Origin of the sequence: Stutzerimonas sp. VN223-3, assembly GCF_045999685.1 — a bacterium.
Classification (GTDB): domain Bacteria; phylum Pseudomonadota; class Gammaproteobacteria; order Pseudomonadales; family Pseudomonadaceae; genus Stutzerimonas; species Stutzerimonas stutzeri_AR.
In genome coordinates this window covers 227,483-682,393 of the sequence record NZ_RBEC01000003.1, presented here as the reverse complement: position 1 = coordinate 682,393, position 454,911 = coordinate 227,483, and the positions used below count along the sequence as shown (strand labels likewise).

Below are 454,911 nucleotides of genomic sequence, written 5' to 3'. Positions count from 1 at the left end.
TGATTGATGTTGAGCGAAAACCCCGCGCCGCCGCCGCGACTCGGGGTTTTTCATTGTGCCGACGAGTGCAAGATCAAACGCTGACGTTCAGGCGCACTTCGATATTCCCGCGAGTGGCATTGGAATAAGGACATACCTTGTGTGCGGCTTCGGTGAGCTGTTCGGCGGTTGCCTGGTCCAGGCCAGGCAGACTGACATTCAGCTCAACTTCGAGCCCAAACCCACCGGGAATCTGGCCGATGCCAACCTTGCCGTTGACCGCAGTATCGGCGGGCAACTGTTGCTTCAGCTGGCTGGCGGTGAACTTGAGCGCGCCGATAAAGCATGCCGAATATCCCGCGGCAAACAGTTGCTCAGGATTGGTGCCATCGCCGCCCTGGCCGCCCAGTTCACGAGGGGTTGAAAGCTTTACGTCTAGCAGCCCGTCGGAAGATACAGCACGTCCGTCACGGCCTCCGGTAGCAGTTGCAGTAGCGGTATAAAGAGCCTCGATGGTTTGCATGGTTCACTTCCTTCATTGAGTATTGGGCAATTAACTTATCGCGATAATATTTATCGCGCAAGTTAAATCCAAGGCCGCATGACAAATGCCATTTGCCTTCTGAGAAACGTGCAGGTTGTGGACGCTGTCCGCTCGCGATCAGGTTGTTTTTAGCAAGGCGCTGCGAAGGGAGACGAGCTGGTTGCGCAGGGCCAGAAGCGCTTCGGGCGATTGGCCGGTGCACTCAACCATGCAGGAAGGAAAATCTTTGGCGCGCTGCTTGAGGGCACGCCCGGCATCGGTAAGGTGAAGTTCGACCACGCGTTCATCAGTATTGCTGCGGGTCCGGCTGATCAGTCCTTCAGCTTCCAGGCGCTTAAGCAGCGGCGTCAGCGAGCCGGGCTCGGTCAGCAAGCGGGCGCTGATTTCACTGACGGTCAGGCCATCGCGCTCCCACAATACGAGCATCGCCAGATACTGCGGATACGTCAGGCCGATGCTCTGCAGCAACGGTTTGTAGGTCTTGGTCATTTGCAGCGAGGCGGAATAGAGCGCAAAGCACAGCTGATTATCCAGCTGCAATTGCTCATCGGAGAAAGTCGTCGTCATGGCTGACCGAGTGGTAGAAAGTGGGTTCACGTTAACGCGTGTCTTTGCTTCCTGCCAAGCTCGGTTTACTGGCTAGTGGCCTGTGCGGTTAGTTGGTAGTCGATTGACTAATTGGCACTAGGGCCGAATCTCAATCAAAGTACCGTCCTGTACCAGATTCCAGATCTCGCGCATGTCGTCGTTCTTCAGTGCGATGCAGCCTTCGGTCCAGTCGAGGGTATGGAAGAACCATTCCGGATACTCTTCATCGAGGGGGGTGCCGTGGAGCATGATCATGCTGCCTGGTCGTAAGCCTTCACTGCTGGCTCGGGTGAGATCTTTAGCGTTCGGGTAGGAGATGTGCATCGCCAGGTTGTATTTGTCCGAGCTCTTGCGCCAATCGATCCAATAGAGCCCCTCGGGCGTGCGTTGATCGCCTTCGCGCTGCTTGGGCCCCGGCTGCTTACCCAGCGAGACGCGATAGCTCTTCATCGTGACGCCTCGGCTGATCAGGTGCAGCTTGCGCTCGGATTTGACTACCAGAACCTTGTCGATGAAGGACTCATCGAACGTTGGCGCTGAGGTGGCATGGGATAGGGCGGCAAATGTGAAGCAGAAAATCGCTAACAGCCAGCGCATTGGAGCTTTCCTGAATCCTTACAGCATCAAACCTGTTTACGCGCCACCCGCATTGCTTCGATGGCTTCGTTGCGCACCGGGAAGGTCTGCTGCACCCGGTCGGCGAAGAAGTATTCTAGGGTACGGCCTACGGTCGGAAAAGCGAGTGCCGACCAAGGGATTTCGGTCTGCCGAAAAAGCTTGACCTCAAGGCTCTCGATGCCGGCGCAGAATTGCTCATCGACCAGCTCGGCGCGAAAGAACATGTAGACCTGGTTGATATACGGCAGATCGAACACGGTATAGAGCTGCAGGTCCGTGACCTTGGCGCAGGCTTCTTCCAGCGTCTCTCGCTCCGCTGCTTGTTGTACGGTCTCGCCGTTTTCCATGAAGCCAGCCGGCAATGTCCAGTATCCGCGTCGTGGCTCGATTGCGCGTCGGCAGAGCAGCACATGGTCTTCCCAGACGGGCAAGCAACCGGCGACGATCCGCGGATTTTGGTAGTGGATCGTATTGCATGATTCACAGACAAAACGGGCTCTGTTGTCGCCTTCGGGGATCAATTCCAGTATCGAGCCACCGCATTGGCTGCAGAATTTCATCGCGATTCCTTCGTATGATGGGCCGATCGCTCTACCTGCATTTTGACCCGATGACAGGTTAGTGCTGAGAGCGACGTCGGGACAAAAAGTTTTCCATGGCGGGCGATGGCTGATACAGGCGCGGGCCGTCTCCGTTGAAGATGCATGCGCCGGGTTTTAGCTTTGCCCGTCTTGGGCGCCTCGGCGATTCATGCCATGATGCCAGTCAAAGACAGAAAGAGAAGTTTCATGCTGGACAAGATTCTCCAACGGGTGCGCGACTACTCCCCGCATCTTCTGGAGCCGGAAGCCCGGATGCCCGAGGCGGCGGTATTGATGCCGATTACCCGTGGTGACTCGCCGGAGCTGGTGTTGACTCTTCGTGCCAGTGGTTTATCCACACACGGCGGGGAGGTGGCGTTTCCGGGCGGTCGCCGTGATCCGGAAGACCGCGACCTGATCGACACAGCCCTGCGCGAGGCTGAGGAGGAGGTTGGTCTGGCACCGGGGATCGTGGAAATCATCGGGCCTCTCAGTAGCCTTGTGTCCCGCCATGGCATTCATGTCACCCCTTACGTCGGGATCGTGCCGGACTACGTCGAGTATCGTGCGAATGATGCCGAAATAGCCTCGGTCTTTTCCGTACCCTTGGATTTCTTCTGTCAGGGGCAGCGCGAGGTCACCCACCGAATTGATTATCAGGGCGGCGCCTGGTACGTCCCGTCTTACCGTTATGGCGAATACAAAATCTGGGGGCTGACGGCCATCATGATCGTCGAGCTGGTAAACCTGGTGTACGACGCCGGAATCGAGCTGCGCCAACCTCCCGCTTCCTTTGTCGATCTTAGCCAGAAGAGGTCATGACCGTGAAATATCGTCTGGGTGATTCCCGCGTTGAAGCCCATTCACAAAGCTGGGTGGCCCCGAACGCCACATTGGTCGGCAAGATTCGCCTGGATGCCGGTGCCAGCGTCTGGTTTGGCGCCGTGCTGCGTGGCGACAATGAGCTGATCCATATCGGTGAGAACAGCAATGTGCAGGACGGGAGCGTCATGCATACCGATATGGGTCACCCGCTAACGCTCGGCACTGGCGTTACTGTTGGTCATAACGCGATGCTGCACGGTTGCACCGTAGGCGACTACAGCCTTGTCGGTATCAATGCGGTGATTCTCAACGGGGCGAAGATCGGCAAGTACTGCATCATCGGCGCAAACGCGCTGATCGCCGAAGGCAAGGAAATCCCTGATGGCTCACTGGTTGTAGGCTCGCCGGGCAAGGTGGTTCGCGAGCTGACCGAGCAGCAGAAGAAGATGCTCGAAGCCAGCGCTGCGCATTACGTGCACAACGCCCAGCGTTACGCCCGTGATCTGTCGGAACAAGACGATTGAGCGCTCAGGAAAAGCCTGTCGCCTCTCCTTGCGTAAGTATCTGCGCATTGGATGAAGATGATATCTGCACCGGCTGCCAGCGCAGTGTAGACGAGATCCTCCGCTGGAGTCGCATGGACAATGCCGAGCGGCGCGACGTGCTGCAGCGCTGCCACGAGCGAGCGCGGGCGAGTGGTCTGCTGCTCTAACGCCGATGCGCAACGCATCGTCTGCGGCTTTGAATACGGTCAAATAACGAGGAATACCATGCCCCGAATAGGCACTCCGCTGTCTGCCAGCGCTACTCGCGTGCTGCTCTGTGGTTCCGGTGAGCTTGGCAAAGAGCTGGTCATCGAGCTTCAACGTCTAGGCGTCGAAGTCATTGCGGTGGACCGTTACGCCAATGCACCAGCCATGCAGGTCGCCCACCGTCATCATGTGATCGACATGCTCGATGGCGCGGCGCTGCGGACGATCATCGAGCAGGAACGGCCGCATTTCATCGTGCCGGAAATCGAAGCGATTGCTACCGCGACGCTGGTCGAATTGGAGGGCGAAGGTTATACGGTAATCCCGACCGCAAGGGCCGCACAGCTGACCATGAATCGTGAAGGCATACGCCGGCTGGCTGCCGAAGAGCTTGGGCTTCCCACATCGCCTTATCGTTTCGCGGACTCGCTGGACGAATGTCTTGCGGCCGTTTCAGTCCTTGGCTTTCCGTGCCTGATCAAGCCCGTCATGAGTTCATCCGGCAAGGGCCAGTCGGTTCTTCGCAGCGAAGCCGATATTGCACGCGCCTGGGAGTACGCCCAAGCTGGAGGCCGCGCTGGGAAGGGGCGAGTGATCGTCGAGGGGTTCATCGATTTCGATTATGAAATCACTCTGCTGACCGTCCGTCATGCGGGCGGAACCACGTTCTGCCAGCCCGTCGGGCATCGTCAGGAGAAAGGTGATTATCAGGAGTCCTGGCAGCCGCAGCCGATGACTTCCGGCGCGATGGCCGAGGCCGAGCGGATTGCTCTGGCCGTAACCGGTGCTCTGGACGGACGCGGCATCTTCGGTGTCGAACTGTTCGTTAAAGATGATCAGGTGTGGTTCTGCGAGGTTTCGCCACGGCCACACGATACCGGTCTAGTGACGCTGATCTCTCAGGATCTGTCCGAGTTCGCCTTGCATGCGCGGGCGATTCTCGGTTTGCCAATCCCGGCAATTCGGCAGTTCGGCCCGTCCGCTTCGGCCGTGGTACTGGTGGAAGGCGAATCCGCACAAGTGAGCTTCGGTAATCTGGCAGCGGCCATGGCCGAGCCGGATACCTCGTTGCGGCTGTTCGGCAAGCCGGGTGTCAGTGGGCAGCGGCGAATGGGTGTCGCCTTGGCCCGTGATGAGTCGATTGAGGCGGCGCGCGCCAAGGCGCTGCGAGCCGCGTCGGCGATCGATACGCAATTTTAGATATAAGCGGGTCTGAGTGGCGCGGCTATTGCGCGTCGTTCGATGGTGCTGGGGTGCTCTCGATGACCCAGGCGCGCACGCTTTTTACGCGGTTGTCGGCCGCCTGCAGAATCTCCAGGCGGTACTGGTTGATCTGCAGGCAAATACCGCTGTCTGGAATGTGCTCCAGTGCCTCTGTTATCAATCCATTGAGGGTCTTGGGGCCGTCGCAGGGCAGCTGCCAGCCGAGTGCGCGGTTCACTTCACGCAGGTAGGCGGCGCCATCGATCACCTGGGTACCGTCCTCCTGCGGGTGTATGTCTGGACTGCGCAAGGCGTCCTGATTGCTGAACTCGCCGACGATCTCTTCAAGTATGTCTTCCAGTGTGACGATACCGAGCACATCGCCGTATTCGTCGACGACGATGCCGATGCGGCGTTTCTGCTTCTGGAAATTCAGCAGTTGTGTCGACAAAGGCGTGCTTTCGGGTACGAAGTAAGGCTCGTTGCAGGCTTCCAGCAGGTTTTCCCGTGTCAATTGATCGTGGCTGAGCAGGCGCGCTATTTGGCGCATGTGCACGATGCCTTCGATCTGGTTGATATCCTTGCGAAACACCGGAAGGCGGGTATGCGGCGTAGTGCGCAACTGGGTCACTATGGTTTCCAGGTCGTCCTCGAGATCGATGCCGGTGACCTCATTGCGCGGGATCATGATGTCGTCGACGGTCACCCGCTCCAGATCGAGAATGCCGAGCAGCATGCTCTGTCGATTCAGCGGCAGATCGCTGCCGGATTCGCGAACCACGCTGCGCAACTCTTCGGTGGACAAGCTGTCGGTGCCCTTCTTTGACGGATCCACGCCGAGCAGCTTGAGTAGCCCGTTACTAATCCAGCCGAGCAGTGCGACCAGCGGGTACATCACCTTCTGCAGCACCAGTAACGGCAGGCTGACCGGATAGGCGATCGCCTCGGGGCGCAGTGCCGCCAGCGTCTTGGGTGTTATCTCACCGAAGATTAGCAAGATGATCGTCAGGCCAATCGTAGCAATGGCGATCCCTGCCTCGCCCCAAAGCTGCATCGCCAGGACCGTCGCGATCGACGAGGCGAGAATATTGACGAAATTGTTACCTACCAGAATGGTGCCGAGCAGGCGATCAGGCCTGGAAAGCAGGTCGATGGCTCGTTTGGCTCCGCGGTGACCTTCTTTGGCCTGGTGGCGAAGACGGTAGCGGTTGAGGCTGAGCATTCCGGTTTCGGAGCTGGAGAAGAACGCCGAGCACAGAAGCAGGAAGACCAGCAAACCGACCAAAAAGCCGGGGTGTAGATTTTCCACTTGGTTGCCTTAGATATGCAGGATGAATTCGCGGACCAGCTTGCTGCCGAAGTAGGCCAGCATCAGCAGGCAGAAGCCCGCAAGCGTCCAGCGGATGGCCTTGTAGCCGCGCCAGCCAAGCTGGTGGCGCCCCCACAGCAGCAGGCCGAAGACTACCCAGGCAATGACCGATAGCAACGTCTTGTGCACCAGATGCTGGGCGAACAGGTTGTCGAGAAACAGCCAGCCGGAGATCAGCGAGGCCGAAAGCAGCAGCCAGCCGGCCAGCAGGAAGCCGAACAGCAGGCTTTCCATGGTCTGCAAAGGCGGGAAATTCTTGATCAGGCCGGACGGGTGCTTGTGCCTGAGATGGTGGTCCTGCAATAAAAGAAGCAGCGATTGAAATACCGCAATCGTGAGCATCCCATAGGCAAGGATGGAAAACAGGATGTGAGCCAGAATTCCCGGCTGCTCGCTGATGGCGGGCACAGTGCCGGACGGGGCGAACTGGGCGAAAAGTACTGTCAGGCAGCCCAGTGGGAAAAGCAATAGCAGCAGATTCTCGACCGGCATTCGATACAGCGCGAGCAGGATCAAAAGGATCACTGCCGCGGCTATCAGGCTCGATGCAGTAAAGAAATCCAGATGCAGGCCGCTCGGCGAGAGCAGTTGAATAAACAGACTCACTCCGTGCGCAATCAGCGCCAGTGCGCCTAATGCGAGAAGCAGACGTTTATCCGGCACGGTACGTTGTGCCAGGCGCAGGCCTTGATATCCGGTGACGCCAGCGTAAAGACAGGCAGCAGCCAGGCTCGGTAGCAAAGGGTGCATAGGTCCGTTAACAGGCTTGAAAGGCGCTGAGTGTGGCACAAACACCTGGCGTGCAAAAGCGTGCGAATGCAGGGGTTGGCTGCCGTTGTTTATTGATTGTTGTTGCCGGATCGGTAGGGCTCCTTGCGTGTCGCCGACGCCTTGCGGTGCATTTAACCGGAGTTGGTTCGGCAGTCACGATCAAAAGCATTGATGCGGGGTACCGGCATAGGGGTCGCAGCTTCTATAATCGGTGCCTTAACCACATCCAGCGTGGAAACGGCACATGTTTGAAAACCTAACCGATCGCCTCTCGCAAACGCTTCGCCACGTCACAGGCAAGGCCAAGCTGACCGAAGACAACGTCAAAGACACCCTGCGTGAAGTGCGCATGGCGCTGCTCGAAGCGGACGTCGCGCTGCCAGTGGTCAAGGATTTCGTCGCCAAGGTCAAGGATCGGGCCGTCGGTACGGAGGTTTCCAAGAGCCTGACACCTGGTCAGGCTTTCGTGAAAATCGTTCGCGCCGAGCTGGAAGAGCTAATGGGCGCGGCAAACGAAGACCTTGCCTTGAGCGTGGTGCCGCCGGCCGTGGTATTGATGGCCGGCCTGCAGGGTGCGGGCAAGACCACAACGGTTGGAAAGCTGGCGCGCTTCCTTAGGGAGCGCAAGAAGAAATCGGTGTTGGTGGTTTCTGCGGACGTTTATCGCCCGGCGGCAATCAAACAGCTGGAAACGCTGGCTGCGGAAGTGGGAGTGACCTTCTTCCCCTCGGATATCAGCCAGAAACCGGTCGAGATCGCTCAGGCGGCAATTCGCGAAGCCAAACTCAAATATATAGATGTGGTACTGGTCGATACCGCCGGGCGCCTGGCCATTGATGCCGAGATGATGGCGGAGATCCAGGCCGTTCACGCGGCGATCAATCCGGCCGAGACACTGTTCGTGGTTGATGCCATGACTGGTCAGGACGCCGCCAACACCGCGAAAGCTTTCGGGGAGGCGCTGCCGCTGACTGGCGTGGTGCTTACCAAGGTTGACGGTGATGCGCGCGGTGGTGCGGCCTTGTCAGTGCGGCATATTACCGGCAAGCCGATCAAGTTCCTCGGCATGGGCGAAAAGAGCGACGCGCTCGAACCCTTCCACCCGGATCGGATTGCCTCGCGCATTCTTGGCATGGGCGACGTCCTCAGCTTGATCGAGCAGGCCGAGCAAACCCTGGACCGGGAAAAAGCTGAGAAGCTCACCAAGAAACTAAAAAAGGGTAAAGGCTTCGATCTCGAGGACTTCCGCGATCAGCTTCAGCAAATGAAGAACATGGGCGGTCTTGGTGGGTTGATGGACAAGCTGCCTGCGATCGGAGGCATGAATCTGTCGCAGATGGGCAGCGCGCAAGGAGCAGCTGAGAAACAGTTCAAACAGATGGAAGCGATCATCAACTCGATGACGCCCGTCGAGCGGCGCAATCCGGACATCATCAGCGGTTCCCGCAAGCGTCGCATAGCCATGGGGTCTGGCACACAGGTGCAGGATATCGGCCGGCTTATCAAGCAACATAAACAGATGCAGAAGATGATGAAAAAGGTCAGCGGCAAAGGCGGCATGGCGAAGATGATGCGCGGCATGGGCGGCATGCTCCCGGGTGGCGGCGGGATGCCCAAATTCTGATTCCTCGCGTTGCGGGCGGCTCTTCGCCAAGCGCCCGCCGAAGTGGAATAGGCCTGCTGCCAAGGCCTGTGGTTGTTTTTGAAAAAGCCATTTGCAAAAGTCCGGATAATCCTTAGAATATGCGGCCTTTCGGGCCTTGGGCCCTGCATTCAGATTTGCTGTACCGACTACAGGAACGATGTTCACATGGTAACTATTCGTCTCGCCCGTGGCGGCTCCAAGAAGCGCCCTTTCTACCACCTGACCGTGACCAACAGCCGCAACCCGCGCGATGGTCGCTTCGTTGAGCGTATCGGTTTCTTCAATCCGGTCGCCTCGGGTGCGGAAGTGAAGCTCTCTGTAAATCAGGAGCGTGCCACTTATTGGCTGAGCCAGGGCGCACAGCCGTCTGAGCGCGTTGCTCAGCTGCTGAAGGAAGCTGCCAAGGCTGCTGCCTGAAACACATGAACGCAACGTCAGACCCGGCCGAAGACCTGATCGTCATCGGCAAGATCGTTTCGGTGCATGGCGTGCGTGGTGACGTAAAGGTCTATTCCTTTACCGATCCGATCGATAATCTGCTGGACTATCGTCGCTGGACGCTGAGGCGAGGCGAGGAGGTCAAGCAGGTTGAGCTGGTCAAGGGCCGCCTGCAGGGCAAGATCCTGGTGGCTACGCTGAAAGGGTTGAGTGATCGCGAAGAGGCACGTACTTACGCCGATTTCGACATCTGCATACCCCGAAGCGGACTCCCTGCCTTGACCGGTGACGAGTATTACTGGTTCCAACTTCAGGGCCTGACGGTCATCAACCAGCTCGGGCAAGTGCTCGGTAGGGTAGACCATCTGCTGGAGACAGGGGCCAACGATGTCCTGGTGGTCAAACCGTTCGACGGTAGCCTGGATGATCGTGAACGTCTGTTGCCTTATACCGACCCCTGTGTCTTGAAGGTCGATCTGGGGGCAGGCGAGATGCATGTTGAATGGGATGCGGATTTCTGACCGACATGCCCAGTCTTCGTGTCGAAGTGATCAGTCTGTTTCCGGACATGTTCGCTGCTATCCGTGACTACGGTATTACCAGTCGCGCGGTGAAGCAGGGGTTGCTCCGGCTACAGTGTTGGAATCCGCGAGCTTATACCGAAGATCGCCACCAGACGGTGGATGATCGACCTTTCGGTGGAGGTCCCGGCATGGTGATGAAGATCAAGCCGCTGGAAGCTGCTCTTGCTGATGCCAGAGAAGCTGCAGGCGACAAGGCGAAAGTTATCTATCTCTCGCCACAGGGGCGCCAGCTTAAACAGGCTGATGTCCGCGACCTGGCGAAAGAGGAGGCACTCATCCTCATCGCGGGTCGTTACGAAGGTATCGACGAGCGCTTTATTGAAGCGCATGTCGACGAGGAATGGTCGATCGGCGACTACGTATTGTCCGGTGGTGAGTTGCCGGCGATGGTGCTGATCGATGCAGTGACCCGGTTGCTCCCTGGAGCCCTGGGCCATGCTGATTCTGCCGAGGAGGATTCGTTTACCGACGGCCTACTCGACTGCCCGCACTACACGCGACCGGAAGTGTATGCGGATAAACGTGTTCCTGAGGTGTTGCTCAGCGGCAATCATGAACACATCCGGCGCTGGCGCTTGCAGCAGTCCCTCGGGAGGACCTGGGAGCGCCGCGCTGATCTTCTGGATAGCCGCTCGCTTTCTGGGGAAGAACAAAAGCTGCTGAAGGAATACATCCATCAGCGGGACGATAGTTAACGTATCGATGGCACGCCAGACGGCTTGTCTCAGGAGCACACAGCATGACCAACAAGATTATCCAGGCGCTCGAAGCCGAGCAGATGACCAAAGAATTGCCTCCGTTCGCCCCCGGTGACACCGTTGTCGTCCAGGTGAAGGTAAAGGAAGGTGAGCGTGAGCGTCTGCAGGCCTTCGAAGGCGTCGTTATCGGTAAGCGTAACCGCGGCCTGAACAGCGCATTCACCGTTCGTAAGATTTCTAACGGCGTTGGCGTTGAGCGTACCTTCCAGTACTACAGCCCGATGGTCGACAGCCTCAGCGTCAAGCGCCGTGGTGATGTTCGCAAAGCCAAGCTGTACTACCTCCGCGCGCTTTCCGGCAAGGCAGCCCGCATCAAGGAAAAGCTTTCCTGAGGAAGGCTTTCTTGTGGAAAAAGCAGCCTACGGGCTGCTTTTTTTTGCGCTCAGTTTCGGCTGAATGCAATGCATCGCAACTTAATGATTGCTGCCGGTGTGGCGGCGTGAAAACAAACAGGCTCATAGCACGGCAGTGGTCGATTCCTGCGGGTTCGATCGTCGAACTGGCCGTCGCGTGGTTCGCGTCGGTAATACCAGTCTCAAGGTGGATGTCAAAGCCTGTGTGGCGGCCGCGAGCTCGCTATCAGGCCCGCTTCAGCTTCGTTGCAGGGGTGACGATAATCGACCCGTGCACAGTTGCCGCACGTTGATGATTGATTCTGGCGGAACTGACGCGGCCTATGGAACACTAGCGCGCTTCCATCTGCCGACAATCCATCATGCCCGCACTTGACGACCCGGTAATCGACCGCTTCCTCGATGCCCTTTGGCTCGAGAAGGGATTATCGGATAACACGCGCGAGGCCTATCGCAGCGACCTGGCATTGTTTAACGGCTGGCTCGACGCGCGCGGCTTACGCTTGGTCGATGCAGGGCGCGAGATGATCCTGGACCATCTCGCCTGGCGTCTGGCTAGCAACTACAAGGCCCGCTCTACTGCGCGGCTGCTTTCTGGGTTGCGTGGCTTCTACCGGTTCCTCCTGCGCGAAGGTTCGATCTCGGTTGACCCTACGCTACGGGTCGATCTGCCGCAGCTCGGGCGTCCGCTGCCCAAGGCGTTGTCCGAGGCCGATGTCGAGGCCCTGTTGGCCGCTCCTGATATCGGCGAGTCGCTGGGAATGCGCGATCGCGCGATGCTGGAAGTTCTTTATGCGTCTGGCCTGCGTGTGACTGAGCTGGTCAGTCTCAGCCTGGAGCAGATCAATCCTCGCCAGGGTGTGCTGCGTACCTTCGGCAAGGGCAATAAAGAGCGTTTGGTGCCGCTGGGCGAGGAGGCTATGCACTGGCTGACGCGCTATCTGCGCGATGCTCGCGGGAACCTCCTTGCCGGTAAGGTCAGCGATGTGGTCTTTCCCAGCCAGCGTGGCGACCAGATGACGCGCCAGACGTTCTGGCATCGAATCAAACTGCACGCCAAGGTCGCTGGGATAGCGGTATCGATCTCACCGCATACGCTGCGTCATGCGTTCGCCACGCATCTGCTCAACCACGGCGCTGATCTTCGCACCGTGCAGATGCTGCTCGGCCATAGTGATTTATCCACCACCCAGATATACACACACATCGCTCGCGCGCGCCTGCAGGACCTGCATGCGCAGCACCACCCGCGTGGCTGAGCGATGAGCGCTGGTAAGGTGCGTCGCAGGCCGCAAGTCAGCGAGCGAAGCCCTGGCGTCGTGCGCCGGATGGCAGTGCCTATGTTAATCTGCGCCTCTTTCCTCGATCGAAGTCGCCAGGAGATTCCATGCGCGTGATTCGTTTTTTTGCTGCCGCGACCATCGGTCTGGCCAGCTCCGTTGTCCTGGCTGCGGACGCCGACAAGGCGATCCGTGACTCGCTGCATTCCATTCAGCCTGACATGCCGATCGAAGCGATTTCCGAAAGCCCCATGGACGGCGTTTACCAGGTGCAGCTTAAGGGCGGGCGTCAACTCTACGCCAGCGCTGACGGGCAGTTTCTGATCCAGGGTTACATGTTCCAATTCAAGGACGGTCAGGCGATCAACCTGACCGAGCAGGCCCAGAGTCGTTCGGTTGCCAAGACGATCGAGGCCATTCCTACCAGCGAGATGGTGGTATTCGCCCCCGAGAAACCGAAGACACATATCACGGTATTTACCGATACCGATTGCGGCTATTGCCAGAAGCTGCACAGTGAAGTGCCTGAGCTGAATCGTTTGGGTGTCGAGGTTCGCTATATGGCTTTTCCAAGGCAGGGTATGGGTAGCCACGGCGCCAATACGCTGGCTAGCGTTTGGTGCGCCAAGGATCGTCAGGCTGCGATGAACAAGGCCAAGGCGCGCGAGGAAGTGTCTACCGCCAGCTGCGACAATCCCGTGGCCGAGCAGTACGAGCTGGGTCAGTTGCTCGGTGTTCAAGGCACCCCGGCAATCATTCTCGCTGACGGTCAGATCATCCCCGGTTACCAGCCTGCACCACAGCTTGCTGCGCTCGCGCTGAAGGCGAAGTGATCCTGGGGAGGGCGCCTTCAGTCTGAAAGACGCCCTCCTGTTTGACGCTGCCTGAACTGTTCCGCCCCTCGCGTTCAAAGCCTGAAGGCATACCAAGGAGGCGCGAAGATGAAGCTCGAAGGTTCCTGTCACTGCAAGGCCGTGCGTTTTTCGCTCGAGTCGGCCGAACCTTATCCATTCATGCGGTGCTATTGCACCATCTGCCGCAAGACGGCTGGGGCGGGCGGCTATGCGATCAATTTGGGTGGTGATCATCGAACGTTGACCGTCGAAGGGCGCGAGCATCTGAGCATCTATCAGGCGAAAATGGTTGATGCGCAAACGGGCGCAACCACCACCAGCGATGGCCAGCGTCATTTCTGCAAGCATTGTGGCAGTGCGCTCTGGTTGTGGGATCCGAACTGGCCGGATCTGGTTCACCCTCACGCATCCGCTATCGATACAGATTTGCCGAGTCCTCCTGAGTCGACCCATCTGATGCTGGCTTCGAAAGCCTCATGGGTCGAACCGCAGATTGGCCCTGACGATCGCTGTTTCGATGAGTACCCGGACGAGTCGCTCGCACAATGGCATCAGCGCCTGGGACTGCGAGACCATTCCGGGTAGCGGCGAGGCGCGGCCGCATCCCGCCGATTTGACTAAATCCCGCGCGCTTCGTAATGTGCGACTCTTTTGTTCGGCCGCTGTACTCGGCCGTTCGCTGGCAATGGGGAGTGCAGCTTGAAACCGGTCAAAGTTGGCATCTGTGGGCTGGGAACCGTCGGTAGCGGTACCTTCAATGTGCTTGAGCGCAACGCTGCCGAGATTGCTCGCCGGGCCGGACGTGGAATCGAGGTTGCGCAGATTGCTGCACGCCGCCCGAACCCCAAATGCGACACCGGTGACACCCCGATTACCGCTGATATTTTCGACGTGGCAAACAACCCCGAAATCGACATCGTCGTCGAGCTGATCGGCGGTTACACCCTGGCCCGTGAGTTGGTCCTCAAGGCCATCGAAAACGGCAAACATGTAGTTACCGCGAACAAGGCTTTGATCGCGGTGCACGGTAACGAAATCTTCGCCAGGGCTCGTGAGAAAGGTGTCATCGTCGCGTTCGAAGCCTCGGTTGCCGGCGGCATCCCGGTGATCAAGGCGATTCGTGAAGGCTTGGCGGGTAATCAGATCAACTGGCTGGCCGGCATCATCAACGGGACCGGTAACTTCATCCTCACCGAAATGCGCGAGAAGGGCCGCACCTTCGAAGACGTGCTCGCAGAAGCGCAGGAGCTGGGTTACGCCGAGGCCGATCCGACCTTCGACGTCGAGGGCATCGACGCCGCCCATAAGCTGACCATCCTCGCTTCTATCGCCTTTGGCGTGCCCCTGCAATTCGAAAAGGCTTACACCGAAGGCATATCGCGCTTGACCACCGCCGACGTCAATTACGCCGAGGCCCTGGGTTATCGCATCAAGCATTTAGGAGTTGCGCGCAGCACAGCCTGTGGAATCGAATTGCGCGTGCACCCGACGCTCATTCCGGCCGATCGCTTGATTGCTAACGTCAACGGCGTCATGAATGCGGTAATGGTCAATGGCGACGCCGTCGGCTCCACGTTGTACTACGGCGCCGGCGCCGGTATGGAGCCGACCGCTTCGGCCGTAGTGGCTGACCTGGTCGACGTGGCTCGCGCGCTCACCACCGACCCGAACAATCGCGTCCCGCATCTGGCGTTCCAGCCCGACTCGCTCTCGGCACACCCGATCCTTCCGATCAGCGCCTGCGAAAGTGCCTATTATTTGCGCATTCAGGCCAAGGATCATCCTGGCGTTCTGGCTCAAGTCGCGACCATTCTTTCCGAGCGCGGGATCAACATCGAGTCGATCATGCAGAAGGAAGCCGAGGAACACGATGGCTTGGTGCCGATGATTCTGGTTACCCACCGGGTTCTGGAAAAGCGCATCGACGACGCTATTGCGGCCCTAGAGCAGCTCGAAGGAGTCAGTGGCGACGTTGTGCGGATTCGTGTGGAACAGCTGAATTAATTGGAGCTGGAAGCCGGAAGCTGAAAGCCAAAGTAAATCTTAGGCTTCAAGCTTCGGGCTTCAGGCTCAAACCTAAGGTTAAAAAAATGCGCTACATCAGTACCCGTGGCCAGGCGCCCGCCCTGAATTTTGAAGACGTGCTGCTCGCCGGGCTGGCCAGCGACGGCGGCCTCTACGTACCGGAAAACCTGCCACGCTTCACTGTCGAGGAAATCGCATCGTGGTCGGGTCTGTCGTATCACGAACTGGCATTCAAGGTGATGCGGCCGTTCGTGACCGGCAGTATCCCGGACGCCGATTTCAAGCAGATTCTCGAAGAGACCTACGGTGTTTTCGCGCATAACGCAGTCGCGCCCCTGCGTCAGCTGAACGGCAACGAGTGGGTCCTGGAGCTGTTTCATGGCCCGACCCTGGCGTTCAAGGATTTCGCCCTGCAGTTGCTCGGCCGCCTGCTCGATTACGTGCTGGCGAAGCGTGGCGAGCGCGTGGTCATCATTGGTGCGACCTCAGGCGATACCGGCTCGGCGGCGATCGAAGGCTGTCGCCGCTGCGACAACGTCGATATCTTCATTCTTCACCCGCACAACCGTGTTTCTGAAGTGCAGCGTCGTCAGATGACGACTATTTTCGGCGACAACATCCATAACATCGCAATCGAAGGCAACTTCGATGATTGCCAAGAGATGGTCAAGGATAGCTTCGCCGACCAGGGCTTCCTCAAAGGCACTCGTCTGGTAGCAGTGAACTCGATCAACTGGGCACGGATCATGGCCCAGATCGTTTACTACTTCCATGCGGCGCTGCAGCTAGGTGGTCCGGCACGCTCAGTGGCGTTCTCTGTTCCGACAGGTAATTTCGGCGACATCTTTGCCGGTTATCTGGCGCGCAATATGGGGCTGCCGATCAGTCAACTGGTGGTCGCGACCAACCGCAACGACATCCTGCATCGTTTCATGAGTGGCAACCGCTACGACAAGGACACCCTGCATCCTTCGCTGTCGCCCTCCATGGATATCATGGTGTCGTCCAACTTCGAGCGCCTGCTGTTCGATCTGCACGGTCGCAACGGCGCGGCGGTGGGCGAGCTGATGAGTTTCTTCAAGGCTACCGGCAAGCTGTCGGTCGAAGAGGAACGCTGGACCGAGGCCCGCAAGCTGTTCGATTCGCTGGCCGTGGACGACGAACAGACTTGCAAGACCATCGCCCAGGTATTCGATACGACCGGCGAGCTGCTCGATCCACATACCGCCATCGGTGTCTACGCCGCGCGCGAATGCCGCCGCAGCCTGTCAACGCCGATGGTGACACTGGGCACCGCACATCCGGTGAAATTCCCCGATGCGGTCGAGAAGGCTGGTGTTGGCAAAGCGCTTGAGCTTCCGAGCCATCTTGCCGATTTGTTCGAGCGGCCGGAGCGCTGTACGGTGCTGGCGAACGATCTCAAGACCATGCAAGCCTTTGTCGGCGAGCACGGCAATCGCGGCAAGCCGCTGTAACTTGCCGCTAACCAATCCGGATGGAATGCGCTTGGTGTCGGTGATGAGCTAAGCGCAAGCCGGTCGGCTCTTATCGAAAACGCTGTGCTTCACCGGAGTGTCGTCGCTTGCCTTGCTCGGCTGCCCTCTTCCAACGGCGAAGCGATGGTCTGACGTTACAACGCCTGAGCTCAGAAACTCCACAGCGACCATCAGTCCGCGACGATTACTCCCGCTAGATTGACCGCTTCCAGCTTGTGGCTGAGGTGTCCTCTGAGGATGCTGCCCAAGCGCATCCCGTCACGATCCCGTAGTGCATCGATCATTTCCTCGTGGTCGTTCACCGCTTTGCGCCAAAAGTCTTCGTTCATTTCCATCGTGTAGCGGATCCTCTTCACCCGCTGGCTGAGGTTGTTGTACATCTCCAGCAGGATCGGGTTTCCAGAAGCCAGCAAAATCCTTTCATGTATCTGCTGGTTGGCTTGGAAATATGCCTGCAGGTCCTTGCGCTCGTAGTAGTCGATCATTTTTTGGTGAAGCTCGCAGAGGGCTGCCAGCTCTTCGTCGTTCAGGCGACAGCAGGCGGCTTCGCCGGCCAGCCCTTCCAAGGCCGCCATGACATCGTAGGTATGTTTCACATCGCTCAGAGACAGGCGGCTCACGCGCGCTCCCCGATTCGGCAGAATTTCTACCAATCCTTCTGAGGTAAGAACCTTCAGTGCCTCGCGAAGCGGCGTTCTGGAAATGCCGAACGTCTCGCAAAGCTGTTTCTCTGAAATCTTTTCGCCTGCTACCAGCGAGCCGTGCTCAATTAATTCACGAATTCGGTTTGCAGCTTCCTGATACAGAATCTTGTGTTGGATTTTTTCCAAGGGAGCTTATTCCTGATAAGGCACACCGTTAGCTGCATCACGTCCATTGTTGATATCAGTGAAAGGTCTGCTAGCGTTTTGAATTAAGAATACAAAATAGGCGAAAAGTGCGACAGAAGATAAAAGTGGAACACAAAAGGTAGCGTGCATATGCCAGGTCAGAACTTGGCTCCGTGCCGTTGCCTCAGTACTCGTTTTGATCAGTTCGCCTGGCTCTGCCGGGCCCATCAAAGGAAATAACATGGCTGGCAAGGTTTATCGTTCGAGCGTAGTCATATCACGAGCAAAAGCCCGGCAAATCATCGATGCTGCGTTCGCGGAGGCTAGAGCCAAGGAGATGGAACCGCTGACCCTATTCGTTATGGATGCGGGCGGCAACCTCATCGCGGCCGAACGCGAAGATGGCTGTGCCCCGTTGCGCTTTCCGGTTGCCAGGGGCAAAGCCTTCGCCGCGCTGGGTAACGGCGTATCCAGCCGCACGGTCGGCGAGCGAAACGAATCGCGTCCGGCTTTTCTGGCCTCTGTGGCAGCGGCGTCAGGCGGGCACTTCGTGCCCGTACCGGGCGGCGTACTGATTCTCTCGAACAATGACGAAGTGATCGGCGCCGTCGGGGCTAGCGGCGCATCCTCCGATGAGGACGAGCAAGTAGCCATCCTGGGTATAGAAGCGGCGGGGTTACGGGCCGGTATCGTTCCAGCCTGACGCCCATCTCCAGCGCTAATGGCGGCCGGCGCTGCTGGTCGCCTCTCAATGCTCCGGCTCTTCATGACCATGATCGCTTTCGGCTGGTCAGGTATGGGCGCTCAATTCATTTGCGGCCCGTTATGTTCTAACGTCTGCGCCGCTAATAATTCTTCCTGAACCAATCCTAGCCAGGACCGACGAGCCCTTTGCCGACTTCCTGCGCTCCGCCTTGTCCGGCGTAAGGGATGCTCATGGCTGTTTTTCTTACCTCATTTCTGGCGTACCGCAAAAAGCTGGTCTAACGTCTGAATCGGGTTATGAATAATGAATTCATTTTTGTTCCCAGCGTGCGTAGCCGGTTTAGCCGCCGCCGGCCTTGCAGTTAGAGCGATGGGTCCGTCCTGACTGTAAAGATGGTTCTGCGGTACGCCTCAATAAAAACAAGAGTGGAGGTCAGCATGAAAATATTGAAAACAGCTTTGATTGCATCCCTGTTCGGTCTAGCCACATCAGCAGTCCAGGCCGCCGAACTCCAGATCAAATTCGGCCACGTGGGCGGACCGGGATCCCTGTTCGAAATCACAGCCAATAAATTCGCCGAGACCGTTAACGAAAAGCTCAAGGGCAAGGCCAAGGTCGTGACCTACGGCTCCAGCCAGCTGGGCAGCGATTCTCAGATGCTCAACAAGCTCAAGCTGGGTTCGCTGGATCTGGCTCTGCCATCGACGGTGATGAGCAGCGTGGCGCCGGAGTTCTCCTTGTTCGAAATGCCGTACCTGATCACCGATCGCGAGCATATGAAGCGTGTTCGAGACGAGCTGGTGCGCGACGTGATGTACAAGACCGCCGAAGACAAGGGGTACCGGATCATTGGCGTGTGGGAAAACGGCTTCCGGCAAATCACCAACAACACCCGGCCAATCGTCGTGCCGGAGGATCTCGAAGGGCTCAAGCTGCGCACTCCCAACGGCATATGGCGTGTCGAGATGTTCAAGAGCTACGGCGCCAGCCCGGCTCCGATGGCGCTCTCCGAAGCCTTTGTCGCGCTGCAGACTGGCGCCATGGACGGTCAGGAAAACCCCTTGGTGCAGATTTATTCCCAGCGCTTTCACGAGGTGCAGAAATACCTCTCCATGTCCAACCACGTCTATACCCCTGCGTTCGTTCTCGCTGGTGCCAGTTGGAAGCGTTTTCCAGAGGATGTGAGGAAGGTGCTGAGCGACGCTGCTGTAGAAGCAGAGGCCTATGCGCTGGAACAAGGGGCGCAGCTCGATGAAAGCCTCGTCAAGAAAATGGAGGAGGCAGGCATGGAAGTGAACAAGGTTGATCAACAAGCCTTCATCGACGGATCCAAGGCCATCTACGCGAAATTCGCTGAAGAAGTCGAAGGTGGGCAGGAAATGCTCGACGAGGTTGAACAGCTTCGCCAGATGTAACCGACTTCGTGGCTGCAGACCGCATTCTGACTTACGCCTGAGCACGCGGTGCTCAGGTCGACCGGAGAGAGCTGATGGATTCCTTTACCGCTTTCAGAAAGGGTTTTTCCAAACTTCTGGAAATCATCGTAGTGGCCAACGTAGTTGCTTTGACGTTGGTCGTTACAGTCGGCTTCGCATCGCGGCTGGCCGGTTCGCCGTTCAGCTGGTACGACGAGGTGGCGTCCGTCGGCCTGGCCTGGCTCACCTATTACGGCGCGGCGTTGGCCGCGGCGAAGGGCGCCCACATCGGTTGCCCTAGCGTAATCAATTACTTCTCTCCAGCGCTGCGCTTGCCAATCGCTCTGGTCGCGGAGGCGATCACGATCGGCTTCTTCGTGCTGCTGGCCTATACCGGCATGCAGGTCGTGCTCATCCTGGAAGGCTCCTCACTGGTCAGCCTCACCAACGTCTCGCTGCAGTTGACGCAATCGGTGCTGCCGATCGGATCGGTACTTTTCATCATCGCCGAGATCTTGCGATTGCCTGAGGTGATCAAGAGCGCGAAAGGCGATGGGTTCGTCGATCACGAACTGGAAGAAGTGGGCGTCAAGCCGGTGAAGGCATGACCGGGACATTTCAGAGCGAGCGCTTGCTACGGCCGCTCGGGAGAATAACAAGATGATAATCCTTTACATGTTTCTGGGGCTGATAGCCCTCATCCTGATCAATGTCCCTGTCGCCATATCGCTAGGCATCGTCGGTGCGGTTGCAATCTTTTCCAGCTATGGGGCGCTGGCCCTTCCCAACATCGGAATGGTGATGTACGACGGGACGACCAGCTTTCCGCTTATTGCCATCCCGCTTTTCATTCTCGCTGGCGCGATCATGAATGCCTCGAGCATTTCCCGGCGGCTGATCGATCTGGCCTCGGCGATGCTCGGGTTCATCAAGGGTGGGTTGTCGATGGTGACCATCGGTGCCTCGATCTTCTTCGCGGAGATTTCCGGTTCGGCGGTGGCGGGCGTATCGGCTATCGGCAGCATCATGATCCCGGCGATGACCCAGAAGGGGTATTCCAAGGAATTCGCGGCGGCATTGTCATCCTCGGCAGCCAGCCTGGCGATCATCCTGCCACCATCGATTCCGATGATTCTCTACGCCGTGATGTCTGGAGAGTCGGTGGTGAAGATGTTCGTCGCCGGCATCTTTCCAGGCTTGCTCGGTGCCATGGGGCTGGCTGGTATGTGCTATTACCTGGCCAGGAAGAACAACTTTCCATCCGAAGGGGCCTTCCAGACCAAGCGGTTGTGGGAAGCGTTCAAGGGAGCAATCTGGGCGCTGTCGATTCCGGTGATCATCCTTGGCGGGATCTTTGGCGGAATCGTCACGGCGACCGAAGGAGCGGCGCTAGCGGTGGTGGTGGCGATCTTCATCAGTGCCTTTGTCTATCGCGAGTTCACGCTGCGCACGTTCTACAAGGCGTGCCTCGATGCCGGCGTGCAGACTGCGGTAGTGATGCTGCTGGTGGCGAGCTCCGCCGTGGTTGGCCTCTACCTGACTGAAACGCAACTGCCGCAGCAGCTCGCCAGCTCCATCAGCGAGTGGACCAGCAACAAGTACGTGATCCTGGCGCTGCTTAACATCATCTTCCTGATTCTCGGCGTCTTCCTGCATTCGGCGGCCGCGATCATCTTGGTCGTTCCAATCGTTCTGCCGCTGGTGCTAGCGGTAGGCATCGATCCGATTCATTTCGGTCTGATCGTCACGCTCAACCTGGCCATTGGTCAGCAAACTCCGCCGGTTGCCAGCGTGCTGATCGCGTCCTGTTCGATCGCCAAGTCCGATATCTGGGCCACCACCCGTACCAATCTGTGGTTCCTTGGGGTGCTCTTCGCGATTCTGCTGATCAACACCTACATCCCGGCCATTGCCATGGTTCTGGTGAATTTCGTTTACGGCGCGTGAGCGGCATCGAGCAAGAGGAGACGAAGATGAGTGATATGTCTCAAGGGCAGGTCGACTGTCGCATCGAGCAGGGCGTCGCCTGGGTTGGCTTCAACCGGCCGGATAGCCGCAATGCGATGACCTGGACCATGTACGACTCGCTGGAGCGCTTGTGCAGCGAGCTGGAGGCCGATCCCGCGGTCGTAGCGGTGGTGTTTCACGGTTGTGGTGGCAAGGCCTTCGTTGCTGGCACTGACATCAAGCAATTCGCTGATTTCGAAGGCGGTGAAGCGGGCGTGAACTATGAGCGGCGCATCGACAGCGTGATAGCGGGGCTGGAAAACCTGCACAAGCCGACCATCGCGATGCTCGAGGGATTCTGTGTCGGTGGCGGCGCGGCCATCGCGCTGGCCTGCGACTTCCGCTATTGCACGCCGTCGTTGAAGTTTGGCGTGCCGATCGCCGAGACACTTGGCAACTGCCTCTCGGTGACAAACGTGTCCCGCCTCATGGATCTGCTCGGCGTACCGCGGACGAAGGAAGTACTGATGGCAGCAAAACTGATCGAGGCGCCCGAGGCTCTATCGGCAGGCCTGGTCAGCGCAGTGTTCGAGCCCAGCGCTATCCGTCAGGAGGTCAGTCGCAAAGCGCAGGCGTTTGCCGGTCGAGCGCCGCTGACCGTGCTAGCCACCAAAGAGGTAATCAACCGGGTGCTGGAGCACCGTCGTACTTCTGCAGACGCCAGCGATGACTGGATACGGACCTGTTATGGCAGCCGCGATTTCAAGGCCGCCGTCGACAAGTTCGTCAGCAAGACCTCGTTCGAATGGACCGGTGAGTAACGTCTCGCCGATCCCAGTGCTGGAGAGCCAAGCATGCTTCCGCTAAGCAACGTAAAAATTCTGGATATCTCGCAAATCATGGCGGGCCCTTACTGCACAATGGTGCTGGGCGACCTCGGAGCCGAGGTCATCAAGGTGGAAAAATCCAATGGTGGTGATGACAGCCGGCAAATGGGTCCCTATGTAAACGGCGAGTCCACATGTTTTTTCCAGATCAACCGAAACAAGAAGAGCATTTCGCTGAATCTGAAGGATCAACGGGCCAGGGATATTTTCTATCGACTGGCCGCTGATGCCGACGTCATCGTCGAGAATTACCGGCCGGGCGTGACGCAATCGCTGGAGATCGACTACGAGACGATCCGTGCAATCAATCCAGGGATTATCTATTGCTCGATCTCCGGCTATGGCCAGACCGGCCCTTACAGCAATAAGGGTGGCTTCGACCTCGTCGCCCAAGGCATGAGCGGCCTGATGTCGATGACTGGCGAACCCGGCAAGCGTCCGCTGAAGACCGGCATCGCCGTCTACGACATCGGGGCTGGGCTCACCGCGATCTATTCGATTCTCGCCGCTTACATCCACAAGCAAAACACCGGGGAAGGGCAGCACATCGATATCGCCATCACCGAGTGCGGGCTGCCGTGGTTCGCCTGGGAAGCGGCGGCGTATTTCGCCAACGGTACCGTGCCGCAGCCCACGGGATCGCGTCACCGTATCTCGGCGCCGTATCAGGCCGTCAGGACTCAGGACGGCTACCTGATGCTCGGCTGCGCCAATCAGCGAACCTGGGAGCGTCTCTGTCGCGACGTGATTGCGCGTGAGGATCTGCTTGGCGACGAGCGCTTCGTCACTAACAGCGACCGTGCTCGCAACGTCGAAACGCTCGAAAACATCCTCGAAGAGATTCTGTCCCAGCAGCCCATGAAGCACTGGCTCGATCTGTGCGACACGGCCGGGGTACCGGCAGGGCCGATCAACGACTTCGCCCAGGCCATGCACGACGAACACTATTTGGCGCGCGGCATGGTTCAGGAAGTCAGACATCCGGTGATAGGCAGCATGAAGACGATCGGCTTTCCCGCCAAGTTCTCCCGAACGCCTTTGGAAATCCGTCGACCGGCTCCGTTGTTCGCCGAGCACACCGATGAGGTGCTGCACGGAATCGGCATGACCGATGAGGATATCGGCAGTCTGCGAAGTGAGGGCTGCATCCGCTGATAGAAAATCTATTTTTCGTTAGTTATGAATTCAAAACTCAAAATACAAAAATAAGATTTGGAGAATCGCCATGTTGAAGCTCGATTTTCATCCGTCCGGCCGTCATTTTCTGCAGATCCCCGGACCTTCGCCGGTTCCGGACCGCATCTTGCGGGCTATGAGCCTGCCCACTATTGATCATCGTGGACCGGAGTTCGGTGCCCTGGGTCGCGAGCTGCTGAGCAAGATCCGTCAGGTGTTCCAGACCCAGCAGCCCGTGGTGATCTACCCCGCATCCGGTACCGGGGCGTGGGAGGCGGCGTTGGTCAATACGCTGTCGGCTGGCGACCGAGTATTGATGTTCGAAACCGGTCACTTCGCCACGCTGTGGGAAAAGATGGCCCGGCGTCTGGGGTTGGAACCTGAGTTCCTCGGGCTACCGGGTTACGAAGGCTGGCGCCGTGGCGTGCAGGCCGACATGATCGAGCGGCGCCTGAAAGAGGACAGCAGCCACACCATCAAGGCTGTCTGCGTGGTGCACAACGAGACGTCCACCGGCGTTACCAGCGACATCGCGGCAGTGCGTCGTGCCATCGATGCGGCCAAGCATCCGGCGCTGTTGCTGGTAGATACCATTTCCGGCCTGGCCTGCGCTGATTATCAGCACGACGCCTGGGGCGTGGACGTCACTATCTCCGGCTCGCAGAAGGGCCTGATGCTGCCGCCTGGCATCAGCTTCAACGCGGTATCTGAGAAGGCAATCGAGGTCAGCCGCAGCGCGCAGCTGCCGAAGAGCTTCTGGGCCTGGGACGAAATACTCGAACTAAACCGCAGCGGCTACTGGCCATACACACCCAACACCAACCTGTTGTACGGGCTGAACGAAGCGCTCGACATGCTGCTGCAAGAGGGGCTCGATCATGTCTTTGCACGCCACCAGCGTTGGGCTGCCGGCGTGCGTACGGCCGTCGCGTGCTGGGGGCTGGAGGTGCAGTGTCAAGATGCGAGCGTCTTCTCACCGGTGCTGACCGGTGTGGTAATGCCGGAAGGCATCGATGCCGACGAGGTTCGCAGCCTGATCTACCGCCGTTTCGACCTTTCGTTGGGCACCGGGCTGGGCAAGGCGAGGGGCAAGATGTTCCGCATCGGGCACCTGGGTGATTGCAACGATCTCACCCTGATCGCCACCCTCGGCGGTTGCGAGGCCGGCCTCAAGATGTCCGGTGTTTCGCTCAAGGGGAGCGGTGTACTTGCCGCACTGGATTACTTCGCAGCGAACCCGCTGGACTACGCGCGTTGACATCCCCCTTTGACGGCAGACATGGGAGGTCCTGATGACTTCGTTTACCGAACCCAGAATACCGGCGAGCAAGGTGTCGTCAGAACGTGCTTCGGCGCTGGCAGCGCGGCTACAGCGCGAAATTGCCGGCGAGGTAATGTTCGATTCGGCGTCACGTGGCCGCTACGCAACTGACGCTTCGATCTATCAGATCACGCCGGTCGGTGTGGTAATCCCGCGTCACCAGCATGACCTGCAGGTAGCACTGGATATCGCCCGAGATGCCAAGGTTCCGCTGCTGGCGCGCGGTGGCGGCACCAGCCAGTGCGGCCAGACCGTGGGTGACGCGCTGATCGTCGATACCAGCCGCTGGCTGAATCAGATCGTCGAGTTCGACCCAGACAACCTGACGGTAGTGGTCGAGCCGGGCGTAGTGCTCGATGACCTGAACCGCTGGCTCAAGCCGCACGGGCTGTGGTTTCCGGTGGACGTGTCGACGTCTGCCCAGTGCACCCTGGGTGGTATGGCAGGCAACAATTCCTGCGGCTCGCGTTCAATTCGCTACGGCAACATGGTGCACAACGTCTTGGGCATCGATGCGTTGCTGGCCGATGGCAGCGAAGCGCGCTTCGGTCTGCTCCATGAGCTGGCACCGGGTGACCGGGTACGCCAGATCGCCCGCGAGGTGCAGCGTATCGCCGAGCGCGAACATGCCAATATCCGTGAGCACTACCCGAAGGTGCTGCGCCGCGTGGGCGGCTACAACCTCGACCTGTTCGATTGCCAGAACCCGCTCCCCTACGACTCGGGCGGCCAAGTCAACCTGGCCCACCTGCTGATCGGTTCGGAAGGTACGCTCGCGGTCACCCGGCGGATCAAGCTCAAGCTGGCGCCGCTGCCCCAGCACAAGGTGCTGGCGGTGGTGAATTTCCCGACCTTCTATCAGGCCATGGACCTGACCCAGCACATCGTCACGCTCGACCCGACGGCGGTCGAACTGGTCGACCGCACGATGATCGATCTGTCGATGGAGAATCCGTCCTTCAAGCCGGTGATCGAGAAGGCGCTGATTGGCTATCCCGAGGCATTGCTGCTGGTCGAGTTCGCGGGCGAGGAAGTCGCCGCCCTGCATGAGCAACTCGACAGGCTGAGCGAGCTGATGGCCGATCTCGGCCTGCCCGGTAGCGTGGTCAAGATGACCGAGTCTGCAGAGCAGACAGCACTGTGGAACGTACGCAAGGCCGGCCTGAACATCATGATGAGCATGAAAGGCGACGGCAAACCGGTGTCCTTCATCGAAGACTGCGCGGTGCCGCTGGAGCATCTGGCCGAATACACCGCCAAGCTCACCGAGGTGTTTCACAAGCACGGCACTGAAGGCACCTGGTATGCCCACGCCAGCGTTGGCACCCTGCACGTACGGCCGATTCTCGACATGCGCCGTGATGGCGCGCAAAAGATGCGCGCCATCGCCGAAGAGGCGTCCGCGCTAGTCCGTGCTTACAAGGGGGCGTTTTCTGGCGAGCATGGGGATGGCCTGTGCCGCGGAGAGTGGGTGGCATGGCAGTTCGGCCCGCAACTCAATGCGGCATTCAAGGAGATCAAGCAGCTATTCGATCCGGAAAACCTGCTCAATCCGGGCAAGATCGTCGATACCCCGCGCATGGACGATCACAGCTACTTCCGTTTCCCCAAGACCTATCAGCCGATTCCGGTAACGCCGGTGCTGGATTGGTCGGAATGGAACGTGTTGCGCGATCCGTTGACCGGCAAGCAGAGCGCGCCCGGCAGTGGCGCCGATCCCACCGGCGGGCTGATCGGCGCCGTCGAGATGTGCAACAACAATGGCCACTGTCGCAAGTTCGATGCCGGCACCATGTGCCCCAGCTTCCGGGCGACGCGCGACGAGCAGCACCTGACCCGCGGCCGTGCCAACACGCTACGGCTGGCACTATCCGGGCAGCTAGGCCCCGATGGATTGGGCAGCGAAGACGTCAAGGCCGCGCTCGACCTGTGTGTCTCCTGCAAGGGTTGCAAGCGGGAATGCCCGACTGGCGTCGACATGGCAAAGATGAAAATCGAGGCGCGTGCGGCCTGGGCGAAAAATCATCCGATGCCGCTACGTGAGCGGATGGTGGCGGAGATGCCGCGCTACGCGCCATATGCGCGCCATCTGGCCGGTGTGACAGGCCTCGTCGAGCGCGTGCCGCTGCTGTCGCAATGGGTCAAGCGCACATTGGGACTGGCCGGGCAGCGTGCGCTGCCGCGCTTCGCAGGCAACTTTCTGGCGACCGCGCCAGCAAGCCGTTCGACACATACGCGGGAGGTCCTGCTGTTCGTCGACACCTTCAACAACTACATGGAACCGGAGAATGCGCGAGCGGCCTGTCGCGTACTCGAGGCGGCCGGGTATCGGGTCCATTTCAATCAGGCGCCATCAGAGCGACCGTTGTGCTGCGGGCGCACTTACCTGGCATCGGGTCAGGTCGACAAGGCCAAGGCGGAAGCCCGGCGGACGCTCGACCACCTGCTGCCGTTCGTCGAGCGCGGCGTGAGCATCGTCGGGCTTGAGCCTTCGTGTTTGCTGACCATGCGCGACGAGTTTCTGCGCTACGGTTACGGCGAGCAGGCCAAGGCGTTGTCGAAGGCGTCCTTCCTGTTCGAGGAGTTTCTGGTCAGGGAGCAGGCTGCAGGCAATCTGCAGCTCAAGCTCAGGGCGCTGGAAGCACCACGGGCGCTATTGCACGGTCATTGTCATCAAAAGGCATTCGACGCGCTGCGGCCGGTGGAACAGGTGCTGCGCTGGATACCCGATCTAGAGGTCAGAACGGTCGAAACCTCATGCTGTGGCATGGCTGGAAGCTTCGGCTACGAGCGCGAACACTACGATGCTTCGATGCAGATAGCCGAGCTAGCGCTGCTACCTGCGGTGCGTAAAGCCGAAGCCGAAGATCTGGTGGTCGCCGACGGTACCAGTTGCCGCCACCAGATCCACGATGGGGCTCAGCGTGAGGCTTTGCACGTGGCCAGGGTTCTGGAGCGGGCTTTGGCCTGATGTGTCGAGGCCGGCGATCCCACGCGAAAACGACGCGGGTTCGCTGGCGCCGCCGCTGTGGGCCGGCCGATTGTCGCCTGGGCGATCATCGAATGGTCCGGCGGCTCACTCGTCGAACTCTTCCCAGCCGCCCATTTCCTTCCAGCGATTGACGATGCCGCAAAACAGTTCGGCCGTCTTCTCGGTGTCGTAGCGGGCTGAATGCGCTTCGCGTCCGTCGAAATCAATACCCGCCGCCTGGCAGGCCTTGGCCAGAACGGTCTGGCCGTAGGCGAGGCCGGCGAGGGTAGCGGTGTCGAAGCTGGAAAAAGGATGGAAGGGGTTGCGCTTGATGTCGCAGCGCGCCATGGCCGCGTTGAGGAAACCGAGATCGAAGCTGCTGTTGTGGCCGACCAGAATGGCGCGCTTGCAGCCTGCCGACTTAACCGCTTTGCGCACACTGCGGATAATCTCGTTCAGCGCCTGCGACTCGGGGACGGCCATACGCAGCGGGTGGTCCAGCTTGATGCCGGTGAATTCCAGCGCCGCTGCCTCGATATTGGCGCCCGCGAAGGGTTCCACCCGGAAGAACAGCGTTTCCTGTGGATAGAGCAGACCCTGTTCATCCATGCCGATGGTCACAGCGGCGATTTCAAGCAGCGCGTCGGTGGCACAGTTGAAGCCGCCACATTCGACGTCCACGACCACCGGTAAAAAGCCACGGAAGCGCCTTGCCATGGGCGATCGCGGCTTGCCGGCGAGATTGCCTTCGAGCTCATCGTCGAACTGCTCGTCGCTCATGCGCTTGTCTCCAGCCGCCATTGCAGGGTTTCGCCCGCGCGCAGGGGCACCACGTTATGCTCGCCGAACGGCAGGTTGGCCGGCACGTTCCAGGGTTCGCGTACCAGCGTGATTTGCTCGGTGTTGCGTGGCAGACCATAAAAGTCGGCACCGAAGTGGCTGGCGAAGGCTTCCAGGCGATCCAGCGCATTGCGCTGTTCGAAGGCCTCGGCATACAGCTCTATCGCCGCGTACGCGGTGTAACAACCGGCGCAGCCACAGGCGTTCTCCTTGGCGTGCTGGGCATGGGGTGCCGAGTCGGTGCCGAGGAAGAACTTCCGGTTACCGCTGGTCGCTGCATCGAGCAGGGCTTCCTGGTGGGTGTTGCGCTTGAGGATCGGCAAGCAGAAGAAGTGCGGACGAATGCCGCCAACCAGCATGTGATTGCGGTTGTAAAGCAGATGGTGGGCCGTGATCGTCGCACCGACGTTGCTGCTGGCCGCCTCGACGAACTGCACTGCATCGCGAGTGGTGATGTGCTCGAACACCACCTTGAGGGTTGGGAAACGCTCGGTCACTCGGCTCAGTTGCTCGTCGATGAAGTACTTCTCGCGATCGAAGATATCGATCTCCGAACGGGTCACTTCACCGTGCACCAGTAGCGGAAGACCGACTTCGGCCATGGTTTCCAGTACCGGAAAAATATTGTCGATGCGGGTCACGCCAGATGCGGAATTGGTGGTTGCACCGGCCGGATAGAGCTTGGCCGCGTAAACATAACCGCTGGCCTTGGCTGCGCGTATGTCGTCGGGCTGCGTGCCATCGGTGAGATAGAGCACCATCAGCGGCTCGAAGCTGTTCGCGTCCGGCCTGGCGGAGAGAATGCGCTGACGGTAAGCGTCTGCCTCTGCGGCGTTGCGTACCGGCGGGACCAGGTTCGGCATGATGATCGCGCGGGCGAACTGGCGAGCAGCATCCGCCACGGTATGCGGCAGCGCTGCGCCGTCGCGCAGATGAATGTGCCAATCGTCGGGGCGCAGTAGAGTCAGTCGGTCGAACATGCAGGTTTCCAGGCGGGTAAAACGTGCACGAATGCTACCGTAAACGGGGGAAAAAATCGCCGCAGACGGGACGTCAGGGTCCGAAAGAGCCTCTCCGAGGGGCGACCAGGCGTGCTAAACGGATGGCGCGCCTGTTCAAGTTTCCGCTGCCAGCACCGATACCCCGGTTGAATGTTGTTTACCGTGGAGCCTTACGTGCGCCTGCGCCTCTTTGTTCTTGCTTGTCTACTGACTTCGCCGGCCGATGCCATCACGTTCCAGACACGTCTGGAACGGGTGCAGTGGCAGGTCGATGGCGACCAGTTCGAATGCCGGCTGGTACAACCGGTGGCCGGCTTCGGCAGGGGCGAGTTCGTTCGGCGCGCTGGTGAGCAGGCCATCTTTCGCTTGCAGTCGCCTGATCGCTGGCTGGGCAATGGCTCGGCGACTCTGCTGGCAGCGGCTGCGCCTTGGCAGCCGGAGCGTAGCGATATCAACTTGGGCATGGTCTCGGTAGTCGGTGGCGATATCCCGTTCAATAGCTCGCAATTACAGGCCGGGCGGCTGCTGAGCGGTCTGCTCGACGGGCGCAGCCCCGTGGTGCGTCATCACACGTTGCACGGTGGTGAAGCGCTCGAAGTGCGTCTGCTGCCGGCGCGCTTTGGCAAGGCGTACGAGGAGTTTCGCGCCTGCACGGCGAAGCTGCTGCCAGTGAATTTCGATCAAATTCGCCAGTCCCAGATCGGCTTTCCCAGCAGTGATGTGACGCTCGATGCGCTGGGCCAAGCCAAACTCGATATCATCGTGCAATTTCTCAAGGCCGACCCGAGCGTCAATCACATCCAGCTCGACGGCCATTCCGACAATAGCGGCAACCGACTCACCAATCGCGACCTGTCCCGCCGCCGCGCGCTGGCGGTGGAAGAGTATCTAGTCGCCAACGGCGTGCCAAAGGAGCAAATCACGCTGCGCTTTCATGGCGAGCGCTATCCACTGGTCCCGAATAACGGCGAAACCAATCGAGCAAAGAATCGCCGGGTCACCCTGCGTCTCGATCGTGCCCCTGCGAGCACCACAGCCGCCGCCGGGAATGTCGCCCCGTCGTCTTGAGGCCGAGCGATGCTTACGCCCCTGTAAAACAAACGTCGCGACCAGTAGAATCCCCGCTTTCCTTACAATCCCGGGAGTGGATGGCAATGGCCGACGTAAAGAAGGTAGTCCTGGCGTATTCCGGTGGCCTGGACACCTCGGTGATCCTCAAGTGGCTACAAGACACCTATAACTGCGAAGTGGTGACCTTCACCGCCGACCTCGGTCAGGGTGAAGAAGTCGAGCCAGCACGCGCCAAGGCCAAGGCCATGGGTGTCGAGGAAATTTACATCGACGACCTGCGCGAAGAATTCGTCCGCGATTTCGTCTTCCCGATGTTCCGCGCCAACACCGTTTACGAAGGCGAATACCTGCTGGGTACTTCCATCGCCCGCCCGCTGATCGCCAAGCGCCTGATCGAGATTGCCAACGAGACCGGTGCCGACGCCATCTCCCACGGCGCGACCGGCAAAGGCAACGATCAGGTCCGTTTCGAGCTGGGTGCCTATGCGTTGAAGCCGGGCGTCAAGGTCATTGCGCCCTGGCGTGAATGGGATCTGCTGTCGCGCGAGAAGCTGATGGACTACGCCGAGAAGCACGCCATCCCGATCGAGCGCCACGGCAAGAAGAAGTCGCCGTATTCCATGGATGCCAACCTGCTGCACATCTCCTATGAAGGCGGCGTGCTGGAAGACACCTGGACCGAGCATGAAGAAGACATGTGGCGCTGGACGAAGTCACCGGAAGCCGCACCGGACACCCCGACCTATATCGAGCTGACCTACCGCAAGGGCGATATCGTCGCCATCGACGGCAAGGACATGACGCCCGCTGAAGTGCTGACCTACCTGAACAAGATTGGCGGCGAGAACGGTATCGGTCGTCTGGATATCGTCGAGAACCGCTACGTCGGCATGAAGTCGCGCGGCTGCTACGAAACCCCCGGCGGCACCATCATGCTCAAGGGCCATCGCGCCATCGAGTCGATCACCCTGGACCGTGAAGTCGCGCATCTGAAAGACGAGCTGATGCCCAAGTACGCCAGCCTGATCTACAACGGCTACTGGTGGAGTCCTGAGCGCAGCATGCTGCAGCAAATGATCGATGCCTCGCAGGTCAATGTGAACGGTGTGGTACGTCTGAAGCTCTATAAAGGCAATGTCATCGTTACCGGCCGTAAGTCCGACGATTCGTTGTTCGATGCCAATATCGCTACATTCGAAGACGATGCCGGCGCCTACGATCAGGCTGACGCGGGCGGCTTCATCAAGCTCAACGCACTGCGCATGCGCATTGCCGCGAACAAGGGCCGGACGCAGTTCTAAAACAACAGCTGCGCCGCGTCCGACCATAACCCCGGCCATGTGTCGGGGTTATGCTTTCTGCACAGACACGAGCCTGGCCGAATGAGGAGAAACACACCATGAGACTGCTGCATACCATGCTGCGCGTAGGCGATATGGATAGATCCATTGCCTTCTATACCGAAGTGCTGGGCATGACGCTGCTACGCCGCAAGGATTATCCGGAAGGCAAGTTCACCTTAGCGTTTGTCGGCTACGGCGACGAAGCGCATAACAGCGTGCTGGAGCTGACCCATAACTGGGGCGTCGAGAAGTATGATCTGGGCGATGGCTACGGCCATATCGCGCTGGAGGTGGAAGATGTCTACAAGGCCTGCGAAGACATTCGCAGCCGTGGCGGCAAGATCACCCGCGAGCCAGGACCAATGAAGCACGGCACCAGCATCCTGGCGTTCATTGAGGACCCGGACGGATACAAGGTTGAATTGCTGTCACCGTCACGTCGGGACTGAAGGTCCGAGCGCAAAAAAGCCCCATTTACGGGGCTTTTTCAGTCAGAGGTCAAAGTCGAACTCGTTGAGTTGCTTCTGCAAACGACGCTCTTCAAGCAAATTGTCGATAATGCGGCGCTTGGTCAGGTTGGTTTTGGCCACTTCAACCGGAGCTTCTGCAGTATCGTCTTCGTCCTCGGCGACGAAGTCATCTTCAATCTGGATATCTTCTTTCTCGGACACTTATCTACTCCACGGCTAAGGCGCGCTGTTGGCGCACCTTATAGCGACAAAAGAGAAAGTCGTAAAAAAGATTTTTTCAATCAGCCGATAGGTTTTTGCTCCGGTCAATCAATCGTCGGAAGTCTTGTGCTTGTACTCGCAGAGGTCCTCGATCCGACAGCTGCCACATTGAGGCTTACGCGCCTTGCAGACGTAGCGGCCATGCAGGATCAGCCAGTGATGGGCGTCGAGCAGGTAATCCTTCGGGACGAACTTGATCAGTCGTCGCTCGACCTCCAGCACGTTCTTGCCTGGCGCGATATTGGTGCGGTTGGCGACCCGGAATATATGCGTGTCGACTGCCATGGTGAACTGCCGAAAGGCCGTGTTCAGTACGACATTGGCGGTCTTGCGGCCTACGCCTGGCAGGGCTTCGAGATCTTCGCGGTTGTCCGGTACCTGGCTGCCGTGCTTCTCGATCAGGATGCGGCAGGTTTCGAGCACGTTCTTGGCCTTGCTCGGGTAGAGACCGATGGCCTTGATGTAGCTGCACAGGCCGTCGTAGCCGAGTGCATAGATGGCTGCCGGTGTATTGGCGACCGGGTAGAGCTTGGCGGTTGCCTTGTTGACGCCAACATCTGTGGCCTGGGCGGACAGGATCACTGCGATCAACAGCTCGAACGGCGTGCTGTATGCCAGCTCGGTCTTCGGTTCGGGATTGTCTTCGTGGAAACGGCGAAAGATTTCCAGTCGTTTTGCAGCATTCATTACAGCGTTCCATCCAGCATCATTCGATCACTCCGGTGACGCGAACGCGACGGCTTTGTACCGGCGCGTCCGGCTGTATCGCCTTGGCGCGCTCTGCGAGGTTCTCGTCGATACGGTTTTTCAGCGCAATCAACAGGCCGAGTACGATGAATGCACCGGGCGGCAGGATTGCCAGCAGAAACCCCTTGTAGTCGCTGAACAGGGTCAGCTGCCAGTCCGCGGCGACTGGGCCGAACAGCAGATGCATATTGGCGAACAGTGCGCCGGTGCCGACCAGTTCGCGGACGCCACCCAGCACCACAAGCACCAGCGCGAAACCCAGCCCCATCAGCAGGCCATCGAAGCCTGCAATCAGCGGGTTGTGCTTGGCGGCAAAGCCATCGGCACGGCCAAGGATCACGCAATTGGTGGTGATCAGCGGGATAAAGATGCCGAGAATCTGATACAGCTCATAGGTGTAGGCCTGCATCAGCAGCTCGATGCAGGTCGTCAGCGCGGCGATGATCATCACAAAAGCCGGCAGGCGCACGGCGGTGTTGACCACGCCGCGCACCAGCGACACGCCGATGTTCGAGCAGATCAGGACCAGCGCGGTGGCCAGACCGAGACCGAGGGCGTTGACCGCCGAGTTGCTGACCCCGAGCAGCGGGCAGAGCCCTAGCAACTGGACCAGTGCCGGGTTGTTTTTCCACAGGCCGTTGATGCTCAGTTCTCGGTAGCTGGGATTGCTCATGGTGTATTGCCTTTCTGCTCGGGCTGCGGGTCGGTGACCTGCAACTCGTCACGGGTCGCGGCGGCGCCTGCGCGCGAATGGGTTGTCGTTTCGGCAGGCTCCGCTGCGTTTTCCAGCGCATCTTCGGGCGCTATCGGTCTAGTTGACGCGCCGAGCAGCTCGGCCTTATGCGCGTCGAAATATTTCAGGGCTCGGTGCACCGCGCCGACAACGGCGCGGGGAGTGATGGTGGCGCCAGCGAACTGGTCGAAGTCACCGCCATCCTTCTTCACTGCCCAGTCGGACTCGTCGGGATTGCCGAGTGACCGGTTCTCGAAGCTGCGAATCCACGAACTCTTCGCCAGCTCGATTTTGTCGCCAAGCCCGGGTGTCTCGCGATGACCCACTACACGCACGCCGGCAACTCGTCCGTCCGTATGTACGCCGACGAGCAAATGTATCGCGCCGCTGTATCCATCCGGCGCGATGGCTTGGAGAATCACTGCGCTGGGCTTGCCATTCTTGATCGCGACATAAGCGGGCAACGGTCCCTTGGTCCCCAGCAGGGGATCATGCACAGCGACGCTGTTGTCGAGGAGCTGGTTGTCGTAGCTGTCTCTGGGCAGGATTTCGTTCAGGGCACGCAGCTGTGCTGCGCGTTCCGACGCCTGGATGCGTTCGGCGGTGAATTGCTGCAGTAGCGTCACCGCGCCCACGGTCACCACGGCGAACAGACCTAACACCAGGCTGTTCTTGAGCATTGAGCGGCTGAGTTCAGGAAGGATCATGTCATTCGCCCAGCTTGAAGCCGCGCTCGGCCTTGCGATGGCCGTAGGTGCGCGGGCGGGTGTAGTAGTCGATGGTCGGCGCGCACAGGTTCATCAACAGCACGGCGAACGCGACGGCGTCCGGATAGCCGCCCCAAGCGCGAATCACATAGACCAGAATGCCGACGCCGGCTCCGAAGATCAGGCGCCCCTGGTTGCTGGTTGCGCCGCTCACCGGGTCGGTGACGATGAAAAACGCGCCAAGCATGGTTGCGCCGCTAAGCAAATGAAACAAGGGAGAGCCGTGGCTATCGGAGCCAGAACCGTTCCAGAACAACAGGCTCATCAGGGCCAGCGCCGCGAGCATGCTCACCGGTGCGTGCCAGCTGAACAGCCGCTTGTGCAATAGAAACAGGCCGCCGGCAAGGAACGCCAGATTGACCACTTCTGAACCGATGCCACCGAAGTGACCAAAGGCCGGGCTGGCCCAGAGCTCGTCGATCGTCAGGCTCTTGTTCACTTTGAGTACATCGAGTGCGGTGGCCTGTGACCAGCCGTCTGGTAGCGAGGCGATGCCAAGGATGTGCTGCAGACCGTCGACCAGCCCGACGCTGTGCGGGATTGGCCAGGTTGTCATCTCGATCGGGAACGAAACCAGCACCACCACGTAACCGATCATCGCTGGGTTGAAAGGATTCTGCCCAAGACCGCCATAGAGCTGCTTGCCAAAAACGATGGCGCTGCCGGTGGCAATCAGCGTCAGCCACCAGGGTGAATAAGGAGGGAGCGCCAGCGCCAGCAGCACGGCGGTAACCAGCGCGCTGCCGTCACGCAGGAAGAACTGCACGGGGCGTTGACGCAGCTTCAAGACCAGCGCCTCGCAGCCGAGCGCCACGACAGTGGCCCAGATCAGGTTGATTAGAGTGCCTGCACCGTATAGCCAGATCAGTGCGAGCACGCCCGGCAGGGTAGCGGCCAATACCAGCAGCATGACCCGCTGGGTGCGGTTGCTGCCTTTGGTATGCGGTGAGGTGATGCGGGGCAGGGCCATTGGCTCTCCGGTCAAATGCTGTGCGGGGGACGGTGTAGCGTCTGTCGCCCTCGGATAGCTACGCTGACGGCGCAGCTATTTACGAATCAGTGTGTTCTTGCAGCTTGCGCTCGGCTTCGCTCAGGCGTGTCCGCGCGGCCTCGATGGCGCTGGTTTCGCTGTCTGTATCGCGTTCAAGCTTACGCAAATCGGCGCGGGCGAAGGCGACGTCGGTTTTGAGCGTGCGGGTCAGGTCATTCACAGGGCGCTTGTCGTTGCGAATCAGCTCAGGAAGGGGTTTGCCGGAATTCGCCTCTGCGTCATGCAATGCTTGCTCGGCGCTGGCCAGGCCATCACGCAGTTTGCTCAGCTCGGCTTCTTCGGCACCAGCCTTCTCGGCTTTTTTGAGTTCGGCGCGCTTCATAGCCAGTTCGATCTTGGCTTTCTTCAGGGCCTCATCGCCGGCTGTCTTGGTGGCAGGCGCCGAAGTGTTTGCGGTTGTCAAAGCAAGCGCTTTTTCAGCCTCGGCCAGCTGCGACTGAAGGCGGCTCAGCTCGGAATTTTGTTCTGCATCGCGGTTTTCGAGCTTCTCAAGCTTGCGAGCCTGGACGCGAAGCATGGCGGCTTCGATCTTCGCTTTTTTCGCGGCGTCGTTGGTGGCCAGGGTGGGTGCTGTAGCAGTTTCGGCCGGCGGCGCGGCTGCATTGGCGTCATCCAACGCCTTCTGTGCGCTCATAGCAACGATGCGCAACTCGGCGACCTGTGCCTCCAGCTCCGCGGTCGCATGCACGGCGAGCTGCTTTTCGGCTTTCTTCAGTGCGACCTGCGCCATGCTGGCTTCGATCTTGAGTTTCTTTTGCTGCTCGGACAGGCCGGCTTTCTGTGCCTGAACGCGGGCGACCGGGTCGTCCTGGCTGGGCACAGAACTGGTTTCCGCTTGAGCCGCCTTGGCGCGTGCAGCGCGCTCGGCGCGGGCTTTGCGATCGGCTTCCTTTTGCTCTTCGGCCCGCCGCAAGCGCTCCTGGCGCAGTTCGAACCGTTGTTTGGAGTGCTCGGCCTTTTGCTGCTTCTGCTCCAGCGCACGAATCTCGCCCTTGGCCGAGCGGTAATACTGCACCAGCGGAATGCTCGACGGGCAGACATAGGCGCAGGCGCCGCACTCGATGCAATCGAACAGGTTATAAGCCCTGAGTTGTTCATGCTCCTGCCCCAAGGCGAAGAAATGCAGTTGCTGGGGCAGCAGGTTCGCCGGACAGACCTCGGCGCACTCGCCACAGCGAATGCATGGCAGGGCGGGCGGCGGTGGCGGCAGCTCGGTCAGGGTGCTAGCAAGCAGGCAATTGGTGGTCTTGACCAGCGGCACGTCTGTCGATGGCAGGGTGAAGCCCATCATCGGACCGCCCATGATCAGGCGATTGAGCTTGCTGCTGTCCAGTTCCGCGAAGGCCAATAGCTCGGCCACCGGCGTACCGATCAGAGCCTCTACGTTCATCGGCCGCCCCAGCGCTTCGCCGGTCAGGGTGGTAATTCGGGAAATCAAGGGTTTGCCGAGCAGGACTGCGTCATGAATGGCGACACAGGTCCCGACGTTCTGGCAGAGCATGCCTATATCGGCAGGCAGACCGCCGCTGGGGACCTCCTCGCCGGTAAGTATCTGAATGAGCTGCTTCTCACCGCCGGATGGGTACTTGGTCGGGAAAGATTTCACCAAGTAAGGACGCCCGCCGACCGCCGCCTGCACGGCAGCGATGGCCTCGGGCTTGTTGTCTTCGATGCCGATCAGCACCTGCTCCGGCTGGATCAGATGCGCAAGGATTTCGATACCGGCCACCAGCTCGGCGGCCTTTTCGCGCATCAGCAAGTCATCGGCAGTGATGTAGGGCTCGCATTCGGTGCCGTTGATGATGAGTGTGCGGATCTTCTGGCTCGACGGGGCACTCAGCTTGACCGCTGCGGGGAGGCCCGCGCCGCCCAAGCCGCTAATACCGGCCTGGCGGATGATTTCCAGCAGTTCGGCAGGCGGCAGTTGAGCGTATTCGGCATGCGGTTGCCGCTCGACCCATTCGTCCTGACCATCGCTGTCGATGACGATGGCGGCACTCAGCATCCCCGATACATGCGGGTAGGGTTGCGGCCCGATGAAACTGACTGTGCCGGAGGTTGGTGCGTGAACCGGCGCGCTAACGAATCCATTGGCCTCTGCGATTCGCTGCCCCTTGAGTACACGCTCACCGAGCATCACGCACGGCTCGGCCGGCGTACCCAAGTGCTGGGCGAGTGGTACGACCAACTGTGCGGGCAATGGCATCTGTTGAATCGGCGTGCGGTTGGACAGAGCCTTGCGCTCAGGCGGATGAATGCCGCCGTGAATGTCCCAGACGTTCAATGAGGTCATGCAGCCTGCTCCCGGTCGCTGGCAATCAGTTGGCCTGGTGTCAGCGGTTGGTCCCACTTCCAGCTCTGCAGGTTGCCTCCAACCTCGATCATGTCGATGCAATCCACCGGGCAGGGCTCGACGCATAGGTCGCAACCGGTGCATTCGGAGACGATGACTGTGTGCATCTGCTTCGCCGCCCCGACGATCGCATCGACCGGGCAGGCCTGAATACACTTGGTGCAGCCAATGCACTCGGCCTCACGGATATAAGCGACGCGGGGCGGGACTTCACCTTCGACGGCATCGAGCGGCTCGGGCTCGACGTCGAGCAGGTCGGCCAGCGCCTGGATCGTCGACTCGCCGCCCGGTGGGCATTTGTTGATCTTGTCGCCGCCGGCAATCGCTTCGGCGTAAGGCTTACAGCCCGGATAGCCACACTGCCCGCACTGGGTCTGTGGTAACAAAGCGTTGATCTGTTCAGCAATCGGATCGCCCTCGACACGAAAGCGCACGGCGGCAAAGCCGAGAATCGCGCCGCATACCAGGCACAGCGCGAGCAAGGCGAGCACCGCAATCATGACCAGGCTCATAGCTTGATCAACCCAGAGAAGCCCATGAACGCCAGCGACATCAAACCGGCGGTGATCATGCCAATCGCCGCGCCCTGAAAGGATTTGGGCACGTCGGCAATCGCGATGCGCTCACGCATGGCGGCGAAAAGCACCAGCACCAGGGAAAAACCGACACCTGCGGCGAAGCCGTTCGCCGTGGCGGTAAGGAAGGTAAATTCCGACTTGTTGGCGTTAAGCAGGGCGACGCCCAAGACGATGCAGTTGGTAGTAATCAATGGCAGAAAAATGCCGAGCACGCGGTACAGCAGCGGGCTGGTCTTGTTCACTACCATTTCGGTGAACTGCACCACGACGGCAATTACTAGAATGAAGCTGATGGTGCGCAGAAATTCGAGATCCAGCGGCTTGAGCACGTATTGCTGAACCAGGTAACTGCACATCGCTGCGAGGGTCAAGACGAAGGTCGTCGCCAGCGACAGGCCGATAGCGGTCTCGATCTTCTTCGATACGCCCATGAATGGGCACAGACCGAGAAACTGCACCAGCACGAAGTTGTTGACCAGAATGGCGCTAACCATGATCAGGGCGAGTTCGGTCATCGCGAGGTTCCTGAGGTGCTCTGCATGAGCCCGAGCTAAAAGGCCGCTATTATCGGGAAGCGACGGTGGCCATACAAGCCGCGGGTGCCTGAGGTATGCCGCACGGGACGAGGCGGGGCGCTGACATATGTGGAAATGCACCGACTGTCCGCTCGATCGTCAGGTGGCTATTTGCTGTGGTCTTATGGGGTGAGGTCGCAGCTTTCAGGCAGAGCGGCTGTTGGAGGTGCTCGATGAAGATTCGAATCTTGGTTTTGTTGCTTGGCCTAGGGCTGGGCACCCAGACGTACGCCGACTCGCGCGGCGGCGTATGGTTCTACCAACCGGATGGCGGTAGTTATCGCGTCGACAGTCGTTCGTATCAGTACGACCCGCGAAGCCCATATCCGCAGCATCGGCAATATCAACAAAACCTGCCACCGCGCTATCAGGGTCAGTTGCCACCGCAGTATTACGACCGGCACCGTGGATCTGACCGGCAACGCTGGGACAATGACCGCCGCCGAGCGATTAATCAGCTACAGGGCTCGAACAACGGCCGGCGTTCGGGGTTCGATCGTCCTCATCGTTGGAATCACGATGATCGGAATTTCGGGCGGCCGCCGCTGGTTCGTGACGGCCGCGATTACCGGATGCATCAGCATCGCGACTTCAATAACCGAGGCTATCGTCATTAAGATCGGCAGCGTCATTCTGAGCGAAACGTGATCTACCGGTTTCTCCAACGCGGGTCGCGCTTTTCCAGAAATGCATTGACGCCTTCGAGCGTGTCGTCAGCCTCGAATAGATCGACGAAGGCTTCGCGTTCTTTCGCAGCAAGGGTGGCTGGGCCGCGGGTGTGCATCGAGTCGATGAGCGGTTTGATCGCGCGCACCGCGACCGGACTCTGACGAGCCACACGCGAGGCTAACAACAATGCATGTCCGCGGGCTTCGCCGGGCTCTACGATCTGTTCTATCAAACCGATACGTAACGCAGTATCTGCAGTAATTCGCTCGCCGCAGAGGATTATCCGCTTGGCCCAACCCTCGCCCACCAGCCAGGCGAGCGCCTGGGTGCCGCCCGCGCATGGCAGCAGGCCGACCGACGCTTCAGGCAGGCCCATTTGTGCCTGTTGTTCGGCGATGCGGATATCGCAGGCCAACGCACACTCGAGCCCGCCGCCGAGCGCGAAGCCGTTGATAGCCGCTATCGATACGCCGCGAAACTCACGCAGTGCTTCGAACGCTTCGCCGAAGCGCCTCGCCATCTCCTGCGCGCGGGTGCGGTCGCCATCGGCGAAGAGTTTGAGGTCGGCCCCCGCGCTGAAGAATTTTTCGCCCTGGCCGCTGATTACTAACGCGTAAACCTCGTCATCATGGTTCAGATGATCGACGACTTGCTTGAGACCAATGAGCGACTCACGGTCCCAGGTGTTGGCGGGCGGATGGTTGATCGTGATTAGCGCGGTATGTCCGTGCTTTTCCACTGTCAGCTTATGGGTCAGGTCGAAGACCCCGGACTTGTAAGGTTCAACTGCAGTAGTGCTCATGGTCATCTTCCTCGTCGGGGGTCAAATGCGTACTTGTCTGCATCAGATTCGCGAATGGCCTGTGCGTTTCAGGCGCTCATGGCATCTGCGCGATACGCTAGTTCAGTGGCGGTGCCTTGGCTGGTATGCGAATGCGGCGTTGGGCGGGGGAGGAGGCGATTGGCGCGGTGATATGGATGCTTCCATATTCCGCGTGCAGGGGAGTCGGACCGGCGAAACGTTAGGGTGGCACTGGGTTGTCCAGTGCCACCCTGTCTGCGGCTTATTGCAGTGCCAGTGTCTGGCCGGCTGTACGGCGCTCGGCCTGCCATTCGGCATGGGTCGGCGCGGCTTGCTCACCGGTCAGTCGATGGACGATTTCGAAGTAGTCCTGCTTGAAGCGGTCCTTGAGCACTTCCTCACGTGGCTTGACCTTGACGGCGTATACCGTCTGCACGTTCTGGTGGTCGAAGGCGCGCCATTCCTGTTCGTCTTTAAGCAGGCTGTAGCGATGGCCTTCGAGCGCCGCGATGATCTGTTCGCTATCCAGACTGCGGGCGCGGGTCGCTGCATCGGCCCACTGATAGACGATGCTGTACGCCGATGCAGCCGAGCTGGACGGGTGAGTTTGGTAGCGTTCGTCGTAATTCTCGACGAACTTCTGCCCGGCAGCCGAGCCTTCCAGCTCCGGTACCCGCCAAGTCCACGGTTCGGTGCCCAGCACGCCGCGCATAATGTCTGGGCCTGCGGTTTCGACCATGCTCAACGTCAGATTGGGTACAGCGATCTGCATCCTCTTGTTTAAGCCCAGGTCATCGGCGATCCGCATCGCTCGTACCAAGTCTTCGCCGAACAGTACCAGCGCTAAAACTTCGGCATCGCTATTGGCCGCCTGGGTCAACGCTTCGCGGTAATCCGAGAGACGTGCTCCGGGAAATGCTGTTTTGAGGCCAGGATGCTTGCTCTTGTCCTGTGTACCGGTTGCCTGGCGCAGCGAGCTTTCGCTGGTATGGCCCCAGGTGTAATCGGAGGTGATATAGAAATAGCGCTTGTTCGGCAGGTTCTTGTTCAAATACTGGCCCAGCACCTGCGCGCTCATCCAGGCATTGTTGCATTCGCGAAACATGTAACGATGACCGTCCTTGCCGGTCGTGTCGTTGGAATAGGTAAGGGTGCCGAAGTAAAGCAAGCCGCGCTCTTTGGCACGTTTGCCGGCCGCGATGGCGACCGCGCTCGAGACGCCGCCAAACAGCATAGCGGCCCCTTCGTCAGCCAGCTTGTCGACGTTGGCCACGGCCTTCTCCGGTCGCGATGCAGAGTTGCGGCTGGAAAGTTTCAATGGCCGGCCCAGCACGCCGCCTTTAGCGTTGATTTCGTCGATGGCCAGCAATGCGCCGCGCATCTGCGAAAGGCCTTCTTCCTTGTAACTGCCGGTACGGGGATAGTTGAGACCGAGGGTAATCGGGTCGGCAGCTTCAGCAGCAAGACAGAAACCCAACCCCAGAGCTAAGAGGGTAGTCCGTTTCATCGCAGGATCCTTGTTGTATTTTTTTGTTGGCGAGACGCTTTTTTACCGTGCCCTGCGGCTATTCGTCACCCGTTAATTAGTCGTAGGCAAAGGCCTTATGTACAGGCGTGCGGCGTACGACATTTTTGAGAGAATTGTCGGCTGCAGTTGGGACAAGAAGCAGAGGGTTGCGTGGGGCCACGCATTGACTCGTCGGTTTCCTTTCCTTAGGGTCGGCGACTCGGCGGACCAGGAAAGCGCTATGACACAAGATGACCGCGTCAAACTCGAAGCCAGCTGGAAGGCGGCCTTGCAAGAAGAGTTCGAGCAGCCATACATGAAGGAGTTGGGCGCATTTCTGCGGCGCGAGAAAGCGGCAGGGAAAGTCATCTATCCGCCGGGGCCGCTGATTTTCAATGCGCTGAATTCGACACCGCTGGAGCAGGTCCGGGTGGTCATTCTCGGGCAAGACCCCTATCACGGCCCCGGGCAGGCGCACGGGTTATGCTTTTCGGTGCAGCCGGGTGTGGCGCCACCGCCGTCGCTACAAAACATCTTCAAGGAGCTAAAACGCGACCTGAATCTGGCTATTCCTCGCCATGGCTATCTGCAGCATTGGGCAGATCAGGGCGTGCTGATGCTCAATACGTCGCTCACTGTGGAACAAGGGGCGGCGGGATCACATGCGAAGATGGGCTGGCAACGCCTGACCGACAGAATCATCGAAGTGGTGAGCGAGCAACGGCCAAACGTGGTGTTCATGCTCTGGGGCGCGCATGCGCAGAGTAAGGCCAAACTGATCGATCCGACCAGGCATCTACTGCTTAAATCGGTACATCCGTCGCCTCTGTCGGCGCATAGAGGTTTTATTGGTAATGGTCATTTCAGTCGGGCTAATCAGTTTTTGAAGCAGCAAGGCCTGGCACCGATCGGCTGGGAGTTGCCGGCCGAAGTTTGACACCTGGCGCCAGGTGCCGCCGCCTTATTGCTGTTTCCCGCCGTGCTTGGAAGCAAGCTCTTTGGCATGCTGCAGATGCTGCTCAAGCTCCTGCAAAGTCGATTCGGCAAACTGCTTGAGCTCGGCATTCTCGCCATTCTGCGCATATTCGCGATACAGCTCGATAGTCTGCTCGTGAGCGACAACCTGGTTATTAGCATAGGCTTCGTCGAAATTCTCGCCGTCACGCAGCTTTAGAATCATGGCCTTGGCCTTGTCCATCAACATGGCTTCGTCAGACATCTCAAGATCGTCATGCTGCCCGGCCAGTTCGGCAAGTTTCTGATTCGACTTGGTGTGGTCATCGATCATTTTCTGGGCGAATGTCTTGACGTCCTCGGAGGTGCCTTTATCCAGCGCAAGCTTGGCAGTTTCGATTTCCGCCATGCCCTTCGCGGAGGCCTCGTCAACGAAGTTCTCACCTTCGGCTGCCAGCGCAAAGTTCGCGGCTACACCAAATAACAATGCAGCGGTACCCGATAAAAATGCTTTGGTTGTGCGAGTCATCTTGTTCTCCTTCATCTAACCGGCAAGCTTGTGCGGCGCCGAAGGCATGGCCCTGGGTGCACTAGCGAGATGCGGCAGGAACGCCGTCTATTTTTTTGTGACTGGAGCGCGCAATAGCGGTTCCATGCACCCGGCGAGCGGTCGAGAAGGGGGGAGGCGAGCGGGTGCTGAGCGGGCACCCGCGAAGGGTTTATTGCAGCATGCTCATGGCCGCGTCCATGGCCGCCGACAGGTCTTCGTCTTCCTGCATTAGGGAGTTCGGATCGATCCCTAGTTTGGCGAACGCGGGAATCTGATTCCAATCCAGCTGCGTATAGGGGTGCGATGTACCGCTGTAGCTCTGCAGGGTCGCCACTTGGACGATATCCACGTAGTCGGCCTTGTCCGACACGCGAGAAAAATTAAGGTGCTGGCCAGGAACCGTGGCGATCGGGTCTGGAAATTCCCAGGTACGCAAAATTTTCTCGCCGATGACTGGATGGATCCGGTCGATCACATGGTTGAGGCTGATTGAATCGCTTAGCAACGCACTGTGTTCTTCGGCGTAGGTCAGGATCGGCAGTATACCGATTTGATGCACGAGCCCGGCCAGTGTCGCCTGATCAGCGGGAAGGCGCGTGAAGTTGCGGCAAAGAACATGGCTGATAGCGGCAATCTCGGTGCTTTTGTTCCAAACTTCACGCATTTTACGGTCCACCACGTCGGTGGTGGCCTGGAACATCTGCTCCATGGCGAGGCCGGTTGCCAGGTTCGAGGTGTAGTTGATGCCAAGACGGCTGATCGCCATCTGCAGATCGTTGATTTCCCGATTGGTACGCAGTAAAGGGCTGTTGACGACCTTGATGATGCGAGCGGTAAGGGCGGTGTCGTTGCCGATCACCTTGGCTAGCATCGGAATGCTCACGTCTGGATCTTCCGCTGCCTCGCGGACACGTAGTGCTACTTCCGGAAGTGTCGGCAAAACCAGTTCGTCGTTTTCGATTGCCTGCATCAATTCATGCTGGACTTTATCGGCAAGGGTGCTCATGTCTTTCCTTATTAATGATTCTGTGTTGGGCGTGGCTAGCGCTGGATTTCTTGGGCCGCGTCTAGCATGTATGGCAGGTCGAGCAAGGTCAGCGGCAGACCATCCGGTGAGCCGAGGAATATACGACCGTCGGCCGCGGCGTCCTCCTGCAGCACGGCAAGCAGTTCCAATGCGCCGTCGACGCTTGCCGCGAGGACCACTTCGCCCACGCTGGAGCCGTGAACGGGTGAATACAGCTCTAGCCCTGGAGCGGGCAATTCCGCCTCGGCATTTTCAGCGGCAAGGCGATGCAGGCGGCGCTTCAGTTTGCCGAGATACTGCATCCGCGCAACGATTTCCTGGCCGGTATAGCAGCCTTTTTTGAAGCTGACGCCACCCAGCGCCTGAAGGTTGATCATCTGCGGAATGAACAGGTCCCGGGTACCGGTGACGACCTGTCCGATCCCCGCGCGAATCTGTGCCATTAGCCAATGTTCAAGCGGTGCTTCGGGAAGCTGAGCGCTGAGCCGCAAGCGGATGGTTTCGGCGTCTACTGCACGGACCCAGAGCTCGGCACGACCATCCGGAAGGCGGATGGCGATCAGTCCGTGCGCGGTGACCATCCTGTCGGCTTCTGGCGGAAGATCCAGGCCGAGGTTGACCAGAACGCCATCGCCTGCATTGAGCCCGAAGCGGACCCATTCGGTGCTCTCGTCATACAGTTTGGATTTTGAAAATGCCGCATATTTGGTCAGGTCCGCGAGTTGCGTTTGCACCAGTTCGCGTTCCATCGCCAACAGATAACCGTCGGCTTCCGGCAGGATACGGAAGCTCGACTGCATACGCCCTTTGGGGGTGCAACGTGCACCGAGGCTCGAATGCTGAGCGTCGAGGTAATTGAGGTTGCAGGTCAGTTGTCCCTGCAGGAACTTGCTGGCGTCCGGGCCGCGTACGGCCAGAACGCCCTCATGCGACAGGACGCAGAAAAAAGCAGTGTCGGTCATGACTGGTCGCCGTGAAAATTCCGGACAGGCATCATAGCAGGGCGTTGGCAAAACACAGCGTGCGCCAAGTGCCACTCTGCTCTGGCTTGCTGACAGACGTGCCGGCCCGCTGCGCCACCGTTATAATGTCGGGCTTCAACTCAGGAGCATGTCATGGTCGAACAATCCGAACTCAATCGCCTGTTCTGGCAAAGCCGCCGTGGCATGCTCGAGCTGGACGTCTTGTTGGTGCCCTTCGTTAAAGAGGTGTACCCGCAACTGGATGAAGAAGACCAGCGCCGCTACCGCAAGTTGTTGAGCTGCGAGGACCAGGACATGTTTGGCTGGTTCATGGAGCGCTCCGAGCCCGATGACGAAGATCTGCGCTACATCGTTCGGATGATTCTCGATCGTGTCCAGCCCAAGTAACCAGACATTCGAATGCCGCTGGCAGGCTTCGAGCCTGTTGTTGGCACTCTATGTGACGGTGCTGCTAGTGGCCATCGTTACCCTGTTGGCGCTGCCAATCCCGTTCTGGTTTCAATCTCTCAGTTTGCTGCTTTGCCTGCTGCATGCTGGCTGGGCGATACCTTCTCGCATCCTGCTTTCCCGCGATTCGTCCTGGCTCGGCTTGCGCCAGGATCAGCAGGGTTGGTCGCTATGGAGTCGGCGTGCTGGCTGGCAACCCGTCCAGCTGCGCCCTGACAGTCTCGCGTTGCCGCTGGCTGTAGTGCTGCGCTTCAAGGTGCCAGGCGAATGGCTCGTTCGTGGGATCTGCATTCCCAGAGGCTCGATGCCGCCCGAACAGCATCGGCGCCTACGGGTCAGGTTGAAGTTCAGTCGACGTAGGTGGGCGGCACCAGAATAGTATCCACCGCGTCGGGCAACTGCTCAGGGTAATCCAGGGTGTAGTGCAGCCCTCGGCTTTCCTTGCGCTGCATCGCTGAACGGATCATCAGCTCCGCTACCATGGCTAGATTCCGCAGCTCGATCAGGTCGCGGCTGACTTTGTAATTGCTATAGAACTCGTCGATCTCACCAAGCAGCAAGCGCACCCGATGCTGTGCGCGCATGAGTCGCTTGTTGGTTCGGACGATGCCGACGTAATCCCACATGAACCGTCGCAGCTCATCCCAGTTATGAGCAATGATCACGTCCTCGTCCGAATCGGTGACCTGACTGGCGTCCCAGGTCGGCAGGTTGCCTGGCGCTTCTATATCCGGCAGCTCGCTGAGCATATGTTGGGCGGCTGATTGGGCATAGACGAAGCATTCCAGCAGCGAGTTGCTGGCCATGCGGTTGGCGCCGTGCAACCCGGTAAAACTGGTTTCGCCAATTGCGTAGAGCCCTGGTATATCGGTCCTTCCGGACTGATCGACGACAACGCCGCCACAGGTGTAGTGAGCTGCGGGTACTACTGGAATCGGCTCGCGTGTGATGTCGATGCCGAACTCCAGGCATCGCTCGTAGACCGTGGGAAAATGGCTCTTGATGAATTCCGTAGGCTTGTGGCTGATGTCCAGATAAACGCAATCGACACCTAGTCGCTTCATCTCATGGTCTATCGCTCTGGCAACGATATCTCGCGGAGCCAGCTCAGCACGAGCATCGAAGCGCGGCATGAAACGTTCGCCATCAGGCAACTTGAGCAAGGCGCCTTCGCCGCGTAATGCCTCGGTGATAAGGAAGCTCTTTGCCTTAGGGTGGTAAAGGCAGGTGGGGTGGAACTGGTTGAACTCCAGATTGCCGACCCGGCAGCCCGCGCGCCAGGCAATGGCGATGCCGTCGCCGCACGCGCCGTCCGGGTTACTAGTGTAGAGATACACCTTGGCGGCTCCGCCGGTCGCTAGAACGACGAATTTCGCTTGAAATGTATCCACTTCGCCAGTGCCTCGGTTCAGCACGTAAGCGCCAAGGCAGCGCTTGCCGCTCAAGCCTAGCTTGCGCTCGGTGATCAGATCGACGGCGACGCGCTGGTGCAACAGATCGATATTACGTCGGTCCTGAGCGCGTGCAAGCAGCGTATTGAAGATCGCTGCGCCGGTGGCATCGGCTGCGTGGATGATGCGGCGGTGGCTATGCCCGCCTTCACGTGTCAGGTGATACTCGAAGCTGCCATCCTCCCGATCCGCTTCATCCTTGGTGAAGGGAACGCCTTGTTCGATCAACCATTGAATGGCTTCGCGACTGTGTTCGACCGTGAAGCGCACGGCTTCTTCCTTGCACAGCCCGCCGCCCGCGATGAGTGTGTCGACGACATGGGATTCAACCGTGTCGGTGGTGTCCAGCACTGCAGCGACGCCGCCTTGAGCCCAGTACGTCGATCCGTTGGCCAGGTCACCTTTGCTCAGTACCGCGACGCGGAGGTCGGTCGGTAGGTTGAGTGCCAGCGTCAAGCCCGCGGCGCCACTGCCGATGACAAGAACGTCGTACTGATAATGTTGGCTCATTTCGGATCTCGCGTTGAAGATGACCCTAGTATATAGAGTGCTTCCCCCTGCAAAATAGCAGCCCATGTCTTATGTGGCTGATGCCTTGGAACTTTTTTTGCAAGTCCGTCTCTATACACAGTTGTGGATGCAAGCCGGCTGGCCATCAATGCGTGGGCGGCTGGTTTTTGCTGTGGATACCAGTAGAACGTTGTCGAAACGATCTGTTTTGCGGCGTTGCTTGCCAGTGCCGTCAGGTGTGTTGCAGGAAAGCTTGCTTGGAGGGGGAGAACTTTTGTGTAAAGCCCGGGTCTATTCTGGCAGGTCAGCTCGCTGGCGAGCGCAGCACTCCTTCCAGGTCATGGAGGAGTGTTTATGCTAACCCAGGAGCAGGACCAGCAACTGGTCGAACGAGTTCAGCGGGGAGACAAAAGGGCTTTTGATCTGTTGGTACTAAAGTATCAGCATAAGATTCTTGGGTTGATCGTACGCTTCGTACATGATTCTCACGAAGCTCAGGATGTTGCGCAGGAGGCCTTTATCAAAGCCTATCGTGCGCTGGCGAATTTTCGCGGGGACAGCGCCTTCTATACCTGGCTGTACCGCATCGCCATCAACACGGCGAAAAATCATTTGGTGGCCCGAGGACGGCGGCCGCCTGACAGCGATGTCAGTTCCGAAGATGCGGAGTTCTATGAAGGTGATCACGCCCTCAAGGACATCGAGTCGCCGGAGCGCGCGCTTCTAAGGGACGAAATAGAAGACACAGTTCATAGAACTATCCAGCAACTACCAGAAGATTTGCGTACGGCTCTAACACTGCGTGAATTTGATGGTCTTAGTTATGAAGACATTGCAAACGTCATGCAGTGTCCGGTGGGTACGGTCCGCTCACGGATATTCCGGGCGCGGGAAGCCATCGATAAAGCATTGCAACCCTTGTTGCATGAATCCTGAGACAGCGGCGACAGCCAAGAGAGGAACCGCCATGAGTCGTGAAGCCCTGCATGAATCGCTGTCCGCGGTGATGGATAACGAAGCGGACGAGTTGGAATTACGTCGAGTGCTTGCTGCAGACGGCGACACCGAAATGCGATCGACTTGGTCGCGTTATCAAATTGCTCGTGCCGCAATGCACAAGGAGTTGGTCGAGCCTCGTCTGGATATTGCTTCGGCGGTGTCGGCTGCCTTGGCTGACGAGCCTGTCATTACTGCGATTAAGCCACAGCGTTTTGCTTGGCGTAACATGGGGCGTCTGGCCGTTGCAGCTTCGGTTACCGTAGCGGTGCTAGCTGGTGTGCGCCTGTACAATCAGAGCGAAGTCGCTGGTCCGCAGGTAGCGCAGCAGGCCGCTCAGCCTAGCATTGCGGTGCCGCAGGCCAATCAAGGGCCAGCTGTGTTGGCTGGCTATAGTGAAAATGCTGGTGCGCCGGAAGCTCAGACGGCGAGTGCCCAGGTGCCCGTCGAAGGGTGGCATGAACAGCGTTTGCCGGCGTACGTCCGCCAGCACGCACAGCAGGCCGCTTTCGGTAGTGGCTCTGAAAGCGCGCTGCCTTATGCTCGTGCTGCCAGCATGGAAGATCGTTAAGGAACAACATGCGTGTAATACCGCTGTGTGTGGTACTCGGAGGCTGGCTATCAATGCCGGCCTTTGCTGCTGATGCTGAAGACTGGATGCAACGTCTTGCGGCGGCTGAAAAAAAACAGAGCTACCTCGGCACCTTCGTGTATGAGCGCAACGGTAGTTTTTCCAGCCATGCCGTCTGGCAGTTTGTAGATGATCAGAAGCTGCGCGAGCGTTTGCTGCAACTGGACGGTCCGCCAGCAGAGGTTTCGTTGGTTGATGGCAAGGTTCAGTGCGCGAGTGAGGATTTAGCATCTCAAGTCCGAGATGCCCAGTCTCGGCGTCACCAGCAGTTCGATCCGAACGTACTTTCCAAGTGGTACGACTTTCAGGTCATTGGTGAGTCGCGAGTTGCCGGGCGACCCACCGTAGCACTGGCTATTCGGCCGAAGGATCAGCACCGTTACGGTTTCGAACTGCACTTAGATCGCGAAACGGCATTGCCGCTCAAGTCCCTGCTGCTCGATGAGAACGGCCAACTGCTCGAGCGCTTCCAGTTCACCCATTTCTCTCCAGATTCAGTTCAGCTCACCGATGTCCAGGCTGGGTCGGCATGCAAGCCTGTTTCATTGAATGCGGAGCGTGAATCGAAAGTACCGAAATGGCACTCTGACTGGCTTCCGATGGGTTTCCAGTTGCTCGACTCGAACGTTCGCCCCAGTCCAGCTTCCGACGAGTCGGTGGCTTGGCTCTCTTATGGTGACGGACTCGCTCGTTTTTCGGTGTTCCTGGAGCCGCTACGCGGGGCTGTAGTTGAAGATGCACGCAGCCAGATGGGACCAACGGTGGCGGTGTCCAAGCGCATTTCCACAGCCGGCGGTGATGTCATGGTGACGGTCGTTGGCGAGATTCCACTGGGTACCGCTGAGCGAGTCGCGCTGTCGATGCGGTCCGGGGCCGAACAGGCGTCGCGATGATTGAAGAGCCTGGGCGCGTGATCGCTGTAGAGCCTGGGGCTGTTTGGGTTGAGACGCAACGTAACAGTACCTGTTCAGGCTGTTCCGCCAAGAACGGTTGTGGCCAAGGGCTGATGGACCGTCTTGGCGTTCGCGAGCGACGCGAGCTGATATGCGCGGTATCCAATCTTCAGCTTCGTGTGGGTGATTTGGTCGTCATCGGTATCCGTGAGGACGTGTTGCTGCGTGGCGCCATTCTTGTTTATCTCTTCCCGCTGGTTGTGCTGTTTACTTCGGCGCTTATTGCTACGAAGCTTTCGGTAGCAGAGCCATACGTGATACTTGCCGGGCTTGGGGGATTCCTGTTTTCGTGGCTGGTCGTGCGTAAGCGCAGCCAGCAAACTGCAGGCGATCCAAATTTGCAGCCAGTTGTGTTGCGCGCATTGCCGGTGGGCTCTGCGGCAGGTGGCCGGGTGGGTTTGTTTTCATCAAGGGAGAATGATTTTGAAGGTTCAACGGAATAGCTGCTTTGCTCTTGTCGCTGCACTGTATTTTCTAGGGCAGGTCGCGGTGGCTAATGCGCAGTTACCCGATTTCACGCCCCTGGTTGAAAGCGCCTCGCCTGCAGTAGTCAATATCAGCACCAAGCAAAAAGTGCAGACTCGTGCTGCCAGCCCGCACATGCCGGATCTCGAAGGACTGCCCCCAATCTTTCGAGAGTTCTTTGAACATGGCATTCCGGAAATGCCGGGCCAGGATCAGCGGCGCGAGGCGCAGTCGCTAGGCTCCGGCTTTATCATTTCGGCCGATGGTTATGTGTTGACCAATAACCATGTTGTTGCCGATGCAGACGAAATAATTGTTCGATTGCCGGATCGCAGTGAACTGGAAGCAACACTGGTCGGTGCTGATCCTCGTACCGACGTGGCATTGCTAAAAATCGAAGCTACCGGTTTGCCGACGGTTAGGCTGGGAACGTCCAGTGCATTGAAGGTCGGTGAGTGGGTACTGGCAATTGGTTCGCCGTTCGGCTTCGACCACACCGTAACGGCGGGTATTGTCAGTGCGACCGGGCGCAACCTTCCAAACGAAAGTTATGTTCCCTTCATTCAAACCGATGTCGCGATCAATCCCGGTAATTCGGGCGGGCCGCTGTTTAATCTGCAGGGCGAAGTGATCGGCATCAACTCGCAGATATTTACACGGTCGGGCGGTTTTATGGGCCTGTCGTTTGCTATTCCAATCGATGTCGCCTTAGACGTTTCAGATCAGTTACGAACTGACGGCAAAGTGAGTCGTGGCTGGCTGGGTGTGGTCATCCAGGAGGTCAATCGGGACTTGGCCGAATCGTTCGGGCTTGAGCGCCCGGCGGGCGCTCTGGTCGCTCAAGTGATGGACGGTGGCCCCGCAGCTCAGGGCGGTTTGCGCGTGGGCGACGTGATCCTCAGTGTCAATGACAATGCCATTGATATGTCTGCCGACTTGCCGCATTTGATCGGTACGATCAAGCCGAACACCAAGGCTAAGCTTGGCATCGTTCGCGATGGCGACCGCGAGACGTTGACCGTCACGATCGGCGCATTGCCGGAAGAGGGCGAGGAATTAGCGGCAACAGGCGATCGCGCAGAAAAAAGCAGCAATCGGCTGGGCGTCAAGGTGTCGGAATTAACTGCCGAGCAAAAGCGCAGCCTGGACTTGCCTGGTGGCGTGGTAATCACCGAGGTATTGAGTGGTCCGGCCGCGATGATCGGTCTGCGTCCGGGTGATGTAATTACACATTTAAACAATCAGGCTATCGATTCTGCTTCGACCTTTGGCCGCGTTGCGGAGCAGCTGCCGAAGAATCGGTCGGTTTCCATGCGGGTACTGCGTCAAGGGCGAGCGAGCTTCATCACGTTCAAGCTTGCGGAGTAAATGATTGGGTAAAGAGAAGAGGCCTCCGGGCCTCTTTTTTTGTTCTGAAGGATTGTTTTCGCTGGCTTGGTTCACGGACCTGCTGGGTTGGGTTCTGAGGCGGCGTGGCGCTGAATAGACCGATCAGGTACACTCTGCGGCTATTTTCGGCGGGCAGTCAGCTCGCGGCATATTCGAGTGTTTAGCTGTGAGCGACCTGAGTCATATCCGCAATTTCTCCATCATCGCGCACATCGATCATGGCAAGTCGACCCTGGCTGACCGTTTCATCCAGATGTGTGGTGGTCTGACCGAGCGTGAAATGAACGCGCAGGTGCTGGATTCGATGGATCTCGAGCGTGAAAGAGGCATCACCATCAAGGCGCATAGCGTCACGCTGTACTACAAAGCTAGGGACGGCAAAACCTACCAGCTAAATTTCATTGACACCCCGGGGCACGTGGATTTCACCTATGAGGTGAGCCGTTCGTTGGCGGCCTGTGAAGGTGCGCTGTTGGTCGTCGATGCAGGTCAGGGAGTCGAAGCTCAATCGGTTGCCAACTGCTATACGGCGATCGAACAGGGCCTGGAAGTGATGCCTGTCTTGAACAAGATGGACTTGCCCCAGGCCGACCCCGACAAAGTAAAGGACGAAATCGAGCACATCATTGGTATAGATGCTACCGATGCCGTCGCTTGCAGTGCCAAGAGCGGCATGGGTGTGGACGATGTCTTGGAGCGCCTGGTGGAAGTCATTCCGCCGCCAACGGGCGAAATTGATGCGCCGTTGCAGGCGCTGATCATCGATTCCTGGTTCGACAATTATCTGGGCGTTGTCTCGCTCGTGCGGGTCCGTCATGGTCGGATCAAGAAGGGCGACAAGGTTCTGGTCAAGTCCACCGGGAAGATGCATCAGGTCGACAGCGTCGGCGTATTCAACCCGAAACACACCAGTACGGCCGATCTCAAGGCTGGCGAAGTAGGCTTCATCATCGCTGGCATAAAAGACATCCATGGTGCGCCGGTGGGTGACACGCTGACGCTCTCCAATACACCGGACGTCGAGATGCTGCCCGGCTTCAAGCGGGTCAAGCCGCAGGTCTATGCCGGCTTGTTTCCGGTCAGCTCCGACGACTTCGAAGATTTCCGTGAAGCGCTGCAGAAGCTCACGCTAAACGATGCCGCCCTGCAATACGAGCCTGAAAGCTCCGACGCGCTGGGCTTCGGTTTCCGCATCGGTTTCCTTGGCATGCTGCACATGGAAATCATCCAGGAACGGCTCGAGCGGGAATACGATCTCGACTTGATAACGACCGCGCCAACGGTGGTCTATGAGCTTGCGCTGAAGAATGGCGACACGCTGTACGTTGACAGTCCGTCCAAGCTTCCCGACTTGTCCTCTATCGAAGATATGCGAGAGCCCATTGTGCGGGCCAACATTCTGGTGCCGCAGGAGCACCTAGGCAGCGTTATCACGCTGTGTATCGAGAAGCGTGGCGTGCAGAGGGATTTGCAGTTTCTAGGAACACAGGTGCAGGTGCGTTATGACTTGCCCATGAGCGAAGTGGTTCTGGATTTCTTTGATCGGCTGAAATCGGTTAGCCGTGGTTACGCCTCTCTGGATTACAGCTTCGAATGCTTCCAATCGGCCAACCTGACCCGCCTGGACATTCTGATCAACGGCGACAAGGTCGATGCGCTGGCGCTTATCGTGCATCGCGACAATGCGCATTACAAAGGCCGCATGCTGGTCGAGAAAATGAAGGAGCTCATTCCCCGGCAGATGTTCGACGTGGCGATCCAGGCGGCCATTGGTGGCCAGATCGTTGCGCGAAGTACTGTAAAGGCGTTGCGCAAGAATGTCCTGGCCAAGTGTTACGGCGGTGACGTAAGCCGCAAGCGCAAGTTGTTGGAAAAGCAAAAGGCCGGCAAGAAGCGCATGAAGCAGGTCGGCAACGTTGAAATCCCGCAAGAAGCTTTCCTCGCGGTGCTGAAGGTAGATAGCTGATATGTCGATCAATTTCCCGCTGTTGCTGGTAATTGCCGTTGCGGTATGCGGTTTTCTAACGCTTATCGATATGGTGTTTTTCGCACCTCGCCGCCGGGCTGCAATAGCCAACTATGAAGGCCGCACTGGCGGCGAGCCTGATCAATCGACGCTAGATGCGCTGAACAAAGAACCGGTTCTGATCGAGTACGGCAAATCTTTCTTTCCTGTGCTGGCTATCGTGCTGGTGTTGCGCTCGTTTCTTATCGAGCCGTTTCAGATTCCGTCCGGTTCGATGATCCCGACACTCGAGGTGGGTGATTTTATCCTGGTCAATAAGTTCGCCTATGGCATCCGTCTGCCGGTAGTCGATATGAAGATCATCGACGTCAGCGATCCGCAGCGCGGCGATGTAATGGTGTTTCGTTATCCGAGCGACCCGAATATCAATTACATCAAGCGCGTCATTGGCCTTCCGGGTGATGTGATTCGCTATAGCAGCAATAAGCGTCTGAGCATAAATGGCAAGCCGGTTCCCGAAATGCTCATTGGCGAGGAGCCGGGCAGCTTGGGTAGTGCCAAGCTGTATCAGGAAAAGCTGGGCGAAGTGGAGCACCTGATTCGCAAGGAAATGGGCCGTTATCGAGTCGAACCTGACCGCGAGTGGCGCGTCCCGGAAGGTCACTACTTCATGATGGGCGACAACCGCGATAACTCCAATGACAGTCGCTACTGGCACGATGCGGCGATTCCCGCCGACCTGGCTGGCATGGTTCCGGACCGCAACATCGTCGGCAAAGCGTTTGCCATATGGATGAGCTGGCCAGATCCGAAATTCAGCAACCTGCCAAACTTTTCGCGAGTCGGGCTGATTCACTGAGTCTGTGAATCAGGGCCCGGTTCTCCTGGCCCGGCTCGCTATATTTAAGCAACCCGATCGGTGGGTAACGTACGACATAGAGGTCGACATGAGTTTTGCTCGTTCGCAAAAAGGGCTGTCCATGCTGAGCTGGATCATGGTGCTTGCGCTGGTGGCGTTCTTTGCCAGTACTGCATTCAAGATGCTGCCGCACTACTTTGATTATATGTCCATGGACAAGATCATCAGCGCAGTGGAAAGTGACCAGGCCACGGAGGTCCGCACGGTGCGTGACTTCTATAGCCATGTGCGCAAGGGAATGGATGTGAATGGCATTCGCGACCTTGATCTCGAAGAGGCGATGAAGGTCGTGATTGAAAACAATGAGTTCAAGGTCAACCTGAACTACGAAAAACGCGAGCCCCTGATCCGAAACCTCGATCTGGTGGCGAACTTCGATAAAGAATATCGCCTAAGGATGCCGTGAGCACTTCGTTAGCCCGTCTCGAGCGCAAGCTCGGATATCAATTCAAGGATCAGGAGCTGATGCTTCTGGCCCTGACGCATCGCAGCTATGCCGGACGCAACAATGAGCGTTTGGAGTTTCTCGGTGATGCCATTCTCAACTTCATCGCCGGCGAGGCGCTGTTCACCCACTTTCCGCAAGCCAAGGAAGGGCAGCTGTCCCGTCTGCGTTCACGCCTGGTCAAGGGCGAGACCCTGGCGGTGCTCGCTCGCGGTTTTGAGCTCGGCGAATACTTGCGCCTCGGCTCGGGTGAGCTGAAGAGCGGCGGTTTCCGTCGCGAATCCATTCTCGCCGACACACTTGAGGCACTGATCGGCGCCATTTATCTGGACGCTGGCATGGAGGCCGCACGCGACCGCGTGCTCGCCTGGCTCGCCAACGAACTGGAAGGACTGACGCTGGTCGACACCAATAAGGATCCGAAAACCCGTTTGCAGGAATTTCTCCAATCGCGTGCCTGCGAGCTGCCGAAATATGAAGTGGTCGCCATTCAGGGGGATCCGCACTGCCGAACGTTCTTCGTTGAGTGCCAGGTGTCGCTGCTCAACGAGAAAACGCAAGGGCAGGGTGCCAGCCGGCGTATTGCCGAACAGGTTGCCGCTGCCTCGGCACTGATCGCCTTGGGCGTGGAGAATGGTAATGACTGATGTGCGTATGGAAGACGATGCCGTAAGCCGCTGTGGTTATGTGGCAATTGTCGGCCGTCCCAATGTTGGCAAGTCGACGTTGCTCAACCACGTCCTCGGACAGAAGCTCGCGATTACATCACGCAAGCCTCAGACCACGCGCCACAACATGCTTGGGATAAAGACCGAAGGTGCCGTCCAGGCCGTCTACGTCGATACGCCCGGTCTGCACAAGAACGGCGAGACCGCCCTCAATCGCTATATGAACCGCACCGCGTCCTCGGCATTGAAGGATGTCGATGTGGTGATTTTCGTTGTCGATCGCACGCGCTGGACCGATGAGGACCAATTAGTGCTCGAACGCGTGCAATACGTTGAAGGCCCGGTGATCGTCGCGGTGAACAAGACCGATCGCGTCGAGGACAAGGGTGAGCTATTGCCGCATTTCGAGTGGCTGGCGCAGCAATTGCCAAAAGCCGAGATCGTGCCGATATCAGCCCAACACGGGCAGAATCTCGATGTATTCGAGAAACTAGTGGCCTCGCATCTGCCCGAAGGCGAGCATTTCTTCCCGGAAGATCAGATCACTGATCGCAGCAGCCGCTTCTTGGCAGCCGAGCTGGTACGGGAAAAGATCATGCGGCAGCTCGGTGCCGAAGTGCCCTACCAAATCACGGTCGAGATCGAGGATTTCAAGCAGCAAGGGCATGTGCTGCATATCCACGCGTTGATCTTGGTCGAGCGCGACGGGCAGAAAAAAATCATCATCGGCGACAAGGGTGAGCGCATTAAGCGCATCGGTCAGGAAGCGCGCAAAGACATGGAAGTGTTGTTCGATTCCAAGGTCATGCTCAACCTTTGGGTGAAGGTGAAGAGCGGCTGGTCCGACGACGAGCGTGCTTTGCACTCGCTGGGATACAGCTGAATAAAGCAGCGACAAGCTCCAAGAAGCTCAAGCTCAAGCTCAAGCTCAAGCTGAGCGAAGCTTTAAGCTTTGACATCCAGTCTCCAGTCTGAATCCCATGACCAGCCAAACCGCTTTCGTCCTGCACAGTCGCCCCTATCGCGAGAGCAGCGCCCTGGTGGATTTCTTTACACCGCAGGGGCGGCTGCGGGCGGTGTTGCGCGGTGCGCGAGGCAAGGCGGGTACTCTGGCTCGGCCTTTCGTACCGCTCGAGGTTGAGTTTCGTGGGCGTGGCGAGCTGAAGAGTGTGGGGCGGTTGGAAAGTGCCGGCCTGGCTTTCTGGCTCGACGGCAACGCGCTGTTCAGCGGCATGTATCTAAACGAACTACTGATCCGCCTGCTTCCTGCTGAAGATGCCCATCCCGCCATGTTCGAACACTACGCCGCGACTTTGCCGGCGCTGGCGGCCAAGCGCCCGCTGGAGCCAATTCTGCGCTCGTTCGAGTGGCGACTGTTGACTGAGCTCGGCTATGGTTTCGCCTTGGATAAGGATATCGCTGGCCAGCCGATTGCCAGCGATGGGCTCTATCGCCTGTTGCCCGATGCCGGGTTGGAACCGGTGGGTCAGTTTCAGCCGGGGCTGTTCAACGGCGCGGAACTGCTTGCAATGGCCGAAGTTGACTGGAGCTTGCCAGGGGCGCTGGCGGCAGCGAAACGATTGATGCGCCAGGCGCTGGCGCCACACCTAGGTGGCCGACCGTTGGTCAGCCGCGAACTGTTCATGAACATGAAGGAGGCCCCACGTGACTGAAGCCAATCGAATCCTGCTCGGCGTCAACGTCGATCACGTCGCCACCCTGCGCCAGGCGCGCGGCACGCGCTATCCCGACCCGGTCAAAGCCGCGCTGGATGCCGAAGAGGCGGGTGCAGACGGCATCACAGTCCACCTGCGTGAAGATCGCCGGCATATTCAGGAACGCGATGTGCTGATGATGAAAGACGCCCTGCAGACGAGGATGAACTTCGAGATGGGCGTCACTGAGGCGATGTTGACTTTCGCCGAGCAATTACGCCCGGAGCATGTTTGCCTTGTGCCAGAGACGCGTCAGGAGCTCACTACCGAAGGCGGACTCGACGTGGCTGGTCAGGAGTCTCGTATTCGGGATGCGGTCGATCGGCTGGCCGCCTGTGGCGCAGAAGTTTCGTTGTTCATCGACGCCGATCCGCGCCAGATCGAAGCTGCCGCACGTATCGGCGCTCCGGCCATCGAGTTGCATACCGGGCGCTATGCCGATGCGCATAGCGTGGCCGAACGTGCCAGTGAGCTGGCGCGGATTCGTGAAGGCGTCGAGTCAGGCCTTGGCCACGGGTTGATTGTCAATGCAGGCCATGGGCTGCATTACCACAATGCCGAGGCGATCGCCGCGATCCGTGGGGTCAACGAGCTGAACATCGGGCACGCCATCGTCGCCCACGCGCTGTTTGTTGGCTTCAAGCAGGCCGTCAAGGAAATGAAGCACCTCATTCTGGCCGCGGCAGCTCGCGGCTGACAAGCGTGGCGATCTGTTCACGGCGGGTCGCCTAGCTAGCGTCTGAACAGGTTCAACAGAATCGTCAACACCACGCTCAGGATCACCATCGAGCTGATCGGAATGAAGGTCCTACTGCGTTCCGATTCGATGCGGATATCGCCCGGCAGCTTGCCGAACCAACTCAGTAGCCCCGGCGCGTAGTGAAGGGCAACGCCGAGTAGGAGTAGTACCACACCTGCATATATCAGCCATTTCGCCATTCCGCCTCCCGATCAATTCATCTCAGGCCTCGCCATCCGGCTCGTCAGTGGTAGGCGGCAAAGGCTGCCACGACATGTCGTGAAAGCACCTCTACCGGCTCGCTGCGCTCCGCGGCGCATAGCAGCTTGATCTGATACTCGCCGAGTGATGGCAGGCTGGCGCCTTCCTCCAGCCGCTTCAGCGGAGGCCTGACCAGGCTCAGCGGATACGGCGCAACTGCAAGATCGGCGATCATCGCCGCTTCCTGACCGGCACACTGCTCGCTGGAGTAGGCGATGCGATACGAGCGATCAGCTCGGTCGAGCGCGTCCAGCGCCTGGCGCCGCCAAGCGCAATCAGCACTGGCCAGAGCCAGCGGCAATGGGTTGCGCTCCACCGCGACACCGCCCGTCCTACCGGCCCAGACCAGCGGCTCGCTGTGAATGACCTCACCGCGTGAATCGTCCTGGCCGAGATTGCCGACGCTCACCAGAGCCACATCCAGCTCGCCAGTGTCGATGCGCTGGATCATATCGATGCTACGTCCCACCGATACATTCACTTCGACTCCCGGATGAGTCCGTGCGAATAGTGATAGCAGGCCAGGCAGGATGTGCGTGCCGATGTCTGCCGGCGTGCCAAAGCGAACCCGCCCATTCAGTCGCGGCGCGATGAATGCGCTGACCGTTTCCTCATTAAGTTTGAGCAGCCTGCGCGCATAGCCCAGCAATCGTTCGCCTTCTGCAGTAAGGGCGATGCGTCGGGCCTCCCTGATGAATAGCGTGCAGCCGAGCATGGTTTCCAGGCGTTTGATTTGCATGCTGACGGCTGAGGTAGTGCGAAATATCTGCCCGGCCGCGCGCGTGAAGCTGCCGCTTTCGGCGATGGAAACGAATGTTCGCAGTACGTCGATTTCCAGCAAAGGCATGGCGGACTGAGGAAATTCTTCGGGCATACCGGGCATGGGTTCGCCTTCAATTTTTCTGAATCGAGAGTTCTATTGTAGTCGTTTGTCTGAATCGTCAAGGGCGCTCAACCTGATGCTGTCGACACGCGAGTTGCAGTCGACAGGCATCGGGTGCGCCTGTGCACCCTCTGAATAGTAGGAGGTTGCGATGCGAAATTCCGAACGGCGGCAGCAATGCCGCGTGGCTGCGGATCGGCGTGGGCCGGCCATGCCGGACGTGTATCTACCGGCGATGTGGCCGGTAGGGCTCCAGCAGATCATCGCCGACTGGTACAAGGCGTGGCGCAAGCGATGCTTGTATCGGCAACTGCTGGCCCTGAGTGATCGTCAGCTTCGCAGTCGCGATCTGAGCAGGCCGAGGCTTCGCGAAAGGGCTGCGCTGCCGTTGCGGCAGATTGTCGCTGAGCAGCGCAGGCGGCGCTGTCATGAACGGGTAGCTTAGGGCTTGCGAGCGATCAGCACGGCGCGCATCGGTGCTGGCATTCCTTCGACGGTTTTGCTGTGGTCCAGCGGATCGAGGAAGTCAGGTAGCGACTGATAACGCATCCACTCAGTGCTGCGCTGCTCTTCGACGCTGGTAACGCTGACGTCGGCGCAATGCACGTCGACGAAGCCCGCGCGGCGCAGCCAGCACTCCAAGGCGGCGACCGAGGGCAGGAACCAGACGTTGCGCATCTGCGCGTAGCGGTCTTCCGGGACCAGCGCGGTGTGCTCGTTGCCTTCGACCACCAGGGTTTCCAGCACCAGCTCGCCGCCCTTGATCAGGCAGTCCTTCAGGTCTAGCAGATGGTCGATGGGCGAACGCCGGTGGTAGAGCACACCCATGGAAAACACCGTGTCGAAGCCTTCAAGTTTCTCCGGCAGCTCCTCCAGCGCCATCGGCAGGTGCCAGACCGGCAGTTCTTCGAGGTAGCGCTTCATCGCATGGAACTGGCAGAAAAACAGCCAGTTCGGGTCGACGCCCACCACCGAGTCAGCGCCAGCGCCGAACATGCGCCACATGTAGTAGCCGTTGCCGCAGCCGACATCGAGGATGCGCTTGCCGGCAAGATCAAGATGCGGCGCGACGCGATCCCACTTCCAGTCCGAACGCCACTCGGTATCGACGTGAACACCGAACACGTCGAATGGCCCCTTGCGCCAGGGCGACAGGCCAAACAGCGCGTCATGGGTAACGGCACGCGTGGCCTCATCGCAATTCGCCTCAAGACGGAAGGCATCGCGCAGCTCGACGACACTAGGCTGGATATTCGGCAGCGCATCGACTGCACGACGCCAGCGCGGCAAATCCCCGTGACCGATGGCGAGCTTGGCGTCGAGTTGCTGTTGCAGGCCATTGGCCCAAGCGGCCAGCGGGGTACCGGCCAGACGCCAGGCGAGAGAAGTCAGATCAAGGTTCATGGCAGGGCGATCAAGGAGGCGAAATTCAGGCATTGGAACCAGGGCACAACCTTGGAAAAACCGGCGCCCAGCAAGCGCTGGCGGTGGGTTTCAAGGCTGTCGGGCTTCATCACGTTTTCGATGGCGCTGCGTTTCTGGGCGATTTCCAGTTCGCTGTAGCCATTGGCGCGCTTGAAGGCAATATGCAGGTCAGTGAGCAATTCCTGCTCCTGTTCGTCCTCGAAGCGCAGTTTCTCCGACAGGATCAACGCGCCTCCCGGCACCAGCGCCTGGCGGATCTTGCCGAGCAGGACTGGCCGCTGTTCGCGCGGAATGAACTGCAAGGTAAAGTTAAGCGCAACCAGAGAGGACGGCTGGAAGTCGAGCGCGAGGACATCCGCCTCGATCACCTCGGCCGGCAACAACTCCTGAAACATCGAGTCCTGCGCATGTAGATATTCGCGACAACGCTCGACCATCGCGGCGGAATTATCTACGGCGATCACCTGGCAGTTATCGGTTTTAACGTGCCGACGCAGCGCCTGGGTCACTGCACCCAGCGAACAGCCCAGATCATAGAGGCGAGTATTCGACTGAGCGAATTGCGCAGCCAACACGCCGATGTTCTCGACGATGGCGGGGTAGCCCGGTACCGAGCGCTTGATCATGTCGGGAAACACCCGCACCACGTCTTCGTTGAACGCAAAGTCCTGGGGTTGGGCGAGAGGATGAGCAAAAAGGCGGTCTGGATCGTGGGTCACGGCGGCGTCTGGGCAGGCTGAAAAACAGGGGCTGCATTGTAGCGGAAAGCCGCTCGGATAGCCGTTCGCAAGCGGACGGTCGGCGCAGGCGCTTTGTATTCGCGATTACTGGACTTCGATACGGCAGTCGAACAGACCGGTCGGCTCCGCGTCGGTTTCCCACGGGCGCTGATAGGTGAGAAATAGACGGCCGCTACCGGTATCGGCCGCCTCGAATCGCCATGTCGAGACACCGTCGCCGCCGATCATGCCGTTCTCCGGCGAAGTGAACACTTCCGGGCCGAGGCTCTCTAGTTGCTCGGCTGAGGCGTCGCGAAGATTCCAGCGATAACCGGTAGCCGGATTGCTGGGCAGGCTAAGGATCAACGTCTGGCCGGGCTGCAATGACAGCGGGCAGGCAGCATCGTCGTTCAGCGCGACGCTACTGGGCGGGGTGTTGGCGCAGCCGGCAACCAGGAGCAGGGAAGCGAACGGCAGCAGGCGGGGCAGAACAGAGTGCATGGGGCGACCGGCTCAAGAAGGAAAAGAAATGCTCGGGTGTTGGGGTAAAACCTTAAGACCCTGGCAGCCGATCGTAAAGGCATCAGTATGATTGTCAGGGTTGTTCGTGCTGCTATCGGGTTCTGCACGTAAACGAGCGGGCCGCGCTACGCAAGTCGCGGCCCGTTGAGTTCACCGGATCAGAACAGCACCTTCACCACATCGCTGAAGCGCTTGGCGAAATGCATCGTCAGGCCTTCTTTCAAGTAGTCCGGCAGCTCCTCGAAGTCACCCCGGTTCAGCTCGGGGATGATCAGTTCGTAGAGCTTCAGGCGCCGGGCCGCGATCACCTTTTCACGCAGGCCACCGATGGGCAGGACCAGGCCGGTCAGGGTCAGCTCGCCGGTCATCGCCACGCCTTTCTTCGGTGCCTGGTTGCGTGCCAGCGATAGCAGCGCGCTGGCCATGCTGATGCCAGCGCTGGGACCGTCTTTCGGCGTCGCGCCTTCCGGCACATGCATATGCACGAAGGCTTGATCGAAGAATTTCGGGTCGCCTTTGAATTCTTTCAGATGCGCGTTCACGTAGCTGAAGGCGATTTCGGCCGACTCCTTCATCACCTCGCCCAGCTTGCCGGTGAGTTTGAAGCCGCGGTTGAGCGTATGGATGCGCGTCGCCTCGATCGGCAGGGTGGCGCCGCCCATGCTGTTCCACGCGAGCCCGGTAACCACGCCGACGCCGTTGAGCAATTGCTCTGGATGCCAGAACGCCATGCCCAGGTAGCTCTCGATGTCCTTCGGGCCGATCTTGATCTTGCTATCGGGTTCGACCAGCAACTTGACCACGGCCTTGCGTACCAGCTTGCCGAGCTGCTTATCCAGCTGCCGCACCCCGGCTTCCCGTGCATAACCCTCGATCAAGCCGCGCAACGCGCTGTCGCTGATCGACAGGCGATTCTTCGGTACACCGGCCCGCTCCAGCTGCCGCGGCCATAGGTGGCGCTTGGCGATGGCGAGCTTCTCTTCGGTGATGTAACCGGATAGGCGAATGATCTCCATACGATCGAGCAGCGGCCCGGGGATCGAATAAAGGCTGTTAGCCGTGCAGACGAACAGCACTTTGGAAAGGTCGAGGCGCAAATCAAGGTAGTGATCCAGGAAGCCAACGTTCTGCTCCGGGTCGAGGGTTTCCAGTAGCGCCGAGGCCGGATCGCCCTGATGGCTGTTGCCCAGTTTGTCGACCTCGTCGAGCATGATCACCGGGTTCATCACCTCGACTTCCTTCAAGGCTTGCACCACTTTGCCGGGCAACGCGCCGATGTAGGTGCGCCGATGGCCCTTGATCTCCGCCTCGTCACGCATGCCGCCGACGCTGAATCGGTAGAACGGACGTCCCAGGGATTCCGCGATAGATTTGCCGATACTGGTTTTGCCCACGCCTGGCGGGCCGACCAGCAACACGATGGAACCGGCGATCTCGCCGCGAAACGCGCCTACCGCGAGAAACTCGATGATGCGGCTCTTGATGTCGTCGAGCCCGGCGTGATGCTCGTTGAGTATCTTTCGCGCCCGTGCGAGGTCCAGCTTGTCCTCGCTGTACAGGCCCCAAGGCATCGAAGTGGCCCAATCCAGATAGTTGCGGGTCACCGCGTATTCCGGCGAGCCGGTTTCCAGCACCGAGAGCTTCTGCAGTTCGTCGTCGATACGTTTTTGTGCCGCGGGCGGTACCACCTTGCCCTCCAGGCGCGAGCGGAACTCATCGGCGTCGGCGCTGCGGTCGTCCTTGGTGATGCCCAGCTCCTGCTGGATGATCTTCAATTGTTCCTTTAGGAAGAACTCACGCTGGCGTTCGCCAATCTTGCGATTAACCTCGCCGGTGAGCTCCTTTTGCAGCTTCGCGACTTCGACTTCCTTGCGCAGCAGCGGTAGGACTTTCTCCATACGCTTGAGCACTGGAACTGTGTCCAGCACTTCCTGCAATTCCAGGCCTGGCGCGGTGGTCAGGGCGGCGGCAAAGTCGGTCAGCGGCGACGGTGCGTTCGGGCTGAAGCGATTGAGGTAGTTCTTCAACTCTTCGCTGTATAGCGGATTGAGCGGCAGCAGCTCCTTGATCGCATTGATCAGCGCCATGCCGTAGGCCTTCACCTCGTCGCGCGGATCTTCGTCGCTCTGCGGGTAATCCACCTCCACCAGATACGGCGGCTTACGTCGTAACCAGCCACGGACCCGCACGCGCGCCATGCCTTGGGCGACGAACTGCAACTTGCCGCCCTCCTTGGATGCGTGATGCACGCGAACCATGGTGCCGTGTTCGGGCAGGCTGTCGGGATCGAAACTGGCTGCATCCTGTACCGGCGTGTCCATATAGAACAGCGCAAGGCGCTGGTGCGGTGTCTTCGATACCCGCTCCAGGGTTTCGGCCCAAGGCTCCTCGTTGACGATAACCGGCAGCACCTGAGCGGGAAAGAAAGGCCGGTTGTGCACCGGGATGACGTAAAGCTTGTCCGGCAGTTCCTGATCCGGCAGCACCAGGCCGGTAGAAGAAATGTCCTGCTCGAATTCCTGATTGCTGTCGTCGTTCATGCGGCACCTGTTTCGATTACATGTTCCTTAGATGGGTCTCGGGCAAATGATTTCAATCCAATCGATCCCGGTGCCGTTTCCGCGCCTGTAAAAACTACGCCCGCTCCGGTAGAGTGCCGCGACACGTTAGGTACCCCGCCATGCTCAACGCCCGTCTCCTTCGCCTCGATGATCAGGCCCACGAACATGCCCACGACTACCATCAATTGGTGCTGTCGCTGGCCGGCAGCGCGGAATTCGAAGTGGACGGCTCGGGCGGGGAGGTCTGTCGCATGCGTGCTTGTCTGGTGCCGGGCCATGCCGAGCATGAGTTTGCTGGCAAGGGCGACAACCGCATGCTGATCATCGATCTCGACGAGCAAGACGTGAGTAATGATGATCCGCGCTTATTGGCCCAGTTGTTCGAGACGCCACGCTATCCCGCACTGGATGCCGATTTTCATAATCTGCTCAATTACGCTGGCGCCGAGCTTGCGCGCTACGGTAGCGATCCGCTGCTGGCGCGTGCGCTGGGTGGCGTGCTGCTGCGGGCGCTGCATTTGCGTGTATTCGGAGAGTCAACGCGGCGGCCGACCGGTGCGCTGGATATCTCCCGTCTCGATGCTCACATCGAAAGCAATCTGGCGCGACGGATCACCGTTGCCGAGCTGGCACAGGTGGTCTGTCTGAGCCCCAGCCACTTCCACGCGCAGTTCAAGGACAGCGTCGGCCTCACACCCCATCAATACTTGCTTAAAAGCCGCCTTGATCGAGCCAGCCGTTTATTACGGGAAAGTCCGTTGCCGCTGGTAAGAATTGCCGAAGAGTGTGGCTTTTCCAGCCAGAGTGCATTGACCACCGCCACACGACGTTATCTCGGACTGACGCCCAAAAGATTGCGCAGCAGCGACGAAACGACTGAGCCGAAAGCGCACCGATAAGGTGCGTTTGTCGTTATTAAGTCATTAGTTCGCATCGGCCTAGCGAACTTTCATGACGGCGTCTGACAGTCCGAAAACCCCGTAGCTTTCTGCAAAACTTCCATAGTTTTGCGCAACAACGCAAAACCCTCCCGCCGTAGATTCGCCTACCCGTTCGGCGAGCCGCTGCGCAAATTCGCGCGCGAGCATCCGCCAAACCAGATCCAGGCACAACAACACTCCATGAGAGGAGCGGCGCGATGTTCAAAGCCGGTCAAGTCTTGCAGGGCGATTTCGCCAACCTGAAAGCCGCCGAATTCTTCCCCGCCATCAGCGCCAACTACAGCGTTGACGAGGCGGCCTATCTGAATGAACTGCTGCAACTGGCCGATCCCGGCGAAGCGGGCATCGACGCCATTCGCCGTGAAGCCCGCAGCCTGATCGAAGCCGTGCGCGGTCGTGATAACGCCGTCGATACGCTCGATGCGCTGCTGCGTCAGTACAGCCTGGATACCCACGAAGGGCTGATGCTGATGTGCCTGGCCGAAGCGCTGTTGCGCGTGCCGGATTCGGCCACCGCCGACGCGCTGATCCGCGACAAGCTCAACGCCGCCGAGTGGGAACGCCACCTTGGCCAGAGCGACAACGTGCTGGTCAACTTCGCTGCCTGGGGCCTGGTAATGACCGGCAAGGTGGTCGACCCGGAAAACGCCGATGGCCGCCCGAAGAATGTCATCGGCCGTCTGGTCAAACGCTCCGGTGAGCCGGTGATCCGCGCCGCGATGAACCAAGCGATGAAGCTGATGGGCAAGCAGTTCGTGCTGGGTCGCACCATTTCCGAAGCGTTGAAAAACGGCCGTCCGGAACGCGAGAAGGGCTACACCTATTCCTTCGACATGCTCGGCGAAGCGGCACTGACCGTCGAGGATGCGCGCAAATACATGGCTGACTACCGTCAGGCCGTGGAAACCGTCGGGGCCGAGCCGCAGGTCGGTCCGGGCCCGCGCCCGTCGGTGTCGATCAAGCTGTCCGCGCTGCACCCACGCTATGAAGTTGCCCAGCGTGAGCGCGTGCTTACCGAGCTGTTCGCCAGCGTCCGCGAACTGGCGATCCTGGCGCGCAAACTCAATGTCGGCATTACCATCGACGCTGAAGAGGCCGATCGTCTCGAGCTGTCGTTGGAGCTCTATGAAAAGCTGATGCGCGACCCGGCCATCGCCGGCTGGGGCGAGTTCGGTCTGGTGATCCAGGCTTATTCCAAGCGCTGCCTGCCGGTGCTGGTCTGGCTGACGCTGCTCGGCAAGGAACTGGGCGCACGGATTCCGCTGCGTCTGGTCAAGGGCGCCTACTGGGACAGCGAGATCAAGCAGTGCCAGGTTCAGGGGCTGGACGGCTATCCGGTCTACACCCGCAAGGAAGGCACGGACACTTCCTACCTGGCTTGCGCCCGCTATCTGCTGTCCGAGCACACGCGCGGCGTGATCTACCCGCAGTTCGCCAGCCACAACGCGCACACCGTCAGCTGCATCCTAGCGATGGTCGGCGAGTTGAAGACGCCGCGTGAGTTCGAATTCCAGCGCCTGCACGGCATGGGCGACGCGCTCTACGACACAGTGATCGAGAAGTACCGCAAGAACGTGCGCATCTACGCGCCTGTCGGTGCTCACAAGGACCTGCTGCCTTACCTGGTGCGTCGTCTGCTGGAAAACGGCGCCAACTCGTCGTTCGTCCACCAACTGGTCGACCCGCGTGTGCCGGTGGAGACGCTGATCGACCACCCGGTGACCCAGCTGCGCCAGTTCAAGACCCTCGGCAACCATCGCATCCCGCTTCCGCCGGCGCTGTACGGCAACCGGACCAACTCGCAAGGCATCAACATGAACATCCAGACTCAGTGGAACGAACTGTCCAGCGCCTACCAGACCTTCCTCGACTGCCAGTGGCAGGCTGCGCCCGTCATCGCTGGCCATAAGCTGACTGGCGCGCCGCACAAGGTGCATTGCCCGTACGAACTCAGCCAGGAAGTGGGCACCGCCCAGTTCGCCACCGTCGACCAGGCCAAGCAGGCCATCGATGGGCTGGCCGCTTTCTGGCCGCGCTGGAACGCTACGCCGATCGAGCAGCGCGCACAGATTCTTGAACGCCTGGGCGACCTGCTTGAAGCCAACCGCGCCGAACTGATGGCCATGTGCACGCTGGAAGCCGGCAAGACTCTGCAGGACGGCATCGACGAAGTCCGCGAAGCCGTCGACTTCTGCCGTTACTACGCGCTGCAGGCTCGCCTGAAGCTTGGCCGCGAAGAGCTCAAGGGCCCGACCGGCGAGCGCAACGAACTGTTCCACGAAGGCCGTGGTGTGTTCGTCTGCATCAGCCCCTGGAACTTCCCGTTGGCGATCTACCTCGGGCAGATCACTGCCGCTCTGGTCGCCGGCAACACCGTACTGGCCAAACCGGCCGAGCAGACCAGCCTGATCGCTGCCCGTGCACTGGAACTGATGTTCGAAGCCGGCCTGCCGAAGGAGGCCATCGCCTTCCTGCCAGGCGACGGAGCCACGTTGGGCGGCGTGTTCTGTCGTGATCCGCGTGTGGTGGGCGTGTGCTTCACCGGTTCCACCGACACGGCGCGCATCATCAACCGCCAGCTGGCCGAGAAGGAGGGCGCTATCGCCACCCTGATCGCCGAAACCGGTGGCCAGAACGCGATGATCGTCGATTCCACCGCGCTGCCCGAGCAGGTGGTCAAGGATGCCGTCGGTTCGGCCTTCACCAGTGCCGGCCAGCGTTGCTCGGCCCTGCGCGTGCTCTACGTGCAGCGCGACATCGCCGACCGCGTGATCGAGCTGATCAAAGGCGCCATGGCCGAGCTGAAAGTAGGCCCGACCTACTTGCGCGAGAACGATCTGGGTCCAGTGATCGATGCCGAAGCCCGTGACGGTCTGCTGGCCCACATTCAGCAGCTCAAGGCGGAGGGCAAGTTGATTGCCGAAGCCAAGCTGCCAGGCAGCCTCAACGGTCACTTCATAGCGCCGGTCGCGTTCGAGATCGGTGGGATCCACGAGCTGAAGAAGGAGCAGTTCGGTCCCGTGCTGCACGTGGTCCGTTTCGATGCGGCGGATCTGGAAAAGGTCGTCGCCGACATCAATGCCACCGGCTACGGCCTGACCCTCGGCGTGCACAGCCGTAACGAGGAAACCGCGGCGCGCATCGAAGCCCTGGCGCGGGTCGGCAACCTCTACGTCAACCGTAATCAGGTTGGTGCAGTGGTCGGCGTGCAGCCATTCGGTGGATGTGGGCTGTCCGGTACTGGCCCGAAAGCGGGCGGCCCGAGCTACCTGCTGCGCTTCGTCAACGAGCGCACCACTTCAACTAACACCACAGCCGTCGGCGGTAACGCGTCCCTGCTTTCGCTGGTCGACGACTGATCCTCGACTTGGCAAAACCAGCCGGCGGTCCTGTTCAGGGACCGTCGGTGAAGTAGAACAACCAGAACAGTTGGCGGGTCGCTCTTCCGCCACTGACGGGCCCGATTGGGTCCGTCGCCGGTGATGGCACGAACCGCCATCGCCCTCTGCCAGGTGGGATCGGGAATACCCTCGCGCCCATCAGCAACAACTAACGAGGGAAAAAGATGAGCATCAGTACACCCACTCTGATCACGTTCGTGATCTACATCGGCGCCATGCTGTTGATTGGCTTCGTCGCCTATCGCGCCACAAAGAACTTCGACGACTACATCCTGGGGGGACGTAGTCTGGGCAGTTTCGTCACCGCATTGTCGGCAGGCGCTTCGGATATGAGCGGCTGGCTGTTGATGGGCTTGCCGGGCGCGATTTTCGTCGCAGGCCTGTCGGAAAGCTGGATTGCCATCGGACTCATTGCCGGCGCGTGGCTCAACTGGCTCTTCGTTGCTGGCCGTCTTCGCGTACACACCGAACGCAACAAGAATGCGCTAACGCTACCCGACTACTTCTCACACCGCTTCGAAGACGAAAGTCGTCTGCTGCGCATCTTCTCGGCGCTGGTTGTCCTGGTGTTCTTCACTATCTACTGCGCCTCCGGTGTGGTCGCTGGCGCGCGCCTGTTCGAGAGCAGCTTCGGCGTGCCGTACGATCTGGCGCTGTGGATCGGCGCTGCAGCAACCATCCTCTACGTGTTCATTGGTGGCTTCCTGGCGGTCAGCTGGACTGACACCGTGCAGGCCACGCTGATGATCTTCGCACTGCTGATCACGCCGGTGTTCGTCATCCTCGCGTTAGGCGACATGGGTGCGGCGATGGACACCATCGCCACGCAGAACCCAGCCGCCTTCGACATGTTCAGCGGGCTGTCCTTCGTCGCCATCATTTCGTTGCTGGCGTGGGGCCTGGGCTACTTCGGCCAGCCGCACATTCTGGTGCGCTTCATGGCGGCCGATTCGGTGAAGACCATCCCCAACGCCCGCCGCATCGGCATGGCCTGGATGATTCTGACCCTTGCGGGTGCCGTGGCGGTGGGCTTCTTCGGTATCGCCTATTTCGCCGGGCATCCGGAACTGGCCGGCCCGGTCAGCGAGAACGGCGAGCGTGTGTTCATGGAGCTGGTGATGATTCTGTTCAACCCCTGGGTTGCCGGCGTCATCCTCTCCGGCGTACTGGCCGCAGTGATGAGTACCCTCAGCGCGCAGCTACTTGTCAGCTCCAGCGCCCTGACGCAGGACTTCTACAAGGCCATGCTGCGCAAGAACGCTTCGCAGACCGAGCTGGTCTGGGTCGGCCGCGCGATGGTGCTGCTGATCGCCTTCATCGCCCTGGGCATCGCCTCCAACCCGGACAGCAAGGTGCTGGGCCTGGTGTCCTACGCCTGGGCCGGCTTCGGTGCTGCTTTCGGTCCGGTGGTGTTGATCTCGCTGCTATGGAAGCACATGACCCGCAACGGCGCGCTGGCCGGCATGGTCGTGGGCGCCGTCACCGTAGTGGTGTGGAAGGAGTTCATCGGCATGGGGTTGTACGAGATCATCCCGGGCTTCATCCTCGCCAGCATCGCTATCGTGGTCTTCAGCAAGATCGGCCAAGGCGCCTCGCCCAGCATGATCAAGCGTTTTGAAGACGCAGAAAACGAATACCACGGCCGCTGATTAACCGGCTGCCGTAACAAAGGAACCCCGCTGTCGATTACTCCGGCAGCGGGGTTTCTTTTTTCTATGAACTGCCGAGCGTTGGTCGGCTTCGGTTCAGTTCGTTCAGTCGTCGGCAATTAGATTCTCGCGATCATCCTTGGCACCTGCGGCAATCAGATGCTCGGCCTGGTCTTCAGGAACGTGCACGCTGGCGCTGTCGATATGTGCAACCGACATGCGCGCCGCCGGATCGGTGCTGACGCGAACATCCATGACCGCGCTGCGGTAGGTAGTGCCCTGGACGGTGGTGGAGCAGGTGCCGGTAGCGGTATCGATGCTGACGGTCATGGCAGACCTCCTGGTTTCGCTGTCAATGGAGCCCGTGCTGCGGATGCGGGCGGCTGTTACTTGTCAGACCGCCGCTGGAGCGATCGGTTTGCGCGGGGGTAGCGCAATGGTCGGTTTGAGAAGTAAAAAAATCGCTGATCAGGCAGTGGCAATAGGCTGGCCTGATCCTTCAACGCGCTGGTTGAGAATCTGCAGGATGCGGTGGTCGCCGAGGCTGTGCCGCTCGCCTGCTGGTGCGCCTTGCGTCCATGCGTGGGCAGGTGATCGATCGCTAGCGATTGCTCGCTGTGCCATCGGTCCTCAGGGCTGATCACCCAGCGAGTTGTACTTCTTCTGATGAGAACTGTCTGGTCACGAGCGAAGAGGACGTCGAGACGCTATGCTTTCCTACTGACTCGACCATCCATTGCCAGCGCTGCGCCACAAGCGTTCGCGTTTCGCCAGTGGCGGCGGAGCAATGCCTGCGCAGCACAAGGAAAAATTCAAATGAATGTGAGCACCCCGACTCTGATCACTTTCGTGATCTACATCGCGGCCATGATTCTCATCGGCTTCACCGCCTACCGCGCCACCAAGAACTTCGATGACTATATCCTCGGCGGGCGCAGCCTCGGCAGCTTCGTCACGGCGTTGTCGGCGGGCGCTTCGGACATGAGTGGCTGGCTGCTGATGGGCTTGCCGGGCGCGATCTTCGTAGCAGGCTTGTCGGAGAGCTGGATCGCCATCGGACTGATTGCCGGCGCCTGGCTCAACTGGATCTTCGTTGCTGGCCGTCTGCGTGTGCACACCGAGCACAACCACAACGCGCTGACACTGCCGGACTACTTCTCGCATCGCTTCGAGGATACCAGCCGGCTGCTTCGGATCTTCTCGGCGCTGGTGATTCTGGTGTTCTTCACCATCTATTGCGCCTCCGGCGTGGTGGCTGGGGCCCGCCTGTTCGAATCGACCTTCGGCATGGAATACAGCACCGCGCTTTGGGTTGGCGCAGCGGCGACCATCCTTTATGTCTTCATCGGCGGCTTCCTGGCGGTGAGCTGGACTGACACCGTACAGGCCACGCTGATGATCTTCGCGCTGCTAATCACGCCGCTATTCGTCATTCTGTCCCTCGGTGACATGGGCGCGGCGATGGACACCATCGCCGCGCAAGATCCTTCGAATTTCGACATGTTCAAGGGCCTGTCCTTCATCGCGATCATTTCACTGCTCGGCTGGGGCCTGGGCTACTTCGGCCAACCGCACATCTTGGTGCGCTTCATGGCCGCCGATTCGGTGAAGACCATCCCAAATGCGCGCCGCATCGGCATGGCCTGGATGATTCTGACGCTGGCCGGCGCAGTGGCGGTGGGTTTTCTCGGCATAGCCTACTTTGCGAATAACCCCGGCCAAGCCGGCCCCGTAACCGAGAACGGTGAGCGGGTGTTCATGGAGCTGGTTAAGATCCTGTTCAATCCCTGGGTGGCTGGGATCATCCTTTCCGGCGTCTTGGCGGCGGTGATGAGCACTCTCAGCGCACAGCTGCTGGTCAGCTCCAGTGCCTTGACGCAGGATTTCTACAAGGCGTTCTTGCGCAAAGGCGCTTCGCAGACCGAGCTGGTCTGGGTCGGCCGCGGCATGGTTCTGCTGATCGCCCTGATCGCCATCGGCATCGCATCCAACCCGGACAGCAAGGTACTTGGATTGGTGTCCTATGCCTGGGCCGGCTTCGGTGCCGCCTTTGGCCCGGTGGTACTGATTTCGCTGGTATGGAAGCGCATGACCCGCAACGGCGCGCTGGTGGGCATGCTGGTCGGTGCGATTACCGTGGTGGTATGGAAAGAGTTCATCGGCCTCGGGCTGTACGAAATCATTCCAGGCTTCATCCTTGCGAGCCTCGCCATCTATATCGTGAGCTTAATGGGCAAGGAGCCGGCACCGTCCATTCAGCAACGTTTCGAGATTGCCGATGCGGAGTATCGCGCGGGTTAGGTGATACGTGTCACGGCGTCACTGTGCTATGCGACCGATAGCACCTGCGAGCAGGGCGGGCGCGATTGTGGCAAGCGGCCCGTGCCAGGCGATCCTCTCTGACAATCTGCCGCGGAGTCCCAACCAGTGCCGTTTCGTCGATAAAAACCCCGTCAGGCGAAGCGGGCACGGTTGACAAACATGTGCATCGAAACGGTTTTTCTTGGCGATAAAAAACGCCCGACTGACGCATCGCTCAGGTCAGGTAGAACGCGTGCAAGGTTGTTTTACTCGCAATCGCTCTTCCCTTATGCTCCGTTGCGCTAACGAGACCGCACAGTCGGGCCCGAATGTGATTCATTCTTGTCGGCCCGCTTAGTTTCTCACGTTCGCCTCGTTGCCCTGGAGGGGGCCGCGATCGTTTTGTCGGGTGCCCGTATTGCCTTGGACGTATGCTGGCTGATGCCCCCTCAAAGTCCCGAAATTGCGGAGTAATGGAATGCCGGATCCGTTGCAGGTTCTCATTCTCGAGGATAGCCCGATCGATGCGGAGCTGGAGCTTCATGAGCTTCGCCGCGCGGGCTTCGAGCCTACCTGGACGCGGGTGCAGACAGAGGCTGAATTCATCGCCCAGCTCAGGCCCGATCTGGATCTGATCATTGCCGATTATCAGCTGCCTCAATTTACTGGCGTTCGAGCGCTGGCCTGCTTGCGCAAGGCGCAACTCAGCGTGCCGTTCATCATCGTGTCGGGTGCGATCGGCGAAGAGCTGGCGGTTGAACTGATGCGCGAGGGCGCCACCGATTATCTGCTCAAGGATCGCCTCGCTCGTCTTGGCGCCGCCGTGCGGCGGGCGCTTGATCAACGTCGCGATCGGCAGATCCGGGCGGAGGCTGAACGCGAGCGGGAGCGCTTGGCCGAAAAAGTTATCTATCAGGCTCGGACCTTCGATACGCTCCTTTCCGCCGTCCCCGATCTGCTCATTCTGATCAATGCGGATCGCCGTCTGAGCTACGCCAATCGGGCCGCACTGGATGCCTGGGGCGTGACTTTAGAAGGCATCGTCGGTAAGCGCATCGAAGAGTTGGAATTATGCGCCGACGCCACTGCGCGGCTGAGTGCCGCATTGGATGAAGCGTTGCTCGGCAGGACGGTGCGTAATGAGGGTGCTTTTTTGCCGCCTAGCGAAGCCGCCTTGCTCTACGAATACATCGTCAGCCCCGTGACCGACGGCGAGGGCATCGTGATCGCGGTTGCCTGCGCCGGGCGCGACATGACCGAGCGCGCTGCGGCTGAAGCGCGGATTCGCGGCGAACGTGAAATGCGCGAGCTGTTCATCTCAACGCTTTCGCACGACATGCGCACGCCCATGACGGCGGTGAAACTGAGCGCCGAACTGCTGATGCGCAAGAACCAAGGCGATGAAACCAGCGCAAAGTTGCACAGCCGCATCATCGAGAATATTGATCGAGTCGATGACATGATCCAGACCCTGCTTGATGCCGATCTGGTGCGAGCGGGTGGGCGCCTGTCGTTGAACATGCAGACATGCGGTTTGCGTCGCACTGCGCAAATAGTGATCGAGGAGCTGTCCGCCCTGTATGGCGATCGCTACCGGCTGTTCGCTCCGGCCGAGGTGGAGGGCCTTTGGGATTGCCGCCTGGTTCGCCGCATCCTCGAGAACTTGCTCAGCAATGCCGTGAAGCACGGCGACCCAGCCGCGCCCGTCTCGCTCAATATCCAGACCGAAGGCTGCGACGCGATTCTCAGTGTGCACAATCAAGGTGCGCCGATTCCGTCGGAAGATCATGCCATTCTCTTCGAACCGTTCCGCCGGGCCTCGTCCGAGCGCAACAGCAACCTCGCCGGTTGGGGACTAGGGCTGTCCATGGTGAGAGCAGGTGCCGAGGCGCATGGCGGTAGCGTGAGCGTTTCAAGCAGCCGCGCGGAAGGCACCACTTTCTCGGTCCGCCTGCCAACGTCCGTCTGATGCGCTGGCGATCGTCATTCAATCAACGGGCAGCCCTGCTCGTATTCGTCCAAAGGAAGGCCCCCGTTGCGTAGTTCAGGCAATCCAGCATTATTGATCATGACCATGATCGCACCGTTCGCGCTTTGGGCAGCGCATGCTGACGCTGCCCAAAGCGCGCGCCTGCCAGATCTTTCCATCGAGGCTTTGGCGGAGATGGACGTGACCTCGGCCTCGAGACGGCCGGAGCCGCTATCCGGTACCGCCGCCGCGATCTTCGTAATCACCGTCGAGGACATCCGGCGTTCCGGCGCCACCAGCATCCCTGAAGCCTTGCGGCTGGTTCCAGGGTTGCACGTGGCGCGCATCGACAGTCGTCGCTGGGCCATTAGCAGTCGCGGCTTCAATGGCGAGTTTGCCAACAAGCTGTTGGTCATGATTGATGGCCGTAGCGTCTACACACCGGTGCATGCAGGGGTTAACTGGGATTCACAGGATGTGCTCCTGGCCGATATCGAGCGTATCGAAGTGATCCGCGGGCCTGGCGCTGCCCAGTGGGGTGCCAATGCCGTTAACGGCGTTATCAATATCATCACCAAGTCCTCTCACGATACTCATGGCGGTATTGCGTCGCTGACGATGGGCAACGAGCTACAAACCAGCGCCGTGCGCTGGGGCGATGCGTTGGGCGAGACCGGCAGTTACCGCGCCTATGCCAAACAGCTCCGCCGCGATGATTCGCCACGGGCCACTGGCGATGCGGGCGATGAGTGGAGCCAGGAACGAGTGGGCTTCAGAAGTGACTGGGCACCACAGGCCAACGCGTTCACGCTGCAAGGCGACCTCTATCAGGGTGAAGTGGGGCGGCTGTTTCCGGCGGTGTCGTCGCCGACTCCGCCTTATAACCAGCCTAAGCTCATTGAGAGCGACACCCGGGGTGGCAACGTGCTGGGGCGCTGGACGAATACCCAATCGGCTGACAGTGAAACCTCGCTGCAAACCTATTTTGACTGGTACCAGGCGCGGCCATTGCAGATCGAGGAGGAGGTGTACACCTTCGATCTGGATTTTCAGCATCACCTGCGCCTGAACGATACGCACCAGCTCGTGTGGGGCGGAGGCTACCGGCACATTCGCGATTCATTCGCGCGGAGCTACACCATCTCGTTCGATCCGGACAGGCAGACCAGTGACATTTTCAGCGCCTTCGCGCAGGACACCATGGCGCTGACCGATACGCTGGCGTTTACGCTCGGGACGAAGGTCGAGCACAACGATTACACGGGCTTCGAGTTTCAACCCTCGGCTCAGCTGAGCTGGACGCCGAACGAGCAGAACACCCTGTGGGGCTCGGTGTCCCGGGCGGTTCACACCCCCAGCCGGGCGGACAACGATGTCCGTGTGCAGGTCATTAGTCCGACCGCTCCGATTCGGGTGGTGATCTCTGGTAGCGACTCGGTCGACGCTGAGGAGGTGACAGCCTACGAGCTCGGCTACCGCGTATCGCCGACGGCCGGTTTGTTTTTCGATCTCACGCTGTTCGTCAACGATTACCGAGAGTTGCTGGGTACCCGCACTGGCATGCCCTATGTGGGAGACGATGGCCGTCTGGTGGTTCCGGCGAGCTTCGCCAATGGCGTGGATGGCCGGGCCTGGGGGACGGAGCTGGCGGCGCGTTGGCAAGTGTTGCCGGCCTGGCGCCTCGACCTTGCCTACAGCTCGCTGAAGATCGATCTCGACGCTGCGCCCGAAGTAGCGGGCTCGGATGCATCGGAGAATGCTGCACCGCAGCAGCAGTTCAGCCTTTTCTCCCGCTACGACCTGGGCGAGCACTGGAACCTGGACGCTGTCGTTCGGCATGTCGACCGGCTTGAGGCGTCAGGCCTCCCGGCTTATACCGAGCTCGACGCCCATGTCGCTTGGTCACCCGTGCCGGAATGGAGCCTCAGCCTGGTCGGACAGAACCTGCTGGACGCGCAGCACCCGGAGTTTGTCGACATCGGTGCCGAAGTGGAGCGCGCCCTGTACGTGCGCGCGACTCACAGGTTCTAGTCGCATGCCTTGTTCATTCTTTCAGCGTGATCGTAATCCATCGCTACGGGCTCGCCCGTTCGCGCTGGGTGCCCTGGCTGTGTTGATGTGGGCGTCGCTCAATGGCTTGGCGTTTGCGGCTGCAGACGAGTACGACATCAAGGCCGCGTTTCTGCTGAATTTTGCCGACTACGTCGAATGGCCGGCTGGTTCAGGCCCCAGGTCCGACGCGCCGGTACGCATCTGCCTGGTGGGTGTCGATCCCTTTGGCGCTCGGATCGATCGATTGCTGGCGGCGCGCTCTACGGCCAAGCGGGCGCTGATCCTGCACCGCATCGATCTGCCTACAGCGGCACAGGGCTGTCATATCGCTTTCGTCAATCCGCCCCAACCGAGCATGGCCAAGGGCTACCTGCAAAGGCTTCCCGCTGGGGCAATACTGACGGTCGGCGAGGGTGCGGCGTTTGCCGATGACGGCATGATTGCGCTTCACATGGTGCAGGGGCGGGTCCGGCTGATCATCAATCTTGCCCAAGCGCGGCGCGAGCAGATTCAGCTTAGTTCGCGCTTGCTTTCTCTCGCTCAGGTGAGGGAATGATCATGGCTGGTTTTTTGCGCAACCTGCCGATCGGCACGAAGATCATCGCGGCGATTCTGCTCGCCAGTACCCTGTCGCTGATGGGGGCCGCGGTGGTCATCATTGGCTACGAAGCCAATACCGCGCGTGATCGCATGTCGGCTGAACTCCTCGGCCTGGCCAGGCTGTTGGCGGTCAATACAGAGGCCGCGTTGCGTTTTAACGACGAGGCGGCGGCGGCCGAAAACCTTAACTCGCTGGTGGCGCAGCCGCATATCGTCAGCGCGGCGGTTTATTCAAGCGACGGCTCGCTGTTTGCCGAATACCGTGCTTCGCCTCTCTTCGAGGTTCCTGAGCAGGCGCCGACACCCGGTGAGCGTTTCAGTAGCCAACAGCTCGAGTTGGTTTATCCCATCGGGCCACAAGACGACCCTGCGGGTGTCGTTTACCTGAAGACCGATCTGGCGCCACTGACTGCATTCATCAAACGGTACGCGTTAATCGTCGTCGGCATGTTCGGCGCAGTCTGGCTCTGCGCTGCGCTGTTGGCAGCTTTATTACAACGGGTCATTACCGCGCCGATTCTGCGCATCGTCGAGGTGGCGCGGGCAGTCACCGATCGCTCCGATTACAGCCTGCGTGCCGACAAGCAAGGCACCGATGAGATTGGCGACCTGTCTGACGCGCTGAACCAAATGCTGGCGCAGATCCAGACGCAGCATCAGCAGTTGGAAAAGACCTATTCGGACCTGGGCGTCAAGCACGACAGCTTGCTCAGCGAGATGAGCGAACGGCGCAAGGCCGACGAGGCTCTGCGTGCACTCAACGCCGAACTTGAATCGCGCGTGGCCGCACGCACGGCTCAGCTCGAGGAGAGTAACCATGAGCTGGAGAGCTTCAGCTACTCCGTCTCGCACGACCTGCGTGCGCCGTTGCGCGGTATGGATGGTTTCAGCCGGATCTTACTTGAGGAATACGGGCCCCGACTCGATGCGGAGGGGCTGCGGCTGATCGGGGTGATCCGCCAGAATTGCGCAAGCATGGGCCGGCTGATCGACGACCTGCTCGCTTTCTCGCGGCTGGGACGCAAACAGCTGAGCAAAACGAAGGTCGATATGGAAGACCTCGTCGCCGACGTGATTGCCCAGCTGGCCGCAGTGCCAGGCGAAGACTTGCCATCGATCGAACGGGGGCCATTGCCTACCGTCGCCTGTGACCCATCGCTGGTTCGACAGGTTTGGACCAATCTCATCGCTAATGCCGTTAAATTCAGCAAAGGCCGGAACACTCCGCAAATCCGGATATGGGCTGAACAGCGGGGCCGCGAGCAAGTTTTTGTCGTTGCTGACAACGGCGTGGGCTTTGATATGGATTACTACGAAAAACTGTTTGCCGTGTTCCAACGCCTCCATGGCAACGATGAATTCCCCGGCACAGGCGTGGGTCTGGCAACGGTCAAGCGGATCGTTGTCCGCCACGGCGGCCAAGTTTGGGCTCAGGCCAAGCCCGACCAAGGGGCGACTTTCTATTTCAGCCTGCCAGAAGGGAACGATGATGGCCATGTCTAACGACATTCGGATACTGTTGATCGAAGACAGTGCCACCGATGGGGAACTGACCATTCGCGCGCTCGGCAAGCACGGCCTGGCCGAGCGCGTCACCTGGCTCCGCGACGGCGCGCAGGCGTTGGACTATCTGTACAGGGCCGGCGCTTATGCCGAACGCGCCGAAATCCCGCGCCTGCTGATTCTGCTCGATCTCAAACTACCGAAGGTCGGAGGCCTGCGCTTGCTCGAACGCCTCAAGGCCGACCCGGACAAGGCGAGCATTCCTATCATCGTACTCACCTCGTCTGCCGAAGATCGCGACCTCCAAGAGGCCTACAGGTTGGGCGTCAATAGCTACCTGGTCAAACCATTGGAATATCAGGCATTTATGGATGTGGTGAGTCACGCCGGCTGGTATTGGGTTCTGAACAACCGGTTACCCTAGCGGCGGTTACAACACCGACTGTGCTGGTCATGCGGTTTTTAAAACTGCGCATGACTGCTGCGCTTTTGGTCTATGTGCAAATATCGTTGGTTGATTCTTGCATCGTTGCAGGAATCTGTAGGGGCGAGCTTGCTCGCTAATTCCTGGCTAGCGCGGTGTCAGGCAAGACACCATTGACTGCGTCGGTGGTAGCAACCACGGTCGGCTAACGTCAGCCCGTCGCACTTTGCTGCCTGGCATCAGCTACGTGCGTTAGCCAAATCTTTCGAACAGCTCAGCTATCTCACCACCCAAGGCGCTAGCCTGCCGGCAGGCTGCGTTCGAAGCTGGCCCGCGGGGTAAAATTTCCGACGAAAGGCTGCTACTGGAAAGAAACAAGCCATACCTCGACATAGAGCGGGCGCGACGGTGTCGTGGGACACGGAGCCGCTCGCCGGACTTCCTGCGCCGCGTTGCACCCCGGTCGGCTTGCGAACATTCGTCTAGCCTGGCAAGTCGTAGGCAGTTGCCACGCTGATATGAGTGACATGTAGCGTCTTCGCTCAGCAATCTGGCGCAAAGCTCGCATCGCTAGAACAAAAACAATAATTCAGGAGACTTCCCATGCTTCCAAGCAAGTTGGCTTCAGCCTGTGCACGTGCCGTTGTCGGCGTAATGCTAGTTGGTACGATCGGAATTGCCGCTGATGTTCAGGCTCGGTCAAAACCCATCAAACCACCGGTATCGCACAGCGAATCACGTGAGCAGGATTCGCGCATCTTTGTTCCGATCGTATCGCCGCTGGCGGCATTTCCGGGGCTGCCAAGTGAGCGTTGGACCGGCATCTATCAAGGCTCGTCCTACCAAATAGAAGTTCCGCCGAACTGGAACGGCATGCTGATCATGTACGCGCACGGCTACCGAGGCACAGGACCGGAACTCACCGTCGGGCCACCACCGATCCGTCCATGGCTGTTACAACAGGGCTACGCCTGGGCCGCTTCCAGTTACAGCAAGAATTATTACGATGTGCGCGCCGGCGTCGAAGATACCAATGCCCTGGCGCTGGCCTTCAGCAGCCTGACCGGCAAGCCGCAGCCGTCCAAGACCTATATCACCGGACATTCAATGGGCGGCCACGTCGCGGCAGCGGCAGTAGAGGCCGAGACATACGCTACCGCCAACAACCCGATGCGCTACAGCGGCTCGGTGCCCATGTGCGGTGTCACTGGCGATGTCTATGAGTTCGAGTACCTGATGAATTTCACCCTGGCCGCGCAGCACCTGGCTGGACTGGGGCCAACCACGTTTCCGGCGACCGATTTCCAGGCAAAGCTGCCGCAGATCATCGGCGCCCTCTGGAATACTTACCCGACCGTGCCGTCGGCTCAAGGGCTCAAGCTCGAAGGCATCGTGCGCGAACTCAGCGGCGGCGAGCGCCCCATCTTCGCCGAAGGCTTCCGCACAAGCCTGCAGAGTGTGGTGCTCGGTACAGGCGGTCGAGATGGTTCGGTTGACGGGATACTCGCCGACTCGCTCACCGGCAATCTCGCCACGCGCTACCAGTTCGATACGCGCAAGGCGATGTCCCGTGAAGAGCGCGAGTTCAACGATTCGATTATCCGTGTGATCGGCCATCCGCCAGCCAACAGCATCCGCCCGGACGGCCTGCGCTGGATTCCAGTAGTAAACGGCCAGTTCAACGTCCCGGTGGTCAGCATCCACACGCTCGGTGACCTCTATGTGCCGTTCATCCATGAGCAGATCTACCGCCGCAACGCTGTAGCCAACGGCAACGGCGACCTGCTGGTACAACGTGCCATCCGCGCTCCCAGCCACTGCGACTTCAGCTACCAGGAACAGGTCGAAGCGATGGCAGCGATGCTGCAATGGGAACAGCAGGGCATCAAACCGGCCGGCGACGACGTCATAAACCCACGTGTCGTCGCAGATCCCGCCTATGGTTGCCGGTTCACGCGTAACGAAGGTGTTCCAACGCGTGCATTGCTGCCGGCTTGTCCTGAGAGTTGATGCAATAGCGTCTTGAACGAAAAAAGCCCTGCTTGTGCAGGGCTTTTTATATCTGAAATCTTTCTCAGGCGTTCCCCTGCGACGATCCACCGTGCAGGCTCGAGTTGCCCCAGCTCCGGAGAGCATTCTGCTTGATGCTCGATATTTTCCAATCGCCCTGTATGTCATCGAAGAGGAATTCATAACTTCCACACGAGTGGAAGAAATCCTCGCCTGAGCCGGCAGAGTCAAAACGAAGAATCAGATAGTTGCATCGCGCACTGACAGTACGCTCATCTGCACGCGCGATAAGAAGGTTGGAAAAGCTATGGTGCTTGGCCAACTTATCAATCGCATTCTGCCGGCGGCTAACGAAGTCTTGGCCACTCATCGTCGTGGGCTGCTCCCGACCCGAGGACGAGTAATCAATCGCCACCTGAGGCGCAAGGCATTCGACCATGGCAGGCCAGTCCCGTTGATCAAAGGAAAGGAAAAACTGACAGAGCAGGTCATTGATCTGCAAGAAGATGGTCGTATCTATGGCTTTCAAAAATATGCTCCGGTGGATAGCTAATATTCAATAACTCAGCACTGCACAGCTAGTGCGGGGACAATGAACGGATAAGCGAGTCAGCTCGGTCTGTCACGTTATTTGACCTATGCCGCTCCAGCGAGAGCTGCGGGCGCAGCAACTCATGTGCAAGCGTATATGTGAGCATCCGCACCGGCATGTTCAAACCGGACGAATCCAAGTTCGCCAAAGGTGTCGTCTGTGAACTGCCGTACCGACAACACCCGCTACATCACTCGCGCTGCTATCGCCGGGCTGGAGTTTATCTAATGAAGGCTTTCCTTCAGCGAGGTTGTATTGCTGATGGGCCTGTGCCAGCGCGGGGTCATGGGAGATCAGCGCCCAGTGGGTACGCAATGCCCTCAGGCTGGGCCGCGTACCCACTGGGGTATACAGCTTCGACTCATTGCGGATCGTTTTACTGTTGGAGAACGCTGGTTATGTTGCCGCTACCGTTCTGAACGACGCTCGCTGAATTACTGCCAAGCGATTGAGCTTGCGTCAGGAAAGCCTGGTTGCCGTGACCCGTTTGGCTGATGAGCGCTTCATGGGCGTGAAATTCTTGGCGGGCTTCTATCTGGTTATAAGACCCAACCTGAACGATTTCCAGGCTGTTGTTGTTTCCAGCCTGCGAAGTTACCACCGTGTTGTAATCGCCTTCTGAGTATCCGGTTAAGCTACTGTTCTGCCCGGCCAGGTAGGCGTCAAGCTCGTTTCCTGTGCCGCGTTGTATATAGTCCAGCGAGCTGTAGCCGTCACCAGCTTCGATCTGCGCGATGTTGGCGATACCAATCTGCTGTAGAAATACATCGGCGGCAGGGTAGCGTCCGGAGAACTGCTGTATGTTCGCCTGGTTGGCGATGCCGTTCTGTTCGACCACAGCGAAACCACCACCAATGCCGGTGCTTACCTGTTCCAGCTGCACTAGGTTAGCCGTACCGGTCTGCTGAATTTCTGCAGTGCTGAAGCCGGACTGGTCCACTTGGACGATGTTGCCTTGACCGATCGACACCACGTCAAGCTGGTTGCCTACCCAGGACTGCCTGGCATTGAGTTGGTTGCCAGTACCCTCCTGATGGATAGTCGCAGTAACGGCAAGCTCGTCACGAGACTCATGCTGTTCGAGCGTGGCGCTATTTGCATTCCCTGTCTGATAGATATACGCGCTTGCCATCCCGGGCCGGCTTCCATTCACCTGATAAATTTCGGCGGTATTCAGCGCTCCTACTTGCTCGATGCTTGCCTGACCACCCTCGCTGCTGGTGCCAGATTGGTTAGTGAGTGCGCCGTTCTCCGTGCCGTTCTGCAGGATGAAGGACCGCTGCATGACGCCGCTCTGCGTCTGTTCTGCGCTGTTATCAATGCCGTTCTGTTCTACCTCAGCCACATGTTCGTTGGCTAATACGCTGCCGCTTACCGCGAATAAAAGCGCTGCAGTTAAAGGAGTGATTTTAGACATTGGAATCTCCTGTTCGCATTGGATTAGCTCCGTACATCACAGGCGAAGCAAGGAGAGTGTTGTCGGTCCGTTCAGGTTGCGGTATAGGTCAAAAGAGCCAAACGGTGGCTGACGGGGATTAGCTCCTTTCCTCGTGCATGCCGGCCTTTTTTGCAGTGATCATGTATTTGCCACAGTTCCCAGCTGCGGTTTCGTCTATGGCATGTAGTTGTTGGCAGCCGCGCATGCGGGCTGGTATCGGCTGCCCGTCTGCTTGAAGACGACCTCGGCAATTTTCGGCGTTCGCGGTAGATCAGGGCCACGTTTGTAGTTTTGGCACACTCTGTTGAAGTCGATCTGGTCGTTTACGACTGCCCACTTGAACTGTCCGCCGACGCGCTGCTTGTTATAGCTCGCTCTCCTAGCCCCAATTGCTTAGGTGGGTCTGACGGCTTACGGAGCGCGTCTGCCTACTGCTGGATGAATTCGCAGCGTAGTAGCGAGCCGGGGGATGGCTGCATTTTGTTTACGGTGGGGCGGGGCGTGCAGTTGTCGTCGCTGGGAACAATACCGACGCGAACTCACGGGGCCTGCCAAAGCGATGGTATCTGGAGCGGGCGAAGGGAATCGAACCCTCGTCATGAGCTTGGGAAGCTCAGGTAATGCCATTATACGACGCCCGCGCAGGCAGCCTTTGTACCAGAAGGGCGGGGCGAGTTGAAGCTTATGAAGTGGTTTTCCCCGTTGTTTCAGATCTGCTCGATTTCCTCTGGAGTCAGGCTGCGGTATTGGCCGGGGGCGAGGGTGGGATCGAGCTGCAGTGGGCCCATGCGTTCGCGGTGCAGGCTGGTGACCTTGTTATTGAAGTGGCCGAACATGCGTTTGACCTGATGGTAGCGGCCTTCATGTAGGGTCAGGCGTGCCTGATGCGAGCCGAGCGGTTCGAGCTCGGCGGGCAGGGTGGTGAGGTTCTCGAAGCGAAAGTAGAGGCCTTGGGCGAAGCGGTCGATGCAAATCGGGTCAATCGGATCTTCGGTTTCTACCCGGTAGGTCTTGCCGAGCAGGCTTTCGGGTTGGGTCAGACGGCGCGACCAGAGGCCGTCGTTGGTGATGATCATCAGCCCGGTGGTGTTGAAGTCCAGCCTCCCGGCGATGTGCAGCTCGTCCTTATCGGGCTCGTTTAGCAGATCCAGCACCGTGGGGTGTTGCGGATCGGCGGTGGCGCTGACGCAGCCGGCCGGTTTGTTCAGCATAAAGAAGCGAGCGGGCTTGCCTGCCTGCAACACGCAGCCGTCCAGCTCGATACGGTCGAAGATGCGGACGTCATGGGTGCCGTTACAGACCGTCTTTCCATTTACCGAGGCACGGCCCGAGGCCAGCAGCAGGCGCGCCTGGCGATGGCTGCAGTGGGGTAGGTTGGCGAGAAAGCGATCGAGGCGCATCAGGGTTTTGCGGGCAACTCGCCGCGAGCGCAGCGCGGGCAGATGCAGGCTTTATTCAGCGCGTCGTCCGGTATCCGTTCACGGACCTCGGGGGCTATCTCGGCGCTAAAGCACCAGCACGGCTGAGTTGCGGTAGCCGGGTTGGACAGGCTGCATTGATTCGATTGGCCGCAAACTGGGCATTTACTGGGATCGGGTGTCTGATTCATTACCGCCTCCGGGGAATGTCAGCAGCTCGCTGTGGTGAGACGGTCAGTGGGGAATCGAAGCGGGAGCCCTGCGTTGCGCCGGGCTCCCGTGCTGTTACGTCGTTACTTAACGCGCTGACCAGGTTTAGCGCCGCTGTCGGGGCTGAGCAGGTAGATCTCTTCACCGCCAGGGCCGGCGGCCAGCACCATGCCTTCGGAAATGCCGAACTTCATCTTGCGCGCGGCCAGGTTAGCGACGTACAGGGTCAGGCGGCCTTCGAGCTTGCTCGGGTCTGGGTAGGCGCTCTTGATGCCGGAAAAAACGTTGCGCTTGGCGTCGCCGATATCCAGGGTCAGGCGCAGCAGCTTGTCGGCACCTTCGACGAACTCGCATTTCTCGATCAGCGCGATGCGCAGGTCAACCGCGGCAAAGGCGTCGAAGGCGATTTCGGCGGCGATCGGCTCCTTGGTCAGTTCGCCATTGCCTTGGGCTGGCGTAGCGGTTTCAGCAGAGGCGAGGTCTTCCTTGGATGATTCAATCATGGCTTCGATTTTGGCAGGCTCGATACGGGTCAATAGCGGGGTGAAGGCGTTTAGCTGATGGTTGCTTAGCAGCGTCTGAAGGTCAGTCCAGCCCAGCGGCTCGACGTTCAGGAAGCGCTCGGCGTCGGCGGCCAGGTTTGGCAGCACTGGCTTAAGGAAGATCACCAGCTGGCGGAACAGGTTGATGCCGGTGGCGCAGATTGCCTGGACTTCATCCTGCATGCCGTCCTGCTTGTTCAGTGCCCAGGGCGCCTTGTCGGCGATCCAGGCATTGGCGCGGTCGGCCAGCGCCATGATCTCGCGCATGGCGCGGGCGAAATCACGGTTCTCGTAGGCGTCAGCTATAGAAGGTGCAGCGGTTTGGAAGGCGTCGGTCAGTTCCGGCGCGGCGTTGCGGTCGACCATCAAGCCGCCGTTGCCCTTGTGGATAAACCCGGCGCAACGGCTGGCGATGTTGACCACTTTGCCGACGAGGTCGGAGTTGACCTTTTGCACGAAATCTTCGAGGTTCAGGTCCAGGTCGTCCACGCCGCGGCCCAGTTTGGCCGCGTAGTAGTAGCGCAGGTATTCCGGGTTCAGGTGATCGAGGTAGGTGCGCGCCTTGATAAAGGTGCCGCGCGACTTGGACATCTTCTGCCCGTTCACCGTCAGGTAGCCGTGCACGGCGACGGCGGTGGGCTTGCGGTAGCCGGCGCCTTCGAGCATGGCAGGCCAGAACAGGGTGTGGAAGTTGATGATGTCCTTGCCGATGAAGTGGTATAGCTCGGCGCTGGAATCCGTTTTCCAGAACGTGTCGAAGTCCAGTTCCGGGCGGCGCGAGCAGAGGTTCTTGAAACTGGCCATGTAGCCGATGGGCGCATCCAGCCAGACGTAGAAATACTTGCCGGGCTCGTCGGGGATTTCGAAGCCGAAGTAGGGCGCGTCACGGGAGATGTCCCATTCGTGCAGGCCGCCGTCGAGCCATTCGGCGATTTTATTGGCGACCGAGTCCTGCAGACTGCCGCTGCGGGTCCACTGTTTGAGCATCGCCTCGAAGTCGGGCAGCTTGAAGAAGAAGTGCTTGGAGTCGCGCAGCACCGGCGTGGCGCCGGAGATGGCCGAGCGTGGATTCTTGAGTTCGGTGGGCTCGTAGGTGGCGCCGCACTTTTCGCAGTTGTCGCCGTACTGGTCCTCGGCCGCGCACTTCGGGCAGGTGCCCTTGATGAAGCGGTCGGCGAGGAACATACCCTTTTCGGGGTCGAAATATTGGGTGACCGAGCGCGTGGCGATGTGGCCTGCGTCGCGCAGCTTGGTGTAGATCAGGCTCGAAAGCTCGCGGTTTTCTTCCGAGTGGGTCGAGTGAAAATTGTCGAAGTCGACCAGGAAGTCGGCGAAGTCGGCGCTGTGTTCGGCCTGCACATTGGCGATCAGCTGCTCGGGCGTGATGCCTTCCTTTTCGGCGCGCAGCATGATGGCCGAGCCATGGGCGTCGTCGGCGCAGACATAGATGCACTGGTTGCCGCGCAGCTTCTGAAACCGCACCCACATGTCCGTCTGGATGTACTCGAGCATGTGGCCAAGGTGAATCGAACCGTTGGCGTAGGGCAGGGCACTGGTAACGAGGATCTGACGGGCTTCGGACATGGGGGAAATCTGCAGTCGGGGTTGCGAAGTGAGTCGGTCACTATAAAGGTGCGAGGTTTTTTTTTCACCCGCACTGGCGCGGCTGGTGCCGGTCGAATACCGAGTGCCGCGCCATGTTGACGCGGTTGATGGGCCCATACGGCACCACGGGGTAAGATGCCCGTCTGTTTTACTAGGTTTTCTTGGGAGTAGTCATGACCGTCACACGCGAAGCTGTCGAAGCCGTACTGCGTCAATACACCGACCCGAACCTGAACCAAGACCCGGTGAGTGCCGGTTGTGTACGTTCCATCGAAGTTCAGGGCGATCGCGTCGGCGTGCAGCTCGAGCTGGGTTATGCCGCCGGGCTGTTTCGCAGCGGTTGGGCGCAAATGCTCGCGATGGCGATCGAGCAGCTCGAAGGCGTGACGCGTGCTGACGTCCAGGTCGACTGCGTAATCAAGCCACACAAGGCGCAGGACCAGGTGCCAGCGCTGGCCAATGTGAAGAACATCATCGCGGTGGCCTCCGGCAAGGGCGGTGTTGGCAAGTCCACCACGGCGGCCAATCTGGCGCTGGCGCTGGCGCGCGAAGGGGCGCGTGTAGGTGTGCTGGATGCGGACATTTACGGGCCGAGCCAGGGCATCATGTTCGGCATCGTTGAGGGCACGCGCCCGCAGATACGGGACGGCAAAGCCTTCATCCCGCTGGAAGCGCACGGCGTGCAGATCATGTCGATGGCGTTTCTGGCCGACGACAAGACTCCGATGGTCTGGCGCGGCCCGATGGTTTCCGGAGCCTTGCTGCAGCTGATCACCCAGACGGCGTGGAACGATCTCGACTATCTCGTGGTGGACATGCCACCGGGCACCGGTGACATCCAGCTGACCCTGGCGCAGAAAGTGCCGGTGGTGGGCGCGGTAATTGTCACTACGCCGCAGGACCTGGCGCTGCTGGATGCCAAGAAGGGCGTCGAGATGTTTCGCAAGGTGAACATTCCGGTGCTTGGAGTGGTGGAAAACATGGCCATCCACATTTGCTCGAACTGCGGCCATGCCGAGCATCTGTTCGGTGAAGGCGGCGGTGAGAAGCTGGCAGAGCAGTACAACGTCGAGCTGCTGGCCTCGTTGCCGCTGTCGATGGCAATCCGCAGTCAGGCCGATGCCGGCAAGCCAACCACTATCGCCGATCCGGAAAGCCAGATCGCCATGATCTATCAGCAGATGGCGCGTAGCGTTGGGGCGCGGATTTCCCAGAGTCGCCAGATCATCGCGCAGTCGATGCCGAATATCGTTATCTCTGACGACTAATCAACCGAGCGGGCCGCGCTTGTGCGCCGCCCGCTGCCGGACAGCTGGATGCAGTAAATCGCAGGCATAAAAAAGCCCCGCCGAAGCGGGGCTTTTTTAGAGAAACTTCAGGTTAGATAACCTGAACTTCCTCAGCTTGCATGCCCTTCTGGCCGCGGGTAGCGACGAAGGAAACTTGCTGGCCTTCTTTCAGGCTCTTGAAACCGTCGCCCTGGATGGCGCGGAAGTGTACGAAAAGGTCGTCACCGGATTGCGGAGTGATGAAGCCGAAGCCTTTCTCATCGTTGAACCACTTAACGGTACCGGTTTGGCGATTGGACATTTGAAATGTCTCCTTGAACAAGGTGTAGAGATAATTTGAACGGGCAAATACCCCGAACGGTGACTGTGTGCAAGGAGTTAGGAGTCGTAGCAATGATCGGATCGAAATCTAAACATGTAGCGATTCACGGTGACACATGCAGCAGCAGCCAATGAAAGATACTCCATTTCTGTCGCAATGCGAGCATTATTTTCATATTCCGCCAAAGCGTCAGAGATGCGGCACATCGTACTGACTCAGGGGCTTTGAACCGGCTTCGTGGGCTCGGTAAGATGCACGCCTTTCTTTGACAACTACCAGCCAAATCAGGACGCCCGCCATGAGCATCAAATCGGACAAGTGGATTCGCCGGATGGCCCAGGAGCACGGCATGATCGAGCCCTACGTCGAGCGTCAGGTGCGTGGCGAGGGCAGCGAGCGCCTGATTTCCTATGGCGTGTCCAGTTATGGCTACGACGTGCGCTGTGCCGATGAATTCAAGGTGTTCACCAACATCAATTCGGCCACGGTCGACCCGAAGAATTTCGACGAGAAGAGCTTCGTCGACATCAAGAGCGATGTTTGCATCATCCCGCCGAACTCCTTCGCTCTGGCCCGCACCGTCGAGTACTTCCGCATCCCGCGCAACGTTTTGACCATTTGCCTGGGCAAGAGCACTTATGCCCGCTGCGGCATCATCGTCAACGTGACGCCGCTAGAACCCGAGTGGGAAGGGCACGTGACGCTGGAATTCTCCAACACCACCACACTGCCGGCGAAAATCTACGCCAACGAAGGTGTGGCTCAGATGTTGTTCCTGGAGTCGGACGAAGAGTGCGAGACGTCCTACCGTGATCGTGGTGGCAAATATCAAGGGCAACGCGGCGTAACGCTGCCAAAGGCGTAAGCAGCGTCTTCGGCTGCCAGGGTCGTGCATAGCGCGACTGGCTGGGTCTACCGGTGCGGGTGGTGACGAGGTTGCCACCCGCATCTTCGTTTTGAAGGCCAGCAGACCGGTTCGCTGCTTCACCAGGGCAGTTGCTCGCCCTGATAGTCGATGAATCGATGCCCACCCTGTCCGGCTGCGCGCTTCACCTGCTCGACCATGCCGCGACAGCTGGTTTCGATATCAAGTGGCGCCTCTTCACCGCCCATGTCGGTTCTGACCCAGCCCGGATGCATCGAAAGCACCGTGAGGCTTGTACCTTCGCCAAGTTCTGCGACGAAGCTTCGAGTCAGATGATTCAGGGCTGCCTTGCTTGCGCCGTACAGCGGCATGCCCATTCCCGGTCCGGTTTCCACGCTGCCCATGATCGAACTCATGAAGGTGATGACGCCAGTCTGCGGATCGACCAGGGGCAACATGTGCTTGGCCAGGCGCACAGGTGCGACAGCGTTGGTCATGAATAGCTTGCTGACATCCTCGGCAGTAGCGTTGATGGCCGAAAGCTGGCGCGAGCCGGAAATGCCGGCGTTGATAAAGAGCAGATCCAGCATGGTGCCGGATAACCGCTGGGCGAGCGCCTCGACACAGTCACCGTCATTGATATCCAGCGCATCGATGCGGACGCCCGCGATGGTTTTCAGCTCGTCGGCGCGCTGTGGATCACGAACGGTAGCGATTACTTGCCATCCTTCGCTGGCGAGCTGCTTCGCCAGCCCTAGACCGAGGCCGCGTGACGCGCCGATGATGAGTGCGGTTTTGGGCATGGGAGAGCTCCTGGATAAGTGAGCTGTTGAGGATAGCCGATACTGCGCGGCCATCTACCTGGCGAGGCGCGTCGGTGCCTGATGTTTTCACCACAACGGCGAAACGGTATCGCTGAAACGAAAAATGCCCGCATCACTGGGATGCGGGCATTTTTGTGCAGGCTTCACGGGAGCGGAAGGCCGCTCGCCGTATTGCAAGCCAGGCGACTCAGCCAGCGAAGTTCTTCGCTACGAAGTCCCAGTTGACCACGTTCCAGAATGCTTCGACGAACTTCGGACGCGCATTGCGGTAGTCGATGTAGTAGGCGTGTTCCCAGACGTCGCAGGTCAGCAGCGGCTTGTCGCCAGCGGTCATTGGGTTGCCGGCACCGATAGTGCTCGCCAGGCCGACGCTGCCGTCGGACTTCTTCACCAGCCAGGCCCAGCCGGAGCCGAAGGTGCCGATGGCGGTCTTGGTGAACTCTTCCTTGAACTTGTCGAAGGAACCGAAGGAGGCGTTGATGGCGTCAGCCAGGGCGCCAGTCGGCTGGCCACCGGCGTTCGGTGCCATGCAGTTCCAGAAGAAGGTGTGGTTCCAGACCTGAGCGGCATTGTTGAAGATGCCACCGGACGAAGTCTTGATGATGGTTTCCAGATCCTTGCCTTCGAACTCTGTGCCCGGGATCAGGTTGTTCAGGTTGGTTACGTAAGCCTGGTGGTGCTTGCCGTGGTGGTATTCGAAAGTCTCGGCGGAAATGTGTGGCTCGAGGGCGTTCTTTTCAAACGGAAGCGGCGGCAATTCGAAAGCCATGGTGTATCTCCTGCTCAGGTGTCGAGAATAGATGCGGCCAGCATGAAAGGAGGCAGTCTGCGCTGGTGACCAGCGCCTCGCGGAACGGAGAAAACTACTGCACCGATGTTCGTCCGTTTACGCCTGTCTTTCCCTTCGCTCGCTACATGCGTGCGCAATCTTTCGGCCGTTCACGGGCGGCCGTAATGGCGGGTTGAAGCGTTCCACTCCATACCCGCGAACCAGGGATCATAGCACCCGTCCTGCGGCAAAACCACGCGACAACTGTGTGGAAAAGCCGAGGCCAGAGCCTTGTTGCTTAGCTCGCGCTGGGGCTGGCGGTGCATGAAGCCCTCTGCGTGGACCTCCGGCTGGACCAGGCGTTCCTCAGGCGAGGATAACCAGCTGCGCGGCGATGGCGAACATCATTCCCGCCACGCCCAGATCGATCAGTCGCCAGGTCAGCGGTCGCGCGAGCCACGGCGCAAGCCAGGCACCGCCAAGGGCGAGAACCAGAAACCACAATGTCGATGCACTTGCGGCGCCCAGCGTGTAGGCACCCGGCTCGGGCTGCTGGGCGCCGAGCGAGCCGATCAGCAACACCGTGTCGAGATAGACGTGCGGATTGAGCAGGGTGACCGCCAGCGCGGCGAGCAGCACGCTCTGCAAGGAGCGCGGGCCGCGTTGCGCGTCTTCCAGCAGGGCTTGTGGGCGTGCCGCGCGGCGCAAGGCGATGACGCCGTAGTACAGCAGAAACATCACGCCACCCCAGCGCGTGATCTGCAGCAGCAGCGGGTTTTCCGCCAGTATCGCAGCGAGACCGAAGACCCCAGCGCTGACCAACAGAATGTCACAAAGGATGCAGAGGGCGGCGACGGGCAGATGGTGTTCTCGGCGCAGGCTCTGTGCCAGGACGAAGGCGTTTTGGGCACCGATGGCTATGATCAGCCCTGCCGTCACCAGTAAACCGTTGAAATAGCTCTGCCACATAGTCGCTCTGCCTGTTCGCATTCGAATGAATGCTCGCAGTCTCGGTGGCTCTGTCGTATAAGAAAAACGAAATATCGTAATGCTATATAAGGAAATGTGATGTTCGATTACAAGCTGTTGGTCGCTCTGGCGGCTGTGGTCGAGCAGTCTGGATTCGATCGCGCCGCCCAAGCGCTGGGGCTGTCGCAATCGGCAGTGTCCCAGCGCATCAAGTTGCTGGAGGCCCGGCTCGGGCAGCCAGTGCTATTGCGCGCTGCACCGCCTCAGCCGACTGAAGTGGGTCGGCGTCTGCTCAATCACGTGCAACAGGTGCGTTTGCTGGAGCGCGATCTACAGGGGCAAGTGCCGGAACTGGATGAGAGCCGCCTGCCGGAAAGGCTGCGTATCGCCCTCAATGCCGACAGCCTCTCGACCTGGTGGGCCGAGGCGGTCGCGCCGTTCTGCACGGCGCATGGGGTGGTGCTCGATCATGTGCTGGAAGATCAGGCGGTGGGCCTCAAACGCATGCGGGCGGGGGAAGTGGCGGCCTGCGTGTGCGCGGTGGAGCGTCCGCTGGCTGGCGCGCGCAGTCAGTTTCTTGGGGCCATGCGCTATCGCGCCCTGGCCAGTCCGGCCTTCATCGCCCGCCATCTGAGCGGCGATCCGCCGACGGAGGCTCTATTGCGGGCGCCAGCGATAGTGTTCGGTCCTGATGATCAATTGCAACATCGCTATCTGGCCTCGCTGGGTCTCAGCGGTGCCTTCAGTCATCACCTGTGCCCGTCGTCCGAGGGCTTCGTTCGCTTGCTGCAGAGCGATCTTGGCTGGGGTCTGGTACCTGAGCTTCAGGTACGCGGTGAGCTGGCTAGTGGGGCGCTAGTCGATGTGTTTCGCGGCAACCCGATCGATGTGCCGCTCTATTGGCATCACTGGCGCAATGGCGGCGAGTTGCTCGCCGAACTTACCCAGCAACTCACGCGCTCGGTCAGGCAATGGCTGGTCGATTGAGCGGTTCAGGCCATGATTCGCTGGCCGCGATAGATGCGCACCGATGGTGTGTAACCATTGCTGCTTGCGGAAGGAGAAGGTTTCGCCAAAACGGGCGGCGGCATATCGCTGTAGGCGGCCAGTTGTCTGCCAAGGTCACGGGTAGTTTCGTCACTGGAGCCTAGGCATGCCGTCAGCATCGCGGTGATGGCGTCGGGTTGGCTCAGGTGGATATCCAGCTGTTGTTCTTCGCGTAACCGGCGGCGAAGAGTCTGCATGCAATCGAGTACAGCCTTGTTGAACTCCATGATGATTCGCTCCTCTTGGTTCCGCCTCAGCCGTCCAATCTCTAGGCCCGACATCCTTAGGCCCGACATCCTTGTCGGCGAATGCTATCCACTGGCATGACTACCAAAGCAACAGGCGTACCAAGCTTCGGTTTTCGGCGTATTTCGCATCAGAAATTTTCTTCAAGCCCGGCGCGGCTGGCTTGGGTATGTATAGGATTTTCTGTTTAAAGAGCGAACCGGGGCTGTTGCCTATTAACCGCTGCGGCTCGTTGCACGTCCTTGAATCGTGGTAACGCGTGCACGCTTGCCAATGGTGCGTCTATCCATCCTCTAGTCGCTGAAGTGACGCCGCTGAATCGTTATACTGCGCGTTGTCTCTCGCTTCGCGCCATCAAAGGTACCCCATGCGCAACGATGCTCACGACGAACTGGACCATGTACCCAGCCTGACCGCTGGCCGTGACCGCGATCCCTATCCCGCGCCGGACTTTGAGCCGATCAGCAAGCCCGTGGAAAGCCGTTCGGATGATGGGCGATCACGGCAGAAGCGCCGCGGCGTCAACACCGCACCGCTATGGGTGATGATTGCGGCGCTATTCGCCGCATTGGCGGCGCTGGGGTGGTGGAGCATGCAACAGATTTCCCGGCTCGAGGCGCAAGTGGTCGCCACTCAGGAAAGCTTCGCGCGGATCAGCGAAGACGCGGCAGGCAGGCTGCAGGATATCTCCGGAAAGATGGTAGCGACGGAATCCAGCGTCACAACAGAAGGCGAAGCGTTGAAACTGCGCATCAAGCAGCTTGAGAAGCAGGCGCTCGATCTGGCGGAGCAACAGCGCGCCATTACTACTCAGCAGCAGAGCCTGACGGGCAAACAGGGTAATCAGGATCAACGCCTGGACGAACAAGCTAAACGGGTCGAAGCGGTAGCGACAGACGTACGTAGTCAGCAGGGTACAACCGCGACTCTTGCCGAGGGCCTGAAAGGGCTGACCAGCGAGCAGGCGGCGCTGAATTCCACGGTGAACGAACTGAAGGGCTCATCCGACAGCATCGATAAACTTTCCGCTCGATTGGATGGGATGAGCAAAGACATCGCTGCGCTGAAGCAGCGAGGTGATTCCAATCCGGCAGTCAGCCGCCTCGAACAGGAGGTGCTGATTCTGCGCAGCGAGCTGGACAATCGACCGGCCGCCACGCCGGGTGTGAATATCGGTGAGTTCGATGCATTCCGCGCACAGATGACGCGCAACCTCAGCACCCTGCGAGGGCAGATCGCCAACCTGCAGGAGCAAATCGATCGCCGCTAGGCTTCGGCGCTGGTTCGCGATGAATCATAAAAAAAAGCCGCGGCGCAATGAACGCAGCGGCTGAGCCAGAGCAAGCCAAACGAGAAGATGTATTACAGATCCAGCGCCAGGGATAGGCCGATACCATGGTTACGGTTGTCGTTGCCCTGGTAGTTGTAGTTGGCTCGAACGCTGAGTCCCGCTGCGAGCTGATGCGCGACACCAACGCTGAAGCGTGTCTGATCGCCGGTGGGAGTGGCGCCGGGCAGCTCGAAGCTATTGTTCGGTACGCTGTTCAGCGACATACGCAGATCGTCACGTTCGTCATCCTTGCGTTCGACCTCGCGTGCGACTTCACCAAAAAGGCGAGTGCGCTCGGTCAGCGCATAGCCGCCAAATAGACCGAGCGACAATCGCAGCGAGTCCAACTCTTGGTCTTCATAGGTCAGTGCGGTAGCGCTGGCGCCTTTTTCGCTATAACCATCGACTTCGATTTTCTGATAGCTGGCGCCGATGAACGGACCGAACTGAAGGCGTTCGCCCTGTTGCATCAGGTTGAAGCCGGTTTTGCCCGAAACGCCCCAAAGCATTCCTTCAGTGCTGCCCTTCTCGGAGCGCTCGGCGACGCCGAGGGCGAAGGTGCGTTCGAGGTTATCGTAGTCCAGGTAACCGGCACTCACGCTGAAGTCAGCGAACAGGCGCTCTTGCTGAAAGCTGGCGAATGCCGTGGCTAGGTAGCTGCGCATGTCGTAATCCGAGTTTCCCTCGCCCAAGGTCAGCGAGTTCTGTGCCAGCCCCAAGCTGAGCCCTGCCAGCCAATTGTCGCTGACTCTGTTGGTCGCACCGATCGCAAGCGTTGGGTTGTCCCCATCGCCACCGCCGAAGCCGTCATATTCCGGACTGTTGTAGCCACCCTGTACGAAGGTGCTCCAGGCACCGATCGATTGCCAATTGCCGCGCTGCACGGTCAGCTCGTTGTCAAGCATCTGCAGGTGATTGCGCAAGGCCGAGCGGCCCATTTCAGGCAAACGCGAAACCTCAGCCGGCGCGGAAAGTATTGAATAGATGTAGTCGGCACTGATCTGATGAACTGCCGTGGTGGGGTGCACCTGGTCATTGAATAGCAGGCGGCTCGGATCGGCGTTGGCGGTGCCCAGACCGTAGGTGGGGTCGAGCGGGCAGTTGCCTCCGTCAAAGCACACCGCGGTCTGATCGATGGTCGGGTCGAATCCATAGCGGGCGAGGTCCGCGCGAACTTCCGAGAGCAGCAGTCGGTTGTTCAGCAGCACGTAATTGCCACCCTGCGCCTGGAGTCCAGCGGCAAGTTCAGCGTTGAACGCGTCGCTCAGGTCGTTCAGCACCGTGCTGAAGCCCGGCAGGCTGTTGCCCAGAGGGGTATTGCCAACGTCCGGCAGGTCGGAGATCACGATATAGCGCGCGCCGGCCGCCTGAAGTGCACCCACAGCCGCGACCATATTGGCGGCTGATTGCGCCATCGTGATTGGGATGGGAGAAGTTCCTTCGACGAGCTGAAAAATATCGTTGGCGCCGCCATTGAGGTAGTACAGCCCGTTCGGGTCGACTTGCTGGTTTTCCACCAGATAGCCGGGACGACTGCGAGACAGGCCAGTGCCGGTATCGACTATCGAGGTGTCGTTCAGCGATTTAAGAATCTGATCCGAACGGTAACCACCCACGGCATAGTTGGTACCGTCCGGATTGCCGGTCAACAGCGCTGGCAGCAGGGGCGTCGAAGGCAGCGACTGCAGGCCCAGGCGATCGGCGAGTACCTGGGTAACAACCTGCCCTGCATATTCGGTGTTGTTCGGCGCGTACGTCGGACCGGTGCGGTTGGTGAAGCGCAGACCGCCGGTCGGCAACCCGTTTTGAAGTGGGCTGGCCAGGTCGGGAAAGTTACCGGCATCACTGAGTGAGTCGCCAAAATTCACGAATTGACTGAATGGCCCTGTGTCGGCTGCGGCCGTCATTGACGCACAGCTCAGTAGCACTGCGAGGGCAAGGGGTGTGCGAGCGCTTCGCATCAAAAATCTCCTATTGTTGTTTTTGTTGGCTTCGTGGTCGGCGGCTGCTTCAACCCCTGACCACTCAAACTAATAACTCGGAGGGGTATGTCATAAGCGCTCTAAAGCGTCATTTTTCCGGTCGAAACTCTGTCGCTCTAACGGATTAATGAGCCGGGGCGAATCAGCATTCAGTGACCGTTCACACCGAACACATGCTTGAGGTACGCAACGAAAGCTTCGTCGCGACACATGGTCTTGCCCGGGGAGTCGGATATTTTCGCCACGGGCTGACCGTTGCAACTGGTCATCTTGATTACCATGTTGGTCGGCTCGACGCCCGGGATGTCGCAGGTCAGTTGCGTGCCGATACCGAAACTGGTGTTGCTGCGGCCTGCCAGGGAGCGGTAGATGCCAAGCGCCCTGGGAAAATCGAGACCATCGGAGAACACGAGTTGCCGTGTCATCGGGTCGATGCCAAGACGGCGGTAATGGGTGATGGCCTTTTCCGCCCATTCGACTGGGTCACCGGAATCGTGGCGCAGGCCGTCGAACAACTTCGCCAGGTACAGATCGAAATCGGCCGTAAAAGCATCCATGGTGATGCAATCGGTAATGGCGATGCCCAACGCGCCACGATATTCACGCGCCCAGCAGTCCAGCGCCGCACTTTGGCTGTCGATGAGCCTGGGTCCCAGTTGCTGGTGCGCCATGATCCACTCGTGGGCCATGGTGCCCATGGGCTTTAGATCTAGTATGCGGGCGAGGTGAACATTGCTGGTGCCGACGAAGTTGCCGGGGAAACTGCTCTTCAGACGTTTGACGACCGTAGCCTGCACCGCAAAGGAGAAGCGTCGGCGGGTACCGAAGTCGGCGAGGTTGAACCCGGCGAGTTCCTCATTGGTGGCTTCGTCGCGCAGCCACTGAAGTTTATCTTCGAGCCGCTCCTCGGCTTGCTCCAGGGTTACGTGGGGGTAGCGAGCCCGATTGCGAACCTCGCTGATGATGGCCAGAAGCGGCACCTCGAAAAGAATCACATGCAGCCAAGGACCACGCAGGTAGATCACCAACTCGCCTGCTTCGAGCTCGACCCGCACGTAGCGCAAATCGAATCTAAATAGCCCGAGAAAACGGATGAAATCCGGCTGCATATAGGGAATGCGATCGAGGAAGGCGAGTTCTTCCTGGCTGATTCTGAGTGCGGCGAGCGTCTCGACTTGCTGCCGGATTTCGTTCAGATAGGGCGCCAGGTCTTCCTCGGAACGACTGCGAAAGGCCCATTCGACTTCAGCGTTGGGGTAGTGATGCAGCACCGCCTGCATCATCGTCAGCTTGTAGTAGTCGGTGTCCAGCAGGCTCTGGATGATACGGTCGGAAAAGGCGCTAGCGCTCATTGACTGCTGCTCCTGTTGCCGGCAGGTATCAGGCCCCGCCGATACCTTCGACCACCTTGCCGGTACCGCCACAGTTTTGGCATTCGCCGGACTCACTGCGGCCGCTGCCGTTGCACACCGGGCAAGTATTTTCACCGGTGCCGGGCGTACCAGGAGGCGCTTGATCACCAGGATTGGTTGTCACCGTTTCGTTATTAGCTTTGATCATGTCGATACGGTTCCTGCAGTGGTTTGGTATGGCTGAGTTACTCGATTTGTCGAGAATTTGTGTGGATTGATTTAAAACCAATTTAATATTAAAAGTGTCGGCTTATTGTCGTAAGCAAAACTGTCCTTTTATTTTGCCGTAACGATGAAAAATTAAATATGAAACAAAAAAAGGCAAAGGTATTTAACCTTTGCCTTTATTTTTAGCGACACACATTAGCTGTTGCTGTTTCGACCACCGCCGTGGCTGTTCTGGCCGCCCTTCCGGCCTGCTTCAGAGGCCTTTTCGCGGTCGTTTGCGAAGTTGCCGCCGCTATTGTGGCCGCCCTTCTTGCCAGCTTCCGACGCTTTTTCGCGGTCGTTGGCAAAATTGCCGGGATTCTTGTTTGTCATGTCTTTTTCTCCTCGATGGATAGAGACTTTCTGCAGGGCTGCACAACTTCATCAGCCTTCATGGTTTGAGAGTTAGGTTCCGCCTCTGGAGTTTCCAGCAACGAACAAACGGCAGACGAATGGTTATCTACAAATATCGTGGGGTTATGGCGTTATGAAGGCACAGCGAAACGGCACGCTTTGAAAGTTTGCATCTTGAACTAGACATTATCCACGAAGGAACTGCCTGAGTTCGGATGGCTAAAGGGCGCATCACGTAACCGACCTTCAGCGCGGCGGCCGAGATTCCTGCAGCCACGCCGTCTGGCTAATTACTCCAACGCCGAAGCCGGGCCGAAGAATTCAAAGCGGGTCTGATGCTCCGGAACTCCAAGCGTTCGCAGCTGCCGGCGAATCGCCGCCATGAAGGGTTTAGGGCCGAGGAAATAGGCATCCAGGTCGCGGTCGGCTGGTAACCAGGCATCCAGCCGCTCTTCGGTCATCAGGCCCACGGCGTCCGGCTGGGCTTCGCTGCTGTGGTGCTCGTCATAGCAATAGAAGCGCTTGAGCTGAGTATGCTGCTCGGCCAGCGCATCGATAGTCTGGCGGAACGCATGCGCATCGGCATTGCGTGCGCAATGGATGAAGTGGATCGGTCGGTCGGTGGTGACGGCCTCCTCAAGCATCGCCAGAGTTGGGGTGATGCCAACACCGCCGCTGATTAGCACCAGTGGCTTATCGCTGGGCTGCAGGGTGAACTCGCCAGCCGGAGCGAACAGGTCGAGGCTCTGACCTTGTTCCATTCCATGCAGGGCGTTGGAGGCAACGCCGCCGGGCTCGCGCTTGACACTGATGCGGTAGTTGCGGCCGTTGCTGGCTGCGGAGAGCGAATAATTGCGGCGTAGCTCCTGCCCGTCGACTTGTAGGCGCAAGCCGATGTATTGGCCAGGCTTGTGAGCGACGACCGCGCCGCCATCTTCCGGCTCCAGATAAAAGGAGACGATCTCGGCGCTCTCGACTACTTTGCGGACAATCCGGAAACGCCGGGCGCCGCGCCAGCCACCGGGTGCGTCAGCGGTAGCGCTATAGCGTTGTTCTTCGGTGCTGATGAGGATGTCGGCAAGCTGCCCATAAGCTGCGGCCCAGGCCTCGATCACTTCATCTGTGGCGATTTCGGCGCCGAGTACCTCGCGTATGGCCCGCAACAGGCAGGAGCCGACAATAGGGTAGTGCTCCGGCAGTACCTGCAGAGCCACATGCTTGTTGACCACTTGCGACACCAGCCCACCGAGCTGATCCAGGCGATCGATATGCTTGGCATACATCAGCACACCATTTGCCAAGGCCCGGGGCTGATCACCGCTGGCCTGATGCGCCTGGTTGAACAGGGGGCGCACTTCGGGGTGCTCGGCAAGCATCAGTTTGTAGAAATGGCTGGTGAGCGCTTCGCCACCGGTTTCCAGCAGCGGGACGGTGGCTTTGATCAGGGCACGTTGTTCAGCGCTGAGCATGGTGAACTCCAATAGTGGGGAAATACCGTCCATGTATTGCGCAGCCATCGCGCAGTACGGACAGGTTGCGCATCCCTTTCAATATCTGTTCCAGCTTGGAATCGGCCTGAAATCGGGGCTTTAGCGTGGGAAATGGTGGTTATTACCATGATCGGCTCGGTAAATTTTACCCTTAAAGGTGATAAGTACCTGCGCCGGTATTTCGAACGAACCGCTACGCGTGCCAGCGTTCTATAGCTTTGACTATCGATTAGCTTACGGAGGCAACATGGAGAACTACCACATCACGCATGACGATGACCGTTGGGTGCTGCGCGAGGAGGGTGACAAGCGGGCACTGCTCGAAGCCACGACCAAGGAGGACATCATCAACGAGACCCGTGAATACATGAAATTGCGCACTGCATCGGTGAAAATCCATACCGATGACGGCCAGATCGAAGAAGAGCGGACCTACCCGCGCGACCAGGACCCGCGCGCGACCAAGGGTTGAAGGTCAGACCGTTTGCGTTTCAAGCTGGCGCTGGATCAGTCGAGTACCCAGCGCCACCGCCCAGCAGGCAAGGATGAAGGGCATGGTCAGCGCTGGAATACCCAGTTGATCGAAGGCCAGTTTGCAAATTATCGCCAGTGCGATGCCCAGCGCTGGTGCCAGCGCCGAGCGGTGCACCTGGCTCAACGCAAGAGCCGCCAACGCCGGGTTATACCCAGCCAGCCCCGCTAGCGCCTGTGGTTCCGTTGCGCCGGTCAGCAGGGCGCAATACACCCCAACTGCCGAGCCACAAAGCGCCCACAATCCGGCGCGCTTGTCCGCAACCAGTATCGCTAGCAGCAAGCAGAGTCCGGCTCCGGCCTCGCCGAGAAACATCACTTGCCCAACGCCGCTTGCCATGGCGCCCACCGCGCCCCATCCGTCCAACCTGGGCTCGGGCAGGCGTGCTTCTGCGACCGACTCGAGCATGCCCGCCACTACCAGCACCAGCCAGCCGAGCAGAACGAAGCACAGGGTGAAGACTGCTGGCCCGCCGCGCTCGCGCATGGCGCGCAACAAATATCGCTGCAGCGGGCTCGACAGCGCTCCGGCAACCACCACCAGGAACAGAGCCAGCGGTGATGAACCCAGTACAAGCGTGACCAGCAGCCCCAAGAGCGCCGGGTTATAGCCGTAGAGCCCGGATTCGATGTCCTGGCGCGCATACCCCAGCAACCGGGCGGCGAGGGTTCCGCTGAGCAGACCGAGCAGCGTCCCAGCCAGCAGCGAGGGCGCGTAGAAGGTGATGGTCATGAGCATCAGCAACCCGCAGGTCGGATTAGCCTGCAGGAAAATCTGACTGACACCGTTGAGCACCGCGTGTGACGCGTGCGGTAGGAAAGTACGGCGCATTTTTGAGGTTTTGAGAACCGGTGAGAGAAGGGCGGCGGTTTAATGCGTATGCCGCCTGCATCGCATATTGAAATGCAGGCGAATGCCAGCTTGGTTGAGCTAGTTGAGCGTCTCGATACGCAGTGAGTTAGTCGTTCCCGGTTGTCCTAAAGGCACCCCAGCAGTGATCAACACCGTGTCACCGGTGCCAGCCATGCCTTGGGCGCGAGCCAGCTCCAATGCGTTCAGACAGACATGCTCCATGTCCTGCATCGGCGCATCGATCATCGAATACACCCCCCAGGCCACGGTCAGTTTGCGGGCTGTCGCCAGGTTTGGCGTCAGGCTGAGAATCGGCGTGCTGGGCCGCTCGCGCGAGGCGCGCAAACTGGAGCGCCCGGACTCGGTGTAGTTGACCAGTACCGCCACGGGCAGAATGCCGCAGATACGGCGAATCGCGCAGCTGATGGCGTCCGGCAGAGTCGCCTCGGCGTTTGGACGGTGTACATCGAGCTGGGCTTGGAAATCCGGCCCGCTTTCTACTTGGCGGATGATCTTGCTCATCATGCTCACGGCTTCCAGCGGATAGTCGCCCGACGCGGTTTCCGCCGACAGCATGACCGCGTCCGCACCTTCGGCTACCGCATTGGCCACGTCCGTAACTTCGGCGCGGGTCGGAGCGGGGGAGAAGCGCATCGATTCGAGCATTTGCGTCGCCACTACCACCGGCCGGCCGAGCTGGCGGCAGGTGCGGACGATGTTCTTCTGGATACGCGGAACGTTTTCCGCCGGCACCTCAACGCCGAGGTCGCCGCGCGCGACCATGATCGCGTCGGACAGGCGAGCAATCTCGCGCAGGTGCTGCACCGCCGATGGCTTTTCGATCTTGGCCATGAGGAAGGCGCGGTCGCCGATCAGCCCGCGTGCCTCGTGAATATCCTGCGGTCGCTGAACGAAGGACAGCGCCACCCAGTCAACGCCCAGTTCCAGGCCGAAGGCCAGGTCACGGCGATCCTTGTCGGTCAGTGGGCTCAGTTCCAGCACCGCTTCTGGCACGTTGACACCTTTGCGGTCGGACAGCTCGCCGCCAGCAACCACGCGCGTGTCAATGGCGTCGGCATGCTTGGCGATTACCGTCAGACGCAGCCGGCCGTCGTCCACCAACAGGCTCATCCCCGGCTGTAGTGCATCGATGATTTCCGGATGCGGCAGATTGACCCGGCTGGAATCCCCTGGAGTCGGGTCTAGGTCCAGACGCAGGGTCTGACCACGAACCAATTGCACCTTGCCTTCGGCAAAGCGACCGACGCGCAACTTGGGTCCCTGAAGGTCCATAAGAATGCCGATCGGCTGATTGAGCTGGCGTTCGACCTCGCGAATCCAGGCGAAGCGCTGGGCATGATCGGCGTGCTCGCCATGGCTGAAGTTGAGGCGGAACAGGTTGACCCCGTTTTCCACCAGCTCGCGTACATCGTCGATGCTACGAGTGGCCGGTCCCAGGGTGGCGAGGATCTTGACCTTCTTGTCAGGTGTCATGGCAGGCTCTATCGGCAGTAATTGTTATGGAATACGTGTAACGGCGCGCGCAGCAGCGCGTGTAACTGACGCGCGCTGCAACCGCCCGTTAGCTGGACGGCGGCAGGATCAGGATGGCGCGGAAGTCGTTGACGTTGGTGCGCGTCGGCCCGGTCATCAGCAAGGCGTCCAGTGCCTGGAAGTAACCGTAGCCATTGTTGTCGGCCAGCTCATCCGCAGCTTTGAGGCCGAGGGCTTCGGCGCGAGAGTAGCTGTCCGGTGTCATCACAGCGCCGGCGTTGTCTTCCGAACCGTCGATACCATCGGTGTCGCCAGCGAGCGCGTAGACATTCGGCAGGCCCTGAAGGTTTTCCGTCAGGCTCAGGAGGAATTCTGCGTTGCGTCCACCGCGGCCGTTGCCGCGCACCGTCACCGTGGTTTCGCCGCCGGAAAGAATCACGCAGGGCGGGGTGATCGGCTGGCCGTGCAGTACCACCTGGCGGGCGATACCGCCATGGACTTTGGCGACTTCACGCGACTCGCCTTCCAGATCGCCAAGGATCAGCGGCGTGATGCCGGCGGCGCGAGCCTTTTCGGCCGCCGCATCCAGCGATTGCTGGGGCCTTGCGATCAGCTGGAAATGGCTTCGCGACAGGCATGGATCGTTTGGCTTGACCGTCTCCGAGCGCGGGTCTTCAAGCCACGTGCGAACGTTCTCCGGTATCTCGATGTTGTAACGGGCAAGGATCGCCAAGGCTTCGGCCGACGTGGTCGGGTCGGCCACGGTAGGGCCGGAGGCGATTACCGTAGCCTCGTCGCCAGGCACATCGGAAATCGCATAGGTGTAAACGCTGGCTGGCCAGCAGGCCTTGGCCAGACGGCCGCCCTTGATCGCCGAAAGGTGTTTGCGTACGCAATTCATCTCGCCGATGTGCGCGCCGGAACGCAGCAGCGCCTTGTTGATGGCCTGCTTGTCGGCGAGACTGATGCCCTCGGCCGGCAGCGCCAGCAGCGAGGAACCGCCGCCGGACAGCAGGAATATCACTCGGTCGCTTTCCTCGAGGTTGCTGACCATTTCCAGCACACGACGGGCGACGCGCTCGCCGGCATCGTCCGGTACCGGGTGTGCGGCTTCCACCACCTCGATCTTGCGACAATTGGCTCCGTGACCGTAGCGGGTTACTACCAGTCCGGAGAGTTCGCCCTGCCATGCTGCTTCGATAGCTTCGGCCATGGCGGCGGCCGCCTTGCCGGCACCGATGACGATGGCGCGCCCGCTACGGTCAGCCGGTAGATGATCGGCCAGCACCTGGCGCGGATGGGCGGCATCGATGGCGGCGGTGAACAGCTCGCGCAACAAGGCTTGCGGATCGAGGCTCATGTACAGCTCCTTCTAATGGGGTCTGGGGCCGATTCCAGACCTTAGTGCTCGGTTACGCAAGTAAAAAAGCAAGCACTAAGGTTTGGAATCGACCCGCCCGGCAATCGGGCCGTGACTCCTTCTGCCGAGCAGGTCGAAAGGGGTGCCGCCCGAAGGCGGCGAATGAACTGGTTGCTGAACGGAGCATTGCGTCGTGGGGGACTTGATTCCAAGCACTCCGCACAGCAGCCGGCTCATGACTTGCAAGTGGCGTTGAGCGCAGCGCTACCCTGCGTTGCTGTCTGGATCCAACACTGGATAGCGCGGCTCAACTCAACTCTGTTGCTTCGCGATCACTTCTTGCGGATCGAGAAGTTGGCCATGTGCTCCAGGCCCTTGATCAGTGCCGAGTGGTCCCAGCCGCTGCCACCGATGGCCGCGCAGGTGCTGAACACCTGCTGAGCGTTGGCGGTGTTGGGCAGGTTCAGACCCAACTCGCGCGCGCCGGCCAAGGCAAGATTGAGGTCCTTCTGATGCAGGCTGATGCGGAAGCCTGGATCGAAAGTGCCCTTGATCATGCGCTCGCCATGAACTTCGAGGATCTTCGAGCTGGCGAAGCCACCCATCAGTGCCTCGCGAACGCGGGCCGGGTCGGCGCCGTTCTTGGCGGCGAACAGCAGCGCCTCGCCGACGGCCTGAATGTTCAGCGCGACGATGATCTGGTTGGCTACCTTGGCGGTCTGGCCGTCACCGTTCTCACCGACAAGAGTGATGTTCTTGCCCATGGCCTGGAACAGGGGGAGGGCGCGAGCGAAGCTTTCTTCGCTACCACCAACCATGATCGACAGGGACGCGGCCTTGGCACCGACTTCACCACCAGAGACCGGCGCGTCGAGATAGCGGGCACCCGTGGCGTTGATCTTCTCGGCGAACTGCTTGGTGGCGCTTGGGGAGATCGAGCTCATGTCGATCACCAGCTTGTTCGGGCCGACGCCCTCGGCGATACCGTTCTCGCGGAACAGCACGTCTTCGACGTGTGGGGTGTCCGGCACCATGACGATGATGAATTCGGCTTCCTGGGCAACTTCTTTCGGGTTGGCCAGGGCTACGGCGCCCGCTTCGACCAGTGCTGCCGGGGCAGGGTCATGATGGGTGGAGATGAAAATGCTGTGGCCGGCTTTCTGCAGGTTCTGAGCCATGGGCAGGCCCATGATGCCGGTTCCGATAAATCCAATCTTAGCCATGAGTGTTTTCCTCTTTATTCGTCTGGGTCGCGTCAGTTCAGATCGCGTTGTGCACGCTGTTCTGGTAAGGAGCCAGCCAGCCGAGACCGGCCGCGGTGGTGGTGGCCGGCTTGTACTCGCAGCCGACCCAGCCCTGATAACCGATGCGGTCCAGGTGCTCGAACAGGAAGCGGTAGTTGATCTCGCCAGTACCGGGTTCGTTGCGGCCCGGGTTGTCGGCCAGCTGCACGTGATTGATCGCTGCCAGGTTGGTTTCGATGGTCCGTGCCAGGTCACCTTCCATGATCTGCATGTGGTAGATGTCGTATTGCAGATAAAGGTTGGTGCTGCCGACCTTGTCGCGAATCTCCAGCGCCTGCGAGGTGTTGTTGAGGAAGAAGCGCGGAATGTCGCGGGTGTTGATCATTTCCATGACCAGACGGATACCGGCGGCTTCGAGCTTCTTCGCCGCGTAGCGCAGGTTCTCGATGAAGGTCATCTCCAGCTTGCCCAAGTCGGCGCCTTTCGGTGCGATGCCAGCCAGGCAGTTGATCTGGGTATTTCCCAACACTTTGGCGTAGGCGATAGCCTGGTCGACGCCGGTGCGGAATTCCTCAACCCGCTCGGGATCGCAGGCGACACCACGGTCACCCTTTGCCCAGTCGCCGGCAGGCAGGTTGAACAGCACCTGAGTCAGGCCGTTGGCGTCCAGGCGTGCCTTGATCTCCTCGGCTGGGTAGTCGTAGGGGAACAGGTACTCGACACCGCTGAAGCCGGCTTCGGCAGCAGCGGCGAAGCGGTCGAGGAAATCCATCTCGGTAAACAGCATGGACAGGTTGGCGGCAAAACGGGGCATGGGTACATCTCCTTGTCTGTAGGGACAATCCCCGAACGGGTTGGAAGCTACTGCTACCAGTCCCGTCGGGAGTGTTGGTGGATGTGCTTCGCGACATCCACCCTACGTTCACTTGCGTAGGGTGGAAGATCGCGAAGCGCCTTCCACGCGTTTGGTTACGGTTGAATCAATCCAGCAAGCCGACCGCAGTCGGCGCATCTTCTCGGCCTTCAGCCAGCGCCTCGAATTCGTTGATGGCATCGATCTCGGTGCCCATGGCGATGTTGGTTACTCGCTCAAGGATCACTTCGATCACCACCGGTACCTGGTGCTCGGCCATCCAGGCCTGGGCCTGTTCGATGGCCGGTTGCAGTTCTTCCTGGCGGAACACGCGGATCGCCTTGCAGCCCAGACCCTCGACCACCGCGACGTGATCGACGCCGTAGCCTTCCATGCCGCTCTGGTCGGCATTGATGTTCTCGAAGCCCAGCTGCACGCAGTAATCCATCTCGAAGCCGCGCTGTGCCTGGCGAATCAGACCCAGGTAAGCGTTGTTCACCAGAATGTGGATGTAGGGCAGCTTGAACTGCGCACCTACCGCCAGCTCCTCGATCATGAACTGGAAGTCATAGTCGCCCGAGAGCGCCACTACCTTGCGTTGCGGATCAGCCGCAACCACGCCGAGCGCTGCAGGAATGGTCCAGCCGAGCGGGCCGGCCTGGCCACAGTTGATCCAGTGGCGCGGCTTGTAGACATGCAGGAACTGCGCGGCGGCGATCTGCGACAGGCCGATGGTGCTGACGTAGCAGGCGTCCTTGCCGAAGGCATTGTTCATGCACTGATACACGCGCTGCGGCTTCATCGGTACCGAATCGAAGTGCGTCTTGCGCAGTAGGGTGCGCTTGCGTTCCTGGCAATCGGCGGCCCAGGCATTGCGATCCGGCAGCTTGCCAGCGGCCTTGCGCTCCTTGGCCACTTCGACGAACAGCTTCAGCGCGGCGCCGGCATCGGAAGTGATGCCGAAGTCCGGTGAGAATACTCGGCCGATTTGGGTCGGCTCGATATCTACGTGCACGAAGGTGCGGTCCTTGGTGTAGACCTCGACCGAGCCGGTGTGGCGGTTGGCCCAACGGTTGCCAATGCCGAGTACGAAGTCCGAGGCCAGCATGTTGGCGTTGCCGTAACGGTGGCTGGTCTGCAGACCACACATGCCGGCCATCAACGGATGGTCATCGGGGATCGAGCCCCAGCCCATCAGGGTCGGGATCACCGGCACGCCAACGGTCTCGGCGAACTCCACCAGCAGCGCTTCGGCACCGGCGTTGTAGATACCACCACCCGCGACGATCAGCGGGCGCTCGGCGGCGCAGAGCATGTCGATGGCTTTCTCGATCTGCTTGCGGCTGGCCGCCGGCTTGTAGACGGAAAGCGGCTCGTAGGTGTCGACGTCGAATTCGATCTCGGCCATCTGCACGTCGAACGGCAGATCGATCAGTACTGGGCCCGGACGACCGGAGCGCATCACGTGGAAGGCCTGCTGGAACACGCGCGGAACCAATGCCGGCTCGCGTACAGTAACGGCCCACTTGGTTACCGGCTTGGCGATGGACTCGATATCCACGGCCTGGAAGTCTTCCTTATAAAGACGAGCGCGCGGCGCCTGACCGGTGATGCAGAGAATTGGGATCGAATCGGCCCAGGCGGAATACAGCCCGGTGATCATGTCGGTGCCGGCCGGGCCGGAGGTGCCGATGCACACGCCGATGTTGCCGGCCTTGGTGCGGGTGTAACCCTCGGCCATGTGCGAGGCGCCTTCCACGTGGCGAGCCAGGATGTGGCGGATGCTACCGTCGGCGCGCAATGCGGAATACAGCGGGTTGATCGCGGCACCGGGGATGCCGAAGGCGGTATCGATGCCTTCCTTGCGCAACACCGCTACTGCGGCATCGATTGCTCTCATTCGGGCCATGGATCATTCCTCCTAACGTTGACTCGATAGTTTTTATACGTGGCCCAAGCATGAAGCCGTAGATCCGATGGGGGAATTAGTCGAAACTTCAGTTCTGTCGATATCAGGAGTATCGAATGGATCGCTATACGACTTTGCACAGCTTTGTGCTGGTGGCCGAATACGGCAGCTTTGCCGCGGCTGCGTTGAAGGAAGGTGTTACACCGGTGGTAATGGGGCGTCGGCTCGATGCGCTTGAGCGGCACCTGGGCGTCAAATTGATGCACCGCTCCACGCGCGGGCTGGCATTGACCGATCTCGGTGAGCAATATCTGGAACGCGCACGCGGCCTGCTCAAGGATTTCGAAGAAGCGGACGCCAGCATCAGCCATCACCGTACTTCGGTGCGCGGGCATCTGGTGGTGTCGGCACCAGCTGCGTTTGGCCGGCGACATATCGGTCCGCACGCACCAGCGTTCCAGGCGCGTTATCCGGATTTGCAGCTGTCGTTCAATTTCACCGACAGCGTGGTCGACCTGGTGCGTCACGGCTATGACATGGGCATTCGCATCGGTGAGGTGACCGACCCCAACTATGTCGCCATCAAACTGTTCCCCAATCGCCGAGTGGTCTGCGGTGCGCCGGATTATTTCGAATTGCAGGGCGTACCGCGCACGCTCGAAGACCTGACGCGGCACAACTGCCTGGCGTTCAACCTGCAGGGTGGCCAGCAGCGCGGCTGGACCTTCCTGCGTGATGGCCGTCAGGTCGCGGTGAGAGTGGCTGGCAACCTCGACTGCAACGATGGCGAGCTGCTGTTCAATTGGGTCAAACAGGGGCTCGGCATCGGCTGGCGCTCGACCTGGGAAATCCAGGCCGAACTCAAGCGCGGCGAGCTGGTGACGGTGCTCGACGAATACGCATTGCCGGCCTATGACATTCAGGCTGTGTATCCGCAACAGCGCTATCTTCCGGCCAAGGTGCGCTTCTTCATCGACTACTTGAAGGCGATCTACAACGCGCCGGGCTATTGGGAAACGCGCTGAGGCGACCACGATGTAGGGTGGGACGGGCGGCGCTTCGCTTCAGCCCACCGCATGGCCCAGCTGGGTTGGTCGGAAGCCTCTCGACCCTCGTGTTTTGGCGCGTTTTTCGGTGGGCTAAAGCCCACCCTACCTCTGTGTGTTGCAGTTACGGCCAGGCCGGATACGCAGTTGCGTAGGGTGGGCTTCAGCCCACCGTCATCTTGCAAACGGCTCTACATCCGCCGGCTCGACGCGGAACCGGCTGGAAGCGAACCACGCCGCGCCACCGCGAGTCACAACAAGGTCATTCATCGGCGCGAGGCTTCTCGTGGATATCCTGAAAATCGCCACCTTCAACATCAACGGCATCCGCGCGCGCCGGACCAATCTGCTCGAATGGCTGGCCCGCGAAGAGCCCGACGTGGTCTGCCTGCAGGAGCTGAAGGCGCAGGACGCGGACTTTCCCATCGACGACATCCGCGCCGCCGGTTACGGCGCCATCTGGCACGGGCAGAAATCCTGGAATGGCGTGGCGATTCTCGCGCGTGGCGCCGATCCGCTGGAAATCCGCCGCGGTCTGCCCGGCGATCCGGACGATACGCATAGCCGATACCTTGAAGCGGCGGTGCACGGCGTGATCATCGCCTGCCTCTATTTGCCCAACGGCAACCCGCAGCCGGGGCCGAAGTTTGACTACAAGCTGAGCTGGTTCGAGCGCTTTATCGAGCACGCCGCCGGCTTGTTCGCCAACGGCCACCCGGTGGTGCTGGCCGGCGATTACAACGTGGTGCCTACTGACGAGGACATCTATAATCCGCGCTCCTGGACCAAGGACGCACTGCTGCAGCCGGAGAGCCGTGAGTGTTTCCAGCGGCTGCTGGACCAGGGTTGGACCGACGCGCTACGCGCCAAGTACCCGGACGAGCGCATCTACACCTTCTGGGATTATTTTCGTCAGCACTGGCAAAAGAATTCCGGTCTGCGCATCGATCACCTGCTGTTGAGCGCCGATCTGGCGCCGCGGTTGGCCGACGCTGGCGTCGATCGTTGGGTGCGCGACCAGGAACACGCCAGCGATCACGCGCCAACCTGGGTGCTCCTGCGTGGCGAGTCAGCGGCCGAAAAACCTGCGCCGAAGCGCGGCAAGACCAGGCGCAACCCAGGTCAACCCTGACCGAAAGCGAACAATGCGGCACCTTCCGTCCTTATCCGATTCTGCCGGAGCCGTCTGACAACCATGCACCGCCCCCGTCGCGCCCCGGTCTGGATAGCCGCTTTGGCGGTGCTGCTGCATCTGTTCGCGATGCCGCTGATGGGTGCCGGCGCGCAGATGTCGGGCATGGCTGGGCATTGTCCAATGGGCGAGGCCAACCGGCACGATTCCTCTCATCTCGCCACGCATGACAGTCACGCGACTCCTATCGTCCACGCGTCGCATGACCGCGAACCGATGCCGAAGCCGGGCCCCGCACATCACATCGGTATGCCGTGTTGCTGCGCGGCGGGCTCGGCGTCGCTGGCTGCGATTCCCACCAGTACGCCGGAGCTGCACGAGCCGCGGCTGGTGCAGTTGGTTGTTCTTCCGGTCGTCATGACGACGCCGCTGGCACCGCGTTTCCGCTGGCCCAGCCTTAATCCCCGCGCTTCTCCGCTCACCTGATCGTTCCAAAACTACTTGGGCCCCACCTAACTGCTGCGTGAGTACGGCTGATGGCGGTGGTCCGTGTCGCCAACCCTAAGCGCTGGGTTGGCCATGTTTTCTCGATCGAGTGATTCTTCATGTCGTCATCCACATTTGGTGCCCAGCCTGAAGCGCCACCCCTGGCATCCCGAGCGCAGCGACCGCTGCTGGCGCTGCTAATCCGCCTGCATCTCTACGTCGGCCTGTTCGTCGGGCCTTTCATCCTCGTCGCGGCCTTGAGCGGCTTGTTTTACGCGCTGACGCCACAGCTGGAAAACCAGCTCTACGCCGAACAGCTGTTTACCGATAGCACCGGTCCGTCGCTGCCCCTGGCGCGTCAGATCGAAGTCGCGCAGGCGCACATCGGCGAGGCGGCGACGCTTTCGGCGGTGCGTCCGGCACCGCAACCCGGCACGACCACGCGGGTGATGTTCAGCGCGCCGGGGTTGGCGGCGTCAGAAAGTCGAGCCGTGTTCATCGATCCGGTAACAGCCGACATCCGCGGTGATCTGGTCGTTTATGGCACCACAGGTGTGCTGCCATTGCGGACCTGGATCGATGAGTTCCATCGCAACCTGCTGTTGGGCGAGCTCGGCCGAATCTACAGCGAGCTGGCCGCATCCTGGCTATGGGTCGCGGCGCTGGGCGGACTGGCGCTCTGGGTTATTCGGCGCCTCAAGGCGAGCGTGGCCAGGACGCAACCCCTGCGCCGCTGGCATGCCACGCTGGGGCTATGGTTGCTGTTGGGGTTGCTGTTCTTCTCCGCCACCGGCCTGACGTGGTCGCGCTGGGCGGGGGACAACATCGGCGTCGCGCGGGCGGCCTTCGGTATGTCCACGCCGAGCGTATCCACTGCGCTGACCGGCGAGGCGGCTGCTCCTGCAGGTGAACATGCCCATCATTCCGGGATGCAAATGGCTTCGGCTGAGCCTGGCGACCTTGCCTTATTCGATGCTGTGCTGGCTGCTGCGCGCCGCGCCGGTATCGACGCCGGCAAGCTGGAAATCGTTCCGGCTGCAGGCCCTGATCGAGCCTGGACGGTGACCGAAATTGATCGCAGCTGGCCGACTCAGGTCGACGCGGTAGCCATCGATCCGCGCTCGCTGACGATCGCTGACCGCATCGATTTCGCCAGTTTCCCGCTGGCGGCAAAGCTGACGCGCTGGGGTATCGATGCGCACATGGGCTCGCTGTTCGGCCTGGCCAACCAACTGCTGCTTGCCGTCACCGCGCTTGGCCTGGTGACGCTGGTGAGCTGGGGTTACCTGATGTGGTGGCGCCGCCGTTCGCCTGTGCGCAAGCCTGGTGTGCTGCAGGCGCTGCGCGATCTGTCACCGACTGCTCGAGTAGTGACGGTGGGGCTTGCGGTGCTGTTCGGTTACTGCTTGCCGGTGCTTGGTGGCAGCCTGGTTCTGTTCCTCTTTGCCGAGTGGGTATTCGGCGGTATACGGCGCACCGATCGCGAAACCCTGCGCCAGCCGGGCTGAGCCTTAAGCGGCTGGGCTAGGCCTTCAGCGCTCGGCGGCGGCCTGCCAGCCACCGCCGAGTACCTGGTAGAGACCGATCAGCGCATTGAGCTGGCTTTCGCGCAGTTGTACGGCGGTCAGCTCGGTATTGAACAGATTGCGCTGGGCGTCGAGGGTTTCCAGATACGACGAATAGCCAGCGCGGTAACGATCCTCGGCGAAGGTCAGCGACCGCTCGAGAATCTCGCGGCGAGCCTCGACGCGTGCGATCTGTTGCCGCAGATTGCCCACCGCCGAGAGGCTGTTCTCGACCTCTGCGAAAGCTTCCAGCGCAGTAGCGCGATAGGCGAAGGCCGCTTGATTGCGCTGCGCGACCGCGATGTTCACGCCCGCTTCCAGGCGCCCGGCGTCGAAGATCGGCGCCAGCACGCTGGCACCGATATCCCAGACGCGGACCGGGTCGTAATCCAGTGAATTGACGAACAGCTGGCCGAAGCTGGCTGATACCTGCACCTGCGGCAGGAAGCGGTCGCGCTGGGCTTGCAGGTTGAGGTCGCTGGCCGCCAGCAGCAGTTCAGCCTGATGAATATCCGGCCGCCGCCGCAGCAATTCCGAGGGTAATACGCCGGGCACATCCGGCGGTTCGATGGCGAGCAGCCCGGCGCCGCGCTGCACCGCGCCCGGCAGCGCCCCGGTGAGCAGACGCAAGGCATGTTCCTGCTCGCGAATCGCCTGCTGCAGCTGAGGCAGTAATTGAGCCGCGGCTTCGTATTCGGATTGTGCCTGGGTCAGTTCCAGCTGCGAGGTGTAGCCGAGGCTGGCGCGGTCCTCGGCGACACCCAGCGCCTGCAGGCGCGACTCAACGGTGTCGCGGGTCACGGACAGCTGCCGGTCCAGCGACAGCAGCGAGACATAGGCGCGTGCCGTGGTGCTGGCGACGGCCAGGCGCACTGCGTCGCGTTCGGCCTTGCTGGCCTGATATTGCAGTTCCGCGGCTTCGCGCAGACGCCGTAGCCGGCCCCAGATATCCAGCTCGTAAGACACCTGCAGCGAGGGTTGCACCGCCGTGGTGTGGGCGATGCCGAGCACGCTGAGCTCGCGCGTGCGTTGCGCCCCCAGCACCGCGTCGAGACTCGGCAGCAGTGAGGCGTGGGACAGGCGGATCTGTTCGCGTGCCTGTTCGACCCGTGACGCGGCGATCAGCACGTCGGTGTTATGTGCCAGCGCGGTTTCAATCAGTGTCGTCAGCTGCGGATCACCAAACGCCTGCCACCAGATCGCGGAGATTTCGGCGGTGTGCGCCGCCTCCTCGCGCCATTGCGTGGGCGGGGTGAATGCAGCCTCGGGCGGCAGCGGCTGCCGCGGCGGCATGCAGCCGGCCAACATGAACAACAGCAGACCCGGCAGTAATCTCTGAACGCGAAACGGGCGACTCATCGCGCGTTGTCCGCTGCGGTTTCAATGGCCTCGGCGTCGCCGCGGGTATCCACATGAGTAACTACCGACAGCCCCGGTCGCAGCCGTCGGCTCAGCGGCTGGTTCGGATCGATGGAAATGCGCACCGGTATCCGCTGCACCACCTTGGTGAAGTTGCCGGTGGCGTTATCCGGGCGCAGAACGCTGAATTCAGACCCGGTGGCAGGCGCCAAACGCTGTATGTGTCCGCTCAGGCGCGCACCGTCCAGTGCGTCGACTTCGATCGACACCGGCTGGCCTGGGCGCATGGCGAAGGTCTGGGTTTCCTTGTAATTGGCAATGACCCAAAGCTGCTCCGGAACTAGATAGAGCAGCTGCGAGCCGGCCGCGACATATTGGCCCTGGCGCACCGTAACTTCGCTGACCCGGCCGTCGCGTGGCGCCTCGATGAATGTGTTGTCCAGGTCAATCTGGGCCCGCTTCAATGCTGCTTCGGCAATTTCCACCTGCGCCTGAAGGCCGCCGCGCGAGACTTCGCTGGCCTTCAAGGTCTGTTCGGCAATGGCGATGGCGGCTTGGGCCTGCTTCACGTTTGCCGCTGCGGCGCGAGCGCTGGCGCGGATCTGATCGCGCTCGCGAATCGAGACCGAGCCACGTTCGGCCAGCTCGTTGACGCGTTTTTCGTCGGCGAGAGCGCGTTGCAGTTCCGCTTCGGCGGCGGACAACTCGGCGCGGCGTGACGCCAGCGTGGCGCGATTGGAAGCCAGGGTCTGTTCGAGGTTTTCTAGCCCGAAACGCTGCGCGGCCAGCTCGGCACGGCGCTGCTCGACCAGTTGGCGATACTGTCGATCATCGATGCGTACCAGCGGTTGACCGCGCGCGACTTGCTCGAAATCCTGTACCAGCACCTCGGTGACGTAACCGTTGACCTGCGGCGCGAGGACGGTGATCTGCCCGCGCACATAGGCGTTTTCAGTGACCGCGACACGGTTGCTGAACGGCCACAGCTGCCAGGCGTAGAGAATTGCCAGAACGCCGGCAAGCGCGACCAGCGCCATCAGAATAACCGAGCGGCGGCTCGGTTTGATCGTCTTCGGCGGATCGTCCGGCGCTGGGCCGGCGTCGGTCACTGCGGCGGAAGCCTGCGGTGGCTGGGCCGTCTGCAAGGTTTCTTCTTCGTCGGGTCGTTTGGTTTCACTCATGGAGGCGGAGCATTCCTGTTCTGCCGCGCAAGGCGCAGGGTGTGTTAGAGCGTCCAGCCGAACACGCCTATGGCGAGCATGCCGATCAGCCGGAAGACATCATTGAAGGCCAGCACGTTGGCTTCGCGGGTGACGGTCTGGCTCAGCTGCGCCGCGCTCTGGGCCTGGCGCAGCTGCGGGTCGCTCTGGCGCGGACCGAGTGCCTGATTCTGGAGCTGTAACCGCTGCGCGACGCGCGGATCGCCCGGCACCACCTGCTCGGTCAGGTGACTGGAATGGTATTTCTCGCGAATATCCTGATAAGTGCCGAACAAGGCCGGCGCCGCAAGCCCGCCGAGACTTTGAGTCATGGTGAACAAGACGATGAAGGTCACCAGATAATTCGGCCCGTTGCGTAGCGCCTTGCCGATGCCGGTGATCAGCAGCGGGCCGAGGAACATGCCGCTGGCGAAAGCCAACAGGCCCTGACTAAGGAACATGTCGTGCGGGCGAGTCAGGTTGGTGGCATCGATATCCAGAAAGCTGGCGACCGCGATCAGCACGATCGACAGCAGGATCTGTGGCAGGGCGGTGGTCGGGCTGAAGGTCATGGCGCTGCCGGCGATACCCATGCTCAACCCGAGCAGAATCACTGCATACAGCGGCTGCAGCTGTTCAGTGCCCATTCCTAGCGTTTGCAGCAGGCCGACCGCGCCGTAGGTCTGCTCCGATAAAATCAGGCGCAGGGCGAGCGCGCCGAAGGCGAAGCGCAGCATTTCCGCCGTGCCGAGCCAGCGGGTGTGCAGCAACGGATTGCGTCGGTGATGTTCGATCATGAAGGCCGTGCACATCAGCACCAGCGCCACGATCAGCGCTTTGCCGAGCCAGGGTTGCTCGGTCCACCAGAGTATCCGTCCCTGGGCCAGCACCGCAGCGATCAGCGCCAGCGCCGGGGCGAGCAGGGCGAAGGTGAGAAAATCCAGCGGCTCGAAGACCTTGATGCGTTCGCCCAAGGGCAGCTTGAGCACTACCACCGCCGCCAGCGAGCAAAGCGCCAGGCCGCTCTCGAACACATAGAGGCGGTGCCATTCGCCCATGTCCAGCAATGCCGGCGACATCAGCCAGGCGAGGGGCGTGCCCAATTGTGAAATGCCGAAGCCGAAAATCACCCCCTTCGGCAGGTCCGCCTTGCGGAAGGCTTGCAGCATGTAGAACAACCCGAGGGATGAAGTGGTAGCCGCTGCCAGGCCACTGGCAGCGCGAACGAACACCGCCATTTCCAGCCCCTCGACGAAAACGTGGGCGATGCTCAGCAACGCATAGAGCGTCAGGCCGATCTCGGCGAAGCGGCGCAGGCCGTACTGCTGGCGGAACTTGATCATCAACAGGTTGGCGGAAACGTTGACCATGAAGTACGCCGCCGGCAGCCAGGCGGCTTGCGACGGCGTCAGGCCAAGGTCGCCCTGAATGCTCGGCAGGTTGGCGATGAACAGCGCGTTGCCCAGGCCGCCGGTCAGCCCGACCAGCACGGCGACGCAGGCATAGGCGATGCGCATCGGCATCGGATGCAGCAGGATCGCCGGCGAACCGGGCATGGATGGGCGTTCATGGGGTTCCCAACGGGGAACGGGGGCGAGGTATTCCGGCATGTTTCGCAGGGCTCGACGGCGATGAACAGGGTTGTGTGTGCTCCTGCCGATTCGGCAGACATTCTTGGGACAATCGCGAGCAGGAAACGGTTGGCCACACTTTGCGTTAGCGTGGCAAAAAAGCGGCTCACCTGAAGCCAGCTCCTGCTCCAGTTCCTGTTTCGTCGCGTCGTGATCCTGATGCCCACCACGCCGCTCTTACCATTGGGCGAACACTGCGTCGCCGGAATTGACGCAGGTTAATGCCTGTGCAAAAGTCGATACTTGGTAGTAAAACGAAATGTTATTTCGCATTGCGAAACAGTGTGGGAAAGATCGAAATTCGTCATTACCGCTATAAGAACGACAACAGGGTCAGGAAGAATTGCCATGCGTACCAGCCATCACACGGGCGTGCCCGCTTTTAGCAGGCCGTCGCCTGCCCGCCAGAAATTCCCGTCCTTGCCGGGTCGATTACACCAGAGCGAGGTGTGCTGATGGCTCTGTCACAATCGATGACCGCGCCGGACGAAATGATCAATGGCCGCTGGGCCAGCGAGCTGATCGCCGAGCTGCCGCAGCGCCTGAGCACAGGGGTACTGGAACGTGCCGATCGCACGCCCGGACTTCAGGCGCTGGTTGATGGCGAGGTGCGCTGGAGCTATGCCGAGCTGGCCGAAGAAGTTCGCGCTGCAACGGTCTGGCTGAAGGCGCTTGGGGTGCGTCCGGGCGATCGTCTGATGAGCGTCGGTGAAAATTGCCGCGCGTTGGTGGTGCTCTTGCTCGCCGCGAGCGAACTCGACGCCTGGTTGGCCATTGTCAACGCGCGACTGTCAGGCGCTGAGGTGGACGCAATCCGCGAGAACTGCGAGCCACGGCGAGTTTTCTATACCACCGGCGTATCCCCGGAAGCCCGTGAGCATGGCCAGCGCCACGCAGCCGAGCATTTCGCACATCCTCGGCTTGGTGAGCTGATGATCGGCGCGCTTGCGGAGGCCGAGTCCGAACCGGTGTACGCCAGCGGTGCCGAGCAGGTTGCGGCGATGATCTACACCTCGGGCACCACCGGTACGCCCAAGGGCGTGATGCTGACCCACCGTGGCATTCTCTATATCGCCTCGATCTCCGGCGGTATGCGTCGTCTCACTGAGGGCCAGCGCGTCTACGGTGTGCTGCCGATGTCGCATATTTTCGGCCTGGCTTCGGTATGCATGGGTTCCCTATACAACGGTGCCTGTCTGTATCCGGTGCCGCGTTTCGAGCCGGCAGCGTTGTTGCAGGCGCTGGGTGAGGAGCGCATCACCGTGTTGCAGGGTGTGCCGGCCATGTATGCACGACTGCTCGAATACCTAAAGCAGCAGAATCTGACGCTGCAGGCACCAGCGCTGATCTACATGTCCGCCGGCGGCTCGCCATTGGATGGTGAGACCAAGCGGCGCGTCGAGGCCTGCTTCGGCATGACGCTGCACAACGGCTACGGCCTTACCGAGGCCAGCCCGACCATCAGCCAGACGCGTATTGAAGACCGCCACACCAGCACCACCGTCGGTCGCGTGCTGCCGATGCTCGAGTACCGCCTCGAACCGCTGCAGAGCGCTGACGTCGATGCACCGGAAACCGGTGAGCTATGGATTCGCGGCCCTAACGTCATGCGTGGCTATTTCCGCCAGCCGGAGGCGACTCGTGCCTGTCTGGATGAGGACGGCTGGCTGAACACGGGCGACATCGCCCGCGTCGACGAGCGCGGCGAGTTGTTCATCGTCGGTCGCAGCAAGGAATTGATCATTCGCTCGGGCTTCAATATTTACCCACCGGATGTCGAGGCAGTGCTCAACTCGCATCCGCAGGTCACGTTGTCGGCGGTGGTCGGCCGACAGATTCCCGGCAATGAGGAGGTAGTCGCCTTCGTCCAGTGTGCCGCGGGTGCCGACCTGAGCGAGGCCGGGCTACTGAGCTTCGCTGCCGAGCGGTTGGCGCCCTACAAGCGGCCCTGCCAGGTCGTGATGGTCGAAGTGTTGCCTGCGACCGCCACCGGAAAGATCCTCAAGGGACAGTTGCGCCAGCGCGCCCAGACCATGCCCAGCCCATCGGCGACGCGCAGCTCGGCTGGCTGAACGCAACCGGTAACGACAAGCGCCCCGACTGGTTCGGGGCGCTTTTTTCGTTGCGGGGATTAGCGTGAGAGGCGAGTCGCCGCATCATTCGCTTCGACAAACAATGCGACGGCCGCTTTCGATCAGACCGAGGGCGCCGGGGTTGGCGCAGTACCACACCAAAGATAAGAAAACCGATGACCAGCCCCGCGAACGCCTGCCAACCTGCACCCGTTTCGGCCTTCCTTTTCGTCGTGTGGCTCCTATTCCATCGGGCAGCCCACCTGAACCTTTATCGAAGCGGGGCAGTCGACTGAGCAGGTTGGCCGTGCTGTTTCCGGCCGTTTAGCAAGCTCCAGGAGGAATGCTCAATGGATACCAAAGACACCATCTCCGTACTCAACGACCTCATCGAAACCAGCAAGGACGGCGAGAAAGGCTTCCTTGAGTGCGCCGAAGACTTGAAGAGCCCGAACCTCAAAACCACCATGACCCAGCGTGCCCATGACTGCGCTACGGCGGCCGCCGAGCTGCAGCAACTGGTGCGTACTCTGGGTGGCGATCCGGAAACCACCACCAGCACCGCGGGCGATATGCACCGCCGCTGGGTCGATCTCAAGTCGATGATCACCGGCAAGAGCGACGAAGCGATCCTCAACGAGTGCGAGCGCGGCGAAGACGTCGCCTTGAAGAGTTATCGCAAGGCATTGGAAAAAGACCTGCCGGTCGATGTGCGCAGCGTGGTCGAACGCCAGCTCCAGGGCGTGCAGCGTAATCACGACCAGGTCAAGGCGCTGCGTGACGCCGAGCGCGCCCGGAGCTGATTGCTCAATGCTTCAAGAAGCGTCGGCGGACGCCGTAATAATGTTGTTCGCCTAGGACGAACGCCGCACTGGGTGCGGCGTTTTTTCTGCCCTAAGCGAACCCGCTGCCCGTAGGAGCGAGCTTGCTCGCGAACCCAGGCCACGCAGAGCTTCGCGAGCGTGCTCGCTCCTAAAGGCAGGGCCGTCACGCCGTCTAAACACCTTAGGTGAACAGCATTACGGCGGACGCCAGCGTTTTTTATTGGGAAAGAGAACAGGCGGCGTGAAATGTCGAGAGCAGCTAAGCTGTTCCTTCGTTTCAAGGAGCCCGCCTCATGAACACATTCGTAACTCCTTCGGCGGATGAAACCAGCACGCAGCGCGCTGAACTGGCGCAGCTGGTGGAGCGTTTCGTCAGTGAAGATGGCATGCACCCGACCGCCATCGATCCCTTGTATCTGATCCGCTGCGCGGAGCCGGGCGAGAAGACTTGGGTCGTACACAAGCCGGCGCTGTGCATCATCGTGCAGGGCGGCAAGGAAGTGCGGTTGGCCGACGAACTTTATAGCTATGACCCGCTGCACTACCTGGTGGTCTCGGTCACGTTGCCGGTGGCAGGTTGCGTGGTTCGCGCCTCGTCGCAAGAGCCCTATATATGCATTCGCCTGGACATCGATCCATCGCTGATAGCCGAGCTGATCAGCGAAGCCGATCCGTTCGCCGAGCTGGAAGAGTTGCCCCAACGCGGCCTGTACCTGGACCGCATCGATGCGCCGCTGCTGGATGCCACCCTGCGTCTGGTGCGCTTGTTGGACAAACCCAAGGACATTCCGGTACTGGCACCGCTGGCGCTCCGGGAAATCTTCTATCGTCTGCTTTGTGGGCCGCAGGGCCAGCATTTGCAGGAAATCGTCCTGCAGGGCAGTCAGTCGCATCGGGTGACCCGCGCGATCGAGTGGCTCAATCAAAACTATGTCGAGCCGCTGCGCATCGAGGAGCTGGCCCGCCGAGTCAATCTCAGCAGCTCCAGCCTGCATCACCGCTTCAAGGCGCTGACCGCCATGAGCCCGCTGCAATACCAGAAACAGCTCAGGTTGCAGGAGGCTCGGCGGTTGTTGATGGCCGAAGGGTTGGAGGTGTCGGTGGCCGGTTACCGGGTCGGCTACGAAGGCCCCTCGCAATTTAGCCGCGAGTACAGCCGACTGTTCGGCGCGTCCCCAGTCAAGGACATGGCCCGGTTGCGCAGCATCGCCTGAGCCTCATCGCGCTGTCGGCGGGTCCGGCACCTCCCGCAGCGCCTGCGCCGCATCGATGGCGCGCGGAAAGCCTGCGGTAACGGTGGTCAAGTAGATTATTTCCTTCAGCTCATCGAGCGTAACCCCGAGCCGCAGCGCATAGCCGGCATGAATCTTCAGATACGGCAAGTTGCCTTGTGCGGCGAACGCAGCGACGGTGGCCAGCTGGCGGGTTCGGTCGTCTAGTTGCGTTCTGCCCCAGACATCACCCAAGGCGTAGGCGGTAACGCCCTCGGCGAGAAAGGGATAGTCCCGCCGTAAGGCATCGAGTACCGGTTGTCCGGCACCGCCGGAGAGCCGCTCCATCACCTTCATGCCTCGCTCGTGCCGCTCGCTGCCGTCGGCTGCGTAGGAGGCGGCAGTCGACAAGCCGGTGAGCAGCGCCAATCCGGCTACTAGGGTTCTGCTTGCATTGCCATTCATGGGCGTGTCCTCAGTAGGGGCTGGCGGTGGGGCGGACGATCAGCTCGCTGACATCCACATCGGCTGGCTGGTCGACGGCGTAGGCGATGGCACGGGCTATGGCCTCGGCAGGAATGGCGATCTGGCGAAAGTCATGCATGACTGCGCGGGCGCCTGCGTCGGAAATGCTCTCTGCCAGCTCCGATTCGGTCACGCCGGGAGAAATAAGGGTCACACGGATGTCGCCGCCGACCTCCTGACGCAACCCTTCGCTGATGGCGCGCACCGCGTATTTGGTGGCGCAATACACGGCAGCGGTCGGGCTGACTGCATAGGCGCCGATGGAGGCGATGTTGATGAACTGACCGCTGCGCTGACGTTGCATCAGCGGCAGTCCGGCGGCGATGCCGTGGAGCACGCCGCGGATGTTCACATCGATCATCCGGTCCCACTCGTCGACCTTCAGCGCTTCCAACTTCGAAAGCGGCATCACGCCGGCGTTGTTGATGATGACGTCGACGCGGCCGAACTGCTGCTCGGCGAAATCGATGAAGCCCTGCATGTCCGCACGACTCGTGACATCCAGCGCACGGGCCACCGCGCTGCCGCCGTCCCGGTTGATGCCCGCGGCCAGCGCCTCCAGACGCTCCAGGCGCCGCGCCCCCAGAACCACCTGCGCGCCTTGGCTCGCCAGCAGGCGTGCGGTTGCTTCACCGATGCCGCTGCTGGCGCCGGTGATGGCGATGACTTTTCCGTTGATGTTCGACATGTGCAAAACCTCCGGTTGCATTCATGAATGCAGCACCAATGTGCTGTGAGTGAATGCTAGGGAGGCGTGCCGACGGGACGTTAGGCGGATTCTGCCTGGTACTTGCCTGATTCTGGCGGCCCGTATTGTCGTGCTGATGCAACCCAAGTGCTGGCCGTGCGTGGTTACATGACGGCGTGCAGTGATCTCATTAACGCTGCATCTGGTCTGCTTCGCTGGCCGCTATGGCCTCGATCTCGAACGCGATGCTCCAGTTATGCAGCGGGTAGGGCTTGTCCGCCAGCGCGTTGATATTCGCGTCCGGCGGCATGCCTTCGTCCGGCAGGTATTCATAATTTGCGTCGGCCAGGGTTGGATCACTGTCACGCAGCTCGCCGGCGCCGCCGGTCGCATGGCTGGCGTAGCGGATTCGCGGGGTGCCGATCAGGGCGCGTCCGGCCGTCAGACGCACCACTGTACTCGCGGCGAGCTCGACCGCCTCGATCGGCACTTCACCGTGGTCGTCGCTGAGTGTGAAGCCTCGGTCCTCGATCATCTGCGCTTCGTAGCCGAGGTAGGGCTCGTCGAACGCCAGCGGCGGATGCGGTACGTGAAAATCGATGAGGATTTCGCGGCCTTCGACTGTGGCGCCAAGCGGCGACAACGGCACCCAGTTGCGGCGCTCGACTACGACCTGGTGATACACCTTGCCGAGCATCTGACCGAACCAGCGATAACCATTGGCCGAAAGATGCGTGCCTTTGTCGACATAGGGATAAACCGGGCCGGCCAGATACCAGTTGGGCTCTTCCCGGGCCAGTTCCCACTGCGCCATACCGATATCGAGGCTGCCGTCCACGACCGATGATTTAGCGTCGGTCTGGTAGCTGATGAACGCCGGCATGCGCTGCTGTCCGGCGATGGCTTGCGCGGTGTCGGCGTTCAGGTCGTCGCGTAGCTGGTGCATCATCTGCTTGTAGTTTTTCTTATCGTTGATTCCGCCCTGGACCTGCGTGTAGTCGTATTCCCCCTGTAGCCAGACGAACGCACTTAGGCTGTAACTGGCACCTTCGGCGTCCGCAATCTGCTTGGCTTGATCGACAGCCTGCAGCACCCGCCGGTACTCGTTGGTGCCGTCGACCTTGGACAGCTGCGCGATGGAGCGACCGGACGTGGACGCGTTGCTGGCGACGAACAGGTGCTCGGGGTCGGCTTTGATGCCGTGTTTCTCTAGATAGAGCCGGCGCGCCATGTTCAGCGCGCCGACTTCCACTGACTCGCCTTCTTCCTGCGCGTGTTTTTCCAGTTTCGCCACTGCGCGGCTATCGAGAATGACCTTTGGATCGCGTTTGTACTGCACCACAGCTTTTAGCGGCTTGAATGCCGCCTCGCCGACCGGCACGAAGCGATCGCCGCTGAACGTCGCCGAGCGCACCGAGTCGCCCAGCATCAGGTTGTCGTAGCCCGGCTGCTTCGACAGCGCCGGCCAGCCTTCGGCAGCCGATGCCAGGGACTGGCCGTAGGTAATGATGTGGTTGTACTTCGCGGTTGGCGTCGGGGATAGGTGGTTGGGCTTGGCCATCAGCTGCTCGGTGAGGCGCTTGTTCTGTGCATCGCGGGCGGCCAGCGCTTGCTCGTCAGCCAGCAAGGGTAGCGAACAGCCCATCAGCAATACGCCCAGCAGCGCCGCGACTCCTGGATTGGTGGTTGCGGGTCGGGCAAGCGGATAAGAGATATCCCGAGGCGCGGGCATGGTCGATTCCTTCTGGTTGACGCAGACGAATAGCCAAAGCCGCAGCGAAACCGCAGCGGCTCGAACTCGCGTTTCGACGGCCTTGTCTGTGGTTAGTTCGTGAGCGCGGCGAGTCTCATCGGTCTACGGCAGGCGAATTAGAGCGCGGGTAGGCTCGTCAGCTCGGGGCTTTCAGTCGCGGTTTCCATGGCGTTCTTCAATGCCACGGCCAGCTCTTCGAGGCGGTAGGGCTTGGCCAGTACATGCACGCCTTCGGCCTCCGCCGATTTTTTTGCCGCCTCGGCGTAGCCGCTGGTGAGCAGGACAGGTATGCCGAGTTGGCGCGTGCGGATTTCCCGTGCCAGTTCCACACCGTTCATGCCGCCGGGCATCATCACGTCGGAAAAGACCACGTCCACTCGGTGCCCGTTCGCCAGTGCCCTGAGGGCAGCGGCAGCACTGCCGGAATGAGTCACCTGATAGCCGAGGTGCTCGAGCATTTCGCCCACTAGCGCGGCGACTTCTTCGTCGTCATCGACCAGCAGGACGCTACCTGCGGACGCCTCGGGAGATTCGTCAACGCTGGCATCCTCGATAGGCACCTGATCCGGCTGATGTTCCGAGCGAGGCAGCATCATGATCACGCTGGTGCCTCGCCCGCATTCGGTATCGATCCACACCGTGCCGCCGGACTGACGGGCGAAACCGTACACCTGGGCAAGGCCGAGACCGGAGCCTTTGCCAATTTCCTTGGTGGTGAAAAAGGGATCGAAAACCCGGCCACGCACGTCGGCGGGAATGCCGGTGCCCGAATCGATCACCGCCAGACGGACAAAGTCGCCCTGCCGCCCCAGTACATGCTCACTCGGTGCGTTGGTTGCCTGCAGCAGAATCGAACCGCCTTTCGGCATGGCGTCGCGGGCGTTGACCGCCAGGTTGAGTATCACCAGTTCCAGCTCGCCCGGATCGACCTCCACTGGCCATAGATCGGGTGCGAACTTCACCTCCACGTGCACGTCGCCACGCAGGCTGCGGTCAAGCAGTTCGCTCATCTGGCTGATGCGCAAGGCAAGGTCCACCGGCTCGGGTGCCAGCGACTGGCGCCGGGAAAAAGCGAGCAACTGGCGGGTCAGGGCGGCTCCGCGTTGCGCGGCCTGACGCATGCCATCCATCAGTCGCTGGCGACGTTCCGGATCCGCTCGCCGATCGATCATATCGAGGCCGCCGGAGATGACCATCAGCAGGTTATTGAAGTCGTGAGCGATCCCGCCAGTGAGCTGGCCGATGGCCTCGATCTTCTGCGTTTGGCGCAGGGTTTCCTCTATATGGGCGCGTTCAGCCATCTGCGTGCGCAGTTCGACGTTGGTCTTCTCCAGTTCACTGGTGCGCTCCATCACCAGCGCCTCCAGTTCGAGGGATGCCTGTTCGCGTGCCTCGATCAGCGCCCGCACCTCGTACTGGCGATGCCGGCCGCGCAGCGCCGTCTGGATGGCGCTGGTGAGCGTAATGCTCTGCACCGGACGTTCGAGCAGCGAGACGTTGCGCAACGCCGCCACCATGCGTTGACGCCAGGCGGCGACTGCCGGTTGTTGATGTTTGCTGGTCAGCACGACGAACGGGAAATCGGACCAGGTCGGTTGTCGAGCGACCCAGGCTGACAGCGCGTCGAGATCCTGGCCGAAAAGGGCTTCTTCGGCGATGAACACCGCATCGGCATCCGTGCCGGCGCGCTCCAATATTTCGTCGACACTATGACAGACCACCGCGTCCATGCCGCTGCGGCGGAGCAGGGCGGCCGACGCGGGACCGTCCCTGCCGATGGGGGCGTAGACGGCTACTATCGGACTTTCTGGCTCAGGCGTCGTCATGCTCGTCTTTCATGAGGGGAGCGGCATCGCCGGTGTAGACCGGCGTGCCCGAAAATATACCGCTGAACTCCGAAAGCGGTGGCCCGACCTTGATGCCGGAAGCACCAAGCCGGAACTCCCGAATGGTGTTTTCGTGGCGTCCGCTGCGTTTCTTGACCACCGACAACGCGCGACGAACGACGCCAGCATGCTCGAAATAGCGCAGCATGATAACCGCATCACTCAAATAGCTGATATCCACAGGCGTATCCATCGGCCCGACCAGGCCATGCTGAGCCAGAACCATCACACTCATTACACCTTTCTGGCCCAGATAGCTGAGCAACTCATGCATTTGCAATATCAGGAATCGGCCGTCTGGCATCGCATTGAGATAACCGTTGAGACTATCCAGCACCACTAGCTGCGCGCCTTGCACCTCGACGCTATGCCGTACCGCAGCGGTGAATTCGCCGGGTGAAAGTTCGGCGGGATCGATCTGTTGCAGGCGCAAAAGCCCTTTTTCGAGCCAGGGTTCGATATCGAGTCCCAGTGCTCGGCCACGGGCAAGCAGGGTGCCGATGCCTTCGTCAAAGATAAAGAATGCAACCTGCTCGCCACGTCGGCACGCGGCTACTGCGTAACCCAGCGCTAGCGACGATTTGCCAACGCCGGCCGCGCCGATCAGCAGCGCGTTGGTGCCGCGCTCCAGGCCGCCGCCGAGCATCTTGTCCAGCTCCTCATTGCCGCTGGGGGTCAGTTCGCCGGTAAAGGCCGTGTGATGTTCGGCGGCGATCAGCCTCGGATAAATCTCTAGCCCACCCTTCTTGATACTGAAGTCGTGGTAGCCGCCGCGGAACTGGATGCCACGCATCTTGATCACCCGCAGCCGCCGCCGCTCGGCGCCGTAATCGATGGCCAACTGCTCAAGCATCACCACGCCGTGGGAGATCGAATGCAGCTGCAGATCCCCGCTTTCCGAGGTCTGGTCATCGATCAGGATGACCGTGCAGCACCGGGTCGTGAAGAAGTGCTTGAGCGCCAGCACTTGCCGGCGATAGCGCAGCGGGCTCTGCGCCAGCAGGCGCATCTCGGACAGGCTGTCGAATACGACTCGGGTCGGGTTGGTTTCACTGACGCGATCGAACACCTGCTTTGTGGTCTCGCTCAGCTCCATTTCGGCTGGGTGCAGCACCGTCAGTTCAAGCTCGGGGTCGAGGCTTGCCTCGGGTGATACCAGCTCGAACACATCGATACCTTCGAGCGTCCAGCCATGACGCTTGGCGACGAGCTCCAGTTCCTGCTTGGTTTCCGAGAGCGTCACATAGAGAACCCGCTCGCCGTGGCGTACGCCTTCGAGCAGAAATTGCAAGGCGATGGTGGTCTTACCGGAGCCGGGGGTGCCCTCGTAGAGATACATCCGGTTGGGATCTAGACCACCGCCGAGGATGTTATCCAGACCTTCGCTGCCGGTGGAAATACGCGGCGAGTCGTCGTCTGGGTCGAAAGAAACATTAGGGGAATCGGTCATTCCATACTCCTTAACGCGGGCTTCGCAGGAAAGCGCCGCGTTCCTTGTTCCTGCCGCTCCGGCCAAATGTGGACCGATGCAAGACGGAACACGCCCGGGAAAGCCCTGTGGGCTGGTCGGGCTGAAGCCTCTGGATGGATCGCCTGCTGCTTTTTGCAGGCCGAGACGGTGGCGTTCGGCGGCGATGCTCAAGAGGCGCAGTCATCTATTTCGACTCGGCTTTTTCCTGGCCGTTCCGCATAGACGGTTTCGGGGTTGTCTTCGGAGTTGTCGTCGCGAGCGGCTGTTCACGACGCCGAGTCGTTTGCATCGCGAAATCAATGCGTCGAAGCTGTATATCCATACAGATAAAGATTGCTTGATTGGCCGTCACTGCGCATGCTGTGCGCTACCAAACGATCCAGTGATGACGTGATGCGGCTGTTTCTCTGTGAAAAACCTTCCCAGGCCAAGGACATCGCCAAGGTACTCGGCGCGACCCGGCGCGGCGATGGCTGTTGGGTAGGAACTAGCGTGACGGTGACCTGGTGCATCGGTCATTTACTGGAAACTGCACCGCCAGACGCCTATGACACGCGCTACAAGCAGTGGGTACTGGCAGATCTACCCATCGTTCCCGAACGCTGGAAGATGCTGGTCAAGCCAAAGACCGCCAGCCAGTTCAAGGCGGTCAAGCGTTTGCTGGGTGAGGCGCGGGAGCTGATCATCGCCACCGACGCCGATCGCGAAGGCGAAATGATCGCCCGCGAGCTGGTGGAACATTGTCGGTATCGCGGGCCGATTCAGCGCCTGTGGCTGTCGGCACTGGACGATGCTTCTATCCGTAAGGCGCTGGGTATGCTGCGGTCGGGTTCGGAAACCTTCAGCCTCTACCAGTCCGCGCTTGGGCGTTCGCGTGCCGACTGGCTGATCGGCATGAACATGAGCCGTCTGTTCACGCTTCTTGGCCGCCAGTCCGGGTATCAGGGCGTGCTGCCGGTTGGCCGCGTGCAGACGCCGACGCTGCGGTTGGTGGTCGACCGCGATCGCAGCATCGCCGACTTCGTGCCGGTCGCTTTCTGGGCGATCGAGGTGCAGTTGTCGAGCGACGGTACCCAATTCATCGCCCAGTGGCGTGCGCGGGATGATCTTTGCGACGACCAAGGACGCTGCCTCGATCAGAGTGTTGCGCAACAGGCGGCCGATGCCATGCGCGATGACGGCAACGCACGGCTGCATAAGCTCAAGACCGAACGCATGCGCGAGGTGGCGCCGCTGCCCTTCGATCTGGGCACGCTGCAGGAGGTCTGCTCGAAGAAGCTCGGACTTGGGGCCCAGGAAACCCTCGATATCGCCCAAGCGCTCTACGAAACCCACAAGGTCATCACCTATCCGCGCAGCGATTGCGGCTATTTGCCGTTGAGTCAGCATGGAGATGCGCCGGCGATCGTCGCGGCTCTCCGGCATGCCGATCCAGCGTTGGGCGAGCTACAGCAACATCTGGATGCCAGCCGTAAGTCGCGTGCCTGGAATGACGCCAAGGTCAGTGCTCACCATGGCATCATCCCGACTGCCGCGGCCAAGCCACTCGATCGCTTGGTGGGTAATCAGCGCGCGGTCTATACGCTTATACGCGCGCGCTATCTGGCGCAATTTCTGCCCAACCACGAGTATGACCGTACCCAGGCTGACTTCGACTGCGCCGGCCAGGCGCTGCGGGCAGTCGGCAAGCAGATCGTCGAGCCTGGTTGGAAACGCGCGCTGCCGGAAGCGCTCGCTGCAACCCGCCGCGAGATTGCAGTGCCGCAAACCCTGCCGGCGCTTCGCCAAGGGCAGGAGTGCCCCGTAAAGGATCTGATCCTCAAGGACCTCTGGACCCAGCCGCCCAAGCCCTTCAATGAAGGTGATCTGATCAAAGCGATGAAGAACGTCGCCAAGCTGGTGGATGATCCAAAGCTCAAACAGAAGCTCAAGGACACCACTGGCATCGGCACCGAGGCGACCCGCGCCGGCATCATCCAGGGCCTGCTTGATCGTGGCTACCTGACCAAACAGGGTAAGGCATTGGCTGCGACGCCTGCGGCTTTCAGCCTGATCGATGCGGTGCCACGCGCCATCGCCGACCCCGGCACCACGGCGATCTGGGAACAAGCGCTCGACATGGTGCAAAGCGGCGAGATGAGCCTGGAAGAGTTCGTCAGCAAGCAAACGGCCTGGATGAGCAAGCAGATCGAACGCTGCAAGGGCGTGCGCCTGACCATTGATGGCCCGGCACCTGCCGCCCTCGGTGAGCCCTGGAAGAAGCGCAAGGGCGCTGGCCGCAAAGCGGCGCCGCGGACCCGCCGCACCGCGAAATCACCCAGCCCGGCGTAACGTTCGGCTATGCGGCGAACCACGGCTGCAGCAGGTAATAGCAACCGCTACCCAGCACGGCCGTCACGATCAGGCCCAGCAGGACCGGCGGTTCGCGTTTAGAATGCGAGCCTTTTCGAGATGACGTGATTCATGCAGCCCGAAGCCCTCGTAACCCTCCAGCAGCACCTCAGCCAAGCCCTGACGCAAGTGCCCGACGAAACCCGTCGGCTGTTCCACGGGCGTGGGCGCTGCTGGGCCGGGCTCGAGCACGTCACCGTGGATTGGCTGCAGGGTGTGGTGCTGGTTTCGCTGTTTCGCGAACCGGCTGCGGCGGAGCTCGATGCGTTGATCCAGACGCTGCTGACCTTGGCACAAGGTCCAGCCTGGAAGGCGAGCGGGGCGCACAGCTTGCTGCTGCAGCACCGTTACCTGCCAGATAGCAAAATGGAGCAATTGCTCGGCGAGCCGGTCGAGGAATGGCTGATCACCGAGAATGGCCTGCGCTACAAGCTCGATCTTGGCATCAAGCAGAACAACGGGCTGTTTCTCGACATGCGTTACGGCCGGGGTTGGGTCCAGCAGCAGGCGCGAGGCAAACGGGTGCTTAACCTGTTCGCCTATACCTGTGGTTTTTCGGTGGCGGCCATTGCCGGTGGTGCGGAACACGTGGTCAATCTGGATATGGCGAGGGCCGCGCTGAGCCGCGGGCGCGATAACCATCGGCTCAACGAACATGATCTGAGTAAGGTCAGCTTCCTCGGTCACGAGCTGTTCAAGTCGTGGGGCAAGGTCAAGAAGAGCGGGCCCTACGACTTGGTGATCATCGACCCGCCGTCGTTCCAAAAAGGTAGCTTCGCGCTGAGCCGGGACTATCAGAAAATCCTTCGTCGTCTGCCAGAGTTGCTGACCGCAACCGGCACGGTGCTGGCCTGCATCAACGACCCTGATACCGGGCCGGATTTTCTCGTCGAAGGCATGTCCGCCGAGGCGCCCGAATTGGTATTTCAGGAACGTCTGGAGAACCCGCCGGAATTCCCGGACATCAGCGCCGACAGTGGGTTGAAGGCCTTGGTATTCAGACGCGACGCGCTTCAGCTCAGGTAGGCGTGGAAAGGAGGTTACCCGGCGCTGCCAGCCGTCTACCGGGAGTTTCGCCAGCACATCGCCAGCAGTTAAAGTCGACGACATTAGCCTCCTGGCGGTTTCACCATTGTCATAAGCAACCTCCGCGGATCGTGGCGATCTGTAATTGATCAGTTGCAGGAGTCAAAATCATTCCCGATTCAGGGCAGCACATACAGGCAATCTTCGATGCCGCCGGCGACTGCGCCATGCTCACGACCGATCTCCAGGGTGTGGTTACTGCCTGGAGCGCCGGCGCCGAACGCCTCTTAGGCTGGACGGCAGAGCACATGCGCGGCAGAGCGTTCGATCACCTATTCAGTGATCTGAAGCGCGACGCGGGTCAGTTGCAGGCGCTTATGCAGCGCGCTTTGCTCGAAGGTAGAACCCAGCATGAACGCTGGTACATTCGCGCCGATAGCTCCCGCCTACGTTGTACGGGCACGCTGACGCCGCTACGCAGCGAGGGCCGCCACATCGGCTTTCTGAAAATCCTGCAGGACCGTACCGCCGTAGATGAGGCGGCGCGCCGCCTGGCTGAGAGCGACAGGCGCTATCGCACGCTGTTCGACGCGATCGATGCGGGCTTTTGCATTATCGAAATGAAATTCGATGCGCAAGGCAAACCGGTCGATTACCGCTTCATCGAAACCAACCCGGCATTCGAGCGCCATACCGGGCTTGTCGATGCGGTTGGTAAATGGATGCGAGACTTGGCGCCGACTCACGAGCAGCACTGGTTCGATATCTATGGCGAGGTGGCGCTGAGCCGCCGCGCGACGCGCTTCGAGAATAACGCCGAGGCTTTGCAGCGTTGGTATGACGTCCATGCGATGCCAGTGGGCGAGCCATCCGGGTACCGCGTAGCAATATTGTTCAATGATGTATCTGCGCGCCGCTCTGCCGAGCTCGCCCTGCAAGCGTTGACTACCTCTCTGCAAACGGAAGTCGCGGCCAGAACGCGGGATCGTAATCAGCTTTGGGAGCTTTCCACCGATGTGATGATTCGCTGTCGGTTCGACGGCACCATCATCGCCGTCAACCCGGCATGGGAGCAGTTGCTGGGCTGGAGCGAGGCCGAATTGCTCGGTGCCACAATCTCCGACTTCGTTCATCCTGACGACCTGGCCAGTACAGGAGAAACAGCGGACAACTCGGCGCAGGGGCAGTCCTTCCTGCATTTCGAAAACCGATATCGCAGCAAGGATGAAAGTTATCGCTGGCTCAGTTGGTCGTCACGGCCGGCTGACGGCGTGATCAATGCGGTCGGCCGTGACATCACTGCCGAAAAAGAGCAGGCCCAGGCGCTGGCGCGGGCTGAGGCGCAGTTGCGACAAAGTCAGAAAATGGAAGCCGTTGGCCAGCTCACCGGCGGCCTTGCGCATGACTTCAACAATCTGCTGACGGGGATTGGCGGCAGCTTGGAACTGTTGGAAAAGCGTATCGAGCAGGGGCGCGTCGAATCGCTGGCGAGCTATGTGACGGTGGCGCAGACCGCGACTCGGCGCGCCGCGGCGCTGACCCACCGTCTGCTGTCGTTCTCCCGTCGGCAGACACTTGATCCGATGACAACCGATGTCGGCGAACTGGTCGACGACTTGCGCGAATTGCTTAGCCGCACGGTGGGGCCTTCGGTCAAGCTTGAGACGGTAGTCGCCGGCACCCTTTGGCCGACGCTGATAGACCGTAATCAGCTGGAAAATGCCTTGCTCAACCTCGGTATCAATGCTCGTGATGCGATGCCCTCGGGCGGAACCTTGAACATTGAAACCAGCAACGTTGTGCTGGATGACACCGCCGCGCTGGAGCTCGACGTATCACCCGGTCAGTACGTGCGGGTATGCGTATCGGATACCGGCGTCGGTATGTCGAAGAATGTGGTGACGCAGGCATTCGATCCCTTCTTCACCACGAAACCATTGGGCATGGGCACCGGCTTGGGGTTGTCGATGGTCTACGGATTCACTCGGCAATCGGGTGGTCAGGTGAGCATTCAGTCCGAGCCCGGACATGGCACCAGCATCTGCCTGTACCTACCTCATGTGGCTTTGAACAGTGTGTCCAGCGAGATCCAGGCAAACCACAGTGCATCGCTGCAGACGAGCGGCAGCGGTGAGACGATATTGGTGGTCGACGACGAGCCGGCCGTGCGCATGCTGGTGGTGGAGATTCTCGAAGAGCTGGGCTATCGGGTGCTGGCGGCTAGCGATGGCACCGAGGGCCTGCGCATTCTTCAAAGCGGCGAGGCGATAGCGTTGTTGATTACCGATGTCGGTTTGCCGGGTGGTATGAATGGCCGTCAGTTGGCCGATGCGGCCCGTCAGCACGATCCAGGGCTAAACGTTCTGTTCATTACCGGCTACGCGGAAAGCGTGGTGATGCGAAACGGCCAACTGGAGCCGGGCATGCGCATCGTGACCAAGCCATTTTCGATCGACACGTTGGCGGCACGTATTGATGAGCTGCGCAATTGATGCTGAGTCGGTTCGATAGGTTTTTTAGCCGCTCAGACTGGCGCGGGCTGTTGTCTACTAACGGCAGCAGCCCGCTCCCTGATGGGGTGTAGCCCAGTGGTCCGCGGAGTTGGGTCGCACCTGTGTAGCCCGACCCATCTATAAGCTACTGGTATGCGCCGTCAGAAGTGCGCTTTGACTATGAAGTTGGTTACGTTGTTATCGGTGTTGAAGCCGTCGCTGTCTTCGATACCGTACTTGTCCGTCCAGTAGTCGTACTCGATACCGACGTAGAGCTTGCCTGGCGTGTAATCCAGTGCCTTGCCCAGGTCGTACTTGATCTGTGGGTTTATGTGCAGATTCTTGGCGACGAAATCGCCCTTGGACTTAGAGCCGGCGTCGTTCACCACCCAATCGATGAAGCCGTCGAAGAGGATGTCGGACTTGCCCACCGGGAAGGTCATGGCCCAGGTTGGGGTGATCTGCCATTGGCCGCTGGCCTGGCCGGTAATGCCATCCGGCTTGCGGTAATAGGTGTTGATCGCCAAACGATCGAAGCCAGGTACCGCGAGGTCGACAGCGGGGCCGAGCAGATAGTTGCGATTGCGCCCCTCGCCACGCTCATAGGTGGCCGAAAGCAGCACATCGGTAACCGGCCCGAAGGAGAGATCTTGGCCGGTGATCTTGCCCAGCGACAGGCGCGGGCTGAATTCACCGTAATAGGTTCGCCCATCATTGCCCGAATGACCGTTGAACCACTTGTGATCGACGAACAGGAACATGTCGCCCCAGGTCCAGCCGCTGGCGTGTTCGAAAGTGATGGTTTGCTGAATGTCGGCTTCGCGCCCGTCCTCGCCTGAATCGACGGAGAAATTCTTGCCGTAGAGGTAGGTCAGGCTATTGTTCTGCCAAAGCATCGGGGCGGCCATGGTTTGACCGCCAAGGGCCAGACCGGCTGCAAGAATGGCGGTGGAGAGGCTGCGTTTCATCGGTGTGCTCCTTGGTTGCAGTTGCGACTGCTTATATGGGCTTTGTCCAAACGGGCACGCGTTGCGCTCAAAGCAGCGACGCGCCAGTCGATCAAGGGCAGCGGAAATATCACAGAAAGCTTTTTATTTCATCGTTTTGTGAGCGAGCAACGTTCCGCGCAGCGGTATTGATCGAGGCGGTGATACCAAGGAGGCATAACTGCCCGGAGTTGGCGCGCTTCAACTCAGAGGTCGGTCACGACGAATACGGAAGATGCTTGAGTCCACGGGCGCAGCTAGTCGGCCAGTGCGGCGGCTGTCAGGACGGCGCAGCGCTGTTCGCTGCTGCGAAGAACGAAACTGCCGGCGCAGGGCCGGCAGTCTCGAGGGGTTGCGGGGATCAGTGTTGGGTGACGATCGCCATGTTGTTGAAGCCTGCCTGGCTGATCAACGCGTTGTTGCCCATACCGCTTTGCACCACCAGAGCCTCGTGGCCGGTGCCGTTCTGGGTAACCGTCGCCAGATGGCTTTCGCCGTACTGAGACAGGGTCGCCACGTTGTCGACACCGGTCTGGTTGACGTCGGCCAGGTTGAAATCGCCGTCCTGGACGATATCGACATCGTTGCCAGCGATGTTGCTGGAGCCGGTGATGCGGTTGCCTTCACCTTCCTGCACGGCGCTGAGTGTGTTGAAGATGCCCGACTGATTGAAGTTCAGCTCGTTGTTCTTGCCCTGCTGATCAACGGTGGCGTCGTTGTATTCGCCGTCCTGAATAACCGTGGCGACCTGATGGCGACCATCCTGATCGAGCACTGCCACGTTGCCGAAGCCGTACTGATTGGCCGTGGCGGTATTGCCATTGCCACGCTGGGCTACGTCGGCGTAGTTCTCGTCGCCCTGCTGATAGACGAAAGCGTTCTGGTGGCTGCCGCGCTGATCCACGTTCAGGTTGTTGTAGTCGCCACTCGAGTAGGTGTAAGCCTCTTGGCTGGCACCGGTTTGGCGAACGTATGCATCGTTGAGATTGCCGATCTGCTCGACTTCGGCGACCGAGCCAGCACTCCAGTTTTGAACGATCTCTGCGGCGTTTTCGTTGCCTTGCTGATCGATCATGGCGCGGTCGTTGGAGCTGAGCGACTGGCTGATGCTGGCGTCGTTGAGGTTGCCGTCCTGGTACAGCTCGGTCTTGCTACCGTAAACCGCCGCTTGATAGCTGGACGCATAGTTGTGGCTGCCATGCTGCTTGGTGACCGCGTCAGCGCCGTAGGTGCCGACTTGATCGGTTTCGGCGGTGTTGGCGTATCCATGCTGGCGCTGTTTGGCGCTGCTGTCCAAGGTGCCGGTCTGGCTGATGTTGGCATCGTTGCCCTTGCCGTACTGCCATTGCTCCGAGCTGCTCTGTACCGCCAACGTCTGGTTGGCGCTCGCCTGATTGAAATTGGCGGTCTGGGTCTGCAAGGCTGACGAGGAGTCCGAGCCGTTCTGCTCGATCATCGCGTCGTTGCCCCAGCCGCTCTGCACCTGCTTGGCCATGTTCGAACTGCCGAAGCTTTGCTCTACCTGGGCGAGGTTATCGATGCCGTTCTGGCGTTGTTCGGATGTGTGCTCAGCGGCGAAAGCCTGAGCAGTGGCGACAGTCAGGATGGCAGCTACAAGGGGTTTGATCTTGAACATTATTGTCTCTCCATGGAATGTTTTTTCAGCGGTACTTCCTGGTGCTTTGCTTCAGCGGTACTGGCGAACCAGTACGCTCAGACCCTGGCCGTTCTGCGTGACGCTACTGCGATGCCCGGTGCCGGTCTGTTCGATCAGCGCGTTGTTGTACGCGCCGTATTGTTCGATCCGGGCCTGGTTGTAGGCGCCTGATTGAACAATCAATCCCTGGTTGTGGCTGCCGTGCTGCGCGATGGTTGCCTCGTGCGCATAGCCGCTCTGGAGAATGAAGGCTTCCAGGGCGCTGCCGGTTTGGGTGATGTCGCTGGTCAGGCTGTCCCCGGCCTGGGCGATGAGGGCGAGATTGCCATGTGCGGCGCTGACGTCTGGCCGGGACGATGCAATCGAATGATCCCGGCTCGAGGCGATTTCGCTGGGTGCCAGGTCGAGTGAGGTCGAAAGACCGGCGGCCTGAAGGGCGGGGCTGGTTACCGCTGCGAGGATCAGCGGCAACAACGCTTTGCGAGCAATCCTTTGCGCGTGGTTCATCAGTCGTCCCTGGTTGAATCGCGGTAGGTCATCCTGTCCTAAACCGCGATCCGGCAAATCCATCGAACGGTTGAACCGTTGCGTTTGTTTTAGGGTCTACTCCCGTTTTCACGGCTTCGATGAAACGGCACAGCTGCTAAATCTTGGTCGGCGTGACTAGATATTTCGCCAGTTCGGCCTCGACCGCGGGTGTGTTGTCGGCGGTTTGCCAGAGCCGGCGATCGACACCCTGGGCGATCAGGTGCGCTACCGCCGCTTCGATTGCCGACAGCACGCAGAGCTGCGCCGGCTCATTTGTGGTGTACCCGGCCTCGGCTTCGAGTAGTTCCTTGAACTCGATGAACTTGTAAACGTTGGCGTTGCGCCCGATGGAATAGATGGTCTTGGTGGTCATCACATTGGAAAGCACCTGGCCACTGCGCACGTCGATGGCGCGCAAATTTACCGTGACCTGATCGACCCGGTATTCCTGCGAGACGCCGATGCCCAGATAGCGCGCACCCAGCCCGCCGCTGCGCACATTGGTTTCGTAGGCGACGATGGCGCCTTCCATGATGATGTTGGCGGCCAGCAGCGATGGCAGTTCCGACTGAATGTTCGGTGCCACGTCCGGCTTGGCCTGGGAGGCGCGGATGATCTTGCGCTCGGTCAGCACGTTCTGCAGGCCCTCGCGCTCCAGCACGATGAACCAGCCGCTGGCCTGCATGGCATCGACCAGCATGCTCGCCGCGCCCTGAGTGACGGCGGTGGAAAAGGAGCTGGCCGGGCTTGGCTTGTATTGCCCGGTCTGGTCGCGGAAGCCATAAACGGCGGCCACCAGTGGGCCTTTGGGGCGGGGCAGTTGCAGCAAGTCCTGGTAAGTCGAGGCGCGGGGTGTAAGGGTGGGTTGTTCCTGGTCTGCGGACATCGGTTCGCGCACTGCGCAGCCCTGCAGAACGGCCATCATCCCGATGGCTACGAATAGGCTTCTCATGGCCTTTGCTCTCCTTGGATATTACTGAACGGCGCCGAGGCCATTGACGATGACTTCCGACACTTCACCGGTCAGCCGATCGGTGATTTGTACGGTCAGGTTGCCGGAATCATTGATGATGTTGACGATGAAGTCGTCGGTGGTCAGCGTGCCTTCGTTACCGGTGCCGATGTCGCCCAGCAGATCGGAAAGCAGGCGTGATTCCAGCTGACTGGTAAAACGGTCGAGCGCCGAGGTGCCGGTCAGCGAAGATCGATCGATCGCGTCCGGGTCCTTGGTGTCGTTCTGGGCCTGGGCGTTGCCCAATAGCCAGGCGCCGTTCAGTGGACTGCCGCCAAAAGACGGGTTCACCGGCGTATAGACCAGTTCAGTTGCCGTAACGCCGGAGCTGAGCAATAGCCCGGCCAGGAGAATGCCGGTGGTTTTTTGTTGTAGCCGGTTCATAACTCATCCTTCGCAAGATCAATGGTGTCTTCGAACATTGCTTCAACTTTCTTACGGTTTATCTCTTGCAGTACGACATCCGCCGCGTCATAGGCGGTTTGCTCAATATCTCCGATATTCGGTTGCAAGAAGCGACGGTAGAGCGGCTGGTTGTCCTGCTCGACCCAGACCAGAATGCCCCAGCGCGCCGATGGCCTTTCCTTGATCGCCAGGTTGAAATCCAACGAGCTGGTGTCGTTCAGGCGCTCGCAAAACTTGCGGTAGAACTCCTGACCTGAACGGGAAACGGTGTTGTTGGTGATAAAGCCCTTGAGCTCTGCTTCTTCGGCATATGCCTGAAAGCCCAAAAGCAGCATCAGGCACAGGCACGCGGCCTTCATATGCCAGCCTCGCTCACGTGCCCCAGGACCAGTGACGCACCTTGCGCGCGGTTGGACGCGCCCAGCTTGCTCAGCGCGTTGTGGATGTGACTCTTGATGGTATGAGTGCTCAGGTGCAGGCGATCGGCGATTTCCGAGTTGGACAAGCCCTTGCCTGCGAGCGCGAGGATCTGCTTTTCACGCACCGATAAGTCATCGATGGCGCGCGACGCATGGGTCAGCTGGCGATAGCGACCAAGCAGTTTTTCCATCAAGGCACGAGGCAGCCAGTCGCCACCGTCGAGCATGACGCTGACGCCGCGGCTGAAATTACCGCGACTGGTGCACGGGTAGAACACGCCCTTGATCCAGGGGTGCAGCTCCAGCAATCGTCGTGCCTGTTCCGGTTGCGCATTGACCAGCGCAGTGGGCGTATCGCGCAGTTGCCGAAGTATGCGCAGGCAATCTTCATCCTGAAAGCTGCCGACATCGACCAGCGTTAGATTCGCGTCGTTCAAACCAAAGCGGAGCGTATTGCTACGAGTTAGGCGCAGTTGTGGATAATCGACTAAATATTGATGGAGGGAGTTGTCCAGCAATTCGCTGTTGGACAACAGAACGAGACGAGCGGATGAGGCGACGAGCGCCGAGCGGGCTTCATCGATCATGTGCATTTCCTTTGCTGTGAATGGCTAAACGGGCAGCGCCCGCGATCCTTGCCGCGGTATGGCGCTTTGACATTACAGAGATCAAGGTAGTTCAGTGGAGTGACAATAAAAAGTCGGATATTGCGAACGGCGACAGCTTTCCGACGAAATGCATCTTTGTACGGAAAAGGCGAAGCTGGAAAGCGACCATTCGCTCAACTACATTCAAGGTTTTTCTTCGGGGCGAATCGAGGCTGAGATGTCGGATCCTACGTTCTGGTTAGTGTTTTTTTCAGCCGCGCTGGCGTTGAATCTGTCGCCTGGGCCCGATCTGCTGTTCGTTCTTTCACGCACCCTGTCCGGTGGGCGGCGTGTCGGCGTGGCTTCGGCGTGCGGTGTGTGCAGCGGCGCGCTGGTCCATGTCTCTGCGGCTGCCTTGGGCATCTCGGCGGTTCTGGCGACTTCGGCGCTGGCGTTTGCCGTGGTCAAATATGTTGGCGCGGCCTATCTCCTTTATCTCGGCATACAGGCGTTACGATCTGCCGGAGCCGGCATGCAGCTCGACGCCAGGACGGCACCACGGACGACGGCCTGGCAGGCCTATCGCCAGGGGATTCTGGTGGACATTCTCAATCCGAAGGCGGCGATCTTCTTCATGGCATTCCTGCCGCAGTTCGTGCGTCCCGACGAGGGCGCGGTAGCGCTGCAGTTGCTGGTGCTGGGCGTCCTGGTGGTGCTGGTAGCGATCGTCGTCGAATGCAGCCTGGCGCTGCTGGCGGCTCGGGCCAGCTCGGCGCTGCGCGGCAACCTCCGCTTGTGTCAATGGCTCGATCGTGTCCTCGGGTCGGTGTTGATCGGGCTGGGAATTCGCCTCGGGCTTGCCGAACGCGCGTAGGCACGGGAACGTCGGGCGCGGGGTCGGTCTGAATGCTATGCGGTGCGTTTTTTCTACTGTGCATCCGCAGCAACCGAAGGAGTTTTCATGTCCCTGTATAGCAAGAACACCACGTCCAACCTGATTCCCTGTCTGCGTTATCGCGACGTCCCCGCGGCGCTTGATTGGCTGTGCAGGGTGTTTGATTTCGAGCAGCAGCGGGTGATCGAGGACGCGCAGGTGGGCGTCATTCATGCCCAGCTCAGTTTCGGCAGCGGCATGCTGATGCTGGGGCCAGTGTCCGATTCGGAGTACGGGCGCCAGGTCAGGCAGCCTGACGAGGTCGGCGGCGTCTCCACACAAAGCATCTATGTCATCGTCAACAGTGCCGATGCCCTCTATACCAAGGCCAAAGCCGCCGGCGCCGAGATCGTCATCGAATTGAAGGATGAGGATTACGGTGGCCGGGGCTTCAGCTGTCGCGATCTGGAAGGGCATCTCTGGAATTTCGGCACCTACGATCCCTGGGCCGAGCCGGTAGCCGAGCAGAATGCACCGCGGAGGAATGGTTGATGCGGACTCTGAAGCTGGCCGATGGCAGCGCTGTACCAGTGATCGGGCAGGGCACCTGGCATATGGGCGAGAACCCGGCCGAGCGCAGCAATGAGGTCGCTGCGTTGCGCCTTGGTATCGAGCTGGGCATGACCCTCATCGATACGGCCGAGATGTACGGCGAGGGCGGCGCGGAAGAAGTGGTTGGCGAGGCGATTCGTAATCGCCGCGATCAAGTCTTTCTGGTCAGCAAGGTCTACCCGCACAACGCCAGCCGCAAGGGTGTGCCTGAAGCGTGCGAGCGCAGCCTGCGCCGGCTGGGCACTGAATGTATCGATCTGTACTTGTTGCACTGGCGTGGCCAGTACCCATTGGCGGAAACCGTAGAAGCCTTCGAGCGGCTCAAGGCGCAGGGCAAGATCCGCCGCTGGGGTGTGTCGAATTTCGATCTGGATGACATGCACGAACTGGATGCACCCGCATGCGCGACCAATCAGGTGCTCTACAATCCCGGCGAACGCGGTATCGAATTCGATCTGTTGCCCTGGTGCCACGCGCAGGGCATGCCGGTCATGGCTTATTGTCCGCTGGGGCAGGGCGGCGCTCTGCTACGCCATCCAGCCATCGTCAACGTGGCGCGCCGGCATGGTGCGCAGCCCGCTCAGGTAGCGCTGGCCTGGGCCTTGCGCCAACCCAACGTGCTGGCGATACCGAAATCGTCGAGCCCGGCCCACCTGCGCACCAATGCGTCCGCCGCAGAGCTGCAGTTGACAGCAGAGGACCTGAGCATCCTCGACGACGCCTTCCCGCCGCCCGCTCGCCGCCAGCCGTTGCAAATGGTCTGAAGACCATCCTTCGGTTGGTGGGGAATGTTTGCCCCGGCGAGGCTGTCAGCTATGAACGACAGCGAACCCGGAGAAGCGAGCATGAGTGGAACCAAACTCGACGGTGCGGTGGTGGTTATCACCGGCGCATCCAGCGGTATAGGTCGCGCCACCGCACAGGCCTTCGCGCGCCAGCGAGCCCGTGTTGTCTTGGCCGCGCGCGACGACGAAGCACTGCAGGAGGCCGCCGAGGAATGCCGAGCGCTCGGCGCCGAGGCATTGGTGGTGCCGACCGACATGACGCTCAGCGACTCCGTGGAGCAACTGGCCAATGCCGCCGCCGAATTCGGTCAGGGCCGCATCGACGTCTGGATCAATAATGCCGGCGTCGGGGCGGTGGGCGCGTTCGACGAGACGCCCTTGGATGCCCACGAGCAGGTCGTACAGACCGATCTGATTGGCTATCTGCGAGGCGCGCATGTGGTGTTGCCTTACTTCAAACAACAGAACGGCGGCGTGCTGATCAATACCCTGTCTGTCGGCAGCTGGGTACCACAGCCATTTGCGGTGGCTTATTCGGCCAGCAAATTCGGCCTGCGCGGGTTTTCCCATGCGCTGCGCGGTGAGCTTGCGCGGTGGCCTGGGATTCACGTGTGCGATGTCTATCCTTCCGTGGTCGATACGCCCGGATTCCGCGACGGCGGCAATTATGCCGGGCGTTCGCTGCAGCCACCGCCACCGCTCTGCGATCCCCGCCAAGTCGCCGATGCTATGGTCAGCCTGGCGTTGCATCCGCGGCACACCACCTCGGTGGGCGTGACGGCAACCTTGCTGCGCTTCGCTCACTTCATCACGCCGTGTTTCGATCAGCTGTCGGGGCTGTTTACCGGTGCCGCGCTACGTCGCGCCGAACGGGTGGCGCCTTCTTCAGGCAATTTGTTCCATCCGCCGCTGGGTCAGCGGCGGATCGATGGCGGCTGGCGCCATGGTAATCACCAGCAACGCACCTTACTGGTCGCTGGTGGTATCGCGGCAGGTGTGGTCGGCTTGTTGCTCTGTTGTCGAAAAAAGTAATTCGATTCGGCCAGCCGTCATGCCCTCGATCCGCATGGCGGCTTTAGCGGGACGCAGGCAGACAGTCGAGCGAGCCCAGATCCTTACGCATTTCTTCTAGCTGCTCGTCGATGTGGCGTCGCTGGCCGGCATCGGACATCGCGTAGAGGTCGCCGATCAGCTCGATGGTCGCCTGTTCGGTGCTGGTGAAGGCGGCTCGGTATTCGTCCGTCCAGAAGGATTCGCGATCTTGCAGCAGCCGCGCAATACGCTCTTCAAAGCCTGCCTCGTGGCGCTTGGTAAGGGCGTCGCTTAGCGCCTGCTGCCAGTGCACCCGATTCCCCAGCCAGAGTCGATTCTGCTCGCCGAGCGTGTGTGACCATTCGAAGATACGCTGTCGCTGGGCCGCGCTGGTGCTGCCCATCCAGTGCTCGACCCGCTCCTGCATGCGCTCGGATCGTTCGCGGATTTGCTGTGCCAGCGGTGGCTCCAGGTATTTTTCTTCGCGTTCGCGACGATCATCATCGAGCGATTCATTGAGCTCGCGCACCTGCTTGTCATCGAGATCGCTCAACAGCTGTGCCGTGGTCGGGGTTATCTCGATGGCGATGGCCTGGATCGCCTGCTTCGCGTCCTGAGCGTGAGCACGCAATGCGGCCTCGTCGAGCTGGCCCAGACGGACCTGGAGCTGCATGCGTTCGATGGCGTCGAGGTAGCTTGGCAGTTGTGTACGGCAGTGCCAGCTGAGATGCTCGCGCAGCCGCTCCCGGAAGCGGTTTTGCTGGTCGCGGTTCATATCCAGGTAATCGTTCAGCGACCAGGGGATCAGCAGGTTCAGGTTGCGATAGGCGAGGTTTATTCGACTGCAGCCGGCCAGTACCGCTGTGACGACCATCAGCAACAGCAATGCCTTGCAGCCAAGCGCCTGACGGATCTGCATCGGAGCCCTCGTTGTCATTCGCCGAAACGGATTTGTCGCCTGTTCAGTAGAGCAGCAGGCGCCGTGGCAGTTCGAGGCGAAACAGCAACGGCTTGTTTCGCGAGAAAAACGTCGGCCTTGTGGTGCGGTAATGGATGAAGAAGAGGAACCCAAGAAGACTCGGTGATCGAAGTCACAAGCACTGGCTAGGGCACGGGAGGATGCGTTCGGGCAACGGCGGTGGCGGCTCGATGAGCTGGGAAACCAGCTCCAGCGCTTTTTCGAAGGAGGGGTAGCCGCTCTGTGCAACGTCCAGCTCGGCGTAGGCCTGGCGGTACTCGTCGGCCTTGTCTGTGTTCCGGTCTGCCACTAGATAGGGCTCCTGGTAAATCTTGTAAAGCAGCGCCACGGCGTGCGGGTGGCCTTTTTTCCTGGCTTGTTCCAGCAACCGCAGCACCTCCGATTGCTGCGGGCCCTGACGGATCAGCAGCAATGCCTGATAGAACTCGGTCTCGCCACGCTCATCCAGGCGGGCGCTGCGATCGAGCAATGCGTGGGCGAGCTCGTAGCCGTCTTCGTCGCCGACGGAGATGAGGATCTTCGCCTGCAACAGGTCGTTCTGGTAGAGCAGCCGCTCCGCGCGGCAAGCGCTGCCAGGTTGATCGCATGACTGTGAGGCGCAGCCGCCTAAGGCCATGAACAATCCGATCACCAGTGCGTTCTTCATCGCTGCCTTGTTCTCTTGATGATTTATATGTGTCAGCGCGACTTCTGACCTGCGCGTTTCGTTTCTGTTCAGCTCTGCTTCATGGCTCGGTAGCGATAGGCTTGAGGCCGTAGTGGAACAGTAGGATTTGCCACTCTGGATTGTCTGGGAGGGATTTGAGCATTCCGTCGAGGTAATCGGTAACAGCTGCGCCAAGCGTGTCGGTAAACAGTAAGTGCCGTGCGAACTGATACAGGGGAACCGCCGAAATATACAGTTCGCCCAAATTCTGCTCCTTGCGGTAGTAGAGCAGGGTGGAGCGTGGGATCAGCAAGGTATTGATGCGCCCGGAGAGGAGCTTCTGGATATTTTGCAGGTCGGTCTGGACATTCTGGCGCTTGATCGCGCCGCTAGCGATATCCTCTTCGAGTCCCTGATAGCGATGACCGAGCACGCCGCCCAGAACGAGACCGTGCAGCGATTCGGGTCCTGCATATTCGAAGGGCGCATCGGGTAGCGAGACGAAATCCTGCTGATCGACCAATAACGGTTCCGACCACTTGGCGTTTGCAGTCTGAGCGGCGGTGAAGAAGCTCGGCGTAGCCCAGAGCAGGACGCCGGGGCGCTTTCGGGCGAGGCGGACGTCCACGCGTTTGCGCGGCAGTTCCACCAACTCAAAGCGAAAACGGTCGCGGTTGGCCGGATCGCGATTGAGCAGTTCGACGAATGCATGCGAAAGGCCCCGAGCATTTTCGAGAACGAAAGGGGGCGAAAAATGATAGGTCCATACCTCGACGCGATGCTGCGCTGCGCAGATCGAAGGCAATAGAACGAGCACAAGCACCAGAACGAGTCTCTGCATGGCGCACCTATCGTCGGAGTGGTGAAGCGGCCGGCCCAGGGCTTGGTGATGCGGCCCGCGATGGCTTTTGTCTGTTCGACAATGAGCAAGCATAGCCGACCGGCCGTATGGCGCGAGCAGCCGGACAGGGGCAAGCCTTAGAAGCGTTCGTGCTCGCCGAGAAAGCGCCACTCGCCGACCGGCAGTTTGGCCATCGACAGACGTCCGATGCGGATGCGTTTGCAGCTGAGCATCTGTAGGCCGATGGCTTCGCAGAGCTGACGTAGATCGCCGGCTTGTGGTGCCTTGATAACGATGCGCAGACGGGTTTCGTTCTGCCAGCTGGCCTTGGCTCTCGGCAGGACTCTGCCACGGTGCCCGATGCCTTTGGCCAGCAATGCCAGGCCGCCTTCCTCGGGCTCGCCAGCGACTTCCACAATGTATTCCTGTTCGAGCTTGTCGCGTGGGTCGGCGAGCTTGCGGATTACCTCGCGCTGTTGGCTGAAGATCACCAGGCCACTCGCATCCGCCTCCAGCGGCAGCAAAGCGGTCTGGCGCGCGTGGTGCCGCTCGCGTGGTCTAAGACGAGCATCATCGCCTGTCCAGTGACTCGCCCGTGCAAGCTGTAGCTGGGCGTCGGTCGGATCCGCAGCGGTAGGCTCGCCGGCTGGCTTGTGCAATAGCAGCGTGACTGGCGGCACTTCGGTCGCGGTAGCGCCTGGCAGCAGTTCGATTCGCTGATTGTCGACCTTGAAATAAGGGGCTTCGATGATTTTCCCGTCGACGCTGACCCAGCCACCTTCGATATACAGCTCGGCTTCGCGCCGGGAACAGCCGAGCTGCTCGGCGAGGCGTTTGGACAAGCGTATCGGGTCGGCCATGGATATCTCGGATGTCGCGGGAGGGAAACCTGGCGAGCCACTGCGGTACTGCAATGACAGCGGAAGCTCGCTTATCGGTTAGGTGTTGCGGGTTACTTCTTAGCTATTTATTTCTTACTGATGGTGATCTGCCGCGATGGGCCTTGAGTCTGGCCGCTGACCCCGTTAGGAATCTTCTGGACTTCGCCACCGGCCTTCAGAAAGGCAGCCATCTGGGCGGCTAAAGACTGGCTGGTTTCGCTGGCGGGTTCTGGTTTGCGTTTGGCGGATGTGGTCTTGGAGGCCATCGTCATCTGGTTCCTTTGGTCAGTCGAACCGGACATTATACAGATCTGGCTAATTTTTGTTCGATTTTTCCGCGGGCGGCAGTTTGCGGAAGCGGTTATGCGGCACGTAATTTAGGCTGGCACTGATTTAGCTCCATATGGGGAGCATTCTCGCCGACCGCCGGTCAACTGCTATGCCGGTCGATTCTCGGAATCGCTGGCACCCATCTGGGTGCTGCAGGAGATGTTCGCTACGAGCTCGTTTCGCCATCCCCGTAGCCTGACAAACGCAAAGGAGGGAGAGTGGCGGTCGTCATCAGTGCAATCCTGTGCATCATCATCGGTCTGGCGCTTGCAGTTGGCGGCTGGAAAGTCATCGATCTTGGCGGTACCTGGTATTTCGCGGTCCTTGCGGTGGGCTTTTTGCTGACCGGCGTGCTGCTACTGGCCAAGCGCCGCTCTGCGCTCTGGGTTTACGCATTGGTCATGCTCGGCGCACTGGGCTGGGCGATCTACGAGGTGGGCTTCGACTGGTGGCAACTGGCACCGCGCGGCAGCATCATCGCTCCGCTGGGGTTGTGGTTGCTCACTCCTTGGATTGCTCAACGACTGGGTTGGCAGCATTTCGGCGCTCGCGCCTGGGGCGGTAGCGCGATCCCACTGATGATTGCAGTGGCGCTTTGGGGCGCAACCGCCTTGCACGCGATCACCACCGACAGCCACGACATCAAGGGCATGCTGCCGCAACCCCTGGCCGCCGCGCCTGCCGCTCAGGCGAATACCGCTGACAATGTGCCGGAAGGCGAATGGCATGCCTACGGACGTACTCAGCATGGCACCCGGTATTCGCCACTCGCGCAGATCACGCCGAGCAACGTCGATCGCCTGGAAGAGGTCTGGCATTACCACACCGGTGATCTGCGTCGCCCCGACGATCCCAACGAAACCACGTACGAAGTCACACCGCTGAAGATCGATGACAGCCTCTACATCTGCACGCCGCACAACTTCGTCATAGCGCTCGATGCCGAGACGGGCCAGGAGCGCTGGCGTTTCGACCCGCAGGTTCCGGATTCGACCAACCGGCAGCACTTGACCTGCCGTGGGCTTTCGTACCATGCCAGCGAAACGCCCATAGGCGAGTCCTGCCAGCAGCGGTTGTTCATGCCGACCGCCGACGCACGACTGATCGCGCTGGATGCCAAGACCGGCCAGGTCTGCCCGGCATTCGGCAATAACGGTACGGTAAATCTCTGGGCGAACATGCCGCATGTAAAGGAGGGTTTCTACTACTCCACATCGCCGCCTGTGGTCGCCAACGATCTGGTTATCGTCGGCGGTGCGGTTAACGACAACGTTTCGATCAACGAGCCCTCCGGTGTTATTCGCGCCTATGACGTGATCACGGGTGAATTGAAGTGGAACTGGGACCCGGGCAATCCGGAGCAGACCGAGCCGATCGCCGAGGGCGAAACCTACAGCGAGAGCACGCCGAACAGCTGGAGCATCTCCAGCGCTGATGAAGAGTTGGGGCTGATTTACGTGCCGCTGGGCAATCAGGTGCCCGATCAGTGGGGCGGCAATCGCAGCGAGAACAGTGAGCGCTTTTCGTCTTCTATCGTTGCGCTCGATCTCGATACCGGCGAGCTGCGCTGGGTATTCCAGACCGTGCATCACGATCTTTGGGATATGGATGTGCCGGCACAGCCGAGTCTGGTCGATATCGACACGGAAAACGGGCCGGTGCCGGCGCTGGTCGCCCCAACCAAGCAGGGCGACATCTACGTGCTGGATCGTCGGACCGGCGAGCCGGTTCTGCCAGTCCGCGAAGTGCCAGCGCCGCAGGGTGCCGCCGAGGGCGACTGGGCGGCGCCTACCCAACCGGCCTCGGCGCTGTCCTACGAGCCGCCGATTCTGCAAGGCAAGGACCTTTGGGGCGCGACCTTCATCGATCAGATGATGTGTCACATCCAGTTCCACTCACTTCGCTACGAGGGTCGCTATACGCCGCCGTCCACCCAGGGTTCGCTCATTCATCCAGGCAATTTCGGTGTGTTCAACTGGGGCGGGATTGCGATCGATCCGGTGAGACAGATGGTGTTCAGCACGCCCGCTTATCTGCCGTTCACATCAACGCTGATCCCCCGCGAGAATGATCAGGACACCTATGTTTCCAATAAAGAGCCGTATCTCAACGAGAACTTCGGCGCGCCCTTTGCAGTCGAGTTGAAACCCTTCGTTTCACCCATCGGCCTGCCCTGTATCGCGCCGCCGTGGGGCTATGTGGCTGGCGCCGATCTGCGCACCGGCAAGACTCACTGGATGCGCAAGAACGGCACCGTACGTGACCGCGCGCCGATACCTCTGCCATTCAAAATGGGCGTGCCGAGCCTCGGCGGGCCGATGCTTACGGCCGGTGGCGTGGCCTTTCTCAGCGGCACGCTGGATTACTACTTGCGCGCTTACGACGTCACCACCGGTAAGCAGTTGGGCGAATGGCGGCTGCCGGCCGGTGGCCAGTCGACGCCTATAACCTACCTGAGCCGTTCGGGGCGACAGATGGTGGTCGTGGTTGCGGGCGGCCACGGCTCCCTTGGGACCAAGGCTGGAGACTCGGTCATCGCCTATGCCTTGCCGCAATAGCCGCTACCCGAGCAGGCCAGACCATGACTGCGTCTGGCCTTGATAACGACATGGTGTGATTCGACCGGCCGCGTTGGCGCTCTTGCGTCCTACGGGCCTGCTAGAATCGCCGCCTTCGACTCACAGGACTCGTCACATGGCCGCAATCGGGCGCTTCAACAGCCTTCAGATCGTCAAGCACACCGGTTTCGGCCTCTATCTCGATGGCGGTCCGGATGGCGAGATTCTTCTGCCCAATCGCTATATTCCGAAGAACGTGCCCACCGAAGTCGAAGACTGGCTGAACGTATTCATCTACCTCGACAGCGATGACAAGCTCATTGCGACCACTGAGAAACCCAAGGTTCAGGTCGGAGAGTTCGCCAGCCTCAAGGTGGCTGAGATCAATCGAGTCGGGCTCTTCCTCGACTGGGGCCTGCCCAAGGATCTCCTGCTGCCTCATTCCGAGGAAAAGCGCCCGCTGAACGAAGGCGACTATTGTGTCGTCCACGTCTATCTCGATAAGCACACACGACGCATCACCGCCACCGCGCGGCTGGACCGCTACCTCGACAAAACCCCGCCTCGTTACAAGGTCGGCGAGGCGGTGGATCTGCTCGTGGTGGAGCCGACCGAACTCGGCCACAAGGCGATCATCAACGGCAAGCATTGGGGTCTGATCCATAAGAACGAGGCGTTCAAGTTCCTGCGCGGCGGCATTCGCGAAAAGGGCTACATCAAGGAAATCCGTGCTGACGGCAAAATCAGTCTCAGTCTTCAGCCGGTGGGCAGTGAGGCCGGCGATGCCTTACAGGCACTGATTCTGCAGAAGCTGCAAGAAAGCCAGGGCAGCCTGCCAGTCAGTGACAAGACCGCGGCCGACGAGATTGCGCGTCTGTTCGGCGTCAGCAAAGGCAACTTCAAGAAGGCCATCGGCGGTCTCTACAAGCAGGGCCGAATCGTCATTCATCCGGATCGCATCGAGCGCACCTGATCCTGCCAAAGCGGGGCTAGACAGGCTGTGTGAAATTACTGCGCTCGGTTAGGCTGCGTTAAAAACAGGCTCGGATGCGAGCCCAGTCGGAATGCTCATTTACAGCTCGTAACTCGAGTGCGAGCCCAGTCCGCTTCCTCGCCTGTTTTTGTGGGGACGCCTAGTTCTTGCCTAACCTTCGCTCGCTACGTTTTCACACGGCCTGTAGAGATGGCGCTCGCTACTTTCCTCTACCGCCGGTCGCACCCGCGCCACGCGTTGCCGTGCTCGCTATCGGACAGCGTCTCTAAATCCAGCTCTTGTGCTGGTTTGCGGCGTATCGGTCGGTTCTCGTCCGGCAAGGCTTCGGCGTATCACCGCTCGTCCTATGAGCACCACTGATGTAACGAAGGCGGAACTCGCGCCGCTCGATCTGCTGATCAGAGCTGCATGCGGCTTTGTTTGTTCGATGGCTGGCCGCTGTTCACTACCGCTGCAGGGCCCATTCCCTGGGGCGGTAGCGTGCCTGAAGCGGTGGACGCGGCTCCAGCCACGAAACGCTTTGACACGTTATCGAGCTCACCGCTCATTAATTCTGCAACTGTCGGGGATATCTGCGGTCTGTTGCGTGTCTATGCCTCCTCACATCAGCCAGGCGTCGCGGTCGGAGTCGAGGCATGAACAATAATTTATCTCCGAGAAGGGATTCCAAATGAGGAAGATCACGCTTCCAGGTGTATCGCTACTGTGCCTTGCGGCCACCAACAGCTGGGCCGCTAGCGATCCACAGGATATTCGCATTGGTGGTTTCGAATTCACCCCGACGTTGGTCGTGCGCGAGAGCTATGACGACAACTACCGCGGACTGGCGGATAACGAGCAAGCGTCCTGGGTAACGGGTATTAACCCGACCTTCCTGCTCGGAACGGGCAATCGCAACAGCGAATACGAACTCGAGTACTCCTTCAACAGCGATATCTTTCATTCGGATTCCGAAGCCAGCAATACCGATCACCATCTGCAGCTCAGAAGCGTCATGGAATTCACCTCACGCCATCGTTTGAGCTGGGGCCTTGCCTACCACCGCGTGGAGGAAACTGCCGATACCGAGGCTGAAACCGAGAACGACAAGTACAGCAGGGCCATTGCCCGTGCTGCCTACCGTTTTGGTGCCCAGAGCGCTCGTAATCAGCTGGAGTTCGGCACCAACTACGAGCAGCGTCGTTATCACAACAGCGACAATCTCAACGCCTCCGAAGAACGCGACAGCCTGATGTTGAATTCCATCTGGTATCACCGCCTCGGTTCACGTACCCGCTCGCTGGTAGAGGTACGACACACCGACCATGAATACAAGCTCGCCAGTGCGCTGCGCGACAGCACCAACATGGCACTGCTCGGTGGTGCTACCTGGGAGGCGACGTCGAAGACCTCCGGCATGTTCAAGCTCGGCGCCGAGCGCAAGGACTTCGACAGCGACCAGCGAGAGGATTTCACCAGCCCCATGTGGGAGGTCGGCGTCACCTGGAAGCCGCGCACCTACTCGGCGTTCAATCTGACCTCGCGGCGTGCCTTCGATGAAGGCGACGACGGCGCTAGCACCATCAATGACTGGACCACCTTGGCTACTTGGGACCACGAATGGACCTCTCGGATTGCGACGGAATTGCTCTACCGCTTTTCGGATCGAGAGTACGAAGGAATCAATCGGGACGATGAACGCACCGGCTACGGTGCTGGCGTGACCTGGTCACCGGACCGCTGGGTCGACGTGACTCTGTCCTACCTCAGAACGGAAAACGACTCCAGCCTGAGCTCCGAAACCTATGACCGAAACGTTTACCTGCTGAGTTTCGACCTGAGCCTTTGACGCCGGGTAGAGCGTAATCAGTACCTAAGGAGAAGCCGACCATGTTCATGCCGAACACCTTCAAATACTTATCGCTGCTGTTGCTGCTGGCTTTCAGCGTCGGTGCCAATGCCGCCCAATATCAGCTGGGCTCGGGCGATGTGATCAGCGTCAGCGTTCATGGCGAGCCTGATCTGTCCTTCGAAGAAATACGCCTGACCGACGCCGGCACTTTTACCTTTCCCTTTATTGGCGAGGTGGACGCCGACGGCAAAACGTCCGGTGAAGTACGCAACCTGCTGGTGGAAAAGCTCAAGGATGGTTACCTGATCGACCCCCGTGTATCTGTGTCGGTGGTCAGTTACCGCGAGTTCTACATTGCCGGTGAGGTCAAGCTGCCTGGCGGTTATCCCTATCAGCCTGGGCTCACCCTGGACCGGGCAATCGCCTTGGCTGGTGGTCTGACCGAGCGTGCGTCGACCAAACGTATGACCATTGTGCGGGGCTCCGAAGGTAGCCGCGCCGAAGAGGAAGCCACTATGAATACCCGGGTCCGTCCTGGCGATACGATCAACATCGACGAAGGATTCTTTTGATGAACAGCCCAGTTCGCCCGGACCGACCATGGCAGCGCCCAGTCGGCGCAGTCGATAGCGACTTCATAGACATGAAAAAAATCTGGCATGCGATCTGGTCGCGCAAGTGGGGCATCGCCCTGCTGGTAGGGATCGTCGCCGTGCTGATGGTTATCCTGGTGTCGCGGATGACGCCAATCTATAAAGCCGTCGCATCGGTGCTGATCGAGACGAAGGGCACGCCGGTACTGTCGTTCCAGCCTGCAAGCGATTCTCCTGTCGAACTCAGCGAATACCTGCAGACCCAGCTCAGCTTGATGCAGAGCCGTGGCGTCGCGGAGCGTGTGGTACGTGACCTGAACCTGACCGAGCATCCCGAGTTCGATCCGCGCCAACAGCCCGGCCCGCTGATCGATTTCGCTGGCATCGTCGATACGCTGACCGGCGACGAGCCCGAGCCGCTCACCGAAGCGCAAATCATGGATTACGCCACTCAGGTATTCATGGAGCGTACATCCGTTTGGGTCGAGGGCAAGAGCCAGCTGGTCTATCTGTCGGTTTCCATGGCAGATCGCCTGACCGCTGCGCAAGCCACCAATCAACTGGCCCAGGCTTACATCGAGGCTCAGTTGGAGGCGAAGGTCGACATGTCGATGACTGCTGCCAGCTGGATGAATGACCGTCTGGTCTCCCTGCGGGAAAATCTACAGGCCTCCGAAGACCGCCTCCAGGCCTATCTGGACGCCGAAGGATTGGTCGATCTGGATGGCGTCGGCACCATCAGCGCCAACGAGCTGTCTCTGACTGGCGACCGGATGATCGACGCCCGCCGTGAGCGTGCCGAGGCTGAAAGCCAGTACCGTCAGGTCGAGTCCATGCGTAGCCAGGGCTGGGAGCGTCTGGCCAGCGTACCGGCGGTGCTCGGTCATCCACTGATCCAGCAATTCAAGGCCGATCAGGCACATGCCCGTTCGCGCGTCGAAGATCTCTCGCGTCGCTACGGTGATCGCCACCCTGGAATGGTTTCCGCGCGTTCCGATCTGAACGCGGCAACTGCCAGTCTGCGTCAGCAGGTCGAGCAGGTGGTGGCGAGCATCGAGCGCAACTATCAACTGGCCGTGGCCAACGAGAACTCGCTGCGCGCCTCGTTCGACGAGAACAAGGACCGCATCCAAGACATTTCCCGCAAGGAATTCAAGGTGCGTGATCTGCAGCGCGAGGTCGAAAGCGACCGCGCGCTGTACGACACCTTTATGACCCGCCTGCAGGAAACCACTGCGACTTCGGACCTGAGTTCCACCAATGCCCGTGTGGTCGACCCGGCCATTCCGCCGGCTGAGCCCAGCGCGCCGAACACCAAGTTGATCCTGGTGGTGGCGTTGTTCCTGGCGTTGGTACTCGGCATTGCGCAGGCGATCATCCGCGAAATTCTCGACAACACCTTCAAGAGTTCCGAAGAAGTCGAGACCAAGCTGAACCTGCCGGTGATGGGCATCGTCCCGCAGGTGCCGCGCAAGCTGCGCAAGGAAGTCAGCCACCTGTTCGAGCGCAGCGGGGACAAACGCTTCTGCGAAGCCGTGCGAACCATTCGTACCAACCTGCTGCTGAGCGAAGCCGGTCAACCGCGACAGGTACTGGTGATCACCTCCACCGCGCCGGGCGAGGGCAAGAGTTCGGTTTCGGCCAACCTCGCGTTCGCTGTCGGTCAGTTGCATCGCGTTCTGCTGATTGACGCCGACCTACGCCGCGCGACGCTGGACAAAACATTCGATCTCAAGCCGGGGGCACCCGGTCTGGTGAACCTGATCGGTGGCAATGCCAAGCTCGAGGAGTGCATCCAGACGGTCGGTAACGTCGACATGATCGCAGCCGGTGCGGCGCCATCCAACCCGCTGGAACTGCTGTCCTCGCCGCGTTTCGCCAAACTTCTTGAGGTCCTCAAGGGCCGTTATGACCGAATCATCATCGACTCGCCGCCGAGCCAGGCGGTCAGCGATGCGGCCGTGTTGTCGACCCTCGCCGACGCGGTGATCTACGTGGTCAAGTCCGACAGCACCTTGATCCCACATGTACAGAAGGGTGTGAGTCAGCTGCAGAACAGCAGCGCGCCGGTTGCCGGTGTCGTGCTCAACCATGTCGATATCGAAAAAGCCAAGAAGAACGGTCAGTTCCGTGGCTACTACGACCATTACGGATACAGCGAGCAGACGGTCTAGCCCGCCTCGCCGATCCATCGCCCGGTCAGGTCCCGCCAGCGTGCGGCCCTGGCCCGGTTTGGACGTCTGCCCAGCAAGCGAATTGCGCCACCGGCCACCGAAAGGGTCGCGCCGAGGCACGCCTGTATCAATGTTTTTGAATCGAGGATCCTGCTATGAACATCACCGTCGTTGGAAGCGGCTACGTGGGGCTGGTTACCGGTGCCTGCATCGCTGAAATGGGCAACACGGTCTACTGCGTCGATGTCGACAAGACCAAGATCGACAACCTGAAGCAGGGCATTCTGCCGATCTACGAGCCTGGCCTCGAAGAAATCGTCACCGAGAACCATGCGTCCGGACGTCTGCACTTCACCACTTCGCTGGGCGAGGCGGTCGAACAATCGGAAGTGTTCTTCATCGCCGTCGGCACGCCGCCCGGTGAAGACGGCTCGGCCGACCTGCGCTACGTGCTGGAAGTCGCGCGGCAGATCGGTGATACGCTGACCGGCCCGGCGATTGTCGTGAACAAGTCCACTGTGCCGGTGGGCACGGCAGATCTGGTTCGTGCGGCGGTGGCCGAGCGCCTCGAAGCCCGTGGGGTCGACATCGAATTTTCTGTCGTGTCGAACCCGGAATTCCTCAAGGAAGGCGCTGCGGTCAACGACTTCATGCACCCGGACCGCATCGTCATCGGCGCCGACAACGAGCACGCCCGCCAGGTAATGAGCGCCCTCTACGCGCCCTTTATCCGCAATCGCCCACGCACTATGTTCATGGGCATTCGCGACGCGGAAATGACCAAGTACGCCGCCAACGCCATGCTGGCGACCAAGATCTCCTTCATGAACGAGATCGCCAGCCTTTGCGAGCGCCTCGACGTCGACGTCGAGAACGTGCGCCTGGGTATCGGCTCGGACGAGCGCATCGGCTATCACTTCATCTATGCCGGCTGCGGCTACGGTGGCTCCTGCTTCCCGAAGGACATCAAGGCGCTGATCAACATCGCCCACCAGAACGACTTCGAGCCCAAGCTGCTACAGGCCGTCGAGGCTCGAAACGATCAGCAGAAACACTCGCTGTTCAACAAGATTTCCACGCACTTCAACGGCGATCTCAGCGGTCGCACCTTTGCCGTCTGGGGGCTGGCGTTCAAGCCCGGCACCGATGACATGCGTGAGGCGCCGAGCATCGTGCTGATCAACAGCCTGATCAATGCCGGCGCCAAGGTTCGCGCCTTCGATCCGGTGGCCCGCGAGACCGCCCGCAGCGAGTTCCCGGAAGCCTGGTTCGCCGATGGCCGTTTGCAGATCGTCGAAGGCCAGTACGAGGCCGCCATCGATGCCGACGCACTGTGCCTGGTGACCGAATGGAAGCCGTTCCGCCGTCCGGACTTCCGCGCCTTGAAGCGTCTTCTGAACACCCCACTGATCATTGACGGACGTAACCAGTACGACCGCGAACAGGTCAAGCGCGAAGGTTTCGGCTATTACGGCGTCGGCCGTCAGCCGGTTCAGGCCTGAGCGGGAATCGAGTGAGCGCCATCGATCAGCCCAGCGCCCGGCACGGCTCTTCCTTGTTCAGGGAAAGGCTGGCAGCGCTGTTGCACGGAAGCATGCGTAGCAAGTTGCTGCGCAATATTGTCACCGTAGTGACAGGTACCGCGGGTGCGCAGGCGATCACCCTGGCGTTCATGCCGGTGATCACCCGCATCTATGGACCGGAAGCCTACGGCGTTCTGGGCACCTTTCTCAGCGTCACCATGATGCTGATTCCGGTTGCTGCGCTGACCTATCCCATCGCTATCGTGTTGCCCAAGCGCGATGGCGATGCGCGTGGGCTGGTGCGTCTGGCGTTGGCGATCGCACTGACGCTGTCGGTGGTCGTTGCCCTGTCCCTGCATTTGTTCGGCGGGCGTCTGGCTGAGGCGCTGGAGATCCAGATCATCCAGCCGTACCTGATGCTCATCCCGTTCGTCATGTTCTGCGGGGCGGCATTGGAAATCTGTCAGCAATGGCTGTTTCGCACCCAGCGCTTCCGCATCACGGCGAGCGTTGCAGTAGGGAACTCGCTGCTGTTCAACTCGATGCGGACCATCGCCGGTCTGGTGCAGTCTTCTGCGCTGGTACTGGTGTGCACCACCGCTCTGCAGCAGGCCCTGCACGCGGCAATGCTGGGGCTGGCGATGCTGCGAACGAAACCCCATGAGGACAATCACACCGGCGAAGCGGGGCAGGATAGCCCTGGCATGTTTGAGCTGGCCCGCAAGCACAGCGACTTTCCCAAGTTTCGCGCCCCGGTGATGCTGATCAATGCTGTCTCGCAGCATCTACCGACGCTAGTGCTCGCGGCCTATTTCGGCCCGGCCGCTGCTGGTTTCTTTGCTTTGTGCAAACAGGCGTTAACCATGCCGACCAACCTCATCGGCAAGTCGGTAGCGGACGTCTATTACCCACGTATCAGCCGCGCGATCCACGACCGGGAGCCAGTTGCGGCGATGCTGTTGAAGGCGACCACTGCTCTCGCGCTGGTCGGTCTGGTTCCGTTTGCGCTGGTCGCGATTCTCGGGCCATGGCTGTTTGCCTTTGTGTTTGGCGAGCAATGGCATGTGGCAGGCGAATATGCCCGCTGGCTGGCCCTGGCCGAGTATGTGGTCTTCGTTTCACGCCCCTGTGTAGTCGCGGTTCCGGCGCTGTCTCTGCAAGGCCGTTTCCTTCTGTTCGAGATATTCAGCACCAGTTTGCGTGTGCTTTCGCTATTCGGCGGTGCGCTTCTGATCGGCAACGCGCTGGCCACTGTCCAGGCCTTTACCGTCGCCAGCATCGTCATTTATTCGTCGCTGATCGTGATCGTGCTTATCGCCTCGCGCAGGTGGTATGCGGCCCAGCACTCGACGTTTCAGCACACCGAAGAGAGTTTCGATTGATATGAAGGTATTGCACTTGGTCGCCGGCGAACTGACCGGAGGCGCTGCTCGCGGCGCCTACTGGCTGCACCAGGGACTGCGCTCGCTGGGTGTCGATTCGCTCGTCTACACCAATAGCCAGGTTACCCATGGTGACACTTCGGTGGTGTCCGTCAGTCGCAGCAAGAAAGACAAGATCATCAGCATCGTTAGAAGCCAGGCCGATCAGGCGTTCGCCAGCGTTTATCGGGGGCGGCAGTCGGGAATGTTCAGTGCCGGCGTGATGGGTGCCGACTTCACCGGCAGCGCCGAGTGCCGTGAGGCTGACGTTGTGCATTTGCACTGGGTCAACGGTGGCTTCGTCGATATGAAGCACCTGGCCAAACTGCGCAAGCCGGTGGTCTGGACCATGCGTGACATGTGGCCGATGACTGGTGGCTGCCATTACGCCATGGGCTGCGAGAAATTCATTACCGGGTGCGGCAGCTGCGATCAGCTCGGCAGTACGTCCGACAAGGACCTGTCGCGCTTCGTGCTGAACCGCAAGCGCAAATACCTGCCCGAGTCGATGAAGATGATCGGCATCAGCGACTGGGTCACCGAGCAGGCCAAGCGGAGTCTGCTATTTCGCGATTTCGACGTGCGCACCATTCATAACAACGTCGACAGCAATGAATTCTTCCCGCTCGACAAGCAACTGGCTCGCCAGCTGTTGGGGCTGAACACCGACAAGAAGATCATTCTTACCGGCTGCACTAGCGCCAAAGACACCTACAAAGGCTTCGGCAAATACCTCGAGATGCTCAAGCACCTCGACCCGGCCAAGTATCACCTGTGCTTCTTCGGCAAGCTGGACCAGTCCATCGCCGATGGATTGGGTTTCGACTACACCTCGTTCGGCTATCTGCACGACAGCATCTCGCTGCGCCTGCTGTATTCGGCTGCGGATGTGTTCATCGCGCCGAGCCTGATGGAGGCATTCGGCAAAACGCTGGCCGAGGCCATGGGCTGCGGGACGCCGGTGGTGTGCTTCGACGCCACCGGCCCGAAGGACATCGTGACCCACAAGCACGACGGCTATAAGGCCGCGCCCTTCGAGGCCCTGGGGCTCGCCGAAGGTGTCGAGTGGGTCACCGGCGAGGCGGACTATCCACAACTCGCGCTCAACGCACGGGAAAAGATCACCAGCACCTTCGACAGTCTGGTCATCGCCCGGCAGTACCAGGCGCTGTACGAGGAAATGCTCGCATGAACGGTCCGTCCGTCCGCGCCGGGTATCGCGGTAACGCCTCGTTAACCTCGGCGGCCAACAATCAACCGAACTTGCTGTCTGTGGGGCAGGGCGCTCAGTTGCGCCTGCCCGGCAATGCATAAACCAACCCTTGTCATCTGGAACCTACAGGTACTCTGAAATGGAAAAGAAACGCGCGCTGATCACCGGCATTACTGGCCAGGACGGTTCCTACCTTGCCGAGTTACTGCTGGAAAAGGGCTACGAGGTGCACGGCATCAAACGCCGCGCTTCGCTGTTCAATACCCAGCGGGTCGACCATATCTATCAGGACCATCATGTCGAGGATCAGAACTTCGTTCTGCACTATGGTGATCTGACCGATTCGTCGAACCTGACCCGGATCATCCAGGAAGTGCAGCCCGACGAGGTGTACAACCTGGGAGCCCAGTCGCATGTCGCGGTCAGCTTCGAGTCGCCCGAGTACACCGCTGACGTAGACGGCATGGGTACGCTGCGCATCCTCGAAGCCATTCGCCTGCTGGGGCTGGAAAAGAAGACGCGCTTCTACCAGGCCTCCACCTCCGAGCTCTATGGTCTGGTGCAGGAAATTCCGCAGAAGGAAACCACGCCGTTCTACCCGCGCTCGCCCTACGCAGTGGCCAAGCTGTACGCCTACTGGATCACGGTCAACTACCGCGAGGCCTATGGCATGTACGCCTGCAACGGCATTCTGTTCAATCACGAGTCGCCGCGCCGCGGCGAGACGTTTGTGACCCGCAAGATCACCCGTGGCTTGGCGAACATTGCCCAGGGACTGGAGAAATGCCTGCACATGGGCAACCTCGATGCGCTGCGTGACTGGGGCCATGCGAAGGATTACGTGCGTATGCAGTGGATGATGCTGCAGCAGGAGCAGGCCGAAGACTTCGTCATCGCCACCGGTGTGCAGTACTCGGTGCGCGAGTTCATCAAGTGGTCGGCCGCCGAGCTCGGTGTTCAGCTGAGCTTTGAAGGTAGTGGTGTGGACGAACGGGCCATCGTCTCCAGTATCGAAGGCGACAAGGCACCGGCGCTCAAGGTAGGCGATGTCATCGTCCGTATCGATCCGCGTTACTTCCGCCCGGCAGAAGTGGAAACCCTGCTCGGTGACCCGAGCCGGGCCAAGAACAAGCTCGGCTGGACGCCGGAGATCAGCGTGCAGGAAATGTGCGCCGAGATGGTCCGCGAAGACCTGAAAGTCGCCCAGCGCCATGCTCTGCTGAAAGAGCACGGCTTCGACATCCCAGTGACGTTGGAGAACTGAATATGAATCGTGACGCACGTATTTTCGTTGCGGGGCACCGGGGAATGGTTGGCTCTGCGATTGTCCGCCGCCTGCATGCGCTGGGGTACGACAACATCATCACGCGTGGCCGTGAAGAGCTGGACCTCGTCGACCAGGCGGCGGTGAATGCGTTCTTCGCCGAGAACAAGATAGATCAGGTTTACATGGCGTCGGCCAAGGTGGGCGGTATCCATGCCAACAACACCTATCCGGCCGAGTTCATCTATCAGAACCTGATGGTCGAGGCGAACATCATTCATGCGGCGCATTGCAACGATGTGCAGAAACTGTTGTTCCTCGGCTCGTCCTGCATCTATCCGAAATTCGCCGAACAGCCGATGAAGGAAGAGGCCCTGGTGACCGGCGTGCTAGAGCCGACCAACGAGCCGTACGCGGTAGCCAAGATCGCCGGCATCAAACTTTGCGAAAGTTACAACCGCCAGTACGGCCGCGACTATCGCAGTGTGATGCCCACTAACCTCTATGGTCCTAACGACAACTTCCACCCGGAAAACAGCCACGTGGTGCCGGCGTTGCTGAAGCGCTTCCACGAAGCGGCCCAGCGGGGCGATGACGAGGTGGTCATCTGGGGCAGTGGCAAGCCGCAGCGCGAGTTTCTCCATGTAGACGACATGGCCGCTGCCAGCGTGCATGTGATGGAGCTGGATGACGCAACCTACCGGGCGCACACCCAGCCGATGCTGTCGCACATCAACGTGGGTACCGGCGTCGACTGCAGCATTCGCGAACTGGCCGAAACCATCACCCGAGTCACCGAGTACCAGGGGCAGCTGACCTTCGACAGCAGCAAGCCGGACGGCACGCCACGCAAACTGATGGACGTTTCCCGGCTCAAGGCGCTGGGCTGGCAAGCCAGCATCAGCCTGGAGGATGGCCTGCGCGATGCCTATCGCTGGTTCGTGGATAACCAGCACCAAGCGCGGCATTGAGCATGGTCGCCGCGTCCCGCTGCCTGCGCGGTGCAGGTCTGTCTGGCAAGTGGACGTAAACCGGCCAGGCGAGCGGCAGACGCCATCGTGTGAAGAACCTGGCGCATTTGGCTGAGCAGCAGCGGACTTTTTCGCCGCTGCAGTTGTCCATCCATGGCACATGTTTCCTCGCCGCGGGTGAACCGTCTCCCCTGAGTCGTCAAAAAACCATGCCGGCTCGGTTCTATGTTCGCCACGTCAAATCTGGATATTGGGGATAGCGCTTGTTAAGGAAAGTTCTGGCGTACAAGAATCTGCTGTTCATGCTGCTGTTGCTGAACTCCACCTGCTTCTTCCTGACGGACGACAAGCGGGCAGGAATTCCGTATCTCCAGGAGCTGTTTTTGGTTCTTGTCGTCGCAGCGACAGTCTGCCTATTCGTCGCATGGAAGTGGGTCTACCAGTCCAAGACCAGTCTCTGGATCATTTTCATGGGCACCATGCTGCCCGTGATATCCGCAGTGCTCGCCAACCTCAACTTTGGCCAGCCCCTTGCGTACGGCTTGCTCGAAGAGCGTCGCTTCTTCCAATATCTGGTGTTTTTCCCGACTCTGTTTCTGTTGATCAAGGCGGCTCCGACCCAGGAAGAACTGGCGAAATATTTCCTGTACATAGCTGTGTTCTGCGCAACCTTGGGCTTTGCCTATTACCTGGGGATCGTCCCGCAGAACGACGTGTTTTCCTTTACCGTCGACAACTGGGCGCAATACGAAGATCTGCTGCGGCCGAATCGCTTCCGTATCGGCTCGCCCTTCGTCACGATCGCGGCGTTCATGTTGATGTACAGCATGAAGGATCGGGTCACCGTTGGCCGGTTGGTGATTCTTCTCTACCTTGTGGCCTATCTATGGCTGGTCATGCAGACCCGGCAGACCATGCTGGTCTGGGCGTTGGCCGGCATGTGGATCTTCCGCAAGCGCATCGACTCGTTGATGAAGATGAGCGTGCTCGGCGTAACGATCTTGCTGGTTTCGTATTTCCTGGTGCCCGAGTTTTATTACGAGCAATTCGCAAGATTCGAAGCGTTGCTATTCGACGCGACATCCGGAGCTGGCGTGCGCGACATGACCGTCTCGATCATTCTGGATAGCATCAGCGCAAACAACTATTTCGGCATGGGTGCGTTGTCCCTGCAATGGAATGGCGGATTTACGAGAATCTATAATTCGCACTTCTACCTCGCCGATGTTGGAATATTTGGCGTCTACTATCGCTACGGATTCCTCACGCCGATCGCTGCACTAATTTTCTATGGTGGCTTCATCTGGATAATGCGGCAGTGCTCGAACAAGGGCAGTCTGCTGGCGGCACTGCAGCTATCTTTCGTGGTGAGTATGCTGAACATTGCGCTATCCAATGCGCTGACTTTTTCCGGCGATATATATGGGATGGCCGCGGCATTTTTCCTTTATTACGCCAAATTGCAAACGGCAACTACCCCTCTTACGGCAAATCTTGGGCAGGTAAATTATGGTCAGTTTCAGTATCGTAACTATAAACTGGAATAATCTGGATGGCCTCAAGGAAACCTATCAGAGCTTGGCCAATCAGACTTATCGGAATTTCCGCTGGATTGTCGTCGATGGCGCATCCAAGGATGGCAGCGGCGAGTGGCTGCATAATCTCAACGATAGCCAGGCGGAAATAACCATCGAACCCGATAAGGGTATCTACGATGCGATGAACAAGGGTCGCCTTCGTGCTATCGAGACACCAGGCTATACCTTGTTTCTTAATAGTGGCGACTCACTTGCTGGTCCTGATGTGCTGGCGAAGATAAATGCTGCATTGACGAAGCCGGCAGTTGCGCCCAAGTTTATTTATGGCGACTTCTATCGAAAAGAATCCGCCGGTAATTTGAAGCTAACTAGGGCACGGCCCATCGAGCGAGCGCCGCTGGGCCTGCCCGCCAGCCATCAGACCATGTACTTCGAAAATGAACGGTTGCGGCAGTTTGAATTCCGACTCGACTACAAACTCTCCGCAGATTACTGCCTGTTGCTCGAGTTCCTGCAAGGGTTGGATCTGCAGAGTGAAGTCATGCAACTGTCGTTTCCATTGTGCATATTCGATACCAACGGTGTGTCGCACAAACGGCGCTTCGAGGCGATTCGTGAAGATATGGATATCAGAACGCGCTTTCTGAACTTTTCCAAGCCGAACGCTTTCGGCCTGTATGTGTTGCATTACATGCATACGCACAGCAAGCAGTTACGCTCGGCTTTAGGGCGTTAACGGATAGACAGGTTTTTCTATCTAGGCTGGACCATTAAAAGAACAGGGCGCAGGAGCGTGTTCGATGAATTACCGAAGCCTTAACGATCTATCGCGGCTCAGCACAGAATGTGCGGGTAAGATTTCCAGTGATGTCGACTTGGTGGTCGGCATACCGCGAAGCGGGATGTTGGTGGCCAGCATCATCGCATTGAAGCAGAACCTGCCGTTGACGGATCTCTATTCGTTCCTGCGCAACGATGATCTGAAAAAAGGCAGTACACGTACTTACAAGCACGCCGAGCTGGTCAAACCAAGGGATGCAAAAAAGATTCTACTGGTGGATGACAGCATTTCCTCAGCCAAGTCGATGCGGGCCGCGGAGGAACAGGTCCGCGCTGTCTACGAGGGTAATGTCGTGACCATGGCGGTATTCGCTGAAAGGCACAATCGACACCATGTGGATATGTACCTGGATCTCGTCGAGCAGCCTCGTGTGTTCGAATGGAATGTCATGCACCATCCTTTTCTGACCCAGGCTTGCCTCGATATCGACGGCGTGCTCTGTGTTGACCCGACTATCGAGGAAAACGACGACGGTCCGAACTACAGGGAATTCCTCAGCTGCACGCGTCCGCTGTTCATCCCCTCGGTCAAGGTCGCGCATCTGGTGACCAGCCGACTAGAGAAATACCGTGCCGAAACCGAAGCGTGGCTCCAGCGCAATGGTGTGCAGTACGGAACTCTGCATATGCTCGATCTTCCCACTGCCGAAGAGCGTCGCCGGTTGAACATTCACCACAAATTCAAGGCGGAGGTTTATGCCAGACAACCGCTGACGCGGTTATTCGTCGAGAGCGAGGTCAAGCAGGCCGTGGAGATCATGAAGCTCAGCGGCAAGCCGGTGTACTGCATCGAGACCAACGAAATGTATGTGCCAGGTCAGGTATACAACCTCAAGGCCAATACATTAAGGAAGGCCTATAGCCTGAAGGCGAAACTGATCGGCAAGGCAAAGACGACAATGGCGAAATGGATGTCGGCGTCGCCCTCGTCAAAAAGCTGAATGCTCCGTATCGGCTGCGTCAGATATGCGGCCATACGGAGCGAGAGGGGCGAGCGTTCAGCCATTTGGCCCGATGCGGCTGCAATCGCCTTTATTGATGTACTTGCTGAGTACTTCCCATTGTGGGCGGTTCTTACCGTCCTTTGTCGGCTCGATGGATAACTTGTACTTGCCCCAAGCCGAACCAGCCGCCCAATAGGTCATGGGAACGCAGTGGTCCTGCAAGTAGGCCAGCAGGTTATCCATTGCTTCCAACAGGCGCGGCTCATCGGCAGGGATACCGAACTCGCCGATCTGACCTTGCTTGTCATGCTTGATCAGCCAGTCGATAAAAGGCTTGACTCTTTTAACACCGAGCATGGTGTCGAAATCATCTTCAAGCGGTTCCTTGTATTGTCCGCTACTGTGTTTGTCGAGGTACAGGTGGGCGGAAAAAATCAATTTGTCGGAGGGGTCTTTCAATTGCAGCAGCGGATCATTGAATTTTGGCCAAAGAAAGCTGCTGGACCAGAAGTTGCCTTCGATGAACAAGGTCCGCTTCGTATCGTGTTTTCTAATTGCATCGATACCGGCCTGAGCTGCAGCCGGCCAGTATTCGTCAGCTCCGTGTGGCTCGTTCATGATGTCGTAAGCGTAGAGACCGTCTTGGTCTTTCCAGCGTTTGGCAATGCGCTCCAGCAAGTCTTCATAAGCGGATATCGGTACTGCATCGGTTCCGATTATCTGTTTCCGGTAACGTGCGTAATTATGAATATCGAGGATGACACGCATGTCATTGTCGGCGGCTTGCTGCAGCGTCTGTTCGATCAACTGTGCATAGTCTTCGTCAAGTTCGCCATTCAGTTCGTGCTGCAAACGCTCCCACATGATGGGAAAGCGAATGGTCTTGATGCCCTTGTCTCGCCACTTCGAAAGGTATCCTGGAGCGGGAAAGAAATAATTTGTTTTATATTTTCCAGGTATGACATTGCCGGAAAAAGCGGCACCACCAACATTCAGCCCGACCAGATCAATATTTTCTGCCTCGCTTGCGGCACTCCCGAGCACAAGTGCGAGTCCGAGGAATATTCCTTTTGACCGTTTCGAAGCGTTGCGTGTCCCTATCATCTCACTGCCTCTTTTTACTCTTTGGGAGGGTGTCGCTGGTGCGACTGCTTCGTTTGTCCGACATAGGCACACATTGTTCAGTTTTTTTCTCAGCGGACCTTCGCCCTGTGCGCACAGCCTGAACCAGGCTTGCCCGCATAGCCTTACCGACTTGATTTTGATTTACAGACAGAGAAGCTATTTATGAAAAATCCCCTCGCCAGAAGGATGGATCCTTTGATAGGGAAGCTGAAACTACTGGATGAGACTGATACCGGCCCTTTTATATCTGAGCTGAAGAAGCGCGAATCGCCGACCATTCTTGGCTTCCTCAATCAGCACGGCTACAACATTGCGCAACGTCATCCATCCGTTCTGGCCAGTTTTCTGCAAGTCAACTATCTGCTGCGCGACGGTATCGGGATCAAGATGGCCTGCTTGTTCAACGGGCTCGATCCAAAGGCCAACCTCAACGGGTCAGACTTTATTCCTGAAATGATCGAAGAGTTAGTAGGTGACTCCGAAGATCGCTATGAGTTATTTGCGATGGGCACTCGCGAGCCCTGGTTGAGCGACGGCGCGCGCGGGCTGTTCGGGGATCGTAAGTTCCACGCGGTTGATGGATTCAAGCGTTCCGAGGACTATCTGAAGTTCTATCAGGACCATCATGTTCCAGGCCGCTTCCCGATCATCGTGCTGGCGATGGGAATGCCCAAGCAGGAACATGTGGCGCTACATTTGCAGAAAGCGATGGATACCCGCGCGCTGTTGATCTGCGGTGGCGCCATTCTGGACTTCTCGGCGCAGCGCTTTCCCCGTGCGCCGATGTTCTTCCGCCGGTTCGGGCTGGAATGGGCGTTTCGCATGCTCATCGAGCCGCGCCGCCTGTTCAAACGTTACGCCGTTGGGATTCCGGTGTTCTTTTATTACCTGTCGCGCAACGCCTTCTCGGGTGCGCGCCGTGTCGGTAGCTGGACTGCGCTCAAGCGCGAGCCCTGAATCAGCTCTCGTTCTTTGCCGCACGGCGAAAGCGTCGGCGGCAGAGCAGGGTAGACCAAGGCAGTCGGCTAACCTTCTACCAGCCATGTCAGTAATTTTCAGGTTGTGTCTGGCCCGATTGTTTTCAGAGCCTCTCCCACCCCCTCGACATACGTCAGCTCACCATCCTCAAGCCGCGCAGGCGAGGTGTAGGGATGCAGCGTCAGCCGCTGCTCGTCCTGAATGTGCAGTACTTCGATGCCGCGCAACTTCAGCACATCCGACACCATAGAGCGATGGCACCGCCACCAAAGCACTTCCGCGCACATCATCGCGGTCGGTTGCTCCGCTGCCAGAAGCAAAAGTCGTTGCAGTCCGCTGGCAAATTCGTCCGTCTTTAGATGTTCGGCATAGCCGCGGAAGGACGTGTTGCGCCAGGCGCTCTTGCTCGGTCCTGGAGGGGCTCGGCGGCGCCCGCCAAGTTCCTCGATCCACTCATAGGCGATCCCGTTCTTTGCGAGCGCGGTTTCGAGATTCGCTGACATGAACTGAGGCAAGCGCCTCGACCCCGGAAAACGACGAACATCGGCAACCGCCTCGATGCCGTAGTGCCTTAGCAAGGCGATAAACGCCTCTGAGGTACGTGTGGAGTGGCCGACTGTCCAGATCGGTGGCAGCGCCATGGGTCACTTGACCTTGGTCAACGCGCTGCCCTTGTGCATCGCCACGTGGTCCGTCTTGTCGCTTTGAATTTCATATTGGGGCTCCTCCGGGCTGGCTCGTCGCGTGTGCCCTTTGTAGTCGGTGTCTTGGGTATGCACCTTGGTGACATGACCCGTCACATGGCCTGCTTCTGAATTCCAGCGGACGTGATCACCGACCTTGAATGTGGATTGCGTCATGGTTGCTCCGGTTGCGGATGGTGGGTTCATTTCGGGAATAACCGGCAGAAAAATTCCTTTCGCTCTGATAAGCCGACCGAAAACAAGAGCGTCTCGTTGTGTCCGTTCGTCGGACAACGCTATAGGAAAAACATAAGTTGCCGAGGCTTGCTATTCAAAAAACTGACGCTGAATCAGCGAGCACCGAAACGGTTTAAAGCGGTTTAATCACTATCAAGGGCAATATCAAAGAGCCATGTACTAATAGCGCGTTAATGGCCGGTCAAAATCGTGGCGGTGGATTGACGATCAAAGCCCGTCAAAAAAATTTTGAGTTCTTTTTAAAACCTATTATAAAGCCGCCACGCAACGGATTGCCGGGTTCCCCACCAAGGTAATCCGGCGTCCTTTGCCAAGCGGTTCGTCCGGTTGCGCGTAGTGAAACATCTGCCCAGTAAGCGCCTGTACGACTTAATTAACTCCCGCCTCTTTTTTAAAGGCTTCGGCCTTTTGAAGTATTAAGTTCCGGAGAGACTGAATGTCTATCAATGTATTTGCTGGTGCCCCCAAGGCACTTGTTCGCTCCATCGCTCTCGCTGCAGTATTTGGCTCCGTCGCCATTAGCGGCCAAGCGGCTGCCGCCATTACGGTAAGTGCCTCCTCGGCCACCGCCTTCACGTCTTCAATCAACAAGTTCACCAGTAACGATTTCCTTAATGGTGTCTGGCGCCGGACTGCAGGTTTTTCGGCCCCGGCAAGTTCTGCCGCGATCGCCGCCTTCAAGCCGGGCGTAGAGATCAAATTTGCTGATGGCCAAGTGCGCAAGATCAGCAAGGTTTATGTCGTCGGTAAAAACATCAGCGTCTATGTCGCTGGCGGCCTGCTCGATGGCGCCAAGGTCGGCGCACCGCACAAGGTCAGCACCGTTGTCAGCGCGGTGGAGGCCCCGGCCACAGCCGCTCCGGCTCCGGCTCCGACTGCACCCAGCAGCAGCTACACCGTCAAATTGAATGACTTCACCAGCTCGGATTGGGATAAAGGCATCTACCGCAAGTCGCCCGGTTTCTCGATCCCCGATACCGCCGCCAACAAGGCCGCGTTCGCTGTCGGTGCGTCGGTGAAATTGGCTGACGGCCAGGTACGCAAAGTTACCGCCGTCTATGACGCGGGCGCGCACCTTTCGATCATGATGGGGGGCTCGGCGTTGTCTGCCAGCGCCGTTGGTTATCCGAACACTGTTAGTGTGGGGTCCAGCACCGGCACTACCACCGGTCCGACAACCGCCAAGCCTGCTCCGGCTCCGGCTCCGGCACCGAGTGCGCCTAGCAGCACTTACACTGCCGCTATGAACAGCTTCACCAGCGCTGACTGGGACAACGGCATCTACCGCAAGGCGGCAGGTTTCTCGATCCCGGACACCACCGGCAACAAGGCAGCGTTCGTTACCGGTGCATCGGTGAAACTGGCGGACGGTCAGGTACGCAAGGTTACTGCCGTCTATGACGTCGGTGCGCATCTCTCTGTCATGCTGAGTGGCACTGCGCTGTCGGGCAGCGCCGTTGGTTATCCGAAAACCATCAGCGTGGTTTCCGGCAACACCGCTACGACGCCTCCTGCGACCACCACGCCAGCGCCGGCACCTGCTCCGACACCGGCCCCGGCTCCGGCGCCCACCACTCCTGTGGTCAGCGACGGCAGCGGTATCGACCTGGTTGGTGTGAACTTCGGTTCCGGTGTGTTCGATCCGTCGAACGTCCCGGGTCTGTTCAACAAGAATTACACCTACGCTGACGAGTCTTACTATAAGCGTCATAGCGAGTTGGGCTTCAAGCTGGTGCGCCTGGGCTTCCTCTGGGAGCGGATCCAGCCGAAACTCGGCACCGAGCTGAACGCCGCGGAGCTGGCACGTATCAAGCAGTCGTTGGATTACGCTCAGAAGTACGGCATCAAGGTCATTCTTGATATGCACAACTACTACCGCTACTACGGAAAGCTCATCAATTCGCCTGAGGTCCCGCGCGCGCAGTTCTCCGCTACTTGGCGTCGTCTGGCTCAAGCAGTATCGAAGCACCCTGCCATGTATGGCTATGGTTTGATGAACGAGCCGTATAACACCAGCAATGGTCTGTGGCCCAAGACCGCTCTGGAAGCTGCTCAGGCAATCCGTACCGTTGATTCATCCAAGTGGATCATGGTGGCCGGTGATCGCTTCTCGAACGCTTTCTTCTGGGAGCAGTTCAACAGCCAGCTGATTAGCGATCCGTGGATGCGTGACCCGAAAAACAACTTGGTGTTCGAAGCGCATCAGTATCTCGACAAGGATCATTCGGGTACCTACACCAATCGCGCTGAAACCTTCGATCCGATGCTGGGCGTAAATCGCGTCAAGCCGTGGGTCGAGTGGCTGAAAAAGAACAATCTGCGTGGCTACCTCGGTGAGCACGGTATTTCGGATTACGCCCCGTCGGCTGTAGTCGCCACGGACAAACTGCTGGCTTACCTGCAACAGAACTGCATTCCGAGCACTTACTGGGCGGCCGGTCCATGGTGGGGCGACAACCACATGGCGCTGGACGTTTCGACCAACAAGGCTCGTCCGCAACTGCCGGTTTTGCAGAAGCACGCAGCTACGAAGAAGACCTGCAGCACCATCGGCCCGATGTAAGTCGATAGCCGACAGCGATAAGCACTGCTAGGGATTAGCCCGGCAGAACTAAAAAACGCCCCGACTGGTTCGGGGCGTTTTTTTTTGCCACGCAAAGGTGCGGTGTCTCCAGCGTTCAGGTCGTTGAAACGTAGGCGAGGCAGGCTGGAAACGCCGACTATTTTCCTACCATCGCCGATGGCATCGGCTGCGGTTCGTCCAGTCCTGCTTTCTGGCGGAGAGGAACTTTCCCCGCAGCTGACGTTCTTTTTGGGGTGCTTAACCGTCCATGACAACGTCGGTAATCCCAGCGTGCTTGGATTGAGGAGAATCAATGAAATCGGTACACGCAACGGATGCCCCCGAGCCAGGAATGAAAGCCGAACTTGTCCGCTATGCGCGGCTGGTCATAACCAAGGGCAGCGGCTCGGGCGCTATGCTCGGCCTCAATATCCTGCTGGCTCGACTATTAGTTCCGGACCTCGCAGGCACGATTTTTTTCTGCGTCGCGCTGGGCACCTTCGTTTCGCTGGTTTCCCGGTTGGGCCTGGATGTTGCGTGTCTGAAAAATATTGCCTCTTTGCAAGAAGATCGGCAGCGCAGTTATTTCGATCGGTCGCTGACGCTGGCCTTCCTTGCGAATGTTCCGGCGATTCTGATTGGCCTGGTAGTGGTTTATTTCTCCAAAACTACAGAGTCTCACTTTCAGCTGTCGGCAATACTTTTCGCTTCGGCAGCGTTGTGCATTTCGCTGACGCACATATCGAGCGAAACGCTCAAGGCGAAGGAAAGAACCAGCGAAGGATTATTCTGGCAAACCGGTTTTCAGCCGGGCTTGACGCTTATATTGGTCTGGATAACCGGCAGTGAGCTGAACACAGTAGTCGCCTGTTTTGCGGTCAGCTATTTGCTTGGCATGCTCGGTTCGGTTAGTCGGGCCAGGATGAGCCTGCCGAAAGTGGTGGGGACTAGCGCAGTAGGCTGGAAAGAAATGCTGGTGTTATGTCTGCCCTTAATGCTCATCGCTGTGACCAACAGCGTTATAGAACTCTCCGATACGGTGCTGTTGGGTCTGATCCGTTCGGCTGGTGAAGTCAGCATTTATTACATCTGCGCAAAAGTGACCGCGCTATCCACCACCCTGTTATTTATCATCAACGGAACCATTGCTCCAGGCATCGCTAGGCGGTGGTCCCGCCGGGACTATGCCGGTGCATTCTCCATCGTTAATAAATATTCGAAGGTAATGCTCGGCTTGGCAGTCGTCATTCTTGCCGCAATGTTTTTGTTGCACGACTACATCTTGATGGTCTTTGGCGAGCAATACCGGGAGGAAGGAGCTTTCCCCTTGCTGGTATTGGCGACAGGGTATTTCTTCGTCTTGGCGGCCGGGCCCTTATGCATCTTCATGACAATGACCGGGCACCATCGCCAATATTTGCACAACAATATGGCCGCCGCTGTGCTCAATCTGGTTCTAAACTTGTTTTTGATTCCACGATACGGAGTGAATGGCGCCTGCTTTGCCACCGCTCTGGCTTTGTCGCTTAAAAACATACTGCTCTATGTGCAGTTCAAACGAATACAGCGCAAGCCGGGCGGGGATAGCCCTGGCAACCAGCTTCCGATACAGCACGAGCCTGCTTGACATCGTCGCGCTCAGGCCTTCTCTGAGTGCAATAGACGAGCCGGACTAATCGATACGCCATGCGTGGAACCTCTAATGACCAACGCATAATTGACAGGGGAGTCTGATGGAGCGACAGAAGTTTTTCGGATTGGAGTGGTATCGATTCGGCTTGGCAATGTATTTATTGGTTTATCACACTTTGCCTTTTTACCCGGCCTACGCCGATATGCCGTTGATCAGGCCTTTTGTCGAACTGGGCTTTTTCTCAACTACCGCATTCTTCGCACTGTCCGGATTCCTGCTAACACATGTTTATCTCGCCAACGATCGGATGCGTGAGCCGTCACGCTCTTTTCTTTACAAGCGTTTCGCCAATCTATATCCGATTCATATCTTCACGATGGTGTTTGCTATAAGCCTAGTGGCGGTAACCAGTCTCGTTGATAGCAATACCAGTCTGGCCACGGCTTATCGGGTAAATGATCTCTTGGAGAGGTTCGACCCCGAGCGGCTCGAATATCCGATGTCCACCGTGGAAGTCTGGGTTAATGGATTTCTGAACATTACATTATTGCAAGCCTGGAATCCGCTATTCGTTACCTATAATGGCCCGGCGTGGTCCATCTCTGCGCTTATGTTTTTCTACCTGACCTTTCCAGTGCTTGGGCCGATGCTTGTCAAAGCCAAATACAAGTGGCTGGTTTTACTCGGGCTGATCATGCTGGCGGCGGCCCCGGCGTTGTATGTGATCGCTACTTCCAGCTACTTTAAAGATATTCCGATGGGTTTATTGCATCGCATGCCGCCGTTGCAGCTGCCGACCTTTCTGGCGGGTGTGGTGGCCTATTCATTATTCAAGCAGTATCGGCAGAACGGCGTAGTGTTCGGTCCTGGTTTAAAGGTCGGACTAATTGTCCTGATCGCTTTGGCAATCGCTGCTTCTGCGTATTTGAATCTGTATGGCGGTATCTTCTGGTTTCCGCTCCTTCGCAACGGTGCCTTGCTTCCCGTTGCGCTGATGCTTCTCATCGTCTGTTCAGGTCAATGGAGGCCGAAAAGCCAATTCTGGCTGAGACTAGGTGAACGTCTCGGCGCTGCTTCGTTGTCTATTTTTGCGTTGCACTTACCGTTATTCATTCTTTTTCGCCGCTTTGAAATGCTCACGGCAATCGACTTCCAGCTATGCCTCACCGATGCGTCGGCATGCGTGGCAGCAGCAAAAGATTATGAAATCAAATTGATCTATTACCCCGTTCTGGTTGGGTTGACTGTGTGGCTGAGCGTCCTATTCCAGGAGCGGATAGTGACGCCGACGAAGAATTGGCTTCTGTCCAGGCGTGGGCAGAAACCCGTAGTCATTGCCGCGCAGCATAGCTCGCCCCGGGACGGGAGATGCACTCACCCGTGATTCCCGTTCGGGTTACAGTTCGTCGGCTCTTGGTGCAGTAGCTCGGTCAGCGATTCAAGCGATTTTTCCTATCTTCTATATAAGCGAAGCGGCTTCTAAATGGGCGATGTTCTGCTTGTTAGCGCTGAGGTATCGCTGAAAGGCAAGGAATACGCGGCTTGGCACGCTAACTGGGCAGAGGGCCAGTAATTCTGCGGATTTGATATGCATTCTTAAAGTCTTTGTCGTAGTTGCCCTTGCTGCTGTGGAGCTAAACAAACTCGACGGAACTCAGAAAAGACCGCCCGGTCACCTTATATGTGCGCACCGAAATTACGCAGTTCGCGGCTCACCGCAGTTGCTGTGTTCCTACGGACCGTGGTCTTCCGGCCAAGCCATATAAAAGGTGAATCAAATGACTACACCCGACGAAGAAATTACTGGTTACGGTGGCCTACCCAAGACCGACCCCGGCACCACCAATACCGCCAGTTCGATGAATGCTACACCTAGTTCTAGCACCAGCCAGTCCTCGAGCACCGGCACCAGCCAGAATGCCTCGGGCTCTGTTGGGCACGCCACTGAAGACGTCAAGGCCAAAGCCAGACAGGCAGCGGATCAGGTGAAGACTCAGGGCAAGAGCCAGCTCGAGGGGTATCGAGAAACGGCTGCCGACGAGATCGAGAAAGTCGCTCAGAGCGCCAAAGCCGCCGCTCAGGAACTGGAAGGTCAGGATCGTCTGGGCTTGTCCAATTACGTTTCCGACATGGCCCAGAACATGGTTCAGTTCTCCGACAGCCTACGCGGCAAAAGCGTGGATGAGTTGTTGCAGGACGTGAATCGACTAGCGCGAAACAATCCGGCCCTGTTCATCACCGGCAGCATCGCTCTAGGCTTCGGGCTGACTCGCTTTGCCCGTGCGTCCGGCAAGCGCGCCACGCGGGACGAATATGGCCATCGCGACAACTCCACTTCGTTTTCATCGTCGGGCAGTCAGTATGGCTCGTCTCACGATGACAATTTCTCCGATCAGAGTGAACTCAATGATCGCTTGAGCACCGGCGAGCCTGGAACCATTGGCAGTATCAGCAATGCAGGCGTCTCCTCGGCAACCAGCACGTCCCGATCGACTACCGGTGCGGGTACTGGTGTTGGAACCGGCATTGGTACTGGTTCGGTGACTGGACCGGGCACTGGTCCGGGTTCGAGCGGGACCGGTTCAGGCGCTGGGGCCAACACTAGCAACGGTCTGGGCATAGGCACCCATTCGACATCCGGTGTTGGCTCTAATACCGGCCGCGACGGCAAAGGTACTGACGGAGGGCTTTTCCCATGAGCGAAGCACGCAAAACGACAACAACCACGACCACGACGACCGCACCGGAGCCTGGATTTCGCGCGGAAAACGACACCTCTGTAGGTGGTTTGCTAAGGCAACTGACACACGAAGTGCCTTCCTTGATTACCAAGGAGCTGGCGCTGGCAAAAGCCGAGCTGAGCGAGTCCCTTCGCGCCACCAAGGCGGGTGCGGGTAGCGTCGCGACGGGCGGTGCGGTACTGCTCGGCGGGTTCATCATTTTGCTGATGTCCGCCGTGTATGGCCTTAGCAACGTCATGGCGCCCTGGCTCGCCGCGCTGATCGTCGGTGCCGTAGTGGTGGTAATCGGCTTGATCATGGTGTCCGCCGGCAAGAAGAAATTCCAGGCGTCGTCATTCAAGCCTGAGCGCACCATCCATTCGGTCAACAAGGATAAAGAAGCCGTCAGGGGGCACACATCATGAGCACACGTAATCAGATCGATGCCGAAGCGCAAAAGGATCCAGAAGAACTGGAGCGCGAGATCGACCAGCAGCGGGCTGAAATCGGCAATATCGTTCATGCGCTGGAGAACAAATTGTCTCCCGGTGAGCTCATCGACACAGCCCTGGGCTACGTGAAGGGCGGCGGTGGAGAGTTCTTCGCCAATCTGAGCAATACGGTCAAAGCCAATCCCGTGCCTACCGTCCTGACTTCGATAGGGTTGATTTGGATGATGGCCGGGCAAAACCGTCAGCCTCATGCAAGCGTGACCACTGGCAGCTATACCGGGACTTCCACCGGACCCTCGATGGGCGAAAAACTGTCAGCCAAAACGGCCGGTTTGAAGCAACAAGGCGCTGACATGAAGAACAAGGCCAGTCAGATGTCCCATAGCGTTTCGGAGTCTCTCGGCAACGCCCGTACGCGTGCCAGCGACTCCAGGCGGCAGGCGTCCGAACGGTTGCGTGGCGGTGCTGACCGGGCTCGCGGTGGTTTCAATCACCTGCTGCAGGAGCAACCGCTGGCACTTGGCGCCATCGGTATCGCGCTAGGTGCTTTGCTCGCTGCTGCTGTGCCGCCAACGCGGCGTGAGGACGAAATGCTGGGCGAGGCCAGCGATCGCATGACCGACCAACTTCGGCACAAGGCGGAGGAGGGCTACCAGAAGGTCTCCGCCAAGGGAGAAGAGATCGCGACTCAGATCAAGCAGGATGTTGGCAACAACCACGCCGATCGCTCTCCCTCCAACGCGGCGAGCACGACCGGCTCTACTTCCGCCGGGGTGTGACATTGCGAAACGCCGTGTCGGCTCTGGCCGACGACGGTATCTATTTCGCCGGTGCGGCTTGAGTCCGCACCGGCGAATTCGATAACGCGCCGCTCGACGCCGGTGTAGCTCAGTAGGTAGAGCAGCGCATTCGTAATGCGAAGGTCGGGGGTTCGACTCCTCTCACCGGCACCAATGAAATCAAGCTCTTCAGCGATAAAAGTCTTACGTCGCTTCCCTTTTGATGCGGCCATAAGCGAAACATTTCTTCTGGCCAGACATACAACCCGAACTCTTGCATATCCCGGCCGTCCCATTTTTGAGGTTTCGGTTTTTATCGTTCGGGGGAGACGCAATGGCATTGCTGAATACGCGCGGCATCAGCAGTTTCGAGCTGCTGAAACGCACCATCAAGGATTTCAGCAAGGACGACATGACTACCTACGCGTCGGCGTTGGCCTATCGAGCGATCTTCTCGCTGTTTCCCTTTCTGTTGTTTCTGATCGCCCTGTTGGGAATGCTGGATCTGCAGGAGTTTTTCACCTGGCTGCGTGAGCAGGTATCGCTGGTACTGCCGCCGGATGCGCTGGACTTGGTGAACCCGGTGATCGACCAGATGCAGGGCCAGAAGAGCGGCCTTCTGTCATTCGGTATCCTGTTGGCGCTTTGGTCCGCGTCGATCGGCATCCGCTCGCTGATGAATGCGATGAACAAGGCCTACGATGTCGAAGAAGGACGCCCAGCCTGGAAGTTGATGCTGTTGTCGGTGGTCTACACCATCGGCCTGGCGCTGATATTGCTGGCTGCGGCAGCGCTGATGATCATCGGCCCGCAGGTGATGGAATGGCTCGCGGAACAGGTGGGCCTGAAAGAGATTGTGGTCACGCTCTGGACCTGGCTGCGCTGGCCCGTGATCGTGATTCTGATGATGCTGGTGGTGGCCGTTCTCTATTACGTCATGCCAGACGTCGAACAGGAGTTCCGCTTCATTACTCCCGGGTCGGTGCTGGCGGTGGTCGTCTGGATTGCCGCGTCGGTGGCGTTCGGCCTCTATGTGCAGAATTTCGGTAACTACGATGCCACCTACGGCAGCATCGGGGCGGTTATCGTCCTGTTGTTGTACTTCTACATATCGGCGGCGGTGCTGCTGTTCGGCGCGGAATTAAACGCTGTCATCGAGCATGCCTCGGTTGAGGGCAAAGACCGGGGCGATAAACGCGTCGAAGGATGAGGCTTTCGGGCGGGTTCGCTGTCGGATAGGTCGCCGACGCCTGCGAACAACCGTCTAGGGCGGAGGTCCATTGATTTCATTGCAGAATCGTTCAGGGGTGGTTTGGCTTCGGCTCGGTAGGATCTGGCTGATTCAACCGTCGCTGGCGTCTGTCTCTGGAGGTTCTGCATCGAGACCTCACGGAGACGCTCCATCTTGCATATCGCCGACATGACCATGTTCTACGCACCCGCCAGTGGCGGCGTGCGTACCTACCTCGAGGCCAAACACCGCCGTCTACAGCTGTATTCGGGGGTGCGCCACAGCATCCTGGTACCGGGAGACAGCTACAGCCATAACGCCGGCGTTTACCAGATACCCGCGCCGGCTTTGCCTTTCGGCAAGGGCTACCGCTTCCCGGTGCGGCGAGCGCCTTGGCGAAATCAACTGCGTGCCCTGCATCCCGACGTGATCGAAGTCGGGGATCCCTATATGACTGCTTGGGCGGCGCTGGATGCCGGGCGGCGCCTCGACGTTCCGGTAATTGGGTTCTACCACTCAGATCTGCCGCTACTGGTGAGCAACCGCATCGGTGGCTGGCTGGGCACCAACATGAATGGATACGTCTCGCGGCTGTACGGCAGTTTCGATCGTGTGCTGGCGCCCAGTCGGGTGATGGCCGAGAAACTGCTGGAACTGGGCGTCAGCAACGTTTATGTGCAGCCGCTGGGTGTCGATCTGGAGATCTTCCGCCCTGATCGGCGCGACCCGAAGATACGCCGCGAACTGGGACTGGATGACGATACCCGGCTGATGATCTTTGCGGGCCGAGGTTCGAGAGAGAAGAACATCGAGGTGCTGCTGGAAACCGCGCGATTGCTTGGCAAGTCGTATCACCTGCTGCTGGTGGGATCGAGCATGCCGCACCGCGTTCCGGATAACGTTTCGGTGATCGATCGCTTCTGCCCCGCGACCGACGTGGCGGGCTATATGGCCAGCAGTGACGTGCTGTTGCACGCTGGTAATCAGGAAACCTTCGGCCTGGTCGCTCTGGAGGCCATGGCCAGCGGCATTCCGGTAGTTGCCACGCGAGCCGGCGCGCTGCCCGAACTGGTGCCGTTCCATACCGGCCGTCTGTGCCGCCCGTTGGACGCCCGGGCGATGGCTCAAACCGTGCGCGAACTGTTCGAGGACGACTCCCGGCTGCTCGGCGCCCAGGCGCGTCAGCATGTCGAGGCACACCACGCCTGGGACGCGGTGGTCGCGGGGCTGCTCGCGCATTATCACGCCGTGCTGGGTACAGCCGATCTGCCGGTCGCCATGCATGGCTGAGCGCAGCCTGATGCTGGTGCTGCATGATGTGGCACCGGAAACCTGGCCGGACTATCAACATTTCGTCGAAGCGGTCGACGCTCTTGGCCATGTGCCGATTTGCTGGTTGGTGGTGCCGAATTTTCATCGGCGTAATCGACTCGAGGAGCATCCCGAGTTCTGCCGTTTGCTCGATAGTCGACTGGCGCGCGGCGACGAACTGGTGTTGCACGGCTGCAATCATGCTGACGAGGCGCCAGCGCCGCGCTCGCCGCGGGACTGGTTCATGCGTCGTGTGTTCACCCACGAAGGCGAGTTCTATCCGCTGGACCAGGCCGAATCCGCTCGGCGTTTGCAACAGGGCATCGAGCTGTTCGCACGACAGCAATGGCCACTGCACGGGTTCGTGGCGCCGGCCTGGCTGCTGGGGCCGGGCGCGCGGTGTGCGCTGGCGACGACCGGACTGACCTATACCAGCGATCCCCGGCACCTTTTCCTACTTCCCGATTACACCGCCATAGACGCACCTGGGCTGGTGTGGAGCGCCCGCAGTGCCTGGCGCCGCGGCATGTCGCGACTGGTCAGCGAACAGATGCTCAATCGTCATCGGCAGGCGCCAGTGCTGCGCCTGGGTCTGCATCCTGTGGATATGCGTCATGGATTTTCGCGCCGCTATTGGCTGAATCTGCTGATCCGGCTGCTGGAAGAAGGGCGACAACCGGTGACCAAGATCGACTGGCTGAATCGCCATGTGCTGGCTCCGAGCGCGGCAGCATGAGCCGCCGTTGGTGGTTGCTGCTCGGCGCGTTGCTGGCGGCCGCCCTGATCCCACTGCTGTTGGGCGGCAGCGGCCTGTTCGAGCGGCTGGTGCGTTTTCCGCCGTGGTTGCTGCTGACCATGCTCGGCATGATCATGCTTGGCTGGTACCTCAACGCGCTGCGCCTGCGCTTGCTGATCGGCAGAAGACGCTTGGGACAGCGTCGCGCGCTGGGCATCGTCATCTCCACCGAGTTCGCCATTTGTGCCACGCCTGGCGGTGCCGGCGGGCCGTTGACGATGATGGCGCTGCTGTTGCGTCAAGGTGTGGCGCCCGCTAAAGGCACTGCGACCTTTGCCGTCGAACAGCTGACCGATCTGCTGTTTTTCGCCTGTGCGCTGGTCGGCGTACTGATCTACGCGGTGACTCACTCGCTCAACACCTATATCGCCAGTCTGCTGGGTTTCAGTGCGGCGCTGCTAATCGGTCTTATGGTCGTGTTGGCGCTGCTTGGGCGCTTCCACCGGCAGGTGTTTCTGCTCAACGGCTGGCTGATCGGTCGGCTGGGAATGAAAGCGCCTCGCAAGCGCTATTGGGCGCGCAAGGTGCTGAGCTTCCGCAATGCATTGCTAGAGTGTTTTCGGCTGCCGCGGGCGATATTGCTCGGTGTCTTCATCCTGACGACGCTGCACTGGCTGCTGCGTTACAGCGTGCTCTATCTCACCCTGCAAGGACTGGGCAGCCAACTCGCCTGGGCCTGGACGTTCATCGTCCAGTTGCTGGCATTGACGGCGGGGCAGCTGAGCTTATTGCCAGGTGGTGCTGGCAGCGCCGAGCTGGCATCGGCCGCTTTGCTCACGCCGTTGGTGGGCACGTCGACCGCGGCGGCCGCGATTCTGATCTGGCGCTTCGTGACGTATTACTTTTACCTGATCGCTGGCGCGCCGTTGTTTCTGCATCTGGCTGGGCGCCCGCTATTCAACCGTCTGGTAAGAGCACGAAACGGCTGAGCTGGCGGGGCGCTCTGGAATAAGGCTGCAAGGTACCGTTCCTCGGAAAAGCGAAACTATCCGCCGACGCGCTCTGTCCACTGAACGTAACCAACAGACAGAGAGGAATAGCCATGAGCAGTACCGGAGACAAGATGAAGGGCAACCTCAATGAAGCCGCTGGCAAGGCCAAACAGGGTCTCGGTGAGGCTACCGACAACGAACGCATGAAAAGCGAAGGTCAGCGTCAAGAAATCAAAGGCGACGCGCAGCAGGTGAAAGGCGAAGCCAAGGACACTTTGAAGAAAAGTGTTGATCGCGCCTGATCCATTGCTTCAACAAAAATGCCCGCATCTCGCGGGCATTTTTTATTCCGGCAGCGCTTAGCGCTCCAGATATTGCAGCTTGTCCTTCACGCCGTCCCATTCTTCGGCATCCGGCAGCGATTCTTTCTTCTCAGTGATGTTCGGCCAGACGTCCGCCAGGTCCGCGTTCAGTTGGATATATTCCTGCTGTTCATCGGGCACTTCATCTTCCGAGAAAATCGCCTGGGCCGGGCATTCCGGCTCGCAGAGTGCGCAATCGATGCACTCGTCAGGGTGAATGACCAGAAAGTTCGGGCCTTCATAGAAGCAGTCCACCGGACAGACTTCCACACAGTCGGTGTATTTGCACTTGATGCAGTTGTCGGTGACGACGAAGGTCATTTCTAGCTATCTCCTCAGGCGTGTCAGGTGGCGTTGCATGACGCTCCCCGTTCGGCAGGGCTATAGCGGCACCAGGCAAATGCCGCATATATCCAAAAAATGCGCGCGATTCTAGCAGCTTTTTTGTAACCGTCAGACTCGTGTTTTCAGGTTGTATAGCAGGTCCAGCGCCTGACGCGGGGTCATGTCATCGGGATTTACTCTTCCCAATTCCTCGATCACGGGGTGCGGCAGGCTGGCGAACAGGTCGTTCTGCAAGGGTGGTGCGGGCTGGCCGGCGGTTATCTTCGGTGTTTCGTGAGGCAGGCTAGTCGTTTCCAGCCGCGACAGATGGTCGCGCGCACGCTGGATTACATCGGCCGGTACGCCTGCCAGCTGTGCTACCGCCAGGCCGTAACTCTGGCTGGCGGGCCCCGGCAGCACGTGGTGGAGGAACACGATGCGTTCGTTGTGCTCGGTGGCGGACAGATGCACGTTGGCAACTACCGATTCGCTTTCCGGCAGCACTGTCAATTCGAAGTAATGGGTGGCAAAAAGCGTGAAGGCGCGCAGTCCGGCCAGGTGCTCGGCGGCGGCCCAGGCCAGCGACAGGCCATCGAAGGTACTCGTGCCGCGACCGACTTCATCCATCAGTACCAGGCTGCGGTCGCTGGCGTTGTGCAGAATGTTGGCGGTCTCGCTCATTTCCACCATAAAGGTCGAGCGGCCGCCGGCCAGATCGTCGGAAGAGCCAATTCGGGTGAAGATGCGGTCCACCAGCGACAGCTCGCAGGCCTTCGCCGGTACGAAACTACCAATCTGCGCGAGGAGTACGATCAGAGCGGTCTGACGCATGTAGGTGGACTTACCGCCCATGTTCGGTCCGGTGATCACCAGCATGCGCGTGTCGTCGTCCAGGCTCAGGTCATTGGCGACGAAGGGCGTCTGCAACACCTGCTCGACCACCGGATGACGGCCCTGCTCGATTTGCATGCAGGGATGATCGACAAAGCGTGGGCGATTGAGATCGAGAGTCAGGGCGCGTTCGGCCAGATTGCTCAGCACGTCGAGCTCGGCTAGCGCCGCAGCGCTTTCCTGCAGCGGGGCGAGATGACCGATCAGCAGCTCCAGCAATTGCTCGTAGAGTTGCTTTTCGCGTGCCAAGGCTCGGCTCTTGGCCGATAGCGACTTGTCTTCGAATTCCTTGAGCTCCGGCGTGATGAAGCGCTCGGCGCCTTTGAGGGTTTGCCTGCGGATGTAATCGGCCGGTGCCGATTCGGCCTGCTTGCTTGGCAGCTCGATAAAGTAGCCGTGCACACGGTTGTAGCCGACCTTGAGGTTGGCCAGGCCGGTGCGGGCCTTCTCGCGGGTTTCCAGATCCATCAGGTACTGACCGGCGTTTTCGGACAGCGACTGCAGCTCGTCCAGCTCGGCGTCGTAGCCCGTTTTCAGCACGCCGCCGTCGCGTATGACCGCGGGCGGGTTGTCGATGATGGCTTTGGCCAGTAGCTCGGCCAGTTCCGGATAGGTGCGGATGCTCGCGGCCAGCTCGGTGAGATGTGGGGCGACCAACTCGCGCATGCCTTCTTGCAGTTGCGGCAGGGCGGCGAGCGCATCACGCAGGCGCGCCAGATCGCGTGGGCGAGCGTTGCGTAACCCGATCCGCGCGAGGATACGTTCGAGGTCGCCGATTTCCTTGAGCTGCGGTTGAATTTGCTCGAAACGGTAATGCTCAAGCAGACAGGTAATCGAATCCTGGCGCGCTTCGAGCATGCTGCGGTCACGCAACGGGCGGTTCAGCCAGCGGCTGAGCAGACGGCTACCCATAGCAGTCTGGCAGCGATCGACTACCGACTGCAGCGTATTTTCACGCCCACCGCCAAGGTTGATGTCTAGCTCCAGGTTGCGACGAGTCGCGCCGTCGAGTATCACCGTGTCGTCCAGGCGCTCATGGCGCAGGCTGCGCAGGTGGTGCAGGGCGGTACGCTGGGTTTCCTTGGCATAGGTCAGGAGGCAACCGGCTGCGCCGATGGCAAGCGTCAGTTTCTCGCAGCCGAAACCTTTCAGGTCTTGGGTTCCGAATTGCTGGCAGAGGCCCTTGAACGCGCTGTCGCGGTCGAAATCCCAAGGCGCACGGCGCCTCACGCCACGGCGTTTCTCGACCGGCAGGCCAGCGGGCCAATCGTCTGGAATCATCAGTTCAGCGGGATTCAAACGTTCGACTTCGGCCAGCAGAGTTTCCCAACCGCCGAATTCCTGCACGCTGAAGCGACCGCTGGTGATGTCCAGTACGGAAAGCCCAAACAATCTTTCATCGCCCACAACGGCGGCGAGCAAATTGTCGCGATGCTCGTCCAGCAGGGCTTCGTCGCTAACCGTGCCGGGAGTGATGATGCGCACCACTTGGCGCTCCACCGGTCCCTTGCTGGTCGCCGGGTCGCCGATTTGCTCGCAGATCACCACCGACTCGCCGAGTTTCACCAGCCGTCCGAGGTAGCCTTCAGCAGAGTGGAACGGAATCCCGGCCATGGGAATCGCCTGGCCACCGGATTGCCCACGAGCGGTGAGGGTAATGTCCAGCAGTTTGGCGGCCTTTTTGGCGTCGTCGTAGAACAACTCGTAGAAGTCGCCCATGCGATAAAACATCAATTGATCTAGATGCTCACGCTTGAGCCGCCAGTATTGCTGCATCATCGGCGTATGTTTGGACAGATCTTGAGAGTCTTTGGGCATGGGCGCTGGCATGGTTCTGCGTTTGAAGAGAAGCCGCCGTGCATCGCAAGGCGGGCGAGAAAAAAAGGAGCGCAAGGTTAACATGCAGCTGAGCCTGATCGCAGGAGCCAGGACGCCTACGCGACAGCAAACGACGTTGGCGCAGTAGCTGACCCGTGCAGACTGCCGAGCCACATATCAAAAAAGGAAATGCCTGTGGATATAACTGAGCTGAGCGCCGAATTAGGGCGAAGATTGCAACACCTGAATGCGCAAGTCACCACGGCGGAATCATGCACTGGGGGTGGTATCGCCGAGGCCATCACCCGCACAGCTGGTAGCTCGGTTTGGTTCGAGGCAGGTTTCGTTACCTATTCCAATGTGCAGAAGACTCGTCAGCTGGGCGTACCGCAAGAGCTGTTCGGCTGGGTCGGGGCAGTTAGCCGGGAAGTGGTCGAGGCTATGGCGCGGGGCGCGCTACTTATCAGCGGGGCGCGCTTCGCGGTAGCCGTCAGTGGGGTCGCTGGGCCTGGCGGCGGTTCAGCGGAAAAGCCGGTTGGCACCGTCTGGCTGGCGTGGGCGGACGAAGGGGAAGTCTTCGCCCAACGTTTTCAATTCGTTGGTGATCGACAGGCAGTGCGCGAGCGGAGCGTGGAGGCCGCGCTTGTAGGCTTGATCCGACTCGCGACTGGAGAAAATCCGCTTCAGGGCTAGGCGCATTATTTTGCCTATGCTCTAATACTGTCTACTTATACAGTTGTCGTGGCCTCTGGCCCTCTTGATCAAGTGAGGATTGTAATGGACGAGAACAAGAAGCGCGCCTTGGCTGCTGCCTTGGGCCAGATCGAAAAGCAATTCGGTAAAGGCGCGGTCATGCGAATGGGCGATCACGATCGTCAGGCGATTCCATCCATTTCCACCGGCTCGCTGGGCCTGGATATCGCGTTGGGTATCGGCGGCCTGCCAAAGGGCCGGATCGTCGAAATCTACGGTCCTGAGTCTTCGGGCAAGACCACCATGACGCTGTCGGTGATTGCCGAAGCTCAGAAGATGGGCGCCACCTGCGCTTTCGTCGATGCCGAACATGCGCTCGACCCCGACTATGCCGGCAAGCTTGGCGTTAACGTTGACGATCTGCTGGTTTCTCAGCCGGACACTGGTGAACAGGCATTGGAAATCACCGACATGCTGGTGCGTTCCAATGCGGTTGACGTGATCATCGTCGACTCCGTGGCTGCTCTGGTGCCAAAAGCCGAAATCGAAGGCGAAATGGGGGATACCCATGTCGGTTTGCAGGCTCGTCTGATGTCTCAGGCATTGCGCAAGATCACCGGTAACATCAAGAACGCCAACTGTCTGGTCATCTTCATCAACCAGATCCGTATGAAGATCGGCGTGATGTTCGGTAGTCCGGAAACCACCACGGGTGGTAACGCGCTGAAGTTCTACGCTTCGGTCCGTCTCGACATTCGCCGTACCGGCGCGGTTAAGGAGGGCGACGAAGTAGTCGGCAGCGAAACCCGTGTCAAGGTCGTCAAGAACAAGGTGGCGCCGCCGTTCCGTCAAGCCGAGTTCCAGATCCTTTACGGCAAGGGCATCTACCGCAACGGCGAGGTTATCGACCTCGGCGTGCAGCAGGGGTTGGTCGAGAAGTCGGGTGCCTGGTACGCCTACAAGGGCAATAAAATCGGTCAGGGCAAGGCCAACGCCGCTAAGTTTCTCGAAGAGAACCCGGAAATCGGCCGCGAGATCGAGCAGCAGATCCGTGACAAGCTGCTGGTGGTTTCGTCGAACACTAAAGCCAATCCGGCAGCTGCAGACCTGGCCGAAGCTGATTTCTAAACTACATGCCGGTCGTGCTTGATAGCCCCGCCGCAGTGCGGCGGGCTGCAATGGATCTTCTGGCCCGTCGTGAGCATGGGCGCATCGAATTGAGTCGCAAATTGCGCTTACGCGGTGCGCCAGCCGAACTCATCGAGCCGGCACTGGATCGTCTTGCCGAAGAAGGTCTCCTCAGCGAAACACGCTATCTGGAAAGCTTCGTTCGCATGCGTGCGAATGCGGGTTACGGCCCCTTGCGCATACGAGAGGAGCTGGCGCAGCGTGGCTTGGTTCGTGAAGATATCGAGCAGGCGCTGCGTGACAGCGGCTTCGATTGGGGCGAACAGCTGCGTGCAGTCTGGATGCGCAAATTTTCTGGAGAAGTGCCGGGTGACCAGCGGGAGCGGGCCAGGCAGGGACGATTTCTCAGCTATCGTGGTTATCCGCTGGATATGATTGGACGTCTCCTACGGGGCAGCTCGCTCGATTAGCTTAGGCGCAGTAGCATTGCTGCTCCGGCCCATTGGGGTGCTCTAACCACCCTTAGTCTTCGGCTCCCAGCGGCTCAGCCCAGTTCTCTTTCGCATTGATGAAGTCGGTCAGTTCGCGTAGTCGACCATGGTCGCGGCCGTTGAACACGAAGCTCAGCCGCGGTAGCCGCTGCAGCTCCGGCTCGTCCAGTTCTAGCTCGCAGCATGCCTGTTGCTCGAAGCGACCTTTCAGACATAGATCGGCGAATTCGTTATTCATGAAGCGCAGGGCAGCATCGTTTAGCACATGGTTGATGCGCATGACGAATAAGCCCTTCAACCAGCGGCTCGAATGGAAGTTATTGTAGAAATTATCGATCTCTGCAGCTGCGTCTTCGGCGTTATCCACCAGGCGCATCAGGCGCATGTCGGTGGGCAGAATGTAGCGATTGCCTTCCAGTTGACGGCGCATGAAGCTCAACGCGTCCTTCCAGAAGGAACCACCGGGCTCGTCCAGCAGCACGATCGGTACCAGCGGACTCTTACCGGTCTGCACCAGCGTCAGGACTTCCAATGTTTCGTCCAGCGTGCCGAAACCGCCCGGGCACAGCACCAGCGCATCGGCTTCCTTTATGAAGAACAGCTTACGCACGAAGAAGAAGTGGAACGACAGTAGATGGTCGGTACCGTCTACCGTCGGGTTGGCATGCTGCTCGAAAGGCAGGGTGATGTTCAGTCCGATGCTGTTGTCCGTACCGGCGCCCTCATGCGCGGCGGCCATAATGCCGCCCCCGGCTCCGGTAATGACCATGAGGTCATAGCGCGCCAGCGTTTCGCCGAGCTCGCGCGCCAACGCATACAGAGGGTGCTCTATGGGTGTACGCGCCGAGCCGAAGACGGTGACCTTGCGACGGCGCTTGAATTGATCAAGTCGGCTGAAGGCGTGTTCCATCTCGCGCATGGTCTGCAGCAAAATCTTGGCGTCCCAGCGGCTCCGATCCGCTTGTGCCATGCGCATGACGGTTATCAGCATTTCCCGGTAGAGCGGCAGGTTCTGGCTGGTTGTGGAGGCGACTTGGGCGAGTAGCTCATCTATCTTTTTCGACAGGTCCGCGCCGCTGGTCTTGAAGTGTCGCGATAGGTAATCGTCCGGTTCGAAAGGCATACAACGTCCCCCCCTGTGTTGGAACCGGCGGCGCTTGCGGCGTCGCCCTGCGCAGATCCTTGCTCCTTGCACGGTTTGTTGCAGCTAGTACACCTACTCCAAGGAATTTGAAGAATCGAGAGGTTCCGGCAGTGTCGGCGCGGCCCGGTTGCCCTGATCTAACAGTAGCCCATCGCGTTGGTGCGATGCATGACGCTGCGCTGGTCTGCACCAAGTCGGCTTGCCAAACGACCTCAGCAATCGCTGGCGCGGTAACGTTCTGTAGTAATCGGTTTCTTGCTCTGGTATTCGCTGAATTCGAAGCGTAATACCGCGCCCTGGTTCATCAACTGGTGCAGGCCATCATTGCTGCAAACGCTCGCAGCCAGTTGCGTACGGACCTGCTTCGGATTGTCGCGCATCTGCGCGGCATGGCGAGGCTGGACGCTCAGGTGATTGACCAACTCATTCCCGTCGACGCTGTAGCCTTCGTCGAGGAGGTCGGAATTGATGGCGCGCGGCGTGCCGACACTGCTTTCTCGAGCGACCTTCTCGAGTAGCTGATCGAGCGCCTGATCCTGTGCCGAAGCAGTGTGAGCAAAGGGCAGGGCGAGGCAGAGCGTGATTAGAGTGGTCAGACGGTGCATGGTGATCTCCTGATGACTACCGTCGTTCGACCGGCGGCTGCCAGCGCGGTTCATTGGTGCCTGACATCGGTGCCGGTCTGCCTGCTAAACTACCGGCCCGCCCAGATCAACCCCAGTATCCATGCCACATGCCGTAGCCCGTTTGCGCGATGCGCGCCTGGCCCGTAGCGCCAAGCCCTTTGTCGCGAGGGGTTCGCGTACGCCTCGTTGCGTCCGCTGCCGCGTCGCCAGCAGCCATTGCCTGTGCAGCTGGCTTCCGCAGGCGGAGGCGAGCAGCGGGGTGTGCCTGATCATGCACGACATCGAGCCGCTGAAACCGAGCAACACCGGCTGGTTGATCGCTGACATCGTTGCTGACACCCACGCCTTCACTTGGCAGCGGACCGGGGTCGATCCCGCTCTGCTAGCGCTTCTGGCCGATCCTCAGTATCAGCCGTTCGTGGTGTTTCCCGGCGAGTATGCCGAACCCGAGCGGGTGGTGACCGGTGTCGAAGTGCTCGCGCACAAGCGCCCGCTGTTTATCCTGCTCGATGCGACCTGGATCGAAGCGCGCAAAATGTTCCGCAAGAGCCCGTATCTGAATAGTCTGCCGGTGTTGAGCCTGCAGGCTGATGTACTTTCGCGCTACCACCTGCGACGCTCGACTCGCAGCGAGCATCTATGCACTGCAGAAGTCGCGGCGCTGTGTCTGGCGTTGGCAGGCGACGGCCGGGCATCTGCAGCGCTGGATGCCTGGCTCGATGGTTTCACGGACCACTATCTCGGGGCCAAGCACCACCGTGAGCCCGATCCAAATGACGCCACCCATCGAGCGCTGGCAGCGTTCGGCCAGCGCTGATTGCCTTAAGCGCGGTCAGTGTCTTGCCGGTTGCGGAATCTCGTCGCCGATTGTTGGTGGTAGTGCCTTGCGCGGCCAGAGTTGCGCCGTGAGCATGCCGACGAACATAAGTGCGCAACCAAAGTAGCCGCGAAGACTCAGACTTTCATCGAGGAACAGCGCGCCTGCGATCGCCGCGAACACCGCTTCGAGTGAGAGGATGATGGCGGCATGTGAGGCGATTGCATGCTTTTGCGCGACAACTTGCAAGGTATAACCCACTCCTACCGCGAACATGCCGCCATATACCAGCGCCGGCGCCGCGAGCCAAATGGCGTTCAGGCTGGCATCTTCGAACAGCGCTGCAAGCGCAAGGCTAACAACTGCACAGGTGGCGAATTGCAGAAACGCCAGGCGAATAGCGTCATGGCGGCTGACGAAGAAGCTCACCAGCAGCACATGAATCCCCCAGACGAAGGCGCCGGCCAGCTGTATCCAGTCGCCGGAAGCGACTTGAAAATTCTCTCCGATACTGAGAAAGGCCATTCCGACCACTGCCAGAACGGCACCCAGCCAGGTTCCCATCCCGGTTCGCTGGCCGATGATCAGGCCCAGCAGCGGTACGACGATGACGTACAGGCCGGTGATGAATCCTGAGTTGGTCACGCTGGTAAAGAGCAAGCCGACTTGTTGCAGGTTGATGCCCAGAGTGAGCGCAAGCCCCATGCAAAAACCTCCCAGCAACAGGCCCCGCTGAAAGAAAGGTTCATGCCGGGCGGCACCGCGGCCTTGATGCAGCACTAGAGGTAGAAGCACGATCGCACCCAAAGCGAAGCGCAGACCTGTGAACAGGAACGGACCGATGTTATCCATACCGACCCGCTGGGCGACAAAAGCCGTCCCCCAGATCATTGCGGTAATGAGCATTAGAAAGTCGGCTCGAAGGGCTTGGTTACGCATACTTGGGCTCGGGTGGGAAAGCCGGAAACTTTGCCTCAAACCGATGCGCTTGACCACATGTTCATTGATCGGCACGTTCGCGCCGCCTGATTAAATACGGGCCGGTGATCGAATTTCGAGTGGTGGCGCGATATCATCACCTCGTTTCATCTCCGAGCTATATTCGGAGGTGTTGCCGACATGATGTCAGCATCCGGCTCAGGCCGGTTAAAGCGCCAATAAAAACTATAGGTCTGCCATGGCTGCTTACGAAATCCTTATCGCCGATGATCACCCGCTGTTTCGCAGCGCGCTTCAGCAAGCGTTGACACTGGGACTGGGAGATGGCGTGCGACTGTCTGAAGCAGCCAGTATCGCCGAGCTTGAAGTCCTGCTGACCCGAACCTCGGATTGGGATCTGGTGCTGTTGGATCTGAACATGCCGGGCGCCTACGGATTTTCCGGGCTGGTACTACTAAGGGGACAATATCCTCAACTGCCGGTAGTGATGATTTCCGCTCTGGAAGACGCTACGGTTGTTGCGCGGTCTCGCGAGTTCGGTGCCAGCGGCTTCATTCCCAAGTCCAGCTCGTTGCAAACCATCCAGGAAGCTGTTCGGGTCGTGCTTGATGGCGACGTCTGGTGGCCCACCAATATTCAGGACGTGGCCCATGTCAGTCCCGAAGCCAAAGCGGCCAGCGAAGGCCTCGCCAGCCTCACGCCCCAGCAATTTCGGGTGTTGACCATGGTCTGCGACGGCTTGCTGAATAAGCAGATCGCCTACGAACTCAGCGTCTCCGAGGCGACTATCAAGGCCCACGTCACGGCAATTTTCCGCAAGCTTGGCGTCCGCACCCGGACCCAGGCAGCATTGCTGTTACAGCAAATGGGTTCGATTCCGAGCAACTGATATCGACGTTTCTGTGTGTCGAGCAGCTGTCGGCTGATGAAAAGCCGTCGCGCGAAGCACGCTTCTTTCATGGCCGACTAGTTCATCCCTCTCAGGCAATTGTCGGCAGCACGATTTCATCACTACGCCGGATTCCGGCCGTAAGCGCCCGGCACTGCTCGACGAACTCACGCATCGCCGCCGTCTGGTATTTCAGCGAATGCCAGATGAAATAGAACTGCCGCGTCAAATCCAGCTCTGGGGTTGTCACCGCAACCAGGCTGCCACGGCGAAATGCATCACGCAGCGCCAACCTCGAAATGCAGCCAATCCCCAGCCCTGACTCGACGGCTCGCTTGATCGCTTCGGTATGTTCCAGCTCGAGTCGGATATTCAGCTTTGCTGGGTGATGACGCATGGCGTGATCGAACGTCAGGCGAGTCCCCGAGCCCTGTTCCCGAAGAATCCAGGCTTCGCGCGACAGCTCGTCCAGGCCTACGTCCGCGCGCCCAGCCAGCGGATGCTGCGGTGCGCAGAACACCACCAATTCATCCTCGACCCAAGGAAGCACCTCGATATCTGGGTGCTGGCAATCGCCCTCGATCAGCCCGAGATCCAGCTCATGCTGCGCGACTTGCATAACGATATGCGCCGTGTTCTGGACATGCAGCTTCACCCGGCACTCCGGATGGCGCTGCATGAAGCTGCCGATCAGCAAGGTCGCAAGGTAGTTGCCAACCGTCAACGTCGCGCCGACATTGAGTGAGCCAAAGCCCGACTTACCAGCTAGCAGATCCTCAATGGCCTTGGCCTGATCAAGCAGGCTCACTGCTTGCGGCAATAGCTGACGCCCCAGCGCATTGAGCCACAAGCGCTTGCCGGCGCGGTCGAAGAGCTGGCAGCCGGACTGGCGTTCCAGCTCAGCCAGCGAAGTGCTCGTCGCCGATTGCGACAGGGCGAGACTTATCGCCGCGCGGGAAACGCTTTCCTGGCGAGCAATCGAGACAAAGACTTCAAGCTGGCGCAACGTAAAATGCATATCTATATAACCGATAACATATATCGTTAATATTCAGTTAACGGATATTAAAGGTGCCGGTAGACTATCGTAAATATTGAAGTGTCACTGCGCGCTAAAAGGGGAATCCGTACATGAGCAACCTGAACGTCGAGCGAGTCCTCAGTGTGCATCACTGGAACGACACGTTGTTCAGTTTCAAAACCACCCGAAACCCGGGGCTGCGCTTTGAAAATGGCCAGTTTGTGATGATCGGCCTGGAGGTCGAAGGGCGGCCCCTGATGCGTGCATACAGCATCGCCAGCCCCAACTATGAAGAGCATCTGGAATTCTTCAGCATCAAGGTTCCGGACGGCCCGCTGACTTCGCGTCTGCAGCATCTCAAGGAAGGCGATTCCCTGATGATTAGCCGCAAGCCGACTGGCACCCTCGTGCTGGATGACCTGCTGCCAGCCAAGCACCTCTATCTTTTGAGTACGGGCACCGGCCTGGCGCCGTTCATGAGCGTGATCCAGGATCCAGAAACCTACGAGCGCTTCGAGAAGGTCATTCTCGTTCATGGGGTGCGCTACGTGAACGAAGTTGCCTATCGCGAATTCATCACCGAGCATCTGCCGCAGAACGAGTTCTTTGGCGAAGCATTGAAGGAAAAGCTGATCTACTACCCGACCGTGACTCGCGAGCCGTTCGATAATCAAGGACGCCTGACCGACCTGATGCGTAGCGGCAAGCTGTTCAGTGACATTGGCCTGCCAGCCATCAATCCAGAGGATGATCGCGCGATGATCTGCGGTAGCCCGAGCATGCTGGCCGAAACCAGTGAGGTGCTAGATAGCTTCGGTCTTAAGGCGTCGCCGCGCATGGGCGATCCAGGGCACTATCTGATCGAAAGGGCGTTCGTCGAAAAGTAATCCCGCCGGTAGATATAAAAGAGGCCGGCTGGCGCGATGCGCTCGCCGGCCTTTGTCATATATAGGCAGCACAGCACTTTTTGTATTTTTGGCCGCTGCCGCACGGGCAGGGATCGTTACGATTGGCTTTTAGTGGGATGGTCGGGTCGATGAAGTACCATCGGTCGTCGTGCTGCACAAAGGCCGAGCGCTCGTGCTGGACGTGCTCTCCCTCCAAGTCATGCCAGCGAGCGGTGAAGCTCACCAGCGCATGCTCCGGCTGCCCTCCGATCAGCTGGCTCTCCTCGACTTCCAATCCCAGCCAGGTACTGGTGGCGCTCCAATCCCTCATGGACTGCAGGTCCAATAAAGGCTGCTGAATAGGTAATGTGGTTGCCCTCAGGTAGTCAATCAGCCCCAGCACATAGGCGCTATAACGCGACCGCATAAGCCGCTCGGCGCTTGGTGCTGGCAGCCCGGCATGGAGGCGGCCACAGCACTCTCGGAGTGGATCACCACTGCCGCAGGGGCAATTGGCGTCATGTAGCGGTTCGCAGGTCAGCATTTGGGTCACCACCAGTATCTGCCAAACATTTGTGGGTTGGCCCAGAACTTCGCATTCAGCCAGTCCGGAACCTGCTTGTAATCCAGCAGGTCGTAGGTGAAGAGGGTCAAGGTCTGTTCGTCACGTTCGAAGCGCGCACTGACCTGCAGAGCGAGGGCAAAGAAATCCGTGGCCTGCCAATCGCAGGCATTCAAATCAACCAGAACCGCAATGCGGCTGGCATTGAGGTTACGGATGCCGCCGAGCAACTGTAGGCCGTCTCGCTTCGGTAAGTGTTCCAGGCAGTCGGCAACGAGCGCCAGATCATACCGGCGGCTGGCCAGCTCTTTGGATAGTGGAGGAGTTGGTGCGCGGTCGATCTGGCTGTCTTGGTGGCTGCGGCTGAACGCCTCGATTGCGGGAAGATCGCTAAGGCCTACATGCAACAGGCGCGCTGGGGCGTATTGCTCAAGGAGTGCGGCCAGTGCCTGTTGCGGACTTTGTGATGAGCTGGTTGCGATCAAACCGGGATCCTCGGAGTCAGGCATCGAACGTTGCAGAGATGCAATTCGTACCGTCTGGCAAAGCGTAAAGACTAGCGCGGCAGCGCATGCCGGCCTAGTCTCGTTACAACTGGAGTCGCTTATGCCCGTCTGCATGGCGCTCTGGCCGATCCCATACTAGGAGATTTTACCGATGAGTAGCTTACGGACAGCAGTACCCGTGATTGTGATGACCACCTTTCTGGCCGGCTGTGCAGGGGTGCAGAAGCAGGATTGGCCCAGCTGTGCAGCTGTCGGCGGCGTCACCGGTGCCGCGCTGGGTGCGATAGAGAGCAGCACCTATACAGGTTACGGCGCATTGATCGGTGGCGGTATAGCGGCTGCTTATTGCTGGGCCAACGGTACCGAGCAGGAGACGGTCGCTATGGTCGAAACCGTCGAGCCGACACCGGTTGCCGAGCCTGAGGAGCCCGAGCCGATGGCTGAGCCCGTTCGTGTCGAGCTCGACGTCAAGTTCGATTTCGACCGTGCGCAGGTCAAGCAGGACAGCATGGACGACATCCAGGATCTGGCAGACTTCATGAAGCAGTATGGTCAGACCTCAACCGTTGTCGAAGGGCATACCGACTCGGTTGGTACTGACGCCTACAACCAGCGCTTGTCCGAGCGTCGTGCCAACGCGGTGCGTGACGTGCTGGTCAATCAGTATGGTCTGGAGGGTAGCCGAGTCGACGCGGTTGGCTATGGCGAATCCCGTCCGGTTGCCGACAACTCAACGGATGAAGGCCGCGCGATCAACCGTCGCGTAGAGGCTGAAGTCGAAGCGCGTCCTTGAGGCGGTGCTGATCTGATGAAGCCGGGCACTTTGCCCGGCTTTTTCTTACTCGTTCGGGTTAGAACAGGGGGCGCGCACTGGCCAACGCCACCACCAGCAATCCCAGCAACAAATTGATACCCACCAGCTTGCGGATCCGTCCCAGCGCCGCGCCGCCTTCCGGCCAGTTCTGCGCAGCGACCGCTCGCTTGAGTTCCGGCAGTTGTAGTAGCTGAATGCGCAGAAACAGCGCCAGCATTACCAGAAACAGTCCCGCCATGATGTGAACATAGCGAGGCGCCGCCGCCAGACCGTCGAAGCGCATATGCCACATGCCAATACCGCTGATCGGCAAGACCGCTATCGTGACCCAGACCCATATGAAGAAGCGGCGAAACACCTCGGCCCAGAGCTTGAGCCGCTCGGGCGCCTGTAGCTCCGAGACGGCAGCGGGGCGCAGAACCATCCAGGCGAAGAACATGCCGCCCACCCAAACCACGGCGGCCAGAACGTGTAGTGAATAGGGCAGGGCGAAAGCGGTCATGACAAATCTCCGGTGGCAGTTGGGAAAACGCGCGCTATCATAGCCACCCGTTCGAAATACTGAAAATATATACAGCTTCCGCGTCCATGCTCAGCACCGAACTCAAGACCCAGATCCAGGGCGCCTACTCACGCTTTCTCGAGGCCAAAGGTCTCAAGCCTCGCTACGGCCAACGCCTGATGATTGCCGAAGTGGCGAAGGTGCTGGGCGCGATCACGGCCGACGATGAAGGCCGCCGGGATGGCGAGCCGGCAATCGTTGCGGTTGAGGCTGGCACCGGTACCGGCAAAACCGTGGCCTATAGCCTGGCTGCGATTCCTACAGCGAAAGCCGCTGGTAAACGTTTGGTAATTGCTACTGCAACCGTCGCGTTGCAAGAGCAGATTGTGCATAAGGACTTGCCGGACCTGATGCGCAATAGTGGTCTGAACTTCTCATTTGCCCTGGCCAAAGGCCGCGGCCGCTACCTGTGTCTGTCCAAGCTCGACGTGTTGTTACAGGAAGGTCAGGCGCAAAGCGCCACCGCGCAGCTGTTCGAGGAGGATGGTTTTCGTATTGATGTGGATGAGCGCAGCCAGAAGCTCTTCGGCAGCATGATCGAAAAGCTCGCAGGCAACCGCTGGGATGGCGATCGCGACAGCTGGTCGGAAGAGCTTGCCGATCCCGACTGGGCGCGCCTGACCACCGACCACAGCCAGTGCACCGGTCGTCACTGCCCCAACTTTCAGCAGTGCGCTTTCTATAAAGCACGTGAGGGCATGACCAAGGTGGACGTCATCGTCACCAACCATGACATGGTGCTCGCTGATCTGGCGCTCGGCGGCGGCGCGGTATTGCCGGATCCGCGAGATACGCTCTATGTATTCGACGAAGGCCACCATTTGCCAGACAAGGCCATCGGCCATTTCGCACATTTCACCCGTCTGCGCTCGACTGCCGATTGGCTTGGTCAGGTCGAAAAGAACCTGACCAAGCTGCTGGCCCAGCATCCGTTGCCTGGTGATCTTGGCCGCTTGATCGAGGCGGTTCCGGAGATCGCCCGTGATTTGCGCAGCCAGCAACAGTTCATGTTCAGTGCCTGCGAGCAACTGGCTGATTTCAAGGCTGGTGAGGATATGGAAGGCCGCGAGCGGCCGCGGCATCGGTTCGTCGGCGGGATCGTGCCCGAACACCTAATCGAGCTGGGCATCGAGCTGAAAAAGGGTTTTGCCAGGCTTACCGACTTGTTCACCCGGCTCGCCGAACTGCTCAAGGAAGCGATGGATGGCGAGGCCGGTGTCGGCATCGCCAGTCATCAGGCCGAAGAGTGGTACCCGCTATTCGGCAGCCTGCTTACCCGTGCCCAAGGCAATTGGGAGCTGTGGACCGCCTTCACCGTCGATGACCCTGAGGATAGCCCTCCAATGGCCCGCTGGCTGACCCTGGCCGAAGGTGGCGCCCTGTTCGACATCGAGGTCAATGCCAGCCCGATCCTTGCGGCAGAGACTTTACGACGCAATCTATGGAATGTCTGTTACGGCGCGCTGGTGACCTCCGCGACCCTCACCGCCCTGAATAGCTTCGATCGGTATCGCATGCGGGCGGGATTGCCGCGTTGTGCAGTGACGGCCGTGGTGCCAAGCCCATTCCATCATGCAGACGCAGGCGTGCTGCGGGTGCCGAATCTCAATGCCGATCCGCGTGATGCCACTGCGCACACGGCAGCGATCGTTCGCGATTTGCCGCAACTGGTGGAAGGCTCGCGTGGCACGTTGGTGTTGTTCTCGTCGCGCAAGCAGATGCAGGATGTTTTCGATGGGCTTGAACGGGACTGGCGTCGGCGGGTGCTGATCCAGGGCAATCTGTCGAAGCAGGAAACGCTGAACAAGCACAAGGCACGTGTGGACGACGGTGAGGAGAGTGTGCTGTTCGGCCTCGCCAGCTTCGCCGAAGGCGTCGATTTGCCGGGCGCCTATTGCGAGCACGTCGTGATCGCAAAGATCCCCTTTGCAGTGCCCGATGATCCGGTGGAAGCGGCGTTGGCGGAGTGGATCGAGGCGCGCGGCGGCAATCCCTTCATGGAAATTGCGGTGCCTGACGCTTCACTGCGTCTGGTGCAAGCGTGCGGGCGGCTGCTGCGTACCGAAGAGGATCGCGGAAGTATTACCTTGCTCGACCGCCGGGTCGTAACCCAGCGCTACGGCAAGGCCATTCTCAATGCGCTGCCGCCATTTCGACGTGAGATTGGCTAGTTCCGGTGGGCCGGACGTTCTGCCGACCTTGCTGAGCCATGCATGGTTATTCAAGCTGCTGATTGTCCCGTAATTGGCGTCGAGGCGGTTCCCTTGCTCCGGCGCGGCTGAAACAATGCATCGGTCACATACCTGATAAGAGGCGCAAGCGTGCAGATCCAGGGATATTTCGATCTTCGTTTCGAGGCGGTCAGAGACACCTTCAGTGATCTGTTCGAACAAACGCAACAGCGTGGCGCGGCGGTCTGTGTGAAGATCGGCGGCGAAACCGTTGTCGACCTCTGGGCGGGCGTGGCAGATAACGCCGGCGAGCAAGCCTGGCAAACCGATACGTTGGTCAATCTGTTCTCCTGCACCAAGACCTTCACCGCCGTAGCTGCGCTGCAGCTGGTAGGTGAAGGCAAGCTGCAACTGGATGAACCGGTGGCGCGGCTCTGGCCGGAGTTTGCCGTCAACGGCAAGCAAGACATTACGTTACGGCAGCTGCTCAGCCATCAGGCCGGCTTGCCCGCCGTGCGGCAGCCACTTCCTGCCGAGGCGTTGTACGACTGGGATGCGATGACTGCTGCGTTGGCAGCGGAGAGCCCCTGGTGGACGCCAGGTGATGGCCATGGTTATGCTGCGATTACCTACGGCTGGCTGGTCGGCGAGCTGATTCGCCGTGCCGATGGCCGCGAGCCGGGCGAAGCGATCGTCGCGCGCACTGCCCGCCCTCTGGAGTTGGACTTTCACATTGGTTTGGCCGACTCCGAATTTGATCGTGTCGGTTATCTGACCCGGCAAAAGAACAATTTCGGCGATGCAGCTGCGCAACGTCTGTTCAAGGCACTGACCGGGGACCCGCAATCGCTCAGCGCACGAGCTTTTACCAACCCGCCGTCGATCATGAACAGCGCTAACAAGCCCGAGTGGCGCAGGATGGCGCAGCCCGCTGCCAATGGGCACGGTAATGCACGCACGCTGGCCGGCTTCTATGACGGGCTGCTGCGGGGTGATCTGCTCGATCCAGCGCTGCTGACCGAGATGACCCGCGAGCATTGCCTTGGTGAAGATCGTACGTTGCTGGCCCGCACCCGTTTCGCCTTGGGCTGTTGGCTCGATCAGCCGGACGTGGAAAATGCAACATTTGGCGTGGGGCCCGGCGCCTTCGGCCACCCAGGAGCCGGAGGCTGCATTGGTTTTGCTGATCCGCAACGGGATTTGGCGTTTGGTTACGTCACGAACACGCTTGGCCCTTATGTTCTGATGGACCCTCGTGCACAGGCGCTGGCGCGTACGGTAAAAGCCTGCTTGGGCTGAACCGCTCGTCTGTTTGCAATGGTGAGACTTTTCATAACAATGACCTGCGTCCACAATTTGAGGCAAATCCTTGCTTAAGCTGGCGGCTGTCACGCGCGGCTTGTCTTCGCAAACTCATCTTCACGGAACCTGCTCATGAACCTGCTGAAAAGCGCCTCCCTGATTCTCTGCATGGTCATTTCCGGCTGCAGCTCCAACAGCGAAAAGCCTGTCGAAGCAGCCGCTGCGCCGGGACCTGTGATCGATTATGCCTGGCTGGACGACTACGAGCCCCGGCTTAAAGACGCCTTGAAAGACAGTCGTTTCGAGGTCGAGCGTCGCGAGGGTGTCCTAGTGGTTACTGCGCCGGTCGATGCATCATTTAATCCTGACCGTCCGGGCATGCTGCTTCCCGTCACGCTTGGCCCAATCAGTCGCGTGGCGAAACTGGTGGAAGGTGACGAGAAAACAGCCGTGGTCGTGCTTGGTCACGCGGACAGCACCGGGTCAGTTGAAATCAACCGCGACATCAGCCGCCAGCGAGCTGGTGCCGTTGCTGCGATCTTCCGTCTCAGTGGCCTGAAGCACGATCGGCTGCGCATTCGCGGGCTGGGTTCGGACATGCCCCGCGCGTCTAACGAACATGAAGAAGGCCGTGCCCTGAATCGCCGTGTCGAGATGGTCTTCACTCCTCAGCCCACGTTGCTGGCGTTGATTGCGCAGTACAGCGAGGCACCTGCCAAGTCGACGCAGGTGGCCGCAGCGGAAGTGACCAAAACCAAGTAGCACTCGCCGCACCTATCGTCGGTGCGGCACCTTCGTTTTGGAGTTGTTTTCCGTTGGATCAATCGGGACTCGGGGCTAAACCGGCTAAGCTGTGGCTTTGACTGTTTCCAGGAACTCGTGCGATGACCCAGACCTTGGCCGATATGCGCCGCGACTACACCCGTAAAGGGCTCAGTGAGGCGAATGCGCCGGACGAACCGTTCGGCCTGTTTCGTCAATGGTTCGATGACGCCGTGCAGACCGAGCAGCTCCCGGTCGAGCCGAACGCCATGACCCTCGCCACGGTTGACGCCGAGGGCCGCCCACATTGCCGTGTACTGCTGCTCAAGGCGCTTGATGACCGCGGTTTCACTTTCTTCAGCAACTACCAAAGCGCCAAGGCCGAACACCTTGAGGCGCGCCCGTTTGCCGCGATGACGTTCTTCTGGCCGAGCCTGGAACGCCAGGTGCGGATCGAGGGACAGGTCGAGAAGGTCAGCGCTGCCGAGTCGGATGCGTATTATCAGATGCGGCCATTGGGCAGTCGTCTCGGCGCATGGGCTTCGCCGCAGAGCAGGGTGATCGGCAATCGCGCCGAACTCGAACGACTGCTCGCTGAAACCGAGCAGCGCTTTCTTGATCAGGCTCCTAATTGTCCGCCCCACTGGGGTGGCTACCGGTTACTGCCGGAACGGATGGAGTTCTGGCAAGGACGTCCGAGCCGGCTACATGACCGGCTCAATTATCGACGAGTCGCCAGCATCTGGCATCGCGAGCGCCTAGCGCCCTGATTCGCTGGACGATTATCGTCTGATCGGTCTGAAACACAGCGGTAAGCCGGATATCCGGCTTCATCGATGCTGCCCTTGGTTCGTCTCGTGAAGCAGTTTGAGCGTGCTTCCTGCATGCGGGGCGGGATAGCCTCGGGTAAAGTGGGGTCCTAACCTCATGAATGCTGAGCCAGGTCGAGGCAGTTACCGGTCGCCTTTTCTCCGCAGCGCCTGCCCGATGCGATCGGGATGAACACCCGTTTCCCCAGGAGAGTACCTATGCGCAATTCCATTTTCGTCGCTTCGTTTACCGCCATTGCGTTGGCCATAAGCGGCTGTACATCCAACCTCACCGGGGATTCCTATTCTCGGGACGAGGCGCGAACGGTCCAGACGGTTCGTTACGGAACCATTGAATCCCTGCGTCCGGTCAAGCTCGAAGGTACCAAGACGCCGATCGGCGGCGGTGCTGGCGCGGTAGTTGGCGGTATCGCTGGCAGCGGCGTCGGTGGTGGCCGTGGTAGCGCGGTTGCGGCGGTGATCGGCGCGGTGGCGGGCGGTTTGCTCGGCGCGGCGGCGGAAGAAGGCATCACGCGTGCGCAGGGTGTCGAGATCACCGTTCGTGAGGATGACGGCAACATGCGCGCCTATGTACAGGAAGTAGAGCCCAATCAGGTCTTTCGTGTCGGGCAACGCGTACGGATCATGACCGTCAACGGCACCAGTCGCATAGCGCCTTGATAGCGAACAGACGATAACCAGGAAGGCCCCGTTTATCTTCCGCCGCTGCGTCGCGATCGTTGCCGCGTCTTACTGTCGCGACTATGAGGTCGGTGGCTGCATAACTCCTTAGGCGCAGCCTGAGTGCCAACCGGCACGCTCGGGCGGCGCCTTTTGTTTTTAGAAATACATGAATTCATGACGTTGCTGCGGTCGGTGTGGATAATCGGCGCACACCGCGATGCCTCTTTGGGCTGAGATCTGGTTTACCAAGGATATAACTGCCGTGCACTTGCGCGGCTCAAGGGGTTTCTGCTCATGGCGCTTGCGCTGATAATCGCTATGCCGTTTCTGGGGATCTGCCTACCGCTACTGCTCGAACGTTTTGGACGATCCGCCTGTGCATTCGGTGCCGGGCTGGCCCCGTTGCTAGCGCTGATACTGCTGATGTCCAAGCGTGCCGCCGTGTTTGGCGGAGAAACGGAAGTGCTGACGTTGCCGTGGTTGCCAGAGCTGGGCTTGAACCTGAGCTTGAGACTCGACGGGCTGGGTTTTCTATTTGCTCTGCTGATTCTTGGTATCGGTCTGCTGGTCATTCTTTATGCGCGCTATTACCTGTCGAAGAGTGAGCCGATGGGGCGCTTCTTCGGCTTTTTCCTGTTGTTCATGGGCGCAATGCTCGGCGTCGTGCTGGCAGAAAACCTTTTATTGATGCTGATGTTCTGGGAGTTGACTAGTCTCTCCTCGTTTTTGCTGATCGGCTTTTGGAGCCATCGCTCCGATGCCCGTCAGGGCGCGCGAATGGCCCTCGTGGTGACGGGCGGCGGCGGGCTTGCATTGTTGGCCGGCGTTCTGTTGATCGGGCATATTGTTGGCAGCTACGAGTTGAGCGCCGTTCTTGCCTCAGGCGATCTGATACGGACGAACGCGTTATATCCACTTACGCTTATTCTCGTCCTGCTTGGCGTATTCACCAAGTCTGCACAGTTTCCGTTCCACTTCTGGTTGCCGCAGGCAATGGCGGCACCGACCCCGGTATCGGCCTTCCTGCACTCGGCAACCATGGTCAAAGCCGGGGTTTTTCTCTTGGCCCGCCTGTATCCGGCGCTTTCGGATTCTGAATGGTGGTTTTATCTGGTCAGTCTGACCGGCCTCGCAACCCTGCTGATTGGCGCGGTGATGGCGCTGTTTCAGCATGACCTGAAAGGCTTGCTGGCCTATTCGACAATCAGCCATCTGGGCCTGATTACCCTGCTGTTCGGCCTCGATTCGCAAATGGGTGCGGTGGCTGCAATCTTCCACATCATCAACCATGCGACGTTCAAGGCGTCATTGTTCATGGCCGCCGGTATCATCGATCACGAGACCGGGACGCGCGACATGCGGCGCATCAACGGCATGTTGAAATACATGCCGCACACAGCGGTGCTGGCGATGATCGCCTCGTTGGCCATGGCCGGGGTGCCGTTGCTCAATGGTTTTCTCAGCAAGGAAATGTTCTTCGCCGAAACCCTCGATCAGCACCTATTGGGCAGCTTTTACTGGACCATTCCGGCACTGGCGACCCTGGCAGGCGCCTTTTCGGTAGCCTATTCGCTGCGTTTCGTGCATGACGTGTTCTTCAATGGCGAGCCGATCGATCTGCCCAAGTACCCACCGCACGAACCAGCGAGGTACATGAAAATCCCGGTGGAAATCCTGGTGCTGCTCTGCCTGCTGGTGGGGATGTTGCCGGCATATACCGTGGCGCCATTGCTGTCGGCAGCAGTTGCCGGAAGCCTCAATGGTCCGATCCCTGAATACAGCTTGTCGATCTGGCACGGCTTTAACCTGCCGCTGCTGATGAGCTTTGTCGCTTTGGGCGGTGGTCTGCTTATTTATTCGCTGCGCAAGTGGGCGTTTCGCTGGTACGAAGGGCTTCCCAGGGTCGATTCGCTACAGGTTTTCACCCGCGTGATCAGTGATATTGCAAGAGGCGCGTGCTGGATTACCGCGCGCATGGAGAATGGCTCATTGCAGCGGTATTTGGCACTCGTTCTGCTCAGTTCGTTGCTGCTCGTAGTTTATGCGCTGATGCCACTGGAAGCGCTGGGTGGTCCGGTCGCACTCACTCCGCCGGATGTCGTCACTGTGTTCGGGATGTTGATTCTTTGCTTGGCATCGCTGCTGACGGTATTTTTTCACCGTCGGCGTCTGGTGGCGTTGATGGTGTTGAGTGTGGCTGGTCTGATGGTGGCGTTGGTGTTTGCCCGTTATTCAGCACCCGATCTGGCACTGACGCAGCTCTCGGTTGAAGTGGTGACTATCATTCTGCTGATCCTGGCGCTGTACTTCATGCCCGACCGAACCCCGGTGGAGTCGAGTAGTCTGCGCAGCTTCCGCGACCTGGTTCTGGCCAGTAGCTTCGGCACCATGATCGCCTTGCTTACTTATGCCGTACTGACACGACCTTACGACAGCATCGCATCGTTCTTTCTGGAGAACAGTGTTCCAGGCGGCGGCGGAACAAATGTGGTCAACGTCATTCTGGTCGATTTCCGTGGTTTCGATACCCTTGGCGAGATATCGGTACTGGCGATCGCCGCGGTGGGCATCTATGGATTGCTCTACGGGCTGCATCTGCCTCATCCGATTCGTGACTACCGTGGCCGGCTGTGGGCCACCGATAATCATCCGATGATCCTGGATGTGCTGTCGCGTGCGCTACTGCCTATGGCCTTGCTCATTTCCGTGTTCATTTTCCTGCGGGGACACAACCTGCCGGGTGGTGGCTTCATTGCCGGTCTGATCACCGCGGTCGCGCTGATCTTGCAATACATTTCGCACGGTGTTGCCTGGGCGCAGCAACGGCAGCCTTTCAGCTATCACGGCATAGCCGGGCTTGGCGTTCTGATTGCTGGGCTGACCGGTCTGGGCAGCTGGCTGTTCGGCCGACCATTCCTGACGTCAGCCTTCGGCCATTTTCATCTCCCGTTGATTGGTGATTTCGAACTGGCTACGGCAATGCTTTTCGATCTTGGCGTGTATCTGGCAGTGGTTGGGGCGACGCTGTTGATCCTGTCCAATATGGGCCACGTCAGCCAAGATGAATCGTCCAAGGAGGTGCTCTGATGGAGGCTGTGCTGGCGATAACGCTCGGAATAATGATGGCCAGCGGAGTTTATTTGCTGCTTCGCGCGCGAATATTTCCGGTGGTGATGGGGCTGACGCTGATTTCCTACGCGGTGAACCTGTTTATTTTTTCCATGGGCCGCCTCGCTACTGGCGTGCCAGCAATTATCGGACGGAGCGCCGAGTACGGAGACCCCTTGCCGCAGGCGCTGGTGCTAACCGCTATCGTCATCGGCTTCGCGATGACCGCGTTCGTCGTGGTGTTGTCATTGCGCGGTCTGGGTGAACTGCACACCGATCATGTGGACGGCCGGGAGCCGCGCGAATGAATCATGCGCTGATCTTCCCGATCCTGCTTCCGCTGTTCGCCGGTTGCGTACTGCTGCTGAGCCATAGGCAAGGATTACCGTTCAAACGTCTGCTGTCACTGGTAGCGACCTGGTTGCTGGTGCCGCTGGCCATATGGCTGCTGTTGCTGGCAAACACGGGTGCGCTGTCCGTATACCAGTTGGGAGACTGGCTGCCACCGTTCGGGATCATGCTCTTGCTTGACCGGCTAAGCGCGCTAATGCTGTTGGTCACCGCAGTGCTTGCAAGCTTTTCGGTAACTTATGCGTCGCGCGGAGACGACAAGCGGGGGCCTAATTTCCATGCGTTGTTTCAATTTCAACTGGCCGGCATCAATGGCGCGTTTCTGACAGGTGATCTGTTTAACCTGTTCGTGTTCTTCGAAATTCTGCTCATTTCATCCTATGCGCTGTTGCTGCACGGCAACGGTGCAAAGCGTGTGCAGGCCGGCATTCATTATGTCGTGCTGAATTTGCTGGGCTCGGGGCTTTTTCTGATCGGGGTCAGTATGTTGTACGGGCTCACCGGGACGCTGAACATGGCCGACCTGGCCATCCAGGTCGGTGCGGCTGATCCAGGGGATGCACCGCTGCTAGCCGCCGCGGGTTATCTGCTGCTGGTGGTGTTCGCCCTCAAAGGTGCGATTCTGCCGCTGTATTTCTGGCTTCCGCGTACCTATGCCTCGGCGACGGCACCGGTTGCAGCGCTGTTCGCGATCATGACGAAAATTGGTCTTTATGCGATTGTCCGGGTGTTTACGCTGATTTATGGCAGCGAGGCGGGTGTCCTGAGCAATATGGTGCTCGACTGGCTGTGGCCGCTGTCAATGCTTACCCTTGCCGCTGGCGTGGTCGGTGCGCTCGCTTCGCGCAATCTACAAATCCTGCTGTCGTATCTAGTAGTGGTTTCGGTGGGCACCTTGCTGGCCGGAGTTGCGCTGGGAACTGAGCAGGGGTTGGCGGCAGCGTTGTATTACCTGCTGCACAGTACCCTGGTGACGGGTGGGCTGTTCCTGTTAGCGGACATCATTGCTCGCCAACGCGGCGATACGGCATCCGAGCTGATCTCAGCGCCGGCATTGAGACAGCCGTTGATGTTGGGCGCACTGTTTTTTGCCGGAGCGATTTCCGTCGCAGGGTTGCCTCCTTTTTCCGGCTTTCTCGGTAAAGTGATGCTGTTGCAGGCGGTACCGCCTGGTAATGGTGCCTCGATACTCTGGTCAGTGGTGCTGGTTTCGGGGCTGGGCATGTTGATCGCGCTGAGCCGCGCCGGAAGCATGGTGTTCTGGCGCTCGAGCGAGGCGGCTACCGTTGGAAAGCCCGCAGATTCGATATGTGTAGCTGCGACCGCCGGCCTATTGCTGGCCAGCGTGGGTCTGGTTGTCGCCGCGCAGCCGATTCAGACGTATATCCAAGCCACGGCTGCACAACTGTTCGATCTCGGCTCCTATCTGCAGATCATCCAGGGAGGAGCTGCATGAAATCTCGCGTTTTGCCGAACCCTGCGTTGACGCTGTCGCTGGCCGCGCTATGGCTGTTGCTCAATAACACTCTGAATCTTGGTCATCTCTTGCTGGGGCTGTTTCTCGGCTGGGCGATTCCGCTACTCGTCGGTGGCTTTCTGATTAAAGTGCCGCGGGTACGCAAACCGCTCAAGCTGTGTCTGTTCATGTTGAAGGTGTTCCATGACATCGTGATCGCCAACGTTCATGTGGCCAAGTTGGTAATTGGCCCCACACGGAATTTGCAGCCCGCGTTCGTCGAGGTGCCGATGTTGATCGAGGATGAGTTCGTCTTGGCGGTATTGACGAGCATCATCTCGCTGACCCCTGGCACAGTGTCCGCCGGCCTGAGTGAAGATCACACGATGCTGATTCTGCATGCGCTGGATGCACCCGATATCGAGGCGCTGATCGCTGAGGTAAAGAGCAGCTATGAGACGCCGCTGCTGGAGATTTTCGAATGCTAGCGTACGTGATTCCCCTCTGTATGGGCTTGCTGGCCCTGGCGGCATTGCTCAACATCGTTCGCTTGGTCAAGGGGCCGGATATGCCCGACCGGGTGCTGGCGCTGGACACGCTGTACATCAATGGTCTTGCGCTGATCGTGTTGTTCGGTATCTGGCTGGCCTCCGATTTATTCTTCGAGGCCGCGCTGCTGATAGCAGTGATGGGGTTCGTCAGTACCGTTGCCGTGGGTAAGCATTTGCTGCACGGCGACATCATCGATTGAGGGAGAACACATGCCGTTCTGGGTCGAATTGCTGGTCAGCGTGTGTCTGGTCATCGGAAGTATCTTCGCGCTGATCGGTGCGATCGGCTTGTATCGTCTGCCCGACTTTTATACTCGTCTGCATGGACCTACCAAGGCCACCACGCTCGGTGTGGGCGGCATCGTCATCGCATCGATGATCTTCTTCGGTAGCAGGAATGACGGTCTGAGTCTGCACGAGCTGCTGATCACTCTGTTTTTATTCATCACCGCTCCGGTCAGTGCTCACATACTGGCGAAGGCGGCCATGCAACAGAAGCTGTCTTGCTTCGAGCAAACTCGCGGCAAGCCGTGGGATTGATCGGGGTCAATGTACCCCCACCGGTCACCGTTGCATGCTTACCAGCTATCTGCCCAATTTACCGGATCGCGCTCAGATGACGATGCTGCTCGGTGAGGGTTGACGCTCGTTTTCCTGTGACAGCTGCTTGATCATCGCCTGTTGCAGCTTGAGGCACAGCTGCGGATCCGACAGCGGCTGATTTTCGGCATTGGTCACAAAAAATACGTCCTCGACGCGCTCGCCAAGCGTGGCGATTTTCGCGTTCTGCAGAGATAGATCGAAGTCCAGAAACAGCTGTCCGATGCGCGCCAACAGCCCGGGGCGGTCGGGTGCGATGACTTCGATGATCGTCTGGGGGCGTTGCATATCGTTGTGAATGGTGACCTGCGGCGGAAACGCGAAGTGCTTGAGCTGTCGGGGCACGCGTTTCTGGATGATCGTCAGGTAATCGTCCGGGTTGCGCAGCGCATCGATCAAGCCCTGACGAATTTCCTCGGTGCGCTCGGGGTCATTGCCGATAGGGCTACCATCGGCATCCAGTACGATGTAGGTGTCCAACGTGAACTGGCTGCTCGAGGTAATGATGCGGGCGTCGTGAATGTTCAGGTTCAGCTGATCCATTGCCGCCACGGTCACGGCGAAGAAGTCGTGCTGGTCCGGTGCATAGATGAAAATCTGCGTGCCGCCTTCGAATTCGCGCTGGGTGGTTTCCTTGATCAGAACCAGCGGGCCGCCGTCGCTCGGATGTTCGATGATGGCTTCAGTATGCCAAGCGACGTCTGTGGAGCTGTGACGCATGAAGTAGTCGTCACCCAGTTGCGACCACAATTGCTCGGCGTCGTCTGGATCAGTGCCGTTGCGTACCAGATTGTCGAGCGCGGCACGCTGGGTCTGGCGAATCTGTTCCTCTCGCCCTAGCGGATTTTCCAGGCCGCGTTTGAGGGCTCGTTTGGTTTCTGTGTACAGCTGGCGTAGCAGGCTTGCTCGCCAGGAGTTCCACAGCGTTGGGTTGGTTGCGTTGATGTCCGCTACGGTAAGTACGTACAGGTAATCAAGGTGGGTCTCGTCGCCGACCATCTGAGCGAAATCATTGATTACTTGCGGGTCGGATAGATCCTTGCGCTGCGCTGTTGTGGACATCACCAGGTGGTTCTCCACCAGCCAGACCACCAAACGCGTATCCCACGCCGGCAGCTTGTGGCGCACGCAAAAGGCATGGGCATCCACGGCGCCAAGCTCCGAATGATCGCCGCCGCGGCCTTTGGCGATATCGTGATAAAGCCCCGCGATATAAATGAGTTCCGGCTTGGGCAGGCGTTCGACCAGCTTGCTGGCCAGCGGATACTTCTCGGCAACGCCGGGCTTGCTGAGCTTGCGCAGATACTTGATGACGTTGAGCGTATGGGCGTCGACGGTATAGATGTGGAAGAGATCATGTTGCATCTGCCCGACGATATGACCGAACTCCGGCAGGTAGCGTCCGAGGATGCCGTAGCGGTTCATTCTGCGCAGGTTGCGGTGTATACCTTCCTTGCACTTGAACAGCTCGATGAACAGGCTGGTGTTGCGGATATCGCTACGGAAATCATCATTGATGAGATGGCGGTGGTCGCGCAACAAACGGATGGTTTCGGCCCGAACCCCTTGGATTTCCGGATGTTGCGCCAACAATACGAACACTTCGAGGATCGCGAAGGGTCTGCGCTTGAAAACCGAATCATTGGCTACTTCTAAGTAGCCGTCGCGTAAGACGAAGCGGCTATTGAGCGGCACGGCATCGCCGCTGTCACCCTCCCAGAGAATGACCTCGGCGAAATGTTGCCCCACCAGATCGCCAAGTTCGGAAATGCTCATGACCACGCGGTAGTACTTCTGCATGAAGCGCTCAATGGCCAGTTTGGCGTCGCTGTCTTCATAGCCGAGGAGGGCGGCGAGACTGCGTTGGTGGTCGAAGAGCAGGCGGTCTTCGGCGCGCCCGGCCAACATGTGCAACCCGTAGCGGACGCGCCAGATGAATTCCTGGCTGGACACCAACAGCGAATATTCGCCTTCGGTTAGAAAACCCTGATCGACGATTGCGCTCAGATTCAGGCTGCCGAACTGGCGTCGCGCGATCCACAGAATTGTCTGAATGTCGCGTAGCCCGCCGGGCGAGCCTTTTACGTTGGGCTCAAGGTTGTACTCGGTGTTGTTGTATTTGGAATGACGCGCCGATTGTTCGTTGCGTTTGGCAAGGAAGAATTCTTTGCTCGGCCACATTTCCGATGGGCTGGTGACCTTCAGCATGTTTTGTCGCAGGCGCTCGGGCCCGGCGATGGTGCGGCTTTCCATCAGGTTGGTGATCACCGTCAGGTCTGCTCGTGCCTCTTCGGCGCATTCCGCCACCGAGCGTACGCTCTGGCCGACCTCCAGACCGATATCCCAAAGCAGGGTCAGGAAGCCTTCGATAGAGTCTCGGAATTTCTCCTGATCGCTATCATCGAGCAGGATCAGCAGATCGATATCGGAGTACGGATGCAGCTCTCCGCGACCATAGCCGCCCACTGCGACCAGTGCGATCTCGGCATCGCTGTTCCAGTCGAAACGCTGCCAGGCTGCGTGCAAGATCTGATCGACGAACCAGGCACGGTCTTCAATCAGGCCACGGATATCGCGGCCTGCTAAAAATCGTGTGTCGAGCACTTCACGTGCCTTGCGGATGACCTTCTTGAAAGCAGCGATGGGACTGGCTTTAAGCGCCAGCTCTGCCTGGAACTGGCTGCGGTCGAACAGTTCGGGATCAACCTGAGGCATGCCAGCGCCCTCCATCAAGGCAACATTGTCGATAACTGATCAGGACGAGGTGCGGGCGATGGTGTCATCGCTGCGCAGGGTAAAGATTTCATAACCATCGGTAGTCACCACAATGGTGTGTTCCCACTGTGCAGACAGCTTGCGATCCTTGGTGATGGCTGTCCAGCCGTCGCCCAGCAAGCGCGTTTCCGAACGGCCCTGATTGATCATCGGCTCGATGGTAAAGGTCATGCCTTCCTTGAGCTCCAGGCCAGTCCCGGCGCGCCCGTAATGAAGCACCTGCGGTTCCTCGTGAAAGACCTTGCCAATGCCGTGGCCACAATATTCACGGACCACGGAGAAGCCGTTCTTCTCGGCATGCTTCTGGATCACTTCGCCAATATCGCCAAGATGGATGCCGGGGCGGACGATCTCGATACCTTTATAGAGGCATTCCTGGGTGACCTTGCACAAGCGCTCGGCCCATTCCGGTGCTTTGCCGACAATGAACATCTTGCTCGTATCGCCGTGGTAGCCATCTTTGATGACGGTAATATCGATATTGAGAATGTCACCATCCTTTAGCGGCTTGTCGTTGGGGATGCCATGGCAGACGACATGGTTGATAGACGTACAGATCGACTTCGGGTAGCCCTTGTAATTCAGCGGGGCGGGTATGGCCTGCTGCACGTTGACGATGTGCTCATGGCAGAGGCGGTCCAGTTCTTCGGTAGTGATACCCGGCTTGACGTGTTCGCCGATCATCTCCAGCACCTCGGCGGCGAGTCGCCCCGCAATGCGCATTTTCTCAATATCTTCGGGCGTCTTGATGATGACAGTCATTCGAACCTCATTGGCGCCGGGAAGCGCATCAAAAACGAAAGCGCAAATGATAAACCAAATAGACGTGGAGCCGATAAAAGCGCCGAAGGCTGGAAGGCTGGAAGGCTGAGCGAGGCAACATGGCGTGCGGGATGCGCGTGTCGTGCAAATCAGTCTGGCCTCTAGCCTGTCTTTATGCTATAAAACGCGCCGCTCTGCGGGACTACCCGTCGAGCCTGACCCCACACACGTGTCGACACGGTATCCTGGGTGCTCGCAAGAGTTGGATATCGGGACGCGTGGAGGCCTAACCCGACTTATCTGAGGAAGTACCATGACTCAAGTCACCATGCGCGACATGCTGAAGGCCGGTGTGCACTTTGGCCACCAGACCCGTTACTGGAATCCGAAAATGAATAAATACATTTTCGGTGCGCGCAACAAGATTCATATCATCAATCTTGAGCAGACCCTGCCGATGTTCAACGACGCTCTGCGTTTCGTTGAGAAACTGGCTGCTGGCAAGAACAAGATTCTGTTCGTCGGTACCAAGCGTTCCGCTGGCAAGATCGTTCGCGAAGAAGCCGCTCGTTGCGGCTCTCCGTATGTCGATCACCGCTGGTTGGGCGGCATGCTGACAAACTACAAGACCATCCGCGCTTCGATCAAGCGTCTACGTGATCTGGAAGTTCAGTCGCAAGACGGTACCTTCGAGAAGCTGACCAAGAAAGAAGCCCTGATGCGCACTCGCGATCTTGAGAAGCTCGATCGCAGCCTGGGTGGTATCAAGGATATGGGCGGTTTGCCCGATGCCATGTTCGTCGTCGATGTCGATCACGAGCGCATTGCCATCTCTGAAGCCAACAAGCTGGGCATCCCGGTCATCGGTATCGTCGATACCAACAGCAGCCCGGAAGGTGTGGACTACATCATCCCTGGTAATGATGATGCCATCCGTGCCGTGCAACTTTATCTGGGCTCGATGGCCGACGCTGTACTGCGTGGCCGCCAGAACGGCTCTGGCGGTGCTGACCAGTTCGTCGAAGAAGCTGCCCCAGAGGCCGCTCAAGGCTGAGCGCGTTTGCCGCATAGCTGATACCCGTTGAACAGAAAGGGGGCTATGCCCCCTTTTTGCCACTTCCGAATTGATCGCCTGATTAACGAGGCGATGATCGAAAATCGAATCGAGAGGATTTGCGAACATGGCAGAAATCACTGCAGCCCTGGTTAAAGAACTGCGCGAGCGCACTGGCCAAGGCATGATGGATTGCAAAAAAGCACTCACCGCTGCTGGCGGCGACATCGAGAAGGCCATTGATGACATGCGTGCTGCTGGCGCCATCAAGGCAGCCAAGAAAGCCGGCAACATCGCTGCCGAAGGCTCCATCGCGGTCAAGGTTGCCGATGACAACAAGCGTGCCGTGATTATCGAAGTCAACTCGCAGACCGACTTCCTGGCATTGCAGGACGACTTCAAGAATTTCGTCAGCAGCAGCGTTGAGAAAGCCTTCGCCGAGAAGATGACCGACGCCGCGCCGTTGATCGCCGCTCAGGAAAGTAACCGCGAAGCGCTGGTTGCCAAGGTTGGCGAAAACGTCAACATCCGTCGCCTGACCAGTGTGGAAGCTGATTTGGTCGGCTCCTACCTGCACGGTCACCGCATCGGTGTTCTGGTCGCTCTGAAGGGCGGTAGCGTTGAGCTGGCCAAGGAAATCGCCATGCACGTTGCGGCCAGTAACCCGCAATTCCTGAACCCCTCGCAGGTTTCCGAAGAAGCAGTTGCCAAGGAGAAGGAAATCTTCCTGGCGCTGAACGAAGACAAGATCAAAGGCAAGCCCGCCGAAATCGTCGAGAAGATGGTTGCTGGTCGCATCAGCAAGTTTCTCGCCGAGGCAAGCCTGGTCGAGCAGGCTTTCGTCAAGGACCCCGAGATCAAGGTCGGCGACCTGGCCAAGAAGGCCGGTGCGGAAATCGTTTCCTTCGTTCGTTACGAAGTAGGCGAAGGCATCGAGCGCGCGGAGGTCGACTTCGCTGCTGAAGTTGCCGCTCAGGTCGCTGCTACCAAGCAATAAGACGCTTTTGCTGTCCTCGAAGAGGCTGCCCGCTCACGCGCGCGGCCTCTTTGTCGAACTGGAGAGCAGAATTATTTTTTTGTCACGGTATAGTCATCGCTAGGCACCAAGCCGCAGTTTCGCTGTCATAGCGCAGATATTTTCTGGCTGTACAGCATGTCAGTCATATAAACGCCGCAGGAGAAACAACGCCAATGGCTCAGCAGATGAGTGCACGCAATCCTCGCTATAAACGCATTCTGCTCAAATTAAGCGGCGAAGCCTTGATGGGCTCGGAAGACTTCGGCATCGATCCCAAAGTGCTGGATCGCATGGCCTTGGAAGTCGGTCAGTTGGTTGGAATAGGCGTAGAAGTTGGCTTGGTCATCGGTGGCGGTAATCTGTTCCGTGGTGCAGCGCTGTCAGCCGCCGGTATGGATCGTGTCACCGGAGATCACATGGGTATGCTGGCTACCGTGATGAACTCACTGGCGATGCGCGATGCGCTGGAGCGTTCCAACATTCCCGCGCTGGTAATGTCATCTATTTCCATGGTTGGCGTCACCGATCATTACGACCGCCGCAAGGCGATGCGTCATCTCAAAAGTGGTGAGGTCGTGATCTTCTCGGCAGGAACCGGCAACCCGTTCTTCACGACCGATTCGGCGGCATGTCTGCGCGCTATCGAAATTCATGCTGACGTCGTGCTCAAGGCCACCAAGGTCGACGGCGTTTACACAGCGGATCCGTTCAAAGACCCGAACGCTGAGAAATTCGAGCAGCTGACTTATGATGACGTGCTTGACCGCAAGCTCGGCGTGATGGACCTGACGGCCATTTGCCTGTGTCGTGATCACAATATGCCGCTGCGGGTATTCAACATGAACAAGCCCGGTGCCCTGCTCAATATCGTGCTCGGCGGCGCTGAAGGAACCCTGATCGAGGAACCGAATCAATGATCAATGAGATCAAACAAGACGCACAGGAACGCATGAAGAAAACCCTGGAGTCCTTGGGTCATGCACTCGCCAAGATCCGTACCGGTCGTGCCCACCCGAGCATTCTCGATAGCGTGATGGTGTCCTACTACGGCAGTGATACACCGCTGCGTCAGATCGCCAACGTTACCGTTGAAGACTCGCGCACCTTAGCACTGGCGGTCTTCGACCGTGGCATGATCCAGGCCGTGGAAAAGGCCATCATGACCTCCGATCTCGGCCTCAATCCGGCCACTGCTGGGACCACCATACGTGTACCGATGCCTGCTCTGACCGAGGAGACGCGTAAGGGTTATACCAAGCAGGCGCGCGCCGAGGCCGAGAATGCCCGCGTTGCTGTACGCAATATCCGTCGCGATGCTATTGCGCAGCTTAAGGATTTGGTGAAGGAAAAGGAAATCAGTGAAGACGAGGAGCGTCGTGCTCAGGATGACATTCAAAAGCTGACCGACAAGCATGTTGCGGAAATCGACAAGACGCTGGAAAGCAAAGAAAGCGACCTGATGGCCGTTTGACGTTGTTGTACCGGGCTTTGTTCGTATCGCTCGTGTCGGAGCGTGCCGGCTTCGTTAGGGGTGGCGCGCGAGGGGCTATTCAGTCGTATCCCCAGGTATTGCCATCGGCAATTCTCCTATTGTTCGCAGCGTGATTGAGCGCAGGTAGAGTCGTTTCATGGAAAAGGTCAGGCAGGTTGCCGGGCGGAATGTACCCCGTCATGTCGCAATTATCATGGATGGCAACAACCGCTGGGCAAAGAGGCGCCTTTTGCCGGGCGTGGCCGGACACAAAGCGGGCGTTGATGCGGTCAGGGCTGTCATTGAGGTCTGTGCCGAGGCGGGTGTCGAGGTGCTGACGCTGTTCGCGTTTTCCAGTGAGAACTGGCAACGTCCGGCCGAAGAGGTCGGCGCGTTGATGGAGTTGTTTCTTACCGCTTTGCGCCGGGAAGCTCGCAAACTCAACGAAAACGGCATCAGCTTGCGCATCATAGGCGACCGCTCGCGCTTTCATCCTGAGCTGCAGACCGCAATGCTTGAAGCTGAAGAGATGACGGCGGGGAGCAGCCGCTTCGTGCTTCAGGTGGCAGCCAACTACGGTGGTCAGTGGGATGTCCTTCAGGCCGCACAGCGGATGGCGCGTGAAGCGCAGAATGGTCGCCTGAACCCTGATGAGATTACTCCGGCGCTTTTTCAAAGTTACTTGGCCACCGGTGATATGCCGGTGCCGGATCTGTGCATCCGCACCGGGGGCGAGCGTCGGATCAGCAACTTTTTGTTGTGGCAGCTGGCCTACGCTGAGCTGTATTTTTCCGACCTGTTCTGGCCGGATTTCAAGCACGACGCAATGCGCGCCGCGTTGGCCGATTTCGCCAAGCGTCAACGGCGTTTTGGCAAGACCGGTGATCAGGTCGAGACAGAGGTTCGCGCAGAATGTTGAAGCAACGCATTATCACCGCTGCCATTCTCCTGCCGATTGCCCTGATCGGCTTCTTTCTTCTCGAGGGTCTCGCATTCGCCTTGTTCATTGGCGTGGTGGTGGGTCTTGGAGCCTGGGAATGGGCGCGTTTGGCCGGTTGTGCTGGTCAATTCGCGCGGGTCGGTTATGCAGTGATCGTCGGCCTGCTGTTGGCGGTGCTATACCGGTTTCCGGCACTTGCACCTTGGCTGCTCTCGATCAGCGTGGTGTGGTGGTTGGCTGCGACATCCTTGGTGCTCAGTTATCCGCGTAGCCAGCGTCATTGGGGTGGCCGTTTCGGTAGTTTGGTGATCGGCTTGCTGATTCTGCTTCCGGCGTGGCAAGCGTTGGTGCTGCTCAAACAGTGGCAGCAAGGCAACTGGTTGATCGTGGCGGTTATGGTGTTGGTTTGGGCTGCCGATATCGGTGCATACGTTTCCGGCAAGACCTTTGGCCGGCGAAAGCTCGCGCCGCAAGTCAGTCCCGGCAAGAGCTGGGAGGGGCTGATTGGTGGTCTGATTACCAGTCTGCTTATCACCTTTGGCGTCGGGCTTTATCAGGGCTGGTCGACGCGGGAGCTGGTGTTGGCAGTGCTGGGCGCGGCTCTGGTCGTGGTCATCTCGGTCGTCGGTGATCTGACCGAAAGCATGTTCAAGCGCAGTTCGGGGATCAAGGACAGCAGTCAGTTGCTGCCCGGACACGGCGGCGTGATGGACCGCATCGACAGCCTTACCGCCGCGGTGCCTGTATTCACTGTTCTGTTGTGGCTCGCTGGGTGGGGTGCCTGGTGAGCGAAATCTTGCAGGTGACGGTGCTTGGCGCAACCGGTTCGATCGGTTTGAGCACGCTGGATGTTGTCAGTCGCCATCCCGAACGCTACCAAGTCTTCGCGCTGACTGCTTTCAGCCGAATCGCCGAATTGCGTGAATTGTGCCGCTTGCATCGTCCCCGTTACGCTGTGGTGGCCGATAGCTGTCAGGCTCGTGACCTGCAAGGTCGGCTCAGCGACGACGGTGTTCACACTCGCGTCCTGGTGGGGGAGGGTGGCCTGAGTGAAGTGGCAGCGCATCCCGAAACCGATGTGGTAATGGCGGCGATCGTCGGCGCCGCAGGCTTGCGCCCAACACTCTCGGCAGTGCAGGCAAACAAGCGCGTGCTGCTGGCGAACAAAGAGGCGCTGGTTATGTCCGGCGGGTTGTTCATGCAGGCGCTGCGCGACAGCACGGCCGTGCTGCTGCCCATCGACAGTGAACACAACGCGATATTTCAATGCCTGCCAGGCGACTATTCCGCCGGGCTTGCCAACGTCGGAGTCAGGCGAATCCTGCTCACTGCATCTGGTGGGCCATTCCGTGAGCTTCCACTGGAGCAGCTTGCGGCTGTCACAGCCGAGCAGGCGTGCGCACACCCCAACTGGTCCATGGGACGCAAGATTTCGGTTGATTCGGCCAGCATGATGAATAAGGGGCTTGAGCTCATTGAGGCGTGCTGGCTGTTCGATGCGCGCCCAGATCAGGTCGAGGTGGTCATCCACCCGCAAAGCGTCATTCACTCGATGGTCGACTATGTCGACGGCTCGGTTCTAGCTCAGTTGGGCAATCCCGACATGCGCACGCCGATCGCCCACGCGCTGGCCTGGCCGGAGCGAATCGATTCCGGTGTGTCGGCGCTGGATCTTTTGCAGATAGGTCGTCTGGATTTTCAGGCGCCCGATCAGCAGCGGTTTCCCTGTCTTCGCATCGCCCGGCAAGCTGCGCAGGATGGCGGAACGGCGCCCGCAATGCTCAATGCGGCTAACGAAGTGGCGGTGGATGCGTTCCTCAATGGTCGCATTCGCTTCATCGAAATCGCGAGTATCATCGAAGACGTTCTCGATCTCGAGGCCTCGGTCCCGGCTCGCTGTCTTGCAGATGTGCTTGCTGCCGATGCTCAGGCTCGCATGCTGGCTTCGCGCTGGTTACACAGCCGCGATCGGTAGTGGCTGAGAGCGTCGTCCAGCCTGCCGCGTGACGGCGGGGCGTCTGTATAGGCTTCGAGTTGCTGGAGCCGGTGACTTCTAAACAGCCTTTCGAGGCAGAGGGGAATATGGGCGCGCTGTACATGATCATCGGCACTCTTGTTGCTTTGGGTGTGCTGGTAACGTTTCACGAATACGGCCATTTCTGGGTCGCGCGCCGCTGTGGCGTCAAGGTGCTGCGTTTTTCGGTGGGCTTCGGTCGTCCACTGTTGCGTTGGCATGATCGCCAAGGCACCGAGTTCGTAATTGCAGCGATTCCGCTCGGCGGCTACGTGAAAATGCTTGACGAGCGCGAGGGTGACGTGCCGCCGGCACTGCTTGATCAGGCATTCAATCGCAAGACCGTGAAGCAACGTTTTGCCATCGTATCGGCTGGACCGTTGGCTAATTTCCTTTTAGCCCTGGTGTTCTTCTGGGCGTTAGCGATGCTCGGCAGTGAGCAGGTACGGCCGGTGGTTGGTGCTGTCGAGGTTGGGAGCCTCGCCGAGCGTGGCGGTCTGGTCGCAGGGCAGGAAATCATAGAAGTCAACGGCAAGCCCACCGCTGGTTGGGCAGAGGTCAATCTGCAGTTGATCAGGCGGCTTGGCGAAAGCGGCTCACTGGAAATGCTTGTGCGGGGGGGGGATGACACTCAGGCGCAGCGGGTACAACTGGAGCTCAATGAATGGCTCAAAGGTGTTGAAGAGCCGGATCCGATTAGTTCGCTGGGCATCAGGCCATGGCGCCCGGAAATCACACCGGTGGTGGCTCAGCTTGATCCCGAAGGACCTGCACAGGCAGCCGGCGTACGCCTCGGCGATCGCCTGGTCAGCCTCAATGGCGAGTCGCTGAATCAATGGCAGGAAGTCGTCGACCGAGTCAGGCCGTTGGCGGGCAAGCCGGTGCTGTTGGAAGTCGAACGTGATGGCAAGGTGCTCGAGCTTCCTTTGACCTTGGCCTCGCGCGGCGAGGGGGACGACCGTCGCGGCTACCTTGGAGCAGGCGTTGCGGCCGGCGAATGGCCGGCGGGAATGCTTCGAAACGTTAGCTATGGACCACTCGAAGCGGTCGGTGAAGGGCTCCGTCGGACCTGGACGATGAGCGTTCTAACGCTCGATTCGTTGAAGAAAATGCTCTTCGGTGAGCTCTCGGTAAAAAACTTGAGCGGCCCGATAACCATTGCTAAAGTGGCGGGCGCTTCTGCACAGTCCGGCGTGGGCGACTTTCTGAACTTCCTCGCCTACCTGAGCATTAGCCTTGGAGTACTCAATTTATTGCCTATCCCCGTCCTGGATGGAGGGCATCTGCTCTTCTATTTGGTCGAGTGGGTCCGTGGACGTCCCTTGTCGGACAGGGTTCAGGGTTGGGGAGTACAGATCGGTATCAGCCTGGTTGTTGGGGTGATGCTGCTTGCGTTGGTCAACGACCTTGGCCGCCTTTAACCGCCATATACCTTGATGTCGCCGCGCCCAGCGCAGGTTCAATTATCAGGTTTGAAAAGAAAGGACTTCATGAAACGTCTGCTGCTACCTGCGGTAATTTCCGCGCTGATGATTGCCGAAGTTCACGCCGAGTCCTTCACTATTTCCGATATACGCGTTAATGGCCTGCAGCGAGTCTCCGCCGGCAGTGTCTTTGGTGCTTTGCCGTTGAATGTCGGGCAGGCTGCTGATGACAGTCGTCTGGTAGATGCCACCCGTGCATTGTTCCGCACCGGTTTCTTCGAGGATATCCGGCTCGGTCGCGAAGGCGACGTGCTGGTCATCAACGTGGTGGAGCGGCCCTCGATTTCCGGTATCGAGATCGACGGCAACAAGGCTATCAAGACCGAAGATCTGCTTTCCGGCTTGCAGCAGTCGGGCCTCGCCGAAGGCGAAATTTTTCAACGGGCCACGCTTGAGGGTGTGCGCAACGAGCTGCAGCGCCAATACGTTGCTCAGGGTCGTTACTCAGCCACTATCGAAACCGAAGTCGTGCCGCAGCCACGTAATCGCGTCGCGTTGAAGATTAATATCAACGAAGGCTCGGTCGCTTCGATCAAGCACATCAATGTGGTCGGCAATACGGTTTTTCCCGACGAGGATTTGACCGACCTGTTTGAGCTGAAGACCACCAACTGGCTGTCGTTCTTCCGCAATGACGATAAGTACGCTCGCGAAAAGCTGTCTGGCGACCTCGAGCGCCTGCGTTCCTATTATTTGGATCGCGGTTACATCAATATGGATATTACCTCCACCCAAGTGTCCATCACGCCCGACAAGAAAGACGTTTACGTCACCGTTAATATTGCCGAAGGCGATCGCTATACCGTCAGCGACGTAAAGCTGAGCGGCGACCTGAAGGTGCCGCAAGAAGAGCTGCAATCACTATTACTGGCGAAGGAAGGTCAGATTTTCTCGCGCAAGGTGATGACCACCACCTCCGAACTGATCACGCGGCGATTAGGCAATGAGGGTTACACCTTCGCCAACGTCAACGGAGTGCCGGAAACCAACGACGAAGACAACACCGTCTCGATCACTTTTGTGGTCGACCCAGGCAAGCGGGCCTACGTCAATCGCATTAACTTCCGTGGCAACACCAAGACCGAAGATGAAGTGCTGCGTCGTGAGATGCGCCAGATGGAAGGCGGCTGGGCCTCCACCTATTTGATCGATCAGTCCAAGACCCGTCTCGAGCGCCTGGGCTTCTTCAAGGAAGTGAACGTCGAAACCCCGCAGGTACCCGGCACCGATGACCAGATCGACGTTAATTACAGTGTCGAAGAACAGCCATCCGGGTCGATCATGGCAAGCATCGGCTTCGCCCAGAATGCCGGTCTGATTCTTGGTGGCTCGATCAGCCAGAACAACTTCCTGGGTACAGGTAACCGCGTCAGCCTAGGCCTGACTCGCAGCGAATATCAGACGCGCTATAACTTCGGTTTCGTCGATCCCTATTGGACCGAAGACGGCGTCAGCCTTGGCTACAACGCTTTCTATCGCACCACCGACTACGATGAGCTGGACTACGACGTTTCCAGCTACTCCGTCGATAGCCTGGGTGGCGGCATCAACATCGGTTATCCAATCAGCGAGACTTCTCGCTTGTCGTTCGGCCTGTCCGCTCAGCAGGACACGATCGACAGCGGGCGTTACACGGTTGATGAGATTTTCGACTTCATGGAAGAAGAGGGCGACAGCTATCTCAACTTCAAGGCGTCAGTGGGTTGGTCCGAATCGACTCTGAATCGTGGGGTTCTGGCGACCCGTGGTCATTCGCAGAGCCTTGCGCTGGAAACCACAATTCCTGGTAGCGACCTGTCGTTCTACAAGCTCGACTACAACGCGCAGCTGTTCGTCCCGGTAACCAAGACCTACACCCTGCGCATGCATACGCAGCTGGGTTATGGCGATGCTTACGGTTCGACTTCGCGCCTGCCTTTCTACGAACATTATTATGCGGGTGGTTTCAACTCCGTTCGCGGCTTCGAGGATAGCAGCCTTGGCCCGCGCAGCACGCCGAGTGACGGCTCGAACCCGGGTACTATCAGAGATCCCGATCAGGACGAGCTGCCCTTTGGTGGTAACGTATTGGTCCAAGGCGGCTTGGAGATGCTCTTCCCAATGCCGTTCGTCAAAGATCAACGCTCGCTGCGCACTTCGGTATTCTGGGATGTTGGTAATGTCTACGACACCAATTGCCCTTCGGATTCCGCCAAGTGCAGCGATATCGACTTTGGCGATATGGCGAGCTCGGTCGGTGTAGGGCTGACCTGGATCACCGCCATGGGGCCCTTGAGTTTCAGCCTGGCAATGCCTGTGGTGAAGCCGGACGATGCCGATACTCAAGTCTTCCAGTTCTCGCTGGGACAAACCTTTTAACGACTGGGGCGTCTCGCTCTAGCGCTTTCTTTGAAGAGTGGTAAATACCGTGCGTAAGCTGACCCAATTGCTTCTTGTTGCCGCTGTTATGGTGGCAACCCCCGCGTTCGCCGAAATGAAAATTGCGGTGATGAACTATCAGATGGCATTGCTCGAATCCGACGCTGCCAAGCGTTACTCGGTCGATGCGGAAAAGAAATTCGGGCCGCAGCTGGAAAAGCTCAAAGGGCTCGAGAGCGATGCCAAGCGCATTCAGGATCGTTTGGGCAAAGACGGCGACAAGATGCAGCAGGCCGAGCGCGAGCGCCTTGAGCTTGAATTCAAGCAGAAGGCGCGTGACTTCCAGTTCCTCTCCAAGGAACTCAACGAATCGAAGGCCTCAGCTGACCGTGACATGCTCAAACAGCTCAAGCCGAAGCTCGACAAGGCTGTCGAAGAAGTCATCAAGAAGGGTGACTACGACCTAGTGCTCGAGCGTGGCGCCGTGGTTGATGTCAAGCCGCAGTACGACATCACTCGCCAGGTCATCGAGCGCATGAATCAGCTGCGCTGATGAGCCAGGTCGTCTATACGCTCGGTGATCTAGCCGAGCAGCTGGGAGCTGCATTGCGCGGCGATGCTGCGCAAACGGTTTCGAGCCTGGCTACGCTGCAGGAGGCCGGTCCTGATCAACTGAGCTTCCTTGCCAACGCGCAGTACCGCAAGTTTCTCGCCATCACTCGTGCAGGCGCCGTATTGCTTACACCCGAGGATGCTGAGGGCTACGCCGGTGCCGCGCTGATCGTTGCCAATCCCTATCTTGCATATGCGCGTATCTCACACGTGTTCGAGACGCGGCCGCATTCCCCCTGCGGTATTCATCCAAGCGCCATAGTCGAGCCCAGCGCTCACATCGATCCATCCGCAAGCATCGGTGCTCAGGTGGTGATCGAGGCAAACGCGTGGATCGGTCCGGATGTGGTGATTGGCGCTCAGTCCTTTGTCGGTGCGCGTAGCCGTGTTGGCGCCGGGGGGCGCCTGGCTCCGCGAGTGACGCTCTGCCACGACGTTTGCATCGGCGAACGGGTAGTAATCCAGCCAGGCGCGGTGATTGGCGGCGAAGGTTTCGGTTTTGCCAACCAGCAGGGCAGCTGGGAAAAGATCGCCCAGCTTGGCGGCGTTCGCATCGGCGATGATGTCGAGATTGGCGCCAACACGACCATCGATCGGGGAGCGCTATCGGACACCGTAATTGGCAACGGTGTGAAGCTGGACAATCAGATAATGATCGCCCACAACGTCCAGATCGGCGACAACACCGCCATGGCTGGTTGCTCGGGCATTTCCGGTAGTACAAAAATTGGCCGCAACTGCATGATTGCCGGCGGCGCCGGGCTCGTTGGACATATCGAGGTTTGTGACAACGTATTCATTACCGGTATGACCATGGTGACCCGATCGATTACCGAACCGGGCAGCTATTCGTCAGGAACGGCCATGCAGCCAGCCGGCGAGTGGCGCAAGAGTGCCGCCCGAATTCGACACCTCGACGACATGGCGCGTCGTCTGCAGCACGTGGAAAAACGCCTGGCTGCCGTGACCCCGAGTGGGGATTCGTCTTCAGATGCCTGACCTTATTGTCTGATTGCCCCGCTAGCGGCTGTTCATCAGCGGGGTGTACGGCTGATGTGTGCCAGCTTCCCTAATCATTACAGGCTTTTTCCTCACATGATGGATATCAACGAGATTCGCGAATACCTTCCCCACCGTTATCCGTTCCTGCTGGTCGATCGGGTAGTGGAGCTGGATACGGAAGCCAAGCGAGTTCGCGCGTATAAGAACGTCACCATCAACGAGCCGTTCTTCAATGGTCATTTTCCGCAGCATCCGATCATGCCGGGCGTGCTGATCATCGAAGCCATGGCGCAGGCAGCCGGGCTGCTCGGTTTCAAAATGATGGGAGTCAAACCGGCCGATGGCACGCTTTATTATTTCGTCGGTTCGGACAAACTGCGTTTCCGTCAGCCGGTAGTGCCAGGCGATCAGCTGGTTCTCGAGGCGTCTTTCATCAGCGCCAAGCGCGGGATCTGGAAGTTCGACTGCCGGGCCAGTGTCGATGGCAAGCCTGTATGCTCTGCCGAGATCATTTGTGCGGAACAGAAGATATGAGTTTGATCGACCCTCGTGCCATCGTCGATCCTGCGGCCCGACTCGCGCATGACGTTCAGGTCGGACCATGGTCGATCATTGGCCCGGATGTCGAGATAGGCGAGGGGACGGTGATCGCGTCTCACGTGATTATCAAAGGTCCGACCCGCATCGGTCGCCACAATCGCATCTACCAGTTTTCCTCAGTAGGTGAGGATACGCCTGACCTGAAGTACAAGGGCGAGCCGACACGTTTGGTGATCGGCGATCACAACGTGATCCGCGAAGGCGTGACCATTCACCGTGGCACCGTGCAGGATCGCAGCGAGACCACCATCGGCGATCACAACCTGATCATGGCCTACGCACATATCGGTCATGACAGTGTCATCGCCAACCACTGCATTCTGGTCAACAACACCGCGTTGGCGGGTCATGTGCATGTAGGTGATTGGGCAATCCTGTCGGGATATACCTTGGTGCACCAGTATTGCCATATCGGCGCGTACAGCTTTTCCGGAATGGGTACTGCGATCGGCAAGGACGTTCCGGCGTTTGTCACCGTCTTTGGCAACCCGGCCGAGGCGCGCAGCATGAACTTCGAAGGTATGCGTCGCCGTGGTTTCAGTGCAGAAGCCATTCTGGCCCTGCGCAACGCCTACAAGATCGTCTACCGCAAAGGGCTGACGGTTGATGCCGCACTCGCCGAGCTTGCCGCGGATGCGCTGACGTTTCCTGAAGTTGCATTGTTCCGTGACTCGGTGCAAGCATCGAATCGCGGCATCACGCGCTGATATGTCCAGACCATTGACAGTCGCACTGGTGGCCGGCGAGGCATCTGGCGATATTCTCGGTTCAGGCCTGATGCAGGCCCTCAGGGCCCAACGCCCCGATGTCGACTTTATCGGCATCGGTGGGTCGCGGATGGAGGCGCTGGGACTCAAGTCCTATTTTCCGTTGGAGCGTCTCGCGGTGATGGGGCTGGTGGAAGTACTTGGTCGCCTGCCTGAGTTGCTAATGCGGCGCAAGCGCTTGCTGCAGACACTGCTTGACGTGCGGCCCGACGTGTTCATCGGAATCGATGCGCCGGATTTCAATCTGGACCTGGCGCTCAAACTGCGGCGGGCCGGTATCAAGACGGTGCATTACGTCAGTCCCTCGGTCTGGGCCTGGCGGCAGAAGCGGGTACTGAAGATTCGTGATGCCTGCGACTTGATGCTCACGCTATTCCCATTCGAGGCGAAGTTCTACGATGCCCATCAGGTTGCGGTACGCTTCGTCGGGCATCCACTGGCCGATACCATCCCGCTGCAGCCCGATCGCGCCGCCGCACGTGCTGCGCTGAACCTGCCGCAGGAAGGGCTTGTAGTCGCGCTGATGCCGGGTAGCCGTGGTGGCGAGGTGGGCCGCCTTGGCGAACTCTTCCTCTGCGCCGCGGACCGGCTTCGATCGATGCGTCCAGGCATCCATTTCGTGGTTCCCTGTGCCAGTCCCGAGCGCCGTCTGCAGCTGGAACAAATGCTAATTGGGCGAGATCTGCCGCTGACGCTGCTCGATGGCCGCTCCCACGAGGCGCTTGCCGCCTGCAATGCTGTGCTGATTGCCTCTGGTACTGCGACGCTCGAGGCCTTGCTTTACAAGCGTCCGATGGTGGTGGCCTATAGCGTCGCGCCGCTGACCTTTCATATCCTCAAGCGCATGGTGAAAAGTCCCTACGTCGCGCTGCCCAATCTACTCGCCCAGCGCTTGCTGGTGCCAGAGCTGTTGCAGGACGCGGCGACTCCAGAAACGATGGCGCAGCTACTGTCACCCTTGTTGGATAACGGCGACGTACAAACCGAGGGCTTCGACTCCATCCACCGAACCCTGCGATGCGATGCGTCGAGTCAGGCGGCTAGCGCGGTACTTGAATTGGTCGAGGCGGGCTGATGCAGATTGGTCTGGATTTCAATCTGGTCGAAGAATTGGTTGCCGGTGTCGACGAGGTCGGCCGTGGGCCACTCTGCGGGCCTGTCGTGACCGCTGCTGTAATTCTCGACCCGAAGCGCCCGATCGAAGGGCTCAACGATTCGAAGAAGCTAACCGAGGCGCGGCGTGAAGCGCTGTTCGATGAAATCTGCGAGAAGGCCCTGGCTTGGTGCGTTGCGCGAGCCGAGGTGCATGAAATCGATCAGTTGAACATTCTGCACGCGACCATGCTGGCGATGCAGCGCGCAGTTGAAGGCTTAAGCGTGACGCCGCGATTGGCACTGATCGATGGCAACCGTTGCCCGCAGCTCGCCGTGCCTAGCTCGCCGGTGATTCAGGGTGACGGCCAGGTTCCGGCCATTGCCGCCGCCTCGATTCTGGCCAAGGTCAGCCGCGACCGTGAGATGTGCGCGCTGGATCTGTGTTATCCCGGCTACGGTCTGTCGTCGCACAAGGGCTACCCGACGCCGAACCATCTGGATGCGTTGCAGCGCCTCGGTCCGTCGGTCATTCATCGCCGATCGTTTGCGCCGGTACGCAATCTGCTGGAACAGGCCGCTCTAGCCGAAACTGTAAACATCGAAACTGTCAGCGTCCCGACCGCCTTGCTGGTGTGACCTGCACTTCCCTGCGGGTGCCGGCGGATCTGGAGCGCAAACGCGCTGTCGATCCACGCCGGCGTAGAACCCTTCACCAGCAGCCTTAAACCGATCAGGCTTTCCGGTACAATCCCGGGCTTGTCGTTTCGCCAGTCCAAGGTTCGTTCATGCCCGTCTCTTTCGTTCATCTCCGCCTGCACACCGAATATTCTTTGGTAGACGGGCTGGTGCGCGTCAAACCATTGGTCAAGTCGGTGGCGAGTGCAGGCATGCCGGCCGTGGCGGTAACGGATCAGAGCAACATGTGCTCGCTGGTCAAGTTCTACAAGGCTGCGCAAGGGGCTGGAATCAAGCCGATCTGCGGTGCCGATATCTGGCTTGCCAGTCGCGACGAAGATGGCCCGCTCAGCCGGCTGACATTGCTGGCGATGGATATCAAGGGTTATCGCAATCTTACCGAGCTGGTGTCGCGCGGCTGGACAGACGGCCAGCGCAACGATCAAATCATCATCGAGCGTGAGTGGGTCAAGGGAGCTGCCGAAGGCCTGATCGCGCTGTCCGGCGCCAAAGAAGGGGAGATTGGTCATGCCCTGCTCGAGGGTGACGAGCCGGCAGCCGATGCATTGTTAGCCGAGTGGCAGGCGGTGTTTCCCCAGCGCTTCTATCTCGAAGTACAGCGTACGAATCGTGTCAATGACGAGGAGCACTTACACGCTGCAGTCGCTTTGGCTCAGCGCTGCGACGTCCCGCTGGTGGCGACTAACGATGTACGTTTCCTCAAACAGGAGGATTTCGAGGCGCACGAAACACGCGTCTGCATCGGAGAAAGCCGAACGCTCGACGACTCGCGTCGGCCGCGTAACTACTCCGACCAGCAGTACCTGAAAACGCCCGAAGAAATGTGGGAGCTATTCAGCGACCTGCCGGAGGCGCTGGAAAATACCGTAGAAATCGCCAAGCGTTGCAATATCGAAGTGCAGCTGGGTACCTACTTCTTGCCCGATTTCCCGGTGCCGGAAGGCATGACCATGGACGAATACTTCCGCAAGGTCTCGTTCGATGGCCTTGAGGAGCGTCTCGAGGTGCTGCTGCCCAAGAGCACTCCGGACTACGAAGCGAAGAAGCAGGTCTACGTCGACCGGCTGAATTTCGAGCTGGATATCATCATCCAGATGGGCTTCCCGGGTTACTTCCTGATCGTTATGGACTTCATCCAGTGGGCCAAGAATAACGGCGTTCCGGTGGGGCCTGGGCGTGGATCGGGTGCGGGTTCGCTGGTTGCCTATGTGCAGAAGATTACCGATCTCGACCCATTGGCCTACGACCTGCTGTTCGAACGCTTCCTCAACCCTGAGCGGGTCTCCATGCCCGACTTCGACGTCGACTTCTGCATGGATGGCCGTGACCGGGTCATTGATTACGTGGCCGAAAAGTACGGGCGCAACGCGGTCAGCCAGATCATCACCTTCGGCACCATGGCGGCCAAGGCGGTGGTGCGTGACGTGGCGCGGGTGCAGGGCAAGTCCTACGGGCTTGCCGATCGCCTGTCAAAGATGATTCCCTTCGAGGTCGGCATGACCCTCGAAAAAGCCTACGAAATGGAAGAGCCGCTACGCGATTTTCTTGCGGTCGATGAAGATGCCCGGGAAATCTGGGACATGGCGCTCAAGCTCGAAGGCATCACCCGCGGCACTGGCAAACACGCGGGCGGTGTGGTGATCGCGCCGACCAAGCTCACCGATTTCGCGCCCATCGCTTGCGATGATGAAGGCGGCAGTCTGGTAACTCAATTTGACAAGGACGACGTCGAATCTGCCGGCCTGGTCAAGTTCGACTTCCTCGGGTTGCGTACGCTGACGATCATTAAGTGGGCCATGGAGACGATCAACCGCGAACAGGCCAAGAAGGGCTTGGAGCCGCTGAACATCGATTTCATTCCCCTGGACGACAAGCCGACTTTCTCGCTGCTGCAGAAGGCTGAAACCACGGCGGTGTTCCAGCTCGAATCACGTGGCATGAAGGAGCTGATCAAGAAGCTCAAGCCAGACTGCCTGGAAGATCTTATCGCCCTGGTGGCCCTGTTCCGGCCCGGTCCGCTGCAGTCGGGCATGGTCGACGACTTCATCAACCGTAAGCATGGCCGAGCAGAAATTTCCTATCCGCACTCGGACTACCAGTACGAGGGGCTCAAGCCGGTACTGGCGCCCACTTACGGCATCATTCTGTATCAGGAACAGGTGATGCAGATCGCTCAGGTCATGGGCGGCTACACGCTCGGCCAGGCGGATATGCTGCGCCGCGCCATGGGCAAGAAGAAGCCCGAGGAAATGGCCAAGCAGCGCGGCGGTTTCATTGAGGGTTGCGCCAACAACGGAATCGATGGCGATTTGGCGGGTAACATTTTCGATCTGGTGGAAAAATTCGCCGGTTACGGCTTCAACAAGTCGCACTCTGCTGCTTATGGCCTGGTGTCTTATCAAACCGCCTGGCTCAAAGCGCATTATCCGTCGCCGTTCATGGCCGCGGTGCTCTCGGCGGATATGCACAACACCGACAAGGTGGTCACGCTGATCGAAGAATGCCGCAGCATGAAGCTGCGCATCGACGCACCAGACGTGAACCACTCCGAGTTCAAGTTCACCGTCAGCGACGACGGGCGAATCATCTATGGCCTGGGTGCGATCAAGGGCGTCGGTGAAGGACCGGTAGAAGCCATCGTCGAATGCCGCGGCGAGGGCGGGCCTTTCAAAGATCTGTTCGATTTCTGCAGCCGCGTCGACCTCAAGCGGATCAACAAGCGCACCCTGGAAGCGCTGATTCGTGGTGGTGCGCTAGACCGTCTCGGCCCTTATTTTTCCTACGAGCCCAAGACCTATCAGGCCAATATCGATCGCAACCGTGCGGTCTTACTGTCGGCCATGGAGGAAGCCGTCCAGGCCGCCGAGCAGACGGCGCGCAGCCTCGACAGCGGTCATATGGACCTGTTCGGCGGTCTCTTCGCCGAGCCCGAGGCAGACGTTTATGTCAATCACCGCAAGGCGCGCGAGCTGTCGCTGAAGGAGCGTCTCAAGGGCGAGAAGGACACCCTTGGACTTTACCTCACCGGACATCCGATCGATGAGTACGAAGGTGAGGTGCGTCGCTTCGCCCGACAGCGGATCATTGATCTGCGTCCGGCGCGGGGCGAGCAGACCATCGCCGGGCTGATCGTCAATCTGCGGGTAATGAAGAACAAGAAGGGCGACAAGATGGGCTTCATCACCCTTGATGACCGCTCCGGACGGATCGAGGCGTCGCTCTTCGCTGAGGCTTTCAACAGCGCACAGGCCTTGTTGCAGACCGATGCGCTGGTAGTGGTCGAAGGTGAGGTCAGCAATGACGATTTCTCCGGTGGCCTGCGCCTGCGCGCCAAGCGCGTGATGAGCCTGGAGGAAGCACGCACCGGGCTCGCCGAGAGCCTGCGTGTCAAGGTCGCCGGCGATGCGTTGAAAGGTGACCGGGTGCGCTGGCTGGCGGACGTCTGCGGGCGTCACCGCGGCGCCTGCCCGATCACGCTGGAATACACTGGCAGCGATGCACGGGCTCTGCTGCAGTTCGGCGAAAGCTGGCGAATCGACCCGGCCGATAACTTGATTCAGGCATTGCGTGACCAGTTCGGGCGCGACAACGTCTTTTTGCAATACCGATAGCGGGAGCCAGCGGATCTGCCTGTCCAACAAGGCAAGCGACCCGGATGGCTACCGAGCGACCCGATCCTGAATCGGGTCAAGATTACGAACATTTTGTTCGACCTGAATGCGTCCGTCCCGTAAGGTAGGGCGCAAAAAACGGAACAGCTCCCCGGCCGCCTGGCCGTCGACGCATGACGGATGCCTATGAACCCGAATTTTCTCGATTTCGAACAGCCGATTGCCGACCTGCAAGCAAAGATCGAAGAATTGCGCCTGGTTGGTAACGACAACTCGCTGAATATCGGCGATGAGATTTCCCGCCTGCAGGACAAGAGCGAGTCGCTCACCGAGAGCATCTTCGGCAACCTCACCAGCTGGCAGATCGCTCGCCTGGCTCGACACCCACAGCGCCCCTACACGCTGGACTACATCAACCATCTATTCACCGAATTCGAAGAGCTGCACGGCGATCGTCACTTCTCCGATGACGCTGCGATCGTTGGCGGTACTGCTCGCCTCAACGGTGAGCCAGTAATGGTCATCGGTCATCAGAAGGGTCGCGAAGTCCGCGAGAAGGTTCGCCGCAACTTCGGCATGCCGCGCCCCGAAGGCTATCGCAAGGCCTGTCGCCTGATGGAAATGGCCGAGCGTTTCAAAATGCCGATCCTGACTTTCATCGATACCCCTGGTGCCTATCCCGGCATTGACGCCGAAGAACGCAACCAGAGCGAAGCGATCGCCTGGAACCTTCGCGTCATGGCGCGTCTGAAGACGCCGATCATCGCGACCGTGATAGGTGAGGGTGGTTCGGGCGGGGCACTGGCGATTGGCGTCTGTGACCAGCTGAACATGCTGCAGTATTCCACCTATGCGGTGATTTCGCCGGAAGGCTGTGCCTCGATTCTATGGCGCACTGCCGAAAAGGCGCCAGAAGCCGCCGAGGCCATGGGCGTTACCGCTGAGCGCCTGAAGGACCTTGGTATCGTTGATAAAGTCATTTCCGAGCCATTGGGCGGCGCCCATCGTAATCCGGCGGTGACGGCTGCTTCGTTGCGTGAAGAGCTGACCGCCCAGCTCGACATGCTCAAAGGCCTCGACACCGAGGCGCTACTGGCGCGTCGCTACGAGCGTCTGATGAGTTATGGCATCGCCTGATAGTTGCGCTATCGGTTAAGAGAACGGCGGGCCTTCCCGCCGTTTTTTATGCCTGCCAAATAGGCTTTGCCAGCAACTGTCAAACTTAAGCTTGGGGTTGAATCGATTGGCTGGCGTGTAACTATTCCGGTTTATGCTGGCGTCACTATTTCTGAGCTGCTATCAGATGTCCCTCGAGTCTCGTCTGCTTGAAGCATTGCAACCCTGTCGTGGCGCGCCGCGTTGGCACGTCGCGTTTTCCGGCGGGCTCGATTCCACCGTGCTGCTGTATTTGCTGGTGCAGTTGTCCGCTCGGGAAAAGCTTCCCCCGATAGGCGCGATCCACATTCATCATGGGCTGCAGACAGTTGCCGATGGTTGGCCAGCGCGCTGCCGTTCGGTCTGTGAACAGCTGGGCGTGGAGTTGCAGATTATCAGCGTGCAAATCGCGGCAGGCCCCAGTTTGGAGCGAGCGGCGCGGGAGGCGCGCTATGCCGCATTTACCGAGATTCTGGGACAGGGCGAAACGCTGCTGACGGCCCAGCATCGCGATGATCAGGCCGAAACCATGCTCTTTCGCCTGCTGCGCGGCGCCGGTGTGCTCGGGCTGGCCAGCATACCTGCCGATCGAGCCCTTGGCGCTGGGAGACTGGTGCGGCCACTGCTGGGCGTCGGTCGGGACGAGCTGGAAGCCTATGCACGGGAGCAGGGGCTCGATTGGATCGAAGATCCGAGCAATCAGTGCCTCGACCATTCGCGTAACTATCTTCGCCATCAGGTTCTGCCGGTGATACGGCAGCGCTGGCCACGAGCCTCTGTCAGCATGGCTCGCGCCGCTGCGCATCTAGGCGAGGCGCAGGCGTTGCTGGGCGAGCTGGCCGCGGTCGATCTTCAAGCTGCCCAGGCGCGCCCCAGCCTTCAGTGGCTGCCTATACCAAGCCTCTCCCTGCATTCGTTGAAAGCGCTCGGTCCCGCGCGTCAGCGCAACGCGCTACGCCACTGGCTGGGACCTTTCACGACGCTGCCCGATACCGATCATTGGGCTGGCTGGGACGCGTTGCGCGACGCGGCTGCGGATGCCGCGCCGATTTGGCGGCTGGCTACAGGCGAGTTGCACCGGGGCGATGGCTATATCTGGTGGCTATCCGGCCCCTGGCTGGCGGCGCCTGCTGATATTGTCGAATGGCTGCAGCCGGATATGAATCTGCCACTCCCGAACAATGGCAGCCTGCGTTTAGCCGGTGATCGCGGTGCCGGGGATTTACAGGTGCGCTACCGTCAGGGCGGAGAGTCGTTGCGATTGCCCGGGCGAGGGAAGCGTGACCTCAAACGGCTGCTCAACGAAGTTGGCGTGCCGGTTTTTTTGCGCTCGCGACTGCCGCTGCTCTACCGCGATGATGAACTGATCGCCGTCGCCAATCTGCCGCAGTTCGATACTGAAGGACTATCGTTGATCTGGAAGCCGCCGGTGACGCCCGGTTTGAGCTGATAGGGTCTTTCGAGTAGACTACGCTCCCGTCCCAATACAGCTTCTGTGGTTTTCTTCGAAAGCCGTGGCAGTTGCGCTATTGTCGCCTTCGGCGCAGTGGCACCTTCGCTTTTCCCCGGCGGCGCTGACCGCTTAACGCAGACTTCTAGGGTTTTTCATGACGCGCTACATCTTCGTCACGGGTGGTGTTGTTTCTTCATTGGGGAAAGGCATCGCCTCGGCTTCATTGGCGGCCATCCTGGAGGCGCGGGGCCTGAAGGTCACGATGCTCAAGCTGGACCCTTACATCAACGTCGATCCGGGCACCATGAGCCCGTTCCAGCACGGCGAAGTGTTCGTCACACACGACGGTGCCGAGACCGACCTCGACCTGGGCCATTACGAGCGGTTCATCCGCACCACCATGACCCAGAACAACAACTTCACCACCGGTCGCGTCTACGAAGACGTGCTGCGTCGCGAGCGCCGCGGTGATTATCTGGGTGCGACCATCCAGGTGATCCCGCACATCACCGATGAAATCAAGCGCCGCATCATTAAGGGCGCCGGCGATGCGGACGTGGCGCTGGTGGAAGTTGGCGGCACCGTAGGCGATATCGAATCGCAACCATTCCTGGAGGCGATCCGTCAGCTGCGTGTCGAAGTCGGCGCCAAGCGCGCGATGCTGATGCACTTGACGCTGGTCCCCTACATTGCGACCGCTGGCGAAACCAAGACCAAGCCGACCCAGCACTCGGTCAAGGAATTGCGTTCCATCGGCCTGCAGCCGGACGTGCTTGTCTGCCGCTCCGATCACCCGGTCGATGTCTCCTCGCGCCGCAAGATCGCGCTGTTCACCAACGTTGAAGAGCGCGCGGTGATCAGCCTGGAAGACGTCGACACCATCTACAAGATTCCGGGCGTGCTGCATGCCCAGGGTCTGGATGATTTTGTAGTCGAGCGTTTCGGGCTGGAATGCGGCGGTGCCGATCTGTCCGAGTGGGACCGCGTGGTCGATGCCAAGCTGAACCCGGAAAAAGAAGTCAACATCGCCATGGTCGGCAAGTACATGGAACTTCTGGATGCCTACAAATCTCTGATCGAGGCAATGAGCCACGCTGGCATCCAGAGCCGTACCAAAGTGAACCTCCGCTATATTGACTCCGAAGACATCGAAAATCAGGGCACCGGCTTGCTGGAAGGCATGGACGCGATCCTGGTTCCGGGTGGCTTCGGTCTGCGTGGCGTGGAAGGCAAAATCGCTACCGTCAAGTACGCACGTGAAAACAAGATTCCTTACTTGGGCATTTGCCTCGGGATGCAGGTCGCGGTAATCGAGTTCGCTCGAGACGTGCTCGGCTGGACCGACGCCAACTCCACCGAGTTCGACAAGGACTCGACCCATCCCGTTGTCGGTCTGATCACCGAGTGGGAGGACGCCGCTGGCACCGTGGAAACCCGCACCGATGCCTCCGATCTGGGCGGCACCATGCGTCTCGGCGCACAGGAATGCGGTCTCGAAGCCGGCTCCAATGTGTTTGCCTGCTACGGCAAAGAACGCATCGTCGAGCGGCACCGCCATCGCTACGAAGTGAACAATAATCTGCTGCCGCAACTGCAGGCTGCAGGTTTGAAGATTACTGGCCGCTCCGGCGACGGCGCCTTGGTCGAAGTGGTCGAGGCACCGGACCATCCTTGGTTCGTGGCTTGCCAGTTCCACCCCGAATTCACCTCCACCCCGCGCGATGGCCACCCGCTGTTCAGCGGCTTCGTCAAGGCGGCGCTGGACTACAAGGCGGGCAAAGCATGAGCCAGAAGACCATCCGCGTCGGCAATATCGAGATCGCCAACGACAAGCCGTTCGTGCTTTTTGGCGGTATGAATGTGCTGGAGTCCCGTGATCTCGCGCTGCAGATCTGCGAAACCTATGTGAAGGTGACGGAAAAACTCGGTATTCCGTACATCTTCAAGGCCAGTTTCGACAAGGCCAATCGCTCGTCGATCAACTCCTTCCGCGGCCCGGGCTTGGAAGAGGGCATGCGCATTTTCGAAGAGGTGAAGAAGTCCTTCGGCGTGCCGGTAATTACAGACGTGCACGAGCCGCATCAGGCGCAGCCGGTGGCTGAAGTGTGCGACATCATCCAGCTACCGGCTTTCCTGTCGCGCCAGACCGATCTGGTGGTTGCCATGGCCAAGACCGGTGCGGTGATTAACATCAAGAAGGCGCAGTTCCTCGCGCCGCAGGAAATGAAGCACATCCTTGCCAAGTGCGAAGAGGCCGGCAACGATCAGCTGATTCTGTGCGAGCGCGGCTCGTCCTTCGGCTACAACAATCTGGTCGTCGACATGCTCGGCTTCGACATCATGAAGCGGATGCAGTATCCGGTGATCTTCGACGTTACCCATGCCCTGCAAATGCCTGGTGGCCGTGCCGATTCTGCCGGGGGGCGCCGTGCTCAGGTGACCGATCTGGCCAAGGCCGGGCTCAGCCAAGGGCTTGCCGGCCTGTTCCTCGAAGCGCATCCGGAGCCTGAGAATGCCAAGTGCGACGGCCCTTGCGCCTTGCGTCTCGACAAGCTCGAACCATTCCTCACCCAGCTCAAGCAGCTGGATGACCTGATCAAGAATTTTCCGCCAATCGAAACTGCTTGAAGCTTTTCAGCTATCTACGGAGTGTTAATAAAAATGGCAAAGATCGTCGACATCAAAGGGCGTGAGGTTCTCGACTCCCGTGGCAACCCCACTGTGGAAGCGGACGTTATCCTGGATAACGGCATCATCGGCAGCGCCTGCGCGCCGTCCGGTGCGTCCACCGGTTCCCGCGAGGCACTGGAACTGCGCGATGGCGACAAGAGCCGTTACATGGGCAAAGGTGTGCTGAAAGCTGTCAGCAACATCAACGGCCCGATCCGTGATCTGCTGTTGGGCAAGGATCCGCTGGATCAGAAGGCGCTGGACCGCGCCATGATCGAGCTGGACGGTACCGAGAACAAGGCGTCGCTGGGTGCCAACGCGATCCTGGCCGTATCCCTGGCCGCCGCTAAGGCCGCTGCGCAGGATCAGGATCTGCCGCTGTACGCGCATATCGCCAACCTCAACGGCACTCCTGGTCAGTACTCCATGCCAGTACCGATGATGAACATCATCAACGGCGGCGAGCATGCCGATAACAACGTCGATATCCAAGAATTCATGGTGCAGCCGGTCGGCGCAAAGACTTTTGCCGATGCACTGCGCATGGGCGCTGAAATCTTCCATCACCTCAAGGCCGTGCTCAAGGCGCGCGGCCTGAGCACCTCGGTCGGCGATGAAGGCGGTTTCGCCCCTAATCTGGCGTCCAATGAAGACGCGTTGGCGGCCATCGCCGAAGCCGTGGCTAACGCCGGTTACAAGCTCGGTGATGACGTGACCCTGGCGCTCGACTGCGCCTCCAGCGAATTCTTCAAAAACGGCAAATACGACCTGGCCGGCGAAGGCAAGGTATTCGATGCCGCCGGTTTCGCCGACTACCTGGCGGGTCTGGCTGAGCGCTATCCAATCATCTCCATCGAAGACGGCATGGACGAGTCCGACTGGGACGGTTGGAAGGTGCTGACTGACAAGATCGGCAAGAAGGTACAACTGGTTGGCGACGACCTGTTCGTGACCAACACCAAGATTCTCAAGGAAGGCATCGAGAAGAGCATCGGTAACTCGATTCTGATCAAGTTCAACCAGATCGGCTCGCTGACCGAAACGCTGGAAGCCATCCAGATGGCCAAGGCTGCCGGCTACACGGCAGTGATCTCGCATCGCTCCGGCGAAACCGAAGACAGCACCATTGCTGACCTGGCTGTCGGTACTGCCGCAGGCCAGATCAAGACCGGCTCGCTGTGCCGTTCGGATCGCGTCTCCAAGTACAACCAGCTGCTACGCATCGAAGAGCAGCTCGGCGGAAAAGCCGCCTACAAGGGGCGTGCCGAGTTTCGCGGCTGATCCCTTGCATGTTAGAAAGGGGCGGCGTTAGTCGCCCTTTTTTATGGGGCACGGTCAGCACTGTTGCGGTGGACCGGAACATACCGGCTATTCCGCAGGATCGCTTGTCAGCAAAGGAAGCCGGCCATGTCGCTGATCGCCACTTACATACCGTTATTGGAAACCAACCGAAGTCGTTCCATGCCTTCCATGCGCAGCTCTAATTGGTTATTCGTCGTATTGCTCCTGCTGCTGGGCGGTCTGCAATATCGTTTATGGGTTGGCGAAGGAAGCCTCGCTCAGGTCAGCGGGTTGAGCAAGCAGATCGCTGAACAACAGGGCGAAAACCAGCGGCTGCTCGAACGCAACCGCATTCTTGAAGCCGAGGTGAGGGAGCTCAAGCAGGGTATGGAAACTGTCGAAGAGCGCGCCCGTCATGAACTCGGGATGGTCAAAGAGGGCGAGACTCTCTACCAGCTCGCCGAATGAGTGCGGCCATGCTTCCAGGGTTCTGGACCGTAATACCGGCTGCCGGTATCGGCAGCCGCATGCGCGCGGATCGGCCCAAGCAGTACCTGCAACTGGCCGGCAAGACCGTCCTCGAACATACCTTGGCCTGCTTTCTCAGCCATCCCCAGCTACAGGGGCTGGTGGTCAGCTTGGCGGGTAACGATCCTTATTGGTCGGATCTTCGTTGTGCAAACGATCCGCGTATCCAGCGCGCCAATGGCGGTAGCGAGCGTGCCGATTCGGTGCTTGCTGGTCTGCATCGCCTATCCGAGCTTGGCGCACGCGACGAAGAATGGGTGCTGGTGCACGACGCGGCACGTCCCAATCTGTCGCGCGAAGATCTTGACCGACTCCTTGTGGAGCTGGCGGATGATCCCATCGGCGGCCTTCTCGCCGTGCCTGCACGAGATACCCTGAAGCGTGCCGGGGGCAACGGACGGGTGCTGGAAACCATCGATCGCAGCGTGATCTGGCAGGCTTTCACGCCACAGATGTTCCGTCTCGGTGCGCTACGTGATGCGCTTGCCGGTGCGCTCGAAGCTGGTGCGGCAGTTACCGACGAAGCCTCGGCGCTGGAATGGGCGGGGCATAGCCCGCGGCTGATCGAAGGGCGGTCGGATAATCTGAAGATTACCCGCCCGGAGGACCTGCAGTGGCTGGAGCAGCGCTGGCGGTCCTGACTGCCAGCGCTGTCATGTCTGGCTCCTGTTAATAACGATATATTGCTGCGGCACCGCTCTCTGTTGGCATGCGCTCGGTGGGTACCGAAATAACTTCGCCGCCTTGCTCCAATGTCCATATGGTCAGTTCGTCGAGCAAATCGGGAGTAGTTGCCGAATCATTCCCGACCGCTAACGCCTTGCCTTGCTGCTTGTCCGTCACGCCCGGAATCTGCCGTTCGGCTTCTACCAGCAGGGTCGCTACGCGCCCTTCAATGGTTGCCTGACCGATTTGATCGAGCTGATCTGTGGCGAGGCCTTGACCATGCGATTCTCCGTACTGGTTGATGAAGCCTTCGAGACGCTTGATATAGCGCGGCTGCATGACCATCCAGCTCTTTTCCCGTAATTCGTCATGGCTGAGCAGCGATGCATCGTTCTCGATGCCTTCCGGCAGCAGATGCTCGTTGTGGCTGTGCTTGCGGAAATGAAATTGGTGTTCGGGAAGCGCGGCGAGAATCAACGGCAACCGAGACTTGCGGCTGTGGTGCTCAAGGATCGCGCGGTCCACCTCGCGGAAGAAGCGCTCGCGATCCCGATCGATTTCATCCTGTCGGCCAGCGCCACCGCTCTCGACCTGCATCGGATCTCCGCGCTCGCTGGCGCGGCTATAGCCTTGAGGAAAACCGGTCTGGCCCTTCTCGGTCAGCTCGCGCCCAAGCGCCTCCTCTACCGTTTTCGGTACGCCATCGGCCAGCGTAATTTCATCTATACCGTCACGGTTGCCTTCGAACAGGCGAACCGCATCTAGCGTAATCGTGAGGATCTGGTAGCGGTCGGCGGACTGGGCGATACGCAGCAATGGCTTGAGGTGCATGCGGTCGTTGGCGACTGCCAGTTCCGGCACGCTACGCTGCAGGCGAAACACCTCGAAATAACCAGCGGCACCGAATACGGCAAGTCCGTCGCGGTTGGATTTCCAGAAGTCGGCATCGTCGATCAGGTCATGGAAGGGTTTGAGCAGTGTCTTGGCCTGATCAGTGCGGCCTTGTTGTTTGAGTGAGTCCTCCAGTTGTCGAACCAGATGTTTGAAGCGGATGGGATCCTGCTGGCGCTCGGGAAAGCTGCGGTGAGTGGGCTGGTATAGCGATAGGCATGGCGCGTCGCGCTTTGCCAGCAGTTGGGACATGGTTTCACGATCGAGCAATCTGTTCATGCACGGCCTCTCTCGTAGTCAGGTGGTTCGGTCCCTCGTGGGTTCATCAACGGCCTGGTTAGGCCGGTTTTTTTATCGGTGAATGGTCAGTGGTGATTGAGCTTGTCCAGCGCATGGGCCAACGCATGGCTGAGCTTTTCCGCGGCGCCATCAATGGCAAGCGTCATTGAGTCTGCCTTGTGGGTCGTGGAGATGGGCTCATGGCCCTTGACCCTGGCTTCCATCTGACAGCGTTTGTCCTGGGGGCCGCTTTTGCCGCTGTTCTCGTCGTTGAGATGAACTTCGACTCGGGTCAGCTGATCATCGAAACGTTCCAGTTCGCTCTCCACCGTTGCCTTTACGTGCTCCTCAAGGTTGCTGGTCACGTTAACGCTGTGATTGCTGTTCACCAGAATCTGCATGATGTCCTCCTGATTGAATCGCCGAGTACCCAGGCAAAGCGCAAAGGCCACCGGCTACAGAATTTCGACGTGACCGGCAGGGGCGGGTTCCTCCGCCAGCTTGGTAGTCGGACGCGCGGCGTAGTTGCAACTCAGTCGCGTTCGTTACGGTACTCGGGACGTATGGCGAGCCCGTCTTTCAGCGCCTGAATCAGCAACCGTACCTTCGGCAATGGATAGCGCCGCTGCGGATAGACGGCCCAGACCGCCGTATTAGGAGGCTGGTTAGCTTCCAGTAGCGAAACCAGTTCGCCACGGCGCAGCGGCTCTTGCACGTAATAGTCCGGCAGCTGACAGAGGCCAAAGCCGCGAAGCGCAGCATCAAGCACGGCCTGACCGCTATTGCAGCGCCAGTTCCCGGTGGGTTTGAACGGCTGCTCGCGCCCCTCTAATTGAAGCATCCAGGTGTCGCCCGTGCCCACCAGGCAGTTGTGCCGCGCCAGTTCCGAAAGTGTATGGGGGCGACCGTAACGTTCGAGATAGGACGGGGCGGCACAGAGATACATGGCGCGCGGGGCGATTCGCGTCGCCACCAGCCGCGATTCGCTTAGGCGACCCAGGCGTATTGCCAGATCGTAGCCTTCCTGAACCAGATCCAGCGTGCGATTCGAGAGTTCGATATCGACGCGCAACTGTGGATGCTGCGCCATGAATTCATTCACCAGCGGCACGATGAAACGTTCACCATAAGCCACCGCGGCAGTCATGCGCAGTAGGCCGGTTGGAGCACTGTGCAAGTCGCTAATGGCATGAAAGGCCTCGTCGCGTTCTTCGATCAGCCGCTGGCAGCGCGCCAGAAAGGTATGACCGGCTTCGGTCAGCGACACGCGGCGAGTGGTGCGGTAGAACAGCCGGGCCTGCAGGCGCTCCTCGAGGCGCGCTACTTGGCGACTGATATGTGAGGATGAGACGCGCAGTAGCTCCGCGGCGCGCATAAAGCTTCCGCACTCGGCTACCGCAACGAACTCGTCCAGGCCTTCCCAGCGATTCAAAAGCTGCACTCCTAATAAATGCCGCGCTCTATCACGACGCTGGCAGGATGGTCGCACCGAGGTTGGACAGCTTGAGCTTGGAAGGTGGGCTGAAGCGGAGCGCCGCCCGGCCCACCCTACGGGAGATCAACGTGCTCGCTTAGGGGCGCCAAGTGGGGTGCGCCGAAGACGCTCCGCCTCAGTCCGTAGGGTGGGCTTCAGCCCACCAAAATCAGACTCTTGGCCCGCCGGGACTGCGCCGCGGAACAGTGGAGAATGATGAATGAACGGACTGCGATGCTGCCCGTTAGGCGGCAAGACGCGAATTATCCCCATATGGCAACAATGTTTCCACAAACGGCCCATTAACCCAACCCGCTGGCCAAACTACACTGCCCCGATCACCACGCATGAGTAGAGTCCATGACCATTAAATCCCGCGCCGCAGTCGCTTTTGTCGCCAACCAGCCCCTGCAAATCGTTGAGGTGGACGTCGAGCCGCCCAAGGCAGGCGAGGTACTGGTGCGGATAATCGCGACCGGCGTTTGTCATACCGATGCGTACACCTTGTCTGGAGAGGACTCCGAAGGTGTTTTCCCCTGCATCCTCGGGCATGAAGGTGGGGGTGTCGTCGAGGCCATCGGCGAGGGCGTGACCTCCGTAGCGGTAGGCGACCACGTCATACCGCTGTACACGGCTGAATGCCGCCAGTGCAAATTCTGCAAATCCGGCAAAACCAATCTCTGCAGCTCGGTACGCGCAACCCAGGGCAAAGGCCTGATGCCGGACGGCACAACGCGCTTCTCTTATAAGGGCGAGCCGATCTACCACTACATGGGCACCTCGACCTTTTCTGAGTACACGGTGCTGCCGGAAGTCTCCGTGGCGAAGATTCCCAAGGAAGCGCCATTGGACAAGGTCTGCCTGCTCGGCTGCGGTGTCACGACCGGCATCGGCGCGGTGCTCAACACAGCCAAGGTGGAGGAGGGCGCGACCGTGGCGATCTTCGGTCTCGGCGGGATCGGTTTGGCGGCAATCATTGGCGCCAAAATGGCCAAGGCTAGCCGCATCATCGCGATCGACATCAATCCGTCGAAGTTCGCCATTGCCGAAGAGCTGGGCGCTACCGATTTCGTCAATCCAAAGGATCACGACAAGCCGATCCAGGAAGTCATCGTCGAGATGACCGACGGCGGGGTGGACTATTCCTTCGAGTGCGTCGGCAATGTGCAGTTGATGCGCGCCGCGCTGGAGTGCGCGCACAAGGGGTGGGGCGAGTCCGTGATCATCGGCGTGGCCGGTGCCGGGCAGGAAATCAGCACCCGTCCGTTCCAGCTGGTAACGGGCCGCGTCTGGCGCGGCAGTGCCTTCGGTGGCGTCAAGGGTCGTACCGAGCTGCCGAGCTATGTGGAGAAGGCGCAAAAGGGCGAAATTCCGCTGGATACCTTCATCACCCACAACATGGGGCTGAAGGAAATCAACAAGGCGTTCGATCTGATGCATGAAGGCAAGAGCATTCGGACTGTCATTCATTTCTAAGAACGGCTGGAAACATGAAGCCAGAAGCGCGAAGAGAACGGCAACGAGGTAAACGCTTCTGGCTTCAAGCCCTTCCAGCTTCGGAGAACCCCAAATGACTCTTGAAATCATTGCCAGCCAGAAAAGCTTCGGCGGCTGGCACAAGCGTTACCGGCATCGCTCCAGCAGCTTGAACTGCGACATGATTTTTGCCGTGTACCTGCCGCCACAGGCGGAGCAGGGCGAGAAACTGCCGGTGCTGTACTGGCTGTCGGGGCTGACCTGTACCGATGAGAACTTCATGCAGAAAGCTGGCGCACACCGGCTGGCCGCCGAGCTCGGGCTGATCATCGTCGCGCCGGACACCAGCCCGCGCGGTCCAGGAGTACCGGATGATCCGGACGCGGCCTACGATTTCGGTCTGGGTGCCGGCTTCTATCTCAACGCAACTCAGGAACCCTGGGCCCAGCACTACCGCATGTATGACTATGTGGTGAACGAGCTGCCGTCGCTGATCGAGGCGAATTTTCCGGTTTCGGACAAGCGCGGCATCAGCGGGCACTCCATGGGTGGTCACGGGGCGCTGGTATGCGCGTTGAAGAACCCCGGCCGTTACCAGTCGTTGTCAGCCTTCGCGCCCATCAGCAATCCGGCGGCTTGTCCCTGGGGCGAAAAGGCTTTCTCTCGCTACCTGGGCGAAGAGCGCTCGCGCTGGCGCGAATGGGACGCCTGCGCATTGATCGCCGAAGTCGAGGAAAAGCTGCCGATTTTGGTGGATCAAGGTGATCGTGATGACTTCATGGCCAGCCAGCTCAAGCCCGACGCGCTGGAGGCTGCGGCCAAGACAGCAGGGCATCCGCTGACGCTGCGCATCCAACCCGGTTATGACCACAGCTACTATTTCATCAGCAGTTTCATTGATGATCATCTGCGGCATCATGCCCAGGCGCTGAAATCCTGATACCAACCCCTCGAATGTAGGAGCGAGCTTGCTCGCGAACCGCCTCAGAAGCTTCGCCAGCGAGGACTAGGCGTCCCACTGGGCTCCTGCGAGAAGAGTTGGCACGACAGCTCAAGGTTACCGAAACGAAAAAAGGCCCGACCGGAACATCCGGTCGGGCCTTTCCATCGCAAGGAGCTAGAGCGACGGGTAATCGGTATAGCCCTCGGCACCCTTGGCGTAGAACAGCTCTGGGCGCGGCTCGTTGAGCGGAGCGTCCTGGCGCAACCGTTCAGCCAGATCCGGGTTGGCAATGTAAGGGATGCCGAAGGCCACTGCGTCGGCCTTGCCTTCTGCCAGCCAGGCGTTGGCCTGATCCTTGGTGAATCGCTCGTTGGCGATATAGACGCCGCCGAAGATCTGCTTCAGCTGTGGGCCGAGGCTGTCTTCGCCCGCCTTCTCACGGGTGCAGATGAAGGCCACGCCACGCTTGCCCAGCTCGCGGGCAACGTAACCGAAGGTCTCGGCGCGGTTGGAGTCGCCCATGTCATGGGAATCGGCCCGCGGCGCCAGATGCACGCCAACACGTCCTACGCCCCAGACGCTGATCGCGGCATCGGTCACTTCCAGCATCAGCCGTGCACGGTTTTCCAGCGAGCCACCGTATTGGTCGGTGCGCTGATTGGTACTGTCCTGCAGAAACTGGTCGAGCAGGTAACCGTTGGCGCCGTGAATCTCGACGCCATCGAAACCGGCCTCTTTGGCGTTTTCTGCACCCTTGCGATAGGCCTCGACGATGCCGGCGATTTCGCTGGTTTCCAGTGCACGCGGAGTTTCGTAGCCCTTCATCGGGCGAACCAGGCTGACATGGCCGGCTGGCTTGATCGCGCTCGGTGCGACGGGCAGCTGGCCGTCGAGATAGATCGGGTCGGAAATACGACCGACGTGCCAAAGTTGCAGAACGATTTTGCCCCCCTTCGCATGTACCGCGTCGGTGACCTTCCTCCAGCCTTGAACTTGCTCGGAAGACCAGATGCCGGGCGTGTCCGGATAACCGACTCCCATCGGGGTGACAGAGGTGGCTTCGCTGATGATCAGGCCGGCGTCGGCGCGTTGGCCGTAGTACTCGGCAATCAGATCACCGGGGACGCGGCCTGGTTCGGCGCGGCAGCGCGTCAGTGGGGCCATGATGATGCGATTGGCCAGTTCTAGTTCGCCAATCTTGATCGGGTCGAAAAGTGTAGGCATAGCGATGCTGCTCCTTTTACACGGAAGGGGTGCGATGGAAATTCAGAGGTCCTGGCCGATGCGTACCAAAAAGTTCTGGATGGCCTGTTCGTTGCGTTTGAAGAAGTGCCACTGACCGACCTTGCGATTGGTGATCAGCCCGGCACGCTGCAACGTTGCCAGGTGTGCCGATACGGTTGATTGCGACAGCCCGGCGCGCTGATCGATTTGCCCGGCGCAGACGCCGTTTTCCAGTGAGTGGTGCTGTTCGGAAAAGTAACGTTCGGGCTCTTTCAGCCACTGCAGGATGTCCCGGCGTAGTGGATGGGCAAGCGCCTTGATGATGTCGTCTAGTTCGTCGGGCATGGGTTCGCCTGGTTCGGTATATCGCGATGGACCGAACTATATATCGCTAAACTCCGATATGTGATCGATTCGGTTAATGGTGTTTATCGGACTTATCGATACGCGTGGCGGTTCGTCGGCGGTATGCGTTGGTTCACCGGGCGGCTGCGTCCTGTAGAATCCTCGGCTGATCTTTCCAGGGCGTTTTGACTATGCGTATCGGCCACGGCTTTGACGTGCACCGTTTCGCCGAGGGTGATTTCGTCACCCTCGGCGGCGTGCGGATTCCTCACAGGTTCGGCCTGCTCGCGCATTCGGATGGCGACGTGTTGCTGCATGCGCTGAGCGATGCACTGCTCGGTGCCGCGGCGTTGGGTGATATCGGCAAGCACTTTCCTGATACCGACCCTCAATTCAAAGGCGCCGACAGCCGAGTGTTGCTGCGGCATGTGCTCAAGCAAGTGCAGGCCAAGGGTTGGAAGGTCGGCAATGTCGATGCCACCATTGTCGCCCAGGCGCCGAAAATGGCCCCGCATATCGAGTCGATGCGCAGCGTTATCGCGCAAGACCTGCAGATTGATCTGGATCAGGTCAACGTCAAGGCCACCACTACCGAGAAGCTCGGCTTCACCGGGCGTGAAGAGGGTATCGCGGTGCACGCTGTAGCCCTGCTGGTTGGCGCATGAACGAAGATCAGCTACTTGGCCCCTGGGCTCACGGTGGACCCTGTGGCACAGCGGTGCTCAAGGCCGTCGCCGAGGATTTCCAAGTGGACGAGGTGCTCGATATTCCCTTGTCCGGCGCGGGCGAGCACCTCTGGCTGTGGGTGGAAAAGCGCAACCTCAACACCGAGGAAGCGGCACGTCGCATCGCTCGAGCTGCTGGCGTACCGGTACGTAACATCAGTTACGCCGGCCTGAAGGATCGCCAGGCGCTGACCCGTCAGTGGTTCAGCCTGCATCTGCCGGGAAAGGCCGATCCGCAATTGGGTAAGGCCGAGGACGAGACGCTCAAAATTCTCAGCACCGGCCGGCACCAGCGCAAGCTGCAACGCGGCGCGCACTCGGCCAACGGCTTCACCCTGCGTCTGACCCAGATGCAGGCCGACCACGCCGATTTGGATGCCCGTCTCGAGCGGATCAAGGCGTGCGGCGTGCCCAATTATTTCGGTCTGCAACGGTTCGGCTTCGAAGGCAGCAATGTTCATGGCGCCCGCGAGTACGCCGAGAGGCACGAGCTGCCCGGCCAGCGCAACCTGCGCTCGCGGCTGCTGTCAGCCGGGCGCAGCTACCTGTTCAATCGAGTGCTGGCCGAGCGCGTTGCTGTCGGTACCTGGAACCAGGCGCAAGCGGGCGATCTGCTCGCGTTCACCGATAGCCGAAGCTTTTTTCAGGCGGGGTACCCCGAGTGCAGCGATCCGCGGCTGGCTCTTCTCGATCTTCATCCAACCGGTCCCTTATGGGGCGTGGGCGAGTCGCCTGCAGCTGGCGAAGCTCGGGCGGTGGAGGCCGAAATCGCAGCGGCCGAACCGTCAATCGCCAAGTGGCTCGCAGAAGCCGGAATGAAGCATGAACGGCGCATTCTTCGCCTCCCCATTGGGAGCTTGTCGTGGCATTATCCCGGGCCTGACATTCTGCAACTTGAATTCGTCCTGCCGACCGGATGCTTTGCCACTGCTGTGGTACGTGAACTGGTCAGCCTGGCAGGGCAGACGGACATTTGATGCGTATTTTGATCGCCAACGACGACGGGGTGTATGCACCTGGGCTCGCCGCGCTTTATGACGCGCTGGCGGATTATGCCGAGTGCAGAGTAGTTGCCCCAATCCAGGATATGAGTGGCGCCAGCAGCGCATTGACGCTGGACCGCCCGCTCCATCCGACGACCATGCCGAACGGTTTCATCGGCGTGAACGGCACACCCACCGATTGTGTCCATCTGGGCCTCAACGGGCTGCTCGAAGAGGCGCCGGATATGGTGGTCTCCGGTATTAATATGGGGGCCAACCTGGGCGACGACGTGCTGTATTCCGGCACCGTGGCGGCGGCAATCGAGGGACGCTTCACCGGCAAGCCCGCGTTCGCCTTTTCCCTTGTGTCACGGCTGACCGATAACCTGCCAACCGCCGCCTATGTGGCGCGCAAGCTGATCGAGCAGCAACAGGCGCTCGATTTGCCGCCGCGTACCGTACTTAGCATCAACGTCCCCAATCTGCCGCTAGATCATATCCGCGGTATTCAGCTGACTCGACTCGGGCACCGTCGTCGGGCTAAGCCGCCAATCAAGCAGGCGAACCCGCGTGGTAAGGACGGTTACTGGATTTCGGTAGCAGGCGACGTCGAAGACGGTGGGCCGGGGACCGATTTTCACGCGGTGATGCAGGGTTACGTTTCGATTACGCCGCTGCAGCTCGATCGGACCTTCCATGAGGCCTTCGAAGGCCTCGATAGCTGGCTGGAGGGCGTGCTGTGAACCATCGCGGACCTGACAACCTGCTGCGTCACGGAACCGGTATGACGTCGCAACGCACCCGCGACCGTCTGATTCAACGGCTGTACGAGGAGGGCCTGTCCGACCCTCGGGTACTCGAATGCATCCGGCGTACACCGCGCCATCTGTTCGTCGATGAGGCACTGTCTCATCGTGCTTACGAAGATACCGCTCTGCCAATCGGCCATAACCAGACCATTTCGCAGCCTTTTATGGTCGCGCGCATGAGTGAACTGCTGCTGGCTGATGGTCCGCTGGACAAGGTGCTGGAGATCGGCACCGGTTCTGGTTATCAAACCGCGGTGCTGGCGCAATTGGTCGAGCGTGTATTCTCCGTCGAGCGCATCCAGGCGCTGCAGGACCGAGCAAAAGAGCGCCTGGTCGAACTCAAGTTGCGCAATGTGGTCTTTCGCTGGGGTGATGGCTGGGAAGGTTGGCCTGCATTGGCTCCCTACAACGGCATCATCGTTACCGCGGCGGCAGCCGACGTGCCACAGGCCCTGCTCGATCAACTGGCTCCCGGCGGGCGGCTGGTGATCCCGGTTGGAGTTGGCGAAGTCCAGCAATTGATGCTGATCATTCGAGAGGAAGACGGTTTTTCCCGCCACTTGCTGGATACCGTGCGCTTCGTGCCGCTGCTCAATGGACCTGTAGTTTGATCTCAGCGGAAGGAAGCATGAAAAACACGTTGTTGCTGTACGCCAAGGGCATCGCGATGGGTGCGGCGGATGTGGTGCCGGGAGTGTCCGGCGGTACCATCGCGTTTATCACCGGAATTTATGACGAATTACTTCGGTCGATCGGCGCGGTACCTGGCGCTGCCGTGCTGTTGTTCCGCGGCCGCATTCGGGACGCATGGCAGGCGGCCAATGCCAACTTTCTATTGATTCTCTTGGGCGGTATTTTCACCAGCGTGCTCAGCCTGGCCAAGCTGATCACCTATCTGCTTGACGCTCATCCGATCCCTGTGTGGTCGTTCTTCTTCGGCCTGATTCTGGTTTCGGTGCATCTGGTCGGTAAGGAAATCCAACGCTGGGATTGCTCGCGAATCGTCGGGTTGACACTCGGCATCGCCTTCGCCTACGTGATTACCGTGGCCGCTCCGGTACAGTGGAGCGACAGCGGCTTGAGCTTGTTTTTCGCCGGCGCCATCGCGATCTGCGCAATGATCCTGCCGGGTATTTCCGGTAGCTTCATCCTGGTACTGCTCGGGCTGTATCCGGTTGTGCTCGGCGCGGTGAAGAATCTCGATATAGCTGTACTGGCGATTTTTGCGGCAGGCTGTCTCGTGGGTATTCTGAGTTTCGCACGCGTGCTCAGTTGGATGCTCGAACGTTGGCGCGATCTCACTCTAGCCTTTCTAACCGGGCTGATGCTTGGCTCGCTGAACAAAGTGTGGCCTTGGAAAGAAACGCTGACCTGGCGCATCGACTCCCACGGTGTGCGCGTGCCCCTGCTGGAGCAGAACCTGCTGCCCGGTACCTTCGGCGATCTGACTGGGCAGGATCCTCAGCTGCTGTTGGCAATGCTGCTGGCGGTAGCCGGTATCATCCTCGTGCTCGGGCTCGAATGGTTCGCCGGACGGCGTCAGCCGTTGGCAGAAACTGCCTGAACATATTGTCGATCAAAGGGAGCGGGCATTGAAGCTCACAGCCAGCATGCAGTGGATACGCACCTCGTCAGTCCATTGCGCGCTTGCCGCCATCCTGGCCGGCATATTGCTCGTCGGGTGCGCCAGTTCACCGTCCGGTGGCGTGCATGTCGTGGATCGCAACAGCCGCGACCGAGTCACCAGCGGCCAGTATGTTGTCCAGCGCGGCGATACCCTGTGGTCGATCGCCTTTCGCTTTGGCTGGGATTGGCGGGACTTGGCTAGGCTCAACCGCATCAGCCCGCCTCATGTCATCTATCCCGGACAGACGATTCGCTTCAGCGGTCAAGCGCCTCGTGTTGTAACCGCTCGTCCGGCTCCGCCACCAAGCGCTAGACCATCTGTGGTTGCGACGCCGGTGCCCATCCCGCCGCCGCTGACCAGGCCCAGCGTACCGGCACCCAAGGCGCCTGTGGCAACCACTCCGGTCAAGCCAGTAACCCGCTCCGCGAGCGGCTGGGCCTGGCCTACAGGCGGCACGGTTATCGGTAGGTTTTCCTCAAACGGCAGTTTGAATAAAGGCATTGATATCGCCGGGAAATTAGGACAGCCTGTTTTAGCTGCTTCTGATGGGGCTGTTGTGTACGCCGGCAGTGGTTTACGGGGTTACGGCGAACTTGTGATCATCAAGCACAGCGATACCTATGTAAGTGCCTACGGCCACAACCGCAGGCTGCTGGTTCAGGAGGGTCAACAAGTCAAAGCTGGGCAGACCATTGCCGAGATGGGATCGACTGGAACCGACCGGGTGAAGCTGCACTTCGAGATTCGCCGCCAAGGCAAGCCCGTGGACCCGCTGCAATATCTGCCAAAGCGATGATTTGATGCTGCCTGTTCTGGCACTAGGAGGGGCTTGAGCGATGCCAGGGAGTGCGCGCCGCCCGAGCCTGTTGTCGAACTCAGAACAGGAAAACAATAATGGCTCTCAAAAAAGAAGTGCCGGAGTTTGACGTAGACGATGCTGTTCTACTCATGGAACCATCAGCGGACGCCGATCCCATCAGCGATATTTCCCGCGTCGGTTCAGTTGGCACTCGATCCAAAACCACGACCGTCAAGCAACACAAGTTCATCGACTACACCCGGGCGCTAGACGCCACTCAGCTTTACCTCAACGAAATCGGCTTTTCCCCCCTGCTGACTCCCGAGCAAGAGGTGCACTTTGCACGTCTGGCGCAAAAGGGCGATCCGGCGGGGCGCAAGCGTATGATCGAGAGCAACCTGCGACTGGTTGTGAAGATTGCCCGGCGCTATGTCAATCGCGGTCTGTCCTTGCTGGACTTGGTCGAGGAGGGCAACCTGGGGCTGATACGGGCCGTCGAGAAATTTGATCCCGAGCGTGGTTTCCGTTTCTCCACCTATGCTACCTGGTGGATTCGGCAAACCATCGAACGTGCGATCATGAATCAAACCCGCACCATTCGCCTGCCGATACATGTGGTCAAGGAGCTGAACGTTTATCTGCGTGCTGCTCGTGAACTGACGCAGAAACTCGATCACGAACCCAGCCCGGAAGAAATCGCCAACTTGCTCGAGAAGCCGGTTGCAGAGGTCAAGCGGATGCTAGGGTTGAACGAGCGCGTAACCTCTGTCGATGTCTCTCTCGGCCCGGATACCGACAAGACATTGCTCGATACCCTGACCGATGATCGACCGAGTGATCCTTGCGATCTGCTGCTCGATGACGACTTGTCGGAAAGCATTGACCAATGGCTATCCGACCTGACCGAGAAGCAGCGCGAAGTGGTTATCCGGCGCTTTGGGCTGCGTGGACATGAAAGTTGCACGCTCGAAGAAGTCGGTCAGGAGATTGGACTGACCCGTGAGCGGGTACGGCAGATCCAGGTCGAAGCGCTCAAGCGCTTACGCGAAATTCTCGAGCGTAATGGTCTGTCGAGCGAGTCACTGTTCCGTTAGGCTCGGTTGCCCCTTACCGCTCTGGTAAGGGGCCGCACCACCTCCTTTAATTGCTAATCCTTTTCCCTTGCTCGGGCAGTTTTTGGCTGATTATGTGGGGCGCCAGATGCCAGGGTTGATCCACCCATAAGGTTAATTCTGCTCTTTCCTAGAAAGCTTTTTGGCATGTAAGCATTCACTTACAAAGCATGTAAGCAAAGCCTGTAAAACAGCTCAGGTAGAACGCTTGGCGAAATATTTTTATGTGTAAGTTATTGATTTTCAGTGAAATAAATATCAGATTGCATAATTACTCGTTTGCCATCATGCATTTTTCCGAGTTGCCGTTGTCGGCCGAAGCCTTAATATCGCACCTGTGCTCAGGGACAAGCACAACCGGCAAGGATGTTGGTCGGGACCAATCGCAGGATGCGGTTTCATCAGGACGATGAGCAGGAAATAAAGGGAAGCATGGAAGGAGGCGGGCGGGGCTTAAACCCCGCCCCTTTTTTTGTCCGCAATAATGTAGCGGTGGACGATTCGCCGAACGACTCCTTTGCACGGTGGCCTAAACGCTCGTGACACACTCAGAGGAGTTCATCATGAACGGTAAAGACACCAACGAACCTGACCAGCCTGGGCAGAATCAGGAAGACCAGATAAAACGCCGCCCAGACGAGGCTGACGAGGATCATCTGGACGAAGCCCTGGAAGAAACCTTTCCTGCCAGCGATCCCATCTCGCCATAGGCTGGAACAGCCTGAGCGGTGCTCAGCGTGTTATCGCGGTGAGCCGCTCACGCAATACGGGGAGTACCTGTTCGCGAAGCAGCGGGGCGACATGTTCCAGCTGTCGCGCGTGCAGCTCCAGCCAATCTAGTACCTCAATTTCCGCTTGCACCTTCACGTCGCTTGCAAGATGTCCTACGAAGACATCCGCTTCGACCCAGTGGTCCGGCTCGTTAGCTGCGCGCGCTTGGAAGTGCCCGAGCGATTGCAGCTGGGATTCCTCCATCCGTAAATCAAGCTCTTCGTGAAGTTCGCGCCGAAGTGCCTGTAGCGACGTTTCTTCTGGTTCGATCTTGCCGCCAGGCAGCATGAAGAAGCGGGTGCCACGCTTGCGTACTACCAGTAGTCGGCCGTCATCGTTGAACAGGCAGGCTGTGACAATTTTCAGAACGGTAGGGGGCATGCATATCTCTTGTCGTCGTGCCATAGCGCTATGAGCGCCTTGTTTCGGTTGTAGCGCTGTAGACGCGCGGCGAGCGCTTCAGGCAGTACGCTGGCCGGCTCACTGAAGCCGAGCTGCTGGTAGAAAGCTTTTAGCTTCGGATCGCAGAACAACCACACAGGGCCTTCGCTGTTGCGCAGCGCCTGTTCGATCAGTTGCTTTGCCAAACCCTGATTGCGCTGGCCGGGCGCGACCAACAAACCAGTCAGCCAGTGCCCATCATCGATTCCGGTCAAGCACAGCCCCGCAACGATCTCAGTATTCCCTGCTATCCAACAGCGAGCCCCGGCTGGTACGCGCATGTGGCTGCGATGGGCTCGGTAAAACTTGTTCAGTAAAGGCCGGCATTCGGCCGGTAGCTGACGCAGTTGAATTTCAAACATAAGCACATCCTGCGAGACCGTGGAAGGTAGCCCATCTGACTGCGGCACAGCGGCTTTCACGCTCCTGTGGCGCAGATCGCTCCGTTCATCCGAACGCTGCAATCTTTCGTTATTTCGCAGGTTCTCAAGCAGAACAGCTCTCCAACAAGGACAAAACCAATATGTTGGATTTACTGATAGTGACGGCTTTCATCCTGTATGGCCTGGGTTCCGGTCTGCGTGCTCGCGGTAAAGCTTCGCAGAGCCTTGACGAATATTTTCTGGCAGGCAGGACGATCAAGGGTTGGAAGGCTGGCTTCTCGATGGCTGCGACGCAGTTCGCCGCAGATACTCCGTTGCTGGTTACCGGTCTGGTTGCAACGGCAGGTATCTTCGCCCTCTGGCGTTTGTGGATCTACGGCATCGCGTTTCTGCTGATGGCATTCGTGTTTGCAGTTGGTTGGCGCCGTGCCGGGGTGTTGACCGACGCCGAGCTGACCCGCGTGCGTTACAGCGGCAAGGGTGTGACGCCGTTGCGTCTGCTCAAGGCCATTTATTACGGCACCGTAATCAATTGCGTGGTGCTCGCCATGGTACTGGTAGCGGCGGTTCGCATCGCTGAAGTATTTCTACCGTGGCATTTATGGCTGCCTACCGGAGTTTACGAGCCTATAGTCGGCTTCGTTACCAGCGCTGGGCTTCAGCTAGGCGAAAGCATTACGGGCCTTGAGCCGAGCATGATGACGGCCAACAACCTCATCTCGATTCTGCTGATTCTTGCGTTTACCGCCATGTACTCGATCACGGGTGGGCTGCGCGCGGTGGTCCAAACGGATGTGGTGCAGTTCAGCCTGGCAATGATCGGAACGCTGCTCTACGCCTGGTTCGTCATTGATGCAGTGGGAGGGTTGGGCGGGCTGACGGACCGCATCGTCGAACTCTACGGTGCCGAACAGGCCGGCAAGATGCTCTCCTTCGCGCCGCCAACCGATGCCGGGGAGTTGTTGATGCCGTTTTTGGTGATCATTGGGCTACAGTGGTTTTTCCAGATGAACTCCGATGGCACCGGCTATCTTGCGCAGCGAAGCATGGCCTGCCCGACCGACCGCGACGCCCGAATCGCCGGATTGGTATTCACCTGGTTACAGATTCTCCTGCGTAGCCTTTTCTGGCTCGCGATCGCCGTCGGTCTGTTGGTGCTTTATCCCTTCACGCCAAGTGAGATGGCCGGCGAGGGGTTCACTGCGGCCCGAGAAGCCTTGTTCGTGACAGGCATCGAAGATCTGCTACCGCCGGGTGTACGCGGATTGATGCTGGTCGGCTTGCTTGCAGCACTGGCCTCGACTGTCGATACGCATCTCAATTGGGGTGCGTCCTACTGGAGCAACGATGTCTATGGCGGCGTGTTTGCACCCCATGTGCTCAAGCGCAAGCCCAGGGACCGAGAGCTCGTGGTCGTTGCGCGTTTATCGAATGTGCTGATTCTGGTGATCGCGATGATCATCATGGCCAACCTCGGCTCGATCCAGACTGCCTGGTTCATCTCGCTGCTATTCGGTGCGGGAATGGGTTCGGTCTTGGTGCTGCGCTGGTTGTGGGAACGAATCAATCTGTATTCGGAACTGACCGCCATGGCAGTGTCGCTGATTACCGCGCCGCTACTGCTCTATTACCTGGGTACTGACCCGGAGCGCGAATGGATTCGCCTCGGCATCATGGCCCTGACCACAACATCCGCCGCCATCCTGGTGACCTTCATCACGCCAGCGACAGATGATGCGACGCTCAAGCGTTTCTATCGGCGGGTGCGTCCGTTCGGCTTCTGGCGGCATGCAGCGATGCTTAACGGTGTTGCTGCAGCGGTGTCAGTCAGAGCGCTCGGTACTCGTTTGTTTGCAGTCGCAGTGACCGCGGTTTCGCTGTTTTCGCTGCTGGTGGGCATAGGCCGATTGATGTTCCCGCCGCCTGAGGGCAGTTCGGTTATCAGTTGGGTGTGTCTGGCGCTCGGTCTGCTGTTGATACCCGTATGGTTGCGCATCGCCATGGGCCGCGACTTCGACACGGACCCGGAAGACGAGCCACTGCGTGAAGATATTTCAAGCAGGCAAGGTGGCTCTGCCTGATTAATAGGCGCTACTTCCGGCCCCGATTCGCCATCTGCTAGTGAGTCGGGGCCGTTTCGTTAATTAGCTTAATATAAAAGAGCCGCTCTGTTTGTTGGTGAAGGACTATCGCTGTTGCGCTTTTTAATATGGCTCGGTTTAGTATGAAAGGTTAACTACCGAAGCGGTTAATGAAAATAAAAGTCTTGTAAAATTAACAAGTTGCTTCATATACCTAAAATAAAATGAACAGTCTTGGTGTGCTTGGGTCATTAGCATACGCATCGCGTCAGCGACTTGCGTATTTCGCCATAGCAGAACAAGAGGTGGTGTCATGAACCGACTTTTCAAAACTTCCCTGCTGGTAGCCGCTATGTTTCCAACTTTCGCAGGTGCCGCTCCGATGGCAGGTGATCGCGAAGTTACTCTGAGCGGCGCGGGCAGTAGCGACAGGGACTTCGACGACACAGTGTTCTCCGTACAGGGCAGTTGGGGTACTTATTTGGATGAAGCTTCCATGTGGGGCATCCGACAAACAGTCAATGCGCGTGACTCGGAAGGTGAGAGCGTCCAGTTCGACGGCTCCACGCGAGCGTTTTATGACTATCACTTCGGTAGCGGAAAAACCCGTCCATTCATTGGTGTGAGCGTCGGCGGGCTCTATGGCGAGGAGGTTGACGAGACCTTCATGGGTGGCCCTGAGTTGGGCATCAAGTACTGGGTGCAAGACAAGACATTCATCACTGCAATGGCCGAGTATCAGTTCCTGTTCAAGAGCGGGAGCGATGCGCAAGATCGTTACGATGATGGAGCGTTCTTCTATAGCGTCGGTATTGGTTATAACTACTGATCGCTACGTGTGCGATGCCAACGGCATCGCACACCTTGTTTCGCCTCGCTTGATCAAGTTGGACTTGAAACTTTGCCGGAATGTTAATCACGCCTCTACCAGCTCCCTCAGAAAATTCTTCAAAGCCAGCCCTGGTTCATCATCTTCCGAAGTAACCATCTGAATACCCCATTGGCTGAGAATCTCTTCCTGTACGGGATTGGGTTTGTGCGAAAAGACATACGAAATCGGCCGAACACCGAGTGTCTCGTGCTCATTCCACATCTTCGAAAGCTTGTAGAACAACAGCCGAATATTGGTATCGGAAAGGCTATAACCAATAAATAACACCGCTTTGCTCAAGGTGTCTGCGCGCAGTTTGATATCCAGCGGCGTCTCGAACTGCAGGCGCTCGTAATAACTGGTCTCATCCAACACGATCGAGTCATCGTCATCGAAATCCCCGTGGAACTTAACGATCTGCCGGACTCCGTCACGGGCTTTTACCAAGTCGCTCGCATTGGCGATCTTGATATAGCTGACGCCATGAGCGTCGTGAGCGTTCTCCAGCCAGCGGTCATAATTGGTCGTATAGATCGCAGGAAACCTGCCCTGAACGATCAGTCGGTGAATCTCCGAGTCGCGAATTTCGATATTCCGGTGCCACTCACGGTCCATCCAACTGCGCAAAGGGCCGATATTTCCTTTTTTGATGCGGTAGTACTCGGCTAGCGAGAGGAAATTGCCATAGGTGTCGAATACGTCGGGGTCGTAGTCGAGTTGTAGAGCGATCTCGTTGATCAAATCTCGCCAAGGTGGCAGCCCGATATTGGCCGACACTCCGGAGCCAACGAAAAGAATCAGACGATCGTGCCGGTAGGCTTCCAGAAGTTTCTGCATCGATTTGCCCTCAGGTTTCGCGCAAGTGGGTCACGAAGGCATCCAGTGCCCGCTTTCGCATGGACAGATCGTTATGGACCCCACCCAACTCGGCGAACGTACAAGAGTAACCGTCGGGGATGAACACGTTGTCCCACTCGAAGCCTTCATCGCCCGCCGGTTCGCGGGAAATCTTCCCGGCAACCTCACCTTCGAAAAAATGCCGTTTGCGTCCGTCGCAATAGCCAATCAGGGTTCGCGCCACCGCTGAAGGATCATCCAGACCGCCAATCAGTTCGGAAAAGCGCACGGCGTGCAATCGATCCCAGAATGTCTGGGTCAGACCGCCGGGAAAGCCGTTCAGGCTATTGATGAACAGACCGGAATGTTCGACGAAGACCGGTTTACCTATCAGCTTGAAGGCATCCAGCAATTTATCGCTGACCAGTTGATACAAGTCTTCCGTCTGGGTTTCAACGATCCGCACCGGAAAGTTGATGATCTCTATGCCGCTCTGCTCTAGAAATTCCCCTATGTCACGGATTTTCTGCTCGTTGACCGAGGCAAAGCGGATCTTCATCTTGATTACCTGACAGCGCGATTCGAAGCGTCGATGCTGCAGGGCGCGCATTTTTACCCCGCTAGGGATAGACGCATCGATGCGCTCAGGGGTTCAGCTAGCGCTAGGGCTGAAGTGATTGGGGGCGTGCCGGACATGCCTGCCGTCCGGCCTGGAGGATGCGCTCTGCCGGCACTCGCAACTGCGCCAGCAGATAGGCGGCGAAATCCGCTGTGTAATTTTGCCTGGCAATGGCGAGCGCCATGCAGTCGAGCCAGGCGTCCCGTTCGGCTTCGCCTACCGTCCAGCGAGTATGGAATTGCGGAATGCTGATGCTGCCGTACTTTTCCGCATAACGACGCGGCCCACCCAGCCAGCCGCTGAGAAACGCCGCCAATCGTTCACGTGACGCGCTCAGGTCCTCAGGGTACAGGAGGCGCACGCAAGCGGCTGTTTCGGTTTCATCCATGATCCGGTAGAAATCCGCGACCAGACACTCGATGCCGATTTCGCCGCCGGCTGCCTGAAATGAAGCGTCACCGACGCCAAACGGGGTTTTACAAGTTGTACTCATCAGCTGGCCTATGAGATAGGGCGGTTCGCAAAAGGAGATTTAAGAAGCGGTCGTGCTGCCGGACGCGATTAAGCATTGGTCTATGCTGATTTAACCACTCTCCATGGAGGTCTACATGCGCACCGTTCTTTTAGCTTACGACGGTTCGGACAATGCCAAGCGGGCATTGCAATACATCATCGATTTCGCAGCTGACGCGTCTAAGGCGCTCAACGTGCATGTGCTGAACGCGCAACAGGAACCGGTTATCTATGGTGAGTTCGTCACCCCCAGTACGGTTGAGGAACTCAATAACGGCCTCCTAGCCAAATCGCACCATACGCTTGAAGAAGCCGCTACAGCACTGCAAGCGGCCGGGGTTGCGCACCAGACCCATGCTGTTTTGGGCAACGTGGCGGAGCAAGTGAATGACGCGGTGAAGCGACTCGGATGCGACACCGTGGTGATGGGCACTCGCGGCCTGGGTAGTTTCACCGGCATGCTGCTTGGCTCGGCGGCCAATCGGGTAATACATGAGGTCTCGGTGCCGGTACTGCTGGTGAAGTGACCGGCACCGAAAGGCGGGCTGGGGTCAGTCCGATTTTCCCTTGAGCAGATCGCCAAGGTTGGCGAAAGCCTTGAATGTCTCCTTCGGGCCCAGGTCGCTGCCGGGCCTGGCTTCCGCCTGGTACTGATTGTCCGTATAGCGCGAGTGTTCGTTGTCGTGGCAGTACAGGCAGAGCAGCTCCCAGTTAGAGCCGTCCTCCGGATTGTTGTCGTGGTTGTGGTCTTTATGGTGGACGGTCAATTCGCTCAGACGTTTGCCCGAAAACTCTCGCGCGCAACGCCCACAGACCCAGGGGTACATCTTCAGTGCTTTCTCGCGATAGCCCTGTTCGCGCTGAGCGTAAGGCGTATTCGGTTTGTTTGTGCTCATCGTGTTTGCCTCTACTGAACTCGATCCGGACTAAATCAGCCCGCCAATCCAACGTATACGTTCTGTACGTCGTCATGGGCATCGATGGCGCTGAGGAAGGCTTCGACCTCCTCGAGCTCCGCGCCGGACAGGGTTGTGACCGGATTCTTCGGCCGATAGCCGAGTTGCGCTGCCTGCACGGTAAAACCGTGATCGGGAAGGGCGCGGCAGACCACGTCCATGTCCGTGGCATCGCTGATGAACAGCGTGGCGCCGTCTTCAGCAGCTTCGAAATCCTGTGCGCCGGCTTCGATCGCGGCGAGTTCCGGATCGGAATCGGCGGCATTCGGCGCCGCTTCGATCATGCCGCAGTGGTCGAAATCCCAGGCGACCGAGCCGGATGCGCCGAGTTGACCCTTGCGGAACAGTACGCGGATTTCAGCGACGGTGCGGTTGACGTTGTCGGTCAGGCACTCGACGATCACCGGCACCTGGTGCGGCGCGAAACCTTCATACGTGGTGCGCTCGTAGTTGACGCTTTCGCCGAGCAGGCCGGCGCCTTTCTTGATCGCTCGTTCCAGCGTTTCGCGTGGCATTGATGCCTTCTTCGCCTGTTCCACCACCAGACGTAAGCGGGGATTCATGTCCGGATCGGCACCGCTGCGGGCCGCGATCATGATTTCCTTCGACAGTTTGCCGAACGTACGTCCCTTGGCGTTGGCTGCCGCTTCCTTATGTTTCGCTTTCCACTGTGCGCCCATGGTTACTCTCGTGTTTGGTACGGGTTGATGGTGTCGACCGAATAGACGCCGATTCTAGCCGTTGCAGCTGAAGCAGGCACGGCCCGCGCGTCACTGCGTCATGCGGCGAGATGCGCGGCGCCTGTTTGCGTAAGTGTCGCGGAGTGTATTGCCGAATTGCATGTTCGCTGTATGAGTGCGCCTGCATTGCGCCCAGCTTTAATGAGTCTTTGCTTGCGGAGAATCTGCCATGTCGCCCAAGGACCTGCTGCTGGCCCTGGTCGTGATCATCGTCTGGGGCATGAATTTCGTGGTGATCAAGATCGGTCTGGACGACATCCCGCCGATGCTGCTCGGATCACTGCGCTTTCTGCTGGCGGCGTTCCCGGCTGTGCTCTTTATCAAGCGTCCGCAACTTCCGCTGCGCTGGTTACTCGCCTATGGCGCGACCATTTCGCTGGGTCAGTTCGCCTTTCTGTTTTCGGCGATGAAGGTCGGCATGCCGGCCGGGTTGGCCTCGCTGGTATTGCAATCCCAAGCGTTTTTCACCTTGTTCTTCGCCGCGCTATTTCTCGGCGAGCGGCTGCGTGCCACCAACCTGGTCGGGCTACTGATCGCCGCCGGCGGTCTGCTGCTGATTGGTCTACAGGGTGATCGCAGCATGACGCTGGCGGGCTTCGTGTTGACCATATGCGCGGCGTCGATGTGGGCTCTTGGCAATATCGTCACGCGCAAGGTAGGCAAGGTGAACCTGGTCGGTCTGGTGGTCTGGGGCAGCCTGATTCCGCCGATTCCCTTCTTTGCGCTGTCATGGATGCTGGAAGGTCCGCAGGTGATCGAAAGCGCGTTGCGCGGCATCGGCTGGGATTCGATTCTGGTGCTGGTCTACCTGGCGTTCGGTGCGACGATCCTTGGCTACGGTCTGTGGAGCCGGTTGCTGTCGCGCTATCCGGCAAACACCGTGGCACCTTTCTCGCTATTGGTGCCGGTGGTGGGCCTGACCTCCGCCGCGCTGTTGCTCGATGAGCATTTGGGTGTGCTGCAAGCGATCGGTGCGCTGTTGGTGATGCTGGGGCTGATCATCAATGTGGGTGGTGGCTGGCTGCTTGGCCGGGTGCGCATGGCACTGGGTAGTTCGGTGGCCTGAGGGAGCCGGATCGCGCATTCGTGGCCTACTCAGCTCCGGAGGCTGTGGCAGAAATCAGGCCTTGAAGCGGCCGATCAACGCATCAGAACAGCGCTCTCTGATCGCGCTGCCGCCGCCGCGCATCGAGGCGTTGGCGGAATCGTCGGCGATACTCGGTCGCCAATGGCTCCAGCTCGGCCAGCCAGGCCAGCTCAGCGTCGCTGGCATCGTCATCGGTGAAGCCGCGCCATATGCGAGCGACACTGGCGGTTGGGCACGGACGCTCAACCAGATGTAACGGGGTACAGATGGCGATCTCACCGGGCTCGATTGTGCGGTACAGCCAGCCGATTCTGCCGCTTTGCGCCAGTTGTTTTGCCAGCCCGCGTGCAGCGTGGCGCCGATCAAGATTGGCGCATGGTGAGCGCGGCTGGCTCACTTCGATCAACGCATCACCCCAGCGAAAGCGATCGCCTATGCAAACCTGGCGCTCATCGATACCAATGGTAGACAGGTTTTCGCCAAAAGCGGCGGAACCGAGTCGTTGCAGGTGCGGATAGGCCTTACGCCAATGGCCATAGTGTTCGGCCGGGTAGTGACAGAGACTGCGATCAGGTCCGCCATGAAAGCGACGATCGGCAACTCGGTCACCGTGCAGCCCGTCCATGCCGAGCCAGACCGTTTCCTGCGCCAACTGCTTGTCGATAGCCGACGGTTTTTCAGTACCGGGCAGGCGTAGCAGCTGCTTACTCAGAAAAGGGCCATCAACCGACCATTGCATGTTGTTTTTCCTGATCCGAATAGAAGTCTGCGTGACCGTCTCTATTCAGCCTTCGTTTAAGCGTGCTAGCTCACGGCGGACCATGGCTGCGTATTCGGGTGGGGTGAGTTGATACAGCTCCGAGGCGACCCAGGCCAGCCAGCGAGCACCCAGTGCCGACCGCTTTTCAAGCAGCCGCCTTGCTTCTGCTGCGGCGCGCTCGGCATGTTGTTGATGAAAATTCGATCGGCTCATGATGGCTTCGATTCATGCTGGGACGGCCGATTCTAATCGAGAGGGCGCTACGGTAGTGCCCTACGGTCTTGGTAAAGCCGTCATGCCGCGCTAGGCTCCTCAATCCCTTTCGTTAGCGAGTTCGACCCATGCCGGGGCCCGTCAATTTCAAGCACAAGATTTCCCGTCAGCGACCTCATGGCCGTGTCGAGTCGGGCCTCCTGGCCTCCGAAGATATGTCGCTGATCATCGATGCGCTTGAGAGCGACCGCGGGCGCATCGTCAATTCAGCTGCCGTGCGCCGCTTGCAGCAGAAAACACAGGTGTTCCCGCTGGAGCGCAATGCGGCAGTGCGCAGCCGCCTGACGCATTCATTGGAAGTGCAACAGACCGGCCGTTTTATCGTCCGGACGCTGTACAAGCAGCTCGGCGACAAGGCCGGTCAGTACGGCCTCGATGGTTTGGAAAGCGCACTGGAAAGTTTGGTGGAAATGGCCTGCCTGATGCACGACATCGGTAATCCCCCCTTTGGACATTTCGGCGAGTTCGCCATCGGCGAGTGGTTCGCACGTAACCTTGAGGCTCTGTTTGACGTCGCGGTTCCGGCTGGGCAGGGCGATGGCGATGTCGAGCTACGCACGCGCATGCTCGTCGATCTAAAGCAGTTCGAGGGCAATGCCCAGGCGATCCGGCTGGTGGTCAGCCTGCTGCGGCTGAACCTGACCTACACCCAGACCGCCGGCTTGCTCAAATATGTGCGTGCCGCCTATGCGCCGAGGCCGCCGCAGGGATCGCCGGGTGCTTATCTGCATAAGAAGCCGGGCTTCTATCTGTCCGAAGAGCCGTTTGTAGTCGGTATGCAGGCAGCTCTGGATCTTCAACCGGGCACTCGCCATCCGGTCGCCTACATCATGGAAGCGGCGGACGACATCGCCTATTGCCTGGCAGATATCGAAGACTCGGTGGAGAAGGGCATCTTCACCATCGAGCAACTAGCGCGACTGCTGGTCGACAAGTTCGCCGAGCACGGCTCGCCAGACGAGCCGATCGGCGCGACCGGTCGCAGTTTCCGCAACATGGTCACCTATGCCGAGTCGCGTGCGGAAAAAGAGCCGATCAACAAGGTTGGCGAGTTCTTCATCTGGTTGAGGGTGAACATGGTCCATCCATTGGTGCAGCACGCGGCCCAGCAGTTCATCGAACATATCGAGGCGGTGTATCACGGCACTCTGGACCGTGCTTTGCTGGAAGACGCCAGCTTGCCCAACGCCATCGTGCAGACCTTCAAGGACGTAGCGATGGACCGCGTCTTCTGCCATCGCGAAGTGGAAACCCTGCAGTTGCAGGGATATCGAATTCTTCAAGGCCTGTTGGATACTTATGCACCGCTACTGCGTGTCGCTCCAGCAACGTTCCAGGCCTTGACCGAGGGTGGTTGCCGCCGCGAACCGCATCTGCAAATGCTGGCCCGCCGGCTGCCGAGCCAGTTGATCAAGGCCTACCACGAGGCCATGAAAGCTCATTCAGAGGATTCGCCCGATCAGTCGCTGTGGGAGTTCTACTACCGCTGCCGAATGCTGCAGGATTTCGTCAGCGGCATGACCGATCAGCTGGCGCAGGACGAATTCCGTACGTTGTCCGCGTTGTAACCGCATCCCGCTGCTGCCCCGCTCTGGGGCGCTCGACTTCCCCATGATGCTATAGGCGCTTCCCCGCGGCGCCTGTCTCGCCTGCTACCCGGCATACCTTGCGCCAACTTGGGCCGTCTTTCCGCTTCGCTGGTACAGGCCTTGCAACGGCTTGGTGCGTCTTTTTCGCTGCTGGCGCTCAAATGGCGCAGCGGAAAGTCGGTTCCAGGTGGCAGTGGCTGTAAATCTTTGAATTTGAAGGTTCTGCAAACCGGAACTCAGCAAATCCTGGCAGCCGGCCGGGGCAGGCAATGGCGAGCAATCAATCAGGCGTGACGCATCATGGTGCGTTTGTCTGGTAATTCTGGCCGTTTTGGTGCGACTCAATGGCGGGAAGCAGTAAATGGAAAATCCAAATAGTGCCGTGGAGGTGCTAATCCATAGCGCCAATTCTTTATTTATCCTGATGGGCGCTGTAATGGTGCTGGCGATGCACGCGGGTTTCGCCTTCCTCGAGGTTGGCACCGTACGCCTGAAGAATCAGGTCAACGCGCTGTCGAAAATCATCGCCGATTTCGCCGTTTCAACGCTGGCGTATTTCTTCATCGGGTATTGGGTCGCCTACGGTGTGACATTCATGCAGCCTGCTGACCAGCTCATCGCTGAAAACGGCTATTCGCTGGTGAAGTTCTTTTTCCTACTCACCTTTGCCGCGGCGATACCGGCAATCATCTCCGGTGGCATCGCCGAACGCGCGCGTTTCGGCCCGCAGTTGTGCGCGACGCTGCTTATCGTCGCGTTCATTTATCCCTTCTTCGAAGGGCTGATGTGGAACGGTAACTTCGGTCTGCAAGCCTGGCTGGAAGCGACGTTCGGCGCTCCGTTCCATGACTTCGCGGGTTCGGTGGTCGTGCACGGCATGGGTGGCTGGTTGGCGCTCGGGGCGGTCCTCCTGCTGGGGCGGCGCAACGGGCGATATCGTGATGGACGACTGGTGGCTTTCGCGCCTTCGAACATCCCATTCCTGGCGTTAGGCTCATGGATTCTGATCGTCGGCTGGTTCGGCTTTAACGTGATGAGCGCGCAAACCCTCGAAGGCGTCAGCGGCCTGGTAGCGATCAACTCGCTGATGGCGATGGTCGGTGGTACTGCGGCGGCCTGGGTGGTTGGCCGTAATGACCCTGGTTTCCTGCACAACGGCCCGCTGGCTGGACTGGTCGCGGTCTGTGCCGGCTCCGACGTGATGCACCCGATTGGTGCGCTGGTCACCGGCCTGATCGCGGGCGCTTTGTTCGTCTGGACCTTCACCGCGGCGCAGAACAAGTGGAAAGTCGACGATGTACTTGGCGTATGGCCGCTGCACGGCCTATGTGGCGTCTGGGGTGGGCTGGCCTGTGGAATCTTCGGTCAGCAGGCCCTGGGTGGGCTGGGTGGAATCAGTATTTTCAGCCAACTGGTCGGCTCGGCACTGGGTATATCGGTTGCGTTGATTGGCGGCCTTCTGGTGTACGGCATCCTCAAGGCGACCATTGGGATACGCCTGAGCCAGGAAGAAGAGTTCAATGGCGCTGACCTGTCCATCCATCGGATCGGTGCGTTGAGCCACGACTGACGATCAGCTGCAACATGCAGAAGTGAAAGCGAACTTTGGGCGCATCGTGCGTACGGGTTCGCTGTCGTCGTGTCAGTCTGTCTCGTGCTACCCAGCGCCATAGGCACGCATAAATAAGGCGATGCAGTCCTGTACGTGCTTTTCCGCCTCTTCCGCGCTCGGCAAATCGGCATAGCCGATCAGCAGGCGGAAATGCGCCGCGCCTTTGATCAGTGAGCAGAAGTGTTCAGCGGCACGCATGGGCTCGGGAATCTTCAGCATGTCGCTCTCGTCCGCCTGGATGAGTAACTGCTCGAGATCAACCAGTAACCGCTGCGGGCCGGCATCGAAAAACATGCGTGACAGCGCCGGGTTCTGTGTCGCCATCGCTACCATGACGCGATGCAGGCCGATGGATTCCGGGCTGTTGACCAACTCTTGGAATGCATGACCGATATCCAGCAACACCTGCTCGATCGAACAGCCATCCGCCAGCGCAAACAGCTTGCGCGGCAGACGCGTTTCGCAGGTGGCTTTCACCGCGGCGCCGAACAGCGCCTCCTTGTCTTTGAAATGGCTGTACAGCGTGAGCTTGGAAACGCCGGCCTCGGCAGCGATGGTTTCCATACTGCTGCCTTCGTAGCCATTGCTGAGGAATAACACCTTAGCGGCAGCCAGTATCGCCTCGCGCTTGGCTGGATCCTTTGGACGGCCTGGGCCAGAGGGTGCGGATGGGCTTTCTGTCATATGTGTTTTTAATACTAGACTGGTGAGTTCGGTATTTTTACTATACCGCGCAGTATAGGTATCAAGCCCGCCTTGCGACAGAGAGAGATCCATCGTGTTCCGACATGCCTTGCCTTTCCTCGGTGTCATTGGTTTCGCGTTGCTTGCTGGCTGCGGCAACGGCGAGCCCGAGCAACTCTCGGCAAGGCCGGTAATGGTGGTTCAACCCCAACCGGCCAGCGAGGCGGTCGAGAGCTATCCGGGCGAGGTGCACGCGCGTTACGAGCCCGAGCTGGCTTTTCGTATCGGCGGGAAGGTGACCGAGCGTTTGGTCGAGGCTGGTGAGCGAGTGCGCAAGGATCAGCCGCTGGCCAAAATCGATCCGCAAGACGTGCGGCTGCAACTCGAAGGTATCCGCGCTCAGGTCGCTGCCGCCGAGGCCAACCTGAGGGTCGCCCGCGCCGAACACGAGCGCTACAAGACGCTCATGAATCGGCAACTGGTCAGCCGATCGCAATTCGACGCTTCGGAAAATGCCTTTCGTTCGGCCCAGGCACGCCTGAAACAGGCACGTGCCGAGTTCGACGTCGCGAGCAACCAGGTCGACTACGCGACTCTGCGCGCGACGCGCGACGGGGTGATCGCCAGGCGTCTGGTCGAAGTCGGACAGGTAGTCGCGGCCGGGCAGACGGCATTCGTTCTAGCCGCCGATGGTGAGCGTGAGGTCGCGATCAATCTCCCCGAGCAAGCGCTGGATCGTTATGCGATCGGCCAGAAAGTTTCGGTGGAAATCTGGTCGCAACCGGGCAAGCAGTACCCCGGCAAGATTCGTGAGCTGTCACCAGCGGCCGACGAGCAGTCGCGTACCTACTCGGCGCGGGTTGCATTCACAGATGCGGCTGTGCCCGCCGAACTCGGTCAGAGCGCATTGGTATCGATCCGTACTAATGGAGACGTGCCCCTGGCTGTCCCGCTTTCGGCTGTTACGGCGGAGCAGGGCAAGGCCTTTGTCTGGCGGATAAAAGACGACGCCACGCTGGAGCGGGTGGCCGTGCGGACCGGGGCCTACGGCGAAACGCTGGTGCCGGTGCTCGAGGGCCTGCGAGCCGATGACTGGATAGTGCTGGCCGGTGTGCAGATGCTCCACGAGAACCAGTCGGTGAGGGCAGTCGATCGTGATAACCGCCCGGTCGTACTGGCTGCTCAGGAGTAACCACGATGCGCTTCAATCTCTCCGCCTGGGCGCTGGGCAACCGGCAGATCGTCATTTATCTGATGTTGCTGATGGCCGTTGTGGGGGCGCTGTCGTACAGCAAGCTCGGTCAGAGCGAAGATCCGCCGTTTACCTTCAAAGCGATGGTGATCCAGACCCAATGGCCGGGTGCTACCGCTGAGGAAGTTTCCCGGCAGGTTACCGAGCGCATCGAAAAAAAGCTGATGGAGACCGGCGAATACGAGCGCATCGTTTCCTTTTCACGTCCGGGCGAATCCAACGTGACCTTCATGGCGCGTGACTCGTTGCGCTCCGAACAAATTCCTGACCTCTGGTACCAGATACGCAAAAAGATCGGTGACATCCGCCACACGCTACCGGCCGGGGTGCAAGGTCCGTTCTTCAACGACGAGTTCGGCACCACCTTCGGCAACATCTATGCGCTAACCGGCAAGGGCTTCGACTACGCCGTGCTCAAGGACTACGCCGACCGTATCCAATTGCAGCTGCAGCGTGTGAAGAACGTCGGCAAGGTCGAGCTGATCGGTCTGCAGGACGAGAAGATCTGGATCGAGCTATCCAACGTCAAACTGGCGAACCTGGGTGTGTCGCTAGAAGCAGTACAGCAAGCCTTGGAAGCGCAGAACACGGTGATGTCGGCGGGCTTCGTCGAGACGCCCAGCGACCGTATTCAGTTGCGTGTTACCGGCAGTTTCGAGACGGTGAAGGAAATCCGCGATTTCCCTATCAGAGTTGCTGGCAACACTTTCCGTATTGGCGATGTGGCCGAGGTTTACCGCGGTTTCAACGACCCACCGGCACCCCGTATGCGCTTCATGGGCGAGCCGGCGATCGGGCTGGCGGTTTCAATGAAAGCCGGTGGCGACATCCTCATGCTCGGCGAAGCGCTGCAAGGCGAATTCGCCAGGTTGCAGCAGGAGCTGCCGGCCGGCATGGAATTGCGCAAGGTGTCCGACCAGCCTGCGGCGGTAAAGACCGGCGTTGGCGAGTTCGTGCGGGTGCTGATCGAGGCGTTGGTGATCGTGCTGCTGGTGAGCTTCTTCTCGCTCGGCGTGCGCACCGGGCTTGTAGTCGCGTTGTCGATTCCGCTGGTGCTGGCGATGACATTCGCGGCCATGGACTATCTGGACATCGGTCTACACAAAATTTCGTTGGGTGCGCTGGTGTTGGCGCTCGGGTTGCTGGTAGACGACGCGATCATCGCCGTGGAGATGATGGCGATCAAGATGGAACAAGGCTTCGATCGGCTCAAGGCGGCGAGTTATGCCTGGACCAGCACGGCCTTCCCGATGCTCACCGGCACCCTGATCACCGCGGCCGGCTTTCTACCGATTGCCACGGCACAGTCGAGTACTGGTGAATACACCCGGTCTATTTTTCAGGTGGTGACCATCGCGCTGGTTGCTTCATGGATCGCCGCGGTGATGTTTGTCCCTCTATTGGGCGCGAAGCTGCTGCCGGATCTGGCCAAGCGTTACGCGCAAAAGCACGGCGGTAGCGATGCAGGGCACGATCCCTATTCGACGCCGTTTTATCAGCGGGTGAGGCGGATCATTTACTTCTGCGTGCGTCGGCGCAAAACCGTGATCGTACTGACGCTGTTGCTCTTCGTCGGTGCGATCGGCCTGTTCCGTGTCGTTCCGCAGCAGTTCTTCCCGGCGTCTGGGCGTCTGGAGCTGATGGTCGATCTCAAACTGACCGAAGGCGCTTCGCTCAAGGCCACCGAAGCCGAGGTGCGCCGCCTCGAAGACATGCTTAAGGACCATGCTGGTATCGATAACTACGTCGCCTATGTCGGTAATGGCTCGCCGCGCTTTTACCTGCCGCTCGACCAACAACTACCCGCTACTAGCTTTGCCCAGATCGTGGTGCTGGCGAAGAGCATCGAGGAACGCGAAGCCCTTCGCAGCTGGCTGATCGAGCGCCTGCGTGAAGATTTCCCGACCTTGCGCGGACGCGTCAGTCGTCTGGAAAATGGCCCGCCGGTAGGCTACCCGGTGCAGTTCCGAGTGACCGGCGAGCATATCGATGTGGTGCGCAAGTTGGCGCGTCAGGTCGCCGCCAAGGTGCGTGAGAATCCCTACGTTGCCAACGTGCATTTGGACTGGCAGGAGCCGAGCAAGGTGGTCTGGCTGAATGTCGATCAGGACCGCGCACGCGCCCTCGGGGTGAGCACGGTCGAGCTGTCGAGTTTCCTCAAGCGTACTTTCACCGGCGCCACTGCCGGCCAGTTTCGTGAGGACAATGAGCTAATCGAGATTCTATTGCGCGGTACCGCACGCGAGCGCGAGACGCTATCGATGCTGCCGAGCCTGGCGATTCCCACCGCCAGCGGTCTCAGCGTGCCGTTGTCGCAAGTCGCCACGCTGGAATATGGCTTCGAGGAAGGCGTGATCTGGCACCGTGATCGCTTGCCGACGGTGACGGTGCGTGCCGATATCTACGGCGATCAGCAGCCGGCCTCGCTGGTGCAGCAGATCCAGCCGACACTGAGCGAGATCCGCGACACGCTGCCCAGCGGTTATCTGCTGGAGGTCGGCGGCACTGTGGAGGACTCCAGTCGCGGGCAGGCTTCGGTGAATGCTGGTATGCCACTGTTCATTATCGTCGTGGTCAGCTTGTTGATGCTGCAGCTCAAGAGCTTCTCCCGCGCGGCGATGGTGTTTCTTACTGCACCGCTGGGGCTGATCGGCGTCACCCTGTTCCTGCTGCTGTTCGGCAAGCCGTTCGGTTTTGTCGCGATGCTCGGCACCATCGCGCTGTCCGGGATGATCATGCGCAACTCAGTGATTCTGGTGGACCAGATCGAGCAGGACATCGGTGCCGGTCATGACCGCTTCAACGCCATCGTCGACGCCACGGTGCGCCGCTTCCGGCCCATCGTGTTGACCGCGTTGGCCTCGGTGCTGGCGATGATTCCGCTGTCACGCAGCGTGTTTTTCGGGCCTATGGCGGTGGCCATCATGGGTGGATTGATCGTCGCTACCGCGCTGACGCTGCTATTCCTGCCGGCGCTTTACGCCGCTTGGTTCCGCGTGAAGGAAGAGCGCCCGGCATAAGAGCGCGCTATCCGGCATCACCTCAAATACCGGCGGCCTGCAGCAAGTGGTCGGCCGCCGCCTTGGCCAGCAGCGCCTGATCGGCCGGCCCTTCGATGTGCGCCATGCTCAGCGCACCCTCGATCAGAAATTGCAATTGCCGCGCAAGGTGCTCTGGCTGCGGTGCGTCGAGCGCTTCGAGCAGTTCGCGCAAGTGCGTCTGGAACTCTGCCTTGTAAGTAGCCGAACGCTGATGAATCGGATGATCGCGGTCGTGGTATTCGGCCGCGGCGTTGATGAACAGGCAACCACAGAACGCGCTCGGGTTGTGAATCATGTTGTTCAATCCTTCAAACACACCGAGCAACGCCTTGCGTGGCGGCAGCTTGTCGCGCGCTTCGCGTAAGCGCTCGAGCATCGGCTGCTGACGTGCGTCGAGCACCGCCAGGATCAATTCTTCCTTCGACTTGAAGTGCTTGTACAGCGTCATCTTCGCCACACCGGACTCGCTGAGAATCCGGTCGATGCCCGTGGCGTGGTAGCCCTCTGTGTAGAACAGCCGCTCGGCAGTGCTGAGCAGTAGGTCGCGCTTGTTCGTTGCCATGTAGGTCTCCTCGGACGGCCATTATGCGGGAGCGATTCTTTTCCCTCCAATCGCCATCCTCATGAACATTTTGCGCTTGCAGTGTACAGACAGGTCTGTCTATTATCCAGTCGTGCCTTACCAATCCCATCTTGCGAAGGAGCGACACGATGAAACTTTACGATCTGACCTTGTCCGGCAACTGCTACAAGGCGCGCCTGTTTCTCAGCCTGATCGGCCAGCCGGTTGAGCTGGTGCCGGTGAATCTGCTGCAAGGCGAGCACAAGCAACCGCCGTTTCTCGCTATCAATCCGCGCGGGCAGGTGCCGGTCCTGGAGGATGGCGATACCCGAGTGGCCGACTCCCAGGCCATCCTCGTCTATCTGGCGCGACGCTACGCCGATGAAGCCTGGTATCCGCAGGACGCGCTTGCTCAGGCGCGCATCGTTGGTTGGCTGAGCTTCGCTGCCAACGAGATGCACCACGGTCCGGCTACGGCTCGGGTAGGGCGCTTGTTCCGCCGTCCGATAGACGAACCATTGACTGCCAGCCGTGCACTCGCCGCTTTGCAGCTAGTCGAGCAGCAACTCACCGAACATGCCTGGCTGGCCGAGACCGCTGCGCCAACCATCGCCGATCTCGCGGTATACCCCTACGCGGCGCTAGCCGGTGAAGGCGGCATCGATCTCGACCCGTACCCGGCAATACGTGCCTGGTGCGCGCGCATCCGTGAGCTGCCGGGCTACATCGGCATGCCTGGCCTGGAATAGGACGGCTTGGAATAGGAGTAACCGCTATGAGCAGCCCCTTCCACGTCGGCGAGCAATTGATTCAGACCCGCGCTGGCGTCCGCGAAAAAGCCGAGCAAATAGGCGGGCGCATGATCCGCTCGTTCATGCCTGAGCAGCATCGGGAATTCTTCGCGCAATTGCCGGCTTTGCTGGTGGCGGCAGTAGACAGCGAAGGGCAGCCTCATGCATCGGTACTTAGCGGCGCGGCTGGTTTCGCCTGGTCGCCGCACCCAGCCCTGCTATGTATCGACGCCAAACCACAGGTCGACGATCCTATCGCATCATTGTTGCATCCGCGCGCTGCGGTCGGTCTGCTCGGGCTCGAGTGGCCAACTCGCCGACGCAACCGCATGAATGGACGAATCGTAGAGAGCGACGAGCGGGGCTTCAGCGTTGCGGTCGCCCAGTCGTTCGGCAATTGCCCGAAGTACATCCAGGCGCGCGATTGGGAGGCAACTCCGCGTCTACCAGGCTTAATGCTCGAAGGCGACGGCCTGGACGAACAATGGTTGGGGCTGGTGCAGACGGCGGACACGCTGTTCATCGCCAGCCAGAGTCCGGACCCGCAGGGTGGCGGGGTGGATATTTCGCATCGTGGCGGACCGGCCGGTTTCATTGAAATCGGCCGGGACGGTCGTTTATGGATGCCGGACTACAGCGGCAATCGGCTGTTCAACACGCTCGGCAATTTGCTGCGCGAGCCGCGCTGTGGGCTGCTGTTTATCGATTTCAGCAGCGGCGATTTGCTGCACCTGCAAGCACGGGCCGAGCTGGTCTGGCCTGAGCAATACGCCGCGTTGGGCGTCACGCCGCCGCCTGGCGCCGAGCGCATGCTCGTTCTGACTCCGGGGCGCTGGACGCTGCGACGTTCACGCCTGCCATTGGCGTTCGCTGCAGCGCAGATCTCGCCGTTTCTTCCCGAGGCAGGAGTGTGAGCCATGCGCAGCCTGAGAATTATTGGCTTGTTATTGATTTTATCGGCCGGAACCGTGAGCGCGGCGGAACTGCGCTTCAGTTTGGTTCGCACCGCCCAGACCACTTCCAGTGGTGAATTCGCCTGGCGTGACGGTGGCTGGGTACAGCCGCCAATCATCAACCACATTGCCGTCTTGATCGAGCATCAGGGCAGTCGGCTGCTATTCGGCACGGGCTTAGGCCGGCAGATCGATACGCAGCTGGACAGCGCGATTCCCTGGCGGGAAAAGCGCTACGGGGCCGTGCAGCCTGTGCGTGATCAGCTTAATCGCGATGGCATCAGTATCGATCGGGTCGTGCTGGGGTGTGCCCGTTGGGAATACGCGTCCGGGTTGGCTGACTTCGCCGATCTGCCAGTTCTGGCCAATCCGGAAAGCATTCATTACGCCAGCACCGCAACGCCGCCCGCGGTAATCCCGGCGCAATTCGCCCATGGGGTTAAATGGCAACCACTGCGCTTCGAACGGCGTCCTTTTTATGGGTTTGAGGAAAGCCTCGACCTGTTAGGCGACGAACGGCTGGTGCTGGTAAAACTGCCCGGACATGGTGCCTTGGGGCTGTTTCTTAAGCTGGATAATGGGCAGCGCTACTTCTTTCGTGGCGATGCTGCCGATAGCGAAAATAGCCCAAAGCCACTGCCTGTCGAGGTCTTGCAAATACAGGATGTGCAATTGCAGTCTCAGCTGGGTTTTTACCCGCGCTGGATTGAATAAAAACGAGCCTTGATTGCATCGTGTCACTGCTCTGTCAGGCCCGTTTTTGAGCGCCTCCGTTCGTCTGCTTGGCACGCTGAACGAAGCGCCTCCAGCTAAGCTTAAGCCTGTGATTTCTCTTGAAAGCCAGGCCGGAAAAGATGGGCGCAGTATGGCGGACCGATACATCCCGGGTAGGTGGCAGCAAACGAGCGCCATCCATCAAAAAACCCGGTAAGAAGCCCTCGCACGGCAGCCGCTTGGCACGTCGTATGAGCATGGTGCTGGGCGTTTCGTTGCTTGCGGGCGGTGGCTATGCCGCTTGGCATGAGATGCATACATCAAAGTTGCAGGCGCTCTGGCTGAGCCGTTACGCGGAAAATCTCGATTATCAGGTCGCGCCGGGTGCCAGTGCCAATATCCTGTTTCCCGAGGCCGGGCCTTTCGACCGTCGTCTGGGCTACGCCGACCTGCCGACCTTTTTGCAGCGACTGACGGAGCGTGGCTTCGACATTGAGCAGCAAGTGCGTTTTTCGCCAGCGTTGCAGCGGTACGCCAGTCGTGGCTTTTTTGTGCCTTATCCGGAGAAATCCCAGGCCGGGCTGACGATCGAAGACTGCCGCGGCGAGCCGCTGTACGCCAACAGTTACCCGCATCAGTACTACGAAACGTTCAATGATGTACCGCCTGTCATCGCGATGAGTCTGCTGTTCATCGAGGATCGCGGCCTGCTTAATGCCGAGCGCCCCCGTGCCAACCCGGCGGTGGACTGGCCGCGTTTCACCATGGCCGCGGTGAGCCAGGTCGAGAAGAAGCTCGGCCTGCCGGTCCAGGCGGCTGGAGGCAGTACGCTCGCCACGCAAGTGGAAAAGTACCGGCACTCTCCTGAAGGCCGGACCGGTAGCGCCGAGGAAAAAATCCGGCAGATGGTTTCGGCGAGCGTGCGTACCTATCGCGAAGGCCCGCAGACGATGGATACCCGCAAGCGCATCGTCCGCGATTATCTCAACAGCGTTCCGCTGTCCGCTGCCTACGGCCACGGCGAGGTACATGGCATCGCCGATGGCTTGCGCCTCTGGTTCGGTGCCGACTTCGCCGAGGTCAACCGTCTGCTCGATTCGCGCCGCAATGCCGGCACCAGTTTGGAGGCTCAGGGTCTGGCGCTTCGTCAGGTGTTGTCGCTACTGATCGCGCAGCGCCGCCCGTCCTATTACCTGGGTGCGGGTCGTGATGACATGGCTGAACTCACCGACAGCCACATTCGCTTGCTGGCCAACGGCGGTGTGATCGGCACCCGGTTGCGCAACGCGGCGCTGCAGCAAAAGGTCAGCTTCCGCGATCTGCGCCTTGAACCGGGCATCCGCGAAGTGCCATCCAGCAAGGGCATCACTGCCGCGCGTATGCGCCTGAGCAGTCTGCTCGGCGTGTCGCTGTACGAACTGGATCGCCTAGATTTGGCCGCGACCACGCCGCTGCATGGCGAATTGCAGAAGCAGGTCAGCGAATATCTTCAGCGCCTGGCAGAGCCGGAGTTCGCCGGTGAGGTCGGGCTGTTCGGCGAGCGCATGTTGTCACCGGAGCGCACCGCTGACGTCCGCTACAGCTTCACGCTGTTCGAGCGCGGCGAGCAGGGTTTCCGCGTGCGGGTACAGACCGACAACACCAACCAGCCATTCGACATCAACGAGGGCAGCAAGCTGGAGCTGGGCTCCACGGCGAAGCTGCGCGTGCTGACTACCTATCTCGAGGTCATCGCCGAGCTGCACGACCGCTACGCGCGGAGCGAGGTCAGTGATTTGCGCAAGGCCGAGGCGGTCGATCCACTGACGCGCTGGGCTCTGGGTTATCTGATCCAGAACGAGGACCGCAACCTGCCGGCGATGCTCGATGCGGCGTTGGAACGGCGCTATTCCGCCAGCCCGACCGAGCGCTTCTTCACTGGAGCCGGAATGCACCGTTTCGGCAACTTCCGCCACCAGGATGATGGCCGTTTGCCGACCATGCGCGAGGCTCTGCAGGAGTCGATCAACCTTCCATTTGTGCGGCTGATGCGCGACCTGGTGAGCTACAGCACTTACCAGACGTCCAACGGCGCCGAGTTGTTGAAAAGCGATGACAATCCCGAGCGGCGCGAATACCTGAGGCGTTTCGCCGATCGCGAGGGCTCGGTATTCCTTCAGCGGTTCTGGAAAAAATACCGAGGCAAGACCGCCGACGAGCGCATCGAAGTGCTACTCGACGGCATGCGTCCAACGCCGCCCCGGCTCGCTGCCGTGCATCGCTATCTGATGCCGGAGGCGGATCGCGCCGCCTTCGATCGTTTCCTCAAGAAAGGCTTGCCTGACGCCAAGCTCACCGACAAGGCGCTCGATTCTCTGTACACCCGCTACGGCCCCGGCACTTACAGCCTGCCGGATCAGGGCTATATCGCGCGCGTGCATCCGCTGGACTTGTGGCTGCTGGGTTATCTGATCAAGAACCCCGACGCGGGTATTTCCGAGGTGATTACCGCCAGCACCGCCGAACGTCAGGAAGTCTATGGCTGGCTGTTCCGCAGCCGACACAAGAGCGCCCGTGACAGCCGCATTCGCATCATGCTGGAAGTGGAGGCATTTACCGATATCCATCGCCGCTGGCAGCGGCTGGGTTATCCCTTCGATCATTTGGTGCCGTCGCTGGCAACCGCACTGGGCAGCTCCGGTGATCGTCCCGCCGCGCTGGCGGAGTTGATGGGTATCATCGTCAACGATGGCGTACGGCTGCCCAGCGTGCGGATCGACAGTCTGCATTTCGCCAGCGACACGCCTTATGAGACCCGTTTGGGGATCAAGCCGGACGCTGGCGTTCGGGTACTGCACAGCGAAGTCGCGGCGGCCTTGCGTGAAGCGTTGGCCACTGTGGTCGAGGGGGGGACTGCGCGACGTCTGCGAGACACCTTTCTGCAAGCGGATGGTGAATCACTGCGGGTCGGCGGCAAGACCGGAACGGGGGATAACCGTATCCAGACCGTTGGCGCGGGTGGCCGCTTGATCAGCTCGCTAGCGATCAACCGGACCGCAACTTTCGTCTTCTATCTCGGGCCGAACCACTTCGGCACCCTGACCGCTTATGTTCCAGGGCGCGGCGCAGACAGCTTCCGCTTTACCTCGGCGCTGCCGGTGCAGGTATTAAAGGGTATGGCGCCGATTCTTCAGCCCTATCTACAGGTCGGCGCGCAGACGCAATGCCAGCCGCCGGCAGAGCCGATCAAGCCAACACTCACTGCGAGTATGGCGTCGAGTTCCTGACCCAGCCGGCGACCTCTGCGTCGCCGGCTGCCTGTCACTCAGGAAGATTGCCGGGCGCTTCCCGCTCGGCGAGACTGGCTCGATCAGCGCGCCCGACGGCGGGCGCACGCCGGGATGAGGGCCAAGCATGAAACTGCCGATCTACCAAGTCGACGCATTCACCGATGAGCTGTTCAAGGGCAACTCCGCTGCGGTGGTGCCGCTGGAGCGATGGCTGAGCGATGCGCAGATGCAGTCGATCGCTATCGAGAACAACCTGTCGGAAACGGCCTTTCTGGTCCGCGAACCGGACGGTGCCTATCACATCCGCTGGTTCTCGCCCTTGACCGAAATTGACTTCTGCGGTCACGCAACCTTGGCCAGCGCCTTCGTGCTGCTCAGTCAGGGAATGGCGACGGCGCCGCTGACCTTTCGGGCCGCCGCGGTGGGGGACGTCAGCGTTGTGCAACAGGACAACGGCCTGCTTGAAATGAACTTCCCCAATCGTGAGCCGGAGCGAGTAGAAAATCCTCCAGCGGAACTGCTCAACGGCCTTGGCATCGTTCCGCAAGCCATTCTGAAGAATCGTCAGGCCTGGTTCGCCGTATACGAGGACGAGAATCAAGTACGCGACCTGACGCCGGATCTGGCTGCTTTCAAAACGCTCGCGCCCCTGGATGTGGTGATCACCGCGCCGGGGCGTGAGCAGGACTTCGTCTCACGTTACTTTTGGCCCGCCAATGGTGGAGATGAAGACCCGGTCACCGGCTCGATTCATGCTGGCCTCGCGCCGTACTGGGCCGGACGTCTTGACAAATCGTCGCTGGTCGCGCTGCAGGCCTCGCGTCGCAGCGGGCTGCTGTATTGCCGGGTGGAAGGGGAGCGAGTCTTCGTTGCCGGGCGGGCGGTGCAGTACTTGCAGGGAACGATTGAGGTCTAAGCCGTCGTTCATGAGGCGCCACCCTAGAACGACTTGATCATTCGTCCAAGCAACTCCATCGCCTTCTCGCTGCGCGCATCCCAGGGGTAGCCATGGTTCAACCGCGCGCAATTTTGGAACCGTTGTGTGGCCGAAAAAATCGGACCTGGGGCGAGGCTGATGCCTTGGGCGAGAGCAAGCTGCAGCAGTTGCAGGGAGTCGACCTGCTCCGGAAACTCGAACCACAGGAAGTATCCGCCGCTGGGGCGTGTGACCCGCGTAGTCGCCGGGAAATGCCGAGCGGCGGAGGCGAGCATGGCGCCTTGTTGCATTTCCAGCGCGTGTCGCAGCTTGCGCAGGTGACGGTCGTAGCCGCCGTGCTGCAGGTAATCGGCGATGGCTGCCTGGGCCGGGACCGAAGGTGAAATGGTGGTCATCAACTTGAGTCGGCTGATCTGCTCGGCGTAACGACCGCCGGCGACCCAGCCGATGCGATAGCCCGGCGCAAGGCTTTTGGAGAATGAGCCGCAGTGCATGACCAAACCGTCGCGGTCATGACTTTTGACGGGCTTGGGCGGTTCCTGGGTGAAATAGAGCTCGGCGTAGACGTCGTCTTCGATCAGCGGCACCTGGTGCTGTCGCAGCAGCTCGTAAAGCTGCAACTTCTTCGGCTCGCCCATGCTCGCACCCAGCGGATTCTGCAGGCTGCTCATGAACCAGCACGCTTTGATCGGAAGCTTGGCGAGGCCGTCAGCGAGTGTTTCCAGGTCGATGCCCTCGCGCGGATGCACCGGAATTTCCACCGCTTTGAGCTTGAGCCGCTCCAGTACCTGCAGCGTGGCGTAGAAGGCGGGCGCTTCGATGGCGACCAGATCGCCCGGCTCGGTCACGACCTGCAGACACAGATTCAGCGCCTCCATGGCGCCTGTCGTGATCACCAGTTCGTCCATCGGCAGCATCACGCCGCTGACCATGTAGCGCAGGGCGAGCTGCCGGCGCAGGTCCGGATTGCCGGCCGTCATCTCGGCGACTACCGCGCTGGCCGGCATGTCGCGTACGCACTGTGCCATGGAGCGCGCCAGGCGTTGTAGGGGAAAGAGCTCCGGGCTGGGAAAGGCCGAGCCGAAGGGCACGGTGTCAGGGTCACGCAGCGAGGCGAGCACCGAGAACACCAGCTCGCTGACGCCGACCTCGGTGGTTTCGGCCAGCCGTGGGCCGATCTCGGGTTCGTGCAGCGGCCGCTTGGCGTGTTCGCGAACGAAGTAGCCGGAACGTGCCCGCGCCTGAATCAGGCCACGATCTTCAAGCAGGTAGTAAGCCTGGAACACCGTCGACGGGCTGATTCCATAGGTGCGGCTGGCATGGCGCACCGACGGCACTCTTTCCCCCGGCCCCAGTACGCCGGTGCGGATCATTTCGGCTATCTCGTCAGCGAATTTTTCGTAGCGCTTCATGCGTCTGGCTCAGCGGCGGCAATGCTGGGTGACGATACTGCACGAAGCGCGGACGGTGCGTCTCGGGTTAAGCGGATCATGACGCGCTCACGGATTGGCCGGCGCGACGAAGGTGCTGTGAGTACTGACGGCGCTGTGCGGATCGTCCAGATCGTGAACCTCGAACTGCAGTCTGCGGCTCAGCGCCCGGCTATGGCTGGCATCGGTGAGTGCCACGCTGACCGGCAGATCGGCGATCTCGCCGGGAGCCAGGCTTATTTCGCGTCGACCGTGCAGCTCGAATGGACCCTCGCCGAGCGATATCGCGTACTGCCGGTGCTGTTGGGTCTTGTTGATGACCTTGAGGCTGTACATGTTTTCGATCTGCCCCTGCACGTTTTCGCGATACAGGGTGCGGTCCTTGGTGACATCCAGCGACAGCATTGGTCGAGCATCCAGCGCCCAGACGAAGGCGCCGATCATCAGCAGCAGTGCCGCTGCGTAGCCGATTAGGCGCGGTCGAAGCAGCCGCGTCCTACCACCTTGCAGCGCTCGCTCGGATGTATAGCGAACCAATCCGCGTGCGTAGCCCATTTTGTCCATCACGCTGTCGCAAGCGTCTATGCATGCACCGCAGCTGATGCAGTCGAGTTGCAGGCCGTCGCGGATGTCGATGCCGGTTGGGCAGACCTGCACGCACAGCGTGCAGTCGATGCAGTCGCCAAGGCCCTGCGCGCTCGGATCGCTGCCCTTGCGGCGTGCACCGCGATTTTCGCCACGGGCGGCGTCGTAGGAAACCACCAGGGTGTCGGCGTCGAACATTACGCTCTGAAAGCGCGAGTAAGGGCACATGTGCAGGCAGACCTGTTCCCGCAGCCATCCTGCATTGATGTAGGTGGCAGCGGTGAAGAAGAACAGCCAGAAACCGGCGGTCGGGCCCACATCCAGCGTGAGCAGGTCGCGCACTAGCTCACGTACCGGGGTGAAGTAGCCGACGAAGGCGAGTGCCGTGGCGAGACTCACCGCCAGCCAGAGCACGTGCTTGGCCGTGCGGCGTAACAGTTTCGCGGCTGTCCAGGGCGCGACGTCGAGCTTGATTCGTTGGCCGCGGTCCCCCTCGGTGACCTTCTCCGCCCACATGAAAATCCAGGTCCAGGTGCTTTGTGGGCAGGCGGAGCCGCACCATACGCGGCCGGCCAGCACGGTGACGAAGAACAGGCCGAAGGCCGCGATGATCAGTAATGCCGACAGCAGGATGAAGTCCTGCGGCCAGAAGGTGGCGCCGAAGATATGGAACTGCTGTTTGCCGAGGTCCCAGAGCACCGCTTGTCGACCCTCCCAATTCAGCCACTGGGTGCCGAAGTAGAGCAGGAACAAAAGGCCGCCGCCCAGCAGGCGCAGAGTGCGGAACAGGCCAGTGAAACTGCGGGTATGAATCGGTCCGCCAGTCTGGGCAGGTGTTAGGCGTATGGGTTTGCTCGGATCAACGCTGTTGATGATCGTGGCGGGAATTCGTTCGGTCATTGTGTCGCCCCATCAGGCATTCAGACGGGGCGGATAATCAATCCACGATGCTGTGCATAACAGGCTCAGGTAAACGCCAAAAATACGGATCAGATAACGTGTGAATGATTATGCAGATGCCTGTTGGCGAAGCATCCGGCCCGCCGTCTGGGCTCGCGGCCAGGTTCGCTTTCCAAGCTGGCAAAGGGCACGGGCAGGCCTGCGGCGCTACGCCACAGGCAAATTGGAAAGTTCACAGATCTGTGATCCGCTTTTTTCGTGCCTATCTGCACCTGTTTCGCTGCCGCTGCGCCGGGTGATAGTCCTACGCTTGCATCGGTCGCGGGCGCGTGCTGCCATCCGTCGTCTGGCTTTGGCCAATCTGCGTTCTGTTCTGCTGTCGATTAAGGAAACATCATGATTCTCAAAGGCCTGACCTGGCTGGTAGTGCTGCAATTGCTTGGCAGCGTCATCAATCTCTCGCTGCTCCCTGCGTTACCCGGTCCGATCATCGGCATGGTGCTGCTGTTCGGCCTGCTGTTACTGCGCCGTGGCATTCCTGAGCCTCTCGAAAAAACCGCCGCGCTGCTGCTGCAATACCTGCCGCTGTTGCTGATCGTACCGGCGGCGGGAATCATGACCAACAGCGATGCCTTGCTGGCTGACTTGCCCGCCATTGCGGCCGGCCTGGTGTTGTCGCTCATGGTGACCGTGCCGTTCTGCGGCTGGCTGATGCAACTCCTCATCCGGCGGATGGATCGGCGGCAGGAGGAGCAGGCATGAGTCGTCTGGAATGGAGCCAGGTCTGGGCGATGACGTTGGATCACCCGCTGTTTTCCGTGGTGCTGACGCTGATCGCATTCCAACTGGCGCTGGCGCTGTACCGGCGCAGCGGCTGGCTGGTGCTGCAGCCGGTGATGATAGGAATGCTGTTGGTTGTCGGAACGCTCTACCTATGCGGAATCGATTATGCGAGCTACCGCGAGGGTGCCTCGATGATCGCCGTGCTGGTCGGCCCCGCAACGGTGGCGTTGGCGGTGCCGCTGTATCGCCATCTCAGGCGCATCCAGCAATTGTTCTGGCCAATCCTCATCACGCTGGTTAGCGGCGGCGTGCTTGGCGTTTTCCTGACACTGGTAATAGCCCGCGCGCTGGGTGCGGACTTGTCGGTATTGATGAGTCTGTCACCCAAGGCAGCAACCATGCCAATCGCCATGCTGGTGGCCGAGCAAATTGGCGGTCTCGCTTCGCTGGCAGCGGTTTTCGTCATGCTCACAGGCGTTATCGGTACTGCGCTGGGACCATGGCTGATGGGCTGGGCCGGTGTGAAACATCCGGCGGCGCGCGGCCTGAGCTATGGCATCAATGCCCACGCCATCGGCACGGCGCGCGCGCTGGAAGAGGGCGATGAATGTGGCGCCTTCGCCGCGCTGGGAATGAGTCTGCTGGGGATTCTGATTGCGCTGTTTTTGCCGCTGAGTTTTGGGTGATTTGCGGCGCCGGGGATACCCTTTGGTCTCTTTGCTACATTGCCTTCATATTATTCGACTGGTTTTGCATTTGTGCATCCGATGAGCTTTATTTGATCATCGACTGCCTGGACGGAGCAATCCTGAGAAAATTCGCTGGGAGTGGTTTTTGAGTAATAGTTGAATTTGAAGATAAGTGAGGTATTGGTGAAGTGGATATCTTCAAAAGCCGAGTATGTGTAGCCGCTAGCTAACGATAAATCATTCATCTCGCATATGTCTTTTTTATCAACAATTTCCCACTTATCCAGAGGCTTTATTAGTTCAAGCCGCAAGCACGGAAAGGGCGACTCGGCATTAAATCGTGTATATCGGAACAAAAGGCTATTAATCCGTTTTGTCTTCATTTCCATCGCATAAGGAGGTATGTCATTGGCTGCAGTTGCGCTAAAAGCGAGGAGTAAGACAGTGGCGAATAGCATTAAGGCTCTATAGGTGTTCCACATAATCTAGGAAATTTGATCCTTTCACGCGGTGATTTTAGGAGGTTATTTGGCCGGGCCGATCAATTCTTCATGGCACTAATTATCCTGGCCGCTTCGTTAAGCGTTATGGCGAATGGCCTGGCAGAGCAGCGCCACTCATATCTATGTTGCGATCAAAATTTTCTTCATTAAAAATATCGAATGCTATCGATGAAATTCCTGCATCTTCATTGTCGCAATATAACGACGCTATATTTCTACCGTCTTTTCTGACCAAGATGCCGGACATAAATATGGGATATGATTGCCCGTCAGAGTCTACCTTGGACTTTGTAATGTCATACATGAAGTAATTGTACCCGCCGTTGACGAAGCGAATCCGATTTGCCCCACCTCCAGGGTATGGCGTAGTGCTTAGCATAAACTTCCCGGCAGAATTCCTTTGCGTCGTAGGATAAGCAAGTTCTAATTTCTTGCTAGTTCCATATCTGTACTGAACGAACAAATCGTTTCGGCCCTTTTTGATGCACAGTGATGCCGCTTTTTTTCCGGTAAAGCATGTGAAAATGCTTTTCTCTCCCGCCATGCAAAGGGTGTTTGGCTGCTGGCTATTGGTTTTATTTTCTGTAGGCAGCGTAAGAGTGACTTGGCAGTAAGCAGAAAAGGATAGTGGAAAAAATAGAATAAGCGCTAGTGCTGGCTTTTTATGGTCGCTATTCATAGTTTCATATGCTCTTTCAGTTTATTTAAGCATTCAACGCGGTCACTATGACCATTCATTCCGCCGTTAATGGCTAGGGTTAGATCAGTGGGTTTGTCCGTGTCAGCTATATCGTTGGCCTTCACCATCGCCCAATAAACAAACCCTGATTCAATACCATACCTAGTTATAGTGGCTATCATGTCTGGGTTTTCTACGAAATTCTGCGCGTCGCTAGGGTTGGCGCGATTATGGATTTCTGTATATTTCCGGTAGTTATTTTTTCCTGTCAATTGAATAATTCCTCTGCCGCGGAATTTATATCCTTCCTGGCTGGCCTCGTCACCATTTCCCATTCTTGAGGCATATACGAAGCTAAGCAGATTTCTTGGGTTGTTAGCGTATTCGGATTCGTGTGTCCAAAGCCTATTTCGCAAGCGTCCTAAAGAACACTCATCCGTCGCTTTTACATAATTATCTTTACCGCCTTTGCATCCAAAAATCTCGCGCATTCGTGTAGCACTATAGTTGCCGTTTTCTGAGCGCACCCTGAACCCACTCTCATGGCCAATTTGGGCAAGAAAATGAGCAATTCTTAGCGGCGTATTTACTTTATAAGCGTGAGCATACTCATTGAGATAGGGTAATATTTCCTCATAATAGTTTTTATTGCTGCTCGGCTTGGTAATTTGCAACATCTCCATTGTAATTAATGGGGTTTCAGTCTTGTGGAACTTTCCTATCAATTCCAGTGTGTGAAAATGCCAAGCGACCCCATCCGCCGCTATCCCATACTTCCCGGCCAAATCCTTCCACCACGCTAGTTTCTCTATCCGCTTTTTCTCTTCAACCCAATCCAGGTTCGGGACGGTTGGGCTGTGGTCCATCAGCTCATCCAACTCATCCCATTTGCCCGGATTCCAGAACCATTCGCTTTCGTGGCGGGTAATCAGCTGGGCGATGGACTGGGCGTGCCAGGGTTTACTTATGGCGGTGCGGATTTCTTCTAGGGTGATTTTCCGGTCGCCGTTTCCGTCAAGGATGGCGTGCAAGCGCTGCTTGATCGGGCCTTTGTCGGACAAGTCGATCATGCTTTGATAATTGGCCCGCTCATCATCAGTCAAACGGCGGAGGGCTTCGAGGTGATAGGCCAAAGCCCCGGCTGAGCGTTCGCTATTTTCGATGAAGTCGTAGCCCTCCCATTCCCAAGGGCTGTGGCGAGTGGTGATCATCTCCTGTTCGGCCAGCCAGCCGCTGATCGGTTTGCCGTCCTGGTCAGCCAGCAGATTATCGAGCCGCCACCAGCGGATCTCTGGGGTACCCGACACGCCCTCGGTGCTGGGCGGCACGACAAGCTTGGCGTTGGCGGGCAGGTTGTCGAGCAGGCTTTGCGGGAGGATCAGGTCAACGCCGATTGTGACGCCCCCATCGCTGATATTGGGTGGGTTGCTGGCGCTAATACCTGCGCGGTGCGGGATAAGTTTGCTGGCGCCCTTATGAATTTTCAGAAGGGTTTTTTGTTCGTCCGGCAGGCGAGCGGCGTGTGCTCGGCTCGACGCGATGAATGCGGGTACGTCCTCACAGCTGAACACCTCCAGGTGCAGCAGCGCCTGAGGCATGCCCTCGCTTTGATTCTGATATTGGCCAAGGTGGCCGATAAGGGCACCGGCCTTGATCGATATCGGAGTGTCCAATACCACTACCTTGTCCTTGGTCTGGGGTTCGTATTGCGCTTTAAGAAATTTGCTCGCGAGGTAACCCGGCAGGTTTTCCTCGCCGCCGGTAGGCTCCAGCGCTGGTACCGACGAGCCGCTGACGATGCTCAGCAGTTTGCGGAAACCGCCATTGATGGCACCGATCTTGACCCGTGCTCCGTTGGCTAAAGCGGCCAGAATGGGCGCGTTCTGGCTGGCCTCGGCGCGCACATTGAGGCTCGAGCCCTGGGTTTCGACCCGATATGTCCCGTCACCCCAGAATTCCGGACGTGGCAGGGTTGTTCGTTGCTGGTAACCGGCCCAGTCCTGCAAATGCATATACAGGCTGTAGAAGGTCAGCGCTGGCGCGATGGACGTAGACGTTTTGCCTAGCGGTGGTAGCGCCAAGCGATGCCTCACCAAGACGAACCCCGTGGAGAAAGGTGCGCGTTTGATCAGCGGGATGTCGCCTGTGTATTCGCTGATCGGATATTGCTCGTCGATACGGTAAGCGATTACTTCACCATCGGCGATGCAACGAACACTGGACTGATCGAAGACCGTGTCGGTGCCTTTGTCAAAATGCACTCCGCCATGCCACAGGCCGTTCGCCCCCATTGGATAATGTCCGCCGTTGGCTTTGGCCAGGCTGGTCAAGTTTGCGAGCGGGCTGGCGGCATTGCCGGCAAAGGGATAACTCCAGTTTATAACGCTGTCAGGCATCGCCACGATCCTTGTTCTGCATGGGGCGGACATCATTGTCCGCGCTTGTTTTTCCGTCCGATTAACCGGCTAAGCTCAGCTCTCACTTGGCCGCGCAAACCATGCGACAAAGCAGTCCTGTGATGCAATTGAACAGCGCAGTTTTATGGCCTGATTCGCAGCAATAGCCCCGACTGCGCAATGAGTTGCGCAGTCGGGCTGCTAATTTCGTGTGTTTAACTGATGGTCATGCCGCCGATATCCGAGGCAGCACGGGTTTGGCTACAGCATCCAGTGAAAAGGACGCTGTACGAGACGATGTATCTCATCTTCCACCTTCCGCTGGCTTGTCTGATGGCTGTTGTTGCGCTCGGACAATCTACGCCTAGGATTAACAGCCACCACCAGGAGTGATCCCATGTTCGAGCAGTTTCAGCGAGACGAGTGCGAAGTCAACGGCGTGCGAATTGCTTATCGCAAAGCGGGTTCCGGGCCGCCCTTGCTACTGCTTCACGGCTACCCGCAGACCCATGTCATCTGGCATAGAGTTGCCGATCAGCTGGCTGAACGTTTCACCGTCGTGGCGGCTGACTTGCGCGGCTACGGCGATAGCAGCAAGCCGGAGGGCGGCAGAGATCACATCGCCTATAGCAAACGGGAAATGGCGCGCGATCAAGTCGAGTTGATGCGGGCGCTTGGCTTTGACCACTTCGACATCATCGCCCATGACCGCGGGGCGCGGGTCAGCCATCGGCTGGCGATGGACCATCCGGCAGCAGTGCGCAGGCTGATTTTGCTGGATATCGCGCCAACCCTGGCCATGTACAGCCAGACTGACGAGACCTTCGCTCGCGCCTATTGGCACTGGTTTTTCCTGATTCGCCCGGCGCCGCTGCCGGAGACGCTGCTCGAAGCCGATCCCGAATTGGTGTTGCGCACCGCCGTGGCCACCCGCGCCGACCATGTGCATCCCTTCAGCGATGCCGCCTATGCCGAGTACCTGCGCTGCATGAAGCTGCCCGGCACTATCCATGCGTTTTGCGAGGACTATCGCGCGAGTGCCGGTATCGATCTTCAGCACGACCGCGAAGACCGCGCCGCAGACCGGCGCATCGAAGCGCCATTGCTGGTGCTCTGGGGCACCAAAGGCGTCATCGAACGTTGCTTCGATCCACTGAAGGAGTGGCGCGAGGTAGCGACGAACGTACAGGGCAAAGCGCTGCCGGCCGGTCATTACATACCGGAAGAGGTGCCCGATCTGTTGCTGGAGGAGGCGCTGGGATTTCTGGCGTAACCGAAAACGACAAGCAACGTTTATTTATCGAATTTTCAGATCTATTTATGCTGGAAAATCCACCCATGGGTCGAGCATTCCAATAGAAGATGACCTCAATCATCGCCCGATAGCGCTTTAACCCCTCGCCGGGCTGATATCACTCAGAGGCTATCGAACGATTGTTGAGTCCTACCGAATATACAACCCAGAAAGAGGAAACAGAGATGGCGAAGATTCTCGTGCTGTACCACTCGATGTACGGTCACATCGAAACCATGGCCAACGCGGTAGCCGAAGGCGCGCGCCGCGTTCAGGGCGCCGAAGTGACCCTCAAGCGCGTGCCGGAAACCATGCCGGCGGAAGCTTTCAAGAACGCAGGCGGAAAGGTCGATCAGGCCGCGCCGGTGGCGAGCCCGGCCGAGCTCGCCGATTACGATGCGATCATTTTTGGCACGCCGACACGCTTCGGCAACATGTCCGGGCAGATGCGCAACTTCCTCGATCAGACCGGCGGCCTCTGGGCCAAGGGCGCGCTGCACGGCAAGGTTGCCAGCGTATTCACCTCCACCGGAACCGGCGGCGGGCAGGAGATGACTATCACCTCCACATGGACCACCCTGGCGCACCACGGAATGATCATCGTGCCGACCGGCTATGGGATCGGTGAGTTCTTCGATATCTCTGAAACCAACGGCGGTACGCCTTATGGCGCATCGACCATCGCGGGTGGCGATGGCTCGCGTCAACCATCGAACAAGGAACTGACCATTGCTCGCTATCAGGGTGAGCTGGTGGCTCAGGTCACGACAAAGTTGAAAAACTAAAGCTGTCGACGCGGTGTTGGGCGGTTCAGGCCGTCTACACCGCGTGCTTATCCTGATCAGTCGCGACTCACCGCTCGTTTAGCAACAAGCCATACATCAGTTCATCAACGCAGCTCTCATCGGAGGCACGCTTGTAGGCGGCCCGTTGAGTACCTTCGTGGATAAACCCGAAGCGTTCGTAGAAGGCGATCGCACGCGGATTATCTGCCTCGACTGTCAACTCGACTCGGGTGATACCGGCGTTGCGCAGCCGGGAGAGGGCATCGCCCATCATCGTTCTGGCTATCCCGCTGCCTTTCACCTGCGGCGCTACCGCCAGGGTTCCCAGATAGGCAACATGCGCGGCGCGTCCTAAATGCCGTTGCGCCTTGTAAAAGCCCTGTACGCAGCCCCCGACTTCGTACACGTAGAAGCAGCCGCTCTCGAACAATGGATCGAACACCTTGCCGAAGCCCTCCCGCGGCATCGGGTCGAAGCCGAGAAAGGGCACTACTTCTTTGTGCATGTAAATGTCGTAAACGCGATCGAAATCGGCTGGGGTTGCCAGTCGGCGCATGTGCTTCTCCGTATTGTCCCGTACGCCATCAACCCAGGTGGAGCTCCGCTGCTCATCGTCAGGCAACGGTTGTGCATTACGGTGATAATGCAGAAGTCATCCTGTTCATCGTCAACCAAGGATTAACTCATGGTGATATTCGAGATCAAGCAGCTCAGTCCCGAAACTTACCGCCAGCAGACTCGCCGCAGCACGCTGATCGTCGCGGCGACTTTCGCAGTGCTGGCCATGGGAATGGCCACCGTGGCGATCGGAATATTCGGCGAGGCGGGCGGGGATAACCTTCGTTTGAATGCCCTGGGCGTCGCAGCCGGGCTGCTGATAACCATTGCGCTGGTGCGTTCGGTGTACTGGACGCAGCCCTGGATGAGTTGTGCGGTCTATGGCTGGCGCCTCAAGCGCAGCTTGATGCGTGTAACTAACGTTATGCATCACGTCACGTCCGGTGTGGCCGTTGGCGATCCAGATGCGATGAAGTTGTTGCGTTTCTACCATTTGGGTTTGACGCAGATGCATCAGCTGGACAGCAACAGCGCGGCCCTGAGTGAGGCAGCTCGCGAGATCGATCGACACCGGGAAGCGTTGGATGCGCGTGGAATTGAAACCGATCAGAACCGGCTGGACTCCGACTGGCTCGAATCCGTGAAGCGCTTCGCTGCAACGGCCTAAGCGCCTTGCCTGTGCTCCGCCTTCGCGCACGCGCCGCAGTATCGCTAGCTCGCAGCGTCTCCCTTCCCATTGCTGGCCTCTGGCTTGTAACAGGCTGAGGCATTCATACTCGGCAAGTGGCTAGCCGGTAAATCCGGTTGCCACGCAGAATGCCAAAACGCCTCGTAAGCCAGGAACTTCTAATGAAAAGGCTTTATCTGTTCGGTTTAATCGCCGGCCTTTCGCTTCATGCTGTCGCCGCCGAGACCGGATCTGATTTGCTGGATGACAAACCAGCCTTCATTGCCAGCTTGATCGAACAAATGACCCTTGAAGAAAAGATCGGGCAGTTGCGTTTGATCAGCATCGGCGCAGACATGCCACGACCACGCATTCTCGAGGAGCTGGCCGCAGGACATATTGGCGGTACCTTCAACACCGTCACCCGCCAGGACAATCGCCCAATGCAGGATGCCGCGCTGCAAAGCCGGCTGAAAATCCCGATCTTCTTCGCCTACGACGTTGTGCATGGGCATCGGACAATCTTCCCCATCGGCCTGGGGTTGGCGTCGAGCTGGGACTTGGACGTAATTGCCAAGAGCGGGCGCGTGTCGGCCATCGAAGCCAGCGCCGACGGGCTGGATATGACTTTCGCGCCCATGGTCGATATTTCCCGCGATCCTCGCTGGGGCCGCACCTCCGAAGGCTATGGCGAAGATCCTTATTTAGTTTCGGAAATCGCCCGCACCATGGTTAAGGCCTATCAGGGCGAATCGCCTGCGGCCTCTGACAGCGTGACCGCCAGCGTCAAACATTTCGCCCTTTATGGCGCGGTTGAAGGCGGGCGTGACTACAACGTGGTGGATATGAGCCCGATGCGCATGCACCAGGACTTTTTGCCGCCTTATCGCGCCGCCATCGACGCGGGGGCGGGCGGGGTGATGGTCGCGCTGAATTCCATCAACGGCGTGCCGGCGAGCGCCAATACATGGCTGCTACAGGATCTGCTAAGGCGAGACTGGGGGTTTGATGGCGTCACCGTCAGCGACCACGGCGCCATCAGCGAACTGATGCGCCACGGTGTGGCACGCGACGGGCGCGAGGCCGCTCGGCTGGCGATCAAGGCTGGTATCGACATGAGCATGGCCGACTCGTTGTATCGCCAGGAATTGCCGGGGTTGGTAGAGGCGGGCGACATCGAAATCGGCGAAATCGACACGGCTGTGCGCGAAGTGTTGGGCGCCAAATACGACATGGGCCTGTTCCACGACCCCTACCGGAGAATTGGCGTAGCCCGGGATGACCCAAAAGACACTAACGCCGAAAGCCGTCTGCACCGCGAGGCCGCGAGAGACGTTGCTCGCCAGTCGATCGTGCTGTTGGAGAACCACGACCAAACGCTGCCGTTGAAGAAGGGAGGCACCATCGCCTTGGTCGGCCCGCTGGCGGATTCGCACGTGGACATGATGGGCAGCTGGTCGGCGGCGGGCGTCGCTAAACAGTCGGTGACCTTGCGCCAAGGGATGCTCGACGCGCTGGGCGACGAGGCGGTCCTGCTCCATGCGCGCGGGGCCAACATCACCGACGACCAGCATATGGTCGAGTACTTGAACTTCCTCAACTGGGACGATCCCGAGGTGGTGCAGGATCCTCGTCCAGCGGACGAGATGATTGCCGAAGCGGTAGCCGCCGCCGAGCAGGCCGATGTGATCGTCGCCGCGGTGGGTGAATCGCGTGGCATGTCCCACGAGGCATCGAGCCGCACTAGCCTGCAAATCCCGCCGAGTCAGCAGGCGCTGCTAAAGGCATTGAAAAAAACCGGCAAGCCTCTGGTGCTGGTGCTGATGAACGGCCGGCCGCTGGAGCTCAACTGGGCAAAGGCGAACGCCGATGCAATCGTGGAAACCTGGTTCAGTGGCACCGAAGGCGGTCATGCCATTGCCGACGTGCTGTTCGGCGATTACAACCCGTCCGGCAAGCTGCCGATTTCGTTCCCGCGTTCGGTGGGGCAGATTCCCACCTACTACAACCACCTGCGCGTCGGTCGGCCTTATGTCGAGGGCAAGCCTGGCAACTACACCTCACAGTATTTCGAAGAGCCCAACGGCCCGCTGTACCCCTTCGGTTATGGCTTGAGTTACACCGGTTTCGAACTGTCCGAGGTGCGTTTGTCGAGTCCGACCCTGCCACGCGAAGGCACGCTTGAGGCAAGCGTGACGGTAAAGAATACCGGCCAGCGCGATGGTGCCACTGTCGTGCAGCTGTACATTCAGGATCTGGTGGCCTCGGTGATCCGCCCGGTGAAGGAGCTCAAGGCTTTTCGCAAGGTTGCCCTCAAGGCGGGCGAGGAGCGCGAGATTCGTTTCAGCATCGACGAAGACGACCTGAAATTCGTCAATGCCCAGCTGCATCCAGTGGCCGAGCCGGGTGAGTTCGAGGTGCAGATCGGGTTGGATTCGCAGCACGTGAAGCAGCAGCGTTTCGTGCTGGAGTGATTGCGATGGTTGCGCCAATCCGATATCAGCCCGCCCGGGGCGGGCTGCAGGAAAAAATCGTCCCAGAGGTAGCTATCCGGCCAATTGCCGGCATGGGATGATCTCGCCGCTTCGATTACTAACCACGGGCCGGGGAATCATTTTCCGCTGCGGCAGACCAACGAAAGCAAACCGGCCGGATAGCGGCCGGAGGAAATCGTGTAGCTCAGGAGGCGATGTGTCACGTTTTTTTAATTTCATAACAGCCGCTCGCAAAGGTGGGGTACTGGGCGTGGCGCTGAGCCTGTCCATGGCTCTGGTGACGGGTAATAGCTGGGCTTTCGGTATCGAAGACGTTGCCGTGAAAGCCGAGAAATTGGCTGCAGAACGCTACGTAGCACCACAGAGCAATCTGCCGGCGGTATTCCGCAGCATGGCGTTCGGTGACTATCAGCAACTGCGCTTTCGTGGCGACAAGGCACTGTGGCACGAGGCGGAGACGCCGTTCGAGTTGCAGTTCTACCATCAGGGCATGCACTTCGACGTGCCGGTAAAAATTAACGAGATCACCGCTGCGGGTGTCGAAGAGATTCGCTACGACCCGGAAATGTTCGATTTCGGCAAGGTGCAGATCGAGCCCGCGGCGCTGGAAAATCTCGGCTTCGCCGGTTTCAAGGTGCTGTATCCGCTGAACAAGCCGGACAAGGCGGACGAGTTGATGACGCTGCTCGGCGCCAGCTATTTCCGCGTGGTTGGAAAAGGCCAGGTCTATGGCTTGTCGGCGCGAGGCCTGGCGATCGATACCGCGCTGCCCGGTGGGGAGGAGTTTCCGCGCTTCCGCGAATTTTGGGTGGAACGGCCGCAGGCCGACCGTCGCAATCTGGTGATCTACGCGCTGCTGGATTCACCTCGTGCAACTGGCGCCTACCGCATGGTGGTGACGCCCGGTAAGGACAGCACTGTCGACGTGCAGGCGCGAGTCTACTTGCGCCAACCGGTCGAAAAACTCGGCATCGGTGCCTTGACCAGCATGTATCTGTTCGGCGCCAACCAGCCCAGCAGCCAGCTCAACTATCGACCGCAGCTTCACGACTCCGAAGGGCTGGCGATTCATACGGGCGACAACGAATGGATCTGGCGACCGCTGAACAATCCCAAGCGTCTATCGATCAGTAGCTATAGCGTCGAAAATCCTCGTGGCTTCGGCCTGCTCCAGCGCACTCGGGATTTTGGCCGTTACGAGGATCTGGACGATCGCTACGATCTACGCCCAAGCGGATGGGTCGAGCCGCGTGGCGATTGGGGCAAGGGGCGAGTGGAGTTGATCGAGATTCCGACACCCGATGAAACCAATGACAACATCGTTGCTTTCTGGGTCCCCGAAGAGCCGCCGCAGCCGGGAACGCCGCTGGATTTTGGTTATACCCTGCACTTCACCATGGACGAGCCGGCGCTCCATGACCCGGCGCTAGCCTGGGTCATGCAGACGCGCCTTTCCGCTGGTGACGTCAAGCAATCCAACTTGATCCGTCAGCCCGACGGCAGCACCGCGCTAATCGTCGATTTCGTTGGTCCAAATCTGGCCAAGCTGCCGGCGGATGCGCTGGTGAGCACCCAGGTCAGTGTCGGCGATAACGCCGAGCTGGTGGAAAACAACCTGCGGCACAACCCCGTGACCAAGGGTTGGCGCTTGACCTTGCGGCTGAAGGTGCGCGACCCAGCCCGGCCGGTAGAGCTGCGGGCAGCCCTGGTGGAAGGCGAGAAGACACTTTCCGAAACCTGGAGCTACCAGATTCCGTCCCATGAATAACCCAGTGGAGCCACCGATTACGGGACGTTATATCGACCAACTGCCGCTCAGTGCCGAACAGCGCGAAGCCCTGGCTCGCGAGACGGAGCGAGAAGGCGGCGAGCTGGACGATCTGCATCGCGTCCTGGCCCGTACCGCACCGACCGTTGGCGATAGTGAGCCGAGCGCAGGCGGTTTGCTGGGCTCGGTCGCCGCGCGGCTGAAGCTCGGCTGGGGCGAAACCCTGGAGCGTGGCCGGGCGCTTTCGCGCGATCACCAGGACCGCGTCTGTATTCAGTCAACGCCGCCAATCGTGCGCACCCGGATGGTGCCGGAGCCCTGGCATACCAACGTGCTGCGCCTGAGCTGGTGGCGCCTGCTGCGTAAGAAGAACCGCGCGGTCGACATACCGCCAACGCCGGAAATCAACCGTTCCGGATGGCGTCAGGTTGCCGGGGTTCGTCGCAGCATCCTGCTGTTGCTGATGCTGGTGCAGACTGTCATCGCAACCTGGCATATGAAATCCGTGCTGCCTTATCAGGGCTGGGCACTGGTGAATCTGCAGGAGGTGTTTCAGCAACCGCTGCAGCAGTCGGCGAGTCAGATTCTTCCGTATGTGGTGCAGACGAGCATCCTGCTGCTCTTCGCATTGCTGTTCTGCTGGGTGTCGGTAGGGTTCTGGACCGCGTTGATGGGTTTTTTCCAGCTACTCAAGGGTCGTGATCGCTACAACATTTCAGCCACCACCCTCGGTGACGAGCCGATTCCGGACGACGCACGCACGGCCTTGGTGATGCCCATCGCCAACGAGGATGTACCGAGAGTATTTGCTGGACTGCGTGCCACCTACGAGTCGCTCAAGGCAACCGGGCAGATCAAGCATTTTGACATTTTCGTTCTCAGCGACAGCAACGATCCGGACACCTGCGTTGCCGAGCAGAAGGCGTGGCTGGAGTTGTGTCGCGAGGTCGACGGCTTCGGCCACATCTTCTACCGCCGCCGTCGGCGCAGGGTGAAGCGCAAGAGCGGCAACATCGATGACTTTTGTCGCCGCTGGGGTAGCAGCTATCGCTACATGGTGGTGCTCGACGCAGACAGCGTAATGAGTGGCGAATGCCTGACGAGCCTGGTGCGGCTGATGGAAGCCAACCCTGGTGCCGGCATCATCCAGACCGCGCCGAAGGCGTCGGGCATGGATACGCTTTATGCACGGATGCAGCAATTCGCTACGCGGGTTTACGGACCGTTGTTCACCGCCGGCCTCAATTTCTGGCAGCTGGGCGAATCCCATTACTGGGGGCATAACGCGATCATCCGGGTCAAGCCCTTCATCGAGCACTGCGCTTTGGCGCCGCTACCCGGCAAAGGGTCGTTCGCCGGCGATATCCTTTCTCATGACTTCGTCGAAGCCGCGCTGATGCGGCGGGCTGGTTGGGGCGTGTGGATCGCCTATGACCTGCCCGGTAGTTACGAAGAGTTGCCGCCGAACCTGCTCGACGAGCTCAAGCGCGACCGCCGCTGGTGCCACGGCAACCTGATGAACTTCCGATTGTTTCTGGTCAAGGGCATGCATACCGTGCATCGGTTCGTGTTCCTTACCGGCGTCATGTCGTATCTATCGGCACCGCTCTGGTTTGTTTTCCTGGCTTTGTCGACCGGGCTGCTGGCGATCCATACGCTGATGGTTCCAGAATACTTCCTGCAACCGAACCAGCTGTATCCGCTGTGGCCGCAATGGCATCCGCGTGAAGCCATCGCGCTGTTCTCGGCGACGCTGACGTTGCTGTTCCTGCCCAAACTTCTCAGCGTACTGCTGATCTGGATCCAAGGCGCGCACGAGTACGGTGGACGTATTCGCTTGTTGTTGTCGATGCTGCTGGAAACGCTGTTCTCGATGCTGGCAGCGCCGGTACGCATGCTGTTTCACACGGTATTCGTCACCGCCGCGTTTCTCGGCTGGTCCGTGCAGTGGAACTCGCCCCAGCGCGCCGACAACGCCACGCCATGGGGCGAAGCGCTACGTCGGCACGGCTCGCAGATGCTGCTGGGCGTGCTCTGGACGGCGCTGGTGGCTTGGCTCGATCCGGCATTTCTGTGGTGGCTGGCACCCATTGTGGTGTCGCTGATCCTCTCGGCGCCGGTCTCGGTGATCACCAGTCGCACCGGGCTCGGCCTGGCTGCCTTCCGGTGCAAGTTGTTCCTGATTCCCGAGGAATTCAACCCGCCGCAGGAGCTGGCTTCGACCGATCGCTATACCCGGCAGAACCAGGAAAATGCGCTGCACGATGGCTTTATCGCTGCGACGGTGGACCCGATCTACAACGCGCTGGTGTGCGGCATGGCGCGGGCGCGGCATGCCAAGGTAGTGAAAGGCGCCGAGGTGCTGCGCGAGCAGCGCATGCTGCAGATCCTCGATGCCGGGCCCAACGGCGCGGCCGAAGCGGCACGCTGGCGCCTGCTCAATGACCCGGACGGCATGGCGCACCTGCATCAGCGCGTCTGGCAGGACCAGCGTTACCAGACGTGGCGCGATGCCTATCGTCCACTTGGCGTAAGCGAGGTGACGCAAGCGTCGCCAGTCGAGAGCCTGCAGAGTTAGCGCTCTTGAGGCAACGCGGTAATCGCGGGCTCCTCGTAAAAGCGAGCTAGCTCGCGACGCGTTCCATAGGCTGCGCCGGGCCATAATCGGGCCGGCGCTCCAGCGCATCGATATTCGCGACCGAGGTCGCTCCTACATGCTCGGTGTGTACATCCTCGGGGCCGGTGGCCCACCGCCTCAGACCTGCCGATAGACGCGAACAAGTCCGTAGGAGCGAGCTTGCTCGCGAAGCCGTTCCAAACCCCGCAGGCAGCCCCGTCAATGAACGTGCTGGCTGCCATCGGCGTGATGATGGATGTCAAGGTATGCCGAGGGCAGCCGCCAGCAGCGTCGTGATGGTTTTAAGCATGTGCCGGGCCTCAGAACCAGAATCGGATACCCGCCACCAGGCGGGCTTCGCTCGTATCTTCCCCCTCGGCGCGTAGCAAGTCTGCGCTATTGCCGTAGGCGCGGTCCCAAATGACCCCCACGTAGGGCGCGAACTGCCGGTTGATCTCATAACGCAAGCGCAGCCCGACGCCGACATCGCTCAGGCCTGAACCCACGCTGCGGCGATCGTCGTTGCGCCCGTACAGGTTGATTTCCGCGGTGGGCTGCAAGACCCAGCGCTGGGTCAGCAGGATGTCGTACTCAGCCTCCAGGCGCAGCGCGCTCTGGCCGCCCTCGCCGATGAAGGCGGTGGCTTCGGTTTCCAGGCCATACAGCAGCATCCCCTGTATGCCGAAGGCGGCCCAGGTTTGCGGCGAGCCGGGTTTGAAGTCCTGACGAATCCCGGCAACGGTTTCCCACCAGGGGCTGATGGCATGGCTCCAGAGCAGCTGCAGTTCGGCCTCTTCGGTATGACCGTTGGTCCGCTCACCCTCGGAACGAAACGCCAGGCGATCGATATCGCCACCGGCCCAACCGCTGATATCCCAGGCCAGGCTGCTGCCATCGTCGGCGTCCTGCCATTCCAGCTCGTCGGCGACGAACAGAAAGTGCGTGCCTCCCTGATGCATCTGGTGCGCGGGCAGGGCAGGAAAGGCGGCGGTGCGGTCGTCGGGCCTGATGGTCGGTACGGGCGGGCGGCTCGCTTGCCCTGGTGGAATACCGGTCGCGGGTGGATGCGGCATCTCATCGGCTGAATGGTCCATGGTTCCATGATCCATATCGCTCGGAATAGGCGTTGCGCTGCTGTGGCTCATTCCCGAGTGATCCATCGGCTCGGAAGCGACCGGTGCATGATTGCCATGCTCCGTGTGGCTCGAATGATCCATGGATTCTTGCGCCTGGCTAAGCGCAGCGCTCAGGGTCAAGGCGATGGCCAGCGGTATCTTAATGGTCATGCTGATGCCCCTTTTCAGCGCCCGCCTGCGGCGTGTGCACGTGCTTTTCCGATTCCTCAACGCGGACTTCACGGAACATCCCGAGATCCATGTGCATCAGCATGTGGCAGTGATAAGCCCAGCGCCCGAGGGCATCGGCGGTTACGCGGTAGCTGCGTTTCGATCCGGGCGGCATGTCGATGGTGTGCTTGCGTACTTGAAAGTTGCCGTGTTCGTCCTCCAGGTCGCTCCACATGCCATGCAGGTGAATGGGGTGATGCATCATGGTGTCGTTGACCAGCACGAAGCGGACCCGCTCACCGTATTTCAGGCGGACCGGCTCGGCATCGGCGAAGGGAATGCCGTCGAACGACCAGGCGAAGCGTTCCATGTGACCGGTCAGGTGCAGCTCGATGGTACGCATCGGCTCACGACCGTCAGGGTCAGGAAATGTGCTGCGCAGGTCGGAGTAGGTCAAAACACGGCGACCGTTGTCGCGCAGGCCGATGCCGGGATCATTCAGCTTGGGCGCCGGCATCATGGTCTGCATGTCCACTAGCGGATTGTCGTTCTCGCTCGCGGGATGAGCCTGCATCTCCATCTTTCCGCCGGCATCTGCCATGCCGGTATGCCCCATGGCGGAGTGATCCATGCCGGCCATATCGCCGTGGTTCATCTCGCCATGGCCCATGTCTTCCATGCTCAGCTCCGGCCGTGGATCGATCTCGGGTACCGGTGCACTCAGGCCGTCACGCACTGCCAGCGTGCCGCGGGCGAATCCGCTGCGGTCCATGGATTGAGCGAAGAGGGTATAAGCGCTCTGGCTGCCATCCGGGGTGACAAGAACGTCGACCGTTTCCGCCACAGCCAGGCGCAGCTCGTCGACTTCCATGGGCTCGACGTTCTGACCGTCAGCGGCCACCACGGTGAGCTTCAGGCCGGGGATGCGGAAGTCGAAATAAGTCATCGCCGAGCCGTTGATCAGCCGCAGGCGGATGCGCTCGCCAGCTTCGAACAGGCCGGTCCAGTTGCCGTCCGGCGCTTGGCCGTTGAGCAGATAGGTATAGGTTGCACCGCTGATATCGGCGAGATCGGTGGGCGTCATCTTCATCTTGGCCCAGGCCCAGCGATTGCCGAGCGTCTCGCGCCAGCCCTGCTCGGCCACGTCGTTGATGAAGTCGCCAACCGTGCGACGGCCGCGGTTGTAGTAGTCGGACTGCTTTTTCAGTTTGTCGAGTACCCGCGCCGGGCTTTCGTCGGTCCAGTCGGTGAGCATCATCACGTAGTCGCGCTCGTATTGGAAAGGCTCCGGCTGCAGCGGATCAATCACCAGCGGGCCGTAGACGCCGAGCTGCTCCTGAAAGGCCGAGTGGCTGTGGTACCAGTAAGTGCCGCTCTGCTTCACCTTGAAACGGTATTCGTACATGCCGTCCGGTGCGATGCCGGCAAAGCTGAAGCCGGGTACGCCGTCCATGTTGGCCGGCAGCAGGATGCCGTGCCAATGAATAGAGGTGTTCTGTAGCAGACGGTTGTGTACCCGTAGCGTCACGGTATCGCCTTCACGCCAGCGCAGCAGCGGGCCGGGAATGCTGCCGTTAATGGCCATGGCGGTGCGTTCGCGACCGCTGAAGTTGACACCGAGCGAGTCGATGGTCAGATCGAACTGGGTGCCGGCCAGCACACCCTTTTCGCTCGACTGACCGGGGCGCGCTACGGCCCATACAGGCTGACGCCAGATGCCCAGTCCGGCAACGATGCCACCGGCGGCCAGGCTTTTGACGAAGGTTCGCCGCGAAGATGTGGATTGCATGATGGCCCTGCTCTGTCAGCTGTCCTTTTTTACGGCCTGCCCACGCTCGGCGCGGGCAGGTTGCCACTGATACGGCTATGATGGCAGCCGTGCCAGTCAGTCCGCTTGATATTCCGCGATCAACACATCCTTGCCACCAGTTGTCAGACCGATCACCTGATAGGCCTGCGCGGGCTGGCCGTAATCCATGCCCGGAGAGCCCGCGGGCATCCCCGGCACGGCGACACCGGCAAGGTCGTTTCGCTGCTTCAATTCATGGATCTGCGCCACTGACACATGCCCCTCGACGAATTTGCCGTCGATCACACCGGTGTGGCAGGAGGCCAGGCGCGGTGCCACGCCGAGGCCTTGCTTGACCGCGCTCATGTTGCTTTCGACATGGTCGCGTACCTCGAAACCGTTAGCCTGAAGGTACTTGACCCAGTCCTTGCAACAGCCGCAATTGGCGTCGCGGTGAACGTCGATGATCTCGGCGGCCTGTGCGCTACCGGCCATGAACAGGGCGGCAAAGATGGTGAGTTTCAGTTTCATACGCGTACTCCAGAAGATTGGCCCAAATGAACTTAGCGACAACCGCAGCCGCTGCCACAACCGGTTTTAGCCGCGGTCGTTGGCGTTGTGTTGCTCGCGGCTTGCGCCGGATAACCAGCGTCGTCCAGAGCGGTGATCAGCGCCGTGCTGTCGGCGTTGCCCTCGACTCGAACCAGACCGGTGTCGAGGTCCACCTCGACGCGGTCTACGCCGGCGATGGGTGTCAGCGCCTGGGTCACATGGCGAACACAGGAGCCGCAGGTCATGCCCTGTACTTGAAGATCGATGGTGGTCATGAGAAGTCCTCAGCTAGTCGCCGGTCATTCCGGCTTGGTTGGATCTTCAACCTTTCCCTTATGGCAAGGTCAAGCAGCCGACGCAGTCTCGTTTTCTGTTGTCAAAATAGCCCCTCGCGCCTTCGCCAAGCTGAGGACCGTCAGCTGACTCAGCTATGAGGGCGGAACAGGACCTCGAACGAAGTCCAACCGTCCTGGCTGCTGCAACGGATCTCACCTCGATGCGCTTCGATGATTGATCGGGTGATCGCCAGCCCTAGCCCTGCGTTGCTCGGGCTACCTTCGCGACGAGTCGGATCGACACGATAGAAGCGATCGAACAGGCGCGGCAGATGCTCTTCCAGGATGGTGGCGCCAGGATTGCCGATACTCAGCAGAACACCCTTCACACCTGTATCGATGCCCAGACGGATCACGCCGCAGCGCATCGGTGCCGTGGTGACCAGCACTGTTCAATCCAGGCTGCACGTGTTTGCATCGTGTAACCGCTTTGCTCTTCCGGACTACCACGGCCGGCAAATTACCGCAGCGGATGGAGGCGTCATGAACATCGAACGATGCGAAGACCTGATCGATTGGACCAGCCAAGCCCATGCCCGGCTGTCCAAGTGCATGACAGAAGGTGCGAATGAACGCAGCGACTCGCTGGCCAAGATGCTTTTGGTCTATCTGGCACAGCACGAGCAGCAGCTGACCAGCACGATCGCGCGAATCAAGGAGCACGCCGATCCACGTGCCCTGCAGACCCGGCTACACGATGCCGTTCAGCGCGACATGCTGGGGCTGGAGTTCGACAGCGACGCCTATGCACGAATGAGCGTCGACGATATCTCGCGAGAAATCTTCACGATCCACAACCAGATCATCGATCTGTACCGCTTGCTGGAAAATCGCGCCGGTCTCGACAGGGCAGGGGACCTGCTCGGCGAAATGCTGCAACTCGAAGAACACGAAACCATGCGCCTGGCTCAACAGGTCAACCGCATGCACGAACTTTGAGCGCCGAGACGTTCGACGTCTGGATTCGCGCGGCTGGAGTCGAACGTCAAACGACGTAGCGCAGAATTGCCACGAAATGCAGCAGGCTGCCGGCCATGACGAACAGATGCCAGATGCCGTGCCAGTGCCGAAAACGCTGGTCGTAGGCAAAAAAGATGATGCCTACCGTATAGAACACGCCGCCGGCGACCAGCCAGGTAAAACCGGTGGTGCCGAGCGCATCGAGCAGTGGCTTGACCGCCACGAGCACGATCCAGCCCATGACCGCGTAGATCACGATAGAGAGGATTCTTGCTTCCGAGCGCGGTTTGATTTCCTGCAACATGCCGATCGCTGCCAATGACCAGACGATACCGAACAGCCACCAGCCCCAGGCGCCACGTAGGGTGACCAGGCAGAACGGCGTGTAGCTGCCGGCAATCAGTAGATAGATGGACAGGTGATCGAGCTTCTGCATGATCGCCTTCGCCCGGCCACGCACGCTGTGATAGAGCGTCGAGGTGCTGTACAGCAGTACCAGCGTGAAGCCGTAAATCGCCACGCTGACAATCTTTGCCAGGTCGCCGTCCATGGCCGCCAGCACTAGCAGCCAGACCGTGCCGATCAGGGCCAGCACACCGCCGGCAAGGTGCGTCCAGGCGTTGAATTTTTCTCCGTGGTACATCGATGTTCAGACCTGAACCTGTGCGTCCATCAATTGCCCGTCAGTACGCCGAAGACCTTCTTCGCCACGCTGGTTGCCGCCTGTGTCGGGTTCTGGCGAATGCTCGCCTCCTGCTCGGCGACGATGGTAAACAGTCCGTCGAGTGCCTGCTCGGTCACGTAGCCTTCGATAGTGCCGTATTTGGAGTCGACCGCACCGAGGCCAGACGCCTTACCGGCCAGCGCGTTGTACTGCTGAGCAACGCCGACCTGATCGGTGGCCTGCTTGATGATGGGGAGGAATTTGGTGCGGATCTGCTCGCGGCTGGTTTTGTTCAGGTACTGAGTCGCCGAATCGTCGCCGCCGGCCAGAATCGCCTTGGCATCGGCGACAGTCATCTTGCGTACCGCCTCCAGCAGTAGCTCCTGGGCTTGTGGTACGGCGGCTTCGGCGGCTTTGTTCATGCCGGTTTCCAGCTCTTCGACCTGAGCACCCATGCCCATCATCTTCAGCATGCGCGAGGCTTTGCCGATATTGCCCGGCAGCTCGATGCGCACGTCCGGATCATTGCTGAAACCGCCTGGCTTGCCGAGCTGCTGCACCGCAACTTTGGCACCCTGGCTGAGGGCATCCTTAAGCCCTGCGCTGGCGTCGCCCTGGCTGAGGTCGCCTAACGAAAGGGCATATGTGCTGGCAGACAGCATCAGACCGGCGATGAGAGTAGCAATGCGGAACATGTGAAATCCTCTGGGATGATGCAGCGGGCAGGCAAAGCGCTTAAACGCAGGAACGACGCGCTAGATATTGGCAGCTTGCATCGGTCGTTTCAGTGACGCAAGGGCGCAACACAGCCGAGCCAGCCACCCTGCGCAAGCCGTCAATGCAGGACGGCTCACCTGAAACCAGCTGGCGATGGCGGTTAGAACTCGAACGCCCCCGGGTCGCAATTGCGATCGTCACGTGGCCTGCCGCGTTGATCGGTGTCCGGGCAGAGCACGCCGCCCATGTCGATGGGGTCGAAGTAGGGGCTGTCTTCGAGCGGCTCGCGCAACGCGATGGTTCGGGTGGGGCCACCGTTGTTCTGCAGTGAGCCGAGATACAGGCGTATCTCGGTTTCATCCGCGGTGGAGGGGACGAAGCCGCAGCCACTGAAAAAATCATAGGACCCGCTGGAGCCGCCGATGGCATTGAAGCTGCCGCTGGTCAACGTACCGCTGCAGAACGGCAGATCGGTGAAGGCGCGTATTTCGACCAGGCTGTTGGCCAGGCGGAACTCGCCGGTACCCGTATGGCTGAACAGCTGCGAATGATTGCTGAAGGTTGCGTTGCGGACCGATACGGTGCCGTCGACATTGCCGATCTCAGCGGCTCGAACGCCGCCGGTGGTGCTGCGATTGTCGACGAATGTGGAGTTCAGAATATCTACGGTGCCCTGGTAGTTCAGCAGCCCGCCCCAGAAACGCGCGTCATTTCCGGTGATCAGGCTGTCGCGCACATACAGCTGCGCAGTCGGCCCCATATTGGAAATGCCACCGGCGTGCCCGGACTCGTAGCCGGTCGAGTTCTGTTCGATGGTTGAGCGTGCAATCAGTGCTTGCCCTTCGTTGAACAGGCCCGCGCCACGGTTGCACAGGCGTCGGCTTGGAAAGGCTGCACATGAGGATTCCAGCTCATGATCGATGGTGTTTCCACGCAACAGCATCCGGTCCATGCGCAGGTTGCCGCGATTCCATATCGCGCCGCCGCCGCTGTTCTTTGGACGACCATTTTCCAGACGCAGATAGGTGAGGGTCACGGCCCGCGGCGCGGCGGTATAGATATCGAAAATCCGATCGATGTCGCCACCGTCTATCACGACCTGAAGGTCCTCATTCCTCATTGCGCGCCCGAGCCCCACCAGCGTCAGCCCATCAGTGATATCCAGGTCGCCAATCGCATCGTTTGCCACATCGACGGTTTCGCTACCGGCCAACGAAAGCGCGTAGTGCCCTGACGGCACCTCTATCAGATCGTGGCCCTGGTGCACGTTGCTTTCCATCACCGCCGCCCTCAGCGTGCAGCGATTGGAAATGGATCGGCAGTTACCATCGCCAGGCTCGACATCCACCTCGTCGGTCGTACTGTCCACACGCAAGGTCAGGCCGATGGATGCGCCGCAATCGTCCGGCGGCGGCTCGCCTACAACATTCATCACGTAACCCCCGGCCTCCGGGAAGCGCTTCTCCCGCACGATGCTGGAGTAGCCGGAACCGAGCAGATTGCGCCGTTGGTAACCGACGCTGAAGTGGTAGGGGATGTTTGTTTCGCACATATCGGCAAAATACCCCACCGCATGCTGATCGCTTGGCAAAGCCATCATCGCCCAGGGAATGCCGTGAATGACCGCGTTGACATGGGCGATGCGGTTGCCGCGACCATCGACCTGCGCCCGCAACGGATAGAGCGGCACCGGCGAACGGCTAACGGAGGAGGGTGTGAGATTGGTCAGGCTAGGTGTTGCACAACCACCTAGACCAACAATTAGAGACAAGGCGATAACACTGGTGCGTGTCATACAGGCCCCTTTCGGTAGACGTCCGAAGGATTTTCGTTGGGTTGCCTGCTGATTATGGGCGTCGTGCTTGTCGGTGAACGAACGTTTTGGCATTAAGCCTGAGCGTCGTTAGCCTGGTTTCCACTGATGGCACCGCTGTCGGACGCCCATGCTTGAGCGCCCGTGACCGGATTAGTCCGTTAGCTGTTCCTCATCGTGGCGCTCCAATGCGACCTGGCGGATCGACAGGCGAATCTCGGCCGGCAGTACGCGCTTGGCGACGCCTTCGGCCAGCTCGCCGAGCTTGTCGTGGTAGCCGAGCTTGCCGGTTGCGTCCTCGCGCAGCACGTCTTGATCCAAGAGCGTCTTGATGAAATGACGGAACAGGCTCTTGTCGAAGAACTCCGGTGCGTTGATCCCATGCAGGATCGACAGCCGCTGAGCCATCACCGTGCAAAGGGTTTCCAGTTCTTCGGCGTCAAGGCTTTGCTGGCCGCTGTTGAGCAGCAGCGAAATCGCCATGTAAAAGCGTTGCAAAGTCTGCACGATCACCCGCGCCAGCAGCGTCAAAAGCACGAACTGACGCGAACTAGGTGCCGGCCGCACGTAGGTATCGCCATCGAGCTTGAGCAAACCCTGTTCGACGAAGGCCGCTAACCATTGATCAATCACCGCTTCCAGCTCCTCCGGCTCCCAGCGAATGAACAGCTCGGCGCGCAGATACGGATACAGCGCCTCGGTGAAGCGCAGGATCTGCTCGCGGCTGATCCGTGAACTGCTTTGGAAGAAGCTCGCCAGCAGCGCCGGCAAGGCGAAGATGTGCATCACGTTGTTGCGGTAGTAGGTCATCAGAACGGCGTTCTGCTCGTCCAGATAAAGAATGTTGCCCAGCGCATCCTTCTGCTCGGCGAGCAGGTTGAGATCTTTCACATATCTGATCAGCGTTTCGCCATCGCCTTCGGGCAGGGTGGTATGAGGCGAGTAGGGCACCGTGCGCAACAGGTTCTGATAAACATCGAGGATGCGCGCAAGCGAACGCCTGTCCAGCGCTTGCCGACTGGTCGACAGCATCGCCAGTGCGACCAGGTTTACCGGGTTGACGGCCGCTGCTTCGTTGAGCCGCTGAGCGATGCGTTCCGAGAGCCGATTGGTGGTCTTGTTAAGCCACTCCGGACGATAGTTCGGCGCCAGGTCTTGCTGACGCCAGCCGGGTTGCTCCTTTTCGAGAAATTCGTTGAGCTTCAGCGGCTCGCCAAAATTCACCCAGACCTGACCGAAGCGCTGTTTCAGCGCGCCGAAGACCTTGAAAATGTCGAAGATCGACTCTTTTTTCTTCGCCGCGCCACGCAGCTCACCAAGGTAGGTGCGGCCTTCCAGCACTCGCTCATAACCGATGTACACCGGCACGAAGAGAATCGGTAGCCGCGAGGAGCGCAGGTAGCTGCGCAGGGTGATGGCGAGCATGCCGGTCTTCGGCTGCAGCATGCGCCCGGTGCGCGAGCGCCCGCCCTCGACGAAGTACTCCACCGGAAATCCACGGCTGAACAGGGTGTGCAAATATTCGTTGAAAACGGAGGTATAGAGCGGGTTGCCCTTGAACGTTCGGCGCATGAAGAAGGCGCCGCCACGGCGCAGCAGGCTGCCGATCACCGGCATGTTGAGGTTGATCCCGGCGGCGATGTGCGGCGGCGTCAGGCCGTTGCGAAAGAGCAAATAGGAAAGCAGCAGGTAGTCGATATGGCTGCGGTGGCAGGGTACATAAATGACCTCGTAACCCTGTACCGCCTCTTGGAGCGGCTCCAGATGATTGACGCGGATGCCGTCGTAGATTTTGTTCCAGAACCAGGACAGCACCACCTCGATAAAGCGCACGGCAGTGTAGGCGTAATCCGAGGCGATCTCGTTGCCATAGCGCAGCGCGCGGGCCTCTGCCTTCTCCAGCGGGATATTCTCGCGCTCGGCTTCGTCTTTGATTGCCTGGCGTACCTGAGGCGCATGGACCAGCCCCTTCACCAGGTTGCGGCGGTGCGACAGGTCGGGACCGATCACCGCCGTTTTCTGGTTACGGAAATGCACCCGCAGCATTCGATGGGCCATGCGCAGGGTGCGCTCGTGGCCCTTGCTCTGCGCCACTAGCTCGTTGAGCTGGATAGGCGCGGAAAACTGCACGCGGGTCTGGCGCCCGAGCATGACGATGCTAAGCAGCTTGCGCAGCCGCCCGGTGACGGCCCAGCTATCGGCGAACAGCAGCTTCCAGGCGCTGGTCTCGCGGTCCGGCGAGCGCCCCCAGAAGACGCTCACCGGAATGATCTGCGCGTTGTCCACCGCGTTCTGTTCCAGCGCCCCAATCAACCGCACTAATGGCGCAGGCGGCTCCATCGGTGTGCGCCGACCAAACCAGCTGGCGGCAGGGCTGAGAAAAATAAAGGCCGCCGGTTCGACGTGATTCCCCACTGCCACATCAGCCACCGGACGCGGCAGCCCGGCCTTCATGCATTCATGATCGAGCACCGCCAGATCGCTCAGCGACGCGCGTTGCAGCACGTAAAACACCGGCTTGCTGCGGTCCAGCTTGAGCGTAAAGGCGGATTGGTTGATGGTCTCCGAGCGCACCCAGACATACAGCAAACGGCGCACGATGGAGAAAATCAGACGGCGGATCGGAGAACGGGTCATACGGCAAATTCGACTATGAAAGGGTCAACGCCCTCGAAGGCGGCAAGTGTGCCGCAAGCGAAGGTGACGGGCAAAACGCCTGGCGTTCGGATGAGTAAATCCACGTTTGGGAAAACCACCAAATTTTCCACCGAAGCGATGATGCGCTAGCGTTGTGAGGAGAAATGTTCGTGCCTGTTGGTGGATTAGCTGCGCGTTATCCAACCTAGAGAATTGTCAGTCCGCGCTTGGGCGACGGCCAAAACGACCTTGAACGCGAGAGCCAATATAAGCACCGCCAGGAAATAACAGCGACCATGACAACAGGAATACGAGGCCAACGACTATCAGTGGGCTAGATGGTAAGAACAGAAGTAGGTAAACGACCTGGCCGAAGATATTGCCAGCGTAAAGCACCCAGAGCGGCCTCGCGGCGAGAAGACCTGACAGCAACCCAGACAAAACCAGGGCCGCAGTGTAGTAAATGCCGCTTGCATCCCATGGCTCAGCGTGGCCGGTGACCAAGGGAGACAATGCCCAGATAGCAGCGCCTGCTAGAGCAGCGACCAGAAAGGAAAGAATCAACGATCGGTTCATGGCAGCCAGACGTTTAAGTTCAGCCACGCCAATATGGCATTGGCTGCAATGAATTGCCTCCAGCGGCTGCGTCAGCAGTATTAAGCAAGCTGGTCATCCGAGAGAATTTGTTGGGTGATGTTATCGACCACGACAGGGCTGTCGAGATAGGTGACAGAAGGTTCGGTACCGTATTTCTCACGTACGAATGTCTTCCAGCTGTCGGTGTACATGGCGTCGGCTTCGGCTTGCGAGTTCCATAGATAGATCCCGCCGGCTGTGCTCCCGTCCTGGGAGAGCACATAGTGTTTACGGGCGAGCCCGGTTACACCTTGATAGGTCGGTGCTGTGCTTAGGAAAATATCCCGCGCCTCGCTCCGCGTGATGGGCTTGGGCAACCGGAACGTGGTGATCGCTATGATCATTCAGGCTTTCTCCAGAAAGATTCGGATTCGCTACTGATCGATTTTGTCAGCGCATCCATGGCATAGCTCTGTCAGCGTTGGCATTTGCGGACTCGCTATGTACGGGCCGGCTTGAGGCTAGTACAAGCCGAGCGCATCTGCACCGCCAGGCACCATCGCGGTCGGCATTGGCTTCAACGCCCGGAAAAAACTCGCAGACGAGAATTGTTCCTGTTCTATACTCGGCCGGCGAACGGTTTGAAACGCGCTTGTCATGCCTGCTTCGGTATATTGCTCGAGGCAGGCGGACTCAGTGGGTCGGGCCTGATCATTCATCCCCGAACGGGGAATAATAAGAATCGAGTTGGAGAAGTAGGATGGCTGAGCGCGAGACCGGAACCGTTAAATGGTTCAACGATGCCAAGGGTTATGGATTCATCCAGCGTGGTAGTGGTGCGGATGTGTTTGTTCACTATCAGGCTATTCGTGGCGAAGGCCACCGCTCTCTGGCCGAAGGTCAGCAGGTGGAATTCTCGGTAACCCAGGGCCAGAAAGGCCTGCAGGCCGAGGATGTGGCGGGGCTCTGACAGCCAACCGCGACAATGAAAAAGCCCGTCGATTGACGGGCTTTTTCATGTGCCGACGTTATGCGCTAGGTCTAATCTCAATCGGTCCTCCAGACAATTTCCTCTTCGCCGCGCTCGCTCACGCTCATCCAGCGGTCGGCAACTTCTACGGACTCTTCTTCCTGCCAACCACCCGGTGCGCAGCGGATTTCTACCTTCAGCGCCTGATACGCGGAGCGGGCGCAAGCGATGTCGTCTTCCCAAGGCGTGGCGTCGCTTTCCAGCAGCAGACTGTGCCATTTGCCGACAGCCTTGGGCAGCCAGGTCACCGGAATCTCACCGGATTTGCATTTGAACGTCTGGCCCTTTGGTTGCCAGGGTGAGCAGGGACCAACCGTCTGGGTCAGCCAATCGGTGACGGCGTCCTGGCTGGCGTCCCTGAGGTAGATCTCGATGTCCGGTTGACGCATGGGCGGCTGCCTTGTGTGTGGTTTAGTGCTGGTCACGCTGGATCCAGTCGTAGCGTATCGCAACCCGCACGCGCAGTGGCGCGTCGATCACCGCCGCACGGCGCTCGGCACTGGCGCGCCAGCCGTGCGGAGTCATGGCCAGCAGGTCGGCACGGGCCTGGGCGCTATCCAGTTGCAGCTCGAACGACAGGGTCTCGCTGTGGGCGAGGTGCATGTCTTCGGGGATCAGCGACAGGTGTTTTTCGTCGTCGTAGTCACGTACTTCGTCATACAGCAGGCCGCGCAGTTCCCACAGATGGTCGCGGGTCGGACCCATGCGCAGCAGACCGCCGCCGGGTGCGAGCAGGCGCCGGGCTTCGTTCCAGTCCAGCGGGCTGAACACGCTGGCGAGCAGATCGCAGCTAGCATCGGCCAGTGGCACCCGAGCCATGCTCGCCACCAGCCATTCGAGCTGCGGCGCACGTTTACAGGCGCGCTTGACCGCCTCGCGGGAAATGTCCAACGCATAGCCGTCCGCGTTGGGCAGCGCCTGGGCGATCTGCGCGGTGTAATAGCCTTCGCCACAGCCTATATCTAGCCAGCGATTCGGCGCACGTTCGGCCGCCAGCTGCGCCAACCGTGCGGCCAGCGGCGCATAGTGCCCACCATCGAGAAAGCGTCTGCGCGCCTCGACCATCGCCTGGTTGTCGCCGGGGTCGCGGCTATTCTTGTGCTGCACCGGCAGCAGATTGAGATAACCCTGACGGGCACGATCGAAACGGTGATTGGCCGGGCAGGCGACGCCATTGTCGACCGCGCTCAGATCACCGCGGCAAATAGGACAGATCAGCATGCGAGCAGATTGACCAGCGTCTGGTAGTAGATCTCGGTCAGCAGGTCGAGATCGCTGGCCAGAATATGTTCGTCCACTTGATGAATCGTTGCGTTGACCGGGCCAAGCTCGACCACCTGGGTTCCAAGCGTGGCGATGAAGCGGCCATCAGAGGTGCCGCCGCTGGTGGAAGGCGTCGTTTCGCGACCGGTCACGCTGCGGATCGCTGCGGCCACGCCGTCGAGCAGATCGCCCGGTTCGGTAAGGAAAGGCTGACCGGACAACGCCCAGTCGACGTTCCAGTCCAGCCCATGCTTGTCGAGAATCGCCACGGTGCGCTGTTGCAGCCCCTCGACGGTTGATTCTGTGGAGAAGCGGAAGTTGAACACCGCCTCCAGCGTGCCGGGAATGACATTGGTGGCGCCGGTGCCGGCATTGAGATTGGAGATTTGAAAGCTGGTCGGCGGGAAGAAGGCGTTGCCATCGTCCCAATGCTCGGCGGCCAGCTCGGCCAGCGCTGGTGCGGCGAGGTGGATCGGATTCTTCGCCAGATGCGGGTACGCCACGTGGCCCTGCTGGCCTCGGACCGTCAGGGTGCCGCCGAGCGAGCCGCGGCGACCGTTCTTGACCACGTCACCAACCAACTTGGTGCTCGACGGCTCACCGACGATGCACCAGTCCAGTCGCTGGCTACGCTCGCGTAGACGCTCGACCACAGCCTTGGTGCCGTGGTGGGCTGGGCCTTCTTCGTCACTGGTGATCAGAAATGCGATCTGACCTTTGTGGTTGGGATGGTCGGCGGTGAAGCGTTCCACCGCGACGATCATCGACGCCAGGCTGCCCTTCATGTCCGCTGCGCCGCGCCCGTGGAGCATGCCCTGCTCATCGATGCGCGCCGCGAAGGGCGGGTTCTGCCAAGCCTGCAGCGGGCCGGTGGGGACCACGTCGGTATGACCGGCGAAGCAAAGAACTGGCCCCTCATTGCCGCGTATCGCCCAGAAGTTCTCGACGTCCTCGATATGCATCGGCTCGATGGCGAAACCGCAAGCCGCGAGACGCTCAATCATCAGTTGCTGGCAACCCTCGTCCAGAGGAGTCACCGATGGCCGATTGATCAACTCGCAGGCGAGTTCGAGAGTAGGGGTGAGGGCAGCGGTCATCACGGCTCCGAGCTGGCGGGGAAAGGGCGCCATATTAAAGCAAAACGCCAATTCTCGCGGTGGTGCCGGTGGCGGATGGTTTGCACGGTACGGTCGCTGCGCAGTGATCGACAGCCTCGAACGACCTATAATCGGCGGACGTTTTTCTGGGGTATCGGGATGTCTATCGACGATCAGCGGTTCGGTGGGATTGCCCGCCTGTACGGCTCTGCCGGGCTCGAGCGGTTAGCGGCTGCGCATGTCGCCGTGGTCGGCATCGGCGGGGTCGGTTCGTGGGCCGCGGAGGCGCTGGCGCGTAGCGGGGTTGGCGAGATCAGTCTGTTCGATCTGGACGACGTATGCATTACCAACACCAACCGGCAGATCCATGCGTTGGAAGGGGCTGTGGGCAAGCCTAAGGTGGACGAGATGGCGTCGCGAATCCGCGCCATCAACCCGGCCTGCGTGGTCCATGCGGTTGCCGACTTCGTTACGCGCGAGACCATGGCCGAGTACATCACCGAGCAGATGGATTGCGTTATCGACTGCATCGACAGTGTGCCGGCCAAGGCCGCGCTGATTGCCTGGTGCAAGCGCCGCAAGATCCAGATCATTGCCACCGGAGGAGCGGGTGGACAGGTAGACCCGACGCAGATCCAAGTCGCTGACCTGAACAAGACGTTCAACGATCCGCTGGCGGCGAAGGTGCGTTCGTTGTTGCGGCGCGAGTACAACTTCTCTCGCACGCCCGGACGGACCTACAGCGTGCCCTGCGTGTTTTCCACCGAGCAGCTGCGTTATCCCAAACCCGATGGCGGCGTATGCCAGAGCAAGAGTTTCGTTGGCGAAGGCGTGAAGCTCGACTGCGCCGGCGGCTTCGGCGCTGCGATGATGGTCACCGCCAGTTTCGGCATGGTGGCTGCGGCGCGCGCGATCGACAAACTGGTTGCCGGTGCCAGGCGGCCGGCAGAGCGCGCACAGAGCTGATGGTTTCGGCTGGTTAGGGATCGAGGCGGCGTAGCCCATCGACAATGCTGAATTCGATCACTCGGCCAATGCCAGTTCGCGCATTCGCTGCAGCACCGCATTCATGCCGTTGGCGCGGGACGGTGAAAGTTGCCGAGCCAGCCCGAGCTGACCGAACCAGTCCGCCACATCCAGCCGCCGCAGCTCTTCCGTTTGCAGGCCGTTGACGCGCACCAGCAACACCGCAAGCAGCCCGCGCAACAGGCGAGCTTCGCTGGTGCCGCGAAAGCGGCAGCGGTCGTCGTGCTGCTCGCCTACCAGCCAGAGCTTGCTGTCGCAACCGGCGACCAGATTGCGGTCGTTGCGCTCGTCGTCGCCCAGCGGCTCGAGGCGATCGCCCCACTGCATCAGCAATCGTGCACGCTGTTCCCAGCCGCCGGCTTGCTGGAAGCTTTGCAACGCTTCACTGGCGGCTTCGGACAGATGATTCACCGCAGCATGTCCAGTGACCGATCCAACGCGGTAAAAAAACGCTCCAGATCGACGCCGTCGTTGTACAACCCGAGCGACACGCGAATCGCACCGTCAACGCCAAGGGTCTTCATCAGTGGCTGCGCGCAGTGAGTCCCGCTGCGTACGGCGATGCCTTGCTCGGTGAGCAAATGAGCGAGATCACCATGATGAACACCGTCAACGGTAAAGCTGGCCAGCGCCACCTGCGGATCACCGAGCAAGCGCACACCGTCGCGTACTGCCAGGCCTGCCAGCAGTTTCATATGCAGCGCTTGTTCATGACCCGTTACCGCGGCGGCATCCAGTTTCGATAGGTAATCTAGCGTGGCGCCAAGCCCAATCACCCCACCGATAGGCGGCGTGCCGGCCTCGAATCCCAGTGGGGCGGCATGGAAATCGGCGGTTTGAAAGTCAGCGACGCGCACCATCTCGCCCCCGAATTGCCAGTGGCGCAGTTCGAGCAGCGACTCGCCGCGACCATAGAGTGCGCCGACGCCTTCCGGGCCGTACAACTTGTGGCTGGACAGTACATAGAAGTCACAAGCCAGTGCCTGCATGTCGTGCCGGCCGTGCACTACGCCTTGAGCGCCGTCCACCACCGTCAGCGCACCTTGGGCCTTGGCCAGCGGCAACAATTCGGCAAGCGGCTGCCAGACGCCGAGGACATTGGATAGCTGGCTGACAGCGAGCAGGCGAGTTCGTGGGCCGATGAGCCTGGCGGCAGCTTCCACGTCAATTGCGCCGCGATCATCCAATGGCAAAACCAGCAATTTTGCATTTCGACGCTTCGCCAGTTGCTGCCACGGCAACAGGTTGGCGTGATGCTCCAGCGTGCTGATGACAATCTCGTCGTCCGCTTCGATCAGGTGTTCAAGCCCATAGGCGAGCAGGTTCAATGCCTCGGTGGCACCGCGCGTGAACACGATCTCGGTCGGGCAGGACGCGTTCAGCCAGCGCGCCACCTTGATGCGCGCGTCCTCGAACGCACGCGTTGCTCGCTCGGCGGGCTGGTGCTGGGCGCGATGGACGTTGGCGGTGCCGCAGGTGTAGTACCCGGTAAGGGCGTCGATCAGTGCCTGGGGTTTTTGCGCGGTGGCGGCGCTGTCGAGGTAGGTCTGACTCTGAGCTTCAAAGATAGCCAGGGCGGGGAAGTCGGCACGCCAGGGAGATATCAGCGACATGGAGACTCCTGAAAACAGGACGGAGAACGATGCAGGCGGGCTGTCACGGGGTTGGTTAGCCCGCCTGCATCATGACGCTGCGCTTAGTTATGCGCGTGCAGCGCCTCGTTCAGCTCGATCGCGGACTTGTGGGTCTTGCATTCGACCGCACCGGTCAGCGAGTTGCGGCGGAACAGCAGGTCGGTCTGGCCGGCCAGCTCGCGTGCCTTCACCGCTTTGACCAACTCGCCTTGTTCGTCGAGCAGGTTCACCTTGGTGCCAGCAGTGATGTAGAGCCCGGACTCCACGGTGTTGCGGTCGCCCAGCGGGATGCCGATACCGGCGTTGGCGCCGATCAGGCAGCCTTCGCCGATAGAGATGACAATGTTGCCGCCGCCGGACAAGGTGCCCATGGTGGAGCAGCCGCCGCCGAGATCCGAGCCCTTGCCGACAAAGACGCCAGCCGAGACGCGGCCTTCGATCATGCCTGGGCCTTCGGTGCCGGCGTTGAAGTTGATGAAGCCTTCATGCATTACCGTGGTGCCTTCACCCACGTAAGCACCAAGACGGATACGCGCGCTGTCGGCGATGCGGACGCCTGCCGGCACCACGTAGTCGGTCATTTTCGGGAATTTGTCGACCGAGACGACCTCTAGCAGGTAGCCCTTCAGGCGGGCTTCCAGTTGGCGCTCGGCCAGCTCGGCCAGATCCACCGCGCCTTGGTTGGTCCAGGCGACGTTGGGGAGCAGCGGGAAGATGCCGGCGAGGTTCAAGCCGTGCGGCTTGACCAGACGGTGTGAGATCAGGTGAAGCTTGAGATACGCCTCGGGCGTGGAAGTCAGCGCGGCGTCTTCGGCGAGCAGCGTGGCCACCAATGGACGCTGGCTTTCGGCGAGGCGTGTGAGCAGAGCATGCTGAGTAGCGTCGATCGATTTGACGGCATCGGCCAGCTGCGCGGCCTGGGTGGTGCTGATGGCGATCGCCTGGTTGCCGCCCTGGTAGTCGAGCAACGCTGCGATGGCGTCGACCAGTGCACCGGCCGGCTGCACCAGCGGCTGCGCGTAGAAGACTTCGAGCCAGTTGCCCTGACGGTTCTGGGTGCCGACGCCGAACGCCAGGCTGAATAGGGTAGTGCTCATAAGGAATCCTTTTATCAATCGCGCTCGTCTCGGTGAGCGGGTCTCAGTTCTTGGCTGCCAGCTCGGCAGCGTACATATCCGGCTTGAAGCCGATCAGCGTCTTGTTGCCCAGATCGAGTACTGGGCGCTTGATCATCGACGGTTGGGCCAGCATCAACTCGATGGCTTTCACCTGATCGAGGTCGGCTTTCTGCGCGTCGTTCAGCTTGCGGAAGGTGGTGCCTGCACGGTTGAGTACGGTCTGCCAGCCATGTTCATTGCACCAGGCTTCCAAATGGGCGCGGTCGATACCGGCGCTCTTGTAATCATGAAAGTTGTAGCTTAGCCCCTGCTCATCGAGCCAGGTGCGGGCTTTTTTCATCGTGTCACAGGCCTTGATGCCGTACAGACACAGTCCTTTGTTTTGATCGGGCATGACGGGCTCTGCGCTCCACGGCCAAACTGGGTCGCGGATTATGCCACGATGAGACGAAGACTGCCGCCTGGCGGGTCCGCACTGGTCTGTGCATCAGGCCGGAGCGAGCCAGGTGTCTATCCAGCCCGAGGATTATCCGCATGACTGAGCAAGTCCTCGATGGCCCGGGTACTGGTAGGGCGCACAACACGGCCCAACTCCTCTCCCTGGTACATAAGTATCAAAGTTGGCCAAAGCTTAACGCGAAAAGAACGTCCCAGCGCTCGCCCTGGGCCATCTTCGACTTTGAGGTGGCGAATGTCGCGCTCGGTCATGGCCGCCGCTAGTAACGGTTGCGCTACGCGGCAATGGCCGCACCAAGCGGTGCCAAATTCGAGCAGAGTGAAACCGTCGAATGCATCCACCTCGGCACGTGAGGGTGCGCTGGCGCTGTAGTTTTCATTCATGGGCATGGCTGGCCTTCCGGTAATCGCTAATATGATTGGGAGTCGCGTCAGCGGCTCTCGTTCAGCTGCGGAGTCTCGAAATCCGCTCGACCTTTTTCCCTTGATGTGTTGTCCATTGATGACAATCGCAACGATGAGGTCCTGTATGGCACGCAAGCATTTCGAACACTACGAGGCCATTTCCTCCGCGGTTCCCGCCGATGATGCATTCGAGGCGGTGATTGCCGTGAAGCGTCGTGGTACGGATGAAGATGCTCAGGTCTTTCACGTCGCCAACGGCCGGCGTTTCGATCTCGCCTCCGAGGCGGACGTCGCGGCTGAGGCGGCGCTGACCAAGGTGAGAGAGGTCAGTGACGAGGGTGAGCTGATCTGGGAAGAGAATGCGATCTGACGGAGGGTAGTATGAACGAGCCAGAAAAGCCGGACGTGGATGATCATGACAAGCGTGATGAGTCAACCACAGCGGACATTCCCGAACACATGAAGCCAGAGAATCTGGAAAAACTGCGGGACTACGGCAAGGACAAGATTCCGCCGGGAGTCGCCTGAATTGCCGAGCCGGACACCGTAGCGTCCGGCTCCGGCTTTACAGTGTGGCGACGAAATCGCGGATTCGCTTGGCTGCTTCGACACATTCCGCGAGCGGCGCGACCAGCGCCATGCGAACTCGGCCAGCCCCTGGGCTGAATCCGTCAATTTCACGTGACAGATAGGAGCCGGGTACCACGGTCACGTGTTCACTCGCAAAGAGTTCGCGGGTAAAGCGCTGGTCGTCAATGGGCGTCTTCGGCCACAGGTAGAAACCCCCATCGGGACGTTGCACATCCATCACCGGAGCGAGAATGTCCAACACTGCATCGAACTTTTCCCGGTACAGCTGACGATTGGCCTGTACGTGTACTTCGTCTTTCCATGCGGCAATGCTGGCCAGTTGTGTCTGCACCGGCATGGCACAACCGTGATAGGTGCGATAAAGCAGAAAGGCCTTGAGAATCTGCGCGTCACCCGCGACGAAGCCGGAGCGTAGTCCGGGCAGGTTTGAACGTTTGGACAGGCTGTGGAAGACCACGCAGCGCTTGAAGTCATCGCGACCCAGCGCCGCACATGCGGTCAGCAGACCCGCCGGCGGCTGGTCTTCATCGAAATACAGTTCGCTGTAGCACTCGTCCGCGGCGATGACGAAGTCGTGCTCGTCGGCCAATGCGATCAACTTCTTCAGAGTTTCAAGCGGCACCAGGGCACCGGTGGGGTTGCCAGGTGAGCAGAGGAAGAGGATTTGCGTGCGCTTCCAGATATCGGCCGAGACGGCATCGAAGTCCGGGTTGAAACCGTTCTCGACAGTGCAAGGTAGGTAATGCGGCGTCGCGCCGGCCAGCAGGGCCGCCCCTTCATAGATCTGGTAGAAGGGGTTGGGGCTGATCACCAATGCATCCGGTCCGCGATCGACCACGGTCTGGGTAAAGGCAAAGAGTGCCTCGCGGGTGCCGTTGACGGGTAGCACGTGTCGCGCCGGATCGATTTTGCCCTCAGCCACGCCGAAGCGCCGTTCGCACCAACGCGCAATCGATTCGCGCAGTGCGGGAATGCCCAATGTAGTTGGATACACCGCCAACTGGTCGAGGTTTTCGGCCAGCGCCTTAGCGACGAAATCCGGCGAGCGGTGTTTCGGCTCGCCGATCGAAAGGGCAATAGGGCGTTTGTCAGCCGGTGGTTGCGCGTCGGCGAGCAGGTTGCGGAGTTTCTCGAACGGGTAGGGCTGCAGCAGGGTCAGAGCGTCATTCATCGTTGGGATCTTCGAAACGTCGGTAGGCGCGCAGCAGCGCGCTTCGATAAGTTCAGTCGTTGCGCGCGCCGCCGTAATAGGCGCAGCCACGCAGGGTCTGGTCGTCAAGGCGCAATTCGGCAGTCAGGTGGCTGACCGTGCCTGTGGCGGTGTCAACGCAGCGTTGCGGGGCAACCCATAGATTGAGTCGCTGATTGTTGGCTTCGCTGCTGAAACTGGTTTGGCCGCTGGGTAGCTGCTCCTCGAGATAGGGAACGGCCAACGGTGGTTGTCCAAGGCGTTCGAGCAGCATGCCCTGGCTGGTCACACGCAGATCCCAGTCCGGCTCATGGCCGCCAGCCCGCAGCATCAGTTGTTTGAAATCGGGCGCGCTGCATCCCGGTCCTTCGCCCTGCAATCGATAGACTTGGCTCAGCTGCAACTGGCCAGTGCCGTCAGGGCGCGAAATCAGACTGCCGCGTACGTCTGCGAACAATGGCTGGCCACCGTCCGCCAGAAGCGCCTGTGCATCGTCTGGCAAGCCTGTCGAGCCGGCATCGAGCAGTTCCAGGCTTCGCCGGCCTTGGCAGGTGTGCAGCAGTAGCTTGCCATCGGCCTGTGTGATTTCTCCCTGCAGTCGCTCGGTCGGCGGCGCCGGAGGCTCATCGTTCCATGACAGCGACTGACAGCCGGCAAAGAGCGGTAGCAGGATAAGCAACAGGGCACGGGGAGAGGTCATGGATGGACTCGATGTAACGGCGGGCGGCCTGTGCCAGCAAGCTGGCGCAGGGATCAATTACCTTTAACGGCTTTGCCGTTGACGGTGCCCTCTTCGAGCATGATTTGATACTCCTTGCCGTCCTTTTCAATCTGATGCAGGCGCACCAGCAGGTAATCCCAGTCGGTGGCGAACCAGAGTATGGTCTGGCGCTTGCTCTGCGTCGGGTCGCGCACTCGCTCGACCTTGATCGCATCGACCTGGCCAGCTTTGGTGCTGACTTTCTCTTCGCCGAGCACGCGGAAATCATAGGTTTCGATCTCATCACCGTCGACGACCTGATAACTCATGCTCTTCTCGCCAGCCGCCACAGCTTCCTGCAGAGCGATCTGATAGGTGGATTTGTCCAGCAGGCCACGGTTGAGCGGCAGTTTGACAGGATCGCCTCGATCCTCCCCCACGACCTGTTTAGCGGCCCAGTCGAAGTCGTGCTTGATCGTCTTGCCTTTACCAAGCCCGCTGCGCTTGAGACGGTAGCTCTGCGGCATGAAGGTATCGCCTTCGACGCTGAAGGTGCTGCGCTCATTGAAACTGGCAACCAGCATGGAGGCTTCGAAATCCAGCCGCCAAGTGTCGTCGCCGAGTTTTTCCAGGCTGCGCTGTGCGGTGCCGCTGACAGGTACCTGTTTCCAGTCAGCGGTGTAGCTGGCAGAGAAGGGCTTGAGCTCCAGGGCATGAACCGGCAAGGCCAGTACGGCAAGAGCGAGCAGCAAGGCGCGGCGCATAATTTCTCCTAGATTCGTAGCAGATGGCCGGTAGCCGGCAATGGAATGTCATCCAGCATCGCGCCTTGCTCGGCGAGGCGCAAGCGACCTTCAGCAAACCAGCGAACAGCCAGCGGGTAGATGATGTGCTCGGCCGCATGAACCCGGCCGGTCAGCGCATCGATGCTTTCATCAGGTTCGATGATGAAGGCGGCTTGTATTGCAACGGGGCCACCATCGAGCTCTTCAGTGACGAAATGCACACTGCAGCCGTGCTCACGGTCACCCGCTTCGAGGGCGCGACGGTGGGTGTCTAGCCCTTTGTATTTCGGCAGAAGAGATGGATGGATGTTGAGCAAGCGGCGTTGGTAATGGCGAACGAAGCCCGATGTAAGGATGCGCATGAAGCCGGCCAGTACCACCAGTTGCGGCTCGTGCGTGTCGATGATTTCCATCAGCGCCGCATCGAAGGCCTCACGGTCGGTGAAGTCCTTGTGCCGTACAACGTGGGTGGCAATGCCGGCTGCTTGGGCGCGCTGCAGACCCAGCGCTTCGGGGCGATTCGAGATCACCGCGCAGATACGCGCCGGGTTGTCTTCGCCGAGGCTGTCGATCAAGGCCTGCAGATTGCTGCCGGACCCTGAGATCAGCACCACGACATTGCAAGGTGCGCTCATCAGTGGCTTTTCAGGTTGTTCAGCAAGACGCGCTCGGCGCTCTCGCCAGTCGATGCGATTTCGCCGATGACCCAGGGCGTCTCGCCGGAGCTGCGCAGGTTTGCGAGAACCGCCTCGACCTGCTCCTGCGCAACGCAGATGACCATCCCGACGCCACAGTTGAGTACACGGTGCATCTCGTGCTCATCGACGTTGCCTTGCTGTTGCAGCCAGTCGAATACGGCTGGACGTTGCCAGCTGGCAACGTCAACGACAGCCTGGCTACCTTCGGGCAGCACACGCGGGACGTTGTCCAGCAGGCCGCCGCCGGTGATGTGCGCCATGGCCTTGACCGCGCCAGTGTCCTTGATCAGTTTGAGCAGCGGCTTGACGTAGATACGCGTCGGCGCCATCAGCAGTTCGGTGAGCGGCTTGCCGTCGAGCTGGATGTTGTCAATATCGGCACCGGCGACTTCGATGATCTTGCGGATCAGCGAATAGCCATTGGAATGCGGGCCGGAGGAGGGCAGCGCGATCAGTGCATCGCCAGCGGTAACCTTTGAGCCATCGATGATTTCGCTCTTTTCCACCACGCCGACACAGAAACCTGCGAGATCGTAATCTTCGCCCTCATACATGCCGGGCATTTCAGCGGTCTCGCCACCGACCAGCGAGCAGCCGGCCAGTTCGCAGCCGGCGCCAATGCCGGTGACCACAGTGGCGGCGATGTCGACATTGAGTTTGCCGGTGGCGTAGTAATCGAGGAAGAACAGCGGCTCGGCACCGCAAACGACCAGATCGTTGACGCACATGGCGACGAGGTCCTGGCCGATGCTGTCATGCTGGTTCAAATTCAGCGCCAGGCGCAGCTTGGTGCCGACGCCGTCGGTGCCGGAGACCAATACAGGCTGTTTGTAACCAGCAGGGATTTCGCAGAGCGCGCCGAAGCCGCCCAGGCCGCCCATAACTTCAGGACGTGCGGTGCGTTTGGCTACGCCCTTGATGCGTTCGACCAACGCTTCGCCTGCATCGATGTCGACACCGGCGTCCTTGTAGCTGATGGAAGGTTGCTTGCTCATAGAAAATCCGGACCTGTGAGGAGAGTGCGGGGCGACCGGGTCGGAACGAGGCTGTTGTCTCGACGCGGCTAGGACGCCGGACCGGTCTGGAAAGCGCGAGATTTTATCAGGCTTGCCGCAGAGCGGCCATCCCGCGCGATCTCGCTGGGCATGCTTGCAAAAAACTACGTGGACTTTGATTTCGCCGCTCAACTCACATGTGTGGCGGTTGCCCCGATTCAGACGCCTGTTTAAGGTATAACGCTTGATTCACCATGGCCCAACCCGGTCGTCACCGCGCGACCGGAAGGCTTCCCATGACTGGCCAGCCAGCGAGTACTTTCATGCGTCTTATTCCCCACTTTTTGGCCCTCTGCTGCGCGATCGTTGCCGTCCCAGGCATGGCTGCACCTCTCAGCGATCTGTACCAGGTACGTGAACCGGTTACCAGCCAGCAGCCGGCAGAGCGTGAAGAGGCATTGCGCAAGGCCTTCGACACGCTGGTACTGCGCCTGACGGGTAACGCCGAGACGGATCAGGCGGCCGTTGCGCAATTGCGTAAGGATCCGCAACAGCTGATAGGTCGGTACGCTTACGAAGACAATGCAGTGGTGGTGAATTTTGATCCGATCACTACTGAGCGCGCTCTGCGATCCGCCGGTCTGTCACTGTGGGGTGCGGACCGTCCGAGCATTCTGACCTGGTGGCTGGGAGAGTCGCCTAACGGCTCGCAGCTCGTCGGTGATGCCCAGGAAGGTTCCGTCGACTTGCAAGCGGCTGCCCAACATCGGGGTTTGCCGTTGCGTCTGCCGCTCGCCGATCTAAGCGAGCAGCTCGCGGCCACTGCCGAGACGGTCGCGGCCAAGGATCCGCAGGCGCTCCGCGAGGTGTCCGAACGTTACGATGCAGATGGGTTGTTGGCCGTGGTAGCCAGGCAATCTGGTGAAGCCTGGGAAGCGAGCTGGCAGCTCTGGCTCGGCGACCTGCAAACGAAAGGCAAGGCGAGCGGCGACAGCCGGGCGGCGTTGGCCGATGCCGTGATGCTGGCTGTCAGCAAATTCCTCGCCCCGCAATACCGCGTCGCGCCTGGTGAGACATCGGAGATTACGCTTGAGGTGTTGGGCGCCGATATCGAGCGGTTTGCTGAGCTGGATCGCCTGCTCGAACCTTTCGGCGCGCGTCTGCAGCGTGTCGAAAGCGATCGGCTGGTGTATCGCCTCAATGCCAGTCCCGAGCAACTTCGCGCGCAGCTGGCACTGGCACGCCTGCAGGAGGTGCCTGTCGATGAAAGCGAGGCGCAGCCGCTTGATGCTGCGGCACCGCTTGAGCAGCCGGGTCAACCTGCTGCCGAACAGCCACCGCAGGCGGATAAGGGCAAGGTATTGCGCTACCGCTGGTAACGGTGAAGCCGGGGGCGCCTTGCCCAGTGTGCACGGCGCACTGAATTTGAACCTCGCAGCGCTCAACTTATCCCTTTCGCCTGCAGCCGTCCTACAGCCTGCGAATCATCCTGGAGCAAGGCGCCTTGAACATGACCATTACTCATACCAACCGCTGGCTATGGCTGGCGGCGTTATTACTGCTCGGCTGGTTGATCTATCACCTCTCGCCAATTCTTTCGCCATTTTTAGTGGGCATTCTGCTGGCCTACCTGGGCGATCCACTGGTTGATCGGCTGGAACGCTGGAAACTCTCCCGGACCTGGGGCGTGGTTGTGGTCTTCGCGCTATTCATCCTGCTGTGCCTGTTGCTACTACTGGTGCTGGTGCCGATGCTTGGCAAGCAATTGATGCATCTTTATCAGTTGGCGCCTCAGGGACTCGACTGGCTGCAGATGACTGCGCTGCCCTGGATGCAGATGCAGTTTGGTCTCGACGAGGATTTTTGGCGCTTCGATCAGCTCAAGAGCGCTTTTTCCGCCAATCTCGGCAGCACCAAGGATGTGGTAGCGGTGATCCTCAGCCAGGCGACGGCGTCGAGCATCGCCTTGCTGGCCTGGCTGGCCAATCTGCTGCTGGTTCCGGTGGTTTGCTTCTATCTACTACGCGATTGGGATCTGATCATGACCAAGTTGCGGGCGCTGTTGCCGCGGCGGCGCGAGGAGACCGTCATGGCGTTGATGCGCGAGTGTCATGAAGTAATCGGTGCCTTCCTGCGCGGACAGCTATTGGTAATGCTGGCGCTGGCGGTGGTCTATTCCGTCGGGCTGATGCTGGTCGGCGTCGAGCTGGGATTGTTGATCGGGGTGTTGGCTGGTCTCGCCAGCATCGTGCCTTACATGGGATTCGTGGTCGGTATCGCTGCGGCGATTATCGCAGTGCTGTTTCAGTTTGGCCTGGAGCCCTATCCATTGCTGGGCGTCGCTGCCGTGTTCACTGTCGGTCAGATGCTAGAGGGTATGCTGCTGACTCCGCTATTGGTGGGCGATCGGATCGGTCTGCATCCGGTCGCGGTGATTTTTGCGGTGCTGGCGGGTGGGCAATTGTTCGGTTTTACCGGCGTATTGCTGGCATTACCGGTAGCGGCCGTGATCATGGTTCTGCTGCGTCACGTGCATGATCTCTATAAACTCTCCGACCTTTACGCAGAATCCCCGATCGTCGTGGACGAATCATCCAGCCAAACATGAAACCCGTTCAGCTCCCCTTGGGCATTCGTCTTCGCGACGATGCCACCTTCGCCAATTACTATCCGGGTGCCAACGCTGCCGCGCTGGGCTATGTCGAGCGCGTATGTTCGCCTGATGCTGGTTGGGCAGACGAGCTGATCTATCTCTGGGGCAATACCGGCGTCGGACGCAGCCACCTGTTGCAAGCCGCCTGTTTGCGGGTCGAGCAGCGAGGTGAACTGGCGGTATATCTGCCGCTCTCCGAGATCGCCGAATATGGGCCGGCGCTGCTGGACAACCTGGAGCAGAGTGAGCTGGTGTGTCTGGACGATCTGGATGCGGTGGCGGGCGATCAGGTGTGGGAAGAGGCGCTTTTCCATTTGTTCAACCGGCTGCGTGACAGTGGTCGGCGTCTATTGCTCGCCGCCGATGCTTCGCCGCGAGAGATTGCGGTGCAGTTGCCGGATCTCAAATCGCGCTTGAGCCTTTCGCTGGTTTTTCAACTACAGGAACTGTCCGACGAAGACAAGCTGCGTGCGCTTCAGCTTCGCGCTTCGCGACGCGGCCTGAGCCTGCCGGATGACGTTGGTCGCTTCATTCTCACGCGTGGCGCGCGCAGCATGAGCGCGCTGTTCGAATTGCTCGACAGGCTCGACCAGGCGTCGCTACAGGCGCAGCGTAAGCTGACCATTCCCTTTCTCAAGGAAACCCTCGGCTGGTAGCGATCCGGTTGCCGAGCGCAACCGAACGCTGAGCCGGTGGGCTGAAGCCCACCCTACGGAATGGTGAAGGGCTTTGTAGGGTTGGCCGGGCGGCGCTCCGTTTCAGCCCACTCTAAGGGTGGTGTGGTGAGGGACCTTTTGTAGGGTGGGCTTTAGCCCACCAATACCTGAGGAGGCGGTTCTGTTCGCTCGGGGCGGTTTCCTCGAATCCAAGCCTCTGGAACTCAGTGCTAAGCCTTGCTGCGCTCCTTGGCTGCGTCAGCTCTCACCCATTGCTTTGCGTTCGTATTGATAAGCCCAGCGGGTATAAAGCAGGGCGCTGATAAACAGCGCCAGGCTGATGATCGCTTCCAGCCAGCCGTAAATCATCCGAGTCGGGTTGATTGCGGCGAGCACGCCCTGGATGAAGTACAGATTAACGATGAAGCAGGTCCAGGCGTGGGCGCGCGGACTGCCGGAAATCATTCCTGGAGCGACTAACAAAAGCGGAATCAGCTGGATGCTGATCACCACCCAGGTGCGTGCACCGTGCAAATCGGCGAACGCCAGGTTCCAAATGGCCAGCAGGGCGGCCAGGCCGATGAAACTAGCCAGACTGACCGCTCGGCTGAACTTCACACGTGGTGTCAGCCATTCCAGCGACGGTAACGGTTTGGGCTTTCTAGCCACGGGCATTCTCCAAGCGCTTGGCGGTTTGCGCGAGGCGTAGGCCCAATGCGCGGCAGAGGTTTATCTCGTGTTCATCCAGTAGGCGCTTACCGTCTGCGCCAGCGTGATGGCTGGGACCGTAGGGGGTGCCGCCACCTCGGGTTTCCAGCAATGCGTTCTCACTGTATGGCAGGCCGAGTACCAGCATGCCGTGGTGCAACAGAGGCAACAGCATGGACAACAGTGTGGTTTCCTGGCCGCCGTGTAAGCTTGCTGTCGAGGTAAATACGCCGGCGGGCTTGCCCACCAACTCTCCGGTCAGCCAGAGGCCGCTGGTGCCGTCGAGGAAGTACTTCAGCGGAGCGGCCATGTTGCCGAAGCGGGTCGGGCTGCCAAGCGCTAGGCCGGAGCAGTTCTTCAAGTCGTCGAGCGTCGCATAGATCGCACCTTGCTCCGGAATCGCCGGTGCTACGGCTTCGCATTCCGTAGAGATTGCCGGGACGGTACGTAGCCGCGCTTCGTAACCGGCCTGCTCGACACCACGGGCGATCTGCCGAGCCATTTCTGCAGTGGCGCCGTGGCGGCTGTAATACAGCACCAGGATGTACGGAGCGCTCATGGCAGTATCTCCAGCACCTTCTCTGGTGGCCGACCGATTATTGCCACATCGCCGACGACCAAGATTGGCCGCTCGATTAGCCGTGGGTGAGCGACCATCGCATCGATGATGGTTGTGTCGGTGACGGCTGGGTCGGCCAGATTGAGAGTCTTGTATTCGTCCTCACCGCTACGCAGCAACTGCCGCGGGCTGATGCCCAGGCGGGCCAGGATTTTTTTGAGCTCGACAGCTGAAGGCGGTGTTTCCAGGTAACGAACAACGGTGGGCTTGAGCCCGCGCGCTTCGAGCAGCTCCAGCGCGCTGCGTGATTTCGAACAGCGTGGATTGTGATAAAGGGTCAATTCGGTCATTTGTGGTTGCTTCGCGCCAGTGTAGGTGGCCATTCTAACCTTCAATACAGCGAGGCCTGAAACGCTGGTCGCGAGCGGCTGTCAGCAGCAGGTAGGCTTCGATTGCGCAAGCCTGCCGAATCAGCGAGTAGCCGGCAAAAGTGATTCGTCACCGAGGGGATGGAATGCAGCAACGGATCAACGATTTCATGGAGTTCGGCCGTTTCCTGGTGCAGCGCTTCCTGGCGGACCGCGGCCCACACAGCGCTGCTGCATTGACGTACACCACCCTGTTCGCGGTGGTACCAATGATGACGGTCACTTTCGCCATGCTCTCGGCGATCCCTGCTTTTCAAGGCGTTGGCGAGCAGATCCAGATGTATATCTTCAGCAACTTCATTCCCTCTACTGGCGCAACCATTCAGCAATATCTGGTCGCCTTTACCGATCAGGCAAGGCAGCTGACCTGGTTCGGCGTGGGTTTTTTGATGGCAACGGCGCTGATGATGTTGCTGACCATCGAGAAAGCCTTCAACGTTATCTGGCGGGTGCGACAGCCACGCCGCGGAATGTCGAGTTTCCTGTTGTACTGGGCAATCCTCAGTCTCGGTCCGCTGCTGCTGGGCGCGGGTTTTGCCATGAGTACCTATATCACCTCGCTGTCGCTGATTTCCGGCCCTCATGCTTTGTTAGGTGTGCGCACTGTGCTCAAGGCGATGCCGCTGGTGCTCAGTATCGCTGCGTTTACGCTGATCTACGCCGCAGTGCCCAACACTCGTGTGCCCCTGCGTCATGCGTTTGTTGGTGGCGTCTTTACCGCGGTTCTGTTCGAGGCGGCCAAGCAGCTGTTCGGTTTGTATGTGAGTTATTTTCCCAGCTACCAGCTGATTTATGGGGCCTTTGCGGCGGTGCCGCTGTTTCTGCTCTGGGTTTATCTTTCCTGGATGATCGTGCTGTTCGGTGCGGAGCTTGTGTGCGGCTTGTCTTCCTCGCAGCAGTGGCGGCGTCGATCGGTTCCGCGTTTGCTAGTGATGCTCGGATTGCTGCGAGTACTCTACGAAAGTCACCAGGCGGGTCGCGAAGTGCGTCTGCGCGATGCGCATCGAAGCGGCTGGCAACTGCCAGAGGATGAGTGGGACGAGATATTTGAGTTCTTCGAGCGGGAGCAACTTGTTTGCAGGACTGGATCATCCGGTTGGGTGTTGTGTCGTGATCTGAATCACTACAGCTTCGACCGGCTGCTGCGTCATAACCCTTGGCCGCTTTCGGGAATGCAGGCGCTGCCAGAGCATCTTGATGAGCCCTGGTATCCAACGCTGCGCCAATCGTTGGAGCTGTTGCAGCGGGAGCAGGCGAGTCTGTTCGGTGGCAGTGTCGCTGATTGGCTTCAGGCGCGGCGGGTATAAACAAGCACTATTGCAAGGAACCCAAGATGATTAAGCGACCCATGGGACTTCTCAGTCTGCTCGCCTGCCTCGCACTGGCTGGCTGTGCTGAAGATTGGGGGCCAGATCAACACGGCGCAGAGGTGACTGCGCAACAGCTCGAGGGTCAGTGGCTGTTAATCAATTATTGGGCGGAGTGGTGCGGCCCATGCCGCACCGAGATTCCTGAGCTCAATACCTTGGACGAGTCGAGGAGCGACATCACTGTGCTTGGAGTGAATTTCGATGGACTTCAGGGAAGTGAATTGAACGCAGCGGCTGAGGGTCTAGGCATACGCTTCCGGGTGCTCAGTACGGATCCTGCCGATCGTCTGGAGCTGCCACGTAGCGCCGTGCTGCCGGTGACTTATGTCGTCGATGAAGCCGGTACGGTGCGCCAGAGTCTGGTTGGCGAGCAGACGGCTGAGGGTCTTTTGGCCCGTCTGGAACAGCTGCGGCAGGAGAATTAGGCGCAGTTCTAATGCCGATGCGACATGCATCGGCCTTTTGCTGATATCAGGGTTTTACGTACCAGAAGTCTTGCCAGAAACCGATGACCTTGGCCGGGTAATGATTCTTGCCGAGGCTGCCGTTATAGCGAGCAAGGGCGCGATTAAGGTCGCCGTTTTCTTTCTTCAGGTAGTAACTGAGGATAGTGCAGCCGTAACGCAGGTTGGTCGCGTTGTCGGTAAGGTTGTCCTGCGGACGCCCGAGCTCGGCCTTCCAGAAGGGCATCACTTGCATCATGCCCTGTGCGCCGACGCTGGAAATGGCGAAACGATCGAAATGACTTTCGGCATGAATAAGCGCCAGGACTATGTCAGGCTTCAATCCCGCTTTGCTGGCTTCCTGATGGACCAGTCGCAGCAAAGTCAACCGCTCTCGCGGGTCGGGCATGTAGCGTTTGAGACGAGTCGACATGTCCAGCAGCCAGACCTCGGCCTCGAAACGGTCCTGAAAGCTCCCGGCCTCTGCCACCGTGCGCTGCATCAGCTCGCGCAGTTCGGGCTCTGGGGCTTGACGCATGTTCGCTGCGGCCGGCCAGGCTATGACCAGCACCAGCAAATACAGAAAGCGCAAAGACGCCACGATGGATCAGCCGTCTTCGCCCGGATCGTTGGCTTGACGTCCGGCATCTTGCATCAGGCTGCGTAGAAATTCCTGCTGCAAATCGGGATCGTTGCGCGTCAGTTCGACCAAACTCTGCTCGAGTTCGCTGGCTTCCTCTTCCAGCCCCAATTCCGAGAGTCGCTTGACGCGATACACCCATCGGCTCACGTCGTCACCTTCGAGGTCGTCGAAAATTAGGTCATGGGCTTCGAGAAGCTTGCCGCGCAAGCTGCGACTGACCAGCAGCGAGGCATCGGCGCGGGTAGCATCCTGTGAATCTTCGACCTGCAGGTGTAGCTTGCCGACCTGGCTGATGTCCTGATCAGAGAACGGACCGTCAAGAAGATTCAGACGCAGCACACCGTTTCGATCAGTGCTCAGTTCGTGAATTTCCGGGCCCGCTGTGACCAATACAGGACGTTCAGACCAAGGCAGGCTGGAATACTCCAGTCGTTCGTCCCGGCGTTGCTCATCGAGGCTGGCAAGATTCTGCTGCGAGCGCCCATTGGACTCGACGTTGATGAAGGGATTGAGGCCGGAAAACCCGTAGCTGATCCATCCACGCGTGGCGCTTTCCGGCAGGTTGCCGAGCAACACCACGTTAAGCACGTTGGCGCCTGTCCCGGCGACCACCGCGACGGCGCCCAGTGGTATTTCGTATAACTCTCGCCATGCCTGGTAAGGCGTGTAACGGTCGTAGCGGCGAGTCACTTCGAAATCGGTGACTTCGTACGTTTTCTGGTCGAGCACACGAATGCGCCTTTGCGGTAGCTCGAGTAGCGGCTCGCCTACCTCGATACGCAGGCTGTGATCAAGCAGCTTACGTTCGGTGCGGGCTTCTTGTTCGCTACGTTGGGGCAACTGATTGGCGCAGCCGGTTAGAAAAAGCGCCACGCAAAACGTGGCGCAGGCTGGAATACTTCGGTTGAGCATGATTTCCGTCAGCGATTGGCGCGCGAATTGATGAACTCGAGGATGTCGGCAGCGGGCACGGCTTGGCTCTGTGCATCGCGACGATGTTTGTATTCAAGGGTGCCATCGGCAAGTCCGCGATTACCCACGACGATGCGATGAGGAATGCCTACCAACTCCATATCAGCAAATTTGACGCCCGGGCTGGTCTTCTTGTCACGGTCATCGAGCAGAACGTCGTAACCGGCGGCGGTAAGTTCGGCATAAAGCCTGTCTGTCGCTTCGCGGACTGCTTCGTTCTCATACTTCATCGGCACCAGAGCGATCTGGAAGGGCGCCAGGGCGTCCGGCCAGAGGATGCCGCGATCGTCATAGTTCTGTTCGATAGCCGCAGCGACCACGCGTGATACACCGATGCCGTAGCAGCCCATGGCCAGCGTTACCGGCTTGCCGTTTTCGCCCATGACGCTGCAGTTCATTGCCTCGCTGTATTTGGTGCCCAGTTGGAAAATGTGGCCAACCTCGATGCCGCGCTTGATTACCAAGGTGCCGACACCGTCTGGGCTCGGGTCGCCCGCGACGACGTTGCGCAGGTCGGCAACCTCTGGCAGCGGCAGATCGCGTTCCCAGTTGAGGCCAAAATGATGTTTGTCGTCCTGATTGGCGCCGGCGGCGAAATCGCTTATGAATGCAACCGAGCGATCAATGACGCAGCTGATCGGCAAATTCAGCGGCCCCAGCGAGCCGGGTCCTGCCCCGATCGCCGCACGAATTTCCGCATCGGACGCGAACTCCAGTGGGCTTTTCACCTGCGCTAGATTTGCCGCCTTGATCTCGTTGAGCTCATGGTCGCCGCGGACGACCAACGCAACCAATTGGCCTTCATCGGTGCCATGCACCACCAGTGTCTTGATCGTTTTCTCAATCGGCAGATCGAACTGCTCGACGAGCTCGGCGATAGTCTTGGCCTTCGGCGTGTCGACGAGGCGCAGCTCCTCGCTGGCAGCGCCACGCTCGGTCTCGCGCGGGATGGCTTCGGCCTTTTCGATATTGGCCGCGTAATCGGAACTATCGCTGAAGGCGATATCATCTTCACCTGACTCGGCCAGAACATGAAACTCATGGGAGCCCGTGCCTCCGATCGATCCGGTATCGGCTTGCACGGGGCGGAAGTTCAGCCCCAGGCGAGTGAAGATGTTGCAGTACGCCAAATGCATGCGGTCATAGGTTTCCTGCAGCGACTGCTGATCGCCATGAAAGGAATAGGCGTCTTTCATCAGGAATTCCCGACCGCGCATCAGGCCGAAACGTGGGCGGATTTCGTCACGGAATTTGGTTTGAATCTGGTAGAAATTGATCGGCAGCTGCTTGTAGCTGTTCAGCTCGTTGCGTGCCAAGTCGGTGATGACTTCTTCGTGCGTCGGGCCCACGCAGAACTCTCGGTCGTGGCGATCCTTCAGGCGCAGCAGCTCAGGGCCGTATTGCACCCAGCGGCCGGATTCCTGCCAGAGTTCGGCGGGCTGAATGGCGGGCATCAACACTTCCAGAGCGCCGGCCTTGTTCATTTCCTCGCGCACGATTGCCTCGGCCTTGCGCAGAGCACGAAGCCCCATCGGCATCCAGGTGTAAAGACCGGAAGCCAGCTTACGAATCATTCCGGCACGCAGCATAAGCTGGTGGCTGATGACTACCGCATCGGAAGGCGTTTCTTTGAGAGTCGAGAGCAGGAACTGACTGGTGCGCATGTGGCCGTTATGTCCTTGCAGAGCGGAGAATTTGGCTCGGCATTGTACGGCGGCGTTACGGTGCCGTACAGAATCGTCCGAGCTGAGAGGGCCAGGTGGGTTATGTATGGAGACGTAATGCAGTAACGAAAAGCCCGGCTTTCGCCGGGCTCTTTTTCGTTCGAATCTCTGCGCTTCCGGTTACAGGATGCTCAGCGGGTACTCGACGAAGGCGCGAATTTCATTCAGATCCGGGCCAAGGTCGTTGCTGGCACGGTAAATGGAATTACGCAGCTTAAGGGATAGGTCTTTCGCCGGGCCGTCCTGGAAGACGTACTGGACCTGGTTGAAGATTTCACGCTCGGTCGCATCGCCAGTGCCAGCCCCAGTGTCGATATTGTCGCCACGAACATAGGCGGTTTTCCAGAACAAGCCTGGAACGCCGATGGTCGTGAAGTCCAACTCGTAGCTAGCTTGCCAAGAGCGCTCGTCCTTGTTGTTGAAGTCCGAGTAGTAGGAGTTCGACAGCCAGATGGCACTGCCGCCGTCGCCTAGGTCATAGGCATAGCCTACATCACCACTAACACGTTGGTGCGCCACGATGAAGGCATGAGCGCCAACACTGTACTTGGCAGCCAGGCTCCAGATGGTGTTGTCGTCACCCAGGATTCCATTGCCAAAGAACCCATCGCTGGCAACAGAGTCGTTTTCGTATTCGGTTTTGTAGATGTTGAAGTCGAACGACAGTGCCTGCTCTTCGCTGAGCGGCATTACGTAGTTTACGTTTGCATATTTCTTCTTATAGACGTCTTCGACGTCAGAGAAATAGAGCGATGCGCTTAGTGCATCGTTAAAGCTGTAGCTGCCACCGATAACATCAATGCTTTCTAGGCCACCCGAATCGCGGGTTGAGGAAGGCATGCCGCTGTCAGCGGTAAAGTGGCCAGCGTTCAACTCCAGGCCTTCGATTTCGCTGCTGGTAATCAGTGTGCCGGTGAAGGATTGCGGCAGGAGGCGGGAATCGTCGTAGGCCAGTACAGGCATCGACGGGAACTGGTTGCCGTACTTGATTACTGTGTTTGAGAACTGTGCCTTGATTGCGGCGCCGGCCTGGGACAGGTTGTCCTCGGGCCGGCCTTCCGCATCTTCCTCGAACATTGCTGTGTAGTTGTAGCCGCGGCCACCATCGAGACGAACACCCAGCAAACCAAAGGCGTCTACACCAAAGCCCACTGGGCCCTGAGTGAAGCCGGATTCGAAAGTAGTGATGAAGCCTTGGCCCCAGCTTCTTAAATCACCCGCGCCGTCTTTGAAATCACGGTTGTAGTAAGTATTACGCAGCAGCAAGTCAAGACTCGCATCTTCGACGAATCCTTTTGATTCAGATTGCTGGCTGGCCAGAGCCATTTGCGACGTGCCGGCCGCAACGGCCATTGCGATTACGCTCCACTTCATCACTTTCATAGTGATTGCTCCTTTGGTTTCAAATTGGTGCTTGCTTTCCTGCGTGCGCCGGAAAGAGGCATCTTTATTTTCGGTATACAAGCTCAATTCAATCCTTGTTTGCCTCGCCGGTCGAAACCTGCAGCAAGACCAGGAAAGTATTTTCCGAGAATTACTGTGTAGCTGGGGAAGCTAGCGACAGCAAGCTTAACCCAGCTATTTCGGTTTTTCTTCCCCCTGTTTTATGGCGTTTCTGCCATTAAGCAATAACCGTGCACATAATCGAAAAGTTGTTTTTTCGCTGCTATTCACGCTCTCGTTGAGCGTGCTGCGCGCTGAAGCTGGGCTGCGACGGTTTGATGATGCGCCCTTTTGGTGCGCCAATGCCTGCTGTTGGGTGAGACGCGTTGGAGTATTCTTGGCCGAACAATCAGACGCGGCCTCGGTGCTGCCATGATTTTGAAATGAGGAACAGGAGGGCCGTTATGTTCGTTCTCGATTCCCGCCTTGAGCAGGACACCTTGCGGCTGGGTGATTTTCCACTGTGTCGACTGCTATTGATGAACGATGCCAATTACCCCTGGTTCATTCTGGTGCCGCGCCGTGAAGAGGTCAGTGAGCTATTTCAACTGGATTCTGCGGATCAGCAGGCACTATGGCGAGAGGCCACTGCACTGGCTGAGACGCTGAAGGACACCTTCGGTGCCGACAAGATGAATGTCGCGACCCTTGGCAATGCAGTAAGTCAGCTGCACGTCCATGTAATCGCGCGGCGTCGAGACGATGCGGCCTGGCCGGCTCCTGTCTGGGGTTGCCATCCCGCCAATCCTTACAGTGAGGCGCAGGTCGCTGCAATCAGGCAAAAGCTGTCGCTCGTGCTCACAGATAATTTTCGTTTCGCGGAGTAGCACAATGGAGTTGGAGCATCGCATCACCGATCTTGAGGCGCGTTTGGCTTTTCAGGACGATACGATTCAGACACTGAACGATGTGTTGGTTACTCAACAGCGTGCTGTCGAGCGGCTGCAGGCGCAGTTGGGAATGCTCGCCAGGCGGCAGGAGGACATGCAGAGCAGGATTGGCGGTGAGGAGGATGAAGCACCTCCGCCGCACTATTGATAGATGCGGCGAAAGCGGATAAGCGTGAGAGCCGGTTTGCGCTGGCGGTCAGTAGCCCGCTTGGGTTGCGACTACGTCTTCGGCTTGCAACCCCTTGTCACGCATCATGATGGTGAATTCGACTCGCTGGCCTTCCACCAGAACGCGGTGGCCTTCGCCTCGAATTGCCCGAAAATGGACGAAGATGTCGTCGCCGCTGTCTCGGGAAATAAAGCCAAAACCTTTGGACGTGTTAAACCACTTGACCGTCCCTGTCTCGCGCCCGGCGGAGGGTGCTGCGGCACGGGTATTCTGACTTTTGCGAACGTTCGAGGATGGATTGCGGCCGGCTGCGGGTTCATTCCGTGACTGCGCTATAGCCAGATGCAGCAGTACGGCAATGAATGCGAGCATCAGACTGGCGAGCGTAGCGGGCTGGTTGGCAATCGCAGTGATCGGAGTCAGCAGTATTGCCGCCTGAATCGCGACCGCAGCAATTAGAAGTATGGATACGCCCAACAGAACCGGGCGGGACCGCTCATCGAAGTTTCGTTGTGTCGATGAGGCAAACTGAACATTCAGAAGGCCCAGCAAGAGCAGGCACAGGGCATCGGGTTGCAACAGAAGCGGCAATCCGCCGTTGAGGCTGGGTACGAGTGACAACACCAGGGCAATAACGCCCGTTAATACATGGGTAATCTTAAGCATTCTCATGACTCACAGTTAAATAGCACGACAGAAAAGCGGTAGGTGTTGGGCAAATGTGAAAGCGCGAGCGTGGTGGAAGCGACTGCTCGTATTAGATGGTGCCCAGCCTACGGCGCGCGTATTTAACAGCAAAGCAAGGCGCCGCTCAAATTGCGTGCTCGGTAGGGTTGGAAGGGATGTGAGGAGGGATGGTTGATAAAAAATTCATTGCCGAGTCATGACGGACTCTGATGATGCCCAGAGCGGTCGACCCTGCGATAGCCCTGGGATAAAGCCGATTCGACGCTTGGTATCAAGCAGCCAGCAAGCTGCGCAACATCCAAGCGGTCTTTTCATGAATCTGCATGCGCTGGGTCAGGAGATCGGCGGTGGGTTCGTCACTCACTTTTTCCAGCAGGGGAAAGATACCGCGGGCAGTACGAACGACTGCTTCCTGTCCTTCGACCAAGAGCTTAATCATCTCGTCGGCGGACGGAATGCCGTCCTGCTCCTTGATCGAGGATAGTTTTGCGTAGGCCGCATATGTGCCGGGTGCCGGAAAGCCCAGAGCGCGAATACGTTCTGCGATATCGTCCACAGCGACGGCAAGCTCGGTGTATTGGGTCTCAAACATCGTATGCAGGGTGTTGAACATCGGCCCCGTCACGTTCCAATGGAAATTGTGCGTCTTGAGGTACAGCGTATAGGTATCGGCCAGCAGGCGGGACAAGCCTTCGGCGATAGCGGCGCGGTCCTGTTCGGCAATTCCGATGTCGATATCCATAGTTATCTCCTGTTTGATGAGTCATTGCAGTTATGCCAGAAAATGAGCACGAGCGGTAAGTGGAGCGCCATCGCTCATGAGGATCTGTTCGTTCGAAGCCGCGAGAAGTATTGGGTTCAACTTCATGGGCTATGGATTCGATTGATCAAGCCTATCGGCAGCGGCTGCGTCCTGGCAATTATGCAGATATAATCCCGCGCTTGTGCCGGGCGGCTCGTTTGCCGTACGGGTAGAGCCGCGCTCTGATGCCGGTTGCTCACCTTTCAGCGCTGATGAGATCAATCAGGCCTGAGCGTTACTAAGCGCCGTCTGCCAGTCGCGAATCGAGCGACCCAACGAATTTCCAAGATACGAGAAGCGAACCCCACCATGATGCGCAGCCACTATTGCGGCCAGTTGAACGAAAGCCTGGACGGCCAGGAAATCACTCTTTGCGGTTGGGTCCATCGCCGCCGCGACCACGGCGGGGTCATTTTCCTCGACGTGCGTGATCGTGAAGGCATGGCGCAGGTGGTGTTCGATCCCGACCGCGCCGAGACGTTTTCAGCCGCCGACCGGGTGCGCAGCGAGTACGTCGTGAAGATCACTGGCAAGGTCCGCCTGCGCCCTGAAGGCGCGCGCAATCCGAACATGGCGTCCGGCGCCATCGAAGTGCTGGGTTATGAGCTGGAAGTGCTGAACGAGGCAGAAACCCCGCCGTTCCCGCTCAACGAATACAGCGATGTGGGCGAGGAAACTCGCCTGCGTTATCGCTTCATCGACCTGCGTCGCCCGGAAATGGCCGAGAAGCTCAAGCTGCGCTCGAGCATCACCACCAGCATTCGTCGCTATCTGGACGAGAACGGCTTTCTCGATGTCGAAACGCCGATCCTGACCCGCGCCACGCCGGAAGGCGCACGCGATTACCTCGTTCCCAGCCGCACCCATCCCGGTAGCTTCTTTGCATTGCCGCAGTCGCCGCAATTGTTCAAGCAGCTGCTGATGGTGGCCGGCTTCGATCGTTACTACCAGATCGCCAAGTGCTTCCGCGATGAAGACCTGCGTGCCGACCGCCAGCCGGAATTCACCCAGATCGACATTGAGACCAGCTTTCTCGATGAGTCGGACATCATCGGCATCACCGAAGGCATGGTGCGCAAGCTGTTCAAGGAAGTGCTGGGCGTCGAGTTCGGCGAATTCCCGCATATGCCGTTCGAAGAAGCCATGCGCCGCTATGGCTCGGACAAGCCGGACCTGCGCATTCCGCTGGAACTGGTCGACGTTGCCGATCAGCTGCAACAAGTCGAGTTCAAAGTATTCAGTGGCCCGGCCAATGATTCCAAGTGCCGTGTTGCCGCGCTTCGCGTGCCGGGCGGCGCGAGTATGCCTCGCAAGCAGATCGACGATTACACCAAGTTCGTCGGCATCTATGGCGCTAAGGGGCTGGCTTATATCAAGGTCAACGAGCGCGCCAAGGGCGTCGAAGGCCTGCAATCGCCCATCGTCAAGAACATCCCCGAAGCCAACCTCAACGCGATCCTCGATCGCGTGGGTGCGGTCGATGGCGACATCGTCTTCTTCGGCGCGGACAAGGCCAAGGTCGTTTCCGAGGCTCTGGGCGCGCTGCGTATCAAGCTGGGTCACGACCTCAATCTGTTGACCTGCGAATGGGCGCCGATGTGGGTCGTCGACTTCCCGATGTTCGAGGAAAACGACGACGGTTCGCTGTCTGCGCTGCACCATCCCTTCACTGCACCCAAGTGCAGCCCTGAAGAGCTGGAAGCTAATCCGGGCGCGGCGCTGTCGCGTGCCTACGACATGGTGCTCAACGGCACCGAGCTGGGCGGCGGTTCTATCCGTATCCACCGCAAGGACATGCAGCAGACCGTTTTCCGCATTCTGGGTATCGACGAGGCGGAGCAAAACGAGAAATTCGGCTTCCTGCTCGATGCGTTGAAGTATGGTGCGCCGCCGCACGGTGGTCTGGCCTTTGGTCTGGACCGCTTGGTGATGCTGATGACTGGCGCGCAGTCGATCCGCGAAGTGATTGCTTTCCCGAAAACCCAGAGCGCGGCGGACGTCATGACCCAGGCGCCGGGTGCGGTGGATACCAAGGCCCTGCGCGAGTTGCACATTCGCCTGCGCGAGCAACCTAAAGCCGAATAACCGCAGAGTCGGAGCCCAGGGAAACCTGGGCTTCTGCGTTACAGCAAGCAGATTGTTGAAAAACGTAGGCGAGGCAGGCAAGACGAGGCAAAAACAGTCGAAGAAGCGGAGTTTAGTTTTCTAAATGAGCATTCTGAGGCTGTTTTTAACGACGTATTGCCAACGCAGGTAGTTTTTTAATGACCTGCGAAAAGTTGATCAAAAGGGAGGCAGTTAATGGCTGGTCATTCCAAATGGGCCAACATCAAGCACCGCAAGGGGCGCCAGGACGCCAAGCGCGGCAAGATTTTCACCAAGCTCATTCGTGAGCTGACTGTCGCCGCCAAAAGTGGCGCAATTCCGGCGGATAACCCGCGCCTGCGCCTGGCGGTGGACAAGGCGCTGGTCGCCAACATGTCGCGTGACGTGATCGACCGCGCCATCGCTCGCGGCGCCGGCAATAACGAGGCTGACAATGTCGTCGAACTGAGCTACGAAGGTTACGCGCCCAGTGGCGTGGCCATCATTGTCGAAGCCATGACCGACAACCGCAACCGCACCGCGGCCGAAGTGCGTCATGCCTTCAGCAAGCACGGCGGCAACCTGGGCACCGATGGCTCGGTCGCCTACATGTTCGATCGCAAAGGCCAGATCAGCTTTGCCGCGGGCGTGGACGAGGATGCGCTGATGGAGGCTGCGCTGGAAGCCGGTGCCGATGATGTGGAAATGGGCGAGGACGGCTCGGCGCTGGTCTCCACCAGCTTTGCCGATTTCCATGCCGTCAACGAGGCGCTGAGCGCCGCTGGCTTCAAGGGCGAGGAGGCGGAAATCGCCATGATCCCCTCGATTGCCGCACCGCTCGCCGATTTGGAAACCGCGCAGAAGGTGCTGCGTCTGATCGATGCGCTGGAAGATCTGGACGACGTGCAGAACGTCTATCACAACGCCGAGATTCCAGATGAGATTATGGAGCAGCTGGACTGATTCGTTGCGCAGCGGTCAGAAGCCGGAAGCTGCCCTCGGGACTTCCGACTTTTTGTTGATTTGGTCATGGCGTCTGGTTATGTCGCTGGTCGTCGCGTAACGGGCTCCTTATACTGGTGCCTGGATAAATAGACAGTATGGCGGTTGCATGACGCTTATCCTGGGCATCGACCCCGGTTCACGAATTACCGGCTACGGCGTAGTGCGGGATAATGGTCGCAACTGCGAATATGTAGCGTCCGGTTGTATTCGCACCGGCAGCGGTGAACTCTCAGAGCGCCTGCAGGCGGTATTCACTGGCGTTAGCGAAGTGATTCGTCTGCACGGTCCGGTAACCATGGGTATCGAGCAGGTATTCATGGCGCGCAATGCGGACTCCGCGCTCAAGCTGGGGCAGGCTCGTGGCGCCGCGATCGTAGCCGCCGCGGAGCAGGGTCTGGAGATTGCCGAGTACACCGCCACGCAGGTTAAGCAGGCGATTGCGGGAACCGGAGGGGCCGACAAGCAGCAGGTGCAGATGATGGTGATGCACTTGTTGAAATTGACCCAGAAGCCGCAGATCGACGCATCCGACGCCCTGGCGATTGCGTTGTGCCATGCGCACCACCGCCAGAGCCTGATTCCACATGGTCTGGCCGGTGCCAAGCGAAGAGGCGGGCGCCTGCGGCTGTAATCATCGTCCCGGCGCTGCGTCGGGGTAAAGAACAATCCGACCCGCCCAAAAGTCGTCGGTCGAACGAGGACGCATCAATGATTGGACGCTTGCGCGGCACCCTGACAGAAAAGCAGCCCCCTTATCTGATTCTGGATGTTAATGGCGTTGGCTATGAAGTTGAGGTGCCCATGACCACCTTGTATCGCCTGCCTTCGATAGGTGAGCCGGTTACGCTTCACACTCATCTCGTGGTGCGCGAAGACGCACATCTGCTGTACGGTTTTGCTGAAAAGCGCGACCGTGAACTGTTTCGTGAGTTGATTCGGCTCAACGGCGTAGGGCCGAAACTAGCGCTGGCGCTTATGTCGGGGCTTGAGGTGGATGAGCTGGTGCGCTGCGTCCAGGCGCAGGACACCTCGGTATTGGTGAAAATTCCCGGTGTGGGCAAGAAAACCGCCGAGCGTTTGCTGGTTGAACTCAAGGATCGTTTCAAAGCCTGGGAAACCATACCATCCATCGCGACCTTGGTGGTGGAACGCCCCGGATCTGTGGCAGTCTCAAGCGCCGAGAACGACGCAGTCAGCGCACTGATCTCGCTCGGTTTCAAGCCGCAAGAGGCCAGCCGTGCCGTATCCGCAGTACAGGAAGATGATTTGAGCAGTGAAGACCTGATCCGCCGTGCACTCAAGGGAATGGTCTAGTGATCGAAGCTGATCGCCTGATTACCGCCACCGGTCGCGACCGCGAAGAGCAATTCGATCGTGCTATCCGTCCGCTGAGTCTGGCCGACTATATTGGTCAACCGGTCGTTCGCGAGCAAATGGACCTGTTCATCCGCGCCGCGCGTGGGCGCAGCGAAGCGCTCGATCACACCTTGATCTTCGGTCCGCCGGGGCTCGGCAAGACTACGTTGGCCAATATCATCGCGCAGGAAATGGGCGTCTCGATCAAGAGTACGTCGGGGCCGGTGCTCGAGCGCCCCGGAGATCTCGCAGCGTTGCTGACCAACCTGGAAGAGGGTGACGTTCTATTCGTGGACGAGATCCACCGGTTGTCTCCCATCGTCGAAGAAGTGTTGTATCCGGCGATGGAGGATTTCCAGCTAGACATCATGATCGGCGAAGGCCCAGCTGCGCGTTCAATCAAACTCGATCTGCCGCCGTTCACTCTGGTCGGCGCGACGACGCGGGCCGGTATGCTGACCAATCCACTGCGTGATCGTTTCGGTATCGTGCAGCGATTGGAGTTCTACTCCACTCCGGACCTGGCGACAATCGTCAGCCGGTCAGCAGGCATCCTTGGGCTGGCTGTCGAGGCCGAAGGTGCTTTCGAAATCGCTCGTCGTGCCCGCGGCACGCCGCGCATCGCCAACCGACTGCTACGTCGGGTGCGGGATTTTGCTCAGGTTCGTGGTAACGGCGAAATCACCCGGAGTACAGCCGATCTCGCGCTGAACATGCTCGACGTAGACGAGCGCGGTCTGGATCATCAAGACCGACGGTTGTTGCTGACAATGATCGAAAAATTCGATGGCGGCCCAGTCGGCCTCGATAATCTGGCTGCCGCAATAAGCGAGGAGCGCCACACTATCGAAGACGTACTCGAGCCCTATCTGATCCAACAGGGCTACATCATGCGCACGCCGCGTGGGCGGGTGGTCACTCGCCATGCCTATCTGCATTTCGGTCTGAACCTGCCGAAACGCATGGGCGATTCGCCAGTAGCCGACCTGTTCAGCGGCGACACAGAGTGACAAAAATTTTGTTCTTACACCTGATTGGCATTTGCAGGGCCTGGCACTAGTATGCGCGCGGAATCACATGCTCAACCGTTCACTCATCCTTGTCGCGTCTATTACGAAGACACCGATGCTGGCGGCATCGTTTATTACGTCAATTACCTCAAATTCATGGAACGGGCTCGCACCGAACGGTTACGCAGCCTGGGCTTCGCCCAGTCGCAGCTGGTTGGTGAAGATCTGCTTTTCGTCGTGCATTCCAGCGAAGCGCGTTATCACGCGCCGGCACGGCTTGATGATGAGCTGCTGGTGACTGCCGAAGTGGTGGAAATCAAGCGCGCAAGCCTTCGTTTCAAACAGCAGGTGCGGCGAGCAAAGGATGATCTGCTGCTCTGCGAAGGGCAGTTCGTGGTGGCCTGTGTGCGCACCGAGAGTTTGAAACCCCGCCCCATTCCCGAAGCGCTGCGTGCAGCCTTCGCCGGGTCGGGTCTACCCCCAGCAGGAGAGTAAGCGTGGAAGCCAACGTCGATCATATGTCCATGTGGAGCCTGATCAGCAACGCCAGCTTTGTGGTTCAGTTGGTCATGTTGATCTTGGTGGGCGCCTCGGTGACATCATGGATTCTAATTTTCCAGCGCGGCAACATGCTACGTGCTGCCAAGCGTTCGCTCGATACCTTCGAAGAGCGTTTCTGGTCGGGTATCGACCTGTCCAAGCTCTACCGTCAGGCCGGCAGCAATCCTGATCCGGATTCAGGCGTCGAGCAGATTTTTCGTGCCGGCTTCAAGGAGTTCTCTCGTTTGCGTCAGCAACAGGGTGTCGATCCGGATGCGGTCATGGATGGTGTCAACCGCGCCATGCGCGTAGCGATTTCTCGCGAGGAAGAGAAGCTCGAGCAGAGCCTGCCATTTCTCGCCACTGTTGGCTCCACCAGTCCCTACATCGGTCTGTTCGGTACGGTCTGGGGCATCATGAACTCGTTTCGCGGTTTGGCGCAGGTTCAGCAGGCGACCCTGGCGACTGTGGCTCCGGGCATTGCTGAAGCACTGATTGCCACGGCAATCGGCCTTTTCGCCGCGATTCCAGCTGTCATTGCCTATAACCGTTTCTCTGCGCGTGGCGAAATGCTCGTCGGTCGTTACTACACCTTCGCCGATGAGTTCCAGGCGATCCTTCATCGCAAAGTTCACACCACCGAAGATTGAGGCCCGCTGGCCATGGCAAGAATTCGCAAAAGACGCAAACCTGTCGCCGAGATGAACGTGGTGCCGTACATCGACGTGATGCTGGTGCTGCTGGTGATCTTCATGGTGACCGCCCCGATGCTCAACCAGGGCGTGAAGGTCGATCTGCCGAAAGTCAGTAGCGAAGTTTTACCTCAGGATAACGACGCTCAGGTACTGACTATTTCGATCAAGGCAGACAAAACCTACTACTGGAACATCGGCAGCGAGGTGGATACCGAGACGGTGCAGGATCAGGCGTTGACGCTGGACGAAATGACCAAGGCGGTCACCGCAATCATGAATCAGAACCGCAGTCAGGGTAAGCAAGTACAAGTATTCGTGCGCGGCGACAAGGCGGTGGATTACGGTTCGGTGATGTCCGCCATGGGCGGTCTGCAGGAAGCGGGTGTCGGTAACGTCGGTCTGATTACCGAGGCGCCTTGATGCAAAAGTTGGATCGTTCGCGCTCGGAGAGTTACTACTGGCCAACCATTCTGGCGGTTGGGCTGCATATCATCATATTTGGGATGCTCTTCGTCAGCTTTGCCATGACGCCGGAGCTACCGCCGTCCAAGCCGTTCGTCCAGGCGACGCTGTATCAGCTCAAGTCGCAAAGCCAAGCAAAAACCCAGACCAACCAGAAAATCGCTGGCGAGGCGCAGAAAACTGCAGCCAAGCAGTACGAAGTCGAGCAGATGGAGCAGCGCAAGGTCGAGCAGCAGAAGCAAGCCGCAGCCAAAGCCGCGGAACAAAAGAAGGCTGATGAGGTTCGAAAGGCCGAAGCAGCGAAGGCCGAAGCAGCCAAGAAAGCGGACGAGGTCAAGAGGGCGGCCGAGCAGAAAAAACAGGCGGACATCGCCAAAAAGAAAGCAGCTGACGAGGCCGCCAAGAAGAAAGCTGCAGAAGAGGCGAAGAAGAAGGCTGCCGAAGCTGCGAAGAAAAAAGCGGCGGAAGAGGCCAAGAAAAAGGCTGCGGCGGAAGCTGCGAAGAAAAAGGCTGCCGAAGAAGCGAAGAAAAAAGCGGCAGCGGAATCGGCACGCAAGGCTGCAGAAGATAGAAAAGCGCAGGCGCTTGCCGAGTTGCTATCCGAAGATACCGAACGGCAGCAGGCCATGGCCGATACTCAAGGCGATCAGACTTCCGGCAACTTCGATGATTTGATCCGCATGCGGGCGGCAGAGGGTTGGACCCGGCCGCCGTCGGCCAGGAACAACATGTCGGTCTCGCTGCGGGTCAATATGCTGCCGGACGGGACCATCACCGCTGTGAGTGTTTCACGATCGAGCGGTGATGCGCCGTTCGATAATTCCGCGGTAGCTGCAGTGAAGAATATCGGTCGGCTGACCGAAATGCAGGGTCTTTCTGCTCAGGAGTTCCAGCCGTACCGCTCGTTCACGATGACATTTACGCCTGAGGATCTTGCGTTGTGATCAATTACTTTCGAGGTTTTATCGTCCTTCTGTTCTTCGTGCTGGGCAACGCCGTAGCTCAGGAGAAGAATATCGTCGTCACCAGTGGTGCCGATCGTGCGATTCCCATCGCCGTGGTGCCGTTCGGCTGGCAGGGCGGTAGCGTTTTGCCGGAAGACATGGCCGATATTATCGGTAACGACATGCGTAATTCTGGCCTATTCCAACCAATCCCCAAGCAAAACATGATCAGCATGCCAACCCGCGGCAGCGAGATCATTTTTCGTGACTGGAAGGCGCTGGGCGCTCAGTACGTTATGGTGGGCAATATCGAGCCATCCGGTGGCAAGCTGCAGATTCGTTACGAGGTCTTTAACGTGACCACCGAGCAGTCGGTAATGAGCGGCACTGTCGGTGGTGGCCAGGACCAACTGCGCGACATGGCACACTACGCAGCTGATCAGGCTTTCGAAAAGCTCACAGGGATTAAGGGAGCGTTCTCCACGCGTCTACTCTATGTCACCGTCGAACGTCTCGGTGGTGCTAACACGCGCTACACCCTTCAGCGGTCCGACTATGATGGGGCGCGTGCAGTGACGTTGCTGCAGTCGCGTGAACCGATTCTGTCACCGCGTTATTCGCCCGATGGCCGTCGTATCGCCTACGTCTCGTTCGAGCAGAAACGTCCACGTATTTTCATGCAGCATATCGATACCGGTCGCCGCGAGCAGATCACCAATTTCGAAGGGCTTAACGGTGCTCCGGCGTTTTCGCCCGACGGCAATCGCCTGGCGTTCGTGCTGTCGAAGGATGGCAATCCGGAGATCTATGTAATGGATTTAGGGTCCCGCCAACTGCAGCGGCTGACCAATCATTATGCGATCGATACGGAGCCTTTCTGGGGTGCTGACGGTCAAACGATCTACTTCACCTCGGATCGCGCTGGTAAACCTCAGATCTACAAGCAGCGCCTCGGTGGCAATAATGCCGAACGTGTTACGTTCATTGGTAACTACAATGCCAATCCGAAGCTTTCTGCAGACGAGAAGACGCTGGTGATGATCCATCGCCAAGAGGGCTATACCAATTTCAAGGTGGCGGCACAGGACCTGCAGCGCGGCACTTTGCGGCTACTCTCCGAAACGAGTTTAGATGAGTCGCCCACTGTTGCGCCTAATGGCACCATGCTAATCTACGCGACCCGCCAGCAGGGCCGGGGAGTCTTGATGCTCGTATCAATCAATGGTCGAGTTAGGCTCCCGCTTCCTACTGCTCAAGGCGAAGTCCGTGAGCCATCGTGGTCCCCTTACCTGAACTGATGCGGTATCAACGCTTTACCTAACCAAAAACACACTGGGGTTGTTACACATGGAAATGCTGAAATTCGGTAAGTTCGCTGCGCTGACTCTAGCTATGGCCGTAGCTGTTGGTTGTTCGTCCAAGGGTGGCGACGATTCTGGCGAAGGCTCGACTGCTATTGATCCGAACGCTGGCTATGGTGCGGACAGTGGTGCCGTCGACGGCAGCATGAGCAGCGAAGAAGCCGCTCTGCGCGCCATCACCACTTTCTACTTCGAATACGACAGCTCCGATCTGAAGCCGGAAGCCATGCGCGCTCTGGACGTCCATGCCAAGGACCTGCAGTCCGCTGGTAACCGTGTCGTACTGGAAGGCCACACCGACGAGCGTGGTACTCGCGAGTACAACATGGCTCTGGGCGAGCGTCGCTCCAAGGCCGTGCAGCGCTACCTGGTTCTGCAGGGCGTCTCTCCTGCTCAGCTGGAGCTGGTTTCCTACGGTGAAGAGCGTCCAGTTGCCATGGGCAATGACGAGCAATCCTGGGCTCAGAACCGTCGCGTTGAACTGCGTAAGTAATTAGCCATGCTCAAGCATCGTTATGTTCTGACGCTTATTGCGCTTGGTCTGCCGCTTTTTGCGGCTGCTCAGGTCCCAGTGGTTGATTATGACTCGCAAGCCCAAAGTGGTACGCCCGAGTCGGGTTATTCCTCTGGAGCAGATAATGGCGGTGCCTATGCCGGGGGCGGGGCAGCAGCTCCGTCTTCGGCGCAGGGTATGCTCTTCGTTCATCTGCAACAGATGCAGGAAGAGATCGCGCAATTGCGCGGCATGCTCGAAGTGCAACAGAACGAGATCCAGCGCCTGAAACAGGAAGGTCTGGAGCGTTATCAGAATTTGGACAGTCGCTTGTCGAACGTCGTATCGGGCGGATCGGCTAGGCAGGATTCTTCAGCTGCGGGTGGCAATGCCACCGGCGGCTCAGCGCAGGCGCCTTCAGGTGCTTCAGCACAAGATGCGGCGAGTAATCAATCAGCTGACCCTGAAAAGGAAAAGCTGTATTACGACGCTGCCTTTGATCTGATCAAGGCGAAGGATTTCGATAAAGCCAGTCAGGCTTTCGCCGCATTTCTGCGTAAATACCCCAGCAGTCCTTACGCTGGTAACGCGCAGTACTGGTTAGGTGAAGTGAACCTCGCCAAGGGTGATTTGCAGGGCGCAGGCCAGGCGTTCGCCAAGGTCAGTCAAGCGTATCCGCAGCACAACAAGGTGCCGGATTCGCTGTACAAGCTTGCAGATGTCGAGGTACGCCTGGGAAATCGTGACAAGGCCAACGGGATTCTCCGCCAAGTCATTGCCGACTACCCAAACAGTTCGGCAGCGCAGTTGGCTCAACGCCAACTGAGTCGATAACCCGATCTCGGCCTTAGTGAACAAAACCCGCCCATCGGCGGGTTTTTTCGTTAGAATCGCTGCCCCTTTTCCCGCAACGGAGGCGGATGGCCTGTTTAGCCGTCACGCCCGTGGCTGATATGCATCATACCCTGCGAATTTCCGAGATTTTTTACTCGCTGCAGGGGGAGACGCGTACCAGTGGTCTGCCCACTGTATTCGTCCGCCTGACCGGCTGTCCCCTGCGCTGTCAATACTGCGATACCGCCTACGCATTCAGTGGTGGCGAGATCATGTCGATCGAGGCCATTCTCGAGCGAGTTGCTTCTTATAAGCCTCGCTACGTCTGTGTTACCGGTGGCGAGCCGCTTGCTCAACCGAATTGTGTGCCGTTGCTGCAGCGTTTCTGCGACGCCGGCTACGAGGTGTCGTTGGAAACCAGTGGTGCACTGGATATTTCCACGACGGATGAGCGGGTGAGTCGGGTGGTTGACTTGAAAACCCCGGGCTCGGCAGAGGTAAGTCGCAATCTCTACGAGAATATCGGCTACTTGACGCGCAACGACCAGGTGAAATTTGTCATTTGTTCGCGTGACGACTACGACTGGGCGGTATCTAAACTTATCGAATACCGGCTGGATGACCGCGCTGGCGAGGTGCTATTTTCGCCTAGCCATGGACAGATCGATGCGCGCGCGTTGGCCGACTGGATCGTCAACGACAATCTCCCGGTGCGACTGCAGCTTCAGCTGCACAAGATCCTCTGGAACGACGCGCCCGGCCACTGATACCAATCCGGAGCTCGCAGGATGTTCCGGTGTATTCGATAGGTAATGCAATGACTGATAAGAAAGCCGTGATCCTTCTCTCCGGCGGGCTCGACTCTGCGACCGTGGTCGCGATGGCAAAGGCGCAAGGATACGCCTGCTACACCATGAGCTTCGATTATGGCCAGCGCCACCGCGCGGAGCTCCAGGCGGCAGAGCGAGTCGCGCGCCAGTTGGGTGTGGTCGAACATAAAGTGATTGGCATGAATCTCAATGGCATAGGAGGTTCTGCGCTGACCGATAGCAATATTGCGGTGCCTGAAGAAATGGGTGAGGGGATACCGGTAACCTACGTACCGGCTCGCAACACGGTATTTCTCTCTTTGGCGCTGGGTTGGGCTGAGGTGCTCGGTGCGCGAGATATCTTCATCGGGGTGAACGCTGTCGATTACTCCGGTTATCCCGATTGTCGTCCGGAGTTCATCGATGCGTTCGAACGCATGGCTAATCTTGCGACCAAGGCTGGAGTACAAGGGCAAGGCTTTGCCATCCGCGCGCCGTTGCAGAATCTCAGCAAGGCGGAAATCGTTCAGACCGGTGTTCGGCTAGGCGTCGATTACGCCATGACGGTTTCTTGCTACCAGGCTGATGAGGATGGTCGTGCCTGTGGTAAATGCGACAGTTGCCGCCTGCGCGCAGCCGGCTTTGAAGAGGCCGGTATCGTAGATTCGACTCGCTATCGCTAAAGCGGATGTAAAAATGGTTGATTTAATCAATCAAATCAGTATCATGCGCTCCGCATTGGGTCGTTAGCTCAGTTGGTAGAGCAGTTGGCTTTTAACCAATTGGTCGTAGGTTCGAATCCCACACGACCCACCATATTCTCCTAGTGAGAACAAAACCGGAGGCCGAAAGGTCATCCGGTTTTTTTATGTCTTGGAACTCTGCCGAAAAGCAAAACGATTTAATCGCTCAGCTATAAACACCCGTTTCTCTACGACCTTTGTCTGGGACTGGCGCGAGATAGAACGTAATAGACTTTGACCTCCCGATTTTCCGTTGGTTTGAGGCTCAAATGTATTCTGATCGCATCCGCTTGTCCTCCCTGCAGAGCAAGGTCATGAGCGCCCATGAGGCCGCTACTCTTATTCACGACGGCATGACTGTCGGCATGAGCGGCTTTACCCGTGCGGGCGAGGCCAAAGCAGTGCCCCTTGCATTGATCGACCGCGCAAAGGACGAGAAGCTGAAGATCAGCCTGATCACCGGCGCCAGCCTGGGTAATGATCTGGACGGAAAGATGGCTGCAGCTGGCCTGCTGGCCCGTCGTGGGCCGTTCCAGGCGGATGCCGTCCTGCGCAAGGCGATCAACCAGGGCGAGGTCATGTTCATTGATCAGCATCTTTCTCACACCGTCGAGCAGATGCGTAACCATCAGATCAAGCGTCCTGATGTCACCATCATCGAGGCCGTGAGCATCACCGAACAGGGCCATATCGTCCCGACTACCTCGGTAGGCAACTCAGCCAACTTGGCCGTATTCGCCGACAAGATAATCATCGAGCTGAACCTGGCGCACAACCCCAACCTGGAAGGTCTGCATGACATCTACTTCCCAGGCGAGCGCCCGGCCCGTGGACCGATCCCGCTGACCAAGGTAGACGATCGTATCGGCACTCCGGCCATTCCGGTTGATCCTGCGAAGATCGCTGCCATCGTCATTACCGAACAGCCGGACTCCTACTCCACTGTTACTCCGGCCGATGACGAAACCCAAGCAATCGCCAACCACCTGGTTGAATTTTTCAAGAAGGAAGTCGCCGCTGGTCGTATGCCGAAGAACCTCGGTCCGATGCAGGTTGGTATCGGCAACATCGCCAACGCCGTAGTGTGCGGTCTGATTGATTCCCCGTTCGAAGATCTGGTGATGTACTCCGAAGTGCTGCAGGACTGCACGTTCGAGCTGATCGACGCTGGCAAGATGAAGTTTGCGTCGGGCTGCTCCATTACTCTTTCCGAGCGCTGCAACGATCGCGTGTTCGGCAACCTGGAGAAATACAAGGACAAGCTGGTGCTGCGTCCTCAGGAAATCTCCAACCATCCGGAGCTGGTGCGTCGTCTAGGTATTGTGGGTATCAATACCGCATTGGAGTTCGATATCTACGGCAACGTCAACTCGACGCACGTCGGTGGCACCAAGATGATGAACGGCATCGGTGGCTCCGGTGACTTCGCACGTAACGCGCATATGGCTATCTTTGTGACCAAGTCGATCGCTAAGGGCGGCAATATCTCCAGCGTCGTACCAATGGTTGCGCACGTGGACCACACCGAGCACGACGTGGAAATTCTGGTTACCGAGCAGGGACTGGCGGATCTGCGTGGTCTGGCGCCGCGCGAGCGGGCACGCGTGATCATCGATAATTGTGTGCATCCGTCCTACCGTGATGCGTTGAACCAGTACTTCGAAGGCGCCTGTGATAGAGGTGGTCAGACTCCGCATATGCTGCGTGAGGCCATGAACTGGCACATCAATCTGGAAGAACGCGGTCATATGCTCAAAGACGCATGATCGAAATAACCGCCGGCGATTGCCGGCGGTTTCTTTTGCAATGACGATTTTTGACTGAGCGCAATCGAGCCTGTGTTTAACGCCGCATAGCCGAGCGCAGCAGCTTTTCACATCGTCTGAATGCTGATGGTTTTGTTTCGGGCCACGCAAGGGCGTAGCCTGCCTATCCCTCGCTTCCCCTTTTGCAGATGCTTCGGCTAGTATTCCTGCCCCCTTGAACGGGCAGGGCGATGTCGGTCTGCGTGCCGCGCTGCATCCTTCTCTTGCCTCGTCCGATATGGCCGGTTGACCGAGTTATACTCGGCCATTTCATGCAATAACGTGTTTTGTAGGACCCGCGAACCATGACGCAGATACCCGAACGCATTCTTGTGCAGGCTCATTTGGCGGCCAAGCAACCCAAGCCGCTCTCGTCCGAGCAGGAAGCGCAGTTGCGCAGCGATATTGCTGTCGAGCTGAAGAGGCAGAATGCGGTGCTCGTGGCGCATTACTACACCGATCCGGTAATCCAGGCGCTGGCCGAGGAAACTGGAGGTTGTGTCTCCGATTCGCTGGAGATGGCTCGGTTCGGCAATGAGCATTCGGCGAAGACGGTGGTTGTCGCCGGCGTCAAGTTCATGGGTGAGACGGCGAAAATTCTCAATCCTGAAAAGCGGGTGCTGATGCCCACTCTGGACGCAACCTGTTCGCTGGATCTCGGCTGTCCCGTGGCGGAATTCTCGGCGTTCTGTGATCAGCATCCAGAACGCACCGTGGTTGTCTATGCCAACACATCGGCGGCGGTTAAGGCGCGGGCCGACTGGGTGGTTACATCGAGTTGCGCGCTAGAAATCGTTGAAAGCCTGATGGACAACGGCGAGAAGATTATCTGGGCGCCGGACAAGCACCTCGGCAGCTACGTGCAGCGCGAAACCGGTGCCGACATGCTGCTATGGGATGGCGCATGTATCGTCCATGAGGAATTCAAGGCTAAGCAGCTAGAAGACATGAAGGCATTGTATCCCGATGCCGCCGTTCTGGTTCACCCGGAATCGCCGGAAGCGGTGATCGCGCTGGCGGATGCGGTTGGCTCCACCAGTCAATTGATCAAGGCGGCGCAGACGATGGCGAATCCTACCTTTATCGTCGCCACCGACCGCGGCATCTTCTACAAGATGCAGCAGCTGTGTCCCGACAAGGCGTTTGTCGAGGCGCCCACTGCTGGTAGCGGTGCCGCCTGCCGCAGTTGTGCCCATTGCCCGTGGATGGCTATGAACACTCTGGAACGGACCCTGCATTGTCTGCGTACTGGCAGTAACGAGATTTTCGTTGATCCTGCACTAGTCCCGCGAGCGATCAAGCCTCTCAAGCGGATGCTGGACTTTACCCAGGCGGCGCGTATCAAACAGGCCGGTAACGCCTGATTCCTCGTGACACAGCGCGAGCTTTGCGCCTGTATTGCCTGCTTCGTTCATGCCTGATCGAAAGCGGCGCCTTGTTCGGCGCTGCTAAGTCTTAGCGCAACATCTCCTCGACCATTCGCTTCTCCTCGATCAATTCTTTCTGTCGGGCGTCGATACGTGCGGCTGTCTGGAAGTTGTTCGAGCGGCGTTTGGCAAAATCCAGCTGCTCAATCGCTTTGTCGTAATCGCCGACCAGCGCGAAGAATTCCGCGCGGCCTTGATGCAGGCCGATGATATTTCCGGTGAGGCCACGGATCTCTGAGACCTGGTACCAAATGTCCGGATCCGTGGGGCGGGTTGCGACCAGCTTGTCCAGTTCTCGCTCGGCCTCCTGCAGCTTGTTCTCCTTGATCAGCAGGTCAATGTGCGTCTGGCGCACTGGGTAACTGCTGGGGTACAGCTCGAGCAGGTGTTGGGTTCGTTCGCGTGCTGCGGTAAGGCGATTCGCGGTGATGTCCAGCTCGATCTGGGCAAGGTTGTAAGTGATGTCGTCCGGCTCCTTCTTCAGCAACGGTTGCAGGCTGGCGGCAGCCTCGTCGAGCTGACCGCTCTTGATCTGCGCCAACGCCAGCCCATAACGGGCAGCGTCGAGAGTCTCATCTTCGCTGAGCATGGCCCGGAAGCGCTTGGCGCTGAGCCCTGGTGTGCTTTCGAATTTCAGGTCCACTCGTGCGCGCATCAGTTGGTAACGCAGGCTGTCCTCAACTCCGCCCTCTGGATATTGCTCGGCGCGGTTCTTGGTGTCGGCGATGCGCGATTCGGTGACCGGGTGGGTGAGGAGGAACTCCGGCGGCTTCTGATCGTAGCGATACTGCCGCATCAGGCGACCGAACATCTCCGGCATCGCCCGCGGGTCGTAGCCGGCCCGTTCGAGATTTATGATGCCGATGCGGTCGGCTTCCTGTTCGTTCTGCCGGGAGAAGCGCCGCTGTGCCTGAATAGCGGCGGCCTGGGTCGAAAGAATCGCGGCGATACCCGCATCGCCCGCGCCGGCCGCTGCCGCGACTACCCCGGCGAGCATCGCCGCCATCAATGGCAGTTGCATGCGCTGCTGCGCTTCCAAGCCACGGGCAAAGTGACGTTGGGAGAGGTGCGCCAATTCGTGTGCCAGCACCGAGGCGTATTCGCTTTCGGTCTGCGCATGGAGAAACAACCCACCATTGACGCCGATGATGCCGCCCGGTGCGGCAAATGCGTTCAGCTGTGGGCTGTCGAGCAGTACGAATTCCAGGCGCCGATCCTGCAACTGGCTGGTCTCGGCCAAGCGATATACGCTGCGCTCCAAATAATCCTTGAGTAAAGGATCCGACAACTGCGGGACCTGGCCGCGCAGCAGACTGAGCCAGGCTCGGCCCAATTGATGTTCCTGTTCCGGCGAGACGATGCCAGAGCTGGAATCGCCGAGGGAGGGCAGATCATTGGCCATAGCCGGTTGCCCGATTAGGCACGCTAGCGTCAGCAGAGTAGGGCGCAGCAATTTCATCCAGACTGGCTCATCAAAGCAGGAACGCTACTGTAGCCTTGTGTCTGGGTAGCTGGCCAGGGCTGGGTGCAGCTCGGTATTCTGCGCCCCTTTTTGAGGAGATGATCATGACTGAACAGGGTACGCCCGGCGCTGCCTGCGACGCCGAGCTGGACGCGATTGGGCTGGACTGTCCGATGCCGCTGCTCAAGGCGAAACTGGAGCTTAATCGACTGAACAGCGGTCAGGTGCTGAAGATTACTGCGACGGACCCGGGCTCACAGCGGGATTTGCGCAGTTTTGCCAAGCTGGCCGGCCATGCGTTGCTGCATGAGGAGGTGGATGATGGGCTCTATCGTTACTGGCTGCGCAAGGCCTGAGAGCCGAAAAATACATGCTTAACAACGAGTTACCGCGGATCTGGTGGAATGGCAGTCTCTTTTGCTTCTACCCAAGGGTCGCCAGCAATCGGTGACTGGTCGAGCGGGTACCGAATATGATCTAAAACGAGAAAGGCCAGCTTTTTCGCCGGCCTTCTGCTTATTGCTGATGCAGCGCCTGAGCGGCCTGCAAAACGGCTTCGACATGCCCGGGAACCTTCACGCCTCGCCATTCCTGACGCAGGACGCCGTCGCTGTCGACAAGAAAGGTGCTGCGGTCTACGCCCATGTATTCCTTACCGTAGAGCTTTTTCAGCTTAATCACGTCGAAAAGTTGGCAGAGCTGTTCATCCTTGTCGCAGATGAGCTCAAACGGAAACGCTTGCTTGGCCTTGAAGTTTTCGTGAGTTTTCAGGCTGTCCCGCGAAATACCGAATACCAGCGTGTTGGCCGCGTTGAACGCTTCGTGCAGATCGCGAAACGTCTGGCCTTCGGTGGTGCAGCCCGGCGTGTTGTCCTTTGGGTAAAAGTAAAACACCACCTGCTTGCCCTTCAGCGTTTCGGGGCTGATCTGTTGCTCGCCGGTCGCCTGAGCCTGGAAGGATGGAACGGGTTGGTCGATTTCCACGGGCATCGGTTTCTTCCTTATCAAGGGTTCTGCGGGCGCCAGGGTTCGATCAGCGCGTCCAGATTCAGCGCGTCGGCAAAATCCAGGAACTGGTCACGTAACCAGCTGATCTGCGTACCCGCCGGTAGCGTTACGGTCAGGGTTGCGTTGAGCATGGTGCCGCCGGTTTGTGGCGCCTGATAGGTATCGCAGGTGAGGCTCTCGAGCTCGACGCGGTGGTCAATAAAGAACTGACACAGCTCGTTGAGAATATCCGGACGGTAGACCGAGCTGACATACGCAACGTAGGGCAGCGCCTGCGGGCGGGTTTCCAGGGCTTCGCTGCGCACCACATTGGTGATGAACTCGTGTTTTTTTGCCAGACCCGGTAGCGCCGTCTCCATGCGAGCGAGGGCGTCCCAGGTTCCGGTTATTTCCAGAACCAATGCACAGCACTCGCCATGTCGGGTCAGGCGCGTGCTGACCACGGCGCAGCGGTTCTCGTTGCTGGCTCTGCAGAGCACGTTGGTGAGCTCCATTGGGCTACGGCCCATGGCGCTGATGACGAGAAACTGTTCACGGGGTACTGGGGGGGTGGACATGCAGCATTCCTGGCGTAGGTGAATCGGACGGCCAGCCAAGCCGAAAACGGCTAAGAGTAGCGAAAAGCGCCAGCGGAGGGAATGCGTGCACGAGCTATGTGCGAAAAGTACATCGATATCGCGGTGGCCGGTCTGGTTACAGGGATGCATCCAGCGTACTCGCAAAGCGCAAAGGAGCCTTGTACCATTACGCCTCTCTTTTTCCGGCAGGAGTGATTGCATGATTGCGGGCAGTATGGTGGCGTTGGTCACTCCCATGGACGCGCAGGGCGGCCTTGATTGGGATAGCCTGAGCAAGCTGGTGGATTTCCATTTGCAGGAAGGCACCAATGCAATCGTTGCGGTCGGCACCACTGGTGAGTCGGCAACGCTCGAGGTGCCTGAACATATCGAGGTGATCCGCCGGGTGGTGGATCAGGTCAACGGTCGCATTCCGGTTATTGCCGGAACCGGTGCCAACTCCACTCGTGAAGCCGTCGAGTTGACCGAGAATGCCAAAGCGGCAGGTGCCGATGCCTGCCTGCTGGTCACGCCGTACTACAACAAACCGACCCAGGAAGGCATGTATCTGCATTTCCGCCATATCGCCGAAGCCGTGGCGATCCCGCAGATTCTCTATAACGTTCCCGGTCGCACCGCCTGCGACATGCTGCCAGAGACTGTCGAGCGGCTCTCCAAGGTGCCCAACATCATCGGTATCAAGGAAGCGACCGGCGACCTCAAGCGCGGCCAGGAAGTGCTCGATCGCGTCGGTAAGGAATTTCTCGTCTATTCAGGCGACGACGCTACCGCCGTCGAACTGATGCTGATGGGTGGCAAAGGCAATATTTCCGTCACCGCAAACGTCGCGCCCCGTGCCATGAGCGAGCTATGCGCCGCCGCCATTGCCGGCGATGCGGAAAAGGCACGTGCGATCAATGCATTACTAATGCCGCTGCACCAGACATTATTCATGGAGGCTAACCCGATCCCGGTGAAGTGGGCGCTGCATGAAATGGGTTTGATGCCTGACGGTATTCGTCTGCCCCTGACCTGGCTCAGCCAGCGTTGCCAGGAACCCCTGCGCCAGGCTATGCGCCAGTCCGGTGTGCTGGCCTGAAGATATCCGGTGTACTGGTTTATTAATGAAGGAACACGCATGAAGCGACTGGCCGGACTCTCGACCCTAGCCCTGATCATCTCTGGAACCAGCGGTTGTGGCTGGTTGTGGGGCGAAGACGGATATTTCCGCGACCGTGGTAGCGATTATCTGCAAGCGCGGCAAGTTGCTCCGATGCAAGTCCCTGCCGGCACCGAGTTGCGTCCGATCGAGCCACTGCTACCGATTCCCCAGCAGGTGTCTGATACCCGCGTTACGGGTGACTACGAAGTGCCGCGCCCGCAGCGGCTGCTGATTGCCGAGGAAACCAGCGAATTCAGCCTGCAGACGTCAGAAGACGCACGCTGGCTGATTGCGATGCGCGCGCCCTCGCTGGTTTGGGCTGCGGCCCGGCAATTCTTTACCGACAACGGTTTCCAGATCGCCGAAGAGCGCCCTCAAACCGGTGAATTTATTACCGCCTGGCAGACGAGTGATCAACTGGCTCCGGCGCTAGTGCGCAATCTCGGTCTGGGCGACGGCGAGACCCGCGTCCGTGTCCGCGTTGAGCCGGGCGTGCAGCGCGATACCAGTGAAATCTATTTGCTTAGTGTCCAGCGTCCGGCAGGCAGCAGCGCCGACGTCGCCTGGCCTGAAACGACTGCCAACGCTGAACTTGATCGCGTGCTGCTCGACGAGTTGCAGGCTGGCCTGACCAACAGCGCTGCGCAAGGCGGCTCGGCCTCCCTGCTGGCCGAGCGCGAGTTCGACGCACCTAGCCGCGTAACTCTCAGCGAAGCCGGCAGTGGTACTCCAGTGTTGCAACTCGATACCGACTTCAACCGCGCCTGGTCGAGTGTCGGACGTGCACTGGCCGCGAGTGACATCCTCGTCGAAGACCTGGATCGAAGCCTAGGCGTTTATTACATCAACCTGGCCGAAGGCGCGGAGAATCCAGACGACGAGCCTGGTTTCTTCTCCCGGTTGTTCGGCGGGGCGCCAGACCGTGAGGAGATCGAGGCCCGCGCCGAGCGTTATCAGCTCCGTGTGACGGATGTGAACGGCGACATCCAAGTCACTCTCGATAAGGATCTCGATACCATCGCCCCAGCGGACGTGGCGCGGCGCGTGCTGAATATGCTCAAGGACAACCTGGGCTGATTCTTCGATGCAGCCAGCTCCAGCCAATCCAGGCGAAACCATTCGGTTTCGCCTGTTTCGTTTGATGACAGACCCACTGTTACGGCTCGCTGATTTCGGCAGCGTATCGATGGTTCGGTAACCGCGAGAATCGCCATGACTACTCCAAACGCCCTCAGTTTGAAGAAAATCTACTCGGGCAAGGTCCGTGACCTGTACGAAATCGACGACAAGCGCATGCTTATGGTCGCCACTGACCGGCTCTCGGCATTCGACGTGATCCTCTCCGAGCCGATACCGGAGAAGGGCAAGATTCTCACTGCGATCTCCAACTTCTGGTTCGAGAAGCTTGCGTACCTGGTACCCAACCACTTCACCGGCGACAAAGTCGAAGACGTGGTCGCGGCGGGCGAGCTGCCCTTAGTGGACGGCCGTGCGGTGGTCGCCAAGCGCTTGAAGCCGGTTGCAGTTGAAGCCATCGTACGCGGCTACATCGTCGGCTCAGGCTGGAAGGAATATCAAAGGAACGGAACCGTTTGCGGCATCCAGTTGCCTGCCGGGTTGAAGGAAGCGGCCAAACTGCCGCAACCGATCTTCACGCCATCCACCAAGGCCGCCGTCGGCGATCATGACGAGAACATCTCCTTCGAACAATGCGAAGCCGTTATCGGCGAGCAATTGGCAGCGAAGGTACGTGATACTTCCATCGCGCTGTACGCCGCAGCTGTCGAATATGCGGCCACTCGCGGCATTATCATTGCCGATACCAAATTCGAATTCGGCCTCGATGAAGACGGCACCTTGACCCTCATGGATGAAGTGCTGACACCCGACTCCAGCCGCTTCTGGCCGGCCGACAGCTATCAGGAAGGTATCAGCCCGCCGAGTTTCGACAAGCAATTCGTTCGCGACTGGCTGGAATCCACCGGTTGGAACAAGGAACCACCAGCACCGCCGGTGCCTGCCGAGGTCGCCCAGAAGACGGCCGACAAGTATCGCGAAGCACTGACGCGCCTGACTGCCTGATCGCTCGTGTCTCGGCTAGAACCGGCTTAAGCGACCGCCGAAGGCAACTGGCCTAGGCCAACGCAACACGCTGAATAACGAGAAAAAAGCACGCTCGCGGGGGTTCGACAATCGCTTACGAACTGCTATGATGCGCGCCGCTGGAGAGATGCCGGAGTGGCCGAACGGGACGGATTCGAAATCCGTTGAACAGGCAACTGTTCCTAGGGTTCAAATCCCTATCTCTCCGCCATATTGCGAAACCTGAAAGCCCCGCCCCGCCTAGCGCGCAGCGGGGCTTCTTCTTTTGTGGAGTCTGGCTTCGGGCAAAATTGGGGCAAAAAGAGCGATTTCTAGGCCGCTCGACGCCGCTTTATTCCGCTCTGATCCTGTCTCGTTACGTCATTCTCTATGCCATTTCGCTCTTCATCCTGTTCGGTTGTCGCCGACTTGCTCGGTCATGCGTGCGTCTGGATCAGCCCTGCCGGGTTCTAATAGCCGTTTGTTCTCGATCCGCAAGATGGCTGTTACTCGATGTCGTGCGATCGAAGTTGGCACGGCGTGGACGGTGTGCTGTCTCAGCAACTGATAACCCATTGAGGCTTCCGATGATCGAATGGCTAACAAGCAATCACCAACTGATCTCGCTGATTATTTCCAGCAGCACCCTTCTTGTGTGGGTGTTCTATGCACAGCTGCTGCTATTGAACTTCAGGCGGCAACGCAAGCCGAGTCTCATCATCAACCGTGGCGCCGGCAAGGGGCTGGGCTCGCTGTGTCTGATTTCCAACATGAGCGCCGAGCCTATGTTCATCAATCAATTGGTGGTTTCCATTGAAACCTCCCAAGGGCCATTGGAGGTCGATGTCACCGACATTCGTCAGAGCATGGAGGGCGATGTATCCCCCGACTTGATCATTCACCAAACCACACACCAAGGCCCGCTGCGTAGCGGTGAGTTCACTCACATCGGCACCTTTCAGAACATGTTGCGACGCGTAGCGGAGCTGCATGGCATCAAGCTGGAAGGCCACCGGCCGGTTGGTGATTGGCAATTTCATTCGCTGGAAATTCGCGCGGTTGCGTTCTACGGCCCCGAGCGACACCCGCTGGGCGTCTTGCGTCGGTTTCGCCTGCGCGATCTCGGCGAGGCAGAGTGCACGATGGTTCCAGAGAGTCCCTTCACTCATCAGCTGACGTCGCGCCGTGATCGCAGAAGAGTACGCCGCTGGCTGTCGGAGTCGCTTGATGATTGACGGCCTGGCAACACGCAACGACCGGAGCGGAACTTAAGTACAGCTGGCCGGTCACCTTAACCTGGCAACGTGCTGCCGAGCGGAGCCCAGATGCGGTTAGGAAAGGCTTGCGACGCGCAGCGAGTAGCGGCTGCGCGAATTGTTGATCAGGCAGCTTGTCCGCGGACAAGGTTGCGATATGGAAGGGTAGTTTCGTGGAAATCAACCGCGTAAGCGCAAGGGATGTCGATAAGGCACATTATGAGTTGATTGTTATCGGGTCTGGTTTTGGTTCCAGCTTCTTTCTTACCGAAGCGTTGAAGCATCTTACCGGGCGCGCTCTGATCATCGAGTGGGGCGATTTCCATCCCTGGGATTGGCAGATCCAGACCCAGAGCAATTCGGCGATCGCACCTGAATCCACTTACGATAATCGCGGCGAGAAGCCCTGGAACACCACCATCGCGCTCGGCGGCGGCATGAATTGTTGGTTCTCACAGACCCCTCGGTTGCACCCCAGCGACTTTGCTACTCGTACTCGTTACGGGGTCGGCAACGACTGGCCGCTGAGCTACGACGATCTCGAGCCCTACTATTGTCAGGCCGAGCAGATCATGTCGATTGCTGGTGACCCGGACATGGCCAAGGTGTTGCCGCGCAGCCAGCCATTTCCGCAGCCTCCCCACAAGGGGTCCTCGATCGACATGCTGATGAAGGAGGCGATGCCTGATCACCACTTCATCATGCCGACCGGGCGTGCCCGCGTGTCCACGGGAACCCGAGGGGTTTGCTGCGCCAATGCCACCTGCAACCGGTGCCCGGTCAACGCCAAATTCACCGCGCAGAACGGCCTGGCCGAGCTGTATAGCCATCCCAAGGTGGACGTGTGCCTGAAGACCGAGGTGCGCACGCTCGAATACGAGGGCAAAAACATCAAGGGAGCGACGCTTCTTTCCGACGGTACCGAGTTCAAGGTCTTCGGCGATCTGTTCGTGCTGGGCGCCAACGCTATTCAAAGCCCGGCGATCCTGTTGCGCTCGGACATCGCCTTCGGCGAAACCGGAATGGGCCTGCATGAGCAGGTCGGCGCTAACGTCGAGGTTTACCTCGACGGCCTCGGCAATTTCGATGGCAGCACCATCACCACCGGGCTGAACTATTCGCTCTACGACGGTGATTTCCGCAAGGATCACTCGGCCTGCCTGGTCTATTTCGAGAACCGCTGGCCCTACGGCCTGCGTCCGGAGCGCGGCCGTTGGAACCAGACGCTGCCACTGATGCTGGTCAGCGAGGATTTGCCGAACATCGAGAACCGCGTCGTCATCGATCCGCAAAGCGGACAGGCGATCATCGATTATCGCGGCGAATCCGATTACGGCATGAAGGGGGTGCAATACGGCCTGGATAGCCTGGAAAAGCTACTCGCGCCGCTGCCGGTCGAGTCGATCAATTTCAGGGAGTGGCGACTGACCGAGTCGCACGTTCAGGGCACGCTGCGTATGGGGCAGGCTGATGACGGCTCGGTGGTTGACGGCCAAATGCTGCATCATCAAATGAGGAATTTGGTAGTGGTAGGGACGGCAACCTACCCGAGCTGCTCGCCGGCGAATCCCAGCCTGACCGCCGCGGCCTTGTCCATTCGCGCTGCCGATCTACTGTATAGCTAAGGAATGCCATGAAGCGTCGTACGTTGTTGCTGTCATCCGCCGCCACTCTTGGTCTTGCTGCCGTCGGTTCGGCAGCCTGGGTGTATGAGGACCGTCAGGCGTTCATCCCTGAGCTGTTGCACCAGCTCGTTGGTGACTTCCAGATGGCCGCAGAAGATCAGCGAAAGTTTGTCGATGCGTTGGCCGGACACCATGGTTCGGAGAAGCTCACGGCGTTGATGGGGTTGTACAAGATTCGTCAGGAGACTGGTGTCGGTAGCGCCTATACCGATCTTCGCGTGGATAACTTCGAGCGCAGGTTGCTGACGGATTTCATGGTTTCGACCGACTACCTGCGACGCCAGCACGAAGCGAATCCCGCCGTGACATTTCTCGGCTACAGACTGCCCTGCAGCAATCCTTACGCGAAATTCGATGGGCTGAGCTGACGCACACTGTGCGACGGCGCTCGACAATTGCGAAGAGGCAGCATTGTTCATGCCTCGGCGTGCAGTTGGGTTGGCTCGTTTCTTTAGCGATCGGCGAGCGCCTGCTCGCCAATCAACATCCCGCATGAGACCCGAAAAAGCTGATCCCCACGTCTGATCGTGAGGGGTGCTCTCTCCGCGATCACCGCGCCGTTGCCGAGCATGCGATCAATATGGGTACGTAGCTGGTGATATTGCCTGGTGTAGTCCCGGTTCATCTTGCCCCCGTAGCTATCTGGCGTTGTTCGTTAATCCACGATCTAGGACCAACGACAGACCGATTCGTCTCGCACGAATACGGTTTTTCCTGCAGCCACTTGTCTGGGCGCTCTTCAGCACCGCTGCCGCGCCGTTGGTCTCAGGATGGATAGGTTGTAGTATCAGTTAGCCATCGCGACCGCGAGGCTTTCCACTCTGGTGAGACAAGGCGCAATGAACGAACAGGCCGTACCGGTGTTGATCGCGTTTTTGACTGTGGCTGGTGTTGCAGCGTTTTTGCTGCGCCGAGCATTCACGGTATTGGGCCGTCAGCAGTTTAAGAACGACGCTGGGTCGTTACAGGTATCGCTCGATAGCGAAAGGTTGGATGACAGTCGCGTGGAAAATCGTTCTGCGCCATAGAGCAAAAATCAGCAAGCCAAGAGCTTGGCGGTTCAAATCATCAGCAAGCTAAACGGGCCGCGCCCCTTCGGGCAGATAGGCCTCACTCAAAGACGCATTGACGTCGCCGCGGGATTTCGCTCTAGCTATCGAACAACCGGCGTAGGCTGCTAGGTGCCAAGCCGGTCCAGCGCTTGAAAGAGCGGCGGAAATTGGTGGTGTCGTTGAAACAGAGGTAACTCGCCACTTCCTCGTTGCTGTAACCCTTCATCTGGTACAGATAGAGCGCCACGTGCTTGCGCACCAAGTCGAGCTGATCCTGAAAGCCTGTGCCGTGCTTGTGCAACTTGCGTTTGAGCGAAGCCGGGCTCATTTCGAATGCCTGGGCCACGCGCTCAAGGTTCAACGGCCTACGGATGTTGGCGTGTAGATGCTCATATAACCCGTCGATAAAACTGCCGTGCCAACCGAGGCTTGCCAGTTGAGCACAGCCGGCCTGTTGCGCGACCTGGCCGGCGGTGTTCGAGGCGTTCGGCCAAGGCGTGTGCAGATATTCGCGTGGCAGGCTCATCATCGTCAGCTGACTGCCGAAGGCCAGCTGCTCGCCCAGATGCACCCAGTACTGCTCAACATGCCGTGGTTGCGGATAATCGAAATGAAAGCGCCAGGGCAAGCGCTCTCCAGACAGACGTTTGCTCATTGCTACCACGGCTGTCAGGCTCGCCTCGGCGAGGAAGCGCTGTTGCTCGCTGGCGCCGCAGCTGTCGACCCAATACAAGTGGACCTGTTTGTCGTCGAAGAGCAGACGAGGCGTCAGTAACGGGCTCAGCAGCGCTCGAAATCGCAACAGCAGCTCTAGCGCCTGGTGCAACGTGCAAGCATGGGCCAAGGCGTGGCTGGCATCGCCATAATGGCCGGGAAGCAGCCGCTGGCCGAACAGGAAACTGCTGTCATCGGAATCCAGCAGGCGGCCAGCGTTGCCGATCAGCGTGATGAACTGCGCCGGGCTGATGCGGGCGATGCCGCGGGTAACATCCTCATAGAACAGCCCGCTGCCGCGTAGCAGTTGGTGGCTGTCGATCCCGCGTGCGAGGGCCAGATCGATCAGCACCGCCGGCTGGTGATGCGCGGCGATAAAACGCGTATCGCATTCGTAGCCGATGGCCATGGTCCCGCTCCTCAAGCGCAGCGCGGCAATTGCTGTTTGGCCTTGGCGAGGCTCAGGTTAAGGCGCTTGAGTAGTTGTTCGACATCCTCATCGAAGGCCATCACCGTTGCGGTGCAAGCGCTTAGGTGGACACGCTCGCCATGCTGGTCGGTCTTGTGCGCCAGGCTGGCGACCGCATTCTGCAACTCAACTGCGATCTGCAGGGCCTGGCTTTCACCCGTATTCGGCAACACCGCGACGAAGCGATCCCCGGCCAGGCGGCAGAGCAGGTCCTGCCTACGCAGGTTAAGCAGTAGCAGCTGCGCCATCGCCTGCAGAACGGCGTCGCCCTCGGCCTGGCCGTAGCGCTGGTTGAGTGCGCTGAAATCATCAAGATCCACCGCTACCAACGACAACGGTTGCTGCTCCTCGTGTGCCTGGGTAAGCGCTCGCTGCACGTGTTGACGCAGGTATTCGGCTGCGCCCAGCGGGGTCAGTTTGTCGAACAGGCGGTGCTCGCGAAACAGCTTCTCGCGCTTGCTCATCTGCTGGCTGATGGCGCGTTGTTCCTGGTTCAGGTGATAGATGCCGAATGTCAGCAACACCAGGCCGATGGGCATCGGCGCGGTCTCCAGCCAGTTGTCCCAGATCGCCAGTTCCGGTAGCTGGATGAATTCGTCCAATGTATCCATCCACCAGGAAAAGAACACGCACGCCAAGCCCAGCGCGAGCAGCCGTGTCACCCGGCCTGCCGGGCGGCTGTGCAGGAGCATGGTCAACCAGGCCAGCGCCAGCATCGCCGAGCCGCCTTCGCCTGCCACGTCCATCCAATTGATCTCGGCCCAGGTCTTGATCTGCCCCGTGGCGAGGTAGACCTGCAGGCCGAAGTTGGCTGCTAATGCGAGGCCGAGCATGGGAAGGGCGTGGAGTCTCAGAAATTTCATCGGGTCTCCGAAGCTAGGGTTTGCGCCAATGCGTGAGCGCACGAAAACAGATGAATATGACGGTCGGATGAATGGGAAGGGGGTTGTTTTGGCTCAGGGATTTATCTGTGTTGGGCGTGTTTTGAGTGTTAGTCGAATGGGGAGTTGCTCTATGGCTTGGTTTCGCCCTGCTGGGCGAGTCACTTTTTCCAGGCGCGGAAAAAGTAACCAAAAACGCTTTGCCCCTGCATCCGGCCCTGCGCTTCGCTCCGGGTTCGTTCGCTCCATCGTTGCTTTAGGGGTCGGCTTACAAGGCCATCCATGGCCCTTTAAGCCTTTCGCCGCATCCATGCGGCTCAACCCCTTACGCAACGATTCCACTCACCCTCCTGATGGGGCATTCGGAGTCGTCTGTGAGGCTGTGTAGCCAATTCGAAAGATAAAGAAAAACGGCTTGAGGACAGCTCGGACATCGTTCCCCTTCAGCATCGTAGGGTGGGCTTCAGCCCACCGTGACGGAGTGTTTGATCTGCACGTGGTGGGCTGAAGCCCACCCTACGGTCCTGAAGCCCACCCTACGGTCCTTTCGCTTATCCAACAAAACAGGTCAATTCAGCTCAAAACCCAATCGAACTACACGCCAAAGTCCAGATATCTGGCCCAGCGCCAAACCCTGTCACAGAACCGCCACATCCCCCACCTACCGTCCGCTGCAGTTCCGGGATGGACCCGGTAGTCAGCGTTCGGGGGATTGTTCATGAACACATACCGCAGTGGCATCCGCCATGCAGGATTCCGTATCAGCCTGCTGGCCCTCGCCATCAGTGCCGGTTCGGCCTGGGCCGAGGAGCCGCTTGTCATGGAGCACGTCGAGGTAATTGGCCAAGCCGTCAGCATCGACGAGGCGTTGAAGGAGCAGCGCAGCTCCGACAGCGTCAAGAGCGTGGTGCACGCCGACGGCATCGGCCAGCTGCCGGATGACAACGCCGCCGAAGCGTTGCAGCGCATTCCCGGTATCTCTGTCGAGCGCGACCAGGGAGAAGGCCGCTTCGTCAGCGTGCGCGGCATCGCACCCGATCTGAACAGCGTCACCATCAACGGCACCCTGGTCCCATCGCCGGAAAGCGGCCGTCGCGCCGTGGCCCTGGACGTGCTGCCCTCAGAGCTGGTGCAGTCGCTCTCGGTGGTCAAGACCCTGACCCCGGACATGGACGCCAACTCCCTCGGTGGCACTATTGAGGTGGAGAGTCTGTCCGCCTTCGATCACGACGGCCTTTTCTACAGCATCAGCGGTGAAGGCAGCTACGACGAGAACGTCAGCAAGACCAGCCCGAAGTTCTCCGGTGCTTTCAGCAACCGTTTCAGCTTGGGCGATGGCGTCGACAACTTTGGTGTGGCAGCGGCGTTGAGCTGGCAGGAGCGGGACTTCGGCTCCGATAACGTCGAAACCGGCGGCGCTTGGGGTTTCGAAGAAGGCGCCCGGCTGGAAGAATTCGAGCAGCGCGACTACGAGATCACCCGCGAGCGCGCTGGCGTCGGCCTCAATTTCGATTACAAGCCGGACGACGTCAGCAACTATTACCTGCGCACCCTCTACAGCCGTTTCAAGGACACCGAGACGCGCAACGGTGCCGGTGTCGAATTTGCGGACGCGCAGCTCGAAGGGGAGCTGGGCGACGCCGAGGGCTGGCGCGAACTGAAATCGCGTGAAGACACCCAGACCATCCAATCCTATGTATTCGGCGGCGAGCGCATGATGGGCCTTTGGACCCTCAGCGGTCAGGCTGGCTACAGCGAGGCCCGAGAACGCAATCCCGGCGGGATAGCCGGTGCGACCTTTGAAGGCGACTTCGCCGACGCAGGCTTTTCCAGCACCACCAAACCTCGCTTGAACGTCGACTCGTCTTTTTACGACCCGGCGAGCTTCGAGCTTGACGAAGTGGAATGGGAAGAAAGCGATGCCCGCGACCGTGAGAAGAACATCCGTCTCGATCTGGCCCGTGAATACGACATTCAGGGTTATGCCTCGCAGTTCAAGTTTGGTGGCAAGCTCAGCCGCCGCGACAAGAGCAACGATGCCGATATCTGGCTCTATGACGACTTCGATGGTGTGACGCTGGCCGACGCCCAAAGCGGCAACGTCGATTACGCGCTCGACCGTTTCGGTTCCGGCATCAGCGCAGGCGCGATAGAAGGGCTGATCGGTGGACTGGATGCCGGTGAGTTCTTCGACGAAGAGCAGTCGCGCATCAACGACTTCGACATGACCGAGGACATCAACGCCGCCTATTTCATGAATACCCTGGATCTGGACAAATGGCGCGTCATCGCCGGCCTGCGCTACGAAGGCACCGAGTTCAGCGCCAAGGGCACCGGGATTCGCGACGGTTCTTTCGAGTCCATTTCCAGCGACAACCGCTACGATCACTGGCTGCCGGGACTGCATGTCCGTTACCAGCTGACGCGCGACACCCAGCTCCGCGCGGCGTGGACCAATACGGTGGTGCGCCCGACCTTCGAGCAACTGGCGCCCGGCTTCGTCATCGACGGTGAAGATGCCGAGTTTGGCAATCCCGATCTCAAGCCGCTGGAGTCGATGAACTACGACCTCGGCATCGAGCACTACATGGGCCGAGCCGGCGCCGTGTCGGCTTATCTGTTCTACAAGGACATCGATAACTTCATCTACAACACCGACCTGGCTGGCAGCGGGCAGTGGGCCGATTTCGACGAAGCACTGAGTTTTGAGAATGGCAGCAGCGCCAAGCTATATGGCCTGGAGCTGGCTTATTCGCAGAAGTTGGACTGGTTGCCCGCGCCCTGGAATGGCGTACTGCTCGGCGCCAACGCCACCTTCAGCAAGTCCGACGCGGACATCGAAGGGCAGGGCAGTCAGCGCAGCATCGATCTGCCGAACCACTCCGATACTGTCGGCAATCTGATGGTCGGCTGGGAAAACGACGTCTTCAACATGCGCCTGGCCGCCAATTACAAATCCGAGTACCTGGCCGAGGTGTCCGGCGTCGACGACGAAGCTCACGATCTCTACGCCGATGAGCAGCTGTTCCTCGACTTCAAGGCCGGCTACTTCATCACGCCGAACCTGCAATTGACGGTCGAGGCGCTGAACCTCACCGACGAGTCCTACTTCGTCTACACCGGGCGCAGCAACTACAACGCGCAGTACGAGGAATACGGCCCGACCTACAAACTCGGCCTGACCCTGACTCATTTCTGACCTGGCTCTTCTACCGACTTCGACTTTTATACCGCGCCGGCACCGCTCTGTTCCCCTTTGGACCGGTGTCGGTCAGCGGCTGCTGACTGGAAAAACAATGGACGTAACCTTGCTTAAAAAACCACTGATGCTGGGCCTTTGTATTGCACTGGCTGCTTGTCAGTCGGGTGCCGGACCGGCGCCTGTCGAAAGGGCCGCAGCGACGCTGAGCATGGCGAGCGACGCACCTCTGGAAGCGGAAAGCGCCCAGCTGATCGGCAACGACGCATTCTGGCCGGGCGCTTCACAGCTGCTGGTTCGCCCGGACTCGCGCGGCTTGCAGGTGCTGGACGTGAAAGGCGCGGCACTCAGCGCTTTCGAGGGTCGATTCGAGGGCCTGGATCACCGTGCCAGCGAACAGGGTCTCCTGATCGCGACACTCGACCGCAAGCGCCAGCAAGCCGTGCTGCTCGGGCTCGATCGCCAGCATCGTTGGAGCCAGCCGCTGTATGTCCCCAAGACGGACTTCGCTGTCGAAGGGCTGTGCCTGTATCGCGACGCCGCGCGCAATGGCTATGTGTTCCTGATCGGCGAGGAAGGCATCGGCGAGCAATGGTTGGTGGCGGCTGACCAGAAACTGCTGACGACACCTCGCCGGGTACGTGGCCTGAGCCTGCCTCCGGGAAGCAGTTATTGCCAGGCCGATGATCGGGCCGGCGAGCTGATCGTCAACGAGGAGAGCGTCGGCCTCTGGGGCTACGCAGCTGACGCCGAAGCGCCGCTGCTGCGCCGGCCGGTAGACATCGTGCGGCCATTCGGCGGCATTGCCGAAGCCGCTGCCGGCATGGCGCTGGTGCCGGGCGGGTTGCTGGCGCTGGACCCGGAAGCGGGCGCGTTGCACCTGTATCAGCGTGACGGCGATGACTGGCGCAGCCATCAGGTGATCCCGCTGGACGGGTTCGATGAGCCGGAGCAGGTCAGCGCGCGGTTCACCGACCGCGGCCTTGAGGTGCTGCTGACCGATGAACGTGGTGCACACGTGGCTCAGCTGGATTGGCAACCAGAGGCGCCCACGGCAACACACATTATTCCGATGCTGCCGGCGATGGCGCAGACTGATCCAGTACCCCATCTGGGCGATGCGGCGGACGATCCGGCGATCTGGATCAACCCTAGCGATCCAGGCAACAGCCGTGTGCTCGGCACCGACAAGAAGGGCGGGCTGGCCGTGTACGACATGGTCGGTAAACAGCTTCAGTACCTGCCGGTGGGGCGACTGAACAACGTCGATCTGCGCTCCGGCTTCTCTCTCGGCGGCAAGCGCGTAGACCTCGCCGTGGCGAGCAATCGCGATCACAACAGTCTTCATCTATTCGCCGTTGACCAACGCAGCGGTGAGCTGAGCGACATCGGCCAAATCGACACGCCGTTCAGCAATATCTATGGCCTGTGCATGTTCAAGGACAGTCAGGGTGCCATTCATGCCATCGCCAACGACAAGGACGGCACCTTCCTGCAATACCGCCTCGACGGCACCAGCGGTACGCCGCGTGGCGAGCAGGTGCGTCAGTTCAAGGTGGCCAGCCAGCCCGAAGGCTGTGTAGCGGACGACCGTAATCAGCGGCTCTACGTCGGCGAGGAAGACGCGGCGGTGTGGACTCTAGATCTGCGCAGCGATGCGCCGGCAGCGCTGGAAAAGGTCATCGGCGTCGGCGGCCCGCTGCATGACGATGTCGAGGGCCTGGCGATCTATCAAGGCGAAAAAGCCGATTACCTGGTGGTTTCCAGCCAGGGCAACGACAGCTATCTGGTGCTCGACGCCACGGCGCCCTATGCCGTGCGTGGCGCTTTCCGTGTTGACCTGAATGCCGAGCGCGGCATTGATGGCGCCTCGGAAACCGACGGCCTGGAGGTCACCTCGGCCAACCTCGGCGGCATCTGGAGCCGTGGCTTGATAGTGGTGCAGGACGGTCGCAAGCGCATGCCCGAAGGGGCGCAGAACTATAAGTATGTGCCTTGGGCGGCGGTCGCCGAGGCGTTGGGGCTGGACTGAGCCTCAAGCGATAGCCCATTGGTTGCGCATGGCTGTCATCGCAACGTAACCCGAATGCAATCCAATAAGGCCGTCGCGTCGCACGGCCCGGAGGAAACACAATGCAGAGCACCCTTGAACACATGTCGGTTTGGGGACTGATCAGCGACGCCAGCCTAGTGGTGCAGGCCGTCATAGTTATTCTGGTTCTGGCCTCGCTTTTCAGCTGGTACTTGATCATCCGGCGCGGGGCTGCGCTGCGTCGTAGCGAACGATTGCTCAAGAGCTTCCTACAGCGTTTTCGCAGCGGTGGTGAACTGGCGCACCTGTATCGCGAGGGCAGCGAACAGGAGCTCCCCACAGAAGCGGCATTGCAGCGAATTTTCCTCGCAGGCTATCAGGAATTCAGCCAGCTGCAGCGCCAGCCGGGCATTGCCCCTGACGCAGTGATCGAGGGTGTCGAGCGCAGCCTCTATGTAGCCATCGCGGAGCAGGAAGAGCGGCTTGAAAGCGGCCTGCAGTTCCTCGCCACGGTCGGTTCGGTCAGCCCCTATATCGGCCTGTTCGGCACCGTCTGGGGGATCATGAATTCTTTCCTCGGTCTGTCCATGGTCCAGCAGGCGACGCTCTCGACCGTAGCGCCGGGCATCGCTGAAGCATTGGTCGCCACGGCCATCGGCCTGTTTGCGGCGATCCCGGCAGTGATGGCCTACAACCGCTTCTCCGCCCGCGGCCAGACCCTCAGCGCTCGCTACTACAGCTTTGCCAATGAACTGCAGGCGCGGTTGCATCGTCGCCTGCACGCCGGGGCGCCCAGCGTCGCCGCAGCCGCCTGAAGGAGCCCCGCCATGCTGGTCAAACCACAGCGTAAACACGGCCCCAAGGCCGAAATGAATGTGGTGCCGTACATCGACGTGATGCTGGTGTTGTTGGTTATTTTCATGGTCACCGCGCCGATGCTGGTGCAGGGCGTGAAGATCGAGCTGCCCAAGGTCGCCGCCGAGGCGATGCCCACCGAGAATGAGCGGCAAATACTTACCCTTTCGGTGCAGGCCGATGGTGGCTTCTACTGGAACCTGGGCAACGAGCTGAACGCCGAGGACCAGACCGACAGCGCCATCGACCTTGAGGAAATGCGCGAGAAGGTTGCGGCGATCATCGCCGAGCGCGGCGACACCCAGGTCTACGTGCGTGCCGATGATGCGGCTGACTACGGTCGAGTGGTGGCTGGGATCGCCGAACTGCAGCGCGGTGGTGTGGTAAATCTCGGCCTGATCACCGAGGCGCCTGGGCGGGTCGAGCCATGAGCAGTTTGAGCATGCCTCTGCCCGATAGCTTTCCCGTCGCCCGACCGCAGTGGCCCAGCCATGCCAGTGCTGCGGTGGTGACCTTGGCGCTGCATGCCGGAGTGTTCGGCTTGCTGCTGCATGGCTGGACGCCCGAACTGACGGCACCCAGCGCGACTCAGGTGCTCAAGACCCAGCTGGTCAGCTTGCCGGCTCCGCAACCGGTGGTCGCGCCGCCTGTCGAACCCGAGCCGACGCCATTGCCGGAGCCGGTCGTGGCTCGAGAGGCGGTCGAGGAACCGCAGGTCGATCCGCGAATCGAACAGCATCGGCTCGAACAGGCCGAGCTGGCATTCAAGCGGGCTGAGCAGGAACGTTTGGCCGAAGAGGAACGCCAGCGAGAGCGACAGCAAAAACAGCAACTTGAACGCGAACGGCAGGAACGGCTCGAGGCCGAGCGCCAACAGCGCGAAGCCCAACGTCGTGAGCAACTGGCCCGTGAGGAACAGCAGCGTCAACAGACTGCACAGGCCGAAGCGGCAGCCGCGGAACGGGCGCGCCAGGCCGAGGCCGCGGCTGCCAGTCGTCAATACCTGCCAATCGCCAAGGACGCGCCAGATTATCCGCAGCGTGCGCTGGACAAGGGCATCGAGGGCAGCTGCACCGTGAGTTATTCGGTCAATTCGCAGGGGCGGATCGAGAACCCGAAAGCCCTGGATGACTGCCATCCGCTGTTCATCCGGCCCTCGCTCACCGCCGCCAAGAGCTTTCGTTATCAGCCCCGTATCGTCGATGGTCGTGCCGTGGCCGTCCCCGAAGTGAAGAACACCTTCCATTACCGCATCCAGTGATGCGCAGCAGTTCCATTCGCCAGATGAGCCATTGATGAAACAGGATTTTCAGAGTTTCCACGCCAACCTTTCAGCCCTCGACGATCAGGCCATTAACCCGAGCTCGAATGCCTCGCTGGGGCAACTGGTCGATCGCAGCCGTCGCAACCTGCTCAAGGGTGGGATGGGTCTCGCCGCGCTGGGCTTTCTCGGCGGCAGTTTGAGCGCCTGCCGCAGCGCCGGACAGTCTGATTCGCTGATCGGCTTCACTGGAATTCCCACCCAACTCGATCCGAAATTCGACAGCGTGCAGGTGGCGCCGGGCTACAGCGCGCGGATCTTCTTCTCCTGGGGCGATGCCGTGCTGGCCGATGCGCCCGAATGGAACCCCGATGCCAGTGACGACTGGCAGGCGCAGCTCAAGCAGGCCGGTGACAACCACGACGGCATGCACTTTTTCCCGTTTGCGGAAAACCCGGACAGCCACGGCCTGCTGGTGATGAACCATGAGTACGTCAATCCGCCGCTGCATCCCAACGGCATGACGCTCATCGACGGCAAGCGTCCGCTGGACGAAGTGCGCAAAGAGCAGGCGGCCCACGGCGTCAGCGTCATCGAGGTGAAGAAGGATGCGCAGGGCCAATGGCAGCGGGTCATGCCGTCGCGCTACAACCGCCGCATTTCGGCGATGACGCCGATGGCAGTGAGTGGTCCGCTGGCCGGTAACGGCGCGCTGAAGACCGCCTCCGACCCGAGTGGGCGCGAGATCATCGGTACGTTGAACAACTGTTCCAGCGGCTTCACGCCGTGGGGTACCTACCTCGTCTGCGAGGAAAACTGGCACCACTACTTCGTCAATCACGACGCCGAGGACATGGCCAAGCGCGTATCGCACAAGCGCTACGGCATCGAAGGCAAGGGCATGAGCAAGCTCTACGGCTGGGAAACCGCCGACCCGCGCTTCAACGCCACGCCGGACCCGTCGCGACCATACGGCGGCCACGTGCATGAGCCGAACCGTTTCGGCTGGGTGGTCGAGGTCGATCCTTTCGACCCGCAAAGCACGCCGGTCAAGCGCACCGCCTTTGGCCGTTATTGCCGGGAATGTTCGGTGCTGTCGCTGGGCGAGGACGGCCGCATGGCTTTCTATTCCGGCGACGACACCAAGGGCGAGTACGTCTACAAGTTCGTTCCAGCCGGCCGCTACGTGCCGGGTGCCGATCAGGCCAACCGCCAGCTGCTGGACAGCGGCACGCTTTACGTAGCGCGCTTCAATGCCGACGGTAGCGGTGAATGGCTGGCGCTGGTCCACGGGCAGAACGGCTTAACTGCTGAGAACGGATTCGCCGATCAGGCCGAGGTGCTGCTCAACGCGCGCGCCGCTGGCGACCAGGTGGGCGCGACGCCCATGGACCGTCCCGAATGGGTCGCGGTCCACCCGCGCAGTCGTGAGGTCTACGTGACCCTCACCAACAATGACAATCGCGGCGTGAAGCAGCCGACCGACAAGGCCAACCCGCGACCGAACAACCTGCACGGGCAGGTCCTTCGCTGGAACGAGCAGGGCGCCGACCCAACCGCCACGGCCTTCACTTGGGAGGTCTTTCTATTGGCCGGCGAGCGGCCCGGCGCCAAAGATGCGGAGGGCCAGCCGGTGCCGGCCAACCTCACCGGCACTATCGATGGCGATATCTTCTCCTCGCCGGATGGCGTGGCGTTCGATGGTGCCGGTAGGCTGTGGATCGAAACGGACTACGGCGATGAGGAACCAGCGATGCAGGCCATGGGCACCAACCAGTTACTCTGCGCCGATCCGAAAACCCGCGAGGTGCGACGCTTTCTGGTCGGTCCGCGTGGGTGCGAGATCACCGGCATCACTTGGAGCCAGGATTACCGCGCCATGTGGATCAATGTGCAGCATCCCGAGCTGAGCTTCCCGGCCTGTGACGGCAAGACTCGTCCGCGAGCCTCGACGGTGCTCATCACCAAGGATGATGGAGGCGTCATCGGAACCTGAGCCACCGCGCCCTCTAGCAAGCAAGCCTGCTCCTATGGGTGCGAGCTTGCTCGCCAATCGGAAGCACTAGCCCCGCCTAAGTCCTTGCTCTTCGAAGTTGCGAGCGTGCTCGCGAATCTGTCGGAACGTTTGGCGAATTCCCCGGCTCTAACATGCTGATACATACTTCATTGCATGTAACCAAGGAGCTGGGCCATGGCAATTCCGCAGCTGCGCACACGTATCTCTCTTGCCGTACTCGTTGCTTGCTTCCCCCTCGCAAGCCAGGCGGACCTTTACTCGCTGAAAATCGAAAACGACATCATCGCCAGCGACAGCGATGGTCATTACACCAACGGGTTTGAGTTGATGCGCTCATTCAAGCCTGATGCCGATCACTGGTCGCGGCGATTTGCCGGAGCTATGCCAGGCTGGAGCGCGGATGAGGTGGACAATGTCGCTTACCGGCTGGGTCATCAAATCTACACGCCAAACGATCTCGAGCGGGCCGAACTGATCGAAGACGATCGGCCCTATGCGGGTTTGCTGTTCGCCGGGATGTCGATCTTTTCGGATGACCAGCACGAGGGGTGGCGCGGCGCCAGCGGTTTGCATCTGGACGTAGGGATCGTCGGGCCTGCCGCTGGTGGTAAGAAAATCCAGCGCCGGGTCCACGAAGTCACTGACAGCGACGAACCGCGGGGTTGGGATAATCAGCTGCGCAACGAGCCCTTCGTAAACCTTGCCTATCAACATCGCTGGTGGCTGCAGCAGCGTCTCGGCGGGTTGGAGTTCGAATACGGCCCGAGCGCTGGGTTTGCGCTGGGCAATCTCTATACCTATGGTTCTGCCGGGTTTGGGTTGCGCTTCGGGCAAGGGCTGGCGCGCAGCTTCAGCATTCCGGCGGTGGCGCCCGCGCAGAGTGGCAGCATGTTTTTCGACCAGGGCGGCGGATTCGCCTGGAACCTGTTCGCCAACGTGGAAGGACGCTACATGGCGCAGAACATGCTGCTCGAAGGCAATACGTTCAAGAGCAGCCATTCGGTGGACCCACGCGAATGGGTGGGGGATGCCAAGGCAGGGGTGGCGTTGACCTGGAACAGCTGGCAGCTCGCATTCGCCAGTGTCTGGCGCACCCGCGAATTCAACGGCCAGGATGAACATGACCAGTTCGGTTCGTTGACGGTCTCGACTTGGTTCTGAAAAGGGTTTGCGGGGTGCGCATCCGCACCCCGCAGGTTCTTCTTACTTTTTCACCCAGGTTCCGTTTAGCTGGATGATCTGGCCGGACGGGGTTTTCTCGAGGGCCTTCTTGCCGGCAATCGCTTCGACATCGCTGACGTTAATGCCGTTCTTCTGCGCCAGGCGATGGTATTCGGCGCGCCGTGCTTGGTTGATCTGGCTGGCGATCTCCTCGGCATCGCCGCCGGATTGCACCACGCCCAGATAACCGTCGGGCTTTTCGCCGAGTTGGCCGCTGGCCTTGGCCTGGCCGAGGGCGGACATGGCTTCGTTAAGGGTCATGGCGGCGGCGGGCAGGGCCAGGCACAGCGCCATGAGCAGGGTTCCGAGTTTCAGATAGGTTTTCATAACATTCCTTCAGAGCGGCGGGCTCAGAACAGACCGCTGTCTTCGTTGATGATCGAGTCGAGCTGCTTGTCGACCTTGATATAGATCTCGTGCTCGATTTTCACGTTGAGGTTGATGTTGATCGGCTCGTTGGGCACGGCCAGTTCTACGCGTGGTGTACAGGCGCTGGCCAGCAAGGCCAGCGCCAGAATGCTGATGGGATGGCACAACCGCATGACGGTCTTCTCCTGTACGGGGTCGTCGCTACATTGCCTCATCGGAGCCGCTCCTGCACGCGTCGTTGAATGGTTTCGCTGACGCGATCGGACAATTGCAGGCTGGTCAGTAGCGCTGGAATGTCTTCTTCCAGATTGATCGAAAAGTTGATCGGTCGCCCGCCTTCCAGTGCAGGGTTTTGGCCGTGCAGCTTCAGCCCGAGGTTCAGCGTGCCGTCGGCGGCGTAGTGCACGTCGCTGGCGAGCAGGTCGTAGTGGAAGTCATCCAATGCCTCGGTCACCAGACGCATCGCCGGATTGGACTGGCCCAGCGCCTGAATCTTCGCGGAGCGGAACTGCAGGACGCCGCCTGGCTCACGGGCCCGCAGCGAGCCCTGTTCGATGCTTATGCCTGCCTCGCTGCGTAGTAATTGCAGCTCGCCGTCGACCACGCCGGTGCCGGACAGGCCTTCGGTGGGGTAGGCCTCGAACAACAACGGCAGTTGCAAACCGCGCAGATGAGCCGTCAGCTGTTGTTTGCTGGCGCCCAGATCGACAGCGCCGGGGTCCAGCCAGAGCCTACCGCCCAGCAGCTGAGCTTCAGCGATAGTCCAGGCGAGGCGGCCTCGATCGAGGCTTTCGAGGTTGCCGACGTATTCCCCGTTGAAGCGCAATGGGCCGAAGGTGAAGCCGGGGTTGGCCTGCTGCAGGGTCAGTTCTTCTATGTCCAGCCGTAATTGGTTGCGCTGCAATGCAAGGCCCAGGCTGGCGTCGAGTCCGCTCAGCTCGGTGCGATCGTAAATGCCGCCGAGGCCCTTGGCCGTAAGCATCGCCGTGGCGATGGGTGGTCCGTCGGCAGGTACGTCTAGTTGCCCTTGAGCTTGCAGACGGCCGGTGTTCAGCTCCAGTACTGGCGGCCAATCGGCGAGGGTAGCGGCGAGCGGATTGCCGGCACGCAGGAATAGCTCCGGGAGCTTGGCATTCAGGCGGATCGCGCCATTGGCCCAGTTGTGCGTGAGCGTGAGTGGGAGTGTCAGCCCGGCATCGTTGCCCAGCGGCCCATCGAGCGAAATCCGTTCACGATCGCCGTTGAGCGTGCCGCTCCAGCGCCAACCCTGCGGGCGCAGCGAGGACTGGCGCAGCTCGCCCACGTTCATTGTGGTGCGTCCGTCGACCAGCAGCCTTTGCAGCTTCCGTTCAGTGAAGCCTGCCTCGAGGCTTATACCGGCCACATCCAATTGCAGATTTTCAGCGGTGATCTCTGTCCCGCTCGTCAGTCTATCCAGCTTGAGCTGCGAGCCCTTGGCGAGCCGAACGATAACGGCCTCTTCAGAGGCGCGGCCGTTGAGTAATACATCGGCGCTCAATCCCTTCATTGCCATGTGTGGCAATGACAGCGCGGGACTTTGCAAGCTCAGGCGAGTCTGCTCGAAAGCCACGGCAAAGGGCGCAGCGGCGGTTTCGAGCATGAGCTGCGCATCGAGCGTGACGGGAGAGGGACCGCGCGCGGTCAGCTGCATTCTCAATGGCAGCGTTGAGGCCGACTCGCTTGCAGGACCTGGCGTAACGACCAAGTGGACATTTGCAGGCCTTAGCTGGGCTGGCAGTTTGGCGACCAGCGCGGCGGCGGGCTGCAGTTGCATATCCACCGCTAGCGCCGTCGGGATCCAACTGCCGCGGTCGGCTTTGGCGGTCAGATCCAGCTGGCCCTGCAACTGGCCGAGCTCCGCCACAGGCCAGGGCGTGGGAAGGTTTGCGGACAGCCGCAACTCGCCTTTCAAGGCTTTCCAGCCGTCTTTGAGGCCGTTCTGATCGATATATAGCGCCCAACCGGCACCGATGCGCATTTGCTCGGGTAACTGGGGCAGTGGCGGCGGCACGTAGGCCGTCCAATCGGCTAGCCATTCCAGCAGCCATGGCGCTTCCGGTAGTTCACTCATGGCCAGACTGCCGCGCCATCGTGTTGCGCTGCCATCAGGTGTCAGCTGGTTCTGCATGGTCAGGCGCTGCTGGCCGTCCAGCTGCAGCTGTAGATCCACATGGGTTTTGTCGCCTTGTTCGTACATATCAGCCAGCAGCGACAGGCGATGCGTGTTGCGCTGCACCTGCATGCTCACCTCGGCTGGCAGCACTTGCTCACCTGCGTGCTGCCACTTCATTTGACCCTGTTCCCGGCAAGTGCCGCTTGCACAGGGCAGGGCCAAGTCGAGGGAAGCGATGCGGCCCTGCCGGGGAATCCAGGCTGCCCAGCGTTCGAGTTGCGTGCGATCGGGCAAGGCGAGCGGCTCATCCTCGCTGACAGTACCGACGTCCGTACCCGGTGCTTGCTGCCACTGTGCTTCAAGGTGATCAATGCTGAGTGACCGAAGCGGTAGCGGCTGCCACCAGGTACCGACCTCGAGTTGCAGACCTTTGACCGTAATGTCACGCCGTTCGTCGGCCACTGGCTGCTGGATCAAGACAATTTGTCGCAGGAAGAGGCTGTCAGCTGTCAGGCGCAAGCCGCTGACATCGAACGTGACAATTCCATGTTTGTGCTTGAATTCCTGCCAGCGGAATCCGCCGTAAACGCCGGTTCCTACGACGAGCACGAGTACGCCTGCAACCGCCCAGGCCAGGGTTTTGCGCTGCTTCGTCATAGCCCTTCCCGTTGTGGTCAACGTGCAAGCATAAGCTGCTCGATGCACGCGCGCGACGTGCCTCGAATCGGCGCAGCCGACGACTGGCCATCTTTCGAAAAGTTCCCGAGTTGCTCGCTCCAAAGCCCGCGGAAGCGCTTTGGACGGGCGGTTTGCGCTTGTTGCGCCAAACTTGTGCACATTCTGCGGAGCGCATTGTCAAGCGCTTATGACAAACTGTCGTAAACCGCGTTGGCCCATAGATCGATAATTAACTTATTGAAAAATAAGGATAAATTTCTTTGGCGAAAAAAGCGCCAGTTTAACCGCAGGCCCCTAACCATCAGCGCTAGGGAAATCTGTAACCTGTTTGCCCACAGAGTAATCCACAGCTTCTGTGGATTAAATTTTTGTGTGATACGGATCGCGTTTTCAGCATTTTGCAAGACTTTAACTCTCCGAAAAAAAGAGTAGAGTGCGCGCCCTTGTCCCCCGAAGCTTTCGGTGACCATGAGAACGCGTACTCTTGCTTCGGCTTCGGCCGATAGCGCTTCATCCTCTCCACGCCTGCCATTGCGCATGGCGTTGTGGCTGCTGGACAGCCAGCGTCTAGGACAGACCAAGAGCGTCAAACGTATCGCCGGCCGGATGCTCAAGCAGCCCGCGCTGGAAGGTGTGGTCGAAGCGCAGAGCCGCCTGGGACGGTTGCTCTGTAATGATTGCGACAGCCAGCGTGACCGTCGTATCGGTCTCGAGCTGCTGCGTCAGGCGGCGCGTGCCGGTGACTGCCAGGCGCAGCTGGAACTTGGCCAGCTGTACTGTCAGCCGAAGCACCGCGAGCTGCGCAAGGCCAGGCACTGGCTGGAGCAGGCTGCGGCGCAGGGTTCTGCCGAAGCCTCACGAGTGCTACAGCAGTTACAGGCCAAGCGCTAAGTAGCAATCCTCATCAGCGTGGCAGAGGGTCTGAACTGACCGGAAGGGCCTCGCTGGCTATACTGCCCGGCAATTCAGCCGGAGCAGTTCATGCCTCTCGAATCAACCTATCTGCTTGCCGGGCTCGGCGCTCTTTGCCTGATGTTGGCGACCGTGGCGGGCCTGTTGCAGCGACGGCTCTCTCAACGGCAGGCCGAGCTGGCGCTGCTGGACGAGCGCCTGAGTCAGGCGGTCATGGCCCAAGAAGGCCTCAGTGCACAGTTGGAAACCAGTCGCCTGGAACATGCTGATCTCACGGAAACCCGCGCCGCGCTGCAGGCCGAATTGGCCGCCTTGCGACGGGAGACCGAGTGGCTGCAGGCTCAGCGCCTGGAAACCCGTGAAAACCTCGACGATCTACAGGCCGAGCGCGATGCCCAGCAGGCCGAGCTGCGCACGTTGAGCGCAGCTCACGCGGCGGTCAATGCCGAACTGAACGAACAGCGGAAGACTCACGATCAGCGTCTGGAAGATCTCCAAGGCGCCCGCGACGAGCTGCGCGCGCAATTCGCCGAGCTGGCCGGAAAGATCTTCGAGGAGCGCGAGCAGCGTTTCGCCGAAGCCAGCCAAGAGCGTCTCGGGCAGCTGCTCGATCCGCTGAAGGAGCGTATCCAGTCATTCGAAAAGCGCGTCGAGGAGAGCTATCAGAACGAAGCCCGCGAGCGGTTTTCGCTGGCCAAGGAGCTCGAACGGCTGCAGCAGCTGAACCAGCGGCTGGGTGACGAGGCGACCAACTTGACCCGCGCCCTGCAGGGGCAGAAAACCCAAGGCAACTGGGGCGAGCTGATTCTCGAGCGGGTGCTGGAACATGCCGGGCTGGAGAAGGGCCGCGAATACCACACCCAGGTCAGCCTCAGGAGCGCCGATGGCGAGCGCTTCCAGCCGGACGTATTGATTCAGCTACCGGGCGACAAACAGGTCGTCGTGGACGCGAAAGTCAGCCTGACGGCTTACCAGGCGCTGACCTGCGCCGAAGACGAAGGCAGCCGCGCGCTGGCCCTCAAACAGCATGTGCTGTCGTTGCGTAATCACTTGAAGGGTTTGTCGCTGAAGGATTACCAGCGCCTCGAAGGCCTGCAGAGCCTGGATTTCGTGCTGCTCTTCGTGCCTATAGAGGCCGCCTTTGCAGCTGCGCTACAGGCCGATCCAGAGCTGTTCCAGGAGGCGTATGGCAGGCACATCGTGATTGTCAGCCCGACTACTCTGTTGGCCACGCTGCGGGTGATCGACAGCCTTTGGCGCCAGGAGCGGCAGAGCCAGAACGCCCGTGAAATCGCTGAACGGGCTGGGGCGCTTTACGACAAATTCGCCGCGTTCATTCAGGACTTGGACGAAATCGGCAATCGCCTGCAGCAACTGGACAAGGCCTATATCGGTGCGCGCAACAAGCTCACCGATGGGCGCGGCAACCTCGTCGGCCGCGCCGAACAGCTCAAGCTGCTAGGCGCGCGAGCAAGCAAACGGCTGCCAGCCGACTGGCTCGAGCGTGCCGGTGCCGAGACACCGCTTGAAGAAGCTGAGGACTAGTACGCCGCCGCTCAGTGCAACGGCACGTGGCGGCTCATCAGGGCACGTAGCGCGGCCGGCTTGACCGGTTTGGCGAGGAAATCCAGACCGGCTGCATGGACCGCGGCGATCAGCTCTGGGCGGCCATCGGCGCTGATCACCACGCCGGGCACCGGCTCGCCGAGGCGGGTACGCAGCCAGGCCATCAACTCGGAACCGGTTTCGCCATGGTCCAGGTGGTAGTCGACCAGGACCAGTTGCGGCCTTACGTCCTCCTTGAGCAACGCCACACAATCGGCCCGGTTGCTGGCCGTCCAGACCTGGCAGCCCCAGCGTGATAGCAGGCTATGCATGCCGACCAGGATGCTGTCCTCGTTGTCGATGCACAGCACCTGGATGCCCGTCAGCGCTGTTTGTTGCGCTTCGCCTTTGCCGTTGGCCTTTACCTGCCGGCTCACATTGCTGGCGATCGGCACGGTCACGCTGAACACGCTGCCTTTACCGGGCTTGGAGCGCACCGCCAGGGGGTGGTCGAGGACCTGGCAGAAGCCGTCAGCAATCGCCAGGCCTAGTCCCAGTCCTTTCTCAGCGCGGGTCTGGTGGCTGTCCAGGCGTTTGAATTCCTCGAAGATCACCCGCAGCTTGTCTTCGGCGATGCCCGGGCCGCGGTCCCAGACTTCCAGACGCAGCGACGCGCCCTGACGCCGCACGCCCAGCACCACGCGCCCCTTGGCATAGCGGAAGGCATTGGTGAGGAAGTTCTGCAGTACCCGGCGCAGCAGGCGGATATCGCTGTCGACCCGCAACCGGCTGCCATGCACCCGGAAGTCGACGCCTTGCTCAGCGGCCAGCACCGTGAACTCGGTGCTCAGGGTGTCGAACAAGGTGGCGAGCGGGAAGGGATTGCGATCTGGAGTGATGCGACCGTTTTCCAGGCGCGAAATATCCAGCAGATCGGAAATCAGGTCCTCGGCCGAGCGCAGCGAGCTGTCCAGGTGGCGAACGAGATCTTGCGCTTCGCTCGGCAGGACCTCTTGCTGGTGCGACAGGGCAGCGGAGAATAGTCGTGCGGCGTTCAATGGCTGCATCAGGTCATGGCTGACCGCTGCCAGAAAACGCGTCTTCGATTGATTGGCGGTTTCAGCGGTGCTCTTGGCTTCGGTCAGCGCCTTGTTCAGTTTCGACAGTTCCAGGGTCCGCTCGGTAACGCGCTGCTCCAGGCCTTCGTTGGCATCCTTCAGTCCACGTTCGGCTTCGCGGAAGGCGGTGATGTCACTGAAACTCATGACGAAGCCGCCGCCCGGCATCGGGTTGCCGATCAGCTCGACCACCCGGCCGTTGGGGAACAGCCGCTCGGAGGTATGGGCGCGACCCTGGCGCATCCAGTACAGCCGTTTGGCCACGTGGGTATCAGGATCTCCGGGGCCACAGAGGCCGCGTTCGGCGTTGTAGCGAATTACGTCGGCAATCGGCCGGCCAATGTAGACCAGCTCCTCCGGGTACTCGAACATTTCCAGGTAGCGATGGTTCCAGGCGACCAGCCGCAGCGACTGGTCGACCACACTGATGCCCTGGGTGATGTTCTCAATCGCGCCTTGCAGCAGGGCACGGTTGAACTGCAGCACCTCGGAAGCCTCGCCGACGATGCGCACCACGTCATCGACTTGCATGTCGCGACCCTCCAGCGCGGCCTTGACCACGGCGCGGGTCGAGGAGGCGCCCAGCACACCGGCCAGCAGACGCTCGGTATGAGCGATCCACTGGCCATCGGCCTGCTGCTTGGGCGAATAATCATGGCCATGGCGGCGGGCGAAGCGCTGGAAACTGAGCTCTGCGCGCTCTGCACCGACGAAGCGCGACGCCAGCGACAGCAGATCTTCGACCTGCACGGCCAGCAGCCGGCGCGTGCTGGCTGTCGGGTGAATCTCCTGACCGATGAAGCGGCTGGCCTGCCAGTGTTCGGCCACGCGGGTTTGCGACAGGATCGAGACCCAGAAGAACAACGTCGCGTTGCCCACCAGCGACAGCATTACGCCGAGCGTCAGCGCGCTGGTGTCGAACGGCAGCTGGGCGGTGTACATCCACTGCAGACCTGGGAACATCTCCAGCGGCCAGCCGAGCAGCGGCAGGATCAGCGTGTAGACCCAAATCATCGCGCCGGCGGCGAGGCCGGCAAACACACCGCGGCGATTGGCCTGCTTCCAATACAAGGCTCCGACCATCGCCGGCGCCAGCTGGGTCAGGGCCGCGAAGGCAATCTGGCCGATGGTCGCCAGGCTCGCGCTGGAGCCGAGCAGACGATAGCTGACGTAGGCCAGCAGCAGGATCGCGACGATGCTGATGCGGCGTACCGACAGCATCCAGTGGCGGAATTCCTCGAAGGGTTGCTCGGCTTCATTGCGGCGCAACAGCCAAGGCAGCAGCATGTCGTTCGATACCATGGTCGACAAGGCCACGCTGGCGACGATGACCATGCCGGTGGCAGCCGATGCGCCCCCGATGAAGGCCAGCATCGCCAGCGCCGGGTGCGCTTCGGCCAGTGGCAAGCTGATCACGAAGGAGTCCGGACTGACCCCGCCCGGCAGCAGCATCTGGCCGGCCAGGGCGATCGGGATGACGAACACTACGGCCAGCATCAGATATAGCGGGAATACCCAGCGCGCCAGGCGGAAGTCGCGCGGCTCGATGTTTTCCACCACGGTCACGTGAAACTGCCGGGGCAAGCAAACAATGGCCATCAGCGCCACGGAGGTCTGCACCAGCATCGCCGGCCAATTCACCGTCTCCTCCCAGAATCCTGTCAGCTCCGAGGAATCGTAAGCCTGATTGAACAGATCGCCGAAGCCGTCATACAGGCCGAATGTGACGAAGGCGCCGACCGCCATGAAGGCGAACAGCTTGACCAGGGACTCGAAGGCAATCGCCAACACCATGCCGCGGTGGTGCTCGGTGACATCCAGGTTGCGCGTACCGAACAGCACCGTGAACAGCGCCAGCACCACGGATACGATCAGTGCCGTGTCCTGCGCGCCGGAGCCGGCAACAGCTTCGCTGTGCTTGCCGATCAGCAGGTTCACACCGAGCACGATGCCCTTGAGCTGCAGGGCGATGTAGGGCAAAACGCCGACCAGGCAGATCAGCGTCACGACCACCGCCAGCAGCTGGGACTTGCCGTAGCGGGCCGCGATGAAGTCGGCGATAGAGGTAATGTTCTCCTGCTTGCTGATCATGATCGTTTTCTGGATCACCTGAGGCGCCAGCAGCATCAGCAGAATTGGCCCGAGGTAAATCGGCAGGAACGACCAGAGCTGTTCGGCCGCCTGGCCGACGGCGCCGAAGAATGTCCAGCTGGTGCAATAGACCGCCAGCGACAGGCTATAGACCCAGGCGCGTACCCGCGGCGACATCTCTGCACGGTTGCGATCGCCATAAAAGGCGATCGCAAACAGCACAGCCATATAAGTGAAGGCGACCAGCGCGATCAGCCCACCGGACAACAACATGCGAACTCCAGACAGCAAATAAAGTGCGGGCTTGCGCCCTGGCCGGTCGTTTGGACTGGTCGGGCATGCCGAGCCTGGCGGCGCTCAAGCAATGTCGGTATAGCAGGGCGGTCGCGCCGATTGTGCTGACCGAGGTCAGCCGGTGCGATGCGTCTGTTAGAACCGGAATACCGCTCGGGCGACAGCTTATGCTCGGCAGCTATCGGATAACCGGAGCTGCCGCTTAGTGATAGATGAATTTGCAAAGTTTCGCAGTAAAAGAGGCCCGCGTGTTGCGGCTGCGACCATGGTCGCATGAGGCTGGTCGTCGCAGATGAAACGGGCGAAAGTACCGTCCTAGACATTGGTTCGGTTTGGTTGATGGCACGCGGAGGCGACCTGTCCCGACCCGAACCGCACATGGCGAGTGGGTTGCGTCGTTTGCGGGGCACTTCCCGCCTGCGCAACGATCACAACAGCGTCCCATCCGCCCGTCAGGAGAATATCGATGTTTACGCCGCGCCCGGTCACTTTGCAGAGGGGAGCCTTGCGTCTGGACCCACTCGCAGAAGCCGATATTCCGGCTCTGGTGGATCTCGCCGAGCGGAACCGCGACGAGCTGATCTACCTCAACGGGCCGCTGCGCCCGGATTGGTATCGCTTCGCCCTCAGCGAGCAGCGTGAAGGTCGCGCAGTGGCGTTCACCCTGCGCATGGCCGACCGCATCATCGGCACTACTCGCTTCGCCGACTTCAATCCGTCGCTGCCGGCTGGCGAGCTCGGCTGGACTTGGCTGGACAAGGCCGAGCACGGCACTGGTCTGAACACTTCGATCAAATACCTGTTGCTCAAGCACGCCTTCGAAGACTGGCAACTGGTGCGCCTGCAACTGAAGACCGCCGCCAGCAACCTGCGCTCCCAACGCGCCATCGAGAAGCTCGGCGCCGAGCGCGAAGGCCTGTTGCGCAATCATCGACGTTTAGCCGATGGACGCCTGGACGACACGGTGCTCTATAGCATCACCGACCGTGAATGGCCGGCGGTCAGGGATGTGTTGGAGGCGCGGGCGAACGGTTGATTCGTTGGAATCGAGTCGGCATCGGTGATGGGTTTCGCTTCGCTCTACGCCATCCTATGGCGAGGTATTTCGGTTGGGCTGTTGGTCTACAGATACGGCGCCAGGCTCCAATCCCGTTGCCGGTAACAATCACAGACTCGCTTTTAGCTCCCTCTCCCTTTGGGAGAGGGTTGGGGTGAGGGAAAGCGGCTCCGGTCCCGTACAAGCCCACGTAACGCACGCCCCGTCGCCCTCAGGCCTCGACATAAGGTAATGTCTGCCGTCTCCGCGGGCAGGTTGTCCCGTGGTCATCAACCTGTCTTCGATACTTCCTACGCTCCGGCCGTAATGGCGGTGCGTAGCTCGTTACCGTTTGCGGTACATACCTAAGGAGCACCGATGTCCCGCTCGCAAGAATTCTTGCACGGTTGCCGCGATATCTTCCCGTTGATCGTCGGCGCCATCCCGTTTGGCATCATCTTCGGCACGCTTTCGATCGGCGCCGGGCTTTCTACCTGGCAAACCATGGGCATGTCGGCGCTGGTCTTCGCCGGCTCCGCGCAATTTATTGCAATCACCCTGATTACCGGCGGGGTGGGCGCGGCCGTGGTGCTGCTGACTACCTTCGTGGTCAACCTGCGCCATGCGCTTTACAGCGCGGCGCTGCAACCGTTCGTGCGGCATCTGCCGAGCCGCTGGCGGGTGCCGTTGGCCTTCTGGCTGACGGATGAGGCCTTCGCCGTGATTCAGCATCGCTATGCCAGCGAAGATGCCTCGCCACACAAGCACTGGTTCTTCCTCGGTGCGGCGCTGACCATGTACCTGAGCTGGCAACTGGCGACGTTGGCAGGTATCGCCTTCGGCCAAGCCGTGCCGAACGTGGCCAGCTGGGGCCTGGATTTCGCCATGATCGCGACCTTCATCGGCATCGCCGTGCCGATGATGCGCACCCGCCCGCAGGTGGCTTCGGCGCTGGTGGCCGGTGCCGTGGCGTTGTTGACCTGGGAGTTGCCTTACAAGCTTGGCCTGATCGCCGCGGCACTGGCTGGAATCGTTGTCGGCGTCTATCTAGAACAACGGGCCGAGCGTCAGTTGAATCGGGAGGCGCTCTGATGCAGACCTGGCTTTTGATTCTTGGAATGCTGGCGATCACCTTCATGATCCGTTACAGCTTTTTCGCCTGGCCCAACCTGCGCTTTCCGCGTCTGGTGGAACAGGGGCTGCACTACGTGCCGGTCGCCGTGCTGACCGCCATCGTAGTGCCGGGCATGTTGATGCCCGAGGGCGAATGGGCGCTGGATTGGCGTAATGCGTACTTGTTGGCCGGTGTGCTGGCAATCCTCATCGCCGCGGTTAGCCGCAACCTGCTGGCGACTATTGCTGGCGGGCTGTTGAGCTTCTTCCTATTGCGTTGGGCGTTCGGGCAGCTGCCGCTGTGATGGACCGCCCAGCACGCCGTTCGAAAGCGACCATGATGTGTCCTCCGACGGCCTGCCACGCTCCAAGAAACAACGTCTTCTCCATGGAACCGGATCGATGACCACTCATTCGCAGTTCACGCTGTTCGGCAAGCGGCGCTTCCTGCCGTTCTTCCTGACTCAGTTATCAGGGGCCTTCAACGACAACCTGTTCAAGCAGGCGTTGATACTGGCGATCCTCTACAAGATTGGCTCGAACGCTGACACCAGCCTGCTGATCAACCTGTGCGCGTTGCTGTTCATTCTTCCGTTCTTCCTGTTTTCTGCGCTTGGCGGTCAGCTGGGTGAGAAATTCGCCAAGGAGCGCCTGATTCGTGCGATCAAGGCCGGTGAGATCTTCATCATGCTTGCCGGAGCTGCCGGCATGCTGTTAGGCAACCTTCCGATGTTGCTGGTCGTGCTGTTCTGCATGGGCACCCAGTCGGCGCTGTTCGGGCCGGTCAAATATTCCGTATTGCCCAAACTGCTGAAAGATCACGAGCTGGTTGGCGGCAACGCGCTGGTGGAAATGGGCACCTTTCTGGCAATTCTCGCCGGAACGATAACCGCTGGCGTGATGATGGCCAGCGAGGGTTACGCTCAGTTGATTGCCGGCAGCGTCGTGCTGGTGGCAATCGCCGGCTACCTCGCCAGCCGCGGGGTACCTGCGACCGGAGCCTCTCTACCGTCTCTGAAGATGGACTGGAACCTGTTTCGTCAGACCGGCGCGATCTTGCGCATGGGGCTGGGGCAGCGCCTCTCGGTTTCGCGCTCGCTGATCGGTAACTCATGGTTCTGGTTTCTCGGCGCGACCTACCTGACCCAGATCCCGGCCTATTCGAAGAATCTGCTGCATGGCGATGAAACCGTCGTCACGCTGATTTTGACGGTCTTCTCGGTGGGTATAGCCCTCGGCTCGCTGCTCTGCGAACGCCTCTCCGGGCATAAAGTGGAAATTGGCCTGGTACCGTTCGGCTCCTTTGGTCTGACGCTGTTTGGCCTCTTGTTGTGGTGGCATTCGGGCGGGTTCCCGCAGGCGGCGACGCCGCACGATTGGCTTGGGTTGCTGAGCTTCGCACAGGCCTGGTGGATTCTCGCCTCGGTGCTCGGCATAGGCGTGTTTGGCGGGTTCTACATCGTGCCGCTGTATGCGCTGATCCAGTCGCGCACGGCGGAGCACGAGCGGGCACGGGTTGTGGCGGCAAACAATATTCTCAACGCGCTGTTCATGGTCGCCTCGGCGCTGGTCGCCATCTTGCTGTTGAGTGTCGCGGGGTTGTCGATTCCGCAACTGTTCCTCGTGGTATCGCTGATGAACGTGGCAGTAAGCGCCTACATCTTCAGCATCGTGCCGGAATTCAGCATGCGGTTTCTGGTGTGGCTGCTCGGCCACTCCATGTACCGGGTGCGTCAGCAAGGGCTCGACGCGATCCCAGAGGAAGGCCCAGCAGTGCTGGTCTGCAACCATGTGTCATTCGTCGATGCGCTGCTGATCGCCGGTGCCGTGCGCCGGCCCGTGCGCTTCGTCATGTACTACAAGATCTTCCGAATCCCGGTGCTGAATTTCATCTTTCGAACTGCGGGCGCGGTGCCCATTGCGGCGCGACATGAGGACGAAGCGATCTACACCGAGGCGTTCGAGCGCATCAGCCGTTACCTGAGCAACGGCGAACTGGTGTGCATCTTCCCAGAAGGCAAGCTCACCACCGATGGCGAAATGAATGAATTCAAAGCGGGGGTAGAGCGCGTTCTACAGGCGAATCCGGTGCCGGTGGTGCCTATGGCGCTACGTGGATTATGGGGAAGCTTCTTCAGTCGCGATCCGAACAAGGGATTTCTCCGTCGCATCTGGTCACGGGTAGACCTCGTCGCCAGCGCGCCCGTCGCTGCGAGCGAAGTCAATCGCCAGCAGCTACAGGCGCGGGTCAGCCTGTTACGCGGCGACCGGCGCTAAGCGCAGGTCGCCGCATCGTCTCTATTTGATCTCGATGCGTTCGAGCAGATAGGCCTTGGCGCTTGGGTCGCCCACCCGTGCGGCTTCGTCGGCCAGGCGCAGCCCGCGTTCCAGATCCTTCGCCGCCAATGCCGCATCGATGCCCTGACGGTAGTAGGCCTGGGTTTCCGGCAGTACAGCGGGTGCAGGTACGGAAGGCAGATCGTTGCCCATCTCGCGGCCGATGCTATAGGCCGGCACATAGGTATTGGCTTGTTGGCCCGCGACCTTGTCTTCGATCAGCACCATCTTGATCACGCCGGTGGGCGAATGCTGCGCCACTGGATCGGGAAGGCTAGGCGGCTCGTTGCCCAGCGCCTTGGCGTAGGCCTTGGCCGGGTGTTCGAGGGTCGTCTGGCCCTGCATCTGGCGCTCGCTGGTGAACAGTACGAGGTAGTACTCGTTGCCTGGGTTGTTCAGGTAGGTGCGGTCGATGCGCAGGCGAGCGTCCAGGCTGTCGCCTTTCAGGCCGGAAGCGGGGGCGTAGGTGAAGTCGTCAGCATCGAGCAGGCGCGTGGGGCGCAAGCGGCTGTCGAGCAGCATGGCGCTAGGGGCCAGCACAGTCTCGCCGGCCTGACTGTAAAGACGAATCTCGAAGGACTTGCTGTCCTTGGGCAGTGCGAAGGCGCGGAAAAAGCTTTTGCCGCTGTCGAAGCGGTAGGCCGAGGCCGTGGCGTCCAGCGTCACGTCACCGGAAAAATTCACGGGGATCGGTTGAAAGGGCAGATTTTCGATCGCGTCGCAGCAGATCGGCGAGCTCGCCAACGCCTGACGGGCGTCGGTCATGGATAGCTCCAGCGGGGCGGGTGTATGCGCCAGGGCATCCACACGGCGCAATGGTTCGCTACCGCAGCCGGTGATCAGCAGAACGGCGAGGCTAAGCAGGGGGAATCGCAGATTGCTCATGGTGAAACTCCAATCGCCAATCGAAAAAGACCCCGACCAGCCACGGTCGGGGTAAAACACCGCCAAAACGGTGGGAGCGGAAAGTGAGAAGCGTTGCCCAGAGCCGGCGTGCGCAGCGGGAGGAGAGAGACCGCCGCACGCCGCCGACACTCAGGCAATTACCACCAGGCTTCGGCCTGGACGCCAAAGGTCAGCCCGTCGTCGTCACCGACATCGATGGACTCGCTCGCCGCCTGGTAGGTATCGCCGTCCCACATGGCGTAGGTGGCGAACACACGAATTTGCGGGCGTGCCCAGAAGCTGCGGCCGGCTGACCATTGTTGGGCGATGGTGAATTTCTTCAGGTCGCGCGAATCCAGACCGTCAGCTTGCGGGTCGACGTAGTCGTAGCCGAACTCGAACGCGGTGCTCATGACGTCGCTCCACTTGTACACCGGACGCACACCAAAGGAGGTCCAGGTCTGACCGGATTCGTTGTCGAAGTCGCGGTCTTCGTAGATCTGCACGTACATCATTTCGATGTCATCAGTGATGCCAACCACACCCTGGTTGACCAGACGGAGCATGTCGCCATCACTGTTGCCGGTGCTGTTGCGACCGCTACTGCCGATGATGCCGTCAGTGCCGTACTGAACCGCCAGCTTGTTGTAGCCGCCGAACCAGCTGGCCTGAGTGTGTTCGAGGGTAACCAAGTGGCCTTTCTGATCGGTGTAGCCCGGATCGCTTTCCTGTTCGTCGGTGAGGTTGGCCTTGCCGTAGTCGTAGCCGATTTCGAGCTTGCCGTTGGGGTTGACATCAATCTCGGCCAGACGGAAGTCGAGGGTGTCGTTGGCGAGGTTGGTGCCGGTTCCCGAGCCTTGGTAGACGTAGTCACCGTCAGTGTTACGAATCCAGGCGAAGCTGGCCTTGGCGAAGCCCAGATCGATGTCCTCAATGCCAGCGCCCGGACCGGATACGTCCCAGTAGTAGTAATCGTTGATATGCACATCGTGGCGCTTGTAGTAGCGCTTACCGGCCCAGATATCTGCGCCCGGCAGTGATTCGATCAGGTTGTTGCCCACTACGTTGAACTGGCGGATGGCGACATCACCCGCCTCATCGAACGGGTGATTCGCACCACCGTCGGCGTTGGTACGGGTTGCTTCATAGTCGTTACCCTGGCGGGAGACATAAGCGATCATGCTGTCGACGTAGAAGCTTTTCTCGCCCTCTTTCCAGACTTCCTGACCCAGGCCGATTTCGGCATAGGTCTCGCACTCGTTGCCGAGGCGATATTTGGCCGGCGCCCCTGCTGCCTGAAAGCAGGCCTGATCACCACCGCCAGCGGTAGCGCCGATACCGGAGCGCAAATAGCCATGGAAGTCCACAGCCTGCGCAGGCATTGCTGCGAGCAAGGCCGTGCAAAGCAGGGTGGGTTGCAAGAGACGTACGGATTGTTGCGGGTTCATCGTGAAAGTCCTTTGTTCTTGTTGTTGGATCAGGTACTGCCAGCCATGGCGCCAACATCCTCCGTATTTGGATCGGGCTGGCGGTGACGAAAGCCTGCGGATCGACGACGTTCGCAACATCCTCCCGACCGTTTTTTTTCGAGGCGGAGCGGTGGGGCGTAGCGGGGGAGGAGGGAGATGGGCGCGTATGCCGGTGTGCATTACGCCTGGCCACTAAGCCCGGAAAAAAGCCAGGGGGGAGGTATGGCGAGGCGGCCTGGCGCGGCAGTCTGGGCTGGCAGGCGGTGTCGTTGGCGCCGTCCGCGCCCTGTCATCCGGGGAGCTGATTCCCGCAGTCGGGTGCTCACAACAATTACAAAAGTGGAGCTACTTCGATGAGACATCCGTTATTGTCTGCCCGCTTCGTCCTGGCAGTTTCTTCTTCTTTGCTGCTGACCCTGGGCACCGCTCAGGCAGTCGACCTCGCGGGCAAGAGTCCGGCCGGCGTTCGTTATCACGGCGGTGACGAAATCATCCTCCAAGGCTTTCACTGGAACGTCGTCCGCGAATCGCCCAACCAGTGGTACAACACGCTGCGCAGCATGGCGCCAACGATCGCGGCTGACGGCTTCAGCGCGATCTGGATGCCGGTGCCCTGGCGCGACTTCTCCAGCTGGAGCGATGGCGCCAAGTCCGGCGGCGGCGAAGGCTACTTCTGGCACGACTTCAACAAGAACGGCCGTTACGGCACCGACGCCCAGCTCAAGCAGGCCGCCGCCGCGCTGAACAATGCCCAGGTGAAAGTGCTTTACGACGCGGTGCCCAACCACATGAACCGTGGCTACCCGAACAAGGAAATCAACCTGCCAGCCGGCCAGGGGTTCTGGCGTCACGACTGTAGCGATCCGGGTAACTACGCCAACGATTGCGACGACGGCGACCGCTTCATGGCCGGCGACTCGGACCTCAATACGGCGCACCCTCAGGTCTACGGCATGTTCCGCGACGAGTTCGCCAACCTGCGCAATAACTACGGCGCCGGCGGCTTTCGCTTCGACTTCGTCCGTGGCTACGCCGGCGAGCGAGTCGACAGCTGGATGAGCGCGGCCCACGACAATGCCTTTTGCGTCGGCGAACTCTGGAAAGCGCCGGCTGAATACCCGAGCTGGGATTGGCGCAATACCGCCAGTTGGCAGCAGGTGATCAAGGATTGGTCTGATCGCGCCAAGTGTCCGGTGTTCGATTTCGCCCTCAAGGAACGCATGCAGAACGGCTCGATCGCCGACTGGAAGAACGGCCTTAATGGCAACCCCGATGCACGTTGGCGCGAAGTCGCGGTGACCTTCGTCGACAACCACGACACCGGTTATTCGCCGGGACAGAACGGCGGTCAGCATCATTGGGCGCTGCGTGACGATCTGGTGCGCCAGGCCTACGCCTATATCCTCTCCAGCCCCGGTACGCCGGTGGTGTACTGGTCGCATATGTATGACTGGGGGCACGGCGACCTGATCCGCCAACTGATCCAGATTCGCCGCGCCGCAGGCGTGAGGGCCGACTCGGCGATCAGCTTCCACAACGGCTATTCCGGCTTGGTGGCGACCGTCAGCGGGACCGCTCAGACATTGGTGATAGCGCTCGGATCGAATCTGGACAATCCCGGTCAAGTCAGCAGTGGCAGATTCAACCAGGCGTTGAATCAGGACAACGGCGGGCTGCGCATCTGGTCCACCGGCAGTACGGGCGATGACGGCAACGGCGGTGGCGACGGTGGTGACCTGGTCAGCGTCAATTTCCGTTGCGACAACGGCGTCACTCAGCCTGGCGACAGCGTCTATGCAGTCGGCAACCTGGCTCAGCTCGGCAATTGGAGCCCGGCCAACGCGGTGCGATTGACCGATGTGAGCAGCTACCCGACCTGGAAAGGCAGCATCGGCTTGCCAGCCCAGCAGGCGCTGGAATGGAAATGCATCGTGCGTAGCGAAGCCAATCCGACCCAGGTGAAAAGCTGGCAGCCGGGCGGCAACAACACGGCCACGACTGCGGCCGGCTTGACCACTAGCGGCAGCTTCTAATCAACGGCCTCGTCAGTTTATTCGGCTGAGTGCCGGCTTCGTTCTGGCGCTCGGCTGGGCTTTGTGGAGAATGGCCTTGGAGAATCCAAAGGCCGATCACCGTGAACCTCGACAGTCGCATCAAGTTTCGTCATCTGCTGTGCTTTATCGAGGTGTCCCGTCAGGGCAGCCTGGCGCGCGCAGCAGAGGCGATGTCGGTCAGCCAACCGGCGATTTCCAAGACGCTCAAGGAACTGGAAGCACTGCTCGAGGCGAGCCTGTTCGACCGCAGCAAGCAGGGCGTGACCCTGACCGCGGCCGGGCAGGCTTTCCTGCGTTATGCCGGGCCGAGCGTGCAGGCATTGCGTGAAGGTGTGCGCAGCTTGCGAGCCGGCGAGCACGAGGCGGGCGTGGTGCGCCTGGGTGCGCTGTCGACCGTGGAGAGCTCGTTATTGCCAGACGTGGTGCGGCGGCTGCACGCGCAGCATGCGGCACTGGTGGTAAGCGTCGTGACCGGGCCCAGCGCCTATCTGCTTGGCCAGTTGCGCGGCGGTGAGCTGGATCTGGTGGTCGGGCGCATGACCGATGCCCCGCAGATAGAGGGGCTCAGCTTCGAGCACCTCTATAGCGAGTCCATGACATTGGTGGTGCGTCCCGGTCACGAGCTACTCGACGGCGATCGCAGTCGCCTGGGCGACTTTCCCGTGGTGTTGCCGCAGACCGGTACAACCATCCGCCGTCATGCCGATAGCCTGTTCATCCAACTCGGCATCAGCCCACCGCTACGGCGACTGGAAACGCTGTCCGTTTCTCTTAGCCGACATTATGTGCGGGTCAGCGATGCGGTCTGGGTGGCGCCGCTCGATGCGGTGCGCGAAGACCTGTCCACTGGCGAGCTGATGGAACTGGACCTTGGTTTGAAAGAGCCGGGCGGCTCGGTCGGCATCTGCACCAATCCGACCCTGGCGGCCAGCCTGGCGATGCAGTGGTGCTGTGAAGCGTTGCGCGAAGCCGCTGCCGAATACCGTTAGCCTTGATCCATAACCGTGGGGTTATGGATCAAGGCGAGGTTTTCAGTTTTCCTCCTGCGGCACCCTGTCGCACACTGCTTCAAGCCATTCCAATTTCCACTTTCATTCCAAGAAAGGAGCCCGCCATGTCCGATCTGGACACCAGCCTTTTCGTCGCGCGCGATCGTACCCGCCATCCGAAGGCGTTGACGCCCGATTACAAGACGTCGGTTGCTCGCTCCCCGCAACAGGCGTTGATCACCATGGTGCCGTCCATTTCCGAAACCACGGGCCCGGATTTCTCGCACCTCAAGTTCGGCCAGCACGACAACGATCTGCTGCTCAATTTCAACAATGGCGGTTTGCCGATCGGTGAGCGCATCATCGTTTCCGGTCGGGTCATGGACCAGTACGGCAAGCCGATTCCGCACACTCTGGTAGAGATGTGGCAAGCCAACGCCGGCGGCCGCTATCGCCACCAGAACGACCGTTACATCGCCCCGCTGGACCCGAATTTTGGCGGCGTCGGTCGTGCGCTGAGCGACAGCGAAGGCAACTACGTTTTCCGCACCATCAAGCCCGGCCCTTATCCGTGGCGCAACGGCCCGAACGAATGGCGGCCTGCACATATCCATGTTTCTATCAGCGGCCCGTCGATCGCCACCCGATTGATCACGCAGCTGTACTTCGAAGGTGATCCGTTGATCCCGCTATGCCCGATTGCTAGGACCATCAGCGATGATGCAGTGCAGAGCCTGATCGCCAAACTCGACATGGGAATGGCCAATCCAATGGATTGCCTGGCCTATCGCTTCGATATCGTGCTGCGTGGCCAGCGTAAAACCCATTTCGAGACACGCTGAGAAGGAGACGACGATGCCTATAACACTTCTGCCGGAAACCCCTTCCCAGACCGCCGGCCCCTACGTGCACATCGGCCTGGCGCTAGCCGCCGCCGGTAACCCTGTCCGCGAACTGGAAATCTGGAACGAGATGGCCAAGCCGGAGGCCGCTGGCGAGCACATTCTGTTGATCGGACGGGTATTCGACGGCATGGGTCATCTGGTCCGCGACTCGTTTTTGGAGTTCTGGCAAGCCGACCACGCCGGGGTGTATCACACGTGCTTCGATCCGGAGCGGTCGTTCAACAGTTTCGGCCGTACTGCCACCACCTTCGAGGCGGGCGAGTGGACCCTGAAGACGATCAAGCCGGGTTCGGTGAAGAACCGCACCGGTGAAAGCATGGCGCCGCACGTCAACGTCTCGTTGTTCGCGCGCGGAATCAATATTCACCTGCACACGCGTATCTATTTCGATGATGAAGCAGAAGCCAATGCGCAGGACCCGGTGCTCAATTCGATCGAATGGGTTCCGCGCCGCGACACGCTGATTGCTCGCCACTGCGAAATCGACGGCAAGCCGGCCTATCGCTTCGATGTGCGTCTGCAAGGCGAGGGGGAAACCGTTTTCTTTGACTTCTGATGCCATTCCGGCTGCCCGCGAACCATCAGCCGAGCCCGTGGCCCGGCTGGTGATGCAGAGCTTTCAGAGCCTGCTTAAAACTCGCGGATATCACGCCGACCCCGCACAGCATGCGGCCATCGAGCTTCTCGCTCACTGGCTGGATGCCCGGCTGCGCGGTCGGCGTGGTTGGTTGCGTACGCCAAAAGTCGGCGTCTATCTCTGGGGCGGAGTGGGACGAGGCAAGAGTTTCGTCATGGATGCCTTCTTCGCGGCGGCTCCCGTGGCGGCCAAGCGGCGTGTGCATTTTCATGGGTTTCTCCATGAGGTTCAGCGGCGCCTGAATGAAATCAGTGGTCAGCGTGATCCGCTGGCGGTAATAGCCCGCGAGATCGCTGAGCACACACATCTGCTCTGCTTCGACGAGTTCCATGTACACGACATCGCCGATGCAATGCTGCTTGGGCGCTTGCTGCACCAGCTGGCAGAGCAGGGTGTCGGGTTGGTCGCGACTTCAAACTATCCGCCGCGTGAGCTGTGCCCGAACCCGCTCTATCGGGATCGTTTCAAGCCGGCCATCGAGCTGATCGAGCGACGGTTCGAGGTGTATAAGCTGGACGGCGGCGAGGACTACCGCCAGCGCCCCGACAGCGATTACGTCTGGGGTGAATACGCGCAAGTGCCGGCCGGCGAGCAGACCTCCTGGATGAACGCACGGTTGCAGCTATCCGATGCAGCCGAACGGGATCTGACGCTGGAGGTGAATCACCGCACGCTGCGTCTGCGCGCCAGGGAAAACGGCCTCGCCTGGCTGGATTTTGATGAGCTCTGTCGGTTGCCGCGCTCCAGTGCGGATTTTCTTTGGCTGCGCGATACGTTCGAGCGGCTGGCCATAAGTGGCGTACCGACGCTCGACGGCGAGGGCATCGATGTCCAGCAACGCTTTCTCAATGCCATCGACATTCTTTATGACAGCGGTGTGCAGTTATTGCTGGTCGCCGAGGTAACTCCCGACCAGTTGCTCAGTGTCGGCGCTCATGTGGATTTTGCGCGGACCCGCAGCCGTCTGCAGCAGCTAAGGCTCGTCGACGGAGCGCATATTGATCAGGTGATCGTCTAGATGCTCGCAATCCTTGGCATTACCGCACCTATCTTCATCCTTATCGCCATAGGTTTTTTCTCCTGTCGCTCCGGGCTGGTCAGTCGCGACCAAACCGCGGGCATGGGGCGCTTCGTCATCAGCTTTGCGCTGCCGGCCCTGGTAATGAAGGCGCTGCTGGAGCGGCCGCTGGCCGAGGTGGTCGACTGGAATTATCTGTTGGGCTACGGCCTCGGTTCATTGCTGACGTTCGGCCTGGGCTTCGCCTTTGCACGCAAGGTACGCAAGGACACGGCAAGCGGCAGCGTCTTGGTCGGGTTGGGCATGTCGGTGTCCAACAGCGGCTTCGTCGGCTACCCCATCGTCGCCATAGCGCTCGGCTCGCCGGCTGCGGTGGCGCTGGCGTTGGGGATGATGATCGAGAATCTGCTGATGATTCCGCTGGCGTTGACGCTAGCCGAGCTAGGGCGGCAGAGCGCAAGCGGTTTGTGGCCTGCGCTGCGCGGCACGCTGGCAAACCTGGTCCGCCATCCGATTCTGATAGCCATCACGCTTGCGTTGCTGCTGGCGGTGTTCGAGTTGCGTCCACCCGCGGTGCTGATGCGGGTAATTGACATGCTGGCGCTGGCCTCCGCGCCAGTAGCGCTGTTCGTAATCGGTGCAAGCCTCTATGGAATGAAGGTCAGCGGTTTGGCGCTGGACGTCGGCCAGATGGCAATTGGCAAGTTGATTATCCATCCGCTGATGATTCTGCTGTGCTTCACGCTGATACCGGTTTCCGATCCGGTGCTGGCATCGGCGGGCGTGCTGATGGCCGCAGCGCCGATGATGAGTATCTATCCGATCCTCGGTGCGCGTTATGGACTGGAAGGGCGCTGTGCCGCGGCCCTGGTTGCCGCGACGATCCTCTCGTTCCTGAGCATCAGCCTGTTCATCTGGGCGATGACCTGATGGGCTGCAATGAGTCCCACGACCGTATAGGCAGCGTTAACTTGAAGACCGGCAGCGGCACGCGATCGCCGCTGTTGAAACCATTACCAGAGCAGGAGCACAGGTTTTGAATCGGCCCAGCAATCAACTTTTCGATGCCTATTTCACCGGCGCCGAGATGCGCGCGGTGTTTTCCGATGATGGCCGGCTGCAGGGCATGCTGGATTTCGAAGCCGCACTGGCCCGAGCCGAGGTGCGCTGCGGGGTGATTCCGCAAACGGCGGTCGGTGCCATCGAGGCTGCCTGCAAGGCCGAACTATATGACCCGAACACGTTGGCACAGGCGATCGCCACAGCCGGCAATTCCGCCATTCCTCTGGTCAAGGCGCTGGGCAAGCGCATTGCGCAGGATGATGCCGAGGCGGAGAAATACGTGCACCTGGGCGCCACCAGCCAGGATGCGATGGACACCGGCCTGATCCTGCAACTGCGCCAAGCCATCGGCTTGCTTGAGCGGGATCTGGCGACCCTGGGCACGACATTGGCGCGGCAGGCCGAGCGTCACGCCGATACGCCCATGTCCGGTCGCACCTGGCTGCAGCATGCGACGCCAGTAACGCTGGGAATGAAGATCGCCGGCTGGCTTGGCGCGGTGACGCGCCACCGTGAGCGACTACGGATGATCAAGCCACGGCTGCTCTGCCTGCAATTCGGTGGCGCCTCCGGTTCCCTGGCGGCGCTGGGCGAGCAGGCCTGGCCGGTATCGCAGGCCCTGGCCGACGAGCTGGCGCTGACGCTGCCCGAGCAGCCTTGGCATACCCAGCGTGATCGGCTGGTGGAGTTCGCCGCGCTGCTGGGCATGATCGCCGGCAGCCTTGGCAAGCTCGGGCGCGATCTGTCGCTGCTGATGCAGACGGATGTCGGCGAAGTATTCGAACCCTCGGCGCCGGGCAAGGGCGGTTCCTCGACGATGCCGCACAAGCGCAACCCGGTGGGCAGCGCAGTGATGATCAGCGCTGCAACCCGCGCGCCCGGTCTGGTCGCCACCATGCTGAGCGCCATGCCACAGGAGCACGAGCGCAGCCTTGGCCTCTGGCATGCCGAATGGGAAACCCTGCCGGAGCTGTGCTGCCTGGTATCCGGCTCGCTGCAGCAGGCGTTGGCTGCGATGGCCGAGCTGGAAGTCGATGACGAGCGGATGCGCGGCAATCTTGAACAGACCCGAGGGCTGGTACTGGCCGAGGCGGTGAGCATCGCGCTGGCCCAGCGTATCGGTCGCGATGCTGCGCATCATCTGGTCGAGCAGTGTTGCAAGCGCGCCGTTGCCGAAGGCCGCAATCTGCGCGGTGTGCTGGGTGAGACCGCAGCGGTGCGCAACGAGCTGAGCGACGCCGAGCTGGATCGCCTGCTCGATCCGACTTTCTACCTGGGCCAGGCGCGGCGCTGGGTCGAGCGCGCCGTAGCCGAGCACCGGGCGATCTGATTTTTTGCGTTTATCCGCGGCTGCGTGCGTGCAGTCCTGATCAACCACCAACACGGGAATGAACAAGATGGATGAGAAAGAACGCTACGAAGCCGGTATGCAGGTGCGCCGCGCGGTGCTCGGCGATGCACACGTGGAGCGCAGCCTGAAAAACATCACGCCGTTCAACGAAGAGTTTCAGGAAATGATCACCCGCCACGCCTGGGGTGATATCTGGACCCGACCCGGCCTGCCGCGGCATACCCGTAGCCTGGTGACCATCGCCATGCTGATTGGCATGAATCGCGAGGGAGAGCTGAAGCTGCATTTGCGTGCAGCCAAGAACAACGGCGTGACCCGCGACGAAATCAAGGAAGTGCTGCTGCAAAGCGCCATCTATTGCGGCATTCCGGCAGCCAATGCCACCTTCCACCTGGCCGAAGAGGTTTATGACGAGATGGGCGTGGAGTCGCTGCAGGGGCAGTAACCCAATCGGATGCGGGAACAGTCCCCGTATCCAGCTCGTCGGCGGTCACGTCTCGCTGCGCAAGCACTCGAACTCGCTAACTCCAGCCGCATGCCTCGCGGCAACGTAGCCGAAGGTCATCGCCGGACCGAGATTAATGCCGCCGGATGGATAATGCCCGCCCATGACGCTGGCCATGTCGGTGCCGGCGGCATACAGACCCGGAATCGGTTCGCCGTGCGTATTCAGCACCTGTGCGTGCCCGTTGGTGCGCAACCCGGCGAAGGTGCCGAAGCTGCCCGGCTCGACCTTCACCGCATAGAAGGGACCGTGTTCGATGGGTGCCACGCAGGGGTTCGGTCCGTTGTGCAATGGGGCGCCCATCTTGCGGTTGTAGGCGGTCGATCCGCGTCCGAAGGCGGGATCTTCGCCGTTGCGCGCGTGACGGTTGTACTCCCCGACGGTGCTTGTCAGTCCAGCCGGATCGATACCGCAGGCGTTCGCCAATGCTTCCAGAGTCTGTCCGCGCTTGAGGTAGCCGCTGCGCAGAATCGGCCCCAGCGGCACCGGGAATGGCCGGGCGTAGCCCAGTCCGTAACGGCGCTGGGTTCGGTGGTCGCAGATCAGCCAGGAGGCGACCGGCTGTTCGTTGGGCACCGCCTTCAACATGGCGGCTACGTAATCGTAGTAGCCATCCGCTTCGTTGACGAAGCGTTTGCCGTCGACCAGCACGCCGATGACGCCCGGCTTGGCGCGGTCGATGATGTGCGGGAAATGCCCGACGCTGCCATCACGATGGGGCACGCGCGACACCGGAGCCCAGGCGACCGGCGACGCCAGGTCGGTTTCCAGCTGACCGCCGACCGCTTCGCCCAAACGAATGCCGTCGCCGCTGCAACCGGTGGGCGGCAACGCGAGATGATCGTCCTTGCCTGGGTGGCGCGGAAACAGTGCTTTGCGTCGCTCAACGTCATTGGGAAAACCGCCGGCTGCGAGTACCACAGCCTTCGCATGGATGCGCAACTCGCCCTTATCGGTCATCACCTGAGCCCCTGTGACGCGACCGTCCGCATAGAGCAATTGGCTGGCCGCGGCATCGGTCAGCAACCGTACGCCCAACTCATCGGCGGAACGCACCAGCCGCGCCACCAGCGCTACGCCATTGACCAGCTGCATCGCTCGACCGTGACGGGCCAGATCCAGCAGATGCCGGCCAAAGCGTCGTGCAACATGCCAGGCGGCGCTGGGCGAGCGGGTCATATTGAGGAACGCGGCGAGATCCGGCCCGGCCATGATCGGCATGCCCATGAAGGACGTTTCGCGCATGGTTGGGCGCAGCCGGTGGATCAGCGCACCAAGTTCGCGGCCGTCATAAGGCGCAGCGATGACCTGATGGCCCTGCGTGGCGGCACCGGGTACGTCGCCGTGAATGTCGGGGATGCCGTTGCCATCGGTGAATTGCAGTCGCGTATGGGTCTCGAAGAACGCCACCATCGGGCCGCAGGCATCGAGAAATGCGTCGATCCGTTCGGCGTCGTAACGTTCGCCAAGTTCGTTGCGCAAGTAGGTGCGTGGCTGTTGCGGGTCTTCATGTATGCCGGCGCGGCGGGCCAGCGGATTACCCGGTGCCCACATCCAGCCGCCGGACCAGGCGGTCGCGCCACCGAGCGTGCTGTCCTTCTCCACAACGACGACCTTGAGGCCGTGCCACGCACCGGTAACCGCAGCCGAAAGCCCGGCAGCACCTGAGCCGATCACGAGCAGATCGCAGTCAATGTGATCATGGGGCAACGGCATAAAAATACTCCTGAGATTGGAACGATGTTCCAGTGTTACCGCCCGGACATAAAAAATGCCGGCGATGTCATCAGCGGCAAAAGGCTCCGTCGGACGACGAGCAAGCTGGAAGCGAATGGCGTTGCGGTTAGAGCAGACTGACCGTGGATCGCACGATCAGCGTGTTCTCGTCGTAGCCGGCGTTTGGTTGATATACGCGTATGGTCTTTGGCTTGCCGCGCGGTTATGGGATACACCCAGTTCCTCGAGCGGAACGACCCCCATCGCTGGACGCGGAACTTTACGAGAACAGGAAACCCCGGCGCGTGGCGCCGGGGTTATGACTCACGGCTTGGAAATGTTCAGGGTTTCCGGTGACACTTCGGTGGCGCCAGCTTCGTACAGCGACCAAGTGGTGACCGACTGCCAGCGATCGAGGAATTTCTTGGCCTCGTCCCCGCTCAGGTTGAGCGGCTGTGCGCCGAGACCCTTCATGAAGCTCTGGAATTCTTCATTACCTACGGCTTTGGAATAGGCCTCGGTGAGCTTCTTCTTGATGTCGTCGGGGGTGTCCTTGCGGACCCATGCGCCCCAGAACGGACCCCACGGCAGGTAGCTTTCCATTTCTGGTAGCGCCTTGGTGATCGGCTCGACGCCAGGCAGTTGCGGCAGCTCCTCGGTAGAGACGACGGCCAGGCCCTTGATCTTGCCGGAGGTGATCATCTCCCGCGCGGCGATCAGACTCAGCGGCATGAAATCGATATGGTTGCCCAGCATCGCAGTGATGCCTGGGCCGTCACCGGCAAAGGACACTTCGCGAACCTTCAGGTCATCGACTGCCTCAATCATCGCGTGGACCGAGCCCGGCAGGCCGCCGGCACCGGTCACACCCATGCGCAGGGTGCCCGGGTTGGCCTTGGCTTCGGCGAGCAGGTCGGCCATGGAGTTGAACTTGCTGTCGGCCGGTGCGGCGATGACGGCGATGTTCTGGCCAATGATGTTGATCGTTTCGAAGGCGTCGTAATCGAAGTCCGCCAGTCCCAGCAGAGGGTAGAGCTGGGCGTTCTCTGCTGCGAGCAGCACGGTATAGCCGTCCGGGCGCGACTGCAGTACATGGTTGCTGCCGATCACGCCGGTACCGCCGGTGCGGTTGTTGATGATGATCTTGCCGCCCAGTTCCTTTTCCACATACGGCGTGAGGCTGCGCATGACGATATCGGTGGCGCCGCCGGCGCCCCAAGGCACCACGCCCTGGATATTGCGCTCTGGGTAGTCGGCGTGCGCCGGCAAGGTCATGGCGACCGCCGCTGCGGTGAGGGTGACACTTGCGATGAGCTTTCTAAGCATTGGTGTGACTCCGTTGTTGTTGTTCTTGCGTGGTTGTCTTAGACCGGCGTGGCTGCCTTGCGGCGCTTGAGCAGGTCTTTCAGGGGAGTGTTGCCGAGAAGAATCAGGATCAGGCCTGTTGTCAGCAGCAGCGACAGCGGGTTGGTGAATAGCTCGGTGAGGAAGACCGTTGGGTTGTCGCCAACCGAGGACATCGCCTGGCGATACGAGGTGTCCATCAACGGGCCAAGAATCACGCCGAGAATCACCGGACCCATTTGGAAGCCGAAGGTCTTGAGGAAATAACCCACCAGACCGAAACCGAGCATCCAGTACACCTCGGTCATGCTGCTGTTGATGGAATAGGTGCCGACGGTGCAGAGCACCAGAATCAGCGGGACCAGAATTGCTTTGGGAATCTCTACCATCTTGGCGAACAGCTTGATGCCCATCAGACCGAAGATCAGCAGAAAGACATTTGCCAGCGTCAGATTGCCCACGGTAAACCAGAAGATGTGCGGGTTCTCTACCATCAGCATCGGGCCGGGATTCAGCCCGTGGATCACCAATGCACCAATGATGACCGCGGTCACTGCATCGCCCGGCATCCCAAGTGTCAGCATCGGGACGTAGGCGCCACCCACTGCGGCACTGTTGGCGGACTCAGGCGCGACCAGGCCCTCATAGGCGCCTTCGCCAAAGGGGCGAGTGGGTTTTTTCACGCTACGCTTGGCATGGTCGTACGCCATCAGCGCGGCGATGTCACCGCCACAGCCAGGTAGCACCCCAACGATCACACCGATGATCGAGGTACGGATCGACAGCGGCAGAAACTTCAACACCATGGCCAGCGAAGGAATGATCTTATCGACCTTCTGTTTGACCGGCGCCTGGTCCAGCGTGTGCATCATGGAAAACGCTTCGGCGACGCCGAACAGGCCAATCATCACCACCACGTAGTGGATGCCACCCATGAGTTCGATCTGGCCGAGAGTGAAGCGACCTTCTGCGGTGACCGGATCCATGCCCACCATGCCGATAATGGCGCCCAAGGCCGCGGCAAATATGCCCTTGGCCAGCGAGCCCTTGGCCAGACTGCCGACCAGCAACAGGCCGATGCCAGCGACAAGAAAATAATCACGTGGGGCGAACTTCAGCGCGAGATCGCCAATCACCGGTGCGGCGGTGGCCAGCAGCAGCGTGCCGACCAAGCCGCCGATGACCGACATTACGGTGCTCAGGCCGATCGCCTGACCGGCTTCGCCACGCTTGGCCAGCGGATAACCGTCGAAGCCAGTGGCCACGGAGGAGGGTGCGCCGGGGATGTTCAGCAGGATGGCGCTGCGTGAGCCGCCGTAGACACCGCCGATATAGATGCCGACGATCAGCGACAGTGCGTTATTCACCTCCCAGCCAAAGGTGAAGGAGACGAGGATCGATACCGCCATGGTCACCGACAGGCCAGGAATCGCGCCGATGTAAATGCCGGCGAAGGTTCCGAGCGCGGTCAGCATCAGCAGACTCGGGTCGAACCAGGCCATGGTGAAGAAGGAAAGGGCTTCAGTCATGTCATTCGCCTCAGGGCAGGTAAACGCTGAAGACCAGCGTGAACATCAGGTAGATGATTGCCAGCATCGCGGCGCTGACCCCAATGGAGAGCAGCAGCCCGCCGCGGCGCAGGTAAAAGATGCAGGCGGACGTAAAGACGAAGGTGCTGACGTAGAAGCTGACCCAGTCCATCGCGATCAGGTAGGCGATGGTCAAGGCCACAAACACCACGATCCTGATTGGAAAATGCTCGCGGCAGAACTGGCGCAGGGCGGCCAGCCCGTGGACAGCCGCAGGTTTCTTGGCCAGCGCTTCGACCAGGCACCAGAGTGCCGAGGCAACCATGATGAAGCTGATGCCGAGCGGGAAGGCGCCGGCGGAATTGATCGAGGAAAAGCCGGAGATGCCGTAGGCCAGGCAGCCGATGACCAGGCTCAGCACCAGTAGGCCGACACCGAAAACGAGCTCGCCGACTAGTCGAATCTTGGGTTCTTTCATGTCTTGCTCCTGCGTGGACAGGCGGGATGCCCCAGCGCTGTTGGAGCCGGAAGGGTAGCGGGAGGGGTTCGACTGTGCTGGAGAAAGGCTGCGCAGGGGCCCCGTCAGGTGGTCCGGCTGCAGCGGCTGGCTCGTCGCACGACCCAACGATGCGTGATGGTTCATAGCAGGGGCACTCTTATTGTTGGTGTGGTCGAGAAGGGCGGGCCCGTCTTCGTCGTGGGCTAATAGTGCGAGCACCACGACAGCGAATCAATTTGATCTGGCCGATTACCGCACGAAAACTAACTGGTTAGAACATATTGGACAACACGCGTCGATTCCCCGATCCGGCTGCCGCCTTCTAGAATCGCTGCCTTCTCAGGCGGAGGTGACTGCACATGGCGGGCAATCAGATCGAAAGAGCACTGGGTGTGCTGGAACAGCTGGCCGGTGCCGGAGAAGGCTTGGCGCTGCAGACCCTCGCTGATCGTCTGAACATTCCCAAGAGCGCGACGCATCGCATGCTCGCCGAACTCGTACGCCTCGGCTATGTCCGGCAGGACGACATGACCGGCCGCTATCGGTTGTCGACCCGCCTCATCGCGCTGGGCTTTCGACAGCTGGCCCACATCGGTGCGGATGTTGTTCAGCCGATCCTCGATCGTCTCGCCGAAACCTCGGGTGAACTGGTGCGTCTCGGCGTGGTGGAGCCGCGGCGGTTGACCTGGATCGCCAAATCGCAGGGCGCGCGTTCGGGGCTGCGCTACGACCCGGACATGGGTCGTGAAGCGCCATTGTTCTGCACCGCCTCAGGTCAGGCCTGGCTCGCCTGCATGAGCGATGAAGATGCGTTGGAGCGAGTACGGCAGCAGTATGCGGAGAGCGCCGATATCGTCACCGGACCCAACGCGCCACGTGACGATCAGGCCTTGCTGGAATGCCTGGTGCAGGCACGCGCCCGGGGTTACGCCTGGGTGATAGAGAGTTCAGCGATAGGGATGTCAGCACTGGCCGCTGTGGTTGTCCATCCGCAGCAGGGTCATCCGCTTGGTGTGTTGAGTATTGCCGGCCCCAGCGCGCGATTGCCCGAGGCGCGTATTCATGAGCTGGCACCGGCGCTGATCGCGGCGAGCAAGGAGCTTTCCGACGCCAGCCAGGCATCCGAATTCTTCGCCTAAGGCGCCCGGGCAGGCCAGGATTCTGATCAGGCTGAGACAGTCTTCAAACGAAAAAGCTGGCGGGTCTGTTTCTTCCTCAGCGCTTGCGCTATTCAGCACGTCGCCAAGATTCAGGCATGGTGACTGCGGCGTCTCCGCCGCGTGCTGATGGCTAAATGAGCTTGGAAGTGGTGCAGGGTTGTGTCCGATAACCGCACAAATTCGTTCGGTTTGACCGAGATTCTGGTGCATCGCGCGTTGCGCGACGTGCGCTCGTACCCTCAAATATCGACAGGCTTGAAAATGGAACCCTGTTCCGGAATTAGAATCGCCTGGAGATGCAGCTTGGACAATTTGCAAATTGCGCTGGTCGGCGCGGGTGTCATGGGTCGCCAGCACATCGAAGTGATCGCACGGTCATCGGCAGCCCGACTTTGCGCCATTGCCGACCCCGGCCCGGAGACCGAAGCGTTGGCGGATGGATTAGGCGTGGCCTGCTTCGCCGATCCGGATGCGCTGCTTGAGCGGGTCAGACCCGATGCGGTCATCGTCGCTAACCCCAACGCGCTGCACGTGACGACTGCCTTGCAATGCGTGGAGCGAGGCATCCCGGTACTGCTGGAGAAACCTGTGGCCACTGACTTGGCGCAGGTACGCCAGCTTGTCGATGCCTGTGAGCGAACCCGGGTGCCGGTGCTGGTCGGCCATCATCGGCGGCACAACCCCTTGATCGTGCGGGCTCGCCAGCTACTCGATGAACAGGCGCTGGGCCGGCTGACGACCGTCACTGCGATGTGGCAGTTACAAAAGCCCGACAGCTATTACGATGCGCCGTGGCGACGTGGACCAGGCGCGGGATTGCTGCTGACCAATCTGATTCACGATCTGGATCTGCTGCGGTACTTATGTGGCGAGGTGCGCCAGGTGCAGGCGTTTCTCGATAACGGCGTACGCGGTTTCGACAACGAAGACAGCGCTGCGGTGATTCTGCGTTTCGAAAACGGCGCCGTGGGCAGCCTGACCGCTTCGGATGCGGTCGCAGCCCCCTGGAGCTGGGAGCTGGACGCCGGTGAAAACCCGGTCTATCCGCGTCAATTCGACCAGCCCTGCTACTTGCTCGCCGGGACGCACGGCGCGCTCAGCCTGCCGCAGCTGCAGCGTTGGCAATACGTGCAACCGGGTGACGGCTGGCACCAGCCCTTGTTGCGTCACAGCGAGCCGATACCGGCGGGCGATGCCCTGAGCCGTCAGTTCGACCACTTTCTCGCAGTGGTTCGCGGCGAAGCTGCACCCTTGATTGACGCGGCCGATGCCGGACGGACCCTGGCGCTGGTGGAGGCGATCGAACGCGCCGCTCAGACCGGCTCGACATACGAACCTGAACGTCTCTGAGCGAGAAATCCTATGACCGATCGAATCGTTTCCCTGGCAGCCCTGACCGTCCTTGAGCTGTCTCCGCCAGAGATGGTGGAAATCGCCGCTCGCGCCGGCTACAGCCACGTGGGGCTTCGCCTGATACCGGCCACGCCCGAGGAGCATCACTTCCCGTTGGCCGCTGACCATGCGCTTCAGCAGCAGACGCTTGCCCGTCTGCGCGATACCGGCGTGCGCGTGCTGGATGTGGAAATTTTGCGGCTCAAACCCGATACGCGAATTGCCGATTTCGAGGCGGTGCTGGCGGTCGGCGCAGCGTTCGGCGCCAGCGAGGTGCTCGTCGCTGGCAATGATCCTGACGAGGCACGGCTGACCGAGCGTTTCGCAGAGCTGTGCGATCTCGCCGCGCCGTTCGGCCTGCATCCGCATTTGGAATTCATGCCCTGGACCGATGCCCGCGATCTGACTCAGGCGGCGCGCATCGTCGAGGCAGCCGGTCGCGACAATGGCGGCGTGTTGGTCGATGCGTTCCATTTCGATCGCTCGGGGTCGCGCCTGGAAGATCTGGCCCAGGTCGCGCCGACACGTCTGCGCTACATGCAGCTCTGCGACGTGGCGGGTCCGCGGCCGGACGATATGACGGAAATCCTCCGTCAGGCACGCAACGAGCGTCGCTTTCCCGGCGAAGGGGATTGTGACTTGGTGGGGTTGCTACAGGCGATGCCGGCGAATATTCCGCTGAGCTTGGAGATTCCAACGCGTCAGTTGATGGAGCAGGGCGTCAGTGCGCTCGATCGCGCGCGCATGGCGCTGGAGGCGAGTCGCCGAGTGCTGGCATTAGTGTGACCAACTTGACGGCGATGGACCGCCCCGTACTTGGCGCTTAGAAAGATGGTTCGATAATCGAACGATAAAACTCACCGGTTAGTACATTTGGTTTGCCTATCCGGTAATCGCACGCGAAGATCGGGTCGATACCCGATCACCCGTACACGTTCGACGAAGCGACTACACGTAGCCGCTTATCGACCAGGAGCCAATCGCATGCATCGCTCGATCGCCACTGTCTCTCTGAGCGGGACCCTTCCTGAAAAGCTCGAAGCCATCGCCGCCGCCGGTTTCGATGGGGTCGAAATCTTCGAAAATGACCTGCTTTATTATTCCGGCAGCCCGCGCGACATACAGCGCATGTGCCAGGATTTGGGCATTGCGATAACCCTGTTCCAGCCGTTTCGCGACTTCGAAGGCTGCCGTCGCGAACGGTTGCAGCGCAACATCGACCGCGCCGAGCGCAAGTTCGATCTGATGCAGGAGCTGGGTACCGACCTGGTGCTGGTCTGCAGCAACGTGCAGCCGGACTCGCTCGGCGATGAGAGCATTCTCGCGGACGATCTGGCCTTGCTCGCCGAGCGCGCTGGCGCGCGCCAGCTGCGGATCGGCTACGAGGCGCTGGCCTGGGGGCAGCACGTCAATACCTACCAGCAGGTGTGGAAGCTGGTGCAGCAGGTCGATCATCCGGCGCTGGGTATGATCCTGGACAGTTTTCATACCTTGTCGATCAAGGACGACCCGGCCGCTATCGCTGCGATTCCGGCAGACAAGATCTTCTTCGTACAGATGGCCGATGCGCCGGTGCTGGCCATGGATGTGCTGGAGTGGAGCCGCCATTTCCGTTGCTTCCCCGGCCAGGGCGAGTTCGACTTACCGGGTTTCCTGGCGCCGATCCTGAGTACCGGTTACACGGGTCCGCTGTCGCTGGAAATCTTCAACGATGGTTTTCGCGCGGCGCCGCCCCGGAGCAATGCCGCCGATGGGTTGCGCTCGCTGCTCTACCTTGAGGAAAAGACACGCAAGCTGTTGGAACCAAACCCGGCGCCTGCCGCACAGCTGGACATGCTCTTCGCGCCGCCCGAGGCGAGCCGCTACGAAGGCGTGGAGTTTCTCGAATTCGCCATGGATGAGCCCTGTGCAGCCAAGCTGACCGGCTGGCTCGAAAAGCTGGGCTTTGCCCAGGCGGGTAAGCATCGGTCCAAGGCGGTTAGCTTGCTGCGGCAGGGCGATATCAACATCGTGCTCAATGCCGAGCCCTATTCATTCGGTCACAATTTTTTCGAGGCGCATGGCCCGTCCCTGTGCGCCACCGCCCTGCGCGTGCGCGGCGGTGCCTCTGCGCTGGAGCGCGCGCGTGCGTTCAAGGGGCAGCCGTATCGTGGGCTGGTCGGCCCGAACGAGACGGAGATTCCCGCAGTACGCGCGCCGGACGGTAGCCTGATCTATCTGGTGGAGCACGGCGAGCCAGGACGCACGATCTACGACAGCGATTTCATTCTCGACCCTGACGCCAAGCAGAGCGGCCAATTGGGACGCATCGACCACATGGCGATGGCATTGCCGGCCGACGTATTGGATACCTGGGTGCTGTTCTACAAAACGCTGTTCGACTTCCAGGCTGACGACGAGGTGGTGCTGCCCGACCCCTATGGTTTGGTCAAGAGTCGGGCTATCCGCAGCCGCTGCAGCAGCATCCGTCTGCCGCTGAATATCTCGGAAAACCGTAACACGGCGATTTCCCACGCCGTATCGAGCTACCGCGGTTCGGGCGTGCATCATATCGCCTTCGATTGCCAAGACATCTTCGCCGAGATAAATCGGGCTAAAGATGCTGGCGTGCCGTTACTCGATATTCCGCTGAACTACTACGACGATCTGGCCGCGCGTTTCGATTTTGATGATGAGTTCTTGAGCGAGCTGGCCTACTACAACGTGCTCTACGATCGCGACGCGCAGGGAGGGGAGCTGTTCCACGTCTATACCGAGGCGTTCGAGGGGCGGTTCTTCTTCGAGATATTGCAGCGTAAGAACGGCTACGCGGGATATGGTGCTGCCAACGTCGCGGTGCGGCTGGCGGCAATGGCGAAATCGCGCAGCGGGGCGGCCAATCCTCCAAAGCTGTAATGGGGCTGAGCCCTTTATTCCTGTGGCAGGCAGGCCATAATCGCCCGCAGCCAAAGCCTGATAGATATAACAATGACCCAAGCAGCTGATGTTCTAGATACCGCGATGCCCCGCAAGGGGCGTAAGAACAATCCGGAGAAGACGCGCCAGGACATCCTTGAGGCGGCCATCGCCGAGTTCGTCCAGCAGGGGTTATCCGGCGCTCGGGTCGATGCCATCGCCGAGCGCACACGTACGTCGAAGCGGATGATCTACTACTACTTCGGCAGCAAAGAGCAGCTCTACCTGCAGGTGCTCGAGCGTCTTTACGGCGACATTCGCAACACCGAAAGCTCACTGCACCTGGCCGAGCTGGAACCGCGCGATGCTATCCGCCGATTGGTGGAATTCACCTTCGATCATCACGATAGCAACCCTGGTTTCATCCGCATCGTCAGCGTTGAGAACATCCACCACGGCCAATACGTGAAGCGCTCCGAAGCGATCCGTTCGTTGAGCAATAACGTGCTGGTGTTGCTGGACGAAATTCTGCGTCGCGGAGAAGCCGAGGGGCTTTTCCGTCAAGGTCTAGTGGCGCTGGACGTACACCTGCTGATCAGCTCGTTCTGCTTCTACCGCAACTCCAACCGCCACACCTTTGGCGAGATTTTCCAGATCGACCTGCATGACCCGGTAGTGCAGCAACGGCATAAGGAAATGATCTGCGAATCGGTTCTGCGCTACCTGCAGGCCTGAGCTGCCCGGCCATTGCGGCCGGGCGCGGTGTCGCCTGGAACGTCGGTCTCACATGGAAAGAAAGTGCGTCTGCATCCGCTCGGCATCGGCTTTGGTGCCGGTGAACAGCTCGAACGCTTTGACCGCCTGGAACACTGCCATGGTCCCGCCATCCAGTGTTTGGCAACCGATGGCGCGGGCGTTTCTGAGCAGCTCCGTTTCCAACGGGAAGTAGATGATTTCAGCCACCCAGAGCTGAGGTCGCAGCAGCTCGACTGGTAGTGGTGTGCCTGGCAGCTTGGCCATGCCCACCGGGGTGGTGTTGACCAGCCCGTCGGCATCGGCCATCAGGGCCGGCAGGTCGCGGCCCACTTCGGCCCGACCTTCACCGAAAGTGGCGTTGAGGTTGTCCACCAAGCCTTGAGCGCGCGCCGGTTCCACCTCGAAAATGCTCAGCCGCTCAACCCCTTCGTCGAGCAACGCATGGGCCACGGCGGCACCGGCACCGCCAGCGCCCATTTGCACGACGTGCCGGCGAGCGACGCCTGACAGCCCACGACGAAAGCCCTCGGCGAACCCCAGTGCATCGGTGTTATGTCCGACGCGTTTGCCATCCTTGAGCACTACGGTGTTGACGGCGCCGATGCCTCGCGCTTCGTCAGACAGCTCGTCGAGCAGCGGGATGATCGCCTGCTTGGCTGGAAAGGTGATGTTCAGTCCGGTGAAGCCCGTGCGCTCGGCTGCGGTTAGCAGATCGGGCAGGGCGGCCAGATCCAGACCGAGCTTGTCGAGGTCGATCAAGCGGTACAGATAACGGATGCCCTGGGCGTCGCCTTCGTGCTCGTGCAAGGCCGGGGTGCGCGAGGCCTGGATGCCGGCACCGATCAGGCCGGCCAGTACAGAGCGGGTCTCGATATTGGTCATGCTCGCGCCTCAAGCAACTGAGCGAAATGTTCCAGGCCGAGGCGGTAGCCGTTGCTACCCAGCCCGCAAATTACACCGACGGCAATCGGCGAGACGAAGGAGTGATGACGGAAGGCCTCGCGTTTGTGCACGTTCGACAGGTGCACTTCGATTACTGGGAGCTCCACCGCCGCCAACGCATCACGGATCGCCACGGAGGTATGGGTCCAGGCGGCGGGATTGATCAGGATGCCGGCGCAGCGGCCGCGTGCGGAATGGATGCGATCCAGCAATTCACCTTCATGGTTGGTCTGGAAAAACTCGACGGCCAGTCCGAGCGAAGACGCCGTGCGTTCGCACAGCCCGGCGATGTCCGACAGGGTTTCGTACCCATAGGTAGCGGGTTCGCGAGTGCCCAACAGGTTCAGGTTGGGGCCGTTCAAAACAAGAATGGTCTGGGTCATTGCGGCTCTTCGATAAATGTACCAACTGGTTAATACACGATATCAAAGACGCCGTCGGGATCGTCATGCGCGGACGGAAAGCTGGGCGGTAATCGAACAATGTTGTCATCCGACCTGCCATTGCCGGGCGTTACGACGCGCCTCGCGCAGTTCAGCTTGCAGCGCGTGTGCAGAGCCCAGCGCCGTCAGCCGTTGAAGATCGGCATGGCGTTCCCGTACCGCTTGCTCCAGCCAGTCGATTCGCACCAATGTCGAGGGTGTGCAGGTCTGGCCGCCGAGATCGTCTTGCAGATCCAGCCAATGCGAGCGCCAGGCCTCCTTCAGGTACAGAGCGTCGAGATCGCCGCTCAATGCTTGCCGCCATTCAGCGATGATGCCGCCCAGCCAATCGAGCACCGTCGAGCTGGCGCCGCGTGCCAGCAGTTCCGCGCGCAAGCGTTGATAGGCGTCGAGCGCGATGCGTTTTTCGAGGGCAAACGCGGCCAGTGCCAGATGATCGCTTTGCTGCTCCAGCGGCAGCAGATGGGCAAAATACTGCCGGGTTTCGAAGCGCTCGGCCGCATGAAAACCCGGCGCCGCGGTGCCATTGCTATTGAACTGGCGCAGCGGATCGAAACGGTACATGTAGCCGAAGTCGAACAGGCGCACCTGCCCATCGTCGAGCGTATTGCCGGGGCACAGGTCCCACTCGAACAGCCCGCCGAGCAGCAACGCCACCAGCGCGTCGAAGAGTTGCAGCAGCTGTCGCTCGTTCCAGGTCTGGATGCGCTCGCCGTCGATCCACGGAGACAGCAGTACGCCGCGGCGAAAGCTGGCGTAGCGGGTATCGACAACGGCGCTCAGATGCTCACCGAGGCGCGGGTCGCGCTTGAGCACAACTAGGTCGGCGCGGCGCTGAATCTCGTTGAGAAAACTGGTTTGGCCATCGACGTTCTGAACTTTGCAGCGCTCGCGGGCGCGCTTGAGCGTCCAGTCGCGTCCGCCGGCATGGATGCGATAGACGTGTGCGGTCAAGCCGGCGCTGAAGCATTCGCGAACATAGGGCTCGGTACCTAGGGTGGCCTCCAGTTGTTCGAGCGGCAGCGGGCAATCGTCACGCGTACCGATTTCCAGCTCCGCGCCGCTGGCGACGAATGCCAGCTGGGCCGCGTGGCGTTGTTGTTCCAAGGTCATGACGCAGTCCTCTGCCGGTGGGTTGGAATGGATGGTTAGTGGGCCTGCACTACGATGATTTTGTCGTCGCCCTGTTGCCTGGCGAAAGCGTAAGGATGTTCGGATAGCCGCCTGTGGCTGCCGGCGCCAATCGCAGGATGGCGCGCACGGAACTGACCGACGCGGCGCCAGTGATCGATCAGCGCGGCGATATCCGGTTTGGCATGCTCGTCCCAATTCATGTCCGAGCGGGTGCCCTGGAACGGGTCCGAACCGGTGGGGCCGAAGGTGCGCGCGCTTTCGTCGCCGTAGTAGATCTGCACCGCACCGGGGCTCAGCAGCAAGGCGCTGGCCAATCCGCGTTGGCGATCCAGGTCGCCGTTGTGTTGCGCAGAAAACAACGAGGTGTCGTGAGATGAGGCGTAGCTCATGAAGTTATGCCCAGGATTGTCCGCCAGCAGCGCCGCATAGTGTTGATAGCTGCGGTCGGCTCGGCGCAGGCAGTCGCTACCCTGGCTGGCGATTTCCTGCTGGAAGGCGAAGTTGATCAGTGCGTCGAAGCCATTGGCTTGGTAGTCGCTGGTTTCCGGACCGTGACCGAAAACTTCTCCGACCATCCAGAACGGCTCGTCAGCGAACGGATCGCTTGGGTTGGCGTGGCCCCAGTCGCGGCGAGCCTTGTCCGCCTGCTTGCGCAGATGCGCCCAGGTTGCCGGCTCCACGTGCATGACGGTATCGGCGCGGAACCCGTCCACACCGAACTCGCGAACCCAGTACGTCAGCCATTCGGCGAGATAATCGCGGACGCGATAACCGTCGCGGTCCACGGCGCGGGTTGGCTGCTTGTTCTGAAGGAAAGGCGGCAGGCCGACCGGCGCATCGCTCTCGGTGCGGAAGTCGGGCAGGAACGCCAGCGAGCCCTTGAGCGGATCCACCAGTACGCTGGGCGGAGCGGGGTAATCCGCGATGCCGGCGCGAACCCAGTCCTTGCCCCACCAGTTGGCCCAGGCCGGATGCTCGTAATCGATCAAGTTGTGATAGGCGTGCAGGTTCTCGAAGGACTCCGGTCGCCACTGCGTCCACTGCTCCGGTAGGTATCGCGCCATGCCGTCGCGCAGCGCACCGAAGTCATAGCGCTGCATGTCGGCCAGGGTCGAGTAGCCGGCATGGTTGAGCACCACATCGAACAGCACGCGAATACCGCGGGCATGGGCTTGGGCAATCAGCTCGCGCAGGTCTTTTTCGCTGCCCATGTTGGCGTCGAGCTGGGTGAAGTCCAGCGCGTAATAGCCGTGATAGGCGTAATGGCGAAAGTCGCCCTTGTCGCCGCCGCCCACCCAGCCGTGGATCTGTTCATAGGGCGCGCTGATCCATAGGGCGTCGATGCCGAGTTCGGCCAGGTAATCGAGTTTGCCGGTCAGGCCCTTGAGATCGCCGCCGTGGAAGGTGCCGATTTCTTGCGCACCGTCAGGCTTCCGGCCATAGCTGCGGTCGTTGCTCGGATCGCCGTTGGCAAAGCGGTCGGTAAGGGCGAAATAGACGATCGCGTTGCGCCAGTCGCGAGGCTGCTCTGATGACGAATCAGCCGCTTCGAGCAGCAACAGACCGCCGCTGTCTGGCGCCGGAGTCAGCTCGATTTTTCCGTTCTGCACGGTTGCCGTGTTGCCACTATAGGCGTCGCGTAATCGCTGGCCGTTTTCGAACACGTCGGCGACCGGCACCTGTATGGCTTCGCCGTTCCATGGACGGCAAGCCTGTTCGACCGGTTTGCTCCCCTGGCGAATCGGCAGCAGGCGCAGGTTGGCGTCGTCGCCGGTCTGCACCAGGAGGCGGTAGCGACCCGGTTTCGTCACTCTGAAATCGAAGCGGCTGCCGGGCTTCAGTTCGTGCCGTTGGAAGGGTTTGAACGGCTGACGTTCAGCCTCGTCGACGCCCAGCTGCAACATGCCATTCGGCAGCTCCAGCTCCACGGCGAAGCGATCATCAGCCAGGGGTTCCCAGGCCGGCTGCAGCAGTTGACCGTTGAGTCTGATCGGGACCTGCGGTTCCGCTTGCACGACAGGCACGAGCAGACTGAAACAAAGGGCTAGGATAGAAGGACTAAGGGGCGGCAGAGGGCGCATGTCCGGCTCCGGCAAGGCGGGATAGATGGCTCTATTCAAGCGTGTTTTCGGCGAGCCGTGCAGGCGGAGAAGGGCCGATTCAAGCGCGCTGCGAAAACCGCCAGAAGGCAAAACTACGCCCTGCCTCTACGCCCCTCATCCTCCCGCCGGGGAGGATGTTTTAGCCCACCGGCAGGGCGAGTATGGATGCACTGCAAGACCGCCCAGCGGCACGCAGAACGTTGTGGATCAAAAATAAGAAGCCACGAGGGATACACGAATGAATAAAAAGCTGTTTGCAGCGGCCGCGATCGGTCTCTCCGCAACCCTGAGTTTGCCGCTGTCCGTCCAGGCTGCTATCGAAGAAGGCAAGCTGGTCGTCTGGATAAACGGTGACAAGGGCTACAAGGGCCTGGCTGAGGTCGGCAAGAAGTTCACCGAAGAAACCGGCATTCCAGTCGAAGTCGCCCATCCAGATGCGGCGACCGACAAGTTTCAGCAGGCTGCAGCCACCGGCAACGGGCCGGACATTTTCATCTGGGCACACGACCGGCTTGGCGAATGGGCGCAGAGCGGGCTGCTTTCCCCGATCACGCCGAGTGCCGAGACCAAGGGCGAGATCGCCGATTTCGCCTGGGACGCGGTGAGTTACCAAGGGAAGTTGTGGGGCTATCCCATGGCAGTAGAAGCCCCCGCGCTGATCTACAACAAGGCGCTGGTATCGACCCCGCCGAAGACGTTCGATGAAGTCTTTGCGCTCAATAAAGAACTCGCTGCCGACGGCAAGCGCGCGATTCTCTGGGATTACAACAACACCTATTTCACCTGGGCGCTGCTGGCGGCCAACGGCGGTTATGCGTTCGCCAACGGTGACGCGGGTTACGACGTCAGCAAGACCGGTGTCAACAATGAGGGCGCCAAGCAGGGCGCAACCGTGCTCAAGCGCCTGATCGATGAGGGCGTCATGCCCAAGGGCGCCGACTACAGTGCCGCCGAAGCCGCGTTCAACAAGGGCGACTCGGCGATGTTCATCAGCGGGCCTTGGGCCTGGTCGAACATCCGCAAGAGCGGTATCGATTTCGGCGTGGCGCCGATTCCGGCGGTGGGCGATAGCCCGAGCAAGCCGTTCTCCGGCGTGATGGCCGCGACCCTCAACGCAGCCAGCCCGAACCAGGCATTGGCCGTCGAGTTTCTTGAGAATTACCTGTTGCAGGTCGAGGGACTGAAGACCATGAACGCCGACGTGCCGCTGGGTGCGGTGCCAAACAAGGCATACATGGCGGAGCTGGCCAACGATCCGTTGATCAAGGCGACGTTCGACAGCGCCGAGCAAGGCCGACCGATGCCGAACATTCCGCAGATGGGTGTGTTCTGGTCGGCGATGGAGCCTGCGCTGACCAACATCACGTCCGGTCGTCAATCGGTCGATGCCGCTCTAGATGACGCCGCCAAGCGCATCGTCAAGTAACGACAACCCGCAGCCGCAGCCGGAGGCGCCTGCGTCTTCGGCTGCGCGCCTTGAGGCCAAGATTCCGATGTCCGCCGTGAATGTTCCCGTCGAGATGCCCGGCCGAGCCGTGCCGAAATTATCCATTCCGAAGCTGCCAGCCGCGATGCGCTGGGGGCTTTGGTTGATCTGTAACGCGTTTGCGCTGTACCTGATCGTCGCCCTCTATGCGCAGGGGCAGACGGTGTTCGCCCTGCTCGGGCTGGTGGTCGCGGGGATCGCCAGTTTCGTCTTCATCAACCGCCGCGCCTACGCCCACCGTTACATCTTTCCAGCGGTGGCCGGGATGCTGATATTCGTCATCTTCCCGCTGCTGTACACCGTGGGCATCGGCTTCACCAACTACAGCGGCACCAACCTGCTGACCTTCGATCAGGCCCAGCGTTATCACCTCAGTCAGACCTACCTGGCCGGTGAGCGCTTCGGTTTCACTCTGCACCAGAACGACGCCGGCGAAATGCGCCTGCGCGTCGACAAAGGCGAGCAGGGCGTCTGGGTTTCCGCACCTTTGCAGGGCGAGCCGCTTGAGAGCGAACCGCTGAGAACAACTCCTGAGGCCGAGGTCGACGATCTAGGCCAGGCGCTGCCGCTGCGCGATGTGATTCGGCTGCGAAACCAGCTGGAGCAATGGGTGATGCGCGGCGACAAGGGGCAGCTGTTGCGTTTGTACGGCTTGCGCGAGGTTGCCGCGGTGGAGCCGCTGTACCGCCTGCAGGATGACGGCTCGCTGCTCAACAACCAGACCGGCGAACACCTGACCGCCAACGATGAAATCGGCTTTTATGTTGATGCCGAAGGGCAGAAGGTCGCGCCGGGCTACACGGTCTACGCCGGTTGGAGCAACTTCGCCAAGGTATTGACCGATCCGAAAATTCGCGGTCCGTTCTTGCAAATTTTCATCTGGACGGTGTGTTTCGCGGCGTTGACGGTGGTCTTCACCCTGGCCGTGGGGCTGGTGCTGGCGAGCCTGTTGCAATGGGACATGGTACGCGGCAAGGCCTTCTACCGGCTGATGCTGATCCTGCCCTACGCGGTTCCGGCGTTCATCTCGATCCTGGTGTTCAAGGGCCTGTTCAACCAGAGCTTCGGCGAGATCAACCTGATGCTCGACAGCCTGTTTCAGGTGCGCCCGGCCTGGTTCAGCGACCCGACGCTGGCGCGCAGCATGATTCTGCTGGTCAATACGTGGCTCGGTTATCCCTACATGCTGCTGCTGTGCATGGGCCTGTTGCAGGCGATTCCGCGCGATCTTTACGAAGCTTCGGCAATGGACGGTGCGACGCCACTGGACAACCTGCTGAAGATCACCTTGCCATTACTGATCAAGCCGCTGGCGCCGCTGCTGATCGCAAGCTTCGCCTTCAACTTCAATAACTTCGTGCTGATCACGCTGCTTACCCGCGGCGGCCCGGACATCCTCGGCACCACAACGCCGGCCGGCACCACCGACCTGCTGGTCAGCTACACCTACCGCATCGCTTTTCAGGATTCGGGGCAGAACTTCGCCCTGGCCGCCGCCATCGCCACGCTGATCTTCATTGTCGTCGGCGCGATGGCCTGGCTGAATCTGAAGCTTTCCAAGGTCAAGGTATGAACGCTTGCAAAAACACTCTCGCAGTTTTCGCGAACTTTAAGGATTAGGCACATGGCCATGGTTCAACCGAAATCCGTCAAATATCGCGTCTGGCTGACACATGCCGCACTGCTCGCCTTTGTCGCCCTGATCGTATTTCCACTGCTCATGGTGGTGTCGATCTCCTTTCGCGAAGGCAACTTCGCCACCGGCAGCCTGTTTCCGGAAAGCCCGACGTTGGAACATTGGTCGCTGGCGTTGGGCATTCCCTACGTCCATGAAAATGGCGCGGTCAGCAACCCGCCGTTTCCGGTGCTTACCTGGTTGTGGAACTCGGTGAAGATCGCGCTGATCAGCTCGCTGCTGATCCTCATGCTGTCCACCACCAGCGCCTATGCGTTCGCTCGGCTTCGCTTCCGGGGCAAGGGGCCGATCCTCAAGGGCATGCTGATCTTCCAGATGTTCCCACCGGTGCTGACGCTGGTGGCGATCTACGCGCTGTTCGACCAGCTCGGTCAGCATATTGGCTGGCTTGGGGTGAATACCCATGGCGCGGTGATCATCGCCTCGCTGGGTGGCATGGCGCTGCATATCTGGACCATCAAGGGCTATTTCGAAAGCATCGACGGCTCGCTGGAAGAGGCGGCCATCGTTGACGGCGCGACCACCTGGCAGGCCTTCGTACACATTCTTCTGCCGATGAGCGTGCCGATTCTAGCGGTGGTGTTCATTCTTGCCTTCATCACCAGCATCACCGAATACCCAATCGCCTCGGTGCTGTTGATGGATGTGGACAAACTCACGCTGTCGGTCGGTGCCCAGCAGTATCTCTATGACCAGAATTACTTGTGGGGCGACTTCGCCGCTGCGGCGGTGCTGTCCGGGCTGCCGATCACCGCGGTGTTCCTTTATTGCCAGAAGTGGATCGTTGGCGGGCTGACGGCGGGCGGAGTGAAGGGTTAGCGCGCAACAGTGAACGGAATCGAGGGAGACGATATGAACGCCGCAATGCCTGCACCGCTACCACTGATACCCGCGAAGATGATAATGCCGCCGATGCCGCGCGGGTTGCTGGCGCGGCCACGGTTGGACGAGTGGCTGCAGCGCCTGGGCGAGGTGCGTCTAGCGGTATTGCAGGCGCCCAGCGGGTTTGGCAAAACCACCCTGGCCTGCCAGTGGGCGCTCACCTTCGAGGGGACGGTTGCCTGGCTGCAGCTGCACCCCGGCGACAACGATCCGCTTCAGCTCGGCCGTTATCTGCTGCACGTGATCGATGCGCAGTTGGAGCATGGCTGTCCGCGCAGCCTGTTGTTGGCGGAGCAGGGCAGGGAGGTCTTCGACACCTTGCTCACGCATCTGCTGGCGGAACTGCCGGTCGAGCACGAACCGCTGCTGCTGGTACTGGACGACTTCGAGACGCTGCACAACGCGGAAGTCATTGCTGCGCTGCGCTTCTTCCTGCGCAACATGCCGGCATGGATAACGCTGTTGGTGTGCAGTCGCGGCTTGCCCGAACTGGGCGTGGCGGATTTACGCGTCAAACATCAGCTGCTCACGGTGGATGCGCAACACTTGGCGTTCGAGACCGATGAGGTTGAAGCATTGCTCGGGCTGGGTTTGCCAGTGACGGTCAATCGCGAGCAGATCGAACGCCTCAACCGGCGTATCGGCGGCTGGCCCTGTGCGCTGCAACTGGCCTTGCAGGAGGTGCAGACCGGACGCGGCATGGACCTGTTTCTGGAGAATCTCCAGCTCGGGCATCCCTATATTCGCGACTACATGCGCGAGCAGGTCATGGACCGGCTGGGCGCGTTGACGCTCGATTTTCTTCAGGCCACCTGCCTGCTAGAGCGCTTCAACGCCTCGCTTGCTAATCACCTGACCCAGAACAGCAACGCCCGCGACATGCTCGAACAACTGGATCGCGGCGGCCTGTTCCTGCTGCCGCTCGACAGCCTGCGCCAGTGGTACGCCTATCACCCGCTGTTCGCGACCTTCCTTCAGGGCGAACTGCGCACGCACCAGCCGCAGCGCATGTCGGAACTGCATCTGCGCGCGGCCGAGGCGCTGATGGCCGAGAGCCTGCCGGAAGAGGCAGCGCGCCATGCGGTGGAAGCGGGCTGCCCCGAGCGGGTTGGCGAGGTGCTGGAGCGGCATGGCCGGCAATTCTATCGGCAGGGCCGGCTGGGGCTGTTGCAGCAATGCCTGGAGACATTGCCGGAACAGGCCATCGCCGGCTCGCCATTGTTCACGTTGTTGCAGGCCTGGGTGTCGCAGAACTCCTATCAGTTCGACCAGGTCGAGCGGTGGTTCAAGGCGGGCGAGCACGCATTGCAACGCAGCTGCTCGGACGAGGATTGGGCGCGCATCGTTGGCGAATTCAATGCGGTGCGCGCGCAGGTGGCGATGAACCGCGGCGACGAACAGCAGGCGATTGCCCTGGCCCGTGAAGCGCTGGCGCGTGAGCCGCTGATCATGCGTACCTCCAAGGTTGCAGCATTGTCGGGTTTGGCCGAGGCGCACTTCGTTCAAGGGCTGCTGCCTCAGGCGCAAAAGCAGTACGAGGAGGCCGAGCGCCGCGCGCGGGAGATCCGCGCCTCGCATCTGGTGGTGTGGAACCTTGGGCAGCTTTCGGAAATCGCCATCGCCCAGGGCTACCTGCAAAAGGCCTATTCGCTGCAGGAACGCGCGATCCAGTACGTCGAGCAGGCCGAGCTGCAGGCCACGCCAATCATGGAATTCATCTACCGCGTGCGCGGCCAGGTACTGCTCGAATGGCATCACTTGGATGCTGCCGAGCAGTGCGCGCTGCAGGGTATCCAGATCCTTGAGGACGTCGGTGATCGTTGGCTCATGCAGTGTTATGCGCTGCTCGCCGGCGTCGCCCATGCCCGCGGCCAGCAGAGCGCATGTGCCGATTACATCGGCAAGATTCAGAGCATGCTGGCCGACGACAACTACCACGTCGACTGGCTCGCCAATGCTCACGCGGTGATGCTCAGCTACTGGGATTCGACCCAGGACAAAACCGCCATCCAGCAATGGTTGCTCACCGCACCGGCGTTGCAGCGCGGACTCAATCACTTCGCCCAGTACAACGGCCGCAACCACGCACGCGCCTACCTGTCGCTGAAACAGCCGGACAAGGCGCTGCCGATTTTGCGGCAGTTGCAGATCGATGCCGAACAGCATGGTCTGGTGATGGACCTCAACCGCAACCATATTCTGCTGGCCCAGCTGCACTGGCTGCGCGAGGAGCGTCAGCAGGCGCTCGATCATTTGCAACTGGCGCTGACGCTGGCCAGCAGTACCGGCGCCATCGGCAGCTTTCTGCGCATTGGCAAGCTGATCATCGCCATGCTCAAGGCGCTGCAGCACGAACGTCAGCTCGATGAACTCGAAGCCCAGCGCGCCGATCGGCTGATCTTGTTGGCGCAGCAGCAACGCGACTTCAGCCGCGCGATCCGCATCACCCTGGATGAGGCGGTGATTCAAGACATCATCAACCGCCCCGATGTGCCCGAGCTGATCCGCCATTCGCCGCTGACGCGCCGGGAATGGCAGGTGCTCAGCCTGATCCATGCCGGGCAGTCCAACGAGCAGATCGCCGAACACCTCAATGTGGCGCCCACCACAATCAAGACGCACATTCGCAGCCTTTACCAGAAGCTCAACATCACCCATCGCAACGAGGCCGTACAGCTGGCGCGCAGCCTGTTGAGCAAGATCCAGGGCGAATAGCGGCCGGCGTCGCACCGAGCGATTGCGCATCCGGCCGGTCCAAGGTCGGGTGCGATTTCATGCCCAGTTGGAGCCAGACGATGTCGATGACCGAAAAACAGAAAATGCTTGCCGGTGAGCTGTACCAGCCGGGCGACTCTCAGCTACAGGCCGATCAGGCTGCCGCGAAAGCATGGATGGTGCGTTACAACGCCGCGCTCGGCGAAACCGCCGCAGTGCGTCGGGCCATGCTGGGCGAGTTGTTTGGCAGCGTCGGCGAAGACGCGGTGATACGGCCACCGTTTCACTGCGATTACGGCTACAACATCCACTTGGGCGATGGGGTATTCCTGAATTTCAACTGCGTGATTCTGGATGTGGTCGAGGTGCGTATCGGCGCTGGGACGCAGATCGGGCCGGCCGTGCAGATATACGCGGCAGACCATCCTCGCGATGCAGAAGGGCGCCGCAGCGGTCTGGAGTTCGGTCGGCCGGTGATCATCGGCGAGCACGTATGGATTGGCGGGGGCGCGATTATCCTGCCGGGCGTGACCATCGGCGATAGTGCCGTGATCGGGGCGGGCAGCGTGGTGACTCGAGATGTAGCGGCAGGAGCGACGGTGGTCGGTAACCCAGCGCGCAGTCGCTAGAGGGAGGTAGCCGGCCATATGGCCGGCTACCGATATCGCTTACTGCTGGGTCACGATTGCCATGTTGCCCGAGCCCATCTGCGAAACCATTGCGCTGTTGTTCATGCCGCTCTGATCGAGGATCGCCTGGTTTGCGGTGCCGCCCTGTAGCACCTGCGCCAGATGACCTTCGCCGGTCTGCGTCAGGCTGACTTCGTTATCTGAACCGTAGATCTGCTGAATGTCGGCCACGTTGAGATTGCCGTCCTGCAGCACATCCACGCGGTTGTTATCGCCGTAGCTCGAACCGGTCAGCTCGTTGCCATTGCCGCTCTGCTCAGCGGTGAGCAGGTTGTCGGAACCGTCCTGAGCGAAGTCGATCAGGTGATCGGTACCTTGCTGCGTGACATAGGCCTCGTTGTACTCGCCGGCTTGCTGTAGCGAAGCGGTTTGGAAGCTGCCGTCTAGCTGGTCGACGGTAACGTAGTTGTTATTGCCGGTCTGATCGGTGCTGGCGTTGTTGCCTTCGCCCGCCTGGAAGATATCAGTGCTGTTGGACGTGCCGTCCTGATAGATCGAGGCAGTTTGCAGCGAGCCGCTCTGGTCGACGTAAGCCTCGTTCATCAGACCTTGCGATTGGATGCTGGCGGTGTGTTCGGATCCTTCCTGCATCACCGACGCGGTCTGCAAGTCGCCTTGTTGAACGACCTCAGCGCTGGAATCAAAGGCATTCACTTGGTAAACGGTTGCATCGTTTCCGTCGCCTAGCTGATCGACGAAGCCGTCGTTGCGTGCGCCGCCTTCCTGCCACACCAGCGAGACGTTGTCGTTGCCGACCTGAATCTGCTCGGACAGGCTCGATTCGGTGTTGCTCTGAATGGCTTCGGCGAAGTTGTCGTTACCGTCCTGCTCGGTCACGGCTGAGCTCAGGTTAGCGGAGGTCTGCTCGGTGATCGCAGTGTTGAAGCTGCCTTCCTGGTACTGACGCGCGCTAGCACCGAAGGTGTCGGTCTGGACGATGCTTGCGTCGTGGTTGTCGCCCTGTTGCAGTTGGATCGCTTCGCTCTGGTCTGTCGCGTTCTGCACGATGTCGGCATAGTTCAGATTGCCGGTCTGCGTCTGGACGGCATCTGACGTTGTCGCCTGGTCCTGGGTGACGGTTCCGTCATTGTTCGCGCCAATCTGTGATTGATAGGACAGGTTGTCCTGGCCGCCGGTCTGGGTCACTTCCGCAATGTTGTCGGCACCGGACTGGTTCTGCTCTGCACTGTTTTCATCAGCGTAGGCCTGAGTAGCGAGAATCGCGATGATGGCGGCTGCGAGGGGCTTGCACTTGAACATGTCGTTTCTCCATGGAAGGTGGATGCGTGTCGCTCCTGACTGGGCGGCTCACACTCCTAGTGGGCGCGGCAGCTACTGCAGGGTCAGTCCTGGAACTGCCCTGATCCTATAAGTCGCTCGTGACAGATAAGTGTCGATCCGCTTGTTTGTCGACGGTTTTATGACGATCGGTCGATCCCTTTCGTAGTGCAGCGGAGCCGGCTTGATCGACGGCAGTACGCCCCCCTTAGGCTCGGTCTCTACGCCTGCGCTGTACGCCTTGGCAATTGATATGCAGGAGGATGTTGCGGCGGGTTGACGTACCTAGAGTGGCGGCGTGTTCCCCCAAACATCGAAGGTTGGTTGTATGAATCGCAATGACTGGTGGCGCGGCGGCGTCATTTATCAGGTTTACCCGCGCAGCTTTTTCGACAGTAACGGCGATGGGGTCGGCGATCTGCTCGGTGTAGTGGAGAAGATCGACTACATCGCCAGCCTCAACGTCGATGCCATCTGGCTGTCGCCGTTCTTCACTTCGCCGATGAAGGATTTTGGTTATGACGTATCCGACTACCGCGGCGTGGACCCGCTGTTCGGTACGCTGGAAGACTTCAAGCAGGTCATCGACGTCGCCCATTCGCGCGGCATTCGCATCCTGATCGATCAGGTCCTCAACCACTCCTCGGATCAACACGCCTGGTTCAAGGAAAGCCGTTCCAGCCGCGACAACTCCAAGGCCGACTGGTACGTGTGGGCCGACGCGAAAGACGACGGCACCGTACCCAACAACTGGCTGTCGGTGTTCGGCGGTCCGGCCTGGACATGGGACAGCCGCCGCAAGCAGTACTACCTGCACAACTTCCTTTCCAGCCAGCCAGACCTCAATTTTCACTGCGAAGAAGTCCAGCAGCAGCTGCTCGAAGACATGGAATTCTGGCTGAAACTAGGCGTCGACGGCTTCCGGTTGGACGCGGCGAACTTCTACTTCCATGACCGCGAACTGCGCGATAACCCACCGAATTACGAAATTCGCGAAGGCAGCATCGGCGTACGTGCCGACAACCCCTATGCCTTTCAAAAGCACATCCACGACAAGACCCAGCCGGAAAATCTCGATTTCCTGCGCCGCATTCGGCAGTTACTCGAGCGCTACCCAGGCAGCGCCACCGTGGCCGAAATTGGTTGCGATCATTCATTGACCACCATGGCGGCGTACACCGGCGGTAGCGATACGCTGCACATGGCGTATTCCTTCGATCTGCTCACCGAGCAGTGCAGCCCGAGCTTCCTGCGCCATACCATCGATTGCGTGGAGCGTGAATTGGTCGACGGCTGGCCGTGCTGGTCTATCGGCAACCATGATGTGGTACGGGTGATGAGCCGCTGGGCGCTGGCCAATCAGCCGGATCACGCCCGTGGACGCATGTTCATGGCGATGCTGTTGTCGATGCGCGGCAGCGTTTGCCTGTATCAGGGCGAGGAGCTCGGACTGGACGAAGCCGAGCTGCAGTTCGAACAGCTGGTCGATCCCTATGGCATCCGCTTCTGGCCTGAATTCAAAGGCCGAGACGGGTGCCGCACGCCGATGCCCTGGCACGATCAGGATCGGCACGGCGGTTTCAGTCGCGAGCAACCCTGGTTGCCCCTGGCCGATAAGCACTTGCCGCTTTCGGTCGCCGCCCAGGAGCCGGACCCTGACTCGATGCTCAACATCTACCGTCGCTTCCTCGCCTGGCGCCAGGATCAGCGTTTGCTGATCGAGGGCAGCATGAGAACCGTGCATCACGACGATGCGTTGCTGGTGTACGAGCGCCGCCTGGATGACGAAGTCTGGGTGTGCCTGTTCAATATGGGTGACAGCGCGCGGCACTTTGATTTGTCGGAGCCGGTCGAAGGCCTGGACGTACCCTCGGCAACGGCTGTTTTCGACGGTCACGGCGTACACATGCCGGCTCATGGGTTCGGGTTTGCTCGTCGGCTCGGGTAAGTCGACCGATCAAACGACTATCCGCGTTTCGTTTTGATCGGCCTGCTGCCTATTAGCTTCGCTCGCCGCGATTCGTCGCGGCGGCTGTTTGAAGGAGAACAACAATAATGGCCAGCGTAACCCTGCTAAATATCTGTAAGAGCTATGACGACGTACCCATCACTTGTGGTATCGATCTCGATATCGCCGACGGGGAATTCGTGGTGTTCGTCGGGCCTTCCGGATGCGGCAAGTCGACCCTGCTGCGACTTGTCGCCGGTCTGGAAGACATCACCGACGGCGAGCTGCAGATCGACGGTGAACGGGTCAACGAGCTGCCGCCGATGGACCGCTCGGTAGGAATGGTGTTCCAGTCCTACGCGCTCTATCCGCACATGAACGTCGCGGAAAACATGGCGTTCGGCCTGAAACTGGCGAAAATCGACAAGGCAGAAATAAAGCGCCGCGTGGAGTCGGTGGCGAAGATTCTGCAACTCGACAACCTGCTCGACCGCAAGCCAAAGGACCTCTCCGGTGGGCAGCGCCAGCGCGTTGCTATCGGCCGGACTATGGTGCGCGAGCCCAAGGTGTTCTTGTTCGACGAGCCGCTATCAAATCTCGATGCTTTCCTCCGCGTGCAGATGCGCATCGAAATCTCGCGCCTGCATCAGCGCCTCAAGGCGACGATGATCTACGTCACCCACGATCAGGTCGAAGCCATGACGTTGGCCGACAAGATCGTCGTGCTCAATGCCGGGCGTATCGCTCAGGTCGGGCCACCGCTGGAGCTGTATCACTACCCGCGCAATCAGTTCGTCGCTGGGTTTATCGGCTCGCCGCAAATGAATTTTCTGCCGGTAAACGTGTTGCGTGCCGATGCCGAGTCGGTCGAGGTGACGTTGCCGGGCGGCAGCTCCTTGCGGGTGCCGGTGGATGGCAGCCAGGTCAGTTCCGGTGATGCATTGACCTTGGGCGTTCGTCCTGAACATTTCGTCGATGTAGAGCACGCGGATTTCGTCTTCAGCGGCGAGATTGCAGTGGCCGAGCGACTCGGTGACCACAATCTCTTGCATTTGAACTTCGAAGGTGTGGACGAGATGGTCGCGGTCGCCAGCGATGGTAACCGCCGCGTTGCGGTGGGGCAGGCTTACGCCACGGGGCTGCTCGCCAACAAGTGCCATCTGTTCCGTGCTGATGGTCAGGCGTGTGCGCGGCACTATCGCGAGCCGGCGCTGTTCGGCTGATAGTGGAGGTAGCCGGTGTTCGGCCGGCTGCCTCCGTACCTTCAATGACTGAGTTTCAAGCCGAGCAAGCCAATGCAGATCAACAGCACGCTGCCCAGGCGGAACAGGCTCAGCGATTCGCCGAACAATATGATTCCGGCGATCACCGTTCCCACTGCGCCTACGCCGGTCCAGATGGCATAGGCGGTACCCAGCGGCAATTCTTTCATCGCCAGACCCAGCAATCCAAGGCTGGCCAGCATCGCAGCGATCGTAAGTATCGTGGGCAGCGGACGGGAAAAACCGTCCGTGTACTTCAGGCCAACGGCCCAGCCGATCTCGAACAGGCCGGCAAAAAACAAGATGATCCAGGACATGTGCACCTCTATGGGACGGTAAGTGGGTGGGGCCGTCCCCGATGCGTCTGTGCAGCCTGAGGTCGTCCTCAGCAGGCGCTATTTTGCACAGTCAGCAGGTCCGGGCAAGTAGCCCGGACCAAAGGAGCGCAGCGTCAGCTCAGGCTTGGCCCTTGTCGCGCATGCGGCGGAAGCAGGTTGCCAGCAGCGCGCCGGAAAGGTTATGCCAGACGCTGAACAGCGCGCTGGGTACTGCTGCCAACGGCGAAAAGTGCGCGCTGGCCAATGCTGCGCCAAGGCCGGAGTTCTGCATGCCGACCTCGATCGACAGCGTTTTGCGCTGCGCGAGCGGCAGGCCGAAGGCACGAGCAACGAAGTAACCGATGCCCAGACCTAAGCTGTTGTGCAGAATCACCACCGCCATGATCAGCAGTCCCGATTCAGCAATCTTGGCCTGACTGGCTGCGACCACTGCGGCAACGATAATCACGATGCTAACCACCGAGACCAGCGGTAGCACTTCCACCACCTGATGCACACGGGTGCCCAGCAGGCGACGGGCGATCAGGCCGAGGGCGATAGGCAACAGCACGATCTGCACGATGGACATGAACAGCGCGCCGAAGTTGACAGGCAGCCAGGCCGAGGCCAGCAACCAGATCAGCGCTGGCGTGACTAGCGGCGCAAGCAGGGTGGTAACAGCGGTGATCGCAACCGAAAGCGCGACGTCACCACGGGAAAACCAGGCGATCACATTGGAGGCGGTGCCGCCTGGGCAGCAACCCACCAGGATCACACCCACGGCGATTTCAGCCGGCAAAGCTAACAGCTGGCAGAGCAACCAGGCGAGGGTCGGCATGATCAGGAACTGCGCGCCGACACCCAGCGCTACCCAAAGCGGACGGCGAGCGACTTCGGCGAAATCAGCCGCTTTCAAGGTCAGGCCCATGCCGAACATGATCAACCCCAGAAGTGGGACGATCCAGGCAGTAGCAGGCAGAAACCAGCTGGGCTGGAAGAAGGCGAGAACGGCGAACAGCAGGACCCAGAGGGCGAACGTATTGCCGACAAAGCGGCTGAGGGCGGCGAGGGCACGCATCGGGCTTACCTTAGTTATGGAGGAAGCGCCGGCAGATAGAGCTGACGGCGCGCAGGGCAGTTTAGATGCCCTGCGGAATCTCCTCACCGCCCAGAGCTTCGAACAGTGCGGGCAGAAACTCACCGAAGGTCAACATCATCAGCAGGAAGCTGGCGTCCTGCTGGCCGAGGTCGTCGTCGCCGCCGTCCTGTTCGGCCTGATCCTGCAGCAACTCTTCGAAGCGCAGACGCTTGATCACCAGCTTGTCGTCGAGCACGAAGGACAACTTGTCCTGCCAGCCCAGCGACAGTTGAGTGACCTGCTTGCCGACTTCCAAGTGCTGCTGGATTTCGTCGCTGGTCAGATCCTGGCGCTTGCAGCGCACCACGCCACCGTCTTCATGGGTATCGCGCAGTTCGCACTCGTCGAGCACGAAGAAGTCATTCGCAGCTTTCTGCGTCTTGACCCAATCGGTCATGGTCGCCGAAGGCGCGATCTTGACCGTCAGCGGACGCACCGGCAGCGAACCGATGGCTTCGCGAAGCGTGGAGAGCAAATCTTCGGCGCGCTTGGGGCTGGAGGAGTCGACCAGAATCAAGCCTTGCTCTGGCGCGATGGCAGCGAAGGTGCCGGACTTGCGAATGAATGCGCGGGGCAGGAAGGACTGGATGATGTCGTCCTTGAGTTGCTCGCGCTCCTTCTTGTAGACCTTGCGCATCTGCTCGTTTTCGATCTCGTCGACCTTCTCCTTCAGCGCGTCCTTGACCACGCTGCCAGGCAGGATGCGCTCTTCCTTACGCGTCGAGATCAACAGGAAACCCTGGCTGGCATGGACCAGGGGCGCGTCTTCGCCCTTGCCGAAGGGTGCAACGAAACCGTAGGTGCTTAGTTCCTGGCTGGCGCAGGGGCGGGCGGGCTTGGCGGCCAATGCAGCTTCAAGAGTCTCGACATCGAAAGGGACGTTCTGGGTGAGACGGTAGACGAGCAGGTTGCGAAACCACATGGCGATCTGAAACTCCGGTAAAAGCAAAGCGCGCATTATTCCCCTACCAAGAACTCAGGCCAACCCTGCAAAGCCGCAATGCCGATGGATACCGCAAAATTTGCGATAAACAGAGGGTTTCCTAAGTCTTTGGAACTTCTGCAATTTTTTTTTCGAAAGGGGCTTGCCAAGGTCATGAACCATCTCTAGAATGCGCCCCACTTCGAGAGCAAACGGGTGATTAGCTCAGCTGGGAGAGCATCTGCCTTACAAGCAGAGGGTCGGCGGTTCGATCCCGTCATCACCCACCACTCGAGGTTTAGCGCAGCGGTAGTTCAGTCGGTTAGAATACCGGCCTGTCACGCCGGGGGTCGCGGGTTCGAGTCCCGTCCGCTGCGCCATATTCGCCATCAAGGACCGCTGAACGCCTTGATAGCTCAAAAAAAGCGACCTTAGGGTCGCTTTTTTTTTCGCCCGATTTCCCTTCTTCTTTGCGCGTTTCGTGCGGCACTTCCTTACTTTGCATTGTCTTTACCTATTACCCGGGTGGGTTCGGTAGCTACTGTCGGGAGCGACTGTTAAGCTCCGGCAATTGTTTGCTGCACCCCTTTCAAAGCGTAATAAGGAAACAGAATGAGACATCAACGTTTGGCGTCTGCGATAGCCCTGGTTGGCCTGGTTCTGGCGGGCTGCGATTCGGAAACCAGCGCCAAGCTGGAAACTCCGGCACAGAAAGCCTCTTATGGCATCGGCCTGAATATGGGTAAGAGTCTGGTCCAGGAAGGTATGGCTGATCTCGATTCCAAGGCTGTCGCCCAAGGTATCGACGATGCCATCGGCAAGAAAGAGCAAAAGCTGACCGACGAAGAACTGATGGAAGCCTTTTCCTATCTACAGACCCGCGCTGAAGAGCGCATGGTTGAAATGAATAAGGAAGCGGTCGCTGCTGGTAAGAAATTCCTCGAAGAAAATGCCAAGCGCGAAGGCGTCAAGACCACCGAATCCGGTCTGCAATATGAGGTCATCAAGGAAGCCGATGGCGCTCAGCCGGGTCCTGATGACGTCGTCACCGTTCACTATGAAGGTAGTCTCACCGACGGCACCGTCTTCGATAGCTCGATCAAGCGTGGCACTCCAATCGACCTGCCCGTTAGCGGTGTTATTCCGGGTTGGGTTGAAGGTCTACAGCTGATGCATGTTGGGGAGAAGTACAAGTTGTACATCCCGAGCGAGCTGGCTTATGGCGAGCAGAGCCCGAGCCCGCTGATCCCCGCCAACTCGGTGCTGGTCTTCGACCTCGAATTGCTGGGTATCAAGGGTGACGAAGCTCAAGCGACTGAAGCAGCTCCTGCTGCCGAAGCTGAGCCGGAAGCAGCTGAAGAAGCCGCTGCCGAGCAGTAAGCACTCCGCTGTACGAAACGCCCTGCAATCGCGGGGCGTTTTTATTTGCTTGCCGAATAACGCTGGGACAGCGTCCCTGGTGAGAGTCCGGCGGAAAAGCCCCAGATTTTCACCTGAGGCTTTGATTTTTGGCTCCGCGACCTGGACTCGAACCAGGGACCCAATGATTAACAGTCATTTGCTCTACCGACTGAGCTATCGCGGAACAGCGGTGCGTATCCTACTGTTTGCAAAGGGGAAGTCAACCCCTCGGCGGATCAGAGGACCTGGACGATGGCGTCGGTGACATGGTCCAGATTGTTGTGGTTCAGAGCTGCTGCGCAGATGCGGCCGGTGCCGATGGCATATACGCCGAACTCAACGCGCAGACGCTCGACCTGAGCCGGTGTAAGGCCGGAGTAGGAGAACATGCCGCGCTGTTTGGCAACGAAGCTGAAGTCCTGCTTGGCGCCTTTGTCGGCCAACTGGCGAACCATGCTCAGGCGCATCTCCTGGATGCGGGTGCGCATTTCCCCCAGCTCGGTTTCCCACATCGCTCGCAGTTCCTGGCTGTTGAGTACGGCCGATACCACTGTTGCGCCGTGAGTCGGCGGGTTGGAATAGTTGGTGCGGATCACACGCTTGATCTGCGACAACACCCGTACCGACTCTTCGCGGCTCTGGGTAACCATCGATAGGGCGCCAACGCGCTCGCCATAGAGCGAGAACGACTTGGAGAACGAACTGGATACGAAGAAGCTCATGCCCGATTCCGCGAACAGTCGCACGGCTGCAGCGTCTTCCTCGATGCTATCGCCAAAGCCCTGATAAGCGATGTCGATAAACGGCACGTGGTCGTTGGCGCGCAGGATTTCGAGGATCTGCTTCCAGTCTTCCGGCTGCAGGTCGACGCCGGTCGGGTTGTGGCAGCAGGCGTGCAGTACAACGATCGAGCGGGGCGGAAGGTTTTTCAGGTCTTCGAGCATGCCGGCACGATCAATGCCGTGGCTGGCGGCATCATAGTAGCTGTAGTTCTGCACGGCGAAGCCGGCGGACTCGAACAGCGCGCGATGGTTTTCCCAGCTTGGGTTGGTAATGGCCACGACCGCGTCGGGCAACATGCGCTTGAGAAAGTCCGCGCCGATCTTCAACGCGCCAGTGCCACCTAGTGCCTGGGTGGTCACCACTCGGCCGTCGGCAACTAGTGCCGAGTCGGTACCGAACAACAGGCCTTGTACGGCCATGTCGTAGCTGGCGATGCCTTCGATCGGCAAATAGCCGCGTGGTGCGTTCAGTTCCAGGCGCGCCATCTCGGCGGCAGCCACGGCGCGCAGCAGGGGAATTCGACCTTCTTCGTTGTAGTAGACGCCCACCCCCAGGTTGACCTTGTTCTGCCGCGTGTCGGCATTGAAGGCTTCATTGAGGCCGAGGATCGGATCGCGCGGCGCCATTTCGACAGCGGAGAACAAACTCATGATGGGGAGGCTCGAAGAGAGGAAGGTGACTGATGCAGCACCCTCGCTTCGCGCTGAGGGCGGTGCGCAAACGGGGCAAGAGTATAGCGGTCCTGTCCCTTCGTCGCGATATGCTAGGACGGTTTTTCTGTCGGTTTCGGCTCCGTTGAAGCGTTGATTTCATCTTGCTTCGCCTGCCTGTCGCGACTTGCTCTTGATATTGCCGGTACCGACCGCATTGACAGGGGCTGTGGTTGCTGTCCGTCGCGGTGCCAGCAGCTCGAGTACCGTGAGGAGATGCCGCCAGGGATGCAACAATCGTTCGGCTTTCGGGTCGTCTCGCCATCATAAGAGGTCGATATGTCGCAGTTCGAATTGGTCACGCGTTTCAAGCCCGCCGGTGACCAGCCGGAAGCCATTCGGCAAATGATCGAAGGTATAGAGGCCGGGTTATCACACCAGACGTTGCTGGGCGTGACGGGTTCTGGCAAGACCTTCAGCATCGCCAACGTTATTTCCCATGTGCAGCGGCCAACTCTGGTGTTGGCGCCGAACAAGACGCTGGCCGCGCAGCTCTATGGTGAGTTCAAGGCGTTCTTCCCGAACAACGCGGTGGAGTATTTCGTTTCCTATTACGACTACTACCAGCCAGAAGCCTACGTGCCGTCGTCGGACACATTCATCGAGAAGGATGCGTCGATCAATGACCATATCGAGCAGATGCGTTTGTCTGCGACCAAGGCGCTGCTGGAGCGGCCCGATGCGATCATCGTCACCACGGTGTCCTGTATCTATGGTCTGGGCGATCCGCAGTCGTACCTGAAGATGGTGCTGCATGTGGATCGCGGTGATCGCCTGGATCAACGCGAGCTGCTGCGCCGTCTTACCGGCCTGCAGTACACTCGAAACGACATGGACTTTGCCCGCGCGACGTTCCGAGTGCGCGGCGATGTGATCGATATCTTCCCGGCCGAATCGGATCTGGAAGCAGTGCGCATCGAGCTGTTTGACGACGAAGTGGAAAGCCTGTCCGCCTTCGATCCGCTGACTGGCGAGGTGATCCGCAAGCTGCCGCGCTTCACCTTTTACCCCAAGAGTCATTACGTCACCCCACGCGAGACCCTGCTGGACGCTATCGAGAACATCAAGGCAGAACTCAAGGATCGTCTCGACTATCTACGTGCAAACAACAAGCTGGTGGAGGCGCAGCGGCTGGAGCAGCGAACCCGCTTCGATCTGGAAATGATCATGGAGCTGGGCTATTGCAACGGCATCGAAAACTACTCGCGCTATCTCTCGGGGCGCGAGTCGGGCGAGGCTCCGCCGACGCTTTACGACTATCTGCCGGCAGATGCGCTACTGGTGATCGACGAGTCCCACGTCAGCGTGCCGCAGGTTGGCGCCATGTACAAAGGCGACCGCTCGCGCAAGGAAACGCTGGTGGAATATGGCTTCCGTCTACCATCGGCGCTGGATAATCGGCCGATGCGCTTCGACGAGTGGGAAGCGATCAGCCCGCAGACCATCTTCGTCTCGGCGACACCGGGCCCCTACGAAGCAGAACATGCGGGGCGCGTGATCGAGCAAGTGGTACGTCCCACTGGGCTGGTCGATCCGCAAATCGAGGTGCGCCCGGCCCTGACTCAGGTCGACGACCTGCTCTCGGAAATCAACAAATGTGTCGCCAAGGAAGAGCGGGTGCTGGTTACCACGCTGACCAAACGAATGGCCGAGGACCTCACCGATTATCTCGGCGATCACGGCGTGCGGGTGCGCTACCTGCATTCGGACATCGATACGGTCGAGCGCGTCGAGATCATCCGTGATCTGCGCCTCGGCGTGTTCGACGTGCTGGTGGGGATCAACCTGTTGCGCGAGGGTCTGGACATGCCCGAGGTTTCGCTGGTGGCGATTCTCGATGCGGACAAGGAGGGCTTCCTGCGTTCGGAGCGCTCGCTGATCCAGACCATCGGCCGTGCGGCGCGTAACCTCAACGGTCGGGCGATTCTGTACGCCGACAATATGACCGGCTCCATGGAGCGAGCGATTGGCGAGACCGAGCGTCGGCGCAACAAGCAGATCGCGTTCAACGAAGCTCACGGCATCGTTCCGCAGGGCGTGTTCAAGGACGTGAAGGACATTCTCGAAGGTGCCACGGTGCCAGGTTCGCGCAGCAAAAAACGTCGCGGCGAGGCGAAGGCGGCGGAGGAGGCCGCTCGTTACGAGAACGAGCTGCGTTCGCCCAGCGAGATCACCAAACGCATCCGCCAGCTGGAAGAGAAGATGCTCGCCTACGCGCGCGACCTGGAATTCGAGGCCGCCGCTCAGACGCGCGACGAAATCCACAAGCTGCGTGAGCGGTTGTTGCAGGTCTGACTCGTCGAGTCGGCGGGCACTTCATGCGAACCGCCGACATTGCGCTCATCACCTGGCTTAGTGCGGCGCGCCATCCTTGATATTCTCCGGCAGCCGACGCGTCAGCAGCACCGCGACCATGCTGATCGCCAGCGCGATGCCAACGAAATGGAAGGCGTCGTTGTACGCCATGATCATCGCCTGCTGGTGGGTGATCTCGCTGAGCTTACCCAGTGCCGCCTGCTCACTGCCTAGCTGCTGGGTAAGTGAGGCGAGGCGTTCGGCCACCGCCGGATTGCTTGGTGCGACTGATTCGCGCAGGTAATCGAAATAAACTTTGGCACGGCTGTCGAGCAGCGTCGCCAGCAACGCGATGCCGATGGCGCCGCCGAGGTTGCGCAGGATGTTGAACAGACTGGAAGCGGAGCCGGCATCCTGGGGCTGGATATAGGCGGTGGCGATCAACGAGACAGTTACCATGATCATCGGTTGGCCCAGCGCACGGATGATCTGGATTGGATGGAATTGATCGCCGGCGAAGTCGGGGTTAAGCGTGCCGGAGGCAAAGCTTGAAATACCGAACAACGCGAACCCAGCCGCGCACAGCAGTTTCGGTGGGATGATTTTCATCAGCTTGGGCACGAGCGGAATTAGAAAAAGCTGCGGGATTCCCATCCACATGATCACCTGGCCGATCTGCAGCGAGTTGTAATTCTGGATCTGCGCCAGGTACAGCGGTAACAGATAAATCGAGCCGTACAATCCCAATCCCATACCTAAGCTGGCGATGCTGGTCAGGCCGAAGTTTCGCTCGCGCAGAATGCCCAGATTGATCAGCGGGTTAGGGCGCGATAGTTGAAGGATCACGAAGAGTACTAGGCTGACCGCCGCCACCGAACCGAGCTGGACGATCAGGCTCGACTCCAGCCAGTCCTTGCGATGCCCTTCCTCGAGAAACACTTGCAGGCACCCGAGACCCATCGCCAGCGTGACGATGCCCGCGTAATCGGTGCTTTTGAGCAGTTCCCAGTGCGGCGGCTTCTTTTCCAGGCCATACAGCAGTCCGGCAATCATCAGCAGGCCGGGTGGCACGTTGATATAGAAGATGTATTCCCAGCCCCAATGCTCGGTGAGCCAACCGCCGAGGGTCGGCCCTATCGAGGGTGCGAAGGTTGCGGTGATGGCGAACAGCGCCATGCCCTTGGCGCGATGGTGGTCCGGCAGTTTGATCAGCGTCAGCGTGAAGGCTAGCGGAATCAGTGCGCCGCCAGTAAAGCCTTGTAGCGCCCGGAAGACGATCATGCTTTCCAGATTCCAGGCGAAGGAGCACAGCAGTGAGGAAAATAGAAAACCGATCGATACCCAGACGGCGAGCCGTCGCGCCGACAGCAGCTGAACCAGCCAGGCGGTCAGCGGAATCATGATGATTTCCGCCACCAAGTAGGAGGTAGAGATCCAGGAGCCTTCTTCCAGCGTGGAGGACAGCGCGCCCTGGATATCCTTCAACGAGGAATTGGTGATCTGAATATCCAGCACCGCCATGAAGGCGCCGAGCATCGCGCTCATCACCGCAATCCAGTCGCGCCGGCTGGGTTCACCAACCGGGCGGATCAGCGCATCAGCGGCCACGGAGGTCGATCTTCACGTCCACCGACATGCCGGGGCGGATACGGCCTTTGAGCGGGTTGTCGCTGGCGAACATCAGTTTGACCGGGATGCGTTGGACCACCTTGGTGAAGTTGCCGGTAGCGTTGTCCGGTGGCAGCAGGCTGAACTGTGCGCCCGATGCTGGAAACAGACTCTCGACCCGGCCTTCAATAGGCGTATCGGGGTAGCTGTCGAACGTCAGTTCGGCGCTCTGGCCTGCATGCATGCGACCAATTTGGGTTTCTTTGAAGTTTGCCTGAACCCAAATCTCCTCGTCCGGAACGATCGACATCAGATAGGCGCCAACCGGCACGTACTGGCCGCTACGCGCCGAACGCTGACCGACGATGCCGCTGATGGGCGATCGGATTTCGCTGCGGCCGAGGTTCAGTTCGGCCTGCTCGATTTCCGTGCGGGCGCTGGCTATCTGTGCCTGTAGCCGCTTGATGTCGGCCTCCAATGCTTCGATCTGCTGGCGTTGCGCATCAAGGTCGGCTTCGGCTTTCTGCCGTTGCGAGCGGGCGACACGGGCATCGGCGGAAAGGGTGGTGACGCGTTCCTCAGAGACGAAACCAGGCTTGCGCAGCGCCTCGACACGGGAGAGATCGACCTGTGTTCGCTCCAGGTTGGCCTGCGCAGCGCCGACCGAGGCTTTGCTGGCTGTAATCAAACTGCCCTGCTGCGCAAGGCGGCTGCGGGCCTGGGCGAGCTCCGCCTCTCGAATGGCAAGATTGGCGCGGGCCTGTTCGACAGCAAGGCGGAAGTCGCCCGGCTCCAGTGTCACCAGCAGATCGCCTGGTTTGACGTGCTGGTTATCGCGTACATGGACCTGCTCGATACGCGCAGCGAGCTGGCTGGAAATCCGGGTGATCTCCCCCTGCACATAGGCGTTGTCGGTGTGTTCGTAGTGGCGGCCTACAAGATACCAGTGGGCGAAGAACGCGGCCGCCACCAGCAGCACCAAGGCAATGAAGATGAGCAGTCGGCGTTTCAGCTGGGCGGGCATGGGGCGCTCGTTGTCGAAGTGAGCCGATCAAATTAACAGTGTTCCGCTTGCGTAATAAGTCGTTACAGTTGCGAAACTTTGTTGCAGATAAGGAACAATACGAATGGGCCTGGATGACGCGCTGATTTTTACTCGGGTGGTCGAGTGCCATAGCTTTACCCAAGCGGCGCACAGTCTTGGGATGCAGAAGTCCACCGTCAGCCGGCGGATCGTTCAGCTAGAAGAGCGTCTCGGCGTCCGGTTGATCAATCGCACCACACGTCGCTTGCGACTGACCGAAGTCGGCCAGGCCTATTACGAGCGCTGCCGACAAATCATGCTCGATTTCGCCGAAGCCGAGCAGGCGGTCATGCAACTGCAACAGGCGCCGGCCGGGTTGCTGCGGATTACCGCGCCGATCGAGTTCGGTCAGTGGATTCTTGGTCGCGTGCTAGGCGACTTCATGCGCCAATATCCAGAGATAAATGCCGAGGTAGAGCTGGCTTCGCGACCTGTCGATCCGGTGGAAGAGGGTGTAGATATCGTCATATTGGTCGGGCAGCCTCAGGACTCCACCTTGATCGCGCGCAAGCTGTTCGAAACCCGTCGGCGTCTCTGCGCGAGCCCTGCTTATCTGGGCCGGCATGGCGTACCGTTACATATCGAAGATCTCGCCGGGCACCGTGCGATCACTCTGTCGCGGGATCCGGTGCGCTATTGGCCGATCCTCGAACAGAACATCGCCTGCCGCCGTGTGCTGACCTGCAACAACATCACCTTCGCGCGCGAGGCAGCCCTCGCCGGTGCCGGGATCGCTGCGTTGCCAACCATGATCACCGACCACGAAGTCCGTGCTGGTCAGTTGGTCGAGCTTCTGCCGGATGTGGCGCTGCCCACCGGCGAGGTGTATGCGGTGTATGCGTCGCGGCGATTTCAGGCGATGAAGGTAAAGGCATTCCTCGACTTCCTGATGCAGTCGTTGCCGGTGATCGATGGCCGTCTTGTGGAGCCGGTGGAGGCGCGCCTGCTAACATCGCGCCTTTACACGCGCTGACTCAGCCGGCCGAGCCGGTTGCCGTGTCTCCCTGTGCCTTGATTCGAGAACATCATGACCACCGTTCGCACCCGCATCGCACCATCCCCCACCGGCGACCCTCACGTCGGCACTGCCTATATCGCGCTGTTCAACCTCTGCTTCGCCCGCCAGCACGGCGGCCAGTTCATCCTGCGCATCGAGGACACCGATCAGCTGCGCTCGACCCGCGAATCCGAACAGCAGATCTACGACGCACTGCGCTGGCTAGGCATTGAGTGGGACGAAGGCCCGGACGTCGGCGGCCCGCATGGTCCGTACCGGCAGAGCGAGCGCGGCGAGATTTACAAGAAATATTCGGACGAACTGGTTGCCAAGGGTCATGCGTTCCCCTGCTTCTGCAGTGCCGAGCGCCTGGATCAGGTGCGTGCCGAGCAGATGGCCAACAAGGAAACCCCGCGCTACGACGGCTATTGCATGCATATCGCCCCTGTCGAGGCGCAGCGGCGCATTGCCAGTGGCGAGTCCCACGTGATCCGCATGAAGGTGCCGACCGAAGGCGTTTGCCAGGTGCAGGACATGCTGCGCGGTACCGTCGAGATCGGCTGGGACCGCATGGACATGCAGGTGCTGATGAAGGCCGACGGTCTACCGACCTATTTCCTCGCCAACGTCGTCGATGACCACCTGATGGGCATCACCCACGTGCTGCGCGGCGAGGAATGGCTGCCGTCGGCGCCCAAGCTGATCAAGCTCTACGAATACTTCGGCTGGGAACAGCCGCAGCTGTGCTACATGCCGCTGTTGCGCAATCCAGATAAGAGCAAGCTGTCCAAGCGCAAGAACCCCACCTCGGTGACGTTCTACGAGCGCATGGGCTTCATGCCGGAGGCGATGCTCAACTACCTGGGCCGCATGGGCTGGTCGATGCCCGACGAGCGCGAGAAATTCACCCTGGCGGAAATGATCGAGCACTTCGACATCAACCGCGTATCGCTGGGTGGACCTATCTTCGACGTCGAGAAGTTGTCCTGGCTCAACGGCCAGTGGATTCGCGAACTGAGCGTCGAGGCCTTCGCCAGTCAGGTCCAGCAGTGGGCACTGAATCCCGAATACCTGATGAAGATCGCGCCGCACGTGCAGGGCAGGGTGGAGACTTTCAGCCAGATCGCTCCTTTGGCTGGCTTTTTCTTCTCCGGCGCGCTGAGCCTCGACCCGGCGCTATTCGAGCACAAGAAGCTCGACGCCACCCAGGTTCGCCAGGTATTGCAGCTGACGCTGTGGAAGCTGGAGGCGCTGCGCCAGTGGGACAAGGAGCGCATCACCGAATGCATCCAGACCGTTGGCACCCATCTCGAACTGAAGCTGCGTGACGTGATGCCGCTGATGTTTGCCTCCATTACAGGCCAGGCCAGCTCGGTCTCGGTGCTGGATGCGATGGAGATTATCGGGCCGGACCTGACCCGTTTCCGTCTACGCCAAGCGTTGGAGTTGTTGGGCGGCGCGTCGAAGAAAGAAGTAAAAGAGTGGGAAAAGCTGTTCGCGGCGATGGCCTGACAGCGGCACTGCTGTGCCGATGAGCTCGCGCGGCGGATTGCGCTTCGGTACTGTCCGCCAGTGATTGCCGATCAGCCACTCGTCGGCGTAAGTAGTTGTTCTGATGTCGAAATTCTTCGTGACTCAGGAAAAATATCGTTGACACTCTGCAGGGGCGCACCTAATATGCGCCCCGTCCTCGAGATGGGGCTATAGCTCAGCTGGGAGAGCGCTTGCATGGCATGCAAGAGGTCGACGGTTCGATCCCGTCTAGCTCCACCAATCTCGATTGCCACACCGGTCGGTTCGATCGGTTGCCTTTGAAGGGCTTGCGTCCCCTTCGTCTAGTGGCCTAGGACACCGCCCTTTCACGGCGGTAACAGGGGTTCGAGTCCCCTAGGGGACGCCATTATTCAAATCGCGATGCGTAAGCGGCGCGAGTCGGGAGACGCTAAATCCGGGGCTATAGCTCAGCTGGGAGAGCGCTTGCATGGCATGCAAGAGGTCGACGGTTCGATCCCGTCTAGCTCCACCATCCACGGCAGGTCGTAGCGTTTGGCGATCTGTTCATCGAAGGTTTCGTCCCCTTCGTCTAGTGGCCTAGGACACCGCCCTTTCACGGCGGTAACAGGGGTTCGAGTCCCCTAGGGGACGCCATTTTTATTGCCCGTTTTGGGCATCAAAGGGTCATTTCTCACGAAGTGGCCCTTTTTGTTTTGGGCGCGTTTTAACCGGCTGTGCCTTGTGCGGCTCGTCTTCATCAGGCTGAAACGGTAGCGATGCTGAATGGTCAGTCATAGATGATCGCTACCCACGTGACATCCACCGTACGCCTGGCTTCCAATAGGCATCCGGCCGCAGTCTTGGCGGCGCACATGACAGCGAGGGTTATGCATGACTTGGGACCAGGCCGACGCGTTCATCATTGACTTCCAGGTAAGTGCCGAACATATCGACGAGCTGGGTCACGCCAATAACGCGGTCTACGTGTCCTGGCTGGAGCGTTGCGCTTGGCAGCACTCTCAAAGTCTGGGATTGGGGCTGGAGGACTACCGTCGGCTGGATCGTGCGATGGCAGTACTTCGACACGAAATCGATTATCTGGCGGCAGCCTATCGTGGGGATCAATTGCAGTTGGCGACCTGGATCGTCGATTCCGATCAGCGACTGAAAATGAAGCGGAATTTCCAGCTGATCAGGCCCGCGGACGGTACGACTTTGCTGCGTGCCCAAACCACCTTTGTCTGCATCCAGCTGTCGAACGGCAAACCCAAGCGGATGCCGGTAGAGTTCATCGAGGGGTACGGCAGGGCGCTGGTTCAGCCTTACCCCCTCGAGCTCTAGGAGGTACGTTGCTTTAGCGCTGTTCTGGCTTGCTAACGTCGGCGTCACGACGTTCCTTGGCGTCTTCGCGCCAGTCGTCCTGCACTTCATTCTTCATCTTTTCATCCATGGTCTTGCCATCCTTTCCAGCATTAGCAGTATCGTCGCGCTGATGGTTTTCGCTCATGGCGCTGCCCTGAGTGTCGCCAGTGGTACCGTGCGCGCCGTTATGCATGTCCTCCTGATTGGCCATCGCGCCAGTGGCTAGAGCGCTAGTGAAGATTGCGGCGGCTAGAGTCATTGTTTTCATCGGAAATTCCTCCACGTGGTCGGAATGGTGATTCCTACCTCTCTAATTCCGACTCGGAGCTTGGGTAATTGTTCGCTTCGAGGCGGTTGGGATACTGGGGCAATCTCCGAATCGAATCATCATGGCAATTCGGACTGCCGCCGGCATCGCTCACTTGCGGAGCTCTGAGGACGTTTACTGCCAAGATGCGAGTTCGCTGACTGAACGGCTGGCCTCTGGAGTCAGCGTTGGGTATTAGCGCAGTATTTCATGTTATCCGTTGCGCATTCGATCGCCTGGCTGAGTTGCTGCAAGCAGATCTCGATAGCCAATCCTCGGCGGTTAGGATCAAGTTGCTCCAAGTCAGATATGGCCTCGATCAGATCCAGATAGCCATCTTCGTTCACCAGCATTCCGTGACTTACGGTCAGGGTGCGCTCTTCGAGCGATAGCCTGACCGGGTCTCTGCCGGCCAGCGACGCGCCCGAGGAGAGCAGGCAGTCGATGTGCTTGCGCAAAGCGTGGTATTTGCGTTGATCTACCTGGTTTGGCACCTATAGAAGCCTCCTTTCTTTGATGATGGCATTATGATTCTGCTTAAGGGCCGCTGCAATTACTTGCCCGGTCGCCGACGCGGGCCACCGATCCATCCGTTGTCCGCGTTGAGCTGACAATCGGTGATAATGTCTGCGGTCCCGCTCCCATCCGTACGGCATAGCGCTTTGTGCGAGGAGAGCGGTCATTGATGCCGCTACGAGTTTCCTGCCGTTAATCCGACCCGAAAAATCATCCACGTCGATTGCGATTGCTTTTACGCCGCGATCGAGATGCGTGACGATCCCAGTCTCGCCAACCGGCCTATTGCAGTGGGCGGGCTGGCGGACCGTCGCGGTGTCATTGCGACTTGCAATTACGAAGCACGCGCCTATGGCGTGCGCTCGGCCATGGCATCGGGGCATGCGCTACAACTTTGTCCCGATCTGCTAATCCTGCGGCCCCGGATGGATGCCTATAAGGAAGCGTCGAGGGAAATCCACGGCATCTTTCGCACCTACACCAACCTGATCGAACCGCTGTCGCTGGATGAGGCCTATCTCGACGTAAGCAACTGCGAGCACTTCGCTGGCAGCGCAACCCGTATTGCGCAGGACATCCGCCGGCGCGTCTGGCAGCAGCTGCGCATCACGGTTTCAGCGGGCGTGGCACCGAACAAGTTTCTCGCAAAGATCGCCAGTGACTGGAATAAGCCCGATGGGTTGTTCGTGATTACTCCGGACCAAGTCGACGATTTCGTGCAGACTTTGCCGGTCACCAAGCTGCACGGGGTCGGGCGGGTTACGGCCGAGAAGCTGAAAAGACTGGGTATCCAAACCTGTGCCGATCTGCGCACCTGGAAGCGCCTGGATCTGGTACGTGATTTCGGCTCGTTCGGCGAGCGGCTGTGGAGCCTGGCGCATGGGGTCGATGAGCGCCAGGTTCAGGTCGAAAGCCGGCGTCAGTCGGTCAGTGTCGAGAATACTTATGATCGTGACCTACCGGATCTCGCGGCCTGCCTTGAGCGATTGCCAGAGCTGCTCGATGAACTCGCCGGAAGAATGGCGCGACTCGATAGTGGATACCGACCCGGCAAGCCCTTCGTCAAACTCAAATTCCACGACTTCACCCAGACCACCCTTGAGCAAGCCGGTGCCGGTCTCGAGCTGGAGGATTACGCCGATCTTCTTGCTGGCGCCTTTGCGCGCGGCAAGCGTCCGGTACGGCTGATAGGGGTCGGCGTTCGATTGATTGATCTGCGTAGCGGCTTCGAGCAGTTGCGTCTGTTCTGACGCTATTTACCGTGTTTTCTCTTCAGCTGCTATCTGCATTACGCGCCGGGACCTTTCATCCAAACATATAAAGAAGGGGATTCCCCGGCCTGCCTGTACTGGGGCCCCCGAAACTGGTTACCGAAGAAATGCATCGGTCGTGCCAGTTGAGGAGATTGCAGACAGTTCGTGAAGAAAAGCTGCGGGCAGCTACGTAAAGCTGAATGTGATGGGCTCCGCAGCCATAGGGTTGCGGAGCCCGGCGCTCGATAGCGAAGTGAACATGCATGCTTGCAGTGCGTATCCGGGCAAGCGTGCTCAGCGTTGGCGCAGTCAGTTCTGTTCTGGCCAGACCCGAAGCGGCGCGCCTTCAGCCGGCCAGAAGCGCAACTGGTCGATTTTGGAGACATCCCATCGTTCGATTTGCGACAGCAGCTCAAGAAAGTGCTGCTCCTGCTTCATGATGTGTTCCGCGCACATCTTGCGCGTACTGCCGATTTCGCTGAAGCGAATTTGCTGATTGTCGAGCTGGTAGCTGGCGAACCAGTGGTTGCAGCCAGCGTTGCCATAGACGCGGTCTTCGCTGAAGGTCAGCGAGACCGGGTTGCGACCGACGACCGGCTTGTTTCCGATCCACTCGGCGATATAAGTGACGTCGTTCTGCAGGGTCAACGGTTCGACCGCACAGCCGCTGACCAACAAGGCGAGGCTCGCCAGGGTGAGTTTTTTCATTGCTGAGCATCCTTGCATGCAGGGCACAAGTGGCGGCCCGCGTGGTTCTTCCAGCCGAGCTCGGCGATTCGCGCTTCAGCAGCGGGGGAGCGGGCGGCTTCGCCTTTGGTTGCATCCACGGCAAATTCGAAGTCCAGCTGCTTGCCGCATCCGTCGCAATCGACTTGCCAATTAATGATCGCGAGCTCGCGGAATACCGGACCGCTAGCGACGGCCATCCATTGTCCCGGAGGATTGATCAGGTGGCGAACCTTGTCCACGGTCAGGCGTTGGGAGAGCTCGCGGCTGCCCTTGAGCGTGACGATCAGAACATCACCCGAGCGAACGTTTCCGCCGTTTCCGGTGACCTGGTAGCGGCCCGGCGCTAGAGCACGGCATTCGGTCAGTGTGTGTGCAGGATTGAGCAGGTTGTAGCGGAAATCGTGTTCGGCCATGACTCGCGATCGACTGGGTAAGGGGGAGTTGCGGTGGGCGGTAATGCTAGCACGTGAGACATGGAGGGCGGTGCCGGCGCGAAGTGTTGGCACCATCGGCTGGTTGTGGAGGCTACGCCGAATCTGCCGGCGCAGGAGATGGGTTCGGAAAACGTGGCGTTTAGACGCTTGGTGGAGGCAAGCGTCGGGTTGGGTATGGGCTGATGGTGTTGAACCCCACCCCTCACCCCAGCCCTCTCCCCGAGGGGAGAGGGGGTAGATTGATGCTGTCGTTGCGTTGTTGTAGAGCCGGCAGCGGGTGGGCTTGGAGCGCAGAAGCTATAAAGCCGATTAGTTATGGCCGGTCGTTGGCAAAGGTCTCGTCGAAGAAGACTTTCATGTCTTCCCAGGAACGTTCGTCCGCGCGCTTGTTGTAGGCCACATCGACGCCTTTGTCCTGGAACTTGTCCGCACCGGGGTTGGTGAAGCCGTGTTTGGCGCCGGGCAGGTTGACGAACTGGAAGTCGGCGCCGGCCTTGACCATCTCCGCGTTCAGTGCGGCGACGTCTTCGGCGCTAACCATGCTGTCTTCGCTGCCATGTTCAACCAGCACGCGTGCCTTGACGCTGCCGGGCGCGGCGCGGGTGTTGGTGGCCAGCGCACCATGGAAACTGACTACACCTTCGAGCGGCACGCCCTGACGCGCCATGTCCAGTACCACCTTGCCACCGAAACAGTAGCCGACCGCTGCGAGTTTGGCGGCATCGGTCTGTTGCTGTTGCTTGAGTAGGTCCAGGCCGGCATTGAAGCGGCCCTTGGCTGCATCGGCATCGGCCAGCGCAGCCTGCATGAAGCTCATGGCGTCCTTCGGATGCTCGGTGTTCTTTCCTTCACCGTACATGTCGATCGCCAACGCGCTGTAGCCGAGCTCGGCAAGATCGCGGGCACGGCTTTTTGCGTAATCATTCAGGCCCCACCATTCATGGACCACTACAACGCCGGGGCGTTTGCCTTCGATAGCGTCGTCATAGGCGTAGTAGCCGATCATCTTGGTGCCGTCGTCAGCGGTGTAGGGAATTTCCTGGGTCTGTATTTCGGCTTGAGCGAAGGCACTGGCGGCCATCAGCGCGCCGAGCAAGTAATAGCGCATGGAAAAGACTCCTTGTTATGGACAGCGTCGATAGACAGCGGTTGTTCGACTCGCGCACAACCAGGTTGTTCAGGCGGAACGGTGCTCAAGCCCCAGCGCCTGTCGTAACCATCACTGATGAAGGACGCCTGCGATACCGTCCTTTCGGGTGAGCAAGGATGTTGTAGATGATGTTGCACCAAGGCACAACGGGTACACCGGCTGAAGCTTCGTTCCGAAACGGCGTCATTTGGTTTTTGCTGCGAGGAAGCTGCCGGCGGATTCGCACCTATGCTTATCTTGGCCGACTTGTATAAGACCGCTGATGAAAGACCGCTCTGTGCTAGTCTTCGCGCCTTTTTTTCCAAGGCTGATGGGCAGAATTTCGGGGATTGATGATGAACGCCGATAGCGACTCCTCGACTCACTTCAAGCGCGGCACCGCCGCCTACCGTCGCGCGACGCTGGCGCTGTTCTGTGCCGGCTTCGCAACCTTTGCCATGCTCTATTGCGTGCAACCGTTGCTGCCGCTGCTGGCTGCACATTTTTCCGTCTCGGCCGCCAGCAGCAGCTTGGCGTTATCGTTGGCGACCCTGTCGCTGGCGCTTTGCCTGCTAGTGTCCGGGGCTCTTGCTGAAAGCTGGGGACGCAAGCCGGTGATGGTTGCGGCACTGTCGTTAGCAAGCCTGCTGGGACTTGCCTGTGTGTTGGTGGATTCCTGGAATCTTTTGCTGCTGCTACGGGCCTTGTTGGGTCTCGCGCTTAGCGGAATGCCAGCGTTGGCGATGGCTTATGTGGGCGAGGAGTTCGATCCCGATTCGCTGCCGGCTGCGATGGGCTTGTACATTGGTGGGACCGCACTCGGCGGTCTGTTGGGCAGATTGCTGTCTGGGCTGTTGAGCGATATCGGTGGCTGGCAATTGGCACTCGGCGGGATCGCCGGCCTGGGTCTTCTGTCGCTGGGGTTGTTCGTCTGGCTGTTGCCGGCATCGCGCCATTTCAAGGCCCAGCCGCTGTCACTGCGCGGATTGCTCGGCAACTTCAGCCAGCATCTGAGCAACCCGATATTGCGTCAGTTGTTTCTGCAGGCGTTTTTGCTGATGGGCGGCTTCGTCGCACTGTTCAACTACATCGGTTTTCGTCTGGCCGGAGCGCCTTTCGGTCTTTCCTCGACGGTGATTGGCCTGCTGTTCACCGTTTATCTCGTGGGAATCTTCAGCGCGGGTTGGGCCGGAAGGTTGGTGCCGCGCTTTGGCGTCAGAGCGGTACTCCAAGGCGGAGTCGGCTTGATGCTTATAGGCGTGGTGCTGTGTTCGACGCCCTGGTTGATCGCCATCATTGTCGGCCTGGCGCTGTTCACGTTGGGGTTCTTTGCTGCCCATGCGGTCGCGAGCGGGCAGGTTGGCCTGCATGCCAGGGGCGCCAAAGCCCAGGCATCGGCGTTGTACCTCTGCGCTTATTACTTAGGGTCGAGCGTGGTGGGTTATGCAGCCGGTTATGTCTGGGAGCACGCCGGCTGGTTACCACTCATGGCGGTGCTCGCTGCGCTGTTCGTGTTGGCCGCCTGGTGGGCACGGCGCCTGTAGCGCATTGGCGCGGTGCTCACTCGAGGCGTTGCTGGCCGCTGAAAACCAGCGTGGCGCGGCAGCTGCGGCAGAAATAGCGACGACCCTTGCGGACCAGGGCATGACGCTGTGCCGTGAAGGGAAAGTCCTGCTCAACACATTGGCAACGATAGATGTAGCGGGTGACTTGGCGACGGGCGATTTCGTAGGTGTGGCAGCGGTCCGGGGTCAGCTCATATACGCCGCGCATGATCAGTTGCCACTCTTCGCCATGCGGGCGGATGTGTCCGCCGAACATTTGGTGGGCAACCAGATGCGCAACTTCATGGGCTACGGTCTGCTTGAGAAAGTGCTCGCGATTTTCCTGATAAAGCTTTGGGTTGAAGCGCAGCAGGTTCTGGTTCAGATGCGCAACACCTGCTTTCTGTCCGCGCAGTTTGAAGCTGACCTGCGGCCGTTCGAAGCGCTGATTGAAAAAGGTTTCGGCCTGCTGATAACAGGCCTCGACGCGGGCATGAAGCTGCTCGGGCATAGGGGCCTCCAAAGGAGCCCGGATTATGCCGCACCCTGCTCGGCTGACAACTACTCAGAGACCGCCGGGTGCCTCCTGAGGGCGTTCCTGCTGTGTGCCATAGCTCTGGTTTTCCTGCACGGTGCGCTCATAGTTCGGCTCGAGTGAGAGATTCCAGAACAGGATCATGCTGACCAGCACGGTTACCAGCACGAGCAACGCGACGCCCCAGATTGAGCTCGCATAGAGAAAGCTCTGCGAGCTGCGCTGACGCATAAAGGCCGGGAGGCCGGTGAACAGCAGATAGGTGGCGTAGATTCCGGCAATCAGGATGACGATAGCGGCGAACCAGCGGTTCGGGTAAAGGCCCGTGACTCCGGCGAGCAGGAAGGGTGTAATCACATAAGCGATAAAGCCGATGCATTGGTTCAGGTTCGGTCGCACATCGAACGCACGCGCCATCCAGCGTACGAAAAACCCCATGATTACGGTGCCGATGATGATCGTGACGTAGAGCAGCAGACACAGCTGCAATGCGCTGGCGAAGTCGAGTCTTACGCGTTCATCATCTACCAGGCTCCAGCCGACAAAGGTAACCCCGATGAACAAGCACACGGCGGGAATCAGCGCCAGCACCAGAAGGTGCAGCAGATAGTGCAGGCCGTGGACGTCTTCCTTCTGGCGGATCGTTTCCCAGGCACGGTCCGGCCGGGTGAACAAGCTAATGAATTCTGGGGTCATGGAGCCTCCTGATACCGATGCTTGAGCCGCTGTCGTACGTATAGACGTCACAGCGGCGCAGGGATTCAGCAGGCTTTGGTTTCAATCTGTCGTGCCTGGATGGTTCAGATACATGCAAAAGCTTCAAGCCCCGCCAGTTCGGAGCTTGAAGCTTTCAGCTTGCCCGCTTGTCAGCGAATGTAGATCGGACCGACTCCCATGCCCCATGTGATCACCGATAGCGCGATGATTGCCACCAGCACGACCAGCCCCACAGCCAATATCGAGCTTGAGAACAGAAAGCCCTCATCCGATGGGATGTTCATGAAAGTTGGCAAGCCGACATAGAGCAGGTACGTCGTGTAGCAGATCGCTGCCGTGCCGACGATCATGCCCAGCCAAATGTGCGGATAGAGCGCAGCCAGCCCGCCGACGAACAAGGGTGTCGCGGTGTAGGCCGCAAAAACGATGCATTGCACCAGCGTCGGGCTTGCATCATAGGTGCGTGCCATCCAGTGAATGAATCCACCCATCACCGCGACGCCGGCGAGCATCGCCAGGTAAGAGAGGAGGGTGAGCTGTAGCGCGCTGCTCTCGGTGAGCTTTACCGCCTCGCCACCGCCGATGCTCCAGCCGACCTGAGTGGTTCCGATGAACGCTGATATTGCCGGAATCGCCGCTAACACTGCGACCTCACCCAGATGCAGGTGTCCGACCTCGCGTTCTTCCCCAGTGATTTCCTGCCATTCCTGGCCAGGATGAGCGAACAGTCCCCAAACGTGATTGATCATGCCAGCGTCTCCTCAGTTTTGGAGGGTCGCTTCGCCTGGCGTGCCGTCAAGTGGACGGGCGTGCGACCTTAAGTCGCAGTATAGGAAGTTGACGGTACGGCGGATTAGGCATGGTTAGAGCAATTGGAAGCTATGCCGTCACCGGTAATAGCGCTGGAGTATTTCCATCGCCAGATTGATTGACTGAATGCGCGTCGTGCTGCCGCCGCGGTCGGGATGGTGAATGCTGACAAGCTGGCGATAGCGTCGCTTGATTGCATGCAGATTCAGCGAGGAGCCTACCTGATCCAGTTCAAACAGCTCAAGCGCCGCACGCTTCTGCTCCGGATCCTCTGCACTGTTCCGCTCACCGATATAGTCGCCACGCATGCGCGACCAGAAGCTGGCCAACAGCCGTTCCACTGCGTCCTCGTCGGTATCGCGCAGGTTGGTCATGTCCAGGTAGTACTCGCGCAGCGGATCCTGCGTAGTTACGCCGCTGACTGCAGGTGTGTAGGGCTGGAGTTGAACGCACAAGGGAGAGATTTGCAGGTCGTGGCTGGTTTCGCCCCACAGCTGATCGCGTAGACGGTACAGCGCGTTGAAGACAAGAAAATGGGTGCGAAACAGCACTAACTTGTCGAGTAGCGGCAGGTTAGGGATATGGGTGCTATGACGGGCCTTGAGCTGCTGAATCAGCTGGTATTCGCTGCAACCTTCCGGCTGTTCGCGCAGCAGCACGAGTATCTGTTCGGCCAGGTCCATGTCGGGTTCGAAATCATCGTTCATGCCGGCAAGCCTAGCATAGCGCCAGCATCGCAAAAGGCTGGATGGATGGGCTGGGGCGACAGCACTTTTTGCGCGTAAAATGCGCGCCTTTCGCATCTCACCGGACTCTGACATGGGCAACCTCTCGGTCAACCAGAACAAACTGCAGAAGCGCCTGCGCCGCCTCGCCGGCGAGGCCGTCACCGATTTCAACATGATCGAGGATGGCGATAAGGTCATGGTCTGCCTGTCCGGCGGCAAGGACAGCTACACCATGCTCGACGTGCTGCTGTATCTGCAGAAGGTCGCGCCGATCAAGTTCGAGATCGTTGCGGTGAATATGGATCAGAAGCAGCCCGGCTTCCCCGAACACGTCCTGCCCGAGTATCTGAAATCTATCGGCGTCGATTACCACATCGTCGAGAAGGACACCTATTCGGTGGTCAAGGAAAAGATCCCGGAAGGCAAGACCACTTGCTCGCTGTGCTCGCGCCTGCGTCGCGGCACGCTCTACACATTCGCCGACGAGATCGGCGCCACCAAGATGGCGCTCGGTCACCATCGCGACGACATTCTGGAAACCTTCTTCCTTAATATGTTCTACGGCGGCACGCTCAAGGCCATGCCACCCAAACTGCTCTCAGACGACGGCCGTAACGTAGTGATTCGCCCGTTGGCCTATTGCAACGAGGCGGATATCGAAGCCTATTCGCAGATGAAAGGATTTCCGATCATCCCGTGCAACCTCTGCGGTTCGCAGGAAAACCTTCAGCGTCAGGTGGTCAAGGAGATGCTGCAAGAGTGGGAGCGCAAGTCGCCGGGCCGCGTCGAGATCATGTTCCGCGCCCTGCAGAACGTGGTGCCGTCGCAGCTGGCGGACCGCAACCTGTTCGATTTCACCAGTTTGCGTATCGACAACGAAGCCACGCCGCGCTTTCTCGATGTGATGAGCTTGTAAAGCAGCCGCACGTGCAAAGTTTTGCAGGGTAGGGTGGGCTGAAGCCCACCCTACTAGCTGAAGCGGAACGCTGCTCGGTCTACCCTGCGGGCTGCGCATCGACGTCAGCATGCCGCCACGTTTCGTCGATGAGCCTATAAAAGCAGCGGCAAGCTCCGCCACTAGCTGAAAGTAGAAGCTTGGTAGGGTGGGCCTCAGCCCACCACAGCGCGCTCCATGGCCTGACTGGTGGGCTGAAGCCCACCCTACATACTGAAGCGGAGCGCGCACGGCCCGCCCCACAAGCTACAGTCATGAATGAATTCATGGTTGTAGGTCGCCGGCGCGCTGCGGTAATGTTCGGCGTTCTTACGGAGTCAACCATGCCGTCCAGTCGCAATCTTTCTTCTCTCGATCAAGCCGGTGCCCTGCATGCCGCGCATTTGCGTGGACAAGTGATCGCGGCTGCTGGTTATTACTTTTTTGGGTATTGGTTTAGCCATAGGCGCGCCTGATACCCCACAGGCGCCCTAGCAAACAGGGTCGCCACCAGACAGTTTTCGAACCCCCGGTCGGCCATCCCACCGGGGGTTTTCTTTTTCCGGCCTGAAGGGCCCAACGCAGAGGACAAAACAGATGAACAACTACCGCAGCTATTACCGCACCTTCCGTTATGACTGGCGATTTAGCCGCTTCAACGCCGCTGTTCCAACACCTATAGACCGAACACTTCGCTAGCGCTGGCGCGGCACAGAAGCCGCGCCGGCCAAAGGACCGCCAGATCATGAACGCACCGATTTCTGCTCAGCTCGCTAACTCCAACCCCGTCTCCAACCCAGCCAGACGCAGCGCTCAACCGCTGCCCAGTCCCGCCGTACTACGCCAACGCCTACCGTTGAACGCCGCGCTTTCCGAGCGTATCCGGACCGACCGCAATGCCATCCGCGCCGTGCTCGACGGCAGCGATCCGCGCCTGCTGGTGGTGATCGGGCCGTGCTCTCTGCACGACCCGCAATCTGCGCTCGATTACGCCTCACGCCTGGCCGAACTGGCGCCACAGGTCAGCGATCAGCTGTTGCTGGTGATGCGCGCTTATGTCGAGAAGCCCCGTACGACGGTCGGCTGGAAGGGGCTGGTCTACGATCCGCATCTGGACGGCAGCAGCAATATGGCCGAAGGGCTGAGCGTATCGCGCCGCTTGATGCTGGACATCCTCGACCGCGGCCTGCCGATCGCCACCGAGCTGTTGCAGCCTCTGGCAGCGGCCTATTTCGATGATCTGTTGAGCTGGGCGGCGATTGGCGCGCGCACCAGCGAATCGCAGATTCACCGCGAAATGGCCAGTGGCCTGGACCTGCCGGTGGGTTTCAAGAACGGCACCGATGGCAGTGTGGGGATCGCCTGTGACGCGATGCGTTCGGCGGCGCATCCGCATCAGCATTTCGGTATCGATGATCTCGGCCATCCGGCGCTAATGAGCACGCTCGGAAACCCGGATACGCATCTGGTGCTGCGCGGCGGCCATACCGGACCGAACCATGACGCCGAAAGCGTTGCGATGGCTAATGCTGCGTTGCTCAAGCAAGGCATCGCTGCTCGGATCATGGTCGATTGCAGCCACGCCAACAGCGGCAAGAACCCGCTGCGCCAGCCAGCGGTGCTGCAGAACGTCATTGACCAACGCCTGACCGGCGATGCGAGCCTGCGTGGCGTCATGATCGAAAGCCACCTGTTCGATGGTTGCCAACCGCTTTCCGACGACCTGCGTTACGGCGTTTCCATTACCGATGGTTGCCTGGGCTGGAGCGCCACCGAGCAGATGCTGCGTGACGCGGCTGATCGGTTGCGCGGCTGACTCAGCAAGCCCGGCTGCGACGGCCGGGCTTGCGGTTCGCAGGGTCTTGCGGGCAACCTGTGCGGCTGGTTTTCCCGCCCTACAGGACCCCATGCGCGATTACAAATGGCTGTACGAATATTGTCTGAATCGCTTCGGCTCTGCCGCGGCACTGGAAAACCGACTGCCGCGCCCCAGCAGCGCTGACGACTTGCGGGCCGTTCCGGATGACCGCTATCTCTCGCTGATCAGCCTGCGGATATTCCGTGCCGGACTCAAGCACAGTTTGGTGGATGCGAAATGGCCGGCATTCGAGGAAGTGTTCTTCCGTTTCGACCCGGAAAAGTTGGTGTTGATGGGCGGCGAGCACATCGAGCGACTGATGCAGGACACGCGGGTCATTCGCCATTTGGGCAAGCTCAAAAGTGTGCCGCGCAATGCCCAGTTCGTACTTGACGTGGCAAAGGAGCACGGCAGCTTCGGCAATCTCATCGCCGATTGGCCGGTAACCGATATCGTCGGTCTGTGGCGCTACCTGGCCAAACAGGGATGTCAGCTAGGCGGGTTGTCCGCGCCGCGTCTGCTGCGCATGGCTGGCAAAGACACCTTCATCCCGAGCAATGACGTGGTCGCTGCACTCAAGGCGCAAAAAGTGGTCGACAAGGTGCCCAGCAGCCAACGCGACCAGGCGGCCGTGCAATCAATGTTCAATCAGTGGCACAGCGAGAGCGGCCGCCCCATGTGTCAGCTGTCGGTGATGCTGGCGTTTACCGTTAACCACTGAGCCCATTGCGTATCGAGTCGAAGTGCTTCAAGCGCGGTCCTATTTGAAGTCATGTCGCATCAAGCCAGCCAGGGCTGACAGCGAAGGAGGACAAAGATGGACGGAGCCATGCAGCGAATTGCCAAGGCGCTGCGGCAGGCAGAGCGCATCCTGATCATCACTGGCGCCGGGCTTTCCGCGGATTCCGGGCTGCCGACCTATCGTGGCGTCGGCGGGCTGTACAATGGTCACACCGAGGACGGCCTGCCAATCGAGGTGGCGTTGTCCGGCCCGATGCTCAGACGTAATCCAGCGCTGTGTTGGAAATACCTGGCTGAAATCGGCCGTGCCTGCCTCTGCGCCGAGCCCAATGCCGGTCACACTGCCATCGCCGAGCTGCAACGGCACAAGCCAGGCTGCTGGGTACTGACGCAGAACGTCGATGGCTATCACCTGGCGGCCGGCAGCCCGCCACAACGGCTGATTGAAATCCACGGAACCATTGCACCGCTGTACTGCATGACCTGTGGCGAGCAGAGCGACCAGTTGAGTTGCCATCTTGGTCGCCCGCTGCCGCCGCGTTGCGCATGCGGCGGCGTGCTGCGACCGCCAGTGGTGCTGTTCGAGGAGATGTTGCCGGAGGCGGCGTTGGGGCGCTTGCAGACCGAGATGGCAGAGGGATTCGACGCGGTGGTCGCGGTGGGCACCTCGGCGAGCTTCGCCTATATCGTCGAACCGATACTGCGTACACGCCACAGCGGCGGGTTTACGGCACAGATCGATCCGGTCGCCAGCGAGCTGTCGCTTCTGGTGGATGTCCATTTGGCAGCAGGCGCGTCAGACGTTTTGCCGCAGCTAATCCGTCACATTTTCTCTGATTGAATTTGCTCATCGGGGCATCGGCAGGCATAGTCTCGCCACTTTCGACTTCCCGACATGCCTGTGCCATGCGCCAACGCCTCGCACCCCTGTTGCCATTTGCTTTCATCTTGCTGCTGACGGCCTGTGCCGGACAGCCAGAACAGACCGAAAGTCCTCTCGCGCTGCACGATTTCCAATTCGAACTTGCGAGCGTCGAACCAGAAGCGGATACCGCCCAAGCCGAATCATCCGAACCCAGCGAGCAACAGCTCCGCGACCTATCCGATGGGCAGAGCTATGAATTGCCGCCGCTTGCCGACAGCATTCTCGAGCGTGGTTTTACCCTCGTTGGTACGCCTTACCGGTATGGCGGCACCTCGACAAAAACCGGTTTCGATTGCAGTGGCTTCGTCAGCTTCCTGTTCCGCAAGGAAGCCGGGATCGAGCTGCCACGCTCTACGCGCGAAATGATCAACCTCGACGCCCCGAAGATCAAACGCAGCGAGTTGCAACCGGGCGACGTGGTTTTTTTCAATAATCGCGGTCGCGGCCGGGTCAGCCATGCCGGTATCTACATCGGCGATGACCAGTTCATCCATTCCTCCAGTAGTCGCAGCGGCGGCGTTCGCGTCGACAGCCTGGATAGCAAATACTGGCGCGCCAGCTTCATGCAAGCCAAGCGCGTGCTGGCTCTGGCTCACGATTCGAGCTCTATTCCCGTTCATCATTGATCGGCGAGGTTGAGCTGCGCCGGGGGTTGCATCCATCGGCGCATGCCGGCAGAGTGATGGCTCATTTACCTGGACTGCTCTGCCATGCCCTTTCTGGCCCGTCTCACGACTGTTCTGCTGACAGCTTTGCTGCTGACAGCCTGTGCCGGACGGCAGCCCGTTGAACCGGTCGTGATAGCACCTGCGGCGCCGCAGCAGTTGCCAGGTACTGCTGAAGATGTCCTGTTCACTGCTCTTGGGCTGGTCGGCACACCTTATCGCTACGGTGGCAACACACCCGATAGCGGCTTCGATTGCAGTGGCCTGATTGGCTACGTCTTCCGCGGCGCGGCAGATCTCACACTGCCTCGTACCACGCGCGAAATGAGCACCATGCGCGGCGCTGCAGTCAGGCGCGATGCGCTACAGGCGGGCGATCTGTTGTTCTTCGCGACCAGTGGTGGGCGCCGCGTCAGTCATGCAGCCATCTACGTCGGGAACGGGCGTTTCGTCCACGCGCCCTCCAGCGGCGGAACAGTGCGGCTGGACAGCCTCTCCAATAGCTACTGGCAGAAGAACTACCTCAGCGCCAAGCGCGTCCTCGACAGCGAGCAACTTGCCCGCAATCCGTGAGGCTCAACGTGCCTGGCAGGAGTTGATGATGACCGACGCCGCGCCCAGGTTTCGACGATCAAAAGGCAGCTGAGCATGCCAATCCTCCGCCTGCCGGACCAACCCGAGGCGTGCGAGCTTTGTCGCCGCCAGGCACCCTTGACGCGCCATCATCTGATCCCCAAGGCGCTGCACGGCAAAACCTACGTGCGCAAGCGCTTTCCCCGTGATGAGCGCATCACGGCCACCTTGTGGGTATGCCGGGCCTGCCACAACCAGATTCATCGGCTCTTCACGGAGAAAGAGTTGGCGCTTGTTTACAACAGCCGAGAGGCGTTGCTCGCCGATCCGCGCTTGTGTGCGTTCGTCGACTGGCTGGCAACCAAGCCAGCCGGGTTTACTCCGAGACACTAGTTCGACACCAGCTTTCCGGTGCGCCTGCGACTATGAATTGATCCTGTTGGCTTTATGTCCGTAGCGCATTAGTACGGCTAAGAGACTTCGCCGTTCTACCAATGCAGGTTGAAGTGCGAGCCCAGCACGAAGCGATCATCCAGCAGGTCCCAGCGTTCGACGCAGGCTTTCTTGTCTGCGCCGGGATGCAGCTTGAGGCGGTTGAACGAATTCGGCGAGGTGCCGCGGACGCGCGATGACAGCGTAGTGCCCGCCTGGATCATCCAGATTTCCCGCGACAGACCGGTGTACTGCTTGGTCAATGGCAACACGTAGGGCAGATGAATATGACCTCCCATCACCAGATCGAGCCCTTCATCTGCCCAGCAGTGCAACGCTGCATCGGCGCCATGTTGCAGATTGCTCAGATCACTTAGCACCATCGCCCCGAAGGGCTGATGCGCCACCACAATACGCACCTTGTTTGGGTCGCTCTGCTTCAAACGTTGTGCTACCGCCTGCACCTGCTCGGCGGTTACCAATCCGTCTTTGTGCCGCCGCGGGTGGGTGGTATTGAGCCCAATCACGAGCATTTCGTCGTTTTCGAAGGTCGGTTCCAGATCATGGCCAAAGTGCTGGCGGTAGTTGCGATAGGGCATTAAAAAGCGTGCGAAAACGTTGTACAGCGGAATGTCGTGGTTGCCTGGGATGACCAGCGTTTCTGGTATGCCATGACCTTTCAGCCGTTGGACGAATGCCTGGGCAGCCGCAAATTGCCCAGCTCTGGCGCGTTGTGTGATGTCCCCAGAAAAGATCAACAGGTCGGCGCCATGCTCGCGCACATGGTCTTCCATGGCTTGCACCACTGCCGGTTGCTCAGTGCCGAAGTGGGTGTCGGAGATCTGCACGATGGTCGTCATTGGCTGGCGTCTTCTCGTTAGGGATGGCCGGGTGCGAGTGGCGCATTGTTGCATTCGAAGCCGATCAGCGCTTAGCGTTCCGGTGAATTGCTGGCGAATTGCACCCAAGGGCGCCGATACACCATGCAGCGCTGCTTCCAGTTGCGCTGCGCAGGGCCTTGGACTAACCTCCGCGCTGCTTCAGGTACCCCTGGCGAAAAGCCAGTTGGGTGAAACAGGGAAGCCGGTCATTCTCACGAAGATTCCGGCGCTGCCCCCGCAACGGTAGGCGAGATAAGAAACCGCTCAAAGCCACTGTGCCATAGGCATGGGAAGGCGCGGTTTCGGGATGCTGCAAGGCAACCGCTCGCAAGCCCGGAGACCGGCCTGTCGCATTCCACGGCAGTGCGGCGGGCGCTGATTGGGGTGCGGCTGCTTGCACCTGCGCTCCTTTCGAATTCTCCGTCTGCCTTATCGACATATGTCGTGCGGCGGGCACGACGGAGAATCTTCATCCAATGCGCAAATCCCTTCCCCTGGCCGTGGTTCTGCTGGGCCTTCCTTCCTGTGTTCTGGCCAATCACGGCGATGCCTTGCTGCTGGGCCAGCAGGTGATTACTGCCAGCCGGACCGGCCATTCGCCGGTCTCCATTGCTTCCAGTAACCTGATTACCCGAGACGAGATCGAACGCCAGCAGGCCGGCAGCGTGCCGGAGTTGCTGCAGCGTTTGGCCGGGGTCAGCGTCACCAGCAATGGCGGGCGCGGCAAGAGCACCTCGGTGTCCATTCGCGGTACCAGCGACAAGCACGTGCTGGTGCTGATTGACGGCGTCCGGGTCGGTTCGGCCACCTCCGGCAGTGCTGCGCTGCAGAGCATCCCGGTGGAACAGATCGAGCGGATCGAGATCGTCCGTGGGCCGCGCTCCAGTTTGTACGGCTCGGAAGCGATGGGCGGGGTGATCCAGATCTTCACCCGCCGCGGCGGCGCCGATGGCTTCAAGCCTTACTTCTCGGCGGGCGCGGGATCACGCTCCAGCTACAGCGGATCGGCCGGCGTCGCAGGCAGCCAGGGCAATGGCTGGTTCAACCTCGGGGTAGCCAGCGAGTCCACCGACGGCATCAACGCCCGCGCCTACCGTAGCAGCGCGCCCAATGCCTACGAGCCGGATGCCGACGGCTACCGCGAGCTGTCCGGACTGCTGCGCGCCGGTTATCGCTTCGACAATGGTCTGGAGCTGGACGGCAGCTGGCTGCAGAGCGAGAACCACAGCGATTTCGACACCCGTTCGACCAGCGGCGCCACCGGTCGCGATGCCTACAGCGACGGCTCTCTGCAGGCGATCAGCGGCCGTGCGCGCTTCTCGCCGTTGGCCTTTTGGGACATCACCCTGCAGGCGGGGCACAGCGAGGACCTGGGAGACAACTTCCAGGACGACGACTTCTATTCACGCTTCGACACCCACCGCGACAGCCTGAGCTGGCAGAATGACCTGCGTTTCAGCGAGGCGCAGGTGCTAAGCCTCGGCATGGACTACCAGACCGATCGAATCGACAGCAGCGATGACTATGCCGAGGACAGCCGCTACAACAAGGGCTACTTCGTCCAGTATCAGGCCGCCTTCGGTCGTCACGGCGTGCAGGCTGGCCTACGCCGCGACGACGATGAGTTCTTCGGTTCGCACGACACCGGCAGCCTGGGCTACAGCTTCGAATTGAGCGATGCGCTGACGCTGACCGCCGCCTACGGTACCGCCTACCGGGCTCCGACCTTCAACGACCTGTACTACCCGGCCGGCGCCTTTACCGCCGGCAACCCGGACGTCCAACCGGAAGAGTCGGAAAGCTACGAGATCGGCATTCGAGGTAGCCACGGCTGGGGCGATTGGAGCGTCAACGCCTATGAAAACCAGATCGAGGATCTGATCGTCTGGGCTGGGACCAGCCCCATGCGCCCGGAAAATGTCGACGTGGCGCGCATTCGCGGCATTGAAACCACCGTTGCCACCGTGCTGGCCGGCTGGGATGTGAACGCCAATCTGACCTTCATGGACCCACAGGACCGCAGCAAGGCCAACCACGGGCATCTGCTGCAACGCCGCGCCAAGCGTCAGTTCAACCTGGACCTGGATCGCCAGTTCGGCGCCATAGGCCTGGGTGCCTCGCTGTACGCGGTGAGCGAGCGTTTCGACAAGGCGAGCAACACTGAAGAGTCCCGCATGCCCGGCTACGCCTTGATGGACCTACGCAGCGAATACCGCGTCGACGAGGCCTGGCGCCTGCAGGTCAAGCTGGCGAACCTGTTCGACCGCGACTACGAAACCACCCAAACCTACGAACAGCCCGGTCGCGCGGTGTATTTCACCGTGCGCTACCAGGCTCTCTGACCGGCAACCCAAAGGAGAACCCCATGCACGTCCTGTCCACACGCGCCCAGTTGGCA

At 59.7% G+C, this 454,911-nt stretch carries 427 protein-coding genes, 11 tRNA genes, 2 pseudogenes and 1 riboswitch (2 of these 441 only partly in view); of the genes and pseudogenes, 264 read left to right on the top strand and 176 right to left on the bottom strand.

The features are described 5' to 3' along the window. Nucleotides 1-3: the end of an NGG1p interacting factor NIF3 gene (locus D7241_RS19090; protein ID WP_408102836.1), read on the top strand. It extends 315 nt beyond the left edge of the window; only the last 3 of its 318 coding nucleotides appear in the window; the start codon falls outside the window, past its left edge; it ends in the stop codon at nt 1-3. Nucleotides 4-73: 70 nt separating this feature from the next. Here D7241_RS19090 and D7241_RS19085 read toward each other — a convergent pair whose 3' ends face one another. The 4 genes from D7241_RS19085 to D7241_RS19070 form a co-directional block, all read right to left on the bottom strand. Next, nucleotides 74-502, bottom strand: coding sequence for an organic hydroperoxide resistance protein (locus D7241_RS19085; RefSeq protein ID WP_255981351.1), 429 nt, complete (start codon nt 500-502; stop codon nt 74-76). 138 nt (nt 503-640) lie between these two features. After that, nucleotides 641-1,090, bottom strand: coding sequence for a MarR family winged helix-turn-helix transcriptional regulator (locus D7241_RS19080; RefSeq protein WP_408102835.1), 450 nt, complete (start codon nt 1,088-1,090; stop codon nt 641-643). Between the two features lie 117 nt (nt 1,091-1,207). Next, on the bottom strand, nt 1,208-1,708 hold the full coding sequence (locus tag D7241_RS19075) for a murein L,D-transpeptidase family protein (protein ID WP_255981353.1): 501 nt from the start codon (nt 1,706-1,708) through the stop codon (nt 1,208-1,210). A 26-nt stretch (nt 1,709-1,734) separates the two neighbouring features. After that, entirely contained in the window at nt 1,735-2,289 is a 555-nt protein-coding gene (locus tag D7241_RS19070; protein WP_255981356.1) for an NUDIX hydrolase, read from the bottom strand. 228 nt (nt 2,290-2,517) lie between these two features. Between D7241_RS19070 and D7241_RS19065 the strand changes: the two genes are divergently transcribed. The 4 genes from D7241_RS19065 to purT are packed head-to-tail and all read left to right on the top strand — an operon-like array spanning nt 2,518 to nt 5,087. Beyond that, the gene (locus tag D7241_RS19065) at nt 2,518-3,132 is read left to right on the top strand and encodes a CoA pyrophosphatase (protein ID WP_255981358.1); all 615 of its coding nucleotides are present in this window, start codon (nt 2,518-2,520) and stop codon (nt 3,130-3,132) included. A gap of 2 nt (nt 3,133-3,134) precedes the next feature. After that, complete coding sequence (locus D7241_RS19060) at nt 3,135-3,659, top strand: gamma carbonic anhydrase family protein (RefSeq protein ID WP_408102965.1); 525 nt, start codon at nt 3,135-3,137, stop codon at nt 3,657-3,659. Continuing rightward, nucleotides 3,656-3,847, top strand: coding sequence for a DUF1289 domain-containing protein (locus tag D7241_RS19055; RefSeq protein WP_255981360.1), 192 nt, complete (start codon nt 3,656-3,658; stop codon nt 3,845-3,847). Before D7241_RS19060 ends, D7241_RS19055 begins: the two co-directional genes overlap by 4 nt. A 58-nt stretch (nt 3,848-3,905) precedes the next feature. After that, nucleotides 3,906-5,087, top strand: a complete 1,182-nt coding sequence (gene purT / locus D7241_RS19050) for a formate-dependent phosphoribosylglycinamide formyltransferase (RefSeq protein ID WP_408102834.1) — start codon at nt 3,906-3,908, stop codon at nt 5,085-5,087. 25 nt (nt 5,088-5,112) lie between these two features. Here the strand turns inward: purT and D7241_RS19045 are convergent, their stop codons facing one another. Both D7241_RS19045 and D7241_RS19040 read right to left on the bottom strand, forming a co-directional pair. Next, a complete protein-coding gene (locus D7241_RS19045) occupies nt 5,113-6,399 on the bottom strand; it encodes an HlyC/CorC family transporter (RefSeq protein ID WP_408102833.1) in 1,287 nt (428 codons plus the stop codon). 9 nt (nt 6,400-6,408) lie between these two features. Next, nucleotides 6,409-7,209, bottom strand: a complete 801-nt coding sequence (locus D7241_RS19040; RefSeq protein ID WP_255981366.1) for an inner membrane protein YpjD — start codon at nt 7,207-7,209, stop codon at nt 6,409-6,411. Between the two features lie 265 nt (nt 7,210-7,474). On the opposite strand from D7241_RS19040, the gene ffh reads away from it, so the two are divergent. The 10 genes from ffh (at nt 7,475) to thrC (ending at nt 16,642) form a co-directional block, all read left to right on the top strand. Then, nucleotides 7,475-8,854, top strand: a complete 1,380-nt coding sequence (gene ffh, locus D7241_RS19035) for a signal recognition particle protein (protein ID WP_255981368.1) — start codon at nt 7,475-7,477, stop codon at nt 8,852-8,854. 186 nt (nt 8,855-9,040) lie between these two features. Further along, nucleotides 9,041-9,292 carry a 30S ribosomal protein S16 gene (gene rpsP, locus D7241_RS19030; RefSeq protein ID WP_021208322.1) on the top strand — a complete coding sequence of 84 codons (252 nt, stop codon included), beginning with the start codon at nt 9,041-9,043 and terminating at the stop codon, nt 9,290-9,292. 5 nt (nt 9,293-9,297) lie between these two features. After that, nucleotides 9,298-9,834 carry a ribosome maturation factor RimM gene (gene rimM, locus D7241_RS19025; protein ID WP_408102832.1) on the top strand — a complete coding sequence of 179 codons (537 nt, stop codon included), beginning with the start codon at nt 9,298-9,300 and terminating at the stop codon, nt 9,832-9,834. Between the two features lie 5 nt (nt 9,835-9,839). Beyond that, nucleotides 9,840-10,592 carry a tRNA (guanosine(37)-N1)-methyltransferase TrmD gene (trmD, locus tag D7241_RS19020; protein WP_408102831.1) on the top strand — a complete coding sequence of 251 codons (753 nt, stop codon included), beginning with the start codon at nt 9,840-9,842 and terminating at the stop codon, nt 10,590-10,592. Between the two features lie 44 nt (nt 10,593-10,636). After that, the gene (rplS, locus tag D7241_RS19015; RefSeq protein WP_021208319.1) at nt 10,637-10,987 is read left to right on the top strand and encodes a 50S ribosomal protein L19; all 351 of its coding nucleotides are present in this window, start codon (nt 10,637-10,639) and stop codon (nt 10,985-10,987) included. A 383-nt stretch (nt 10,988-11,370) separates the two neighbouring features. Beyond that, entirely contained in the window at nt 11,371-12,267 is an 897-nt protein-coding gene (gene xerD, locus D7241_RS19010) for a site-specific tyrosine recombinase XerD (protein WP_408102830.1), read from the top strand. Between the two features lie 128 nt (nt 12,268-12,395). Then, complete coding sequence (locus D7241_RS19005) at nt 12,396-13,121, top strand: thioredoxin fold domain-containing protein (RefSeq protein ID WP_408102829.1); 726 nt, start codon at nt 12,396-12,398, stop codon at nt 13,119-13,121. A gap of 108 nt (nt 13,122-13,229) precedes the next feature. Further along, the gene (locus tag D7241_RS19000; RefSeq protein WP_255981379.1) at nt 13,230-13,727 is read left to right on the top strand and encodes a GFA family protein; all 498 of its coding nucleotides are present in this window, start codon (nt 13,230-13,232) and stop codon (nt 13,725-13,727) included. 114 nt (nt 13,728-13,841) lie between these two features. Then, nucleotides 13,842-15,146, top strand: coding sequence for a homoserine dehydrogenase (locus D7241_RS18995; protein WP_408102828.1), 1,305 nt, complete (start codon nt 13,842-13,844; stop codon nt 15,144-15,146). An 86-nt stretch (nt 15,147-15,232) separates the two neighbouring features. Beyond that, nucleotides 15,233-16,642 (top strand): threonine synthase, encoded by a 1,410-nt coding sequence (gene thrC / locus D7241_RS18990; RefSeq protein WP_408102827.1) that lies wholly within the window; start codon nt 15,233-15,235, stop codon nt 16,640-16,642. Nucleotides 16,643-16,833: 191 nt separating this feature from the next. On the opposite strand, the gene D7241_RS18985 is transcribed toward thrC, so the two are convergent. Beyond that, the gene (locus D7241_RS18985) at nt 16,834-17,493 is read right to left on the bottom strand and encodes a GntR family transcriptional regulator (protein WP_255981385.1); all 660 of its coding nucleotides are present in this window, start codon (nt 17,491-17,493) and stop codon (nt 16,834-16,836) included. 241 nt (nt 17,494-17,734) lie between these two features. Here D7241_RS18985 and D7241_RS18980 point away from each other — a divergent pair, with 241 nt between their 5' ends. The 8 genes from D7241_RS18980 (at nt 17,735) to D7241_RS18945 (ending at nt 27,916) form a co-directional block, all read left to right on the top strand. Continuing rightward, nucleotides 17,735-18,196 carry a heme-binding protein gene (locus D7241_RS18980; protein ID WP_255981387.1) on the top strand — a complete coding sequence of 154 codons (462 nt, stop codon included), beginning with the start codon at nt 17,735-17,737 and terminating at the stop codon, nt 18,194-18,196. Between the two features lie 440 nt (nt 18,197-18,636). Beyond that, the gene (locus tag D7241_RS18975; protein ID WP_408102826.1) at nt 18,637-19,614 is read left to right on the top strand and encodes a TRAP transporter substrate-binding protein; all 978 of its coding nucleotides are present in this window, start codon (nt 18,637-18,639) and stop codon (nt 19,612-19,614) included. A gap of 74 nt (nt 19,615-19,688) precedes the next feature. Next, nucleotides 19,689-20,222, top strand: a complete 534-nt coding sequence (locus D7241_RS18970) for a TRAP transporter small permease (RefSeq protein ID WP_255981391.1) — start codon at nt 19,689-19,691, stop codon at nt 20,220-20,222. A gap of 52 nt (nt 20,223-20,274) precedes the next feature. Continuing rightward, nucleotides 20,275-21,561, top strand: coding sequence for a TRAP transporter large permease (locus tag D7241_RS18965; RefSeq protein ID WP_255981393.1), 1,287 nt, complete (start codon nt 20,275-20,277; stop codon nt 21,559-21,561). A 26-nt stretch (nt 21,562-21,587) separates the two neighbouring features. After that, the gene (locus D7241_RS18960; protein WP_408102825.1) at nt 21,588-22,382 is read left to right on the top strand and encodes an enoyl-CoA hydratase/isomerase family protein; all 795 of its coding nucleotides are present in this window, start codon (nt 21,588-21,590) and stop codon (nt 22,380-22,382) included. A gap of 33 nt (nt 22,383-22,415) precedes the next feature. Continuing rightward, complete coding sequence (locus D7241_RS18955) at nt 22,416-23,603, top strand: CaiB/BaiF CoA-transferase family protein (protein WP_255981397.1); 1,188 nt, start codon at nt 22,416-22,418, stop codon at nt 23,601-23,603. A gap of 70 nt (nt 23,604-23,673) precedes the next feature. After that, on the top strand, nt 23,674-24,882 hold the full coding sequence (locus D7241_RS18950; protein ID WP_408102824.1) for a pyridoxal-phosphate-dependent aminotransferase family protein: 1,209 nt from the start codon (nt 23,674-23,676) through the stop codon (nt 24,880-24,882). A gap of 34 nt (nt 24,883-24,916) precedes the next feature. Beyond that, nucleotides 24,917-27,916, top strand: a complete 3,000-nt coding sequence (locus tag D7241_RS18945; protein ID WP_408102823.1) for an FAD-binding and (Fe-S)-binding domain-containing protein — start codon at nt 24,917-24,919, stop codon at nt 27,914-27,916. A gap of 105 nt (nt 27,917-28,021) precedes the next feature. Here D7241_RS18945 and rnt read toward each other — a convergent pair whose 3' ends face one another. Together rnt and pyrC are read right to left on the bottom strand one after the other, a co-directional pair. Further along, the gene (gene rnt / locus D7241_RS18940; protein WP_255981403.1) at nt 28,022-28,696 is read right to left on the bottom strand and encodes a ribonuclease T; all 675 of its coding nucleotides are present in this window, start codon (nt 28,694-28,696) and stop codon (nt 28,022-28,024) included. After that, nucleotides 28,693-29,736, bottom strand: coding sequence for a dihydroorotase (pyrC, locus tag D7241_RS18935; RefSeq protein ID WP_408102822.1), 1,044 nt, complete (start codon nt 29,734-29,736; stop codon nt 28,693-28,695). The genes rnt and pyrC overlap by 4 nt, the downstream gene beginning before the upstream one ends. A gap of 195 nt (nt 29,737-29,931) precedes the next feature. Here pyrC and D7241_RS18930 point away from each other — a divergent pair, with 195 nt between their 5' ends. The 3 genes from D7241_RS18930 to gloA all read left to right on the top strand — a co-directional run bounded on the left by D7241_RS18930 (nt 29,932) and on the right by gloA (nt 32,620). Next, the gene (locus tag D7241_RS18930; RefSeq protein WP_255981407.1) at nt 29,932-30,825 is read left to right on the top strand and encodes an OmpA family protein; all 894 of its coding nucleotides are present in this window, start codon (nt 29,932-29,934) and stop codon (nt 30,823-30,825) included. 86 nt (nt 30,826-30,911) lie between these two features. After that, nucleotides 30,912-32,129 (top strand): argininosuccinate synthase, encoded by a 1,218-nt coding sequence (locus tag D7241_RS18925; RefSeq protein WP_408102821.1) that lies wholly within the window; start codon nt 30,912-30,914, stop codon nt 32,127-32,129. A 98-nt stretch (nt 32,130-32,227) separates the two neighbouring features. Continuing rightward, the gene (gene gloA, locus D7241_RS18920) at nt 32,228-32,620 is read left to right on the top strand and encodes a lactoylglutathione lyase (RefSeq protein WP_122165468.1); all 393 of its coding nucleotides are present in this window, start codon (nt 32,228-32,230) and stop codon (nt 32,618-32,620) included. A 42-nt stretch (nt 32,621-32,662) separates the two neighbouring features. On the opposite strand, the gene D7241_RS18915 is transcribed toward gloA, so the two are convergent. From D7241_RS18915 to rsxA, 8 genes are all read right to left on the bottom strand, one after another. Then, entirely contained in the window at nt 32,663-32,842 is a 180-nt protein-coding gene (locus D7241_RS18915; protein ID WP_255981411.1) for a PA3496 family putative envelope integrity protein, read from the bottom strand. A 108-nt stretch (nt 32,843-32,950) separates the two neighbouring features. Further along, nucleotides 32,951-33,589 (bottom strand): endonuclease III, encoded by a 639-nt coding sequence (gene nth / locus D7241_RS18910; RefSeq protein WP_408102820.1) that lies wholly within the window; start codon nt 33,587-33,589, stop codon nt 32,951-32,953. Between the two features lie 19 nt (nt 33,590-33,608). Further along, the gene (locus tag D7241_RS18905; RefSeq protein ID WP_408102819.1) at nt 33,609-34,322 is read right to left on the bottom strand and encodes an electron transport complex subunit E; all 714 of its coding nucleotides are present in this window, start codon (nt 34,320-34,322) and stop codon (nt 33,609-33,611) included. Continuing rightward, entirely contained in the window at nt 34,319-35,089 is a 771-nt protein-coding gene (gene rsxG / locus D7241_RS18900; protein ID WP_408102818.1) for an electron transport complex subunit RsxG, read from the bottom strand. The genes D7241_RS18905 and rsxG overlap by 4 nt, the downstream gene beginning before the upstream one ends. 1 nt (nt 35,090) lies before the next feature. Next, a complete protein-coding gene (gene rsxD, locus D7241_RS18895) occupies nt 35,091-36,119 on the bottom strand; it encodes an electron transport complex subunit RsxD (RefSeq protein ID WP_408102817.1) in 1,029 nt (342 codons plus the stop codon). Between the two features lie 79 nt (nt 36,120-36,198). Beyond that, nucleotides 36,199-38,493 carry an electron transport complex subunit RsxC gene (rsxC, locus tag D7241_RS18890; protein ID WP_408102816.1) on the bottom strand — a complete coding sequence of 765 codons (2,295 nt, stop codon included), beginning with the start codon at nt 38,491-38,493 and terminating at the stop codon, nt 36,199-36,201. Next, complete coding sequence (gene rsxB, locus D7241_RS18885) at nt 38,490-39,065, bottom strand: electron transport complex subunit RsxB (protein ID WP_408102815.1); 576 nt, start codon at nt 39,063-39,065, stop codon at nt 38,490-38,492. The genes rsxC and rsxB overlap by 4 nt, the downstream gene beginning before the upstream one ends. After that, entirely contained in the window at nt 39,062-39,646 is a 585-nt protein-coding gene (rsxA, locus tag D7241_RS18880; RefSeq protein WP_408102814.1) for an electron transport complex subunit RsxA, read from the bottom strand. Before rsxA ends, rsxB begins: the two co-directional genes overlap by 4 nt. Nucleotides 39,647-39,973: 327 nt before the next feature. Between rsxA and D7241_RS18875 the strand changes: the two genes are divergently transcribed. Next, nucleotides 39,974-40,354 carry a hypothetical protein gene (locus D7241_RS18875; protein ID WP_408102813.1) on the top strand — a complete coding sequence of 127 codons (381 nt, stop codon included), beginning with the start codon at nt 39,974-39,976 and terminating at the stop codon, nt 40,352-40,354. A gap of 1 nt (nt 40,355) precedes the next feature. Here D7241_RS18875 and D7241_RS18870 read toward each other — a convergent pair whose 3' ends face one another. Beyond that, a complete protein-coding gene (locus tag D7241_RS18870) occupies nt 40,356-41,177 on the bottom strand; it encodes an enoyl-CoA hydratase (protein WP_255981429.1) in 822 nt (273 codons plus the stop codon). 262 nt (nt 41,178-41,439) lie between these two features. Then, a complete protein-coding gene (locus D7241_RS18865) occupies nt 41,440-42,684 on the bottom strand; it encodes an ABC transporter substrate-binding protein (RefSeq protein ID WP_408102812.1) in 1,245 nt (414 codons plus the stop codon). Nucleotides 42,685-42,925: 241 nt separating this feature from the next. Here D7241_RS18865 and ung point away from each other — a divergent pair, with 241 nt between their 5' ends. Then, the gene (gene ung, locus D7241_RS18860; RefSeq protein ID WP_408102964.1) at nt 42,926-43,621 is read left to right on the top strand and encodes a uracil-DNA glycosylase; all 696 of its coding nucleotides are present in this window, start codon (nt 42,926-42,928) and stop codon (nt 43,619-43,621) included. Nucleotides 43,622-43,645: 24 nt separating this feature from the next. Here the strand turns inward: ung and D7241_RS18855 are convergent, their stop codons facing one another. The 3 genes from D7241_RS18855 to D7241_RS18845 all read right to left on the bottom strand — a co-directional run bounded on the left by D7241_RS18855 (nt 43,646) and on the right by D7241_RS18845 (nt 46,177). Further along, nucleotides 43,646-44,167, bottom strand: coding sequence for a DUF4142 domain-containing protein (locus D7241_RS18855; protein WP_408102811.1), 522 nt, complete (start codon nt 44,165-44,167; stop codon nt 43,646-43,648). 190 nt (nt 44,168-44,357) lie between these two features. Continuing rightward, entirely contained in the window at nt 44,358-45,194 is an 837-nt protein-coding gene (locus tag D7241_RS18850) for an HDOD domain-containing protein (RefSeq protein ID WP_408102810.1), read from the bottom strand. A 35-nt stretch (nt 45,195-45,229) separates the two neighbouring features. Beyond that, a complete protein-coding gene (locus D7241_RS18845; RefSeq protein WP_408102809.1) occupies nt 45,230-46,177 on the bottom strand; it encodes a YgfZ/GcvT domain-containing protein in 948 nt (315 codons plus the stop codon). 153 nt (nt 46,178-46,330) lie between these two features. On the opposite strand from D7241_RS18845, the gene D7241_RS18840 reads away from it, so the two are divergent. Continuing rightward, nucleotides 46,331-46,585, top strand: a complete 255-nt coding sequence (locus tag D7241_RS18840; RefSeq protein ID WP_255981439.1) for a succinate dehydrogenase assembly factor 2 — start codon at nt 46,331-46,333, stop codon at nt 46,583-46,585. Then, nucleotides 46,569-47,024: a protein YgfX gene (locus D7241_RS18835; protein ID WP_408102808.1), complete on the top strand. Its 456-nt coding sequence runs from the start codon at nt 46,569-46,571 to the stop codon at nt 47,022-47,024. Before D7241_RS18840 ends, D7241_RS18835 begins: the two co-directional genes overlap by 17 nt. Here the strand turns inward: D7241_RS18835 and nadB are convergent. Next, complete coding sequence (nadB, locus tag D7241_RS18830) at nt 46,993-48,606, bottom strand: L-aspartate oxidase (protein WP_408102807.1); 1,614 nt, start codon at nt 48,604-48,606, stop codon at nt 46,993-46,995. The genes D7241_RS18835 and nadB overlap by 32 nt on opposite strands. Before the next feature lie 354 nt (nt 48,607-48,960). On the opposite strand from nadB, the gene rpoE reads away from it, so the two are divergent. The 12 genes from rpoE (at nt 48,961) to pdxJ (ending at nt 59,450) form a co-directional block, all read left to right on the top strand. After that, the gene (gene rpoE, locus D7241_RS18825) at nt 48,961-49,542 is read left to right on the top strand and encodes an RNA polymerase sigma factor RpoE (RefSeq protein WP_019342233.1); all 582 of its coding nucleotides are present in this window, start codon (nt 48,961-48,963) and stop codon (nt 49,540-49,542) included. Nucleotides 49,543-49,573: 31 nt separating this feature from the next. Continuing rightward, nucleotides 49,574-50,173, top strand: a complete 600-nt coding sequence (locus D7241_RS18820) for a sigma-E factor negative regulatory protein (protein WP_408102806.1) — start codon at nt 49,574-49,576, stop codon at nt 50,171-50,173. Nucleotides 50,174-50,181: 8 nt separating this feature from the next. After that, entirely contained in the window at nt 50,182-51,126 is a 945-nt protein-coding gene (locus D7241_RS18815) for a MucB/RseB C-terminal domain-containing protein (RefSeq protein WP_408102805.1), read from the top strand. Beyond that, the gene (locus tag D7241_RS18810) at nt 51,123-51,629 is read left to right on the top strand and encodes a SoxR reducing system RseC family protein (protein ID WP_408102804.1); all 507 of its coding nucleotides are present in this window, start codon (nt 51,123-51,125) and stop codon (nt 51,627-51,629) included. The genes D7241_RS18815 and D7241_RS18810 overlap by 4 nt, the downstream gene beginning before the upstream one ends. After that, entirely contained in the window at nt 51,604-53,019 is a 1,416-nt protein-coding gene (locus D7241_RS18805; RefSeq protein WP_408102803.1) for a DegQ family serine endoprotease, read from the top strand. The genes D7241_RS18810 and D7241_RS18805 overlap by 26 nt, the downstream gene beginning before the upstream one ends. Nucleotides 53,020-53,206: 187 nt before the next feature. Further along, a complete protein-coding gene (gene lepA, locus D7241_RS18800; RefSeq protein ID WP_408102802.1) occupies nt 53,207-55,006 on the top strand; it encodes a translation elongation factor 4 in 1,800 nt (599 codons plus the stop codon). 1 nt (nt 55,007) lies between these two features. Further along, nucleotides 55,008-55,865 carry a signal peptidase I gene (gene lepB / locus D7241_RS18795; RefSeq protein WP_408102801.1) on the top strand — a complete coding sequence of 286 codons (858 nt, stop codon included), beginning with the start codon at nt 55,008-55,010 and terminating at the stop codon, nt 55,863-55,865. An 88-nt stretch (nt 55,866-55,953) separates the two neighbouring features. Then, nucleotides 55,954-56,331 carry a DUF4845 domain-containing protein gene (locus D7241_RS18790; protein WP_255981456.1) on the top strand — a complete coding sequence of 126 codons (378 nt, stop codon included), beginning with the start codon at nt 55,954-55,956 and terminating at the stop codon, nt 56,329-56,331. Beyond that, nucleotides 56,328-57,017, top strand: a complete 690-nt coding sequence (gene rnc / locus D7241_RS18785) for a ribonuclease III (RefSeq protein WP_255981459.1) — start codon at nt 56,328-56,330, stop codon at nt 57,015-57,017. The genes D7241_RS18790 and rnc overlap by 4 nt, the downstream gene beginning before the upstream one ends. Further along, nucleotides 57,010-57,921, top strand: a complete 912-nt coding sequence (gene era, locus D7241_RS18780) for a GTPase Era (RefSeq protein ID WP_408102800.1) — start codon at nt 57,010-57,012, stop codon at nt 57,919-57,921. The genes rnc and era overlap by 8 nt, the downstream gene beginning before the upstream one ends. A gap of 97 nt (nt 57,922-58,018) precedes the next feature. Further along, nucleotides 58,019-58,711, top strand: a complete 693-nt coding sequence (recO, locus tag D7241_RS18775; RefSeq protein WP_408102799.1) for a DNA repair protein RecO — start codon at nt 58,019-58,021, stop codon at nt 58,709-58,711. Then, entirely contained in the window at nt 58,704-59,450 is a 747-nt protein-coding gene (pdxJ, locus tag D7241_RS18770) for a pyridoxine 5'-phosphate synthase (RefSeq protein WP_408102798.1), read from the top strand. Before recO ends, pdxJ begins: the two co-directional genes overlap by 8 nt. A 35-nt stretch (nt 59,451-59,485) precedes the next feature. Here the strand turns inward: pdxJ and D7241_RS18765 are convergent, their stop codons facing one another. Both D7241_RS18765 and D7241_RS18760 read right to left on the bottom strand, forming a co-directional pair. After that, nucleotides 59,486-59,692 carry a DUF2905 domain-containing protein gene (locus D7241_RS18765; protein WP_408102797.1) on the bottom strand — a complete coding sequence of 69 codons (207 nt, stop codon included), beginning with the start codon at nt 59,690-59,692 and terminating at the stop codon, nt 59,486-59,488. A gap of 44 nt (nt 59,693-59,736) precedes the next feature. Next, on the bottom strand, nt 59,737-60,627 hold the full coding sequence (locus tag D7241_RS18760) for a LysR family transcriptional regulator (protein ID WP_408102963.1): 891 nt from the start codon (nt 60,625-60,627) through the stop codon (nt 59,737-59,739). A 160-nt stretch (nt 60,628-60,787) separates the two neighbouring features. On the opposite strand from D7241_RS18760, the gene D7241_RS18755 reads away from it, so the two are divergent. Next, the gene (locus D7241_RS18755; RefSeq protein WP_408102796.1) at nt 60,788-61,081 is read left to right on the top strand and encodes a hypothetical protein; all 294 of its coding nucleotides are present in this window, start codon (nt 60,788-60,790) and stop codon (nt 61,079-61,081) included. Here the strand turns inward: D7241_RS18755 and cmoB are convergent. The 4 genes from cmoB to lon all read right to left on the bottom strand — a co-directional run bounded on the left by cmoB (nt 61,078) and on the right by lon (nt 65,842). Beyond that, complete coding sequence (cmoB, locus tag D7241_RS18750; protein WP_408102795.1) at nt 61,078-62,040, bottom strand: tRNA 5-methoxyuridine(34)/uridine 5-oxyacetic acid(34) synthase CmoB; 963 nt, start codon at nt 62,038-62,040, stop codon at nt 61,078-61,080. The genes D7241_RS18755 and cmoB overlap by 4 nt on opposite strands. After that, the gene (gene cmoA / locus D7241_RS18745) at nt 62,037-62,780 is read right to left on the bottom strand and encodes a carboxy-S-adenosyl-L-methionine synthase CmoA (protein ID WP_408102794.1); all 744 of its coding nucleotides are present in this window, start codon (nt 62,778-62,780) and stop codon (nt 62,037-62,039) included. Before cmoA ends, cmoB begins: the two co-directional genes overlap by 4 nt. Nucleotides 62,781-62,885: 105 nt before the next feature. Next, nucleotides 62,886-63,281 (bottom strand): protease inhibitor I42 family protein, encoded by a 396-nt coding sequence (locus D7241_RS18740; protein WP_408102793.1) that lies wholly within the window; start codon nt 63,279-63,281, stop codon nt 62,886-62,888. A gap of 179 nt (nt 63,282-63,460) precedes the next feature. Continuing rightward, nucleotides 63,461-65,842 (bottom strand): endopeptidase La, encoded by a 2,382-nt coding sequence (lon, locus tag D7241_RS18735; RefSeq protein WP_408102792.1) that lies wholly within the window; start codon nt 65,840-65,842, stop codon nt 63,461-63,463. A 140-nt stretch (nt 65,843-65,982) separates the two neighbouring features. On the opposite strand from lon, the gene D7241_RS18730 reads away from it, so the two are divergent. The 3 genes from D7241_RS18730 (at nt 65,983) to putP (D7241_RS18720) (ending at nt 71,854) form a co-directional block, all read left to right on the top strand. Next, nucleotides 65,983-66,762, top strand: coding sequence for a helix-turn-helix domain-containing protein (locus D7241_RS18730; RefSeq protein WP_408102791.1), 780 nt, complete (start codon nt 65,983-65,985; stop codon nt 66,760-66,762). 239 nt (nt 66,763-67,001) lie between these two features. Then, entirely contained in the window at nt 67,002-70,163 is a 3,162-nt protein-coding gene (gene putA / locus D7241_RS18725) for a bifunctional proline dehydrogenase/L-glutamate gamma-semialdehyde dehydrogenase PutA (RefSeq protein ID WP_408102790.1), read from the top strand. Nucleotides 70,164-70,369: 206 nt separating this feature from the next. After that, nucleotides 70,370-71,854: a sodium/proline symporter PutP gene (putP, locus tag D7241_RS18720; protein WP_408102789.1), complete on the top strand. Its 1,485-nt coding sequence runs from the start codon at nt 70,370-70,372 to the stop codon at nt 71,852-71,854. A 105-nt stretch (nt 71,855-71,959) separates the two neighbouring features. Here the strand turns inward: putP (D7241_RS18720) and D7241_RS18715 are convergent, their stop codons facing one another. Next, nucleotides 71,960-72,184 (bottom strand): DUF3203 family protein, encoded by a 225-nt coding sequence (locus tag D7241_RS18715; RefSeq protein ID WP_255981477.1) that lies wholly within the window; start codon nt 72,182-72,184, stop codon nt 71,960-71,962. A gap of 486 nt (nt 72,185-72,670) precedes the next feature. Here D7241_RS18715 and putP (D7241_RS18710) point away from each other — a divergent pair, with 486 nt between their 5' ends. The 7 genes from putP (D7241_RS18710) to D7241_RS18680 all read left to right on the top strand — a co-directional run bounded on the left by putP (D7241_RS18710) (nt 72,671) and on the right by D7241_RS18680 (nt 82,713). Further along, nucleotides 72,671-74,155 carry a sodium/proline symporter PutP gene (gene putP, locus D7241_RS18710; protein WP_408102788.1) on the top strand — a complete coding sequence of 495 codons (1,485 nt, stop codon included), beginning with the start codon at nt 72,671-72,673 and terminating at the stop codon, nt 74,153-74,155. A 478-nt stretch (nt 74,156-74,633) separates the two neighbouring features. After that, nucleotides 74,634-76,124 carry an ATP-binding protein gene (locus D7241_RS18705; RefSeq protein WP_408102787.1) on the top strand — a complete coding sequence of 497 codons (1,491 nt, stop codon included), beginning with the start codon at nt 74,634-74,636 and terminating at the stop codon, nt 76,122-76,124. A gap of 99 nt (nt 76,125-76,223) precedes the next feature. After that, nucleotides 76,224-78,155, top strand: coding sequence for a TonB-dependent receptor plug domain-containing protein (locus D7241_RS18700; protein WP_408102786.1), 1,932 nt, complete (start codon nt 76,224-76,226; stop codon nt 78,153-78,155). Nucleotides 78,156-78,159: 4 nt separating this feature from the next. Continuing rightward, on the top strand, nt 78,160-78,732 hold the full coding sequence (locus D7241_RS18695) for a YfiR family protein (protein WP_408102785.1): 573 nt from the start codon (nt 78,160-78,162) through the stop codon (nt 78,730-78,732). Between the two features lie 2 nt (nt 78,733-78,734). After that, the gene (locus tag D7241_RS18690; protein ID WP_408102784.1) at nt 78,735-80,279 is read left to right on the top strand and encodes a sensor histidine kinase; all 1,545 of its coding nucleotides are present in this window, start codon (nt 78,735-78,737) and stop codon (nt 80,277-80,279) included. Further along, complete coding sequence (locus tag D7241_RS18685) at nt 80,272-80,703, top strand: response regulator (protein WP_408102783.1); 432 nt, start codon at nt 80,272-80,274, stop codon at nt 80,701-80,703. The genes D7241_RS18690 and D7241_RS18685 overlap by 8 nt, the downstream gene beginning before the upstream one ends. 603 nt (nt 80,704-81,306) lie before the next feature. Then, on the top strand, nt 81,307-82,713 hold the full coding sequence (locus D7241_RS18680) for an alpha/beta hydrolase (protein ID WP_408102782.1): 1,407 nt from the start codon (nt 81,307-81,309) through the stop codon (nt 82,711-82,713). A gap of 64 nt (nt 82,714-82,777) precedes the next feature. Here D7241_RS18680 and D7241_RS18675 read toward each other — a convergent pair whose 3' ends face one another. The 6 genes from D7241_RS18675 to metG all read right to left on the bottom strand — a co-directional run bounded on the left by D7241_RS18675 (nt 82,778) and on the right by metG (nt 88,497). Then, the gene (locus tag D7241_RS18675) at nt 82,778-83,242 is read right to left on the bottom strand and encodes a nuclear transport factor 2 family protein (protein ID WP_408102781.1); all 465 of its coding nucleotides are present in this window, start codon (nt 83,240-83,242) and stop codon (nt 82,778-82,780) included. A gap of 439 nt (nt 83,243-83,681) precedes the next feature. After that, a complete protein-coding gene (locus D7241_RS18670; RefSeq protein ID WP_408102780.1) occupies nt 83,682-84,722 on the bottom strand; it encodes a hypothetical protein in 1,041 nt (346 codons plus the stop codon). A gap of 588 nt (nt 84,723-85,310) precedes the next feature. After that, nucleotides 85,311-85,384, bottom strand: a tRNA-Gly gene (locus D7241_RS18665). Between the two features lie 66 nt (nt 85,385-85,450). Further along, the gene (locus D7241_RS18660) at nt 85,451-86,143 is read right to left on the bottom strand and encodes a pseudouridine synthase (RefSeq protein ID WP_408102779.1); all 693 of its coding nucleotides are present in this window, start codon (nt 86,141-86,143) and stop codon (nt 85,451-85,453) included. Next, a complete protein-coding gene (locus D7241_RS18655) occupies nt 86,143-86,352 on the bottom strand; it encodes a cysteine-rich CWC family protein (protein ID WP_408102778.1) in 210 nt (69 codons plus the stop codon). The genes D7241_RS18660 and D7241_RS18655 overlap by 1 nt, the downstream gene beginning before the upstream one ends. A 102-nt stretch (nt 86,353-86,454) precedes the next feature. Continuing rightward, nucleotides 86,455-88,497, bottom strand: coding sequence for a methionine--tRNA ligase (gene metG / locus D7241_RS18650; protein ID WP_408102777.1), 2,043 nt, complete (start codon nt 88,495-88,497; stop codon nt 86,455-86,457). A 194-nt stretch (nt 88,498-88,691) separates the two neighbouring features. Between metG and apbC the strand changes: the two genes are divergently transcribed. After that, nucleotides 88,692-89,786, top strand: coding sequence for an iron-sulfur cluster carrier protein ApbC (apbC, locus tag D7241_RS18645; RefSeq protein WP_408102776.1), 1,095 nt, complete (start codon nt 88,692-88,694; stop codon nt 89,784-89,786). 112 nt (nt 89,787-89,898) lie between these two features. On the opposite strand, the gene D7241_RS18640 is transcribed toward apbC, so the two are convergent. Continuing rightward, nucleotides 89,899-90,108, bottom strand: a complete 210-nt coding sequence (locus tag D7241_RS18640; RefSeq protein ID WP_003282211.1) for a cold-shock protein — start codon at nt 90,106-90,108, stop codon at nt 89,899-89,901. Between the two features lie 319 nt (nt 90,109-90,427). Here D7241_RS18640 and dcd point away from each other — a divergent pair, with 319 nt between their 5' ends. Next, nucleotides 90,428-90,994, top strand: coding sequence for a dCTP deaminase (dcd, locus tag D7241_RS18635; RefSeq protein ID WP_255981505.1), 567 nt, complete (start codon nt 90,428-90,430; stop codon nt 90,992-90,994). 119 nt (nt 90,995-91,113) lie between these two features. On the opposite strand, the gene D7241_RS18630 is transcribed toward dcd, so the two are convergent. The 3 genes from D7241_RS18630 to D7241_RS18620 all read right to left on the bottom strand — a co-directional run bounded on the left by D7241_RS18630 (nt 91,114) and on the right by D7241_RS18620 (nt 93,556). Beyond that, nucleotides 91,114-91,797: an SDR family oxidoreductase gene (locus D7241_RS18630; protein WP_408102775.1), complete on the bottom strand. Its 684-nt coding sequence runs from the start codon at nt 91,795-91,797 to the stop codon at nt 91,114-91,116. Nucleotides 91,798-92,005: 208 nt separating this feature from the next. Continuing rightward, nucleotides 92,006-92,587 carry a superoxide dismutase gene (locus D7241_RS18625; protein WP_255981509.1) on the bottom strand — a complete coding sequence of 194 codons (582 nt, stop codon included), beginning with the start codon at nt 92,585-92,587 and terminating at the stop codon, nt 92,006-92,008. 366 nt (nt 92,588-92,953) lie between these two features. Beyond that, nucleotides 92,954-93,556 (bottom strand): LysE/ArgO family amino acid transporter, encoded by a 603-nt coding sequence (locus D7241_RS18620; RefSeq protein ID WP_408102774.1) that lies wholly within the window; start codon nt 93,554-93,556, stop codon nt 92,954-92,956. A 99-nt stretch (nt 93,557-93,655) separates the two neighbouring features. Between D7241_RS18620 and D7241_RS18615 the strand changes: the two genes are divergently transcribed. Further along, complete coding sequence (locus D7241_RS18615; RefSeq protein ID WP_408102773.1) at nt 93,656-94,543, top strand: LysR family transcriptional regulator ArgP; 888 nt, start codon at nt 93,656-93,658, stop codon at nt 94,541-94,543. Between the two features lie 5 nt (nt 94,544-94,548). Here D7241_RS18615 and D7241_RS18610 read toward each other — a convergent pair whose 3' ends face one another. Then, entirely contained in the window at nt 94,549-94,830 is a 282-nt protein-coding gene (locus tag D7241_RS18610; RefSeq protein WP_408102772.1) for a hypothetical protein, read from the bottom strand. 386 nt (nt 94,831-95,216) lie between these two features. On the opposite strand from D7241_RS18610, the gene D7241_RS18605 reads away from it, so the two are divergent. Then, the gene (locus D7241_RS18605; RefSeq protein ID WP_408102771.1) at nt 95,217-96,119 is read left to right on the top strand and encodes an ATPase; all 903 of its coding nucleotides are present in this window, start codon (nt 95,217-95,219) and stop codon (nt 96,117-96,119) included. 92 nt (nt 96,120-96,211) lie between these two features. Here the strand turns inward: D7241_RS18605 and D7241_RS18600 are convergent, their stop codons facing one another. The 5 genes from D7241_RS18600 to hmpA form a co-directional block, all read right to left on the bottom strand. Further along, nucleotides 96,212-98,140, bottom strand: a complete 1,929-nt coding sequence (locus tag D7241_RS18600; protein ID WP_408102770.1) for an autotransporter domain-containing protein — start codon at nt 98,138-98,140, stop codon at nt 96,212-96,214. A gap of 170 nt (nt 98,141-98,310) precedes the next feature. Beyond that, complete coding sequence (gene pncB / locus D7241_RS18595) at nt 98,311-99,513, bottom strand: nicotinate phosphoribosyltransferase (protein ID WP_408102769.1); 1,203 nt, start codon at nt 99,511-99,513, stop codon at nt 98,311-98,313. A 28-nt stretch (nt 99,514-99,541) separates the two neighbouring features. Beyond that, nucleotides 99,542-99,721: a hypothetical protein gene (locus D7241_RS18590; RefSeq protein WP_408102768.1), complete on the bottom strand. Its 180-nt coding sequence runs from the start codon at nt 99,719-99,721 to the stop codon at nt 99,542-99,544. Nucleotides 99,722-99,936: 215 nt separating this feature from the next. Further along, nucleotides 99,937-100,113, bottom strand: coding sequence for a general stress protein (locus tag D7241_RS18585; protein ID WP_272887379.1), 177 nt, complete (start codon nt 100,111-100,113; stop codon nt 99,937-99,939). Nucleotides 100,114-100,424: 311 nt separating this feature from the next. Further along, complete coding sequence (gene hmpA, locus D7241_RS18580; protein WP_408102767.1) at nt 100,425-101,603, bottom strand: NO-inducible flavohemoprotein; 1,179 nt, start codon at nt 101,601-101,603, stop codon at nt 100,425-100,427. Between the two features lie 268 nt (nt 101,604-101,871). Between hmpA and D7241_RS18575 the strand changes: the two genes are divergently transcribed. Next, nucleotides 101,872-102,096 (top strand): DUF2188 domain-containing protein, encoded by a 225-nt coding sequence (locus D7241_RS18575; RefSeq protein ID WP_408102766.1) that lies wholly within the window; start codon nt 101,872-101,874, stop codon nt 102,094-102,096. 3 nt (nt 102,097-102,099) lie between these two features. Here the strand turns inward: D7241_RS18575 and D7241_RS18570 are convergent, their stop codons facing one another. The 6 genes from D7241_RS18570 to gcl all read right to left on the bottom strand — a co-directional run bounded on the left by D7241_RS18570 (nt 102,100) and on the right by gcl (nt 109,868). Then, the gene (locus D7241_RS18570) at nt 102,100-102,987 is read right to left on the bottom strand and encodes an urea transporter (RefSeq protein WP_408102765.1); all 888 of its coding nucleotides are present in this window, start codon (nt 102,985-102,987) and stop codon (nt 102,100-102,102) included. Between the two features lie 99 nt (nt 102,988-103,086). Next, entirely contained in the window at nt 103,087-104,502 is a 1,416-nt protein-coding gene (pyk, locus tag D7241_RS18565) for a pyruvate kinase (RefSeq protein ID WP_408102764.1), read from the bottom strand. Between the two features lie 88 nt (nt 104,503-104,590). Further along, nucleotides 104,591-105,862, bottom strand: a complete 1,272-nt coding sequence (locus D7241_RS18560) for a glycerate kinase (RefSeq protein ID WP_408102763.1) — start codon at nt 105,860-105,862, stop codon at nt 104,591-104,593. 332 nt (nt 105,863-106,194) lie between these two features. Continuing rightward, complete coding sequence (locus D7241_RS18555; protein WP_255981536.1) at nt 106,195-107,085, bottom strand: 2-hydroxy-3-oxopropionate reductase; 891 nt, start codon at nt 107,083-107,085, stop codon at nt 106,195-106,197. Between the two features lie 37 nt (nt 107,086-107,122). After that, the gene (hyi, locus tag D7241_RS18550) at nt 107,123-107,920 is read right to left on the bottom strand and encodes a hydroxypyruvate isomerase (protein ID WP_408102762.1); all 798 of its coding nucleotides are present in this window, start codon (nt 107,918-107,920) and stop codon (nt 107,123-107,125) included. A 166-nt stretch (nt 107,921-108,086) separates the two neighbouring features. Further along, entirely contained in the window at nt 108,087-109,868 is a 1,782-nt protein-coding gene (gene gcl / locus D7241_RS18545) for a glyoxylate carboligase (protein WP_408102761.1), read from the bottom strand. A gap of 116 nt (nt 109,869-109,984) precedes the next feature. Between gcl and D7241_RS18540 the strand changes: the two genes are divergently transcribed. The 4 genes from D7241_RS18540 to D7241_RS18525 all read left to right on the top strand — a co-directional run bounded on the left by D7241_RS18540 (nt 109,985) and on the right by D7241_RS18525 (nt 114,040). Continuing rightward, a complete protein-coding gene (locus D7241_RS18540; protein WP_408102760.1) occupies nt 109,985-110,893 on the top strand; it encodes a LysR family transcriptional regulator in 909 nt (302 codons plus the stop codon). A 307-nt stretch (nt 110,894-111,200) separates the two neighbouring features. Continuing rightward, the gene (gene xth, locus D7241_RS18535; RefSeq protein WP_408102759.1) at nt 111,201-112,046 is read left to right on the top strand and encodes an exodeoxyribonuclease III; all 846 of its coding nucleotides are present in this window, start codon (nt 111,201-111,203) and stop codon (nt 112,044-112,046) included. Nucleotides 112,047-112,148: 102 nt separating this feature from the next. After that, nucleotides 112,149-112,532 carry a DUF2946 domain-containing protein gene (locus D7241_RS18530; RefSeq protein WP_408102758.1) on the top strand — a complete coding sequence of 128 codons (384 nt, stop codon included), beginning with the start codon at nt 112,149-112,151 and terminating at the stop codon, nt 112,530-112,532. 119 nt (nt 112,533-112,651) lie between these two features. After that, the gene (locus D7241_RS18525; protein WP_408102757.1) at nt 112,652-114,040 is read left to right on the top strand and encodes a PepSY-associated TM helix domain-containing protein; all 1,389 of its coding nucleotides are present in this window, start codon (nt 112,652-112,654) and stop codon (nt 114,038-114,040) included. A gap of 24 nt (nt 114,041-114,064) precedes the next feature. On the opposite strand, the gene D7241_RS18520 is transcribed toward D7241_RS18525, so the two are convergent. From D7241_RS18520 to D7241_RS18510, 3 genes are read right to left on the bottom strand one after another with little or no spacing between them, the layout of a single operon-like run. Next, nucleotides 114,065-115,456, bottom strand: coding sequence for an efflux transporter outer membrane subunit (locus D7241_RS18520; RefSeq protein WP_408102756.1), 1,392 nt, complete (start codon nt 115,454-115,456; stop codon nt 114,065-114,067). Further along, entirely contained in the window at nt 115,453-116,637 is a 1,185-nt protein-coding gene (locus D7241_RS18515; RefSeq protein WP_408102755.1) for an HlyD family secretion protein, read from the bottom strand. The genes D7241_RS18520 and D7241_RS18515 overlap by 4 nt, the downstream gene beginning before the upstream one ends. A gap of 44 nt (nt 116,638-116,681) precedes the next feature. After that, on the bottom strand, nt 116,682-118,211 hold the full coding sequence (locus D7241_RS18510; RefSeq protein ID WP_408102754.1) for an MFS transporter: 1,530 nt from the start codon (nt 118,209-118,211) through the stop codon (nt 116,682-116,684). Between the two features lie 530 nt (nt 118,212-118,741). Here D7241_RS18510 and D7241_RS18505 point away from each other — a divergent pair. The 3 genes from D7241_RS18505 to D7241_RS18495 all read left to right on the top strand — a co-directional run bounded on the left by D7241_RS18505 (nt 118,742) and on the right by D7241_RS18495 (nt 122,396). After that, nucleotides 118,742-120,358 carry a class I adenylate-forming enzyme family protein gene (locus D7241_RS18505; RefSeq protein ID WP_408102753.1) on the top strand — a complete coding sequence of 539 codons (1,617 nt, stop codon included), beginning with the start codon at nt 118,742-118,744 and terminating at the stop codon, nt 120,356-120,358. Between the two features lie 350 nt (nt 120,359-120,708). After that, nucleotides 120,709-121,161: a PA2169 family four-helix-bundle protein gene (locus D7241_RS18500; RefSeq protein ID WP_255981556.1), complete on the top strand. Its 453-nt coding sequence runs from the start codon at nt 120,709-120,711 to the stop codon at nt 121,159-121,161. A gap of 314 nt (nt 121,162-121,475) precedes the next feature. Further along, nucleotides 121,476-122,396, top strand: a complete 921-nt coding sequence (locus D7241_RS18495; protein ID WP_408102752.1) for an AraC family transcriptional regulator N-terminal domain-containing protein — start codon at nt 121,476-121,478, stop codon at nt 122,394-122,396. Nucleotides 122,397-122,399: 3 nt separating this feature from the next. Here D7241_RS18495 and D7241_RS18490 read toward each other — a convergent pair whose 3' ends face one another. The 5 genes from D7241_RS18490 to D7241_RS18470 form a co-directional block, all read right to left on the bottom strand. Continuing rightward, nucleotides 122,400-122,858, bottom strand: a complete 459-nt coding sequence (locus D7241_RS18490) for a carboxymuconolactone decarboxylase family protein (protein WP_408102751.1) — start codon at nt 122,856-122,858, stop codon at nt 122,400-122,402. A 10-nt stretch (nt 122,859-122,868) separates the two neighbouring features. Continuing rightward, nucleotides 122,869-123,606, bottom strand: coding sequence for an SDR family oxidoreductase (locus D7241_RS18485; protein ID WP_408102750.1), 738 nt, complete (start codon nt 123,604-123,606; stop codon nt 122,869-122,871). Between the two features lie 190 nt (nt 123,607-123,796). Beyond that, nucleotides 123,797-125,251: a sialate O-acetylesterase gene (locus tag D7241_RS18480; protein ID WP_408102962.1), complete on the bottom strand. Its 1,455-nt coding sequence runs from the start codon at nt 125,249-125,251 to the stop codon at nt 123,797-123,799. Nucleotides 125,252-125,475: 224 nt separating this feature from the next. Next, nucleotides 125,476-127,185, bottom strand: a complete 1,710-nt coding sequence (locus tag D7241_RS18475; RefSeq protein ID WP_408102749.1) for a response regulator — start codon at nt 127,183-127,185, stop codon at nt 125,476-125,478. Next, nucleotides 127,172-128,695, bottom strand: a complete 1,524-nt coding sequence (locus D7241_RS18470) for an ATPase domain-containing protein (RefSeq protein WP_408102748.1) — start codon at nt 128,693-128,695, stop codon at nt 127,172-127,174. The genes D7241_RS18475 and D7241_RS18470 overlap by 14 nt, the downstream gene beginning before the upstream one ends. Nucleotides 128,696-129,109: 414 nt before the next feature. Here D7241_RS18470 and D7241_RS18465 point away from each other — a divergent pair, with 414 nt between their 5' ends. From D7241_RS18465 to D7241_RS18455, 3 genes are all read left to right on the top strand, one after another. Then, nucleotides 129,110-131,047, top strand: coding sequence for a DNA topoisomerase III (locus tag D7241_RS18465; RefSeq protein ID WP_408102747.1), 1,938 nt, complete (start codon nt 129,110-129,112; stop codon nt 131,045-131,047). Nucleotides 131,048-131,179: 132 nt separating this feature from the next. After that, a complete protein-coding gene (locus tag D7241_RS18460; RefSeq protein ID WP_408102746.1) occupies nt 131,180-132,133 on the top strand; it encodes a class I SAM-dependent methyltransferase in 954 nt (317 codons plus the stop codon). A 167-nt stretch (nt 132,134-132,300) separates the two neighbouring features. Further along, the gene (locus tag D7241_RS18455) at nt 132,301-134,625 is read left to right on the top strand and encodes a PAS domain S-box protein (protein ID WP_408102961.1); all 2,325 of its coding nucleotides are present in this window, start codon (nt 132,301-132,303) and stop codon (nt 134,623-134,625) included. 161 nt (nt 134,626-134,786) lie between these two features. Here the strand turns inward: D7241_RS18455 and D7241_RS18450 are convergent, their stop codons facing one another. The 7 genes from D7241_RS18450 to D7241_RS18420 form a co-directional block, all read right to left on the bottom strand. After that, entirely contained in the window at nt 134,787-135,593 is an 807-nt protein-coding gene (locus tag D7241_RS18450) for an outer membrane protein OmpK (RefSeq protein WP_408102745.1), read from the bottom strand. Between the two features lie 379 nt (nt 135,594-135,972). Further along, nucleotides 135,973-137,247, bottom strand: coding sequence for a hypothetical protein (locus D7241_RS18445; protein WP_408102744.1), 1,275 nt, complete (start codon nt 137,245-137,247; stop codon nt 135,973-135,975). Nucleotides 137,248-137,298: 51 nt separating this feature from the next. Beyond that, nucleotides 137,299-137,775 (bottom strand): curli production assembly protein CsgB, encoded by a 477-nt coding sequence (locus D7241_RS18440; RefSeq protein WP_408102743.1) that lies wholly within the window; start codon nt 137,773-137,775, stop codon nt 137,299-137,301. Between the two features lie 136 nt (nt 137,776-137,911). Next, a complete protein-coding gene (locus tag D7241_RS18435; RefSeq protein WP_255981584.1) occupies nt 137,912-138,748 on the bottom strand; it encodes a CsgG/HfaB family protein in 837 nt (278 codons plus the stop codon). A gap of 21 nt (nt 138,749-138,769) precedes the next feature. Continuing rightward, entirely contained in the window at nt 138,770-139,192 is a 423-nt protein-coding gene (locus D7241_RS18430; RefSeq protein WP_408102742.1) for a curli assembly protein CsgF, read from the bottom strand. Beyond that, nucleotides 139,189-139,572 (bottom strand): curli production assembly/transport protein CsgE, encoded by a 384-nt coding sequence (gene csgE, locus D7241_RS18425; protein ID WP_408102741.1) that lies wholly within the window; start codon nt 139,570-139,572, stop codon nt 139,189-139,191. Before csgE ends, D7241_RS18430 begins: the two co-directional genes overlap by 4 nt. Continuing rightward, on the bottom strand, nt 139,569-140,219 hold the full coding sequence (locus tag D7241_RS18420; protein WP_408102740.1) for a LuxR C-terminal-related transcriptional regulator: 651 nt from the start codon (nt 140,217-140,219) through the stop codon (nt 139,569-139,571). Before D7241_RS18420 ends, csgE begins: the two co-directional genes overlap by 4 nt. 238 nt (nt 140,220-140,457) lie before the next feature. On the opposite strand from D7241_RS18420, the gene D7241_RS18415 reads away from it, so the two are divergent. The 4 genes from D7241_RS18415 (at nt 140,458) to D7241_RS18400 (ending at nt 143,522) form a co-directional block, all read left to right on the top strand. Then, a complete protein-coding gene (locus D7241_RS18415) occupies nt 140,458-141,093 on the top strand; it encodes a LysE family translocator (RefSeq protein WP_408102739.1) in 636 nt (211 codons plus the stop codon). Nucleotides 141,094-141,180: 87 nt separating this feature from the next. Beyond that, on the top strand, nt 141,181-141,645 hold the full coding sequence (locus tag D7241_RS18410) for a VOC family protein (protein WP_255981594.1): 465 nt from the start codon (nt 141,181-141,183) through the stop codon (nt 141,643-141,645). Next, nucleotides 141,645-142,469, top strand: coding sequence for an aldo/keto reductase (locus D7241_RS18405; RefSeq protein WP_408102738.1), 825 nt, complete (start codon nt 141,645-141,647; stop codon nt 142,467-142,469). Before D7241_RS18410 ends, D7241_RS18405 begins: the two co-directional genes overlap by 1 nt. 81 nt (nt 142,470-142,550) lie before the next feature. Beyond that, on the top strand, nt 142,551-143,522 hold the full coding sequence (locus D7241_RS18400) for an SDR family oxidoreductase (protein WP_408102737.1): 972 nt from the start codon (nt 142,551-142,553) through the stop codon (nt 143,520-143,522). A 43-nt stretch (nt 143,523-143,565) separates the two neighbouring features. Here D7241_RS18400 and D7241_RS18395 read toward each other — a convergent pair whose 3' ends face one another. From D7241_RS18395 to D7241_RS18375, 5 genes are all read right to left on the bottom strand, one after another. Then, the gene (locus tag D7241_RS18395) at nt 143,566-144,441 is read right to left on the bottom strand and encodes a DUF6279 family lipoprotein (protein ID WP_408102736.1); all 876 of its coding nucleotides are present in this window, start codon (nt 144,439-144,441) and stop codon (nt 143,566-143,568) included. 172 nt (nt 144,442-144,613) lie between these two features. Next, on the bottom strand, nt 144,614-145,147 hold the full coding sequence (locus D7241_RS18390; protein ID WP_408102735.1) for a hypothetical protein: 534 nt from the start codon (nt 145,145-145,147) through the stop codon (nt 144,614-144,616). Nucleotides 145,148-145,226: 79 nt separating this feature from the next. Next, nucleotides 145,227-145,988: a substrate-binding periplasmic protein gene (locus tag D7241_RS18385; protein ID WP_408102734.1), complete on the bottom strand. Its 762-nt coding sequence runs from the start codon at nt 145,986-145,988 to the stop codon at nt 145,227-145,229. A gap of 137 nt (nt 145,989-146,125) precedes the next feature. Then, nucleotides 146,126-146,848 (bottom strand): RNA pseudouridine synthase, encoded by a 723-nt coding sequence (locus tag D7241_RS18380; protein WP_408102733.1) that lies wholly within the window; start codon nt 146,846-146,848, stop codon nt 146,126-146,128. Between the two features lie 107 nt (nt 146,849-146,955). Beyond that, nucleotides 146,956-147,135 (bottom strand): hypothetical protein, encoded by a 180-nt coding sequence (locus tag D7241_RS18375; protein ID WP_025240851.1) that lies wholly within the window; start codon nt 147,133-147,135, stop codon nt 146,956-146,958. Nucleotides 147,136-147,417: 282 nt separating this feature from the next. Between D7241_RS18375 and D7241_RS18370 the strand changes: the two genes are divergently transcribed. From D7241_RS18370 to D7241_RS18305, 14 genes are all read left to right on the top strand, one after another. Further along, entirely contained in the window at nt 147,418-149,757 is a 2,340-nt protein-coding gene (locus D7241_RS18370; RefSeq protein WP_408102732.1) for a glucose/quinate/shikimate family membrane-bound PQQ-dependent dehydrogenase, read from the top strand. A 136-nt stretch (nt 149,758-149,893) separates the two neighbouring features. Further along, nucleotides 149,894-150,730 carry a S1 RNA-binding domain-containing protein gene (locus tag D7241_RS18365; protein WP_408102731.1) on the top strand — a complete coding sequence of 279 codons (837 nt, stop codon included), beginning with the start codon at nt 149,894-149,896 and terminating at the stop codon, nt 150,728-150,730. 691 nt (nt 150,731-151,421) lie between these two features. Then, nucleotides 151,422-152,579 carry an outer membrane beta-barrel protein gene (locus D7241_RS18360; protein ID WP_408102730.1) on the top strand — a complete coding sequence of 386 codons (1,158 nt, stop codon included), beginning with the start codon at nt 151,422-151,424 and terminating at the stop codon, nt 152,577-152,579. A 41-nt stretch (nt 152,580-152,620) separates the two neighbouring features. Next, entirely contained in the window at nt 152,621-153,154 is a 534-nt protein-coding gene (locus tag D7241_RS18355; RefSeq protein WP_408102729.1) for a polysaccharide biosynthesis/export family protein, read from the top strand. Next, entirely contained in the window at nt 153,154-155,349 is a 2,196-nt protein-coding gene (locus D7241_RS18350; RefSeq protein ID WP_408102728.1) for a GumC family protein, read from the top strand. The genes D7241_RS18355 and D7241_RS18350 overlap by 1 nt, the downstream gene beginning before the upstream one ends. A 155-nt stretch (nt 155,350-155,504) precedes the next feature. After that, on the top strand, nt 155,505-156,851 hold the full coding sequence (locus D7241_RS18345) for a UDP-glucose dehydrogenase family protein (RefSeq protein ID WP_408102727.1): 1,347 nt from the start codon (nt 155,505-155,507) through the stop codon (nt 156,849-156,851). A gap of 92 nt (nt 156,852-156,943) precedes the next feature. Continuing rightward, nucleotides 156,944-158,254 (top strand): lipopolysaccharide biosynthesis protein, encoded by a 1,311-nt coding sequence (locus tag D7241_RS18340; protein WP_408102726.1) that lies wholly within the window; start codon nt 156,944-156,946, stop codon nt 158,252-158,254. A 1-nt stretch (nt 158,255) separates the two neighbouring features. After that, complete coding sequence (locus tag D7241_RS18335) at nt 158,256-159,485, top strand: glycosyltransferase family 4 protein (RefSeq protein ID WP_408102725.1); 1,230 nt, start codon at nt 158,256-158,258, stop codon at nt 159,483-159,485. Continuing rightward, nucleotides 159,482-159,607: a hypothetical protein gene (locus D7241_RS18330; RefSeq protein WP_255981624.1), complete on the top strand. Its 126-nt coding sequence runs from the start codon at nt 159,482-159,484 to the stop codon at nt 159,605-159,607. Before D7241_RS18335 ends, D7241_RS18330 begins: the two co-directional genes overlap by 4 nt. 38 nt (nt 159,608-159,645) lie before the next feature. Next, nucleotides 159,646-160,770: a GDP-mannose 4,6-dehydratase gene (gmd, locus tag D7241_RS18325; RefSeq protein WP_408102724.1), complete on the top strand. Its 1,125-nt coding sequence runs from the start codon at nt 159,646-159,648 to the stop codon at nt 160,768-160,770. 2 nt (nt 160,771-160,772) lie between these two features. Further along, entirely contained in the window at nt 160,773-161,741 is a 969-nt protein-coding gene (locus D7241_RS18320) for a GDP-L-fucose synthase family protein (RefSeq protein ID WP_408102723.1), read from the top strand. Between the two features lie 263 nt (nt 161,742-162,004). After that, nucleotides 162,005-163,288: a hypothetical protein gene (locus tag D7241_RS18315; protein ID WP_408102722.1), complete on the top strand. Its 1,284-nt coding sequence runs from the start codon at nt 162,005-162,007 to the stop codon at nt 163,286-163,288. A gap of 31 nt (nt 163,289-163,319) precedes the next feature. Continuing rightward, on the top strand, nt 163,320-164,015 hold the full coding sequence (locus D7241_RS18310) for a glycosyltransferase (protein ID WP_408102721.1): 696 nt from the start codon (nt 163,320-163,322) through the stop codon (nt 164,013-164,015). Between the two features lie 64 nt (nt 164,016-164,079). Beyond that, nucleotides 164,080-165,060 carry a phosphoribosyltransferase family protein gene (locus tag D7241_RS18305; protein WP_408102720.1) on the top strand — a complete coding sequence of 327 codons (981 nt, stop codon included), beginning with the start codon at nt 164,080-164,082 and terminating at the stop codon, nt 165,058-165,060. Between the two features lie 57 nt (nt 165,061-165,117). Here the strand turns inward: D7241_RS18305 and D7241_RS18300 are convergent, their stop codons facing one another. Beyond that, the gene (locus tag D7241_RS18300) at nt 165,118-166,167 is read right to left on the bottom strand and encodes a glycoside hydrolase family 5 protein (RefSeq protein WP_408102719.1); all 1,050 of its coding nucleotides are present in this window, start codon (nt 166,165-166,167) and stop codon (nt 165,118-165,120) included. Nucleotides 166,168-166,350: 183 nt separating this feature from the next. Between D7241_RS18300 and D7241_RS18295 the strand changes: the two genes are divergently transcribed. Next, nucleotides 166,351-167,145: a WecB/TagA/CpsF family glycosyltransferase gene (locus tag D7241_RS18295; protein WP_408102718.1), complete on the top strand. Its 795-nt coding sequence runs from the start codon at nt 166,351-166,353 to the stop codon at nt 167,143-167,145. Nucleotides 167,146-167,243: 98 nt separating this feature from the next. On the opposite strand, the gene D7241_RS18290 is transcribed toward D7241_RS18295, so the two are convergent. Both D7241_RS18290 and D7241_RS18285 read right to left on the bottom strand, forming a co-directional pair. Then, nucleotides 167,244-167,807, bottom strand: a complete 564-nt coding sequence (locus D7241_RS18290; RefSeq protein WP_408102717.1) for a DUF488 family protein — start codon at nt 167,805-167,807, stop codon at nt 167,244-167,246. A gap of 3 nt (nt 167,808-167,810) precedes the next feature. Then, entirely contained in the window at nt 167,811-168,026 is a 216-nt protein-coding gene (locus D7241_RS18285; RefSeq protein WP_255979258.1) for a DUF2945 domain-containing protein, read from the bottom strand. Between the two features lie 517 nt (nt 168,027-168,543). On the opposite strand from D7241_RS18285, the gene D7241_RS18280 reads away from it, so the two are divergent. From D7241_RS18280 to D7241_RS18225, 12 genes are all read left to right on the top strand, one after another. Continuing rightward, nucleotides 168,544-170,670, top strand: a complete 2,127-nt coding sequence (locus D7241_RS18280) for a glycoside hydrolase family 5 protein (protein WP_408102716.1) — start codon at nt 168,544-168,546, stop codon at nt 170,668-170,670. 313 nt (nt 170,671-170,983) lie between these two features. After that, the gene (locus D7241_RS18275; protein WP_408102715.1) at nt 170,984-172,297 is read left to right on the top strand and encodes a lipopolysaccharide biosynthesis protein; all 1,314 of its coding nucleotides are present in this window, start codon (nt 170,984-170,986) and stop codon (nt 172,295-172,297) included. Between the two features lie 106 nt (nt 172,298-172,403). After that, on the top strand, nt 172,404-173,687 hold the full coding sequence (locus D7241_RS18270; RefSeq protein ID WP_408102714.1) for an acyltransferase family protein: 1,284 nt from the start codon (nt 172,404-172,406) through the stop codon (nt 173,685-173,687). A 394-nt stretch (nt 173,688-174,081) separates the two neighbouring features. Further along, a complete protein-coding gene (locus D7241_RS18265; RefSeq protein ID WP_408102713.1) occupies nt 174,082-175,002 on the top strand; it encodes a hypothetical protein in 921 nt (306 codons plus the stop codon). Further along, nucleotides 174,999-175,448 carry a phage holin family protein gene (locus D7241_RS18260; protein WP_408102712.1) on the top strand — a complete coding sequence of 150 codons (450 nt, stop codon included), beginning with the start codon at nt 174,999-175,001 and terminating at the stop codon, nt 175,446-175,448. The genes D7241_RS18265 and D7241_RS18260 overlap by 4 nt, the downstream gene beginning before the upstream one ends. Further along, the gene (locus D7241_RS18255) at nt 175,445-176,254 is read left to right on the top strand and encodes a DUF3618 domain-containing protein (protein WP_408102711.1); all 810 of its coding nucleotides are present in this window, start codon (nt 175,445-175,447) and stop codon (nt 176,252-176,254) included. Before D7241_RS18260 ends, D7241_RS18255 begins: the two co-directional genes overlap by 4 nt. Nucleotides 176,255-176,352: 98 nt before the next feature. Beyond that, nucleotides 176,353-176,428 (top strand) — tRNA-Thr (locus tag D7241_RS18250). 160 nt (nt 176,429-176,588) lie between these two features. Beyond that, on the top strand, nt 176,589-177,464 hold the full coding sequence (locus D7241_RS18245) for a YihY/virulence factor BrkB family protein (RefSeq protein ID WP_408102710.1): 876 nt from the start codon (nt 176,589-176,591) through the stop codon (nt 177,462-177,464). 195 nt (nt 177,465-177,659) lie between these two features. Beyond that, nucleotides 177,660-178,775, top strand: a complete 1,116-nt coding sequence (locus D7241_RS18240; RefSeq protein ID WP_408102709.1) for a glycosyltransferase family 4 protein — start codon at nt 177,660-177,662, stop codon at nt 178,773-178,775. Then, nucleotides 178,768-179,532 carry a DUF2334 domain-containing protein gene (locus D7241_RS18235; RefSeq protein ID WP_408102708.1) on the top strand — a complete coding sequence of 255 codons (765 nt, stop codon included), beginning with the start codon at nt 178,768-178,770 and terminating at the stop codon, nt 179,530-179,532. The genes D7241_RS18240 and D7241_RS18235 overlap by 8 nt, the downstream gene beginning before the upstream one ends. Further along, complete coding sequence (locus D7241_RS18230; protein WP_408102707.1) at nt 179,529-180,521, top strand: YbhN family protein; 993 nt, start codon at nt 179,529-179,531, stop codon at nt 180,519-180,521. The genes D7241_RS18235 and D7241_RS18230 overlap by 4 nt, the downstream gene beginning before the upstream one ends. A 113-nt stretch (nt 180,522-180,634) precedes the next feature. Next, a complete protein-coding gene (locus tag D7241_RS18225) occupies nt 180,635-180,826 on the top strand; it encodes a CsbD family protein (protein WP_408102706.1) in 192 nt (63 codons plus the stop codon). 57 nt (nt 180,827-180,883) lie between these two features. On the opposite strand, the gene fdxA is transcribed toward D7241_RS18225, so the two are convergent. Together fdxA and mutS are read right to left on the bottom strand one after the other, a co-directional pair. Beyond that, nucleotides 180,884-181,207 carry a ferredoxin FdxA gene (fdxA, locus tag D7241_RS18220; protein WP_255979234.1) on the bottom strand — a complete coding sequence of 108 codons (324 nt, stop codon included), beginning with the start codon at nt 181,205-181,207 and terminating at the stop codon, nt 180,884-180,886. Nucleotides 181,208-181,339: 132 nt separating this feature from the next. Next, the gene (mutS, locus tag D7241_RS18215) at nt 181,340-183,919 is read right to left on the bottom strand and encodes a DNA mismatch repair protein MutS (protein WP_408102705.1); all 2,580 of its coding nucleotides are present in this window, start codon (nt 183,917-183,919) and stop codon (nt 181,340-181,342) included. A gap of 195 nt (nt 183,920-184,114) precedes the next feature. Here mutS and D7241_RS18210 point away from each other — a divergent pair, with 195 nt between their 5' ends. The 3 genes from D7241_RS18210 to recX all read left to right on the top strand — a co-directional run bounded on the left by D7241_RS18210 (nt 184,115) and on the right by recX (nt 186,210). Further along, nucleotides 184,115-184,612 (top strand): CinA family protein, encoded by a 498-nt coding sequence (locus tag D7241_RS18210; protein ID WP_408102704.1) that lies wholly within the window; start codon nt 184,115-184,117, stop codon nt 184,610-184,612. Between the two features lie 84 nt (nt 184,613-184,696). Then, entirely contained in the window at nt 184,697-185,740 is a 1,044-nt protein-coding gene (recA, locus tag D7241_RS18205) for a recombinase RecA (protein ID WP_408102703.1), read from the top strand. A gap of 5 nt (nt 185,741-185,745) precedes the next feature. Then, nucleotides 185,746-186,210 carry a recombination regulator RecX gene (recX, locus tag D7241_RS18200; protein WP_408102702.1) on the top strand — a complete coding sequence of 155 codons (465 nt, stop codon included), beginning with the start codon at nt 185,746-185,748 and terminating at the stop codon, nt 186,208-186,210. A gap of 52 nt (nt 186,211-186,262) precedes the next feature. On the opposite strand, the gene D7241_RS18195 is transcribed toward recX, so the two are convergent. Both D7241_RS18195 and D7241_RS18190 read right to left on the bottom strand, forming a co-directional pair. Then, the gene (locus D7241_RS18195; RefSeq protein WP_408102701.1) at nt 186,263-187,354 is read right to left on the bottom strand and encodes a TIGR00730 family Rossman fold protein; all 1,092 of its coding nucleotides are present in this window, start codon (nt 187,352-187,354) and stop codon (nt 186,263-186,265) included. Nucleotides 187,355-187,587: 233 nt separating this feature from the next. After that, entirely contained in the window at nt 187,588-187,980 is a 393-nt protein-coding gene (locus D7241_RS18190; RefSeq protein ID WP_408102700.1) for a PA3611 family quorum-sensing-regulated virulence factor, read from the bottom strand. Between the two features lie 121 nt (nt 187,981-188,101). Between D7241_RS18190 and D7241_RS18185 the strand changes: the two genes are divergently transcribed. Continuing rightward, nucleotides 188,102-188,818 (top strand): tRNA-uridine aminocarboxypropyltransferase, encoded by a 717-nt coding sequence (locus D7241_RS18185; RefSeq protein ID WP_408102699.1) that lies wholly within the window; start codon nt 188,102-188,104, stop codon nt 188,816-188,818. 15 nt (nt 188,819-188,833) lie between these two features. On the opposite strand, the gene D7241_RS18180 is transcribed toward D7241_RS18185, so the two are convergent. After that, complete coding sequence (locus D7241_RS18180; RefSeq protein WP_255979218.1) at nt 188,834-189,757, bottom strand: DMT family transporter; 924 nt, start codon at nt 189,755-189,757, stop codon at nt 188,834-188,836. Nucleotides 189,758-189,995: 238 nt separating this feature from the next. On the opposite strand from D7241_RS18180, the gene erdR reads away from it, so the two are divergent. Next, nucleotides 189,996-190,646 carry a response regulator transcription factor ErdR gene (gene erdR, locus D7241_RS18175; RefSeq protein ID WP_255979216.1) on the top strand — a complete coding sequence of 217 codons (651 nt, stop codon included), beginning with the start codon at nt 189,996-189,998 and terminating at the stop codon, nt 190,644-190,646. 91 nt (nt 190,647-190,737) lie between these two features. Here erdR and D7241_RS18170 read toward each other — a convergent pair whose 3' ends face one another. Beyond that, entirely contained in the window at nt 190,738-191,664 is a 927-nt protein-coding gene (locus tag D7241_RS18170) for a LysR family transcriptional regulator (RefSeq protein WP_408102698.1), read from the bottom strand. A 113-nt stretch (nt 191,665-191,777) separates the two neighbouring features. Here D7241_RS18170 and fpr point away from each other — a divergent pair, with 113 nt between their 5' ends. Then, a complete protein-coding gene (gene fpr, locus D7241_RS18165; RefSeq protein ID WP_255979212.1) occupies nt 191,778-192,554 on the top strand; it encodes a ferredoxin-NADP reductase in 777 nt (258 codons plus the stop codon). A 55-nt stretch (nt 192,555-192,609) separates the two neighbouring features. Here the strand turns inward: fpr and D7241_RS18160 are convergent, their stop codons facing one another. After that, on the bottom strand, nt 192,610-193,098 hold the full coding sequence (locus tag D7241_RS18160) for a YchJ family protein (protein ID WP_408102697.1): 489 nt from the start codon (nt 193,096-193,098) through the stop codon (nt 192,610-192,612). A 5-nt stretch (nt 193,099-193,103) separates the two neighbouring features. Then, entirely contained in the window at nt 193,104-193,601 is a 498-nt protein-coding gene (locus D7241_RS18155; RefSeq protein ID WP_408102960.1) for a DUF6231 family protein, read from the bottom strand. Nucleotides 193,602-193,809: 208 nt separating this feature from the next. On the opposite strand from D7241_RS18155, the gene D7241_RS18150 reads away from it, so the two are divergent. Further along, nucleotides 193,810-194,415, top strand: a complete 606-nt coding sequence (locus tag D7241_RS18150; RefSeq protein WP_408102959.1) for an OmpA family protein — start codon at nt 193,810-193,812, stop codon at nt 194,413-194,415. 58 nt (nt 194,416-194,473) lie between these two features. Here D7241_RS18150 and D7241_RS18145 read toward each other — a convergent pair whose 3' ends face one another. Then, the gene (locus D7241_RS18145) at nt 194,474-194,938 is read right to left on the bottom strand and encodes a CopD family protein (RefSeq protein ID WP_408102696.1); all 465 of its coding nucleotides are present in this window, start codon (nt 194,936-194,938) and stop codon (nt 194,474-194,476) included. Between the two features lie 86 nt (nt 194,939-195,024). On the opposite strand from D7241_RS18145, the gene dinG reads away from it, so the two are divergent. The 11 genes from dinG (at nt 195,025) to D7241_RS18090 (ending at nt 206,732) form a co-directional block, all read left to right on the top strand. Further along, on the top strand, nt 195,025-197,169 hold the full coding sequence (gene dinG, locus D7241_RS18140; protein ID WP_408102695.1) for an ATP-dependent DNA helicase DinG: 2,145 nt from the start codon (nt 195,025-195,027) through the stop codon (nt 197,167-197,169). 150 nt (nt 197,170-197,319) lie between these two features. After that, entirely contained in the window at nt 197,320-198,468 is a 1,149-nt protein-coding gene (locus D7241_RS18135; protein WP_408102694.1) for a serine hydrolase domain-containing protein, read from the top strand. 135 nt (nt 198,469-198,603) lie between these two features. After that, the gene (locus tag D7241_RS18130) at nt 198,604-199,233 is read left to right on the top strand and encodes an OmpA family protein (protein ID WP_255979202.1); all 630 of its coding nucleotides are present in this window, start codon (nt 198,604-198,606) and stop codon (nt 199,231-199,233) included. Nucleotides 199,234-199,355: 122 nt separating this feature from the next. Further along, nucleotides 199,356-200,003, top strand: coding sequence for a pyridoxamine 5'-phosphate oxidase (pdxH, locus tag D7241_RS18125; protein ID WP_408102693.1), 648 nt, complete (start codon nt 199,356-199,358; stop codon nt 200,001-200,003). 258 nt (nt 200,004-200,261) lie between these two features. After that, the gene (locus D7241_RS18120; protein ID WP_255979198.1) at nt 200,262-200,723 is read left to right on the top strand and encodes a hypothetical protein; all 462 of its coding nucleotides are present in this window, start codon (nt 200,262-200,264) and stop codon (nt 200,721-200,723) included. Between the two features lie 297 nt (nt 200,724-201,020). Further along, complete coding sequence (locus D7241_RS18115) at nt 201,021-203,813, top strand: monovalent cation/H+ antiporter subunit A (protein ID WP_408102692.1); 2,793 nt, start codon at nt 201,021-201,023, stop codon at nt 203,811-203,813. Continuing rightward, the gene (locus D7241_RS18110) at nt 203,813-204,142 is read left to right on the top strand and encodes a Na+/H+ antiporter subunit C (RefSeq protein ID WP_408102691.1); all 330 of its coding nucleotides are present in this window, start codon (nt 203,813-203,815) and stop codon (nt 204,140-204,142) included. The genes D7241_RS18115 and D7241_RS18110 overlap by 1 nt, the downstream gene beginning before the upstream one ends. Beyond that, the gene (locus D7241_RS18105; protein WP_408102690.1) at nt 204,139-205,641 is read left to right on the top strand and encodes a monovalent cation/H+ antiporter subunit D; all 1,503 of its coding nucleotides are present in this window, start codon (nt 204,139-204,141) and stop codon (nt 205,639-205,641) included. Before D7241_RS18110 ends, D7241_RS18105 begins: the two co-directional genes overlap by 4 nt. Beyond that, entirely contained in the window at nt 205,638-206,129 is a 492-nt protein-coding gene (locus D7241_RS18100) for a Na+/H+ antiporter subunit E (RefSeq protein ID WP_255979190.1), read from the top strand. The genes D7241_RS18105 and D7241_RS18100 overlap by 4 nt, the downstream gene beginning before the upstream one ends. After that, a complete protein-coding gene (locus D7241_RS18095; protein WP_255979188.1) occupies nt 206,123-206,392 on the top strand; it encodes a K+/H+ antiporter subunit F in 270 nt (89 codons plus the stop codon). Before D7241_RS18100 ends, D7241_RS18095 begins: the two co-directional genes overlap by 7 nt. A gap of 10 nt (nt 206,393-206,402) precedes the next feature. Further along, entirely contained in the window at nt 206,403-206,732 is a 330-nt protein-coding gene (locus D7241_RS18090; RefSeq protein WP_408102689.1) for a Na+/H+ antiporter subunit G, read from the top strand. A 72-nt stretch (nt 206,733-206,804) separates the two neighbouring features. Here the strand turns inward: D7241_RS18090 and D7241_RS18085 are convergent, their stop codons facing one another. Together D7241_RS18085 and map are read right to left on the bottom strand one after the other, a co-directional pair. Further along, nucleotides 206,805-209,507 (bottom strand): [protein-PII] uridylyltransferase, encoded by a 2,703-nt coding sequence (locus D7241_RS18085; RefSeq protein ID WP_408102688.1) that lies wholly within the window; start codon nt 209,505-209,507, stop codon nt 206,805-206,807. Nucleotides 209,508-209,546: 39 nt separating this feature from the next. Continuing rightward, nucleotides 209,547-210,329, bottom strand: a complete 783-nt coding sequence (gene map, locus D7241_RS18080) for a type I methionyl aminopeptidase (protein WP_408102687.1) — start codon at nt 210,327-210,329, stop codon at nt 209,547-209,549. 313 nt (nt 210,330-210,642) lie between these two features. On the opposite strand from map, the gene rpsB reads away from it, so the two are divergent. The 23 genes from rpsB (at nt 210,643) to ispD (ending at nt 236,779) form a co-directional block, all read left to right on the top strand. Further along, entirely contained in the window at nt 210,643-211,383 is a 741-nt protein-coding gene (gene rpsB, locus D7241_RS18075) for a 30S ribosomal protein S2 (RefSeq protein ID WP_408102686.1), read from the top strand. A 127-nt stretch (nt 211,384-211,510) separates the two neighbouring features. Next, a complete protein-coding gene (gene tsf, locus D7241_RS18070; protein WP_408102685.1) occupies nt 211,511-212,380 on the top strand; it encodes a translation elongation factor Ts in 870 nt (289 codons plus the stop codon). A gap of 194 nt (nt 212,381-212,574) precedes the next feature. Beyond that, nucleotides 212,575-213,318 carry a UMP kinase gene (gene pyrH / locus D7241_RS18065; RefSeq protein WP_255979176.1) on the top strand — a complete coding sequence of 248 codons (744 nt, stop codon included), beginning with the start codon at nt 212,575-212,577 and terminating at the stop codon, nt 213,316-213,318. Continuing rightward, nucleotides 213,315-213,872, top strand: coding sequence for a ribosome recycling factor (gene frr, locus D7241_RS18060; protein ID WP_255979174.1), 558 nt, complete (start codon nt 213,315-213,317; stop codon nt 213,870-213,872). The genes pyrH and frr overlap by 4 nt, the downstream gene beginning before the upstream one ends. A gap of 157 nt (nt 213,873-214,029) precedes the next feature. Continuing rightward, complete coding sequence (uppS, locus tag D7241_RS18055) at nt 214,030-214,791, top strand: polyprenyl diphosphate synthase (RefSeq protein ID WP_255979172.1); 762 nt, start codon at nt 214,030-214,032, stop codon at nt 214,789-214,791. Next, the gene (locus D7241_RS18050; RefSeq protein ID WP_408102684.1) at nt 214,785-215,600 is read left to right on the top strand and encodes a phosphatidate cytidylyltransferase; all 816 of its coding nucleotides are present in this window, start codon (nt 214,785-214,787) and stop codon (nt 215,598-215,600) included. The genes uppS and D7241_RS18050 overlap by 7 nt, the downstream gene beginning before the upstream one ends. After that, nucleotides 215,597-216,787 carry a 1-deoxy-D-xylulose-5-phosphate reductoisomerase gene (gene ispC / locus D7241_RS18045; RefSeq protein WP_408102683.1) on the top strand — a complete coding sequence of 397 codons (1,191 nt, stop codon included), beginning with the start codon at nt 215,597-215,599 and terminating at the stop codon, nt 216,785-216,787. The genes D7241_RS18050 and ispC overlap by 4 nt, the downstream gene beginning before the upstream one ends. Before the next feature lie 107 nt (nt 216,788-216,894). After that, nucleotides 216,895-218,247 (top strand): RIP metalloprotease RseP, encoded by a 1,353-nt coding sequence (gene rseP / locus D7241_RS18040; protein ID WP_408102682.1) that lies wholly within the window; start codon nt 216,895-216,897, stop codon nt 218,245-218,247. A 69-nt stretch (nt 218,248-218,316) separates the two neighbouring features. Beyond that, a complete protein-coding gene (gene bamA, locus D7241_RS18035; RefSeq protein WP_408102681.1) occupies nt 218,317-220,668 on the top strand; it encodes an outer membrane protein assembly factor BamA in 2,352 nt (783 codons plus the stop codon). Between the two features lie 49 nt (nt 220,669-220,717). Then, a complete protein-coding gene (locus D7241_RS18030) occupies nt 220,718-221,221 on the top strand; it encodes an OmpH family outer membrane protein (RefSeq protein WP_255979164.1) in 504 nt (167 codons plus the stop codon). After that, nucleotides 221,221-222,279, top strand: a complete 1,059-nt coding sequence (gene lpxD, locus D7241_RS18025) for a UDP-3-O-(3-hydroxymyristoyl)glucosamine N-acyltransferase (RefSeq protein WP_408102680.1) — start codon at nt 221,221-221,223, stop codon at nt 222,277-222,279. Before D7241_RS18030 ends, lpxD begins: the two co-directional genes overlap by 1 nt. A 96-nt stretch (nt 222,280-222,375) precedes the next feature. Next, nucleotides 222,376-222,816, top strand: coding sequence for a 3-hydroxyacyl-ACP dehydratase FabZ (gene fabZ / locus D7241_RS18020; protein ID WP_255979160.1), 441 nt, complete (start codon nt 222,376-222,378; stop codon nt 222,814-222,816). Next, a complete protein-coding gene (lpxA, locus tag D7241_RS18015; protein ID WP_408102679.1) occupies nt 222,813-223,589 on the top strand; it encodes an acyl-ACP--UDP-N-acetylglucosamine O-acyltransferase in 777 nt (258 codons plus the stop codon). The genes fabZ and lpxA overlap by 4 nt, the downstream gene beginning before the upstream one ends. A gap of 1 nt (nt 223,590) precedes the next feature. Beyond that, entirely contained in the window at nt 223,591-224,724 is a 1,134-nt protein-coding gene (gene lpxB / locus D7241_RS18010; protein WP_408102678.1) for a lipid-A-disaccharide synthase, read from the top strand. Beyond that, a complete protein-coding gene (gene rnhB / locus D7241_RS18005; protein WP_408102677.1) occupies nt 224,724-225,380 on the top strand; it encodes a ribonuclease HII in 657 nt (218 codons plus the stop codon). The genes lpxB and rnhB overlap by 1 nt, the downstream gene beginning before the upstream one ends. Before the next feature lie 149 nt (nt 225,381-225,529). Continuing rightward, nucleotides 225,530-229,051, top strand: a complete 3,522-nt coding sequence (gene dnaE, locus D7241_RS18000; protein ID WP_408102676.1) for a DNA polymerase III subunit alpha — start codon at nt 225,530-225,532, stop codon at nt 229,049-229,051. A 186-nt stretch (nt 229,052-229,237) separates the two neighbouring features. Continuing rightward, the gene (locus tag D7241_RS17995) at nt 229,238-230,188 is read left to right on the top strand and encodes an acetyl-CoA carboxylase carboxyltransferase subunit alpha (RefSeq protein ID WP_408102675.1); all 951 of its coding nucleotides are present in this window, start codon (nt 229,238-229,240) and stop codon (nt 230,186-230,188) included. 166 nt (nt 230,189-230,354) lie between these two features. After that, nucleotides 230,355-231,656 carry a tRNA lysidine(34) synthetase TilS gene (gene tilS, locus D7241_RS17990; protein ID WP_408102674.1) on the top strand — a complete coding sequence of 434 codons (1,302 nt, stop codon included), beginning with the start codon at nt 230,355-230,357 and terminating at the stop codon, nt 231,654-231,656. A 157-nt stretch (nt 231,657-231,813) separates the two neighbouring features. Then, nucleotides 231,814-233,445, top strand: a complete 1,632-nt coding sequence (locus D7241_RS17985; protein WP_255979146.1) for a CTP synthase — start codon at nt 231,814-231,816, stop codon at nt 233,443-233,445. Further along, entirely contained in the window at nt 233,442-234,287 is an 846-nt protein-coding gene (gene kdsA / locus D7241_RS17980; RefSeq protein ID WP_408102673.1) for a 3-deoxy-8-phosphooctulonate synthase, read from the top strand. The genes D7241_RS17985 and kdsA overlap by 4 nt, the downstream gene beginning before the upstream one ends. 33 nt (nt 234,288-234,320) lie before the next feature. After that, complete coding sequence (gene eno / locus D7241_RS17975) at nt 234,321-235,610, top strand: phosphopyruvate hydratase (protein ID WP_255979142.1); 1,290 nt, start codon at nt 234,321-234,323, stop codon at nt 235,608-235,610. Between the two features lie 189 nt (nt 235,611-235,799). Further along, a complete protein-coding gene (gene ftsB, locus D7241_RS17970; RefSeq protein ID WP_255979337.1) occupies nt 235,800-236,078 on the top strand; it encodes a cell division protein FtsB in 279 nt (92 codons plus the stop codon). Beyond that, the gene (gene ispD, locus D7241_RS17965; RefSeq protein ID WP_408102672.1) at nt 236,075-236,779 is read left to right on the top strand and encodes a 2-C-methyl-D-erythritol 4-phosphate cytidylyltransferase; all 705 of its coding nucleotides are present in this window, start codon (nt 236,075-236,077) and stop codon (nt 236,777-236,779) included. The genes ftsB and ispD overlap by 4 nt, the downstream gene beginning before the upstream one ends. Before the next feature lie 28 nt (nt 236,780-236,807). Here ispD and D7241_RS17960 read toward each other — a convergent pair whose 3' ends face one another. The 3 genes and pseudogenes from D7241_RS17960 to D7241_RS17950 all read right to left on the bottom strand — a co-directional run bounded on the left by D7241_RS17960 (nt 236,808) and on the right by D7241_RS17950 (nt 239,406). Continuing rightward, nucleotides 236,808-237,974: a hypothetical protein gene (locus D7241_RS17960; RefSeq protein ID WP_408102671.1), complete on the bottom strand. Its 1,167-nt coding sequence runs from the start codon at nt 237,972-237,974 to the stop codon at nt 236,808-236,810. Between the two features lie 98 nt (nt 237,975-238,072). Then, a pseudogene (gene hpf, locus D7241_RS17955) lies at nt 238,073-238,375 on the bottom strand (ribosome hibernation-promoting factor, HPF/YfiA family); the annotation flags it as partial. Between the two features lie 131 nt (nt 238,376-238,506). Beyond that, nucleotides 238,507-239,406 carry a LysR substrate-binding domain-containing protein gene (locus D7241_RS17950; protein WP_408102670.1) on the bottom strand — a complete coding sequence of 300 codons (900 nt, stop codon included), beginning with the start codon at nt 239,404-239,406 and terminating at the stop codon, nt 238,507-238,509. Nucleotides 239,407-239,808: 402 nt separating this feature from the next. On the opposite strand from D7241_RS17950, the gene D7241_RS17945 reads away from it, so the two are divergent. Continuing rightward, complete coding sequence (locus D7241_RS17945) at nt 239,809-240,924, top strand: S-(hydroxymethyl)glutathione dehydrogenase/class III alcohol dehydrogenase (RefSeq protein ID WP_408102669.1); 1,116 nt, start codon at nt 239,809-239,811, stop codon at nt 240,922-240,924. 94 nt (nt 240,925-241,018) lie between these two features. Continuing rightward, nucleotides 241,019-241,864, top strand: a complete 846-nt coding sequence (fghA, locus tag D7241_RS17940) for an S-formylglutathione hydrolase (RefSeq protein ID WP_408102668.1) — start codon at nt 241,019-241,021, stop codon at nt 241,862-241,864. Nucleotides 241,865-242,041: 177 nt separating this feature from the next. Here the strand turns inward: fghA and D7241_RS17935 are convergent, their stop codons facing one another. Further along, nucleotides 242,042-243,091: an alkene reductase gene (locus tag D7241_RS17935; RefSeq protein ID WP_408102667.1), complete on the bottom strand. Its 1,050-nt coding sequence runs from the start codon at nt 243,089-243,091 to the stop codon at nt 242,042-242,044. Nucleotides 243,092-243,133: 42 nt separating this feature from the next. Beyond that, nucleotides 243,134-243,436 (bottom strand): helix-turn-helix transcriptional regulator, encoded by a 303-nt coding sequence (locus D7241_RS17930; protein WP_255979128.1) that lies wholly within the window; start codon nt 243,434-243,436, stop codon nt 243,134-243,136. 191 nt (nt 243,437-243,627) lie between these two features. Between D7241_RS17930 and ispF the strand changes: the two genes are divergently transcribed. From ispF to D7241_RS17890, 8 genes are all read left to right on the top strand, one after another. Further along, nucleotides 243,628-244,101, top strand: coding sequence for a 2-C-methyl-D-erythritol 2,4-cyclodiphosphate synthase (gene ispF / locus D7241_RS17925; RefSeq protein ID WP_255979126.1), 474 nt, complete (start codon nt 243,628-243,630; stop codon nt 244,099-244,101). Then, a complete protein-coding gene (truD, locus tag D7241_RS17920) occupies nt 244,098-245,138 on the top strand; it encodes a tRNA pseudouridine(13) synthase TruD (protein WP_408102666.1) in 1,041 nt (346 codons plus the stop codon). Before ispF ends, truD begins: the two co-directional genes overlap by 4 nt. After that, nucleotides 245,138-245,887 carry a 5'/3'-nucleotidase SurE gene (surE, locus tag D7241_RS17915; protein ID WP_408102665.1) on the top strand — a complete coding sequence of 250 codons (750 nt, stop codon included), beginning with the start codon at nt 245,138-245,140 and terminating at the stop codon, nt 245,885-245,887. Before truD ends, surE begins: the two co-directional genes overlap by 1 nt. A gap of 41 nt (nt 245,888-245,928) precedes the next feature. After that, a complete protein-coding gene (locus tag D7241_RS17910) occupies nt 245,929-246,564 on the top strand; it encodes a protein-L-isoaspartate(D-aspartate) O-methyltransferase (RefSeq protein ID WP_408102664.1) in 636 nt (211 codons plus the stop codon). A gap of 17 nt (nt 246,565-246,581) precedes the next feature. After that, nucleotides 246,582-247,517, top strand: coding sequence for a DUF368 domain-containing protein (locus D7241_RS17905; protein ID WP_408102663.1), 936 nt, complete (start codon nt 246,582-246,584; stop codon nt 247,515-247,517). A 46-nt stretch (nt 247,518-247,563) separates the two neighbouring features. After that, nucleotides 247,564-248,376, top strand: coding sequence for a peptidoglycan DD-metalloendopeptidase family protein (locus D7241_RS17900; RefSeq protein ID WP_408102958.1), 813 nt, complete (start codon nt 247,564-247,566; stop codon nt 248,374-248,376). Between the two features lie 98 nt (nt 248,377-248,474). After that, on the top strand, nt 248,475-249,473 hold the full coding sequence (gene rpoS / locus D7241_RS17895; protein ID WP_408102662.1) for an RNA polymerase sigma factor RpoS: 999 nt from the start codon (nt 248,475-248,477) through the stop codon (nt 249,471-249,473). Between the two features lie 581 nt (nt 249,474-250,054). Next, nucleotides 250,055-250,201, top strand: a complete 147-nt coding sequence (locus D7241_RS17890; RefSeq protein ID WP_408102661.1) for a hypothetical protein — start codon at nt 250,055-250,057, stop codon at nt 250,199-250,201. Nucleotides 250,202-250,223: 22 nt separating this feature from the next. Here the strand turns inward: D7241_RS17890 and D7241_RS17885 are convergent, their stop codons facing one another. Beyond that, nucleotides 250,224-250,643, bottom strand: a complete 420-nt coding sequence (locus D7241_RS17885; protein ID WP_408102660.1) for an NUDIX hydrolase — start codon at nt 250,641-250,643, stop codon at nt 250,224-250,226. Next, nucleotides 250,625-251,065, bottom strand: a complete 441-nt coding sequence (locus D7241_RS17880; protein WP_408102659.1) for a GNAT family N-acetyltransferase — start codon at nt 251,063-251,065, stop codon at nt 250,625-250,627. The genes D7241_RS17885 and D7241_RS17880 overlap by 19 nt, the downstream gene beginning before the upstream one ends. Nucleotides 251,066-251,226: 161 nt before the next feature. Between D7241_RS17880 and D7241_RS17875 the strand changes: the two genes are divergently transcribed. Together D7241_RS17875 and D7241_RS17870 are read left to right on the top strand one after the other, a co-directional pair. Further along, nucleotides 251,227-253,167 carry a sodium:solute symporter family protein gene (locus D7241_RS17875; protein WP_408102658.1) on the top strand — a complete coding sequence of 647 codons (1,941 nt, stop codon included), beginning with the start codon at nt 251,227-251,229 and terminating at the stop codon, nt 253,165-253,167. A gap of 313 nt (nt 253,168-253,480) precedes the next feature. Next, nucleotides 253,481-253,996 (top strand): hypothetical protein, encoded by a 516-nt coding sequence (locus D7241_RS17870; RefSeq protein ID WP_255979108.1) that lies wholly within the window; start codon nt 253,481-253,483, stop codon nt 253,994-253,996. Nucleotides 253,997-254,083: 87 nt separating this feature from the next. Here D7241_RS17870 and D7241_RS17865 read toward each other — a convergent pair whose 3' ends face one another. The 3 genes from D7241_RS17865 to D7241_RS17855 form a co-directional block, all read right to left on the bottom strand. Next, entirely contained in the window at nt 254,084-254,875 is a 792-nt protein-coding gene (locus D7241_RS17865) for an SIR2 family protein (protein WP_255979106.1), read from the bottom strand. A 10-nt stretch (nt 254,876-254,885) separates the two neighbouring features. Beyond that, nucleotides 254,886-255,434 carry a non-canonical purine NTP pyrophosphatase gene (locus D7241_RS17860; RefSeq protein WP_408102957.1) on the bottom strand — a complete coding sequence of 183 codons (549 nt, stop codon included), beginning with the start codon at nt 255,432-255,434 and terminating at the stop codon, nt 254,886-254,888. A gap of 103 nt (nt 255,435-255,537) precedes the next feature. Beyond that, nucleotides 255,538-255,987 carry a group II truncated hemoglobin gene (locus D7241_RS17855; RefSeq protein ID WP_408102657.1) on the bottom strand — a complete coding sequence of 150 codons (450 nt, stop codon included), beginning with the start codon at nt 255,985-255,987 and terminating at the stop codon, nt 255,538-255,540. Nucleotides 255,988-256,102: 115 nt separating this feature from the next. Between D7241_RS17855 and D7241_RS17850 the strand changes: the two genes are divergently transcribed. Then, the gene (locus tag D7241_RS17850) at nt 256,103-256,534 is read left to right on the top strand and encodes a universal stress protein (protein WP_408102656.1); all 432 of its coding nucleotides are present in this window, start codon (nt 256,103-256,105) and stop codon (nt 256,532-256,534) included. 24 nt (nt 256,535-256,558) lie between these two features. On the opposite strand, the gene D7241_RS17845 is transcribed toward D7241_RS17850, so the two are convergent. After that, the gene (locus tag D7241_RS17845) at nt 256,559-256,903 is read right to left on the bottom strand and encodes a YajD family HNH nuclease (RefSeq protein ID WP_131648279.1); all 345 of its coding nucleotides are present in this window, start codon (nt 256,901-256,903) and stop codon (nt 256,559-256,561) included. A gap of 35 nt (nt 256,904-256,938) precedes the next feature. Further along, the gene (locus tag D7241_RS17840; RefSeq protein ID WP_408102655.1) at nt 256,939-257,643 is read right to left on the bottom strand and encodes a YebC/PmpR family DNA-binding transcriptional regulator; all 705 of its coding nucleotides are present in this window, start codon (nt 257,641-257,643) and stop codon (nt 256,939-256,941) included. A 229-nt stretch (nt 257,644-257,872) separates the two neighbouring features. Here D7241_RS17840 and D7241_RS17835 point away from each other — a divergent pair, with 229 nt between their 5' ends. Continuing rightward, the gene (locus D7241_RS17835) at nt 257,873-258,769 is read left to right on the top strand and encodes an EamA family transporter (RefSeq protein WP_408102654.1); all 897 of its coding nucleotides are present in this window, start codon (nt 257,873-257,875) and stop codon (nt 258,767-258,769) included. Nucleotides 258,770-258,851: 82 nt separating this feature from the next. On the opposite strand, the gene D7241_RS17830 is transcribed toward D7241_RS17835, so the two are convergent. Both D7241_RS17830 and D7241_RS17825 read right to left on the bottom strand, forming a co-directional pair. Next, nucleotides 258,852-259,529, bottom strand: coding sequence for an MOSC domain-containing protein (locus D7241_RS17830; protein ID WP_408102653.1), 678 nt, complete (start codon nt 259,527-259,529; stop codon nt 258,852-258,854). Nucleotides 259,530-259,574: 45 nt separating this feature from the next. Beyond that, a complete protein-coding gene (locus D7241_RS17825) occupies nt 259,575-259,763 on the bottom strand; it encodes a hypothetical protein (RefSeq protein ID WP_255979094.1) in 189 nt (62 codons plus the stop codon). 128 nt (nt 259,764-259,891) lie between these two features. Between D7241_RS17825 and dgt the strand changes: the two genes are divergently transcribed. Together dgt and D7241_RS17815 are read left to right on the top strand one after the other, a co-directional pair. Beyond that, on the top strand, nt 259,892-261,391 hold the full coding sequence (gene dgt / locus D7241_RS17820) for a dGTPase (protein WP_408102652.1): 1,500 nt from the start codon (nt 259,892-259,894) through the stop codon (nt 261,389-261,391). 382 nt (nt 261,392-261,773) lie between these two features. Further along, the gene (locus D7241_RS17815) at nt 261,774-262,982 is read left to right on the top strand and encodes an ammonium transporter (protein ID WP_408102651.1); all 1,209 of its coding nucleotides are present in this window, start codon (nt 261,774-261,776) and stop codon (nt 262,980-262,982) included. A gap of 87 nt (nt 262,983-263,069) precedes the next feature. Here D7241_RS17815 and D7241_RS17810 read toward each other — a convergent pair whose 3' ends face one another. After that, nucleotides 263,070-263,708 (bottom strand): TetR/AcrR family transcriptional regulator, encoded by a 639-nt coding sequence (locus D7241_RS17810; RefSeq protein WP_408102650.1) that lies wholly within the window; start codon nt 263,706-263,708, stop codon nt 263,070-263,072. Between the two features lie 94 nt (nt 263,709-263,802). Here D7241_RS17810 and D7241_RS17805 point away from each other — a divergent pair, with 94 nt between their 5' ends. Together D7241_RS17805 and D7241_RS17800 are read left to right on the top strand one after the other, a co-directional pair. Then, nucleotides 263,803-264,900, top strand: a complete 1,098-nt coding sequence (locus D7241_RS17805) for an efflux RND transporter periplasmic adaptor subunit (protein ID WP_408102649.1) — start codon at nt 263,803-263,805, stop codon at nt 264,898-264,900. A gap of 5 nt (nt 264,901-264,905) precedes the next feature. Continuing rightward, on the top strand, nt 264,906-267,980 hold the full coding sequence (locus tag D7241_RS17800; RefSeq protein WP_408102648.1) for an efflux RND transporter permease subunit: 3,075 nt from the start codon (nt 264,906-264,908) through the stop codon (nt 267,978-267,980). 22 nt (nt 267,981-268,002) lie between these two features. Here D7241_RS17800 and D7241_RS17795 read toward each other — a convergent pair whose 3' ends face one another. Then, entirely contained in the window at nt 268,003-268,563 is a 561-nt protein-coding gene (locus tag D7241_RS17795) for a TetR/AcrR family transcriptional regulator (RefSeq protein ID WP_408102647.1), read from the bottom strand. A gap of 149 nt (nt 268,564-268,712) precedes the next feature. Between D7241_RS17795 and D7241_RS17790 the strand changes: the two genes are divergently transcribed. The 5 genes from D7241_RS17790 (at nt 268,713) to D7241_RS17770 (ending at nt 275,206) form a co-directional block, all read left to right on the top strand. Continuing rightward, complete coding sequence (locus D7241_RS17790; RefSeq protein WP_408102646.1) at nt 268,713-269,312, top strand: glutathione S-transferase family protein; 600 nt, start codon at nt 268,713-268,715, stop codon at nt 269,310-269,312. A gap of 26 nt (nt 269,313-269,338) precedes the next feature. Further along, complete coding sequence (locus D7241_RS17785; RefSeq protein ID WP_408102645.1) at nt 269,339-270,268, top strand: pyridoxamine 5'-phosphate oxidase family protein; 930 nt, start codon at nt 269,339-269,341, stop codon at nt 270,266-270,268. A gap of 3 nt (nt 270,269-270,271) precedes the next feature. Further along, entirely contained in the window at nt 270,272-271,021 is a 750-nt protein-coding gene (locus D7241_RS17780; RefSeq protein ID WP_408102644.1) for a Zn-dependent hydrolase, read from the top strand. Between the two features lie 140 nt (nt 271,022-271,161). Continuing rightward, nucleotides 271,162-274,287, top strand: a complete 3,126-nt coding sequence (locus D7241_RS17775; protein WP_408102643.1) for a transglycosylase domain-containing protein — start codon at nt 271,162-271,164, stop codon at nt 274,285-274,287. Nucleotides 274,288-274,426: 139 nt separating this feature from the next. After that, entirely contained in the window at nt 274,427-275,206 is a 780-nt protein-coding gene (locus D7241_RS17770) for a PhzF family phenazine biosynthesis protein (protein ID WP_408102956.1), read from the top strand. A 23-nt stretch (nt 275,207-275,229) separates the two neighbouring features. Here D7241_RS17770 and mapR read toward each other — a convergent pair whose 3' ends face one another. Together mapR and ccoG are read right to left on the bottom strand one after the other, a co-directional pair. Further along, nucleotides 275,230-276,639: a GntR family transcriptional regulator MpaR gene (mapR, locus tag D7241_RS17765; RefSeq protein WP_408102642.1), complete on the bottom strand. Its 1,410-nt coding sequence runs from the start codon at nt 276,637-276,639 to the stop codon at nt 275,230-275,232. Between the two features lie 87 nt (nt 276,640-276,726). Then, nucleotides 276,727-278,142, bottom strand: coding sequence for a cytochrome c oxidase accessory protein CcoG (ccoG, locus tag D7241_RS17760; protein WP_408102641.1), 1,416 nt, complete (start codon nt 278,140-278,142; stop codon nt 276,727-276,729). 396 nt (nt 278,143-278,538) lie between these two features. Here ccoG and D7241_RS17755 point away from each other — a divergent pair, with 396 nt between their 5' ends. Together D7241_RS17755 and D7241_RS17750 are read left to right on the top strand one after the other, a co-directional pair. Then, on the top strand, nt 278,539-278,904 hold the full coding sequence (locus tag D7241_RS17755; protein ID WP_408102640.1) for a CidA/LrgA family protein: 366 nt from the start codon (nt 278,539-278,541) through the stop codon (nt 278,902-278,904). Beyond that, entirely contained in the window at nt 278,901-279,611 is a 711-nt protein-coding gene (locus tag D7241_RS17750; RefSeq protein ID WP_408102639.1) for an LrgB family protein, read from the top strand. Before D7241_RS17755 ends, D7241_RS17750 begins: the two co-directional genes overlap by 4 nt. A gap of 588 nt (nt 279,612-280,199) precedes the next feature. Here the strand turns inward: D7241_RS17750 and D7241_RS17745 are convergent. Both D7241_RS17745 and D7241_RS17740 read right to left on the bottom strand, forming a co-directional pair. Further along, on the bottom strand, nt 280,200-280,796 hold the full coding sequence (locus D7241_RS17745) for a hypothetical protein (protein ID WP_408102638.1): 597 nt from the start codon (nt 280,794-280,796) through the stop codon (nt 280,200-280,202). Continuing rightward, nucleotides 280,793-283,192, bottom strand: a complete 2,400-nt coding sequence (locus tag D7241_RS17740) for a hypothetical protein (RefSeq protein ID WP_408102637.1) — start codon at nt 283,190-283,192, stop codon at nt 280,793-280,795. Before D7241_RS17740 ends, D7241_RS17745 begins: the two co-directional genes overlap by 4 nt. A gap of 397 nt (nt 283,193-283,589) precedes the next feature. Between D7241_RS17740 and D7241_RS17735 the strand changes: the two genes are divergently transcribed. Continuing rightward, nucleotides 283,590-284,465 carry an alpha/beta fold hydrolase gene (locus D7241_RS17735; protein ID WP_408102636.1) on the top strand — a complete coding sequence of 292 codons (876 nt, stop codon included), beginning with the start codon at nt 283,590-283,592 and terminating at the stop codon, nt 284,463-284,465. Between the two features lie 206 nt (nt 284,466-284,671). After that, nucleotides 284,672-285,271: an NAD(P)H:quinone oxidoreductase gene (wrbA, locus tag D7241_RS17730; RefSeq protein ID WP_255979056.1), complete on the top strand. Its 600-nt coding sequence runs from the start codon at nt 284,672-284,674 to the stop codon at nt 285,269-285,271. Between the two features lie 67 nt (nt 285,272-285,338). On the opposite strand, the gene D7241_RS17725 is transcribed toward wrbA (D7241_RS17730), so the two are convergent. After that, nucleotides 285,339-285,827 carry an N-acetyltransferase family protein gene (locus D7241_RS17725; protein ID WP_408102635.1) on the bottom strand — a complete coding sequence of 163 codons (489 nt, stop codon included), beginning with the start codon at nt 285,825-285,827 and terminating at the stop codon, nt 285,339-285,341. A 129-nt stretch (nt 285,828-285,956) separates the two neighbouring features. Here D7241_RS17725 and D7241_RS17720 point away from each other — a divergent pair, with 129 nt between their 5' ends. From D7241_RS17720 to mdoH, 4 genes are all read left to right on the top strand, one after another. Next, nucleotides 285,957-286,496 carry a DUF3087 domain-containing protein gene (locus tag D7241_RS17720; RefSeq protein ID WP_408102634.1) on the top strand — a complete coding sequence of 180 codons (540 nt, stop codon included), beginning with the start codon at nt 285,957-285,959 and terminating at the stop codon, nt 286,494-286,496. A gap of 182 nt (nt 286,497-286,678) precedes the next feature. Then, nucleotides 286,679-288,970, top strand: coding sequence for a beta-glucosidase BglX (gene bglX, locus D7241_RS17715; protein ID WP_408102633.1), 2,292 nt, complete (start codon nt 286,679-286,681; stop codon nt 288,968-288,970). Between the two features lie 289 nt (nt 288,971-289,259). Beyond that, the gene (locus D7241_RS17710; RefSeq protein WP_255979331.1) at nt 289,260-290,759 is read left to right on the top strand and encodes a glucan biosynthesis protein G; all 1,500 of its coding nucleotides are present in this window, start codon (nt 289,260-289,262) and stop codon (nt 290,757-290,759) included. Next, nucleotides 290,752-293,337: a glucans biosynthesis glucosyltransferase MdoH gene (gene mdoH / locus D7241_RS17705; RefSeq protein ID WP_408102632.1), complete on the top strand. Its 2,586-nt coding sequence runs from the start codon at nt 290,752-290,754 to the stop codon at nt 293,335-293,337. Before D7241_RS17710 ends, mdoH begins: the two co-directional genes overlap by 8 nt. Before the next feature lie 359 nt (nt 293,338-293,696). On the opposite strand, the gene D7241_RS17700 is transcribed toward mdoH, so the two are convergent. The 5 genes and pseudogenes from D7241_RS17700 to D7241_RS17680 all read right to left on the bottom strand — a co-directional run. Continuing rightward, the gene (locus D7241_RS17700) at nt 293,697-294,662 is read right to left on the bottom strand and encodes a copper resistance protein B (protein WP_408102631.1); all 966 of its coding nucleotides are present in this window, start codon (nt 294,660-294,662) and stop codon (nt 293,697-293,699) included. After that, complete coding sequence (locus D7241_RS17695; RefSeq protein ID WP_408102630.1) at nt 294,652-296,451, bottom strand: copper resistance system multicopper oxidase; 1,800 nt, start codon at nt 296,449-296,451, stop codon at nt 294,652-294,654. The genes D7241_RS17700 and D7241_RS17695 overlap by 11 nt, the downstream gene beginning before the upstream one ends. A gap of 96 nt (nt 296,452-296,547) precedes the next feature. Continuing rightward, nucleotides 296,548-296,982, bottom strand: a complete 435-nt coding sequence (locus tag D7241_RS17690; RefSeq protein WP_408102629.1) for a DUF411 domain-containing protein — start codon at nt 296,980-296,982, stop codon at nt 296,548-296,550. Nucleotides 296,983-297,014: 32 nt separating this feature from the next. Then, complete coding sequence (locus D7241_RS17685; RefSeq protein ID WP_408102628.1) at nt 297,015-297,278, bottom strand: heavy-metal-associated domain-containing protein; 264 nt, start codon at nt 297,276-297,278, stop codon at nt 297,015-297,017. Between the two features lie 149 nt (nt 297,279-297,427). Next, nucleotides 297,428-297,691 (bottom strand): annotated as a pseudogene (locus D7241_RS17680) (ATP-binding protein); the annotation flags it as partial. Nucleotides 297,692-297,821: 130 nt separating this feature from the next. On the opposite strand from D7241_RS17680, the gene D7241_RS17675 reads away from it, so the two are divergent. Beyond that, complete coding sequence (locus tag D7241_RS17675; RefSeq protein WP_408102627.1) at nt 297,822-298,277, top strand: ATPase; 456 nt, start codon at nt 297,822-297,824, stop codon at nt 298,275-298,277. 46 nt (nt 298,278-298,323) lie between these two features. Here D7241_RS17675 and D7241_RS17670 read toward each other — a convergent pair whose 3' ends face one another. The 5 genes from D7241_RS17670 to D7241_RS17650 form a co-directional block, all read right to left on the bottom strand. After that, nucleotides 298,324-298,941, bottom strand: coding sequence for a hemolysin III family protein (locus D7241_RS17670; protein WP_408102626.1), 618 nt, complete (start codon nt 298,939-298,941; stop codon nt 298,324-298,326). A 29-nt stretch (nt 298,942-298,970) separates the two neighbouring features. After that, the gene (locus D7241_RS17665) at nt 298,971-299,657 is read right to left on the bottom strand and encodes a DUF4197 domain-containing protein (RefSeq protein ID WP_408102625.1); all 687 of its coding nucleotides are present in this window, start codon (nt 299,655-299,657) and stop codon (nt 298,971-298,973) included. Between the two features lie 182 nt (nt 299,658-299,839). Next, a complete protein-coding gene (locus D7241_RS17660) occupies nt 299,840-301,474 on the bottom strand; it encodes a choice-of-anchor Q domain-containing protein (protein WP_408102624.1) in 1,635 nt (544 codons plus the stop codon). A 171-nt stretch (nt 301,475-301,645) separates the two neighbouring features. Further along, the gene (gene plsB, locus D7241_RS17655) at nt 301,646-304,129 is read right to left on the bottom strand and encodes a glycerol-3-phosphate 1-O-acyltransferase PlsB (protein ID WP_408102623.1); all 2,484 of its coding nucleotides are present in this window, start codon (nt 304,127-304,129) and stop codon (nt 301,646-301,648) included. A gap of 656 nt (nt 304,130-304,785) precedes the next feature. Continuing rightward, nucleotides 304,786-305,109, bottom strand: coding sequence for a hypothetical protein (locus D7241_RS17650; RefSeq protein ID WP_408102622.1), 324 nt, complete (start codon nt 305,107-305,109; stop codon nt 304,786-304,788). Between the two features lie 356 nt (nt 305,110-305,465). Between D7241_RS17650 and D7241_RS17645 the strand changes: the two genes are divergently transcribed. Continuing rightward, entirely contained in the window at nt 305,466-305,675 is a 210-nt protein-coding gene (locus D7241_RS17645; RefSeq protein WP_014852307.1) for a cold-shock protein, read from the top strand. Nucleotides 305,676-305,752: 77 nt separating this feature from the next. Here D7241_RS17645 and D7241_RS17640 read toward each other — a convergent pair whose 3' ends face one another. The 3 genes from D7241_RS17640 to dapE are packed head-to-tail and all read right to left on the bottom strand — an operon-like array spanning nt 305,753 to nt 308,095. Next, on the bottom strand, nt 305,753-306,124 hold the full coding sequence (locus tag D7241_RS17640) for a hypothetical protein (protein WP_408102621.1): 372 nt from the start codon (nt 306,122-306,124) through the stop codon (nt 305,753-305,755). Between the two features lie 22 nt (nt 306,125-306,146). Then, nucleotides 306,147-306,956, bottom strand: coding sequence for a putative RNA methyltransferase (locus D7241_RS17635; protein WP_408102620.1), 810 nt, complete (start codon nt 306,954-306,956; stop codon nt 306,147-306,149). Continuing rightward, nucleotides 306,950-308,095, bottom strand: a complete 1,146-nt coding sequence (gene dapE / locus D7241_RS17630; protein WP_408102619.1) for a succinyl-diaminopimelate desuccinylase — start codon at nt 308,093-308,095, stop codon at nt 306,950-306,952. Before dapE ends, D7241_RS17635 begins: the two co-directional genes overlap by 7 nt. A gap of 159 nt (nt 308,096-308,254) precedes the next feature. On the opposite strand from dapE, the gene tcdA reads away from it, so the two are divergent. Then, nucleotides 308,255-309,061: a tRNA cyclic N6-threonylcarbamoyladenosine(37) synthase TcdA gene (tcdA, locus tag D7241_RS17625; protein ID WP_255979016.1), complete on the top strand. Its 807-nt coding sequence runs from the start codon at nt 308,255-308,257 to the stop codon at nt 309,059-309,061. Between the two features lie 57 nt (nt 309,062-309,118). On the opposite strand, the gene D7241_RS17620 is transcribed toward tcdA, so the two are convergent. The 5 genes from D7241_RS17620 to D7241_RS17600 form a co-directional block, all read right to left on the bottom strand. Continuing rightward, nucleotides 309,119-309,532, bottom strand: coding sequence for a SufE family protein (locus tag D7241_RS17620; protein ID WP_408102618.1), 414 nt, complete (start codon nt 309,530-309,532; stop codon nt 309,119-309,121). Beyond that, a complete protein-coding gene (locus D7241_RS17615; RefSeq protein ID WP_408102617.1) occupies nt 309,529-310,734 on the bottom strand; it encodes an aminotransferase class V-fold PLP-dependent enzyme in 1,206 nt (401 codons plus the stop codon). The genes D7241_RS17620 and D7241_RS17615 overlap by 4 nt, the downstream gene beginning before the upstream one ends. Before the next feature lie 83 nt (nt 310,735-310,817). Next, nucleotides 310,818-311,852, bottom strand: coding sequence for a 2,3,4,5-tetrahydropyridine-2,6-dicarboxylate N-succinyltransferase (dapD, locus tag D7241_RS17610; RefSeq protein WP_408102616.1), 1,035 nt, complete (start codon nt 311,850-311,852; stop codon nt 310,818-310,820). 43 nt (nt 311,853-311,895) lie between these two features. Next, complete coding sequence (locus tag D7241_RS17605; protein WP_408102615.1) at nt 311,896-312,267, bottom strand: ArsC family reductase; 372 nt, start codon at nt 312,265-312,267, stop codon at nt 311,896-311,898. A gap of 116 nt (nt 312,268-312,383) precedes the next feature. Next, nucleotides 312,384-312,719 carry a thioredoxin family protein gene (locus D7241_RS17600; protein WP_408102614.1) on the bottom strand — a complete coding sequence of 112 codons (336 nt, stop codon included), beginning with the start codon at nt 312,717-312,719 and terminating at the stop codon, nt 312,384-312,386. A gap of 139 nt (nt 312,720-312,858) precedes the next feature. Between D7241_RS17600 and D7241_RS17595 the strand changes: the two genes are divergently transcribed. Continuing rightward, entirely contained in the window at nt 312,859-313,104 is a 246-nt protein-coding gene (locus D7241_RS17595) for a hypothetical protein (RefSeq protein ID WP_408102613.1), read from the top strand. Nucleotides 313,105-313,115: 11 nt separating this feature from the next. Then, the gene (locus tag D7241_RS17590; protein WP_408102612.1) at nt 313,116-313,262 is read left to right on the top strand and encodes a hypothetical protein; all 147 of its coding nucleotides are present in this window, start codon (nt 313,116-313,118) and stop codon (nt 313,260-313,262) included. Between the two features lie 37 nt (nt 313,263-313,299). On the opposite strand, the gene dapC is transcribed toward D7241_RS17590, so the two are convergent. Genes dapC through purM form a run of 5 tightly spaced genes read right to left on the bottom strand, consistent with a single transcriptional unit; the run spans nt 313,300 to nt 317,692 of the window. Next, nucleotides 313,300-314,496 (bottom strand): succinyldiaminopimelate transaminase, encoded by a 1,197-nt coding sequence (gene dapC, locus D7241_RS17585; protein ID WP_408102611.1) that lies wholly within the window; start codon nt 314,494-314,496, stop codon nt 313,300-313,302. 52 nt (nt 314,497-314,548) lie between these two features. Then, nucleotides 314,549-315,214, bottom strand: coding sequence for a COG3650 family protein (locus D7241_RS17580; RefSeq protein ID WP_408102610.1), 666 nt, complete (start codon nt 315,212-315,214; stop codon nt 314,549-314,551). A gap of 53 nt (nt 315,215-315,267) precedes the next feature. Next, on the bottom strand, nt 315,268-315,978 hold the full coding sequence (locus tag D7241_RS17575; protein ID WP_408102609.1) for a DUF3108 domain-containing protein: 711 nt from the start codon (nt 315,976-315,978) through the stop codon (nt 315,268-315,270). 8 nt (nt 315,979-315,986) lie between these two features. Beyond that, the gene (gene purN / locus D7241_RS17570; protein WP_408102608.1) at nt 315,987-316,634 is read right to left on the bottom strand and encodes a phosphoribosylglycinamide formyltransferase; all 648 of its coding nucleotides are present in this window, start codon (nt 316,632-316,634) and stop codon (nt 315,987-315,989) included. Continuing rightward, the gene (gene purM, locus D7241_RS17565) at nt 316,634-317,692 is read right to left on the bottom strand and encodes a phosphoribosylformylglycinamidine cyclo-ligase (protein WP_408102607.1); all 1,059 of its coding nucleotides are present in this window, start codon (nt 317,690-317,692) and stop codon (nt 316,634-316,636) included. Before purM ends, purN begins: the two co-directional genes overlap by 1 nt. Nucleotides 317,693-318,015: 323 nt before the next feature. Here purM and D7241_RS17560 point away from each other — a divergent pair, with 323 nt between their 5' ends. From D7241_RS17560 to hda, 3 genes are all read left to right on the top strand, one after another. Beyond that, on the top strand, nt 318,016-319,071 hold the full coding sequence (locus tag D7241_RS17560; RefSeq protein ID WP_408102606.1) for a DUF2066 domain-containing protein: 1,056 nt from the start codon (nt 318,016-318,018) through the stop codon (nt 319,069-319,071). Between the two features lie 131 nt (nt 319,072-319,202). Beyond that, on the top strand, nt 319,203-320,300 hold the full coding sequence (locus D7241_RS17555; RefSeq protein ID WP_408102605.1) for an AI-2E family transporter: 1,098 nt from the start codon (nt 319,203-319,205) through the stop codon (nt 320,298-320,300). Continuing rightward, the gene (gene hda / locus D7241_RS17550) at nt 320,297-321,001 is read left to right on the top strand and encodes a DnaA regulatory inactivator Hda (protein WP_408102604.1); all 705 of its coding nucleotides are present in this window, start codon (nt 320,297-320,299) and stop codon (nt 320,999-321,001) included. Before D7241_RS17555 ends, hda begins: the two co-directional genes overlap by 4 nt. 258 nt (nt 321,002-321,259) lie before the next feature. On the opposite strand, the gene D7241_RS17545 is transcribed toward hda, so the two are convergent. From D7241_RS17545 to arsC, 3 genes are read right to left on the bottom strand one after another with little or no spacing between them, the layout of a single operon-like run. Beyond that, complete coding sequence (locus D7241_RS17545; RefSeq protein WP_408102603.1) at nt 321,260-321,670, bottom strand: DUF2069 domain-containing protein; 411 nt, start codon at nt 321,668-321,670, stop codon at nt 321,260-321,262. Then, nucleotides 321,663-322,268 carry an NAD(P)H:quinone oxidoreductase gene (wrbA, locus tag D7241_RS17540; RefSeq protein ID WP_255978984.1) on the bottom strand — a complete coding sequence of 202 codons (606 nt, stop codon included), beginning with the start codon at nt 322,266-322,268 and terminating at the stop codon, nt 321,663-321,665. Before wrbA (D7241_RS17540) ends, D7241_RS17545 begins: the two co-directional genes overlap by 8 nt. Further along, on the bottom strand, nt 322,265-322,618 hold the full coding sequence (gene arsC / locus D7241_RS17535; protein WP_408102602.1) for an arsenate reductase (glutaredoxin): 354 nt from the start codon (nt 322,616-322,618) through the stop codon (nt 322,265-322,267). The genes wrbA (D7241_RS17540) and arsC overlap by 4 nt, the downstream gene beginning before the upstream one ends. Nucleotides 322,619-322,782: 164 nt before the next feature. Here arsC and D7241_RS17530 point away from each other — a divergent pair, with 164 nt between their 5' ends. Together D7241_RS17530 and D7241_RS17525 are read left to right on the top strand one after the other, a co-directional pair. Further along, nucleotides 322,783-324,003, top strand: coding sequence for a virulence factor BrkB family protein (locus D7241_RS17530; RefSeq protein ID WP_255978980.1), 1,221 nt, complete (start codon nt 322,783-322,785; stop codon nt 324,001-324,003). 26 nt (nt 324,004-324,029) lie between these two features. Continuing rightward, entirely contained in the window at nt 324,030-324,491 is a 462-nt protein-coding gene (locus tag D7241_RS17525; RefSeq protein ID WP_408102601.1) for a TlpA family protein disulfide reductase, read from the top strand. A 46-nt stretch (nt 324,492-324,537) separates the two neighbouring features. On the opposite strand, the gene D7241_RS17520 is transcribed toward D7241_RS17525, so the two are convergent. The 4 genes from D7241_RS17520 to D7241_RS17505 form a co-directional block, all read right to left on the bottom strand. Then, on the bottom strand, nt 324,538-325,047 hold the full coding sequence (locus D7241_RS17520) for a lytic transglycosylase domain-containing protein (protein WP_255978976.1): 510 nt from the start codon (nt 325,045-325,047) through the stop codon (nt 324,538-324,540). 69 nt (nt 325,048-325,116) lie between these two features. After that, nucleotides 325,117-326,064, bottom strand: coding sequence for a hypothetical protein (locus D7241_RS17515; protein ID WP_408102600.1), 948 nt, complete (start codon nt 326,062-326,064; stop codon nt 325,117-325,119). 8 nt (nt 326,065-326,072) lie between these two features. After that, a complete protein-coding gene (locus D7241_RS17510) occupies nt 326,073-327,788 on the bottom strand; it encodes a proline--tRNA ligase (protein ID WP_408102599.1) in 1,716 nt (571 codons plus the stop codon). Between the two features lie 180 nt (nt 327,789-327,968). After that, complete coding sequence (locus D7241_RS17505) at nt 327,969-329,231, bottom strand: OprD family porin (RefSeq protein WP_408102955.1); 1,263 nt, start codon at nt 329,229-329,231, stop codon at nt 327,969-327,971. Nucleotides 329,232-329,695: 464 nt separating this feature from the next. Between D7241_RS17505 and D7241_RS17500 the strand changes: the two genes are divergently transcribed. After that, nucleotides 329,696-330,118 (top strand): HIT family protein, encoded by a 423-nt coding sequence (locus D7241_RS17500; RefSeq protein WP_408102598.1) that lies wholly within the window; start codon nt 329,696-329,698, stop codon nt 330,116-330,118. Between the two features lie 4 nt (nt 330,119-330,122). Beyond that, nucleotides 330,123-330,329 carry a SlyX family protein gene (locus D7241_RS17495; RefSeq protein WP_408102597.1) on the top strand — a complete coding sequence of 69 codons (207 nt, stop codon included), beginning with the start codon at nt 330,123-330,125 and terminating at the stop codon, nt 330,327-330,329. Nucleotides 330,330-330,377: 48 nt separating this feature from the next. Here the strand turns inward: D7241_RS17495 and D7241_RS17490 are convergent, their stop codons facing one another. Together D7241_RS17490 and D7241_RS17485 are read right to left on the bottom strand one after the other, a co-directional pair. Continuing rightward, nucleotides 330,378-331,016 (bottom strand): cold shock domain-containing protein membrane protein, encoded by a 639-nt coding sequence (locus D7241_RS17490; RefSeq protein WP_408102596.1) that lies wholly within the window; start codon nt 331,014-331,016, stop codon nt 330,378-330,380. 292 nt (nt 331,017-331,308) lie between these two features. Then, on the bottom strand, nt 331,309-331,779 hold the full coding sequence (locus D7241_RS17485; RefSeq protein WP_255978966.1) for a Dps family protein: 471 nt from the start codon (nt 331,777-331,779) through the stop codon (nt 331,309-331,311). A 369-nt stretch (nt 331,780-332,148) separates the two neighbouring features. On the opposite strand from D7241_RS17485, the gene aspS reads away from it, so the two are divergent. From aspS to nadA, 17 genes are all read left to right on the top strand, one after another. After that, nucleotides 332,149-333,924, top strand: a complete 1,776-nt coding sequence (gene aspS, locus D7241_RS17480; RefSeq protein WP_408102595.1) for an aspartate--tRNA ligase — start codon at nt 332,149-332,151, stop codon at nt 333,922-333,924. A 216-nt stretch (nt 333,925-334,140) separates the two neighbouring features. After that, complete coding sequence (locus tag D7241_RS17475) at nt 334,141-334,887, top strand: YebC/PmpR family DNA-binding transcriptional regulator (RefSeq protein WP_255978962.1); 747 nt, start codon at nt 334,141-334,143, stop codon at nt 334,885-334,887. Between the two features lie 148 nt (nt 334,888-335,035). Continuing rightward, nucleotides 335,036-335,560 carry a crossover junction endodeoxyribonuclease RuvC gene (ruvC, locus tag D7241_RS17470; RefSeq protein WP_255978960.1) on the top strand — a complete coding sequence of 175 codons (525 nt, stop codon included), beginning with the start codon at nt 335,036-335,038 and terminating at the stop codon, nt 335,558-335,560. A 77-nt stretch (nt 335,561-335,637) separates the two neighbouring features. Continuing rightward, nucleotides 335,638-336,243 carry a Holliday junction branch migration protein RuvA gene (gene ruvA, locus D7241_RS17465; RefSeq protein WP_408102594.1) on the top strand — a complete coding sequence of 202 codons (606 nt, stop codon included), beginning with the start codon at nt 335,638-335,640 and terminating at the stop codon, nt 336,241-336,243. Beyond that, nucleotides 336,243-337,295 carry a Holliday junction branch migration DNA helicase RuvB gene (gene ruvB, locus D7241_RS17460; RefSeq protein ID WP_408102593.1) on the top strand — a complete coding sequence of 351 codons (1,053 nt, stop codon included), beginning with the start codon at nt 336,243-336,245 and terminating at the stop codon, nt 337,293-337,295. Before ruvA ends, ruvB begins: the two co-directional genes overlap by 1 nt. Before the next feature lie 51 nt (nt 337,296-337,346). Further along, nucleotides 337,347-337,790 (top strand): tol-pal system-associated acyl-CoA thioesterase, encoded by a 444-nt coding sequence (gene ybgC, locus D7241_RS17455; RefSeq protein ID WP_408102592.1) that lies wholly within the window; start codon nt 337,347-337,349, stop codon nt 337,788-337,790. A 2-nt stretch (nt 337,791-337,792) separates the two neighbouring features. Then, nucleotides 337,793-338,485: a protein TolQ gene (gene tolQ / locus D7241_RS17450; RefSeq protein ID WP_408102591.1), complete on the top strand. Its 693-nt coding sequence runs from the start codon at nt 337,793-337,795 to the stop codon at nt 338,483-338,485. Between the two features lie 12 nt (nt 338,486-338,497). Beyond that, nucleotides 338,498-338,950 carry a protein TolR gene (gene tolR / locus D7241_RS17445; protein WP_255978950.1) on the top strand — a complete coding sequence of 151 codons (453 nt, stop codon included), beginning with the start codon at nt 338,498-338,500 and terminating at the stop codon, nt 338,948-338,950. Further along, nucleotides 338,950-339,936 carry a cell envelope integrity protein TolA gene (gene tolA / locus D7241_RS17440; protein WP_408102590.1) on the top strand — a complete coding sequence of 329 codons (987 nt, stop codon included), beginning with the start codon at nt 338,950-338,952 and terminating at the stop codon, nt 339,934-339,936. The genes tolR (D7241_RS17445) and tolA overlap by 1 nt, the downstream gene beginning before the upstream one ends. Next, nucleotides 339,933-341,234 (top strand): Tol-Pal system beta propeller repeat protein TolB, encoded by a 1,302-nt coding sequence (gene tolB, locus D7241_RS17435; RefSeq protein WP_408102589.1) that lies wholly within the window; start codon nt 339,933-339,935, stop codon nt 341,232-341,234. Before tolA ends, tolB begins: the two co-directional genes overlap by 4 nt. A 49-nt stretch (nt 341,235-341,283) precedes the next feature. Then, nucleotides 341,284-341,790 (top strand): peptidoglycan-associated lipoprotein Pal, encoded by a 507-nt coding sequence (gene pal, locus D7241_RS17430; RefSeq protein WP_408102588.1) that lies wholly within the window; start codon nt 341,284-341,286, stop codon nt 341,788-341,790. Nucleotides 341,791-341,796: 6 nt separating this feature from the next. Beyond that, nucleotides 341,797-342,624: a tol-pal system protein YbgF gene (gene ybgF, locus D7241_RS17425; RefSeq protein WP_408102587.1), complete on the top strand. Its 828-nt coding sequence runs from the start codon at nt 341,797-341,799 to the stop codon at nt 342,622-342,624. A gap of 119 nt (nt 342,625-342,743) precedes the next feature. Continuing rightward, nucleotides 342,744-343,391: a 7-carboxy-7-deazaguanine synthase QueE gene (gene queE / locus D7241_RS17420; RefSeq protein ID WP_408102954.1), complete on the top strand. Its 648-nt coding sequence runs from the start codon at nt 342,744-342,746 to the stop codon at nt 343,389-343,391. A 50-nt stretch (nt 343,392-343,441) separates the two neighbouring features. Next, on the top strand, nt 343,442-344,116 hold the full coding sequence (gene queC / locus D7241_RS17415; protein ID WP_255978940.1) for a 7-cyano-7-deazaguanine synthase QueC: 675 nt from the start codon (nt 343,442-343,444) through the stop codon (nt 344,114-344,116). Between the two features lie 57 nt (nt 344,117-344,173). Then, nucleotides 344,174-344,249: transfer RNA gene (locus D7241_RS17410), tRNA-Lys, on the top strand. 196 nt (nt 344,250-344,445) lie between these two features. Continuing rightward, the gene (locus D7241_RS17405; protein ID WP_408102586.1) at nt 344,446-345,942 is read left to right on the top strand and encodes an acetyl-CoA hydrolase/transferase family protein; all 1,497 of its coding nucleotides are present in this window, start codon (nt 344,446-344,448) and stop codon (nt 345,940-345,942) included. 344 nt (nt 345,943-346,286) lie between these two features. Further along, nucleotides 346,287-347,345, top strand: coding sequence for a quinolinate synthase NadA (gene nadA, locus D7241_RS17400; protein ID WP_255978936.1), 1,059 nt, complete (start codon nt 346,287-346,289; stop codon nt 347,343-347,345). A gap of 91 nt (nt 347,346-347,436) precedes the next feature. Here nadA and D7241_RS17395 read toward each other — a convergent pair whose 3' ends face one another. After that, on the bottom strand, nt 347,437-348,867 hold the full coding sequence (locus D7241_RS17395; protein WP_255978934.1) for a M48 family metalloprotease: 1,431 nt from the start codon (nt 348,865-348,867) through the stop codon (nt 347,437-347,439). 107 nt (nt 348,868-348,974) lie between these two features. Here D7241_RS17395 and D7241_RS17390 point away from each other — a divergent pair, with 107 nt between their 5' ends. Continuing rightward, nucleotides 348,975-349,226: a sulfurtransferase TusA family protein gene (locus tag D7241_RS17390; RefSeq protein ID WP_408102585.1), complete on the top strand. Its 252-nt coding sequence runs from the start codon at nt 348,975-348,977 to the stop codon at nt 349,224-349,226. Nucleotides 349,227-349,386: 160 nt separating this feature from the next. Here D7241_RS17390 and D7241_RS17385 read toward each other — a convergent pair whose 3' ends face one another. Both D7241_RS17385 and D7241_RS17380 read right to left on the bottom strand, forming a co-directional pair. Next, nucleotides 349,387-349,860 (bottom strand): peroxiredoxin, encoded by a 474-nt coding sequence (locus D7241_RS17385; RefSeq protein WP_255978930.1) that lies wholly within the window; start codon nt 349,858-349,860, stop codon nt 349,387-349,389. Nucleotides 349,861-349,874: 14 nt separating this feature from the next. Beyond that, nucleotides 349,875-350,435, bottom strand: coding sequence for a glycine cleavage system protein R (locus tag D7241_RS17380; RefSeq protein WP_408102584.1), 561 nt, complete (start codon nt 350,433-350,435; stop codon nt 349,875-349,877). Nucleotides 350,436-350,655: 220 nt separating this feature from the next. Here D7241_RS17380 and dapA point away from each other — a divergent pair, with 220 nt between their 5' ends. The 8 genes from dapA (at nt 350,656) to D7241_RS17340 (ending at nt 357,648) form a co-directional block, all read left to right on the top strand. Further along, nucleotides 350,656-351,534 carry a 4-hydroxy-tetrahydrodipicolinate synthase gene (gene dapA, locus D7241_RS17375; protein ID WP_408102583.1) on the top strand — a complete coding sequence of 293 codons (879 nt, stop codon included), beginning with the start codon at nt 350,656-350,658 and terminating at the stop codon, nt 351,532-351,534. Nucleotides 351,535-351,573: 39 nt separating this feature from the next. Further along, on the top strand, nt 351,574-352,674 hold the full coding sequence (gene bamC, locus D7241_RS17370) for an outer membrane protein assembly factor BamC (RefSeq protein WP_408102582.1): 1,101 nt from the start codon (nt 351,574-351,576) through the stop codon (nt 352,672-352,674). Between the two features lie 135 nt (nt 352,675-352,809). Next, entirely contained in the window at nt 352,810-353,679 is an 870-nt protein-coding gene (locus D7241_RS17365; protein WP_408102581.1) for a phosphoribosylaminoimidazolesuccinocarboxamide synthase, read from the top strand. 142 nt (nt 353,680-353,821) lie between these two features. Beyond that, nucleotides 353,822-353,911 (top strand) — tRNA-Ser (locus D7241_RS17360). Nucleotides 353,912-354,266: 355 nt separating this feature from the next. Continuing rightward, nucleotides 354,267-354,914: a hypothetical protein gene (locus D7241_RS17355; RefSeq protein WP_408102580.1), complete on the top strand. Its 648-nt coding sequence runs from the start codon at nt 354,267-354,269 to the stop codon at nt 354,912-354,914. Between the two features lie 194 nt (nt 354,915-355,108). Next, a complete protein-coding gene (locus tag D7241_RS17350) occupies nt 355,109-356,560 on the top strand; it encodes a GMC oxidoreductase (protein WP_408102579.1) in 1,452 nt (483 codons plus the stop codon). A gap of 8 nt (nt 356,561-356,568) precedes the next feature. After that, nucleotides 356,569-356,988 (top strand): hypothetical protein, encoded by a 420-nt coding sequence (locus D7241_RS17345; protein WP_408102578.1) that lies wholly within the window; start codon nt 356,569-356,571, stop codon nt 356,986-356,988. A 471-nt stretch (nt 356,989-357,459) separates the two neighbouring features. Then, nucleotides 357,460-357,648 carry a hypothetical protein gene (locus D7241_RS17340; RefSeq protein WP_255978913.1) on the top strand — a complete coding sequence of 63 codons (189 nt, stop codon included), beginning with the start codon at nt 357,460-357,462 and terminating at the stop codon, nt 357,646-357,648. 121 nt (nt 357,649-357,769) lie between these two features. Here D7241_RS17340 and D7241_RS17335 read toward each other — a convergent pair whose 3' ends face one another. Continuing rightward, complete coding sequence (locus D7241_RS17335) at nt 357,770-358,795, bottom strand: AraC family transcriptional regulator (protein ID WP_408102577.1); 1,026 nt, start codon at nt 358,793-358,795, stop codon at nt 357,770-357,772. A gap of 11 nt (nt 358,796-358,806) precedes the next feature. Beyond that, nucleotides 358,807-359,718, bottom strand: coding sequence for a GGDEF domain-containing protein (locus tag D7241_RS17330; RefSeq protein ID WP_408102576.1), 912 nt, complete (start codon nt 359,716-359,718; stop codon nt 358,807-358,809). A 736-nt stretch (nt 359,719-360,454) separates the two neighbouring features. Here D7241_RS17330 and D7241_RS17325 point away from each other — a divergent pair. The 7 genes from D7241_RS17325 (at nt 360,455) to D7241_RS17295 (ending at nt 370,261) form a co-directional block, all read left to right on the top strand. After that, a complete protein-coding gene (locus D7241_RS17325) occupies nt 360,455-362,935 on the top strand; it encodes a TonB-dependent receptor (RefSeq protein WP_408102575.1) in 2,481 nt (826 codons plus the stop codon). Nucleotides 362,936-363,032: 97 nt separating this feature from the next. Further along, nucleotides 363,033-364,967 (top strand): phytase, encoded by a 1,935-nt coding sequence (locus D7241_RS17320; RefSeq protein WP_408102574.1) that lies wholly within the window; start codon nt 363,033-363,035, stop codon nt 364,965-364,967. A gap of 101 nt (nt 364,968-365,068) precedes the next feature. Continuing rightward, nucleotides 365,069-365,782, top strand: coding sequence for a protein TolQ (gene tolQ, locus D7241_RS17315; RefSeq protein WP_408102573.1), 714 nt, complete (start codon nt 365,069-365,071; stop codon nt 365,780-365,782). Between the two features lie 12 nt (nt 365,783-365,794). Continuing rightward, nucleotides 365,795-366,253, top strand: a complete 459-nt coding sequence (tolR, locus tag D7241_RS17310) for a protein TolR (protein WP_408102572.1) — start codon at nt 365,795-365,797, stop codon at nt 366,251-366,253. Continuing rightward, a complete protein-coding gene (locus tag D7241_RS17305) occupies nt 366,250-367,083 on the top strand; it encodes an energy transducer TonB (RefSeq protein WP_408102571.1) in 834 nt (277 codons plus the stop codon). Before tolR (D7241_RS17310) ends, D7241_RS17305 begins: the two co-directional genes overlap by 4 nt. A gap of 34 nt (nt 367,084-367,117) precedes the next feature. Then, the gene (locus D7241_RS17300) at nt 367,118-369,079 is read left to right on the top strand and encodes a PhoX family protein (protein WP_408102570.1); all 1,962 of its coding nucleotides are present in this window, start codon (nt 367,118-367,120) and stop codon (nt 369,077-369,079) included. Between the two features lie 195 nt (nt 369,080-369,274). Then, on the top strand, nt 369,275-370,261 hold the full coding sequence (locus D7241_RS17295; RefSeq protein ID WP_408102569.1) for a lipid A deacylase LpxR family protein: 987 nt from the start codon (nt 369,275-369,277) through the stop codon (nt 370,259-370,261). A gap of 42 nt (nt 370,262-370,303) precedes the next feature. On the opposite strand, the gene D7241_RS17290 is transcribed toward D7241_RS17295, so the two are convergent. Genes D7241_RS17290 through D7241_RS17280 form a run of 3 tightly spaced genes read right to left on the bottom strand, consistent with a single transcriptional unit; the run spans nt 370,304 to nt 373,481 of the window. Further along, nucleotides 370,304-370,648 carry a YdbL family protein gene (locus tag D7241_RS17290; protein WP_255978893.1) on the bottom strand — a complete coding sequence of 115 codons (345 nt, stop codon included), beginning with the start codon at nt 370,646-370,648 and terminating at the stop codon, nt 370,304-370,306. A gap of 23 nt (nt 370,649-370,671) precedes the next feature. After that, complete coding sequence (locus D7241_RS17285; protein WP_025241104.1) at nt 370,672-370,863, bottom strand: YnbE family lipoprotein; 192 nt, start codon at nt 370,861-370,863, stop codon at nt 370,672-370,674. A gap of 38 nt (nt 370,864-370,901) precedes the next feature. Continuing rightward, complete coding sequence (locus tag D7241_RS17280) at nt 370,902-373,481, bottom strand: YdbH domain-containing protein (RefSeq protein WP_408102568.1); 2,580 nt, start codon at nt 373,479-373,481, stop codon at nt 370,902-370,904. Nucleotides 373,482-374,039: 558 nt separating this feature from the next. Here D7241_RS17280 and D7241_RS17275 point away from each other — a divergent pair. Together D7241_RS17275 and rmuC are read left to right on the top strand one after the other, a co-directional pair. After that, nucleotides 374,040-374,393, top strand: coding sequence for a tetratricopeptide repeat protein (locus tag D7241_RS17275; protein WP_255979324.1), 354 nt, complete (start codon nt 374,040-374,042; stop codon nt 374,391-374,393). Nucleotides 374,394-374,483: 90 nt separating this feature from the next. Continuing rightward, nucleotides 374,484-375,959 (top strand): DNA recombination protein RmuC, encoded by a 1,476-nt coding sequence (rmuC, locus tag D7241_RS17270; RefSeq protein ID WP_408102567.1) that lies wholly within the window; start codon nt 374,484-374,486, stop codon nt 375,957-375,959. An 11-nt stretch (nt 375,960-375,970) separates the two neighbouring features. Here the strand turns inward: rmuC and D7241_RS17265 are convergent, their stop codons facing one another. After that, nucleotides 375,971-379,441: a NahK/ErcS family hybrid sensor histidine kinase/response regulator gene (locus D7241_RS17265; RefSeq protein ID WP_408102566.1), complete on the bottom strand. Its 3,471-nt coding sequence runs from the start codon at nt 379,439-379,441 to the stop codon at nt 375,971-375,973. Nucleotides 379,442-379,928: 487 nt separating this feature from the next. Here D7241_RS17265 and D7241_RS17260 point away from each other — a divergent pair, with 487 nt between their 5' ends. From D7241_RS17260 to D7241_RS17245, 4 genes are all read left to right on the top strand, one after another. Further along, nucleotides 379,929-380,498: a GNAT family N-acetyltransferase gene (locus D7241_RS17260; protein ID WP_255978885.1), complete on the top strand. Its 570-nt coding sequence runs from the start codon at nt 379,929-379,931 to the stop codon at nt 380,496-380,498. 378 nt (nt 380,499-380,876) lie between these two features. Beyond that, nucleotides 380,877-381,590 carry an AzlC family ABC transporter permease gene (locus D7241_RS17255; protein ID WP_408102565.1) on the top strand — a complete coding sequence of 238 codons (714 nt, stop codon included), beginning with the start codon at nt 380,877-380,879 and terminating at the stop codon, nt 381,588-381,590. Next, nucleotides 381,590-381,916: an AzlD domain-containing protein gene (locus D7241_RS17250; RefSeq protein WP_255978881.1), complete on the top strand. Its 327-nt coding sequence runs from the start codon at nt 381,590-381,592 to the stop codon at nt 381,914-381,916. The genes D7241_RS17255 and D7241_RS17250 overlap by 1 nt, the downstream gene beginning before the upstream one ends. 97 nt (nt 381,917-382,013) lie before the next feature. Continuing rightward, complete coding sequence (locus D7241_RS17245; RefSeq protein ID WP_408102564.1) at nt 382,014-383,888, top strand: MFS transporter; 1,875 nt, start codon at nt 382,014-382,016, stop codon at nt 383,886-383,888. Between the two features lie 21 nt (nt 383,889-383,909). Here D7241_RS17245 and D7241_RS17240 read toward each other — a convergent pair whose 3' ends face one another. Continuing rightward, a complete protein-coding gene (locus D7241_RS17240) occupies nt 383,910-384,833 on the bottom strand; it encodes a MalM family protein (RefSeq protein ID WP_408102563.1) in 924 nt (307 codons plus the stop codon). Nucleotides 384,834-384,991: 158 nt separating this feature from the next. Beyond that, nucleotides 384,992-386,281, bottom strand: a complete 1,290-nt coding sequence (locus D7241_RS17235; RefSeq protein ID WP_408102562.1) for a maltoporin — start codon at nt 386,279-386,281, stop codon at nt 384,992-384,994. A gap of 374 nt (nt 386,282-386,655) precedes the next feature. Between D7241_RS17235 and D7241_RS17230 the strand changes: the two genes are divergently transcribed. The 8 genes from D7241_RS17230 to pcaC all read left to right on the top strand — a co-directional run bounded on the left by D7241_RS17230 (nt 386,656) and on the right by pcaC (nt 394,763). Further along, entirely contained in the window at nt 386,656-388,335 is a 1,680-nt protein-coding gene (locus D7241_RS17230) for a glucan 1,4-alpha-maltotetraohydrolase domain-containing protein (RefSeq protein ID WP_408102561.1), read from the top strand. 101 nt (nt 388,336-388,436) lie between these two features. After that, nucleotides 388,437-389,345, top strand: a complete 909-nt coding sequence (pcaQ, locus tag D7241_RS17225; protein ID WP_408102560.1) for a pca operon transcription factor PcaQ — start codon at nt 388,437-388,439, stop codon at nt 389,343-389,345. A 125-nt stretch (nt 389,346-389,470) separates the two neighbouring features. Next, nucleotides 389,471-390,187, top strand: a complete 717-nt coding sequence (pcaH, locus tag D7241_RS17220; RefSeq protein WP_408102559.1) for a protocatechuate 3,4-dioxygenase subunit beta — start codon at nt 389,471-389,473, stop codon at nt 390,185-390,187. 13 nt (nt 390,188-390,200) lie between these two features. Beyond that, nucleotides 390,201-390,806: a protocatechuate 3,4-dioxygenase subunit alpha gene (gene pcaG, locus D7241_RS17215; protein ID WP_408102558.1), complete on the top strand. Its 606-nt coding sequence runs from the start codon at nt 390,201-390,203 to the stop codon at nt 390,804-390,806. After that, the gene (gene zapE / locus D7241_RS17210; RefSeq protein WP_408102557.1) at nt 390,796-391,905 is read left to right on the top strand and encodes a cell division protein ZapE; all 1,110 of its coding nucleotides are present in this window, start codon (nt 390,796-390,798) and stop codon (nt 391,903-391,905) included. Before pcaG ends, zapE begins: the two co-directional genes overlap by 11 nt. After that, nucleotides 391,906-392,835, top strand: coding sequence for an AEC family transporter (locus tag D7241_RS17205; protein WP_408102556.1), 930 nt, complete (start codon nt 391,906-391,908; stop codon nt 392,833-392,835). It begins immediately after the preceding gene. A gap of 106 nt (nt 392,836-392,941) precedes the next feature. Continuing rightward, a complete protein-coding gene (locus D7241_RS17200; protein ID WP_408102555.1) occupies nt 392,942-394,297 on the top strand; it encodes a 3-carboxy-cis,cis-muconate cycloisomerase in 1,356 nt (451 codons plus the stop codon). A gap of 67 nt (nt 394,298-394,364) precedes the next feature. Beyond that, on the top strand, nt 394,365-394,763 hold the full coding sequence (pcaC, locus tag D7241_RS17195) for a 4-carboxymuconolactone decarboxylase (RefSeq protein WP_255978865.1): 399 nt from the start codon (nt 394,365-394,367) through the stop codon (nt 394,761-394,763). 45 nt (nt 394,764-394,808) lie between these two features. Here pcaC and D7241_RS17190 read toward each other — a convergent pair whose 3' ends face one another. From D7241_RS17190 to D7241_RS17175, 4 genes are all read right to left on the bottom strand, one after another. After that, complete coding sequence (locus D7241_RS17190) at nt 394,809-396,539, bottom strand: FAD-dependent oxidoreductase (protein WP_408102554.1); 1,731 nt, start codon at nt 396,537-396,539, stop codon at nt 394,809-394,811. 324 nt (nt 396,540-396,863) lie between these two features. Beyond that, the gene (locus D7241_RS17185; RefSeq protein WP_408102553.1) at nt 396,864-397,865 is read right to left on the bottom strand and encodes a Bug family tripartite tricarboxylate transporter substrate binding protein; all 1,002 of its coding nucleotides are present in this window, start codon (nt 397,863-397,865) and stop codon (nt 396,864-396,866) included. A gap of 38 nt (nt 397,866-397,903) precedes the next feature. Next, nucleotides 397,904-399,412 (bottom strand): tripartite tricarboxylate transporter permease, encoded by a 1,509-nt coding sequence (locus tag D7241_RS17180; RefSeq protein ID WP_408102552.1) that lies wholly within the window; start codon nt 399,410-399,412, stop codon nt 397,904-397,906. Between the two features lie 10 nt (nt 399,413-399,422). After that, nucleotides 399,423-400,055 (bottom strand): tripartite tricarboxylate transporter TctB family protein, encoded by a 633-nt coding sequence (locus D7241_RS17175; protein WP_408102551.1) that lies wholly within the window; start codon nt 400,053-400,055, stop codon nt 399,423-399,425. A 215-nt stretch (nt 400,056-400,270) separates the two neighbouring features. Here D7241_RS17175 and D7241_RS17170 point away from each other — a divergent pair, with 215 nt between their 5' ends. From D7241_RS17170 to D7241_RS17150, 5 genes are all read left to right on the top strand, one after another. Further along, entirely contained in the window at nt 400,271-401,050 is a 780-nt protein-coding gene (locus D7241_RS17170; protein WP_408102550.1) for an IclR family transcriptional regulator, read from the top strand. A 324-nt stretch (nt 401,051-401,374) separates the two neighbouring features. Further along, nucleotides 401,375-402,421, top strand: coding sequence for a Gfo/Idh/MocA family protein (locus D7241_RS17165; protein ID WP_408102549.1), 1,047 nt, complete (start codon nt 401,375-401,377; stop codon nt 402,419-402,421). Nucleotides 402,422-402,433: 12 nt separating this feature from the next. Then, complete coding sequence (locus tag D7241_RS17160) at nt 402,434-403,249, top strand: sugar phosphate isomerase/epimerase family protein (RefSeq protein ID WP_408102548.1); 816 nt, start codon at nt 402,434-402,436, stop codon at nt 403,247-403,249. Nucleotides 403,250-403,447: 198 nt separating this feature from the next. Beyond that, complete coding sequence (gene quiC, locus D7241_RS17155) at nt 403,448-405,358, top strand: 3-dehydroshikimate dehydratase QuiC (RefSeq protein ID WP_408102547.1); 1,911 nt, start codon at nt 403,448-403,450, stop codon at nt 405,356-405,358. 72 nt (nt 405,359-405,430) lie between these two features. Continuing rightward, a complete protein-coding gene (locus tag D7241_RS17150; protein ID WP_408102546.1) occupies nt 405,431-406,093 on the top strand; it encodes a TetR/AcrR family transcriptional regulator in 663 nt (220 codons plus the stop codon). Between the two features lie 48 nt (nt 406,094-406,141). On the opposite strand, the gene D7241_RS17145 is transcribed toward D7241_RS17150, so the two are convergent. From D7241_RS17145 to D7241_RS17130, 4 genes are all read right to left on the bottom strand, one after another. Beyond that, the gene (locus tag D7241_RS17145) at nt 406,142-406,996 is read right to left on the bottom strand and encodes a shikimate dehydrogenase (protein ID WP_408102545.1); all 855 of its coding nucleotides are present in this window, start codon (nt 406,994-406,996) and stop codon (nt 406,142-406,144) included. Further along, nucleotides 406,993-407,439: a type II 3-dehydroquinate dehydratase gene (aroQ, locus tag D7241_RS17140; RefSeq protein ID WP_408102544.1), complete on the bottom strand. Its 447-nt coding sequence runs from the start codon at nt 407,437-407,439 to the stop codon at nt 406,993-406,995. Before aroQ ends, D7241_RS17145 begins: the two co-directional genes overlap by 4 nt. 105 nt (nt 407,440-407,544) lie before the next feature. After that, nucleotides 407,545-408,612 (bottom strand): hypothetical protein, encoded by a 1,068-nt coding sequence (locus D7241_RS17135; RefSeq protein ID WP_408102543.1) that lies wholly within the window; start codon nt 408,610-408,612, stop codon nt 407,545-407,547. Between the two features lie 35 nt (nt 408,613-408,647). Then, the gene (locus tag D7241_RS17130; RefSeq protein WP_408102542.1) at nt 408,648-410,714 is read right to left on the bottom strand and encodes an alpha-amylase; all 2,067 of its coding nucleotides are present in this window, start codon (nt 410,712-410,714) and stop codon (nt 408,648-408,650) included. Between the two features lie 259 nt (nt 410,715-410,973). On the opposite strand from D7241_RS17130, the gene malE reads away from it, so the two are divergent. The 5 genes from malE (at nt 410,974) to D7241_RS17105 (ending at nt 418,143) form a co-directional block, all read left to right on the top strand. Then, nucleotides 410,974-412,161: a maltose/maltodextrin ABC transporter substrate-binding protein MalE gene (malE, locus tag D7241_RS17125; RefSeq protein ID WP_408102541.1), complete on the top strand. Its 1,188-nt coding sequence runs from the start codon at nt 410,974-410,976 to the stop codon at nt 412,159-412,161. 94 nt (nt 412,162-412,255) lie between these two features. Then, the gene (gene malF, locus D7241_RS17120; RefSeq protein WP_408102953.1) at nt 412,256-413,794 is read left to right on the top strand and encodes a maltose ABC transporter permease MalF; all 1,539 of its coding nucleotides are present in this window, start codon (nt 412,256-412,258) and stop codon (nt 413,792-413,794) included. 51 nt (nt 413,795-413,845) lie between these two features. Next, the gene (malG, locus tag D7241_RS17115; RefSeq protein ID WP_408102540.1) at nt 413,846-414,736 is read left to right on the top strand and encodes a maltose ABC transporter permease MalG; all 891 of its coding nucleotides are present in this window, start codon (nt 413,846-413,848) and stop codon (nt 414,734-414,736) included. A gap of 33 nt (nt 414,737-414,769) precedes the next feature. After that, on the top strand, nt 414,770-417,514 hold the full coding sequence (gene malT / locus D7241_RS17110) for an HTH-type transcriptional regulator MalT (RefSeq protein ID WP_408102539.1): 2,745 nt from the start codon (nt 414,770-414,772) through the stop codon (nt 417,512-417,514). 80 nt (nt 417,515-417,594) lie between these two features. Then, entirely contained in the window at nt 417,595-418,143 is a 549-nt protein-coding gene (locus tag D7241_RS17105) for a sugar O-acetyltransferase (RefSeq protein WP_408102538.1), read from the top strand. A 39-nt stretch (nt 418,144-418,182) separates the two neighbouring features. Here D7241_RS17105 and D7241_RS17100 read toward each other — a convergent pair whose 3' ends face one another. Next, nucleotides 418,183-419,463, bottom strand: a complete 1,281-nt coding sequence (locus D7241_RS17100; protein ID WP_408102537.1) for a hypothetical protein — start codon at nt 419,461-419,463, stop codon at nt 418,183-418,185. Between the two features lie 346 nt (nt 419,464-419,809). Here D7241_RS17100 and D7241_RS17095 point away from each other — a divergent pair, with 346 nt between their 5' ends. Together D7241_RS17095 and malK are read left to right on the top strand one after the other, a co-directional pair. Beyond that, nucleotides 419,810-421,429 carry an alpha-glucosidase gene (locus D7241_RS17095; protein WP_408102536.1) on the top strand — a complete coding sequence of 540 codons (1,620 nt, stop codon included), beginning with the start codon at nt 419,810-419,812 and terminating at the stop codon, nt 421,427-421,429. Between the two features lie 107 nt (nt 421,430-421,536). Then, the gene (malK, locus tag D7241_RS17090) at nt 421,537-422,652 is read left to right on the top strand and encodes a maltose/maltodextrin ABC transporter ATP-binding protein MalK (RefSeq protein ID WP_408102535.1); all 1,116 of its coding nucleotides are present in this window, start codon (nt 421,537-421,539) and stop codon (nt 422,650-422,652) included. A gap of 41 nt (nt 422,653-422,693) precedes the next feature. On the opposite strand, the gene sugE is transcribed toward malK, so the two are convergent. From sugE to rdgC, 3 genes are all read right to left on the bottom strand, one after another. Further along, nucleotides 422,694-423,008 (bottom strand): quaternary ammonium compound efflux SMR transporter SugE, encoded by a 315-nt coding sequence (gene sugE, locus D7241_RS17085; protein WP_408102534.1) that lies wholly within the window; start codon nt 423,006-423,008, stop codon nt 422,694-422,696. A 139-nt stretch (nt 423,009-423,147) separates the two neighbouring features. Then, the gene (locus tag D7241_RS17080) at nt 423,148-424,086 is read right to left on the bottom strand and encodes a bile acid:sodium symporter family protein (protein WP_408102533.1); all 939 of its coding nucleotides are present in this window, start codon (nt 424,084-424,086) and stop codon (nt 423,148-423,150) included. Nucleotides 424,087-424,147: 61 nt separating this feature from the next. Then, on the bottom strand, nt 424,148-425,068 hold the full coding sequence (rdgC, locus tag D7241_RS17075; protein ID WP_408102952.1) for a recombination-associated protein RdgC: 921 nt from the start codon (nt 425,066-425,068) through the stop codon (nt 424,148-424,150). Nucleotides 425,069-425,282: 214 nt separating this feature from the next. On the opposite strand from rdgC, the gene D7241_RS17070 reads away from it, so the two are divergent. The 3 genes from D7241_RS17070 (at nt 425,283) to D7241_RS17060 (ending at nt 426,448) form a co-directional block, all read left to right on the top strand. Next, nucleotides 425,283-425,358 (top strand) — tRNA-Val (locus D7241_RS17070). A gap of 13 nt (nt 425,359-425,371) precedes the next feature. After that, nucleotides 425,372-425,448, top strand: a tRNA-Asp gene (locus tag D7241_RS17065). 232 nt (nt 425,449-425,680) lie between these two features. Next, a complete protein-coding gene (locus D7241_RS17060) occupies nt 425,681-426,448 on the top strand; it encodes an FKBP-type peptidyl-prolyl cis-trans isomerase (RefSeq protein ID WP_408102532.1) in 768 nt (255 codons plus the stop codon). 129 nt (nt 426,449-426,577) lie between these two features. Here the strand turns inward: D7241_RS17060 and D7241_RS17055 are convergent. Together D7241_RS17055 and D7241_RS17050 are read right to left on the bottom strand one after the other, a co-directional pair. Continuing rightward, nucleotides 426,578-426,653 (bottom strand) — tRNA-Asn (locus D7241_RS17055). A 52-nt stretch (nt 426,654-426,705) separates the two neighbouring features. Beyond that, the gene (locus tag D7241_RS17050; protein WP_408102531.1) at nt 426,706-427,902 is read right to left on the bottom strand and encodes an amino acid aminotransferase; all 1,197 of its coding nucleotides are present in this window, start codon (nt 427,900-427,902) and stop codon (nt 426,706-426,708) included. Nucleotides 427,903-428,241: 339 nt separating this feature from the next. Here D7241_RS17050 and uvrB point away from each other — a divergent pair, with 339 nt between their 5' ends. Beyond that, a complete protein-coding gene (uvrB, locus tag D7241_RS17045) occupies nt 428,242-430,257 on the top strand; it encodes an excinuclease ABC subunit UvrB (protein WP_408102530.1) in 2,016 nt (671 codons plus the stop codon). A 57-nt stretch (nt 430,258-430,314) separates the two neighbouring features. Here uvrB and D7241_RS17040 read toward each other — a convergent pair whose 3' ends face one another. Together D7241_RS17040 and D7241_RS17035 are read right to left on the bottom strand one after the other, a co-directional pair. Then, nucleotides 430,315-431,865 carry an MDR family MFS transporter gene (locus D7241_RS17040; protein ID WP_408102529.1) on the bottom strand — a complete coding sequence of 517 codons (1,551 nt, stop codon included), beginning with the start codon at nt 431,863-431,865 and terminating at the stop codon, nt 430,315-430,317. Continuing rightward, nucleotides 431,855-432,889, bottom strand: a complete 1,035-nt coding sequence (locus D7241_RS17035; protein ID WP_408102528.1) for an HlyD family secretion protein — start codon at nt 432,887-432,889, stop codon at nt 431,855-431,857. Before D7241_RS17035 ends, D7241_RS17040 begins: the two co-directional genes overlap by 11 nt. A 103-nt stretch (nt 432,890-432,992) precedes the next feature. On the opposite strand from D7241_RS17035, the gene D7241_RS17030 reads away from it, so the two are divergent. The 7 genes from D7241_RS17030 to D7241_RS17000 all read left to right on the top strand — a co-directional run bounded on the left by D7241_RS17030 (nt 432,993) and on the right by D7241_RS17000 (nt 436,781). Further along, nucleotides 432,993-433,922 (top strand): LysR family transcriptional regulator, encoded by a 930-nt coding sequence (locus D7241_RS17030; RefSeq protein ID WP_408102527.1) that lies wholly within the window; start codon nt 432,993-432,995, stop codon nt 433,920-433,922. Between the two features lie 54 nt (nt 433,923-433,976). Beyond that, entirely contained in the window at nt 433,977-435,458 is a 1,482-nt protein-coding gene (gene gltX, locus D7241_RS17025; RefSeq protein WP_408102526.1) for a glutamate--tRNA ligase, read from the top strand. A 185-nt stretch (nt 435,459-435,643) separates the two neighbouring features. After that, a tRNA-Ala gene (locus D7241_RS17020) sits at nt 435,644-435,719 on the top strand. 51 nt (nt 435,720-435,770) lie between these two features. Further along, nucleotides 435,771-435,846: transfer RNA gene (locus D7241_RS17015), tRNA-Glu, on the top strand. A gap of 50 nt (nt 435,847-435,896) precedes the next feature. Beyond that, a tRNA-Ala gene (locus tag D7241_RS17010) sits at nt 435,897-435,972 on the top strand. 46 nt (nt 435,973-436,018) lie between these two features. Beyond that, nucleotides 436,019-436,094 (top strand) — tRNA-Glu (locus D7241_RS17005). A 237-nt stretch (nt 436,095-436,331) separates the two neighbouring features. After that, entirely contained in the window at nt 436,332-436,781 is a 450-nt protein-coding gene (locus tag D7241_RS17000) for an acyl-CoA thioesterase (protein ID WP_408102525.1), read from the top strand. A gap of 13 nt (nt 436,782-436,794) precedes the next feature. Here the strand turns inward: D7241_RS17000 and D7241_RS16995 are convergent, their stop codons facing one another. Next, on the bottom strand, nt 436,795-437,070 hold the full coding sequence (locus D7241_RS16995; RefSeq protein WP_408102524.1) for a hypothetical protein: 276 nt from the start codon (nt 437,068-437,070) through the stop codon (nt 436,795-436,797). A gap of 221 nt (nt 437,071-437,291) precedes the next feature. Continuing rightward, nucleotides 437,292-437,603 carry a hypothetical protein gene (locus D7241_RS16990; protein ID WP_408102523.1) on the bottom strand — a complete coding sequence of 104 codons (312 nt, stop codon included), beginning with the start codon at nt 437,601-437,603 and terminating at the stop codon, nt 437,292-437,294. Nucleotides 437,604-437,834: 231 nt separating this feature from the next. Here D7241_RS16990 and dinB point away from each other — a divergent pair, with 231 nt between their 5' ends. After that, on the top strand, nt 437,835-438,875 hold the full coding sequence (dinB, locus tag D7241_RS16985; RefSeq protein ID WP_408102951.1) for a DNA polymerase IV: 1,041 nt from the start codon (nt 437,835-437,837) through the stop codon (nt 438,873-438,875). 312 nt (nt 438,876-439,187) lie between these two features. Here dinB and D7241_RS16980 read toward each other — a convergent pair whose 3' ends face one another. The 3 genes from D7241_RS16980 to D7241_RS16970 form a co-directional block, all read right to left on the bottom strand. Continuing rightward, on the bottom strand, nt 439,188-439,586 hold the full coding sequence (locus D7241_RS16980; RefSeq protein WP_255978787.1) for an META domain-containing protein: 399 nt from the start codon (nt 439,584-439,586) through the stop codon (nt 439,188-439,190). Beyond that, nucleotides 439,583-440,020 carry a hypothetical protein gene (locus D7241_RS16975; protein ID WP_408102522.1) on the bottom strand — a complete coding sequence of 146 codons (438 nt, stop codon included), beginning with the start codon at nt 440,018-440,020 and terminating at the stop codon, nt 439,583-439,585. The genes D7241_RS16980 and D7241_RS16975 overlap by 4 nt, the downstream gene beginning before the upstream one ends. A 334-nt stretch (nt 440,021-440,354) precedes the next feature. Then, nucleotides 440,355-441,149: a dienelactone hydrolase family protein gene (locus D7241_RS16970; protein WP_408102521.1), complete on the bottom strand. Its 795-nt coding sequence runs from the start codon at nt 441,147-441,149 to the stop codon at nt 440,355-440,357. A 377-nt stretch (nt 441,150-441,526) separates the two neighbouring features. Here D7241_RS16970 and D7241_RS16965 point away from each other — a divergent pair, with 377 nt between their 5' ends. After that, nucleotides 441,527-442,714 (top strand): MFS transporter, encoded by a 1,188-nt coding sequence (locus D7241_RS16965; protein WP_408102520.1) that lies wholly within the window; start codon nt 441,527-441,529, stop codon nt 442,712-442,714. Between the two features lie 16 nt (nt 442,715-442,730). Here the strand turns inward: D7241_RS16965 and D7241_RS16960 are convergent, their stop codons facing one another. The 4 genes from D7241_RS16960 to D7241_RS16945 all read right to left on the bottom strand — a co-directional run bounded on the left by D7241_RS16960 (nt 442,731) and on the right by D7241_RS16945 (nt 445,483). Further along, nucleotides 442,731-443,225, bottom strand: a complete 495-nt coding sequence (locus tag D7241_RS16960; RefSeq protein ID WP_408102519.1) for a SprT family zinc-dependent metalloprotease — start codon at nt 443,223-443,225, stop codon at nt 442,731-442,733. A 54-nt stretch (nt 443,226-443,279) separates the two neighbouring features. Continuing rightward, entirely contained in the window at nt 443,280-443,945 is a 666-nt protein-coding gene (locus tag D7241_RS16955; RefSeq protein ID WP_408102518.1) for a Yip1 family protein, read from the bottom strand. A gap of 170 nt (nt 443,946-444,115) precedes the next feature. Then, nucleotides 444,116-444,715, bottom strand: a complete 600-nt coding sequence (locus D7241_RS16950; protein WP_408102517.1) for a Yip1 family protein — start codon at nt 444,713-444,715, stop codon at nt 444,116-444,118. Between the two features lie 138 nt (nt 444,716-444,853). Next, nucleotides 444,854-445,483, bottom strand: a complete 630-nt coding sequence (locus tag D7241_RS16945; RefSeq protein WP_408102516.1) for a DNA-J related domain-containing protein — start codon at nt 445,481-445,483, stop codon at nt 444,854-444,856. Between the two features lie 112 nt (nt 445,484-445,595). On the opposite strand from D7241_RS16945, the gene ttcA reads away from it, so the two are divergent. From ttcA to D7241_RS16910, 7 genes are all read left to right on the top strand, one after another. Further along, nucleotides 445,596-446,420 carry a tRNA 2-thiocytidine(32) synthetase TtcA gene (gene ttcA / locus D7241_RS16940; protein ID WP_408102515.1) on the top strand — a complete coding sequence of 275 codons (825 nt, stop codon included), beginning with the start codon at nt 445,596-445,598 and terminating at the stop codon, nt 446,418-446,420. 763 nt (nt 446,421-447,183) lie between these two features. Continuing rightward, nucleotides 447,184-448,254, top strand: coding sequence for a 3-deoxy-7-phosphoheptulonate synthase (locus D7241_RS16935; protein WP_408102514.1), 1,071 nt, complete (start codon nt 447,184-447,186; stop codon nt 448,252-448,254). A gap of 91 nt (nt 448,255-448,345) precedes the next feature. Beyond that, nucleotides 448,346-449,017, top strand: a complete 672-nt coding sequence (locus tag D7241_RS16930) for a DNA-3-methyladenine glycosylase I (protein ID WP_408102513.1) — start codon at nt 448,346-448,348, stop codon at nt 449,015-449,017. A gap of 96 nt (nt 449,018-449,113) precedes the next feature. Next, nucleotides 449,114-449,878 carry an NAD-dependent deacylase gene (locus tag D7241_RS16925; RefSeq protein ID WP_408102512.1) on the top strand — a complete coding sequence of 255 codons (765 nt, stop codon included), beginning with the start codon at nt 449,114-449,116 and terminating at the stop codon, nt 449,876-449,878. Nucleotides 449,879-449,943: 65 nt separating this feature from the next. Continuing rightward, nucleotides 449,944-450,588, top strand: a complete 645-nt coding sequence (locus tag D7241_RS16920; RefSeq protein WP_408102511.1) for a C40 family peptidase — start codon at nt 449,944-449,946, stop codon at nt 450,586-450,588. A gap of 84 nt (nt 450,589-450,672) precedes the next feature. Beyond that, a complete protein-coding gene (locus D7241_RS16915) occupies nt 450,673-451,200 on the top strand; it encodes a C40 family peptidase (protein ID WP_408102510.1) in 528 nt (175 codons plus the stop codon). A 75-nt stretch (nt 451,201-451,275) separates the two neighbouring features. Continuing rightward, entirely contained in the window at nt 451,276-451,593 is a 318-nt protein-coding gene (locus D7241_RS16910) for a hypothetical protein (RefSeq protein ID WP_408102509.1), read from the top strand. A 95-nt stretch (nt 451,594-451,688) separates the two neighbouring features. On the opposite strand, the gene D7241_RS16905 is transcribed toward D7241_RS16910, so the two are convergent. Further along, nucleotides 451,689-452,492, bottom strand: a complete 804-nt coding sequence (locus D7241_RS16905) for a metallophosphoesterase family protein (protein WP_408102508.1) — start codon at nt 452,490-452,492, stop codon at nt 451,689-451,691. 165 nt (nt 452,493-452,657) lie between these two features. Further along, nucleotides 452,658-452,877: riboswitch (cobalamin riboswitch) on the top strand. Nucleotides 452,878-452,989: 112 nt separating this feature from the next. Here D7241_RS16905 and btuB point away from each other — a divergent pair. Both btuB and D7241_RS16895 read left to right on the top strand, forming a co-directional pair. Further along, nucleotides 452,990-454,855, top strand: a complete 1,866-nt coding sequence (btuB, locus tag D7241_RS16900) for a TonB-dependent vitamin B12 receptor (RefSeq protein ID WP_408102507.1) — start codon at nt 452,990-452,992, stop codon at nt 454,853-454,855. Between the two features lie 23 nt (nt 454,856-454,878). Then, nucleotides 454,879-454,911, top strand: the 5' portion of a protein-coding gene (locus tag D7241_RS16895; RefSeq protein ID WP_408102506.1) for a hypothetical protein. The gene runs 543 nt beyond the window's last position; 33 of the gene's 576 nt are visible here — the first part of the coding sequence; its start codon is at nt 454,879-454,881; the stop codon falls past the right edge of the window.

Bases quoted from the DNA above. Each gene is read 5' to 3' on its own strand.
- D7241_RS19085 (WP_255981351.1), bottom strand. From the start codon at position 502: ATGCAAACCATCGAGGCTCTTTATACCGCTACTGCAACTGCTACCGGA.
- D7241_RS19080 (WP_408102835.1), bottom strand. From the start codon at position 1,090: ATGACGACGACTTTCTCCGATGAGCAATTGCAGCTGGATAATCAGCTG.
- D7241_RS19075 (WP_255981353.1), bottom strand. From the start codon at position 1,708: ATGCGCTGGCTGTTAGCGATTTTCTGCTTCACATTTGCCGCCCTATCC.
- D7241_RS19070 (WP_255981356.1), bottom strand. From the start codon at position 2,289: ATGAAATTCTGCAGCCAATGCGGTGGCTCGATACTGGAATTGATCCCC.
- D7241_RS19065 (WP_255981358.1), top strand. From the start codon at position 2,518: ATGCTGGACAAGATTCTCCAACGGGTGCGCGACTACTCCCCGCATCTT.
- purT (WP_408102834.1), top strand. From the start codon at position 3,906: ATGCCCCGAATAGGCACTCCGCTGTCTGCCAGCGCTACTCGCGTGCTG.
- D7241_RS19040 (WP_255981366.1), bottom strand. From the start codon at position 7,209: ATGCACCCTTTGCTACCGAGCCTGGCTGCTGCCTGTCTTTACGCTGGC.
- ffh (WP_255981368.1), top strand. From the start codon at position 7,475: ATGTTTGAAAACCTAACCGATCGCCTCTCGCAAACGCTTCGCCACGTC.
- rpsP (WP_021208322.1), top strand. From the start codon at position 9,041: ATGGTAACTATTCGTCTCGCCCGTGGCGGCTCCAAGAAGCGCCCTTTC.
- rimM (WP_408102832.1), top strand. From the start codon at position 9,298: ATGAACGCAACGTCAGACCCGGCCGAAGACCTGATCGTCATCGGCAAG.
- trmD (WP_408102831.1), top strand. From the start codon at position 9,840: ATGCCCAGTCTTCGTGTCGAAGTGATCAGTCTGTTTCCGGACATGTTC.
- rplS (WP_021208319.1), top strand. From the start codon at position 10,637: ATGACCAACAAGATTATCCAGGCGCTCGAAGCCGAGCAGATGACCAAA.
- xerD (WP_408102830.1), top strand. From the start codon at position 11,371: ATGCCCGCACTTGACGACCCGGTAATCGACCGCTTCCTCGATGCCCTT.
- D7241_RS19005 (WP_408102829.1), top strand. From the start codon at position 12,396: ATGCGCGTGATTCGTTTTTTTGCTGCCGCGACCATCGGTCTGGCCAGC.
- D7241_RS19000 (WP_255981379.1), top strand. From the start codon at position 13,230: ATGAAGCTCGAAGGTTCCTGTCACTGCAAGGCCGTGCGTTTTTCGCTC.
- thrC (WP_408102827.1), top strand. From the start codon at position 15,233: ATGCGCTACATCAGTACCCGTGGCCAGGCGCCCGCCCTGAATTTTGAA.
- D7241_RS18980 (WP_255981387.1), top strand. From the start codon at position 17,735: ATGGCTGGCAAGGTTTATCGTTCGAGCGTAGTCATATCACGAGCAAAA.
- D7241_RS18975 (WP_408102826.1), top strand. From the start codon at position 18,637: ATGAAAATATTGAAAACAGCTTTGATTGCATCCCTGTTCGGTCTAGCC.
- D7241_RS18970 (WP_255981391.1), top strand. From the start codon at position 19,689: ATGGATTCCTTTACCGCTTTCAGAAAGGGTTTTTCCAAACTTCTGGAA.
- D7241_RS18965 (WP_255981393.1), top strand. From the start codon at position 20,275: ATGATAATCCTTTACATGTTTCTGGGGCTGATAGCCCTCATCCTGATC.
- D7241_RS18960 (WP_408102825.1), top strand. From the start codon at position 21,588: ATGAGTGATATGTCTCAAGGGCAGGTCGACTGTCGCATCGAGCAGGGC.
- D7241_RS18955 (WP_255981397.1), top strand. From the start codon at position 22,416: ATGCTTCCGCTAAGCAACGTAAAAATTCTGGATATCTCGCAAATCATG.
- D7241_RS18950 (WP_408102824.1), top strand. From the start codon at position 23,674: ATGTTGAAGCTCGATTTTCATCCGTCCGGCCGTCATTTTCTGCAGATC.
- D7241_RS18945 (WP_408102823.1), top strand. From the start codon at position 24,917: ATGACTTCGTTTACCGAACCCAGAATACCGGCGAGCAAGGTGTCGTCA.
- rnt (WP_255981403.1), bottom strand. From the start codon at position 28,696: ATGAGCGACGAGCAGTTCGACGATGAGCTCGAAGGCAATCTCGCCGGC.
- pyrC (WP_408102822.1), bottom strand. From the start codon at position 29,736: ATGTTCGACCGACTGACTCTACTGCGCCCCGACGATTGGCACATTCAT.
- D7241_RS18925 (WP_408102821.1), top strand. From the start codon at position 30,912: ATGGCCGACGTAAAGAAGGTAGTCCTGGCGTATTCCGGTGGCCTGGAC.
- gloA (WP_122165468.1), top strand. From the start codon at position 32,228: ATGAGACTGCTGCATACCATGCTGCGCGTAGGCGATATGGATAGATCC.
- nth (WP_408102820.1), bottom strand. From the start codon at position 33,589: ATGAATGCTGCAAAACGACTGGAAATCTTTCGCCGTTTCCACGAAGAC.
- D7241_RS18905 (WP_408102819.1), bottom strand. From the start codon at position 34,322: ATGAGCAATCCCAGCTACCGAGAACTGAGCATCAACGGCCTGTGGAAA.
- rsxG (WP_408102818.1), bottom strand. From the start codon at position 35,089: ATGATCCTTCCTGAACTCAGCCGCTCAATGCTCAAGAACAGCCTGGTG.
- rsxD (WP_408102817.1), bottom strand. From the start codon at position 36,119: ATGGCCCTGCCCCGCATCACCTCACCGCATACCAAAGGCAGCAACCGC.
- rsxC (WP_408102816.1), bottom strand. From the start codon at position 38,493: ATGACCTCATTGAACGTCTGGGACATTCACGGCGGCATTCATCCGCCT.
- rsxB (WP_408102815.1), bottom strand. From the start codon at position 39,065: ATGAGCCTGGTCATGATTGCGGTGCTCGCCTTGCTCGCGCTGTGCCTG.
- rsxA (WP_408102814.1), bottom strand. From the start codon at position 39,646: ATGACCGAACTCGCCCTGATCATGGTTAGCGCCATTCTGGTCAACAAC.
- D7241_RS18875 (WP_408102813.1), top strand. From the start codon at position 39,974: ATGGCGGTAGTTATCGCGTCGACAGTCGTTCGTATCAGTACGACCCGC.
- D7241_RS18870 (WP_255981429.1), bottom strand. From the start codon at position 41,177: ATGAGCACTACTGCAGTTGAACCTTACAAGTCCGGGGTCTTCGACCTG.
- D7241_RS18865 (WP_408102812.1), bottom strand. From the start codon at position 42,684: ATGAAACGGACTACCCTCTTAGCTCTGGGGTTGGGTTTCTGTCTTGCT.
- ung (WP_408102964.1), top strand. From the start codon at position 42,926: ATGACACAAGATGACCGCGTCAAACTCGAAGCCAGCTGGAAGGCGGCC.
- D7241_RS18855 (WP_408102811.1), bottom strand. From the start codon at position 44,167: ATGACTCGCACAACCAAAGCATTTTTATCGGGTACCGCTGCATTGTTA.
- D7241_RS18850 (WP_408102810.1), bottom strand. From the start codon at position 45,194: ATGAGCACCCTTGCCGATAAAGTCCAGCATGAATTGATGCAGGCAATC.
- D7241_RS18845 (WP_408102809.1), bottom strand. From the start codon at position 46,177: ATGACCGACACTGCTTTTTTCTGCGTCCTGTCGCATGAGGGCGTTCTG.
- D7241_RS18840 (WP_255981439.1), top strand. From the start codon at position 46,331: ATGGTCGAACAATCCGAACTCAATCGCCTGTTCTGGCAAAGCCGCCGT.
- nadB (WP_408102807.1), bottom strand. From the start codon at position 48,606: ATGAGCCAACATTATCAGTACGACGTTCTTGTCATCGGCAGTGGCGCC.
- rpoE (WP_019342233.1), top strand. From the start codon at position 48,961: ATGCTAACCCAGGAGCAGGACCAGCAACTGGTCGAACGAGTTCAGCGG.
- D7241_RS18820 (WP_408102806.1), top strand. From the start codon at position 49,574: ATGAGTCGTGAAGCCCTGCATGAATCGCTGTCCGCGGTGATGGATAAC.
- D7241_RS18815 (WP_408102805.1), top strand. From the start codon at position 50,182: ATGCGTGTAATACCGCTGTGTGTGGTACTCGGAGGCTGGCTATCAATG.
- D7241_RS18810 (WP_408102804.1), top strand. From the start codon at position 51,123: ATGATTGAAGAGCCTGGGCGCGTGATCGCTGTAGAGCCTGGGGCTGTT.
- D7241_RS18805 (WP_408102803.1), top strand. From the start codon at position 51,604: ATGATTTTGAAGGTTCAACGGAATAGCTGCTTTGCTCTTGTCGCTGCA.
- lepB (WP_408102801.1), top strand. From the start codon at position 55,008: ATGTCGATCAATTTCCCGCTGTTGCTGGTAATTGCCGTTGCGGTATGC.
- D7241_RS18790 (WP_255981456.1), top strand. From the start codon at position 55,954: ATGAGTTTTGCTCGTTCGCAAAAAGGGCTGTCCATGCTGAGCTGGATC.
- era (WP_408102800.1), top strand. From the start codon at position 57,010: ATGACTGATGTGCGTATGGAAGACGATGCCGTAAGCCGCTGTGGTTAT.
- recO (WP_408102799.1), top strand. From the start codon at position 58,019: ATGACCAGCCAAACCGCTTTCGTCCTGCACAGTCGCCCCTATCGCGAG.
- D7241_RS18765 (WP_408102797.1), bottom strand. From the start codon at position 59,692: ATGGCGAAATGGCTGATATATGCAGGTGTGGTACTACTCCTACTCGGC.
- D7241_RS18760 (WP_408102963.1), bottom strand. From the start codon at position 60,627: ATGCCCGAAGAATTTCCTCAGTCCGCCATGCCTTTGCTGGAAATCGAC.
- D7241_RS18755 (WP_408102796.1), top strand. From the start codon at position 60,788: ATGCGAAATTCCGAACGGCGGCAGCAATGCCGCGTGGCTGCGGATCGG.
- cmoB (WP_408102795.1), bottom strand. From the start codon at position 62,040: ATGAACCTTGATCTGACTTCTCTCGCCTGGCGTCTGGCCGGTACCCCG.
- D7241_RS18740 (WP_408102793.1), bottom strand. From the start codon at position 63,281: ATGCACTCTGTTCTGCCCCGCCTGCTGCCGTTCGCTTCCCTGCTCCTG.
- lon (WP_408102792.1), bottom strand. From the start codon at position 65,842: ATGAACGACGACAGCAATCAGGAATTCGAGCAGGACATTTCTTCTACC.
- D7241_RS18730 (WP_408102791.1), top strand. From the start codon at position 65,983: ATGCTCAACGCCCGTCTCCTTCGCCTCGATGATCAGGCCCACGAACAT.
- putA (WP_408102790.1), top strand. From the start codon at position 67,002: ATGTTCAAAGCCGGTCAAGTCTTGCAGGGCGATTTCGCCAACCTGAAA.
- putP (WP_408102789.1), top strand. From the start codon at position 70,370: ATGAGCATCAGTACACCCACTCTGATCACGTTCGTGATCTACATCGGC.
- D7241_RS18715 (WP_255981477.1), bottom strand. From the start codon at position 72,184: ATGACCGTCAGCATCGATACCGCTACCGGCACCTGCTCCACCACCGTC.
- putP (WP_408102788.1), top strand. From the start codon at position 72,671: ATGAATGTGAGCACCCCGACTCTGATCACTTTCGTGATCTACATCGCG.
- D7241_RS18705 (WP_408102787.1), top strand. From the start codon at position 74,634: ATGCCGGATCCGTTGCAGGTTCTCATTCTCGAGGATAGCCCGATCGAT.
- D7241_RS18700 (WP_408102786.1), top strand. From the start codon at position 76,224: ATGACCATGATCGCACCGTTCGCGCTTTGGGCAGCGCATGCTGACGCT.
- D7241_RS18695 (WP_408102785.1), top strand. From the start codon at position 78,160: ATGCCTTGTTCATTCTTTCAGCGTGATCGTAATCCATCGCTACGGGCT.
- D7241_RS18690 (WP_408102784.1), top strand. From the start codon at position 78,735: ATGGCTGGTTTTTTGCGCAACCTGCCGATCGGCACGAAGATCATCGCG.
- D7241_RS18685 (WP_408102783.1), top strand. From the start codon at position 80,272: ATGTCTAACGACATTCGGATACTGTTGATCGAAGACAGTGCCACCGAT.
- D7241_RS18680 (WP_408102782.1), top strand. From the start codon at position 81,307: ATGCTTCCAAGCAAGTTGGCTTCAGCCTGTGCACGTGCCGTTGTCGGC.
- D7241_RS18670 (WP_408102780.1), bottom strand. From the start codon at position 84,722: ATGTCTAAAATCACTCCTTTAACTGCAGCGCTTTTATTCGCGGTAAGC.
- D7241_RS18660 (WP_408102779.1), bottom strand. From the start codon at position 86,143: ATGCGCCTCGATCGCTTTCTCGCCAACCTACCCCACTGCAGCCATCGC.
- D7241_RS18655 (WP_408102778.1), bottom strand. From the start codon at position 86,352: ATGAATCAGACACCCGATCCCAGTAAATGCCCAGTTTGCGGCCAATCG.
- metG (WP_408102777.1), bottom strand. From the start codon at position 88,497: ATGTCCGAAGCCCGTCAGATCCTCGTTACCAGTGCCCTGCCCTACGCC.
- apbC (WP_408102776.1), top strand. From the start codon at position 88,692: ATGACCGTCACACGCGAAGCTGTCGAAGCCGTACTGCGTCAATACACC.
- D7241_RS18640 (WP_003282211.1), bottom strand. From the start codon at position 90,108: ATGTCCAATCGCCAAACCGGTACCGTTAAGTGGTTCAACGATGAGAAA.
- dcd (WP_255981505.1), top strand. From the start codon at position 90,428: ATGAGCATCAAATCGGACAAGTGGATTCGCCGGATGGCCCAGGAGCAC.
- D7241_RS18630 (WP_408102775.1), bottom strand. From the start codon at position 91,797: ATGCCCAAAACCGCACTCATCATCGGCGCGTCACGCGGCCTCGGTCTA.
- D7241_RS18625 (WP_255981509.1), bottom strand. From the start codon at position 92,587: ATGGCTTTCGAATTGCCGCCGCTTCCGTTTGAAAAGAACGCCCTCGAG.
- D7241_RS18620 (WP_408102774.1), bottom strand. From the start codon at position 93,556: ATGTGGCAGAGCTATTTCAACGGTTTACTGGTGACGGCAGGGCTGATC.
- D7241_RS18615 (WP_408102773.1), top strand. From the start codon at position 93,656: ATGTTCGATTACAAGCTGTTGGTCGCTCTGGCGGCTGTGGTCGAGCAG.
- D7241_RS18610 (WP_408102772.1), bottom strand. From the start codon at position 94,830: ATGGAGTTCAACAAGGCTGTACTCGATTGCATGCAGACTCTTCGCCGC.
- D7241_RS18605 (WP_408102771.1), top strand. From the start codon at position 95,217: ATGCGCAACGATGCTCACGACGAACTGGACCATGTACCCAGCCTGACC.
- D7241_RS18600 (WP_408102770.1), bottom strand. From the start codon at position 98,140: ATGCGAAGCGCTCGCACACCCCTTGCCCTCGCAGTGCTACTGAGCTGT.
- pncB (WP_408102769.1), bottom strand. From the start codon at position 99,513: ATGAGCGCTAGCGCCTTTTCCGACCGTATCATCCAGAGCCTGCTGGAC.
- D7241_RS18590 (WP_408102768.1), bottom strand. From the start codon at position 99,721: ATGATCAAAGCTAATAACGAAACGGTGACAACCAATCCTGGTGATCAA.
- D7241_RS18585 (WP_272887379.1), bottom strand. From the start codon at position 100,113: ATGACAAACAAGAATCCCGGCAATTTTGCCAACGACCGCGAAAAAGCG.
- hmpA (WP_408102767.1), bottom strand. From the start codon at position 101,603: ATGCTCAGCGCTGAACAACGTGCCCTGATCAAAGCCACCGTCCCGCTG.
- D7241_RS18575 (WP_408102766.1), top strand. From the start codon at position 101,872: ATGGAGAACTACCACATCACGCATGACGATGACCGTTGGGTGCTGCGC.
- D7241_RS18570 (WP_408102765.1), bottom strand. From the start codon at position 102,987: ATGCGCCGTACTTTCCTACCGCACGCGTCACACGCGGTGCTCAACGGT.
- pyk (WP_408102764.1), bottom strand. From the start codon at position 104,502: ATGACACCTGACAAGAAGGTCAAGATCCTCGCCACCCTGGGACCGGCC.
- D7241_RS18560 (WP_408102763.1), bottom strand. From the start codon at position 105,862: ATGAGCCTCGATCCGCAAGCCTTGTTGCGCGAGCTGTTCACCGCCGCC.
- D7241_RS18555 (WP_255981536.1), bottom strand. From the start codon at position 107,085: ATGGCTAAGATTGGATTTATCGGAACCGGCATCATGGGCCTGCCCATG.
- hyi (WP_408102762.1), bottom strand. From the start codon at position 107,920: ATGCCCCGTTTTGCCGCCAACCTGTCCATGCTGTTTACCGAGATGGAT.
- gcl (WP_408102761.1), bottom strand. From the start codon at position 109,868: ATGGCCCGAATGAGAGCAATCGATGCCGCAGTAGCGGTGTTGCGCAAG.
- D7241_RS18540 (WP_408102760.1), top strand. From the start codon at position 109,985: ATGGATCGCTATACGACTTTGCACAGCTTTGTGCTGGTGGCCGAATAC.
- D7241_RS18525 (WP_408102757.1), top strand. From the start codon at position 112,652: ATGTCGTCATCCACATTTGGTGCCCAGCCTGAAGCGCCACCCCTGGCA.
- D7241_RS18520 (WP_408102756.1), bottom strand. From the start codon at position 115,456: ATGAGTCGCCCGTTTCGCGTTCAGAGATTACTGCCGGGTCTGCTGTTG.
- D7241_RS18515 (WP_408102755.1), bottom strand. From the start codon at position 116,637: ATGAGTGAAACCAAACGACCCGACGAAGAAGAAACCTTGCAGACGGCC.
- D7241_RS18510 (WP_408102754.1), bottom strand. From the start codon at position 118,211: ATGCCCGGTTCGCCGGCGATCCTGCTGCATCCGATGCCGATGCGCATC.
- D7241_RS18505 (WP_408102753.1), top strand. From the start codon at position 118,742: ATGGCTCTGTCACAATCGATGACCGCGCCGGACGAAATGATCAATGGC.
- D7241_RS18500 (WP_255981556.1), top strand. From the start codon at position 120,709: ATGGATACCAAAGACACCATCTCCGTACTCAACGACCTCATCGAAACC.
- D7241_RS18495 (WP_408102752.1), top strand. From the start codon at position 121,476: ATGAACACATTCGTAACTCCTTCGGCGGATGAAACCAGCACGCAGCGC.
- D7241_RS18490 (WP_408102751.1), bottom strand. From the start codon at position 122,858: ATGAATGGCAATGCAAGCAGAACCCTAGTAGCCGGATTGGCGCTGCTC.
- D7241_RS18485 (WP_408102750.1), bottom strand. From the start codon at position 123,606: ATGTCGAACATCAACGGAAAAGTCATCGCCATCACCGGCGCCAGCAGC.
- D7241_RS18480 (WP_408102962.1), bottom strand. From the start codon at position 125,251: ATGGGCTGTTCGCTACCCTTGCTGGCTGACGAGCAAGCGCTGGCCGCC.
- D7241_RS18475 (WP_408102749.1), bottom strand. From the start codon at position 127,185: ATGACGACGCCTGAGCCAGAAAGTCCGATAGTAGCCGTCTACGCCCCC.
- D7241_RS18470 (WP_408102748.1), bottom strand. From the start codon at position 128,695: ATGACCGATTCCCCTAATGTTTCTTTCGACCCAGACGACGACTCGCCG.
- D7241_RS18465 (WP_408102747.1), top strand. From the start codon at position 129,110: ATGCGGCTGTTTCTCTGTGAAAAACCTTCCCAGGCCAAGGACATCGCC.
- D7241_RS18460 (WP_408102746.1), top strand. From the start codon at position 131,180: ATGCAGCCCGAAGCCCTCGTAACCCTCCAGCAGCACCTCAGCCAAGCC.
- D7241_RS18450 (WP_408102745.1), bottom strand. From the start codon at position 135,593: ATGAAACGCAGCCTCTCCACCGCCATTCTTGCAGCCGGTCTGGCCCTT.
- D7241_RS18445 (WP_408102744.1), bottom strand. From the start codon at position 137,247: ATGTTCAAGATCAAACCCCTTGTAGCTGCCATCCTGACTGTCGCCACT.
- D7241_RS18440 (WP_408102743.1), bottom strand. From the start codon at position 137,775: ATGAACCACGCGCAAAGGATTGCTCGCAAAGCGTTGTTGCCGCTGATC.
- D7241_RS18435 (WP_255981584.1), bottom strand. From the start codon at position 138,748: ATGAGAAGCCTATTCGTAGCCATCGGGATGATGGCCGTTCTGCAGGGC.
- D7241_RS18430 (WP_408102742.1), bottom strand. From the start codon at position 139,192: ATGAACCGGCTACAACAAAAAACCACCGGCATTCTCCTGGCCGGGCTA.
- csgE (WP_408102741.1), bottom strand. From the start codon at position 139,572: ATGAAGGCCGCGTGCCTGTGCCTGATGCTGCTTTTGGGCTTTCAGGCA.
- D7241_RS18420 (WP_408102740.1), bottom strand. From the start codon at position 140,219: ATGATCGATGAAGCCCGCTCGGCGCTCGTCGCCTCATCCGCTCGTCTC.
- D7241_RS18415 (WP_408102739.1), top strand. From the start codon at position 140,458: ATGTCGGATCCTACGTTCTGGTTAGTGTTTTTTTCAGCCGCGCTGGCG.
- D7241_RS18410 (WP_255981594.1), top strand. From the start codon at position 141,181: ATGTCCCTGTATAGCAAGAACACCACGTCCAACCTGATTCCCTGTCTG.
- D7241_RS18405 (WP_408102738.1), top strand. From the start codon at position 141,645: ATGCGGACTCTGAAGCTGGCCGATGGCAGCGCTGTACCAGTGATCGGG.
- D7241_RS18400 (WP_408102737.1), top strand. From the start codon at position 142,551: ATGAGTGGAACCAAACTCGACGGTGCGGTGGTGGTTATCACCGGCGCA.
- D7241_RS18395 (WP_408102736.1), bottom strand. From the start codon at position 144,441: ATGCAGATCCGTCAGGCGCTTGGCTGCAAGGCATTGCTGTTGCTGATG.
- D7241_RS18390 (WP_408102735.1), bottom strand. From the start codon at position 145,147: ATGAAGAACGCACTGGTGATCGGATTGTTCATGGCCTTAGGCGGCTGC.
- D7241_RS18385 (WP_408102734.1), bottom strand. From the start codon at position 145,988: ATGCAGAGACTCGTTCTGGTGCTTGTGCTCGTTCTATTGCCTTCGATC.
- D7241_RS18380 (WP_408102733.1), bottom strand. From the start codon at position 146,848: ATGGCCGACCCGATACGCTTGTCCAAACGCCTCGCCGAGCAGCTCGGC.
- D7241_RS18375 (WP_025240851.1), bottom strand. From the start codon at position 147,135: ATGGCCTCCAAGACCACATCCGCCAAACGCAAACCAGAACCCGCCAGC.
- D7241_RS18365 (WP_408102731.1), top strand. From the start codon at position 149,894: ATGGCCGCAATCGGGCGCTTCAACAGCCTTCAGATCGTCAAGCACACC.
- D7241_RS18360 (WP_408102730.1), top strand. From the start codon at position 151,422: ATGAGGAAGATCACGCTTCCAGGTGTATCGCTACTGTGCCTTGCGGCC.
- D7241_RS18355 (WP_408102729.1), top strand. From the start codon at position 152,621: ATGTTCATGCCGAACACCTTCAAATACTTATCGCTGCTGTTGCTGCTG.
- D7241_RS18350 (WP_408102728.1), top strand. From the start codon at position 153,154: ATGAACAGCCCAGTTCGCCCGGACCGACCATGGCAGCGCCCAGTCGGC.
- D7241_RS18345 (WP_408102727.1), top strand. From the start codon at position 155,505: ATGAACATCACCGTCGTTGGAAGCGGCTACGTGGGGCTGGTTACCGGT.
- D7241_RS18340 (WP_408102726.1), top strand. From the start codon at position 156,944: ATGCGTAGCAAGTTGCTGCGCAATATTGTCACCGTAGTGACAGGTACC.
- D7241_RS18335 (WP_408102725.1), top strand. From the start codon at position 158,256: ATGAAGGTATTGCACTTGGTCGCCGGCGAACTGACCGGAGGCGCTGCT.
- D7241_RS18330 (WP_255981624.1), top strand. From the start codon at position 159,482: ATGAACGGTCCGTCCGTCCGCGCCGGGTATCGCGGTAACGCCTCGTTA.
- gmd (WP_408102724.1), top strand. From the start codon at position 159,646: ATGGAAAAGAAACGCGCGCTGATCACCGGCATTACTGGCCAGGACGGT.
- D7241_RS18320 (WP_408102723.1), top strand. From the start codon at position 160,773: ATGAATCGTGACGCACGTATTTTCGTTGCGGGGCACCGGGGAATGGTT.
- D7241_RS18305 (WP_408102720.1), top strand. From the start codon at position 164,080: ATGAATTACCGAAGCCTTAACGATCTATCGCGGCTCAGCACAGAATGT.
- D7241_RS18300 (WP_408102719.1), bottom strand. From the start codon at position 166,167: ATGATAGGGACACGCAACGCTTCGAAACGGTCAAAAGGAATATTCCTC.
- D7241_RS18295 (WP_408102718.1), top strand. From the start codon at position 166,351: ATGAAAAATCCCCTCGCCAGAAGGATGGATCCTTTGATAGGGAAGCTG.
- D7241_RS18290 (WP_408102717.1), bottom strand. From the start codon at position 167,807: ATGGCGCTGCCACCGATCTGGACAGTCGGCCACTCCACACGTACCTCA.
- D7241_RS18285 (WP_255979258.1), bottom strand. From the start codon at position 168,026: ATGACGCAATCCACATTCAAGGTCGGTGATCACGTCCGCTGGAATTCA.
- D7241_RS18280 (WP_408102716.1), top strand. From the start codon at position 168,544: ATGTCTATCAATGTATTTGCTGGTGCCCCCAAGGCACTTGTTCGCTCC.
- D7241_RS18275 (WP_408102715.1), top strand. From the start codon at position 170,984: ATGAAATCGGTACACGCAACGGATGCCCCCGAGCCAGGAATGAAAGCC.
- D7241_RS18270 (WP_408102714.1), top strand. From the start codon at position 172,404: ATGGAGCGACAGAAGTTTTTCGGATTGGAGTGGTATCGATTCGGCTTG.
- D7241_RS18265 (WP_408102713.1), top strand. From the start codon at position 174,082: ATGACTACACCCGACGAAGAAATTACTGGTTACGGTGGCCTACCCAAG.
- D7241_RS18260 (WP_408102712.1), top strand. From the start codon at position 174,999: ATGAGCGAAGCACGCAAAACGACAACAACCACGACCACGACGACCGCA.
- D7241_RS18255 (WP_408102711.1), top strand. From the start codon at position 175,445: ATGAGCACACGTAATCAGATCGATGCCGAAGCGCAAAAGGATCCAGAA.
- D7241_RS18245 (WP_408102710.1), top strand. From the start codon at position 176,589: ATGGCATTGCTGAATACGCGCGGCATCAGCAGTTTCGAGCTGCTGAAA.
- D7241_RS18235 (WP_408102708.1), top strand. From the start codon at position 178,768: ATGGCTGAGCGCAGCCTGATGCTGGTGCTGCATGATGTGGCACCGGAA.
- D7241_RS18230 (WP_408102707.1), top strand. From the start codon at position 179,529: ATGAGCCGCCGTTGGTGGTTGCTGCTCGGCGCGTTGCTGGCGGCCGCC.
- D7241_RS18225 (WP_408102706.1), top strand. From the start codon at position 180,635: ATGAGCAGTACCGGAGACAAGATGAAGGGCAACCTCAATGAAGCCGCT.
- fdxA (WP_255979234.1), bottom strand. From the start codon at position 181,207: ATGACCTTCGTCGTCACCGACAACTGCATCAAGTGCAAATACACCGAC.
- mutS (WP_408102705.1), bottom strand. From the start codon at position 183,919: ATGCCCAAAGACTCTCAAGATCTGTCCAAACATACGCCGATGATGCAG.
- recA (WP_408102703.1), top strand. From the start codon at position 184,697: ATGGACGAGAACAAGAAGCGCGCCTTGGCTGCTGCCTTGGGCCAGATC.
- recX (WP_408102702.1), top strand. From the start codon at position 185,746: ATGCCGGTCGTGCTTGATAGCCCCGCCGCAGTGCGGCGGGCTGCAATG.
- D7241_RS18195 (WP_408102701.1), bottom strand. From the start codon at position 187,354: ATGCCTTTCGAACCGGACGATTACCTATCGCGACACTTCAAGACCAGC.
- D7241_RS18190 (WP_408102700.1), bottom strand. From the start codon at position 187,980: ATGCACCGTCTGACCACTCTAATCACGCTCTGCCTCGCCCTGCCCTTT.
- D7241_RS18185 (WP_408102699.1), top strand. From the start codon at position 188,102: ATGCCACATGCCGTAGCCCGTTTGCGCGATGCGCGCCTGGCCCGTAGC.
- D7241_RS18180 (WP_255979218.1), bottom strand. From the start codon at position 189,757: ATGCGTAACCAAGCCCTTCGAGCCGACTTTCTAATGCTCATTACCGCA.
- erdR (WP_255979216.1), top strand. From the start codon at position 189,996: ATGGCTGCTTACGAAATCCTTATCGCCGATGATCACCCGCTGTTTCGC.
- D7241_RS18170 (WP_408102698.1), bottom strand. From the start codon at position 191,664: ATGCATTTTACGTTGCGCCAGCTTGAAGTCTTTGTCTCGATTGCTCGC.
- fpr (WP_255979212.1), top strand. From the start codon at position 191,778: ATGAGCAACCTGAACGTCGAGCGAGTCCTCAGTGTGCATCACTGGAAC.
- D7241_RS18160 (WP_408102697.1), bottom strand. From the start codon at position 193,098: ATGCTGACCTGCGAACCGCTACATGACGCCAATTGCCCCTGCGGCAGT.
- D7241_RS18150 (WP_408102959.1), top strand. From the start codon at position 193,810: ATGACCACCTTTCTGGCCGGCTGTGCAGGGGTGCAGAAGCAGGATTGG.
- D7241_RS18145 (WP_408102696.1), bottom strand. From the start codon at position 194,938: ATGACCGCTTTCGCCCTGCCCTATTCACTACACGTTCTGGCCGCCGTG.
- dinG (WP_408102695.1), top strand. From the start codon at position 195,025: ATGCTCAGCACCGAACTCAAGACCCAGATCCAGGGCGCCTACTCACGC.
- D7241_RS18130 (WP_255979202.1), top strand. From the start codon at position 198,604: ATGAACCTGCTGAAAAGCGCCTCCCTGATTCTCTGCATGGTCATTTCC.
- pdxH (WP_408102693.1), top strand. From the start codon at position 199,356: ATGACCCAGACCTTGGCCGATATGCGCCGCGACTACACCCGTAAAGGG.
- D7241_RS18120 (WP_255979198.1), top strand. From the start codon at position 200,262: ATGCGCAATTCCATTTTCGTCGCTTCGTTTACCGCCATTGCGTTGGCC.
- D7241_RS18115 (WP_408102692.1), top strand. From the start codon at position 201,021: ATGGCGCTTGCGCTGATAATCGCTATGCCGTTTCTGGGGATCTGCCTA.
- D7241_RS18110 (WP_408102691.1), top strand. From the start codon at position 203,813: ATGGAGGCTGTGCTGGCGATAACGCTCGGAATAATGATGGCCAGCGGA.
- D7241_RS18105 (WP_408102690.1), top strand. From the start codon at position 204,139: ATGAATCATGCGCTGATCTTCCCGATCCTGCTTCCGCTGTTCGCCGGT.
- D7241_RS18100 (WP_255979190.1), top strand. From the start codon at position 205,638: ATGAAATCTCGCGTTTTGCCGAACCCTGCGTTGACGCTGTCGCTGGCC.
- D7241_RS18095 (WP_255979188.1), top strand. From the start codon at position 206,123: ATGCTAGCGTACGTGATTCCCCTCTGTATGGGCTTGCTGGCCCTGGCG.
- D7241_RS18090 (WP_408102689.1), top strand. From the start codon at position 206,403: ATGCCGTTCTGGGTCGAATTGCTGGTCAGCGTGTGTCTGGTCATCGGA.
- D7241_RS18085 (WP_408102688.1), bottom strand. From the start codon at position 209,507: ATGCCTCAGGTTGATCCCGAACTGTTCGACCGCAGCCAGTTCCAGGCA.
- map (WP_408102687.1), bottom strand. From the start codon at position 210,329: ATGACTGTCATCATCAAGACGCCCGAAGATATTGAGAAAATGCGCATT.
- rpsB (WP_408102686.1), top strand. From the start codon at position 210,643: ATGACTCAAGTCACCATGCGCGACATGCTGAAGGCCGGTGTGCACTTT.
- tsf (WP_408102685.1), top strand. From the start codon at position 211,511: ATGGCAGAAATCACTGCAGCCCTGGTTAAAGAACTGCGCGAGCGCACT.
- pyrH (WP_255979176.1), top strand. From the start codon at position 212,575: ATGGCTCAGCAGATGAGTGCACGCAATCCTCGCTATAAACGCATTCTG.
- frr (WP_255979174.1), top strand. From the start codon at position 213,315: ATGATCAATGAGATCAAACAAGACGCACAGGAACGCATGAAGAAAACC.
- uppS (WP_255979172.1), top strand. From the start codon at position 214,030: ATGGAAAAGGTCAGGCAGGTTGCCGGGCGGAATGTACCCCGTCATGTC.
- D7241_RS18050 (WP_408102684.1), top strand. From the start codon at position 214,785: ATGTTGAAGCAACGCATTATCACCGCTGCCATTCTCCTGCCGATTGCC.
- rseP (WP_408102682.1), top strand. From the start codon at position 216,895: ATGGGCGCGCTGTACATGATCATCGGCACTCTTGTTGCTTTGGGTGTG.
- bamA (WP_408102681.1), top strand. From the start codon at position 218,317: ATGAAACGTCTGCTGCTACCTGCGGTAATTTCCGCGCTGATGATTGCC.
- lpxD (WP_408102680.1), top strand. From the start codon at position 221,221: ATGAGCCAGGTCGTCTATACGCTCGGTGATCTAGCCGAGCAGCTGGGA.
- fabZ (WP_255979160.1), top strand. From the start codon at position 222,376: ATGATGGATATCAACGAGATTCGCGAATACCTTCCCCACCGTTATCCG.
- lpxA (WP_408102679.1), top strand. From the start codon at position 222,813: ATGAGTTTGATCGACCCTCGTGCCATCGTCGATCCTGCGGCCCGACTC.
- lpxB (WP_408102678.1), top strand. From the start codon at position 223,591: ATGTCCAGACCATTGACAGTCGCACTGGTGGCCGGCGAGGCATCTGGC.
- rnhB (WP_408102677.1), top strand. From the start codon at position 224,724: ATGCAGATTGGTCTGGATTTCAATCTGGTCGAAGAATTGGTTGCCGGT.
- dnaE (WP_408102676.1), top strand. From the start codon at position 225,530: ATGCCCGTCTCTTTCGTTCATCTCCGCCTGCACACCGAATATTCTTTG.
- D7241_RS17995 (WP_408102675.1), top strand. From the start codon at position 229,238: ATGAACCCGAATTTTCTCGATTTCGAACAGCCGATTGCCGACCTGCAA.
- tilS (WP_408102674.1), top strand. From the start codon at position 230,355: ATGTCCCTCGAGTCTCGTCTGCTTGAAGCATTGCAACCCTGTCGTGGC.
- D7241_RS17985 (WP_255979146.1), top strand. From the start codon at position 231,814: ATGACGCGCTACATCTTCGTCACGGGTGGTGTTGTTTCTTCATTGGGG.
- kdsA (WP_408102673.1), top strand. From the start codon at position 233,442: ATGAGCCAGAAGACCATCCGCGTCGGCAATATCGAGATCGCCAACGAC.
- eno (WP_255979142.1), top strand. From the start codon at position 234,321: ATGGCAAAGATCGTCGACATCAAAGGGCGTGAGGTTCTCGACTCCCGT.
- ftsB (WP_255979337.1), top strand. From the start codon at position 235,800: ATGCGCAGCTCTAATTGGTTATTCGTCGTATTGCTCCTGCTGCTGGGC.
- ispD (WP_408102672.1), top strand. From the start codon at position 236,075: ATGAGTGCGGCCATGCTTCCAGGGTTCTGGACCGTAATACCGGCTGCC.
- D7241_RS17960 (WP_408102671.1), bottom strand. From the start codon at position 237,974: ATGAACAGATTGCTCGATCGTGAAACCATGTCCCAACTGCTGGCAAAG.
- D7241_RS17945 (WP_408102669.1), top strand. From the start codon at position 239,809: ATGACCATTAAATCCCGCGCCGCAGTCGCTTTTGTCGCCAACCAGCCC.
- fghA (WP_408102668.1), top strand. From the start codon at position 241,019: ATGACTCTTGAAATCATTGCCAGCCAGAAAAGCTTCGGCGGCTGGCAC.
- D7241_RS17935 (WP_408102667.1), bottom strand. From the start codon at position 243,091: ATGCCTACACTTTTCGACCCGATCAAGATTGGCGAACTAGAACTGGCC.
- D7241_RS17930 (WP_255979128.1), bottom strand. From the start codon at position 243,436: ATGCCCGACGAACTAGACGACATCATCAAGGCGCTTGCCCATCCACTA.
- ispF (WP_255979126.1), top strand. From the start codon at position 243,628: ATGCGTATCGGCCACGGCTTTGACGTGCACCGTTTCGCCGAGGGTGAT.
- truD (WP_408102666.1), top strand. From the start codon at position 244,098: ATGAACGAAGATCAGCTACTTGGCCCCTGGGCTCACGGTGGACCCTGT.
- surE (WP_408102665.1), top strand. From the start codon at position 245,138: ATGCGTATTTTGATCGCCAACGACGACGGGGTGTATGCACCTGGGCTC.
- D7241_RS17910 (WP_408102664.1), top strand. From the start codon at position 245,929: ATGACGTCGCAACGCACCCGCGACCGTCTGATTCAACGGCTGTACGAG.
- D7241_RS17905 (WP_408102663.1), top strand. From the start codon at position 246,582: ATGAAAAACACGTTGTTGCTGTACGCCAAGGGCATCGCGATGGGTGCG.
- D7241_RS17900 (WP_408102958.1), top strand. From the start codon at position 247,564: ATGCAGTGGATACGCACCTCGTCAGTCCATTGCGCGCTTGCCGCCATC.
- rpoS (WP_408102662.1), top strand. From the start codon at position 248,475: ATGGCTCTCAAAAAAGAAGTGCCGGAGTTTGACGTAGACGATGCTGTT.
- D7241_RS17890 (WP_408102661.1), top strand. From the start codon at position 250,055: ATGAACGGTAAAGACACCAACGAACCTGACCAGCCTGGGCAGAATCAG.
- D7241_RS17885 (WP_408102660.1), bottom strand. From the start codon at position 250,643: ATGCCCCCTACCGTTCTGAAAATTGTCACAGCCTGCCTGTTCAACGAT.
- D7241_RS17880 (WP_408102659.1), bottom strand. From the start codon at position 251,065: ATGTTTGAAATTCAACTGCGTCAGCTACCGGCCGAATGCCGGCCTTTA.
- D7241_RS17875 (WP_408102658.1), top strand. From the start codon at position 251,227: ATGTTGGATTTACTGATAGTGACGGCTTTCATCCTGTATGGCCTGGGT.
- D7241_RS17870 (WP_255979108.1), top strand. From the start codon at position 253,481: ATGAACCGACTTTTCAAAACTTCCCTGCTGGTAGCCGCTATGTTTCCA.
- D7241_RS17865 (WP_255979106.1), bottom strand. From the start codon at position 254,875: ATGCAGAAACTTCTGGAAGCCTACCGGCACGATCGTCTGATTCTTTTC.
- D7241_RS17860 (WP_408102957.1), bottom strand. From the start codon at position 255,434: ATGAAGATCCGCTTTGCCTCGGTCAACGAGCAGAAAATCCGTGACATA.
- D7241_RS17855 (WP_408102657.1), bottom strand. From the start codon at position 255,987: ATGAGTACAACTTGTAAAACCCCGTTTGGCGTCGGTGACGCTTCATTT.
- D7241_RS17850 (WP_408102656.1), top strand. From the start codon at position 256,103: ATGCGCACCGTTCTTTTAGCTTACGACGGTTCGGACAATGCCAAGCGG.
- D7241_RS17845 (WP_131648279.1), bottom strand. From the start codon at position 256,903: ATGAGCACAAACAAACCGAATACGCCTTACGCTCAGCGCGAACAGGGC.
- D7241_RS17840 (WP_408102655.1), bottom strand. From the start codon at position 257,643: ATGGGCGCACAGTGGAAAGCGAAACATAAGGAAGCGGCAGCCAACGCC.
- D7241_RS17835 (WP_408102654.1), top strand. From the start codon at position 257,873: ATGTCGCCCAAGGACCTGCTGCTGGCCCTGGTCGTGATCATCGTCTGG.
- D7241_RS17830 (WP_408102653.1), bottom strand. From the start codon at position 259,529: ATGCAATGGTCGGTTGATGGCCCTTTTCTGAGTAAGCAGCTGCTACGC.
- D7241_RS17825 (WP_255979094.1), bottom strand. From the start codon at position 259,763: ATGAGCCGATCGAATTTTCATCAACAACATGCCGAGCGCGCCGCAGCA.
- dgt (WP_408102652.1), top strand. From the start codon at position 259,892: ATGCCGGGGCCCGTCAATTTCAAGCACAAGATTTCCCGTCAGCGACCT.
- D7241_RS17815 (WP_408102651.1), top strand. From the start codon at position 261,774: ATGGAAAATCCAAATAGTGCCGTGGAGGTGCTAATCCATAGCGCCAAT.
- D7241_RS17810 (WP_408102650.1), bottom strand. From the start codon at position 263,708: ATGACAGAAAGCCCATCCGCACCCTCTGGCCCAGGCCGTCCAAAGGAT.
- D7241_RS17800 (WP_408102648.1), top strand. From the start codon at position 264,906: ATGCGCTTCAATCTCTCCGCCTGGGCGCTGGGCAACCGGCAGATCGTC.
- D7241_RS17795 (WP_408102647.1), bottom strand. From the start codon at position 268,563: ATGGCAACGAACAAGCGCGACCTACTGCTCAGCACTGCCGAGCGGCTG.
- D7241_RS17790 (WP_408102646.1), top strand. From the start codon at position 268,713: ATGAAACTTTACGATCTGACCTTGTCCGGCAACTGCTACAAGGCGCGC.
- D7241_RS17785 (WP_408102645.1), top strand. From the start codon at position 269,339: ATGAGCAGCCCCTTCCACGTCGGCGAGCAATTGATTCAGACCCGCGCT.
- D7241_RS17780 (WP_408102644.1), top strand. From the start codon at position 270,272: ATGCGCAGCCTGAGAATTATTGGCTTGTTATTGATTTTATCGGCCGGA.
- D7241_RS17775 (WP_408102643.1), top strand. From the start codon at position 271,162: ATGGGCGCAGTATGGCGGACCGATACATCCCGGGTAGGTGGCAGCAAA.
- mapR (WP_408102642.1), bottom strand. From the start codon at position 276,639: ATGAAGCGCTACGAAAAATTCGCTGACGAGATAGCCGAAATGATCCGC.
- ccoG (WP_408102641.1), bottom strand. From the start codon at position 278,142: ATGACCGAACGAATTCCCGCCACGATCATCAACAGCGTTGATCCGAGC.
- D7241_RS17755 (WP_408102640.1), top strand. From the start codon at position 278,539: ATGATTCTCAAAGGCCTGACCTGGCTGGTAGTGCTGCAATTGCTTGGC.
- D7241_RS17750 (WP_408102639.1), top strand. From the start codon at position 278,901: ATGAGTCGTCTGGAATGGAGCCAGGTCTGGGCGATGACGTTGGATCAC.
- D7241_RS17745 (WP_408102638.1), bottom strand. From the start codon at position 280,796: ATGAATAGCGACCATAAAAAGCCAGCACTAGCGCTTATTCTATTTTTT.
- D7241_RS17740 (WP_408102637.1), bottom strand. From the start codon at position 283,192: ATGCCTGACAGCGTTATAAACTGGAGTTATCCCTTTGCCGGCAATGCC.
- D7241_RS17735 (WP_408102636.1), top strand. From the start codon at position 283,590: ATGTTCGAGCAGTTTCAGCGAGACGAGTGCGAAGTCAACGGCGTGCGA.
- wrbA (WP_255979056.1), top strand. From the start codon at position 284,672: ATGGCGAAGATTCTCGTGCTGTACCACTCGATGTACGGTCACATCGAA.
- D7241_RS17725 (WP_408102635.1), bottom strand. From the start codon at position 285,827: ATGCGCCGACTGGCAACCCCAGCCGATTTCGATCGCGTTTACGACATT.
- D7241_RS17720 (WP_408102634.1), top strand. From the start codon at position 285,957: ATGGTGATATTCGAGATCAAGCAGCTCAGTCCCGAAACTTACCGCCAG.
- bglX (WP_408102633.1), top strand. From the start codon at position 286,679: ATGAAAAGGCTTTATCTGTTCGGTTTAATCGCCGGCCTTTCGCTTCAT.
- D7241_RS17710 (WP_255979331.1), top strand. From the start codon at position 289,260: ATGGCTCTGGTGACGGGTAATAGCTGGGCTTTCGGTATCGAAGACGTT.
- mdoH (WP_408102632.1), top strand. From the start codon at position 290,752: ATGAATAACCCAGTGGAGCCACCGATTACGGGACGTTATATCGACCAA.
- D7241_RS17700 (WP_408102631.1), bottom strand. From the start codon at position 294,662: ATGACCATTAAGATACCGCTGGCCATCGCCTTGACCCTGAGCGCTGCG.
- D7241_RS17695 (WP_408102630.1), bottom strand. From the start codon at position 296,451: ATGCAATCCACATCTTCGCGGCGAACCTTCGTCAAAAGCCTGGCCGCC.
- D7241_RS17690 (WP_408102629.1), bottom strand. From the start codon at position 296,982: ATGAAACTGAAACTCACCATCTTTGCCGCCCTGTTCATGGCCGGTAGC.
- D7241_RS17685 (WP_408102628.1), bottom strand. From the start codon at position 297,278: ATGACCACCATCGATCTTCAAGTACAGGGCATGACCTGCGGCTCCTGT.
- D7241_RS17675 (WP_408102627.1), top strand. From the start codon at position 297,822: ATGAACATCGAACGATGCGAAGACCTGATCGATTGGACCAGCCAAGCC.
- D7241_RS17670 (WP_408102626.1), bottom strand. From the start codon at position 298,941: ATGTACCACGGAGAAAAATTCAACGCCTGGACGCACCTTGCCGGCGGT.
- D7241_RS17665 (WP_408102625.1), bottom strand. From the start codon at position 299,657: ATGTTCCGCATTGCTACTCTCATCGCCGGTCTGATGCTGTCTGCCAGC.
- D7241_RS17660 (WP_408102624.1), bottom strand. From the start codon at position 301,474: ATGACACGCACCAGTGTTATCGCCTTGTCTCTAATTGTTGGTCTAGGT.
- plsB (WP_408102623.1), bottom strand. From the start codon at position 304,129: ATGACCCGTTCTCCGATCCGCCGTCTGATTTTCTCCATCGTGCGCCGT.
- D7241_RS17650 (WP_408102622.1), bottom strand. From the start codon at position 305,109: ATGATCATAGCGATCACCACGTTCCGGTTGCCCAAGCCCATCACGCGG.
- D7241_RS17645 (WP_014852307.1), top strand. From the start codon at position 305,466: ATGGCTGAGCGCGAGACCGGAACCGTTAAATGGTTCAACGATGCCAAG.
- D7241_RS17640 (WP_408102621.1), bottom strand. From the start codon at position 306,124: ATGCGTCAACCGGACATCGAGATCTACCTCAGGGACGCCAGCCAGGAC.
- D7241_RS17635 (WP_408102620.1), bottom strand. From the start codon at position 306,956: ATGCTGATCTGTCCTATTTGCCGCGGTGATCTGAGCGCGGTCGACAAT.
- dapE (WP_408102619.1), bottom strand. From the start codon at position 308,095: ATGACCGCTGCCCTCACCCCTACTCTCGAACTCGCCTGCGAGTTGATC.
- tcdA (WP_255979016.1), top strand. From the start codon at position 308,255: ATGTCTATCGACGATCAGCGGTTCGGTGGGATTGCCCGCCTGTACGGC.
- D7241_RS17615 (WP_408102617.1), bottom strand. From the start codon at position 310,734: ATGTCGCTGATATCTCCCTGGCGTGCCGACTTCCCCGCCCTGGCTATC.
- dapD (WP_408102616.1), bottom strand. From the start codon at position 311,852: ATGAGCACTACCCTATTCAGCCTGGCGTTCGGCGTCGGCACCCAGAAC.
- D7241_RS17605 (WP_408102615.1), bottom strand. From the start codon at position 312,267: ATGCCCGATCAAAACAAAGGACTGTGTCTGTACGGCATCAAGGCCTGT.
- D7241_RS17600 (WP_408102614.1), bottom strand. From the start codon at position 312,719: ATGCCCATGAATGAAAACTACAGCGCCAGCGCACCCTCACGTGCCGAG.
- D7241_RS17595 (WP_408102613.1), top strand. From the start codon at position 312,859: ATGGCACGCAAGCATTTCGAACACTACGAGGCCATTTCCTCCGCGGTT.
- D7241_RS17590 (WP_408102612.1), top strand. From the start codon at position 313,116: ATGAACGAGCCAGAAAAGCCGGACGTGGATGATCATGACAAGCGTGAT.
- dapC (WP_408102611.1), bottom strand. From the start codon at position 314,496: ATGAATGACGCTCTGACCCTGCTGCAGCCCTACCCGTTCGAGAAACTC.
- D7241_RS17580 (WP_408102610.1), bottom strand. From the start codon at position 315,214: ATGACCTCTCCCCGTGCCCTGTTGCTTATCCTGCTACCGCTCTTTGCC.
- D7241_RS17575 (WP_408102609.1), bottom strand. From the start codon at position 315,978: ATGCGCCGCGCCTTGCTGCTCGCTCTTGCCGTACTGGCCTTGCCGGTT.
- purN (WP_408102608.1), bottom strand. From the start codon at position 316,634: ATGAGCGCACCTTGCAATGTCGTGGTGCTGATCTCAGGGTCCGGCAGC.
- purM (WP_408102607.1), bottom strand. From the start codon at position 317,692: ATGAGCAAGCAACCTTCCATCAGCTACAAGGACGCCGGTGTCGACATC.
- D7241_RS17560 (WP_408102606.1), top strand. From the start codon at position 318,016: ATGCGTCTTATTCCCCACTTTTTGGCCCTCTGCTGCGCGATCGTTGCC.
- D7241_RS17555 (WP_408102605.1), top strand. From the start codon at position 319,203: ATGACCATTACTCATACCAACCGCTGGCTATGGCTGGCGGCGTTATTA.
- hda (WP_408102604.1), top strand. From the start codon at position 320,297: ATGAAACCCGTTCAGCTCCCCTTGGGCATTCGTCTTCGCGACGATGCC.
- wrbA (WP_255978984.1), bottom strand. From the start codon at position 322,268: ATGAGCGCTCCGTACATCCTGGTGCTGTATTACAGCCGCCACGGCGCC.
- arsC (WP_408102602.1), bottom strand. From the start codon at position 322,618: ATGACCGAATTGACCCTTTATCACAATCCACGCTGTTCGAAATCACGC.
- D7241_RS17530 (WP_255978980.1), top strand. From the start codon at position 322,783: ATGCAGCAACGGATCAACGATTTCATGGAGTTCGGCCGTTTCCTGGTG.
- D7241_RS17525 (WP_408102601.1), top strand. From the start codon at position 324,030: ATGATTAAGCGACCCATGGGACTTCTCAGTCTGCTCGCCTGCCTCGCA.
- D7241_RS17520 (WP_255978976.1), bottom strand. From the start codon at position 325,047: ATGCGTCAAGCCCCAGAGCCCGAACTGCGCGAGCTGATGCAGCGCACG.
- D7241_RS17515 (WP_408102600.1), bottom strand. From the start codon at position 326,064: ATGCTCAACCGAAGTATTCCAGCCTGCGCCACGTTTTGCGTGGCGCTT.
- D7241_RS17510 (WP_408102599.1), bottom strand. From the start codon at position 327,788: ATGCGCACCAGTCAGTTCCTGCTCTCGACTCTCAAAGAAACGCCTTCC.
- D7241_RS17505 (WP_408102955.1), bottom strand. From the start codon at position 329,231: ATGAAAGTGATGAAGTGGAGCGTAATCGCAATGGCCGTTGCGGCCGGC.
- D7241_RS17500 (WP_408102598.1), top strand. From the start codon at position 329,696: ATGTTCGTTCTCGATTCCCGCCTTGAGCAGGACACCTTGCGGCTGGGT.
- D7241_RS17495 (WP_408102597.1), top strand. From the start codon at position 330,123: ATGGAGTTGGAGCATCGCATCACCGATCTTGAGGCGCGTTTGGCTTTT.
- D7241_RS17490 (WP_408102596.1), bottom strand. From the start codon at position 331,016: ATGCTTAAGATTACCCATGTATTAACGGGCGTTATTGCCCTGGTGTTG.
- D7241_RS17485 (WP_255978966.1), bottom strand. From the start codon at position 331,779: ATGGATATCGACATCGGAATTGCCGAACAGGACCGCGCCGCTATCGCC.
- aspS (WP_408102595.1), top strand. From the start codon at position 332,149: ATGATGCGCAGCCACTATTGCGGCCAGTTGAACGAAAGCCTGGACGGC.
- D7241_RS17475 (WP_255978962.1), top strand. From the start codon at position 334,141: ATGGCTGGTCATTCCAAATGGGCCAACATCAAGCACCGCAAGGGGCGC.
- ruvC (WP_255978960.1), top strand. From the start codon at position 335,036: ATGACGCTTATCCTGGGCATCGACCCCGGTTCACGAATTACCGGCTAC.
- ruvA (WP_408102594.1), top strand. From the start codon at position 335,638: ATGATTGGACGCTTGCGCGGCACCCTGACAGAAAAGCAGCCCCCTTAT.
- ybgC (WP_408102592.1), top strand. From the start codon at position 337,347: ATGCGCGCGGAATCACATGCTCAACCGTTCACTCATCCTTGTCGCGTC.
- tolR (WP_255978950.1), top strand. From the start codon at position 338,498: ATGGCAAGAATTCGCAAAAGACGCAAACCTGTCGCCGAGATGAACGTG.
- tolA (WP_408102590.1), top strand. From the start codon at position 338,950: ATGCAAAAGTTGGATCGTTCGCGCTCGGAGAGTTACTACTGGCCAACC.
- pal (WP_408102588.1), top strand. From the start codon at position 341,284: ATGGAAATGCTGAAATTCGGTAAGTTCGCTGCGCTGACTCTAGCTATG.
- ybgF (WP_408102587.1), top strand. From the start codon at position 341,797: ATGCTCAAGCATCGTTATGTTCTGACGCTTATTGCGCTTGGTCTGCCG.
- queE (WP_408102954.1), top strand. From the start codon at position 342,744: ATGCATCATACCCTGCGAATTTCCGAGATTTTTTACTCGCTGCAGGGG.
- queC (WP_255978940.1), top strand. From the start codon at position 343,442: ATGACTGATAAGAAAGCCGTGATCCTTCTCTCCGGCGGGCTCGACTCT.
- D7241_RS17405 (WP_408102586.1), top strand. From the start codon at position 344,446: ATGTATTCTGATCGCATCCGCTTGTCCTCCCTGCAGAGCAAGGTCATG.
- nadA (WP_255978936.1), top strand. From the start codon at position 346,287: ATGACGCAGATACCCGAACGCATTCTTGTGCAGGCTCATTTGGCGGCC.
- D7241_RS17395 (WP_255978934.1), bottom strand. From the start codon at position 348,867: ATGAAATTGCTGCGCCCTACTCTGCTGACGCTAGCGTGCCTAATCGGG.
- D7241_RS17390 (WP_408102585.1), top strand. From the start codon at position 348,975: ATGACTGAACAGGGTACGCCCGGCGCTGCCTGCGACGCCGAGCTGGAC.
- D7241_RS17385 (WP_255978930.1), bottom strand. From the start codon at position 349,860: ATGCCCGTGGAAATCGACCAACCCGTTCCATCCTTCCAGGCTCAGGCG.
- D7241_RS17380 (WP_408102584.1), bottom strand. From the start codon at position 350,435: ATGTCCACCCCCCCAGTACCCCGTGAACAGTTTCTCGTCATCAGCGCC.
- dapA (WP_408102583.1), top strand. From the start codon at position 350,656: ATGATTGCGGGCAGTATGGTGGCGTTGGTCACTCCCATGGACGCGCAG.
- bamC (WP_408102582.1), top strand. From the start codon at position 351,574: ATGAAGCGACTGGCCGGACTCTCGACCCTAGCCCTGATCATCTCTGGA.
- D7241_RS17365 (WP_408102581.1), top strand. From the start codon at position 352,810: ATGACTACTCCAAACGCCCTCAGTTTGAAGAAAATCTACTCGGGCAAG.
- D7241_RS17355 (WP_408102580.1), top strand. From the start codon at position 354,267: ATGATCGAATGGCTAACAAGCAATCACCAACTGATCTCGCTGATTATT.
- D7241_RS17345 (WP_408102578.1), top strand. From the start codon at position 356,569: ATGAAGCGTCGTACGTTGTTGCTGTCATCCGCCGCCACTCTTGGTCTT.
- D7241_RS17340 (WP_255978913.1), top strand. From the start codon at position 357,460: ATGAACGAACAGGCCGTACCGGTGTTGATCGCGTTTTTGACTGTGGCT.
- D7241_RS17335 (WP_408102577.1), bottom strand. From the start codon at position 358,795: ATGGCCATCGGCTACGAATGCGATACGCGTTTTATCGCCGCGCATCAC.
- D7241_RS17330 (WP_408102576.1), bottom strand. From the start codon at position 359,718: ATGAAATTTCTGAGACTCCACGCCCTTCCCATGCTCGGCCTCGCATTA.
- D7241_RS17325 (WP_408102575.1), top strand. From the start codon at position 360,455: ATGAACACATACCGCAGTGGCATCCGCCATGCAGGATTCCGTATCAGC.
- D7241_RS17320 (WP_408102574.1), top strand. From the start codon at position 363,033: ATGGACGTAACCTTGCTTAAAAAACCACTGATGCTGGGCCTTTGTATT.
- tolQ (WP_408102573.1), top strand. From the start codon at position 365,069: ATGCAGAGCACCCTTGAACACATGTCGGTTTGGGGACTGATCAGCGAC.
- tolR (WP_408102572.1), top strand. From the start codon at position 365,795: ATGCTGGTCAAACCACAGCGTAAACACGGCCCCAAGGCCGAAATGAAT.
- D7241_RS17305 (WP_408102571.1), top strand. From the start codon at position 366,250: ATGAGCAGTTTGAGCATGCCTCTGCCCGATAGCTTTCCCGTCGCCCGA.
- D7241_RS17300 (WP_408102570.1), top strand. From the start codon at position 367,118: ATGAAACAGGATTTTCAGAGTTTCCACGCCAACCTTTCAGCCCTCGAC.
- D7241_RS17295 (WP_408102569.1), top strand. From the start codon at position 369,275: ATGGCAATTCCGCAGCTGCGCACACGTATCTCTCTTGCCGTACTCGTT.
- D7241_RS17290 (WP_255978893.1), bottom strand. From the start codon at position 370,648: ATGAAAACCTATCTGAAACTCGGAACCCTGCTCATGGCGCTGTGCCTG.
- D7241_RS17285 (WP_025241104.1), bottom strand. From the start codon at position 370,863: ATGCGGTTGTGCCATCCCATCAGCATTCTGGCGCTGGCCTTGCTGGCC.
- D7241_RS17280 (WP_408102568.1), bottom strand. From the start codon at position 373,481: ATGACGAAGCAGCGCAAAACCCTGGCCTGGGCGGTTGCAGGCGTACTC.
- D7241_RS17275 (WP_255979324.1), top strand. From the start codon at position 374,040: ATGGCGTTGTGGCTGCTGGACAGCCAGCGTCTAGGACAGACCAAGAGC.
- rmuC (WP_408102567.1), top strand. From the start codon at position 374,484: ATGCCTCTCGAATCAACCTATCTGCTTGCCGGGCTCGGCGCTCTTTGC.
- D7241_RS17265 (WP_408102566.1), bottom strand. From the start codon at position 379,441: ATGTTGTTGTCCGGTGGGCTGATCGCGCTGGTCGCCTTCACTTATATG.
- D7241_RS17260 (WP_255978885.1), top strand. From the start codon at position 379,929: ATGTTTACGCCGCGCCCGGTCACTTTGCAGAGGGGAGCCTTGCGTCTG.
- D7241_RS17255 (WP_408102565.1), top strand. From the start codon at position 380,877: ATGTCCCGCTCGCAAGAATTCTTGCACGGTTGCCGCGATATCTTCCCG.
- D7241_RS17250 (WP_255978881.1), top strand. From the start codon at position 381,590: ATGCAGACCTGGCTTTTGATTCTTGGAATGCTGGCGATCACCTTCATG.
- D7241_RS17245 (WP_408102564.1), top strand. From the start codon at position 382,014: ATGACCACTCATTCGCAGTTCACGCTGTTCGGCAAGCGGCGCTTCCTG.
- D7241_RS17240 (WP_408102563.1), bottom strand. From the start codon at position 384,833: ATGAGCAATCTGCGATTCCCCCTGCTTAGCCTCGCCGTTCTGCTGATC.
- D7241_RS17235 (WP_408102562.1), bottom strand. From the start codon at position 386,281: ATGAACCCGCAACAATCCGTACGTCTCTTGCAACCCACCCTGCTTTGC.
- D7241_RS17230 (WP_408102561.1), top strand. From the start codon at position 386,656: ATGAGACATCCGTTATTGTCTGCCCGCTTCGTCCTGGCAGTTTCTTCT.
- pcaH (WP_408102559.1), top strand. From the start codon at position 389,471: ATGTCCGATCTGGACACCAGCCTTTTCGTCGCGCGCGATCGTACCCGC.
- pcaG (WP_408102558.1), top strand. From the start codon at position 390,201: ATGCCTATAACACTTCTGCCGGAAACCCCTTCCCAGACCGCCGGCCCC.
- D7241_RS17205 (WP_408102556.1), top strand. From the start codon at position 391,906: ATGCTCGCAATCCTTGGCATTACCGCACCTATCTTCATCCTTATCGCC.
- pcaC (WP_255978865.1), top strand. From the start codon at position 394,365: ATGGATGAGAAAGAACGCTACGAAGCCGGTATGCAGGTGCGCCGCGCG.
- D7241_RS17190 (WP_408102554.1), bottom strand. From the start codon at position 396,539: ATGCCGTTGCCCCATGATCACATTGACTGCGATCTGCTCGTGATCGGC.
- D7241_RS17185 (WP_408102553.1), bottom strand. From the start codon at position 397,865: ATGCTTAGAAAGCTCATCGCAAGTGTCACCCTCACCGCAGCGGCGGTC.
- D7241_RS17180 (WP_408102552.1), bottom strand. From the start codon at position 399,412: ATGACTGAAGCCCTTTCCTTCTTCACCATGGCCTGGTTCGACCCGAGT.
- D7241_RS17175 (WP_408102551.1), bottom strand. From the start codon at position 400,055: ATGAACCATCACGCATCGTTGGGTCGTGCGACGAGCCAGCCGCTGCAG.
- D7241_RS17170 (WP_408102550.1), top strand. From the start codon at position 400,271: ATGGCGGGCAATCAGATCGAAAGAGCACTGGGTGTGCTGGAACAGCTG.
- D7241_RS17160 (WP_408102548.1), top strand. From the start codon at position 402,434: ATGACCGATCGAATCGTTTCCCTGGCAGCCCTGACCGTCCTTGAGCTG.
- quiC (WP_408102547.1), top strand. From the start codon at position 403,448: ATGCATCGCTCGATCGCCACTGTCTCTCTGAGCGGGACCCTTCCTGAA.
- D7241_RS17150 (WP_408102546.1), top strand. From the start codon at position 405,431: ATGACCCAAGCAGCTGATGTTCTAGATACCGCGATGCCCCGCAAGGGG.
- D7241_RS17145 (WP_408102545.1), bottom strand. From the start codon at position 406,996: ATGACCAATATCGAGACCCGCTCTGTACTGGCCGGCCTGATCGGTGCC.
- aroQ (WP_408102544.1), bottom strand. From the start codon at position 407,439: ATGACCCAGACCATTCTTGTTTTGAACGGCCCCAACCTGAACCTGTTG.
- D7241_RS17135 (WP_408102543.1), bottom strand. From the start codon at position 408,612: ATGACCTTGGAACAACAACGCCACGCGGCCCAGCTGGCATTCGTCGCC.
- D7241_RS17130 (WP_408102542.1), bottom strand. From the start codon at position 410,714: ATGCGCCCTCTGCCGCCCCTTAGTCCTTCTATCCTAGCCCTTTGTTTC.
- malE (WP_408102541.1), top strand. From the start codon at position 410,974: ATGAATAAAAAGCTGTTTGCAGCGGCCGCGATCGGTCTCTCCGCAACC.
- malF (WP_408102953.1), top strand. From the start codon at position 412,256: ATGCCCGGCCGAGCCGTGCCGAAATTATCCATTCCGAAGCTGCCAGCC.
- malG (WP_408102540.1), top strand. From the start codon at position 413,846: ATGGCCATGGTTCAACCGAAATCCGTCAAATATCGCGTCTGGCTGACA.
- malT (WP_408102539.1), top strand. From the start codon at position 414,770: ATGAACGCCGCAATGCCTGCACCGCTACCACTGATACCCGCGAAGATG.
- D7241_RS17105 (WP_408102538.1), top strand. From the start codon at position 417,595: ATGTCGATGACCGAAAAACAGAAAATGCTTGCCGGTGAGCTGTACCAG.
- D7241_RS17100 (WP_408102537.1), bottom strand. From the start codon at position 419,463: ATGTTCAAGTGCAAGCCCCTCGCAGCCGCCATCATCGCGATTCTCGCT.
- D7241_RS17095 (WP_408102536.1), top strand. From the start codon at position 419,810: ATGAATCGCAATGACTGGTGGCGCGGCGGCGTCATTTATCAGGTTTAC.
- malK (WP_408102535.1), top strand. From the start codon at position 421,537: ATGGCCAGCGTAACCCTGCTAAATATCTGTAAGAGCTATGACGACGTA.
- sugE (WP_408102534.1), bottom strand. From the start codon at position 423,008: ATGTCCTGGATCATCTTGTTTTTTGCCGGCCTGTTCGAGATCGGCTGG.
- D7241_RS17080 (WP_408102533.1), bottom strand. From the start codon at position 424,086: ATGCGTGCCCTCGCCGCCCTCAGCCGCTTTGTCGGCAATACGTTCGCC.
- rdgC (WP_408102952.1), bottom strand. From the start codon at position 425,068: ATGTGGTTTCGCAACCTGCTCGTCTACCGTCTCACCCAGAACGTCCCT.
- D7241_RS17060 (WP_408102532.1), top strand. From the start codon at position 425,681: ATGAGACATCAACGTTTGGCGTCTGCGATAGCCCTGGTTGGCCTGGTT.
- D7241_RS17050 (WP_408102531.1), bottom strand. From the start codon at position 427,902: ATGAGTTTGTTCTCCGCTGTCGAAATGGCGCCGCGCGATCCGATCCTC.
- uvrB (WP_408102530.1), top strand. From the start codon at position 428,242: ATGTCGCAGTTCGAATTGGTCACGCGTTTCAAGCCCGCCGGTGACCAG.
- D7241_RS17035 (WP_408102528.1), bottom strand. From the start codon at position 432,889: ATGCCCGCCCAGCTGAAACGCCGACTGCTCATCTTCATTGCCTTGGTG.
- D7241_RS17030 (WP_408102527.1), top strand. From the start codon at position 432,993: ATGGGCCTGGATGACGCGCTGATTTTTACTCGGGTGGTCGAGTGCCAT.
- gltX (WP_408102526.1), top strand. From the start codon at position 433,977: ATGACCACCGTTCGCACCCGCATCGCACCATCCCCCACCGGCGACCCT.
- D7241_RS17000 (WP_408102525.1), top strand. From the start codon at position 436,332: ATGACTTGGGACCAGGCCGACGCGTTCATCATTGACTTCCAGGTAAGT.
- D7241_RS16995 (WP_408102524.1), bottom strand. From the start codon at position 437,070: ATGAAAACAATGACTCTAGCCGCCGCAATCTTCACTAGCGCTCTAGCC.
- D7241_RS16980 (WP_255978787.1), bottom strand. From the start codon at position 439,586: ATGAAAAAACTCACCCTGGCGAGCCTCGCCTTGTTGGTCAGCGGCTGT.
- D7241_RS16975 (WP_408102522.1), bottom strand. From the start codon at position 440,020: ATGGCCGAACACGATTTCCGCTACAACCTGCTCAATCCTGCACACACA.
- D7241_RS16970 (WP_408102521.1), bottom strand. From the start codon at position 441,149: ATGCGCTATTACTTGCTCGGCGCGCTGATGGCCGCCAGTGCCTTCGCT.
- D7241_RS16965 (WP_408102520.1), top strand. From the start codon at position 441,527: ATGAACGCCGATAGCGACTCCTCGACTCACTTCAAGCGCGGCACCGCC.
- D7241_RS16960 (WP_408102519.1), bottom strand. From the start codon at position 443,225: ATGCCCGAGCAGCTTCATGCCCGCGTCGAGGCCTGTTATCAGCAGGCC.
- D7241_RS16955 (WP_408102518.1), bottom strand. From the start codon at position 443,945: ATGACCCCAGAATTCATTAGCTTGTTCACCCGGCCGGACCGTGCCTGG.
- D7241_RS16950 (WP_408102517.1), bottom strand. From the start codon at position 444,715: ATGATCAATCACGTTTGGGGACTGTTCGCTCATCCTGGCCAGGAATGG.
- D7241_RS16945 (WP_408102516.1), bottom strand. From the start codon at position 445,483: ATGAACGATGATTTCGAACCCGACATGGACCTGGCCGAACAGATACTC.
- ttcA (WP_408102515.1), top strand. From the start codon at position 445,596: ATGGGCAACCTCTCGGTCAACCAGAACAAACTGCAGAAGCGCCTGCGC.
- D7241_RS16935 (WP_408102514.1), top strand. From the start codon at position 447,184: ATGAACGCACCGATTTCTGCTCAGCTCGCTAACTCCAACCCCGTCTCC.
- D7241_RS16930 (WP_408102513.1), top strand. From the start codon at position 448,346: ATGCGCGATTACAAATGGCTGTACGAATATTGTCTGAATCGCTTCGGC.
- D7241_RS16925 (WP_408102512.1), top strand. From the start codon at position 449,114: ATGGACGGAGCCATGCAGCGAATTGCCAAGGCGCTGCGGCAGGCAGAG.
- D7241_RS16920 (WP_408102511.1), top strand. From the start codon at position 449,944: ATGCGCCAACGCCTCGCACCCCTGTTGCCATTTGCTTTCATCTTGCTG.
- D7241_RS16915 (WP_408102510.1), top strand. From the start codon at position 450,673: ATGCCCTTTCTGGCCCGTCTCACGACTGTTCTGCTGACAGCTTTGCTG.
- D7241_RS16910 (WP_408102509.1), top strand. From the start codon at position 451,276: ATGCCAATCCTCCGCCTGCCGGACCAACCCGAGGCGTGCGAGCTTTGT.
- D7241_RS16905 (WP_408102508.1), bottom strand. From the start codon at position 452,492: ATGACGACCATCGTGCAGATCTCCGACACCCACTTCGGCACTGAGCAA.
- btuB (WP_408102507.1), top strand. From the start codon at position 452,990: ATGCGCAAATCCCTTCCCCTGGCCGTGGTTCTGCTGGGCCTTCCTTCC.